This is a genomic window from Staphylococcus haemolyticus (assembly GCF_006094395.1).
GTDB lineage: Bacteria > Bacillota > Bacilli > Staphylococcales > Staphylococcaceae > Staphylococcus > Staphylococcus haemolyticus.
Window position 1 is genome coordinate 1 of sequence record NZ_CP035291.1, and the last position, 461,373, is coordinate 461,373.

Consider the following 461,373-nt stretch of genomic DNA (forward strand, 5'->3'; position numbering starts at 1 on the left):
ATGTCAGAACAAGAAATTTGGAAAAAAGTATTAGAAGTTGCTGAATCAGAAATATCTAAATCGACATTTAATACTTTTTTGAAAGATACAGAACTCAAAGAAATTCGTGATAATGTTGCAATCATCTTTGTAATTCATGAATTTTACGCAGAATGGTTAAATTCAAACTACAAAGAAGTAATCCAAACAATTATGAAAGATGTTATTGGTTATGAAGTTGAACCCAAATTTTTCACTGCTGAACAATTAGCTGAACTTGATGAGACAAGTCGTAAATCTAACACGCCAAGCGAACCTCAACGTCAAATCATTGAAGATGGTCATGAAGGCACAGATCAATTCAATACTCACAATACATTTGATACTTTCGTCATTGGACCTGGCAATAGATTTCCACACGCAGCAAGTCTTGCAGTTGCTGAAGCACCAGCACAAGCATACAACCCTCTATTTATATATGGTGGCGTTGGTCTTGGTAAGACACATCTTATGCATGCGATCGGTCATCATGTTCTTAGCAATCAACCAAATGCTAAAGTACTATATACTTCAAGTGAAAAATTCACAAATGACTTCATCAAATCAATTCGTAACAATGAACCTGAAGCCTTTAGAGAAAAGTATAGAAACATCGACGTGTTACTGATTGATGACATTCAATTTATTCAGAATAAAGAACAAACGCAAGAAGAGTTCTTCCATACATTTAATGAATTACATCAAAATAAGAAGCAAATTGTCATTTCAAGTGACCGTCCACCTAAAGAAATTGCAAAATTAGAAGACCGTTTACGTTCACGTTTCGAATGGGGATTAATCGTTGATATTACTCCTCCTGATTATGAAACGCGTATGGCGATTCTTCAGAAAAAAATCGAAGAAGAGAATTTAGAAATTCCTGCTGAAGCTTTAAATTATATTGCTAATCAAATTCAATCAAACATCCGTGAATTAGAAGGCGCACTCACACGTTTGCTTGCCTATTCTAAACTTCAAGGAAGACCTATAACGACTGAATTAGCAGCAGAAGCGCTCAAAGATATTATTCAAGTTCCTAAATCTAAAAAAATTACAATTCAAGATATTCAAAAAGTCGTTGGACACTACTACAACGTTCGCATCGAAGATTTCAGTGCAAAAAAACGTACAAAATCAATTGCTTATCCACGTCAAATCGCGATGTATTTATCAAGAGAACTTACTGATTTTTCATTACCTAAGATTGGTGAAGAATTCGGTGGTCGAGATCATACGACAGTGATTCATGCGCACGAAAAAATCGCTAAAGATATTAAAGCCGATACAATTTTTAAACAAGAGGTTGAAGATTTAGAAAAAGAAATTCGCAACCAATAAGATTAAAGTTGAAAACTGTTATACAACAGATTATGAAATGATAAAGTGGGAAATAAAAATAGTGACAAGTTATTATGGTATAAGAAGCATTAATTAATGATAAGCGTCATAAATATTTTATTCGTAATTGTGGATAATGTTTAAAAGTAATACACAGCATCAACAGTTTATCCACATGTGTATAACTTTGGCACATAAGGATTTTCTTAACATATCCACTAATCCACAAGCCCTACTACTATTACTATGAATTTAAAACCTATATAATTATATATAAACGACTGGAAGGAGTTTAAATTAATGATGGAATTCACAATTAGAAGAGATTATTTTATTAATCAATTAAATGACACATTAAAAGCCATCTCACCAAGAACAACATTACCAATTTTAACGGGTATCAAAATCGATGCTAAAGATAACGAAGTCATTCTTACTGGTTCAGATTCTGAGATATCTATTGAAATTACAATCCCTAAACAAGTAGATGGTGAGGATATTGTCACTATTTCTGAAACAGGTTCAGTTGTACTTCCTGGTCGTTTCTTCGTAGATATTATTAAAAAACTACCAGGTAAAGATGTTAAATTATCAACAAATGAACAATTTCAAACACTGATTACTTCAGGACATTCTGAATTTAACTTAAGTGGTTTAGATCCTGATCAATATCCATTATTACCTCAAGTATCACGTGATGATGCAATTCAATTATCAGTAAAAGTATTAAAAAATATCATTGCACAAACAAATTTCGCAGTGTCCACCTCAGAAACACGCCCAGTACTTACTGGTGTTAACTGGCTTATACAAGATAATGAATTAATATGCACTGCGACCGATTCACACCGCTTGGCTGTAAGAAAGTTAAAATTAGAAGATGACTCTGAAAACAAAAATGTCATCATTCCAGGTAAAGCTTTATCAGAATTAAATAAAATTATGAGTGATAGCGATGAAGAGATTGATATTTTCTTTGCTTCAAATCAAGTTTTATTTAAAGTTGGAAATGTAAACTTTATTTCTCGCTTATTAGAAGGACATTATCCTGATACAACACGTTTATTCCCTGAGAATTACGAAATAAAATTAGGCTTAGACAACGGTGAATTCTATCACGCAATCGATCGTGCTTCTTTATTGGCACGAGAAGGTGGCAACAATGTTATTAAGTTAAGTACGGGTAATGATGTTGTAGAATTATCATCTACGTCACCTGAGATTGGTACTGTAAAAGAAGAAGTTACAGCAACGGATGTAGAGGGTGGCAACTTGAAGATTTCTTTCAACTCTCGTTATATGATGGATGCGTTAAAAGCGATTGATAATGATGAAGTTGAAGTTGAATTCTTTGGTACGATGAAACCGTTCATCCTTAAACCAAAAGAAGATGATTCTGTCACTCAATTAATTTTACCAATTAGAACGTATTAGTTTTAAAAGGTATTAATTTGGAGTTACGACGAATTCAAAAGAAATTCTGTCGTAACTCCTTTTAAATTTAAACTCATTCAGCCTTCAATATAGACACAAAAGTTAATCACTAGTGGATAACTCTAAATAATATATCATCAAGCTAAAATGGCCCTTAAAATTAAAAATCAGGCTATTCTCTATACAACCTCATTTGTAATCTTCAATTTTCTTTAAAAAGGCCGCTTCAAATTGAAAAATATAGCTAATTTTCCTACTAAAATTAAATATGTAAAAAGATATTGTGAAGTAAACGGTTTCACATTCCATTTTAAATGAAATTTAAACCTAAAAAAGGTATAATATATTAATGACACATAAAGAAACGGAGTGATTATTTTGGTTCAAGAAGTAGTAGTTGAAGGCGATATTACGTTAGGCCAATTTCTTAAAACGGAAGGCATTATTGAATCAGGTGGACAAGCTAAATGGTTCTTACAAGATGTTGAAGTTCTAATTAATGGCGAGCGCGAAACACGTCGCGGTAAAAAACTAGCTAACCAAGATCGAATTGATTTCCCAGATATCCCTGAAATTGATTCTGTAATCATTATTCATCAAGGTGAACAATGAAACTTAAAACACTCCAATTAGAAAATTATCGTAACTATGAAGAAGTTACGCTCGAATGTCATCCTGATGTGAATATTCTGATCGGAGAAAATGCACAAGGGAAGACGAATTTGCTTGAATCAATTTACACATTAGCTTTAGCCAAAAGTCATCGTACATCGAATGATAAGGAGCTTATACGGTTTAACTCAGAGTATGCTAAAATAGAGGGTGTACTAAATTATAGACATGGAACGATGCCACTAACGATGTTTATAACTAAAAAAGGTAAACAAGTAAAAGTGAACCACTTAGAACAAAGTCGACTAACTCAGTATGTTGGACATCTTAACGTGGTTCTTTTTGCGCCAGAAGATTTAAATATTGTCAAAGGCTCCCCTCAGATACGAAGACGCTTTATTGATATGGAATTAGGTCAGATATCTGCAGTATATTTAAATGATTTGGCTCAATACCAGCGTATTCTCAAACAGAAGAATAATTACTTAAAGCAACTGCAATTGGGCCAGAAGCAAGACACTACAATGTTAGAAGTCTTAAACCAACAATTTGCACAATATGCTTTAAATGTAACGTTGAGACGAGAGCATTTCATCAAAGAATTAGAATCATTGGCTAAACCGATTCATGCAGGTATCACGAATGAGAGAGAAACGTTGTCATTAACTTATTTACCAAGTATTAAACTCAGTGATATGAGCAAAGATGAACAGACGTTATTGGACGAAGTGATTACGCTATTGAATGACAATATTAAGCGAGAAATGGATAGAGGCGTCTGTTTATTTGGACCACATAGAGATGATTTGGGCTTTAATGTAAATGATATGGATGCACAAACATATGGATCCCAAGGGCAACAACGTACGACTGCATTATCCATTAAATTAGCAGAAATAGAGTTAATGAATATTGAAGTTGGAGAATATCCAATCTTATTATTGGATGATGTGTTAAGCGAATTAGATGATTCTCGACAAACACATCTATTAAGCACGATTCAACATAAAGTACAAACCTTTGTAACAACAACATCTGTTGACGGCATAGATCATGAAATTATGAATAATGCTAAGCTTTATCGAATCAATCAAGGTGAAATTATAAAGTAATAGAAAGTGATGGTGAATACATTGTCAGATGTAAACAACACAGATAACTATGGTGCTGGACAGATACAGGTATTAGAAGGGTTAGAAGCCGTTCGTAAAAGACCTGGTATGTATATAGGGTCAACTTCAGAAAGAGGTTTGCACCACTTAGTATGGGAAATCGTGGATAACAGTATCGACGAGGCACTTGCTGGTTATGCAAATCAAATCGAAGTTATTATTGAAAAAGACAATTGGATTAAAGTAACTGACAATGGTCGAGGCATTCCTGTTGATATTCAAGAAAAAATGGGTCGTCCAGCAGTTGAAGTTATCTTAACTGTACTGCATGCTGGTGGTAAATTCGGCGGTGGCGGTTATAAAGTATCTGGTGGTCTACATGGTGTAGGTTCTTCAGTTGTTAACGCTTTGTCTGAAGACTTAGAGGTATACGTTCATCGTAACGATACAATCTATCATCAAGCATATAAAAAAGGTGTACCTCAATTTGATCTTAAAGAAGTAGGTAGCACTGATAAAACAGGTACAGTCATTCGCTTTAAAGCAGATGGTGAAATATTCACTGAAACAACTGTTTATAACTATGAAACGCTACAAAAGCGTATTAGAGAGCTTGCATTCTTGAACAAAGGTATTTCAATCACTTTAAGAGATGAGCGTGAAGATGTAGAGCAACGCGAAGATACATATCACTATGAAGGCGGTATTAAATCTTACGTTGAACTATTAAACGAAAATAAAGAGCCTATTCATGAAGAACCTATTTATATTCATCAAACTAAAGATGATGTAGAAATAGAAATCGCTATGCAATATAACAGCGGTTATGCAACGAACTTATTATCTTATGCGAATAATATTCATACTTATGAAGGTGGTACGCATGAAGATGGTTTCAAACGTGCCTTAACGCGTATATTAAATAGCTATGGAACACAAAGTAAGATTATCAAAGACGATAAAGAAAGATTGTCTGGTGAAGATACACGTGAAGGTTTAACAGCCGTCGTATCAATTAAACATGGTGATCCTCAATTCGAAGGACAAACTAAAACGAAATTAGGTAACTCTGAAGTACGTCAAATTGTTGATCGATTGTTTGCTGAGCATTTTGAACGTTTCTTATATGAACATCCAAATGTTGCACGCATCGTTGTTGAAAAAGGAATTATGGCATCACGTGCACGTGTCGCAGCTAAGAAAGCACGTGAAGTGACACGTCGTAAATCAGCTTTAGAAATTTCAAGCTTACCAGGTAAACTTGCAGACTGTTCAAGTAAGAAACCTGAAGAAAGTGAAATCTTCCTAGTAGAGGGTGACTCTGCCGGGGGGTCTACAAAAGAAGGTCGTGACTCTAAAACACAAGCCATTTTGCCATTAAGAGGTAAAATCTTAAACGTTGAAAAAGCACGTTTAGATCGTATTCTTAATAATAATGAAATACGTCAAATGATTACAGCCTTTGGTACTGGTATTGGTGGCGAGTTCGATATCTCTAAAGCACGTTATCATAAAATTGTAATCATGACAGATGCTGATGTGGATGGCGCGCATATTAGAACTTTATTACTAACGTTCTTCTATCGTTTCATGAGACCACTAATCGAAGCGGGATATGTGTATATTGCACAACCGCCATTGTATAAATTGGCACAAGGCAAACAAAAATATTATGTATTTAATGATCGTGAACTTGATAAATTGAAATCAGAATTAAGTCCTACACCTAAATGGCAAATATCACGTTATAAAGGTTTAGGAGAAATGAATGCGGATCAATTATGGGAAACGACTATGAATCCTGAAAACCGTATGATGTTACAAGTTAAATTAGAAGATGCGATTGAAGCGGACCAAACATTTGAAATGTTAATGGGCGATGTAGTTGAAAATCGTAGACAATTTATCGAAGACAATGCAGTATATGCGAACTTGGATTTCTAAGTTAACGTCTAGTATTGAAAATCTTGAAGACTGTACAGCATAATGACTTGCAGTCTTGCTATTTTAAGTGAATTGATTATAGAAGGAGGATATCTTGATGGCTGACTTACCTCAATCAAGAATAAATGAACGAAATATAACCAGCGAGATGCGCGAATCATTCTTAGACTATGCAATGAGCGTTATCGTTTCACGTGCGTTACCTGATGTACGTGATGGTTTAAAACCTGTACACCGTCGTATCTTATATGGCTTAAATGAACAAGGTATGACCCCTGATAAACCATATAAAAAATCAGCACGTATCGTTGGGGATGTAATGGGTAAATATCACCCTCACGGAGACTCATCAATCTATGATGCCATGGTCAGAATGGCACAAACATTCAGTTATCGTTATCCACTTGTCGATGGTCAAGGTAACTTTGGTTCAATGGACGGCGATGGTGCCGCTGCCATGCGTTATACTGAAGCGAAGATGACTAAGATTACGTTAGAATTACTGCGTGATATTAACAAAGATACAATTGATTTTCTAGATAACTATGATGGTACTGAAAGAGAGCCGGAAGTCTTACCTTCTCGTTTCCCTAACTTATTAGTTAATGGTGCATCAGGTATCGCTGTAGGTATGGCAACAAATATTCCTCCTCACAATTTAACTGAAGTCATCAACGGTGTTTTACATTTAAGTAAGAATCCAGATGTAACGATTGCAGAACTTATGGAAGATATTCAAGGTCCTGATTTTCCAACAGCTGGTTTAATTCTAGGGAAAAGTGGCATCCGACGTGCTTATGAAACAGGTCGAGGATCAATTCAAATGCGTGCACGTGCGGAAATTGAAGAGCGAGGTGGCGGTCGCCAACGTATCGTAGTGACTCAAATTCCGTATCAAGTTAATAAAGCGCGTATGATTGAGAAGATTGCAGAACTTGTTCGTGAAAAGAAAATTGAAGGTATTACTGATTTACGTGATGAAACAAGTTTACGTACTGGCGTTAGAGTAGTAATCGATGTTCGTAAAGATGCAAATGCCAATGTTATTTTAAACAATTTATATAAACAGACACCATTACAAACTTCATTTGGTGTTAATATGATTGCACTTGTTAATGGACGTCCAAAATTAATCAATTTAAAACAAGCTTTAGTTGAATATTTAGAACATCAAAAGACAGTTGTACGTCGTCGTACTGAATACAACTTGAAAAAAGCGAAAGACCGAGCACATATCTTAGAAGGTTTGCGTATAGCGTTAGATCATATCGATGAGATTATTACGACAATTCGTGAATCAGAAACAGATAAAGTCGCTATGGAAACATTGCAAGAGCGTTTTAAATTGTCTGAACGTCAAGCGCAAGCTATTTTAGATATGCGTTTGAGACGTTTAACTGGTTTAGAACGAGATAAAATTGAAAATGAATACAACGAATTACTCGGTTATATTTCTGAACTTGAAGAAATCTTAGCCGATGACGAAGTTTTACTTCAATTAGTTCGTGATGAGTTAACCGATATTAAAGAACGTTTTGGTGACGAACGTCGTACAGAAATTCAATTAGGTGGCTTAGATGATTTAGAAGATGAAGATTTAATTCCTGAAGAACAAATCGTCATCACATTGAGCCATAATAACTATATTAAACGTTTACCAGTTTCAACGTATCGTTCACAACACCGTGGCGGACGCGGCGTTCAAGGTATGAATACATTGGAAGAAGATTTCGTAAGTCAACTTGTAACGTTAAGTACACATGACCACGTTCTATTCTTCACGAATAAAGGTCGTGTTTATAAACTTAAAGGCTACGAAGTTCCAGAATTATCTCGCCAATCTAAAGGTATTCCAGTCATCAATGCCATTGAATTAGATAATGATGAAACAATCAGTACGATGATTGCTGTTAGAAACCTTGAAGATGAAGATAGTTACTTAGTATTTGCAACTAAAAATGGTATTGTGAAACGTTCTGCTTTAAGCAATTTCTCACATATCAATAAGAACGGTAAGATTGCGATTGGGTTCAAAGAAGACGATGAATTAATTGCAGTACGTCTTACAGATGGTAACCAAGATATCTTAATTGGAACATCCCATGCTTCATTAATTAGATTTGCAGAAACAAGTTTACGTCCATTAGGTCGTACTGCTGCAGGTGTAAGAGGTATCTCATTACGTGAAGATGATGTCGTTGTAGGTTTAGATGTTGCACATGCCGATAGCGAAGATGAAGTGCTAGTCGTCACTGAAAATGGATATGGTAAACGTACGCCAGTGAGTGAATATCGCTTATCAAATCGTGGTGGTAAAGGTATCAAGACTGCCAAGATTACTGAACGTAATGGTAATATCGTTTGTATCACAACTGTTAATGGCGAAGAAGACTTAATGATTGTTACAAATAGTGGTGTTATCATTCGTTTAGAAGTAGAAGATATTTCTCAAAATGGTCGTGCAACTCAAGGTGTTCGCTTAATGAAACTAGGCGATGATCAATTTGTATCAACAGTTGCTAAAGTTATTGATAAAACAGAAGATGAAGATGCGACTGAGGCTGCTCAAACTGAAAATGGTGAATCAAATGCAGAGAGTACTGAAAGTCCTAGTGAAGAAGTAATTGACGATGATACACCAGGTAACGCACTTCATACTGAAGCGGACGAAGAAACTACAGTTTCATCTGAGGATGACTCAACAGATGAACGTATTGAAGTTAGACAAGACTTCATGGATCGTGTAAATGAAGACATTGAAAATGCATCTAACAATGATGAAGATGACGAAAACTAAATAATAGAAGGTTAATCTATAATAGAAAGTTACAACAATATTGATTCCTTCAACAAACAAGACTTCCCTGATACCAGGGAAGTCTTGTTTTTATAGCTTATTTAGTTTTCTAATTCTTTCATAGCGTATGGAATTTCACTAATTAAACGTGAAGGTGGTACGACATACATAGATTCAGATAACTTTTCTCCAATAAAACTATGCGTATAAGTTGCGCTTGTTATCGCATCTCTAAAATCATCAAATTGTCCAACAAAGCTTGTAATCATACCAGCTAATGTATCTCCCATGCCACCAGTCGCCATTGCCGGTGTACCAATGGCAAGTCTATATTCTTTGTCTTTGAAGAATATTTCAGTACCGTGTTTTTTCAATACAACTGCAGCACCTAACTTATCTACAGCTTCTCTATTACGTTCATAAGTTTGTTCTTCAATAGGGATACCACTCAAACGTTCCCATTCCTTTTGATGTGGCGTGAAGATAACACGGCAAGTTGGGATATCAGGTTTTAATTTACTAAATATCGTTATAGCATCACCATCAACAATTAAGTTTTGATGTGGCTGAATATTTTGTAGTAAAAATGTAATTGCGTTATTACCTTTAAAATCGATACCTAAGCCTGGTCCAATCAAAATACTATCTGTGTTCTCAATCATTTTAGTTAACATTTTAGTGTCGTTAATATCGATAACCATTGCTTCTGGGCAACGAGAATGAAGTGCAGCATGATTTGTAGGATGTGTAGCTACTGTAATTAATCCACTTCCACTATAAACACACGCACGCGCAGCCAACATGATTGCGCCCCCTAAATTGGCACTCCCACCTATAAGTAAAATCTTTCCATAGTCACCTTTATGTGTCTCTTCTTTTCTTTTCGGAATATTAACTGTTGTTAATGTTTCCATGAATTAAACCCTCCCTTGAAGACGTTTCGAACGTATAATACTAAATTGTAAAAATGTGATTACTGTCAATTCTATATATAACTCAAATTTCAAGTGACGATGAGATGCGTAGCGAAAGCATCAACAACTAACTCGCCTGTTAAGTTTTAAATTTGAATGTTTGTTTATGACCTTTTTAAATACAATAGAAAATATTATACCTGTGGATGACTTTCGTCAACACTATTATGAAGATTATTTTGTAATGAATGATGGGAAGTGATTATGTTGGCTAATAGAGGGTGTTTACAACTAGCATGAATTAATATTATTTACCATTTACTTGCTAATTATAAAGGAGTTTGCTATATTAAAAATAACTTAATAAGTTATTGTTCGTGGGACAAGTAACATAGTCAATTAATTTCAGAGAGCTTGTGTTGAGTGTGAACAAGTAATTGATTGTTATGCGAATCTACCTACAATTGTGAACAACCGGTAATAACCGTTATTTTAAGGAAAGTGCAATTTGATACATATGTAGTGTTAAATTGTTAAATAGGGTGGCAACGCGTAGACCACGTCCCTTGTGAAGGGGATGTGGTCTTTTTTTATTGAAAATACGCATGTTATCCGAAATTAAATTTTTCAAAAATTGGGAAGGATGAATATTACATGTTAGACATTAGACTATTTAGAGAGCAAGCAGACACAGTTAAGAGCAAAATTGAACTACGTGGAGATGATCCTAAAGTAGTTGACGAAGTATTAGAATTAGATAACGAACGTCGTCAATTAATCGGTAAAACTGAAGAAATGAAAGCACGTCGTAACAAAGTAAGTGAAGAAATCGCTGAAAAGAAACGTAACAAAGAAAATGCAGACGACGTCATCAAAGAAATGCGTGAACTTGGTGACGAAATCAAAGAAAACGACGCTAAACTTAACGAAGTGGATAATAAAGTTAGAGATATCTTAATTCGTATCCCTAACCTAATTGCTGAAGATGTACCACAAGGGGATTCTGATGAAGAAAACGTTGAAGTTAAAAAATGGGGTACACCTCGTGAATTTGACTTTGAACCTAAAGCACACTGGGACTTAGTAGAAGAATTAAAAATGGCAGACTTTGAACGTGCTGCAAAAATTTCAGGTGCGCGTTTCGTATACTTAACTAAAGATGGTGCATTATTAGAACGTGCATTAATGAACTACATGCTTACTAAACATACAACGCAACACGGTTATACTGAAATGATGACACCTCAATTAGTTAACGCAGATACAATGTTTGGTACTGGTCAATTACCTAAATTTGAAGAAGATTTATTCAAAGTTGAAAAAGAAGGTTTATACACAATTCCAACTGCAGAAGTTCCATTAACTAACTTCTACAGAGATGAAATCATCCAACCAGGCGTATTACCAGAAAAATTCACTGCACAAACAGCTTGTTTCCGTAGTGAAGCAGGATCAGCTGGTAGAGATACAAGAGGTTTAATCCGTTTACACCAATTCGACAAAGTTGAAATGGTTCGTATCGAAAAACCTGAAGATTCTTGGGACGCTTTAGAAGATATGACACAAAATGCTGAAGCAATTCTTGAAGAATTAGGTTTACCATATCGTCGTGTTATCTTATGTACTGGCGACATCGGTTTCAGTGCTAGTAAAACATACGACTTAGAGGTATGGTTACCAAGTTATGACAACTATAAAGAAATTAGTTCTTGCTCAAACTGTACTGATTTCCAAGCGCGTCGTGCTAACATCCGCTTCAAACGTGATGCCGCTTCTAAACCAGAATTAGCACATACTTTAAATGGTAGTGGACTTGCTGTAGGTCGTACATTTGCAGCTATCGTTGAAAACTATCAAAATGCAGATGGTTCAATCACAATTCCAGAAGCATTAGTACCATTTATGGGTGGTAAAACTGAAATCCGTCCTGTTAATGGCTAATTCATGAATAAGTCATAAATCTAGGACAAAATGAATATGTTAGGGCTACATCGAAATTCGCAGTAGCCGACTAAACTGAGAAAATGCTCTTACCGAGCTTTTCTCAGTTTTTTTTTATCCTTACATATGAAATTCTAATATATTAAATTTAGTCCATATCCTCTTAGTATATTTCTAATAATTAATTGCATAAAATTCCACTTTTTCTTAATAAAGGGATGAAGTTAAAAGGGGTATTTTAGACTGCTTTCCAAGAGGTAAATCAACCGTTATAGTCAAAAAATAGACACATTTAAAATCCTTTCAAATCAATACTTCTAAGTAGTCTTTCAGTCTAACATCACACAACCCTGCGTCTAATGTTGTTGCTACTCTAGCATCCGTATATTAGACTAAAATTATTAGTATATTACTTTATAAAATTAAACAGAATAAAGGAGGTTACAAAGATGACATCACATGTGACATTTAAACAGGGCGTTAAAGAATGTATACCTACTTTATTAGGCTACGTTGGAATTGGACTATCATTTGGAATAGTGGCGGCTTCACAACACTTTAGTATTATCGAAATACTATTATTATGTTTGCTTGTGTATGCTGGTGCAGCACAATTTATTATATGTGCGCTTGTGGCTACTGGAACACCGATTTCTGCCATTGTTCTTACAACATTGATTGTCAATTCACGTTTCTTCCTACTTTCAATGACGTTGGCACCTAATTATAAAGATTATGGTATTTGGAATCGACTAGGCTTATCTTCAATTTTGACAGATGAAACCTTTGGCGTTGCAATCACACCTCATTTAAAAGGGGAGAAGATAAACGATCGTTGGTTACATGGATTGAATCTAACTGCATATTCATTTTGGGCACTAGCAAGTATTGTTGGTGCGTTACTTGGTAAATACATATCTAATCCAGATATGTTAGGTCTCGATTTTGCGATTACCGCGATGTTTATCTTTTTAACAATGGCACAATTTGAATCAATCACTTCATCTAAACTTAGAATTTACATAGTACTTATCGTATTTGTCATCGTGATGATGCTCAGTTTAAGCTGGTTTATGCCGTCATACGTAGCAATTTTAATTGCATCTATGTTAGCAGCAACATTAGGGGTGGTGATGGATAAATGACGACATCTTGGCACATGTTTATATTAATCGTGTTATGTGGAATTGTAACTTTAATTATTCGAGTAGTTCCATTCTTAATGATTTCACGTATTCAACTTTCAGAAACGGTAATCAAATGGTTATCGTTTATACCAATTACATTATTTACAGCACTCATCTTAGATGGCATTATTGAGCAACAAGAGGGCGTAGCAGGCTATACACTCAATATCCCATTTGTTTTAGTAACAATTCCAACTGTTTTTGTTGCGCTTTTTACACGAAGTCTTACGACAACCATTCTAGTGGGGATTGTTCTTATAGCAGGTTTACGTTTCTTCTTTTAGAAAAGGTAGGACCTAACAACTAACAATTGAAGTTGGTTATACAATTAGATACAATAAAAGTCTAGAACATAAATGGTACATTGATACTATTTTATAAATACGCAGTAAATGAATAGAGATAAAAAACTTATTAAGAGAAGTGGAGGGACACGGCCCTGAGAAACTTCAGCAACCGGCGATGCATACGCACGGTGCTACTACCAACGAGATACTCGAATGATAAGTAATGGAGACAAATCGCCTCATACTTTAAGAATAGAGTATAGGCGATTTTTTTATTTAAAAGGAGGTAATCGCATGACCAATTACACAGTAGAAACATTAAATCTAGGACCCTTTACAACTGAATCAGGTGAAATGATTGATAATTTACAATTGCGTTATGAACATGTAGGCTATGCTGGTCAACCGCTTGTTGTAGTGTGTCACGCACTTACTGGTAATCATCTAACATATGGCACAGATGACGAGCCTGGTTGGTGGCGTGAAATTATAGACGGTGGTTATATGCCGATTTATGATTATCAATTTCTAACGTTTAATGTTATTGGTAGTCCCTTTGGTTCAAGTTCTCCTTTAACTAATCCAAATTTTCCAAAGCATTTAACTTTGAGAGATATTGTAAAAGCTATTGAACTGGGCATACACGCACTTGGTTTCAACAAGATTAATATTTTAATTGGTGGTAGCCTAGGTGGCATGCAAGTCATGGAGCTTCTATATAATCACCAATTCGAAGTGGATAAGGCGGTTATTCTAGCAGCAACTGATAAGACGTCATCATATAGTCGTGCTTTCAATGAAATTGCACGAGAAGCGATTCATATTGGTGGCAAAGAAGGTCTTAGTATTGCGCGACAATTAGGCTTTCTAACGTATCGTTCATCTAAAAGTTATGACCAACGCTTTTCACCAGATGAAGTGGTGAGTTATCAACGACATCAAGGTAATAAATTTAAAGAAACGTATGATTTGTCATGTTATTTAACAATGCTAAATGTATTAGATAGCCATAATGTTGATCGCGGACGTACTAATGTAGATGATGTTTATCAATCTCTGGATACTAAGGTCTTAACAATGGGCTTTACAGATGATTTATTATATCCAGATGATCAAGTGAGGGCAGTAGGGGAGCGATTTAAATATCATCGTCATTTCTTTGTTCCAGATAATGTAGGTCATGATGGCTTTTTATTAAATTTTAATGATTGGGCACCTAACTTGTATCATTTTCTTAAAGTAACGAAATTTAAGCGGAAATAGACGAAACGGGTAGGTCGCTATGGAAGTAAAAACACATTGTTATAGTCTTATGCTATACCTCAATCTTCACAATTTGTTTTAATTTTGCTTAGAGGTTAAAATAGAAGTTATAGTCAAAATAGTATAGGAGTGGCGAATTTGTTTTCAAAAGTACATCCTAAAGCAACAATTATAGGAACAATTGCACTTGTTATGGTTGCTTTAGTTACGTATGTATTACCAGTACTTGGATTAATTCTATGTTTATTCGCTACAATTCCAGGTATTATTTTATGGAATAAGTCTATTCCATCATTTGGAATTGGAGCTTTGATCACAGTAATTCTTACCACATTGTTGGGTAATACATTTGTATTAAGTGCCATGATTTTAGTTTTAATACTTAGCTTTATTATTGGCCAATTATTGAAAGAACGTGCCTCTAAAGAACGCATCTTATTTATAGCTACAACATATTTAAGTATATTTACTTTAGTCGCATTTATGTTATTACAAACGTTTAAAAAGATACCTAGCGCTACGACATTAATTAAGCCTTTTAAAGATACAATGCATAATGCTGTTGTAACATCAGGTGTTGAAGCAGATTATAAAACAATCTTAGAAGAAGGCTTCCGTCAAATGGCAGTTCAACTTCCAAGTTTTATTATCATTACGGTCTTTATTTTAGTCTTAATTAACTTAATTATTACATTTCCAATTCTTCGTAAATTTAAAGTAGCTACACCAATTTTTAAACCTTTATTTGCTTGGCAGCTTAACCGTTCATTACTGTGGGTATATATGGTTGTTTTACTTTGTGTAATGTTCGCTACTGAACCAAGTACTTTCCAAAGTATCGTGTTAAATTTCGAAGTTGTGTTATCATTACTGATGTATATCCAAGGATTAAGTGTAATTCATTTCTTTGGTAAAGCAAAACGTATACCAAACGCTGTAACGATATTGCTGATGGTTGTGGGGACAATTATTACACCAGCAACACATATCATTGCATTACTTGGCGTACTTGATTTAGGAATTAATTTAAAACGAATGATTAAAAAATGACTTTAAAAAGTGAATAGAGGTGGAATAATGAACCGTCAATCCACTAAGAAGGCTCTACTGATACCATTTATTTTAATGGTACTTACTTCGATTGCACTTGTAGTTGTATGGTTTATCTTTAAACCATTAGTCGCTACAATTGCAGCAGCTATTTTAGTCGTGATGATTATTATTAGCATCGTGTTAGTCAGACAAGCCTTATTGAAAATGGATAATTATGTGGATAACTTAAGTGGTCACATCTCGGCTGGAAGCAACAGAGCAATTAAACGATTACCTATTGGTATGGTCGTGCTTGATGCTGATGACCATATTGAATGGATTAACCAGTACATGTCTGAACACTTAGAAACGAATGTCATCTCAGAACCAGTCAATGAAGTTTTTCCGAATATTTTAAAGCAGCTTGAAAAGGTACAAGAAGTTGAAATCGAACATGGTCAATATCATTACCACGTTCGTCATTCAGAAGAAGAAAGTTGTTTATATTTCTTCGATATTACAGATGAAGTGCAAACTAATGAGCTATATGAAGAATCAAAGCCAATCATCGCAACGTTATTCTTAGATAACTACGATGAAATTACGCAAAATATGAACGACACGCAACGTTCTGAAATCAACTCAATGGTAACGCGAGTGATTAGTCGTTGGGCATCAGAATACAATATTTACTTTAAACGATATAATTCTGACCAGTTCGTAGCGTATTTAAATCAAAAAATATTAGCTGAAATCGAAGAATCTAACTTTGAAATCCTTAGCCAATTACGTGAAAAGAGTGTCGGTTACCGTGCTCAATTAACATTAAGTATCGGTGTCGGAGAAGGTACTGAGAACTTAATCGATCTTGGCGAATTATCACAATCTGGTCTAGATTTAGCATTAGGTCGTGGTGGTGACCAAGTAGCTATTAAGAATATGAACGGAAACGTGCGATTCTATGGCGGTAAGACTGACCCGATGGAAAAACGTACACGTGTAAGAGCGCGTGTTATTTCTCACGCATTAAAGGATATCTTAACTGAAGGCGATAAAGTTATCATTATGGGACATAAACGTCCTGACTTAGATGCTATAGGTGCGGCAATTGGGGTTTCAAGATTCGCATTAATGAATAATTTAGAAGCTTATGTTGTCTTAAACGAGGAAGATATTGATCCAACGTTACGCCGAGTGATGGATGAAATCGATAAGAAACCTGAGTTGAAGGAAAGATTTGTAACATCAGATGAAGCTTGGGATATGATGACATCCAAATCTACGATTGTCGTTGTGGATACGCATAAACCAGAAATGGTATTAGATGAGAACATTCTAAATAAAGCTAATCGTAAAGTCGTGATTGACCATCATAGACGAGGAGAAAGCTTTATTTCTAATCCATTATTAGTATATATGGAACCTTATGCAAGTTCGACTGCAGAACTTGTAACAGAGTTATTAGAATATCAACCAACTGAACAACGTTTAACACGTTTAGAATCTACTGTTATGTATGCAGGTATCATTGTGGATACACGTAATTTCACATTACGTACAGGTTCTAGAACGTTTGACGCGGCAAGCTATTTACGTGCCCATGGTGCAGATACGATATTAACGCAACACTTCTTAAAAGATGACGTCGATACGTATATCAATCGTTCAGAACTTATTCGAACAGTTGAAGTTCAAGATAATGGCATTGCAATTGCACATGGTTCTAACGAAAAAATTTATCATCCTGTTACAGTTGCACAAGCTGCGGATGAGTTGTTAAGTTTAGAAGGTATAGAAGCTTCTTATGTAGTAGCTAAACGTGAAGATAACTTAATCGGTATATCAGCACGTTCATTAGGCTCTATTAATGTTCAATTAACGATGGAAGCCTTAGGTGGCGGTGGTCACTTAACTAACGCTGCAACACAATTGAAAGGATTATCAATTGAAGAAGCGATTGAACAATTACAACAAGCAATTACAGAACAAATGAGTAGGAGTGAAGACGCATGAAAGTAATTTTCACACAAGATGTTAAAGGTAAAGGTAAAAAAGGCGAAATTAAAGATGTACCAGTAGGGTATGCAAATAACTTTTTAATTAAAAATAATTATGCTGTTGAAGCAACTCCAGGTAATTTGAAACAATTGGAACAACAAAATAAACGTGCTGAAGCAGATAGACAAAAAGAAATTGATGATGCTAAAGCGTTAAAAGCTAAATTAGAAGAAATCGAAGTTGAAGTGAGTGCTAAAACTGGTGAAGGAGGCAAATTGTTCGGTTCTGTAAGTACTAAGCAAATTGCTGAAGCACTTAAAACACAACATGATATTAAAATTGATAAACGTAAAATGGATTTACCTCAAGGTATCCATGCATTAGGTTATACAAATGTACCTGTTAAATTAGATAAAGAAGTTGAAGGTACGATCCGTGTTCACACTGTAGAGAAGTAAGAAGCGGATAGGCTCTAAAGCAGTTTTTTGATTTTAATCATTAGAACTACTTACTTAAGCGTATAAACACTTAGGTTAAGTAAAAATATGTATTTGAGTGTCATTTAACCATTCTATGTGAACGAATGACAAAATAATTTTAAACTTTAAACAATGTTGCACTAGGATTTATGAAAATTAAGATGGATTTAGAGGTGTAATGATTAATGGATAATATGTATGAGCAAAAGCAAATGCCACATAATAATGAAGCTGAACAATCTGTCTTAGGTGCAATTATTTTAGATCCACAATTGATTAATTCGACTCAGGAAGTGCTCCTTCCTGAGTCCTTTTATAGAGGTGCCCACCAACACATCTTCAGAGCGATGATGAACTTAAATGAAGATGGTGATGAAATTGATGTCGTAACGTTAATGGATCAATTAACGAAAGAAGGTACATTAAGCGAGGCTGGTGGTCCTCAATATTTAGCGGAACTCTCAAATAATGTACCAACGACACGTAATATTCAGTATTATACAAATATCGTCGCAAACCATGCATTAAAACGCAGATTAATTCAAACTGCGGATAGTATTGCCAACGATGGCTATGATAATGAACTTGAATTAGATGCGATATTAAGTGATGCCGAGCGACGTATTCTTGAATTATCCTCTAATCGTCAGAGTGATGGATTTAAGGATATTAGAGATGTATTAGGACAAGTTTATGAAACAGCTGAAGAGCTCGACCAAAATAGTGGTCAAACGCCAGGCATTCCTACGGGTTATCGTGATTTAGACCAAATGACAGCTGGATTTAATAGAAATGACTTAATTATCTTGGCTGCCCGTCCTTCAGTAGGTAAGACTGCCTTCGCTCTTAACATTGCTCAAAAGGTAGCGACACATGAAGGTAATTATACTGTCGGCATTTTCTCACTTGAGATGGGGGCAGACCAATTAGCAACACGTATGATTTGTAGTTCAGGGAACGTGGATTCCAATCGACTACGTACAGGTACGATGACAGAAGAAGACTGGAATCGATTTACAATAGCAGTCGGTAAATTATCACGTACCAAGATCTTCATTGATGATACACCTGGTATTCGAATTACAGACTTACGTTCTAAATGCCGTCGTTTAAAACAAGAACATGGTTTAGACATGATTGTGATTGACTATTTACAGTTAATTCAAGGTAGTGGTTCACGTGCTTCTGATAACAGACAACAAGAAGTATCTGAAATTTCACGTACTTTAAAAGCGATTGCTCGTGAATTAGAATGTCCAGTTATTGCACTAAGTCAGTTATCTCGTGGCGTGGAACAACGTCAAGATAAACGGCCAATGATGAGTGATATTCGTGAATCAGGTTCTATCGAGCAAGATGCGGATATCGTTGCTTTCTTATATCGTGATGATTATTATAATCGTGGCGAAGGTGAAGATGACGATGACGGTGGAAATTTCGAACCACAATCGAATGATGAAAATGGTGAAATTGAAATCATTATTGCTAAACAACGTAATGGTCCGACTGGTACTGTGAAGTTACACTTCATGAAACAATACAATAAATTTACAGACATTGATTATGCACATGCAGAAATGTCATAAAAATATTTTACCGTATATTAAATGATATAAATCGTTTAATATGCGGTTTTTGTTTTGTTTTGGTGATGGATTTCTAGCGTAAGTATGTGTAATGATTTTTAAATAAAAGAACTCAAATAGCTTTATTATCAATGATTTAACAGTTTTATTGAGTAAATTTACTTTTGAGTGTGGAAGTCATATGCACTAAAATTAATGTTCGATTTTTATTTGCATTATGGGGTTCGTATTGATAGAATACTTAATGGTTAATTGAGAAAACTTTGGAGGTGCTCACATGTCATCAATCGTAGTTGTTGGGACACAATGGGGAGACGAAGGTAAAGGTAAAATTACAGATTTCTTAGCGGAACAAGCAGATGTTATTGCACGTTTTTCAGGAGGTAATAACGCAGGTCATACGATTCAATTTGGTGGAGAAACTTATAAATTACATTTAGTGCCATCAGGTATTTTTTATAAAGATAAACTTGCAGTTATAGGTAACGGTGTAGTTGTAGATCCAGTTGCATTATTAAAAGAATTAGACGGTTTAAATGAACGTGGTGTATCTACTTCTAACTTACGTATTTCTAACCGTGCGCAAGTCATTCTTCCATATCACTTAGCACAAGATGAATATGAAGAACGTCGTCGTGGTGATAATAAAATCGGAACTACTAAGAAAGGTATCGGACCAGCTTATGTGGATAAAGCACAACGTATTGGTATCCGTATGGCTGACTTATTAGAAAAAGAAACATTTGAAAGACGTTTAAAAGAGAACATTGAAGTTAAAAATGCATACTTCAAAGGCATGTTTAATGAAACTTGCCCACGTTTCGATGAAATCTTTGATGAATACTATGCTGCAGGTCAACGTTTAAAAGAATTTGTTACAGATACTTCTAAAATCTTAGACGATGCATTTGTAGCTGAAGAAAAAGTTTTATTTGAAGGTGCACAAGGTGTCATGTTAGATATCGACCATGGTACATATCCTTTCGTAACTTCAAGTAACCCTGTTGCAGGTAATGTAACAGTTGGTACAGGTGTAGGCCCAACTTTCGTATCTAAAGTGATTGGTGTATGTAAAGCATATACATCTCGTGTAGGCGATGGTCCATTCCCTACAGAATTATTTGATGAAAATGGACATCATATTAGAGAAGTTGGTCGTGAATACGGTACAACAACAGGACGTCCACGTCGTGTAGGTTGGTTTGACTCAGTTGTATTACGTCACTCTCGTCGTGTTAGTGGTATTACAGACTTATCTATTAACTCTATCGACGTACTTACAGGTCTTGATACAGTGAAGATTTGTACTGCTTACGAATTAGATGGAGAAGAAATTACAGAATATCCTGCTAACTTAGATCAATTACGTCGTTGTAAACCAATCTTTGAAGAGTTACCAGGATGGGAAGAAGATATCACTGGTTGCCGTACATTAGAAGAATTACCAGATAACGCACGTAAATACTTAGAACGCATTTCTGAATTATGTAATGTACGTATTTCAATCTTCTCAGTAGGTCCAGACCGTGACCAAACAAACCTATTAGAACAATTGTGGTAAAAAAGGTGTGAAGAAAAGGTGCGTAAGTGAGCGGTTAGGTTGCGAGCAATTACTAGCTATGAGCGAAAATCGTTCTGTGATTTAAGCGATTAGCGTATAATTGTTGAGTAATCTGCTCACTGAAGCCCGTCTATCAAAAAGGTGCGTAAGTGAGCGGTTAGGTTTAGAGCAGAATCGAAAAGTGAGCAAAACTGTTTCTCAAGTTTTGTCGAGCTTTGAGTATTTCTGCAGAAATACCTGCTCACTGAAGCCCGTCTATCATTCCGGAAACATCATTTATTTGTAGGCATTGATTCGTTCAATGCCTATTTTTTTTTAGAAACATGAGTGTAAAAAGATCGATAAATATAGCATTTGTAACCTTAAAACCATTGTTATTACAATGTTTATCCAAAAAATTAAGGAAATATAAAAAAATATTAAAATTATGTAAAAAATGTCTTGTCTTCAAAATAAAGCCTGTGCTATAATCTATCTTGTGCTTAAGAACGGCTCCTTGGTCAAGCGGTTAAGACACCGCCCTTTCACGGCGGTAACACGGGTTCGAGTCCCGTAGGAGTCACCATTTTTAGGTCTCGTAGTGTAGCGGTTAACACGCCTGCCTGTCACGCAGGAGATCGCGGGTTCGATTCCCGTCGAGACCGTATTGCTTATCCAAAAGGATAGGCATTTTTTTATGCCTTCATTTTACTACTTATGGAAATCCACATTTTAAACTTTTTAGATCTCATTTTCAAAAAATCAAAAAATATACTAAAAGCTAAATATCGTAATACATTCTTTAGCATTACAAAAGTATGACGTCGCAACAGAATCTTAATATTATTCTTATGTTTAAAATAGAAAGCTTGCTACTAAACCATTGAGTCGTATCATCATTCTGTAATAATGGGTTAAATGGCTGTCACTACGACTTTTGTCCCGTATTCAAAGGGTTCAACTTATTTGTAATATTAAATTAGAGTGGTAAACTTTAAACGAATATTATTCTATAATTTTAAATATGAAAATAGAATTACATGAATATTAATGGTAAATTATATAGTAGATTAATATGCGCTATAAACTTATTAAAAACGCATCAAATCACAGTTTAATCTTTACTAATTCATTAAGAACGAATAATAAAATATAGAACTACAATTTGAGAAATGAGGTTTATAGATATGGCAAGAAAAGTTGTTGTTGTAGATGACGAAAAGCCAATTGCGGACATCTTAGAATTTAATTTGAAAAAAGAAGGATATGATGTTTACTGTGCCTATGATGGTAATGATGCAGTAGATTTAATCTACGAGGAAGAACCAGACATCGTATTATTAGACATCATGTTACCTGGTCGTGACGGTATGGAAGTGTGCCGTGAAGTACGTAAGAAATTCGAAATGCCGATTATTATGTTAACTGCGAAAGACTCTGAAATCGATAAGGTCTTAGGTCTTGAACTTGGTGCGGATGACTACGTTACGAAACCGTTCAGTACACGTGAATTAATCGCACGTGTGAAAGCGAACTTACGTCGCCATTATTCACAACCAGCTCAAGAAGTAAGTGGTACGACAAATGAAATTACAATTAAAGATATTGTCATTTATCCAGATGCTTACTCTATTAAAAAGCGTGGGGAAGATATTGAATTAACACACAGAGAATTTGAACTCTTCCACTACCTTTCTAAACATATGGGTCAAGTCATGACACGTGAACATTTACTACAAACAGTATGGGGTTATGATTACTTCGGTGACGTGCGTACAGTAGACGTAACAATTCGTCGTTTACGTGAGAAGATTGAAGATGATCCATCACATCCTGAATACATTGTGACACGTAGAGGCGTTGGATACTTCCTCCAACAACACGATTAGGGGCTTGCGACTATGAAGTGGCTGAAACAGTTACAATCCCTTCACACCAAGCTTGTTATTGTTTATGTGTTATTGATTATTATTGGAATGCAGATCATCGGTCTATATTTCACTAATAGTTTAGAAAAAGAACTGACAAATAACTTCATGAAGAATATTAAACAGTATGCGACACAGCTTGAAGTTAACATTGAGCGGATATACAGAGATGATCCCTCTAACGCTCAAAAAGAAGTTCAAAGTTTATTAAATGAGTATGCCAACCGTCAAGAAATTGAAGAAATTCGTTTTATTGATAAAGATCAAATTATCATGGCTACAGCGAAGATATCATCACATAATATGATTAATCAGAAAGTTAATGATAACTCCGTTCAAAAAGCCTTATCGCTAGGAGAATCCAATAGTCACAATGTTTTAAAAGACTATGGTAGCGGTAAAGAGCGAATTTGGATTTACAACTTACCCGTAAAGAATGGCAACGAGACGATTGGTAATATTTACATAGAATCGAATATCAATGATGTATATAATCAGTTGAATAATATTAACCAAATATTCATTATCGGTACTGCGATTTCCCTCTTCATTACCGTTATACTCGGTTTCTTTATCGCAAGGACGATTACAAGACCGATTACGGACATGCGTAATCAGACGGTAGAGATGTCTAAAGGTAATTATACGCAACGCGTTAAGATATATGGTAATGACGAAATCGGTGAATTAGCTTTAGCCTTCAACAATTTGTCTAAACGAGTTCAAGAGGCACAAGCGAATACTGAGAGTGAGAAACGTCGTTTAGACTCAGTTATCACGCATATGAGTGACGGTATTATCGCAACAGACCGACGTGGTCGTGTGCGTATCGTCAATGATATGGCGATAAAAATGTTAGGTATGTCTAAGGAAGACTTAATCGGTTATTACATGCTAAGTGTATTGAATTTAGAAGACGAATTCTCATTAGATGAAATTCAAGAGAATAACGATAGCTTCTTATTAGATATAAATGAAGATGAAGGCATCATCGCACGTGTGAATTTCAGTACGATTGTTCAAGAAACTGGATTTGTGACAGGTTACATCGCCGTATTACATGACGTTACTGAACAACAACAAGTTGAACGTGAACGTCGCGAATTCGTTGCGAACGTATCTCACGAATTACGTACGCCTTTAACATCGATGAATAGTTACATAGAGGCGCTTGAAGAAGGTGCTTGGAAAGATGATAATTTAGCACCATCTTTCTTATCGGTAACACGTGAAGAGACAGAACGAATGATACGTCTTGTTAATGATTTACTGCAATTATCGAAAATGGATAACGAATCCGAACAAATTACGAAGGAAATTGTCGACTTCAACATGTTCATTAATAAGATTATTAACCGTCATGAAATGGCAGCGAAAGACACGACGTTTGTGCGTGAAATTCCTTCAGAAACCATCTTTACTGAAATTGATCCAGATAAGATGACACAAGTGTTTGATAACGTTATTACTAACGCGATGAAATATTCTCGTGGTGAAAAACGTGTCGAGTTCCACGTGAAACAAAACGCTTTATACAATCGTATGACGATTCGTATTAAAGATAATGGTATAGGTATTCCTATTAACAAAGTGGATAAAATCTTTGATCGTTTCTATCGTGTAGATAAAGCGCGTACACGTAAAATGGGTGGTACTGGTTTAGGACTAGCCATTTCGAAAGAGATTGTAGAAGCGCATAATGGAAGAATTTGGGCGAATAGTGTTGAAGGACAAGGTACATCGATATTTATTACACTTCCTTGTGAAGTTATAGACGACGGTGATTGGGATGAAGAGTAAAGAGCATATTAAATCCATTATTCTTTTCCTACTAGTCATGATGAGTGTTGTGCTTACGTTTATGGTGTGGAATTTCTCACCAGATTTAAATAATATTGATAGCACAGATAGTAAAAAGAGCAATACTAAGACGATTGGTAAGCCCATGTCTGCCAATATAGAGAATGTGATATCTCCGTATCAAATTGTAGAAGTTAAAGGCGATAAGGTTAAAGGGCTGGCACCATCTCGTGCTCAATTGTCTCAAGTAACAGGTACATTGAAGAATCATGAAGTCAGTAAAGTGGAACATATTCATCGAGATTATAATTTAAATATTCCCATGTTAAATGACCACTTTACTGTGCTAGATTTCACTTATGATATGCCGCTAACGACATATCTAGGTCAAGTATTGAATTCATCAGCGAAAGTACCTAAAAATTTCAAATTTAATCGTATTATAGTAAGTCAAAATCCTAAAGAGAATTTAGAATTGTATGCGATAAGTGAAGATCGTCATGAAGTAATGAAAGTAACGTTGACTACGAAAGCTAATCATTTTATTAAAGTTATGGATCATTTGAATAAAGAAATGCAGAAATATTCAGAGGTAATCACAAATAAAGATACGATTGATAAAGCAACGCATATATTTGCGCCAAATCGTCCGAAAGACATGCGTTCTTACCGTATGGTTTATGATACGATTCCAGTCGAAACGATGAATGCTATTCTATTTGACGACTCAGTGATTATTCGAAGCGGTAAGAGTGGTTCAACAACGTACAATAATAACACTGGCGTAGCGAACTATAATGATGAAAGTAAGAAATATCATTATAAGAATTTATCTGAAGATGAATCTAGCTCAAGTGATATGGATTCAACGATTCCAAGTACATTTGAATATATCAATGGACATGGTGGATTCTTTAATGATGACTTCCGTCTTTTCAATACAGATAATTCATCGGGTGAATTAACGTATCAACTCTTCCTCAATGGCCACCCAACATTTAATGATCAGCAATTAAATGTTATAGAGGTCACTTGGGGAGATAAAGGCATTTATGACTATAAACGTGCGCTATTGCGTTCTAGTGTACCTCTAGAAGGTAAAACGAAGTCGCTAGATAGTGTTGAAAGTGTTCGTTCTTCACTCGCAAATAATCATACGATTGATTTCGAAAAGGTAACGAATATGGTCATTGGTTATAAAGAAGATGATCAACCTGATAAAGATGATATAGAAGTGCAACGTAATAGTGAGTTTGTGCCAACATGGTATATTCAATACGACGGCGATTGGTACGCTTATGAGGATGGGAGGCTTGAATAAATGAATTGGAAACGAACGAAGACATTGTTTATTTTCGTGTTTATTCTAGTTAATATCCTACTCGTATTGATTTACGTGAATAAGGTAACGAAGTCTCAAATTAACGAATCTGAAAGTGATAATGAGGTTAAATTCCAGCAAGAAGAAATTAAAATTTCGAAGGATATTTTAAATAAAGATGTAAGCGGGACGAAGATGCAGATGATTACTGCTAAGTCTAAAGACTTCGAAAGTTATGCGAAGGGTAAGTCGTCATTAGAAACGGAAGATTCTGGGAATACTTTAACAGGTGAGATTAATAGTACAGTTAATGTGAGTGATAGTAATTTAAGTGATTTAAAAGATTACATCATGAGTAATGTATACAACGGTAAGATGTATCAACTTGGTGATGTTACATCTGATACTGTGACGTATGAACAGACTTATGAAGGTTATCCGTTGATGAATAATAATAAAGCGCGTCTACGCTTTAATATCAATGATGGTAAAGCGACAAGTTATGAACAATCGGTAATGAATAACATTGAGCCTGCGAAGAGTGATAATAATCCTAAGAAGCAAGTGATTACACCGCGTAAAGCAGTAGAAACGTTATACTTTAATCGTTACTTGAAATCAGGCGATGAAGTGATGGATGCAAGGTTAGGATATTACTCGGTTGTGAGAGAAACGAATGTGCAATTATTGCAGGCGAACTGGGAAATTAAAGTGAAACATAAAGGTAAAGAAGACGTGAAGACTTATTATGTTGAAGCGACATCATCAAATCCGAAAGTGATTGATAACTAGGGAGCAGGAAGAATAGTAAGTGTGTGGGGCAACGATGGTCTCATGCACTTATTTTATTTGTATGTGTTAGTGTTGTAGATAAACATGGAATTGGAACTTTAATTATTGGATTGGTATAGTATAATATAAAGGTATTTTAGAGGACTGGATTGTTTCGAATGATGTGGATTGTTCGAAACTTCATTTTTTTAATTATAGAGTGCAGAATATAAGGAATTAGACTGAAGGCACTCTAAAATATAGAGTAAGTTGTCGGAAGTAGAAAGGATGAGCCGCTTGATACGAATGAGTGTATTGGCGAGTGGTAGTACGGGGAATGCCACTTATGTTGAGAGTGATAAAGGCAGTCTATTAGTAGATGTTGGACTCACTGGCAAGAAAATGGAAGATTTATTTAGCCAAATTGATAGAAATATAAAAGATTTAAACGGCATTCTAGTTACTCATGAACATAGTGATCATATTAAAGGATTAGGTGTGCTTGCGCGTAAATATGGTTTGCCGATTTATGCGAATGAGAACACGTGGAAAGCAATTGAGAAGAAAGATAGTAAAATTCCAATGGATCAAAAATTCATATTTAATCCTTATGAAACAAAATCTATTGCCGGTTTTGATATAGAATCATTTAATGTATCTCATGACGCAATTGATCCACAGTTTTATATTTTCCACAATAACTATAAGAAATTTACTATGATTACAGATACAGGCTATGTGTCAGATAGAATGAAAGGTATGATTCAAGGTAGTGACGCCTTTATGTTTGAGAGTAATCATGATGTGGATATGTTACGCATGTGTCGTTATCCTTGGAAGACGAAGCAACGTATTTTAAGCGATATGGGACATGTATCTAATGAAGATGCAGGACTAGCGATGACTGATGTTATTACAGGTAATACGAAGCGTATTTATCTTTCACATTTATCACAAGATAACAACATGAAAGATTTAGCACGTATGAGCGTTAGTCAGGTTCTAAATGAACATGATATAGATACTGAAAAAGAAGTGCTATTATGTGATACAGATAAAGCACAAGCTACACCGATATATACATTGTAATTATTTAGAAGAACGACCTACTTACAAAATTAGTATTTGTGAGTAGGTTGTTTTTTTATTTATTGAGTTAATTATCTAATAATTTGGACTATACATGATTATTCAAAAGGAACCTTATAATAACAAGATTTAGCCTAAATCTGTGAATAAATATTTAAGACTTACTTAAAGTTATCCCCAAAATTGAATGAAGTTATCCACTTTTGTGTATAATACACACAGAAATACTCACATTATTCACAGACTTATCCACATATATACAAGGATAGTCACATGAAATGGGGATATTTTTTAAAAATATGGCTTAATTCGTATACATTACTGTTATAATTAGAGGGAATTCTGTTAACAAGTTGATAACTTGTGGATAAGTAGGATAACTATTAACATCTATGGAGGATTTTATGAAGATAACAATCTTAGCTGTGGGTAAATTAAAAGAAAAATACTGGAAACAGGCTATATCAGAATATGAAAAAAGATTAAGTGCTTATTCCAAAATTGAAATTATTGAAGTACCTGATGAAAAAGCACCTGAAAATATGAGCGATAAAGAAATTGAACAAGTGAAAGAAAAAGAAGGTCAACGCTTACTAGCTAAAATCAAACCTCAAGCAACAGTCATCACTTTAGAAATCCAAGGTAAAATGTTGTCTTCAGAAGGATTAGCTGAAGAAATGCAACGACGCATGACACAAGGTCAAAGTGATTTCGTCTTTGTTATTGGTGGATCAAATGGATTGCATGAGGACGTCTTACAACGCAGCAACTACGCACTTTCATTCAGTAAAATGACATTCCCACATCAAATGATGCGCGTTGTCTTAATCGAGCAAGTATACAGAGCATTTAAAATCATGCGAGGCGAAGCGTACCATAAATAAAACTAAAAAATAGGTTGCGTAGCACATATTATGAAATAATTCATTAGATAAAGGAGAAATTGTTAATGACTATGTTTCGTGAGGCATTAATATGGCTAGTACTCCTAGTATTTAATTTAATAAACACGTTCTTAGTTATTATAGGGAAAACACAATTATTTAAAGTTCCACTATGGAGTACGTGGCTATTATGGGGAATTACTACGATCATTATACTAGGTATTTTATTCTTTAGAAAATATCTACAAAAAACGTATTCTCTAACTAATATAAATTCCGATAAAAAGTTTAAAGACGGTGAGTTCTTTGTACAAATCCCTTTATACATCATTGAGAATCAAAGCAATGTTATATACGGTAACGAGACAATAACGTATAAACCTGTTTTTGTTAATATATTTCATAAATTATTGAGTCTCTTTGGTGTTCAAACAAAATATAGTGTATATATGAATTCTAGTGAGAACAATGTAAAAGTAATTCGTAAACATGTGGTAGCGAATAAACATCAATATACGATGTATTTGAATGATGAAGAAGTAGGCATACTTGAGATGAAACAGTTCTTCAAAAGTGGGGGAAAGCAACAAATTCCTTATACGTTTAATTACAAATCTGAGTTATTTGATGTAAGCAATCCGTTTTTTAGTAATGAAACCAAAATTACATTTGAGAATGAAGTATTATTAACCGCAAAGCGTAGTTTTTTAGATATTTCAAAAAGTAAACTGACTAAAAAACGTGGGGAAAAACACAATATACACATTCACAGTACTAGAGTAGAGAAAGAAATATTAATAGCCATTTACTTACAATGCATGATAAACAAGCAAACACAATAAATGAAGTATAGGTGTAGTATAAATGAATCAAAATAATAATTGATTTAACCATTAACGAATAAAGATTTTAGTACAAATATACCCTATTATCATAACTGCTAAAAAAGATAGTGAAGGCAACAAAACAAACCATATTGACATACATCTCTCTCCTTACTCACCATGTTTTTTATTTAAAATCTAAACATATGATTAAAAGTGCTAGATGATTTTAAATACAGTTTAACAAAAATAATTTAAAATGAAATAACTCACAATTGATATATTAAAATTTGTATAAAAGGTTTAAAGATAAAGTAAGTTATATATCACTCACTTGGAAATGAATTGACTAAGAATGTTACAATGCAAATGAGTAGAGGAGAGTGTTTATGAAAAAGATAATATTATTAGCTAGTCTATTGGGTTTGTCTTTTATGTTAGTAGCTTGTGGAACATCGGGAGAACAGAAAGAACCTTCTAAAGATAGTCAAAAGTCAGAGAAATATACATATGAGTATTATGAAGTGCTAAATAATGGTTCAGAAGATACACCCAATGTGGAAATAAAATATAAAGATAAAAATGGTAAATCACATTTACAAAAGACGGATTTAGAACACGTTTATGAACATATTTTAAATGATGGAAATAAAAAGCCTTATATAATTAAAGATGGCAAAAAGATTCATGTCTATCGTCCACCATATATGATTTATGGCGATGACGATATTGAAGGACAAGTTACTGCTAAAGATGAAGTGTCTAAAGAGTAAGAGGTGAGTTGGTGAAGCATAAAGTATTAAAAATGATAAGTATAATGATAATCTTTAATGTGACCTCGCTTTGTATATTGTCTACAAACTTAGAAGCTGTAACCTCAAGCACTAGTAGCTCAAGTTCGAGTAGTAGTTCGTCATCTTCTGCGGTTAGAAGTTCAACGTCTTCAAGTTCGTCAATGAGTCGTTCAAGTACGATGAATGCTTCACGAGTTGCAAAACAATCAAGTCAGCGTGCAGCTCAACAAGCTAGTCGAACAAACAGTATTACATATAATAATAAGGCATCAAAATTTAAACAAGACACTGGTAAAATTCAATCTCAACAAGCACGATCAATGGTTTCTACAAGACATAGATATAGACCAGGGGCCTCATATGCGTCACAATTTATGGCTACTTCATATTATAATAATTGGTTATATTTTTATTTTATTACATCCGGTATGTATAAAAATAAAACCAATCATGTTGAATACCAAAAAAACATGTTGAAACAACAAATGAAAGCGCATGAGAAATTATATACCATTACCGTTCAAACTAATAAAGGCAAACGTTTAGTTGTTGTCCCGAAAAAGCAATACGATGAAATTAAAAACGGTGAGAAAGTGAAAATTAAAAATAGTGCATTACAATAACTCACATTGAGTAGTCCAACGTTCTTAATAGAAGGGAGTTTTAGTAAAGTTTGTTCATCATTTTAAACTCTGTAATAGTCTAAAATGACATATTAAAAAAAGCGTCCCAATTATATTGAGACGCTTAAAGTTTATCTAGCATTAAATGATTCAATGGCTGCTTGGATTTCATCTCTAACACGCTGGAATTCTGACCAAGGTTTGCCAGCAGGATCGTCAAATCCCCAATGTTCCTTCTTTACATTAGGCGGCAAAACAGGACAGTTTTGATCAGCATCACTACATAGAGTTACTACTAAATCGGATTGGTTTAGTATAGTGTTGTCAATTAAATTAGAAGTATGGTTTGAGATATCAATTCCAACTTCTTTCATCGCTTCGATTGCTTTCGGATTGACACCGTGTGCCTCAATACCGCCAGAATATACTTGCCATTCATCACCTAAGATGTTCTTAGCCCAACCTTCAGCCATTTGGCTACGGCATGAATTACCTGTACATATAAAATAAATTATTTTCTTTGTCATCATTGACACCTCTTTTTTAAAATATAATAAGTGTAACGTATAAACCAACTAATGTGATAAACAGAACAGGAATCGTAATAACAATACCCGTTTTAAAATATGTGCCCCACGAAATTTTTACTCCCTTTTGTGTTAAAACGTGCAACCATAGTAATGTTGCTAAGGAGCCGATAGGTGTGATTTTAGGTCCTAAATCTGCACCAATGATATTGGCATAAATCATGCCTTCTTTAATTAAACCGGTAGTTGCAGATTGTCCAATAGCAATGGCATCAATTAATACGGTAGGCATATTATTCATAATGGCTGAAAGAAATGCGGATATAAAGCCCATACCTATCACACTACTAAACAATCCATAGTTTGATATGCTTGATAGAATATTAGCTAATAATGCAGTAATACCCACATTTTTCAGACCAAATACAACTAAATACATACCTATAGAAAAGAGCACAATATTCCAAGGTGCACCTTTGATCACTTGTTTCGTGTTTACAACGCTTGATTGATAGGCCAATACAGTAAATATAAACGCAATTGAACAAGCAATGATCGATACTGGAATTTGAATAAATTCACTAACTATATAACCAATGAGTAAGATTGATAAAACAATCCATGAAAACTTGAATAATTTTGGATCTTTAATGGCTTGATCAGGTGTTTTAAGGTTTTTAATTTCAAAATGGTTAGGAATAACTTTTCTGAAATATAGCCATAATACAACAATACTTGCAAGTAAAGAGAATAGATTGGGAATCATCATGCGACTTACATATTCAATAAATCCAATATGGAAGTAGTCAGCAGAAACGATATTAACCAAATTACTTACAATTAATGGAAGAGACGTAGTATCTGCAATGAATCCACTTGCAATGATAAAAGGAAAAATGACTTTTTGATTAAACCCAAGATTTCTTACCATAGCGAGCACGATTGGAGTGAGAATTAATGCAGCTCCATCATTCGCAAAGAAAGCTGCTACAATAGCGCCTAACAACATAATGTAGACAAACATCTTAAACCCATGACCATTTGAAGCTCTGACCATATGTATAGCCGCCCATTCGAAAAATCCAATTTCATCTAAAATTAATGAAATGAGTATAACAGCGACAAAGGTTAACGTCGCATTCCAAACAATTCCAGTAACTTCAATAACATCCGAGAGACTGACAACGCCTGTAATAATAGCGATGATAGCACCAAACAATGCTGTAATACCAATATCTAACCCCTTAGGTTGCCAAATAACAAACATGAGAGTTAAAAGAAAAATAATAATCGCTAGAATAGTCATTATGTACATTCACCTGTCTTTATCTTTTTACACATACATTGTTGAGTAGGAGAGCTAATATAAGTTAATTCATTGTTGATTGAATCTAAGGACTTATGATTAAGTCGGTACATGCGCTTAGTACCGTCTTTTCGTGTAGATACTAATTCATTATCTACTAGAATTTTCATATGATGACTTAATGTAGGTTGTGAAAATTGAAAATACGCTAATAAATCACAAGCACATAATTCACCGCAAGATAATAAGTCTAATATTTCTAATCGACTTGGATCCGATAAAATTTTTAATTGTAATGATAGTTCCTTATAAGACATATGGATGTCATCCCTCCTTTATTATAGATTATCATCTATATAGACAAATATCTATATAGATAATACTTTTTGCAATAATACATTTAATTAAAACCTTGTTTTAAACATCGATGACAAGATCTAATGTAGGACGTGGAGACATCATTTTCGGAATGATATAAATAAATCCATAAATGGAGATAAATCGAAAACATTTATACCCCTAGGGGGTATGTGTTATAGTATAAGTATAGCTAATATAATATTTTCATAAATAGGAGGGGTTAATTTGAATAATAATGGTGAAGAGCATAATCCTCAAAATCACATGAATCATTCCAATCACATGCATCATGATAACCATGCCTCACATCATCATAGTGGCCATGCACATCATCATGGAAATTTTAAAGTTAAGTTTTTTGTTTCATTAATTTTGGCAATACCTATCATTCTTTTATCGCCAATGATGGGTGTTAACTTACCTTTTCAATTCACATTTCCAGGTTCTGAATGGGTAGTGTTAATATTAAGTACAATTTTATTCTTTTATGGTGGTAAACCGTTCTTGTCTGGTGGTAAAGATGAAATTGCTACAAAAAAACCAGGCATGATGACCTTAGTTGCCCTAGGTATTTCAGTAGCTTATATTTATAGCTTGTATGCTTTTTATATGAATAACTTTAGTAGTGCAACTGGTCATACAATGGACTTTTTTTGGGAATTAGCAACCTTAATTTTAATTATGCTATTAGGACATTGGATAGAAATGAATGCTGTCGGAAATGCTGGAGATGCTTTAAAGAAAATGGCAGAACTGTTACCTAATAGTGCTATTAAAGTTATGGATAATGGCCAACGCGAAGAAGTTAAAATATCAGACATCATGACTGATGATATCGTCGAAGTAAAAGCCGGAGAAAGCATTCCGACAGATGGTATTATCGTTCAAGGACAAACATCTATAGATGAATCCCTAGTCACTGGAGAATCTAAAAAAGTACAAAAAAATCAAAATGACAACGTCATCGGGGGTTCTATTAATGGGTCTGGAACAATACAAGTCAAGGTTACAGCTGTGGGAGAAGATGGATATCTTTCTCAAGTTATGGGACTTGTTAATCAAGCACAAAATGATAAATCTAGTGCTGAATTGTTATCTGATAAAGTAGCGGGTTATTTATTCTACTTTGCTGTAATTGTTGGCGTGATTTCTTTTATTGTCTGGATGCTCATTCAAAATGATGTTGATTTTGCATTAGAACGTCTTGTAACTGTGTTAGTCATTGCTTGTCCACATGCTTTAGGCTTGGCAATACCTTTAGTCACTGCACGTTCTACTTCAATTGGTGCACATAATGGTTTAATTATTAAAAATAGAGAGTCTGTAGAAATAGCTCAACATATCGATTATGTAATGATGGATAAAACTGGTACTTTAACTGAGGGTAACTTTTCTGTGAATCATTATGAGAGCTTTAAAAATGATTTGAGTAATGATACAATATTAAGCCTTTTCGCCTCATTAGAAAGTCAATCTAATCACCCATTAGCTATAAGTATTGTTGATTTTGCGAAAAGTAAAAATGTTTCATTTACTAATCCACAAGACGTTAATAATATTCCAGGTGTCGGATTAGAAGGTCTAATTGATAATAAAACATATAAAATAACAAATGTCTCTTATCTTGATAAACATAAACTTAATTATGACGATGACTTATTTACTAAATTAGCTCAACAAGGTAATTCAATCAGCTATTTAATTGAGGATCAACAAGTCATTGGCATGATTGCTCAAGGAGATCAAATTAAAGAAAGCTCAAAACAAATGGTAGCTGATTTACTATCAAGAAATATTACACCAGTCATGCTTACAGGTGACAATAATGAAGTGGCACACGCTGTCGCAAAAGAATTAGGTATTAGTGATGTCCACGCACAACTCATGCCAGAAGATAAGGAAAGCATTATAAAAGATTATCAAAGTGACGGTAATAAAGTCATGATGGTCGGAGACGGTATCAACGATGCGCCGAGTCTTATAAGAGCCGATATTGGTATAGCAATTGGTGCAGGCACAGATGTTGCAGTAGATTCAGGTGATATCATACTTGTTAAAAGTAATCCATCAGATATTATTCATTTCTTGACCCTTTCAAATAATACTATGAGAAAAATGGTGCAAAACTTATGGTGGGGTGCAGGTTATAATATTGTTGCTGTACCTTTAGCAGCTGGTATTTTAGCGTTTATCGGCTTGATTTTATCACCTGCAATAGGTGCTATTTTAATGTCGCTAAGTACGGTTATTGTTGCAATTAATGCCTTTACATTAAAATTAAAATAAAAGATAGGAGTTTTATTATGATTAAAAAATTATTTTTTATGATATTAGGATCATTACTAATATTATCAGCTTGCTCCAATAATGATGAAAAAGATAAAGACACTAATGACCAAAAAAGTGAGAGCCATATGAAGCATAATGATGAAAGTAAAGTTCCTGAAGGTATGAAATCGACTAATGAGGGTGAATTTAAAGTAGGAGATAAAGTAACGATTACAGCAGGGCATATGCCAGGTATGAAAGGTGCAGAAGCTACTGTAAAAGGTGCGTATAAAACATATGCTTATGTTGTAAGTTATAAACCCACAAATGGAAATGAAAAAGTAAACAATCATAAATGGGTCGTAAACGAAGAGATCAAAGATGCACCTAAAGATGGATTTAGTAAGGGCGATACTGTTAAATTAGAAGCAAGTCATATGTCTGGTATGAAAGGTGCTACAGTCAATATAGATAACGTGAAAAAGACTACTGTTTACGTAGTTGATTACAAATCCAAAGATAATGGTAAAATCATTAAAAATCATAAATGGATGACAGGAAATGAACTGAAAGCACGATAAAAATCTAGTTCTAGATTGAGAAATAAATAGATATAAAGATATCCTCCTTAATCAATAATTTAAATAACTTATTATTGTTAAGGAGGATATTTTTTAGTGTGTAAATTAAAAAGAATTTTAGAAGAATAACATTTATCAAAAAACTGTTCATTACCTTCTTAAATGAAATTATATAATTAAAAACCGCATCATTAACCGATACGCAGAAGCATATCATAAGTGATGCGGTTTTTATTAATTAGTTGCTTAAAAATGAAGTATGCAATATTAATTATTATTAAATTTTGATATATTTAAAGAAAGATTAAGTTTAGGGTGGAAAAATGAATGGCTTATCAAAGTGAATATGCATTAGAAAATGAGGTACTTCAACAACTTGAAAATTTAGGATATAAACGAGTAAATATACGTAATATTAAATCAGAAATTAACGATTATCTCAAAGAACTAGGAGTGTTAAAACATGACTGAACATAAAAATACTCCAGAATTAAGATTTCCAGAGTTTAAAGAAGAATGGAAATTTCAAAAATTAGGAAACTTAGCTCAATTTTCAAAGGGCAAATCATTATCAAAAAAAGATTTAAATATAAATGGAAATCCCTGCATTTTATATGGAGAATTATATACTAAGTATGGAGCTATCTTAAATAAGGTCTATAGTAAAACTTCTACTCAAAATGATTCACTGGTATTCTCAAAAAGAAATCAGATTTTAATACCTTCTTCTGGAGAAACAGATATCGATATAGCAACTGCAACTGCTATTGATACTGATGTAAAAATAGCAATAGGAGGTGACTTAAATATAATAACTCCTATTAATTCTGATGGAAGATTTATTTCTTTATATATTAACGGTAAAGGTAAATATAACCTAGCAAAATATGCTCAAGGAAAATCAGTAGTTCATTTATATAATTCAGATATAAAAAAATTAAATTTTTATCTCCCTACTAATATGGTTGAACAAAAGAAAATAGGAAATTTCTTTAGCAAACTCGACCGCCAAATTGAGTTAGAAGAAGAGAAACTGGAACTTTTAGAGCAACAAAAACGTGGATATATGCAAAAGATTTTTACACAAGAGTTGAAATTTGAAAATAGCCAACTAGAAAATATTAAATGGTCATATAAAACACTTGAAGAATTAAATAGTTTCTTTACAGATGGAAATTATGGAGAAAGTTATCCAAAGTCTGAAGATATGAGTGATAAAAATGATGGTGTAGCCTTTTTAAGAGGTTCCAATTTGAAAAAAGGCAGAATAACATTAGAAGATGCCAATTATATAAGCAAAAAGAAACATAGTGAACTAACAACAGGTCATCTATTTTTAGATGACATTGTTATAGCTGTAAGAGGTTCTTTAGGAGCAGTTGGGTATGTTAATGAAAACATGGTTGGTAATAATATAAATTCACAGCTGGCAATTATTAGAACTTCAAGTTCATTACTTTACGGTAAATATCTATTATATTATTTAATGAGTAATCAAGGTAAAAAAGAACTTTTGAGTAGAGTAACTGGAACTGCTTTAAAACAATTACCAATTAAACAAATTAAACAAATTAAAGTACCTGTTCCAAAACTTCACGAACAACATAAAATAGCTAACTTTTTAAGTGAACTAGATAATTTAATTGATAATCAAACGGAGAAAATGGAAATTTTAAAGCAGCGTAAACAAGGATTACTACAAAAGATGTTTGTGTAGTTCTTATAAAATCCTATTATGTTAATTGAAAATACCAAAAAAATAAGTTGAGAGCATCCTTCACAGTAAAAGTGAAGGATGCTTTATTTTTATTGTAAGTAGTATGATATTCATTTTGATAGATATTGGTTAATAATTGCCTGTAAATCATTGTTAAGTACCGTTGTTATAGAGTCGTCATTCATAAAATCATCATAGATTTTATCCAATATTTCTTTATCTTCAATCGCTGTAAAATGATGTACTAGACCTTTTACAATAGATATATAATTTTGAGATGCTAAGCAACTAGCAACTGTTCGCCAGTCTGATTGTGTGGTTTTATGGTTCATAGATAATCCTCCTTTTATTTCAATGTCCATTTTTGACGTGCTTTAGGATTAAGTGGATGCATGATTTCATTTGTTGCTGGATTTATAAGCTTTTTGACTTTCTTTTTATGAGGTTTCAACATTTCCATCACTTGTGCGACACGTTCGACAACAACTGGTCGCTTCGCATAAGCACCATAGGCTAGAATGACTGTTTCACTTTCACTTATTGCTTTCATCAAGTGGATATCTGTGTGTTTGTCATAAGGCTCTTTAATATGTTTAAGGTTTTCAGACGTTTTAATATTGGAAAATAGATTTACAAGATATACAGCACCATATTGTTCAGTATTAGCTAATTGATTGAGGATAAGAACAGTTGTGAGATCGAGTGATAATACGCCATCTAAATGAGGGTACATCGTTATCACTGTACATGCAGGTTTCTTTTCATCCCATGTTTTCTTGAGTAAGTAGCGGTGTTGTTCATCATCGCTAAATATGGCTTCTGTCGTACTTTTGATTGTATTCATATATATTGTCACTCCTTTTAATATTCTTCTGGCAAAAGCATCACATAATAAAAAGCGTCTACATCATCTTCTCGGATAACGTAGACTTTCTTAGGTAATGCATTTTGATTTTTTACATAGTTTGTATAGTGATATTCCAATTTGTATGCGGGTTGTTCTTGTTCATGTGTGATTGAGAGTATATTCTCATCTTTTTGTAGTCTAAAAATGTGTAGGTAATCTGTATGATTTTGATTATCTCTTTCATTTACCATATTCCAAAGTAAGATTTGAAGGTCTAGAGATAGTTGTTCACTAATGCCTCTTGTGATGTATCGATTGATTTTCATATTATTTTACCTCGTCTTGAATTTCTTTCATGATGATAATTGCTTGACTAATAATCGTAACAGATATTTGTGCCACTTTGATCCAATTATTCATGGTCTTTCTCTCCTTCCTTTAATAAATGACGTTCATCGATAATCGTATTTTTAGTATCAGTGAGGTAGAGAAAATCCATATCAAAATGATCCAGATAACCAATACTGATGAGTTGGTTATTGGCGTACATAAGAAATGGATAGATACTTAGCTCATGTAGCTCATCATTGTAGTAGGTATAAGTTTCAAGTGTAAGATGCGCAAGTGGGGTATCATTAATAAAACGTTCGGGTAGAATATTTTCTGCTGCTTCTTCTAACGCTTCACATTCCCATGTTTCGTTGTTAGATAGTTGGAATAGACGAGTTATATACTGTTTGAGTTCTTGAGTGGTTGTTTTCATATTATTGCCTCCTAGATAGTGTGATAGCGATGTATTTCATATACACCACTGAGATAATATATATTTGATTTGTCATTTATTACGGATCCCGTTGACAATATGAGAAAATTCCATATAAAAACCCGCTACAAACGTTGGTGTAACAAGGAAATCCCGGAATCCCACTCATTTTGACGAACAATCAACTCATTATTTATAAGTATTGATGATAGGGTTGTGTCTCTGCTTCCTTATATATATTATTTATTTATAAAGAATAACGGGATTTTGGGATTGTGCTTGCACAATCCTTCTGCTTCATCGAGTAAGCAAATCCCATTCATTTCCCGTTAAAACATCATCGTGGGATGTTCTTTAGCAATTTCAATATAAGCATCGTGTAGTTATGAAAAAAATTACGATAATGACTATTTCATTAGATAAGTGTTATTGAAATTGATAAAGAGAATTCTTAAACTTAGTTAGAAAATTTAAAGAAAGAAAAAACGAAGTGCTTGAGGGCACTTCGTTAATATTACAATTGGTATTATTAATCTTCTTCGCTAGAGTCAGTATCATCATCTGAATATACAGGTTTAGGACTACCTACATCTCCACGTGGATTGTTTGGATTATAACCTATGAATGCTTGTTCATCTTCAGATAAATTATCTAATTCCTCTTGAGTCATTCCAGTATCTTTATTTTTTTCTAGTTCTTGCCTACCATATTCAGCCATTTTATCAGAAACAGGCTGAAATTTTCCTTCATTAGCTAATCTTGTAGCTTCAGGAGTCATTTCGCTTTCAGATATAATCCCATCTCCATTTTTATCAAATCTGCGAAGATTATTTGGATCATCATTCTTCTTACTTTCTTCACTATTATTCTGGTTATTTATATTTGTGTATTCATTTTTATTATTACCTTCTTGTGAATTTGTTTCTAGAGATTGGTTGTTACTTGTAGTTTGTTGAGTAGTATCTTGGTTTGATTCATTAGATTCAAGATCTTTTTGTTTATCAGATTTTGATGGTTTATTCTCATCTTTCTTATCTTTATCTTGTTTTTTACTTACAGTATCAGCTTTTGTGTTGTCATTGATGAACGTATCTTTAGCAAAATTTACTACAAATAGTGCTAAACCAATAAATATGATTGATAGTATTGCAATTAATAGAATATTAATAATTTTTTTCATTTTTTTCTCCTTATGATTTTGATAAATAAATAATAGATTGAGTAAATAATTAATTTAAAGAAACATCCTCATCGATTACTACATCATCATCTATACCTTCATACATTGTTACATGTCCAGTACTAGTTACATTTATTTTATAGGTTGCGCCAGCCCCAGATTTGTTATTGGCAACGATAGACCAAGTATCACTACTAGCATCATAAGTTGGCTCCTGAAACCTTATTAATGAAGCGTCACCGCCACTGTCATTAATTCCTTTTATGACATAGTCAAATACATTATTGCGATTCACTTTAGTATTAGATGTATTGTTATTTGTTTCATTACTTGCTACATCATTATTATTTTCGTCCGTAGAAGTTTCTATAGTATTTCCATTAGATTGATTTATTTGTTGATTTGAAGTGGTATCTTTATGTGTATTTTCCGTTTGTTTTTGATTAAGTTGTTTTTTCAAATCGTCGATTTCCTTGACTTTGCTATATCCAAAAAGACCAGCAATAGCTAATATTGCTAAGACAATTAATACACTTAATATCTTTATTGCAGTTTTCATTGTTCTTCCTCACCTTCATCTCCACTACATAATTTTAGTCTTCACTTCCATCATCAATATAGCTACCTGATTTTTTTGCTTCTTGCATTTTTCTATCTAATTCTTCAGGATTGTCATAGACATCTTTTAAAGTGTCCCTTAATTCAGATAGTGTTATTTTCATATTATCAGGAGTAGGAGCTCCTCCAGTCTGTCCTAATTCATCAGTTGGTCTCTCATATGCGTTTTCATTGTAGTTGTTATTTATGTTAGTTGTCTTATCGTTTGTAGTAATGTTTTGCTCATTACTAGATGTTTGTTGTTGAGTGTTATTTGCTTCAACTGATTGATTTTCATTATTAGTAATTAGGTTTGAATCATTATCTTGGTTTAATTTACTAGAATTTGTAGAGCTGTTATTTTTAGAAGTATCTTGATGAGATTTATTAGTAGTTTTAGTATCGTTGTCACTCCACATATCTCTAGCAAAATTTACTGCAAACAATATTAAACCAATAAATATGATGGATAGTATCGCAATTAGTAAAACATTAATAATTTTTTTCATTCATTTTCCCCCTTTATTTGTAATATTTAAAATTTAACAAATTAATTTTATCTAATTTTTATAATCGTATCTACTATATTTTTAATTATTTATTATTTTAGTTAATATTTATACTCATTTCTTTTATTAAATAGTAAGGTACAGTGTTTGTGGCAAAAATAAAGACGAAGTGCTAAGGAGCACTTCGTCGAGTGGATGGTTATTAAATAGTTGTTTGATAATTTCATTATTCAGTTTAAGCGTAACATAAAATTGCTTCTTATGATGCTCATCTTTTCTGATGTCAATGCGATCGATGACTGTTAGATATAGTGATTTCAATTGAGATTTCTCTAATTTGTCTATATCTTTGAATATTGTTTGTAGTATGTTGGCAATCATATCAGCATCATAATGTGGAGCTTCCGCTTGTTTATCTTGTTCTAGTTGATGTATTTGATTATTTATTTGATTCAATTCATCTTGATAGTTAAGTATTGTTGGTTTTAATATACTATCTAAGTCAGGTGAGTCTTCAATCGTTTTCGTTAGTGTATGCATTTTGATTTTTAGTTCTTCACATTGTGACTGTTTATAGGCAATATCATGATTCAAAGAAGAGACGTCTATTTGACTTCTTTCATTTACTTTTTCAACCAATTGTTTCAATACCTTTTTACTTTTGATAATCTCCAATATTTGATCCATAACATATTTTTCCAATACATCTGCTCTAACAGAATTAGCACTACATACTTTAGAACCTTTGTTTCTAAAATTACTACATGAGTAATATCTGATTCGTTTCTTAGTGCCATCTTTTAAAGTATTAGTTGTATTACTTGCGGCCATTGCTGCGCCACATTTCGGACTCGGACATTTTACAATCCCAGTCAGTAGATTGGTCCCTTTACCATGAACTTGTGGTTTCTTACGACTCTCTTGGCGTTTAAACTGTACTTTATCCCATAAGGCTTTATCAATAATAGGCGCATGCTTACCATCCGCAATAATCGGTTCTTCATTGAGTCCTTTTCGTCTCTTATCGCTCCAGTGTCTATACTTCGCAAACTGTATCTTTCCAATATAAAAAGGGTTTGAGATGATATAGGTAATGGATGAAATACTAAACGGTTTCCCTTTCTTAGTCACGTAACCTTTGTGATTTAATGCATTCGCAATTTTACGATAACCGTGCCCTTTGGCGTATGACTCAAAAATATATTTAACAATATTTGCTTCATGTTGATTAATCATCAGTTCTTTTTTACTATCAGGCACTTTATCATAGCCTAGAGGTAAATTACCTTGGTAATAACCTTCAATAGCACGTTGTCTTTGGCCATTGTAGACATTTTCTACAATTGTATTTCTTTCAAATTCAGAGAAGCTAGCTAAGATTTGGAGCATTAATTTACCAGTTGAGCTGGCAATTTCTATTTTTTCAGTTAGACTAAAAAATTCGACATTAATCTTATATAATTCTTCGACAATAGTTAATAAATCTGAGGTATTTCTAGCTAAACGATTGGTTTTGTAGACCATAATACAATCTAACTTACCGTCGTTTGCATCTTTTAATATACGTTGTAGTTCAGGACGTTGCGTGGTTTTACCCGATATACCTCGATCGGTATATTCATCAACGACTTCATATCCTTGAAATTGACAATACTCTTTAAGTTGATTTAACTGGCTTTGAATGCTGTAGCCGTTCGTCTGGATTTCAGTCGATACACGGGCATATAATCCAATACGTTTCTTTTTGAGTTGTGTCATATGACTTCATTCCTTTCAGGAGTTATTAAATGTGATTGTTCAACGATATTGAGTGGAGTATTTTTAAAGTAGATTCCTTGTAATTGTTTAGTTTGAGTTATTGTAATTTCATCAATCAAAGGTGCTATGTCCTGTAAAGTTATTTTATTTTTTATGACATATTTTAATTTGTCATCGATTTGGTAGGTTGAATAAGTAGGATAATTCTCTTCACTTTTACAACTAGCAGATAAACGTTTGAACGTTTTTACATCAATACGATTTTGAGCTAGCTTTTCAATCAATTGTGCTTGTGTTAGATGGGTTTCTTTATGCTTTATTTGTTGGTGTTTTAGAGCTTTTAGTACTGTCTTATTTAATTTGTCATGAAATGATTGATTGTCACAATACGCTTTACAAGTGCTGAGGATCTCTGTTTCAATCATTTGTGCATTGATACCTTTAAATGGACACGTATGATAAGCTTCATTCATATTCTTAGGACAAACGTAGTAACGTAGAGAGTAATTTTCTTTTTTTATCGTTAAGTTTGTTAATGTTGATTGACAGTAAGGACATTTGATTCGTCGCTTTAACTTATTTCTAGAATTGGATCGATTGTGTTGTTTATGAATACGACGCTCTTGTGCTTCTTCAAACGTATCAATATCAATAATAGGTGGAACGATATCATTAAATGTTCCATATTTATTAATGACACGACCACAATAATTAGGGTTCAAGAGAATATTTCTAACTTGATAGGGCTTACGTGGAATAAGCTTAGGGTTGTTATCTAAATGTTGGGAAATTTTTTTGTAGCCTAGCCCTTGTAAGTACCAGCAATAGACCACTTTGACTGTATACGCTTCTTCTTCATGTACAACAAAATGACCTTGTTTGTAACGATAACCAAACGGAGCATGAGTTGTGATTAGCTTACCTTGTTTGGCTTTTTCTCTTATCCCATTTCGTGTCTGTTCACTGATATTATTAGACTCCATTTCAGCTAGACTCATAAGTATGTTTAGGCGAAAGCGATCAAATTCTTTAGATAAGTCAAAATAGCCATCATTCACGCTGATGATTGTGACTTGATGCTTTTTACAAATTTCAAAGAATTGTATAGCGTTTTTCAAATTACGATGAAGTCGATTCAGACGATAACAACATAATACTTTACATTTTCCAGATGTAATCATTTCTACCATTTTTTGATAGCCCGAACGTTTTGTATGTCGACCTGTTTTTTTATCATCATAAAACGTCACATGAGACCATCCATATTGTTTAGCAGTATCCATAATAAGTGATTTCTGTGTCGCTAAGCTTTGTTGTTTTAATGTACTTTGACGTACGTAAGCAATGGCTTCTTCCATGTTATACACCTCCATAGAGATAATATATGTTTATGAATGAATTAGAATGAAAGGTCCAACGTGTTAAAAGCACGTTGGACCGCAATGATTAATTATCGTTTTGTAACTCTTCAACAACTAAATCAGCTAGTAATTCAATCAATTCATCCATTTTATTCACTCCTGCACGATTTTATCTTTAAGTTATTAAAAATCAATTAAATCATCATTCTGTTTTTTCCATGATTCAAGCATCTTTTTGTTATCCAAGTTAATTTTAGCTTTAATAGGTTCAGCATCTTTAGTTAGACCAAAAATAGACGCATATTCTGAATCTAACTTTAAATGGTAAAAGACAAGTGACTGTTTCTTGCCATAGTCATCTTTTACTGTTCTTTTTGTCGTGATTCGATCACGGTCAGATTCGATAAATCCTTTATCTCTTAGTGCATTCACGACATTGTTGACATCTTGGAAGTGCTGTTCTTTCAGCATATCTTTAAATACAGTCGCAATGATTTTGACCTCGATATAATCATCTTTTAAGGCAATTAGTCCATAATTCTCAATCATATTCTTTAACGCTGTGTCATCAGAAAATTTACCACGGTTTTGTGCTACAAATTGCGTAATGACTTCGATTGCTTTATCTGCCAGTGATCGTTCAGAGACTGTATGAGCATGATAATCAATAAAGTAATCTCTTATTTTAGCGATATCAATATCTGTAGCTAAAACACGACCTAATATTTTCGCAGATGTTGTAATGACTGCATAACGTTTAAACATACGAATACCTGTATTGTTTGCTTCACTCTTCAATTTAGCTTTAAACCAATGATGTTCATCTTTAAAACATTGAATAACTTCCTCTTCACGATTTATAAGGTATTGAGCTACTAACGGTAAAACATGACCATAGTTTAGTGCCACAGCTTTTTTAATATTGTCAGCATTGGTCGCATTTGTAGTAAATTGCTCATTAATTTCAATGGTTCTTACACGTAACCCATCGTTTTGAGCCGAATCAGTAAAAATACTGTATTCTGACGTTGAAATGACAGATGTGCCCCAATTCTTAGGCGTTTTAACTTCTCCATGAACGTTTGAACGTTGACGACCTTGACCTTCAGTGATGGAATACAATAACCCTGTTGTATCTTTAAAAGTTGCTGATGAGAGCTCGTCAAATACTATAGGTATGCCATAATTGTTACTTAAGTAACCTTCAAGGGCGTTACGTGTGCCATTCCAACTTCGAAAAAGTGTTTGATTACCTTTGGTTGGATTTCCAGCGACAGATACCGCTAAAGCTGCCGCTGTTGATTTACCGGTTGATGACTGGCCTGTAAAACTAAAGGTGATACCAGCAAATTCAACATCTTGTTTATACTTCAGAAATGCTGTCACTAAGGCAGAAATTCCAAATACGACCGCTAACTCTAGAAGAAGATGACCTTTGACTTCGTTCATATACATATTTAACCAATCTTTAAATGTCCCTTTAGGCTCTAATAGATAAGCACTATCGACAATAGGATCTAAAGATGCTAACTGATCATATTGTTTAGATGTGTAAACGGTATCTACCATTACAATGTAACCGTGGGGTGTTTCTATGATGCCCGAGCCATCATATAAATCAGAAGTAGGCAGTTCATCGCGCATTAACTGTAGTGCATAGCTCAAATCTTTTATATAACTTTCATTGATACTGTGACCATATTTAATCAAGGAAGGTAACTTGCGAGTTGTTAAAATATCAGATTCAAATGTATGTTCTTTATCCTTACCGTTAGAAATAATTATCTTTTCTGTATTTTCTGAGGCATGCCAAAATTTAGCTTCAACAACGATACAACTAGATATAGGCACTACTTTTTCCTTATCTCCATCTTTTTTAGGTGGAAAAGTTATACGCCACGCCTTTGAATCTAATTGGTATGGACCTGCTTCAAAAATGATGTAATGACTCATTAGCGAACACCTCCTTTCGAAGGGTTGCTATCATTGAGTGGATTAGGTCCGACTTTCATATATACTAAATGACCGTTGGTATTTTTACCGATAATAATAAATGGAACACGTGGCGCATGTTTTACAAAATATGCGAACCAACGCCCAACATTTTGTTGTACTGCTTTAGAACACGGCACATTTGCACGACGGTTCAAGTCATGGAAAGTAAATGTTTGTCCTTCCGGTAAATTAATTGAAATACCTAAAATTCTATTTTTTAATTTTTTAAAATCATCTTCTTGCTTGTAAGACATTTGAATTCCTCCTACTAATTAATAAAAATAGGAAAATCAAAGGTGCGCACAATTAATTTTCTTACACTTATTCTAGCCAACAAGTCATCATTTTAAAGCTTGTAAAAATATGTTAGAAATTCCGTACTAAACTGAGAAGGTTTTTGTTGACAAAAATAAAAGCGCTGATTTTACAGCGCTTTAAATAGAAGTTAATTTGAAGTTATATAAAAGTAGTCAGAAGGAGGATTATTATTATCGTTATAATGGTTTAGTGCTTTATTGATTTCATTTACTAACTTATCATGATGCTCTTTTGTTATTTTTTTTTGGATATTTGAGTTCTTTTTCTTCTAAGTCTTCTAGGGGCACCAATTCACTATTTAAGATTAATGCTAAGAGCATATTTTTAGGTACTGAAGCTTTAGTGTCTCGATGAGTAATATATTTTGCTAGTGGAAAATGAATGGCAGTTTTATCATTTTGAATAAGGTAGCTAGTTTGATTTGTTTCGATACTTTCAGCAAGTTTTGCATTTATCTCCATATCTAATACCTCTAACTCATCTAAGTAATATTCTAATAGTGAAATACGATCGATGTTAGTTATACCAGTGGTTGTAAGAATCTCTATAATTTTAGATTTAATACCAATTTCGATGTTCGAATCAATTAAGAAATAAAGGTAATATACTGTCATTGCATGAGCATAATCTTGCTGGTCGGTAATTTCATTCTTAATGAAACTATATAGGTTTTCATTAATTTTATTAGTAACATTCATGTCTTTTTTGTTCAATCCATTTTTAAAGAAGTGTAGGTAATCTGAATTATTATACAATATATCATATAATACATATAAGCTTTTGCTTTTAAAAATATAAGATTTTCCTGTTTTAAAGTTTTCGCTATTAATGCCTAGAGCATTGCAAAATTTCTTGAAATTGGCTGAAAAATTATTCTTTTCTTGAATAAACATATCATTGTCATTCAACTTTCCACCGCATTTTCTCAGTAATTCAATATTCTTTTCTATTGTATTATCATCGTCTGAATCCATTTTTAGAAGGCTATATCTTGCTATATCGCTTATATTGATAGAATATTCTTTAGGAGAACGTTCCGTATTTTTAGTATTTTCATAGTTTCTTGAATGGCTATACACTGCGCTTACATCTACTTTATCGATATCTAGTAATATTTCAAATAGTTCATCCTGCCATTTATCATTTTGATTTTTATCATTCATTTTTATCACACCTCATTAAAATAATACATAAATTATAATATATTTATTAATAATATTAGTCATAATGTCTAATTAATTTAAATGCTTTAATTTAGGAAAGAATTAGTTAAATGAAAAACTTTCTCATTTTAATGATTTTATTCGTATGCGCACTGATATTTGCTATGATCGTTATACCTAATCTTGTGAACTATATATCAGTATTATCATTAATTGTATCTATTATTACTTTCAGAATGAATATGTACTATAACAGTAAAGCTGAAGAACATAAGAAAATCGCTAACTCACCATTATTTTTATTTGATATAACAGATTATGCTTTCGAATTAGATAAAGATTTTATTAAGGATAGTGTTCGAATAGATATATTTAACTTTAAAGAAAAATGCCCATTAATATTAAATAAAGAGGCTAAATCATTGTATATAGGTAAGAATAAAAATTACTTTGCATTAAAAAATGTTGGGGAAGTGGCAAAAAATGTAGTCATCAATTCAGAAGTCGTATGGGATAAGGAAGAATTTAAAAATCATAATGAAAGATTAGCTTTTGAAGATTATACAAGAGAGTTAACGTATGATGATAATTTTTGTTATATTGCTTCAAACAATGATACATATGGATTTTCACATAAAAAATTTGACTTTAATACACATATAACTCAAGCAAAAATAAAAGGAGTTTCAAAGGATAATAATCTTTTAGTAAGTATACCTAAAGAGTTCAGTTATACAGTTAATTTTTATATTTTTGGATATATAAAAATTCCACCAAAATTATTTGTAACAATACTAGGGGAAGATTTAGAAGGAAATCAATTTAAAGATGAAATTGAAATTAAAGTCCAAAGGTATAAATTCAGTTATGTTCCGGTTCAAGCAGAGGTTACTTTATACGCTTAATATATAATAAAATAATATCTTAATTGAAAACCTCATCATTGGCTGATACGCAGAATAGTAATAGGTAGTATTCTAGGTGCATTATTAGCAACTGTATTTAATAGTCATTTTGTTAATGTAATTTATATAATCATTGCTGTGTTAGCTCTTATTCTAATGTTTATTAAAATCACACCATCTACTAGTCATATTAAGTTTAATCGCGTACTTTTAATTACAATAGGTAGTATCCTCGGTTTGGTATCCGGTATTGTAGGAGCTGGTGGAGCATTTATTATTATTTCAGTACTACTTGTTATATTTAAATTACCAATGAATATGGTTGTTACAAATAGTATTGTAATTGCATTCATTTCTTCTATTGGAGCATTTATTATTAAATTATTGCAGGGTTATATTCCTATCAATAGTGCAATACCGTTAATTTTAGGTAGTATACTATTTACTCCTCTAGGTATGAAAATAGGGCAAAAAATACCTGATTATATTCAAAAAGTGATTGTAAGTGTTTTAATCGTCTTTGCAATTATTAAGTTGATATTTTAAAAACGTGGGAGTGGGGCAACATTTATTTTGAATTTGTAGTCTCGCTCCCTAAATCAATTTATACGGTATTTAATTCAAAGGTTATTTATTAGAATCTAATCAATTTTACAAAATTTTAACAAAAAAACTTTTTCTAAATTGATATATAATAGCGGGTATGGTAATTTCAAAATAGATACTCGTATCTAACTAATTTTTAGGGGAGGTTAATTGTATGAATAAAAATTCGAAGAAGAAGCTCGATTTTCTTCCAAACAAGCTTAATAAGTACTCAATTAGACGTTTCACTGTAGGGACAGCTTCGATTTTAGTAGGAGCTACTTTAATTTTCGGTGTTGCAAATGATCAAGCAGAAGCCGCTGAGAATAACACAACTCAAAAGCAAGATGATAGTTCAGATGCAAGTAAAGTAAAAGGTAATGTTCAAACTATTGAACAATCTTCTGCAAATTCAAATGAATCTGATATTCCTGAACAAGTTGATGTAACTAAAGATACAACTGAACAAGCATCAACAGAAGAAAAAGCAAATACAACTGAACAAGCATCAACAGAAGAAAAAGCAGATACAACTGAACAAGCATCAACAGAAGAAAAAGCAAATACAACTGAACAAGCATCAACAGAAGAAAAAGCAGATACAACTGAACAAGCATCGACAGAAGAAAAAGCAGATACAACTGAACAAGCATCAACAGAAGAAAAAGCAAATACAACTGAACAAGCATCAACAGAAGAAAAAGCAAATACAACTGAACAAGCATCAACAGAAGAAAAAGCAGATACAACTGAACAAGCATCAACAGAAGAAAAAGCAGATACAACTGAACAAGCATCAACAGAAGAAAAAGCAGATACAACTGAACAAGCAGCAACAGAAGAAGCGCCAAAAGCTGAAGAAACAGAAAAAACAGCAACAGAAGAAGCACCAAAAACTGAAGAAACAGACAAAGTAGAAACAGAAGAAGCGCCAAAAGCTGAAGAAACAAGCAAAGCAGCAACAGAAAAAGCACCAAAAGCTGAAGAAACAAACAAAGTAGAAACAGAAGAAGCGCCAGCAGCTGAAGAAACAAACAAAGCAGCAACAGAAGAAACACCAGCAGTTGAAGACACAAATGCTAAGAGCAATTCAAATGCTCAACCATCAGAAACTGAGAGAACTCAAGTTGTAGATACAGTTGCTAAAGATTTATATAAAAAATCTGAAGTTACAGAAGCAGAAAAAGCTGAAATTGAAAAAGTATTACCAAAAGATATTTCAAACTTATCTAATGAAGAAATTAAAAAAATAGCTTTAAGTGAAGTACTTAAAGAAACAGCTAACAAAGAAAACGCACAACCAAGAGCAACATTCCGTTCAGTAAGCAGCAATGCTAGAACAACAAATGTTAACTATTCAGCAACAGCATTAAGAGCAGCTGCACAAGACACAGTTACTAAAAAAGGAACTGGTAACTTTACTGCGCATGGAGATATAATCCATAAAACTTATAAAGAAGAATTCCCTAATGAAGGCACGCTAACTGCATTCAATACAAACTTCAATCCTAATACAGGAACTAAAGGCGCATTAGAATATAATGATAAAATAGATTTTAATAAAGACTTTACAATTACTGTTCCAGTAGCAAACAACAACCAAGGTAATACAACAGGAGCAGATGGCTGGGGCTTCATGTTTACTCAAGGGAATGGCCAAGACTTCTTAAACCAAGGTGGTATTTTAAGAGACAAAGGTATGGCAAATGCATCTGGTTTTAAAATTGATACGGCATATAATAATGTTAATGGTAAAGTCGATAAACTCGATGCAGATAAAACAAACAATCTAAGTCAAATTGGCGCAGCAAAAGTTGGTTACGGTACATTTGTTAAAAATGGTGCAGATGGTGTGACTAACCAAGTTGGTCAAAATGCCCTAAATACAAAAGATAAACCTGTAAATAAAATAATTTATGCAGATAATACAACTAATCATCTTGATGGTCAATTCCATGGCCAAAGATTAAATGATGTAGTATTAAATTATGATGCAGCAACAAGTACAATAACTGCTACATATGCAGGAAAAACATGGAAAGCTACTACAGATGATTTAGGAATTGATAAATCACAAAAATATAATTTCTTAATTACTTCAAGTCATATGCAAAATAGATATTCTGATGGAATTATGAGAACAAATCTTGAAGGTGTAACAATTACAACGCCTCAAGCTGATTTAATTGATGATGTGGAAGTAACGAAACAACCAATTCCTCATAAAACTATTCGTGAGTTTGATCCAACTCTAGAACCAGGCTCACCTGATGTTATTGTACAAAAAGGTGAAGATGGAGAGAAAACAACAACTACACCAACTAAAGTTGACCCTGATACAGGAGATGTAGTTGAACGTGGTGAACCAACAACAGAAGTTACAAAAAATCCAGTTGACGAGATTGTACACTTTGCACCTGAAGAAGTACCACAAGGTCATAAAGATGAGTTCGATCCAAACTTACCAATTGACGGTACAGAAGAAGTACCAGGTAAACCAGGCATCAAGAATCCTGAAACAGGTGAAGTAGTAACACCTCCGGTTGACGATGTCACAAAACATGGTCCAAAAGCAGGCGAACCAGAGGTTACTAAAGAAGAAATACCATTCGAGAAAAAACGTGAGTTCAATCCAGACTTAAAACCAGGTGAAGAGAAAGTAACGCAAGAAGGACAAACTGGAGAGAAAACAACAACAACGCCAACAACAATTAATCCATTAACGGGAGAAAAAGTAGGCGAAGGTGAACCAACAACAGAAGTAACAAAAGAACCAGTAGATGAAATCACACAATTCGGTGGAGAAGAAGTACCACAAGGTCATAAAGATGAGTTCGATCCAAACTTACCAATTGACGGTACAGAAGAAGTACCAGGTAAACCAGGCATCAAGAATCCTGAAACAGGTGAAGTAGTAACACCTCCGGTTGACGATGTCACAAAACATGGTCCAAAAGCAGGCGAACCAGAGGTTACTAAAGAAGAAATTCCATATGAAACTAAACGCGTATTAGATCCAACAATGGAACCAGGTAGTCCTGATAAAGTAGCTCAAAAAGGTGAAAATGGTGAAAAAACAACAACAACACCAACTACAATTAATCCATTAACGGGAGAAAAAGTAGGCGAAGGCGAACCAACAACGGAAGTAACGAAAGAACCAATAGACGAAATTGTTAACTATGCACCTGAAATTATTCCTCATGGTACACGTGAAGAAATTGATCCAAACTTACCAGAAGGTGAAACTAAAGTTATCCCAGGTAAAGATGGCTTGAAAGATCCTGAAACTGGAGAAATCATTGAAGAACCACAAGATGAAGTAATCATCCATGGTGCTAAAGATGATTCAGATGCGGACAGCGATTCAGACAGCGATAGCGATTCAGATTCAGATAGCGACTCTGATGCGGACAGCGACTCAGACGCAGATAGCGACTCAGACGCAGATAGCGATTCAGATTCAGACAGCGACTCAGATTCAGACAGCGATAGCGATTCTGATTCAGACAGCGACTCAGACGCAGATAGCGATTCAGACGCAGATAGCGACTCTGATGCGGACAGCGACTCAGACGCAGATAGCGACTCTGATGCGGACAGCGACTCAGACGCAGATAGCGATTCTGATGCAGACAGCGACTCAGATTCAGACAGCGATAGCGATTCTGATGCAGACAGCGACTCAGACGCAGATAGCGACTCTGATGCGGACAGCGACTCAGACGCAGATAGCGACTCTGATGCGGACAGCGACTCAGACGCAGATAGCGACTCAGATTCAGACAGCGATTCAGACGCAGATAGCGACTCAGATTCAGACAGCGATTCAGACGCAGATAGCGATTCAGATTCAGATAGCGACTCTGATGCGGACAGCGATTCAGATTCAGATAGCGACTCTGATGCGGACAGCGACTCAGACGCAGATAGCGATTCAGACGCAGATAGCGACTCAGATTCAGACAGCGATTCAGACGCAGATAGCGATTCAGACGCAGATAGCGACTCTGATGCGGACAGCGACTCAGACGCAGATAGCGACTCTGATGCGGACAGCGACTCAGACGCAGATAGCGATTCTGATTCAGACAGCGACTCAGACAGCGATAGCGATTCTGATTCAGACAGCGACTCAGACGCAGATAGCGACTCAGATTCAGACAGCGATTCAGACGCAGATAGCGACTCAGACGCAGATAGCGATTCAGACGCAGATAGCGACTCAGACGCAGATAGCGATTCAGATTCAGATAGCGACTCTGATGCGGACAGCGATAGCGATTCTGATTCAGACAGCGACTCAGACGCAGATAGCGACTCTGATGCGGACAGCGATAGCGATTCTGATTCAGACAGCGACTCAGACGCAGATAGCGATTCAGACGCAGATAGCGACTCTGATGCGGACAGCGACTCAGACGCAGATAGCGACTCTGATGCGGACAGCGACTCAGACGCAGATAGCGATTCTGATGCAGACAGCGACTCAGATTCAGACAGCGATAGCGATTCTGATGCAGACAGCGACTCAGACAGCGATTCAGACGCAGATAGCGACTCTGATGCGGACAGCGACTCAGACGCAGATAGCGACTCTGATGCGGACAGCGACTCAGACGCAGATAGCGACTCAGATTCAGACAGCGATTCAGACGCAGATAGCGACTCAGATTCAGACAGCGATTCAGACGCAGATAGCGATTCAGATTCAGATAGCGACTCTGATGCGGACAGCGACTCAGACGCAGATAGCGATTCAGACGCAGATAGCGACTCTGATGCGGACAGCGATTCAGACGCAGATAGCGATTCAGATTCAGATAGCGACTCTGATGCGGACAGCGACTCAGATTCAGACAGCGATTCAGACGCAGATAGCGACTCAGATTCAGACGCAGATAGCGATTCTGATTCAGACAGCGACTCAGACAGCGATAGCGATTCTGATTCAGACAGCGACTCAGACAGCGATTCAGACGCAGATAGCGACTCTGATGCGGACAGCGATTCAGACAGCGATAGCGATTCAGATTCAGATAGCGACTCTGATGCGGACAGCGATTCAGACAGCGATAGCGATTCAGACGCAGATAGCGATTCAGACGCAGATAGCGACTCTGATGCGGACAGCGACTCAGACGCAGATAGCGATTCAGACGCAGATAGCGACTCTGATGCGGACAGCGACTCAGACGCAGATAGCGACTCTGATGCGGACAGCGACTCAGACGCAGATAGCGATTCTGATGCAGACAGCGACTCAGATTCAGACAGCGACTCAGACGCAGATAGCGACTCAGACGCAGATAGCGATTCAGATTCAGACAGCGACTCAGATTCAGACAGCGATAGCGATTCTGATGCAGACAGCGACTCAGACGCAGATAGCGACTCAGATTCAGACAGCGATTCAGACGCAGATAGCGACTCAGACGCAGATAGCGATTCAGACGCAGATAGCGACTCAGACGCAGATAGCGACTCTGATGCGGACAGCGATAGCGATTCAGATTCAGACAGCGACTCAGACGCAGATAGCGATTCTGATGCAGACAGCGACTCAGACGCAGATAGCGACTCTGATGCGGACAGCGACTCAGACGCAGATAGCGACTCTGATGCGGACAGCGACTCAGACGCAGATAGCGACTCAGATTCAGACAGCGATTCAGACGCAGATAGCGACTCAGATTCAGACAGCGATTCAGACGCAGATAGCGATTCAGATTCAGATAGCGACTCTGATGCGGACAGCGATTCAGATTCAGATAGCGACTCTGATGCGGACAGCGACTCAGACGCAGATAGCGATTCAGACGCAGATAGCGACTCAGATTCAGACAGCGATTCAGACGCAGATAGCGATTCAGACGCAGATAGCGACTCTGATGCGGACAGCGACTCAGACGCAGATAGCGACTCTGATGCGGACAGCGACTCAGACGCAGATAGCGATTCTGATTCAGACAGCGACTCAGACAGCGATAGCGATTCTGATTCAGACAGCGACTCAGACGCAGATAGCGACTCAGATTCAGACAGCGATTCAGACGCAGATAGCGACTCAGACGCAGATAGCGATTCAGACGCAGATAGCGACTCAGACGCAGATAGCGATTCAGATTCAGATAGCGACTCTGATGCGGACAGCGATAGCGATTCTGATTCAGACAGCGACTCAGACGCAGATAGCGATTCAGACGCAGATAGCGACTCTGATGCGGACAGCGACTCAGACGCAGATAGCGACTCTGATGCGGACAGCGACTCAGACGCAGATAGCGACTCTGATGCGGACAGCGACTCAGACGCAGATAGCGATTCTGATGCAGACAGCGACTCAGATTCAGACAGCGATTCAGACGCAGATAGCGACTCAGACGCAGATAGCGATTCAGATTCAGATAGCGACTCTGATGCGGACAGCGATAGCGATTCTGATTCAGACAGCGACTCAGACAGCGATTCAGACGCAGATAGCGACTCTGATGCGGACAGCGACTCAGACGCAGATAGCGACTCTGATGCGGACAGCGACTCAGACGCAGATAGCGACTCAGATTCAGACAGCGATTCAGACGCAGATAGCGACTCAGATTCAGACAGCGATTCAGACGCAGATAGCGATTCAGATTCAGATAGCGACTCTGATGCGGACAGCGACTCAGACGCAGATAGCGATTCAGACGCAGATAGCGACTCTGATGCGGACAGCGATTCAGACGCAGATAGCGATTCAGATTCAGATAGCGACTCTGATGCGGACAGCGACTCAGATTCAGACAGCGATTCAGACGCAGATAGCGACTCAGATTCAGACGCAGATAGCGATTCTGATTCAGACAGCGACTCAGACAGCGATTCAGACGCAGATAGCGACTCTGATGCGGACAGCGATTCAGACAGCGATAGCGATTCAGATTCAGATAGCGACTCTGATGCGGACAGCGATTCAGACAGCGATAGCGATTCAGACGCAGATAGCGATTCAGACGCAGATAGCGACTCTGATGCGGACAGCGACTCAGACGCAGATAGCGATTCAGACGCAGATAGCGACTCTGATGCGGACAGCGACTCAGACGCAGATAGCGACTCTGATGCGGACAGCGACTCAGACGCAGATAGCGATTCTGATGCAGACAGCGACTCAGATTCAGACAGCGACTCAGACGCAGATAGCGACTCAGACGCAGATAGCGATTCAGATTCAGACAGCGACTCAGATTCAGACAGCGATAGCGATTCTGATGCAGACAGCGACTCAGACGCAGATAGCGACTCAGATTCAGACAGCGATTCAGACGCAGATAGCGACTCAGACGCAGATAGCGATTCAGACGCAGATAGCGACTCAGACGCAGATAGCGACTCTGATGCGGACAGCGATAGCGATTCAGATTCAGACAGCGACTCAGACGCAGATAGCGATTCTGATGCAGACAGCGACTCAGATTCAGACAGCGATTCAGACGCAGATAGCGACTCAGACGCAGATAGCGATTCAGATTCAGATAGCGACTCTGATGCGGACAGCGATAGCGATTCTGATTCAGACAGCGACTCAGACGCAGATAGCGATTCAGACGCAGATAGCGACTCTGATGCGGACAGCGACTCAGACGCAGATAGCGACTCTGATGCGGACAGCGACTCAGACGCAGATAGCGATTCTGATGCAGACAGCGACTCAGATTCAGACAGCGATAGCGATTCTGATGCAGACAGCGACTCAGACGCAGATAGCGACTCTGATGCGGACAGCGACTCAGACGCAGATAGCGACTCTGATGCGGACAGCGACTCAGACGCAGATAGCGACTCAGATTCAGACAGCGATTCAGACGCAGATAGCGACTCAGATTCAGACAGCGATTCAGACGCAGATAGCGATTCAGATTCAGATAGCGACTCTGATGCGGACAGCGATTCAGATTCAGATAGCGACTCTGATGCGGACAGCGACTCAGACGCAGATAGCGATTCAGACGCAGATAGCGACTCAGATTCAGACAGCGATTCAGACGCAGATAGCGATTCAGACGCAGATAGCGACTCTGATGCGGACAGCGACTCAGACGCAGATAGCGACTCTGATGCGGACAGCGACTCAGACGCAGATAGCGATTCTGATTCAGACAGCGACTCAGACAGCGATAGCGATTCTGATTCAGACAGCGACTCAGACGCAGATAGCGACTCAGATTCAGACAGCGATTCAGACGCAGATAGCGACTCAGACGCAGATAGCGATTCAGACGCAGATAGCGACTCAGACGCAGATAGCGATTCAGATTCAGATAGCGACTCTGATGCGGACAGCGATAGCGATTCTGATTCAGACAGCGACTCAGACGCAGATAGCGACTCTGATGCGGACAGCGATAGCGATTCTGATTCAGACAGCGACTCAGACGCAGATAGCGATTCAGACGCAGATAGCGACTCTGATGCGGACAGCGACTCAGACGCAGATAGCGACTCTGATGCGGACAGCGACTCAGACGCAGATAGCGATTCTGATGCAGACAGCGACTCAGATTCAGACAGCGATAGCGATTCTGATGCAGACAGCGACTCAGACAGCGATTCAGACGCAGATAGCGACTCTGATGCGGACAGCGACTCAGACGCAGATAGCGACTCTGATGCGGACAGCGACTCAGACGCAGATAGCGACTCAGATTCAGACAGCGATTCAGACGCAGATAGCGACTCAGATTCAGACAGCGATTCAGACGCAGATAGCGATTCAGATTCAGATAGCGACTCTGATGCGGACAGCGACTCAGACGCAGATAGCGATTCAGACGCAGATAGCGACTCTGATGCGGACAGCGATTCAGACGCAGATAGCGATTCAGATTCAGATAGCGACTCTGATGCGGACAGCGACTCAGATTCAGACAGCGATTCAGACGCAGATAGCGACTCAGATTCAGACGCAGATAGCGATTCTGATTCAGACAGCGACTCAGACAGCGATAGCGATTCTGATTCAGACAGCGACTCAGACAGCGATTCAGACGCAGATAGCGACTCTGATGCGGACAGCGATTCAGACAGCGATAGCGATTCAGATTCAGATAGCGACTCTGATGCGGACAGCGATTCAGACAGCGATAGCGATTCAGACGCAGATAGCGATTCAGACGCAGATAGCGACTCTGATGCGGACAGCGACTCAGACGCAGATAGCGATTCAGACGCAGATAGCGACTCTGATGCGGACAGCGACTCAGACGCAGATAGCGACTCTGATGCGGACAGCGACTCAGACGCAGATAGCGATTCTGATGCAGACAGCGACTCAGATTCAGACAGCGACTCAGACGCAGATAGCGACTCAGACGCAGATAGCGATTCAGATTCAGACAGCGACTCAGATTCAGACAGCGATAGCGATTCTGATGCAGACAGCGACTCAGACGCAGATAGCGACTCAGATTCAGACAGCGATTCAGACGCAGATAGCGACTCAGACGCAGATAGCGATTCAGACGCAGATAGCGACTCAGACGCAGATAGCGACTCTGATGCGGACAGCGATAGCGATTCAGATTCAGACAGCGACTCAGACGCAGATAGCGATTCTGATGCAGACAGCGACTCAGACGCAGATAGCGACTCTGATGCGGACAGCGACTCAGACGCAGATAGCGACTCTGATGCGGACAGCGACTCAGACGCAGATAGCGACTCAGATTCAGACAGCGATTCAGACGCAGATAGCGACTCAGATTCAGACAGCGATTCAGACGCAGATAGCGATTCAGATTCAGATAGCGACTCTGATGCGGACAGCGATTCAGATTCAGATAGCGACTCTGATGCGGACAGCGACTCAGACGCAGATAGCGATTCAGACGCAGATAGCGACTCAGATTCAGACAGCGATTCAGACGCAGATAGCGATTCAGACGCAGATAGCGACTCTGATGCGGACAGCGACTCAGACGCAGATAGCGACTCTGATGCGGACAGCGACTCAGACGCAGATAGCGATTCTGATTCAGACAGCGACTCAGACAGCGATAGCGATTCTGATTCAGACAGCGACTCAGACGCAGATAGCGACTCAGATTCAGACAGCGATTCAGACGCAGATAGCGACTCAGACGCAGATAGCGATTCAGACGCAGATAGCGACTCAGACGCAGATAGCGATTCAGATTCAGATAGCGACTCTGATGCGGACAGCGATAGCGATTCTGATTCAGACAGCGACTCAGACGCAGATAGCGATTCAGACGCAGATAGCGACTCTGATGCGGACAGCGACTCAGACGCAGATAGCGACTCTGATGCGGACAGCGACTCAGACGCAGATAGCGACTCTGATGCGGACAGCGACTCAGACGCAGATAGCGATTCTGATGCAGACAGCGACTCAGATTCAGACAGCGATTCAGACGCAGATAGCGACTCAGACGCAGATAGCGATTCAGATTCAGATAGCGACTCTGATGCGGACAGCGATAGCGATTCTGATTCAGACAGCGACTCAGACAGCGATTCAGACGCAGATAGCGACTCTGATGCGGACAGCGACTCAGACGCAGATAGCGACTCTGATGCGGACAGCGACTCAGACGCAGATAGCGACTCAGATTCAGACAGCGATTCAGACGCAGATAGCGACTCAGATTCAGACAGCGATTCAGACGCAGATAGCGATTCAGATTCAGATAGCGACTCTGATGCGGACAGCGACTCAGACGCAGATAGCGATTCAGACGCAGATAGCGACTCTGATGCGGACAGCGATTCAGACGCAGATAGCGATTCAGATTCAGATAGCGACTCTGATGCGGACAGCGACTCAGATTCAGACAGCGATTCAGACGCAGATAGCGACTCAGATTCAGACGCAGATAGCGATTCTGATTCAGACAGCGACTCAGACAGCGATTCAGACGCAGATAGCGACTCTGATGCGGACAGCGATTCAGACAGCGATAGCGATTCAGATTCAGATAGCGACTCTGATGCGGACAGCGATTCAGACAGCGATAGCGATTCAGACGCAGATAGCGATTCAGACGCAGATAGCGACTCTGATGCGGACAGCGACTCAGACGCAGATAGCGATTCAGACGCAGATAGCGACTCTGATGCGGACAGCGACTCAGACGCAGATAGCGACTCTGATGCGGACAGCGACTCAGACGCAGATAGCGATTCTGATGCAGACAGCGACTCAGATTCAGACAGCGACTCAGACGCAGATAGCGACTCAGACGCAGATAGCGATTCAGATTCAGACAGCGACTCAGATTCAGACAGCGATAGCGATTCTGATGCAGACAGCGACTCAGACGCAGATAGCGACTCAGATTCAGACAGCGATTCAGACGCAGATAGCGACTCAGACGCAGATAGCGATTCAGACGCAGATAGCGACTCAGACGCAGATAGCGACTCTGATGCGGACAGCGATAGCGATTCAGATTCAGACAGCGACTCAGACGCAGATAGCGATTCTGATGCAGACAGCGACTCAGATTCAGACAGCGATTCAGACGCAGATAGCGACTCAGACGCAGATAGCGATTCAGATTCAGATAGCGACTCTGATGCGGACAGCGATAGCGATTCTGATTCAGACAGCGACTCAGACGCAGATAGCGATTCAGACGCAGATAGCGACTCTGATGCGGACAGCGACTCAGACGCAGATAGCGACTCTGATGCGGACAGCGACTCAGACGCAGATAGCGATTCTGATGCAGACAGCGACTCAGATTCAGACAGCGATAGCGATTCTGATGCAGACAGCGACTCAGACGCAGATAGCGACTCTGATGCGGACAGCGACTCAGACGCAGATAGCGACTCTGATGCGGACAGCGACTCAGACGCAGATAGCGACTCAGATTCAGACAGCGATTCAGACGCAGATAGCGACTCAGATTCAGACAGCGATTCAGACGCAGATAGCGATTCAGATTCAGATAGCGACTCTGATGCGGACAGCGATTCAGATTCAGATAGCGACTCTGATGCGGACAGCGACTCAGACGCAGATAGCGATTCAGACGCAGATAGCGACTCAGATTCAGACAGCGATTCAGACGCAGATAGCGATTCAGACGCAGATAGCGACTCTGATGCGGACAGCGACTCAGACGCAGATAGCGACTCTGATGCGGACAGCGACTCAGACGCAGATAGCGATTCTGATTCAGACAGCGACTCAGACAGCGATAGCGATTCTGATTCAGACAGCGACTCAGACGCAGATAGCGACTCAGATTCAGACAGCGATTCAGACGCAGATAGCGACTCAGACGCAGATAGCGATTCAGACGCAGATAGCGACTCAGACGCAGATAGCGATTCAGATTCAGATAGCGACTCTGATGCGGACAGCGATAGCGATTCTGATTCAGACAGCGACTCAGACGCAGATAGCGATTCAGACGCAGATAGCGACTCTGATGCGGACAGCGACTCAGACGCAGATAGCGACTCTGATGCGGACAGCGACTCAGACGCAGATAGCGACTCTGATGCGGACAGCGACTCAGACGCAGATAGCGATTCTGATGCAGACAGCGACTCAGATTCAGACAGCGATTCAGACGCAGATAGCGACTCAGACGCAGATAGCGATTCAGATTCAGATAGCGACTCTGATGCGGACAGCGATAGCGATTCTGATTCAGACAGCGACTCAGACGCAGATAGCGATTCAGACGCAGATAGCGACTCTGATGCGGACAGCGACTCAGACGCAGATAGCGATTCTGATGCAGACAGCGACTCAGATTCAGACAGCGATAGCGATTCTGATGCAGACAGCGACTCAGACGCAGATAGCGACTCTGATGCGGACAGCGACTCAGACGCAGATAGCGACTCTGATGCGGACAGCGACTCAGACGCAGATAGCGACTCAGATTCAGACAGCGATTCAGACGCAGATAGCGACTCAGATTCAGACAGCGATTCAGACGCAGATAGCGATTCAGATTCAGATAGCGACTCTGATGCGGACAGCGATTCAGATTCAGATAGCGACTCTGATGCGGACAGCGACTCAGACGCAGATAGCGATTCAGACGCAGATAGCGACTCAGATTCAGACAGCGATTCAGACGCAGATAGCGATTCAGACGCAGATAGCGACTCTGATGCGGACAGCGACTCAGACGCAGATAGCGACTCTGATGCGGACAGCGACTCAGACGCAGATAGCGATTCTGATTCAGACAGCGACTCAGACAGCGATAGCGATTCTGATTCAGACAGCGACTCAGACAGCGATAGCGATTCAGATTCAGACAGCGATTCAGACGCAGATAGCGACTCTGATGCGGACAGCGATTCAGACAGCGATAGCGATTCAGATTCAGATAGCGACTCTGATGCGGACAGCGATTCAGACAGCGATAGCGATTCAGACGCAGATAGCGATTCAGACGCAGATAGCGACTCTGATGCGGACAGCGACTCAGACGCAGATAGCGACTCTGATGCGGACAGCGATTCAGACGCAGATAGAGATCATAATGACAAAACAGATAAACCAAATAATAAAGAGTTACCAGATACTGGTAATGATGCTCAAAATAATGGCACATTATTTGGTTCACTATTCGCTGCGCTTGGAGGATTATTCTTAGTTGGCAGACGTCGTAAAAACAAAAATAATGAAGAAAAATAATATTTAAACTTCATAATTTTGGGTAAAATTTAAAACCAGGCCTTACATGGCCTGGTTTTATTTTAAATACTATGATATAAATTAATGGAAATAGGACAAATATATAAAAATAAGGAGGAAACAATGGAATTTGAACATAAATTAGAGAAATTAATATCTGAAGTAAATAATAAGACTGAAATTAATAATTATGTTTTTTTTAGTTTAGGTAAGTCAAGTGTTAAAGCACAGGTTAAGTTATTAAAAAAAACTAATTATCTCAAACAAGATATTTCAAAATTGGCACTTAAATTTAAAAAGAAATCTGGGGAATTTCCTGAGTGGATTAAATTAGATATTGTAACCTCGACTGAAAAAATATTATTTAAAGAATTAAAAAAAACACTGATCAATACAAGAAGAAATTATGTAGATTTTGGTATAGCATTTGATAGTCAATGGAATTTTGCAGTATTACCTGAAGAAATTAACGCGAATGCTTTTGTTCGACCAGATAATACTACTAAAGAGTTATTTCTTTCGGAAAAAAACATCAATAATTATTTACGCAAATATACTACAAATAAAAAGGCATTTTCTAGTGAGTTCTATAATGAAAAAGAAGTTATTAAATTCTATACACAAGGTTTCTTTATAGGTGATGAAGAAGTACATGAACTATATAGCGAAGGCTATAAAAAAGGTTTAAGAAAAGTAAATGATTTAAATAATGAAATTGATCAATTAATTGAAAGTAGTACTAATTTCTTACAAAATATGTTGTTAGATAATGGTAAATATATTTATGGATATTTTCCTCATTTTGATAATGAAATTGGATTCTACAATGTTTTAAGACACTCTTCTTCTACTTATGCCTTAATTGAGGGTCTGTCCTATTTAGGTAAAAGCTTACAACCTGTTGAAAAAGCAATTGATTATATCATTTTAAATCAACTGTTTGAGATTGGTGATAAAGCCTATATCTTTGATGATACAGAGGAAGCAAATGAAATCAAATTAGGACAAAATGCTTCATTTATATTCGCAGTTTGTGAATATTTAAAGCATGAAGATAATCCTAAATTTCTTGAGTCAGCTCAGAAAGTGGCTAAAGGTATTCTTTCAATGATAGATGAAGATACATATGAGACAACTCACTTATTGAATTATCCTGATTTAAGCGTAAAAGAGAAGTTTAGAATTATTTATTACGATGGTGAAGCAGCGCTTGCTTTATTGAGATTGTATCAAAAGGATGAAAATGAACTATGGCTAAAAACTGTAGAAAATTTGATGGACCGTTTCATTGAGAAGAAATATTGGCAATATCATGATCATTGGTTAGGATATTGTACGAATGAATTAGTTCAAATTAATCCACAAGACAAATATTTTGAATTTGGAATCAAAAATGTGAATAATTACTTAGATTATATTAAAAATCGTGAAACAACATTTCCAACATTCTTAGAAATGTTAATGGCCACATATAGATTAGTTCAAAAAGCGAAAGATACGGGTCGCGAGGAATTGGTAAACAATTTAATAGATGAACAATATTTGATAGATGTAATTAATATTAGAGCAGATTATCAAAGAGTTGGATTCTTTTATCCTGAAATTGCTATGTATTTTAAAAACCCATCAAGAATACTAGGAAGTTTCTTTATTAAACACCACGGTTATCGTGTTCGAATTGATGATATCGAACATTATTTATCTGGATATGTACAATATCAGCTTGCATTTAATAGGTAAAATAAGTATTTGAAATTTAAATTAATGACTTACAAAAAATGGTTGATTTACATAAAAACGAAATCAACCATTTTTAATTTGCTCTTTAATAATTATTTTTCATATAACTAAAATTCTAATTTCATAAAGAATAACTGAAAAAACTAAACAACATGTGAGCTATTCATAACTTGAATTAATTGTAGAAAATCTATCTTCCCATAACTTCATAACAATTTTACTTGAAAAAGCTTTAGAGTGCTTGATACATTCTTGAGAAAAAGTATCTCTTAAAGTCTTATCTAATAATAGGTTTCGCACTCGATTATATAATTCATCTTTATCATTTTTGTTAATTAAATAACCATTTTCATTATTTAATATTAATTCGGAAGGACCATACTTCGAATTATAGCCAACTGGAGGTATGCCTTCAGTTATAGTTTCTAATAAACCTAAATTAAATCCTTCCATATTACTAGTAATTAGAGACATATAAGCATCTTGAATCTCAGCACTTAAATTTCTTCTAAACCCTCGTAAAAACACATTGTTTTCTAAATTATATTCAGTGATTAGTTGCTTGTATTTTTCTTCTTCTTTACCAAACCCATACAAATGTAGTTGGATGTTAGGAAATTCTTTAATTAATTTAGAAACTAATTCAATTTGATGATTCAACTGTTTTTCAGGAGAATAACGTGCAACGGAAATAATTTTATTATTATTTATACTATGATTATTTCTTTTTAAATTAGTAAAATGTTCATCAATATATCCTACTGGTATAGTATGAACAGGGATTTCATTATTTATTCGAGCTGATATATCCAATTGTTGCTGTTTAGTCGATACAATTATCCCAGAGTATCTATTTAGATTGTTAAAAACATGTTTATAAGTATTTTTGATGTCCGATTCATATACCATGTCAATATTCTTGACATGAGTACTATGCAAAACAGCTAAAACAGGTATTGTTTCACTAGTATTATTGAATATTGGTGCAGTATTTATATTTTTATCACTCAGGAAAATATCTCCATTTTTATACAATTTTTCAATTGCAAATGCTAGTAATTCCTGATCATTATTAAAATACTTAAGTTGAGAATCGGTGTTATAAATAATAAGTTGTGATTGTGAATTTTCAAGTTCTGGATTAAAAAATTTTTGGAACTTTATAGTACCTTCAGGAGTGTAATAATGTTCACAAACTACTTTTTGATTTGTTGTTAAAGTTCTTGAACAACTTAAAAAGCCTCTTGAATCATATAGATCTCGACGTATTTTACGTTGATTTACATCAAAATGATTTATGTAATCCAAATGTTGGTAATTACTATCATTAAAATGGACATACATTCTATAGTTGCTTTTTTCATATATCTTTATATCATTGGTATTTTCAATAAATTTTAGTGTATAATTACACTCTTTAGTCCAATGAGTGATCCAGTCCTTATGGATGCTTTTTATATTTATACTGTCTTGTAGCACATCATATAAGCTTAATATATCGTCATCTTCAATTTGAAATAGACTTGCATTAAAATGTAAACGAGGTGACCACGATGCAAAAATCAATTTACTAGTTATCGAGTGATTTTTAAATAAGTTGTGTCTATTAATCATCGCTTTTTCAATTCCGGTTAATTTATTTCCTAACCTATTCCCTACTGAATATATCATTTTAATTCAACCTCATTTTTTGTTATTTATTATTTAGTTTATTTTTAATTTCATTTAAGTTTGGGTAAGAGGTAAATATAATAAATTTATCTTTATCTTTTATAATACCGCTATTATATTTCCTGCCAATAATTATTTCGTTAGTAAATTTAAATAGGGTATTTTTATATGCTTTTAAAATTTTAAATAAGTCGTCAACAGTGAAGTTTTGTCGTTCTCTCATAGTATGACGTCCAGTTAAATTTATTGCTACAGAATTTGAAAGACTTAAATGTTCTATTTTTGAATTGATATATTCATCGCGCTTTGGACCGTTTTCAAATAAATACTTAGATAATTCATAAGAAGGTGTATACATAGGTGAATTAAGCATGGCTTTCATCAATTCGTAAGTTGTCGTTTCTTTTCCTTCATAATAAAGTTTGTTATTTGTTGCCCAGTTAGCAATAAAAATAGTATCTTCTGATACATTATCATCTATAGCTTTTAAATAATTAAAGATAGGGCCTAAGCCTTCAATTGTACCTGAATGTTCTCTGTTATGAGATTCAATGACATTATAATTTTCATCAATAATCATATAACTGCGACCGTTCAAGGATTGACCATCAAATAAAGAAGTGTTCGAATTATTAATATTATATTTATTTAATTTCTCAGGTAATTCTTTTGCTAATTTTGGAAATTCTGTACCACCTGCTGATGATTTTAATAGAGTTAATGAATCTGGTTTATTTAGGTACAATAAATCTTTTTCTAATAGATGTCTATTAGAATACCATGTTATATTTTTGCTTTTTACTCCTGTAACGACACTCTTTAAAGCATCATCCATACATAGAATATAATCTGCATTACTATTTTCTAGAACATCAACTAATTGCAAATGCAATGATTTAGAGTGCTTACCTAAGTCACTAATTTGCCCAATCGCAATAATTTTATTACCTTTAAAAAATTTTGTTTGAGTATTAAATGCTTTTATAGCATTAATCATTGCTGGTAATGAAGCGTTGTGTGTATCATCTATTAAGTTAACTTTATAGTTAGGTGTTTCAACTTCTTTTAGGTTTAAAACTTTTTCAAATGGTTTAAATGTACTTAAGTTCTCTAAGGCTCTTTCTAGTGGTATATCTAAATGCGATAATGTAGCAAATGTGGCTAGAGAGTTTTCAACCATACCGTCACTTATTGAATTAATTCTATAAGTATATTTTTGTCCGTTAAAATCAATTGTTATAACTGTATAGCCTTTACTATATTGAATAGATTTAGGACAAATTGTTGCGCTAGAGTCATGTGTACTATAAGTAATAACATTACTTGTATTTTGTTTGGCGCGTTCGATTAATATATCTGAATGTAATGTATCTTTATTAATTATTGCTACTCCCTCAGGAGTTAAACCATCAAAAATACTTGCTTTCACTTCTACAATATTTAGAATATCTTTAAATGTAGACATATGAGCAGCACCTATACCAGTAACTATAGCAATATTTGGTTTTATTAAATATGATGAATTACCAACTGCATTTAATGCGTTTAATGATACTTCTAAAACAGCAAAATTTGGTTGTCTAATCATTTTGCATAATAATAAATATACTGCGGATCTTATGTTATTATTAAATCTATTTTGAAGAGGATAATAATCTTTAAGACCAGCACTTATCAGCATTCTAGTTGAACTTTTTCCCATTGATCCTGTTATAGCAACAACAGGGTGTTTATACTGTAGTCTCATTTCTTCAGCTAATTTAGTTAGTGTGTTTGCAGAATCATTGATAACTAATTGAGGAGTTTTAAACTTCATGTCAGGAACATAGGTTTCAGTAATAATTAATCCTAAATCTTCCTTATCCTTCTTTATATATTCATTACCTTCTTTTGCGTTTGCATCTCTACCAAAACGTCTCCATGTATGCTTATTGGGCGATATGTAGGCTGTGCTTTTATTATGAATAAAGGGGAACCAATTCTCAAAATTATTTATAACATTGTCCTCTTTACCTTCAGCATCAAGGAGATTACCTCCTAAAATATTATGAAGTTCTTTAATTGTTAATGACATTTTGTACTCCTTTATAAAATGTAAAATTGTGTTTAATTTCTAAATATATATATAGTATAGCATGTTGATATACTGAAATGATTTGAAAAATTTTTGAAACTTAATGACTTATATATTCATATTAGTTTAAAATTCGATACTATTCCATAATGATGGAATGTGATGTATATGATTAATCAATATACATCACATTTCATTTAATGCAACTATTGCACAAGTTAATAGTATATTTAAAAATAGGTTAGTGAGATTGATTAATTATTGATTATGTTGGTATCAATGAAAGCTTGGAAGAAGGGCTTAAAAATATAAAAACTTGGATAAATCACAATACAATCATAGACACAGATAAGTTCGTCAATCTGTTAATGAATTATGATGTGATAGAGTTAAGTGAGGATAAATGTTAACGTTTTATTAAAACAGTCACAGAATTAGATAGAGCATTTGCAATTTGTGCTACTGAACTTATAATCTAAGAGCTCAATAGTGAAATTGTCTTTTTTAAAGTTGTTAAAGCATAAATTTGTTGAATTATTACAGAAAAAGATCGAAATTTAGTTACTGCTAATGGAACGGCAGCATTAGAGTTTGCCGAACTCATTTTAAAAGGACTTGAATTTGATAGTAAAGAAAATATTGAAAGGCAAATCTATATGTATCAAAGAGGCTTCTATGAGTATTGTAATAAGTATGGCAATCCTTATCAATAATTAAAAACCGCATCATTATCTGATACGCAGAAACGTATCGTAAGTGAGGCGGGTTTTATTTATTATTTATGAAAGTAAAATAAAATTTGAATTCCATCTTAAATGTATTATATGTTCATTGTTGGATAATATGTAGATGTTTAAGAAGTTGATTTATATAATGTTTACCAATTTATGATAAAGAGGGTTATCGTGATGAAGAGTTTGATAAAAAGGATAAAGGGACATGGATAGTTGGATCTACCATGACAATTGAACCAAAAGGCAAGTACATGGAATCTAGAGGTATCTTTCTATATATTAATCACAATACTAGAACAACTAAAGGTTATTATTATGTGAGGAAAACAACAGATGACAGTAAAGGTAGACTAAAAGATGATGAAAAGAGATATCCTGTAAAAATGGAACACAATCAAATTATTCCAACGAAGCCGATACCTAATGACAAACTAAAAAAAGAAATAGAAAACTTCAAATTTTTTGTACAATATGCCAACTTTAAAGATATTAATGATTATAAAAACGGGGATATTTCATACAATCCTAATATTCCTAGTTATTCTGCGAAATATCAACTGAATAATAATGACTATAACGTGAAACAATTAAGAAAAAGATATGATATTCCAACCAATCAAGCCCCTAAGTTATTGTTAAAAGGGGATGGCGACTTAAAAGGATCATCCGTAGGTTCTAAAAATTTAGAATTTACTTTTGTAGAAAATAAAGAAGAGGATATATTTTTTACAGATGCAGTACAATTCACTCCTAGCGAAGATGATGAATCATGAGTCAAACAGATTATCAAATAAAACCTGATAATATAAAAGGTAATTCTGAAGAAACCAGCTCAATATCCAAAATTAGTTATGAAATAGAAAATGCGAATAATAAAAGTTTGAAAAAATGGCAAATGTTATTCGATGGATGGTTTTATGATTACATCTGGAAGTGACTGAAAATAATCAGTAGTCCTAAGATAATTTGTTATATGGAAATTCATAAAGCATCCTTCATCACAAAGTGAAGGGTGCTTTGTTTATTTATAAGTGTTATATTTAGAAATGACTTACTGCTCATTATCTATAAAGATTTGTACATTGAAAATATTGATTGTTTTAACAATAGGAGGTCATGTTGTTATTATGAGTCAGTTTAAGGACACATTATATAAACTATTTGAGCCAATGATGAAAATAGAGTTCTATCAAAATCTTTTGGTTAATCTTTTAATTATACTTGCTTATATCTTGATGGGTATGATTGTAATTGCGATATCAAGAAAGTTAGTCACTAAATTTTTCAACGTTAATGAAAAGAAAAAGAACCGTCATAAAATTAAGAGAAGTGAAACACTATCCACATTGATTCAAAATTTAATAAGTTATGTCGTATGGTTTATTGTCCTTACGTCAATACTTTCACGTTTCGGTATTAGTGTATCAGCAATTTTAGCAGGAGCTGGAGTTGTTGGTGTTGCCGTTGGTTTCGGAGCACAAACAATTGTAAAAGACATTATTACTGGTTTCTTTATTATATTTGAAGGACAGTTTGATGTGAGTGATTATGTTCAAATTAATGCATCTGGGGTAACAATTGCTGAAGGTACGGTTAAAACGATTGGTTTAAGATCAACACGTATACAATCAGATACTGGAGAAATTTATACATTACCTAATGGTATGATTAGTGAAATAGTCAATTATTCTGCTACAGATGTTTCGCCTATTGTGATGATACCGATTTCTCCAAATGAGAATTATAAAGTAATAGAAGAGAAATTATTAAGATTTTTACCTACATTAAAGAATAAATATGACATATTTGTATCCGCACCAGAATTGCTTGGTTTAGATAGTGTTGATGGCAATGAAATGGTGATTAAACTTTTAGCACATGTTAAGCCCGGAATGCATTTTCCAGGACAACGTTTGCTTCGAAAAGAGGTCATACAATACTTTAGTGAAGAAGGCATTCATATTCCTAAACCAACACTTGTAAAACTTGATAAAGAATTGAGTAAAAAAGAATAGTCTGCAGGTTCATTTTTAATGTGAAAATTCATAAAGCATCCCTCATCGCAAAGTGAAGGATGCTTTATTTTTATTATGATAAGTCATGAGTGATAGTGATTTGAAAAACATTGTTGAGTAAAGTTGTTATAAAGTCATCATGTATGAAATTTCATAGACAGTATCTTGTATTGATACATTGTATACACACTATTCATTCTGGCTTTAGTTATATTTAAACAAGAGGAATGAAGATGACAAAACGCTTTACTGTTAAAACAATATTTGCTTTTATAGTTTTGTATAGATGTGCATATAATTTTAACTTTGCAACAGAACCTACGATTAATATAAGACCACAGAAAAAAGGAACAACACTCATTATGTATGCCAAAGATAAAGCGAATAATAAGAGTGCTTCTTTAAAGTTAAAAGTAAAATAAATCAAAAATGAAACAACGATGCATTGTGAACTTCACGAAATCATATTACGATTGTAGTAACAAAACTTTCAAAAGGGGCGTTATGTTTGGAAGAAATTAACTTGTTAGAAGATAAAAAATTAGCGAATAAACTAGCTATATATTCATATATTAGCTTTGTCGTTTTCGGTATCATTTTTTATTTTATTATGAAGTTTTCGGATACACCTAAATTTTTTGATTCTTTGTTAGTTAACGCATTATTCGTGATTATTCTTATTGTACTTATGTTTGTTGTTCATGAGTGTATTCACGGGATATTTTTCAAACTATTTTCACCTAAGAATAAAGTCTACTTTGGGGCAGCTAGCGGTATGATTTATTGTGCGATACCAGGTGGGACGTTTACACCGTTTACGTTTTTAATTAGTAGTATTGCACCGTTTGTCATTATCACAATGCTATTTATAGTGACGTTATTTTTAGGGTGGTTTCCACGGGGGCTCTTTTTCTTCTTTGCCACATTTCATGCAGGATGTTGCGCTGGCGATTTCTACTGGGTTTGGAAAATGATTAAAGCACCGAAGAATGCCACAATTGAAACGACGGATAAAGGCATTATCATTCACTAGCGCTTACTTTACTTTTGTTTAGTAAAAGCTTATATGACAATCCAACACGATCTCGTGTTGGATTTTTTTAGTGTTATAAGTCTAACTCGATAGCATCTAAGTGCTTTCCAATAACTACCAAATACAAAGGAACATCTGATTTGAATTGAATCGGTGTTAATTCGATTTCTCCTTCAGCGTATTGAACTAAATGTATCAATTTACTATCTGTAAAACGCACAAATCCTTTCACACGGTATACTTGTTGTGGGAGTTGGGTTAACCTTTCAATGAAATCTGCTTTTGTTTGTGAGCGAGGCGTATCTATCAACTGATGATTGATGGCGTGATGGAGTGTACCTCTTTGTTTAGCATCTAAATGTTTCACGTTTAACAATGTGTTTAACGCTAATTCTCCCCATTGTCCTACTTGTATGTTTGCGTCTCTATTAATGACCTCTAGATGTCTTAATAAGCGAGCGACTTGATTAAAATCAGCAATATCAATTTTATTTACAAATAGCGTAGAACAATAACTTAGCTGTTCATAGAATAACGCTTGAATATCTCTAGGGTATGTTTCTATCTTCTCGTACAACTTTGCATCAATGATGCCAAGCATACTTCTAATAGTGGTAATTGGAGCTAGTACAGGTGTTAGACAGGCGTCAACAACGGCCAATGGTTCAGCGATACCACTACATTCTATAAACACAAGATCTGGTTGATGTTCTAAATATATTTCATGCAATTGTTGTGAAACGTTTGATTTCATAGCACAGCAAATGCAGCCTTCTACAATCTCACTGATAGGAATAGTTGGATGAATGAGTTGACTATCGACACTCATTTTTCCGAATTCATTTATAATTAATGCGGTTTTTAAGTTATGATCCAAGGCGTCTGTAATCAGGTGGTTCAATGTCGTTGTCTTACCGCTGCCTAAGAAACCTCCAACAATAATGATTTCCATAATAAACTCCTAACTTTGAATGAGATACCGACGTTACGATTTTACAGTGTTATTGAGGTAGGGAAATAAATCAATAATCAAATCGTAATTATTACTATTTAAAAAGTATACCTAAATCGATACACATTTTCAAAAAATGAATAAATTAAGAGAGATTAAATGCATTACCGATGTCTAACATTAATAATTTTAAAAATTATCATTGACAATTAGACGAATTAATGTAAATAATAAAACGTAATGATTTTGATTTAGGAGATGTGTACATGTTTAAGAGAAGTATTATTTTATTATTTGTAGCTGTTTTAACATTATCACTTGCAGCATGTGGCAAAGGTGATAGTGATAAATCATCTGATTATAAAGGTAAGTTAGAAGTTAAGACGACAGTTTACCCACTTAAATCATTTGCGCAACAAATCGGTGGTAAATATGTTGATGTTGAATCAGTTTATCCAAACGGAGTAGACCCACATACATATGACCCAAGTCAGAAACAAATGGTTGATATTGGCAAATCAGATTTATTCGTATACACAGGTGATAATTTAGATCCCGTAGCTAAGAAAATTGCAAAAGCAATTAATGATAAAGATAAAACATTATCTTTAGAATCAACATTAGATAAAAATAGTGACTTATTAAAAGGTGAAGAAGACGAACATGAGCATGAACATGGTGAAGAACATGAACACGGCGAAGAGCATGAGCACCATCATCATGGCAAGTATGATCCTCATATCTGGTTAGATCCTGTGATTAGTCAAAAATTTGCTAAAGAAATTAAAGATGAATTAGTTAAGAAAGATAGTAAACATAAAGATTACTATGAAGATAACTATAATAAATTAGTTAAAGACTTAAAAGGCATCGATAAAGATATGAAAGAAGCAGTTAAAGGTAATGAAGGTAAAACAGTTTATATTTCACATGACTCTATTGGTTATTTAGCTGATAGATATAACTTCAAACAAGAAGGTATTGAAAATATGAATGCTGAAGAACCTAGCCAAAAAGATTTAACAAATATTGTTAAACAAATTAAAGAAGATAAAGTGAAATATATCTTAGCTGAAGAAAATGTATCTAACAAAGTTGCCGACACAGTTAGAAGAGAGACTGACGCAAAAACAATTAAATTCTACAATATGGGCTCACATACGAAACAACAAGATGACGACAAAAATACGTACCAATCATTTATGAAAGAGAACGTTAAAGCGATTGAAAAAGCCCTTAAGAATGAATAATACGATATAAGATAAAAAATATTAATGCTTCATATCAAGGCCTCGTGATGATAGTCATGAGGTCTTTATTTATTAGAAGAAGAGGTAAGTCTTACCTCCCTATAGAAGGAAGATAGAACTAGGCAGGGATTAATGTTACGGTGATAATGAAATGTAGCATTAGAGGAGTTCATTAGAAATGTCTTTAGGTACGTTGGTTCATGTTATGTTTTATACGCTATTCTTTATAATAGTCGGAATGGCAATTGTATTTGGCGTTTATCTGCAAAAGAGAAAACAAAAAAATAGTAAGTCTAAATAATCATAAATATTTATTAAAATAGGCAGCTAGCAGATTAAATTCTACTAGCTGTCTTTTGTATATTTATGAACGTGTGAATAAATTGTTATAAATCAAAGTGATGGCAATTCGATATTATATAATTGTAATATTTATTAAAAGTTAAAAAACTATAAAAATGAATATTGTAGTGTACATTGATTAAGGTATATAATAAATTAAAGCAAAAATTTATTAATTTGAAACATGATGAAAGTAGGGATGAGTATAGTGAACAAAGGGGTAGCATTAAAGAGATATTCACTTATATTAGTTGTCTTTCTGATAATGATGTGTTTATCTTTTCATTTTCAATTTAATGAAGCGAATGCTTCTACTAAAAGTGATAAATTAGATGTACAACAAACATCTCAACAACCTGTCGTTAAACAACAAAATAAGTCAGTAAATGTATCTAAAGATAAAGTTGTAGCAACGCAGACTAAGGTACAAACGCCGTCTAAGGTAACAAATCGCAATCAAGCTTCGTTACAAAAGACAATGGCACCTTCTAAACGAGCACATGTTACTTCAACACATGTGACACCAAAAAGTACTAAAGTAAAACCTTCATCGCAAAACTTTTCAAAACAAAAGCAACCAACTAAGGTTAACAAAAAAGTTGTCTCAACAAATAAAAAACCACAAAAAGCATCAAAAGTAACACGCACGCAATCCGCGAGACCACAGTTATTAGCGCAAACTACTAAAACAAAAAGTAAGCCAACTTCGTCAAAAGTATCGGCAAGTAAACCATCTACGAAAGTGGCAGTTGTAACTAAGTCTAAAACTGCGAAACCAAGTGCACAAACAACAGTCAAAGCGTCTAAAAAAGCATCATCAACGACGAAGAAGAATTATTACAATCAAGCACCTAAGCGTTGGCCATCTAATGTGCCTGGTGGTGATAATGTACGTGATTTCGGTCAAACGACGAAAGAATCAGGTATTGATGACGCCTTAAAAATTATGAAGAAATCAGGAAACAAAGGTGTAACCATTGAACATGCTAAGGCGAAAGATGCCAATATCGCAACAGTTTATAATTGGAATCCAAAAGCAAAACAATTAACATATGGCACTGGTACAGCAATTGGAAAGCATACGATTCTAACTGCAAATCATGTTGTAAATGATCAAAGTGCGCATAAGCCTTTGACACCGTCACAACCACAAAATATGCGTATCAACATATTACAAGAGGGATCTAAAATTGTGCGTACACTTGAAGTCTTTGGTGTTCAAATGTTGCAATATGGTGATGTTTCTCTAGTGTATACGTATGAAGATATTTCAAAGTATATGAAGATAAGAAAGATTGCATCAGAAAGTTCAATTAAAGCAATGAAAGCAAATACGCCTATTCACATGTACCATTATGGTAAGCCGACTGGTAAATATAAAAATGATCCTGCCGGTACAATGTATCATTCAAAAGGGAAATATACGATGCCTGCACGTAATGTGAACCCGATTGGCTATTATCAAATGATGGCTGAACCAGGTTCTTCTGGTGGGGCAGTCTTAAATAGTAAAAATGAAGTCATTGGTGTCCATGCGTTCCGATTAAACTCAGGAGATTATAAAAAATATAATTTAAATACGATGGCTGAAATCAGAGGTAAATTACGTAAAGAAATTATTGATAATATTGTGTAGTGATTTATTAATTTAATAAATTTAAAAAAGTGAGCGGGATGACATAACTAGGGTAATGTCAATATCCCGCTCACTTTATGTGTAATTGGATCTATTTTTGTGTGTAAAACGCATCGAATACGTTGTTTAAATCCTTGTTTGCAGCATCTAAGATTTCGTCTTCAGGTAAGACTGACGTACCTTGGGCACGAGCGATGTAAAACTCATCAAATCCCATGATTTCTTTAAACATTTCTTTTAAATAGTAATATGAGAATTCAAGTGGCGTATAACGGTCGTCATTTGTATAGACACCACCACTTGCTTGTAATAATAGTGCTTTATAATCATCGGTCATTAAGCCAACAGAACCATCCTCAGTATATTTAAATGTTTCTCTAGCAATCATAATGTTGTCGATGTAGTCTTTTAATCTAGATGTGATATTGAAATTGTGAAGTGGTGTTAGAATGACAATGCGATGGTTAGCTTTAAATTGATTTAATAAGAATGCCGACATATCAGCAATTTTTGTTTCATCATCTGATAAGGACTCGCCTAAACTTTGCTTGTTCCAAACATTTAATAATTGATCACCTTCGATACGAGGTACATTAATATCATATAAATTTAATTCTTCAATTTCCTCGTTTGGAAATGTAGTTTTATATTTATCTAGAAATAAATTTTTTAATTTGGCGGTATACGTTGATTCATTATTAAAATCTGGGTGGGCATTAATAAGTAGCGTTATTATATATTTTTAATATCAAAATAACTATGATTTTAATCTAAAATTGCTCAATTTATTTAATTACGGGGTATCCATAGAATAAAGGGGAGATGATGAATGGCAACAGACAAAATTTTTCATGAAACATTCTTAAATAAAATTAATTCAAGCAAAATCAAAACGAGAAGTATGATGGGGGAGTATCTCGTATACTATGATGGCAAAGTGATAGGTGGTTTGTAGGATAATAGATTGTTAGTTAAAGCCTCAAATTCTTCCCTCGAAAAGCTAGAAGGATATGAATTAGTATCGCCGTATCGGAATGCGAAAGAGATGATATTCATACCTAATATCAGTGATATTGAAGACATCGAGACTTTATTTTCAGACATAAAGAATGATTTACGTTAATCATTTGCTAATTGGGGAAGCTGTCATAGTTGTCGTCGCAGGTGGTATTAAAACAACGTGAACGTTATAGGGAAGGTAGACTACGGTCACTAACATGTTAGTCTTACCCCAGGACCACAAATAAATACACTAACTAAACAGACGTAGCATTAGACATCTATAACCAACTAAGGTATGAATGTCCGTGCTACGTCTCGTTTTATATTCAAAAATTACTTTTCAGCCAAGTACTTCACTGCAACGTCTTTGTAGATATCGATATATTTAAGATACATGTCCTTTTCAATATATTCATCCACTTGATGGGCCATAATCGTAATTCCTGGACCAACAATAGCAAGATCTACATTATTAGGATTATCACCCAACAGACTTGAAGCATCCGTAGTACCTATGAATGCTGCGACAAAGACGTCTTCTTTACTCACATAATGAGGTGCTACATCTGTAATTACTTGAATTAAAGTACTATCTTTATCACTTGTGACGGGACGATGATCACTTACGACTTCAAACGACAATGCTTCAGGACTTACTTCATCAATCGTTTGTTGGAATAAATCTTTAACAAAGTCATTATTATACTCGGGTACTGGTCTTACATTATATTCAATAGATGCTTCATCGGGTACAGAATTAAATTGTTTGCCACCCTTGATAATAGAACCCATCATTGTAAATCCTGATGCGAAGTTCTCCTCTTCTTCGCTTAATGTGCCCTTCATAAATTTGTTTACCATTGGTGCAACATCTAACTCATGTTGAAGGTCATGCTGTTTGATATCATCATATTTTGAATTTAAGTGATTGATAAACTGTACTAATGTGTCTACTGCATTCTTCCCTAAAAATGGCATTGAACTGTGTGCAGCAATCCCAGTGGCAGTTACTTTACACGCCATTGAACCTTTGTGTGCATAGAATACCCCGTTGTCTGTAGGTTCTCCGATGATTAAGCCATCAATGTCATCTAAATAACCCTCTTTAACAAATCGTTTGGCACCTTCTTGTTCTTTTTCTTCTCCAGTTGTCGCAAGTAAACGAATTGTTCCTTTAGATAAATCTCCAGACAATTTTAATTCAATGAGTGCGATAACCATGCCCATCAAGGCACCTTTCATATCCGTCGTTCCACGTCCGTACAATTTGCCGTCCTGTTCTGTAAGTTTAAATGGCGGATAAGTCCATTTTTCATGATGCCCGGCATCAACTACGTCCATATGGCCACTCATCGCTAATATTGGCGAACCACTCCCAATTTCAGCTACTAAGTTCGCTCTTGTCTCGCTCACTTTTATTATTTTAGAAGGTATATCGTATTGAGCTAATAAGTTTTGTATATAGTGACAGACTTCAATTTCGTTTTCATTTTCTGACTGAATTTCAATAATATCTGCTAGTAACTTAATTTTATCTTCCTCTTGAAAAGTACGCATATGTATCCCAACCTTAAATTTGATATTAGTATTATCTATACATAAAGTGTAATTTATAAACATTATAATGAATATTCATCCTAATTTATTTTATAAAATTACATGCAAAATGATATAGTGGTCAAAATGGGGTTACATTAGTAATTGTTAATGTAATATAATATCGAAGTTGTGAACAAATGATGAATGTTACATATTTATTTTTAAAAGGTTTTAAATAATGTGATTGAATTATTTCTACAATACTTTAAAATCAAGATTAAAATTTAGAAAAAGAGAAAGCTTTTTGAGGTATAAGGATTATGGGCGAGAGAGAAATGATAACACCCAGAACATTTATATTTAATGTATTAAATGGTGTAGCTTTAGCAATTGTAGTAGGTATGATTCCAAACGCAATATTAGGAGAGTTAAGTAAGTATTTAAGTCAATATAACGATATATTTACGAAAGTAGCCTTTGTAACACAAGGAATTCAATATTCGATTCCAATTCTGACAGGTGTATTAATTGCAGGACAATTTAAATTAACGCAATTACAAACCGCCGTTACAGGTGCAGCTGCCTTTGTAGGATCAGGTGCATCTACTTTCACAGATAATAAGTGGGTCATTGTTGGTATAGGAGATTTAATTAATACGATGATTACTGCATCGATTGCAGTCGGTATCATTTTATTGATTAGTCATAAATTAGGTAGTTTAAATATGATTGTGTTACCAATCGTTGGTGGTGCAGTGGCGGGCTTAATTGGACTATTGATCTTGCCATATACTAAATTGATTACATTAGGCTTAGGCGATGTTATCAATGGGTTAACCAATACACAACCTATTATCATGACTATATTGATCGCGATGATTTTCTCTATATTAATTGTTTCACCGATATCATCAATTGGGATAGGTTTGGCAATTGGCATTTCAGGCTTAGCAGCTGGTTCGGCTGCAGTTGGTGTAGCAGCGAGTGCAATTATGCTTGCAGTCGGTAGTTGGCGCGTAAATAAACCCGGTATTCCGATTACGGTATTACTTGGAGCAGTAAAATTAATGATGCCGACGCTGATTCGTCATCCAATGATGATGCTACCCATTGTTTGTACTGCAGGTGTGTCAGGATTTGTTGGAGGGTTGTTCAATATTAAAGGTACACCCGATTCAGCAGGTTTCGGACTCATTGGTCTTGTTGGACCGATTAAATCGTTAAATTTATTGGAAATGGGTACAGCCAGTGGCTTATTGATTATTGCTATTGTGTACATCATTGTTCCATTAATTTCTGCGCTATTTTTCCATTACTTATTTGTAAAAGTATTAAAAATCTATAATCCTAATATCTTTAAATATCAGGTTTAAAATTATAAATGTCTAGTTGAAGTATGTGTAATTGCTTTGGCTAGACTTTTTAATTTTTAAAAGTTATAAACTATCAAAAAGGTAACTAATGTAGTTAATGTATTATTCTGATGCATATTTGACTAACAATTATGATAGGTATATGATTATAAAAAAATTAATACATGATTGAAGGACAAGAGCTATATTGTCGATTCACAGAGAGGGGATAAACGCTGAGATATTCCTAATCTAAAATATAGTTTACTACCTTTTCATACATTACATGGAAACATGTAACGTTTCATGCGCGTTAATGCATGGCTAAAGTGCCATCTCTTGATTGAGATGGAATGTTGGGTGGAACCACGGGTGTTACAAACTTGTCCCTCTTGTAGGGACGGGTTTTTTATTTTATATAAATGTTTAAGGAGAGATGTATCATGTCTAATCAACAAATCAATATTCAATTTCCAGACGGAAGTAATAAAGCGTATCAAGCTGGAGTGCTTGCTAGTGATGTAGCGAAATCCATTAGCCAATCTTTATATAAGGAAGCAGTCGTTTGTCGTATGAATGACCGTTTAGTTGATTTGACCCATCCTCTTCAAGAAGACTGTGAACTCACATTTTACACACTTAAAGATCAAGAAGGTTTAAATGTAATGCGACATTCTGCCGCCCACGTCTTAGCACAAGCACTTACTCGATTATATCCCGATGTAAAATTAACAATCGGTCCTGTCATTGAGCATGGTTTTTACTATGATATCGATTTAGATGAATCCATTAGTGAAGCAGATTTAAATAAAATTGAAAAAGAAATGAAGAAAATCCATAGTGAAAATTTAAAATTTGAACGACAAAATTTAAGTTATGCAGAAGCTAAAAATATTTTTAAAGATAATCCTTACAAGTTGGAACTTACAGAAGAACATAAAGATGATCAACTTTCACTGTATCAACAAGGGGAATTTATTGATTTATGCGTAGGGCCACACGTACCAAGTACTAAATTTGTAAATCATTTTAAATTAACTAAAGTATCAGGTGCCTATTGGCGAGGTAATAGTGATAATAAGATGTTGCAACGTATTTACGGCGTAGCATTTCGTTCTAAAGATCAACTTGATGACTATTTTGAATTTTTAAGGGAAGCGGAAGAGCGCAATCATAGACGCTTAGGTAAACAGTTGAAATTATTCATGTTTTCTGAAGAAGCGCCAGGTATGCCATTCTATCTATCTAATGGTCAATTCATTCGAAATCAAATGGAAAGTTTCTTGAGAGAGGTTCAATTGAAACACGATTATGATGAGGTAAGAACACCGTTAATGATGAACAAACGACTTTGGGAAGAATCAGGACATTGGGACCATTATCATGAGAACATGTATTTCACTAAAGTGGATGAAAATGATTACGCGTTGAAACCAATGAATTGCCCGGGACATATGTTAATTTTCAAAAATGAACTTAGATCTTATAAAGATTTACCGCTTCGAATTGCTGAATTTGGTCAAGTGCACCGTCATGAGTTCAGTGGTGCATTGAATGGTTTGCTACGCGTGAGAACATTCTGCCAAGATGACGCGCATATCTTTATCATGAAATCTCAAATCAAATCAGAAGTGCAGGAAATTCTGAAATTAATTGATTATATTTATTCAGTATTCGGCTTTGAATATAGTATTGAATTATCAACACGTCCGGATGATTATTTAGGAGACTTAGACTTATGGAATGAAGCGGAACAATCATTGGCACATGTATTGGATGACCTTGGATTAGACTATTCTATTAATGAAGGGGACGGCGCTTTCTATGGTCCTAAGATTGATGTGCATATTAAAGACGCATTAAATCGAAGCCATCAATGTGCTACAGTGCAATTAGATTTCCAAATGCCAGAGAAATTTGAATTAACTTACATTAACGAACAAAATGAAAAAGAACGACCAGTTGTATTGCATAGAGCAGTATTCGGTTCACTAGACCGCTTCTTCGGTATTTTAATCGAACACTTCAAAGGCGCATTCCCACTATGGATGGCACCTGTACAAGTGAATTTAATTGGCGTATCAGATAATAATGATGATTACGTCCGCACAGTTGCAGAGGTACTAAGAGATGAGAATATCCGTGTTGCTATAGATGATCGGGATGAAAAGCTTGGCAAAAAAATTAGAGAAAGCCAGATGAATAAAATTCCATATACATTAGTATTAGGAGACGATGAACAACAACATCACACGGTTTCAGTTAGAAAATATGCACATGATGATAATGAAACAATGGATATTCAAGCATTTATTGAAAAGTTAAAACATGAAATTGAAAGTAAAGAATTATTAGTTTAATGATATAACCTAAACTCAATCAAGCCTATCAGGGAATGAACACTTTGATAGGCTTTTTAATGTCTAGATATTAAATATAAATATGAAAATTGTAGAATAATTATATAATGTATTAAAATAATAAAAATACTAAATTGTTAAGGGATATAAGATGATTAAACTAACAGATTTTATTCAGACACCAAATATAAGTAAAACTAAAATTAAATTTAATATGAATGCTGGTGATATAAGTAAGCGAGCATGGGACTTTTTATTAGAAGATAGTGAAGATTGGATAGTTATGAACGCATGGAAAACATTACAAAATAACAATAATCTTAATAAGGCAGACTACTTAATAGCCATGGCTCAGTATTATCCATATGGTCCGGAATATTTTGTGTTTGGAGGTATTTATAAGGTTGAAAAGATACAACCAGAAGTATTTAATCAAGTTGGTTATAAACTAACATTACTTGATGACTATAAAGAATACCGAAAAAGACTTATTATCAAACTACAGAAACCGATTGGTAGAGATGTATATAATCGCCTCTATTCAACTGTACAAGAACAATTACAACCAGAAGTTTATGAAATAGCGCCAAATGTTAAGTTGGGACATTTTAAAGGTTATCAACATGTGTGTTTAAAGCATAAAGAATTACAACAGATTATAGATAGAAATGAACCAAGTTGGAAAGATGCATTAAGTCACGTTAAAGGTGTTTATGTTATTACCGATTTAGAAACGGGACAATTATATATTGGTTCAGCATCTGGAAATACAGATGGTATATGGCAACGATGGTCGAATTATGCTCATTTAAATAATTTAACTGGTGGCAATAAAGAATTTCTGTCCATTTTAAATGCAAAAGGAAGAGATTATATTATTAATCATTTTCAATATTCTATCTTGGAAATATTTGATACCAAGACAAAGTCTAATACAATAATTGAAAGAGAGAATTATTGGAAAACAGTATTGGATACGAAAAATCATGGTATGAATCATAATTAAATTTTTAAGATATTATAAATTAAATAAGGAGATATTTATGAAATCCATTGAAACGATGCAATCTTACCATTTGTTGAAATTGTTATTTTCAAATTCTGAAGTTTCCTATGTATTAGAAGAATGGAATCAACAATATGAAGCGGTAGAAATAAAAACTCGAAATGGACATTTTAAAAGTAGGTTAGCTCAAAAGACGCCTAACAAAAAAGGCTACTTTTTCGCAATGTGGAAAAAAGATGAAAATAATACGAATGTGCCGTTTACTGAGGATGATTTAGAGAATCAATTAATAGTGAATATTGTTGATGATAATTGGAGAGGCCAGTTTATATTTCCTAAGGATATATTGATCAAGAAAGGTATTTTGAAAAGTGATGAGTCTAAAGGGAAAATGGCATTGAGGGTGTATCCACCGTGGGAAACTGAATTAAATAAAACAGCAACTAAGACACAAGCATGGCAATGTGCATATTTTAATGAGATAACGCACGAATAAATACTCAATCTACGTTTTAAAGTAATAAAAATTTGATATGTAAATGGAGATAGTTAATGGACGGTATCATTGCGTTTATTCAAATGTTAGTAGTAGTACCTTATTCTATATTTTTACTGGCAGTGTTTATGTATTGTATATGGAAATGTGTGTGGCTAATAAATGATTTAATGAGGTTGTTGTTGGAGAACAATTTGAAAATCAATGTTTCTGAAAACAAGTCTTTTGTGACACTATTTTTCTCTATATTCATAGGGACACTACTTTTTATCATCCCGTTTTACATTATTGTCTTGTTAATTGGTAACTTTTTCCAAGTGATTTTAGTGATGATAGGCATATATATCATAGTTACAAAGCTAAAAAATAAATAATAATTTATCTAAAACATGCTATTGAGTTAGCATGTTTTTTAATAACGTATTTGTAAATATCAAAATAATTCATTTGTATTCTTTTGAAGTTGTATAAATGACTATTATACAATGAAAGTTGGTTGCTATTTTTTAAAAATTCAAACATAAAGCAATCTTAGTTTAGTATGTAAAAGGGAGATACAAATGAGAGTTTATACATCGATTATATTTTGGATGAGGACAATCGCGTGTTTAAGTGTTGTAATGATACATACAATAACAACGACTTTTTATAAATTCGACATGCCGAATGAAGGCTACTTGTTAAGAATTTTTCAATTGTTATTGCTATACGCGACACCAATGTTTGTTTTTATTTCAGAGTTCTTGTTAGCTAAGCAGTATAAAACGAAAGTGAAAGATGGATTCTTTAAGCAAAAGCTACTAACGTTAGGCATTCCATATATCATCATTAATTTAGGACTTGCGTATGTGTATGGACATCCTAAAAATTTTGAGGATTATATGGATTCTGTTGTATTTATGATGTTCCATGGTGGGACATTAACTTATTTTATTGTAATTATTTTTCAGTTCTATTTACTACATATAATATTTGCTAAACATTTGGTCAAACTTAATCCAATCAAATTAGTTATCTACTCATTAATAATTACCACTTTATTCTGGGCTATGAGAAACTTCATACCCGCACCAGAATCAATTTATTTTAATTGGTTGTGGCAAAGAGAAGGCTGGATGATATTTATTGGATGGTTGAGTTACTTCCTATTAGGTTTCTATATGGGTTATCATTATGAGAAACTAATGAACCATATTCAAAAATACACAATCCATATTGTGAGCGGAACGGTAATTGTTACCATTTTTGTGGTTTGCAATTATTTATTTGGAATTTTGACTTTAGTCGACTCTAAACGTTTTGATACACCTATTTATGTAACAATGGTTATTTTATTATTCTTTTTAATCGCATCTTATTTCAAATACGTTCCAAGATTTATTATTTTCATTAGTAATTATTCATTTTCAATTTATTTAATTCATTACTTCTTTGTGCATAGATTAGGAGCGCTGCACGATCATCCGCTGTTAAACATCCTATTTACGTTTACATTAACAATGACATTCTCAATATGTATCTCTTATGTAATGAATTTAAGTAAATTTGGTAAGTATATTGTTGGCGGTATAGGGAAAATGAAGTATGAAACGTATTATCAAAGTTATAAACAAAATTTAGTGGATTAAAAGGTGGGAGAAGTATGGCTAAACTAGTTTCAATTATTGTATCTGTTTACAATAAGGAGCAGTTTTTAGAAAAGTGCATAGAGTCTTTAATTGACTTAAAGATGGACAAGAATAATATTGAAGCGATATTTGTAGATGATTGTTCAACTGATGAGTCGGTTAACATTATCAAGCATTATGAAAAGGACTATGACTTTATAAAATTAATTCAATTACCTGAAAATACAGGTAGTCCTTCTGAACCAAGAAACATTGGAATGAGAGAGGCACAAGGTAAATATATTACGTTACTTGATGCAGATGATTGGTTAGATAAGGAAGGATTCCCTCAAGTGATTGAGAAAGTGAATAAAGATGATGCCGACCTTGGTTTTGGACAAAGTTTTAAACATAAGTCAAAAAACGTGAAGTATCATGCTAGGTTTACTTCTTATAAGGAAGCATCACATTTAAAACCACAAGATATTAGTAAGATTTTTAGAGCAGTCGGACCACCAGGAAAGGTATTTAAACGAAGTCTAGTCATGGATCATCATATTGAATTTGAACATATGAAATATGGCGAGGATAAGTTGTTTTTCTTTCAGCTATTTGGAAAAGTGGACGATATCACAATGTCCACAATACCTATGTATCACGTAAATCGTTACGATGAAAATAAATCATTGGTACAGCAAACATCAATGTTAGATAAAGCAAACTCAAATTTAGAGGTTCTAGATAGAACTTGTCATATGGATATGTCTTCGGAACTTAAGCATATGGCTTTAGCTAGAATGGTTGAAGTAGACTTTATTTCGAGATTCCTTCGTACGAAGACATTTATTAAATCTGCAGATAAAGAGAAATTTTATGCAGTAATTGAAAAAGTTGAACGAAAAATAAAAGAGCAAGGCATTGATATCAATACATTGATTACGAATCCAGTATTCAAGCAAATCTACACGTTATATCATCATGCAGATGAATCGGTATTTGTTAATTTTACAAAGGATGTTGTTAATGACCAATGGCGCTATATTATTCAAGATGACATTGTCTTTAGAGATTTCGTTCATCAATATGACATGATTAAACCTACTGTTGTTGATTGCTACCCAGTTTACGAAGGCACGCAAATGATGGGAGAAAACAAATACGAAGTCATTCGTGTCATGAAACCAGACGATATAAACATCCAATCAGTAAGTTTAGTAGAAATCAACAATGCGGCGAATGAATATGAAGTGACGTATAAATATAGCGACGATAGAATTTATGTTCCACATGAGGAATTTGAAAAGTTAAATAAAGATATCAATATTAATTTTAATGTGAATTATGGTGAGTCAGGACGCTCATTGGTGTATGCTTCATATCCAAGTTTCAATGATGTATTTAAAATGAAACGCCAAAATTTCAAAGTTGAATTTGTGCATAAAAAGAATGAGAACAAAGCACAACAAGTAACAAACCGTAAAAGTGAATATTTCAAGAGAATAACGAATCCAATGATGACATTGAAAAAAATTAAAATATACAAAGATGTATCATTTAAAGAAGAAGTAGGTAGTCTAGAAGCGGGTACTAGAGTTGAAGCGTCAGATATTCAATATACATCGAAAGGCACACCTCGACTGGTATTAGATGATGGTAGTATAATCACAGCGAATAAAGATTTTATTACCTTAATCAACACATCGGGATTAAACAAGTATATTACTGAGGTGCCTAAGAAAGTTAAAGTTGTAAAAGCATGTAAACTCTATGATTCACGTGATTTTAAAGACAATACAGTACGTAAACTTAAAAAAGGTGATGTATTAACTATTAGAGACATCATTTATACGAACAACTCAACACCTCGCTTAGTAACACAAGAAGGCCTATTCTTAACAGCAAATAAAGATTTTATTAAGATCATCAAGTAATGAACCTAAGTGCTATAGAGACGGCATCCCAGGAACGTGAAGCAACTTAAGTGAGTGGGTTATCTATCTAAGATCGACTTTAGAGAACTATTTTAGAACTATTGAAACTAAAGAAGCCAGTAAATGAAGTTGTTAAAACTCATTTACTGGCTATTTTAATAGGAGGATGATTTCCATGGACTTACTACATGAATGACTACATTCTATTCCATGCTGCCATGGATTGTTTTAATATTATGCTTCATCATTTTATAATATGAATCTCCTTTCGATCCTTTTTCTCCGATTGAATCCGTAAAGACTTCTCCATAGATACTTTTACCTGTTTCCTCAGACAAGCTGTTCATAGATTTTTTATCTACACTTGTTTCAACTAATAAATGTTTAATGTGATTATCTTTAACAAATTGGATTGCTTGTTTCATTTGTGATGGTGTACCTTGTTTTTCAGTATTAATCTCCCAAATATAACCTGGTTTAATATCGAAGGCTTTTGAGAAGTATTTGAAAGCACCCTCACTTGTAATCATGGCACGTTCTTCTTTCGGAATATCATTAAATTTATCTTTACTGTTTTTGTTTAACTTTTCAAGTTGAGCAAGATAGGCATCACCTTGTTTGTGATAGTCAGCTTTATGTGACGCATCTGCTTTTACGAGTTGTTCTTGAATATTCTTAACGTATTGAATACCATTATCCAGACTTAACCATGCATGTGGATCGATCTTATCTTTATTACCAGTTTCTCCGTTTAAATAAATTGGTTTAACACCTTTAGACACCGCGAAGACTGACTTATCATCCTTAGATTTGCCTGCTTGTTCTAAAGCTTTTTTAAACCAACCGTTACCAGATTCTAAATTGAAACCATTGTAAAAAATCAAATCTGCGTCAGTAAGTTGTTTAATGTCTTTCGGTTTAACTTCATATTCATGCGGGTCTTGTCCGACAGGCACAATGCTATGAACGTCAACCTTGTCTCCACCAACCTGTTTGACCATGTCATAAATAATAGAATTAGTTGTTACGACCTTCAATTTGCCATGACCTTTAGAGTGTTGCTCACTTGAATTTGAACCACAAGCTGCTAGTACTAAGATTAATGCAATCAGTAATGGAATAAATTTTTTCATGTTGTTTGTACACCTCTATACTTTGTTTTTATTTTTGAAAAGAGAAGAGTCAAGATATAAATACTAAATGTTGCAATAACAATCGTTGCACCACTCGGTAGATTGTAAATAAAGCTAAAGTATAATCCTATGATAGAACTTACAATGCCTATTAAACTTGCTACGATCATCATTGAATATAGATTCTTTGTGATTAAAAAGGCAGTCGACGCCGGTGTAACAAGTAATGCAACGACTAAGATAATGCCGACAGTTTGAATACTCGCGACGGTTACTAAGGCGAGTAACAGCATTACAAAATAATGAATCATTGTTGTATTCAATCCGCTTACACGACTGAATGTCGCATCAAACGTTGAAATCATTAATGGACGATAAAGTATGACAATGAGTAGTATCACAATGACGCCAATAATGATGGTTGTCCAAAATGTTTGTCGTGTAATCGCTAGTAAATTTCCAAATAAAATATGATGTAAATCTGTCGTGCTATTTATCAGACTAATAATGATGACACCCGTTGCGAGAAACGCAGTGAAACTAATACCAATGGCTGCATCAGGTTTCGTTTTACTATTATTTGAAATGTAGCCAATTAATAAACTTGCAATCATGCCAGTGACTAATGCACCGACGAACATTGGAATATTGAATAAGAATGACAATGCCACACCAGGTAAAACAGCATGACTCATCGCATCTCCCATTAACGACAATCCACGGAGGATAATCAAACTTCCTACAGTTCCACACACAATACCTACGACAATAGATGTAATTAAAGCTCGATTTAAGAATTGATAATCGAATAAATGTTGAATGAAATCAGTCATTAGATATGTCACTCCCTTCTTTTAGAGTAGAAGTCACATTAAATAGAAATGTCCGATTTAAATTTTGTGGCTGCATCGCTTGATGGCTAGGACCGAAAAATCTAACTGTACGATTAAGTAAAAGAATTCGATCAAAATATTGTTCAGCTTTCGACAAATCATGATGCACAATGAGAATAAGTTTGCCCTGATTTTTTAAATGTTGAAGCTTTTCCATAATGAGTTGTTCACTATTAAAGTCGATGCCAACAAATGGTTCGTCCAATAGATAGATGGTACTATCAGACATCAAAGCTCTTGCCACAAGTACACGTTGTAGCTGCCCACCACTAAGCTCAGAAATTTGTTTGTATTGTAATGATTCTAGATCCAAATCTCTTAATAATTTATGAAACTTCATTTTTGACGCGTGATCGACGCGTTTGAACCAGCCGATGGTTTGGTAACAACCAGACAAGATGACTTTTTCAACATTGATTGGAAAGTCCAAATCTAATTGTGCTTTTTGAGGAATATATGTAATATATTGCAATTGTTTATGTATGGATTTGCCATATAAATTCATCTCGCCACTCGCGTTAAACGATCCAATTAAACTTTTTAATAAAGAGGATTTACCAGCACCGTTGGGCCCCATAATGCCAATAATTTCTCCTGAAATTGGAATCTTCAAAGTAATATCTTTAAGAACATGTTTATGATTTAAATGCAAATTCATGTTGCTAATGTCTATCAATCAATTACCTCCTAATTAAAAGTTTAGGTTAACCTAATTTATTTTATAATAAACACCGAAAACAGTGTGTGTCAAGTCGAGATAGTCAATTAAAATGTGGTAATAGTATAAATTTGTTTCCGAAAGTAAGGTCTAAAGTGGGCTTTAATTATTGATATTACTGTATTTAATGAACCGTGGCTCGATTGACAATTAAATAATTAAATGTAAAATATAAAGCGTAATTATTACGATTTATAAAAAGAAAGGTATGATTTTATGGGCAAGATACCTGTAACGGTATTGAGTGGTTACCTTGGATCAGGTAAAACAACATTACTTAACCACATTTTAAATAATCGGGAAGGTCGTCGAATTGCGGTTATTGTTAATGATATGAGCGAGGTCAATATTGATAAAGACTTAGTTGCAGATGGGGGTGGACTATCAAGAACGGATAAAAAACTAGTAGAACTGTCAAATGGTTGTATTTGCTGTACGTTAAGGGACGATTTATTACAAGAAGTTGAGCGCTTAGTAGAAAAGGGGAATATTGATTATATCGTGATTGAATCTACAGGTATATCTGAACCGGTACCTGTGGCTCAAACATTCTCTTATATTGACGAAGCATTAGGTATCGATTTAACGTCAATCTGTAAACTCGATACGATGGTAACCGTTGTGGATGCTAATCGATTTATTAATGACATTAATTCCGAGGATTTACTTGTGGATCGTGATCAAGGTGCAGATCAAACAGATGAGCGCTCAATTGCTGATTTACTTATTGATCAAGTGGAATTCTGTGATGTTTTAGTGCTAAATAAGACAGATTTAGTAACCGAAGCAGAATTAACAAAATTAGAAAATATCTTAAGAAAGTTACAACCAGATGCACATCTAATTAAAACAACAAACGCCGAAGTTGATATTAACGAAGTATTAGATACAGGTCGCTTTGACTTTGAACAAGCGAGTAACTCTGCAGGATGGATAAAAGAATTAACTGAAGGTGGTCACGCGGAACATACACCTGAAACAGAAGAGTATGGGATTGGTTCTTTCGTTTATTCAAGACGATTACCGTTTCACGCGAAACGTTTCAACGATTGGTTAGAGCAAATGCCTAATAATATTGTCCGTGCAAAAGGTATCGTCTGGTTGGCACAATATAATCAAGTTGCATGTCTACTATCACAAGCAGGTTCATCTTGTAATATTAGTCCGGTAACCTATTGGGTAGCTGCGATGTCCAAAGAACAACGAGAACAAATTTTAAATCAGCGACCTGATGTTGCGCAAAGTTGGGACATAGAATATGGTGACAGAAATACACAATTTGTGATTATAGGTACTGAATTAGATCAAGAAAAAATTGTGAAAGAATTAGACCAGTGCTTAGTCAATGGTGATGAAATTGATAGCGACTGGAATCAATTAGAAGATCCATATCATTGGCAAATTCGAAAAGCTTAAACTCACGACATAGTAAAGCAATAATATTTTAAAGGCAACACTTAAAATGACTTTAACACCTTGCACATTGCGTTAAAGTAAGTTAACGCTCTGTTGCGAGGTGTCTTTTTTATGAAAGAACAACTCAAATTGTTGATGATTTAAATTTATTGAATATTTTGAACAAATCGACACTAAATTTATGTATAATAGCTAGTAAACATATGATAGGAGAGATATAACACATGATGAAACAAAAACTATCAATCAAAGAAAATATATTTATTGGTTCGATGTTGTTTGGCTTATTCTTTGGTGCAGGAAATTTAATCTTTCCTATTCATCTTGGACAAACAGCAGGTGAGAATGTTTGGCTTGCGAATTTAGGTTTTCTAATTACAGCCATTGGGCTACCTTTTCTAGGTATAGTAGCGATTGGTATCTCCAAAACAAATGGCGTCTTCGATATTTCATCTCGAGTGAGTAAAGGGTATGCGTACGCATTTACGATTGCCTTATATTTAGTAATTGGACCATTCTTTGCTTTACCGAGGCTTGCAACAACATCGTATGAAATTGCATTTTCACCATTTATTTCGGCAGGTACTGGAAAAGTTGTATTACCGATATTTAGTATTTTATTCTTTCTTATAGCATGGTTTTTCTCAAGAAAGCCATCTAAAATTTTAGATTACATAGGTAAATTCTTAAATCCAGTATTTTTAGTATTACTAGGTATCGTAGTTGTCTTAGCATTTATTAAACCAATGGGCGGTATTAGTCATGCACCAGTAAGCGCAAATTATAGTGATAGTGTCTTATTGAAAGGGTTTATAGACGGTTATAATACGCTAGATGCACTTGCATCACTCGCTTTCGGTATTATCATTGTGACAACAATTAAGAAATTAGGTATTACTAATCCAAATGGGATCGCTAAAGAAACTTTCAAGTCAGGTTTTATAAGCATCGTAGGCATGGGTGTTATTTATACATTGCTCGCTTTAATGGGTACGATGAGTTTAGGTCATTTTAAAGTGAGTGAAAATGGTGGTATCGCACTGGCTCAAATTGCGCAGCATTATCTTGGAGATTACGGTATTATCATTTTATCTCTAATCATTATTGTCGCATGTTTGAAGACGGCAATTGGTTTAATTACTGCATTTTCAGAGACATTTACAGAACTATTCCCGAAAATGAATTACCTTTGGTTAGCAACAGGTGTAGCGTTACTCGCTTGTATCTTCGCTAATGTCGGGTTAACTAAAATTATTATGTATTCAACGCCAGTATTGATGTTTATCTATCCGTTAGCGATTACACTGATTTTATTAACGCTTGTCAGTCCATTATTTAATCATTCAACAATTGTTTATAAATTTACAACGTTCTTTACAATGTTTGCAGCGTTCTTTGATGGTGTAAACGCAAGCCCAGAATTCTTTGCAAAGACATCATTTGCACAAGCATTAATAAGTTTCGCTGAACGTTATTTACCGTTCTTCACAATTGGAATGGGTTGGATTGTTCCGGCAATCATAGGATTTGTAGTAGGACTTATCGTTTATTTAATTCGTTCTCGTAGACAAACTCAAACACAATAAATATTAAGTAATAACATGTAAGCCTGGGACATAAATCAATGTCTCAGGCTAAAAATATATATTGGCAGTAGTTGACTGAATTAAAATGCACTTGTAACAAGCATCTTTTTAATTCTAGTCAACCTTACCTGCCAGATGGGGCCCCGGCAAAGAGAATTTCAAAAAGAAATTCTACAAGCTAAGCAGGCTAGGGTGGGACGAAATAAATTTTGAAAAAAATTGTTTCTGTCTCGCTCCCATAGCTTATTTTTTTGCATTCAATCATAACTTTTAAAATTCTTATTGTGTAATTGTACATAGTGTAGTACTATCTAAAACGTAATTATTACGATTTAAAACGAGCGAGGAGAATTAGATGACTAAGAGTTATGATGTTTGGTGGCAAAAAGGCCAAGAATCAGATGATGATATGGCGCGTGACCATCAAGAAGCTTGGGAGAGAACTATAGAAATGCTTGATACATCGGATATCAAAGGGAAGACAATCTTAGATGTGGGATGTAATCAAGGCGGATTTTTAAGAAAATTATATGACACAACGCCATTTAAAGAAGGTGTCGGTATAGATTTAGCACGTTTATCTTTAGAAAAGGCCGAAACTTTAAAAGGTGAACGTCCACTTACATATTATTTAACCGATAAACCACAAGAGACAAATAGAACATTTGATACTGCTGTAAGTACATCTGTCCTGTACTTAATCGAAGACATTCCACAACATGCACAAGATTTAAAAGAAGTGTTGAAACCGGGAGGCGTTTACTATGCTTCATTCGCCGATTTAACCAATAATCCTAGTCGTCAATTTATGGATGACACGATTAATCAATACGGCGCAACACCTTCTCAGAACCATTCTTTAAAACATATCGTTGATAGTTTTGTTGATGCAGGGTTTGAAGTTGCAGTAATGAAAGAACCTGTGCCTGACGTGATTGATTTAACACATTATAGTGATTTTTATCTATCACCAAATGATTATCTACAAACACTTTATGAGGAATCATTTTTAATTAAAGCAAGCGTGAAAGAAGGTATTGGGAAATGAAAAAACGTGTATTAATTACAATGGCAGCAAGCGCAACGCTCTTATTAGCAGGTTGTGGGAATGACCAAAAAGAAGATAAAAATATCACAGTATCGCTACCTACTGGAGCGAAAGCAGATAAACTTGACGCACAAGGTTATGACGCCGCAATGCCAGTCTATAGTGCAGTATATGATGCATTAGTTAAATACGATAAAGACAAAGGTGTGAAAGCTGGCTTAGCAGAAAAATGGCATTTTGATGAATCAGGAAAAGTCTATGAATTCCATTTAAAAAAGAACGTTAAATTCTCAGATGGCTCAGCTTTAGATGCTAAAGCAGTGAAATTCTCAATTGAGCGTGCGAAAGCGATGAACAAAGATACGACTGTAGAAACGTTAAAAAAATTGGATAAGGTTGTTGTTAAAAGTGATCATGTTGTCCAAATTAGATTGAAGTCACCATCAAATCAAGTGTTGAATGAATTAACACAGGTGAGACCGTTACGTATTATGAGTCCACATTCCGTTGAAAATGGTAAAGTAAATGGCAAATTTGAAAAAGCGATTGGAACAGGTGCCTTTGTCGTTGATAAAACTGGCAAAGAAAAAACGACAATGAAGCCAAATAAATATTTCAACCATAGCCATCCCGTAAACTACAATCTTGCGTTCCAAACGATTGAAGATGGAGATTCAAGAAACTCAGCAGTACAAAGTGGTTCTGTTGATATTTCTGGTGGTGCTTTAGGAATGCTGTCAGATCAGCAAATTAAGCAAGACAAGAAAAATAAAAACTTAACTGTTGAAGATAAGCCAAGTACAGTAAGTCATTTCATGGCATTTAATCCGGATAATGATGTATTAAAACAACGTACAATCCGTGAAGCCATTAGTAAGAGCATCGATACAAAAGATATTGCGGGTAAATCTGTAAATGGTTTATTCCAGAAGAACGTGCAATTTGTAAACAAAGATAATCAACAGGCACACGACTATGATGTAAAAGAGGCTGAGAAGTTACTTAAAGAAGCAGGTTATCACAAGAACAGTGACGGTATTTTTGAAAAAACCGGTAAACCATTAACGTTTAATTTGGTTATTCAAACTGCAGAATTCCCAAGTTGGAAAGATAAAGCGGAAAAAGTGCAACGTCAACTTAAAAAAGCTGGCATTAAGTTAAATGTGAAAACGTTAGATTCACAATCATACTATGATACGTTATGGACGAAAAAAGATTATGACCTCATCTTCTATAGAACGTATTCAGATGCCTTAATGCCTTATAATTTCATGAGTTCAGTATTTAAAAATAATGATGGTAAGTCAGGTGTATTAGCTAATGATAAAACATTGACTCAGCAGCTAGATGATTTCCCAACAACTGTATCTAAAAAAGAACAACAGCGTTCATTTGATGAAATATTTAAACACTTTAATCAACAATATTATGGTGTGCCTATTGCTTATCCAAATGAAAGCTTTGTCGTTAGTGATAAAGTGAAGCAATTCAAATTCTCTGGACTTACTGATGCTCCTATTGATTATAAAGCGTTGAAAGTTAATGAGTAACAATGCTTAAACGAACAATAAAATTAATACTTTACTTAATCGTGAGTTCGTTTATTATATTCGTTTTAGTCGAGAAGACATCAGGTAATCCAGCGATACTATACTTACAACGTCATGGTTATACGTCGATTACCCAGGAAAATATTGAAGCAGCACAACATAAACTTGGTTTGGGCCAACATTTTCTATTAAGATATATCGATTGGGTTGGACATGCACTTACTGGTAACTTGGGATACAGTTTTAGTACAAATGAGCCAGTAACAACTATGATTATGGAGGCCGTCATTCCAACATTAATATTAATCGTTGTTTCAAGTTGTATCATGTTGCCATTTGGTTATATGGTTGGTTATTTTATTGGGACGCGCCCACATACTCGATACGCGAATGGTATTCGTGGATTCGCTCAAGTGATGACTTCTATGCCGGAATATTGGTTAGCCATTTTGTTTATATATTATTTAGGAGTACGTTGGCAGTTGCTACCTTTTGTAGGTAGCGATTCCTGGCAACATTTCGTGCTACCCATCTTCACCATTGTTGTTATAGAAGGATGTCATATCTTATTGATGACATCGCACCTTATTGCGCAAACATTAGATAACGATGCGTATCAACTTGCTCAGTTAAGACATTACTCATTAAAGGCGCGTATCATTGTCCAGATTAAAGAGATATTTGCACCACTCATGACCATTTCAATTAACAGTGTGATTCATTTAATAGGAAAAGTAGTCATACTTGAAGTAATCTTCAGCATGTCTGGTATAGGGAAATTATTAATTAATGCTATCAATCAACGAGATTATCCACTTATTCAAGGCATTGTGGTCTTTATTATCGTCTTAATTATGTTCATTAATTATTTAGGCGACATTATCATTTTAAACAATGAACCTAGACTTCGACGACGACATACCAAACGCCAAGCCCATGAGAAAAGAGGTGTGTCGTGATGAAAAAATATCAAACTTACATCGCCATAAGTGCAATATTAAGTGTGATGTTTGTGCTAATTGTATATTGCTTTATGCAAGACACACAAAACTTGGATCCACTCCAATCACCTAATAGCCAACATTGGTTAGGCACGGATCAACTAGGCAGAGATTTCTTAGTCAGACTGATTGTAGGTAGTCTAGTCACATTAAGCTTAACTAGCGTGGTAATTCTATTAAGTGTTTGTATTGGACTGGTCTTTGGGTTAATTGCAGGTATAGAAAGAAAATGGTTAGACCAAATCATCATGTTTATTGCCGATATGCTATTGGCAATTCCTTCATTTATTATTGCATTAGTCATCTTAAGCTTAGTAAGTAATTCAATGCTAGGTTTGATACTTGCTTTAACAATTGGATGGATAGGCCGTTATTTACGTTATTTCAGAAATTTAACACGAGATATTCAAAAGCGTCCCTTTGTCAGTTATGCAAGACTAAGTGGTAACTCAACGTTTAAAACGACAGTGACGCACGTGATTCCGCATTTACTAAGTAATATATTTGCTTTGGTCACGGCTGACTTTGGCAAAATGATGCTAAGTATATCTGGACTTGCCTTTTTAGGCCTGGGTATTAAATCACCGACGCCTGAGTTAGGAACCATTCTCTTTGACGGGAAAAGTTATTTCAATGGTGCACCTTGGCTCTTCTTCTTCCCTGGTGTACTGTTAGGAGGTTTCGCCTTATTATGTCAAATGATCAACAAAAAAATAACGCAATGAATACTGTAGTTAAAGTCAATCAATTATCCATCTTAGATCATAATCGGTCATTGTTAAACGATGTTAATTTGACAATAACTAAAGGGGCATTTCATTGCATTATAGGTGAGAGTGGTAGTGGGAAGTCATTATTGACGAGAACTATTCTTGGAATGAAGCCATCACAACTAAGCTATCAAGGAGATATCAAGATTGATTTAAATAAGACGGATGCCGTTTTTCAAGATGTTCAAAGTAATATGTTTCAAAACGTGACCTTGGCTAAACATTTCCAATATATTTATGAAGCTAACCATTCACAACTATCTAAACAAGATATCAAGGAAGACGTCTTAGATAAAATGCAATTACTCGGTTTAAATCAAGGTGAACAATTACTTAAACGATATCCCTTTGAACTTAGTGGGGGTATGGCACAACGTGTAGCCTTTATAATGTCATTAATTAGACGTCCGGACTACTTATTTTTAGATGAACCGACGAGTGCGCTAGATCAAGAGAATGTTAAAAAGTTTATGCACTATTTGATTAAGGCACAGGAACATTATCAAATGACAATTGTCTTTATTACACATGATATTAACTTAGTTAAGGATTATGCCACTCATATTAGTATTATGCAGCAAGGTCAATTGATTGAAAGTGGTGAAGCATCATCTATTTTAGCTAACCCCACACATAGCTATACGAAAAATTTAATTGCTATCGCACATCGGAGACAGGCCTATGCTTAAAATTGAAAGATTAACTAAATACATTGATGGGAAACTTATCTTCAAAGATATATCATGTGCAATTAATGACCAACATTTACTTATAAGTGGTGAAAGTGGCTGCGGTAAGTCTACGTTAACCAAGATTATCGCCGGATTAGATATGAATTATCAAGGTGACTTATACTTTAATGGCCAATTACGTAAGTCATATACGGCAAAAGAATGGATGAAACACATTCAATATGTGCCTCAGTATCAACGTGACACATTAAATCAGCGTAAAACCGTATTATCTACGTTATTAGAACCACTTAAGAATTACAAATTTGATAAGCAGAGTTACACATCAAGAATAGAAGCGGTGCTTAGACAATGCAAGTTACCACAAAGCATACTCAATCAAAGCATTTCAACGCTAAGTGGTGGGCAATTTCAACGTGTCTGGATAGCGAAGGCACTTATTCTAGAACCAGAGATATTGATATTAGATGAAGCAACGACAAACTTAGATGTGATTAACGAGGAAGAAATACTTCAAATGTTAATCGCATTAAAGCAAACGCAATTAATCATTATTTCACATGATGCGTACGTCTTGAGTCGCTTTAAAGGCGTTCAGTTACAACTCGAACAATTGAATAATTAGAGTCAAACCTCCTGATAAGGTATATACTTAATGGTACATACTGGACGGGAGGTTTTTTATGATACCTAAACAAGCTTATAAACAATTGGTATTAAGCATGCTGGCATTAATGATTGCAATGTCAATTAGCCGCTTTGCATATACGCCAATTTTGCCATTTATGCAACAAGATACCTCGATGAATAACCAAAATGCAGGTCTGTTAGCGACATTCAATTATTTAGGTTATCTAATGGGTGCTATCATACCTATGTTTATTACGATAAAATCTAAAGTCTTTGATTTAAAGTTGTATGTCATGATTAATGTGATTTCTGTTATTTTAATGGGATTTTCAGAGCATTTTCTTATCTGGTCAGTTCTGCGAATAATTGCCGGCATAACGAGTGGTACGATCTTTGTTGTAGCATCAAATGTGGCGTTAGAAGCATTAAGAATGGCTAATAAACAGAGTATTTCGGGAATTTTATATAGTGCAGTAGGAATAGGAATATTTTCTAGTAGTATTTTTATATTTCTTTATACACAAGCTCAGACTTGGAAAGCAACATGGATTATATTAGGTGTTGTGGCTTTAATGGCAGGTATCATTATATTAACTAGCATGAAGGACAACCCTTCAATTTCTAAACATTCAGCGTCATCAAATCAGAATCAAGGAAAGGCATTAAATCGCGCATTTATTATTCCATTCTCGATTGCCTATTTTTTTGAGGGAGCAGGCTATATTGTTACAGGAACATTTTTAGTCGCACTTATTAAGACTATACCTGCATACGCAGATTACGCTGCATTAAGTTGGATGTTTGTAGGACTAGGCGCTATGCCGGCCACGTTAATTTGGTCATTATTTGCTGAAAAGTTTGGGTACAAAAAGGCGATATATAGTGCATTAATATTACAAATTATTAGTGTAGGCTTGCCTATCTTTTCACATCATATGCTAGGATTAATCGTTGCTTCGATGCTATTTGGTGCAACCTTCTTAGGTTTAACAACATTATTTATGTCGAAAAGCCAAGAACTTATGTATCATACAAATCAAAAGTTAAATCTTGTATCGTTATTAACAGTCATTTATAGTGTCGGACAAATGATAGCGCCAATGATTGCCGGAGTACTCATCGGAGACTCAAATAATTATCAGTTGGCGTTAACCTTCGCAATGATATTACTTATACTAGGTTTCATATTTAGTGTAATAAGCTATAGATTTAATGCATATAAATAAGAACATGTTGAAATACTTGGTTTGATTAAGAATTTTTTAAATCGTAAGCAATATAGAAGTTTGGAAGTAATAAAAATAGGGCATATTTTACTAATTAAACCTTTCATGAAAAATGAAACGGCATGAGGTTTTTAATTTATAGGGGGATTGTCACATGAATATTTATAAATTACGTTATCAACATTATAAAGATATTGTTGATGATAATATCTTAACAGTATTTGTATTGGCTAAAAATGAAGAAGAAGTTGAACAATTCGCGAAAAAAGTAAGTTATGCAGTTGAGAGTATTACACAAATCTCTCAAGAAGAATACGAAAAAGAAAAAGCTAAAGATGAACATTTCGGTCTTGAGCATGCTGAAAATTATTTAGATTAATATGAATTATCGGTCTAGGACAACTATAATGGTTGTCTTAGACTTCTTTTTTGTAATATGAATAAAAAGAGATTATATTCAATGTAATTGACTAAAGGAGATATGTAATATGAATAAAAAAGACAGTTTAGAACATGCAATTGTACTTGGCGGTGGTGGTTCGCTAGCCATAGGTTGGGAGTTAGGCTATCTGTTAACATTATCTAATCAAGGTATAGATGTTCGTCATGCAGATTTAATGATAGGTACATCAGGTGGCGCACAAGCTGCTACAGGTTTAACATCTGACAAGAGTTTTGATGTCATTTATGATGAGCAAATTGCACCTAAATCAAATGAAACGCCGCCAGTTAAAGACATGTCAGGTATCTTTGAAAGATATGCTCAAATACAAGAGCATTCGAAGTCACCTAAAGAATGGATTGAGAATTATAGTGTCTATGCACTAGAAGATCATAAATTTAATGAGAGCGTGCATATCACTCGCTTAGAACATAGAATTAAAGGCATTGAATGGCCATCTAATTTGATGATTACTGCTATTAATGCGCGTAAGGCAGAGCGTGTCGCACTAACGTCTGATAGTCAAGTGAACTTGCATAGAGCTATGGCTTCAAGTGGTTCGTTACCAGGTGTTTGGCCGGCTACGACGATTGAGGGTGACAAACATTTTGATGGTGGATGTCATTCCATGGAGAATGCAGATTTAGCTAAAGGTGCTAAGAAAGTACTTATTCTTGCAACGAATCTTCCTATTTCAACACCATATAAATTAGAAGATGCCATTAAAGAACTTGAAGAAAGTGGCGCTAAAGTCAAATTAATTACACCTAGTAAAGCAGTATTTGATAAATTAAATGAACTAGGCGGTAATACAGTAGATCCATCAATTCGACCTGACATTTTCAAAGCTGGAGAAGCTCAAGCACTTGAAGATGTAGAGAAAATTAGAAGCTTTTGGAATGAGTGAAAGTGAGTTTTAAGTTTAGGTCAAAGTGAGATTGTTATTTAATAACGACTATAAAAAGGAGCATTGGACTATGAATTTAATAAATATCTATCCTTCTCCTTTTTTCATTTAAATTGATTTAGTTTGGCGTTGAGTCATCCATAACACAATGAAGCCGATAATCATATAAATAACAATTAACCACATCACAACGTGATAATAATGAATAATATGCGTTATATTTGATGTGAAAAAGACGATAATTGATAAGCCGATTGGACCACCTAATTGGTGCATGGTATTAGTCATTCCGCTTGCGGCACCTGATAAACTAGCATCTACTTCGTGAATGCCGGCACTTGTAATAGGAGCCAGTAGCCAACCTTGACCTAGACCTACGAGTAACATGGGGATACCTATCGCTAGCCAATATCCATGTAACGGATTCAAACTAGTTGTAACAATTAGTCCTAAAGTCAGTATAATTTGGCCGAGTAATAACACGTTCGTATTGCCTAATTTTTCAGTAAAGTAAGGAAGATACAATGCCGCAATAAAATTAATAATGGTTAAAGGTAAGAAAGCTATACCAGCTTGTAACGGTGTGTAATGATATAAATGTTGCATCATTTGTGGCAAGATAAACCAATAAGATAACATTGCCATCATAAATATAAAACGACCGACATAAGCGCCTGTGCGCACCTTATTCTTAAATAATGACATTGGCATTAATGCAAATGGTAATTTGCGTTCAAATATTACGAATATAATTAATAAAATGAACCCAATAATGACTGCAATGATAGATTCATTTGTCATGCCATATACGAGTGTCATTATCGCAATAACTGAAAGTATTGCACCAATAAAGTCAATTCGTACACGATGAACCGTTGTAGATTTTACAAAAAGCAACGTCAAGATAATTAAAATAATAGTGAAAGGGACATTAATCAGGAAGCCAGAACGCCAACTGATTGTACTTGTTAACCAACCACCGAGGAGTAAACCAATGCTTGAACCAATACCAGCAGTGGCGCCGTAGTAACTAATGGCTTTACTTCTTTCCTTACCTTCGAAATGGTCCATAAGTAAAGCGAGTGTTGTAGGTGCAATAATCGCCGAACCAATACCTTGTATTGCTCTAAAAGTAATAATTTGTATACTATTTTGTGCAAGCCCGATACATAAACTTGATATCCCAAATAACACTAAACCACTTAAAAATATACGTTTGCGCCCTAATAAATCACCTAGTCTACCCGCTAACAATAAGAAACCACCGAATGTAATTGTATAAGCATTTGATACCCAAGATAAGGACGCTTTATCCATGTGTAGGCTTTGAGCGATCTTGACAGTACTTGTAAATATGATTGAGTTATCCATTAATATTAAAAAATAACTAAATAAAATGATGAAGAGTATAATTTGATTTTTCTTTTTAAACATATTGACACGTCCCTTTAGAAGAATAGTAATAGTCTAAACTATGGAGTGAACTCCATAGCAAGTACTAATTTTTAAAAATTTCAAATGACTAAAATTTTTAAATTATGGTATAACATAGGGAACGATAAGGAGTGAATGTGCTATGAATACGAAAGAAGTTGTAGAATTTATGGGATTATCTCAAGATACATTGAGATATTATGAGAAAGTGGGCGCTATACCACCAGTTGAACGAAATCAAAATGGCTATCGTGATTATAGAACAAACGACTTGAACTGGATATATTTAGTAAAAAACTTACGTCTTGCTGGTGTGAAAATTGAATTACTTTTAGAGTTTTGTAAACTAGGGCAATTACCTTCAAATGAAGACACGCAGCAACGTCAAAAAGAGATACTTAATGAACAATTAAGTGAACTAGATGCTAAATTAGAAGTAATGCACAAAGCTAGAAATTTATTGAAATATAAGATAGATACCTATGATAGTCATTTAGCTCAATTTAATGCAGGTGAACTATCAAAGGATAATGTGGATAAACTGTGGAAAAAACCTGAAATAGTGAATAGATAATTTAAGGAGGAAGAAATCATGTCTAATCGCTTTAATCATATCCAACCACCCAATCAATTTAAATATAGAGAGGGCCGAACTGTGTTAAAACAACAATATGATTTCAAGTGTGATAATCGAATTTATTTTAGTGAAGATATATTTCGAGATTTGCATAATCATTCATATCGCTTGTATGTAGACGTACTTTCACCAATTGGTGATTATGGTTTTGGATTAGATTTTAATGAAGTAGATGCGATTTATAATAAAGTGATTGAACCTAAATTAAATCATCAACTCATTAATGAAACGTTGCCTGATATGAATACGACTGCTGAAAATATTGCAATGTGGATTTGGGACGAATTTGAACAACATCTTCCGGGTGAACATTGTATGTATGCGTTACAGCTATTTGAGACCGACCGCCATGGGGTAAGTCTAAATCGTTCCATTATGAAGCTTTAAATCACTACTGATAAAAAAGAAGGGTTCTCAATTTTACCTTTTGAATTAAGTACTATTTATATAAGTAATTAAAATTTAAATATTTTGATTATATATATTATTGATATAATTAGTATAGTAGCAAGTCTACAATTTTTTATTTTGGAGGAACATATTTGGGGACCACACTTAGTCTTATTACTTTTATATTATTATTAGTCCTAACGGCTTTTTTCGTGGCGACAGAGTTCGCTATTGTTAAAGTCAGAGAAACAAGAATTGCACAATTGTCTAATGCAGGTGAGAAGAAAGCGATAGCCGCTAAGAAGGTTGTCGATCATCTTGATGAATACTTAGCTGCCTGCCAATTAGGTATTACCATTACCGCACTAGGTATCGGTATGGTAGGAGAATCTACATTTGAATTTATATTATATCCTTTATTCAGCAGTATTGGTATTCCTGAAGCTTGGATACATCCATTTACAATTGGTGGCGCATTTGTTATCGCGACATTTTTACACGTTGTTGTAGGTGAGATGGCACCTAAGACGATTGCTATCCAAAAGGCAGAATATATTACGTTGTTATTTGCGAAACCGATTATCTTTTTCTATAAATTAATGTATCCGTTTATTTGGTTATTAAATGGTGCAGCACGATTGATATTGAAAATGTTCAATATGAAACCAGCCAAAGAGAGTGAAGTATTCCATTCTGAGGAAGAGTTGAAACAATTAATTCACGATAGCCATGAAGGTGGCGAAATTAATGACAGTGAATTACACCATATTAACCAAGCATTTAAATTTGATAATTTAGTCGCAAAAGATATTATGATTGATGAAGAACATGTTAAAACGTTAAATTTAAATACACGTTTTGATGATGCTATACAGCAAATTAAAATAGATGCGTTTACAAGATATCCAGCTGTTAAAGATGATCAAATTGTTGGTTTTATACATTCAAAATCATTGTTCAACGTGGAACAACCATCTAAGTTAGAGACATTCGTTAATCCAATTATTAACGTTAAAATGAATACACCATTGAAACACATACTAGAAATGATGAAAAAGAGAAAAGTGCATATCGCAGCAGTTTATAATGACGCTGATTTTAAGGGAATCATTACTTTAGAAAATATTCTTGAAGAAATCGTTGGCGATATCGAAGATGAATATAATTAATGTGAATTTAGTCTTATATAATTAATATTATTATTATGACCCTATTATTGAGATTTTAAAAATCTTGATGGCGGTGGCACAATTGTTAATACAGCATCAGTTGCTGGATTAATTGCTGACCCTCAAATGGGACCATACATTGCTGCAAAACACGCAGTGATTGGTATGACAAAATCAGCAGGCTTCGACCATGCGACTGATGGTGTACATATCAACGCAGTTGCACCTGGACTAACTGAAACAGATATGACTAAAGCTTGGAAAGATGACGATGAAAAATGGCAACAAATGATTTCAGGTGTGGCAATGGCTAAAGCAGCACAACCTGATGATATTGCTGACATCGTATTATTCTTATCATCTGATTCAGCAAAATTCATGACTGCTCAAGTTTATCTTGTTGATGGTGGTCAAACAGCTCACTAATTTTATGACTCATTTTATTGTCTAGGCGGAATCGCGAATTCAATTTGAATTCGGTTCCGCCTTTTTCTTTATATTCTTTGTAATAATCGGTATAGTAGGTTCAAATTACATTATAGAGAAATGAGAGTGGATAATGATGACAGCAAATATTTGTGCATATTTAGGTGTTTCAGTAGATGGATACATAGCGGACCGATATGAAAGTGTACAATTTTTAGAAGATGTAGAAGGCGAAGGAGATAATGGCTATGCCCAGTTCTATGACAATGTAGACGTTGTTATTATGGATGGAAATACGTTTAGATGGTTATTAGATAATAATGTTAAAGAGAATCCATACGAAGGCAAAAAAGTGATAGTGATTACGTCGAAGGATGTTGTGATAGATTGGGATATTGAATTTTATAGTGGAGATTTAACATCACTATTTGATAGATTTAGAAATGACGAATTTGTATGGATTGTAGGCGGTGGTGCCTTGATTTCCGAGCTATTAAATTTAAACATTCTAACATCAATGCGATTAACACTTGCCCCTAAATTACTAGGTCAAGGCGTTAATTTATTTAATGATATGACTGATCAAGTTCAATTGAATTTAAAAGACGTAACACAATATAACCAATTTGTAGAACTTTCTTATGATGTTCAATATGACTAATATTTAAATAGTTTAGGTCAATTCATAGTAATTTTTAATATAAGTATTGCTATACTTGTTAATAATACACATAAAGGAGGGAATTAAATGTTTCTTGCATGGAACGAAATTAAACGCAACAAGCTTAAATTCGGATTAATTATAGGCATTCTAGTATTAATTAGTTACTTACTCTTTTTACTATCCGGTTTAGCAAGTGGTTTAATTAATATGAACACTGAAGGCATCAAGAAATGGAAAGCAGATGCAATTGTTTTAAATAAAGATGCCAACCAAACGGTTCAACAATCTGTCTTTAAATCGTCTGACGTTGAAGGCAAATTTAAAGAAGAGGCACCGTTAAAACAAATTGGCGTTATTGCATCGAATGGAGAGAGTGAAGAGAATGCATTACTCTTTGGCGTAACATCAAACTCATTCTTGATTCCAAAGATTGAGGAAGGCAAAAAATTTAATAAAGATAATGATGTCGTGATCGATCAATCATTGAAAGATAAAGGGTTCAAGGTTGGTGACACCATCACGTTATCTCAATCTGATGAGAAACTACATATCGTTGGCGTATCAGAAAGTGCTAAATATAATGCTTCTCCTGTTATTTTCGCAAATGACAAAACGATTGAAAAAATTAATCCAGCATTATCATCAGATAAAACCAATGCAGTAGTTGTAAAAGACAGTAATTGGAAAGATAAAAATGTTGATAAAGATTTAGAAGTTATAGGAATAGATGACTTTGTAGAGAACCTACCAGGCTACAAACCACAAAACTTAACAATGAACTTTATGATTACATTCTTATTTGTTATTTCTGCTACAGTCATTGGCGTATTCTTATATGTCATCACGTTGCAGAAAAAGAATTTATTCGGAGTACTAAAAGCTCAAGGATTTACGAATGGGTTCTTAATGAAGATGGTGTTAGCACAAACCTTTATATTAGCCTTAATCGGTACTTTGATTGGCTTAATACTGACATTACTGACAAGTTTAGTCTTACCTGAAGCGGTACCTGTCCAATTTAATATCGGCACACTCATTATCTTTGGTATCGTTTTAATACTAACATCTCTTGTTGGTAGCTTATTCTCAGTATTATCCATTAGAAAAATAGACCCACTTAAGGCGATCGGGTAAGGAGGTGCCACCATGTTAAAATTTGATGAAGTGACTAAAGAATTCCAAGATGGTAATCATACAATTGAAGCAGTTAAACCGACATCTTTATCTTTTGAAAAAGGTGAACTCATAGCTATTGTTGGCCCTTCCGGTTCCGGTAAGAGTACGTTCTTAACAATGGCTGGAGCGTTACAAACACCAACATCCGGTGAAATATATATAAATGATAAGAAAATCTCAAAAATGAGTCAGAAGCAATTAGCTAAAATGAGAATGAAAGAAATTGGCTTTATCTTACAAGCGACGAACTTAGTTCCCTTCTTAACAATCAAACAACAATTCCATTTATTGAAGAGTTATAAAAAAGATGTGTTAAGTACTGAAGAATATGATAAATTGTTGAGTGATCTAGGCTTAAAAGAGATAGAGAACAAATTACCTTCTGAAGTGTCAGGAGGACAAAAACAACGTGTTGCGATTGCTAAGGCAATTTATACACAGCCTTCTATTATTTTAGCTGATGAGCCAACTGCATCGCTCGATACTGAAAATGCGATGGCAGTTATGGAAATCCTAAAAGAACAATCTAAACAACGTCATAAAACGTGTATTATCGTTACGCATGATGAACGTTTAACCAAGTTCTGTGATAAAGTCTTTCATATGGAAGACGGACGTTTAAAAGAAAAATAAACAAATTAAAACTCCCTCCAAGTAAGCTTTGAAAATCATGGCTACTTAGAGAGAGTTAATTATTATCTATTTATCTTCTAATTCTCTTTCTAAATCTTTTTCATCTTCCATAGCGATTGTCGCTTTTTCAGATTCTTTTCGATACTTTTGATACATGATGACAAGTACGATTGCCCAAACTGGCGCGAATAGTACAGCAAAACGTGTCGTACTATTAATAAGTAAAACGATAAAGATAAATGCAAAGAAGACAAGAATGGCATATGCCATGTATTTGCCACCAGGCATTTTAAATTTACTATCATTGTGTAATTCAGGGTTTCTCTTCACGAAACCTAGATACGCAATCATAATACATGTCCAAATCATAATATTGAGCACTGTTGAGAACGTTGTGATTTGAACGAATACCTTTGTAGCATCTTTAAATACTGCGTTTAAAATAATCGCAATACTTAATAAACCACAAGTAAGTAAGATAGCGTAATATGGAACACCATGTTTATTCGTCTTATGTAAGAATGGTGGGCCTTGCTTTCTTCCCGCTAAACCGAATAATGTACGACTGTTAGCGAAGATACCACTATTACATGAAGATGCAGCTGCTGTTAAAACTACAAAGTTAATGATTCCCGCTGCGAATGGAATACCAACTAAACCAAATAGTTTTACATATGGACTTTCCGCAGGATCTAATTGATTCCAAGGTACAACTGACATAATAACAGCTAATGAACCAATGTAGAATATTAATATACGGAAAGGTACATTGTTAATTGCTTGAGGAATCGTTTTATATGGATTTTTAGTTTCCCCTGCAGTGATACCGATTAACTCAATACCAATAAATGAGAAGATTGCCATTTGGAATGCCATTAAGAATCCAGATATGCCATTAGGGAAGAATCCACCATGACTCCAAATATTCGCTACACTTGCTGTACCATAATCAGTCTTCAATGCGAAGATGACCATAACAATACCTACAACAATTAATGCGATAATCGTAATAACTTTAATTAGTGATAACCAGAATTCAAGTTCACCAAATAATTTGGCGCTAAATAAGTTCATACCTACAAGTACGAGAATCGTAAATGCAACTGTTAACCAGTTAGGTATTGTTGGATACCAAAATTCAACGTATTTAGCAACGGCTGTTACTTCAGCCATACCTGAAATAATCCAAGTTAGCCAGTATGTCCAACCTACCATAAAGCCTGCCATTGGACCAATATGATGATGGGCAATATCACCAAATGATTTAAATCCTAGATTAGACAATAAGATTTCTCCCATTGCTCGCATAAACATAAATAATACGAAACCAACGATAATATATGTAAGTAAAATCGATGGACCTGCTAAGTGAATGGATTCACCTGCACCTAGGAATAATCCGGTACCAATCGCACCACCAATTGCAATAAGTTGTATATGCCTATTGCTTAATTCCCTTTGCAGTTTATCTGCCATAATGTTCGTCCCCTTCATGAGTATATATGTGACTTAAAATTATGACTGACTACGAATACTCTTTATAATTAGTTAATTAATTGTGTTAAATTATGTAATTAATTTTTTTGTTAAAATTAATAATACCCTATTTATTAATTTTTAATCAATGAATTATACAAATTTTCATATTAGGAGTAAGTGGAAATAAGAGAGGTGTATGATGTCATAATCATGCTTGAAATAGGCGTTTCTTTGGCTATAATCTCTATAATTAAGACTGCCTACTGTCTAAATATAAAGTTTTTAAAAACATATAATTGTACATAGTTGTCAATTGCATTTAAATTATAACTATAGAATAAAGATAGAAAGTGGGCTAATCATGCTTAATGATTTTAATGAAATATTAGAAGGTCGTAAATCAGTTAAAGGTTTCGACCCAGATTATAAAATTCCTCATGAAGAAATGAATGAAATGATTGCAAAAGCAACGAAAGCACCTTCATCAGTGAATATGCAACCTTGGCGTTTTGTTGTGGTTGAAAGTGATGAAGCGAAAGCTAAATTGCGTCCATTAATTCAATTTAATACAAACCAAAATGATACATCATCAGCAATGATTGTCATTTTTGGGGATTTACAATGCTATGAAGAAGGCGAATATATTTATGAACAAGCGGTTGTCAATGGTCACATGCCACAAGAAGTTAAAGAACAAATGTTACCGATTGTTTTAGAAAATTATAAAAATCGTACACGCCAATCAATGAATGACATTGTTAAAGTAGACAGTAGTTTAGCTGCTATGCAATTGATGTTAGTTGCTAAACAACACGGTTATGATACTAATCCAATTGGTGGCTTTGAACATGAAGAAATTGGTAAAGCATTTGGTTACGATTTAGAACGTTATGTACCTGTCATGATTGTTGCCATCGGTAAGAAAGCTAAAGAGGCACACACATCATTTAGAATGCCAGTTGATCGTGTAATCGATTATAAATAATACATTAATTAATAGTGCAAATACGCAGTAACTGACTGAAATAAAAAGACACTTATATCAAGTTTTTTAGTTAAAGTCACTTATGCGGTGGGGCGGGACAGTGTATTCATAATGAATGCTGTTCCGCTTTTTTTAAGTGAAAAGACGTTTAGAGTCAGTGCTAATCATATTTATGATGAAGAAAAAGGGTATAGCTTAAGATATCAAATTGCGAAAAGGGTGATCCATTTATGGATAATAAACAATTAGACACATTAACACGTATTCAGAAAGGATTATATGAAACAACAAAGGCAGTCTTGCCATTTGATAAACGCTACCGTATTAAGTCATTTGTGCTAGAACGACCAGAAGGCAACATAGTCATTTATCATTCACCAGGTTTAAATGAAGCAGTGACAGATATTCAACTATTAGGTGGTGCTTCACGTGTTTTAATGAATCATGAGCATGAATCCTTAGGCGGAACACCTAGTATAGATATACCATTTTGGATTCATCGTGGTGATGTAGCAGCAATCAGTCGAACGGTGCCAATTGATGGACAGTTTGAACAACGTGAAACGCTTGCTGATGATTTAGAGGTCATTCCTACGCCAGGACATACGCCAGGAACGACGATGTTTCTGTGGGATAATGGAGAACATCGTTTCCTTTTTACAGGCGACTTCTTATGTGTAGATGATGGGGAATGGCGTACAGTCATTCTCAATTCAAGTGACCGAGAAGCATCCATTAAAAGTCTCGAATTGATTCAAGACTTAGATTTTGATGCGATTGTACCTTGGGTTGCGATTGAAGGAGAAGGTGCTGTCTTTTTTGTTGAAAATGAGGAAGATAAACGTAAGAGACTACAAAAAATTATAGATCGCGTCCGTCGTGGTGAACATACGTAACTCGCATATTAAAACATTGTTATTAGAGGTGATGGTGCATGAATATAAATCGAGGAATCAATCATATCGGACTCACAGTACCGGATATTGAAGCGGCGACAGCCTTTTTCAAAGAAGGACTCAATGGCAAGATTGCTTATGATAGTCAACGAAAGACGGATGAACCTCGTGGTGGGGAGACAGTTGAACACATTCTTGGTTTAGAAAAAGGGGCATCCATTATTCATAAACGTATGATGGTCTTTGGTAATGGACCCAATATTGAAATGTTTGAATTTAAAGATGCACATCAGGGTCAAGCGCAAACGTTACAAGACATTGGTTTTACGCATATCTCTTTTTATGTTGAGGCAGAACACTTTGATGAGGCCGTTAAACAGTTGACGCAAGCTGGAGGCCAACCTATTTCAGAGCCGCATGCGAATACGAAATATGAAGACACTGAAGGTAATCAAACTGTTTATGTAAAAAGTCCGTGGGGAAGCTTAATTGAATTACAAACTGTTCCTAATGGATTTTACTATCCAGATGATAGTGAGGCAGAAGTTTTTGTGCCGAAAAAGGTCGACAATTAAAGTAATTTAAACATATCATTATTCATTGATATGACACATTTGTCATATTAAAAAAATTAAGTATTTTCTCCTTTTAAATTAATGTATAATGCCTTTAACAAGCCTTCCAAGAAGCTTGTTAAGCTAGATATTATAAGGGGTTTAGGGTTATTGGATGTATGCATTTTTGAATATCTATGCTTAAAAAGGGTATAAAATTAAAGACATAAAATTTTGTTTATGTCAACAACAATTTAAGGGAGTAATTTTCGTGATTGATATTCAAATTCAAAAATCAGAATTAATCGATGTAATTGAAAGTATTGTAAAAGAAAAAGTCTATGTTGAAAGTGACGATGCATGTGAAATTCTAGCAACTGAGATTGTAAATGATTTGGAAGAGCTTAATAGTGATGAAACGCAAGCGAATAACTTGTTAGGACTTAATAGCGAATTGCAGCATGAGGTTGATGAATCAAATGACGCAATTAAAGTGATCTTATCTGCTGCAGACAGTGCCTCCAGTAGCTCTCAATTTGTTAATAAAGGCGCGGAATAATCGTTAGTGATTATTAAAAATGTTAGCGTAAGAACTTTTGATTTCAACAGCAATATACGAATGAAAATAAGCACCACCTATTATGAAAAGCGAATGCTTTTTAATAGGTGGTGCTTATCATGTTTATGACGCATTTATGAGAATAATACTTTTTAGATGTTAAATAGAGAACCTATTAATTGAAGAAAAGTACCAGACATAACGAGACCTCCTCTTGATTAAACTTGAAATGTATTAAGCGTTGCGTGTTAAATTCTCACTTTGGACTAAATCATCTGCTAAGCCATGCCAAAATTGTTGTAATTCAGCTCTAGTACGTTTTGTGTCAGTACTATCTTGGCCGACAAAATCTACATGATCCCAATCATGTTTTGTTGGTGTTACTTGCCAAATACCTTTTTGATTTATATCCGTTGCTTGTGTATAAGCTTGATTAAATGGATGTTGTGATGAAATAACAGAAACTAAACCATCATTTTCTCGCCATTCTTTTTCAGCTGCTTTACCAATTACATTAGCAGTTAGGGTGAATGGGAAGAATAAATTTAAATCTGATTTTTGACGTCCAAATAATGATGCGTGTGTTGATTCTCCTGTGTAAGTTTTATACACAATATTAGGGTTTAATGATGTTTGACGGTTAAGGTTTGTCGCGCCTTCACGTGTTAAATCATAAAAGCCATTGTCTTTGGTTTGCCATAATTTTGAATCTTTAACACGTTTGACATAGTCAACGTAAGACTCGTTAGGCTGTTGTTTTAGACCCCATTGAGACAGACCGAAGTCTACACGTGAATCTTTATTGCCAAGTACTTTTCCTGCGTCAAAGACAACTTGACGAATAAGCGCTTCGTTACCTAATAAATCTGATGCATGTGTGCCGTTATGTGGCGTTCCAAGTGTCGTAATTGATGAAATCATATTATCGTTTTGACCTTGATATAAAGGTGAAATATCGCCTCCATGTACACGTTGATATTCTTGTTCTTCTGGATTACCATTTCTTAATAAGGATTCTAATTGACGAATCGTTTGACCGCCCATACTATGTCCGACAAGGTGTACTTTTTGGCCTGGTTGCCAATCTTTATATACGCCTTCATATGTTTTACCGTAACGTTCATGACCATATTTGGCTGCGTGTGCAGCACCATAATCCACAGTTCCGCCTTTAATATAGTAATAAAGTTCGACAGCACGATCGTAGTTACTACCAAACGCACTAATGCTCGCTTCATAAGATTCATAGCCGTTCTCTTCTAAATCCTGGCGTATGTTTAATTTATCGCCACCCCAATAGTGCGCTAGTACGGATGGGTTTATGTCATCAGTAAAACCATTAAATCCGTGAACTAAAATAATAGGGTCTTGATTTTTATACTGAGCTTGTTTCGCAACTTTATTGGTTTGATCTTTCGTTCCAGTTGCAGCTTGTGATTTAGATTGAGTGTTTGTCGTTGCGACTGCGTTATTTTTAAGTGTATTTAACCCAGATTGTGCATCTTTATTTTGTTTAGAAGACTTATCACTATCTAAAGTAGGGTTAGTTTGCCCATCAATTGAAATATTACTATTATCGCTATTTTGTGTATTAAGACGATTCGTTACTTCAGAAGTTGTCGCTTCCTTCTTAGTTAACGTTTGTTGCTGAGCTTGTGTTGCGGTTTTAAGTGCGTCACCTTGATTGTCGTCATTATCCTTTGGTTGTGATTGTGCTTGTTGATTGTCGACTTTTGGTTTGTCTGACGTATTTGATTCTGTTGACTGTTGTTGTTCAGTTGATTTAATTGTGTTTGGATTAATTTCATTTGAAGAAGTATTTGCATCTTCAGATTTAACAACATTTGAATGTGGTTGATTTAATGCTTCTTTTTTATTATCAGACGTTTCATCAGTTTGTGATTGCGTATGTGCAGTTGTTTTCTTAGTTGTGTCGTCTTCTTTAGAAGCTGTATCAGTTGATTGTGTTGACGGTTTTTCTTGTTTAGATGATTCAGATTGTTGCGTTGTTATACCGTCGTTAGTAGTTGGTTTAGAAGTTTGTGTATCAGTTGAAAGTGATTGTTGAGAAGTTTGTTTAGCTTCAGTTTGTTGGTTATCGCTATTTGAAGTTGGCTTCTCAGATTTTACAGTGGTACTTTGATGCGTCTCATCTGAAGTTGAAGTAGTTTCATTCGTTGTAGATGCATCGTCTGTTTGATTATGTTCATTATGTAAGCTAGTTTGTGAATTATTTGTATTATTTTCAGTTTGAGAAGCTTGCGACTTATCTTGTTCAGTTGATTGAACTTGTCCCTTTTGAGTCGCGTGTGTGTCTTTATCCCCAATAGATTGTGCTGACGCCGTTTCAGGAGTTCCCACTTCCTGTTGTTTCTCGGCTGCCTGTGCTGAGCCACCTCCCATGAATAGCAACGTTGCTACTACAACTGATGACGCGCCTACGCTCAATTTACGAATACTAAATCTGTTCTCTCTTGTTTTCATAAACAGCACCTCTATTTTATTTAATTTTTGAAAATGTAAATCTATGAATCCATATTAGATAAATAAATTAATGATTGCTCGTGGCAAGAATTCAAACAATTTGCTAAAGATTGCTTTAATAGCTTCCATAATGATCTCCCTTTCATTTCAAAAGAGAAAGCGTTTACATAATGAGGTAAAAAATATGTATTGCAAATACCTTAAGTTAAAATAACGTATCTCTTTCAAAGTAATTTAAACAAATAGTAACCTTACTCACTGACAATTGTCATTGACTTAGTAGGAATCATTCTATGTGGCAACGAGTTGGAACGATCTTTAAATCAAAAAAAAGACTGAAACGATAATCGTTCCAGTCGTAAAATAGCGGAGAGGGAAGGATTTGAACCAACGCGAGCAAAAAGCTCCTACCAATCATAAATGATTGGCCTCTTTAGCCAGGCTTGAGTACCCCTCCATTAATATATTTTTTAATATGTTTTACAGTTTACATCTATCAATTTATTTTGTAAACAAAAAATACTTTGTTTTTGTTATTAAATTAAAAAATAAGTCTAAAGTTTTATTAATTAATACTTCTAAAGACGTATATTGTCCGTCTAATATCATATAATAATATTGATAAATTATTATATTGAGCGATGTATGTCGTGAAATAGTTATTACATAAAAGAAAGGTATTGAGGAGAAAAGTATGTGGAAATCAAAATTTGGTAAAACGTTTATTGCAAGTATAGTAATTGGAACAACGATATTTGGGTATGCTGGTCATCATGATGAAGCGCAAGCTGTTGGTAACTATTACTATGATGGCTTGCATGCAGGTGAGTACTCAGGATATTTAAAAGCTAAAAAGATCAGTAACAGTTCAATTTCAAACAAATATTATCCAAATGCATCCCAAAGTAATTTGAAATCTATTGGTCGTGTTTCGAATTTAAATGGTTGGAAAGTGGGGATTCCAGAATATAAAGGACAAGACTCAATGGGTACTGGTACGGTAATTGGTGCGCATACCTTTGTCACAAATGGACATGTTATTGATGATAAATATGGTAAAGCTGCAGCACCAAAATATATTAAATTTCAATTGAATCGTAATGGTAAATCAATACCTTATACTTTTCATGCAAATGAAGTCATTAAGGTACCGCAATATGATATTGCGATAGTCCACACTAAAGAAAATATGTCGAAGTATGCTAAACCAATGCGTATTGCGACAGATTCTGAAATTAAGAAATTGAAATTTAATACACCTCTATATTCATTAGGTTACTCAAAAATTAATGGTGACAATACGAAACCATACCTTAGTAAATTTCGCGTAACACAATTTTCTCCTAATGGTTCAGAAATTCAAACGAAAGACATTTTTAGATCAGGTGCGTCAGGCTCGCCTATGTTAAATAGCAAATATACTACAATGTACGGTATGAGAACGTATGGACACAATTTAGGTGGTACTGCGACCGATATGTATGCTAAGCAAGAAGCTTCTGGAGGAGAGTCTTTCAAAGGATATGTTGGCAAATTTGTTCGTCAACATATTAAGTAATCTGATTGAATAAATTGAATTACAAGCGTTTCGCAATTTATTTTAAAAAGGGAATAAAGGGTGGAGAGAAATGAAGAGAAATTATTTAATGATTGGTGCGCTGACTGGAACAATGTTATTAGCTGGTTGTAGTTTAAGTGACTTTGGACTTGGAAATGGAGCTTCTGACGATAAAAACAAATCATCACAAACGGATAAATCGAATAAAGATAGTAATTCGAAATCTGATAATAGTACTAATAATAAGAAAAATAATGATGCGAATTCAGAAAACAGTGTTAAAGACTTAAATCAAGCTGAGAAAGTCGCACTAGCATTAAGTGATGACAGTGTATCTAATGTAGCCATAACTGCAAATGATTTAAAACGTCATTCATATAGTGAAAATGGTAATGGTGGGAAAACTCAAAAAAGTATAGATAAATACGAATTACAAGCAACTGGAGAAGCAGTTGAAGACGCACCAGAAGGGATGACATTTTATAGTGCTTCACCTGCTAGAGGGCCATTCGCGACTTTAATTGGTGTTAGTGATGATAAAGTAGCAGTGATAGGTACGCAAAGTCCAGGGAAATACCGACAATTTATTCAATCTGACTTAGGACATGAACTTGATGTTAAAGATTTATATCATAAATATGGCAAAGATTCAGATTATAAAAAAGTCGCAAAACAAATTTCTATTAGTGGTGGTTCTAATAGTGCACATTCTGCTAATAGTAATGATAAAAATACGAAAGAATACTTTGCTAAAATATGGCTGACGGCACGAAATGACGCAGATGACATATTTTACGAAGAGGACCATACGTATGAACCTGTAGATATGTCCGGTGAACCGATTAATCCATATAATGAAGATGCTTCAGAAGTATATCCTGAAGGAACCGTTGTATTAAGTCCATCCGTTACAGCTCTAGGTCACATTACTTTTAAAGATAATAATGATGGGACAGTCACATTTTACGATGTACCAAGTCATTTCCAAGACCATCGTTGGACCGAAGATGGCTACTCTAAACAAGAAACAGCTCGAATTTTGAAAAATGGTCAAACGAAGAAGATTAAGAATGCTTTAGATTCAGATATTGAAAAAGTAGCAAGTTACATTACATCTGATACGCCTAGACAACCTGAACATTATGATAGTTCAAATTCAGATGACAGTAGCTCAGAAGACTCTGATAGTAGTTCAAGTGACGAAACGGTGACACGTGATAATGTCATTGATAAAGTCGAAGAATATGAAGGTCATACCTTAGATACCGACACATACACATATAAAGAACCAGAAAAAAATTCTGACGGAGATTGGGGTTTCTCATTTACTGATAAAGATGGTGAATTAGCTGGATCATATATTGTAACCTCAGACGGTAGCGTTACGAAATATGATGAAAACTGCGAAGAAGAATAAACCTTTAAAATAAACGATAACAATGTATAAGGCACCTCGTTAATTTAGCTTAGTGATGTTCAATAAATTAACGAGGTGCCTAATTTTATTGTATTTTGGAGATACATAGATGAATTACGAAAATCTCTTTGCTGGGGAAAGGAACTTAAGTGTTTATACACTTAAGTAAGTAGTTCTAATGATTAAAATCAAAGAACTGCTTTAGAGCCTTTCCCACAGGAAAGCGAAATAACTTAAGCAAGCGAAATCTATCTATGAACTACTTTACGAACACTTTCATTATTTATAAATATCTTTGATTTCATCTAATCTTTCTATAAAACTATCAATATATGATTGTGGTTTTAGAATTTTAGCATGTGGCGCTAATTGATAAGCGATATAGTACGCATCGAAACGCGTACAATTCACCCATACTGTGATATAATCCTCACTTCGTTCAACAACTTCCTTAATAGAAAATTGCTGTTGGAATTGGTTCCAAAAGTGTGTGTGTATTTGGAATAAAACAGGATTACAAGTGCCATCCTTCTTGAATTTCAAATTTAAAACTTTCACAGACAAGATATCACGAAGTAGAATCGTCTCAATTTCATAATCCTCTTCATACGTAAACCAATAATCATAATGCATATACAAAATAGATAATGGTTTAATGACTATCTTTTTGTCTTCAAGCTCAATGCGAACAATATCTTTATTCACAATCGCTTTTTGTAAAATCATAAGATTTTTCCCGGGCAATAATTCCTGTCTAATTTTAAATTGATTTAACGTACTCATTAAAACGTGTTTATCTGAAACCTTCATTGAACTGATTGAGCTAAGTAAAAATTTGTGAATATCGTGATGCAATATGGGTGTTAAACTTTGAAGTTTAATGAGTAAACTAAGGATGCCTAAACTATGTTTACTTTGTGTTTTTTGCTTAAGTTCATATCCTGCCAATTGATGATTATAAACGACTCTAGTATTACTATGACTCCAAAACTCATTTTCATAAAAGAACGTGTTAATGGTATTAATATCACGCTGAATCGATTTCTTACTCACATCAGTAAATTGATTTAAGTCGTGTTGCGTAACAACGTGACCTTTAAGAAGCAAAGTTAAAATATTTAGTATACGAGTTGATTTATCCAAGAATTGGGTCCCCTTTGCATCAATTCTATATTTACTTTGAAAATTAATTATATAGTATCATATTCTTTTTACGATGTGTATAATTCCAAAATTAAAAAGTCGCGATATATCAATAAACATAAATATTAAGACGACGGCCATTCACAAAAGAGTTAATTTATAAATGTTTTATTTAATATTGCATTTAAAAGAAAAAAGTGATAAATTTTCATGTAAGCGATTACATAAAAGGAGTGGCAAAGTGAGAACGATTAAAGAAGTGGCTCAACAAGCAAATGTGTCAGTAGCCACAGTCTCAAGAGTAATTAATAAAAGTGGTTATGTGAAAGAGGCTACACGTAAACGAATTGAACAAGTCATCAAAGAATTAGATTATTATCCAAATGAGACTGCAAGAACTTTATTTACGAAAAAATCAAAAACAATTGGATTGTTGTTACCAGATATGAGTAACCCGTTCTTTACGATTGTTGCTAAAGGTGTAGAGGACACAGCAATTCAAAAAGGGTACCACGTCATGATTGGCAATGGTGAAATGCAAGAGCATAAAGAACTAAACTATCTAACCACTTTTAAAGTGAATAATTGTAGTGGCGTTATTGCTTCACAGTTATCAACTCAATTTGCCTTTGATCAGTTTAATTCATATCAATTACCCTATGTACTTATTGACCGTGTAACAGATAATCAGCAATGTATAGAAGCGGACCATTATAAAGGTGGGAAACTACAAGCTGAGACAATTATTAAAGGAAATGCACAGCGTGTACTATTGTTACATCAAGATTTGAATTATCGCTCTTTTGAAGAACGATTTAATGGTGCAAGGACTACTCTAAAGAACCATGACATTCAATTGTGGATTGAGGATGAGCATGACATCACAATTGATAAACTGAAAGCATATGTTAACCATAACCATATCGATAGTGTGATATGTAGTAACGACGTATCTGCGCTTAAAATCATGAAATGGTTACATGATTTACACTTCCATATTCCATATGATGTACAAGTCATTGGATATGATGATATTCCATTAGCCAAGTTATTTTATCCAAGTCTGACAACGATAGAACAACCTGCGTATGAAATTGGGAAACAAGCAGCATTAGGTTTGATTAATCAATTAGAACATAATGACGTAACGACGAAAGTCGTATTGGATGTTGATGTTATTCACAGAGAATCTACAAGGAGGAAGAAATAATGACAAGTATATATGTAGTTGGAAGCTTATCCATTGATTTAGTAGTTTCTACAAATAAAGTACCAAGTAAAGGTGAAACCGTTTTAGGTGAGTCATTTTTTACAACACCTGGTGGAAAAGGGGCAAACCAAGCAGTAGCGGCTGCAAGACTCGGTGATGATGTTTATATGGTAGGACGCATCGGTGATGATGACTTCGGGAATCAAATTTTTACAAACTTAGAAGACAATCATGTTTTAACGACATTTCTGAAACCCGTTACACAATCTGCATCTGGTACGGCACATATCACTTTATCTGACAATGATAATAGCATCATCGTTGTACCTTCAGCTAATAACTATGTTACGTCAGATTACGCGTTGGAAGCTTTAAGTCAAGCTCAAGCAGGTGACATTGTTTTAATTCAACAAGAAATTCCCGCTGAAACAGTAAGAGATGTCGTTTTATATTGCGATGAACACGATATGATATCAATTCTTAACCCAGCGCCATTCCGAGAAGTAGAGGCAGATGTTATTGATAAAGCAACGTACATTACACCTAATGAAACAGAGAGCAATGCAATGTTCCAAACTGACATTGATAAAGCATTAGAGCGTTACCCTAACAAGTTAATAATTACATTAGGAGATAAAGGTGCTATGTATCATAACGGCACTGAAAAGGTTCAAATTGATGGATTTAAGCGAGAAGTTAAAGATACAACAGGTGCTGGAGATACATTCAATGGTGCTTTCGCAGTAGGATTACAAAAAGGATATTCAATTGCACAAGCACTTAAACTTGCGAACTTAGCAGCAAGTCATTCAGTAACAGGTATGGGCGCTCAAGGTGGCATGCCAACCTTTTCAGAAATTGCAGGTGAATTAGATGTATAAAACAGGCATATTAAATAGCGACATTTCAAAAGTGCTCAGTGATTTAGGACATACAGATCAAATTGTAATAGCTGATTGTGGGTTACCCGTTCCTAAAGACGTTAAGAAGATTGACCTTGCTTTAACATTAGGACAGCCAAGTTTTCTAGAAGTTTATGAAGTACTTAAGCAACACATGGAAATTGAACACGTAACGATAGCTGAAGAAATGGAAGTAGACAATGCACCTATCTTTGAACAAGTGACAAAGGACTTTTCAGAAATAGAACAAGTTAATCATGAAACATTTAAAGCATTAACTAAAAACGCTAAAGCAATTATTCGAACAGGGGAAGCAACGCCATATGCAAACATCATACTTCAAAGTGGTGTCATATTTTAAGGGGTGAAATTAATGATTCAAATGACTAATATCCATAAAGCCTTCGGGGACAACGAGGTTCTAAAGGGAGTTGATTTTACTCTAAAGCCAGGTACAGTGCATGCACTAATGGGAGAAAATGGGGCTGGTAAATCAACACTCATGAAAATTTTAGTTGGGATTCATAAAAAAGACCAAGGTGTTATCACTAATTCTGATATTGAGATCGACTATAACAATCCTAAAGAAGCGGAAGAAAAAGGATTAACATTTATTCACCAAGAACTGAATTTATATCCAGAATTAACAGTGCTTGATAACTTGTTCGTTGGAAAAGAAATCAGAAACAAAATAGGAATACTAAATAAAAAAGAAATGAAGCAACAAGCTGAGCAAGTGTTTAAAGAATTAGATTTCTATATTCCATTAAACAAAGTGGTCAAAGATTGCTCAATTGGTGAGCAACAAATGATAGAAATAGCTAAAGCGATGATGACAAAAGCACAAATCATTATTATGGATGAACCAACAGCAACATTAACAGATAAAGAAATACGACGTTTGTTCGACATGATTCATAATTTAAAAGCTAAAGGTGTGTCCTTTGTATACATTTCACATAGAATGGCTGAAATTTTTGAGATTTCGGATGAAATAACAGTGATGCGTGATGGCGTTTCTGTTATGTATGATGAAACGACAAATCTAACATACAACCAAATTGTTAAAGCAATGGTTGGACGTGAATTAGATGAACAGTTTCCAGATAGAACGTATGAACCACAAGATATTGTTTTAAATGTAAAGCGACTTAATAATCCGCTACATCATATTGAGAATCAATCATTTTATCTTAAAAAAGGTGAAATATTGGGCGTGAGTAGTCTAATGGGGGCAGGTCGTACAGAAATGATGAGAAGTTTGTTCGGTGTCGATAAAGCAGATAATGAAATTGAAATTAAAGGACAAACAGTATCTATAACGTCTCCAATCGAAGCGATGAAACATGGACTTGCTTTTATAACTGAGAATCGTAAAGAAGAAGGGTTAATCTTAGACTTCTCCATTCAAGACAATATGGTGTTACCTTCGTTATTTAGTTTTTCAAAACATGGCATCGTAGACGATAAAAGTTCTGAGCAATTTGTTGATACGATGCGTAAAAGACTTAATATTAAATCTCCAGGTAGACTGCCGGCTGGCTCATTATCAGGTGGTAATCAACAAAAGGTCGTATTAGCAAAGTGGATTGGTACCGGTGCGCAAATCATTATTTTAGATGAGCCTACACGAGGTATTGATGTCGGAGCAAAAAGAGAGATTTATCAACTTATGAATGAACTTACGGATCGTGGTGTGTCTATTATTATGGTCTCATCTGAATTGCCTGAAGTCATTGGTATGAGCGATAGAGTGATGGTCGTTCACGAAGGTAATATCAAAGGGGATCTAACAGGAAATGAAATTACAGAAGAAAATATTATGACTTTAGCTACAGGGGGAACTTTAAATGAAACAGTTAACAGCTAAAACATCGTTCATGGAAAAGATTATTCCATTTATTGGTCTGATTTTACTAATTATTGTAGTGAGTATTTTAAACCCATCATTTTTAGATTTATCTAATTTACTCAATTTATTAAGACAAATTTCTATCAATGGTCTGATTGCCTTTGGTATGACATTCATTATCTTAACTGGTGGTATAGACTTATCAGTTGGTTCAATTCTTGCATTATCATCGGCGTTTATTGCATTAATGATTACGAGTGGTGTTGACCCAATAATTGCATTAATTATTGGCGTACTGATTGGTTTTGTTTTAGGTGCAGTGAACGGTTTATTAGTTACTAAAGGAAATATGGCGCCATTTATTGCAACACTTGCGACGATGACGATTTTCCGTGGATTAACATTAGTTATTACTGACGGAAATCCAATAACAAATTTAGGGGATAGTTATTTATTCCAATTATTTGGTAAGGGCTACTTTATCGGTATTCCAGTACCAGCAGTAACAATGATTATCGTGTTTGTGATTTTGCTTATTATTCTTCAAAAAACAACGTTTGGACGTCATACATATGCAATTGGTGGGAATGAAGTAGCTGCTAAAATTTCAGGTATTAAAGTTAATAAAATTAAAATTTTAATTTATGGAATTTCAGGGCTAATGTCAGCGTTAGCAGGAGGCATATTAACATCACGTTTAAATTCTGCACAACCAACAGCGGGTACTTCTTATGAGTTAGACGCTATTGCTGCCGTAGTACTTGGTGGTACGTCATTAACAGGTGGTAAAGGACGAATTGTTGGAACATTAATAGGTGTACTTATTATAGGTGTTTTAAATAATGGATTAAATTTACTTGGTGTTTCTTCATTCTACCAACAAGTCGTTAAAGGTGTAGTTATTTTAATTGCGGTATTAATTGATCGTAAAAAATAAGAGAAAGCAGGATAACAATATGAAAAAATTATTAGCCATTACATTAGCACTCGTCCTATTTTTAGCAGCGTGTTCCTTAGAATCACCATTGAAAAATGATAAAAATGGCAAAACCAATAAGAAAAAATCAGAAATTACAATAGGCGTAAGTATTTCAACTTTAAATAATCCATTCTTCGTTAAAATTAAAAATGGAATTGAAAAAGATGCTAAAGCTCAAGGAATGAAAGTTAAAGTTGTAGATGCTCGAGACGATTCAGCTAAGCAAACGAATGACATTGAAGATTTAATTCAACAACAAGTTGATTACTTAATTGTTAATCCAACAGATTCAAGTGCGATTTCAAGTGCTGTGGAGTCAGCGAACAATGAGGGTATTCCTGTAATCACATTAGATAGATCAGTGGATAAAGGAGACGTTGCTTCATTTATCGCATCCGATAACGTTGAAGGCGGTAAAATGGCTGGTAAGTATTTAGTTGATAAAGTAGGTAAAAATGCAAAAGTAGGAGAACTTGAAGGAGTTCCAGGCGCAAGTGCGACGAGAGAAAGAGGAAAAGGCTTCCATGAGATTGCTGATAAACAGTTAAAAGTAATTGCCAAACAAAGTGCGAAGTTTGATAGAGCAGAAGGATTAAACGTAACGCAAAATATGCTAGAAGCGCATCCAAATATCAAAGCAATCTTTGCTCAAAATGATGAAATGGCACTTGGTGCCATTGAAGCTATTGGGGACAAGGATATTCAAGTCATTGGATTTGATGGCAACGAGGATGCAATGAAATCAATAAAAAATGGCAAACTAGATGCGACAATAGCTCAACAACCTGAACTTATGGGTAAAGAAGCAATTAAAGTGGTTAATGGCCTAATGAAAGGCGATTCTGTAAATAAACAAATTAAAGTGCCTTTAAAATTAAAACAAAGTAAGAACTAAATATGTTTGAAATAAAAAGATTCTGAGACTGTAAATCATCTTTTTAATTAATAAGTGATTGATGAGAACGTAACAATGCATAAATTGTATCTAAATGTGGTGTGTTCACGTTATGAGATTTTGCCTGTCTAAAGATAAATCCTTGTATTGCTTCGATTTCTAATGGCTGATGATTGATTATATCGTAATACATACTTGTCCCCATATGATCAGGATAGCCGGCATAGATTTGCATAATGTCATCGACGATTGTATGTGGGAACTGTATACCTGATGCTTCGGCTACTTGATGACCTTCTTTTAATAATTGACGACATAGATGTTTGACTTCGTTAATTTTTAAGATTTGAGCAGTATTGTGACCAAGTGCAGTTATAGAATTAATACCTAAATTCACTAATAATTTATACCAAATTTTTTCTTCAATATTGTCTTCTAAAACAATTTCAATTTTGGTTGTATCGAATAATGCTTTTAGATGTGTTGTGGTAGTATCTTTTTGCAAATGTAAACGGTAGTCTCGGAAATGTACCACTTCGTTTCCAGACTTTTGACCACTTATGTATACGACTGCCTGATATTTGCGATTGAAAGGAAGTTGCGGCAATAAGCCATAACCATTTTGAGCTAAAATAAAGCATGTTTCATTATGTGCGAAGTGATGTAATTTTGGAATTAGTGGATTAAGTTGGTGCGTTTTAACCGCAATGATAATAACATCAAATTGCGTATTTATGTCATCAATACTTTGGACTTTAATAGTTTCATTTGCAGGTTGGAGGGTCATTATCTTATTAGAACGACCGATTAATGTAACGTTTGGCAGTGATTGTTGCAGTTCATAAGCAATCGTCGTACCAACCGCACCTGGTCCAATAACAGCAATTTTCATTTTAAACTTTCCTTTCTGGTTAGGTCCACACAAATATGTACAGGAGCATGTGCGCACTTTAAATATAATCATATAGTATAATCATTTTACTTTTCTATGTAAATTATTGTTTAAACTAAAAAAGATGGATAAACAAAGATAAATCTTAGAACAGAAAATGATATGATTTTATATGGAAGTTGATATATAATATTGAGTTGAAATAATGGACTAGCAATTTATAAAGTTTTGTTTAAAAATGTGGACATAAATAATAGGAGTTAATTTAAAATGAAAAATTTAGCAAAATTAGTTGAAATGAAACAAGACAAAACGAAAATTTCGATGATTACAGCATATGACTTTCCAAGTGCCAAACAAGCACAGGATGCAAATATAGATATGATTTTAGTTGGTGATTCACTTGGAATGACGGTACTAGGTTATGAAACGACAACACAAGTGACATTAGAAGACATGATTCATCACGGCAAAGCGGTACGTAGAGGTGCTGATGATACTTTTGTAGTAGTGGACTTACCAATTGGCACAGTTGGTGTAAGTGATGAACATGATTTGAAAAATGCGATAACACTTTATCAGGAAACGAATGCTAATGCGTTAAAAGCAGAAGGTGCACATTTAGTTAATTTCATTAAGAAATCAACACAAATTGGAATACCAATTGTAGCGCATCTAGGATTAATGCCACAAAGCGTTGGTGTTATGGGCTATCGTTTACAAGGTAGTACGAAAGATGCGGCTGAACAATTAATTCAAGAAGCTCATGCAGTTCAAGAAGCAGGCGCAGTGGCTTTAGTATTAGAAGCGATTCCAAGTGACTTAGCTGGTTTAATTAGTGAGCAATTAGATATACCCGTTATTGGTATTGGAGCAGGAAAAGACACAGATGGTCAAGTATTGGTTTATCACGATATGTTAAATTATGGCGTTGATCGCTATGCTAAATTTGTAAAACAATTTGGCGATTTTTCAGTAGGAATTGATGCCATTAAACATTATGACGAAGAAGTTAAGGCAGGGACTTTTCCAGCTGAAGCCCACACATATAAGAAAAAGATATTGAATGAGGTAAACAGCAATGACTAAAGTGATTCAAACCGTATCTGAGATGCAACAAATTACACAGGAATTGAAGAGTACAGGTAAAACGATTGGCTTCGTTCCAACGATGGGAGCCTTACATGAAGGTCATTTGAGTATGATGCGTCGCTCAGTTGAAGAGAATGATATTACTGTGATTAGTGTATTTGTAAACCCTCTACAATTTGGTCCAAACGAAGATTTCGATGCCTATCCACGTCAAATTGATCAAGATGTAGCCTTAGTTGAAGCAATTAATGTTGATTATGTATTCCATCCAGCAGTAGAAGAAATGTACCCAAACGAGCTAAGTGTCACATTAAAGGTAGGACGTCTAGCGGAAGTCTTAGAAGGTGCACAACGTCCAGGTCATTTCGATGGTGTAGTTACGGTCCTAAACAAGTTATTTAATATTGTGAGTCCTAATAAAGCATACTTTGGTAAGAAAGATGCACAACAGCTCGCAATTGTTGAAAAAATGGTAGAAGATTTTAATCATCCAATTCAAATTGTAGGTATTGATATTGTACGTGAAGAGGATGGACTTGCACGTAGTTCGCGAAATGTATATTTAACTGACGACGAGAGACAAGAAGCTGTTCACTTGAGTAAAAGTTTGGAAATAGCTCAAACATTGTATAAACAAGGAGAACGACGTAGCCATATTATTGTTGGTGAGATTAAGACATATTTATCGGAACATACAAGTGGTCATATTGATGAAGTTGCAATTTATAGTTACCCTGATTTAGAAGTTGCGACAGAAATACAAGGACAAATTTTTATATCTTTAGCTGTTAAATTCTCGAAAGCACGATTGATAGATAATATAATTTTAGGAAGTGAATAGTAAGTTATGATTAGAACGATGATGAACGGTAAGATCCATAGAGCACGTGTGACTGAATCAAATTTAAATTATGTTGGAAGTATTACGATTGATGCCGATATCTTAGACGCAGTCGATATTTTACCTAATGAAAAGGTAGCCATTGTAAATAACAATAATGGTGCTCGCTTTGAAACATATGTTATTGCTGGTGAACGAGGTAGTGGCAAGATTTGTCTTAATGGTGCAGCATCTCGATTAGTTGAAGTTGACGATGTGGTGATTATTATGACCTATGTACAATTAGATGAACGTGAATTAGTTGACCATGCGCCTAAAGTGGCTGTTATGAATGAAAAGAATGAAATTATTCAAATGATTCATGAAAAAGAAGGAACAATAATCAAATAAATAAGTGTGACGGCAGTCTAAAATAGTAAAATTGATTTGATCCGGTAGCTTAAAAGCTATCGGATTTTTGTGTGGGCTATGTATCAGAGTGTTATAAACATTACCTAAATTTATAACATTTGTATAGTATAATAATATTATATAAAAGTGTTATAAGATTAGAGGGATCTTTAATGAAAAAATTTCTATTACTTAGCACCACGTTTATGTGAGTGTTAACAGCTTGCAGTACACATGAACCATCTAAAGAAAATAAAACGGAATTTCATACGAAACTAACGGATACTAAGACAACAAAAGACAATAAAAAACAAGACAAGGTTGACAATAAAAAGAAAGATGAAGAAAAAAACAAAGATATTATACCTAACTTTTCTGAAAAGGAAAAATTGGCTTTAGCTTTTTGCGTCGACCATGTTGACCAATATACATTAACTAAAAATGAAATTTTAACTGGATTTTATTTAGCTATAGCACCAGCTGGGGAGTATCATTATAAATTAGTCGATTTCACGTTAGTTAAGCATGATAAACCTGTTGCAAACGCGCCAAAAGATATGCATTTTTATACTGTATATCCTGATAAGCGAAATTTTGTTGCAATCATCGGTGTGAATAATGAGAAGATATTCTTAGGAGGGACGCAAGCTGCAATCATTGATTATAATGAATTAATGCAACATGGAAGAGAAGTAAATTTAAAAGATGTCTATTTAAAAAATAAAAATAATAAAGCATTGCCAGAATTAGTAAGTAAAATGCATATTGATAATAAGTATTCTGACATTAGTTATGATGAGAATGGAATCTCTTATAAACAGTTGGAGAGATTGGGTGGCGTAGGATTACATCTTAGAAATCAAATCTATCAAATTATTGCAGATTTTGAAGGTGTTAGTTTAACAGATTCAGGTTATTTGTGGGAAGATGTGAAGTTACTTAATTCAAATGGAGATTGGTCGGTACAATATCGCAATCAAGATGGAGAAATCGTTGGTTCTTATAGAAATATGAATGACAAAATTCAAAAGCTTGATGCTAATGGAAATGTAGTTAAAGAAAAAAAGGTTAAATAGTATATAAAAACGCTCAGAATGCAATAAATTAGCTTTCTGAGCGATCTTTATATCTAACATATTCCTCTAAGGCTTGGCCAGAGTGTTGTACTTTAGCCGCATTGTTTTTTCCTAGGTAACGCAAATGCCACGGTTCATATTGGTAGCCTGTGATCTGTTCTTTACCTTTTGGATAACGGATGATAAAACCATAACGATGGGCATTTCGCGCAATCCATTGTCCTTCCTTTGTTTCTCCAAACTGTTCACGTAAATTGCAAGCTGATCCAATAGCACCCACATCATAACTTAACCCACTTTGGTGCTCGGAAGTGCCAGGACGTGCACTATAACGATCAGCGGCTTGCTCGCCATCACGCGCAACATATTGATTGTATAGATTCACTTGTGTTTCATAACTTCTAAATCCACTAATCTTATAAAGACTCACACCATCTTTTTCTGCATCAGTAAACATTCGTTGTAATGCACGTTGTGCTTTAGGTTTCTCACCAGGATTGTAATCAGATGGTAGTTTAGTTGTTTTATTAACGATTAAAATGCCGTCATAGTATGTTCTACCGTTTATGACTTCCTTTTTCTTTTGTTCATTGCCAGTAGTTTTAGTCGATGCATTACGATCATGCTTATTTTCTACGTCTTGTTCAAAGTTACAAGCACATAAAATTAAGGTGCTCAAAATTAAAATTGTAAGAAACTTCTTCACAATATAATTCCTTTCCAAAAATATTTTAATATCATATTATTCATCACAATGTAACATTAGCATAAAAATACAAATGTATTAAGACGAGATATAACAATATTAAATATAAATTAGATTTTGACAAATGTAATAATATTTTGTAAATTGTATTTGAAGTGAAATATTATTCTTTTTAGAGGTGATGTTTATTGCATGGTAGTTTGATTATTATTGAATCATCTTTAAGCGATTTAAATCCCTCGGAACGTAGAGTTGCAGAGTATATTCTTGAGCATCCAGATGAAATTATTAATTATTCTGTACAAAAACTAGCAGACCTAACAAACGTCAGTGTGGCAACGGTTGTTAGGTTATCTAAAAAATTGAAATGTAAGGGCTTTCAAGACTTAAAGCTAAAAATCGCTTATGACTTAAACGAACCGGGGAATATTCAACGTGGTTATGCAGAAATAGATAAAGATTATTCAATTGAAGAAGTTACGCAAACTGTATTTCATAACAATACTAAGACTTTAAGAGATACAGAAAGAATTTTATCAACAGAAAATATTAAACATGCTTTTGAATTAATTGTTAATTCGAGAAAAACATGTATCTATGGTATTGGGGCTTCAGCACTTATTGCACAAGATTTTAAGCAAAAACTAACACGTATCGATTATTGGTGTGATGTCGGAAGTAGTTTTGATGAACAAGTTACTTTAAGTGCTAATCTTTCTTCAGAAGATGTAGTAATTGCTATATCAAGTTCAGGTCAAACTAAAGATATAGTTAATTCTACTCAGTTAGCTAAAGAGAAAGGTGCAAAAGTAATTTCTATAACGAAATATGGTGATAATCCTATATCTAATTTATCAGACGTACAGCTGTTTGTTAGTTCTTCCGAAAAAGCAAAAAGAAGCGGAGCGATGAGCTCAAGAATTGCAATGTTAAGTATCATTGATATTTTGTATATTTGCATTGCTAGTAATGATTATTTAAGCAACCGTCAGAAACTAGAAAATACAAGAAAAGCTATAAAAAATAATAAATTCAAATAGAGGAGTGTTTTAAATGAAAGTAATTATGGTTTGTTCAGGTGGAATGTCAAGCGCAATGGTTGTTGACTCAATAAAGAAACAAGCAGATAAGGAAAATTATGATCTTGAAATTAAAGCGGTCGGATCAGAGGAATTTGAGAATCAAATTGAAAATTACGATTTAGGGCTAGTTGCTCCACAAGTTAAGCATCGTTTAGATAAGTTTAAAAAGATGGGAGATGAAGTTGGGAAACCAGTTGATGTAGTTGATCCAATGGGTTATACACCAATAGGTGCGCCTAAAATTTTAAAACAAATTAAAGGATACGATAAATAGTATAAATGTTTGGGAGATGGTTTTATGCAAAAGTTATTACAATGGCTTGAAAAAGTATTAATGACACCAATGGCAAAAGCATCTGAGCAAAGACATTTAGTTGCCATTCGTGATGGTATTATTGCAACGTTACCATTGATTATTGTCGGATCATTCTTCACTTTATTTGCGTTACCACCAATACCCTATTTTGCAGATTTAGTACAACCACATGCTGAGAAGATAATGATCGCAAATAGAATGACATTAGGTTTAATGGCTTTATATACAGCGTTTTGTATGGGGTATAATTTATCAAAATCATACAAAATGGATGGTCTTTCAGGTGGTTTACTTTCATTAGCAACCTTTCTAATGATGAATATTCCATTAAATTTAGATGATAAATTAGCTAAAAAAGATGCTGTTGGATATGTGTTGCCTATGGCAGATTTAGGAGGTTCTGGTTTATTTGTAGCTATCATTTCTATGATATTTGCAGTAGAAATAAGTCGATTAGTTATTAAATCAGGTTTTACTATTAAAATGCCGGAACAAGTTCCTAGTTCAGTTGCCAGATCTTTTGAATCTTTAATTCCAGCAACTTTAGTTATTATCATTTCATGGTTCGTTCGTGTGATTTTAAATATAGATTTAAATAAGATTGTTAACATGCTATTTGAACCGCTTGGCAAATTTGCAGGCGATTCATTATTAGGTGCTTTAATACCAGTATTCTTTATTGTTCTTTTATGGGCTGCAGGTATACATGGTGTTGCTGTTATGGGTGCTGTTTTCCAACCGATTTGGTTCTCGCTTTTAGATCAAAACATAGATGCTAAGGCAGCTGGAGAGCAACTTCCTAATATAGTTGTAGAACCGTTTTTCCAATGGTTTGTTTGGATTGGAGGAGCAGGTGCAACGTTAAGTCTATGTATATTAATGGTTTTCTCTAAATCAGAGTATCTTAAAAAAGTAGGGAGATTCTCAATTATTCCTAGTATATTTAATATAAATGAACCTCTAATTTTTGGGACTCCATTAGTAATGAATCCTATTCTAGCTTTACCATTCATATTTATTCCTTTGGTTTTAACGACGATCACGTATTTTGTTTTTAAATTAGGATTAATTGCAAAAATCACAATTTTAGCACCATGGACATTACCGGGACCTATCGGTGCATTGTTTGCTACTAACGGAGATTGGAAAGCACTGATATTAGTATTAATTAATTTACTTATTGCAATTGTGCTTTATTATCCTTTCTTTAAAAAATATGAGCGTGAAATGTTAGCTCAAGAACAAAGTCTTAATGAAGATTCTGCAGAAAAAGAATAGGATGGGTGACTTGTTATGGAAAATAAAAATGAAACAGAGATATTTGAAATTATTGCACATGGAGGAAATGCGAAAAGTTTAGCTTATGAAGCATTAAATAGTGCTGCTGAAGGAAACTTTGAAGAAGCAAAAAAACTTTTAGATGAATCAGAGCATGAAATGGCGGAAGCTCATAAAACACAAACACGTTTAATTCAAGATGAAATTAATGGTGAAAAAGTTGATACTTCGCTATTAATGATTCATGCACAAGATCATCTTATGACAGCATTAAGTGAAAAAAGTTTAATTGAGAAGATGATTGAACTATATAAAAAGTTAGAAGAGAAGTGATATTCTATGAGACTTTTGTATATATTAGGTTTATTAATTTTATTAGTTTTTTGCCTTAAGCTATCACAATTGATTATTAGGAAAGTAGCGATTAACAGATGGCTACTATTGGTAACTATGCCATTTATCATTGCTATTCCAATTTTGATTTTCGATGAAATTAATACATTCGGATGGATAACTATATATTTTTTGATTACATTCAATAGTATTTTATTTTTTGAAAAATCAAGACAATTACTTGAAAATAAAAAAATTAAAGGTGTTATCTACAAATCTGAGGAGGGCAAATAAATGCATCGATTAGGTATCTCAATTTATCCTACACAATCTGACTTAGAGATGATGAAAGATTACATTGATAATAGTGTGAGATATGGTTTTAAACGAATATTTACTAATTTGCTATCAGTGAAACAAGAAGAACGTGAAATTTTTGAAAAGTTTAAGGAAATTGTTAAATATGCCAATAAGAACGGTATGGAGGTCATAGCTGATATTAATCGGGAAGTGTTTAAAGACCTTCAAATAGATAATTTAGATTTAACATTTTTCGATCAATTGGGAGTTTCTGGAATTCGAATTGATTCAGGTTTTTCAGCACAAGAAGTAGCAAAAATGACTCATAATAAGCAAAATATGTTTATTGAATTAAATATAAGTACGAGTGCAACATTTATTAATGATGTTCTAAATTATAAGCCTAACAAAGACAATTTGATTGGATGTCACAACTTTTATCCACAGCAATATACAGGTTTATCATTTAATCATTTTCAAAAAACATCAGAATCATTTAAACAACATCAATTGACGACTGCAGCATTCGTGACATCTCAACATGGCAATATAGGACCATGGAAGGTAATGGAAGGTTTACCTACATTAGAAGACCATAGAGATTTGCCGATTGAAGTTCAAGCGAAGCACTTATTAATGACTGGGCTAATTGATGATATTATTATAAGTAACGCTTATGCTACCAATGAAGAGTTATATGCATTATCCAAGATTAATTTATCAATGCCTACACTCAATATAGAGTTAAATCCTGATATTTCAAATTTAGAAAAAAAGATTGTTTTGGAAGAAGAGCACTTTAATCGTGGCGATGTCTCAGACTATGTTATTCGCTCAACAATGAGTAGAGTACATTTTAAAGATAGAGAATTTCCACTACATAATACTTCTAAAATTGAAAAGGGAGATATTTTAATTTGTAATGAAACTTATGGTCATTATAAGGGAGAAATGCAGATAGCACTTCAAAATATGGAAAATAGTGGTGTGAAAAATGTTATTGGTAAAATTACTGAAGATGAACATTTTTTATTAGATTTAATAGAACCTTGGCAATCTTTCGTGTTGAATGTGAAAGAATAGGATTGATTTAACAATGAATATTAATAAGAAATATTATATTGGTATTGATGGCGGAGGAACAAAAACGGCAGGTGTGATTGGTAACAACTATGGAGAAATCGTCGGGTATACTATGGCTGAATCTACAAATATACAGGTTAAAGGGTTAGATTCTGTTAAAACGACATTAATGAATATGATATCGATATTAAGAAAACAAGCTAAGATAGAGTTAAATGATATTAACACTATATATTTATCTCTAAGTGGTGCCGGGAGAGAATTAGAAAAAAACTTAATCATTAAATCATTGGAAGAGTACAAATTGCATAGGATAAAAGTTATTGTTGAAAATGACGCCATATGTGCTTTGGCATCGGGTACATATGGAGAGTCCGGTATTGTACTTATAGCTGGTACTGGATCTATATCATATTGCTATAATAAGAAAACAAATGAATTAAATAGAGTTGGTGGATGGGGATATGTACTAGGTGATGAAGGTAGTGGATATGATATAGGTAGGCAAGCACTTGTTGCAATAATGAAAAGTTATGATGGAAGAGGTAAGTCTACTCAATTAACTGAAGCACTTAAAAAACATTTAAGTCTAAGACATGAAACAGATATAATTCCATACGTGTATCAAAATTTAGAGATGCGATCAAATATCGCTTCATTAGCAAAAGTAGTTTTTGAAGTTGCTCGAAGTGGTGATGATGTTGCTATAGAAATTATTAATAACAGTATAGATTCATTGATTGAGTTAGTTAAGGGTGCGTTTCTTTCAATTGATAAAAAACAATATAAACCACCTATCGTATTATGTGGAGGTCTATTCTCTAATCTTGAGTTTAAAGATAATGTTATTATTAAGTTGAAGAAGACATATCCAAGTAATGAAATTATAATACCTAAATTCCCACCCGTAATTGGAGCTTATGTATTGTCTTTAATAGAAAATAATCAGAATAAATTTACTCGAACGATTCAACAAGCTGTTGAAAATAGTTGGAACGACATTAATAAATTATATTAAAAAGAGTGCTCCAAAAATTATAATGGAGCACTTTTTTTGCAAGAAATACTTTCAAATAAGTATTTACAAAGTACACTTTTATAAATAAAATATAGTATAATTAATTGATTTTAAAAATGCAAATTATATGAGGAGACATAGATGAAGAAACTATTATTTATGTGTGGGGTGTTTTTACTTTTACTTGCAGCTTGTGGTTCTAATGATGGTTCCAAAGAAGATAGCGCTAAAACGAAATCTAACGCGGAACAAACAAAATCTAAGAAGTCTAAAAAAGAACAAAAGCTGGAAAAGGAAGTAGCAAAGCTATCTGAAAAACAAAAATTAGCACTTGCCTTCTGTGTGGAGGATGTTGACCGATATACATTGACTAAGAATGAAATTCTAACTGGAATTTATGAATACAAACTTGCGACTGGAAATAAAAACTTTAAACTAGTTGATTTCAAACTTGTGAAGTACGATGATAGTATCAAAAATGCTCCAAAAGGTATGAATCTCTATAATGTATCACCTAATAAAGGGAACTTTGAAGCATTAATCGGAGTTAGTAACGATAAAATCTTTATCGGACGCATGCAATCTGGTTCATTAGATTACAAAGATTTATTAGGAAAAGGTAAAGAAGTAAAACTAATTGATGTCTATAAAGCGAATAAAGACAACAAAGCTTTACCAGAATTAACGGATAAGATAAATATTGTAGATAGTTTATCTAATAAAGATAAGGAAAATAATAATCCATTATCTGCTGAATACTTAGAGAAGTCAGGAACAGTAAATACACATTTCCGTAACCAAGTGTATCAAATGATTTCGGATTTTGAAGGTATTGCGGTAGGTAAGACCAACTATTTATGGGACGATGTTAAAATGGTCGGTCATAGTGGCGATTGGATTGTGAATTATCGAAATAAAGATGGCGAAATTTTAGGTACATATAAAACTAAAAATAATAAAATTATTAAGTTAGATGCTAACGGTAAAGTCATTAAGCAAGAAAATTAATAAGTTCAAACCCAAGTTCTCAGGTTAATTAAATTAGACTGAGAACTTTTTTATAGGGTTTTATAATTATGCCAGTATGATACGATAAAGGTAAGGGAAAGACGGCAATTAAAATTACGCAAAGGAGTTTATGCTTATGAATCCAAAAGTAGGTTTTGGCGAAGCATTTAAGTTGTTTTGGAAAAATTATTTTAATTTCAAAGGTCGTTCAAGACGAAGTGAATTCTGGTTTATGCAATTATGGCATTTAATCTTTTATGGACCCGCTCTGATTCTTTATATTATGGCATTAATCATGATTATGTTCGCAGCAGGGTTTCAATCTGAAGGCTTATCAATTTTAAGCGTAGTTATGTTAGTTATCACAATCATTTATATGATTTTATACGCAATTATTACATTCATTCCTAATTTAGCGATGACAGTCAGACGATTCCATGACACTGATCGTACGATGTTTATTCCTATCTTATCAGTTGTATTAGGTGTGATATCTTTTATTGTGCAATTGATTTGGAATATTAATGACCCCAATGGTGAAAATGGTTGGGCACTGTTATTTATTCTCCTATTTTCCCTAGTACAATTTGCTGTTTCAATCTACCAAATAGTAATCACATGCTTAAATAGTAAATTTAATAAAAATAAATATGGAGAAAGCCCTAAATTCAAAGGACATTATGAATAACCCAATGTTCTAATTCAATATGCTTAGCAACATAAATTAAGGTTCAACGTGCAGTTAATGATTAACCACATTGAACCTTTTTATTATGTCTATTTACGTTTACCTACATGCCATTTCCAATATGTGAACATGCGCAGGAGATATTCTAATGGACCGTATCGGAAGTATCTTTGATGCAATGTTGCTAATAGTACTAAAACTATATAGATAATTACGAATAAAATGCTTGTGTAAATGAGTATATCTTTGCCAAATAATCCTAGACCGTAACTATAGAAGATGAGTGTACCAATGATACTTTGACTAATGTAAATGGTAAGAGATATTTTGCCGGCATTTTCCAAACCTTTAAAAATTGGATGCGTCTCATAACGTTGGTATAAATATTTAAATAAACTCATGTAACCTAAGGATAAAATCGGTCCAAATATAGCTACAAGCGTACCTGAAATAGCCTCGTTATCCAACCAGAGTATGGTTGATTTGGCAAAAATAGATACTGGAATAAGGTATATAAAGAGTTTCGACGTCCAAAAGTGTTTCGCATCTTTCTCGAACCATCCACATCTAGAAAGGAAGATACCTAAAGTGAATAATGGTACTTCAAAAAGTATAGCTACCAAGAAGATAGCACCTTTATTATCGCCTAATTGATCTTCTAATTTTGCAAATTTTGGAGATGTCGCTATATCATCTACGTGATGAATATCATTATAGCTACCTTCTGTATAAATCTTTTGCACTTTATGAATATACGAAGAGGAATCATATTTGTCAGATGATGTAGACGTTTGTGAATCATCAAACATAGACCAAATACCCATGACGAGCATGAAAGAAATAATTACAATATTAAACCATTTGAAAGCTTTGGTACTTAGTGAAATAAAAGGTATTACACATAACATAGCTAAACTATAAGCCAATAATATATCGCCTTCCCATATGTAACTTGCATGGATAAAGCCTAAGATAAGTAAGAAAATGGCACGACGTAACAACTTTAATCTAGGCCGTGGCAATCTTTTCAATTTCATAGACTGATACAGTTTATCCATTGAAAAGCCGAAGAGTATTGCAAAAATAGGTAAAAAACTTTCTTCAACAAGTATGATGATAAGGTTGAATATTCCTTGGTTTACAGGACTTAAATGGAAATGTTCGATGTAGTCTTTACCAGATAAACTAAATTGAAATATAAGTAGATTGGCAAGAAATATACCTAATAAGCTGAACCCTCTTAAACTATCAGCAATTGTAATTCGTTTCATAATGTCACCTCAATACTCACAGTAAACAATAATGATAAAATCTATCATAATTTTGTCTTAAATCTATCTTAAATCATCAACTCAACCATAAAGAAGTGGGTCGACAAAATTATAATTTAATCTCATCACCCTACTTATATTGATAATGTTTTACATGAAACAATGTTAATTCAAATCTTTAACCTGATCCTTGGCTCGTTTGTAGATTTTGTTAGGAAAGTTAGTAATTCGCAACAATTCAATTGCATTTCTCGTATTCGCTTTACCTTTTTTAATCTTGTAATCAAAGTGGATTTCATCGTTTTCAATCGTTTCATTAAAGTGAAAGTTTTGATAATTGTCCTTTAATAATTCTGAAAGTTCGATATCATGTGTCGCTGCTACAATTCTGTACTCTGGTTGATGATTCAAATATGATAATACAGATTCTGATGCTGCAATACGTTCAGTTGTATTCGTACCTTTAAAGGTTTCATCGATGAAGCAGTATACTGGCATATGCGTCTCTATATCGAATAGACGACGAATAGATTTCAACTCAGCCATGAAGTAACTATCGCCTGACAGAACATCATCGGCATTGGCCATTGACGTATAAACTAAGCCGGGACGATAGCTAAACGCATCCGCCGTCGCAGTTTCTATCGTTTGTGCAAGAATAAGGTTAATTGCTAAAGCTTTCATAAATGTTGATTTTCCTGATGCATTCGACCCCGTTAGTAGAATATTGTGGTTAATGTCGAGGTCGTTTGGGACTGCATTTTCCAGTAAAGGATGAATCAAATTAGTGAATGTTAATGTTTGCTCATTTGAAAAGGCAGTCGGCTCACAATAAGTGTCTAATATGCGTCGATACATGGCTAATGAATAGTGATTGTCTAAGGTGCTGACATAGTCATAGCAGGCCATCACCTCGTCTTGATATCGATAATACGTATACTGGATGATATGGAAGAGGAAATAATCTACCATGAACGCCATCTTGAGTAGCATAATAAATGCGCCACCAATATCTTGATCTCCCACTTTGCCTAGTAGACCACTAAATAAACGTGCCCCTTTAAAGTGACTAAAGTTCGTATTAACTTCTGGTGTGCCTTTAATTTGGTCGAGATGATAACCTTCCTTAAGGACTTTCGCGGTATAGAATAATGACTTTAAATCTTGATCATAAGTACGTTTCAGTGTACCGGATAATACAATATTTAATAGAATCGAAAATAGGGTTATAAGTACTCCAGTTGATGGAGAAATGAAACAAATAATGAGTCCAATAAATGGTATAAATGGACAAATCATAAATAAATTATTTCGCTTTATTGCTTTGAGTTGATCAGGGAAGATAGGGTACACCACTTTGCCAATAGAAGCGAGATGATAAGATACATTGACCCTAAATGTTTCATCATTATTAAATTGGTCTAATAGTTGTTTGTTATTGACCTTAAACATATTGCGTAATGTGGCAAACCAACGCATCTCTCCAATAGCCGTGAAGTTAAAATTGCTACGATGGAAGATTTCTTCCATATTTAAATCTGACCATGTTTTATCATCGATGAGGTTATTATGTTGGTCACGTTTGAGTTTGAATTGATAATCGAAGCGGGAATTTGGACGTATGAAGTTCTCAATAGGCTTCTTATTACGCCAAAGTGTATGTATGTGGTTGATCAATTTCCTCCTGTCTACTATTGTCACAACAACATTTACAATCAAGCCTAATATGATAATACCGATTACCAATAATGCATAAGTCTGATAAATATTCATAACTAAACTCCTTATAAAAATTAAATCATCTACACAATTATTTCATAATTTTATGCAATTAACAAAAGTAGATAATATAAAAAAATTTCACTTCATACATAAGATATTTGTACATATTAAATGATTAAATTTTTAATTGATTCATATTGGTTTCTTAGTGTATATCAGTTATGCTTATAGAGAAATGTAAAAACACAATTGGGTTGGTAGTCCCAATGCAAATGCAATCATTTGTCAGTAACCTTCCTCCTCAGGTCGTCCCTCATTTCAAGTTATATTTAGAGGAGGGACAATCATTGGAATTATCAATATTTCATGATGGTCAGTTTTTCATAGGATTGGTTGAATATAGGGAAAAAGATAAGGTTAAGTTGGTGAAATTTACCTTTGGAACTGAGCCTAATAGTGCTGAAATTTTTAATTTTATTTATGATCATTTAGATGAATTGATGAATCAGACGAAAGTTTCCATTGAAAAAAAGAAACCCAAAAAAGTAAATCCTAAGCGTTTACAAAGGCAAGTTGCTAAAGAACAGAAACAACCTAAAACTTCAACTTATGCTCAAAAAGCAATCAAAAAAGAGCAAGAAATGAAAAAAGTACAGGGTAAAAAGAGTAAGAAATTAAAGAAAGAACAGGCGAAAGCACGCAAACGACAGCTTAAAGTTCAAAAAAATAAGCAAAAGAAAAAGGGACATTGAATCTCGCGAAAATAGGATCTCAAACATTTTATATGTATGAGGTTCTATTTTTTATTTAATAATTCGCCTCATAACTTTGCTACATAGATTTCACATCATAGCTCATGATATGCTTATTGATGACATAGGAGGAATTGACTGATATGAAAGACAAATATATATCATCTATAACTCATTTTTCACATCGTCATCAACGACACTTTGTAGGTGAACGTTTATGATGACTTTTTTAGCCATTCTCATTTTTGTTATTACTTTGATTTTTGTTATTTGGCAACCTAAAGGACTAGATATAGGAATTACTGCTGTTGTAGGCGCAGTTTTAGCGCTTATTACTGGAGTTGTTGGTTGGTCTGACATCGTGGAAGTAACAGGTATCGTTTGGAACGCGATTTTAACATTTGTCGCTGTCATCTTGATTTCACTTATTCTGGATGAAATTGGTTTCTTTGAATGGGCTGCATTACATATGGTTCGAGCATCTAAAGGTGACGGTTTCAGAATGTTTGTTTACATTATGCTCCTCGGTGCGATAGTGGCAGCATTTTTTGCGAATGATGGTGCTGCACTTATCTTGACGCCAATCGTTTTAGCGATGGTACGTTATCTTGGATTTAGTAAGAAAGTGATCTTTCCTTTCATTATCGCAAGTGGCTTTATCGCTGATACAACGTCGTTACCTTTTACGGTAAGTAACTTAGTGAATATTGTTTCTGCGGATTACTTCAACATTGGATTTGTTGAATATTTGAGTCGTATGTTAATACCAAATATATTCTCACTTCTAGCAAGTATCATTGTATTATGGATTTATTTTCGAACATCGATTCCAAAGACCATTGATATTCAAAAGGTTCAAAGTCCTGGTGCCGCGATTAAAGATCAGAAACTATTTCGCATATCTTGGCTTGTTTTAGCAATACTATTAATAGGTTATCTTGTCAGTGAGTTTATACACGTACCAGTGTCTCTGATTGCTGGAATTGTCGCTATTATCTTCCTACTCTTGGCACGCCAATCAGATGTTGTTTCTACTGGACAAGTAATCAAAGGTGCGCCATGGAATATCGTGATTTTTTCATTAGGTATGTATTTAGTTGTATTTGGACTTAAAAATGTTGGCATTACAACCATATTAGGTCATATATTTGCATCTATATCTGCGCATGGCTTATTTACTAGTATTATGGGCGTAGGTTTTATTTCTGCAATTTTATCATCTATCATGAATAACTTACCGACCGTTTTAATTGATGCGATAGCAATACATCAATCTCAAGTGACAGGTATCCTTAGAGAAGGTATGATTTATGCGAATGTAATAGGGTCTGACTTAGGTCCGAAGATTACACCTATAGGTTCATTAGCCACTTTATTATGGCTTCACGTTTTAGCTCAAAAAGATGTCAAAATATCATGGGGCGTTTACTTTAAAACAGGAATAGTCATTACGATTCCAGTACTCTTTTTCACGTTGCTAGGACTATTTCTTACATTACTCATTTTTTAAAAGGAGAAAATCATAATTCGCAATGGGAATAACAGTTAGGCATTCATACGTATCTTTTGAGAATAGACAAACATAGGGTTTAAATTTTTTGATACTATTTTAAAGTATATTCAAGAGAAGTTAGATTGCTCACCATCCCAAAATGTTAATGTATAAATCGACCATTCAAACAGTTAATTGCTAACTTTTATACACCGTGCAGTCTAACCTCATTGTAATATAAGGCTTAGATATATACATAGTTGAATATACATATTTCGCCACTATTAATTGGAAGTATACTCTTTAAAGATAATTGATTAGTTTAGCGAGAATAACTTAAGTGAGGTAACGGATATTTCGTCTATGATTCGTCTATCTCACTTTTTTACGTTTATAGAGTGGATTTGTAAGGACAACATGCTAATTACATTTAAACGAGCATATATGTTTGTGATAAAAGAAATTCATAGTATCTTGAACGTATAAGTATTCCAATTCTATTGAGGTGAGAATGTGAAATCATTAATTGTATATGCCCATCCTGAACCAAAGTCATTCAATGGTGCATTAAAAGATAAAGCTGTAGAAACATTAGAAGCACAAGGTTATGAAGTTAAAGTTTCGGATTTATACGCAATGGATTTTGATCCAGTTGCTAGAAAAGAAGATTTCAAAAACTTAACAGATCCTGAATTCTTCAAATACGCAGTCGAACAAAAAAATGCATATGATAACGATGAATTAACATCAGTGATTAAGGAAGAATTTGAAAAACTGTTATGGGCAGACTTAGTTATTTTCCAATTTCCACTATGGTGGTTTAGTGTTCCAGCCATACTTAAAGGTTGGTTTGATAAAATCTTTATGTTTGGTGGCATTTATGGCGGAGAATACGACCGTTATGACAAAGCCCGATTAACAGATAAAATAGCCATGATCTCAACTACGACTGGCTCACCCGAAGGAAGCTATGCTGCAAATGGTTTTTCAGGAGATATTTATGAGCAAGTATTATTCCATATTAACCATGGTATGATTTATTTCTCTGGTATGACACCATTAGAACCATTTATTGCTTATCAAGTTAGCCATAGCGAAGAGGTAAGACGTGACTATCTTGAACAATTAGCTGAGAAATTAAAACATATCGATGACATTCCTAGAATTCAATATCATAAATTAGAAGATTTCGATGATAACGGACAATTAAAATAGACGTTTTTGAAATACAAGCATCATCAAAATGAATCATTTATTCATTTTGGTGATGCTTTTTTAATTGTAAGTATTTATAGGTCTAACCAGCGCTGAAATGACGAAAATAATAAATGTAATTTAAATTGTAATCGTATATCAGCTGATAAATAGGGTATGATGTATATAATCATCTGATGAGATACATTCTATTCTATTTAAGGTGTTGATGAGTTATGGAAGAAAAGAAGCATAAGAAATTTAAGTTTAAGACGCCTCATACATATGCTTTATTAATGTTTGTTATTTTTCTAGCTTGGTTATTAACTTACATTATTCCAGCTGGTGAATATGCGCGTGAAAAGAAAGGAGATCAAACACTTGTCGTTTCAGGGACTTACCATACTGTGGAATCGGTAAACGTCAACTTCCTCGAAATATTCAGGTCAATTCCTGAAGGACTAATCAGTGGCGGAGAAATCGTATTCTATATATTTCTAGTAGGTGGTGCCTTTGGCATTATTCATAAGACGGGTGCTTTCGAAAATGGTGTAAACAAAGCAATGAGAATGTTAGGAAAGGCCAATTTCCTAATGATTCCATTGACGATGACAATATTCTCTATATTAGGATTTACAATTGGATTAGCAGAAGAAACAATTATCTTTGTTCCGATTGGCATTATAATCGCTCGGACATTAGGTTACGACGCCTTAACAGGTGCTGCAATGGTTATTTTAGGTGCTGCCAGTGGTTTCAGTGGAGGTATGTTAAATCCCTTTACAGTTGGTGTGGCACAAACCGTTGCTGAATTACCAATGTTCTCAGGCTGGGGTTTACGTACAATTATCTATTTATTTATCTTAACTGCAGCCATTTCTACAGTTATGTTATATGCACGTAAAGTGAAGAAAGATAAGTCAAAAAGTATTGTGTATGAGCTAGAAAAAGAAGAAGGTCATATTACTCAAGAAATCACCTATCAACATTTTAGTAAGAGACAAGCAGCTAGCTTACTTATTATAGTTGCTACAATTCTATTTAACGTATTTGGCATATTTGTATTCGATTGGACGTTTAATGAGATGAGCGCCAATTTCTTACTTGCTGGTATTGTTGCAGGTTTAGTAAGCGGACTTGGATTAAATGGTACATTTGACGCATTAATTGAAGGAATGCAGAACATTTTATTTGGCGCAATGATTGTTGGATTTGCTAAAGGAATCGTTGTTATTTTGGAAAATGGTAAAATCATCGATACGATTGTCCATGGCATGACAACATTGCTATCAGATGTACCAGCTTCATTTGTTATTATTGCTATGTTTATATTACAGTTCTTACTTAATTTCTTTATACCATCTGGATCGGGTCAAGCATTAACAACAATGCCATTAATGGTACCAATATCAGATTTACTGCATATTAATCGTCAGTTAACGGTACTCGCTTTCCAATATGGTGATTCAATCAGTAACATTTTATTCCCAACTTCAGCAATCTTAATGGGAGCATTAGCTGTTGGACGAATTACTTATACTCAATGGATAAAATTTGTGTGGAAGTTGATACTATTATGGGTAATCATTTGTGCAGTAGCGATGTCGATTGCGCTTATAATTGGTTATTAAAAATTGCACAAGAAGCATTTGTAAATTTGTTTAAAGGTTTGACGGGTAAGACTGACGCTTGTCTGAAGTTAGTGGGAAGTAAGTCTAACAAACACTGTCATAACAATAAAAAGGCGGGTTTCTAAATAAATAGGGATGATGCCTTTATGGGATACTTTTTATTAATCTTCATATTTTGCAACAATAACTCATAAGGAAAAAACAATGAACACAATATATTAGTATTAATTAATTATTTAATATCTGAATCAAATCAATCTTATAAAAGCACCAATTATTATTCATAAAATGTTCAAATCGTTAATATATAAAAGTGATAATATAATAAACGAATAATGTTTTAAGAGGTGTTTTTTATGAGTAATACTAAAAAAGTTGCAGTAGTTACAGGCGCGGCACAAGGGATTGGACTCAAAATAGCAGAACGCTTATTTAAAGATGGTTTTAGTGTTGCACTTGTAGACTTTAATGAAGAAGGAGCTAAAAAAGCGGCTGCTTCATTAAAAGCAGAAGGACAAGAAGCGATTGCATTTAAAGCAGACGTTTCAGACCGTGAAAATGTCTTTAATGTATTACGTAGCGTTGTAGAATATTTCGGTGAATTTAATGTATTAGTTAATAATGCTGGTCTAGGACCAATGACACCTATCGACACGGTAACACCTGAGCAATTTAGCCAAGTTATTGGCGTTAACATTGGTGGTGTCTTTTGGGGAATCCAAGCTGCATTAGAACAATTTGAAAAATTAGGTCATGGTGGTAAAATCATTAACGCTACTTCTCAAGCAGGGGTTGAAGGCAACAAAGGTTTATCTTTATACAGCAGTACTAAATTCGCAGTGCGTGGTTTAACTCAAGTTGCTGCGCGTGATTTAGCAGAAAAAGGTATCACAGTTAATGCATATGCACCAGGTATCGTTGAAACTTCAATGATGGAAGGTATTGCGATTAAATTAGCTAAAGAAAATAATCAACCTGAAGAATGGGGTTGGAAACAATTTACTGATCAAATTACATTAAAACGTTTATCTAAACCAGAAGACGTTGCTAATGTTGTGAGTTTCTTAGCAGGTAGTGATTCTGATTACATCACTGGACAAACAATTATCGTTGATGGTGGTATGAGATTCCACTAAGAATAGGCGATAAAATCAGTAAGTATTTACCGATTGTTTAATTTATTATTTTATCAAGCCCATTACTTTTAGCATAAGACAATAGCATAAAACATTTTGAAGTGGTTTGCACTAGCATAAGTGTGAGTCGCTTTTAACTTTAGTTAAAAAGATGTGTCAATTTTGTTATAAAAATTTTGCTCAATTCAAAATAGTTTTAGTATATAATACTGTGTAACACCAATTGAAAGGAGCAACTTATGAACTTAAATAGTATTAATTTAGTTTCAGGGATTTTATGCTTATTATCATTTTTATTAGTAGTTTCTATCATGTTTACGAGCATGTTCTGGTTTCTTCCAGGATTGTTTGTGATGTTATTAGCTATTATTGCAAATGTCTTAGGCATCTTGAAAGGCAATAAAGCCATAAATATTACAATGTTAATCTTAAATATTGTATTTTTAGTTATTTTCTCAAGTCCTTTATTATTAGCTTAATTTTTTGAGGAAATCATATACATCTTAAATTTCCAGAGGAAGTGGGATAGAAATTAATGTAATGATTAATTTCTATACTCACTTCTTTTTTATTTATCCTTAATAAGGGTAGATAGAAGGTATAAATAAAGATAGCTAAGGGGGATTTATAATGGATGTAAGATTTCCAATAGGAGAATTTGAAGCGCCAACGAATTCAACATTAGTTGATGTGAAACAATGGATGAGTGAAATTGCAGCATATAGTGATCAGTTAAAGGAAACGGTTAATCAATTAAGTGATGAGCAGTTAGAACGTCGTTATCGAGAAGGAAGTTGGACAGTTAGACAATTAGTGCATCATATTGCAGATTCTCAGATTAATTTGTATGAAAGATTGAAAATGGCACTGACTGAAGATGGCGTAACAGCGTTCATGTTTAATCAAGAGCGTTGGGCAGAGTTGCCAGACTCTAAATTACCTACGCAAGTTTCAATTACTATTTTAGAGGGACTCAACCAACGCATTGTAGAGATGGGAAATCATGTTACTGAAGGTGAATTAAATAGTTCTATCAAGCTATCAGATGGTAGCAATGTACCGGTTTCAGAATTGCTTGCCAAGTTATCATGGCATGAGCGTCATCATTTAGAGCACATTAAGATTGCATTATCCGACCAAGGCGTATCAAAAGAGTAGTAAATACAGTTATAAAGTTGAGCATCTACAACTTAAGAATGAACTTTTTCAAAGGCAAGTGTTATTCATCATACTGATATGATAAAACTGTTATAATCTGTACCTACCAAGAGAAAGATAGGGGAGGAAGTTTCATGAAGGGACAAGTTTTAGTAACTGGAGGGACAGGTTTTTTAGGTTTACGTATTGTCGCGGAATTATTAAAGCAAGGTTATGGTGTACGTGCAACAATTCGTTCGTTTTCTAAGAAAGATACTATTTTAGAAACACTAAAGACACAAAATATTGATACGCAAAATTTAGCATTTGTTGAAGCGGATTTATCTAAAGATGATAACTGGGAAGATGCTATGGAAGATTGCACCTATGTGATGAGTGTAGCATCGCCTGTAGTGATGGGTAGTGTCAGCGTAACTGATGAACAATCGATCAATAAACAAGCCGTTGAAGGTATTCAGCGTATCTTGAGAGCTGCCGAGAAAACGAATGTGAAGCGTGTAATAATGACTGCAAACTTTGGCGCAGTAGGATTTAGTAATAAAGATAAATCTAGTGTGACAACAGAAGAACATTGGACTAACCCAAATGAAAAAGGACTTTCTGTTTATGAGAAGTCTAAATTAATTGCTGAGCGAGCAGCGTGGGACTTTGTGAATGCTACTGAAAATCACATTGAGTTTGCGACAATCAATCCTGTTGCTATACTTGGACCATCATTAAATCAACATATGTCATTAAGTTTTCAATTTGTAGAAAATATTGCTAGTGGCAAAATGAAACGAATCCCTAATATACCAATGAATATCGTGGATGTCAGAGACGTTGCACAATTACATGTTTTGGCAATGAAAACGCCAGAAGCAAATGGTAAACGTTTTATCGCCACTGCAGATGGACAAATTTCTATGCCTGAAATCGCACAATTAATTAAAAAAGAACGCCCTGAATTAGCAAGTAAAGTTTCAACTAAGACTATTCCAGATTTCGCAATTAAGCTAGGCGCTAGATTTAATAGTGAAGCACAAGAAGGTAAGTTATTACTTGAAATGAATAGAAATGTTAGTAATCAGCAAGCACGAAACGTTTTAGGTTGGACGCCAAGTTACACCCAAGAAGAAGCCATTCTAGCATCTGTTGATTGTATGAGAGACTATCACATTTTAAAATAAACATAATTGAATAATACATTTAAGAAAACACCTTTATCTTCATTGTTGTAAATGGAAGATAAAGGTGTCTTTTTACTTATAAAATTAGAAAACGCTTACTTTTCTCTTGTTTCATGAAAAATACATATGCTAGGATAAGTCTATGATAACGTTTTCATAATAAAAAAATAAGGTGAAACGATGAATAATACACAAATCAAACAATTTATTGAAGATGGTCATTTAACAGTGGGTATTGAGTTCGGTTCAACGCGTATTAAAGCAATTGCGATTGATGACCAATGTCAAACCCTCGCAACAGGTTCATTCGAATGGGAGAACAGTTACCGTAATGGTTATTGGACGTATTCGATGAACGATGCATGGGTAGGCATTCAAAAAGCATATGGCGCAATGACTCAAGAGTTAAAAGATAAATACGATGCAACCGTGAAACAACTTGCTTCTTTAGGTATTAGCGGTATGATGCATGGCTATTTACCGTTTGATGACAATGACGATTTACTCGTTCCATTTAGAACGTGGCGTAATAACAATGCTAATAAAGCAGCTGAAATCTTAAGAGAAGATTTCCAAGTAAATATTCCTGAACGTTGGAGTATCGCACAACTTTATCAATCTGCATTGGATCAAGAAGCACATGTTGAGAAAGTACGTTATATGACGACACTTGCCGGATACATACATTGGTATCTAACTGATGAGAAAGTATTAGGTATCGGAGATGCGTCAGGTATGTTCCCAATTGATAGTGAAACACAGGACTATCGTGACGATATTATTCAACGCTTTAATAAGAAGTTTTCTGAAAAGGGTTACACACAAGATGTTAGAGATATCTTACCTAAAGTAGTTGTAGCAGGGGAGTATGCCGGACGTCTTACTGAAACGGGTGCGAAATTAGTTGATCCAAACGGTGAGCTACAAGCCGGATGTCCATTATGTGCACCTGAAGCGGATGCAGCTACAGGTATGGTAGCTACAAATAGTGTTGCACCAAGAACTGGTAATATTTCAGCAGGTACAAGTATCTTCTCGATGATTGTCCTTGAAAAACCAATCAAAGATGTCTATCCAGAGGTAGATATTGTTACAACTCCAGATGGTTACGAAGTAGCAATGATTCATGCGAATAACTGTACATCAGATATAAACGCTTGGGTCGATTTGTTTGGAGAAGTATTTGAAACAATGGGAGTTAAATACGATAAAGGTGAATTGTTCACCAAATTATTTGAACGTGCCTTAAAAGGTGACGAAGATTTAGGTAAGTTATTGTCATATGGTTATATTTCTGGTGAATTTATCACAGATGTACAACATGGTTATCCAATGCTTGTACGATCAGTAGACAGTAACTTTAACTTAGCTAACTTAATGAAAACACATATTTACAGTGCTTTCAGTACGTTGAAGATTGGAATTGATTTATTAAAAGAAAGAGAAAATATTCATATTGATTCAATGTTTGGTCATGGTGGCATCTTTAAAACTGAGAAAGTTGCGCAATCATTCTTAGCAGCTGCTATAGACAGTCCTGTTCGTGTTATGCAAACTGCAAGTGAAGGTGGCGCATGGGGTATCGCAGTATTGGCGAGATATATGATTGAAACAAAGACATCAAATTTAGCAACATATTTGAATGACTTTGCGTTTAAAGGAACAGAATCAATGACAATCGAACCAACTAAAGATGAAGTTGCAAGCTTTGAGCAATATACAGAACGTTTTAAACAAGGCATTCCACTTGAACGTCTTGCACATGAACAATTTAATTCAGAACAAAAATAATGAATAAAACAAAGGTAGAAAGTGGGATTAAAATGGCGAACGAGATAGAAAAACGAGAACGTCAATTTCTAGGATTGCCTATGGTATTAATATGGGGATACATTGCCGTAGCGATCTTTATGACCGGAGACGGTATGGAGCAAGCATTTTTATCTAAATATATTATGAGTCTTGGCTTTGATAATTCTGAAGCCGGCAATGTCTTAACCGTTTACGGTTTAGTCGTAGCTATCGCTTCATGGTTATCAGGTGTGATGGCTGAGATTTTCAGTCCAAGACGTGTGATGACATTCGCGTTTATTATTTGGATGATATTCCATGTTGGATTTTTAGTCTTTGGTCTAGAACAACAAAACTATGCCATGATGATGATTATGTATGGTATTCGTGGTTTAGCTTATCCAATGTTTATTTATAGCTTTGTCGTATGGATTACATATTCTTCACCAAGTTATAAACTAGCTTCAGCAATGGGTTGGTTCTGGGCAATGTATTCAATCGGTATTGGAGTACTAGGTTCATATTTACCAAGCTTTTCAATTCCAATCATTGGTGAAATGGGTACTTTATGGTCATCATTAATCTTCATCTTAATTGGTGGATTAATCGCAATGTTCTTAGTTAAAGATAAAAAAGGTGAAGATGTCGAAGCACAACGTATGACTAAGAAAGAAATGTTAAGAGAATTTGGCCGAGGTATCACAATTCTTAAGAATAAGAACGTTGCAGTTGCCTTTGTCGTAAGAATCATCAACCAACTGTCATTATTCGGATTGGTTGTATTCTTACCACACGTTTATACGGCAGATTTCGGATTCACTACGTCAGAATGGTTACGTGTTTGGGGCTTAATGTACATTATTACAATCTTCACTAATTTATTCTGGGGTATTATGGGAGATAAAATTGGTTGGGTACGCCAAGTACGCTGGTTTGGCTGTATTGGTATGGCCGTTTCTACGTTAGCGTTCTATTATTTCCCTGCATGGAGTGGACCTAATATATTCGTGACAACTTTAATTGCACTGATGTTCGGCTTCGCTGTTGCTGCATTCGTTCCAATGTCAGCCATCTTCCCAACGTTGGTACCTGAACATAAAGGTGCGGCAGTGTCCGTACATAACTTAGCAGCTGGTCTAAGTAATTTCCTAGGTTATGGACTTGCAAGTGTCATGCTTATATTCGCCTCAGCTGAAGTAACGATTTGGGCATATGCAGTGATTTATGTATTAGGCTTTGTTCTTACATTCTTTATGAAAGTACAACAGCCTGGAAGACAAGTAAAAACAACAGTTAATACACAATCAAATTAAAAAGGATGATGAAAATGACAAACATTATTGATCAATTTAAAGTAAACGGTAAAGTAGCAATCGTAACAGGCGGTGCCATGGGACTAGGTAAAGCTATGGCAGAAGCATTAGCACAAGCAGGTGCAGATATTGTTATTGCAGACATTAAATTAGATTTAGCTCAAGAAACAGCAAAAGCAATTGCAGATAATGAAGGCGTCAAAACGACAGCATTAAAAGTAGATGTTACAAATCCAGAAGATGTTAGCAAAATGGTAGACGACGTCGTGAATGAGTACGGTAAAGTTGATATCTTAGTAAATAATGCTGGTATGACAATTAATGAAAAAGCAGAAGACGTCTCTTACGAAAACTGGTTAAAAGTAATTAACTTAAACTTAAATGGTGTCTTCTTAGTAGCACAAGCAGTAGGACGTCAAATGATAAAACAAGGTTATGGTTCAATCATTAATACATCATCAATGTCAGGACTAATTGCCAATAAACCACAAGAACAAGCATCTTACAATGCATCTAAAGCAGGCGTTATCATGTTAACGAAAAGTTTAGCAATGGAATGGTCAAAATATGGCATCAAAGTAAACACAATTGCACCAGGCTACATGAAAACAGCATTAACTGAACCAATGTTTAATACTGGTGGTGAAATGATCGATTATTGGATGGGTGCGACACCAATGGGTCGTCCAGGTGAACCAGAAGAATTAGGTGGCATTGTTGTATACCTTGCATCTGACGCTTCATCATTCGCACAAGGTAGCGTATTTACAATTGATGGTGGTTACACTGCATTATAATTATATTTGGAAAAGTGTAAGATGAGTCTTTGCAACTTTTCATTATTAGTGAAAAGAATTTTTTTTAGAAGTTTTAATAATTCGATGATATGCATCTCAACTGTAGGATGAAAATCCAATGTTTGAGATGCATTTTTTATATTCAAATCAAGAATTTCTTGAATGAAGTTATGCGTGCCGGTTAGGTTGGGTAAAATGTGAATAGACACATACTGAACGGAGGAATAATGATGAAGCGCTCAATAGATCTTGAAAAGACATTAAAATCGTTAGATGGGCAAAAATATGGAGCGTATAAACGAACGAAAGGTATATATGCTTTTGATCAATTTCACTTAGCAATAGATCATGTACAGGTGGATCCTTTTGCGCCACCTTCAAAAATGCGTCTAATCATTCAACGTGATGTCGCTAAAATTCCAAGTGATTTATTAGATGAGAAAGATAAACGTATTGCAGTATCAGATTTCTTAACTAGAGCATTTGGCCATCAAGCTACGGCATTTAATCGTACTGTTAAAGGTTCAGGTAAAAACGGTAAAATTTTCATCGACCATTGTGGTCAAGAAATGTTAGAACGTACATCAGTCGTAATTAATGATAAAGAAATTGAAGTGCGCATTGAAGTTGGTATGCCAGCAGCAGGACGTAAGATTCTTGGAAAAGCTGCGGCCCATACACTTATAAATGGCTTACCAAAGATAGTAGATCAAGCCATCATGTATCAAAATATTGATCAACAAGCACTTCAACATCAAGTAACCTTAAAATTAGACCAAACGTATATTAGAAATCAACTTGAACAACAACACTTAGTCGCTTTTGTCGCAAACAACGCCATTTTACCACGAAAAAGCGGTGTATCCGATGAGCCAATGAAAGGTGCCATTCAATTTACGAGCCCACAAGCTTTCGAAACAACATTCAATTTACCAAGTGGTCGGGCAGTCACAGGGATGTCTATTCCTGAAGGCATAACATTGATCGTTGGTGGTGGTTATCATGGTAAATCGACCCTATTAGAAGCGCTTGAACGTAGTGTCTATGATCATATTCCAAATGATGGTCGTGAATTTGTTATTACACGTCATGACGCTATGAAGATACGAGCTGAAGATGGACGTGGAATTCAAAATGTTAACATTAGTCCATTTATAGATAACTTACCTGGCAAGAAAGATACAACGCACTTTTCAACTGACAATGCGAGTGGCAGCACATCACAAGCAGCTAATGTCATGGAAGCATTAGAAGCACAAACGTCAACGCTACTTATTGATGAAGATACATCGGCGACGAACTTTATGATTCGTGATGGTCGTATGCAAAAGTTAATTGCGCCTGATAAAGAACCTATAACACCATTTTCTAATAAAGTGAGACCACTTTTTGAAGCGCATCAAGTTTCAACTATTCTAATTGTTGGTGGGTCTGGTGATTATTTTGACGTGGCTGATCAAGTCATGATGATGGATGAGTATCATTTGAAAGATGTGACTGCTGAGGCGAAAGACATTGCACAATCAGATGGATATCAGCGTGACCTACAGGCAAATACGCAATTTGGTGCGATTCCATCTCGTGTGCCTTTAAATGCTTCATTCTCTAAAAAAGGAAAAGACGATCGAATGAAAGCCAAAGGGCTGCACACAGTGATGTACCGCAAAGATGCAATAGATATATCTGGTTTAGAACAATTAGTAGATGACAGTCAAACCAATGCGTTGACCGTTATGATGAATTACTTTAGACATCACTTTATAGATAATCATAAGAGTCTTATTGAGGCAACGAATCAAATGTACGACTTAATTGACGAAGAAGGCATCGAAGCGATATCTAACTTTGATGGACATCCTGGTAATTTAGCGCTTCCTCGTAAGCAAGAATTTATCGGAACATTGAACCGTTATCGTGGTTTAAAAGTAAAATAAAATAACAAAAGCACATTGCACTTGATAGTTAATCAAGCTTTGCAATGTGCTTTTAATTCGTTAAGAAAAAGTCTACAGTAATATCATCATCATAATATCTTTCGTCATATTCTTCCATTGACGTATTAGGCAGTATGCTTAAGCTTTTGACATAATCAATACCATAATCTTCGACGTAACCACGTTGGCCATGTTTAACATAAGGCGTTACTTTAGACTTAAACTTTACAACTTGTTGTAAAAAGGGTTCTTGGTTATGAAAGTATCTCTTTGATGCATAAACCCAAACGTGATCGAAATACTGACCGCCAATATTAACATCTATTAATAAAATTTTTGAGAAAATAGGCTTGTTTGGAATTTTCACTTTAGGTGTTATAGTAATATGTTCAATTCGACCTATGACGGTTACAGTTTTATTTTTCAAAGATTTCAAGCTATCGCGAGGCATACCATCACCTTCTTTTGCAAAAAATTGTAAAATTGATAACTATTACTTGAAAAAAATAATATTTGATATAATTTTACAACAAAATGCATAAAAAGTGGTGGGATATACATTTTGAAAATACTTTATTTTAGAAGTGTATATTTATGAAATTCACTGTATATGATGGTGGATGCCTTCAGCTGCACGAATACCACTAAAGATACAACCACCTAGGAAAGTACCTTCTAATGCACGATATCCATGAACACCGCCACCACCAAAACCAGATGCTTCTCCAGCGGCGTATAGTCCTTGAATCGGTTGCATGCTTGGATTAAGTGCTTGCCCATCGAGATTCGTTTGAATACCACCGAGCGTTTTACGACTAATAATATTTAATTTTACGGCTATTAAACGTCCGTTTCTTCCACTTAATATTTTATGAGGTTTAGCAGTACGAACGAGTTTATCACCTAAGAATTGACGTGCATTATTGATAAATGCGACTTGTGGATCTTTAGTAAATGGATTATCAATTTGTAAGTCGCGAGCTTTAATTTCATGTTTGATTGTTTCATAGTTAAGTAAGTCATTACCTGCCAAGTCATTCATTTTTCGAACTAGCGTGCCTAAATCATCGGCAAGTATGAAGTCAGGTCCCTTATCCATAAAGGCTTCTACTGGAGACGTTGCCTTACTACCTAATCGTTCTTGAAGTAATAATTTGATATCTTTGTCAGTTAAATCTGGATTCTGTTCAGAGCCAGAAAGTACAAATTCTTTCTTAATGATATCTTCGGTTAAAATAAACCATGAATAATCGTAACCTGTCTTCATAATTGTCTCTAGCGTATGCAATGTATCAAATCCAGGGTAATCTGGTGCAGCCATACGTTTACCTGTCGCATCGAACCACATTGATGATGGACCAGGAATGATACGAATACCATGATTAGACCAAATTGGACTATGGTTTTGAATGCCTTCAGTATAATGCCACATGCGATCTTTATTAACGATATTGGCACCGGCATCTTCTGTAACTTGAATCAAGTGGCCGTCAGTTGAATCAGGCACACCTTGTATCATTGTCTTTGGAGGATTGCCTAAACGTTTAGGCCAATATTTTCGAATAAGTGGCATGTTGGCACCAATACCGCCAGAGGTAATTAGCAATTCATCGACCTCGTAGTGGAACGTATCTATTACGGTACGAGATGATTTCTCTCCGCGTTCAACGTCACTTGGCTCTAAAATGATGCCAGAAATGTGAGTGACTTGATTATGTTCGATGCCAATGTCAGTCACTTGGTGACGTGGCAAGAATTTAAATTGACCTTCTTGTTCTTTTTCAAGTACGAAACGACTAAAGGGTTCCACTAATCCAGGACCTGTCCCCCAAGTAATATGGAAACGTGGTACAGAGTTGCCATGACCAGAAGCTGATGCGCCACCACGTTCAGCCCAACCTAAGATAGGTGTTAAGCGAACGCCCATCTCTTTTAGATAGTTTTCCTTTTCAAAAGTGGCAAATCGCACGTACGCTTCAGCCCATTGTTTCGCCCAATAGTCCTCATCATCTGGACGGTCAAATTGTGCAGATCCTAACCAATCATTCAGTGCAAGTTCGTATGAATCCTTAACGCCTAGGCGTTGTTGAATCTTTGAGTTAACTAGAAATAGCCCGCCGAATGACCAATAAGCTTGACCACCAATCGCTTGACGAGGTTCTTGATCTAACATCGTTACGTGATAGCCTTTCTTTAATAGTTCTGTCGATGCAACTAAACCACTTAAACCAGATCCTATGACAAATATCTTTTTATTCATAAAAACTCCTCATATTAATTGTTATATGTAGTCTACATATTTTATCAAGTAAAGTAGGTATCAGGAAAGTGAAACTAGTAGTGATAGAAAACGGTTTGATAGATAATCTATTTCTACGGGTATATACTTATATCAATAATTCTAAAAGGGGTGGATGAATATGGCATCATTAGAAGTCTTAAATCCAGCGACGAACGAAGTAATTGAAACATTAGAATATACAAGTGAAACAACAGCCAAACAACAAATTGAGAAAGCGCATAAAGCGTTTAAATCTTGGAGAGAAGTAGATGCACATGAACGTGCAGATAAGTTGTATAAATGGTTCTCTTTAATTAATGAACATAAAGATGAATTGGCAGAACTGATTACTAAAGAGGGTGGTAAACCTTTAAAAGAGGCACAAGGTGAAGTGGATTATGCGAATTCATATGTTTCTTGGTATGCCGAAGAAGCTAAACGTATTTACGGACGTACAATTCCAGCTAATACACCTAATAAAAATATTATTGTGAAAAAATTCCCAGTAGGCGTAGTAGGAGCAATAACACCATGGAACTTCCCAGCCGCAATGATTACGCGTAAGATTGCGCCAGCATTAGCTGCAGGTTGTACGATTGTATGTAAACCTGCGACGCAAACACCATTAACTACTATTCGTCTCATTGAATTGGCGCATGAAGCGGGAATCCCAGAAGATGCCGTTCAATATGTCATTATGCCTGGTAAAGATGCAGGTGAATTATTCACAAAACATCCTGTAATGCAGAAAGTTACATTTACTGGTTCAACAAATGTCGGCAAGAAACTTATCGCACAAGCTGCTGAATCAGTTGAAAATGTCACAATGGAACTAGGTGGGCTAGCGCCATTAATCGTTCACGAAGATGCGGATATTGAATATGCCGTAGATCAAACAATTGCCTCAAAATTCCGTAATGCAGGACAAACTTGTATTTGTGCGAACCGAGTTTACGTTCACGAAGCGGTTGAAGCAGAATTTGTTCAACAATTAACGCAAAAAGTCCATGAATTAAAAGTCGGAAATGGTATGGATGAAGACGTGACTATTGGACCATTGATTAACGAAGATGGCGTGAAGAAAGTGGTTAATCAATTGAAAGATGCAGAATCTAAGGGCGCTAAATTATCACGCTCATTAGACGAAGCACAAGAAATGGGCGGCAATTTCTTAAAACCTGTCGTCGTTTCAAATGCGAATCAAGATATGCTTGCAATGCAAGAAGAAACATTTGGACCTATCGTACCGATTGCAACATACTCAGATCTAGAAGATGCCATTCAAATGGCGAATGATACACAATTTGGTTTAGCTGCTTACTTCTTCACAAATGATTATCGTACTGGCTTCCATCTATATAACTCACTTGATTATGGTGTCATTGGTTGGAATGATGGCGGTCCATCAGCAGCTCACGCACCATTTGGCGGTATGAAAGAAAGTGGTTATGGTCGTGAAGGTGGTACAGAAGGCATCGAACCATACTTAGAAACGAAATATTTATCAATAGGTAATATGTAGTAGATGATGTGCGCTTCTCTTTTTAGGGAAGCGTATTTTTTATCGAAAAATTCTTGTGAATTCATTATTTTTGTTTAAAAGTACTATATAAATTTTTATGAAATCGTTTACATATATCTTTTTCAGTGAAAGAATAATAAAAGATACATAAACTTAGGAGGATGTTATTTATGAGTGAAACTATTCCGGAGAAAATGAACGTTGCATTAATGCATGAACCTTATGATATTGAAATTGTCGAAAGAGATATGCCAAAAGTAGGACCTAAAGATGTCTTAATCAAGATGATGGCAGTAGGTGTTTGTGGTTCTGACGTTCACTATTATGCACATGGTCGTGTTGGTGAATTCGTAGTCGAAAAACCAATCGTATTAGGACATGAATGTGCTGGTATGGTAGCACAAGTTGGGGATGAAGTAACAGACTTTAAAGTAGGAGATCGTGTTGCTATCGAACCAGGTGAACCTTGCCGTGAATGTGAATATTGTAAATCTGGACAATATAATTTATGTCCACATATGGAATTTATGGCGACACCACCATACGATGGTGCGTTCTGTGAATACGTAAGCCATCCGGCAGACTTCCTTTATCATTTACCAGACTCAGTGACTTATGAACAAGCAACCCTTGTTGAACCATTCTCAGTAGGTTTACAAGCATGTAAGCGTGCGGATATTAAACCAGGATCAACTGTTGTGATTATGGGTATGGGTCCAGTTGGTTTAATGGCAGTTGTAGCTGCTAAAGCTTATGGCGCAACAAACATTATCGTTTCAGACTTAGAAGATAATCGTTTAGAAGCGGCTAAACGTTTAGGGGCAACAACAGCAATAAATATTAAAAATGAAGACGTCGTTGAACGCATTAAAGAATTAACAGACGGTCAAGGTGTTAACTATGCAATCGAAACAGCAGGTAACCCGATCGCCTTAAGAAGCGCATTAAATTCATTAAAAGATGGCGGTACTTTAGCTATTGTTGGTTTACCTCAAGAAGATATGAACGAAATCAATGTGCCATTTATTGCGAACCATGAAATTAATATTGTGGGTGTCTTCAGATACGCGAATACGTACCCACAAGGCATTCAAATTTTAAGTACAACAGATGCTGATATCGACTCATTATTCACACATCAATTCGAACTAAATGATACGAAAGAAGCCATGGAATTAACACGTACAAGTAAAGGTGATGCCTTGAAAGTAATGGTGTACCCAAACGGTTTCTTAGATAAATAATAAATTTAAAATATGCTTTATTATAGCTTAAAGTTAAGATAAATATGTATTACCCCATAGCCTCCTACCATTTAAAGGTATGGAGGTTATTTTATGTCTGTTTAAACAGATTGTTTGATTAATCGTGCGCGATTGTTTAAACTTTAATTAATCGTACACGATTGAAAAGAGGTGATGCCATGAATAACGAAGATATGAAACTCGCAAATCAACTTTGTTTTTCTGCTTATAATGTGAGTCGTTTATTCGCGAAATTTTATGAACAACAATTGAAACCATTTGGATTAACGTATTCTCAGTATTTGGTTTTACTCGCTTTATGGGAACACGATAATCAACCCTTACATGAAGTAGGTAAACAGTTAGATTTATCAAGTAATACATTGACCCCACTTTTAAAGAGATTAGAGCAGTCAGGGTGGGTTAAACGACAACGTTCAGAGGCAGATAAACGTCAATTAGTCGTCTCTTTAACGCAAAAGGGGCATGAGCAACAAGAAGCAGTCTTTGAGGCAGTCGCACAATGTTTACCTCCAAAATTTGATGAAACTCAATATAACGAAACGAAAGCAGTCTTAAGCAATTTAGAACAGTCCTTAAAAGCACTCACGAATAAATAAAAAAGGATGAGTTAAATGAAACAATACGATGTTGTATTTATAGGAAGCGGACACGCAGCATGGCATGCAGCACTAACACTTAAACATGCAGGCAAAGATGTTGCTATTATTGAAAAAGATACGATTGCAGGTACATGTACAAATTATGGTTGTAACGCCAAAATCTTACTTGAAGGACCTTACGAAGTGTTGGAAGAATCAGCACAATATAACGGTATTATTCAATCACAAGACTTGCATGTGAACTGGGAAAACTTAATGGATTATAAAAAACAAGTGATTAATCCTATGAACGGCATGTTAAAAGGTATGTTCGAGCAACAAGGTATCGATGTTTATATGGGTGCTGGTGTAATTAAAGATGCACACACAGTGACAGTGAATGATGAGGCATTACAAACTGAGAACATTGTCATTGCGACAGGTCAGCACAGTAATAAATTAGATATTGAAGGTAAAGAACTAACTCATGATAGTCGTGACTTCTTATCTATGGATGAACTTCCAAAACGTATGACATTTATAGGTGTAGGTATAATAAGTGTGGAATTTGCATCAATAATGATCAAATCAGGCGTAGAAGTGACTATGATTCACCACTCTGATAAACCACTTAAAGGTTTTAACCAAACACACGTAACACAACTCATTAAAAAATTAGAAGACGAAGGCGTACATTTCTACTTTGATGAAGAGACGCAAAAAGTAGAAAAAATAGGTGAAGCATACAAGGTTTCAACAGCATCTGGATTAACGATTGATACAGATTATGTCTTAGATGCGACAGGTAGAAATCCAAATGTAGAAGGTATTGGGTTAGATCAAGTAGGTATCGAATATAGTAAGAAAGGTATTTCAGTAGATGGTCATTTAAGAACAAATGTGAGCAATATTTATGCAAGTGGCGATGTCTTAGATAAAGCTATACCTAAATTAACACCAACAGCGACATTTGAATCAAATTATATTGCTGCACATATTTTAGGAATGACGCAAGATGAAATACAATACCCAGCGATTCCGTCAGTATTGTACTCGTTACCACGTCTTTCTCAAATTGGTGTTAGTGTTCAAGGAGCTGAGCAAAATGAACGTTACACAGTTAAACACATTCCGTTTGGTAAACAAATGGCATTCGAATATAAAAATGAAACAGATGCAGAAATGTATGTCGTTTTAGATGAAGAGAAACGACTTGTTGGCGCAGATATATATGGCGTCGATGCAGCTGATTTAGTAAACTTACTCGTATTTATTATTAATCAACGCATGACAGCACAAGATTTAAATCAATTAATCTTTGCTTTCCCTGGTGCCTCTAGCGGTGTCATTGATATGTTAAAAGTGAATATGCTGTAATTTAATATAGATAAATAAAGATGCCTACATATTGGAATCAAAGCATTATTGTTCCAAATCATGTAGGCATCTTTGTAAATTTTACTATGCGGGTAGACTAAGATTTTACTTTTGAGATTCTAAGAATTTTTCTGCTACGGCTTTACCAGATTGTGGATTTTGGCCAGTAATAATGCGACCATCGGCTACAGCAAACTCAGTCCAGTTATCACCTTGTTCATAGTTTGCACCACGATTTTTAAGTTCATCTTCAGTAAGGTAAGGAACAACGTCGGCTAAGCCCACTGCTTGTTCTTCACTATTTGAGAAGCCAGTAACCGTTTTACCATCGATAATATGTTTACCTTCAGCATCTTTTACATTTAATAAGCCAATTGCACCATGGCAAACAGAAGCAACAACATCGTTATTTTCATAAATTTCTTGAGTTAGCTTTTGTAAATCTTCATTATCTTTGAAGTCCCAAATTGTACCATGACCACCAGCGAAATAAATGACATCATAATTTTCAGCTTTAACTGCGTCAGGTGTAACTGTATGACCAAGACGTGTCATAAAGTCTTTATTCTGATAATATTCCCAGTCTAAATCTGTCATCATATCTTCTTGTAAACTTTGAGGGTCAATGGCAGTATATCCACCTTCTGGACTAATATAATGTACTTTATAACCATTTTTATATAAGACATCCGCGAAATGAACAACCTCACCAAACCATAATCCAGTTGGACGATTCATATCAGGATATTTCGTTACACTTGTTACTACAACTAATGCTCTTTTTGTATTCATTGATACGCCTCCTAATTTTATACTACGTTCAGTCTACCCTTTTCGGAGAAGTAAGAAACTGAAGAGGTCGTGAATTAAATATAATATGTTTCATGTAAAACGATGTAAGATGTATTCGTTGTTAGTCCAACGCAACTTCAATATACTTGATATATTAACTATTTTTTAATGAGAGGAGGAATTTGAATGGCACAAGACAATGGAAAATTAAAATGGTCAAGCTTAATTATGGGAACGTTACTCTTAATTGTTGCAGTTATCATTTTCAGTTATCCTGTTAAAAATTTCTACACACTTACTTGGCTTATTGGCTTATTTATTCTTATTAATGGTGTGATTCAACTATTATTCCGTCGTGCTGCGAGAGCGCTTGCCGGTAGCGGTTCAGGATTAATTGTTGTCATAGGAATTATTGATATCATATTTGGACTACTTGTGATATTTAACGTTGGGGCAAGTTCAACCTTCTTCATATTTATGTTTGCCGCATGGTTTATTGTAAGTTCAATTATTGGACTAATGACCATTTCAAAACAAAGCCGTTTGAAGGGACTATCTATCATTGTTAACGTTTTAGGCTTACTATTAGGAATTATTTTACTATTTAACCCTATGATGGGGATGATTCTAGTATCAACGATGATAGCCATCACATTTGCAATTCTAGGTGTGACTTACGTTATTGATGGACTTGCGTAAATTTTTAGAATAGGGAGAGAGGCAGAATTTTATATGAATTCTTTGTCTTTCTCCCACTTTTTATATTTAGAAGTGGAAATCTTAAAAAGTGAATTCATAAATGGGAAGTATTACAATAAGACTTATTAAACAATGATTCTAGGAGGCATTCATGTGACGTACAATTTTGATGAGATCATAGATCGTCGTTCTACTAATGCGATGAATGTAGAAGGTTATAAAGGCTATTTATTTGGAGACGCAGATACTTCAGATTTAGAAGAACATGATGAACTGATTCGCATGTGGGTAGCTGATATGGATTTCGCGACACCTGAAGTTGTGTTAGATGCGATAAGAGACAGACTCGATAAAAAGATTCTAGGTTATACCAACATATTTGGCACAGATTATTATGAGGCTTTTATGTCATGGACAGAACGACGATTTGGTTATACATTTCCGCAAGAACACCTTGTATTTTCTCATGGGATTGTTGCAGGGTTAATTGAACTTGTAAGCTATATTTGTGACGATGATGATAAAGCGTTGATTTTTACACCAAGCTACGGTCCTTTTAAAATGGCTTGTGATAAAAATAATATTAAGACGGTATATTCTCCTATGATTAATCATAATGGATACTATGAAATCGACTTTGAAGATGTCCGTCAAAAAGTGGAAACAGAAAATATTAAATTATGTATTTTTGCTAATCCGCATAATCCAACAGGTCGTGTATGGTCAGAAGATGAATTAAAGCAATTGGGACAAATTATGGTCGATAATGACGTATGGATCATCTCAGATGAAATTCACTGCGACATTAAACGTGACGGTCAAACACATGTACCTTTTGCTAAAGCAGTGCCAGATTACGATAAGATTGTTACCGCAATGTCTCAAAGTAAGGCATTTAATATAGCAGGCTTAATGTTCTCTAACCTTATTATTCCGAATAGAAGATTATTAAAGACATGGAAGTTACATCACTTTAGTTCTGAGAATCCATTAAGTATCGTTGCGACACAGGCAGCTTATGAAAAGGGCAAAGACTGGTTAGCTGCTATGAATGATTATCTAGACGATAACTTTAAATACCTAGCACAATTTTTAGAACAAGAACTGCCACATGCAGAATTTAAAATTCCAGAAGCAACCTACCTCGCATGGGTTGATCTAAGCTATTACATTAAAGCAAAACACATAGATGAACCAATCGCTAAATATTTCATCAAACACGCCGGCGTTATCATTGAAGGACAAGAACAATTCGTTCATAACGCAGAAGGACATATCAGAATAAACATCGCTGTTCCACGTGAAATCATGATAAAAGGACTGCAAAAGATTAAAGACGCATTAGTTTAAAAAGGAGATAACAAATGTCGATTATAGAGTCTTCGAACAATGGTAATACACCTTTTCAAAAATTATTAGGTCATCAAGAAGAATTAATGCAATCATGGACACAGCTAAGTGATGTGTTAGAAAATGACGGCGCACTTAACAAAGAATTAAAAGAAGAGTTAAGAAGAATGTTAGCGCAAAAGAACGGTTGTCAGTACTGTAAAGCTAAAGGTCAACCTACCGGCAGTCTTAAAGATGAAAAATCGTCCGTTTGCATAGGATTTACAGAAGTGTTTATTAAGATGGGTGACCAAATTCCGGACAATATTATTAACGTACTTAAAGACAGTTTAACAACAGAAGAAATTGTTGAACTCATTGCATTTATTACATTCACAAACGCACAACAAAACTTTGGCGCAATAATGAAATTACAACCGTAATACAACTCTCTAGCCAACTTGGTTAGAGGTTTTTTTATTTGAGTGAGTAGCAAGATAATCTTCCAAATCTTATAAAACTTATATGAAATAATAGAAATAAGTATATAAAAATTTAATTTTACAATTATTTGAAAATTCAAACTCATGAGTATAAAATGTACTTAAAGAAATGAGAAAACGCTTACATTAAGAATATAGCATATCTCATTTCTATGTTTTTACAGTATGTTTTGGGATGCACAACGATATGATCTTACGGAAGTGGGTGATAGTGATGACGGACTCATATGATTTGATTGTGGTTGGTGCAGGACCTGGTGGATATGTTGCCGCTATTCGCGCTGCACAATTAGGTCAAAAGGTTGGAATTGTAGAGAAAACAAACGCAGGGGGGACTTGTTTAAACGTAGGTTGCATACCTTCTAAAACACTACTCGAACATGGAACGAAAGCACATGATATACGTAAGGCTAATGATTGGGGAATTGAGACACAAGCGATGAAAGTGAATTTCTCTAAATTAGTGCAACGTAAACAACACATTGTTAGCACGCTCACAGGTGGTGTGAAGCAATTATTAAAGAAAAACAAAGTTACTTTCATTAAGGGTGAAGCTACTGTAACAAAAGATTTAGAAGTTAAAGTTAATAATCAAACATATCAAGCGAAAGATATTATTCTAGCAACTGGTAGTAAACCTTTTATTCCACCTATTGAGGGATTAAATGACATAAAGTATGAAACGACAGACACATTTTTTGATATAGAAACGTTGCCTAAACAACTCGCAATTATTGGTGGCGGTGTTATCGCTACTGAGTTAGCATCCTCAATGGCTGACTTAGGAGTCGAGGTTACAATGATTGAAGTTAATGAAGATATTCTTCTCACCGAGATTGAAGAAGTACGTGAACTGTTAAAGGACCATTTGAAGAATCAAAGTATAAGAATTTTAACAGGCGCAAAGATATCTAAAGTAACAACCTCTAAAGTGATTTTGGATAATCATGAAGATGTGTCATTTGATACTTTATTAGTGGCAACTGGTCGACAACCGAACATCAAGGTAGCTGAATATCTAGATATCGATATGGATGGTAAATTTGTACAAGTCGATGAACATTATCAAACAACAATTAATCATGTATATGCTATTGGAGACCTTGTTAAGGGTTATCAACTTGCACATTCAGCGAGTGCACATGGATTACATGTTGTTGAAACTTTGGCTGGATTAAAACCAACGCCAGTATCTCTAAACAATATTACACGTTGTATTTATACTCGTCTTGAAGCAGCATCAGTTGGTTTATCTGAGTCTCAAGCTAAAGAAGCGGGTTATGACGTATCTGTTACACAATCTTCTTTTCAAGGAAATGCAAAGGCACTCGTAAAAGGAGAAGCACAAGGCTTTATTAAAATTGTGACTGATAAAGCATATGGAGAGGTTTTGGGTGCTTTTATTGTTGGTCCACATGCTACAGATTTAATCAGTGAAATATTAGGTGTCAAAGCTTCAGAAGGTACAATGAATGAGTTATCTAACATCATTCAACCACATCCTTCTCTATCCGAAGCAATTGGCGAGAGCGCGGATGCATACTTTGGAAAAGCCATTCATATGTGATAACAGAACAAATCAATGAATGATAGGAGGAACTAACGATGGAAAAAGAACAAGCACGTTGGATTTATAAAACGATGAATGAAATTCGATATTTTGAAGAAAAGGTGCATAAAATCTTTAGTGACGGTAAGATTCCTGGTTTTGTTCACTTATACGTAGGCGAAGAAGCTGTAGCAACTGGTGTAATGTCACAACTTGAAGACGACGACTATATTACAAGTACACACCGCGGACACGGACATGCAATTGCCAAAGGATGTGACCTTAATGGCATGATGGCGGAGATAATGGGTAAACGTGATGGACTTGGTCATGGTAAAGGTGGTTCCATGCACGTTGCAGAAATAGATAAAGGAATGCTCGGTGCTAATGGTATCGTAAGTGGTGGCTTCGGACTTGCTACTGGTGCAGGTATTTCTATTCGAAATCAAGGTAAAAAGAATGTTGCTGTATGTTTCTTTGGTGATGGTGCAGCCAATGAAGGTAATTTCCATGAGGGCCTTAACTTTGCCTCAATCTTAAACCTTCCAGTTATCTTTGTTTGTGAAAACAATCAATTCGGTGAAGGTACAACACATGATTATGCCAGTGCTTCAGAAACAATTGCAGAGCGTGCTTCAGCTTATAACATGCCTGGTGTCAGAGTGGATGGCATGGATGTCGTTGAAGTTTATAAAGCAGCGCAAGAAGCTGTAGAACGAGCAAAAAATGGTGAAGGCCCTACGCTAATTGAGTGTGACACGTATCGTAAATATGGTCATTTTGAAGGGGACGAACAAAAAGTTAAATCACCAAATGATCGTAATGCAGATAAGAATGCAACGGAAGACTTTAAACGTCAAGCACTTGAAGAAGGTTGGTTAACAGAAGAAGAAGTCGATGAAATTGAAAAAGCAGCTGAACAAGCAGTAGAAGATGCGGTGAAATATGCAGATGAAAGTGAATTACCAGATGTAGATTCATTACACGAAGATGTATTTGCCTAAAAGGAGGTCATAACTATGAGTGAAGAACGCAAGTTAACATTTATGGGTGCAATTAACGAAGCAATCGATCAATCAATGGAACAAGATGATAATGTTATTCTCATTGGTACGGACGTTTCAGGTGGTGCAGGTGTAGAACATATTAAAGATGACGATACATTTGGTGGCGTTTTTGGTGTAACTAAAGGACTTGCGAAAAAATATAGTCGAGATCGTGTTATTGACACACCAATCGCAGAGCATATTACACTCAGCTCTGCTGTAGGTGCAGCAGCTACCGGTATGCGTCCTATTGCAGAATTAATGTTCAATGACTTTATTGGATTCGGTTTAGATCCTATTTTGAACCAAGGTGCAAAAATGCGTTACATGTTTGGTGGTAAAGCTAAAATTCCATTAGTTGTACGTACAGTTCATGGCGCTGGTGCAGGCGCAGCGGCACAACATTCTCAATCATTGTATAACATGTTTGCAGCAATACCTGGTGTAAAAGTAGTCGTTCCTTCTAATCCTTACGATGCTAAAGGTTTATTAATGGCAGCAGTACAAGATGATAACTTAGTAGTCTTTTCAGAAGATAAAACGTTATTAGGACAAAAAGGTGATGTACCTGAAGAACCCTATACAATAGAAATTGGAAAAGCGAAAGTGACGCGTGAAGGTGATGATTTAACAATTGTAGCAATCGGTAAAATGGTGGCAGTAGCTGAAGAAACAGCAGACAAATTAGAAGAAGATAACGTTTCAGTTGAAGTCATTGATTTACGCTCTGTGTCACCATGGGATGAAGAGACAGTTCTAGAATCAGTGAAGAAGACAGGTCGTTTAATTGTAATTGATGAATCAAATCCACAATGTAATGTAGCAGGAGATGTTGCATCTGTTATTGGTGATATCGGTTTTGATTATTTAGATGGACCAATCAAGAAAGTCACTGCACCGGATACACCAGTTCCATTCGCAGCAAACCTTGAACAAGCCTATATACCAAACGTAGATAAAGTATTAGATGTCGCATCTGAACTAATTGAAGACTTGAAACAAGTTAATTCATAGGCAAGGAGGTGTTGAACGATGAGCGAAAATATTATTATGCCAAAACTCGGTATGACAATGAAAGAAGGAACAGTCGAAGAGTGGTTTAAAGCAGAGGGAGATGTGGTTGAACAAGGTGAAAGTATATGTACGATTAGTTCTGAGAAATTGACTCAAGACGTTGAAGCGCCAGCTAGTGGTACATTACTCGAAATTAAAGTTCAAGCCGGAGAAGAAACTGAAGTTAAATCTGTACTTGGTATTATTGGAGACGAAGGCGAAAGTACTGAATCAAGTAGTACGACTGAATCTGAAAACGAAGAACAAAATAACTCACATTCAGAAAATGAAGAACAACAAACGAGCGATACAACTTCTGTAAATGAAGATGATAGTAATCATGATGAAGATACAAATAAGTCTAATAATGTTGAACCCCAAAATGGTAAACGTATCTTTATATCACCACTTGCACGCAAGATGGCGGATGATAAAAACTTTGATATCACTAGAATTCAAGGTACAGGTGGTAATAATCGTATAACAAAATTAGATATTCAACGTGTAGAAGAGCAAGGATATGATATTGAAGCAAAAAATGAGGATATGCAATCTAAAGAGGATAAGAACACTAAATTTAACAGTGCTAATGTCGGTGAAGGACTAAATCCAATGCGTAAGCGTATAGCACAGAATATGCGTCAAAGCTTGGCCGAAACAGCACAACTCACATTACATCGTAAAGTGGATGCTGACCGTTTGTTAGATTTCAAAAACAAACTATCAGCTGAACTTGAGAATGCAAATCAAGATACTAAATTGACTGTCACAGCATTGCTAGCTAAAGCCATCGTCTTAGCACTTAAAGATTATGGTGCAATGAATGCTCGATATGAAAATGGTCAACTTACAGAATATGATGATGTTCATTTAGGTGTGGCAACGTCACTCGACGAAGGGTTAATGGTACCAGTTATAAATAATGCAGACACTAAAAGTATTGGTGCTTTAGCTAAAGAGATTAAATCTTCAGCAGAAGCGGTACGTGATGGTAATACAAATGATGTTAAACTGTCAGGTGCTACATTCACAATCACCAACATGGGTACGAGTGGCATCGAATATTTCACACCAATTCTTAACCTGAGTGAAACAGGAATACTAGGTGTAGGTGCACTTTCTAAAGAAGTTGTACTTGAAGGAGATAGTGTTAAACAAGTATCACGTATTCCATTAAGTTTAACGTTTGATCATCAAATTCTTGATGGTGCGAGCGCTGCCGATTTCTTAAAAGTATTAGCTAAATATATTGAAAATCCATATCTCTTAATTCTTTAATAACAAATATATTTAATTTGATTAAGACCCTCAGTACACAAAAAAGTGCTGGGGGTCTTTTCATGTCTCAAACCACACTTCCAATCCTTTCGCACAACACAAATCCCTTTATTGAAAAAGTAAAAATTCTGTCACTTACGTTTATTTGAAATTATAAAAATATAACTCTAATATATAATTGAAAGGGTATAAAAGCGCTTACACATTAAACAAGTGGTTATGTTCATAACAAAGGTTATTAAGGGATGAAAACAACTTCAAAGGTGAAAGGGGTACAAATGATGTCTAAATCGTATGATTTGATCGTTATTGGAGCAGGACCTGGAGGTTATGTCGCAGCAATTCGAGCAGCACAACTAGGCAAAAATGTAGCGATTGTTGAGAAACAGCACGTTGGTGGTGTATGCCTCAATGTAGGTTGTATACCGTCGAAGATATTTTTAGAATATGGTGCTAAAGTGAGAGATATTAATTCTGCAAACAATTGGGGAATTAAAACGAATCACATAGACATTGATGTAACTAGTCTCGTACAACGTAAAGATCAAGTGGTTAAGACAGTGACGGATGATGTTCGAGACGCATTAAGACAACACAACGTTGATTTTATTGAAGGGGAAGCAGAAGTATTAGAAGGATTAAAAGTTCAAGTCGATCAAACTATTTATACCGCGAAAGATATTATTTTAGCGACAGGAACAAAGCCATTCGTACCACCAATCGAAGGGCTAGACAAAGCGCACTTTGAAACAGCTGATACGTTTTTCGACATGGAACAACTGCCGAAACAGCTTGTGATTATTGGTGGGGGCGTTATTGCCTCGGAAATAGCCTCATCAATGGCTGATTTAGACGTAGATGTTACGATTTTGGAAAAGGGCGATAGCATCCTATCTAGTGAAATTAAAGAAATACGTGACCATCTATCAACCTATTTGAAACAACAAGGTGTTAACATCATCACCAATTCAGAAACTAAGAAAGTAAATGCAAAGACTTTGGAAATTGGTGGAAAAGATGGTCCTAAGGAAATACCATACGAGACATTACTCTTTGCGACAGGACGACAACCTAATGTTCATGTAGCTAAGGCACTTAATTTAGAACAAAATGGCAAATGTTTACAAGTTAATGAACATTATGAAACTAGTTACGCACACGTCTATGCGATTGGTGATTTAGTGCCAGGCTATCAGTTAGCACATACTGCAAGTGCACACGGTAAATATGTGGCAGAATATATTGCAGGCAAACAACTAGAGACGATTAATCAAGAGGATATACCAAGATGTATTTATACAAGATTGGAATCTGCGTCAGTAGGTTTATCAGAATTACAAGCACAAGAAGCGGGTTATGAGGTTGAAGTGACGACTGCACCTTTTCAGAAGAATCCTAAAGCAATCTTAAAAGGTGAAACACAAGGAATGGTTAAAATAGTAGCGAATAAGCAGGATGGTAAGATTTTAGGTGGGTTTGTCGTTGGACCTCATGCGACAGATTTAATTAGTGAAATCTTAGGCATTAAGGTTTCGGGCGGTACATTAAACGATATTTCTCGAATTATACAACCACATCCTTCACTATCGGAAGTGATTGGTGAAAGTACAGATGCATCTTTTGGAAAAGCAATATATCAATAAGTAAGATCGATTATGATCTTTTAAAGTCTTAGTAAAATACATTGATAATCTATACCTTTTAACACATTAGCGATTTGATTATAAATTATACAAAACGAATTATAATATATAAGTTACTAGCATGAAAAATCCCCCAGGCGCGTCAAAGTTGCTGGGGGTTTTAATGTGTCATTTATGTAACTCGTTAATTAACGTAGCGATTAAACCATTAAGTAACTACTATCTTTTATAGTAAGATAGTTGACTTATTTATTAAAATACACTATCTTATATTATAAGATAGTTAATAAAAGGTGATGACATGTCAGTATCTAATCAAATGATGAAGGGGCTTTTAGATGGTGCAATACTTGGACTTATAGCTAAGGGCGAGACGTATGGCTATGAAATTTTAGAGAAATTAAAAGAAAACCAATTTCCTGAAATTAGCGATGGTAGTATTTATCCTGTATTGCTTAGGTTAAGCAAGAAAGGCTATGTTCACACAACCACGCGCAAATCGGATAACGGTGGACCTAAGCGGAAGTATTATACGATTTCTGAAAGAGGACAAGAAGAGTTAGAACGATTCAAAGAGAAATGGAGTTATCTTAACTCAGGAATGAATAACTTATTCGGGAGTGATGAATATGATGACTAAAGAACAAGAGGACTATATATTTAAATTAAAGGCAGAATTAATGTTTAGAGGTAAGGATGAAGATGAAGTACACGCTATTGGAGATGAATTGCAAGATCACTTTGAAATGGTAGAAGCGAATGGTGATGATGTTAGTAATATTTTAAACACACCAGTTAAAGATTATGCCGACAACTTTTCTAAAGAAATGAGTTTTACCAAAGGGTTACCTAAATATTTAACGTACTTCGTACTCTTTATGTTTGCGATATTCACAATTCCAGATTTCTTTGAAAATGAATTTACGATCACATTAGGATATATTTTAAATACAATCTTTATCTTCGTAATAAGTGTTGTCGTGCCATTATTTTTAATAAAAAAAGCTATTATGAAATATGGCGATGCTAAACGTGTGTATGTCTATGCATTCATAGGGGGAGTAGTTCTTTTCTCACTGATGGTTTTAAGTACGTTTATTGCTAAAAGATATCCAATATATACACTTGTGACACTAAATCAAACCCAAAGCATCATTACTGGGCTCATATTATTAGCAATCGTCATGTTACTATGTTTCATAGTTAAACAAAAACTATTTGCACTTGTATTATTTATCGTTTGCTTACCTAATATAATAGGACAAATCTTTAAAGCACATAGCCATTCTAACGAGCAATTTTTAACAATATCACTTGTACTTTACATCGTGTTGATTATTGGAATGAACATCGCATTCTTCGGTCATGCTTATTATACAAATCGAAAAAAGAAAAAGCGTTAGTTAGAGGAAAGTTTAAAATACGAACTATTATATTACGAAACGAAAATAGAAATAATATAACCTTTAATATAAATATTAACTAAGAGCTAAATCACGTCTTACTGAAACTTTGAATGAGATTTAACTTTTTATTGAAAATCAATTAGCTAAAAAATAGTTAGGAGATGGAACCAAAACAATATAAAACATTATGTAAACTTAATATATACTAATTTAAAGTTAGATAGCAAAAAACTTATACCTTTCTTTCAATTAAAATATATACGTTTCTACAATTTGAATTTTTGAAGTTAAATTAAAATCACATATTTTTATGACATATTTTATTATAAATCCATGTATAATTATATTATGTTACTAATTTAATATCTAATAGAGGATTATAATATGACTGATTAAAAAGAAAAAGTTAATACATTAATATGTATATTAAAAGAAGAAAATAAGTTTATTAGAGAAAAAGTATTATTGCTTAGCAATATAGAAGAATTAAAGATATTAAACATTAATAGATTGAGTAGCAGCCAAGAAAATATAAATAACCACATAATAAAATTGAGTAATTTAGAATTAGACAAAGAATACAATTCAAATTTTAAAAATTACATAAGTTAATTTCATAATTAATGTTGCAACTACGAATGAAATAAGTGCTGCTAAGAATACGCCTAATACCATGTGTAAGAATTCACCTTTAGGTGCATTTAAACAATACACGATGAATGAACCTGGTGAAGCTGGACTCTTGAATCCGAAACCAGTTGCTTGGTAAGTTGCTACGCCAGTCATACCACCTAAAATAACAGCGATGAATAATAATGGACGCATTAATACATATGGGAAGTAAATTTCATGAATACCACCGAAGAAGTGGATGATACCTGCACCATATGAAGTTGCTTTCGCTGTGCCTTTACCGAAGATCATGTACGCTAATAAGATACCGATACCTGGTCCAGGGTTTGATTCGATTGCGAATAAAATTGATTGACCTGCACTTGCTGCTTGGTCAGTACCAAGAGGTGTGAATACACCATGGTTAATCGCGTTGTTAAGGAATAAAATTTTAGCTGGTTCTACGATGATACTTACGATTGGTAATAAGTGTAAGTGTACTAAGAATTCAACTGCTACAGATAAGATGTGCATGATGAATTGCATAATTGGCGCCAATAGTTTGAAGCCAAGGATTGTCATAATGAATGCTAGAATACCTGCTGAGAAGTTGTTGAATAACATTTCAAAGCCTTGTGGTGTTCTAGGTTGTAAGAATTGGTCAACTTTCTTCATTAACCAACCAACAAGTGGTCCCATAATCATTGCACCAAGTAACATTGGTGTATCTGGTAATGCAACAATAACCCCCATAGTTGCTGTCGCTGCAACGATACCACCACGTAAGTCGTGAATTAAACGACCACCACTAAATGCGATAAGTAATGGAATTAAGTACGTGATTATTGGTCCTGCTAATTGAGATAATTCTTTGTTAGGATACCAACCATTATCAATGAAAATCGCAGCAATAAAGCCCCATGCGATAAAAGCACCGATGTTTGGCATAATCATACTACTAAGGAATGAACCAAACGCTTGAACTTTACGGCCGAGACCTTTTTTCTCTTGTGTCTCTGTTTGAGCCATAACTACACCTCTTTTTTTATTCTGATTTGATAATTCAATTGTAATGGCACAAGAAAGCGTCTACAACACAAAGAAAATGCGACTTTGTCACAGTAATTGTGACAACGGTGTGACAAGGTCATGGAGAGAGTCGCGGAACTATATCAAAGTCCAATGTAAGAACCTTCTACTTATGATAATTATGTGAGAAATTCCATTGAAAATGTTTGAATATGGCAATGAAAAAATGTCATTAGTTATATTTTAAATGCGCAATAAGTTATTACTTATTTAAAGATTAAATGATAGGAAACAGGTTATAGAACAAGTAAGAAACAATATAAGGAGTGTTGTTTATGACTGGAAATACAGGAAACGGATGTGTGAAATGTGGACATACGGAAGTGGAAGAGGGAACATTATCAGCAACAGGATCTGGACTATCTAAGATGTTTGATGTGCAGCATAACAACTTTAAAACAATAACTTGTAAAAATTGTGGCTATACAGAATTTTATAAAACAAATAATAATAGAACGAGTGATATTGTCGATTTATTCTTTGGTGGATAATTGAATATCAATATTTATGTCAGAATCAGCGACTTTCTAGGCGCTGGTTCTTTTTTGTTTGGTAAAAGGGAGACTTCGGGTTGTGTGATGTTAGAGGTGCGGATGTCTAAATTCAAATAAATTCAACCTAAATTACTAAGAATTTGAATAATTTGAGCAGTTTATATACCTAACTTTCTTAACTATTGGTACCATAGTTTTATTAATTAAAACATATTTCCAGGGTTATATCGTTAGGAGGGTTAGGATGAATTCCAATACTGAATTTAAAAAAGGGATTCTATATGCGTTAGGTGCTTATGTATTATGGGGTATCTTGCCAATTTATTGGAAATTAATTGGTGGCGTTAGTGCATTTGAAATCTTAGCTTACCGCATTGTATTATCTATGATCTTTATGATACTAATGATCGTAGTTTTAAAGAAATCACAAACGTTCAAACGTGATTTAAAACATTTATTCTCACATCCAATTGAACTAATCGTCATTATTATTGCTGGTTATGTGATCACAATTAACTGGGGAACGTTCATCTGGGCTGTGTCAAATGGACACGTACTTCAATCTAGTTTAGGTTATTATATTAACCCATTAGTAAGTATATTATTAGCGTTCATCTTCCTAAAAGAAAGATTCAATAAATTTGAAACGTTAGCAATCATCTTTGCGACAATCGGAGTTCTGTATATGACGATTCGCGTTGGAGAATTCCCAGTCATCTCATTAATGTTAGCATTCTCATTCGGTATTTATGGCTTGTTGAAGAAGATTGTTAAAATTGAAGCCATAAGCAGTATCGCGATTGAATGTATCGTTACAGCGCCAGCCGGATTAATATATATGATCTATTTATGGAACACTGGAACATCATCAGTAGGTTTGAATATGGACACATTCTGGTTGATGTTCTCAGGTGCAGTAACTGCCATTCCATTAATCTTATTCTCAGCCGGTGCCAAACGTATTCCGTTATCTCTAACAGGATTCATTCAATACGTTGGTCCAACAATCATGTTCTTTTTAGGCATTTTCGCATTTAAAGAACATTTTGATGCGCAGCAACTTGTTACGTTCGCGCTCATTTGGATTGGTATTGTATTGTACAGTATTTCTCAATACGTGAAAATGAAACGTAACCCTAGACCTGAATAATTTACAATAAGGCTTGGGACATAAATAATATAATGATGCTATTTTGCAAATTAGCAGTAGCTGACTGAACTGAGAAGGCGCCTAAATTAAGCTTTTCTCAGTTCTAGTCATCCTTGCGGGCGGGGCCCCCAGCAAAGAGAATTTCATCAAGAAATTCTACAAGCAAAGCAAGCTGGGAGTGGACGACGAATTCAATATGAATTCTGTTCAGCTCCCTTTTTTCTGAATAAAAATTAATAATCTTCAAAACTTAGTTATGTATAAGTGAGATTAATTAAACTGTTTGATTCATTCAATTGCCTCTTCTATTGGATAAATATTTCCATCTTTATCTTTATACATGCCCATTTCATTCAATTTATCATCTTCAGATTCAATGTTTGTTAAGTAAAAATGGTGATCTTTCTTAAGTTGTCTATATTTAAAGAAAAACATTAAACATAAGACACTGTTGAAAACTAAAATTAACTTTTTCACTTTATTAACCCCCTTTAAATTGTAGTAAATATAAAAATTTATATTTATAAAAATAACGAAATTAATTACATATATTATGATATAATAATGAATGATTTATATATTATAGTTACTATTCAATATTACATTTGTATTGTAACGCATATAACTGTTCGAAAGTAGATATATTTTACAATAATTAAAAAAATAATAGAAACTCATAGTAATATTATGATAATTTGACTTTAGTTGAAAGAAGGGGTTTAATTGCAAATTATTAAACAAGATGGATCCATACTACATATCTATTTTGAGAATCCTATTAATAAGATTGAAAAACTTTACATAAAGAATGAATTTAATTCACTCACGCTAGAGAAGACTAATGGGGATTTACATTTTAAAATAGACTTAGTAGAAGTTGCTAAGCAATTTATTCAGTATGAAAATAAGAAAATATACATAATAGTGGAAGAGTCAACGCCAATTTTGACAACTCAAAGTAACTTGAAAGTTACAAATAGCCAATCTGAAGTTTCAGGTTTGACTGAAGTGCTCATTGATGACAGTGAGAACATCAAAATACAACCCTATATCACTCGAAATGGTTATTTACATTTATCATTGGATGATGTGGATTTAAATAAAACATATTTTTCAAGAAGACATATTGATACGCTTAAAATAAACAATAGCGAAGCGATTATAGAAGGCCAGTTTGCAACGCTAAATTCGACATTAAAAGATGTGCAACTACTAATAAAAACGAGATTAACTGACAGAGAAAAGTTCGTAAATATTAATCTTGAAGAAATTGGAAAGACGAAAAATGCATCGACTTATAATTTTTCGGTAGATATCTACAAAGATTTGATAGAATTCATGAAGTATGAATATAAAAATGAAGATATTATAGATATTTACTTAAGTATTAAAGTACTAGAATCATCGGAGAATTTAAGAATAAAAATCGGAAATCCTAGAATAATGGCGGAAAAGCTATTAAAGGGTGAAATAATCACTGAGTTTAACGGGAATATAGTGTCACTTACACCTTATTTCACGATGAAAGGTCGTAATTTATCTTTTAGAATTAATACGTATGACATCGATAGTTACTTAACATATGTGGATGAGTTAAAAAGACCAAAACGTCCCAACTTCTTAAAAAAGGAAAATCAAAAGATTTGGGTAATTGGTGAAAAATCATATAAAGCTCAGGACAATGGTTATCACTTCTTTAAATATATGAGAACATATCACCCAGATAAACCTGTTTATTATATTATTGAAAAAGACTCTAAAGAAGCTGAAAATGTTTTGCCTTTCGGAAATGTCATATTCTATAATTCAGCGGAACATTTCAAAATTATGATTAAAGCAGATTACATTTGTACTACGCATCATCCGGAATTAATTTATCCTACAACGAGTGACATTTATACACGTAAAATAAAAGCCGTTAAAGTATTTTTACAGCACGGGGTTTTAGGTACAAAAAACTTAAGCAACATCAATGGTAACCAGTTAAAAGATTTTAATGTTGATTTATTTATCACGAGTTCTAGCAGAGAGAAAGAAATCGTTGTAAGAGATTTGAATTTCTTCAGTAATCAAGTTGCTGTTACAGGATTAGCAAGATTTGATGAATTGTTTAATCCTAATGTAGAAGTTAAAAATCAAATCTTAATTATTCCAACATGGAGAGATTGGTTAACGAGTATTGATCGATTACAAACATCGGAATATTTAAAACGAATGAACGATTTGCTTCATAGTCAGAAATTAAAAGAAATAGCTAACAAAGGTACGGACATTATTTTTTGTTTACACCCTAATATGCAACCTTTTATTGATTATTTTGATGTGCCAAGCTATGTTACGAGTATTAAGCAAGGGGATATAGATGTTCAGAAATTGATAAAAGAAAGTAAATTAATGATTACGGATTATTCAAGTGTTGCCTTTGATTTTAGTTTTTTAAATAAACCAGTCATCTATTATCAATTTGATAGAAATGAATTTTTAGGAAAAGAAGCGTCACATATTGATATAGAAAAAGAATTACCGGGAATCATTGTTAATGCTCAAGATAAATTAGAAAGAGAACTGGATAATATACAAAAGAAACAATTTAAAATCGATGAGGCATTAGAGAAACGTATTGATCGATTTATTGCGTATAAAGATCGAAACAATTGTGAGCGAATATTTGATGCAATTACTAACTTTAGAGAGACGAGTAAAGTGAAAAGTAAAATTAAGTATAATATTCTTTCGCAACATGCAGTTAATCGTTTTAGAAAAGATAAAAAATACTTTAAAGTAATGGAAAAATTTAACACGGGATTAACACGTTTATTACCTGTGAAGAAAGATTTAATTGTGTTTGAAAGTAATGTAGGGAAATTAGTGGGTGATAGTCCGAAATTTATATACGATGAATTAAAGAAATATAATAAGAAATATCAAATCGTTTGGGCTACTAATACGCTTTATCCATTCAATGATCCGAATGTGAAAACAGTTAAGAGATTGTCACCGGAATATTTTTATTACTTATCTAGAGCGAAATATTGGATAAACAATCAAAACTTCCCACACTATCTTAGAAAACATAAAGATACGATTTATATACAAACTTGGCATGGAACACCGTTGAAAAAAATGTTAAATGATGTTGAAACATTCCAAGGACGAGATGCAAATTATAAAAATAGAGTGAATCAAGCCATTAAAAATTGGGATTATTTAATTTCTCCAAGTCCTTATGCAAGCGCGTGCTTTAAAACAGCATTCGATTTCAAAAAAGAAATTCTTGAGGTAGGTTACCCAAGAAATGATGTTTTTTATAATGTGGAAAACACTGACATGACAGAGAAGAAAAAATTAATCAAGCAAAAACTAGGTATTGAAGGTAATAAAAAAATCATTTTATACGCACCGACTTTTAGAGATGACGAAATTAATAAAGCCAAAAAACACATCATCAATCTAAAACTTGACTTACCAAGATTGAAGGAAAGTATTGGAGATGAATATATTCTCATTTTACGCCCACATATTATTATTAGTAATGCGTTAAATTTAAGTGAATCGCTAAAAGATTTTGTCGTCGATGGTACCAAATATCCAGAAATTAGTGATCTGTATTTAATTTCAGATATATGCATCACAGACTATTCGTCAGTCATGTTTGATTTTGCAAATACAAAGAAACCATTACTATTCTTCACCTATGACTTAGAATTTTATAAAAACAAATTACGTGGCTTTTATTTCGACTTTGAAAAAGAAGCACCAGGTCCATTAATTAAAACAAATGATGGCTTAATCGAAGCAATAAAAAATATTACTAACGTACAAGAAGAGTATGATGATAAATATCAAGTCTTTTACAATCGTTTCTGCACCTTTGAAAAAGGCATCGCTTCTAAAACGATAGTAGACAAATTCTTTAAACAAGACTGCTAAACATATTTTGACTCCTTTGATAGAAATAGTTGAAGGGGGAGTGGGACAGAATTCTTTTTAAATTCGTCGTCCCACTCCCAACTTGCTTTGCTTGTAGAATTTCTTAGTGAAATTCTCTTTGTTGGGGCCCCGCCCACAAGGATGACTAGTACTGGAAAAAGCTTGATTTAAGCGCCTTTTCAGTTCAGTCAGCTACTGCGAATTTGCAAAATAGCATCATCATATTATTTATGTCCCAGGCTCATGTTATGTTTGTTAGTATAAGAGATGAAAGAGAGGTCGCTTATGCTAAAATCATTCGATTTGGACATTATTAAACGTGCTGTAAAAATCTTTGTAGTTGCTACCATTTGTTTAGTCATTACCACGATATTCTGTTACTTTGTTCATCCATCTTTCAATGAATTGAAAAATATGGGGAATGCGAGTGAAGAAATTGGCAACACTAAAGGACTTGAAAAAGTTTGGAAGTATATCGTTAATAACGGTTTCCGAGTTCCGCTACAAATGTTTATCTTAGGCTTACTACCTATACCTTATCTGTATTTGATTAATCTAGTAGTTACCATTATTATGCCCGGAATTCTACTAGGCTTTCTTCTGAGCTTTGATTTACATAAAGGGTTGATAGGGAGTATAGCATTTATCCCACACTATACATTTGAAATCATGGGCTTTTGCATTTTAGCAAGTGCGCTGTATATGTTAAACAAAGCCATCACACGTCGGTTTACCAATCTCTTTAGGAAAAGTAAAAAAGAAAACTATGCAATAAAAGATAACTTAATCAACGTAATCAAATTTTATGTATTGATCGCATTACCCTTAATCATCATCGCAGCATTTCTAGAAACTTATGTATCAAACTTCATATTTAATATTTTGAGTTGATTCTCATACAAAGAGCTAAATGAAACTCACGCTTTCAGTATCATTTAAAATATAATGTTAAGTTCATTAAACTTAATTGAATAGTAGATGAGATTTTTACTTAGTGTAGAAATCTCTTTTTCTTTTGAATTTCGGTTTGTATATATAAAATTTGGTAAAAAGTTGATAAAATTAGTCCGAAAATTGATAAAATGGGATTATCAGACGATATGCTATATAGGTGATGAGATGGGACAATTATTAAAAATTGAAAATATAAAATATTCAATAGACAAACTAAATGAATCAGTGCAAAAATGGGAAACATCTAAAGATGGAAAGTTTTTACTAAGATATCCAACAGTTTACATAATAAATGATAAAAAAGAGAAAAATGATTTTGAAGTTTATGTTGGTGAGACTGGAGATATTAAAAGTAGGACAAGACAGCACCTCAATGCGGATACAAAAGTCAAAGCATTTTGGGAAGAATTTTCAGAATCAGATAATTCTTCAATGTATGTCATTGGACATGAATTATTTAATAAGTCATTAACGCTAGATATTGAAAATAGACTCATGCAATATTTGCTCAGTGTAGATAATATTTCAATGGTGCATAACAGTAGGACTAATCAACAAAATGAATATTATACTTCTGAAAAATTAGATGAAATTTTCTCAAATATTTGGCAATCACTACATAAAAAGAATGGGGCTTTATTCCCAATTGAAAGTATAATAAAAGATTCTGCTATATTTAAAGCTTCTCCATTTCACAAATTAACTCAAGAACAAATAAATGCAAAAGAAGAGATATTAAATAAAATCAAAGCAGCAATTTTATCAAATGAAGAGAGTCAGTTGATAATTGTTGAAGGTGAAGCAGGGTCAGGTAAAACTGTACTAATGAGTACATTATTATACGAACTAGGTAAGTATAACTTAGATTTAAATCAGAATTTAGATATAAATCTTTTAGTAAATCACAATGAACATGTAACTATTTATGATCAAATAGCTAAAAAACTAGGGATTTCTAGTAAATCTAATAAAATAGTACGAAAACCAACTAGCTTTATCAATAGCCATGATCCAGAGAATAAAGTAGATGTAGTAATAGTTGATGAAGCACATTTGCTACTAACGCAAGGACAGCAGAGTTATCAAGGAAAAAATCATTTAGATGATTTATTACAAAGAGCTAAAGTGGTAGTTATTGTATTAGATTTAAAGCAAGTATTAACAACCGGACAAATATGGGAAGAAGAACAGTTAGAAAAATACTATAATCAATCGGAAAATATAAATAATCGAGTTATATTAAGAAATCAAATGCGTATCAATAGTGATGAAACTACTTTCAATTGGATAAGAAATTTAATTGATAATCAAACTATAAACAAACTTCCAAAAGACAGTAAAGGCTATGAAATTAAAGTATTTGATTCACCTAATGAGTTAGAGGTTGCGATAAAAGATAAAGCTCAAAGTACAGATAGTGGTATATCAAGAATGCTTGCTACATTTGATTGGAAATATAATAATAATCCGCCTAAAGATGAAGATTATTGGAGAGTAAAAGTTGATAATTGGTCAATGCCTTGGAACTATCAAATAAAGCCTAAAAGAAAAGTTAAAGATTTACCTTGGGTTGAGCAGGAACAGACAATAGATGAAATAGGTTCAACTTTCTCTATTCAAGGATTGGATTTGAATTATGCAGGAGTTATTATTGGTCCTTCAGTTAAATATAGGGATGGACAAATTGTATTTGACAAATCTTGCAGTGCTAATAAGAAAGTAACTCAAAGAAGAACATTGCAAGACGGTTCGAAAGAATATTATTCAGATATGCTTTTGAGAAATGAATTAAACGTTCTATTAACTCGAGGGGTAAATGGACTATATATTTATGCTGTAGACGACCAATTGAGAGAGGCACTTAAAAAAGCTTCACGAGGTGAGAATGATGAATGAAACACATGAAGTATTAAAAGAAATAAATCAATTTAGAGATGAACGTAATTGGAGACAATTTCATAATGAAAAAGATTTATCCTTATCTATTAGTCTAGAAGCTGCTGAATTATTAGAATTATTTCAATGGAAAACACCAGAAGAAGTAGTACAAAAAAAACAAGAAAGGCTAGCTGAAGAATTAGCAGATGTATTGATATACAGCTATATGTTAGCTGATAACTTAGATTTTGATATTAATGACATTATTCGAAAAAAACTAGTAAAAAATGCTGAGAAATATCCTGTTGAAAAAAGTAAAAATAACAATAGTAAATACGATGAGTTATAAAAGAGTTAATAATCAATATTGAAATTAATACCCTTGTAAGATAAAAGTCGATAAACTTTTATACTTGCAAGGGTATTTTCTCAATTATGATTACAATTTTATTCACTAATTTGAATGATTTATAGCTATTAATTTACAGTTTTGATATTTTTGATGAATTATTTACAAACGCAAATCTATATAAATAACTCATTACATCATACAGAAAACAGTATATTAATTTTTGATTTATAATAGATATAAAAATATTTATAAAAGTAATAATTATCTTTAACTAATTTTATCATTATTGTGCTAAACTAAATTCGAAAATACATGTTTTAAGGGGATTATTGAGATGAAATTTTGTCCGGAATGTGGAAATAAATTAATTGAAAATGCTAAATTTTGTCCGGAATGCGGATTTAAAATTGCAAGTATAAACAATAATAGTCAAAAAATCGAAGAAGTGGATGTAGTAGAGAAGGTAAGTTCAGATGTGTATATTAAGTCATTACTAAATGAAACAAATCTAACAGATATCATGATTACACCTGATATTCCTGAAAAAGTTCTCATAAATGCATCAGTAAGTATAGCTGAAGGTATTGATCCAAATACAATAATTGCATTAATAGATACTAGTTTAATGAGTAACGGTAAATCGGGAGTGGTTTTTACTGGCGCGGAAATGTACTTAAAAACTACTTTTGATAGTGTTAAGAAAATTCCTTTTGAAAATATAAAATCAGCCGAGTATGATTCTGACAGAACAATCAATAATAAAGGAAAAGTAATCGAATATCATCGAGTCATCGTATCTTATGGAAATGGTGAAGATATAGAATTTAGTTCCGAACAATTTGATAGTGATTTGCCTTATAAACTTATTGCAAAATTGTTAAATGATTTTAATAAACGCGTAGATAATATTTCTTCTAAAAACCAAGTAGTACAAATTAGTCAAATGAGTTCAGAAATATTGAAATTATATTTTAGAATTGTCATTGCATATTTAAAAGATGATGATGGCATTATTGACAGTCGGGAGTATAAAGAATTAATCAGTTTAATGACAAAAATAAAAGTTAGCAAACAATTGGCCAATGATTTAAGAAAGTATCGTTTTGAAGATAAAGAAGATTTAACTATTGAAGAATTAATAGATCAACTTAAAAATCAAACTAATAAAGATAATTTTTCAGAAGCTGCAGTAGAACAAACTTTGGCTATGGATATTATAGGAATGAATAGTGATAAATTAGACACTATTAAAGATGACGAAGTATTAGTTAGAATGCTTAATAGATTAAATATATCAGATAAACAATTAAAATTTATTGTGAGAAAAATTAAAGCAGATAAAGAAATTATCGAAAGTAGAATGACTGATAGTGAAATCAAAGAAGTAAATAAGGAACTTGCTGCAGTAGCAAGTGGAGCCGGATTAGTAGCTCTAGGACTATTAACAAGTGGAGGGACTGTTTACTTAGGTATTATAGCTGGTTTTGGCGTTTACAGAGGAATTAAATACTTTTCTGGTACAGGAGAAGCAGAGAAGTTCGGTATTAGAATTCAAACACTTAATGATCGAATTAGCCAACTTCGAATTGCTAACGCCTACATTATTGAAGACATCAACTGGTTAAGTCAAAAAATGATAGATTTTGCTTTAAAATTACGTGAATCAAACGAACTTAGTTCTGAGTTGTATAAAGAATTAGAATTAATTATAAATCAAAACCAATCATTAGCTGATGCAGGCAGCTTGATTGAAGATGATGAGTCTTATTCTGAACGTGAATTGTTATTAACTACGATTCCTGAAAGTTTAGATATAGGAAAATATAATGAGTTATTAGCTAAAAATATTAATAAAGTTTACGCGGATGAAGTGATTAAAAATGTCTATTCAATAAATGGTGATTTAGATAATCAGTCTGAAGTTAATGATGTTACTTTAAGAGAGAATATTGAATTGGATGAATTAAAAGCAGCACATACTGTTCTTGAAGATATCGGTTACTTTGATACAAAAGCATCAAGTATTGCTCAAAGTAAATCACTTGCTAAAAAAGGATTTTCAGGTTTGAAAAAATCACTGTTTAGTGGAGAAAAAGATGAGTAGACAGAGTAGAAAAGATAAAAAAGAACTTAAAGGTTTAGCGGAAAATCTATTGGTAGATTATGAATTACGTAATCAAGCTAATGATAACCTTGATAAGTCTTTGCATAATATTGATGTGATGAGAGAGAATATCGACAATCAAATTAATATGAAAAAAGATTTATTAAATGAATTAAGAAATCGAAGATTAAATAACACGCAATTACAAGATTCTAATCTCACAAAATTTAATGATGAAGTGTTAAAAAATAAACTAAGAGATGGCCAAATATATGCTTCAAAATCTATTGATTTGGTAGAAACTAATAGTGTTAAAACAATAGATATTGATAGAGATGATTTTAATTCTTACGAATATAATAGACAATTCGCATTAGAAAATAATATAGATTTAACAAGTCCATTTTTAAATTTATATAGTAAACATGAGCAGGTTGAAGTGGCTCGTAAAATGATAGAAAAATTCGACTTACTAGAGCTTGAAAAAGAAGACTATGGATTCGCAGCATGTGCAGCGTTAATTGCAGGGATTGTAGATTGTGCGCTTGTAGGTACGATATCTCATAATAATCCAAGTGTATTACAGAAAAAAGTGGATGAAAAATTTTATTCAATTGTACAGAAATACTCTAATAACAGAGAATTACCAGAGTTGAAAGCGAAATTCGAAAAAGTTCAATCTAGGAAAGATGTTAGTTCAGAATATATTAAAAAGTTAGAAAATAAAATTAAAGCCATTGAAAATGGAACTCAATCAAGAAAAGATATGGTTGGTTATTTAGAAAAGACATACAGAGTTAAATACGATGCGGTACATGATAAGTCTATAGCTGGAATGTATGTCAATAATCATCATAATGCTTCTTTAGCACATGATTTTTCACCTTTAGGTTTATTAGTTGGTATTATGGACCAGTTAACTGGGAAATCAACTTTTATTTCTGCTAAGACCGGGGAAATATCAAGAATTGCAACAAACAATAAAAATACAGAATTACAAGGAAATATTATACAGAAAATTATTGGAGCCACTAACAATTGGTTTGGTCATTGCATGAGTGATATTGTTGGTAGTAGTGGCTCAAAAGGTAGAGGGCAAGGCTTACCCGCACCTTTTTGGTCCTATTTGCAAAAATTAAATTTCGGTAAAGTTAAACTTTCTAATAATAAAGAATTATCTATTGGACAGTTAACAGATTGGATGTTTCAAAATGGCTATGATACAAGGGCTTTTGTTGCCGAACTAATTCCTGTTATCATATTTGAAACTTTAATTAGATGCTATTGGTTTTATAAACAAAAATTCTATTATGGCAAATCATTTAAAGAGAGCCTACCTATAGCAAATAGTCGTGAGTTATCTCGCTTATTACTGGTTGGTAATGCAACTTTTACTTCAATTGATACTACACATGCAACTATTAAAGGGGTAATAAAAACTGGTGGGCATGGCGTTGATATTGGAACGTTTGTAATGACTGTAAATAAACCTGGTCTTGTTGATTTAGGATTTAGAAGTTTTCAAAATGCCCGGCTAGAACTTAAACATAAAAAACATGTTAATAAAATTATAGACGAAGACATTGTAGTAGAGTATAAGAGAGTGATGTCTTCTAGAGGTGTATTTGAGTAACATTTGCACTTTACCATTTCTTTACTCACTCCAAATAATCCATAAATATTCCTCTTGTAAGATGGTGGTGTATACACTTTTATCTTACAGGGGGATTTTTTATGGATAAGAAGCAGTTAGGGAATAAGCGTGAGGCGTATTTGATTCGTAAATACTCTATTGGAGCGGCGTCTATCTTAGTTGGGAGTTTATTATTCTTAGGTGGAGGCCAAGCGTCTGCTGCCGAAAGTAATGAGTCTAACACTTCTGAAAAGGTTCCAATGGAACAAACGCAATCAGCTCAAGAACAACCTAGTCATGAAGCATCAACAGAACGTGTTGAACAACCACAAAACAAAGCGATAGCAACACAAGAAACAAAGACTAATGAAGATGCTTCTTCTGAGGAAACTCAATCAAACGAGGCGGATACTAAGTCAAACGAAGTTATACATAATGATACTCAAAGTAATGAAACATCAGAACAATCTACAGAAGAACCAAAAACACAACAAAATAAAGCATCTGATGATGTTACGACACAAGAAGTGACTTCAACTGAGCAACCTACACAGGAAAAGACACAATCCACTTCTAAACAAGAAGTAACGACACAAGAGACATCAACTACAGAAGTTCAACCTAAAAACGAACAATCACAAACTGAAGAACAGCCTCAACATGAAACTAAAGAAACATCTTCACAAAGCAACACGCAAGAAGCACCTACAAAAGAAACTAAAAAACCAACACAACCAATTACTGAAAACAAACAATCAGAAAAAAGTAATACGACACAACAAACTAACCAAAAAGCAAATTCTGAGGTATCTCAATCCAATGTAACGTCAACTGAAGAAGTAACAAATACTAATGAAACGCGTACTCGCACACAACCTTTTTCAAAAGAAGAAATGAATAAAGTAACGGCTACAGAAGAGAGTGATGTAGCAGTTTCGGACGTACCTCAAACACAAATGAAGTACATGTCTACGAAACAAAAACAAGTGCTCTTCAATACATTGCAACGTGATGCGAACACGCAAGACCAACAACCGAAAGCGATTCTATCTACAATACCTGAATGGACGTCAGCACAACGTACAAAGAATGCGTCTCGAACTGGTCAAGATCAGTTGAATATTACGCATAAAGGTCGTTATACAAGTGGCGCAGATTTCGGGAATGGTGGCACAGAAATTGTGAAGTACAATCCGAAGAATGGCTATGCGTATTCAGTGAATGGCGATAAAGAAGCGTTGGATATTATTGATGTGAAACATCCTGGAAAGGATGGCGCAATTAATTTAGTAAAGCGTATTTATCTACAAGATAATGGAATTGAAGCGGGTGATTTAACGAGTGTAACGGTACATCCGAGCGGAGATTATGTAGCTGTGTCTGCGCCAGCAGTGGATAAGACGAAGCCAGGACATGTTGTATTCTACGGTTCAAATGGTGATTACATCAATAATGTGACGGTTGGCAGTCTTCCTGATATGGTCACTTTTTCTAAAGATAGTAAATATTTATTAGTAGCTAACGAGGGAGAACCGAGCGACGATTACACAGTTAACCCACCAGGATCTGTGTCAGTCATTGATGTCACGGGTGGCCCAGCTAATGTGACTGCCAATAATGTCCGTACAGCAATGTTCACGAAAGAACATCAAGAAGGTATTCGTGCGTTAGGTCCTAATGCGGAAGATGCTTACTTAAATATTGAACCAGAATATATTGCGGTAGATAGTCAAAGTAAATATGCCTATGTAACATTACAGGAAGTCAGTGCCATTGCGAAGGTCGATATCGTGAAAGGACAAATTGTCCAAGTGAAAGGGTTGCCTTACAAAGATCATTCGCTAGCACAAAATGCAATGGATGTATCAGATGAAGATGGTAAATCTGAGTTGCGCCGTGTGCCAGTATTAGGACTGTTACAACCAGATGGCATCGATACGTATGACTACAATGGCGAAACCTATTTATTGATTGCGAACGAAGGAGATTCTCAAGATTATGAGGGTTATTCTGAAGAAAAACGTGTGAAGAAATTGAAGGATGATATTCAATTGGATGCACGTTATTATCAAGGTTACACGCAAGCAGAACTAGATGATATGGTGGATAATGGCTTGTTTGATGACGAACAATTGGGTCGTTTGAAAGTTACGACATCGCATGCGTTTAAAGATGCAGATGGTAAATACAATGCGCTTGTATCTTATGGTGGTCGTTCATTCTCTATCTTAAGAGCTTCCGATTTAGAAATGATTTATGACAGTGGTAGCGATATTGAGCAACGCGTCTTAGATTTATTACCTGAACGCTTTAATGCTAATTATGAATCAGCCGATGATATTAAAGTAGATGACCGAAGTGATGATAAAGGTCCAGAAGCTGAAAATGTGGTCGTTGGTAAAGTAGGTAGTCATTCATATGCATTTGTCGGTCTAGAACGTGTTGGTGGTATTATGATTTATGATATTACAAATCCTAATGAACCGTATTTTGTGAAATATTTATACGACCTAGATAATAAAGATATTTCACCTGAGGGCATTACTTTTGAAAGTGCTGAAGAGAGTCCTAACGGTAAACCAATGTTAATCGCGTCATTCGAATTGTCTGGCACAACATCTGCTTGGGAATTAGAAGATTTAACAGGTGATCAAGAAAGTGATGATGGAGAAGATAGTGATAACCCGGGAAATACCAACGGGGAGTCTAATGATGACGATACAACGCCTAACCCACCTTCTGAAAATGAGGGTTCAAATACAGATCATGATGTAGATAATGGAGAACAACCTGATAATGGTGACGATACTTCAAGTAATGATGAAGACAACCATTCTTCTGATGACACTAATGGAAATGATGAGGGCTTAGAACCACCTTATGAAGTCGACGGTGACATTTTTGAAGATGATAGCGACGAGGTTATCTCAGATAAAGAAGATAACAATGATACAAGTGCACAATCACATGAAGAAGTAGAGAGTAAAGGTGCTTCACACAATATTAATCATAGTGCCCATGCAAATCATCAAGAAGAAAGCCGTGATAAGCTAACAGTAAATTCTAACACTCATAACTTGAGTGTGGTAAGCACAAAATCTTCAAGTCATCACGCAGTGACAACTAACCATGGAAGTGTAGTATCTGATAAGTCAAACCATGCAAATACTTCGTCTGATAACGTAAAAAAAGAACTGCCAAAATCAGGTCAAACTGAAACAAATACAACGTTATGGTCAGTGTTACTTGGTGGTTTAGGGTTAGCATTTATTAGAAAACGCAAAACTTCGAAATCTGAGAAATAATATATAAATTAAGAGCACGCTAATCTGAAATTTAGTGTGCTCTTATCATTATTATTTAGAGGTTCTGTTAAATAATAAATGGTTATTAAAGTATTCTTTAGCATCTATAGTTGTTTCAATTTTGCCATTTTCCTTAAGCCATAATTGTAAGTCATCATAAAATTCTGGGCTCATAGATAAATCATTAGTAAAACATTTGGTAGTTGCAATGATTGTGTCTTTATTTAATTGATTACTTACATCCGTTTGAGTATATTTAGCATAAACATCGACTGCTTCTTCGAGATGAGTATTAATAAATTGAATTGCTTTTTTAATGACTTTAAGGAATTTTTTAATTTTTCCTTTATCCTCTTTTAATTTATTAGGAGTTGTAATAAAAATTAACTGGCAAAAGTCTGGCACGTTATAATCTTTTAATGCAAAATAATCTACATTTAAACCTTTACTTTTTGCTTCGAGAATCTCAAAGTTTTCAAATATAAGTGTGGCAGCATCTGCTTTATCATTTAATAGTGCGTCAGTATGATAAAAATTATTATTAACTGGTGTTATATCTCCCTCTTTGTATGTTACACCATTAGCTTCAATCATTGTTTTGGCAATAGCAATACCTCCTAGGTCAGGGGCTCCAGGATATTGAAGACGTTTGCCAACTAAATCTTTAGGTGTCTTTATTCCTTTATCTTTGTTATACATAACACCGCCATTAGTGTGTAGATATCTGGCAAAACCTACCACATTTTGATTAGTTGCTTTATCTTCAACTAAATGAATAGGTTCAGTAATTGCAATATCCATTGAATTATTTTCGATTTCTTCCAATGCATCGAAGTGTTTTTCTGGTTCAATCATTTCAATTTCTAACGCTTCTTCTTTAAACCAGCCTTTTTCAATACCTAAAATTAAAGGTAAGTGATCAGGGTTTAAAAACCATGCTAAACCAACAATTAATTTTTCCATAAAAAAATTCCTCCAACAGACAATTTTTTCGTAAAAAAGTGAATTTGAAAGAAATAGCAGTATATGTATTTCACTTTCCTACGCTGGTACTAACCAACAGGTTCAAGGGTTGAAAGTTTTTTACTTTCTCTCAGCATATTAAATGCACCCCTAGTGATTTTTTTATCTATTAATAACATAGCATAAATTTGTATAGTAGAAAATTGACTGATAAAAATATAGTTAACATGATATGCTAAGTTTTGGAAACAAAATGTTAGCGAAATTAAAGGGAACGCGCCATTTTGTATGCGGAAAGTGACAAATGAACTTGCTAAGTTAGAAGAGAGGTGACCATAACTATGAAACTTGCTGAACAGATTAGGAAACATCGTAAAGAGAATGATCTAACTCAAGATCAATTAGCTACTGAATTACACACGACACGCCAAACCGTTTCCAAATGGGAACAGGGTACGATTGAACCGAATGCGCAAATGATTGTGCAATTAGCGCAACGTTTTGACATTTCCACAGACGAATTATTAACAGGGCAAACGTCTCATCCTTATAAAAGAGAAGAATCACAATCATATCCTGAACATTTAAATTTTTGGGATTTCTTATCTCAAAAGTGGTGGTTCGTATTAATTTTGGTAGTTATCGTGTGCGGTACAATAACACAAATCTTTACAAGTTAATAGTGAGGTCTCCTAACTCAACTTGGGAGGTACATGATGAGCTTAATAATTAAGTATTTAAAAATGATTGGTGTCATTATTTTGACGTTTGTATTAACAGTCATTGCGCAAAATATTGCTTTACTATGGCATTTGTTAGATTTGAAATCTTTTGAAACAATCTTACATGGTATCACCTATGTGGGACTTACCTTTTTATTCATTAAACTTTTAATTAATAAAGGATTTAAAGAGAAATTAAGTGACTATCGTATTAACACACTTAAGTTTAGTCTAAGTTATCTATCAGTTGGCTTACTGATTCCGATTATAAATATCATCATTTATTGTGTCTTTATTCCAGGTCATTTTGAAATAACGAAAGCTGATACTGTAATAGAATATTTAGAAATGTTATTTGAAATTATTGTTTTAGGTGGAGTATGTGCACCTATAGCTGAAGAATTAACAGTACGAGGCTTATTAATGGGCTACATTGAAAAGAAAGAGAATATTACCTTTGCCATCATTGTTACATCAGTATTATTCGCTTTAGTCCATTTGTTTAATGGAGGGATGTCTGGTGTTAGTCTAATATTATTAGTCGTAAGTGGCACGGTCGCTGGTATATTGTACGGTATGACGGCGTATAAATTTAACTCAATTTGGCCAAGTGTTTTTATGCATATGTGCTGGAACCTGTCAGACTTTGTCCATATCGCAACGCATAACGATGACTACGGCGTAATTCAATATATTATTAAAGTTAAAAACATACTCCTAACCGGTGGCGCATACGGTAATACATCTTCACTCATAGCAATAGTATTATTCGTAATAGCAATAATTTTAGTTGCAATGAAAAGTGTGCAGAGAATTAATTTGAGAGACTAATTTAGTCTCTTTTTTTATTGACCTTCAAGTATAGTTTAATGATAACTTTTAAATAACATAGGAAGGGGATGAAAAAATGCAAATAGATGAAGTTTCCAAAAAGCTTAATATATCTAAATCAATGATTCGTTATTATGAAGAAAAAGGCTTGATTAACATTTCTAGAAATCAAAATAATTATAGGGAATTTAATCAGACTGTCTATACAACATTGAAACTTATCAAAGATTTGAAACGATTAAACTTAAGCCTAGAAGAAATAAAGTATATTGTAAATTTATTTAACAAGCCTACTTCAAAAGAGTGTAACATCCAATCTACTAAGTACTTAGATCGAATTATTAAGGATTATAAAAGAAGTATTAATGAACAAATTAATATATTGAATAGATTGGAACAAGTTAAGGAGCTCTCACAAGACATGAAATTTGAGGAAAATAAAACAGAAATTTTGAATATGTTAGCAGGAGTTAAAGAGTATGATTAGTATTATATACGCTGGAAATCAATCAGGGACATGTTATGGAATTTTTAAATTATTAACTCAAAAATTGGAAAATAAAGAGAAGTATATTTTCAATCTACAACTTATTAAAGAAGACATACTTATTTTAGAAAAAGGATATAAACATGAATTAACAGATAAGCAAAATAAATTTATAAATATTATTAATCAAAGTGATACATTAATATTCATTTATCCTCTATATTGGTTAAACATGCCAATGTTGCTTAAAGGATTTATTGATATGACATTTTGGCCTAATGAGGCTTTTAGTTTCAAAAATAAACAATATTATAAAAACGGTTTATGGAAAGATAAAAAAGCAATAGTTATATATACAATTGGTGGAAGTGAATGGTTTAATTTATTAAATTTGAATCTAGGTTATAGAGTATTGAAGTATCCACTAAATTTAGTTGGTATTTCTAATATAAAAAAATTTTATATTGATCAACTCAACCGAAGTAATAAGCAATCTGTAAATAAAAAAGTGAATAGTCTTGTAGAAAAGGTAATGAAATCCATATAAATAAACTAAGCACAAAGCAGTTATTAAGCTTTGTGCTTTAGTATGTTAGCCTTAAATTGCACTCATAAAAATTTAACTTGAAGGAGATAATGATTTATGAAGGTAAGGCAATTTAGTATTTATAAGATTTTAACTTATATGATTCTCACAATTGCTATATTGGAAGTTGCAGGAGAATTAGGTGGGCTCGCTATGAATCATGGTCTAGCGTAACCTATTGGTCAACTGATAAGTGGAGTTATATTTACCGTTGGGACATTGATAACATTAAAGTACATTCACTCAAAGAACCCAGACATTTTAAAAGAAATTAAATTAAAAGGGTATAGTAATAAGTGAGATTTAATCATAGCATTGGCACTACCATTTTTAATTACATTTATCGTATTAGTAATAGGTATTAGTACAGGTTTAATGCAAAATGTGAGCGTAAGTACGGATATACATATTTGGGCAATGTTTTTATTTAATTGTCTTTTCGCAGTATTATATGAGGCTTTTCCAGAAGAAGTGTTGATTCGTGGATTGATATTAAATGAGTTACGAAAATAGTTCAAATTTATTCCATCATTATTTATCCAAGCATTATTATTTGCAATTATTGGTGGGGTAGCGCATATTATTTCAAACTTAATACATTTAGGTAATCCAGAACTATTGTCAGTTGTAGGTTTAATGATTCAGTTTTATATATTTGGCATCACGTTACAATTATACAGAGAATTTGCTGGTTCCTTATGGGCAAATATGTTGTTTCATTTAGTCTGTCTAGAAACCGTTAGATTTGTCTTTATGAGTTCAAGCCAATCTATCATTAAATTCCATGAAACACAACAAGGCGTTTTTGGCATAATAGGATTATTTCTTGGATTATATATAGGAAGTGCAATTATTTTGAGCATTTTACTTTGGCTTAGAAAAAGAAAGCCCAAAAATTAAATCAATCATAAGGAGGTACCAAATCAACGATGCGTCGTTCATTACTTACATATATTATTTTAGTGTTCGTTTTAACCTATAGTATTGAAGGTCTTGTTTATTTAATCGGCGGACTTCAAGCTTTCTCAATAATTGCGAGTTTAACGATGTTGTTTCCTGCTATTACGGCAATCATTGTATGGGCAATTTATTATCGTGACAAAAAGTTTTGGAAGTTCTTCGGACTTAGATTAGGAAAAATTAAATATTGGTTTATACATCCATTGATGATGCTATTGGCTTTGATAATTATTTACTTAGTTTCTTATATGTTGAATCCCAATCAATTTCTAAATAGCACAGAACAACAAGATAGAATGAAAGAAATTTTTATTTTCTTACCACATGTACCGCTATTTATCAACTTATTGATTCCAATAATACTTAATCTATCAATAGGTATACTATTTAGCATGATTGCTTATCTAGGTGAAGAGTTAGGTTGGCGAGCTTTCATGTACCCTAAATTGACTAATATTGGAATAACAAAAGGATTAATTTTAGGCGGCTTTATATGGGGATTATGGCATCTCCCTCTTATCTTAATGGGGCATAATTATCCTAATCATCCAATTCTAGGAAATATAATGATGATATTAATGTGTATTCCGTTTGGCATTATTCTATTTTATTCATATATCAAATCTGGAAATATCTTTGTGCCAGCGATAATGCACGGAATTTTAAATCAATTTTCAAGTACTGTAACTACTTTCTCTATAAAAGAATCACAATTCAATCCATTACTTTATGGTTCAACTGGACTTGTTGGAATAGTGATTTTTAGTTTAGTTGCTTTATTTTTAATTAAAACTATCAAGAAATCAAACCATATTTATAATTTTTAATTTTAGACTGACCCTCTATTCCGGAAGGTCTTAAATTAAAAAAATTGCTTCAAATCACTAAATTTCTACAAAAATAACGTATTTGTTCATAATTTTCGCTAGAATAAACAAGATTTTAATCATATGATGGCAACGTAAAGGAGCGGATCAATTTGAAAACCAAGAGTGTAGGGGAACGTATTAGAAACTTAAGGAAGTCTAAAAAGATGTCTCAAGAGAGGTTGGCAGAAAAACTAAATGTTTCTCGACATTCTATTTCAAATTGGGAAAGGGATGTCAGTTCTCCAGACATACATGCATTATTGGAGATGACAGAACTTTTTGGCGTTTCTTTAAATCATTTGGTTAAAGGAGACGAACTTATAGTGAATAAATATGTTTATGCAGCGTTAGCATTTTTCTTAGGTAGCTTGGGGGCACACAGATTTTATAGAAAGCAATATGGTAAAGTACTATTATATATATTATTTTGTTGGACAGGTATTCCTGGTGTTATTGGAATGATAGAGGGAGTTATAGCATTTATAAAAACTGCAGATGCCCAAGGTAATATTTAAGACATAATATGGGGTAGGGAGTGAGACAGAATTTAACTTGAATTCAGTTTCATTCCCTTGTTTTATACATAGCAAAAGTACTTATAGCATTGGGAGAACTATAAGTGCTTTAACGGCCATATTGGCGTTTTGGGAAAATACAATTATTGGGTTTTAATAAAATGTATAGTAAGGATACATTTTATCGGCATGGGATCATTAGTGATTCATAAATGTACTCTATAATTTAAGGAAGTGTGAGTAATTCAATCTAAATTGAAAAGAAAAGAGCATGTAATTCAACACGTAAGAAATTACTAATGCAATGATTATTCCAAAACAAATACATCAATTATGTATCTACTTTTAATAAATACCCATTCAAATTAAAATAAAACTATTTTTACAAACAAAAAGAATAAAAATATTAACTTTATTGAAATCAAAAGTAATCTACTTAAAATTGCGCTACGTTAATAATAAATAAAAAGTCATTCCATTTACCAAATAATAATATTAAATGCGAAATTCGTATATATTCTTTTGCATAGTATGAATTTTGCTTTTTACATAAAAAATAATAAATTCCGTGGAATATAATTTGTTTTTTTAGTAAAATAGTCACTAAATGAGGATAAAAGATAACTTTAGGCGTCTAAAACAGTTAACTTATATTCTCATTTTTTTATTATCTACAAGGGGATGGGAAAATTTTATGGATTTACTAATTGGTACTTTATTCTTAATTTTAGTTCTTATTATTTTTACATTATTTACGTATAAAGCGCCTAACGGAATGCGTGCGATGGGAGCACTGGCAAACGCGGCTATTGCGACATTCTTAGTCGAAGCATTCAACAAGTATGTTGGTGGAGAAGTATTCGGAATCAAATTTCTAGAGGAGTTAGGGGATGCTGCGGGAGGTCTTGGCGGTGTTGCTGCAGCCGGCTTAACTGCGCTTGCGATTGGTGTATCTCCAGTCTACGCACTAGTTATTGGTGCTGCCTGTGGTGGTATGGATCTCTTACCAGGTTTCTTCGCAGGTTATCTTATCGGTTACGTTATGAAGTATACAGAGAAATATGTTCCAGATGGCGTTGATTTGATTGGTTCAGTAGTTCTACTTGCGCCACTTGCAAGATTGATTGCAGTAGGTTTAACGCCAGTCGTTAATAACACACTTTTAAAAATTGGTGACATTATTCAAAGTAGTACAGACACGAATCCAATATTTATGGGGATTGTTCTCGGCGGTATCATTACAGTTGTTGGTACTGCGCCATTAAGTTCAATGGCATTGACAGCTTTATTAGGACTAACAGGTATACCTATGGCAATCGGGGCAATGGCAGCATTTAGTTCAGCTTTTATGAACGGTACATTATTCCACCGTTTAAAATTAGGTGATCGCAAGTCAACGATTTCAGTAAGTATTGAACCTTTGTCTCAAGCAGATATAGTGTCAGCTAACCCAATTCCGATTTACATAACGAATTTCTTTGGTGGAGCAGCTGCAGGTTTAATAATCGCATTATCAGGCATGATCAATGATGCGACAGGTACAGCAACACCAATTGCTGGATTCCTTGTAATGTTTGGTTTTAATAATCCAATGACAGTCGTTATTTATGGCGTTGTCATGGCTATCGTTGGTGGACTTGCAGGTTGGATTGGTTCACTTGTATTTAAGAAATATCCTATTGTTACTAAACAAGATATGATTGATCGAGGCGCTAAAGACGCATAGCACTAAAATAAACCTTCTTTGTATCGACATTACAAAGAAGGTTTTTTGGTATATAAATTCCTAAAAGAAAGTATTTACTAAATAAGTTTAATAATGCTATTTTATGTGTAATAATAAAATCATAAAAATCATAGTAGTCACTTTCATTATAGCGCTAAAAATTGTAAATATATCAAAAAACATGTCATTGTAAACATTTTGTCAATTATACATAAATAATTTATAAAGTTATTTGAAAAGTGTTGTATTATATTTCGCAATCGCTTACAATACATGTGAAAGATATCACAAAGGAGTTGTACAAGATGCAAAATTTAAGAAACAGAAGTTTTTTAACACTATTAGACTTTTCACAAAAAGAGGTTGAGTTTTTACTAAATCTATCAGAGGATTTAAAACGCGCGAAATACGCCGGTATAGAACAGCAAAAACTTAAAGGTAAAAACATCGCATTAATTTTTGAAAAAGATTCTACTCGTACACGTTGTGCGTTTGAAACTGCAGCATATGATCAAGGCGCTCACGTGACATATCTTGGACCAACTGGAAGCCAAATGGGTAAAAAAGAATCTGCGAAAGATACTGCTCGTGTATTAGGTGGTATGTATGATGGAATCGAATACCGTGGCTTCTCACAACGTACTGTTGAAGAATTAGCGAAATATTCAGGTGTGCCTGTGTGGAACGGCTTAACAGATGAAGATCATCCAACTCAAGTACTTGCTGACTTCTTAACAGCAAAAGAAGTATTGAAAAAACCATACCACGAAATCAACTTCACATATGTTGGAGATGGACGTAACAATGTAGCAAATGCATTAATGCAAGGTGCAGCTATCATGGGAATGACTTTCCACTTAGTTTGCCCTAAAGAATTAAATCCAACAGATGAGTTATTAAACCGTTGTAAAGAAATCGCAGCTAAAAATGGTGGCGAAATCTTAGTGACTGATGACATCGATGAAGGTGTTAAAGGTTCAGACGTTATCTACACAGACGTTTGGGTATCAATGGGTGAACCTGACGAAGTTTGGGAAAAACGTATCAAATTATTAGAACCATATCGTGTAACTAAAGAAATGATGGAAAAAACTGGTAACCCACGTGCCATCTTTGAACACTGCTTACCATCATTCCACGATACTGAAACTAAAATTGGTAAAGAAATCCAAGAAAAATATGGCTTAACTGAAATGGAAGTTGCTGACGAAGTCTTTGAAAGTGAACAATCTGTTGTCTTCCAAGAAGCTGAAAACAGAGCACACACTATTAAAGCTGTAATGGTTGCAACTTTAGGAGAATAATTGAAGGGAGACCTACCTATGTCTAAAATCGTAGTGGCTTTAGGTGGTAACGCTTTAGGACAATCACCTGAAGAGCAATTAGAATTAGTTAAAGGAACAGCTAAATCATTAGTTAGCTTAATCCAAAAAGGTTATGAAGTTGTAATCAGCCATGGTAATGGACCACAAGTCGGCAGTATTAATTTAGGATTAAATTATGCAGCTGAAAATGGTCAAGGACCAGCGTTCCCATTCCCAGAATGTGGCGCAATGAGTCAAGCTTACATTGGTTATCAACTACAAGAAAGCTTATTAAATGAACTTCATGCTTTAAATATTGATAAACAAGTGGTTACATTAGTGACTCAAGTTGAAGTAGCTGGTGATGACCAAGCATTCAATAATCCTACGAAACCAATTGGCTTATTCTATACAAAAGAACAAGCGGAACAAACAATGGAAGAAAAAGGTTATAAATTTGTAGAAGACTCTGGACGAGGTTATCGTCGTGTTGTACCTTCTCCAATGCCAATCAACATTGTAGAACTAGATAGCATTGAAACATTAATTAAACACGGTACATTAGTTATTGCAGCTGGTGGTGGCGGTATCCCAGTTGTCAAAGAAGAAGGTAACTATAAAGGCGTCGATGCTGTTATCGATAAAGATAAAACAAGTGCTTTACTAGCAGCACACTTAAAATCAGATCAATTAATCATCTTAACAGCAGTAGATTATGTTTATATTAATTACGGTAAAGATAATCAAGAAGCTTTAGGTGAAGTAACAGTGGATGAAATGAATCAACATATTGCTGACGGTCAATTCGCAAAAGGTAGTATGTTACCTAAAGTAGAAGCAGCATTACAATTTATCGAGAAAAATCCAGAAGGTAGTGTATTAATCACATCTCTTGAAGATTTAGGAGATGCCCTAGATGGTAAGATTGGTACATTAATTAAAAAATAATAAACGTGATTGACTTTTGACATGGTTATATAATAACACTCAATACATTTTAATAAATAAGTTGAACCTGGGCTTAATGTATGTGATTTACATACGTAAGCTCAGGTTTTTTTAGTGGTCGTTTGGGTATCAAAAAACCCCTCACTAGTTGGCGTGGTGAGGGGACTGGTGTTTACTAAATGTATTATAAAACTTGTTAAAGCATTTTAATATCCGAAAGTGTAAAAATGTATTTTAAGTAATGGATGAACCATTTAAATTTCTGACAAGCTAATCTTTGATTCGCGTCTTATATTTTAAGTACGTTGCAATGCCCCAATAGATAACTAAACCGATGAGTAAAATCAACCAGACTATATTAAAATCTCCCTCAGTAAATTTAATATAGAAATTATAAACCGCTAATACGATAAAAAAGTAAACTGTAGTCCATTTACTAGCTATACTAAAATGTTGTTTTTCCATTTCATCTTGTCTTTTTAACATTATTATCACCTACTTATAATTTTTAAGGATTAAATAGGTCGTCCACAGTTGTATTGAATTGCTTTGCTAATTTAAATGCAAGTTGCAAGGTTGGATCGTATTTATTGTTCTCGATTGCATTAACTGTCTGACGGGAAACGTTCACATTTTTACTTAATGTGTCTTGAGACATACCCATTTGTTTCCGGTATTCTCTTATTTTGTTTTTCATTTTAATCAGTCCTATGGCGTGTATTTCTTTTTCACTATAAAGTAATTCATTACTAATAGTAAAGCTACTATTAATATATAAGCCAATTCTGGGAATTGATTAAATGGATAAACCGTATGATGTCCTTGGTATAAAGCGAATATTTTTAAAATCATACCGATGAAAAAGGTATAAACTAAACCTACAAAAGTTTTAGAAAATATTTCTAAAAACATTGTGCGTTGTCTCTCATCGTAACCAGTTCTATCAGTATTTTTAGTATCTAGCGTTTCGCTTGGGAGATACTTATTTGTAATAATTGTCCAAATGATACCAAAAATTAGTACGCTAATGAAAAGTAAGATATAAAACATATATTTCACCTCTAAATGTCAAAAGTATTTTACATTTATAGCATAGCATCATGAGAGATAATGTCAAATTCTTTTTACATTTATTAGAATTCTCTATGAATATAAAAAAACCTATGATTGTAAAATAGTCAATCATAGGCTTGAAATGAATTCTTTTAGTTATCCATTCTAAAATACGTCTATCTCTGCAATTAACTCAATATAAATGACACAAATTCTTCTACGCTAAGATTGCCAAAGTAGAACGTCAAATCAATGTCATTCAAACGTTCAATCAAGTCAGCTTTGACCATGCGCGTACCAATTAAATGTTCTTCAACATCGTGAATGTTACCTTGACCAAAGAAATCTCCATAAATACGACAAGCGGCAATACGGTTATGTTCAATTGATAGGGAAATATCAATTGTGCCACAACTAAAGCGCTCATTTCGATTGTATTCATATCGTGGTGAACGGCCATAGTTCCATTCCCAATTATCATACTTTTCAGCGACTAATTGATCAATGCCAGCCCAATCTTCGTCTGTTAATTCATAGCGTTTGGCATCTTTAATGTCATCTATTCCCATAATTTGCTTAATCATGAGATCTTTGAATTCATGAATGGTGATATCTTGATATTTAGGGTCTAAAGCGTCTCGGATTTGACCGACGCGGGCACGGACTGATTTGATGCCTTTAGATTCAATCTTCTTACGGTTTGGTTTCAATACGTTGACCATGGCGTCGTAATCGACATCTAATAGTAATGAATAACCACCATAAATACGGTTATTCAATAATGTCATCGCAGCACCTGAAATTTTCTTCTCATTTAAAGCGAGATCATTACGACCACTTTGAATGACGTCAGTTGCGCCTAAATTATGCAACGCTTGAATAGCAGGGCGGTAGAAGCGTTGAAAATCACCATAAATGGATGTATCTTGTTCTAAAATACAACATACGTTGACAGCACCATCATCGACGTAAACTGCGCCACCGCCTGTATCGCGACGTACGACTTTAATGTTGTTCTCATCGACGTAGTCTTGATTGATTTCAACCGCTGTATTCTGGAAACGACCGATTTCTACTTTAGGTTGGCAATAATATGGAAGTAATATATCTTCGTCCAGAAAGATATTGTTATTAATATATACTTGCATCGCCAAGTTTACGGCGCCATCATCGATATATTTACCATTACGAATAGGTTCTATTAAATACATGTTTTTGTCTCCTAAGTTGTTAATTGTCTTTGTGCGTTAATGATTAATGATGCTATATCTTCAGTGAGATGAATGGTTCTATCTTGGATTGATTTAGGGATACGATACGCTTTCTTGTTTAACGTCATAAACACGGCATTGGGATTGTGACGCGTCATACGTTGGAAAGGATGTTTCACAAATTGTGGTGTCGTATAACCAATACCAATTTCAAGATATAACACTTTGCCATTCTTATGAGTATCTAGAAAATGATTGTAGCGATCTAATTGTGCATGGAAATCTGCATCTTCAACCATGCCGACTTGTGCTTTACGTTTGTTAATCTCCATAGGGGCATCACATTTTGGGCAATGTGGAATCAACTCATATGGGATTTTCATGTCTTCTTGTTTGGCTACCATTTCGCGAATGGCATCATCATCACGATATGTTTGTGCATGACAGTGTTGGCTACATTGCCAAAGAATGTATTCTCCTTGAATATGAAATACTTTATTTAAATCATAATCTGCCACTAAAAAGGCATTATCTGCATTGGTCGTAATAATATGATAATCCTTGTGTTCAAGCATCTTTTTAAGTGCAACGTAAGAAGGGCCGACAGGTTGGTCTAAGTAGTTCAACTTCACGAAACGACTTTCAAATGCCCAATATTCCTGCCAACTATCAAACGGGTGCAAACTCGCTTGCAACATATCGAAGAAATTATATTTCTCGATAAAGTCGGGAAAGTTCTGCGTAAAACGTTCACCAATATAAGTGAAACCGTCTGAAGCAGACATACCAGCGCCTATGCCGACAACGATGGCATCAGCTTCATCAATGGCTTGTGCCAAGATATCCGTTTGAGTGGCGTCTTGTTGTTGCGCCTTATCAAGCGCTATCCAATTCTCGTTATGCGTTGGGTTATCTGTTGTTGTCATTGAAAGCCTCCTTATATAGTTCTAAATCTCTATCTGTAAATACGTTAAAGAGTACTTTCAACTCTGAGCCAGTTTCATGTAAATATTGACGTGTCGTTTCAATCGCTATACGACTTGCCTCGTCTTGTGGGAATCCAAAGACACCTGTTGAAATACAACAGAATGCTAAGTGTCTTAACCCCTTTTCATCGGCAAGCGCTAGACAGCTACGATAACAACGTGCAAGCAAATCTCTATTCATCTGAGATACAGGTTGTTTACGAATTTGCGGGCCAACCGTATGAATGACATATTTGGCTGGTAAATTATAAGCAGAGGTAACCTTTGCTTTACCAACACCTTCTTTACGTCCTTGTTGCTCAATTATATGAGCGCAATCTAGACGTAACTGTACACCAGCCTTGGTATGAATGATGTTATCTATGCATTCGTGATTCGCTTGCATACATCCTAAGAATCGGCTATTCGCTGCGTTGACGATACCGTCAATATCAAGTGTTGTGATGTCACCTAGCCATAAATATAATGGCTCATCTGAAACAGGTGTTAAATCATCAATATGTGTAATGTCTTGTTGGTTGTTTAATGTAGATAAATAGGCATCTTGAATATCTAAGTACTCAGAACTGACAGGCTCAGGTGGACGAACATTGGCCAAACCACGATACAATTCCCACTGTTCTGTGTCAGTGTGAGGGAGGTCTAAAGGTTTGTCACCATATTGTTCCTTCCACATCGTTTCAATAAGATAAGCTAAACGTTCTTGTTGGTTCACTGACATTTAGTCCTCATCTGGATCTGGTAATGCGTCGTATGCTGCTTCATCTACATTTTCTAATTTAACTAACCAATTTTCTTCTGGCTTTTCAGAATTTAAAATAGCTGGCTCATCTTCAGCTTTCGTATTACGTTCGACAATTTTACCTGCAAGTGGAGATTGCACATCTAACACAGTTTTAGATGCTTCGATACTCACGATTTCATCATTGACGTTAACGTCATCTGGTCCCATAAATTCTACATAACCTACTGTACCTACGTCATCTTGTAATTCAGGTGTCATACGATAAATATATTGGTTTCCTACCTTTTCAACATATAAATAATTAGCTAATTTAGCCATTTTATATCATCCTTTCTTTATTTATAAATACGCTTGTGCGATGCGTTCAATTGTACGACATCGTTGGTCGATGCCTGGTAATAGCGGTACGACTAAGACTTCATCCGCCTTAAATTCTTGGATCATTGCGTCCAAGCGGGGTTTCACTTGCTCGATTGTGCCAGCTAAGATGCGTGCACGATGCTGAGCGATAACGCGTTTATCACGGTCACTTAAGTTATATTGTTGTGCTGTTTCGATGGATGGGAAGCGGTCGAACTCGGCAAATTGACGTTTGCCTAGTAGCCACACGTCAAGTGCGTGTAGTAAGTCTTGCGCTTCTTCTTCAGTGTCCGTTACAATCGCAAACGTTGTTAACATGACTGTGGGTGACATGTTTAATGCAGTTTGTTGAAAGTGTTCACGATACGTCTCTACTGACGCTTTAGCTGCATCAATCTTATCTTGGCTAGGTAATAAGAATGTTCCTAATGTGTAGCCCATGCCTTGTGTAGCAGCTAATTTAGCTGAGCGTTGGCTTGCACTTAAGAGCCACATTTCTGGATGACGTGATAGGTGAGGTTGACTAATCACTTGTCCTACACGTTGTTCCTCTGGTGCTTGCGTCAAATAATGACGAATATCCTCAATGCTTTGTGCATAATCAAGATAGTCACGCTTGTCCTCATCCATTGCGCGTTTGACCACCGCTGTACCTGGATTATTGCCGATACCCAAGTCAACCCGACCAGGATGGAGTGCCTCTAACATTTTAAAATTTTCGGCCACTTTAAACGGGCTATAGTGAGGCAACATGACGCCACCAGACCCTAACTTAATGCGCTTCGTTTCCCCTAACAAATGCATCATTAATAATTCAGGACTACCACTCGCAAACGCTGGAACATCATGATGTTCTGTTAACCAGAAACGCTTGTAGCCTAAGTCATCAGCGAGTTTCGCAAGTCTTGTGGTATCTTGTAAAGCTTGCGTCGCATCCTTGCCTTCATCAATCATGGCATAATCTAATATATTGAAATCCACTTGGCGCTCATCTCCAAAGTTAATTGTTTAGTCCCTTAATTATAATACCCACCACCATTTTAACGTGTTTAGTGAAATTTTGTAGGAATTTAGTTTATACGTCACACAAATGTTCTAGTGGTTTTCTTCTTTTTCTGAAAAGGGGTGCTAAAACAGTTCACAAACAAGTCGATTGAGTATTGTCATAAAGCATGATACTTTGAAAATAATACAAAAATGAACGAAAGAGGATGTCATAAAATGTCGAAATTCGCACCACTGCTAGAACCTATTACACTATCTAATGGCATTACATTAGCTAATCGATTTGTTCTTTCGCCCATGACGACGAACTCGTCTACTAAAGAAGGGCATATAACAGAGGAAGACATACGTTATGCGAAACGTCGTGCCAATTCAGCAGGATTACAAGTAACTGGCGCAGCTTATATCGAGCCATATGGTCAGTTATTTGAATATGGGTTTAATATTTCTGATGATGCTTGTATTCCTGGTTTAAGAAAAGTGGCGCAAGCTATGAAACAAGAGGGGAATAAAGCGATTATTCAACTTGCACATGCTGGAAGATTCTCAAATACTGCAATTATGAATTATGGGGAAGTCTATGGCCCAAGTCCAATGACGTTACACTCTCCAATTAAACATGACGTTTTAGAAATGTCGGTGGAGAAAATTCATGACGTCATACAACAATATGCCGATGCAACATCTAGAGCAATTCAAGCTGGATTTGATGGCGTTGAAATCTCCGTTGCACAACGTTTACTCATTCAAACTTTCTTCTCTACGTTCTCAAATCAACGACATGATCAATATGGCGTTGATTCGTTAGAGAACCGAGCACGCTTTGGCTTAGAAGTCATGCAGGCAGTACAAAAAGTCATCGATGAAGAGGCGCCTAGTGATTTCATATTCGGTTACAGAGCGACACCTGAAGAGACAAGAGGTAGTGATTTAGGCTATACAGTTGATGAATTTAATCAACATTTAGATTGGGTCATGGAAGTCGCAAATATTCATTATGTGGCTATCGCAAGTTGGGGACGCAATATTTACCAGAATAAGACGCGTACACCAGGCGACAATTATGGACGCCGCGTCAATCAAGTCGTATATGAGTATTTAAATGGACATGTGCCGTTGATTGCGAGTGGTGGTATTAATACACCTGAAACGGCACTAGATGCTTTAAATAACGCTGATATGGTCGGCATGTCGTCACCATTTGTTACAGAACCTGACTTCGTTCATAAATTGGCAGAAGGACGTGAAGACGACATTGATTTACATGTACATCCAGATGAGTTAGATGAGCTGGCCATTCCACATGCTGCCTTTAAAGACATTGTTCAAATGATGGATTACGGTGAAGGTCTGCAGAAGAAAACACGCGATGAATTGCGTAAATTAGAGAAAAATTATGATGAGGAATAGAGAGTAAGGCAGAAATCGAGTGTGTTAAAAAGATTTCGTTGCCTTGCCCTTGCAATGAAGACTATAACGGTGAATATGTTGATTAAGGCTGGGATATTTTAAGATATTCTAGTCTATTGTTTTGTTTAATTTCCGGCTAAATATTTAATTTTTCACGCCGTTAATGTAAACTTATTTATATATAAAGTTTACATTTAGAATTTTTACGGGATTTTTTAAAGTAAGGGGTTTAATAACATGAGATTAAATTTAGCAGAACGTATCTTAAATCAAGACGTATTAAGTAAGGATGAGGCGTTAGCATTATTTGAAGATGAAACGATTGATACATTTGAATTATTAAATGAAGCATATATCATTCGGAAACACTTTTTCGGGAAAAAAGTGAAACTCAATATGATATTAAATGCGAAAAGTGGAATTTGTTCAGAAGACTGTGGTTATTGCGGTCAATCGGTGAAAATGAAAGAAAAACAACGCTATGCGTTAGTTGAACCTGACAAAATTAAAGCTGGTGCACAGGTAGCGACGGAGAATCATATTGGTACATATTGTATTGTCATGAGTGGACGTGGGCCTACAAATAGAGAGGTTGATCATATCTGTGAGACGGTTCATGATATTAAAGTGTTGCATCCACAACTTAAAATTTGCGCATGTTTAGGTTTAACAAATGAAGAACAAGCGGAGAAGTTAAAAGAAGCGGGTGTGGATCGCTATAATCATAATTTGAATACAAGCGAAAGGTATCATAATGAAGTCGTTACAACACATACATATGAAGATCGTGTGCGTACGGTTGAAATTATGAAAGCGAATCATATCTCGCCATGTTCTGGAGTTATTTGTGGCATGGGTGAGACGAACGAGGATATCATCGATATGGCATTTGCGTTGAGAGAAATTGATGCTGATAGTATTCCAATTAATTTCTTACATCCAATTAAAGGGACAAAATTCGGGGGACTCGATTTATTGTCACCAATGAAATGTTTAAGAATTATTGCGATGTTTCGATTGATTAACCCATCTAAAGAAATTCGTATTGCAGGTGGGCGTGAAGTCAATTTACGTTCTTTACAAGCCATCGCATTAAAAGCAGCCAATTCCATCTTTGTAGGTGATTATCTGATTACAGGTGGGCAACCGAATGAACTCGATTATCAAATGATTGAAGATTTAGGGTTTGAGATTGATGGGTAATTTAGGAAGACTTTGATATTTGATACGATAAAAGAGAATAATATTTGGAAGAGAATGAAAATATTTTATTGGTTTGATATAAAATGGGGGAAACTTACAATTACTAAAATTTATAAAATGCAGAAACAATTTTACCCTTATCTGTATTTCTATATTGAAATATTTTAAAGCCACAATCTTCACAATAAAATTTTTCTAGTTTGAAATGATCGTACCAGTCAACGCAAACATGTTTCAATGCAGTTTTTTTATAAATATCATAAGCTATTGAGAATGCATATTCTAAAATTGTTTTCCCTGAAACTAAACCTTTATATTGGTCGTCTCTAGCGAGTTTCGTAATTAATAAAGATGGAAATTCATTGTTTTTCATAGCATCAGAAGAAATTTTCTTTTTAATATTTTTACTTACATTAATTTCAAATTTTATGATGACTATTTTTAAACAAAAATATCCGATGAGTTCTGAAGTATCGGAATCAATTAATAAATACGTGCGGATTGAATTTTGTTTATTTAAAGAAAGAGCTTTGTCTTGCAAGTAAGATGCAATAGAAGGGTTTGAAGAAGTTTTAAATTTACTTATATTTCGTCGGATAAGTTTGAGAAGAAATTCATCTTCCATCTCATAGTTAGTAAGTTCAAAGATATTACAAAGTTGATGGTTTATCTTTTTCATTTTCTACTAGTTTTTTAAATGGATTTGGTTGTGGTGTATCTTCTTCAAGTCGGTTATGAAAAGGCTTAAACTTTGCAGTTGCAAATATGATAGCTTCTTCTTCAGTTAAAGTATATGAATTTCTTTCTTCTGGAATCATAGTATCATCTCCATTTGTTATAATATAATATTTTTATAAATTATAATGCGTATTAAAATATTTGGCAACAGAAAAGATATGTAAGTAAAAGTCTTTATTTGTTCAATAGTATTGACTAAGGAAGAGATAAATATAAAGGAATAAAGAACAAAAAAGGAGGGAAACAGAATTCACTGTTTCTCTCCTTAATATAATTACATCAAACCTATCAATTTCATCCATAAGGAACCTAAACCGAGCCAGATTACAAAGTACACAACGCCTAAGGCTAGGTTCATCAGCCACCAACGTTTCTGAGTGACGTAACCGGCTGCGTAAAGAATAGGTGCAGGACCACTACTATAGTGTGTTGTAGAGGCCATTAAGTTACCAAAGAAACCAAGCATTAATGCACTAAATAACGGTGGTGCACCTGCAGCAACGGCTACACCGAGTAATGCTGCATACATAGCACTGACGTGAGCAGTTGAGCTAGCAAATAAATAATGTGAATAGAAATAGAAGATTATTAGTATCACAAGGACGACTGGCCAACTTAGACCGCCTAAACTGTTTGCGATAGTATGGCTTAACCATGGAATAAAGCCTAATTGATTCAGTTGATCTGCCATCATAACTAGCACTGAGAACCAAACTAATGTATTCCAAGCGCCGGTTTCATTTAAAATATCTTTCCAATCTAACACGCCTGTAATAAGTAATAAAGATAATGCGATAAAAGCAGTTAATGTTGCGTCTACACCAATAAAGCTACCGACTACCCAAAGTAGTAATGCGATAATAAATACACCAATCATGAATTTTTCAGCTTTAGCAATTGAACCCATATCAGCTAATTCATTTTCAGCCCAATCTTTCGCATCAGGTGTCTCTTTAACTGTTGGCGGATACATTTTATAAATAATAAATGGTATGACGATAAGTGACACAATACCAGGGACGATGGCTGCTAAGAACCAGTTCATCCAAGTAACGTGAACATGTGCAGTCTTCTCAGCTAAGTTCTGAGCAAGCGGGTTACCGGCCATTGCAGTTAAGAACATCGCGGCAGTAATAAGGTTGCCGTGGAATTCAGTAAAGATTAAAAATGACCCCACCTTACGCTCGGTGCCTTGTTTCGGATCAGAATCAAATGATTTAGAGAGCGACTGAATGATTGGAAACATAATTCCACCTGCGCGAGCAGTATTACTAGGTGTTGCTGGTGCTAAAATCAAATCTACACCGACAAGTGAGTATGCTAGACCGAGTGTCTTCTTCCCAAATAATCTTACGAACTGAAGTGCGATACGACGACCGAGTCCAGTTTTAACGAAGCCTCTAGAGATAAAGAATGCCATTGCAATCAACCAAATACTAGGATTACCGAAACCTTGTACGGCAGTCTTTGTATCGATAACGCCAACTAACACGGTTAGCGTGAACCCTATGATTGATACGGCACCAATCGGCATAGGTTGTGTGATACAGCCGATAATGGTACCTACGAATATAGCAAACATTAGCCATGCATCCAGACTTAATGATTCAGGTCTGAAAGGTGCAAGCACAGCTATAAGTATGCCTATGACTAAAGGTAATATAAATTTTTTATATTTAACAGAGTTATTCATCTAGAAACCTTCTTTCCAAATTTCGAACATTTTCATACATAGAATAGTCCTATTTTTAAGCAATGTACAGAGCATTTTTACATTTTATTGAGAATTATTATCAGTAGATTATAACGTTATAAAAACGACATAGACTATCGAAATTAAATTATGAATAGTATAAAATGTTACTCAAGAAGGGGGATGGGATGATGTTTACAATAGGGACATTAATCGCAAAAGATGATACATGGATATTATGGGCCATAATTATAGTTTGGGCGACAGTCAGTATCTTCTTGGAACAGAAATATCAATGGGCAAGTACCATTTCAGGTGCCATCATTGCATTAGTAGGGGCTATGTTATTATCTAATTTTAAGATTATTCCCACTGAATCGCCGGTTTATGATACGGTATGGGATTACGCGGTACCAATATCAATTCCTTTATTATTGTTCAGTTCTAATATTTTAAAGATTTGGAAGGAAAGTCGTCGATTATTATATATCTTCTTAATTGCATCAGTTGGAACATTGATGGGGACAACGGTAGGATTTATTTTACTTCATCAATGGATTCCATATTTAGCAAAAATTGGTGCGATGATGACAGGAAGTTATATAGGTGGTGGCGTGAACTTTGCAGCTTTGAGCACGAAGTTCAAAACACCAAGTGATATGATTTCATCAACAGTTGTTGCAGATAATAGTGTTATGGCATTGTACTTTATGTTGTTAATTGCAATACCGTCTTTACCTATTATAAAAAGGTGGTTTAAGACAGATTATCAAACTGAGTCAACACCAGAAACCCAACAATCTTATTGGCAACCGAAGCAAATTCAATTATTAGATATTGCACTTTCGATAGCGATTGCAGTGGCATTAGTAGCAATCAGTTTTAAATTATCTGAGGTCATTCAACATGTGATACCGCAGTCTAATGTCCTACTTACGATACTGGTTTCTTTCTTTGGCGACCAATACTTGTTACTTACAACACTTACATTATTGGCAGTGGCTATTTGGGGAGATTTCTTTGATAAATTAGCCGGTTCTTCAGAAATTGGAACATTTATTATTTACATATTCTTTGTAGTGATAGGAACACCTGCCTCATTTATGACGATTATCAAAACAGCACCACTATTATTTGTCTATGTGATGATTATTTTAATTTTCAATCTAGGTTTAAGTTTAATACTAGGAAAGTTATTTAACTTTAAGATTGAAGAAATACTGTTGGCAAGTAATGCTACTGCTGGTGGTCCTACAACGGCAGCAGCTTTAGCTATCAGTAAAGGGTGGCAAGGTCTTGTTGGACCGATACTAATTATAGGTACATTGGGTTATGTCATAGGGAACTATGCGGGCACACTTATTTATCAACTTTTAATACACATTGGATAATATAAATATATATATAGGGAGATATCTCAGCACAATTTTTAGCTGAGTATCTCCTTTTTTTTAAAATTAATCATTTAATTCGCTATCTTTAATATCTGTAATAAACATGTGTCCAGGTGAATGTGTAATCATTAACTCAGGTTTGGCATCAAGTGCAACAGATTGTGGTGTCACGCCACATCCCCAGAAGACAGGCACTTCGTTAGGTTTGATTGTGACAGCTTCTCCATAATCAGGCTTATCGATATCAGTGATTCCCAGTTCTTCTGGTGTACCAATATGAATCGGCGTGCCATGAACATTCTTAAAATGTGAAGTAATTTCTGTTGCCTTAATCGCTTGAGTCATAGTCATCGGACGCATACTAACTGTAATGTTACCTTTAAAATAGCCACTTGATTCGGCAGGGATGTTAGTACGATACATAGGTACATTATGACCTTCTTCAATATGACGTACAGGTAAGCCAGCTTCCAACAATGCATGTTCAAAAGTGAAACTACAACCAATTAGAAAGCTAACCATATCTTCAGTATAAAGATCAGTGATATCGTCAACTTCCTTAATCAATTGCCCATGTTCATAAATGCGATACTTCGGAACATCAGTGCGTATATCCGCATATGGCCCATAATATGGAAAAGAATGTGCGCCAACTTCTGATACATCTAAGAGTGGGCAAGTCTTTGGATTTCTAAAACAGAACTTTAAGAAATCATAAGCATATTTCGATGGCAATATAACCACATTAGCTTGTATATAACCTTCAGCCATACCGCTTGTGTGACCGACAAGTTCTCCATCTCGAATTAATTGACGTAAGACTTCAGGTGATGACTGTTTGTAATTCATTATAAATCCCCCTTGTTTCCCCTTAATGATAAAAAGTGCTTATTACTACAATATTTTAAAATTACACATATGACAAGAGCGGTATATGCGCTATTTATTAAAAAGCTTGTATGCTAAAGTGATCGAACTATTCACAAATATTGGTAATAAACAATATAAACTTACAATAACCCAATTATCATCTACATGATAAATGACAAAATATAGTATGAATAAAAATATACTTATGATTAGTTTAATTAAAGGCAGTAAATTAAAGTACAGATTCATATTGTTATTCTTCTTCATTGTTCTGTTCCTTATCTTGTTCCTTTTCATTAGATTTATTATGATCTTCTCGTTGTTCTAATGGAATGGAATAATCTTTGTCATCATCAATATAAGACATTTGGAAGTGCTTCGTATGTTCTCTGCGAAGCGCGCGCATAATAGAAAGTGTCATTAGTAATAGAATAATAGAGAATGGTAATCCTGTTACAACGGATGCAGTTTGTAAACTCGTCAAACCACCTGCAATTGTCATTGCAACTGAAATGGCACCGATCAGCAATCCCCAAATCACTTTATGTTTCACCTTTGGATTCTCGCTACCTCCTGTTGCCATGCCAGCAACAATATGTGTTGTTGAGTCTGCACTTGTCACTATGAGTAAGAATATTAAGACGACTGCTAATATGCTCGTAATATCTGCTAATGGAAATTTTGATAGTAATTCAAATAAAGCTACTGTGTAATCTTTATCTACTAATTTAGCGATGTTATCGCCACCCATAGCAACTTTAACGGCCATACCACCAAATCCTGCAATCCATACGAATGAAATGAGTGGAGGTACGATTAATACACACATGATAAATTCACGAATTGTACGTCCACGAGATACGCGAGCGACGAAACCTCCTATGAACGGTGACCATGAGATTACCCATGCCCAATAAAAGACAGTCCACTGTTGTATCCAAGCATTATTGCCAGAATATGGATTAATACGTAAGCTATATTCAACAAAATGTCTGATATAGTCTCCGATTGCTAAAGTATAAGATTCGAAGATGAATTTTAAGTCTCCAAAGATAAGCATGAATAGTAGTAAAACAGCGCCTAAAATAATATTGATGTTACTTAGCCATTTAACGCCTCGATTTAAACCAGTTATTGCAGAACCTAAGAAAATACAAACCATGAGTACCGTAATAGCAATTTTTGTAACGTTATTATTTGGTACATGGAAGACATGATTCAATCCACCACTAATTTGCATGATGCCAAGACCTATAGAAGTGGCAATACCCATGACTGTAGCTATAATTGCTAAAATATCAATCACATTTCGAAATGGACGTTTGTAAGCTTGACCAAAGACAGGTTCCATTGCTGTAGAAATTAAACCATCTCGCTTCTTTCTAAATTGGAAATATGCCACGATAAGTCCAGCCATAGCGAAGATTGACCATTGTGATATCCCCCAATGAAAGAAGGTATAGCCCATGGCTACACGTGCTGATTCGGCTGATTGATTTGGCACATCTTTTGGAAAAGGTGAATGAAGATAATGTGTGAGTGGTTCAGCAACACCCCAGAATACAATACCGACACCTAGTCCTGCTGAAAATAACATTCCTAGCCATGATAAAAATGAAAACTCTGGTTCTTCATCATCACTGCCTAATTTGAAACGACCGTAACGAGAAATTGCTAAAGAGATTAAAAAGATATCTAAAATAAATATAATAAGTAAGAACAGCCAACCAAATGAATTAGAAATAAAATTATAAATATGTTGTGCATTAGCGCCAAATGCTTTAGGAAAGATCCCGGCCATTGCAGTAATAAGTATAATGATGGCTACGGATATCCCATATACTAAATAATTATTTTTCTTCCGCTTGTCATTCATTGTTCAATTACGTCATCCTTTATATTTTATTTAGTTTGAGTATACCTATAATAGTAAATGTTTTCAAAATTCATTTTTTTTGAAATATCATGATTTCTAAGTAATAGCGCTCTGTTTTGAAAACTTTTTCCAAAAGTGAAAATTGGCAAAATACGAGCTAATGAAATGCTATAATTGAGATGAAAAATTGAAGAATTAAATAGAAAAGAAGGTATATCATGTCAACAAACTATGTCATTACAAATGGTAAAATTTATACGGAAAAGCAAGTTATTGAAAATGGATATCTTGTAGTAGAAGATGGCAAAATAAGTGATATTCAACAAGGAACGTATACTGGAGAATTAGAACAAATCGACGTGAAAGGTCAAAATGTATTACCAGGTTTCATAGATATTCACATTCATGGTGGCTATGGTGAGGACGCAATGGATGCTTCTTATGACGGGTTAAAACATTTGGCTGAACAATTATTATCAGAGGGAACAACAACATTCTTAGCAACGACGATGACGCAATCGGACGCTAATATTGAAAAGGCATTGAAAAACATTGTGGCATATCAAGCTGATCAACAACGAGGAGAAGCGGCTGAAGTAGGTGGTGTTCATTTAGAAGGACCATTTATTTCAGAGCATAAAGTTGGCGCGCAAAATCCTAAATATGTGCAACGTCCATCTGCGTCAAAGATTCAACATTTCCAAGAAGTTGCGAATCAGCAAATCAAAATTATTACCTTTGCGCCTGAAGTTGAAGGCGCACATGATACACTTAATCAATTGCATGAAGATATTATCTTCTCAATGGGGCATACTGTGGCAACGTTTGATGAAGCGAATGAAGCGGTGGACCATGGTGCAAAACATGTAACACATCTATATAATGCAGCTACACCATTTGAACATCGCGATCCAGGTGTCTTTGGTGCGGCGTGGACGAATGAACAATTAAATACGGAAATTATAGTTGATGGTATTCATTCACATCCTGCTTCTGTACATATTGCTTATAAGCAAAAAGGAAATGAACACATGTATCTCATCACTGATGCGATGCGTGCGAAAGGAATGGAAGACGGTGAATATGATTTAGGCGGACAGAATGTCATCGTTAAAGGAAAAGAGGCTCGCCTAGCAAGTGGCGCTTTAGCAGGTAGCATCTTGAAAATGAATGACGGTTTGTATAATTTAATTGAATATACACATGATTCATTAGAGAATTTATGGCGTGTAACGAGTTTGAATCAAGCCATCGCATTAAAAATTGATGACCATAAAGGTAGTTTAGCCATCGGTAAAGATGCTGATATCGTAGTAGTAGATGATACGATTCGTGTTGATAAAACAATCAAATCAGGGGTTGTACATCAATATTAAAGAATTGGATGATGTATGATTATAAATGCTATGTAGCCTCTATTCGCGTTTAAAGATATACATTCTAGTGTATATATGTAGTAAATGTTTTGATTCGAAACAATTGCGACGGAAGAGAGGTGTCCACACATGAATAATGATTTCAGGTTTCCTAACGCTAAGCATTTCTTTAGTTGGTTAGCGTGGTTATCCATCATTGCTTTAATCGCATTAATCATACTTAATTTAATCGTTTATAGCACATTCAAAAGTTTTAATAACTTTACGTTAGCATTTGAATTCCACCAAACAGAATTAATATTCTTAATTACTTTCTCAGTTATTGCGGTTATTAGTATTATTATGTATTTAATTTTAAAACTATTTAAACATTCATAAAATGAAAAAACAGAAAGCGGATTGGTTATCAATCCACTTTCTGTTTTTGTTTTATGCTGGGTAGGATACTATAAACGATTGAAAATAGTGTCATCAACAATGATTTCTACATTAGGATGTTGATGCAAGATAGATGCAGGCAATGATTCATTTGTTTCACCATTCAAGAGTTGATGAATTGCATCACGTTTACGTTCTCCAAATGCTAATAAGATAATTCGTTTCGCACGCATAATAGAATTCAATCCCATAGAAACGGCTTGTTTAGGTACATCATCAATATGATCAAAATGAACACTGTTAGCATTAATCGTTGATTCAGTTAAATCAACCACACGCGTTTCACTTTCAAAAGATGTGCCAGGCTCATTGAATCCGATGTGTCCATTTTCACCAATACCCAATAATTGAATGTCGGGTTGACCAATTTGTTTCAATTGATTCTCATAACGACGTGCCTCACGCTCTAAATCATCAACATGGCCTTGAGGAATATGAATGTTATCGGCATTCCAACTAGCATTATGATCAAATAATAATTGATGCATATACGTATGATAACTTTGAGCATGTTCAGGTTCTAACCCTACATATTCATCTAAATTGAATGTTTGAACATTTGCTAAATCAACGTGATTGGCTGATAGCAATTCTGAAAAGCGGGGATAGACATCCGTCATCGTGCCACCAGTAGCAAGTCCTAATATAGCATCAGGCTTATCTTTAATTAACTTCAATAGTTCAATTGCAACATAATCACTCGCCAATTTTTTATCTACTAAGTTCGTTATCTTCATGATTTACGCCTCCAAATTAAGCAATTATTTTTGTTGGACAGCTTCTATAAAACGTTCAGTGATTTGTTTAGGACGTGTAATTGCGCCACCGACAACCGTACAATGTACGCCTAAGTCGCTTACCTTTTTATACATCTCAGGTGTAATGACATTACCTTCTGCGATAACTTTCGCGTTGACCTTTTCTAATACTTCTTTTAAAAATTCAAAATCATTTTCAAAGAGAATGTGTCCCTTTGTATAAGACGTATACCCACGTAATGTTGTGCCAATGTAATCAAAGTTTAAATGATCTGCATTGATGGCTTCTTCAACAGTTGAAATATCCGCCATGATTTCAACATGGGGTGCCTTCTCTCGAATGTAATGTACTAATTCTTCAAGGGACTCCTTAGGACGTGTTTGCGTTGTCGCGTCTAAAGCAATTACTTCACATCCACTTTCTATTAGTTCATCCACCTCTTTAGAAGTTGCTGTAATAAATACATTAGAACCTTCATAATCTCGTTTTACAATTCCGATAACCGGTAGAGATACTTCTTCTCGAATCGCTAATATATCTTCTTTAGTATTCGCACGTATACCAACCGCACCGCCTTGATAAGCTGCTAGAGCCATCTTTGACATAATAAATGATGAGTGTAATGGTTCGTCAGGTAACGCCTGACATGACACGATTAATCCATTTGGTAACATTTTTAAACACGCTCCGTCTTTTTCAAAATTGTAAATAGAAATAGTATTGTAATTGATTCGTTTATTCATTCATATCATAACATTAAGAAAATATTTATCAATTTATAATCGAGAATTGAAAAATATTTTCAAATATAATACAGTTTAACTAACTTAGTTACGAGGTGCTGTCATGAAATTTGAAAATCGTATTCAACGAAGTCGTCATGTATTAACGAAAATGGATAAAAAAATTATTGAATATATACAAACACATGAACTTGATGAAAATTTCTCAACAATTAATTCCTTAGCTTATGCTATTGGGACATCACCTGCTACCATTACACGATTTAGTGGGAAATTAAATTATGCCAACTTTCAAGATATGAAGTTTAATTTGCAACACGAAAAATCAGAAAAAGTAGTAGAAAATGCACCGCTTGTTCAGCTCATTCATCGATATCATCAAAATATTATCCAACAAACGGGTGAATTTATTTCCGAGGAAAAGATTAAACGTCTAGCACACAATTTGAAAACGTGTAGACAAGTCAATTTCGCAGGATTAGGAAGTTCGGGATTAACGACAAGTGAATTTTACTATCGCACAATGCGTATGGGTATTAAAGGCTCTGTCTCAACAGATGCGCATCAAATGAAGATATCTGCGTCGCTACTTTCATCACGAGACATGTTTGTCGCTATTTCAAATAGTGGGGAAACGTTAGAGTTAATTGAAGCTGCGAAGATTGCCCGTAATCAAGGGGCTTATGTAGTCGTCATAACGAATTTCGAAGGTAGTGCGCTTACTAAGAATGCAGATTTAGTATTAATTACGACGGCTCAATCAAGTAATAATGACTCAAAATTCATCAACTCACAAATCGCAACTTTATTTTTATTAGATATCGTGAGTTATTTATTACTTAATGACACACATATGCATCATGTGTATCAACAAACACGAGACGTCATATTAGGAAATGAGAAAGAATGAGTGAGGAGTGGGACTGAATTCTATATGAATTCGGTGTCCCACTTCTATTTAGATCCTGCTACTGTTTAGTGATTGCACCGAATAAAGCAGCATGATTCTTTGTTTGAGTTGTTTGTATCTTAGCAATGCCATAGTCAGAAGGTAAATAATGATGAATCTTAGGTTCTATATATTTGAGAAGTGTTTCTCCTTGAGATGAAATACCACCACCAATAAGAATCAAGCCTGGATCATAAATAATTTGAATTTGAGCAATTCCTTCAGCAACATAATTACTCCATTCATTGAGAATATTAAGTGCTTCTTCATTTCCTTCCTCTGCTAAATCAAATATTTTAGGAACATCTGTACCATATTCAAATTGATATTTAGTCATTAAATTTTTAAGTGCTGATGTTGAGGCACGTTGCTCATATGTTTTACCATCTTCTTCACGATAGAGTAAGTAACCAATTTCATTGGCACGGTGACGTGAACCTTGATAAATACCAGAAGCTTCACTGTAAAATGCACCACCAATACCTGTTCCCAAAGTTAAACAAAATATATGATCTTCTTCATAACGATGAAGTTTAAGTTCTCCTAACAATGCCGCATCTACATCATTATAAACAGCGATATCATCCGATAAATCTTTGAAGACATCGAAGAATTGTGTACCGTCATAATTTGGAATGGTTGGCCCCGTGTAAATAATTTGACCTAAATCTGAATCTACGACACCAGCACTAGAAATACCGATAAATGGATTTTTAAGTTGATATTGATTTACAAAGCCTTCTACTAATTTATATGTTTCATCCACGATACGAATATGGAAATTGTCTGGCGTTTTAATCTTTTTATAGTCAATCATCTCTAAGTCATCATTAATGACTGCCACTTTAATATTAGTTCCGCCTATGTCTACAGCTATTTTATACATTGAGGTACCTCCTTAGTCGTCTATATTATAACGACACTTCAAATTAAAGTAATCGTCATCATTCTTTTTGAAAAATATTTTCATCAAATTCGCAATATTTTGTTAAATCTTTTCAAAAGTAGTTGTTTAAGAAAATGATAGCGTTTACAATTCTAAATGTAAATAGAAATTTATTGTAATTGAATTTATCTCAAAGTTTATAAAAATGAATTTGAATAAAAATTGATTTGGAGGAACGTGACATGGAAGATAAATTAAAAGGATTATACGCCGCTTTACTTGTACCGTTTGATGAACATGGACAAGTGAAAGAAGAAGGATTAAAGCAAATTGCTAAAAATGCGATTGAGACTGAGAAACTTGATGGTTTATATGTAAATGGTAGTTCTGGGGAGAACTTCTTAATTAGTAAAGAACAAAAGAAACAAATTTTTAGAGTAGTGAAAGAAACTGTTGGAGACGATGTGAACTTAATTGCGCAAATTGGATCATTAGATTTAAATGAAGCGATTGAACTTGGGAAATACGCAACAGAACTAGGTTATGATGCGTTATCAGCAGTGACACCATTCTATTATCCATTCTCTTTTGAAGAAATTAAGCAATATTATTTCGACATTATCGAAGCAACACAAAACAATATGATTATTTATGCGATTCCTGACTTAACAGGTGTCAATATTAGCATCGAACAATTTGGCGAGCTATTTAATCACGAAAAAATTGTAGGTGTGAAATACACTGCACCGAACTTCTTCTTATTAGAACGTATCCGTAAGGCATTTCCAAATAAACTCATATTATCTGGATTTGATGAAATGTTAGTGCAAGCGACAATTTCAGGTGTCGATGGGGCAATTGGTTCAACATACAATGTGAATGGTCGCCGTGCACGACAAATATTTGATTTAGCACGAGAAGGAAAAATTGCTGAAGCATACCAAATTCAACATGATACGAATGACATCATCGAAACGGTATTAAGTATGGGCATTTACCCAACACTCAAAGAAATATTAAAATCTCGTGGTATCGATGGCGGATTACCTAAACGTCCATTCCGACCATTTGATGAATCACATCGCGACGCATTAGACACATTAATTAAAAAATATGATTTATAAGCAAACTGAGAATATTTAACAACAGAATATGTAACACAAGGGGTGTTGATTATGCATCAAGTCGGTTTTGGGGCATGGAACTGGGTAGCTGTTATTGGTTATCTTGTCATTATGTTATTAATTGGAGCGTACTTTACTAAAAGGGCTGGTAAAGATACGGATAGTTTCTTTACGGCAAGTGGTCGTTTGCCTTCGTGGGCCATTGGGTTCTCGATTTATGCAACGACATTAAGTGCGATTACTTTTATGTCTACACCAGAAAAGGCATTTCTAACAGATTGGGCATACATCGCTGGTAATATTGCGATTATCGCGATTATTCCAATTTTAATCGCATTTTATGTACCATTCTTTAAAAAGTTACGCGTCACATCAGCGTACGAATATTTAGAGGCGCGTTTTGGCCCAAGTATTCGTGTCATTGGTTCATTACTATTCGTCATTTTCCACTTAGGACGCATAGCAATTGTGATTTACTTACCAACATTAGCAATCACAGCGGTATCAGATATGAATCCATTTATCGTAGCTAGTTTAGTAGGAATTTTATGTATTCTTTATACTTTCTTAGGCGGATTCGAAGGCGTTGTATGGAGCGATTTCATTCAGGGGGTTATTTTACTTGGTGGCGCATTAATGATAATTGTCATCGGTGCTTTTGAAATCAAAGGAGGATTCGGCACAATTGTCAGTGATGCAATTGCCAATAAGAAGATTATTAGTGCAGATAACTGGAAATTAAATGGCGCTGCTGCTGCAATCCCTATTATCTTCTTAGGAAATATCTTTAACAACTTGCATCAATATACTGCGAGTCAAGATGTTGTTCAACGTTATCAAGCGTCGGATTCTATGGATGAAACGAAGAAATCATTGTGGACAAATGGTGTTTTAGCGTTAATCTCTGCACCTATTTTCTATGGAATGGGAACTATGATGTATTCTTTCTATCAACATGAACAGGTATTGCCTAAGGGATTCAATACATCATCTATCGTGCCTTACTTCATTCTAACTGAAATGCCACCATTCGTGGGCGGATTACTTATTGCAGCTATATTTGCTGCTGCACAGTCAACGATTTCATCTAGTTTGAACTCTATCTCTGCTTGTATTTCTGAAGATATTAAACATCGTTTCTTCGGAAAAGGGGCAGATAAATCAGAAGTTAACTTTGCACGATTAGTCATTGTTGTGGCAGGCTTATTAAGCTATGGAATCTCAATTTACTTAATTGCTGCCGATTCAAACAATTTATGGGATTTATTCTTATTAATCACTGGATTATTTGGTGTACCATTAGCTGGTATCTTTGCAGTAGGTATCTTTACGAAACGTGCCAATACATTTGGTGTCTTAGTAGGATTAGTAGCAGGTGTAATCATTGCTTACGTATTAAATGGCGTCGGTGGCGGTAACGCACCATTCTACGTATCAATCATTTCATTCGTTGTTGCTTTCATCTTTGGTTATTTAGTAAGTCTTGTCGTACCATCTAAAAATGCAAAAGATATTACTGGATTAACGATCTTCGATAAAGATAAACCATCAACATATATTTCTAAAGTAGTAGAGAAAAAATAATATTTTGTTGCGAGTTGAACACAAGTTTTTGTTCGACTCGCATTTTATGTCTCTAGAGTTATGCTAAGATAAAAATGAACTATAAAACAAATAGAGGTATCATCATGAAAATATTAAAAATTGCAGGTATGTTCTTATTAGCACTACTTATCATGGTCGTTACACAAGGCATTGCATCCATCTTTAGTGATTTAATTCCATTTCTAGGTATGGGCGCTATTTTACAAGGGATTTTATATATCATTTTTGCTTTTTTAGTCGTTCGATTATTCATTAAACATGTATTAAAAGATCGCTTGAACGCATATCGCATCACGAAACCTAAATTTAGTGTCATCTATGTTGTATTAGGTATAGGTTTACCGGTAGCAGTTTATGCGGTATATGTCATCTTTGTTCCAGGTGATTTCATCGTACATCATTTTAGTACTTTAAATGATATATTGCACACGTTTTTCTGGGCTATCTTTGTAACAGCCATTGGTGGCGCAGTCGTTGAAGAAATGGTATGCAGAGGTTTATTGATGGGATATATTGAGAAGAAGACGAACATCAATATTGCCATTATTTCCACGGCAATCTTTTTTGGTGCCATTCATTTATTAAACGGTGGACTAAATGTAACTAGTTTCTTCTTATTATTAATTAGCGGTTCATTAGTAGGTATTATGTTTGGTTTAGCAACCTATAAATTCAATACCATTTGGGCAAGCATTACACTACATTTTTGTTGGAATTTATCCCAACTTTTACTTATCACTGAAAAGGAAAGTCAGTATAGTATTTGGCAATATGTCGTACATACGAACAACATAGCCATCACAGGCAATCAATTTGGTTATGAAGCATCCATTATATCTATCGCAGGATACATAGGCGTTATTCTTATTTTACTAATGATTAAGCATAGAGATATTCAATAGAAGGGTTCAGATTTCTAAAGAGTGATATTCTCTCGTGAAATTAGGCATAGTAAACATATTACTTTAAAAGTAGTTGTTATATTACATGGATTATTTAAATTATTTATATAGTTGTTTATACTAAAATAAGGAAAGAATTACTTACATTATAAAGGAGCATTAATATGAAGAAATATCTATTAGTTATTCCTGTAATTATTCTTACTTTTACATTAGTAGGATGTTCGTCATCGTCAGAAGAAAAAAATTCTAAAGACACATCTAATGATAACAAGCAGTCACAAAATAGTTCTAAACATAATCACAAGATACCGAAACATATTTTTGATAAAACAACAAAAAATCAGAAGATTTCTGAGAGTACGATAAAAAAAGATATTAAAACCTATTTAGATACCGATAGAAAACTAACAGATGCTAGAGAGCCATACGAGGACAAGTTAGACTCTGACGAAAAGTTATCTAAAAAGAAAGAACAAAAATTCAATCACATTGTTGACTTACAAGAACGAAATTTAAAAAACTTTGCCAATTACATAAATAATAATCAAATGCCTAACAAAGAATATGAACAATACACTAAAAAGATAAGCAATTATATGATAGCAATATATCAAACCAATCAACGTGCGTTAAATTTAGATGAAGATGCATCATTAAAAGATATTCTCGACGTCAATAAAGACAAAAATATTGCGAATGGTCGAGAACAAGCAAAAATTGAGAAATTTTTAAAAGAGAAAAATATCCAAACCATTGCATTTGATAAATAAAAATAAGCAGGACTTCGACGGAATGAAGTCCTGCTTTTACTGTGTAAATAATCATTTCTAAATTAAGAAATATTTAAGATTAAATTGCGACAATATTTGTTATGTTAGAACTAGTTTAAGAGTTCAATGTTTAACTAAAAAATACCATAAAGTAACTTACTAGAACCATGATGCCACTCACACCATTATGGATCATATGAACCATCATGCTGTCGCGAACATTTTTACGACGATGGTAAGCAAGATAGAATATCATTCCCATCATTGTATACATTAGAATTGCTACCCAATTTGAAATACCATGCTGAGAAGCAAAGATAAGTGATGATAGGATGAATGGCAACCAGAATCGTGTACGTTTAAATAATATTTCTTTGAAAATGCCACGATAAACAAGTTCTTCTAAATAAGGTGCTACAAATGTAATCGTCAGTACGAAGACAATTAGCGGGAAGACTTGGCCCAATTGATCCGGCGTTGGTTTGGCAGCGTTCATATCACCTAATAACATTTTGTCATTTTGTGTTTGCATTGAACCTGTCGCAAATAACATTAAATATGACATACCAATAACGATTAATCTAAGAAGTACGGCCCAACCAACATTTACTGCAATATCCTTACCTGTAAATTTTTTAGGCTTTTCATAGGTATGACGTTTGTAATAGCCTCTAACTAGCCATATTATTACAGCAGCTAGTATGAAATAAATGATGGTCACTAATGTGCAAGTTAATGTATCCATATAAATAGAAAAACTATAGATAAACATACTACTCACAATAGGAATTTGAATTAGTAGCATCCAGCCTATAAAAATAAGGGCACGTACAAACTTATTACCAGTTGGACGACGTTTTTCAGTATGTATGTGGTCTTTAGTTGAATTATCTTCATTTGAAGAAGATGTAGTATTAGAAATTGTATCCATATTCTGATGATTCATCATAATAAACCCACCTTTGTCTAGAAATATAAAATCTTGAAAATGAATACCTCTATATGAATGTAACATATATTTGACATTTATTGTAGGTCACTTCATAAAAATGCGTTATCTTAACTAAAAATCAACATTTCAATTATATGTTTAGGAGGTTAACTATGTCTAAAGATGAAATGTCACATGACCATATAACAGGAGATTTCCAAATTTCTCAAAAACCTTATTGGAAGTTGCTATTACAATCTCTATTTTTAATTTGTATTTTATTTGTTGCCGAATCAATGGTTATATTTTTAGTAGAGAAGACAAAGTACTTTTGGATTGCTATTGTAGGGGTCATTATCGCATTTCTAATTTTAAAATTAAGTAAGTTGAAGCTATTTCAATTTAGTCGAATAACTAAAAAGCAATGGCTAATCATTATCATTGGATTCATTCTTGCCAATGGTGCAGATTATATTTATTTTGAATTCATGCCTACAACAGGGAATGAAAAGGAGTTAGAGGAAAGTTACCGCAATGTACCACTGTATTTACAACTCATTGCGATAGGTATTTTAGGTCCTATCATAGAAGAAATTATATTTAGAGGATTGTTAATTAAAGGTATCTTTAGAGGTGCGCCTATAGTTGGTGGCATAGTATCTGTTATTTTATTCGCTGGCGCTCATGGCCCAAGCAACATAGGTGAATGGTTTATTTACGGTTTTTCAGGTTTCATTTTCGTTATTGCATATTTAACAACAAAACGGCTCGAAATACCTATTATCATACACATGCTTGGTAATATATTAGCTACATTTCAAAATTATTTTTGGTAGAAATACTTTAATTACATAGTATATACGCAATAAAAAGCAATGCCTAAGTTTTGATAGGCATTGTTTTTTAACTTAAATATGCTCAATTTTTAAATGTTTACCGGGAAGACTGTCTAATAAATAAGGATCATGCGTAATAATAATTAGCTGTAACTTATCCATATTTCGTAACATTTGGAGTATGATTTCTTCATTTATCACATCAAGATTCGTTGTAGCCTCGTCTAGAATTAATACTTCAGGTTCAACTAATAATGCCTTCGCAATCCATAAACGTTGGAATTGTCCGCCACTTAAGGTGCTCACTTTTTTAGGTAACAAAGATTTGTCGAGTTTACATTGTTCTATGACGCTTAACATCTTATCGTCATGTTGATTTTTAGGAATATTAAAGTGTTTTAAAGGTTGTTTTAAGATCCAAGAAACTGTTTTTTTAGTATCTAATGTATTGGCATTATATTGAGGCACGTATTGAATATGTTTCAGCCAATCTTGCTGTGACACATGTCCAAGCGTCATATCTTTATAACTTACCATACCTTCATAATTATCATCTAAACCTGCAATGATTTGTGCGAGCGTAGACTTACCACTTCCACTAGTACCACTAATGATTAAATTATCAGTATCTTTAAGTTCTAAATTAAAGTTTTTAAATATCTGCTTTTCAGAAAATGATTTATTTAAAGATTTAATCTGCAACATAACGGTATCTCCTATGCGCTAATTCAATTAATTGCTGTGAGTAAGCGTGCTCGGGACGCACTAAAATATCGTTTGCTTCGCCACTTTCAATCATTTGGCCATTACGCATCACACTAATATGTGTTGCGTAATCCATAGCTAAACTTAGGTCATGCGTGATAAATAGTAATGTCATATTATGTTCTTGAACAACATGATTTAATAATTTCATTAGTTGATTTCGATTGTCAAAATCAAGTGCACTTGTCGGTTCGTCCACGATCAATAATTTAGCTTCTCTAACAATTGACATTACTAAGGCAATTCGTTGAGCCATACTACCACTCAACTGAAAAGGGTAGTCATTAAATAAATCTTCAGGATTCTCTAATCCTAAATGTCTAAATTGACGTAGAACAAATTCGTGTTGCTGTTGTCGAGACAATTGCGTATTTAATGCATCAAACAGTGCATCAAAATGTTTTCGAATACGTACATTTTGGAAGAAATTACTATTAGTATCTTGGAACATGGCATCGGTATTATTTAAATCAATTGCAATTTGACCTTGATACTTTAGATGAGGATGACGCATATTCAAAACTGTACGTGCTAATAAAGATTTACCACTGCCACTCTCTCCAACTAAACAATGAAAGCTACCCTCTGTAACAGTTAAATCTACTTGATTCAACAATGCATGATTTCCGTCATAAACGGAGACATTCTTCAAATGTAGTAAAGCATTTATTGAGTGAATCGACGATTGAGTATTTGACATATGAGCGCGAACCCTCCTAACAATATTCCTGGAAAGAAGAATAACCAAGGTGCTGAGTAAAAGTAGCTCTTACCGTCGTAGAGTATGGCACCTAATTCTGGCAATGGTGGTTTTACTCCTAATCCAATAAAAGCTAATCCTGAAATACTAAGCATTAATTTTCCAAAATCGGCAGTAATGAGTGCAGTCACGTTACGCATAAGATGTGGAATAATATGACGTACTGTCGTTTGTGTCCTTGTTAAACCACTTAATGATGCAAATTTAACGAAAGGTTGCGTTTGTACATCACGAGCCAAATTTCTGAAATAACGTAAATAGCGTCCTAACCACCCAATCATCAAGGCCAAACATAAACCTACAATTGAGTTATTAATAAAGCCTAATACGACAAGTGCGATAATAATAGATGGTAAAGCAATTAACATATCAGCAAATGCCATCAATAGTGCATCTAACCAACGACCAATTAGTGCAGCTGCTAGCCCTAATATTAGTCCCAATATTACGCTCCCAACTATAATGAGCGTCGTTAAACCAAGTGTAACCATGCTACCAACAAATAGGCGAGTGAAGAAGTCACGTCCTAAATGGTCAGTGCCTAATAGATGATGAAGGCTTGGAGGTAAAAGTGCTTCCGATTGATGAATCATGTTTGCTTTGTCATAAAGCAGAAAAGCAAGTATAACGAATATGATTGCAATAATAGGCCATATCTAATGTTTAATCTTCATAAGCTATTCGGCCTCCTGACTTTTTTGACATTCTTAGACGTGGATCACTTTTCTCAAGTAAAACATCACCGAAGAAATTGAGCACCATTATGAAGGTAATAATCATCATTAAAATGCCTAAAATAACAGGGTAGTCACGTAAATTAATACTATTGATTAATAACTTACCTAATCCAGAAATACTAAAAATGACTTCTAAGATAATCACTCGGCTAAATAAATGTATAAAATTATTAATGATGATTGTCATGAGTGGTGCCAAAATTTCTTTTACTTGTACATAGATACAATCTTTTAATTTAAATTGTCGTAATTGAGCTAATTGGAAAGGTTGGCCTTGTAATGTACTTTCAAAAAGATGACTGCTTAACAGCAACATATGACTACCTTCTACAAGAACGAGTATGACAATTGGAAGAACAAAATATTGCCAACTATTACTTCCTACGAAAGGGAATAGATGCCATTTCACACCAAAGTAATAAATGAAAATAATTGCTAGCCAATATTCTGGTAATGATGTAACTACTTGGGCAATACGAGTTATTACGACTGACCACTTTTTTCGTGAATGATTGCCACATAAATAACCAATTACGTAACTTATAGGAAACAGTATGATAGCTGAACCGAATATTAATTTAATGGTTGGGACAATTGCCTGGGAAATACGTTCAGTTACGGGTTCACCATTACTAAAACTCGTACCAAGGTCGCCTGTAAAGACATTGCCTAACCATTGGACATATCGAACTGGCATTGCCTGACTTAAACCAAGTTTCTCTTGAGCCATTTTAATACGTTCAGGCGTGATTTGTGCAACACCATGTTCTTGTAAGTATTGAACGGCAGGGTTACCGGTTGTATTCTCTAAGAGAAGAAATAATACAAAGGAAATGATGATTAAATAGATGAGTAGTCTGATGAAATGTTTTACAATGTTAGTCATTATTAGACACCTTCAACTTATCGTAATTTATTGGTGCATCTGTTTGTCCTGAGAACTCGAATTGTCTGATTTTAGGACTTGTCACAAAGGTCTCATTAGGATATGAAATAGGAACTATGAGATATTGCTGATCAATATAAGACGATAGTTTATTAAATGCGCGTTGTCGGTCATGCATGTTGATCATCGTCGGAAATTGCTTAATCATAGACGTTAAGGTTGTATCGTTTGCGAATACGCCAGGGCGTGAGCCATCTTGTTTAAAACGTGCATTCAAGAAATTGTATGGCATTAGCGCATTTGTATATGTACGATAATAAATGAGATCAAAATCTTTACGCACCGTTAAAGTTTCATAATACGTTTGTGAATCTAAAATATTAATATCGAGTTTAATTCCTACTTTTTTAAGGTCTTGCTGCATGATTTCAGCTTTCGTCTTCCATTCTGGAAATTCATCCGTTTGGAGTGCGAGTTTAAGTGAAAGTATGTGATCATCCTTTTCGAAATAACCATCATTATTCATCTTATAACCTAAAGAGCAGATTAACGATTTAGAAGTCGAAGGCGAGTAAACATGGTCAGGTTGATTGTGAGCATTAACGTATTGAACATTCTGTTGAAATAGACCCTTCAGTTTCTTATCTGACGATAGGTCGTCTGTGTTAATCGCTTTACTAATCGCCTCTCGCATTGTCTTATCTTGTAAGATTTTATGCTGTGGATTAAATCCCATAAATTGCGTTTCTGTACTTGGCGACGTATGTACAGAAAGTGCTTTGTTTCTATGAGATTCTTTCACTTGTTGTGGTGTCATCTGACCTAATGAACCACCTGTAATATCAATAGAGTGACTCTCGATCGCTAAGTGTCTTGAATCACTATCTTCTATAGATTGGAAAGTTAGATTGTAATTAAGTGGATGTCCATTGCGATAATATGTATTAGGTTGAAAACTCACAGTTTCATTTGTTGAATCTGCTACTTTGAATGGACCTGTGCCAATTGCTTTTTCAAATTTACCAGTTGTATTGCCACCTTTAACAGCGTGTGGACTCATAATGCGAAGCGGTCTAACTTGAGATAATTCATTTAATACTTGGTTTGACGGTGATTTTAACTCAATCTCAACAGTGTGTTTATCTTTTATTGTGATTGATTTTAATTTATCTAACGTTTCCATAGGGTCAGTTGTATCCGTTGCCTTCGCACGTTCAATTGAGAATTTAACAGCCGATGCATCAAAATCAGACCCATCATTGAATTTTACATTCTTCTTTAAATGAAATAGGTAGTGTTTACCGTCTTCTGAAGCTTCCCAAGATGTAGCAAGACCTGGTTCAATCTTGCCATTTTTACCATAAGTTACAAGCGGTTGATAGATAGCATTGTACACAGGCATAGGCGCATCAAAGCCTTGTGCATCTAGTTGATTTGTATTAAATTCACGAGGTAGTGAGACTTTAACCTCTTTGTTGTCATTATGATGCTGAGCACAGCCACTTAACATAAGCATCGCGCACATAGAAAGTGAATAGAATATGCGCTTTTTCAATGTTTTACCTTCTTTCCATTGTATTCATCATTATTTTTTATAATAGAGTTTAGTTATTGGAAATTATTTTTCCATCAATAGACATTATTATATGATACACCCTATACAAATTCTTTGAAATGATAAATTTGTGAATAGATATGTAGAGGTTTTCCAATTTTGAAAATAAAAAAAGAGGGTGGGGACCCTCTTTTTAATGTGTTTCTCCTAGTGCAACTTTGGCGTCGTCTTCTTTAGAAATGGCTTTAATAGCGGCTGTTAAACCTTTCGCAATTGTTTCAATAGACATCGACGGTTTCTCAGGCTTATCTGTCACTTGTTCAGGGATAAATGGTACATGAATAAAACCGAATAATAACCCTGGATAAGACTTGTCAGCGAGATAACCTAATTGGTATAAGACATGGTTACAAACAAATGTGCCTGCTGTATTCGATAAGCTTGCAGGGACGCCTGCTGCTTTAATCGCTTCCGTCATCGTTTTAACAGGTAAGTTTGAGAAGTAGGCAGGTGCGCCATCTTCTTGAATGGCCACATCAATAGGCTGATTACCTTTGTTGTCAGGAATACGTGCATCGTCGATATTGATACCTACACGCTCAGGAGTAAGGTCATAACGACCTCCAGCTTGACCAATAGACAAGACCACATCGTAATTGCCATTTGCTAACTCTTTATCAATGACGTCTTTAGATTCATGAAAGACGGTTGGAATTTCTAACTTTGAAATGGTATGTTCGCCAATCGTATTCTCCAATTGCTTTACTGCCTCTAATGCAGGATTTATCTTTTCACCGCCAAATGGATCAAATGCTGTAACTAAAATTTTCATTATTCATTTCCTCCTTAGAATTATTTAAAATGCCCAGAAATACATTAGAGCGATGTGAATTACTATAAGTGCTAATGCTATAGGTGCTTGTGCTTTAATAACGCCAAATTCTTGTTTCATCTCAAGTAGTGCAACTGGTAATGTGTTGAAATTTGCTGCCATAGGTGTAAGTAATGTACCACAGAATCCACCAGTCATGGCAAGCGCACCTGCAACGATTGGATCGCCACCTTGTGCAATAACGAATGGAATACCAATACTTGCTGTTATAACAGTAAATGCTGCGAAAGCATTTCCCATAAGCATTGTAAAAAGAACCATCCCTAATATATAAGCAATTGCGCCTATTAAATGGTTGCCTTCAGGTAAAAATGAAGAGATACCTTTTGAAATGACTTGACCCACACCACTTGCAGTAAAGAGTACGCCAAGTGCAGCTAAGAATTGTGGTAATATACCTGTCGTTCCAACTTGTTGCGTTAATCGGTCACTGTCATACAATGTGTAAGATAATTTTGGCTTGATAATTAGTAGTGCTGCGATTAATCCCACAATTGATGAAATACCTAAACCGATGGCACCGCCAAGTGGAGTCCAGTTTGAAACAACTACTGCTACCACAGCTAAGACAATTGCAGGAATGAAAAGTTTATTTCCATATTTAGCAGAACCTTTTTCAACTTCTTTATCATTAACATCGATAATATTTTTTATTTTCACTTGTCTGAAAAGTGTTAACGCACCCATTGCTAAAACTAGAAGACCATTAATTGCATCTGGTATGTAAGGACCTCCTATAAATAAAATAGCTAAAATGGTCCAAAATGCTGCTGTACCTAAACTTTTAGATTTATCTTGTGAACGTAAAGCGCGATAAGCTGTATATAAAAATTGAAGTCCAATCAGTATGTAAAATATTTCTAAAATATGGTTTAAAGTTGCTTCACTCATGATTTTTCACCTCATTATTTCCATATTTTTTATTGAAGTAACGATCGAGTAAAATATTTTTAATCCAAACTAAAATAAGTGTGATGATAGCAACAGGAATTGAAGCGAGCACTAAACTCATTGCATTCACTTTGATGTCTAAAGATTGGAAAGTCCCAACCATCAATAACACACCAGCAGCACCAACAAATAAGTTTTGTCCAAAGAAATTACCATAATTTTCCATGGCAGATGCTTCGGCTTTTAGTTTTTCAATATCTTTCTCATCGATGTCTTTATCAGTAAGATTGTAACGTGTTCGAAGTGCACCTTGAACCATAGGGTTAATTAAAGGTCGAACAAATTGAGGATGACCACCGATACGTATTGATGCTACGCCAGCGATTTCACGAATAATTAAATATAAAGTAAGAAGGCGACCGGTTGTTATTTTCTTAACGTTACTAATTAGTTTAGAAGCTTGTTGCTTCAAACCAAAACGTTCAATTAAACCGACCATAGGCAGTGTAAGCATAAATAAAGTTACAAGACGTTGATCTACAAAGGCTTTTCCAAGTGTTGAAAGTACTTCAACGATATCCATACCGGCAACTAAACCAGTGACTACTGCTGCAATTAAAATAATTGCGATAGTGTCAAACTTAAGAATGAAGCCGATGATTATGATTAAAATACCAATCAATTTAATCCATTCCATAAAAGCACTCCTTAACAGTTATTCAAATTAACCTTTAATATTTAATTGATGCGATTCAGAGATATAGTTAATGTCTGTAACCATATCTAATTAATATGTAAAAGATAAATGAATAACAGATGTAATTTTCTTAATATTAACACAACGAAAATTGCTATTAAAGTGAATTTAAAATAAATTGAATAATATTTTGAAATTGTATAGTTTGAAAAATTTAATGGAGTAATTAAACATTTAAAGAAAATGGTATTATCCTATATACATTGTTTGCGGGCATGATATAATATCTTAGGTCAGATGAGAATAATTCTCAATGGCTATTTTATTATATCAGTAAAGGAAGTGTCAGATGTGAGTTCACATCAAAGTAGGTTCGACGGTAAATTAATCATTGCAGCTAGTTTTGCAGTGTTAACATATTGGTTGTTTGCGCAATCATTTATAAATATTGGTTCTAGTCTACAAAAGACATTTGGTGCTGCAGATTCTACACTTAACCTATCTATCAGCCTTGTATCATTCGTTACAGGTATTTTCATGGTGGGTGCAGGAGATATTGCAGATAAAGTTGGAAACCTCAAGATGACAATAATAGGTCTCGTCTTTAGTATTATTGGTTGCCTTAGTCTTATTATTGTTCCTGTCACGCCATTCTTAGTTATTGGGCGCATTTTTCAAGGCCTATCAGCTGCCGTATTACTACCTTCTACAATTGGCTTAGTATCAGATAACTTTAAAGGTCAATCACTCCGTAAAGCTTATAGTTTTATGATGATTGCGACAGTTGGCGGAATAGGATTTTCTTCCTATGTCGGTGGTCTTATTTCTAGCTTTTTAAGTTGGCAATTTATTTTTGTTATTTCTATCGCTTTATCAATTATTGCGATTTTTATTTTAAGTCGTAGAAAAGAAGTGCCACGTCAAGAACGTGATCACCAGCCCTTCGATTATGTAGGCATGGTGATTTTTGGCGTAATTATCGCTTGCTTAATGCTATTGATGACTCAAGGTTTTACATATGGTTTGACAAGTCGATTCACGTTAACTGTTGCAATCGTTGGTCTCATTGCTTTAGTTGTATTTTATATTTTTGAAAAAGGCAGACCCACACCATTTATTGATTTTTCAATTGTAAAAAATCGAGCATTTCTGGGCTCAACAATCAATAATTTTGTGCTTAACACTGGGGTAGGTACCACAGTCGTCTTCAATGGTTACGCTCAAAAACAATTTGGTATGAGCGAAGCACAAACTGGTTTGGTTACAGTGCCGTATGTCTTCATGGCGATAGCGATGATACGCTTAGGTGAAAAAGCAATTCAAAAATATGGCGGTAAAAGTATGTTAATTGCAGGGCCACTATTTCCAGCAATTGGTATCATTCTAATTAGCTTCACTTTCTTATCGCCAAGTTGGTATGTAGGTATTGTAACTTTCGCATTTGTTGTATGTGCGATTGGTAATGGGTTAGTTGCTACACCTGGCTTAACGATTGCAGTATTCAACATGCCAGAAGAGAAAGTGAGCTTTGCGACAGGTTTATATAAGATGGGCGCTACACTCGGAGGAGCCTTTGGTATCGCGTTAAATACGACCGTATTTACAGTATGCCAACAATTCTATTCAGTAGAAATGTCAGCAATGATTTCATTCTTAGTCGGGGCAATTATTATGATACTTGGACTTATATCAGCATTTATTCTGATTCCTAAAAATGTTAAAGCATAATAAAAACAAGCGTGGCTTTTTAATCAGTCACGCTTGTTTGTTTATATATAATTAATTTACTTTATCGGTAGACAATCCTTGCGTAATCGGATCAAATATAACTAAATCGTCGCTATTTAATAACTCCTCAGTTAATTGTAATTCAGCAATACGATTAGAATTATAGTATTTCACATACAATGTGCGCGATGTTAAGTTGAATACAGTTTGGTACAGCGTATAGTGGAATTCATCTTCAGAAGGTCGAACTGCACCTTTAGGAATGCTTACACTATCAAGAATTCTAAACGCATCTAATACTGCATCATCACCATCGTCAGGCAACATATTACTTACAAGATAAGCTGCTCTTACATAACGTTCTGCTGACGTATAACCACCTGGTAGTCCAGAGGTACCACTTTCATTGCCGATATATAAATTTTTATAGCGTTTATATTGTGGTTTGTAAGGCGTCACATTCGCATAATTCTTCAAGTTCTCGTAATGCCAATTTAAATCAGGGCTATTTGTTAGTACACCGACTGGATTATCATGAAGGACAATGCGACCTTCTACAAACGTAATCTCTGCAGTTCGGCCTGTCGCGTCCGATACATGATAATGTAATGGCGGCGCTTCATTAATATCATTCAATGTATGTGCAACGACATTAACTTGGTCTGCTTGTTCAATAAGTTCCTCAATCGTTTTGTTGTAACCAAGTACCCATGTTAATACTTCAGTTTGTGAAATATTGATGTATCCATCGTGTATTTTATTAGCGTATGAGGCATAACCACGGTCATATTGATTAGATATTGCGAGGCCATGCTCATTTACACCGTCTCCGAAAATAAAGCCTTCCATATCAGAACCGGCACCAGTAAAACCATACGTCGTTGTACCTTTATAATCTACACGAGATTCCCAATAGTAGTGACGTGGTTGCACAGCAGGATGTCCAGTTAATGGATAGTCATAGTCCATCGTACGTCCTAAAATAACGTCACCGTTTTTAGCTTGAAACGTAAAACCTGTACACATATGTAGAAACCTCCAGTATTTAAAGTGAGAATTATTATCAATTATAAGATTTCTAATTATGCATTTCAATTTTTAAAGTTTTTCGGAAAAAGAGTCCTAAAATAAAAGTTACTATATACATACTAAAACAAATAATATAGGCCCAAGTAATACCGTAATAATCAACGATTATCGAAATAATAAAAGTTCCTAAAGCGAAGAAAATGCTGTTAAATAAATTGTTTAATATGTATGTAGAAGTTAGAATTTCTTTTGGTGTGTTGCGCTGAATCATTGAATTTAGTGAAATATAACGCATGTCTTCGAAAATGCCCATAAATAATGAAAATAACAATGCGATCATTATTGAATGGTGAAGAATAAAACTTAAATTAATAAATGCTAAAAGCAAAGGAACGTAAATAATTATTGGATAGTTTATTTGTGTGAAGAAACGATCCTTATGGTTTATCCATAGTCCTGCAATAATTGTGCCACTAAAGAAAAGGGCATTGATTAGTCCAAACCAATAATCAGGGACATGTAAATAGGTTCTTGTATAAGTAAGAATGATAGCTGCTATCCATATGGTCGTTGCGAAAGATTCAAAAATAATAGAAATGTTTAAATACAAACTCAATTTATCACGATAATTATCACGAATAACAGCTTTAAAACTACTAAAAATATTTGCCTTCTCATTTTTGTAAATTTGACGTTCTGAAAGGCGTAAAATAAAAAAATAACTTATCATTTCAAGTACTAGCGCAAATAAAAATAAGTATTTCGCACCTATAAGACTCATTAAAATGCCGCCTAATGCCCACGTAGAAAGTTGAACAACACTACTCATCATATTCATTAAAGCGTTAGCAGATGTAATCGCATCTTTATTCTCAATAAAAGGAATCATTGAGTTCTTAATTGGGTTTGTAAAACCATCAAAAATAGCATTAAGAAAAAGTAAAACAAAAATAAAAATGGGAGATATGCCAAATATTAATAAACCAGCGATACTTGCTAAACTTACTAATTTAAGACCTTGAAATATAGATAAGACTTGCTTTTGCGTAAAATATTGATAAATATAATTGGAAATAAAACTACTCATAAAAATGCCAGATGTAAAGATAATGGGAATCATCGAGGCAGCGGTCGTTTTAGATGTGATATTAAAAACAATAGCAATAAGACCAACAATTGTTAAAATATCACCAGTGTTAGCAAACAATTGACTATAAAACAGATGAAAGTAGTCTTTACTATGTTTTCTCATATTGCCACACCTCAATAAAACTTGTGATTTTACACTATTATAGCATTAGGTAGTCATAAAAAATATCCCTTATGAGCTAATTAAATCTCATAAGGGATATGATTTAGATATTAAGCATGTGCATGTTCTGGAACGTCTTTAAAGTTTTCTAAACGACGATTCCATTCTTCATCGCTAATGTTGTTTTTAGCTACATAACGGTTACGTTCATGTTTGGCACAGTCATATGAACAAGCACCAAGATATTTGTCTTCATTTTCTTCTGAAACAAGAATTTGCTTGTTACATTCAGGATTTGAACAGTTAATATATCGTTCGCAAGGTGTACCGTCAAAGTGTTCTTTACCGATAACTGTTTTCTCAACTTGGTTAACGTCAACGCTAATACGTTCATCGAAGACGTACATTTTACCGTCCCAATATTGACCTTTAGTTTCAGGGTCTTTACCGTAAGTTGCGATACCACCGTGTAGTTGTCCTACATTTTCGAAGCCTTCTTTAACTAACCAACCAGAGAATTTTTCGCAACGAATACCACCTGTACAATAAGTTACGATGTTTTTACCATCTAATTGATCTTTGTTCTCACGAATCCAGTCTGGTAAGTCTCTGAAACGTGTGATATCAGGGCGAATGGCACCACGAAAGTGACCTAAATCAAATTCATAGTCATTACGAGCATCTAAGATGACAGTATCTTCATCTTCTAGTGCTTCTTTAAATTCGCTAGGTGAATAATATTTACCAGTTGTAACACGTGGATCAACATCGTCTTCTAAACCTAAAGCAACGATTTCATTTCTTGGACGTACGTGCATTTTTTTGAAGGCATGGCCTTCAGCTTCATCAATTTTGAACGTCATATCTGCGAAACGCTCATCTGAATGCATATGTTCGATATATTTATCAGTATCTTCTTTCGTACCTGATAATGTACCATTGATACCTTCTGTAGAAACTAAAATTCTACCTTTTAAATTGTTTGATTTGCAGAATTCTAAGTGCTCAGCTGCAAATGTTTCAGGGTCATCAATTGTTGTGTATTTGTAATATAATAACACTCTATAATCCATTTTCTAATTCTCCTCTAAAAATTTATTTATCGTAAAGGCAAGCCGTATCATTTAGTTATTCATTAATTTATCTTTTTATAAAAATCAACATTATATTATTTTACCAAATTTACAATAACTTTCAATATTTCGGTTTTGAAAATAGGGCAACAGACCTATGTTAGAAGTACAATTACTTTTTGAAAACGATTACATGTAGTACGATAAGTAGAAAGTGAAGTAAAGGATTATAATGAATTAAGATTATACTTTTCGAAAAGGGAGGAATTGTTAATTATGACAAATCAATCTTTACCAAAATTAACATATACTGGGGCATCAAAAAGTGCAGTACCTATTATTTCTGAAAGCGAATTACAAACGGTAACGGCAGAACCTTGGTTAAAAATTTCAGATGAAGGACTTCAACTTGAAGGTCTTATCTTTGATAGAGATCATAATTTATTTTTATGTGAAGTGTTTGGTGGTAAAATCTTTAAAGTCGACATAGACACAAAAGAGGTCTCAACAGCGTTTCAATCAACAAAACAAAATCCAGCTGCAGTTAAAATACATAAAGATGGACGTTTATTCACTTGTTATTTAGGCGATTTCGAGTCAACAGGTGGTATCTTCGCCACAAATGAACATGGTGAACAATTTGAAGAAATCATTTTGGAACTCAACACTGAATATTGTATTGATGACATGGTCTTTGATAGTAAAGGTGGTTTCTATTTCACTGATTTCAGAGGTTATTCTACAAATCCTAAAGGTGGCGTCTACTATGTTTCGCCTGACTTCAAGACAGTGACCCCAGTCATTCAGAATATTTCAGTAGCGAATGGTGTAGCTTTAAGTACGGATGAAAAAGTACTATGGGTTACAGAAACGACGACAAACCGACTTCATCGTATTCAATTAGAGGACGATGGCGTGACAATTGCACCGTTTGGCGCAACGATTCCATATTACTTTACTGGCCATGAAGGACCAGACTCAGTATGTATTGATAGCGATGATAATTTATACGTAGCAATGTATGGACAAGGGCGTGTTCTAGTCTTCAACAAACGTGGCTATCCTATTGGTCAAATCTTAATGCCAGGGCGTGATGAAGGTAAAATGTTACGTTCAACACATCCACAATTTATTCCTGGAACAAATCAATTGCTCATTTGTACCAATGACATTGAGAATGGCTCAGAAGGTGGTTCAATGATTTATACCGTTGAAGCTTTTGCGAAAGGTCATGAAAGCTATCAATTTCAGTAAGTAATAAAGAAATAAGCGACATCGTCTAACACACCATAAAACCCCTCACTATCCACCTAGTGAGGGGTTTGGTGTTGCCAATGGAATTAATTTATGAATGTATTATATCACTATTAGTAACTTATTGCAAGTTTAATTCGTCTAGCATAAATGATTACTAAGTAATGCTTATTTTCTAATCCAATGAAACTTTTTCGAATATCCAGTATACTGTAATAGAATAATAAGACATCCGCATAAGTATGAAAGGAGTATATGATGAAAGACAATTGGATGAAATATAAAGATGACAGTCTTGTAGCATCATTCTATGATAGCCAGACCACGACGTTTCAAGAACAAGGATTTGAAACTGAATTAGCATTTGGTACTGCAGGTATTCGTGGCCAGTTTGGACTTGGTCCAGGTCGTTTAAATCGCTATACCATACAACGTCTGGCATTAGGAATTGCTAATTACTTAAAAGATAAAGAAGATAATCCTTCAATTGTCATTCACTATGATATTCGTCATTTATCTTCAGAATTCGCGCATATTATTACGCAAATTTTGACTTCGAATGGCATCAAAGTTTATCTGGCAGATGTATATAAAACAACGCCACAACTATCTTTTGCTGTCCGATACTTGCAAACATCTGCCGGTATCATGATTACAGCAAGTCATAACCCTAAAGATTATAACGGCATTAAAGTTTATGGTGCAGATGGTGCGCAATTAGATGAGGGTACTTCATTAGAAGTTGCTCAATATATCAATAATTTAGGTAATCCACTTAAGTTGAATATTAACTTAAATCAAGAACTTATTGAGAAGAACACCTTTGATTTACCAGAATCGGTTTATGATAGTTACATAAATGAACTTACAAATCTTACAGGTGATATTCCACAATCTGATTTGAAGGTCGTATATACAAGTTTGCATGGTACTGGTGTGCCGATTATTCCTGATGTTTTAAAGCATCTTAATTTTCAGAATGTAAGTTTAGTCAAATCGCAATGTGAGCTAGATCCAAATTTCAGTTCCGTTAAAAGTGCGAACCCCGAAGAGCGAGAAGCCTTTGATTTAGCAATTCAACAGGCACACGACTTGGAGGCTAACCTTGTTATTGCAACAGATCCAGACGTCGATCGCATGGGATTTGTAGAACGAAATGCAGATGGTCAAACATATTACTTTGGTGGTAGTGAAATTGGCGCATTACTCATTAAATATCTGCTCGAATACACGAATGTGCCGAATCATTCGTTTGTTATTCAATCTATTGTAAGTGGCGAGTTAGGTAAACGTCTTGCTCAACAACATGGGGTGACTGTGAAGGAAGTCTTAATCGGCTTTAAACATATTGCTAAAGCCATTCGTGAGTTAGATGATACAGAATCATTTTTATTTGCCTATGAAGAAAGCTATGGCTATTTAGCCGATGATTTCGTGCGAGACAAGGACGCCATTCAAATCGTTCCATTAATTATTAAGTATGCTTCTATTTTGAAAAATGAAGGAAAAACACTACATGACGCATTAAAAGAGATTCATAGAGAAGTAGGTCTATATCGGGATAAACCGATGTCTAAAGTCTTTGAAGGTATAGAAGGACAACAACAAATTAACGCTTTAATGGATAAATTAAGACGTAATATTCCTGATGTCATTGCAGGATTAAAAGTCATTGCAATAGAAGATTATGAGACATTGAAACGCATTTATAAAGAAGACAACACGGAAGAAGCAATATCATTACCACAAGCAAATGTGATTCGAATTATCTTTAAAGAAGGATTTATTGCTTTGAGACCATCAGGTACAGAACCTAAACTCAAATTCTACCTATCACTTAACGTCGATAACTTCGAACAAGTCTCACAAGACATATATAATTACATATTTGGCGATACCGAATAGCATGATAAAAACTATTTATATGCAAGTAAGCAGTATTAAATATCATTCCACCTCAATCGTTCATTTTTAAAATTAAAAAATAATTAAAAACAGCTTATAGTACACATCATAAAGTGCACCATAAGCTGTTTTCTTAATTAATACTTTCTTAAAAAGTCTATTTGTCGATTATATAACTTATTATGAATTAATATTGAAAAGCTTAATCGTTTTAGCGGTTGTAGTTAATGTAAGTATGAAATTTCTCGCGAAAAGAAGAAACAAATAATTTAATACTGAATAAAATTAATTTCATGTAAAAATTCCGTTAAGTTAGAAATGATATGTTATGCATAGTATAAAAATGTTATATAATATTTAGTGATAGGCATAAAATCACTTTCTTACATAAAGGAGCCAATACATGATTAAAAAATATTTGTTGAGTGTATTCACTGTTTTAATAGCCATTGTTTTATGTGCTTGTCAATCGACATCGCAAACGCATGAGAAAAAAGCTAAAGAAGAAACGCATAATAAAGAAGAGAATATTTATGCGAAAAAGCGTAGTTCTGGTCAAAATGATTGGGTTGAATATAAGGGTGATGTAGCACATATCTTCTTCCATCCTTTAATTACGGATCCTAAAGTGGCGTTTACTGGTGAAGCGAATCAAGCCAAAGGCAATAATGATTGGATGATTACCGTTGAAGAATTTAAACGCTCACTTGATGAATTATATAAGCATCATTACATATTGATTGATCCACATGATGCATATGATTTCAATTCTAAACCTATTAAAAAGAAATCACTTAAGTTGCCTAAAGGAAAGAAACCGTTAATCTTATCAATAGATGATATGAATTATTATGAATATATGAGAGAAAATGGTTATGCAGATCGTTTAGTATTAGACAAATATAATCATGTTGTATCTCAAACGAAAGGTAAAGATGGTAAGTTTACTCAAAGTGAATCGAATGATATTGTTCCGATTCTAAATCGTTTCGTAAAAGAACATCCAGATTTTTCATTGAATGGACAAAAAGGTGTAGTTGGTTTAACTGGATACAATGGGGTACTCGGATATCGCACGAATGAGTTGGATAGTAAAGACTACTCTAAACGTAAAGAACAAGCGATAAAAGTTGCAAATGCAATGAAACGCGATGGTTGGACATTCGCAAGTCATTCTTGGGGGCACATTGATTTTGCAAATAGTTCATATGATCGTATTGTGAAGGATACAGAACGTTGGAAGAAAGAAGTAACGCCAATTATTGGTAAAACGGACTTATTTATTTTCCCTCATGGTGCGCAAGATAGAGGTTCAGCAGGTTATCAGTACCTAGAGAATAAAGCAGGATTTAAATTCTTAGCTGGGGTAGGTCCGAATAATTTTACTGATATTGGTGAAGATAGCGTTTATCAAGACCGTGTTGCTATCGATGGTTTGAATCTATATGACTTTAAATACAAGTTGAAACCATTTGTAGATTCAGACAAAGTTTATAGCAAAGAAGATCGTAGTTATTTTAAAGGTGAGAAAGGTTATAAATAATTAGTCGAACTCTGAGAATTGCATTATGGTAGTTCTCAGAGTTTCAATTTTTCATTAAAAGCAGGCAAAGTTTGATTGATATCAAAATGTATAGTAAGTAACAACAATATAGTTAAGGGATTATGATTTTGAATGTAGTTGTATTATTCCTATAATATTGTTATAAAAGGTATTGTGCAACATTATTAATATTAAAAAAAGTAGGGGATATTTTGTTTGGTAAATTTGTAAAAGGAATAGGTATTATCACTACGATTTCGTTATTACATACTTCGATAAGTGATGCGAGTGAATCGCCAGTAACTATTGCTAATAAAGAAAAGAATAGTAGTATTAGTACGAAATATCAGCCTAGTGGTGTCATGCTTACTACTGATCAAGGGCAAATTCTATATAATTACCGGGGAAATAATCAGGTTGACCCTGCTTCTATGTCTAAAATGATGACCTTATATTTAACTTATGAAGCGATTGAGAATGGGAAGTTAAAGCTCAATGACAAAGTGAAAATTACAAATAAGTATGCTACCATGTCCAACCTACCAAACCTATCATCAGTATCATTGAAACAAGGTCAAACGTATACTATTGAAGAATTAATTAAACAAACCACTTTAGCATCAAGTAATGCCGCAGCAATGATATTAGGTGAGAAAGTAAGTGGCGATAATAATACATTTACTAATAAAATGAATCAACAAGCTAAATCGTTTAATATGACTAATACAAACTTTGTCAATCCGGCAGGTACGCAAAATAGTTTGTTAGATCAATATGCACCTTCAAAATTTAAAAAACAAGATTTCCCTAAAAGTACCGCTAAAGATATGAACCTTTTAATGCAAGCGTTAATTAAGAAGTATCCTCAGATATTACAAATATCTAAGTTGCCACGGGATACTCAAAGAGGAAATACTTTTAAAAGTACGAATCTATCTTTAAAAGGACAACCACTATATTTACCTGGTACAGATGGCTTAAAGACAGGTACAAGTAATAAGGGTTATAACATTGCACTAACAAATAAGCAAGATCAATTACGTCTAAATGAAACAATAATGAATGTGAAACCCTTTGGTGATGTAAATGCGAAGTACAATAGAAATAGAATAGGTAATCAAATCATTAAACAATATCGTCAAAAATATGAATATAAGAAAGTGTTAACTGAAGGAGACCATGAGATAGATGGCAAGAAATATCATGTAAAAAAAGATTTATATGATGTTGTCCCTAAAGACAAATCCAAATGGCATCTGGCTATCAATAGTAAAGGCAAAGTTTATGTTCATTATTATAGGGACTTCTTACCAGGCAGTCAGTATCCACGTGTAGCTGCTGATAAAAAATGGAAATGGTTCTAAATCAATAAATTAAATTAGAAAAAATGTCGCTAAGTTTTCATCTTGGCGACATTTTTCAAATAATGAATATCTTTAATAAAGGCGTTTTAGCTCAGTTTCTTCAAATGTACTTCTCTTGCGCCACATATCATATTAACAATTTCTTTCGTCACTTTATCAATCGATTGCTGTTGTCCATGTTGAATCCAATTCGTGATGACGCTCAAAATACCTCCAGTTAAAAATTCTCCATATATTGTTACATCTACATAAAATTGACCACTCTGTCGATCAAATTCAATTTGCTTTTGAACTGCTTTATAGATTTGTTCATAAAAAATAGTATAAACTTCGCCGTAAAAATTGAGTGTTATAACGCTACGGACAATGCCTTTATTATCGTGAATAAATGTCAAAGCATCTCTCATCAATTTCTCAAAAAAATGTCGTGGGTTGTCGGGATTAATGTCGGGTAAATATAGCTCTCTAAAATGATCAATCAACGTGCCGACAACATGATTTAACAAGTCATACTTATCATTAAAATGACGATAAAAGGTTGATCGTCGTACATTTGCTTTTGCACATAAGTCTTGAACCGTTATTTGTTCAAAAGATTTAGTTTGTAGTAAATCAGAAAATGAAGTAATTAGGGCTTGATGTGTTTTTTGGACGCGTAAATCTTGTTTGTTCAACTTAATCACTCCTCATATCGGACAGTTTGAATAAAATGTCGCTTATGTTACAAACACACATAAGTGACGCACAATTCTTGCCCCTCGTCATTTTATAATACTATCGAAGGGTAGATTAATTTCTTTAAGATTACTTATAGTTTACTACTTTTCAATCTAAAAATTAAAAACTATGAAAACTTGGGAAGTGATACGTATGTACTATAGTAATGGAAATTATGAAGCATTTGCACGTCCTAAAAAACCAGAAAATGTAGAGGTTAAATCAGCTTATCTTATTGGTTCCGGATTAGCATCTCTAGCTGCTGCATGTTTCTTGATTAGAGACGGACAAATGGATGGGTCAAAAATCCATGTTTTAGAAGAATTATCTAAACCTGGTGGAAGTTTAGATGGAGATGAACTTCCTTTGAAAGGCTATGTTGTGAGAGGTGGAAGAGAAATGGAGAACCATTTCGAATGTTTGTGGGATTTATTTCGCTCCATCCCGTCACTTGAAATGGATAATGCTTCTGTTCTAGATGAGTTTTATTGGTTAAATAAAGAAGATCCTAATTACTCACGTTGTCGTGTTATTGAGAAAAGGGGGCATCAGTTATCTACTGATGGTGATTTTACTTTGACGCCACAAGCCATTAAAGAAATCATTCATTTATGTTTAATGAAAGAAGAGACATTAAACGACGTGAAGATTACGGATGTCTTCTCAAATGACTTTTTGCATTCGAATTTCTGGATCTATTGGAAAACGATGTTCGCATTTGAGCCATGGCATTCTGCAATGGAGATGCGTCGATATTTAATGCGCTTTGTACATCATATTGGAGGATTAGCAGATTTCAGTGCCCTTAAGTTCACCAAATATAATCAATATGAATCACTAGTTCTTCCGATGATTGCTTACTTAGAGTCCCACGGTGTGCAATTTCAATATGATGTTCAAGTGTTGAATATAAAAGTAGATATCACAACAAAAGAGAAGGTTGCGCGTGAAATACAACTTAAGCGTTCAGGTAAAGATGATATCATTCCTCTAACGCCAGATGATTTAGTATTTGTTACAAATGGTAGTATCACTGAAAGTTCAACTTATGGAGATAACAACACACCCGCACCCCCTACAAAAGAAATCGGTGGTAGTTGGACGTTATGGCGTAATCTTGCCAAACAGAGCCCTGAGTTTGGTTGTCCCGAAAAGTTCTATCATCGTTTACCAGACAAAAGTTGGTTTGTATCAGCAACCGCGACGACAAATAACATGACAATTATTAATACAATCGAGCAAATTTGTAAACGAGACCCTCTAGCCGGCAAGACAGTGACAGGTGGTATTGTTACTGTTAATGATTCTAAATGGCAAATGAGTTTTACTGTTAATCGTCAACAACAATTTAAAAGCCAACCCGAAGACGAGGTGAGCGTTTGGATCTATGCATTATACTCAAACGTAAACGGGGATTACATCCATAAACCTATCACTGAATGCAGTGGAAATGAAATTTGCCAAGAATGGTTATATCATATGGGCGTTCCTATCAATCAAATTGAAGACCTCGCTAAAACGCAATGTAATACGATACCAGTCTATATGCCATATATCTGTTCTTATTTTATGCCTAGATCCATTGGAGACAGACCACTTGTCGTGCCTGAAAATGCTCGCAACATAGCCTTTATTGGTAATTTTGCAGAAACAGAAAGAGATACTGTATTTACCACTGAATATTCGGTAAGGACTGCTATGGAAGCAGTATACCAATTATTGGACATAGATAGAGGTGTCCCTGAAGTGGTTGCAACAGAATTCGACCTTCGTATATTGATGGATGCCTTATATGAACTTAATGATGGTAAAAATCTATCAGAACTCTCAGAACATAACAAAATACAGAAACTCGCTCTTAACGCTTTCTTGAAGAAAATAAAAGGTACCTATATCGAAGAATTGTTGCACCAACACAAGTTACTATAAGTGTAGATAAAATTCACCCCCACATGACGAATTAGCATGTGGGGATATTTGTTTAGTTTATTTATTGGCCAATATATCGTTTTAAATGTTTAGCGGTTATGGAATTGTCGATGTCAAAGATGCCTTCAGGTTCACCCGCGTAAAGTAATTGGCCACCTTTATCTCCAGCATAAGGCCCAATATCAATTAACCAATCCGCCTGAGTCATCATCGTTAAATTATGTTCAATCAAGATAACCGTATTGCCTCTTTCAATAAGATGGTTAAAGCAATCGATTAGAATTGGCAAATCATCTTCATGTAGCCCAGTTGTTGGCTCATCAAAGATAAAGATCTTATCGGTCACATCTTGTGTCAGGTAACGGCTTAGTTTCACACGTTGAATTTCACCACCTGAAAGGGTATCTAATGATTGTCCGAGAGTCATATAGTTTAATCCTGTATCCGCTAATGCTTGAAGCGGTCGTATAATACCTGGACTGTCGCTAAATTTCTCAATGGCTTCATCCACGGTTAATGCTAAAATATCCGCAATAGAATAACCTTCTACTTTAGCTTCTAACACTTCTGGACGATATCTTGTACCACCACATAATTCACATATTTGTGAAAAGTCTGGCATAAATGCAAGTTCCGTTTTTAAAACACCTTTACCATGACATTCCGGACAGGCACCTTCTGAATTATAGCTGAACATACTCTTCTTAAGACCAGTATGTTGACTAAAGAAACTACGTACATCATCAAAGATATCTAAATAAGTAAGTAGATTAGAACGATTTGATGCATGGACAGGTTTCTGGTCAATAAAGATAGCCTCTTGTTCACGTTCAAATCCTGCAGTGATGAGTGAACTTTTACCTGAACCTGCAACACCTGTAACAACAGTCATTGCATGCTTAGGTAGTTTAGTTGAGACATTTTGTAAGTTATTGCGACTAATATTAGCAATTTGAAGCATGTCTTTCGATTTACGTGGCGTTTTTTTAAGTTGATGCTGTCGGTTCAACGCTTGACCAGTACTTGTGTCGGAACTGAGTAATTCATTATAAGAGCCAGTAAATGTAATTTCACCACCATTTTTGCCTGCTAAAGGTCCTAAATCAATAATATGATCAGCGGTCTTTATAACATCTGGATCATGTTCTACAACGAGGACTGTGTTGCCCTTATCTTTTAAGGATTGAATGATATCGTTGATACGCTGAATATCCTCTGGATGTAGTCCGACACTTGGTTCATCAATAATATAGATTAAGTCGCTTAAAGGACTATTAAGGTGACGAATGAGTTTAATACGTTGTGACTCACCACCAGATAGTGAAGTTGTTTCTCGCGCTAGTGTTAAATAATTCAACCCAATATAACTTAATGCTTCTAGTTGTTTCTTAAGTGGCTCTATAATCACACGGGCTTTGTCTGATTTTATTTTTCTTAAAAAGGCTAACGCCTCATCAATTTGTAGGTTTGTGAATTCTGCAATATTTAAGCCATTGATTTTACAGCTTAATACAGTGTCATTAAGACGTTGACCATGACAATCAGGACAATCATGTTTCGATACCACTCGGTCAATATCTTCTTTAAAACGTTTCTTTTCGAAATTATCATTAAGTAAAAATGAACGGCGGAATCGATGAATTAATCCTTCAAATTTGGCAGTTCTAGGCCAATTTGACGGTGGATTCTTTAATTTAGTTGGTTCGGTGTATAAAAACGTATCCATTTCTTCATTCGTATAATCTTTTAATTTCTTATCATTATCAAATAAACCTGTATATAAATAACGTTTACCTCGCCAACTATCAGGTCTAAATGAAGGGAATTTAATTGCATCCTCATTAAGTGATTTATCATAATCAAGCAATTCATTTAAATCAATATCTTCAACATAGCCTAGTCCTGAACATGTTTGACACATACCTTTAGGATTATTGAAAGAAAAGATATCTGAATAACCGACAAATGGTTCGCCAATACGTGACCATAGCAGTCGGACAGACGCGTAAATGTCAGAAATTGTACCTACAGTTGAACGAGAGTTACCGCCAAGACGTTTCTGATTAATAATCATTGCGACAGGAAGATGCTTAATTTGATCGACGTCTGGTTTTTCATATTGTGTCAGTTGATGTTGCACATAACTTGAATATGTTTCATTTAACAATCTTTCAGATTCTGCAGCTACAGTATTGAAGACGAGGGAAGACTTCCCCGAGCCTGAACGACCTGTAAATACTGTTAATTGATGCTTTGGAATCGTTACATTTATATTTTTTAAGTTATTTTGTTTGGCACCGATAATTTCTATATTAGTCATAATTACACCTCTTAAACCTAGATTAACTCACATGTTGGTCATATTAAATTATGCTTCGAGTGGTTTGATTTTAACATCAAGATTAAAGTATTCTTTTAAAATATTTCGGTAGTTATCTGAAGTTACATCATATTTATTTTTACCATCCTGTTTACTTAGCGTTAGATGTTGTAAGGACATCGTAGCACGTCCGTATGATTGTGGTTGAGTAACGATAAGTTGTTGTACAAAAATAGAATCTGGATGTTGTGAATTATATTGAATCATATCTTCAAAATCTTCTATTTGCTTAGGTTGGAAGCGAGCCTCGTAACGTGTGATCCAACTATCGTCTTCGAGTTTCTGAATGCTATAAGTTCCTTCATGCTCTGAAATTGCTCGGAATTCACCTGTAATATCTGTAACTGGATGAGTTGGATCTATATTTGTAATAGGTAAGGCCTGTAAAGGTAAGTCACCGAAGCCTACATCTGCAACATAATTTACATCATTAATTGGAACAACAAGTGACATGTGTGAACCTTCTGGACTGCGATTGCCATTAGGCTGTTCAACAGTCGCAGACATACGATATACGGTAAAGCCTTTTTCTTCAAGGTAAGTCCCAAAGAAATGATTCATTTCGTAACAGAAACCACCTCGTTGCTGATTGATCAATTTATCATACAAATCATTAATTTCTACAGATATAGGTACGCCATTTTGGACATTGATATTTTCAAAAGGAACCGTCAACATATAGCGTTTATTGTAATAATTGAGCGCTTCAAGTGAAGGTTCATTATATTTTGATGCATCTATATTTAAATAGTGTTCGATAGCTTGAATATCCATAAGATGAGGTCTCCTTTGTTAAAAGCTTTTAGTAATCCATACCCTATAATGATGGAATGACGCATGTAAGAATAGAGACGAAAAAGGTTCTAAACACTTGATAGCAGTTGATGCCTCGTGTTTAGAACCAGTATTAATATATTAAACTATGTTATGATTCAAAATTACAGTTCTTGTTTGTTGAAAATGGCTATTGAAATGAAATAAGAAGCCACTAAACAAATCAAACCAAGTATTGCATATAGACTAATGAAAAGGATATCTGTAGGATTTGTTCCTAAATCAGAGAATGAACCTGAACGTACAATGGCAGACATAATAACACCAAAGTAAGTAATAAAGAATAAAATAAGAACGATAACCGATGTTGAAATCATGATGACATTTGAATTTTCAGGACCAAATTTAAATGTTAACGGGAACATGATAGCGTATGTGCCTGCAGCGCCAATACCTACTAAACCTGAAATAAGTGTTAACATTAAATTCTGATGTATCGCTAATACTGCAATTAAACCAATAATTAATCCGATAAAGATGAGTATGCCATAAAATGCGAAATAGCTTTTAATATAAGCACTTCGATGTGTTGGCAATGTTGAAATATAATACATCCATTTAGAATCTTTTTCTCGCTTTAAGTTATCCGTCACTGGTGACAATAAGAAAATCATTGGTAAGAAACATGCCATTGCTGGATTTATAAAAGCGAATAAGAAACTTGCTACAATGGCTACAATTAAATATGTGATAAGTGACTTTTTAGATGCATAGAAACTACTTAAAATTAGACCTTTCATTATTTATCACCTCTCATAATTAATTTTGTTGCGTCATCAATAGTGCTAAGTGGGTGAGCGTTCGTTACACTAGACCAATCCTTGATTAAGATTTGGCGTTGACCTTGTCTCACTCTTGATGCAATGATGATGTCTTGTGGAATGTCTAAATCAACATGCTCATCAACTTCGACAATACCATATTGATTTAACAATTCTTCCTTGCTTTCTTGAAGTACAATTTCACCATCACGCATAAAGACTAATTTTGTAGCTAAATGTTCTATATCTTCGGAAATATGAGATGAAATGAGTATGTCATTCCCCTCAGAAATATAGTCTTCCAACATTTCAATGACTTCTTCACGTCCTGATACGTCCATACCAGCAGTTGCTTCGTCCAGTATGAGTAATTTTGTATCATGCGCTAGAGCCATGGCTAAGGCTGCTTTCATACGCATTCCTCTTGAGAACGTCTTAATTTGTGCGTTAGTTGGTAATTCGAAACGCTGAATGACTTCAAAGAAACGATCACTGTTCCATGTTTTGAAAATATTCGCAAAAACTTTATCCATATCTTTAATTTCGAGTTTATCAGGCACACGTAAGTCATCAAATACAACGCCAATATGCTCTTTGTATGCATAATCCTTATCTGAGACAACTTGATCAAAAAATGAAATATCTCCAGAATCTTTAAAACGGTTACCAACTAATGTATTAATCAATGTTGATTTACCTGAACCATTCTTACCAATTAAACCAATAACTTCGCCAGGTTGAAGTGTTAAAGAAATATCTTTCAAATAGAAATTCGATTTCTTATAAGACTTGTTGAGATGTTGCACTTGCAATAGATGTTCCATAGTAATCCTCTCTTTCTGTTGATTAGTATTAGATTTAATTCAATTAAAGATTAGTTACTTTTATCATAATATAGATTAATTAATAAATAACTAAGATTTGTAAAATTTACGTACTTTTAACATATAACCTAAGCTGTTGTATGCGAAAATAATGATTAAGAATAGTATCCCTAATGTTTGATTTGAGCCAGTATCAATAGAGAAGATACCTAAAAATATAATTGCGAACATTAATAGTGCTAAGTTTACTCCGTAATTTTTATACATACTTACTATAGCGATATGACGTTCACCTTCATCCAATAGTGCTAAGGTTTTTTCAGTATAATTTTTTTCTCCTATTTTAGGATAACGTGAATCGAAACGACGATTGAAAAAGCCTAGCATTATTGAAGGTATGATGGTCAACATATAAGGGATGATAGCGTACAATACATCAATATTTGAACCATGGCCAAAGACGATTAATAAAAGCGCAACAAAACTTATAATTAATTGAATATATGCGATGATACTAGATTTATTGAAGTTTAAGTTGGATTTCTTTTCGAATAAATCAGCATCATCATCTTCAATCGAATTGAGACTTTGATTTTTAAATTTAAGCGCATCTTTTTGAACTTTCCACAAATAAAATGTAAGACCAATGATAATTAGCGATGCAATGATACAAGTGATTAACCCAAAATGGATATGTGCAAAATTAACATTTGATAGAAAAGTATTAATACTTCCCATTGAAGAACCCACAAAACCACCAATAATGCCACCAAGTACAAGTAATAGAAGATAGCGTTTTACTTTCATAAATCTCCCTCCTCAAATATAAAGACATTTTCAACTGGTTCATTGAATATACGCGCAATTTTAACGGCTGTTAAAATGGACGGCATAAAATCATTCCGTTCAATCAAAGAAACTGTTTGCCGTGAGATACCGGCTTGTTTAGCGAGTTGTGTTTGATTGAAGCCATCGCGAGCACGTAATTCTTTAAGACGATTTCGCAATATTTATCAACTCCTTGGCTATTACGTTACATTATCTTTGTCATTTTGACAAGTATATTAGTCAAAAAGACCTTTATTTTTGTCAAAGTAGTTATAAAAAGTAGCCTTCGGGTTGTCTGAAGTTAGACATCCAGAAGGCTTGAATTACAGTGTTTTGCTATTTGTTAAGGCCCATTGGTTTAAATCATTTAGACGATATTTTGTGACGATGTTTTGATTGACTTCATCTAGCGTAATAGAATTTAATGTTGAAATTAGAGTAGCTTCAATTTTATTTAAAGCATTACTAACTACGCACATTTCTGCTCTTTGACCTTCCTTTTCACCTAAGAAGGGCTTCAATAATTGCTGACTAGAAAAGATCGCGTCTCGACCTTCAATTGCTAGAAAAACATCATAAAATGTGATTTGATTTAAAGGCTTATTTAAAGAAAAGCCACCATTTTTGCCCGTAGAAGAATTAACGAGACCTTCTTTAACAAGAGCTTTAATAATCTTCTTTAAATAAGAATCTGAAACATTTAAACGATCACTTAAAGCAGTAGAGGTCATCACGCTATGTTCTGATAGTAGATTCAGCATTAAGAGAACATAGACGGCTTGTTCCCATCCTATAGATAATTTCATAACAGTCCTCCAATGATAAACGTTTCTTTTATTATAAAATATAATATAAATTTTTTATATATTAGGATTGAAAAATAGAAAGGGTGCATTATAATACTAATTAAAGATAAAGAATATCTTAATTATCTTTAATATATGACCTGGAGATGACATCTATGAATTTACATCAACGTTCGTACTTATATTTCTATATATGTATCATTTTGACGACCATATGTATGGGCTCTTCTTTTCCAACTGGGAAGTACCTCATCTCAATTGAACACGTGCCACCTATGTTACTAGGCGGATGGCGTTTTACCATCGCGGGATTCATTATCTTATTGGTTTTATTTTTGAAAAGGGGCGTTAAATATGTATTACCATCAATTGATCATAATAGTTATAAAGGCTTTATATTTGTCGCTACAATCGGTTTATTACAAACGGCTGGAACAATGGGATTATTAAATATAGCAATGTCATTGGGTGTATCCTCTTCAATGTCTGCCGTTTTACTGTTTACCAATCCATTATGGTTAGCTGTTCTTGCGCATTTTATACTGAAAGAGCGTTTAACAATGATTAAAGTGGTTGCACTCGTGATTGGTGTGATTGGGGTTACGATATGTCTAGGGTTAGACCGTTCATTGCTAGGGTGGGGCGCGTGTGTCGCATTACTTGGTTCACTATGTTGGTCATGTAATACTGTCGTGACTAAGCAATTTAAGTTTGATAAAGGCGCCTGGGTATTAACGGGATGGCAGCTATTATTTGGTGGCATCATCATGTTCTTGATTAGCCAATTGTTAGGAGAGCGCTATCACATTGGACAATTGAATGGTTGGGGATGGGTATGGTTTTGGTGGCTTGTGTTTCCTGCGTCTATTGGATCATTTGGATTATGGTTTAGCAGTTTAAATTTACGAGGTGCTACGATTTCGAGCAGTTTTCTATTTTTAGTGCCCTTATTTTCAACCATTTTTTCAATTATAGGGTTAGGTGAACCTTTCACATTGCACATTATGATAGGCGGATTATGTGTTGTGGTCGCATTGATTGCAATTAATTATTCACCACATCACTTAAGTAATTAAGGTATTAAATGTTTGGAAAATCGAATGATCGCACTAAATAGTTCTAGGATAATATTAATTATGAGTTCCCAAAGTGGTTGTTTGGATTTATCTTTTTTAGATTCAGACATCGTATCACTCCTATGCTAGTTAGATTAACATAGTGACATTTTGATTGAAAATGTTGCATATATGGAATGGTTTTCGAAATACTTCATACTTGAAATTGTCTTAATTTTAATACAATGAAAATATATGAAAACTTGCGAACACTGACTTAAGAAAATAAAAAATCTGAACAAATCTCTTCACATGGTATCTAATTTTTTGTAATATAGCACTCGTATTATTTTTGAGAGCAACAAAAAAGGAGGTAGCAATGATGAAAGGTAACAGAATGATGTTTTTCATATTCATGTTAGGTACATTTACAGTCGGTATGGCAGAATATGTTGTTACAGGATTATTAACTCAAATCGCAAGTGATATGAAAGTGTCTATTTCAAGTGCAGGTTTATTAATTAGTGTGTATGCTGTGAGTGTTGCATTAATTGGACCATTCATGCGTATATTTACAATGAATGTACGTGCCAAACGCTTATTACCCATTTTGGTTGCCATATTTATAGGTAGTAATGTGGTAGGGATGTTGGCACCCAATTTTCAAGTATTGCTGTTATCAAGATTGTTGTCAGCTTCAATGCACGCACCATTCTTTGGCGTGTGTATGAGTGTGGCTGCAGCCGTTGCACCTCGTGGTAAACAACCGCAAGCCATCGCATTAGTCCAAGCAGGATTAACAATTGCGGTTATGATTGGTGTGCCATTCGGATCATTCTTAGGTGGCTTTGCGAATTGGAGAGCTGTATTTGGCGTTATGATTGGTTTAGCGATTATTACAATGCTAGGTATGTTGAAGTTTGTACCAGATGTATCTCTAAGTACAGAATCTAATGTAAAAAATGAATTAAAAGTATTTAAAAACCCACACATTTTAATCGTGATGTCTATTATCGTCTTTGGTTATTCTGGCGTATTCACAACATACACGTTTATGGAGCCAATGATACATGACTTCGCACCTTTTAAAATAGTAGGGTTAACTATTTGTCTATTTATGTTTGGTTTAGGTGGTGTGTTAGGTAACTTAATTACAGGAAATGTGCCAGAACCTAAACTAACTAAATATCTATTCTATACGTTTTTATTATTATTTTTAACTATCGTACTATTTGTCACTTTTGTGCATAATGCGATTTTAGCAATTATTATATGTTTCTTATTTGGATTTGGAACATTTGGTACGACACCATTATTAAATAGTAAGATTATATTAAGTGCCAAAGAAGCACCATTACTTGCGAGTACATTAGCGGCGTCTATTTTTAATGTGGCAAATTTCTTAGGTGCCATTATTGGTTCAATTTTATTATCAATCGGTTTACCTTATTTAATGATTACCTTTGTATCAGGGGGGATTATTATTCTAGGTATTTTAATTAATGCAGTTAATTATTTTTATGAAAAGAAACATTTCCAATTTGAAAAATGAAAGTTGAGTTGAAGAAACACCTCTAGTGTCAGTGTGTCATCGTACTGATATTAGAGGTGTTCTATTATAGTTATTCAGATTCGAATTTTAAAGTTGGTTCGTACATATCGTGATTGAAGTGATGTTTAGAAAATTGACGTAAATCATTTATAAACGTATCTATGTTACGATCTAATTTCTCTTTGGTTCTCACGATGATAACGCGCTTATCGTCAGAGTTTGTTTCGTATTTATCATTATAGATTCTTGCAGCTATAGAAAATTTTGAGATATAATTCTCCAGTGATTCATAGCAATTTAGTAAATCACGAATAGGTTTATTAGATTCTTCTTCATGGTGACTCATAGTACCCAATAATTCTTGAATTTGATCGTCTAATTTTACAAAAAGTCCCTCCACATCATCGCATTTTTCTAACGTTTGCGGCTTGTTTATTAGAGCATTGGTTTCACTTAAATGAATTTTACTTATTTTAGATGCTTTATAAGCAGTTAAATCTATCATACTCAAAATATCATTTTTATAATCTTCACGTTTTTCTTCTTTCTCTTTAGTGATTTGATATTTAATCCCCCAAAATGTCCCAATTAGCGCAAAGATACCTCCGACAATGGCAGCTAAAAATTCACTCATAATAATGAACTCCTTTTCTAGTGAGAATATTTACATTTATATTGTACACTATTTAAATGATGTAAGAGGAAAATTATAGTTCGACTTTGAAGTTAAGAACTTGAGGTATGTTAGATATATCGTTATTGGTAATGAAATCAATTAAAAGTTGTGCACCTTCTTCTTGTATATCTTTAACTACAGGTGCTTCAGCGAACATGTCATAATTACCACCGCCTACAGCACGATAGTTGTTGACACAAATGGTATAAGTTTTATCACTGATAAGTGGTTCATTGCCAACCTTAATATCAGTTACGCGTTGACCAATAGGTTCTCTTACATGAATGGTATAAGTGATACCGCCATACATGTCATAGTTAAAATGCTGTGGTTTCGGATATAAAAATGCATCGTTGATTGTTATTTCATTTTTATCGTTAAGCGTGAAGTAGCTTGCTGATTTTTCTAAAGCGTCTTTAATGCCTGCACCAGTAAGTTTTAAAACTTGGAATGTATTGGGAAAAGGATAATTATTAATAATATCACGCATAGTAATACGTTTATTAAATCCTGCTGCTGAGTCGAAGAGTGCCGTACTTGCAATATCAGCACCACTTTTCTCCAATAACATAACATTTATTAAATTAATAAGTGGATGAGGTTTCATTCGTGCCTCAAATTGATCTTCTACTAACATCGGTTCAGGTAAGGTCGTGATTTCAGTATCTAGCCAGTCTTCTAGATGTGTTAATAGCTTAGAATCTTCCGGTAATAGACTGTATTCTGAGTCTCCCACTACAGGTAACAATTCGCTTTGCGTATCAATAATCTGATTATTGTCGCCAATCGTTAGCGTTACCTTACCTATTTGTGTTGCACGTGTACCAGGTTGTATGACGGCAGTTTCATATTTAACTGTCGCGATATCTCGATGTTGGTGACCTGTAATCAAGACATCGATGCTTTCGTGGAAGCAACGTAGAATTTCGGAAGCTTCATTCTCACCAGTTAAATCTTCAGTTGGTTCCTCTGTATCGATATCACGTTCGAATCCGCCGTGATATGAAACGACGACGATGTCAGCTTTTTCACGGACATTAGGTAATAGTTGGGTAAGTGTTTCAATCGCACTCTTGAAAATTAAGCCTTCGATATGATGTGGTTGTTCCCAGTTAGGGATATTTTGTGTAGTCAAACCGATGACGCCTATTGTTAGTCCTTCTTTTTCAAAATAATGTACGCCTTCACCTGTAAAAGGTTGTTGTTTCGAATCTAAAATATTAGCACAAAGCACTGGATGGTTAAGGTTTTGTAGTGTGTCTATAAGGTATGGTAAGCCATAGTTAAATTCATGATTACCAATCGTTCCCAAATCAAAATTTAAGCGGTTATATATCGTTGTTAACGGTTTGCTAGAGCGTAACTCTGATACTAAATAGTTGCATAAAGGTGCCCCTTGTAGGAAATCGCCGTTGTCGATTTTGAAATAAATATCGTCGTTTTTGCTTGATTGTTCGATAAGTTGATTAGCATATAATAAACCCATAGGTAACTGTTGATTCGTCTTTGAAAAATCAGTTGGGAATATGTAGCCGTGAACATCACTAACGATATAAAAGCTAAGTTGAGTCATAAGTACCATCCTTTCATTAATGACAGTGATTAATATTTATAATTATAAGGTATGCATGTTAATCAATCATTATTCGTTTTCAAAATAATTATATCTTTATATAGCAAAATTATAGTATAAAAGCTACACAGAATAGATTTAAAAAGAATTTTTAGGAATTATTTACAATATCTTAATGATATAAATAGATTTTATATAAATTTCACATTAATTAAATATTATTTGAATTAATATTGTGATAATCTTATATTGTCATATAAATTGACAAATTACACGATTTTATACATATCGAACGGGGGCAATACAGTTATGAAGCAAATGAAGTATCTTTTAGTGCTAGCTTTAACAGTTATTATTTTTGCGGCAGCATGTGGAAATAATAGCTCGTTAGATAGCAACAACAAAAGTTCTGACAGCGGTTCTGATTCTGGTAAAGATGGTTACAAACCTAAAGAATTAACAGTGCAATTCGTGCCATCTCAAAATGCTGACACACTTGAAGCAAAAGCGAAGCCACTTGAAAAATTATTATCTAAAAAATTAGACATCCCAGTAAAAGTTTCTGTATCAACAAACTATAATACAATCGTTGAAGCGATGAAATCTAAAAAAGTGGATGTAGGTTTCTTACCACCAACAGCTTATACATTAGCACATGATCAAAAAGCAGCAGACTTATTGTTAAAAGCACAACGTTATGGCGTTAATGAAGATGGTTCTAATTCAAAAAAATTAGTAGATGACTATAAATCAGAAATATTAGTTAAAAAAGATTCTGGCATCAATAGCTTAAAAGACTTAAAAGGGAAAAAGATTGCATTACAAGATGTAACGTCTACAGCAGGATACACATTCCCTATCTCAACACTTAAAGAAGAAGCGGGAATTGATGCAACGAAAGATATGAAGATTGTTAATGTTAAAGGACACGACCAAGCAGTCATTTCATTACTTAACGGTGATGTTGATGCGGCAGCAGTATTCCAAGACGCACGTACAATCGTTAAAAAGGACCAACCAAATGTATTTAAAGATACTAAGATTATTAAATTAACAGAACCTATTCCAAATGACACAATTTCAGTTCGTCCAGATATGGATAAAGCATTCCAAGATAAACTTAAAAAAGCATTTAAAGATATTGCAAAAACAAAAGAAGGTCATAAAATCATCAGTGAAGTATACTCTCATGAAGGATACACAGATGCCAAAGATTCAGACTTTGATATTGTAAGAAAATATGAAAAACAAGTTCAAGATATGAAATAATATTAGAACATCATTAAACGAAATTGAAGTTTTAATATTATCACAATATATCTAAACTTAGACTAATGAACATTGTAGATTAATAAAAGCAAAGAGGAGCAAGGTCGAAAATAATATTTTTGAGGCTACTCAACAAATTCGCAGTAGCTGACTGAACTGAGATAGCTCTTAAATCTAGCTTTCTCAGTTCTTGTGTTCCTTGCGGGGGTAAGAAAACGAATTCGTTAACAATTCTGTCTCACGTCTTTCTTTGCAAAAATAAAGGGTGCTATTTAAATGAGTCAAATTGAATTTAAAGATGTCAATAAAGTTTATCCAAATGGGCATGTAGGACTAAAAGACATCAATTTGAATATTGAAAAGGGAGATTTCGCAGTTATCGTAGGCTTGTCAGGTGCAGGGAAATCAACGCTATTAAGATCAGTTAATCGACTTCATGATATAACATCTGGTGATATTCTTATTGAAGGTAAATCGATTACGAAAGCTAAAGGTAATGATCTACTAATGATGCGCCGTAATATTGGGATGATCTTCCAACATTTTAATCTTGTAAAACGATCATCTGTATTACGCAATGTGTTAAGTGGACGAGTAGGCTATCATCCAACTTGGAAGATGGTGTTAGGTCTTTTTCCAAAAGAAGATAAAGTAAAAGCCATGGATGCTTTAGAGCGAGTGAATATTCTGGATAAATACGACCAACGTTCTGATGAATTGTCTGGTGGTCAACAACAACGTATTTCAATTGCTCGTGCATTAGCACAAGAACCAGCAATTATTTTAGCTGATGAACCTGTAGCATCTTTGGATCCTCTAACAACAAAACAAGTGATGGATGATTTAAAGAAGATAAATGAAGAATTAGGTATTACGATTCTTATTAACTTGCATTTTGTAGATTTAGCACTTGAATACGGTACGCGTATTATAGGGCTTCGTGCTGGTGAACTTGTATTCGATGGTCCTGCAAGTGAAGCAACTGAAGAAGTGTTTAATGATATTTACGGTCGTAAACTTAAAGATGATGAGAAGCTAGGGGTTGAATAATATGACGACACCTACAACGAGTAAATATGATGAATATTTGAATAAAAAGTTTTCGCTTAAAACGAGTTTTACTATTTTTCTAGTATTAGCTTTAATAATATGGAGTTTCTTATATACTGGCTTTAGTTTTGCCGATTTAATGGTAGGTTTACCTCAAATTGGTTCATTCTTTGGACAAATGGTACCGCCAGACTGGGCATATATACATACAATATTGAAACCTATGTTAGATACCATTCGCATGGCTATTGTTGGGACATTTCTAGGCGCGATTGTATCTATCCCAATTGCTTTAATCTGTGCAAGTAATATTGTTAAAACGAAATGGATTTCAATTCCCGCTCGTTTTATTTTAAATATTGTGCGTACGATACCAGATTTATTACTAGCAGCTATATTTGTAGCTGTCTTTGGTATTGGTCAAATTCCAGGTGTATTAGCACTATTTATCTTAACTATTTGTGTTATTGCAAAGTTATTATATGAAGCACTTGAAACCATAGATCCAGGACCAATGGAAGCCATGACGGCAGTTGGGGCAAATAAAACGAAATGGATTATCTTCGGCGTTGTGCCACAAATATTATCAACTTTCTTCTCATATGTGTTGTTCGCTTTTGAAATTAACATTCGTGCTTCAGCGGTACTTGGTCTTGTAGGCGCTGGCGGTATTGGATTGTTCTATGATTCTACTTTAGGCTTATTCCAATATCCTAAAACTGCGATGATTATTCTATTTACATTAGTTATTGTTGTCATAATTGACTATGTAAGCTCGAAAGTGAGGGAACAACTCGCATGACACAAAATAAAGATAATTTAGAACAAAAGTTTCCTATTAAATCAAAAAAGCATAAGCAAAAAATAATTAAAAATTGGATTATTGCAATTGTTGTTTTGGCTATTATTGCATGGGGTTTTGTAGGAATGCCCGCATTAGAATTAAAATCCAAATCCATTGAAATTTTAAAATCTATTTTTCACGGACTTTTTCATCCGGATTGGGGTTATGTATATATTCCTGCTGGTGAAGATTTATTACGTGGATTACTTGAAACGTTTGCGATTGCGGTGATTGGTACGTTTATTGCAGCTATTATCTGTATTCCATTTGCCTTTCTAGGTGCACAGAATTTAATCAAAATTCGTCCAGTAACCGGTATCACTAAATTTATATTAAGTGTGATACGTGTATTTCCAGAGATTGTTATGGCTCTAATTTTCATTAAAGCGGTTGGTCCGGGGTCATTTTCAGGTGTACTAGCTTTAGGTATACATTCAGTAGGGATGCTAGGAAAATTATTCGTTGAAGATATTGAAAGGTTAGATTTCACGTCAGTCGAAGCATTGAAAGCAAGTGGTGCTAACAAGACGAAAACTTTGATCTTTGCAGTTATACCACAGATATTACCATCATTTTTATCGCTTGTGTTATATCGCTTTGAATTGAATTTACGTTCTGCCTCGATTTTAGGACTTATCGGTGCTGGAGGTATTGGTACACCATTAATTTTTGCACTTCAAACACGTTCTTGGGACAGAGTAGGTATCATATTAATCGGATTAGTTATTATGGTTGCAATTGTTGATTTAATTTCAGGAGCAATACGTAAGCGAATTGTATAGATGAGAGAGACGATTAAATTTTAAAGTATATTTAACCGGCTCGATGCTCTAAATGTTTAAAATATACCATGGAGATAGGACAATGCATTTGATATGAGTGGCGTCCTATTACCGTGGTTTTTTTATGTTTTATAATGTATTTTCAAAAATGATTTTGACTTCATTGTAGGGATGACGAACCTTTTTGACATCGCAGCATAGGCATCACGTTTGTCAGCATTATAACCTTGTCGACGAATTACAACATTGTGTTCTAACTGCTTTGAAACGTTATTGCATTAAGATATAAATTTTAACCATTCATTCATTAATTTGCCATAGTTATGCTTCATATTTCTACAAAGTTATAAACTATCAGAAACTTACAGAGTTGTAATTTTGGGCTTTCTCTCTAAAAATATCCTATTTTATATGTTTATATATAAGTGAGGTGAGTAAATATGGAAAATGTAAGTAGTAATAAATATAGAAACGATGAATTCTATGGTAGTAGAAATGAAAATATTGCATCATCTATAAGTTATTTAAGTGTGTTTTTTGCACCGGTACTATTACCTATTGTAATGTGGATTATCGCTGACAAACCTGTATCAATTCATGCTCGTAAAGCATTATTTAACCATATACTTACTTGGGTTTGCTTTACATTAGCGCCATTAGCATTGATGCTATCTGCTAGTGTTATGGGCAATGCATCAACTAATACAGAAAGCTGGATTGTATTTGGCTCATGGACAATTGCAGTTGTATTGGTGGTAGTAGGCGTTTATTTGTTCATTAAAAATATTATTAGAGGCATTAAATTATTATTAGTTTAGAAGTTATAAAAAAGAGGCTATCGCTTATAGGTTAATACACCTTTAATGATAGCCTCTTCATTTTCATATGCATAAAAGAAATGCTCTAGTAATAAAAGTAACAGATAATTAGAAAAATATAGTTATTGCTTATTTCGAAAATTTACGTCTGAGGCTAATGACACCTACGCCTAATATGAAAGCTATAAAACTGTAAACAAACGTTGTCGTTGAGGCGCGTTCACCTGTCATAGGTAATTCGTGATGTAATGAAGTTTGACTCGTTTCTTGAGAACGAGTTGCTTGTTTACTAAGTGTCGAATTCATTTGTGATTTTGGTGATTGATCTTGTTGTTTAACTAGACCGTTTTGCTCAGCATAGCCATTGAATCCCATGTCATTATCTTCAGCTTGGTGTTTAGTAAGGTCTTGTTGAGAGTTAGACTTAGATGTTTGTTTAACTAGACCGTTTTGCTCAGCATAGCCATTGAATCCCATGTCATTATCTTCAGCTTGGTGTTTAGTAGGGTCTTGTTGAGAGTTAGACTTAGATGTTTGTTTAACTAGACCGTTTTGCTCGACATAACCATTGAATCCCATGTCATTATCTTCAGCTTGGTGTTTAGCAGGGTCTTGTTGAGAATTAGACTTAGATGTTTGTTTAACTAGACCATTTTGCTCAGCATAGCCATTGAATCCCATGTCATTATTTTCAGCTTGGTGTTTAGCAGGGTCTTGTTGAGAATTAGACTTAGATGTTTGTTTAACTAGACCATTTTGCTCAGCATAACCATTGAATCCCATGTCATTATCTTCAGCTTGGTGTTTAGCAGGGTCATTATTGTGAATTACATCATGGTTGAAACCAGGATCAGTATCGTTATTGTCATCAACATCATGGTTAAATCCAGGATCTACATTGTTGTTACTATCTTGGGATGTAATTGGTTGACCATTGTTATCATGGTTGAACGCTTGGTCAATGTTATTTGTTACTGCAAAAGCATGGCCGTGTGACATAAGTAATAGTGATGATGTTACCAAAGTTGTTCCAAAAGCATATTTAAAACGTCTTTTAATCAATTTATTCACTCCTTAGTAAAAAGCATTCTTCATACATAAAGATGATTATTTAATAATTAAAAATATCATAGATATGTATATTTATAACTTAGCATAATAATTTAATTTAAACCTTAATATCTTCTATCAACTGAATGACAGTTTTGTCATACACTTATTTAAGGCAAACGTATGCTATTATATAATCAACTTTTTTGAAACTAATAAGGGTGTTTTGATGCTATTACGCAGAGTAACAGAAGAAGACTTGTTCTCACTTATTAAACTTGAAAATGAAGGCTTTACGCCAGATGAAGCAGCAACACCAGAAGCTTTGAAACAGAGAATCAATAAAATACCTGATACATTCATTATCGCTGAAAAGGAAGGACGCATAATCGGATATATTAATGGACCTGTAATTAATCAACGATATATAACCGACGACTTATTTGAAGAGATTCAATCCAACCCCAACAGTGGTGGCTATCTTAGTGTATTAGGTTTAGTCGTTAACAAAGATTATCAAAGACAAGGGATTGCGGGCAAACTGTTAGAGCAATTTGAGAAACTGGCGAAGCAACAAGTAAGATGCGGTGTGACACTTACATGTCGAGAAGCTTTAGTGTCATTGTATGAACGTTATGGCTACAACAATGAGGGAGAGTCAACCTCACAACATGCTGGTATAAAGTGGTATAACATGGTTAAAGAAGTGTAAGGATAAGGTTGAGACGAATACGTTTCAACCTTGTATCTATTTTATGTTTAATTTATTACTTGAGTGTTCTAACATTTTTTATTCTCCCATTTTAAATAGATATTTCCCCCTTTGGATATTCACTTCAGAAATTAAATAAGACTTTCTTTCTAATGTTTTTTGATTAATTTTTATTTTTCAATTTTAAAAAGTATAAGAAAACTATATTTTAATAGGAAGAAACTAGTTCATTTATAACTTAAATATTCTATATTCAACAATAATTATTCAATTTATTCTTTTTTTAATACGATGGATAAAATTGGGACAGTTACAAAATTGTTATATAGTTTAATGGAATGTATTTACATGCAATGTACTGAATTTAAAACGTAAACAATACTCTCGTTATATTAATTATGATTGATTAATTTGTCATATTACCTTATAAGATAAGCCTTTAAATACATATTGAAAGAGAAACATCAAAAGCTATATTGAATAGCACTATGTATATTTTTAAGCTTTGTACAATCAAATCTAGAAAAACTATATATATAGATGTTCTAATTCTGTTGCAATTTACATGTAAAAGGGACTATAATGGTGTAAATTCAAATTAATTGTGGTCAATTAGTCAATTGGGAAGTAAGTGTGAGAATAAAGGAGAGTATTATGTCGAGAAAAGAGAGAAATTTTAAACGGTCCTTTGGTCAAGAAAAAGCTAGGGTCAAACTTTATAAATCTGGTAAACAATGGGTTAAAGCTGGGATTAGAGAAGTTCAATTACTTAAAGTGTTAGGTCTACCCTTTTTAAATAAAGATGTTGAACAAATTAATAATTTAGATACTAATAAAGATAAAAATTTTAAAAACCAAGCGATGAAGGCGACAGGTTTAGCAGGAGGCGCCTTTACATTTGCAATGTTGAATGATCATCACGCATACGCAGCTTCTGAAACACCAATGACTTCAGAAATTGCATCTAATAGTGAAACAGTTGCAAATCAAAACTCAACCACAGTTACAAAGTCTGAAACCTCAACAACTGAGTATATTTCAAGTCAAACAAGTACCTCCCAAGATGCTACATCTAGTACAAATTCAACAGAAAAAAGTACTTCATCATCTACAACAGATAGTCAAACAAGTACAGATTCAACGTCAGATAAATCTACATCAAATTCTGAAAAGCAAGATAGCTCGATGTCAAATTCTGATACTAAAGCTTCAAGTTCATCAACTACTGATAATTCAACAAGTAATAATAGCACCACTTCAGAGAAAGATACTAATAGTCAAGCCAACACGACATCTACTGATAGTCAAAAAGGTAGTACTTCAACCAATGATAATAGTATTACGTCAACAAGTACAAAAGATAATCAAATAAGAAAAAATTCAACAGAATCAAATAGTATAACGGCATCAAATTCTACATCAGACAGTAATAGTGGTTCAACAGTTTCTACTAATTCAACGACGTCACAGTTAACGAGTACTTCAGAAAGTCAGATAAATACAGATTTAGGTTCTACATTATTAGTGAGCGATTCAACAAGTACATCTACAAGTACAGCACCACTAAAACTTAGAACATTTAGTAGATTGGCAACAACAACATTCGCAGCAACGTCAACTACAAATACTTATACAGGTTCAGGGACTGACACAAATTATAACATACCAATTTACTATAAATTAACAACTGTTAATAATGGAACGTCTATGACATTTACTTATACAGTTACATATGATAATCCAGCAACTACAACGGTTGAAAAGCCAACAGCGTTAAACAATAGTTATGCAATATACAATACAGGTACATCTTATCAAACGATGTTTACATTAGGTAACGGATATGGAACTCCTTCATCTGCCACGAACTATATTACAGACTCAACAGGTACAAAGGTTAGTAATCCAAAAGAAAATTCAACACCTATGGTTAAACAAGGTAATGGATATACTTGGGCAAATGGTTATCAACTGACTGGATATCAGGTTAAACAAGGCTATGGTTTAACAACGACATGGACAGTTCCTATTAATTCTGGGGGCGATACATCGTTTACATTTGATCCGTACTCTACATCTGACACAGGTGGTACTGACTTTTTTAATGGTAAAAAAGTTACTGTAACTGATCCAACAAGTACAGCTAACTCACAAAGCGCGTCAACAAGCACAGCGAACAGTCAAAGTGCATCAACAAGTACGTCAACAAGCACAGCGAACAGTCAAAGCGCATCAACGAGTACGTCAACAAGCACAGCGAACAGTCAAAGCGCATCAACAAGTACGTCAACAAGCACAGCAAACAGTCAAAGCGCATCAACAAGTACGTCAACAAGCACAGCGAACAGCCAAAGCGCATCAACAAGTACGTCAACAAGCACAGCGAACAGTCAAAGCACATCAACAAGTACGTCAACAAGCACAGCGAACAGTCAAAGCGCATCAACAAGTACGTCAACAAGCACAGCGAACAGTCAAAGCGCATCAACAAGTACGTCAACAAGCACAGCGAACAGTCAAAGCGCATCAACAAGTACGTCAACAAGCACAGCGAACAGCCAAAGCGCATCAACAAGTACGTCAACAAGCACAGCGAACAGTCAAAGCACATCAACAAGTACGTCAACAAGCACAGCGAACAGTCAAAGCGCATCAACAAGTACGTCAACAAGCACAGCGAACAGCCAAAGCACATCAACAAGTACGTCAACGAGTACTGCGAACAGCCAAAGCACATCAACAAGTACGTCAACAAGCACAGCAAACAGTCAAAGCGCATCAACAAGTACGTCAACAAGCACAGCGAACAGCCAAAGCGCATCAACAAGTACGTCAACAAGCACAGCGAACAGTCAAAGCACATCAACAAGTACGTCAACAAGCACAGCGAACAGCCAAAGCACATCAACAAGTACGTCAACGAGCGTGAGTGATTCAACAAGTGCAAGCACATCATTAAGTGGATCAACGTCAACAAGCGTGAGTGACTCAACAAGTGCAAGCACATCATTAAGTGATTCAGCGTCAACAAGTGTGAGTGATTCAACAAGTGCAAGCACATCATTGAGTGCGTCAACATCAACAAGTGTGAGTGACTCAACAAGCGCAAGCACGTCATTAAGTGAATCAACAAGTACGAGTCTCTCAGACTCATTAAGTGCAAGCACGTCATTAAGTGATTCAGCGTCAACAAGCGTGAGTGATTCAACAAGTGCAAGCACGTCATTAAGTGGATCAGAAAGTGCGAGTCTTTCAGACTCAGCAAGTGCAAGCACATCAGTTAGTGCATCTACATCAACAAGCGTGAGTGATTCAACAAGTGCAAGCACATCACTAAGTGAATCAACAAGTACGAGTCTTTCAGACTCATTAAGTGCAAGCACATCATTGAGTGCGTCAACATCAACAAGTGAGAGTGACTCAACAAGCACAAGTACGTCATTAAGTGAATCAACAAGTACGAGTCTTTCAGACTCAGCAAGTGCAAGCACATCATTAAGTGATTCAGCGTCAACAAGCGTGAGTGATTCAACAAGCGCAAGCACGTCATTAAGTGGATCAACGTCAACAAGTGTGAGTGACTCAACAAGCACAAGTACGTCATTAAGTGAATCAACAAGTACGAGTCTTTCAGACTCAGCAAGTGCAAGCACATCATTGAGTGCATCAACATCAACAAGTGTGAGTGACTCAACAAGCGCAAGCACATCATTGAGTGCATCAACATCAACAAGTGTGAGTGACTCAACAAGCGCAAGCACATCATTAAGTGGATCAACGTCAACAAGTGAGAGTGATTCAACAAGTATGAGCACATCATTAAGTGGATCAGAAAGTACGAGTCTTTCAGACTCATTAAGTGCAAGCACATCATTAAGTGGATCAACATCAACAAGTGTGAGTGACTCAACAAGTGCAAGCACGTCATTAAGTGGATCAACATCAACAAGCGTGAGTGATTCAACAAGTGTAAGCACATCATTGAGTGCGTCAACATCAACAAGTGAGAGTGACTCAACAAGTACAAGTACGTCATTAAGTGGATCAACATCAACAAGTGTGAGTGATTCAATAAGTGGAAGCACATCATTAAGTGGATCAACATCAATAAGTGTGAGTGACTCAACAAGCACAAGTACATCAGATAGTGCATCAACGTCAACAAGCGTGAGTGATTCAACAAGTGCAAGCACATCATTGAGTGCGTCAACATCAACAAGTGTGAGTGACTCAACAAGTGCAAGCACATCATTGAGTGCATCAACATCAACAAGTGTGAGTGACTCAACAAGTATGAGCACATCATTAAGTGGATCAGAAAGTACGAGTCTTTCAGACTCATTAAGTGCAAGCACATCAGTTAGTGGATCAACATCAACAAGTGTGAGTGACTCAACAAGTGCAAGCACGTCATTAAGTGGATCAACATCAACAAGCGTGAGTGATTCAACAAGTACAAGCACATCATTAAGTGAGTCAACGTCAACAAGTGTGAGTGACTCAGCAAGTGCAAGCACATCATTAAGTGATTCAGCGTCAACAAGCGTGAGTGATTCAACAAGTGCAAGCACGTCATTAAGTGGATCAACGTCAACAAGTGTGAGTGACTCAACAAGCACAAGTACGTCATTAAGTGAATCAACAAGTACGAGTCTTTCAGACTCAGCAAGTGCAAGCACATCATTAAGTGATTCAGCGTCAACAAGCGTGAGTGATTCAACAAGCGCAAGCACGTCATTAAGTGGATCAACATCAACAAGTGTGAGTGACTCAACAAGTGCAAGCACGTCATTAAGTGGATCAACATCAACAAGCGTGAGTGATTCAACAAGTACAAGCACATCATTAAGTGCGTCAACATCAACAAGTGAGAGTGACTCAACAAGTACAAGTACGTCATTAAGTGGATCAACATCAACAAGTGTGAGTGATTCAATAAGTGGAAGCACATCATTAAGTGGATCAACATCAACAAGTGTGAGTGACTCAACAAGCACAAGTACATCAGATAGTGCATCAACGTCAACAAGCGTGAGTGATTCAACAAGTGCAAGCACATCATTGAGTGCGTCAACATCAACAAGTGTGAGTGACTCAACAAGTGCAAGCACATCATTGAGTGCGTCAACATCAACAAGTGTGAGTGACTCAACAAGTGCAAGCACATCATTGAGTGCGTCAACATCAACAAGTGTGAGTGACTCAACAAGTGCAAGCACATCATTGAGTGCATCAACATCAACAAGTGTGAGTGACTCAACAAGTGCAAGCACATCATTAAGTGCATCTACATCAACAAGCGTGAGTGATTCAACAAGTACAAGCACATCATTGAGTGCGTGAACATCAACAAGTGTGAGTGACTCAACAAGTGCAAGTACGTCATTAAGTGGATCAGCAAGTGCGAGTCTTTCAGACTCATTAAGTGCAAGCACATCAGTTAGTGCATCAACATCAACAAGTGTGAGTGACTCAACAAGCACAAGTACGTCATTAAGTGAATCAACAAGTACGAGTCTTTCAAACTCAGCAAGTGCAAGCACATCATTAAGTGGATCAACGTCAACAAGTGTGAGTGACTCAACAAGCACAAGTACGTCATTAAGTGAATCAACAAGTACGAGTCTTTCAGACTCAGCAAGTGCAAGCACATCATTAAGTGATTCAGCGTCAACAAGCGTGAGTGATTCAACAAGCGCAAGCACGTCATTAAGTGGATCAACGTCAACAAGTGTGAGTGACTCAACAAGCACAAGTACGTCATTAAGTGGATCAGAAAGTACGAGTCTTTCAGACTCAGCAAGTGCAAGCACATCATTGAGTGCATCAACATCAACAAGTGTGAGTGACTCAACAAGCACAAGTACATCAGATAGTGTATCAACGTCAACAAGCATGAGTGATTCAACAAGTATGAGCACATCATTAAGTGGATCAACATCAACAAGTGTGAGTGACTCAACAAGTGCAAGCACGTCATTAAGTGGATCAACATCAACAAGCGTGAGTGATTCAACAAGTGTAAGCACATCATTGAGTGCGTCAACATCAACAAGTGAGAGTGACTCAACAAGTACAAGTACGTCATTAAGTGGATCAACATCAACAAGTGTGAGTGATTCAACAAGTGCAAGCACATCATTAAGTGGATCAACATCAACAAGTGTGAGTGACTCAACAAGCACAAGTACATCAGATAGTGCATCAACGTCAACAAGCGTGAGTGATTCAACAAGTGCAAGCACATCATTGAGTGCGTCAACATCAACAAGTGTGAGTGACTCAACAAGTGCAAGCACATCATTGAGTGCATCAACATCAACAAGTGTGAGTGACTCAACAAGTGCAAGCACATCATTGAGTGCGTCAACATCAACAAGTGTGAGTGACTCAACAAGTGCAAGCACATCATTAAGTGCATCAACATCAACAAGCGTGAGTGATTCAACAAGTACAAACACATCATTGAGTGCATCAACATCAACAAGTGTGAGTGACTCAACAAGTGCAAGCACATCATTGAGTGCGTCAACATCAACAAGTGTGAGTGACTCAACAAGTGCAAGCACATCATTAAGTGCATCTACATCAACAAGCGTGAGTGATTCAACAAGTACAAGCACATCATTGAGTGCGTCAACATCAACAAGTGTGAGTGACTCAACAAGTGCAAGCACATCATTAAGTGCATCTACATCAACAAGCGTGAGTGATTCAACAAGTACAAGCACATCATTGAGTGCGTCAACATCAACAAGTGTGAGTGACTCAACAAGTATGAGCACATCATTAAGTGGATCAACATCAACAAGTGTGAGTGACTCAACAAGTGCAAGCACGTCATTAAGTGGATCAACATCAACAAGCGTGAGTGATTCAACAAGTACAAGCACATCATTGAGTGCGTCAACGTCAACAAGTGTGAGTGACTCAACAAGCACAAGCACATCATTAAGTGGATCAACGTCAACAAGTGTGAGTGATTCAACAAGTGCAAGCACATCATCAAGTGAATCAACGTCAACAAGTGTGAGTGATTCAACAAGTGCAAGCGTATCGACATCAATCAGTACATCAATATCAATGAGCGAATCAAGTTCAACAAGCGCAAGCACATCAGATAGTACATCTACGTCAGCAAGTACGTCAGAAAGTAGAAGTGCTTCACATTCAATGAGTGGAACAGATTCAAATAATACTTCAAGCTCAGACAGCAAATCACATTCAATCAGTAATTCTGATTCTAATACGACGTCAGATAGTGCATCAGCATCAACAAGTATTAGTGATTCAAGTAGCACAAGCACATCAGATAGTAATGCTTCACATTCATTCAGCACATCACATTCTGTAAGTGAATCAAATTCTATGAGTACTTCTCACTCACAATTTGATTCAATATCAACTTCAGAAAGTATGAGTGGAACAGATTCAACAAGCTTGAGCACGTCACTAAGTCACTCAGCATCAACTTCAAACAGTACGTCAATGACTACTTCTGAATCTCAAAGTAATAATGATTCACAAATGCATAGCAATTCACTTCATCATGATGCTAAAGATGAATTGCCTGATACTGGAGATAGTGACTCTAATTCAACAGGACTTGTATCAGCTGTTGCAGCAATGTTAGCGGGATTAGGATTATTTGGTAAATCTCGTAAAAATAAAAAAGATAAAAAGAATAAAGGATCAGAACAATAAACTACTTCATGTGGGAGATAGATTTATAAAATAATCACTTTTCTATAAATTGGTTGTCTATCCTTAAAAAAAGAGGCTAAAGTATAATTATTGGTTGGAATAATGTATGTATAAACCAAACTAATTAATATCTTTAGCCTCTTTGATATAATGTAAAAAACTTTATTTTTAAAATTTTAGGTGAAATTATGATTAAGAAACATGAATATAAGATTTTATACAAGAGGATTTTATTTACCTGTTTCATTTTAATTGTTTACATTTTTGGAAGTAATATTTCAATAGTGGGTTCGGAAGGTATTTATGATAACAAAGATACATTTTTCAAATTAGCAGTTTCAAATGTAGGTGGGGATCTTCATACATTAAATGTATTCTCATTAGGTCTTGGACCTTGGTTAACATCACTAGTTATCATTATGTTATTAAATTATCGTAATTTGGATCAAGCAACGAAACAAACACGTTCTGAAAAGCATTATAAGGAAAGAATTATAACAATAGTGTTTGCAATATTTCAAAGTTATTTTGTAATCAGTACGTATATTCATAATAACTTTATTAAAGATTCAAACATCATTTTACTCATGCTAATTCTTGTTGCGGGGACAATGTTATTGGTTTGGTTAGCAGATCAAAATATTACATACGGTATTTGTGGTCCAATGCCAATTGTATTAACAAGTTTAATCAAATCATTATTTAATAACCAACACTTTTTTAAGTTAAGTGTAAGTGTCTTATTACTTATATTAGTAATTGTGACATTAGTCATAGCATTACTCATTCTATTATTTATTGAGTTATCGGAATATCGACTCAATTACAAAGACATCATGAATAACTCTACGAATAAGACACCAACATATTTAGCATGGAAATTAAATCCGGCTGGAAGTATTTCAATTATGATTAGTTTATCAGTATACGTACTGTTAAATAATATGATTAATTTAATAGCTACATTGCTCGGGTCAAACGCAAATTTCGAATTTTTAAGTTTTGCTAATCCGATAGGTATTATGTTTTATATTGTGTTACAAATCGTACTGAGTTACTTGCTGTCACGATTTTTGATTAATACTAAGAAAAAGGCGGATGAATTTCTAAAGAATGGGAATTATTTTGATTCTATACGTCCGGGTCGTGAGACAGAGCGGTATTTAAATAGTAAGGCTAGAAGAGTATGTTGGACTGGTGCCATATTGGTAGCATTGATTCTGGCAGTGCCATTATATTCAACATTGTTGGTGCCCAATCTATCAACAGAAATTTACTTTTCAATGCAACTGATTATCTTAGTGTACATCAGTATTAATATTGGTGAGACGATTCGCACGTACTTATACTTTGATCGTTACAAGCAAATCTTGAATAAATATTGGTAGGAGATAGTTATGAAACAGTTTATACCTGCATGGTACGATTCGAACAATTGGTGGGATAGCGCTGTTGTGCCCTTTTATATAAAAAGAAAAACGACAGAATTTGATGACATGGTAAGTTTAATGTTGATGCATCATAAAAACAATGAACCATTCAATACAATCATCTTGAATTATAATCCCCTGTTGCGATTATTTTTACATCGTCATGAGCTTTATGAAATGAATTATTGGTCTCTTTTTGATGAGATACAAGGTGCAACGCATGGCACACCTGTAGCAATTGATTATAGAGAATTATCTTGGCCAGAAGACACTGAATTTATTTATACGCCATTTCAAGTCTTGGCCATTAAAAGTGATAATCAATTTTCTAAGATGATTTTTAGTCAAGAAGGCTATTTAATTTGCATTGAGGATTATGAACACAAAACACTAAGCCGTAAATTGATATTTGATGATAGAGGGTTTGTGTCATCGATTGAAATTTATCATGATGGACAATCACCAATGAAACGATATTACTTAGCGGTTAAAGGTCAGATCATTATGACTCAAGATTTTATGACTGAAAAAATTACTATCCAACCAGAATTCTATGACCTTTTTCAGAAGAAGTCATATGGCAATATGGATGAACTTATTTTTGAAAAAATTCAACAATACAATACTTCAACATTAGCGGATGACGATAAAGTGATTATAGCTGCAGATAAAAGACACAATTATGTATTAACAGATACATTCAAACCTGAGAATATGTGTTTCTCATTATTCAGCCAGAGAAATGCATACATCGATGCGACGTTATTAGAAACTATTGGAAAAGCGAATCAATGTATAGTTGATACACAAGCAAATGCGACTAAATTAAATCAATTCATAACTCAGAATCCTGAGTACCAGCCATTCAAAATTATGCGCGTAACGCCGTTTGATGCACAAATGTTACCTAATATAAGTAGTCAATTGTATGAAACGAATATTGGCGTTTGGATAGATTCACTTAGTGAAGAAGACTTAAAAACGGTTATCGATCAATTGAGTCAATACGTCTCTCAACATGAACAAACCATAATCCATCTGTTAACGCGATTAAATGAGAACGATATACAGCAATGGTTAAGAGATGAAATAGATCAATTAAATGCATTGTTAAATGTTGAGGAAGAAGAATTCTCTCCAGAAGTTCAAGATATTTTACAAACGGAACTTGAAGAAGATGAAATAGAAAAGGTTAAGTTAATTTATGTGCCTTTCGAAGAAGATTTAATGAAGGAATTGTCGCAATTAAGAGTGATTGTAGATTTAAACCAAGAGCCTGATTTATATTTACAAATTTCAAGTATTAGTGCAGGCGTTCCACAAATCAATAGGCGAGAGACAGATTATGTAGATGATAAGTTAAATGGTTTAATTATCGATAATATCCAACAATTAAGGGTAGCGCTAAATTATTTTATAAACAATCTGAAGAATTGGAATTATTCGTTTGCGCATTCTATTAAATTAAGTGATGAATTCAGTTCAGAAAAGATAATCCAAAGATTAAATAGTGTGATTGAAGGTGAAATTCATGGCACGTAAATTCAGAATCTTACAAGTAGGTGGGAAAGATTTAGAACCATTATTTGATAGTAAAAAAGGTGTTGAATGGGATTATTTAGATGATGCATTATTTACGTTTGATAGTGGTTATATTGAAGCGGTAAAAAGCATTATAAAAGCATTTGGTAACTTTGATTTAGTATTTGTACAAAGTGCTTACTCACCTGAATTAATGGATTTATTACGAGTCGTCGCTACACCTCACAATACGGTCATCGATGCACAAATGTGGTCTCCGAATTATGATGCTGAACCATTAATCCAACACAAATTTGTAAAGAAACTTAATTATCAAACTGAGGAAGATCTACACCATCAATTGTTAGCTGTGACATTTCCTGGGCAATATGGCGATAGAGTATCACCAATTAAGACAACTGTTAACCCACATTTTCAAGGAACGTATAAATATGAGGGGAACAAGTCACTCGTGTTAGAAGGTGATTTCGGTACATCATTCAAACCTATTGTTACGTGGACACAAAGTTTAGTAAGTGATGAAGATAAGGTTAACGAGCTTTGGCCGGAGTATTCACTTGAAGGAGATGTCGAAATCGAGTACACATTTAGATTATCTCCGTTTGGATCAACGGAATATCCAGATACAACATTACGTTTTGAGCATAAAGATTTAAATCAACCTATTCAATTACCATTAAGGACGACTCAAATGAATGTCAGCGTATCTCTTAAAGCAAAAGGAAAGGGTAAATTACGTATTGGTGCCATTCATAAACGTTGGTCACGACTAGAAATGGGACAATTTATTATGGGTGGACAGCGTTTTACTGATGAGAAACGAGATGAGTTTATACATTATTTCAATCCAGGTGATATGAAGCCTCCGCTCAATGTGTATTTTAGTGGTTATCGTCCTGCTGAAGGATTTGAAGGCTATTTCATGATGAATAAGATGAATGCGCCGTTTATCTTAATTGGTGACCCTCGTCTTGAAGGTGGTTCATTTTATCTTGGATCCGAAACTTTTGAACAAGGGATTATCAATGTGATTCAAAATGCCTTAGACTTTTTAGGTTTCAAGCATGATGAACTTATACTATCAGGGTTATCTATGGGATCATTTGGTGCCTTGTACTATGCAGCTCAATTAGAACCAGCTGCGGTTGTAGTAGGGAAACCGTTATTAAATATTGGGACTATAGCAGATAATATGAAATTGTTACGTCCAAATGAATTTGGCACTGCAAATGATGTGTTGTTGGCGAATACAGGTGGTATTTCCACTTCAGATGTTCAACATTTAGATTCACGTTTTTGGGAAAAATTAAAAAACAGTAATCTAACAAATACAATATTTGCAATTGCATATATGTACAATGATGATTATGATGCTACGGCATTTCAAAATTTATCACCAGTATTGAGTCAACAAGGTTCACATGTTATGAGTCGTGGTGTACCGGGTCGACACAATGATGATTCACCTACAATAACAAGTTGGTTCGTTAACTTTTATAACATTATATTAAAAGATCAATTCGGGAGAGATAGCGATGTCAGCATTAAATAGTTATACATTAACATGGCGTCATATAAATACTACAACCTTTATGTATGGTACGAAATTACGCATTGAGGATGATGGAACTTACTTTAACAATCCATTGATGCCATCAGGGACTGTTATACATGATTGGCGTATGTTAACAACTTTTAGTGAACATAAATACGCACCATCGCTTCCTATTTTGAAAAAGAAACAGCATTATAAAGTGGCTTTAAATTACAATGTCAAGCCTCTAGGTAGTGTGTATATTAAGATTACATTTTATCGTAAAAATGACACGGAGCATTCCAATTTAATCATTCAAAATAGTGATGCAGAATTCGAATTTCCTGAAGAGGCTTATGCTTATAAAATTGAATTAATAAATGCTGGCTTGTCGGAACTTTTTTTCAAAAATATTATTATTCAAGAGTTAGATACAGATGAATCTGAAACACAATCTATCGTTGAAAGTAAAGTTAATTTAGATGTATTAAATAGAGTCATATTTGGCGAAAGTGTTAATGCGCGAGGTGATCAAAATGGCTAATCAAGTTAGTAATGTGATTAATTCGATGCGTTTGAAAAGATTACAGAAGCAGTTAACGGCAGTAAACCGATTAAGTGATCAAATGCGAGACTATTCAGATGAAGCATTACAAGCAAAAACAGCTGAGTTTAAACAACGTTTAGAGAAACGTGAAACGACGTTGGATAAACTGTTGCCGGAAGCTTATGCAACGATTCGTGAAGCATCGAAACGTGTACTAGGTATGTATCCGAAAGATGTTCAAGTGATGGGCGCCATCGTGATGCATCAAGGTAATATAGCAGAAATGCAAACCGGGGAAGGTAAGACGTTAACAGCGACAATGCCCCTTTATTTAAACGCACTTACAGGAAAAAGCGCATTTCTAATTACTACGAATGATTATCTGGCAAATCGTGATTTTCAAGAAATGCGACCTTTATATGAATGGCTAGGATTAACAGCGTCACTTGGCTTTGTGGATATTCCAGATTATGAATACGCCGATAATGAGAAACAAATGCTATATAACCATGACATCATTTATACAACAAATGGTCGCTTAGGATTTGATTATTTATTTGATAATTTAGCAGACCATATTAATGCTAAATATTTACCTGAATTGAACTTTGCGATTATTGATGAAGTTGATTCAATTATATTGGATGCTGCGCAAACACCACTGGTTATTTCTGGTGCTCCACGTGTGCAATCCAATTTATTCCATATTATTAAGATGTTTGTTGAAACGTTAGTTGAAGATGAACACTTTAAATTAAATGTGAATAAAAAAGAAGTATGGCTTACGGATAAAGGTATTGATGTAGCCAATCATTATTTTAAAGTGAATAATATCTACCTACCACAATATTTTGATTTGGTACGTGTCATTAACTTATCATTACGCGCGAAGTATCTGTTCAAAGACAATTTAGATTATTTTATTTATAATGGCGAAGTTGTACTTATAGACCGAATTACAGGGCGAATGTTGCCGGGTACCAAACTACAATCTGGTTTGCATCAAGCGATTGAAGCTAAAGAAGGTGTTGAACTATCACAAGATTTAAGTGTAATGGCGACAATTACCTTCCAAAATTTGTTCGAATTATTTAATGGTTTTTCAGGGATGACCGGAACCGGTAAGTTGGGAGAAAAGGAATTCTTTGATTTGTATTCTAAGTTAGTAGTTGAAATTCCAACCAATCATCCGATTATTCGTAATGATAAAGAAGATCGAGTATATGCGAAATCAGATGAAAAGAATAAAGCGATACTTGAGAAAGTAAAAGAAATTCATGCCACTAAACAACCAGTACTCTTAATAACAAGAACTGCAGAAGCGGCTGAATATTTTTCAACCCAATTATTTAAAGACAATATCCCTAATAACTTATTAATTGCACAGAATGTTGCTAAAGAAGCACAAATGATTGCTGAGGCAGGACAACTGGGTGCTGTTACAGTTTCAACTAGTATGGCTGGTCGTGGTACAGACATTAAGCTTGGCTCTGGAGTCTATGAGCTCGGAGGACTTGCAGTCATAATCAATGAACATATGGAGAATAGCAGGGTTGACCGACAATTGCGTGGACGTTCAGGTCGTCAAGGTGACCCAGGTGTTTCACAAATTTATGTATCATTAGATGATTATATTGTTAAACGTTGGAGTAACTCTAAACTAGCTGAAAATGAAAAAATAAAAGACGTTGATCCAGACAAACTACAAGATAGTCCTTTTTTCAGAAGAAGAGTAAGAGGGATTGTCTCTAAAGCACAGCGTGTATCTGAAGAAACCTCAATGATGGCGCGTGAAATGGCTAATGAATTCGAAAAAAGTATCGGCATTCAACGTGATCGTGTGTATGAAGAACGTAATCGTATTCTTGAAACGTCAGACTTCAGTGCATTTGACTTTGATTCACTAGCGCGTGATGTCTTTGACTATGATTTGAGAACAAAGCATATTCATAATAAAGATGACATCATCAATTATATTTATGAGCAGTTGAGCTTTAGTTTCAAAGATGACACTATTAGCCAACAGATTCAAACACGTGAACAAACCATTGATTATCTAGTGCAACAATTTAACAAACAATTAAAAGAGAATATGAAAATTGCAAATAACGATTATTTTAAATTACGATTTCTTCAAAAAGCAATATTGAAAGCTATAGATGTAGAATGGATAAATCAAGTTGATCAACTTCAACAACTTAAAGCGAGTGTTAATAATCGACAAAATGGTCAACGTAATGCAATATTCGAATATCATAAAGTGGCTTTAGAAACATATGAAATGATGCTGATAAATATTAAACGGGCAACGATTCGTAATTTATGTTTAAGTATTCTAACGTTTGATAAAGATCAAGATTTAGTAGTACATTTTCCTTAAAATGAGGTGTTCATAGATGACAGTATATAATATTAATTTTGGCATTGGGTGGGCGAGCAGTGGTGTAGAATATGCTCAAGCTTATCGTGCCAAATTATTAAGAGAGGTAAATCAACCAGCTAAATTTATCTTTCTAGACTTTATTTCCGCAGAGAACATTCAAACCTTAACTGACAATATCGGGTTTAAAGATGATGAAGTGATATGGCTATATCAATATTTCAGTGATATACCTATCGTACCAACAACGTATACGGTTGATGACTTGAAAAAGGATTTAGGTAATCCTGTCACTGCTCAAACGATTACTGGTAAAACTATGCGCTTATACATCGGGAATGATAAATCCTATGTAAGCTGTTATTTAAAGAATGAAGATGATAATATTGTCGATCGTGCAGAATTTGTCGTTAACGGTATGTTAGTTCGGAAAGATTACTATAGCTATGTAAGAACTTTCTCGGAATATTATGCACCATATGAAAATCGTGCCAAATTATATAAGCGACAGTTTTACAATGAGGATGGCTCTATTGCTTATAAAGAATATATAGACGGAGAATCGAGTGTCTATGTATTTGAGGATGCTCGATTATACAGTAAACAGGAATTTGTAGCTTATTTTATGAAAAAGTTGCATCTGACTGAACAAGATATCGTTATTATTGATAGATCGACTGAAGTTGGTCAAAGTATATTAGAACATAAAGGATCAAGTAAAGTCGGTATTGTTGTACATGCGGAACATTATAGCGAAAATGCTACAAATGATAGCTATATTTTGTGGAATAACTATTACGAATATGTATTTGCACAAGCACCATATATCGATTTTTATATCACTGCGACGGATTTACAAAATCAAGTTTTATCCGAGCAATTCCAAAAATATACATCACATCAACCTAGTGTCAGAACTATCCCGGTAGGTAGTCTACATCAATTAAGTTATCCAATTGGGGAAAGAAAGCGATATTCTATGCTTACGGCTTCTAGGTTAGCTAGTGAAAAACATGTAGATTGGATAGCGAAAGCTGTAATTAAAGCTAAAAAGAAAGTGCCGCAATTAACATTTGATATATATGGTCATGGTAACGAAAGATCGAGAATTGAAGAAATCATTAAAGAAAATGAAGCACAAGATTATATTCAACTTAAAGGTCATAAGAAGTTAGATGAAATCTATGCGAACTATGATTTATTTGTATCGGCTTCAACAAGTGAAGGGTTCGGTTTGACCTTAATGGAAGCGGTAGGTTCTGGACTAGGCATGATAGGATTCGATGTGAATTACGGTAATCCAACATTTATTAGTCACGGTGAGAATGGATATCTCATACCAATCGATAAAGATGACCAAGATGTCGAAGTCATTACAAATCATATGGCTGAAAAAATTGTTCAGTATTTTAATAATGGGCCTAAGCATTCGCATGAGAAATCTTATAAAATTGCAGAACCGTTTAAAACTGAGCATATTACGCAAAAGTGGCAAAATCTAATTGATGAGGTGCTATATGATTAATTTATTTGAAATATTTGATGAAGCATCACAAAGACTTCAACAATCACTTCAATTTGCAGGATTCAAACATGAGACCATTGTAATGGATGATGACGGTTTTTTACCCGATAACGTCATGACGCCGTATCAATTTTTTGCAAATTATAAACGAAATGATGACGATAAACCAGCATTTTTTAATGAGGTTCAAGTGCCACCATTATGGGAAATTAAAGGTAATCATAATCATGCAGAAATTATAGATAATGGCAATGTAAGAGGGCGAATATTTTATCGCGAGCATTTTAAAAATCGAATTGTGAGTTTTGTGGAGTGGTTTGATACAAAGGACCGTTTGCGTTCGGTCGATTTTTATAACAAAGATGGATTTAAATTTGCGGAAACGGTATATGATTTAAATAAAAAGCCCATCTTGAAGACTTATGTCGATCGTCAAGGGAAAGAAGTATTATATGAAAACTTTGTCACAAAAGATATTATATTGGATTGGCAAGGTCAATCGCATTTCTTTGCATCAAAACAAGACTTCATTAGCTTCTATTTAGACCAAATAGATGTTGATACTTCAACTGTATTTATCAATTCATTGGCAACACCATTCTTCGTGTTATATCAAACGAATCATGTGTCGAATGCAGTGTTATTCTGGCAAGAACAAAGTCATGGTAATGTCCCGGGAAATATGAAGTTATTGTTAGATAAAGAGACGCTGAATTCAAAAGTAATTATCCCAGATAGTGCAGAATTTGAATCTATTACATCAAATGTTGAGGCGCAGTATCGTCCTTTAATCAGTCAATTGGGCTACTTGTACGATTATCAGAAGTCTAATAATTATAACAAGCAAGTATTTAATTTAACTAATTCTGATGATCTTCCAAATTTAGAAGAAATCATACGACAGTGTGAAGATTATGAATTGCATATTGGTGCTATTACCGAAATGTCAGCCACATTAATGGGCTTGGGTAAATATGATAACGTTAAACTTTATCCAACAATCACCCAAGCGAAGATTAATCAATTATTCCAAACATGCGATATTTATTTAGATATCAATAAAGGTGGAGAAATCGTTAATGCTGTTGAACGTGCAATGCTCCATAATCAATTAATTTTGTCTTATGATGAAACTGCGCATCGTCGTTCATTTATTGCTAAAAAGAATATTACAAAGCAAGACGAACCTCAACAATTAATTGATATATTGAATGAAATCGCTAAGGAACCACGTGTATTTAAAGAGCGAGTCATTGCACAACAAGAACAGAATAATTGTATCGATGAATCTACGTTTAGAAATGTCATTATGACTGCGTTAAATCATTAAATGAGGATAATAAAGCTTTTGAGATGAATGAAGACTTACAAAAAGTCGACTTTTATCTCAAAAGGTTTTTTGTTTTGTAAAGGCGTTCTTAGATAGATGATTACTCGCATAAGCTGCTTCGCGTTCCTGGGGTGCCGTCTCTATAGCAGTTCTTTGATTTTAATCATTAGAACTACTTACGTAAGTGTGTGAACACTTACGTTCATTTACGTCACTGCTCCCCTAGGCGTCTTCGCAATTATGTTTCGTATTCTATCTTAGAACTACACACTAAAGAATGTGAACGCTTATGTTTTTTTATGTGGTTTTAATTTAAAACAATTTTCAAGAAAGTATATCTAGTTTTAACAAATAAATGATTTATATAAATAGTTACTCTCTGTTGTTTTCAATAGTGATTATAGTACCGTTAGAATCAGATTTAATATTTAATTTTAAAGAGAATCTTTCGCAAATATCTTTAATAATAGTTAACCCTTTAGATTTAGTAGACATATCATTAAAGCCAATGCCATTATCCTGAATAGTAATATAATTCTCATTTAGATAAATGGTAATGCGCGATGAATTAGAATGTTTATAAACATTAGAAATAATGTTATCGAATAAGCGCTCATACCATAATTGGTCACCAAGCCAATAAATACGGTTACCTTCAACATTTAGAATGGTTAGTATGTTCTTTGAATCTAATAGATAGTGCCATTTATCAATTGTTGTGTTTATACATGCTTGTATATCAACTTGGTGGTTAAACGTATAAAATTTAGAAATATCATCTTTGTTAGGTAATGCCTTAATTAAATTAGAAATATAGTTTATCTTTTCATAAGATAATTCTATATCATTATCATTAATTTGGTATTGAAATCCGAGTTGGTATAACTCTAAATTTAATGCAGTTAGAGGCGTATTAATATCATGGGCAAGTTGATTAATGTAATTTTGTTCTTGCTTTTTGTTTTCGATAATTTCTAACTCTCTAAATCTTAGTCTGTCTATTAAGATATTTATAGATTGGCCAACTTCATCAATTTCGTCATTTATATGAGTAGGTATGTCTAATTTATTAGGTAATTTGTCACTATTAGCAATGTCTAATAATTTATCATTAAGTAAACGTAAACGATCCACAATTTTATATACATAGCGTGAAGCAATAATAACTAAAGTAATTAGAATTAAGAAGAAAAAGATATAAAAAATTATTGTAAGACTACTGGATTTAAAATTTAAACCGATTGGATAACCCAAGACTTTTTCAATAAATAGAATACATAGTAGTATCATGCTATTGATAGCTAAAAAAACTAGAGGTATCGATAATAAACCCAATCCCATGAACATATAGTATTTTTTTAATAGTCTCATAAATTAGCCCCCATTTAATCTATAACCAATACCATAAATAGTCTCAATAATTGTTCCAGAATCTAATAACTTAGTTCTTAATTTTTTTACATAAGCGTTCAAAGTATTTTCAGAAGCGGATTCAAATTGCCAAACGTAATCAATAATTTGATCCTTAGTTAAAATCAAATCTCTATTTTCATACATATAGAAAAATAATCGACGTTCCGTTTTAGTTAAAGATAATTGGTTCCCATCATTAGATTTGATTATCTTGTCTTTAGCATTAACTTTAAACTCATAAAATTGAGCCTCTTTATCAGCATAATGGATAGTTAAAAGATTATTAATTCTAGAAATAAGTTCTCTCGGATTGAAAGGTTTGGTAAGGTAATCATCGCCATTATTCAAACCTTTAACTTTAGAATCGATATCAACTCTTGCTGATAAATAAATAATAGGTATAGTAGAAATGCTTCTTATTTCATCAGTGATAGACAAACCATCATTATTGGGTAACATAATATCCATAATAATGATATGAACGTCATTCAATACGTTAAAAACGCTATCTCCAGTTCTATCTAATGTCACCTGTGCACCTTTTTGTTGTAATATTTGTTTTAAATTTTTAGCGATGGTTTCATCGTCTTCTACTAATAAAATATGAAACCCCTCCATATATTTCACCTCCATGTTTTATTAATTAATTAATATAAATGTTGGTATATAGAATAGCACGTATAAACCAAAGAATAATACGGGAATTTTAAATGTAGGAGAATAATCTTTATCTCTTAACCATGAAAGTATTTCGTATATTCCTGTTAAAAAAGCTATTGCTAAACTCCCCATTGAAATGAGTAATAATACAGATGATATGATACCAGTCATTCATATGCACTCCTTTATCTGATTTTGTAATTCCAGTTTAAAAACTAATTCTGAAAAAGTTATGAATAATTCGTATTATCTTCTTAAATTCATATAAAAGAGTTCGAAAGGTTGGGATATCAATTAATTATTAATGTCACTAAAAAATTTAAATCAAATATAAAAATATATTACTTTTTAAGTTTTAAAATATAAAATAATATATGTAAATAGTATCTTTTCAATTTACAAAAAAAGATGAGGAGGCTAATATGAAAAGATTATTTTTTATAAGTATTATATTTTTAGTATTTTTAGGAGGATGTTCCTTCAGTGACAACAAAGATAAAGCAGAAGGTGAAGAAGCCAATAACAAGGCTAAAGCTACAGACAAAATGAAAAAATTTAAAAATAGGTCAAGTCGTGGATGCTGACGGTGTAGATATTAAAGTAGTTAAAGCTGAATTCGTAGATAACTATGATGAGTATAGTGCGCCTGTAAATGGCAAAGCTTTGAGAGTATACATAAAGTTTAGAAATAATAACGATGATCAAGTTTTAATGGATAATACTGATTTCAGTATGAAAGTAAATAACGAGAATTATGAAGAATGGTATGGTAGTGAAGATATGCATGAAGGATTTAGCCACCAATTAAATCAGCATAACACTGCATCAGGCTACATTACTTATGATGTACCGGAAAGTGATCAATATACTTTAGAATTAGATACCGTACCTAATTTCAACAAAGTTAGGGCACAATGGATTATTAATAAATCAGAAATTAAGAATTCAAATGGCACTAAAGATACTTCGGCTAGCTCAACTACAGATGTTGAGGACGAATCAGATACAACATCTTCTAGTAAAAAAGAAAATGATGATTCTGATCAAGCGGACGTGGGCGTGACATACCCTGCTTATATGTACAATGCTTTAGTAGATGAATATAATTCACTCACTGATGGTGAAAAGATGAACCATGTATCTAAAGATGTGTTAGAAATTGAGTATGATCAATTAGAAGCTCGTGTAGAAGCATTGTATGAGAAAGAAAATGCTAAAGCGGAAAAAGAATACGAAAAAGCAATGCAAGATTATGAAGACCAATTGGCTCAAGAAGAATATGAACAACAACAAGCAGAACAAGCTGAAAATGAAGCATCTGAATCTGATGACAATTCAAATGGTCCTGGTTCTGATGATCCATCATTAGACAGTGGAACAGAAGATACTTCTTCTGAAGATGACGCAGCGTAGAGAAGGAGACAACAATGGAACAAAATTATATGAATGAACCTAAGCCAACTAACAGAATTATTGAAATGATTCTTGGAATAACAGGAAGTATATTTGGAATTATTGGTGGATTGATTGCGCTAATTCTAACAAACTATGACAAAAGTTATGGTTCAGAACTTGTTGGATTAATGACTATTGTGGCAACCAGCTCTATTATTTTATCAGCAATAACTTTAACATTAAGCTGTTTAATTAATAAAAGACGTGTCTTAATTGGTATTATACTTATTGTTGCTGCAATAATTCATATATATTTATTAGGATTTTTTGGTTATTTATCAGGTATTTTAATCCTCGTTGCTGGGATTATCGCATTAGTTAGGAAATAATTTGATAGAATAGAAGGAAACTATGACAAAGTCCTTCTATTTTTTTAATTATAAATTGAAATGAGTTGTTAGAGATGGAAACTGTATACATTGCAGGTGGATGTTTATGGGGTGTTCAAGCGTTTATAAAAACATTGCCAGGTGTCTTATCGACTGAAGCGGGACGTGCAAATGGAATATCTGAAACACTTAGTGACAAATATGACGGCTATGCAGAATGTGTCAAAACGTCATTCGACCCTATGCAGACATCAATTACTGACTTAATGAATTATCTTTTTGAGATTATAGATCCATATAGTATTAACAAACAAGGCGTTGATGAAGGACCCAAATATCGTACAGGTATTTATAGTGATGAACAGAAGCATCTTGAAGAAGCACGCGACTTCATCTCAAAACGACCTGATAAAGAGCGAATTGCCGTAGAAGTGTTACCTTTAAATAATTACGTTGCAAGTGCTGAGGAACATCAAGACAGACTCGATAAACATCCAGAAGATATCTCATACTGTCATGTTACGCCTGACATGTTGAAAAAGTATCTTTGAAAATTTCCATTGATACAATAATCACTATTTTGTATAGTTATTTCAAATCATCCTCACATAAACGCATATCCAGACAAATTTGGGCAATACAGTACTATAGAAAGTAATTAAATTATAAAAGAAAGAAACGATAGTAATGACAGTTTTACTGACAGGCGCGACCGGACATCTTGGGTCACATATCACTGAACATGCAATTAAAGAACAGGTGCCTGATTTTAATATTGGGATACGTAATCCAGATAAAATGCCATCACACTGGAAAGATAAAGTAGGCGTTAGAGAATTAGATTATTTTAATGAGGAAAGTATGGTTCGTGCTTTCAAAGGTATTGATACGGTTATATTTATTCCGAGTATTATTCATCCGTCATTTAAACGACTCCCAGAAGTGGAGAATTTAGTCAGTGCAGCTCATAAAGTACATGTCTCACACATTATGTTTATTGGATACTATGCAGATCAACATAATAATCCTTTCCATATGAGTCCATACTTTGGCTACGCTGAACGTTTACTTGCATCTAGTGGTCTTAAATATACTTATGTCAGAATGGCGATGTATATGGATCCATTGAAACCTTATTTACCAGAACTTGCAGATATGCAGAAACTCATTTATCCAGCGGGTGAGGGTCGTATTAATTATATTTCTAGAGATGATATTGCTAGAGGTATCGTAGCATTATTACAACAACCAGATAAATTTGGACACAGATACTTACTATCTGGCTATAGTTATTCTATGACAGAATTAGCAGCAATCTTGTCTGAAGCAGCAGGTTCTAAGATTGAATATAGTCCTGTTTCTTTGGAAAAGTTCTCAGAAATGTATGATGAACCTAAAGGGTTTGGTGCATTGCTTGCATCAATGTACGAAGCAGGTGCAAGAGGGTTACTTGATCAACATTCAAATGATTTTGAACAACTAGTGCATGATAAACCACAAACTTTCCCAGAATTTTTAAAAAAGTGAACAATAAAAAATAGGACGTGTGATGATAGTCATCGCACGTCCTACTTGTACATTATAAAGTTTAACTATATTATTTGTTATCGCAATCGAAAGTATCAGCAAAGCTTAATGCAGCTAAACCTAATAAGTCTAAAGCGTGTTGAGCGCCTTCTTTACCATGTCCAGCTTCAAAGTGTTTGTAAGCAGCAACGCCTAATACACCGAAAGTAGCAATTGAACCTAAACGAGATAAGTTTTTGTTTAAGAAACTAGCAGCATAAAAAGCAGCGGCAGCAGCTTCTACAGTACCAGCTAATTTAACTGAGCTTTCTGGTAAACCGAATACATTTTGGAATGTATCGATCATACCTTGATCACCTTTTAATTTTGGTTTAGCAGAGCTATATAATTCTTTAGCAAGTTTTAAGTTTGCAGCATAACGTAAAATCATAATTTAAAAATCTCCTTTTTATTTGTTTTCAAAGTATTTATCAACAATAGGTTTAACGCGCTCGCCAAATAGACGGATTGATTTCATTACATACTCATGAGGCATTGAACCTACAGGTGTATGAATCATAAAACGGTTAAGACCTAACGTTTCAACAGTTTCAATAATTTTTTGGGCAACCGTCTCAGGACTACCCAGATAGATTGCGCCTTGACTTCCTACTTCTCTTTCAAACATCTTCTCGTCAAAGCTAGGCCATCCACGTTCACGACCTAAAATATCATGGTGTGCTTTTAAAGAAGGGAAGAATTCTTTCTTAGCGTCCTCGTCTGTTTCAGCAATGTACCCCCATGAGTGTACCGATACGGATAATTCGTCTGGATTATGACCGTATGATTCTGCGACAGATTTATAAATCTCAATATTGCGTGTAAATCGTCTAGGATTACCACCAATAATCGCATACGTTATTGGTAACCCAAAGGCACCTGCTCTTAATGATGATTCAGGTGTACCACCAGTTGCAATGGAAATAGGTAACTTACCATGTTCGACACGTGGATAAATACCTGTTGAGTCGAAACTTGGACGTAATTTACCATCCCAACTTACAACTTCATGTTCGTTGATTTTTAGTAATAATTGCAGCTTTTCATTAAATAATTCTTCGTAGTCATTTAAATTATAACCGAATAATGGGAAAGATTCGATGAATGACGCTCGTCCAATCATAATTTCAGCACGTCCATTAGATACTGCGTCTAATGTCGCATATCGTTGATACACACGTACTGGGTCATCTGATGATAACACAGTTACTGCAGATGACAATTTAATATGCTCAGTACGTGATGCTGCAGCAGCAAGTACGGTCACTGGATCTGATACAGCATAATCAGGACGATGATGTTCACCTAATCCATATATATCTAATCCTAATTGATCAGCTAGTTCAATTTCTTCTACAATATCGCGAATTCTCTGAGCATTTGAAACAGCAGCTTGTGTACCATCAGGCATAACCATATCACCATTATCTGCAAATGAAGTCAATCCTAATTCTATTTTCAACACGTCACCTCCATTGGTATAAATTTTATACTAGAATTGTAGTCCTTATTTTAGGATTAGTCAATAGAAATGTTTCGAATTAGAGATTTTTTTATTTTAAAAAGCGAATATGTGATTTTTAAATGAAAGAACTTTAAAAGTATTTTGTCAATTTCAAGTAGTCTTTTGAAAAATAAGTGAAAGTGTCATAATAGAAATGTTGTAGAAAATAGAAAGAAGGGAGAAGCAAATGTCTATCCAAAAAACAATGAATTACAACAAAATAACAACCATATTCTTTATTGCAGGAATTATAGTAATGAGCAGTTTATATACGGCAATTCCATTAACTGCAGAGTTTGCTAAAGACTTCAAAATTCCACAATCAATTGCAACTTTAAATGGTGTTGCATTTTCCGTTACATATTCAGTAAGTTGTTTGTTTTATGGGACTATTTCAGAAAAATATGGGAGAATTCGCACCATATTATTTGGGATATGTGGGCTTGTAATGATTTGTATGGTTATGGGTTTTGTACATTCTTTCGCGATACTGGTCGTTTTAAGAGCGATACAAGGTATATTTGCTGCTGCCTTTTCACCAGTATCTATCACATACGTGACAGAAACTTATTCACCGGTCAAACGTATGACTGCGATTAGTTTCATTAGTACGAGTTTCATGTTATCAGGGATTATTGGTCAAAATTTAAGTGAGATCATAGTAGGTTTTTCAAATTGGCATATGGTTTATTTCACTTTAACGGTGCTATATATCATCTTAGCTTTCGTAATTCATAGACAAATTCCTGAAAGTCCAGTGAAGAATCCCGACATTCAATTACTTAAATTCTTTAATAATTTTAGTGATTTTAAAACGAATAAAGCCGTGCTCTTGTGCTATGGGGTGTCGCTCACATTGTTAACTATGTTTATTAGTATGTATACAGTGTTTAATCATTACGTCACTTCCGATACCATTGGTGGGGATGAAACAACTGCGATTAATGCTAAACTGTTTGGTATTATTGGTATGTTGTTGTCTCTAATTGCAGGACGAATCAGTGATCTCATAGGTGTTAAAAATCTTATTTTAAGTGCATTAGTTGTGAGTACAGTAGCACTTATCTTAATGTCTGTAACAACAAACATCGTGTTACTAATTATTTGGAGTGTGCTATTTGTAAGTGGTATCGCCTTCGCAATTCCATCAACAATTTCTAAAGTAGGCTTAACTGTTCGAGGTAACCAAGGGTTCTTCTTATCAGTAAACACATTTGTTTTATTCTTAGGTACTGCGATTGCACCTATTCTAAGCATTGTCCTAAATACGATTTCAAGTTTCACAGTACAATTTAACATTATAGCTGTGATTGGTATTATCGCTATTATGATTGCACTATGCATGCCACGTAGAAAATATGAATTGAGGTAACCAATTTCTAATTAAATTTAGTGAATTAGGTTATAACATAATAAAAGGTGATATCAGTGGATAAATCATTAATGATTTCAAATGCATTAAATCTTATTTTGATGATAGTACTCATTATATTTAATATGGTTAATATAGGTGTTTGGCCAATGGTCATTCTGGCACTATTAATCGTAGCTAATAGTATTTTTATGGTTTATAAAACAGTAGACGCTAAAAAACGCAAATGACAAAAAAGCAATCTCACTCTTAATTTATGTGAGATTGCTTTTATTTATCATAACAATATAATGACGTTTCAAGCACATTATTTAATGTTTCAAACACTTCTTCAACGGTATAGTTATAGTCATTTTCTACCCAACGTCGTAGTACTTCTATTACGCCACTACTGTAAAAATCAGCTACAATTTCAGGATGCTTACTTTCTCTAATCTTTTGCGCTAATGGGTCACGCTTACGAGTTGAGTTATTTAACATCATTTCGCGACTCACATTTGTTAAACTTCTAAACACATCCGCCTGTCGAGACGAAACTAATAAATGTTTGAAAATCTTTTTATTATTACCAATGTAATAAATAAAGTCTTCAAATGATTCAGGGGTTGTAATGTCTGCTGATGTGTCACCTTTAGCTATAATTTGTTGTGTAATAAAGTCAGGTAAAGTGTAGAGTAATTCATATTTATCTTGGAAGTATCTGTAGAACGTACTGCGGTTGATTTCTGCAATATCACATATTTTTTGAACCGTGATTTCATCAAAATGATAGTCATGTAAAAGTATAAACACTGTTTCATGAATATGTTTAATCATACGTTTTTGATTTGCTGACGGCATTATCTGATTCTCCTATATATTTAATCTAGTCAGATAGCCTGACGTAATAAGAGTAATTTATCACAATAAAATTGATTTTTCCAAACATAACAACTGATACTACGTTTAAATTTAGTTACAAAAAAAGAGTAATTAAGTTATCTGAAACGTTTAATACTATAAGAACGATATAAAAAAGTGGGAGCGAAACTGAGTTTAGTTTCACTCCCACGTAATAATAGCTACGGTTGAGAAGAGTTAAGCGCCTTTTCAACTCGGTTTGCTACTGTAAATTTGCATTATGAGTTTTAAATATGCTACACCAAACGAGCATATTCTTTATTTGTCTTTCCTAACTATGCAATTAGTTAGTCTCAATACCTTCTAACCATTCATCTACTTTATTATCATTATCATCAACATAGTCTTTAGCTACTTGTTCTGGATTTTTGTTATCAACAAAGATTTTTTTAGCTAATTTGTCTTCGTCAGATTTACTCCAATCATCTGCCATACGTGTTGCAATTGTATATGCAGCTGGATGTGCTTCTTTAAAGTCTTTGTTAAATACTAAGTCAATGTGTTGATTATTATTACCATAAATGTTGTCTGGATCTTTCAACATTTTAACGTCTAATTCTTTAGAGAACCAGCTAGGTTCCATTGCTGTGAAGACGATAGGTTCTTGTTGTTTAAAAGCAGATTGAATTTTCTTGAATTGGTCTTGGTCAGAACTTTCTTTCAAGCTATATTTATCCAAGTTGTCACTATCAAGTTCATCTTTAGTTTCTTGCATAACACCATTACGTGCGTCTGTTCCTTGAATTGTCCAATCTACAGATTTTCCGAAGTCACTATTTTTTAAGTCACTAATTGAGTCGACATCTTGCACGTACTTAGGTACGGCTAAACCTACTTTTGCGTTATCAATTAAATGTTTATCATCATAAATTGTTAATTTACTTTTGAACTTATCGTAGTAACTTTTATCAGTAGTAGGGAAGATACCTGATGCATGGAATGAATCAGAGTTCTCTGATACAGCAGCGTATAATGGGCCACTTGCTGTTACTGGTGTAGTTGTTACATCATAACCTGCTTTTTTCAATACTTCTGCTATAACTAGTGAACGTGGTGTTGAATTATCACTCGCGATATAAGGTATTTCGATTTCTTTATTACCAAGTGATGTTTGACTATCGTCTGATGAACCACTACCGCTACCACTATTACCACAAGCACTTAGCACTATGGCTAAGGCAAGTGTGGCTAGTAGTCCTAAGAATTTCGAACTACGTCGTTTTAACATAACGTGTTTCCTCCTTTTTAATATTAGTCTCTAAGTTCGTCATCATGACGATGTTGAGATGATCGGTTATATCTATCGTAAACACCTTTGTTGTTTTCACGAGCGTATAACATTAATGCTTTGAATAATACATCTTGATCAATATTGCTATCAGTTAATTCTTTGTATAAGTTTGTTGTTTTATCGAAATTTGAATCATGATAATCATGGTTATCATTGTGTTGAACATGATTGCTATGACGATAATCATTGTTTCTATCGTAATTGTCTTGATAGTGTCGATCATTATAATTACGTTCATCATAATGAGTATGGTCGCCATTTTGAGTATAAAGTGATTCATAGTCTATATCATCACGTTGATTATCATAATGATGTTGGCGATGATGCTGGTCATGATGATTATCTAAATGCACAGAACGGTTATAATCTTCGTCATTATAATTGCGATTATGTTTACGATTGTCATTTTGATAACTATGGTTATCTTTGTCTTGTCTAGTGTAGTCATTATTTCTATCGTTGGCATGACCGTTTTCAGAAGATGTGTCGTGATGATTATCTTCTTCTAAAGCCTTACCTTCAACGTCAACGTTTGGCAATACTGCACCTAACCATTTAGGAAGGTACCATGAAGCTTTACCAAAGAGTTTCGTCAATGCTGGAATTAATGTCATACGTACGACGAATGCATCGAATAACACACCGAAACCTAATGCGATACCCATTGACTTAATTGCACTGTCATCTTGGAAGACGAATGCGATGAACACACTGAACATAATAAGTGCAGCAGCTACAATAACAGGTCCACTCTCTTTAATACCAACACGGATTGAGTGATCGTTATCACCAGTCTTACTGTATTCTTCGTGTACACGTGTCATTAAGAAGAGCTCGTAGTCGATGGCAAGTCCGAATAACAATCCAATTGTGATTACTGGAAGGAATGCAAGTAAAGGTCCTGTGTTTTCAATACCAAATAAGCTACCCATAAAGCCATGTTGAATGACTAATGTTGTGAAACCTAATGTAGCCATTAATGAAAGAATAAAGCCTAATACTGCTTTTAATGGAACTAAGATTGAACGGAACACAATCATTAATAAGAAGAATGCTAATACAACGATAACGCCTGCAAATACTGGAATTGCGTTGTTTAGTTTTTCTGACATATCAATGTTAATAACACTTTGTCCTGAAATTTCAGTGCCATAGTCATATTTTTCTTGCGCTTGACTATGATAATCACGTAAGTCATATACTAGATTTTCTGTTGACTGTGAGTTTGGTCCTTTTTCAGGAATGATTGTGAATAATGCGTAATTGTTGTTGTCAGTTAGTTGTGCTTTTGAAACTGTATCAACATTATCAATGTCTTCTAAATCGCTACGCATATTATTTAAGTCACGTTCGATAGTACTTTTACTTCCACCATCTTTTGTATTAACTAACATGACAATTTGTCCGTTATAACCTTCGCCAAAATTATCTGAGATTAATTTATATGCTTTGTATTCTGATGAGTTAGTTGGTTTTAAACTATCATCAGGAATACCTAAACGCATGCCACTGACTGGTATAGCAGCTAAAATTAAAATAATTAAACTTACAATAACAGCGATAACTGGCTTACCAACAATAAATTTTGCCCAAGGATGATCTTTAGGGTCTTTACTTTTAGATGGTTTATCTTTAATTTTAATACTTTTATGGAAGATACTGATTAGGGCTGGTAATAGTGTTAATGCTGCTAATACTGCAAATAATACACTAATCGCTGAAGCGAATCCCATAACCGCTAAGAAGTCGATTCCTACAAGTGATAAACCACAAACAGCAATCATAACTGTAAGACCAGCGAATATTACAGCACTACCTGCTGTACCCACTGCTGTTGCGATAGCTTCTACAGTATCGACACCTTTTTTCTTAAGTTCTTTAAATCTAAATAGAATAAAGAGTGAGTAGTCAATACCAACAGCTAAACCTATCATTACAGCTAGTGTAAGAGTGAAGTTTGGAATATCAAAGATATATGTTAATAATGCGATGATACCAACACTTGAACCTAAACCGATGATTGCACTAATAATTGGCATACCAGCTGCGATAAGTGAACCAAAGGTAATAAGTAAGATTACGAATGCTACGACGATACCGACAATTTCTGATGTACCACCAGGTTCAGCATTCATAGCGCCACCTTGAGTTTTTTCAATTTGCACATTATGGTTGTCTGTTATATCTTTTAATTCTTTGTCGATGATATGTTTAGAAGAATCTTTTAATCCAGTTTGTGGAACTACATAACTTACGTTAGCGATAGCAGTATCGCCTTCATCGTTAACTTGTCCACTGTCATATGGATTAGAGATATTTTGGATATAATCATCATTTTGTCTGATATTATCTAAAGCATCTTCAATATCTTTCTTCGTATCTTTATTATTGAGCCCATCATTCTTATTAGAATGGAAGACTATTTTCATCGAGGCTTTCTCACTGTCCTGATGAAATTCTTTACTGATTTTATCGTTTGTGTCTAATGACTTAAGGCCATTCATAGTTATGTCACTGTCAAACTTCGGTGAGTTTATCATTAATGGCGTGATAATGACACCTAGTATAACAAGCCATCCTATAACACTTAGCCATTTGTTCTTAGCTATAAATTTTCCTAGTTTGTATAATAGCTTTGCCAAGACATTTCCCCCTATTTCATTAATTTATATCGCTTAAAGTATGGGTAGTGTGTTGATGATTTGTGAGCAATTACATTAAATCGATACCTCAAATTAAGCATATTTAAAATGTTACATTTGAGAATGTAACAAGTTATACCCACGTTCGGTACCATTAAAAGTTTTACGTCGTTGGAAAATGCAACACTTTGGAAAAATTGTTGGTGAAAATAGCGTGTATTAAGGGGATATATAAGAAAACAGGTAACCTCGTGATGATGGTATACCTGAAAATAATTTGGTATGTAGACTTGCGATGTAGTTAGTTCATTAAATAAAACAGGAGAAGTAATGCGCCTATTAAAACAAAAATTACGCCAGGAATATAAATTTTTTCTCTGAGGTCAATGTTACGTTGGTATGCAACAAATCTACTAATACCGATTAAAATTAGACCTAAAAGTAATAAAATGATGGAAAGAACGAGCATTAACCGTACCTCCTAATCAAAAAAGTACAATAGCAAATTGATTAATATGTATATCTTTCTTTCAAATCTATTATATTATGTAAGCGTATTTTTTTATAGCGATTTATTAATATATTGTAAAATTGTTATAACTTTTTGGAATGTTTATTAACAAAATTTATACATTCTTAATATTTTATAAAGGTAATAATAAACTGACTTTTCAAACTATACGTATTTGAATTATTTTGAGAAAAGAAACAGAAAGCAACTGTAGAAGGGCGGATAGTATTAAAGAGCAATCATGTTAATAAATATTTAATCAACGTGATTGCTCAAATTTGCAGGAACTATTTAGTGTTATATATTAATGTGATGAAATCTTGGATAATAGAAGTGAGATGTCTATCATTACGGTATATGAGTGAGATGTAACTTGTGGTTGGGGCATTAGGCAAAGTCTTACTAATAATGCTTGAATGATGACTTATAGCATTTTCACTGACTAAACTTAAGTAATTTGAATCTTTTATTGTTGTAAGGATACTGCTAATACTATTGGTTTCCATGTGAACGTCTAAGTTGATAAAGTTCTTGTTACGCCATTCGTCTATACTGTCTCGAGTTGCTCCGCTATTATGAATGATAAAACGGTAACTACTAATATCTTCTAAAGTAAGATGATCTTTTTGAGCAAGTGGGTGACGTTTGTCCATAGCAAGCACTAATGGATTCTCATGAAGACGTTTAACTTGTAGTTCCCCCTCGTTAAACCCTTTTTCAGCTATGACAGCAATATCAATCTTACGGTTTTTAACTTTCTCGATAATAATTGGCGCAGTATCTACTGTTAAGTTAATATCTATATTCGGATGTTCATGCATATAGTTTTTAAATGTTGATGGTAAAATGCTATAGATCGGAGCATGACTCGCACCAATTCTTAAAGTTCCTCGTTTAGATTGCTTGAAATCTTCCATCATATCTGTTGTTTCTTCTATTAAATTAAGCATTTTATTCGCATTCCGATAAAGTAATTCACCGGCTTCAGTGAGGTTGAAATGTTTACCTTTTTTGAAATATAGAGGTAATCCACATTCTTTGCTTAAGTTTTTTAAATGAAATGTTACCGTTGGTTGTGTGATACCAAGTTTTTCAGCGACGGCGTTTTCGTTTTGTGCTTCAACGAAATGTTTAAAGATGAGTAATTGCTTTGTATTCATAAATTGATTTCCCCAAAATATATATTTTGTTTATACTATTTTCTATAATAAATAAAGAATTTTGAGGACACGTTAATAATTTGTTTAAAGTTAGTTAAACAGTGGTTTTATATTAATATGCAATAAGTCGTAGGTTAGGGGAGAAGGAAGTATGAAAGAAAGGATACTTGTGGTTTCTGATATTCACGGTCATCGGAAGGCACTCGTCACTCTTTTAATGGCAGTTAATTTTAATGTGAGAAAAGATCAACTCGTTTTAATGGGAGATTATGTTAATAATGGACCCGATTCATTTGGGACTTTGAAGTTAGTGAAACGCTTAAAACGTCGAGGTGCACTTGCCTTGGCTGGCAATCATGAGATGCGTTGGTTAGAAAGTAAAGATAAAAAAATCAAACGCTGGCACAAATTTTTAAGAGAATTGTCGACAATCGAGGTCATAGATAATTACATATTTGCGCATGCTGGTATAGATACGTCTAAGCCTTTAAATAAACAGATTAAGGAATATACTACTGGTCATTATAACCATAATTTAAATAGAAACATCCCTAAAAATAAATATTTGATACATGGTCATATTCCAAATTATCGCTATGGGTTAAAAAATGATGAATTATATAAAAAGAAAAATTTACTAGATATTGATACAGGTGCTGGTCATAATAAATTCTTATCTCTTATAGATTTAACTAATGCGTACCAATACTCTGTTAAGGTTACAGATACTAAAAAAATCAACACTAAACGTATAAAATTATAAAAATCTAAGACTGGTCAATGTTTGGAACCTTTAATTAATTTTCAAAAAATAGAAGTATAAGTTTTAAATTAAATGTTATATAATGAAGTGGAATATTAATAAAAAGGGTGACATGCATGAAGAAGCTTAGACAACATTCTAAATTTAATTCGTATTTAAAAGTGTCATGTTCAGTGTTGTTAATGAGTGGAACATTAGTGGGTTATGGATTTACCAAAGATGGATTTGCACAATCAAATGACCGCATTGACAACGTTTCAAGTGAAATGACATCTGTTCAAAATAAACTTGATAAAGCGATAGATAAAGCGAAAGCAAAAATTGACCGTTTGAAGTACCTACAAGCCACTGATATTAAGAGTTATAAAGAAGATATTGAAGATGCACGTAATCAGTCTGAAATTGATCAAATTTTAAGGGATGCACAGGAAGAAGACCGTATATCAAATGAGGAAAGTACTAAAGAAACTGGTGAAAAAGCAAGCACTTCAAATGAATCTTCACTCTCAACTGCTAAGCAATCATCAACGAATGAAGAAAATAAGCTAGATGAATTAGATAAAGTAATAGCCGATTTAGATTCTTTATCTGAAAAGGTTGATACCCATCAACAAAATGGCGATATGAAGTCGGAACAAGATTCCACAAATAATAATGAAAATAGCCAAATAAGTAGTGGACAATCAGCGTCTTCTCAAAACAATAAGAATCAAATAAATGATAAAAATGATGATACCTCAATATTGGATGAAATGGATAATGTTAAAAATGACATAGAATCAACTAAAGAAAGTGCACATTCATCTGTAGAAGATATTCGAGATCAAACTGACTCATCCATTCAAGACGACAATTCAACAGAATCGCAATCAAAAAATAATACTAATACTGCATCAGATAAAAGTATTCTAAGTGGTATCAAACAGATAGATAAAGATGAAGACAGCCATAAGTCAAACAAGATTGATTCAAAAGAGGGTCATGTTGATGCATTAACTGACGAATTATCTGCTAATCAAAAAATTGACCAAGCCATTACAAAAGTTGAAAATCAACAAGATAACACATCGAAACGTTATAGTGACCATAAACTTGAGCAATTGAGACAGTTAGAACAACAAGTAAAGCAAAACAACAATTTGACTAATGAGCAAAAGCAAAATGTTGAAAAAGATATTAAAATTGTTCGACAAAATGTTAAAGCGAACCGAGATGAAATAAGTGGTCGCTTAGAACAATCTTCAAATAAGCAAGCAACAGTCGAACAAATCTTAGGAAGTGTCTTTAGTAAAAACGAAGCTCAAAAGATAGCCAAGAAGATTAAAACTAACGGTCAGTCAGATAAGCAAATAACAGATCAAATGATGAAACATATCGACAACCTCAAAACGACAACAAGTGATGATATTTTGGCATCCATGTTTGATCAAGCGCCTGATAAAGAGGCTTTAATCAAAACATTGCTTTCAACACGTTTAGGAAATAATGAGGCATCACAAATAGCTAAACAGCTTGCTAAAGAGAACTTATCTAGCTCAGAATTAGTAAATCAAGTGAAGCAAAAAATTAACGCAAATCAAAAAATAACAGCTGATGATATTCTTAAAGACGTACTTGACAAATCGTCAGACCCTAAACAAACCATCGAAACGTTATTAGCTACAAAGTTAAATCAAACACAAGCGAAGGCGTTGGCAGATCTTATTGCTAGAGCGCAAAACGATAAAGCTAATGCGTTAGATTTAGTGAAAAACGCATTAAACGGTACTGCTAGTGATTTATTACAGTTGCAAAATAAACTCGACACTGCAAAAAATAATTTGAGTTATATCTTAGATCCTATTACAAATAGACCTTCGCTATTTGATCGCATTAATGGTAGTGCATCAAGTTCTAACTCTCTTAATCAAGGGTCTCATTTACTAGATGGACTAACTGGTAGTAGTTTATTAGATGGTCTTAATTCAGGAGGAAGTCTGTTAGACAATATTGAAGATATTCCTAATCCTGTACAAGGATTATCATTAGGACAATTAGGCGATGATGATGGATTTTTAAGTGGTTTATTTGATGATGAAGGGAATCTATCTTTACCAAATACTGGGGAAGTAGTTAAAAAGTCTTGGCTACCAGTAACAGTGTTATTAGTGATTGCTGGGGGCACATTAATAGGGTTAGGTCGTCGTAAACAACAAAAAACAAAACAATAAATACAAACTTAAAGCGTGGATAATTGAGTAATCATTACTTACTTATGTTATCTACGCTTATTTTTTGGAAAAGAGGCTCAACGTCGGTTAAGAAAGCGCTTGCACAATTTCCTGAAAATAGCAAGTGAATTTTGAGAAATTATTGGTAAAGTTATGTGAAATAATTATGGAATACTCAAAAATATTTACACTTTATTTAATATTCATATTGATTGTAAAGTGCATTAGACATACACTAATAGTGGAAAAAGAAATTGAGAAATTTTTCACAAAGTTGCTTAATTAACAAATTTTCACAAAGTATACGTTTTAAAGGTGTATAGCATTTTCATAGATAAAAAAATACTTGAAGGGGTTGAAAAGGATGACACACACTAACGAAGTTACTAATAGCACTAGCAAAGGACGAAAAAAACGATTCTCGCTTAAGATGCCTGGCGCATTTACAATTTTATTTATTTTAACTGTAATCGCTGTTATGGCAACGTGGATGATACCGGCTGGTGCATACTCTAAGTTATCTTATGATGGCGGTGCTCATGAATTTAAAATTGTCGATGCTCATAATAAATCAAAAACAGTCCCTGGAACACAAGAACAATTAGATAAATTAGGTGTAAAAATTGATGTAGACCAATTTAAATCAGGTGCCATCAATAAACCTATCTCAATTCCTGGAACATACGAACGATTAGAACAAAAACCTGCTGGACCAGATCAAATTACATCAAGCATGGTTAACGGTACAATTGAAGCAGTCGATGTAATGGTATTTATTTTAGTATTAGGTGGACTCATTGGTGTTGTACAAAAGAGTGGTTCATTTGAATCAGGACTTTTAGCACTTACTAAAAAAACTAAAGGTCATGAATTTTTACTTGTATTCATGGTATCAGTATTCATGGTACTAGGTGGTACGCTTTGTGGTATTGAAGAAGAAGCGGTAGCATTTTATCCAATACTCGTACCTATCTTTATCGCCATGGGATATGACTCAATTATCTGTGTTGGGGCAATCTTCCTAGCAAGTTCTGTAGGTAGTACATTCTCAACAGTTAACCCATTCTCAGTTGTTATCGCATCAAATGCAGCAGGTACAACATTCGTAGATGGTTTATATTGGAGAATTGTTGGCTTAATTGTGGCAACAATATTCACAGTGGGTTATTTATACTGGTACGCTAAAAAAATTAAAAAAGATCCTAAAACATCTTACACATATGAAGATAAAACTAAATTTGAAAATCAATGGTCAGTTATTAACGATGATGGCGGAGAAAAACCATTTACACTACGCAAAAAAATCATTTTAATTTTATTCATCTTACCATTCCCAATCATGGTGTGGGGCGTTATGACACAAGGTTGGTGGTTCCCAATCATGGCCTCAATGTTCCTAGCATTTACAATTGTAATTATGTTGATGGTAGCATTAGGTAAAGATGGACTTGGCGAGAAAGTGGTCGTCGATGCATTTGTAGAAGGTGCATCAAGTTTGGTAGGGGTATCACTAATCATTGGTTTGGCACGTGGTATCAATATGATTATGAATGATGGATTAATCTCAGATACAATCTTGAACTTCAGTTCATCACTTGTACAAGGTGTAAGTGGACCGATCTTCATTGTAATATTGTTGATTATCTTCTTCTTCCTAGGTTTCATTATTCCATCATCTTCTGGTTTAGCAGTGCTTGCAATGCCAATCTTTGCACCACTTGCTGATACAGTAGGTATTCCTAGATTTGTTATCGTAACAGCATATCAATTTGGTCAATATGCAATGTTATTCTTAGCACCAACAGGATTGATAATGGCAACATTACAAATGCTAGACATGAAGTACTCTCACTGGTTGAAATTCGTATGGCCAGTCGTTGCCTTCGTATTCATCTTCGGTGGTGGCATGCTTGTCACTCAAGTATTAATTTATTCATAATAGAAGAATTAAATATTAGAACTGTCAACGGTGTCTACGACGCTGTTGGCAGTTTTTTAATAGGTATGGTCTTTAAATTAGAAAAATTTATGTATATTATTTTGAAAATGTTTTTCATTTTAGGTAATGATATTGATTAAAATTTTCTTTAGTATTATATTTCTATTTAAGAAAGCGTTGTCAGTACGAATATAGAGTGATTTTATTTCAAAGGAGGTAATAAAAATGAATAAATTATTTGAGAAAGCACAACAATTTGGGAAATCATTCATGTTACCAATTGCCATTTTACCAGCAGTAGGTCTATTACTTGGGATTGGTGGAGCATTGAGTAATCCTAATACTGTAAAAGCATATCCATTTTTAGATATTACATTACTACAAAACATATTTACGCTAATGTCTTCTGCTGGAAACATTGTTTTTCAAAATTTACCAGTAATATTTGCTATTGGTGTAGCTATAGGATTAGCACGTAGTGACAAAGGAACAGCAGGATTAGCAGCACTAATTGGCTTTTTGATAATGAATGCAACTATGAATGGAATGCTACAAATTACAGATGATTTAGCAAAAACAACAGAATTAGCTCAAAAAGGACAAAGTATGGTATTAGGCATCCAAACAATTGAGACGGGTGTGTTTGGTGGTATCGTAACAGGTATTTTAACAGCATATTTACATAATAAGTTTAATAAAATTGAATTACCTGCCTATTTGGGCTTCTTCAGTGGTTCTCGTTTTGTACCTATTATTACTGCAGTTAGCTCAATATTTCTAGGCGTAATTATGTTTTTTGTTTGGCCAACAGTACAGAGTTGGATTTTTAATGCCGGAGGATTAGTTGAAAAGACTGGAGCTATTGGAACATTCTTCTTTGGATTTATATTACGTCTATTAGGTCCTTTTGGATTGCATCATATTTTTTACTTACCATTTTGGCAAACAGGACTTGGGGGCTCATTAGAAGTAAATGGACATATGGTACGAGGTACTCAAAATATCTTTTTAGCCCAATTAGGTGATCCGAGTGTAACACATTACTTCTCTGGTATATCTAGATATATGTCTGGTCGATTTATTACGATGATGTTTGGGTTGTGCGGTGCAGCATTAGCTATTTACCATACAGCTAAGCCAGAGCATAAAAAAGTAGTTGGAGGATTAATGTTATCAGCTGCATTGACATCATTCCTAACAGGTATAACTGAACCATTAGAATTTTCATTTTTATTTGTTGCACCTGTTTTATATTTAATTCATGCTTTCTTAGATGGATTAGCATTTATGATGGCGGATATATTTAATATTACAGTAGGACAAACATTTAGTGGTGGATTCATTGACTATATATTATTCGGTGTACTACAAGGTAATTCTAAAACGAATTACTTATGGGTTATACCAATTGGAATCGTTTGGTTCTGCTTATATTACATTATTTTTAGATTCTTAATTATTAAATTTAATTTCAAAACACCTGGACGTGAAGATAAAGAACAAATTGAAAGTGTTGAAGCTACGGAACGTGCTGATACTATTATCAAAGGTTTAGGTGGTGCTACTAATATTGAGGAAGTAGACTGTTGTGCTACTAGACTTAGAGTAACTTTAAAAGATGGATCATTATTAAGTAAAGATACTTTAATGACAACAGATGCTAAAGGTGTCATTATTCGAGGTAATGGTGCCCAAATTGTCTACGGACCACATGTTACAACAATTAAAAATGAAGTCGAAGAAGTTTTAGAGCAAAAATCATAAAAGATAAATCGGATAAACGCTTAATCTAATAAAAATAGGCAATTTCTATTGTAATAAAATAGAAATTGCCTTTTTGATCTATTATTTAAATTACTTTAATTAATCTAGCTCACATCAGCTTTATTTAGGTTCAATATAGTGTAAGTCTTCAGCTGTGCTAGCATCAATTGTACGATATGACACAATGCCTAAACCTTTGACATTAGATTCTGAGATGACGATAGAGCCATCTTTATTTACCTTTTCAACAAAGGCAACATGACCATATACATCATGCGCACCAGCTTGTCCTGCTTCAAAGACGACTGCGCTATGTGTAGACGGTGTTTGACTGACATCATAGTTATCACTTTCTGCACGGTTATCCCAGTTATGGGCATCTCCCCAGTCGCTACCTACTTTCTTACCAAATTGTTGAACACGTTCGTATACATACCATGTACATTGACCTTGAGGATAAGGTGAAGATGAATCTGTGATTTCAAATGATTTAAACTTACTACCTGAAGCATCTTCTCCACTAGATGTTTGTTTAGCATAGCGATCTAAATCTGGCATTTTTTTCTTATCAAAATCAGTTAAGTGATAGTGCTTGATTAAGCTATTTAATTTAGTAGCATAGTTAGGGTCTGTAGCATACGTACGGCTTAAATGTCGTGTCGCGTCACGATAATCTATAGCTTCATGCTTCCAAGTAGGTTTATAAATTGTTGGATTACCGTCGATACCATTTTTAATTAAATCAGCATAATCTTCCAATGATGCTTTAGTACTTGGATATTTACGGAACCCAGCATTAATACTAAACATACTGTTGTCACTACCAGCTTCTAGCGTATTAAAGTTTACAGATTGTCCTTTATAACTACCTTTAATACCAAATAAATTATAATTAGGTGCTTGTGCTAAGGTACTGTTTCCTGAACTAGATTCAAGAATAGCTTGAGCAATCATTACTGAGGCATAAAGATCTTTATCTTGACCAATCTTATGTGCATCTTTAGCGATAGACTTAATAAAGTCACGCGTACCTTTATTTTCAACAACTGTTATATCGCCATCCGTTACGTCACTACCATTAAGTTGAGGTAATGTTTGGAACAGACTAGTTGAACGCGTATTATTTTGCTTAAAGTCATCTTCAAATGACTGTGCAGGTGTAGTTTTATGTTCAAGCTCCTTCTTAGTTGGCAACTGAGGGTTACTTGCTTTATTAGTGCTCTCTTTTGATTTTTCATCTTTAGATGTGTCTGATGCGTTATCCTTTTTAGATGATTCGAAATCTTGATGCGTCTTTTTAGCATCTTCACTGTATTTATCGAGCACAGTGTCTAAGGCAGATTCAGACAGACTATTACTATTAGAAGATGATGTTTTACTAGAATCATTGTTTGAGTCGGTGCTTGTGTCGTCATTATTTGATTGATGATCAGTGTCATCTGTATTATTACTTCCTTGGTTATCTTTATCATCATCTGTTTCATCTGAGACTAAATCATCAATGGCATCTAACGCTTTACTAACACTTGCATCGTCCTTATCTTGATTGGCAGTTGATTGTTGATTTGTATCTGTCTCATCTTGTTGTGAAGTCTTATCTGATTGGTTAGCTTGCTCACTACTTTGCTTTATGTCATTTTTGTCGCGATCCGTTATGTCAGAAGATGAAGCGCTATGTTCTGTTTGATCTTGGTCTTGTGCATCACTATCTTGCTCATTTGTAGAGTGCGTGTCATCAGCTGTTTCACTAGCGCTTGTGGGTTGCTCATAATCTGAAATATCACTATCGAAATTAAATAATGATGCAATTAAATGAGTTAGGCTAAATCCATTTTGATATAAATCAGGATTTAAAAAGTTAGAAGCAGGTAAACCACTAGAATGTGTTGCGTCAAAGATTGGAGAAAGGGGTGTACGGTAAGTGCTATTTGTATCTTTATAACGCTTTTGATGACTGCGAGATACGCTTGTGTTGTCATCATCTTTCTCCTCTGATGACGTATCTGATGTCTTAGACTTTTCTCGTTTTATCTTGTTCTTCGAATCTTCCTTAGTAGGTGCTTCAGAAGATGTGTTATCGGACTGAGTATCGTCTGGTTGAGATGCTTCATTAGTATTATTGTCATTTGCATCTTTATTATGTTCAGTCTGTTCTTCTTGTGTGCTAGATGATTTCACCTTAGCATCTTCGTTTGTGTCTTCAGCATGTGCAATGCTAGTCGTAAATGTTGGCAATACTAGCGTTGTTGTTAAAAAGTAAATCATGAATTTATGCTTCGACATTACGCTCTTTTCCTCCTATCAAATTAACTATGGTGGTATGCGAATATATCAGAATTTGATATAATATTTATTATGATTTTTAGTTGATAAGTATCAACTAATTATTACTTTGCTTAATAAAAGTATTATACTAACTCTATAAAGAAAAAAACAATGCTTAATATCATTTTGAGATAAAATCTTAATATTTCATTTTTAGGAGTGTGAAAATGAAAAACGCACTAAAATTATTTATAACGGACTTGAAGCGAGTTGCTAAGACGCCAGCAGTTTGGGTTATACTAGCAGGACTTGCGATATTACCGTCTTTCTATGCTTGGTTCAACTTATGGGCTATGTGGGATCCTTATAGTCATACAGGTCATATCAAGGTTGCCGTTGTAAACGAGGACAAGGGTGACAAAGTTCGTGGCAAGAAAATTAATGTTGGTAATACATTAGAAGACAATCTTAAGAAAAACGATAAATTTGATTGGCAATTTGTTAGCCGGGAAAAGGCAGACCATGAAATTAAAATGGGTAAATACTATGCTGGCATATACATACCTAAAGAATTCTCGCATCAAATTACTGGCACATTAAGAAAGAAACCACAAAAAGCCGATATCGAATATAAAGTTAATCAAAAAATCAATGCCGTCGCACCGAAAATGACCGATACAGGGTCAACGGTCATCGTAGACGAAGCGAATAAACAGTTCAATGAAACCGTCACGAAAGCGTTACTACAAGAAGCGAATAAAGTGGGTATTCAACTCGAGGATGAAGTACCTACAATTAATAAAATTAAAAATGCAGTTTATGCAGCACATGACTCATTACCACAAATCAATAAAATTGCGGATCGAATTGAATATTTGAATGATCATCAGGATGATCTTGATAAATATGCAAATCAATTCCGTGCGTTAGGTAACTACAAAGGTGATATTTTAGATGCGCAACAAAAGCTTAATGATGTGAATGCGGCCATTCCGTCACTTAACGAAAAGGCAAAACTCATCTTAGCACTTAATGAATATATGCCGAACATTGAGAAATTATTAGATGTAGCTTCTAATGATATACCGGCACAATTTCCTAAGATTAATAGAGGCGTGGATATTGCTAGTGAGGGGTTTGATCTAGCGAATACGCGTTTAAATGATGCACAAGGTTATCTTACATCTGCTCAGCAACGTGTAGGTGATTATCAAGAAGCGGCAGGGCGTGCTCAAGAAGTAAATAACCAAGCCAATAGTGCATTGCGTCAACAAAGTACATCGGGACTTCCTCAATATCAAATTCAGAAGTTGAGCACAGATAATAGCCAGGACACGGTAAATGATAATCAAATCGTCTCAAACAATGACGTGAAGTCTATGAATAGTGCGCTTGCAGAAGCATTATTAACACTTTCAAGTAATTCTGATAATCAAGCGAAAGCAACACAGTCAGACATTAAAGCCTTGAAAGATATATCTTATGGTGTTATTGGTTCTAATCGACCAACGGAATTTAATGACATGTTACGTAACTTAAAAACACGTCTTGAAAATAGCTCGAAAAGTAATCAACAATTGATAGACGTGTTAAAAGAATTAGAAAAAAGAGAACATGTCGATTTATCGTCTCAAATTAAACAAGTTGAGAGTGCCAATAATCGTATCAGCGATTCATTACGTTCAACGAATCAACTCATTGATGCACTGAAAAATGGTAGTTCAGGTAAAGCAGAAGCAGTTAACGTATTACGTTCGTTACCAGATTTAAATAAAGCGTTAGGTAACTATCGTGATTTCATTAAAAATGACTTAAACAATCGTTTGTTAGTTGTATCTAATCAAATTACACAAGAATTAAACAAAGGTCAGAATACGTTATCAGACGTTCAATCTAAATTAAATACGATTAATCGTGTTATCATTGCTGGTCAGGATATAGTTACAGATGGACAGAATCGTATAGCTAACATTCAAAGCGAATTACCTGCTTTAGAACAAACCTATATTAATGCGATGCAAACTGCTCAGAAATATTTCCCTACAGTGAAAAAAGACGTAGCGAATGCAGCTGACTTTGTTCGTAATGATTTGCCAGATTTAGAGCAACAACTTGCGAATGCGACAGCAACAGTAAATACAAACTTGCCGACATTGTTCAATAAGTATGACAATGCCGTTGATTTATTAAATCAAAATCAACCACGTGCGAAAGAAGCGTTAGCAAACTTAGCTAATTTCTCTGAAAACCGTTTGCCAGATATTGAAAAAGATTTAAACAAAGCGAATAAAATATTTAAAAAATTAGACGAAGATGATGCGGTAGATAAAGTGATTGATGCGTTGAAGAATGACTTGAAGAAACAAGCCGACGTGATTGCGAATCCTATTCATAAGAAGCAAGTAGATGTCTTTCCAGTTAAAGATTATGGTTCAGGTATGACACCATTCTATACCTCTTTATCTATATGGGTAGGGGCATTATTACTAGTAAGTTTATTGTCTGTAGATAATAAACATGAAGCCTTGACAGATGAGTTGACGAAACGTCAAATTTATTTAGGTAAAGGTGCTTTCTTTATAATGATGGGTATCATTCAAACGTTGATTGTAACGATTGGTGACTTGGTTATTTTGAAAGCGCAGGTTGAATCGCCGACCTTATTTATCTTAGTCGCACTGTGTGGTGCTATTGTCTTTAATACGATTGTGTACACATGCGTGTCATTACTTGGAAATCCAGGTAAAGCTATTGCAATCATTTTACTAGTATTACAAATCGCTGGTGGTGGAGGAACATTCCCAGTTGTAACTGCACCTAAGTTCTTCCAAACGATTTCACCATATTTACCATTCACGTATGTGATAGATTCCTTACGTGAAACGGTAGGTGGCATTGTACCAGAAATTTTAATTACGAAAATGATTATCTTAATACTATTTGGACTAGGATTCTTTATTTTAGGCATCTTAGTCAAACCAGTTCTTGATCCAATTATGCGTAAAATTTCTAAACGCGTGGATGAAAGTAAAGTAACGGAATAGACTATAGTATCTCTAATATAAAAAGGGTCTTGAATAAGTTATTTTACTGTCTGTTTAACTAAGTGTATAAGAAAATTGAATTAATTTAATAAGAAGTATAAAAGATAGTTTTAGTGTGAAGTTATCATGCTAGAACTATTTTTTTATAAAAGTGTTTTTTAAAAGTGGAGAGAAACTAAAAAATAATTGTTATAAATATTTTAAACTATAAAAATAGTTTGAATTATATATTTTTGTAATATTATTAGGTATCATGATAGTGATGCAAAAATCTTAGGGGGATAATATGGAGATAAAAAATATAATTAAAGATAATTTTTTTAAAACCTTAAAAATGATAGATATCTCATTTGATATTTATAATCTAGAAAAAGTCAATATTAATGTTTTTAATTCGCATATATTTAAACTACGAACACAACAACTTGTCGACAATACTACTTATGAGCTATTAAGGAATATAAAAAATCAATTAAAAGAAGTTCAACAATATGGGGATGAAAATAGCTATATCAAGTTAAACGAGTATTTAAAACATTTGAAAAGTTATATTGAAAAACAAAGTAATATTACCAGTAGCAATCTTATTGATTTGATGAATAACTTAAGCACCTCTTCAAGAGAATCAATAGTTAATACTGAAGAATTTAATAAATTTAATGAATATCTACATGTACATAGAAAAATTGAAAATGAATTAAAAGAATCTTTGTTGAATTTAAAAAGTAAAGATAGAGGAATTATTTTTTTAGTTGGGTCTGTAGGTGATGGGAAGTCACATTTACTATCATATTTAAATAAATATCAACCTGAATTATTTAAAGATGTATTTATATATAATGATGCTACTGAAAGCAATAATCCTTATAAAACAGCAATTGAAACCCTGGTAGAAAAATTAACACAGTTTGAAAAAAATGAGATAAATAAGATAGTAATAGCTATTAATGTTGGTATGCTCAATAATTTAAACGAATACTTGAGAGCGAATAACATAAGCTTAGAAATTATAAAAACTATTGAGCAAAGTAATATTTTTTCAAATAAAGGTATGAACAATTTGTACTTTGGATTAGATAATATTTCAATAGTTTCATTTTTAAATGAAAAAGTATTTAATATTGAACAAAGTGAAGTTAAAAGTGAATTTTATGATGCAATTTTTAATAAGATTTTTTCTGAAGATATGGGTAATCCTTTTTATAAAGCTTTTATTGAAGATGATGGTTTTAATAGAAAAGAACCGATTTATCAAAATTATTTATTAATGTTAGATAAAAATGTTCAAACTACTATCAAATATTTAATTATTAAAACACAAATAGTAAATAAAAGAATCATCTCGACTAGAGCATTACTAAATTTTTTATATGACATTATAGTCCCAGAAATAAATCAAAGAAGTAATGATTCATTTTTAGTTAACATGCTATTTAATAGTAACGGTAAATCTTCGTTATTAACTTCAATGCACTTTCAAGATCCAGTGCTATTCCAAAGTGCTAAATTAGATAAACTTAATATTGAATTATTTAATACTCTCGATTTGCAAGCAAAGTGCGAACAACTTTTTGGAGAAGATAATTATAAAAAGGTGATGAGTTATTTATATTTGTTGGATGGTTTAGATCATAAACGACGATTTGAAATGATAGTAAGGTTACACTATTTGTTCGACTATACAGAATATGAACCTACTACTTTTATAAGTTTTATAAATATGATAAGTGATTTAAATACAAATAATGCTTTAAAAAAAGATATTTTAAATAAAGTAATATTAGCAATTTATAGATGGAAAGGTTCTCCTAAGAAAAATTATATATACAATGAAAGTCTAAAACCTGAGACAAGCATTCAAATTGGTTTAGAGTTTAAACCTAAGGTCCATTTAGTGTGTGTAAATGAAAAAAATAATTTGATAGTTCAACTTAAGGTTCAAGAATATATAGCTGAAATTGAAATGGACTATAATCTATTTAATTTATTGGAAAAAATAGAAGCTGGTTACGTTGTTAAAGAAAAAGATAAAATTGAAGCAATAGTATTCACTGAATTTGTAGATAGTATAATAAATAATCTTGAATCCAATGAAAATACAATTATTAAGTTACCTTCTAGTAACGAGACATATATAATTCATGATGGTTTTCTAGGTTATCAACTTGAGGAGGTTGACTAATGGATTTTAACGGCACTAATGCATTAATAAAACATTTAAAATTAGATGAAGGTTCTCCTAAATATAACAGAAGCTTTGATTATAATATACTTCCCTTTTTTACTCGACAAAACGAAAGAGCAAAATTTAAAAATGGATTCATGCCGATTATTGGGGCTATGGCTAGATACAGTTTAGGTTTAAAAATTGAATATAATCATGAAGACTATGATATAAGCAATATCTATGAAAATGTGGAGAGTGTAGGACATCTTGATGAAAATGAAAAAAACATGTTACTAAAAAGACTCTTTGATTTTGATAAGATATCTTCAATTAATCATCCTCGGATACTTAATTTTCAACCATTAAGTGAAGGTTCTGATAAAAAAGGAGAAATCAATATAGCTTTATATATAAGTAAAGCTTTTGATTTAAATAATAATTTAACTTGGAAAAACTTTATTAGTACAACCAAATCTCATAATTTAATGGAAAAAATGTTTTTTGATTCAATAAAAAAAATTGGTACTAAAGAAATAAAGAATAGTTTTGTCACATTACCAGATGATTTATTTACTACGCGAAAAGAAGACTTAGATTTTTTATTGAAACATAAAGATTTTGCTTTAAAAAATTTAGATAAATTCTTTGCTTTTTATTATTTTCAGTATATTACACAGACAGTTATCAATACTGATAATTTAAATAAAATTAAAAATGGAGTAGAGTTAGAGCCATTGTATTTCACATTAGATAGTGAAAAGTTATCCTCATCTAGGATTACATACAAAAAAGGATTCAATTATATTAAAGAGAGAAAAAAATATACTTTAACAAATGACAATTTAACAGGGTATTTAAATATTATAATTAAGGATATAAAAAATGACGATAAATTTTATTCATTAACAGAGATACTGAATTTTGATAATAATATGATAAAAAATATAAACTATGAATTATCTAAAATGATGAGGATTTATAAAGAAAAATTGTCTAAGGAAGATGAAATATCAGATGATTTCATGGAGAATTTAAAGGTCTTCAAAAAATGGTTATACACTGATTTGGATGCTGCTACTAGTTCGCGATATTCAAAATCAATAGACGAAATTGGAGACTTATATTTTCTAAAAAGTCGTGGTAGTTTAGGGAAAACATTGACAATCAGGAACGACTTATTAATATTATTAACTTCAATAATTGTTAAGGATGAAAAGAAATTAATTAAAGAAGTTTTTGTAGAGTTTGAAAAACGAGGAGTCTTTTTTGATCGATATACAAAAGAAGATGTAGTTAATTTCTACGAGAAAATGAATATTCTTGATAAGAAAAGTGATAGTGGGGAGGTAAAGTATGTCAAACCAGTTTTATAATTTTTTAGATAAAGAATTAAGAGCTTATTTAAATAGCACTTCTTTAAACGCAGGGGATAGGTTCTTTTTGATATTAAATAATGACGATGAAATAAGTAGCTTAAAAACAGCAATTGAAAATTCAAAGGATAAGAAAGTTAACAGCTTCAGATCAAATGAATTCAGCTTTGAAACTATTTATTATATGATAAACGATAAAAAAGTAATCTTTGTTTTCGCGCACGATGGCGTTACCAATGATTTTTTAGTGACTATAAGAAATAAAGTATCTTTGCAAAAAGGAGAATGGGAAAATTCAGTAGTTATTTTCTTGATGAAAGAGGACTTAGATAGTATAACAGGCGGCTCATTAGATTTATCTAAAAAAGGAGCACCATTCCATACTAATTCTCTAAAGCAAAACTTAGATAAAATAGTTAATAAGGAGAATCATAGTTTAGAGAAACATGAAAGCGAAATTTTAAAATTTGTAATAGAAAGAAAATTCTCAGATGAACTTGTTAAATATACTTTGCTAGACTTTGAATCTGTATTTAGTATTATTCAACAAGGTGAAATTAAAAAAGAAGATTATTTAAAATTGGAGCTTTTTGAAGATAAACAATTAAAGAGTTTTTCAAATTCAACTAAAGATATAAAAAATAGGCTTATTGAAAATAGTGATTTATTTGAGACTGTTTCAGTTATACATGATAGAGGAAATATTAAAGAAGATATTGAAGAAAAATTCGGTGTCAGTGCCCCTCCTAAATTAGTAAAAGATAATTGGTATGAAGCGGAATTCGAGCCAATTAGAAAAAGTAAAGAGACGGTTGATAATGAAAAAAGGGTGAAAATAGAGTTTAATGATGAAGGATTTTATCATCAATTTAATAATATTGAAGTATGGAATAAAAATTCTGGGACAACTAAGGTTAAATCAAGAGAAAAAAATATAATTATCTTTAAAGAATTCTCAAACTTAGAAACTATAATCTTACCTTTTGACAAACATGATGATATTAATCCATCTTTTATTAATACTAATAGAGCGAAAATATATAACCTATCTAAAAAAGAGACGTCAAAAGTACAATTTAAATCTAAATCTAAAGGTAAATTAGTCATTGATCTTAGTGAAATTAAAGATGAAAATGAGTACTTTATTGATTTTACATATAAACATAATAATTCAACTTCTTTAACTTTTAAATTTAGGATTTTGTTAGTGAATTTTAATAGTTCCAATATTGAAAATCTTAAAACTAAGTATAAGTTGAAATATAATGTTCAAAAGAAAAAGGTTGAATTTATCTTAGATAATGTCGAAAATTTACTATCAATTAATGATGAAAATAATAATCTAAGTAAAGTGTTTGAAAATGGAGAAACTTACGATTTGAATGAAATTTCAAACTTAGACTTCAGTCCATTAGTTAATGCTGATATTGATAATATTTATATTAATTTAAAAATCAATGATATTGAGTATATAGTTAGATTAAGTGAATTTGTAAATAAACCGGTTCCAGTTTCAAGTTCTAATTTAATAAAAAAGGTTTTTGAGAAAAAAGAATCTATGATTGTTAAAGATAATATAGCTATTCAAGATACAAATGAATATTATCTATTTAATGATTTTAAAATCATAACGCAAATTGAAAAATCAATGATTGAAAACAACTTTACTAATGGAGTTATTAAAGATAACCAGCTAGTTGGTGAAACAAAAAGTTTACCACCTTTAGTAGAAAAAGCATATAAGCAATTGTGTGAGGTAATAATTCAGAAAAAAACAGTTCCTAGTTTAATGTATTATGATGAGGACATTAGTAGAGCTGTTTCTAATTATTGTGAAACTATAGAAGAAGTATTGAAAAGTTTAACTGATAATGAAAAAATCACTGAAAAAGAAATATTAAATGTACATGAATTAGGTACTGTGACCGATGATAACAATATATATTTCACCTCATTACATCCACTAATATTAAGATATGAATTAAATAAAACTGAACGTTTTAATGATGATGAAATAAGTGAAAAAGTTTTTAGAAAATATAATCCTATCGGTTTATTACCATATTTTGTAGATGTAGAGTCTAATTATTATTTCGCTAACTATACTGAAAGTGGAGCCAGATGGATTACATATAAACCTTTTGAGACTACAAATAAAATGAGCTCAGAAAAAATGCAGTTTATTATTAAAACACGTTTGAACAACTATAAACAACACTTTAAATATTTATTTGATATTAATAGGAACTATGCACTTAAAGTAAGGTACATTGATGTTAAAGATTATAAGACAGTTATTAAAGGAACTATTGAACACCTTTTAGATCAAATGAAAGATATACAATCAATTCATTATTTAAATCCAGTAAATGTATATATGGATGCTATTGAAATTATTGATAATATATATGCTTTATATAACATTAAAGACAGCGATGAATTATTAGAAGCATATAATATAAAAATTCCTAGTAATATTAAAAAGAAATTTAACGAAGAAGATATATTGGAAACAATAAAATCTAAAATAAATATATTCGTTAATAAGCAAGAAGAAAATATCTATCACATTACGTTTTTTAATTTTAATCAAGAACCTAAGTTTAGTGTGAGCAATCTTAAAGAAATTTACTCTTCTGTTACTAGTAAAGGTCTATTATCAAATATTAGCTATACTAAAATAGGTAATTCATATTTATCTGGATTTGGTACGAGAGGTATATCAGAGAATAACGATTTAATTTATAGTGCATTATTGTGGAATAGTTTTGTTTCTAATAATAAAAATTATCGATTAAATCCATATAAGAAAGATGAAGGAATCGTTAATAATGTTATTAGTATCGAAAATCAAAACCTTGATGGTGTTTTTAACGATACGAATTGGGTAACATTTATAGATCCTTCTGTTGATTTATCTTATTTCAATAGTAATGATTATGATTTGTATGTTATTCATTATAATGATCAAACTTCATCGTTTAATTATGAATCAATTACTGTAACAAATGATACAGAACAATATAGTAATATTCTTAAAGAATTTTTAAATAAAGTTAACGTAGATTATACTCCACATAATATTGATAATATTATCCGATCTTTCAATATCCTTAATGGTGAATGGCTTTTATCAGTTATAGGAAATAGAGGGTCTAAATCAAATTACGGGGATCATTCTATTAGAGAAAAATTAAGTATTATTTCAGCATATAAACAAGTGTTATCAATATTAGCCCATGAAAAAATAACTTGGATTCCAATTTCTATGGAAGAAGTACTTCGAGTGAGTAGACAACAAGGTCTGGATGCAAGTTCAGATGTTTTCTCGGCTAAGGAACTTAATCATAGTGGCTCTATTTCAGATGACTTGTTATTTATAGGCTTAGAATTGGAAGAAGAAAATGCAAATGTCCATTTTATGCCAGTTGAAGTAAAAGTCGGTATTAATCACACTAATGTGATTGAAAAAGCTAAAGTACAAATAAGTCATTTGTTTAAAGTACTGGAAAAAGAATTGATTACTCCATCTTCTCAAGTTTTAACTCAAGATTTTTATAGACAATTTTTCTTGAATTTATATTTTGGTAATTTAAATAAATTTATTGAAAATGGTGTAATTGTGGATGAAAAGATGCACTACATTTATGAGAAAAGAGCAGAAATTTTAAACGGTAACATTACTTTCTCTACTAAGATAAAAGATGAATATGGTATAGGAATAGCAGTATTATTTAATCAAGAAAATAGTTTCAGAAAATTAATTAAAGACAGCGAGAAAAATGTATATGAATTACATTTAACTGAACTAGATGCGTATAATGACGCAGAAAAGGATTATGAAACTGTTAAACATGAAATATTAAACAATCAGAGAGGGATTGATTTAGCAAATTTACTAGTTTCCCATACAAATTATAATCTAACTAATGAAAATAGTGATGTATCAACTTCCACTCTTGAAGATGAAAATAATGTGAACAATGATTCTAATAAAGTGGAAATTCCTCCTACTAATGATTGGGAAGATAAACCTTCTGTTATTGAGGAAATAGATAGAACTGAAGAAAATCACGATTTAGAAAATGTGAGAATTTTATTAGGAAATGCAAAAGGTAGTACTGAAAAAGTGTATTGGGAGTATGGTCATAAACAATTACCTAATCGCCATATATTAATTAGCGGCAAATCTGGACAAGGTAAAACTTACTTTATGCAATGTCTTCTATATGAAATGGCTAAAAATAAACTTGATAGTTTAGTAGTTGATTACACAGATGGTTTCTTAAACAACCAATTAGAAGAGGAATTCACACGAAAACTAGGAAATAATCTCAATACTAAATTTATTTTTAGAGATAAGCTTCCGATAAATCCTTTTAAAAGAAATGAAATAGACTTAGGTGGCTTTACCGTGCCAGAAGAAAATGATGATATAGCAGATAGAGTAGTTCAAATTATAGATTTCGTATTTAAACTTGGTATCCAACAAAGTAGTTTATTAAAAGAATCTATCAAAAGTGGTTTAGATATATATGGCGAAAACTTTACTTTCACTAAATTAAAACAAAGATTGATTGATCAAGAAACTACTAATGCTAATACTTTAGTTGGAAGAATTGACAAATTATTAGATAAAGACCCGTTTGCATATAACAACAACGAGTTTACTTGGAATGAAATATTCAATAATGAAGGTAAAGTAACTATTATGCAATTAAAAGGTTTTGTTGCAAGTATTCAAAAAGTGATAACTGAATTCTTACTATGGGATTTATATAATTTTACCGAACGAGAAGGAAGTAAAAATGTTCCTATCCCTGTTTTATTAGATGAAATGCAGAACTTGAATCATAAAGAAAGTTCTCCTACAACTAAAATTTTAAAAGAGGGTAGAAAATTTGGATGGTCTTCATGGCTTGCTACACAGTCTATCAGCTCTATAAAAAATAACGGAGGAGATATTTCGGCACTATTTAATGCCGCTGAGCAAGTTCACTTTGCCCCACCGGAAGATCAAATCGCCTTTATTAGTAAGAATAAAAATAATGACGAAAAAAGAAAAATGGAACAAGATTTATCATCATTAAATAAAGGAGAATGTTTAGTAATAGGTTTTTCTAACATTAATGGAGAACTAGTCAAAAAAACAGAAATTGTTGAAGTAACTTCTTTAGAAGATAGGGAATAATTAAACTAGGCCGCCTAATGGGTAGTTATAAGACTACTCATTAGGCGGTTGTTTTAATTGTCTTTATTATTTTGACTGCTACCCTGAGCTGAACTACTTGAACTTTGTGTTGAACTACTGTTAGTTGTCGTTTTATTTTGGGTGCTAGGTTGTGTTGTTGATGGCTTTTTCGTAGAAGGTTGTTGTGTACTTGGTTGTTGTGTTTGTGTTTCTTTAGTATTCTTTTCTGAAGTAGCACTTTCTGAACTATTTTGTCTTGAACTGTTTTCTTTTGTTTTAGATTGTTGTGTTTGAGTTGTCGAGTTATTTTGTTGTGTAGAATAACTTTGTTGCGTGTTTACAGTGTTGTTTGACGCTGATTCTGATTGTGCATTTTCTCCATTATCAGATGTAGTAGATTGCTCATCAGTTTGTTCTTCTTTCGTTTTATCTTTCTTCTCTTTTTTATCATGCTTCTCAGTTTTATGATCATCACTCGAATTTGAATGTTTAGTACCAGTTGCTGCAAAGAATATTGAAAAACCTAAAGCAACAACAAGTAATAAAATGACGATACCTGCCAATACTTTTTTCAAGGTGTATCCTCCGTCCTTAATTCATTTCTTTATCTTATTATAATAAAACTTCATAAAATAGATAGTATTTACACAATTTTATAATATTAAATTTTGTTTACTAAAATTTTTGATAAATAGGTCTTAAGTACAGTGAATGTTTGTATGTATTGTGCGATAATATAAATGAAGTGTAATTCTAATATAGAAAGAAGGACTAACATGAATAAAGTAGTTAAAACTATTGCCTCAACAACATTAGCATTTGGAACACTTTTAGGAGTGAGTAGCGCGGTATTACCAGTACAAGATACTGCCCATGCAGCAACGCAAACTAAAGGGTATTACTACTCTTATAATGGTTACGTGGATAAAGACGCTAAATTCTTAACAGACAAGAACTTTATTAACGCAATCAAACATGACAACATTAAATTTAATGGTATCAAACTTGCTAAAACAAATAGCACAACTGTAAAAGAAAAGTATAATCAGAAATTTACTGGCGTAACAAGCAATGGCAAAAAAGCGAATAAATTACAATTTATAGTTAAAGGCGATTTAACGTACAGTCAACTTAAAAAAGCTTATGGTAAAGATTTGAAAAAAGTAAAAGGCAACAATAATGTTAAAGGTAGCGGTATTTACGTTTATAAACCAAATAAAGATGGTTTAGCAACATCATTTGTTCTTAATAACAATAAAGTTGTAGAAGTAGATATTAGTTACGTAGGCTTTACAACAAGTAAATAATATTTAGAAGAGCGCATAAATGGGACTTTCTCATCTATGCGCTTTAATTTATCTCTAGTTAAAATAAAAATCATGTTTCAGTGATATGAGTCACCAATTACGCAGCACACTTACTCTACATTACAAATAACCTCAAAATCGAGTTTCATCGTTTGTGAACCATTCTCATTACTAATTGTGATACAGCGATTTAGCGAATCGATACGACGTATATACGCAGCAATTGATTGAATATAGCCATTTCTCCAATAACTAATCATTGCCAATTGGTGCTGTGTGAATTTATAAGTGAGCTGTCGATTGATATTTTCGAATTGATCATCTGACAATGAAGGCATGGCAATTTTATTCTGTTCCTCAATAAAATCATTCAATCGTTGATATTGTTCTGGCATTGTCGCAAAGGGAGCCCACTTCACCATGCCACGTCCTTGAGGAATATTAGCGTCTAAATATTGTCTTGGTATTTTACGATAATCAGTTTCATATTTATATTCATCTGGCGCATTAGGATTTGGAATCATGTTAACCACCTCAAATTCATTATAGAACATATGTTCGTATTTTGGAAGTGGTTTTCTACAATATAAATTAATTTTATATTTATTTTGGAAAAGTAAAAAAGACTATATAAAAGAGCCATAAGTTTAACAAAGGGGAAGTAAACTTATGGCTATAGTCATTACATAATATAACTTTTTGTGAAGGAGTTAATGGGGATGTTACTCCTATATTTAGTATAACATAATTTATATAAAAACATTATTTAACGATTTATGAAAATTAATTTTGTGTAATTATAAACAACATTACATCAAATATGAAACACTTCTAATTAGTTAAACAAAATTGTATAACAGTCATGAATAGCGTATGATATGTTTAGTTATAAAGAAAGAAGGCTTCTAATTTGAGAAAAACTACAAAAACATTAGTCACAACGACATTAGCACTAAGCACATTATTTGGTGTAGGTGTTACGAGTGCATTGACGGAAACATCTATTGCACATGCTGAATCTAAAGCTACGACAAACACAACTCATTCTAAAGCGAACGCGACATCTGCATATTACAATTATAAAGGATATGCAGGTCAAGACGTGTCATTTGTATTAGATAAACATTTTAAAAATGCAATAAAAGCTGAAAATGTCACATTCAATGGTATTAAATTGAAAGCAACAACATCATTTAAAAATGTTAAAAAATATGATCAATATTTTAGAAACGTTTCGAAAGATGGTAAAACGGCATCATTACTTGATTTAAACGTAACAGGTAAAATGACATTGGATCAATTAAATAAAACTTACGGTAAAGATTTACAAAAGGTAAATAACCATAAGCATAATACAACAGGCATCTATTTCTACCAGCCAAATACAAAAGGAATGACAGTATGGTTTGATGTAGATAAAGGTAAAGTTGATCGCGTAGTAATGGGCTATAGCACTGTAAAACAAGCTATGAAAGAAACAAAATAACTTAACTTGAAAGACACCTCAAAAGTTGGATGATAAATCTCACTTTTGGGGTGTTTTTATGTAAATAATTAAGTTTATAACAGAATTTATGAAATACCCCACACAAAGAAAGACAAAAAAATGATACGTTAAAAGTAAAACATAAATATAGCGTAGGCTGTATAGGGATAGAGGGAGTTTATAATATGAAAAAGAATAAACGTCTAGATCTCATCGCAACGGTAGTTAAGAATAACCGATTTAACAAAAAGGAAGAGATTGCAGATTACATCGATACGCATTTCGGGGTACGCTATAGCGTAACTACGATTTCAAGAGATTTGAAAGAATTAAAGATTTTTAAAGTTCCAGCTGTAAGTAATCAATCCTATTATAAAAAGTTAGATAATACGCAACAAATGGATGCTAAAACGAAACTGCTACATTATTACGACAGTGAAATTAAAAGTATTATAATAAAAGATAGCTACATACTTATCAAAACATCTCCAGGATTTGCGCAATGCATTAATTATTTTATTGATCGAATGAATATTAATGAAATATTAGGGACAGTAGGTGGCAATGACACATTGATGGTACTAACTAATTCTGAAGAAATGGCTAAATATGTGCATTATAAATTATTTAATCATAAATATTCAAATTAATGTATAAAATATAATGTAGATTTACTTTTTTATATTATCTATAATAGAGTGTAACGCACCTAATTTATAATGTTCATAACCTAAGTAGTTATATAAATGTAGATACAAATCACGGGTGTTTATAAATACAGAATGATGCATAAAAAACTTTTTGGTTAGACATCGGCATGTCAACATGAATGAAATATACATAATAATCACTAATCACCTAACATTATTGTATATTCAATCAAAAATATGCATTGAATAACCAAAAAGCATGAATTAACACACATTTACAATGTGAAAACAATCACATAATGAAATATGAAAGCGCTTTATACTCTAGTTGTAGATAAATAAAGGAGGAAATGAATATGACTCAAGGACCTATCCAAGTAAACAGTGAAATCGGCAGATTGAAAACAGTATTACTCAAACGACCTGGTAAAGAACTAGAAAATTTAGTACCAGATCACTTAAGTGGCTTGCTATTCGATGATATTCCTTATTTAAAAGTGGCACAAGAAGAACACGACAAATTTGCACAAACACTTCGTGATGAAGGTGTAGAAGTTGTTTATCTAGAAAAACTAGCAGCTGAAGCCATTGCAGATAAAGATGTGCGTGAACAATTTATTGACGATATTCTTGCAGAATCTCAAAAAACAGTCTTAGGACATGAAGCTGAAATTAAAACATTCTTTGCGACATTATCAGACCAAGAATTAATTGACAAAATTATGGCTGGTGTAAGAAAAGAAGAAATTGAACTTAAAACAACACATCTCGTTGAATATATGGATGATAGATATCCTTTCTATTTAGACCCAATGCCTAACCTTTACTTTACACGTGACCCTCAAGCATCAGTAGGTAGAGGTATGACAATCAACAGAATGTATTGGAGAGCACGTCGTAGAGAATCTCTATTTATGACATACATTCTAAAATATCATCCAAGATTTAAAGATGCAGATGTACCGGTATGGTTAGACAGAAATTCACCATTTAACATCGAAGGTGGCGATGAGTTAATTCTTTCTAAAGATGCTTTAGCCATTGGTATTTCAGAGCGTACATCAGCACAAGCGATTGAACGCTTAGCACGTAATATATTCAAAGATGAATCTACAACATTCAAAAAAGTGATTGCGATTGAAATTCCAAATAGCCGTACGTTCATGCATTTAGATACAGTATTCACAATGATTGACTACGATAAATTCACAGTGCATTCAGCAATTTTCAAAGAAGAAAATAATATGAATTTATTTACAATTGAATACGATGAAGCCAAAGACGACATTAAAATCACACATTCTAATAAACTACGTGAAACGCTAGCAGACGTACTTGGCGTTGAAAAAATCGAGTTTATCCCAACTGGTAATGGTGACGTGATAGACGGCGCACGTGAACAATGGAATGACGGTTCAAACACGCTATGTATACGCCCAGGTGTGGTTGTTACTTATGACCGAAACTACGTATCAAACCAATTACTTCGTGATAAAGGCATTAAAGTGCTTGAAATTACTGGTAGTGAACTTGTTCGTGGACGTGGGGGCCCAAGATGTATGAGCCAACCATTATTTAGAGAAGATATTTAAAGTATTTCGAGCAAACGTAAGGACTTTTTTGAAAAATACATCGCAGGGAAAGTGATGTAGAAATATAACACAAGGAGAAGGGTTTGAAGCAGGATTACCAGACAATTGAATAATGATGCTTCAAGCCCTTAATTTAAAAGTAATCCTCCTTAGAAGGGGAAATGAATTATGAATGAATCAGACACAAACAAACTTGGTAAAACGTCACTTATTGGTTTAGTCATTGGTTCTATGATTGGTGGCGGTGCGTTCAATATCATTTCTGATATGGGTGGTCAAGCCGGTGGTTTAGCAATTATGATTGGATGGATTATTACCGCAATCGGAATGATTTCACTCGCATTTGTCTTCCAAAACCTCACTAATGTAAGACCGGACTTAGAAGGTGGAATTTACAGTTATGCACAGGCTGGATTTGGCGACTTTATTGGTTTCTCAAGTGCTTGGGGCTACTGGTTTGCTGCGTTTCTAGGTAACGTAGCCTATGCAACATTATTGATGTCAGCAGTAGGTAACTTCTTCCCAATCTTCAAAGGTGGTAATACGCTACCAAGTATTATCGTCGCTTCTTTCTTATTATGGGGTGTGCACTTCTTAATACTTAGAGGTGTTGAAACCGCAGCTTTTATCAATAGTATTGTAACTGTTGCAAAGTTAATTCCTATATTCTTAGTCATCATTTGTATGATTGTAGTATTTAATTTCGATACATTTAAAGCAGGGTTCTACGGAATGACAAGCGGTGGTACAGGTATATTTAGTTGGGGCGATACAATGTCTCAAGTTAAGAGTACAATGCTTGTAACCGTATGGGTGTTCACTGGTATTGAAGGTGCAGTGGTATTCTCAGGTCGTGCTAAATCGAAAAAAGACGTAGGTACTGCTACAGTAATTGGACTTGTTTCAGTACTTGTTATTTACTTCTTAATGACTGTATTGGCACAAGGCGTCATTCAACAAAATCAAATTGCTGATCTTGCAAGCCCATCAATGGCACAAGTGTTAGAACATATCGTTGGTCATTGGGGTTCAGTACTCGTTAACATTGGTTTAATTATTTCTGTTTTAGGTGCATGGCTTGGTTGGACATTACTAGCTGGTGAGCTACCATTTATAGTGGCTAAAGATGGCTTGTTCCCGAAATGGTTTGCTAAAGAAAATAAAAATAAAGCACCAATCAATGCATTATTAATTACAAACATTCTAGTACAAATATTCTTAATTAGCATGTTATTTACAGATAGTGCATATCAATTTGCGTTTTCACTTGCATCAAGCGCGATTTTAATTCCGTATATGTTTAGTGCCTTTTATCAATTAAAATACACAATTGAGCATAAAGGACACGCTACAGTGAAACAATGGGCAATCGGTATTATTGCATCAATCTATGCGATATGGCTTGTGTACGCTGCAGGTATTGATTACTTGTTATTAACCATGTTGCTCTACATCCCTGGTCTATTTGTTTATCGTTTCGTACAACGTAATAACCATAAACCATTAACGAAAGGTGACTATATCTTGTTTGCAGTCATTATCATACTTGCAATAATAGGTATCACTCGCTTAGCGATGGGAAGCGTTTCAGTATTCTAATAAAAAGTTTTAAAAGATTTAGGAGTGTATCTCAATGGCCGGAAAGACATATATCAACAACAGAGATAATGATTTAAGTGAAGGACTCAAACAATTAGCGTCTTACTTAAATATTCCAACAGGTGTCATTCAAGCTTTCAAGAGTGAATGTTTCGTGCGACGTTACAATAAAGGACAAATCATATATTATTCATCTGATCAGCCCACCTATGTGTATTTGTTACTAGACGGTATTGTTTTGCGTGAAACAATTAATGAAGATGGGGACGCTTATCGTAAGCTTAATAAAGAGCAGCTATTATTTCCGTTAAATCATCTCTTTCGAAAAATTGAATTAAACGAGATGTGCACAGCTATAACACCATGTAATGTAATAGGCATACCTAAAGATATGTTGGAATATCTTTGTAAAAATCATGACGACATATTTGTTACACTGTTCGAAAAGTTAAATAACGAACTTGAACTGCTAATGGAATACAATATGGCATTAACCACAAAGTTGGCGAGAGAACGCATTGAGAAAGTACTATATTATTTATGTCATGCAATAGCATACGATCATGATGAATTCTACGAAATTAAACATATCATGACCATTCAACTACTAAGTGATTTAGCAGGTATTTCACGTGAAACAACAGGCCATATTGTACATGAACTAAAAGAAGAGAAAAAATTGATAAAAAATGGCAAAAATTGGATGATTATAAAGTAGTAAATAAGACACAAAGCCCCTTTATATACGAAAAGCGTTTATATTAAACTACCAAACCGATATAAACACAATAATTGCTACTTAAGACGTTGGTGACATCACTAACGTCTTTTTGCATGCTTGGGTAACACCTTTTTCAGAAAAAGTGTAAAATAGATATAATCATTTATTATTAGAAGGGGCGACAATCAACATGGCACTCATGACAATCAATTACTTATCACCATCTTTAGGTATGCAACAATCATTTGTAGCAATTATTCCAGAAGACGGCAGTTTCTTCGACGAAACACAATCACCTAAATCTTATAAATCACTAATGCTATTGCATGGATTATCAAGTGATGCAACGTCGTATACACGCTTTACCAGTGTTGAGCGATATGCAGATGAACATCAATTATCTATCATTATGCCGAATGCAGATCATAGTGGCTATGCAAATATGACGTACGGTCATAGTTATTATGATCATATATTGGAAGTGTATCACTATGCACATAAGCTACTTCCACTATCACCAAAACGTGAAGATAATTTTATTGCAGGTCATTCAATGGGTGGTTATGGCACGATGAAATTTGCATTAACACAAGGAAGACTCTTCTCTAAAGCATCTCCATTATCTGCTGTCTTTCAAGCGCAAGGGTTAATGCAACTTGATTATCCAGATTTCGCACCGAAAGCAATTACAGGGGAAGATACAAATATCAAAGATACTGAACTCGATACATATCATTTAGTTGATGAAGCGGTCGAAAAAGGATTAACCATACCTAAGTTGTTGATTCAATGTGGTACAGAAGATTTCTTATATGAAGATAATCAACAATTTATGACATACTTGGATGATAAAGGAATTGACTATCAATATGAAGAAGGTCCTGGAGAACATGATTATGCATTCTGGGATAAGGCCATCAAACGCACAATTGAATGGTTAGTAGAAGAATAGGAATGAAAATGAATTTGGAATCAAAATGATGAATAATAGGGAGTGGGACAGAATTCTTTTTAAATTCGTCGTCCCCCCCCCCGCAAGGATGACTAGAACTGAAAAAAGCTTGATTTAAGCGCATTTTCAGTTCAGTCAGCTACTGCGAATTTGCAAAATAGCATCATCATATTATTTATGTCCCAGGCTCTTTTTGACATATTTAAAATGTTGAATATCTAACTTGAGTGATTGACAAAAATGTAGCGACAACCTATCATAAATAATGAAAACGTTTTCATTAAAGGTGGTACTATGGCAACAATTAAAGATGTAGCTCAGAGAGCAGGATTATCTATATCGACGGTTTCAAGATATTTAAATCATCATCCTTATATTTCTGAGGATAAGAAAATTAAAATCCAACAAGCGATGGATGAACTTGATTATGTGCCTAATTCAGTCGCTATGCAATTGCGTTCCAACAAGTCGTATACGATTGGTATCATCGTACCTAGAATTACGAATCCATATTTCGCGTATTTGATTGATGCAATTGATAAAGAAATTAAAGGTACACCATATCATACGTTAATCATGCAAACATATAATAATAAAGAAGAGGAATTAAGATTATTAAATATGTTTAAGCAAAGACACATTGCTGGTGTGATTATGGGTGCACTTGAAAATGACATAGAAGTTTTAGAGACGTATACGAAATATGGACCTATTATTTTATCGGCAGATCAATCAATGCAGTCTGATAAAGTAAAGATTATACATACCAACCAACGTCAAACGACGTACGATGCCATTCAATACTTAATTAATAAAGGATATCGAAACATAGCTTATTGCACGGACAATAGTTACTATGATCATTGTTTTAATAAACCTAGAAATGTCGGATTTAGAGTAGCGATGAAAGATAATGGTCTAGATATTAGAAATGAATGGATTTTTAATAATGTTCGTACAATTGAAGATGGTGAGCAGATAGGGAAAATATTGTTGCGGCAAGAACAGTTACCAGATGCTATATTTACAGGTAGCGATGAAGTGGCATTAGGGTTAATGCACTTTATGACTGCCCATCAAATAGATATTCCTAACCAAATCGCCATTATGGGATATGATAACCAACCCATTTCTAGTTTGTTGAAGATTCCATTATCGACAGTCAATCAACCAGTCAATGACATTGGTAAGCAATTGATTAACTATTTATTGGCATTACTTGAAGAGACAGAATTTAAAAGCAAAGATGATGTATTAAAATTAAATATCGTAGAACGACAAAGCACATAAATAGAGCCTTCCATTTCGAATTTTAAACGAAGTGGAAGGCTTGTTTCTATTTATAAATCAAACAAGGATACTTGAATATTGTAAGTAATCATCGTTATGTGTAAAATGTAAATAACATCTATGTATAATACATGTAAAAGTTAATAAGGGGATGAGTAGCATGGTAAATGTAAAAAAACAAAGAATGAAAATTTACGTACTAGACAATGGACGCATGAAGATGGATAAAAACTTGATGATTGCTAATTCAAACCAAGCGACGATGGATAATCCAAATCAGCCTAATGAAATGCATGAATTTCCTATTTACACTGTATTCATTGATCATCCTGAAGCAAAGATTTTATTTGATACAGCATGTAATCCAAATGCTATGGGAGATAATGGGCGTTGGATTACAGCAACACAAAAAGCGTTTCCATACTTTGCTGACGAAGCATGTCATTTACCTAATCGACTTGAACAAATTGGCATAGACCTTAAAGATGTTGATATTGTTGTGGCCTCTCACTTGCACTTAGATCATGCAGGATGTCTTGAATACTTTACAAATGCGACTGTCATAGTGCATAACGATGAACTCAACGGGACAATGCAATCTTATGCACGTAACCAAAAAGAAGGTGCGTATATATGGGCGGATATAGACGCATGGATTAAAAACGATTTAACTTGGAAGACTATGAAACGAGATGAAGATTATTTAAAACTCGTAGATGGCGTTAAGGTCTTGAATTTTGGCAGTGGTCATGCATGGGGCATGATTGGCTTAGAAATTGAAACTGAAGAACTTGGAACAATTATTCTCGCCTCAGATGCTATTTATACGAAAGAAAGTATGGAACCAACACTTAAACCTCCAGGTATCTTGTATGATTCGGTTGGGTGGACAAATTCTGTAGAAAAGATAAAAAAATTAGCAGCAGAGAAAAATGCACAAATTTGGTTTGGCCACGATGGAGAACAATTTGCTAAATTTCGAAAATCAACAGACGGATATTATGAATAGGGACTTTCAAGGGAGTGTTTAATTATGAAAACAAGAGCAGCAGTATTATATGAAATGGAAGCATCTCAACCTTATAAAGAATCGAAACCTTTAAAAATTGAGAGCTTAGAGTTAGAAGATCCTCATGAGCATGAAGTATTGCTAAAAATACATGCAGCAGGGATATGCCATTCAGACTTATCAGTAATTAACGGCAGTAGACCTCGACCTTTACCGATGGCACTTGGTCATGAGGCAACTGGCGAGGTATTAAAAGTTGGAAGTAGTGTCACAAGGGTGAAAGAAGGTGACCATGTAGTTTGTACCTTCATTCCAAGCTGTGGTAAATGTATACCATGTAAAGAAGGACGTCCAGCTTTGTGTGAAAATGGAGCTAAAGCAAATGAAAAAGGCGAAATGTTAGAAGGAGGTATTCGATTATCTAATGAAGATGGACAAGTATATCATCATTTAGGCGTCTCTGGATTTGCAGAACACGCAGTGGTTTCTGAAAATTCTATTGTAAAAATCAGTAATGAAATACCATTTGAACGTGCAGCAGTATTTGGCTGTGCTGTCATTACAGGTATTGGTGCTGTGATGAATACAGCTCAAATTCGTCCAGGTAGTAATGTTGCTGTGGTTGGACTAGGTGGTATAGGATTAAATGCCATTATTGGTGCTAAGTTAGCAGGTGCAAATGAAATTATTGCACTAGATATTAATGAAGACAAATTTGATTTAGCTAAGCAGTTTGGAGCTACCGCGACATTTAACTCTAGTGATGATGATATAGATGAACAAATTAAAGAATATGTACCTGGCGGAGTAGAATATGCATTTGAAACAGCAGGGGTTGTTCCTGCAATGCAAGTCGCTTATAGAATTACTAAACGAGGGGGTACTACAGTAACAACGGGCTTACCTCATCCTAAAGATGAATTCTCATTTCCTCAAGTAACATTAGCTGCAGAAGAACGGACAGTTAAAGGTTCTTATGTAGGAAGCTGTGTTCCTGATAGAGATATTCCTCGTTTTGTAAGTTTATATAAACAAGGAAGATTAAACATTGATCCACTCATTAGTGAAGTGATTACTCTAGATGATATCAATGAAGGATTTGATAAATTAGCTAGTGGTGATGTCGGTAGAATTATTGTTAAAATGCATTGATTGAAATTAAAATTTGAGACTGAATAACGAAAAGTCCTCTATTTCAAATGAATGAAGTAGAGGACCTTTGTTGTATAAAGTCAAAATTAAAGTGTTTTCTCCACTTTCAAATAAACAATCAACATATACCATACCATTACGACGAACTCTATGCCTAAACCGGTCATAATGATAGCGTCAGTACTTCTCATAATACCTACAATTTCAATTACGAGTCCGATAATTCCAAACAGTAATAAAACCCATAAGTATTTTAGAGAATAGATGCCATATTGTTTTTGTGCTTTAATCCAATTGCGATCATTGGCCATGGACTTCTTTGTTCGATAACCATACCAACCGTTGCGCTCGGTAGGTGGATGGCATTTAAAGATGTAACCAACGCACCCCATAATGATACTTAGTGGTAATAATATCATGTTATAACTCCCTTAATAATTTATCGACTATACAACTAAACGATATATTAAAAATTTTTCTTATTCAAATTGCATTAAAATTAGTAATTGTCTAAAATAAAAATTAAAGAGTTCGTTAATAAATGTTATGCAACTCAACAAAATTATGTTTTGAATATAAAAGACGCTAATAATCTTCATTGAAAGAAGGCGTACTTAGTGGTTAAGTATTATGTTAGTTGTATAGTACTATTTTTTACTTTTGCAATTCTCTGTGGCATGGCACTGGCTGAAGATGTTACTGATGAAGCATCAGTGGTTGCAGTAGGAGATAATTTAATACACCCTGTTGTTTATAATGATGCACTGCAACAAGATGGGTCATTCGATTTTAAACAAATGTATTCACATATTAAGAACGACATACAATCACCTGACCTTGCATTTATTAATCAAGAATCTCCATTAGGTGGGGATGATCGCCCATTTTCAGGATTTAAGAACTTCAATACTCCGAGTCAGATTGCTCAAGATGTTGTCGAAACCGGCTTTGATATGGTCAATGGTGCCAATAATCATTCCTTGGATCAAGGTGATGAAGGTGTCTTAAATCATCTCAAGACATGGAATAAGTTTGATAAACAAGTTTTATTTACAGGTATTTTTAATTCGGAAAAGGATGCTCAAACGATACCGGTCATGACTGTGAATGGAATCAAGGTGAGTTTATTAAGTTATACATATGGTACGAATGAAATGACATCACAATATCCTTACACGATTAAAAAGTTTGATGAAAGGACGATTCAACGAGATGTAAGACAAGCAAAAAAGCAGAGTGATGTCGTAATGGTGTCTGCTCATTGGGGATTGGAAAATCACCACCAACCGAATCATACGCAAAAGAAGTATGCACAATTATTTGCGGATGAGGGTGTAGATGTTGTCATTGGTACACACCCACATGTCATTCAACCGGTTAAATGGGTGAAGAGTAAGCGTGATCATCATCAAACACTTGTCGCATATTCATTAGGTAACTTTCTGAATGGACAAGATACTGGAAATGAACATAATCAATTATTAGGAAGACTAAATTTTGATATAGTTAAAGCGCCTAAAGGTGCACACATTGAAAATGTGAAGTGGACGAGTATGGTCAATCATTATCAACAGTGGGATCCTACGAATAAAGACACGAGACATGATTTTGAAGTGTATAATTTAGATGATTATAATGAGAAATTAGCTCAACAACATAGATTAAGAAACGATAAGAAAAGTCAATGGGATATAAAACATCTACAAGATATCACGAAAGATGTCATTGATTCTGAATACTTGGATGAAAAGAGTATATAACGAACAGGGCTAATGTTACCGTCAATATGACGTTACATTAGCCTTGATTCATGCAGTTTAATTATTCAAAATGGTTCCTTTATTGGCAACGATAGTTTGGTTTTCTCCGACGTCTTCCATTACTAAAGCTTGAGCACCTATTTTAGCATTGTCTCCAATTAGTACATTATCCCCTATAACAGGTGTTCCATGCTTTCCGCGTCCACCCATGGTAACATTTTGAAGAATCTTACAATTTTTCCCAATAATCGTTCTTTCATGTATAACGCATCCCAATCCGCTATGAGCAAAGCGTGTGCCCTCACCAATTTTTACACTTCTTGGGATGTCTGTTGCAAAAATTAAACGATTCATTTGTTGCATAGCTCTAGGTATGACTGGGATATTTTTATTATATAGTTTAGTCATTAAAAATACTGATTTATTCATTAAAGACATTAACATTCCCCTCCACTTTAAATATAAATAACTTTTTATTAATCATCAATATGTAAAGTGTATATTTAATTAAACATATTTATAAATAAAGTTTATTGTTCAATGAAAAGACACTAAACTGATATTTGAGTTTAGTGTCTTGATAAAATAATTATTCTATTTGTTTTGTGCTGCAAAGGCTTTTGAAATGTCGCGGAGTTTAGCTGGTGCGTCATCCCATTTCATTGTGACTTCGGTGAAGTGTAATTGCTCTGGAGCAGCGTTAATAGCATCAAAGACGTTCTGTAAGTCATTAGAAGTCTTCACGTCATGAACAACAACGTTATCACCACCGAACACTTTAGGTAATGCTTTATAATCCCACATACGGATATCATTGTACGTTTCTTCCATACCGTGGATTAAACGTTCTACTGTATAACCATCGTTATTAATCACGAAGATAATCGGTTTAATATCTTGGCGAATCATCGTAGATAACTCTTGAACTGTAAGTTGTAATGAGCCATCCCCGATTAATAAGATGTTACGGCGATTTGGATCAGCCATTTGCGTACCTAAAGTAGCTGGTAGTGTATAACCGATAGAACCCCATAATGGTTGTCCTATAAACGTCATGTCTTTCGGTAAAGCTAAATCATAAGCACCGAAGAATGATGTACCTTGTTCGGCTAATAAGACATCATCATCTTTAATAAAGTGTTGCATCATATCAAAGTATGTTGATTGCGTTAAGATATCATCTGATAATGCGACTTCTTTTGATGACCCTTTTTCAAAAGGAGGGAACGTACCCTCATATCGATAATCAATGGTATTAAGACTATCAATTAAGCTAGGTAGCGTCACATCTTCAGCAACCGTTTCATTCAATTTAAAGTTATGATGATTAAGCATAACGACGTCATCAATATCAAATTCATAAGAAAAACCAGCTGTAGCTGAGTCAGTTAATTTAGCACCAATATTTAAAATAGCATCACTGTTATCTACATAATCTTTAATTTGGTCTTCTGCAATTTTGCCATCGTAAATGCCAATATAATAGGGATTCTTTTCGTTGAACGCCCCTTTACCTAATGATAATTGAGCGACTGGAATATGTGTTTGATTAACAAATTGCTCAAGTGCTTTGTGTAAGTGGAAACTGTTGATTTCATGACCTGTGATAATGACTGGCTGTGACGCAGAGCGTAGTTTGTCAGCGACCATATCGATATAGCGCTCAACATTTACGTCTGCAGTTGGTGCGACATCATACTCTGAATCTACCTCTATTTCAGTCATTGCAACATCAATAGGAAGATGAATGTGCACGGGGCGGCGTTCATGAATAGCAGCATTGATGACTCTAGGAATTTCAGTTGTGGCATTCTCAGCAGTAATGTATGCTTGTGCAGTCGTAATATGTTCAAACATCTTCTGATAGCTATCGAAACGACCTTCACCTAATGAGTGATGCACATATTTACCGGCTTGTTCTACTGATTGTGTTGGTGCACCTGTAATCGCAATGACAGGAACACGTTCAGCATACGAACCTGCGATACCGTTGACAGCACTTAATTCACCTACACCAAATGTCGTAACAAGCACGCCTAGTCCATTGATACGTGCATAGCCATCTGCAGCATAACTCCCATTAAGTTCATTGGTTGTGCCAACCCATTCCACACCGTCATGACGCACGATGTCATCTAGAAATGTTAGGTTGAAATCGCCAGGAACACCAAATATTTTATCGACACCTGCACGATGTACTGCATCCATTAAGTATTGTCCTACACGTTGTTTCATATTCATTCCACCTTTATTTATAAATTAGAATACACTTACAATATAATTACATTAAATAATAAAGTCAATTGCGTTGACCTTTTTTCGACTGTTTTTTGAAAATTGATTATAATGTGTATAATCATTCATAAATGGAAAAGGAAAGAAGTCTATGGATAGTAATAAAAATGATTATGAGCATATGTTATTTTACTTCGCATATAAGACATTTATAAAAACGGCAGATGAAATTATTGAAAAATACGACATGAGTCGTCAGCACCATCGCTTTTTATTCTTTATTAATAAATTGCCTGGTATTACCATTAAGCAATTATTAAAGACATTAGAAATCTCGAAGCAAGGATCACATGCGACGTTGCGTAAATTGAAGGAAGAAGGGTTAATTGTTGAACAAACATCTGAAGAAGATCGACGTGTGAAACAATTATTTCCAACGCCTAAAGGCAGTAAGTTAGTTGATAAATTAAATAAAGCACAAAATGAATTAATGCAGAGTACGTTTCAAAAGGTAGGACATGATTGGTATGACATCATGGAAGAATTATCGAATTACAGAGAAGGATTTCAAGATATTCAGCATTTGAAAGATGAGAAGTAAATAGGACTGAATAAGAAAAAGGCATTGCGTAAATGACTACGCAATGCCTTTTAATATGATTATTAGAAGTTTTTACCCATTTCTTGTGCTTCAGCAATTGAAGCGGCTTTAATTTCTTCTGTTCTCTCTGGTTCCGCATTATGACCTTCAATAATTACATTTTCATATGAAGGTACACCTAAGAATGTCATGATTGTTCTTAAGTAACGGTCGCCACTTTCAACATCTGCAGCTGGGCCTTCTGAGTAGAAACCACCACGTGATTGAATGTGTAAAACTTTTTTATCTGTTAAAAGACCTTGAGGACCTTCAGCAGTGTATTTGAATGTTTTACCAGCGATTGAAATTGCATCAATGTACGCTTTCAATACAGGTGGGAATGATAAGTTCCACATTGGTGAAACGAATACATATTTGTCAGCTGAAAGGAATTCTTCTAAAATTTCACTGAAACGATCTACTTTTTGTTGCTCTTCTTTAGTAAGATCGTCACCATTTCTTAATTTACCCCAACCAGTTAATACATCTTTATCAATAACTGGAATATCTTCTTTGAATAAATCAATATGTTTCACTTCATCACTAGCGTGATTTTCTTTGTATGATTCAATAAATGCTTTACCAGCAGCCATAGAATTAGAAGCTAATTCATCTAATGGGTGAGCTGTAATGTATAATAATTTTGCTACAGTCGTGCACCTCAAATATATTTATTTCGAAATCGATATAATTAATATACTCGATTTTTAAAATAATACAATACTTTTCATGAAAAATCAGACCAATGGTGTATAAGATAGTGAAACGTGACTTTAAAAATGAACAATTTTAAGTGTATAATATAGGTAAATTTAGATTTAAATATTTAAGAAATCTAATAAATGTAGAACCTTAAAGGAGTGACAGACATGAAGGGATTATTAATTACAGTAGTTTTAGGCGTAGCTGCATATGTTGGTTTCAAAAAATACCAAAACAAAGTAAACGAAATGCCAAATATTGAATATTAATGTTTTGAGAGCGGGACAGAAATTAAAATAATTTCATTGTCTCGCCCCAGCAAAGATGGCTAGGTTTGAAAAAAACTTGATTTAAGCGCATTTTCAAATCAGTCAGCTACTGCTAAAATGATAAATTAGGCTGAGACATTTTTTGTCCAGCCTCTTTTTTGTATGTATTGTTGGGAAATTAGAAGACATGTAATGATGTGTTAAAAATAAGTTTTTTAAAATATAAAATAATTTATCTCATGTGGACATATATTGACCGTTCAAAATTGTATAATGTACGGATAAAGAAACCTGAATGATGCAATCGGAATTGTTGAGAAATAAACTTAGTTATTTGAAAAACTGCACTGTTATTATTGATGTAGTTCATTTGTTGCGTATTTACATGATATTTACACTATATTAAAGTTATATTTGAATAAATATTATATGATAAAACGAATTGGTTTTATTTTAAAATGTGATTAACCATTAAATGAAATGACTATCAAAATTTTTTATAATTATAAAAAATTCTAGTGATTATATTTTAATATTTTGTTGTAAAAATCATGTTAAAAATATAAAATTACTAACGAAATCAGTTATTGGAGGTTAACATGGAAAATACATTGGATTTTACAAAAATATGGGAAATCATTAAGAAAAATTGGAAGTTATTAGTATTGTTACCAATTGTTTTCTTACTTATTAGTTTAGTTTACACATTTTTTATAGCTAGCCCTAAGTATGAGGCTTCTACACAAGTACTTGTTAATGAGAAAGAAAAAGATAAAGATATGATGGCGCAACAAGTACAAAGTAACATTCAATTAGTTAATACATATTCAGAAATTTTAAAAAGTCCTAGAATCTTAGATGAAGTAGCAAAGGACCATAAAGAATATTCAACATCTCAATTAAATAAAATGGTGTCAGTTAATACTGAAGCTGAATCTCAAATATTAAATTTAAGCGTGAGAGCGAATAGTGAAGAAAAATCAGAAAAAATCACAAATGATGTAGCCAAAGTATTTAAAAAGCAAATTCCAGACATTATGAACGTTGATAACGTGACGGTTTTATCTAGTGCAGATGGAACTGCTTCAAAAGTATCTCCTAAAACATTGGTTAATATTGTTGGAAGCTTATTGTTGGGGTTAATTGTAGCGGCTATTATCATTGCACTTAAGGAAATATTTGATAAGAGAATTAGAACTGAAGAAGACGTTGAAAAAGAACTTGAAATACCAGTACTAGGATCTATTCCTATGATTAAGTAATTAAGGAGATTAGTAATTATGGCAAAAAAAGAAGTTAAAAAAGAATTAGAAACGCCTCTTTACGCACATGATAAACCCAAATCTATAACTAGTGAAAAATTTAGAGGTATTCGTTCAAACATTATGTTCTCTAGTGCTAATAACGAGATTAAAAGTATTATTGTAACTTCAGAGAAACCTGCTTCAGGTAAAAGTATTGTTTCAGCTAACATTGCAGTAACATATGCTCAAGCTGGATATAAAACTTTGATTATAGACGGTGATATGCGTAAGCCTACACAACAATATAATTTCGAAACAGCAAACTATGATGGTCTTTCCAATTTAATCATTGGCAAAAGTGATTTTGATAAAGCAATTCGTAGTACAAGAGTAGAGAATTTGGATTTATTGACATCTGGTCCAGTACCACCTAATCCATCTGAGTTAATTGCATCGAATAGATTTAAGGATATTTATAATCAGTTAATGGATATGTATGATTTCATTTTAATTGATACACCACCAGTTACTTCTGTGACAGATGCTCAAGTATTTTTACAAATCGTTAAAGATTGCGTAATGATTATTGATACTGAAAAAAATAATAAAAATGAAATCAAAAAAGCAAAACAATTGATAGAGCAAGCTGATGGACACATTATTGGTGCCGTTTTGAATAAAACAGCAACGGACAAAACATCTAACTATTATAACTACTATGGAGATGAAGATTAAAATGATAGACATTCATAATCATATATTAATAGATGTTGATGACGGCCCAAAAAATAAAGAGGAAATGCTTAAATTACTTAAACAGGCAAAAGGTGAAGGGGTTACTAAAATTATTGCAACCCCTCATCATTTAAGCCCTACGTTTAATAATGAGTATCAAATAGTAGAAAGTAAACTACATGAATTATTGGATTTAAAAGAAGTTAAAGAATTAGGGATTAAGATTTATCCAGGGCAAGAAATTAGAATAAGTGATCAGATCATTCTGCAACTAGAAAAAGACGAGGCTATTGGGTTGAACCATTCGAAGTACTTGTTAATCGAGTTTCCTTCTGGAGGGGTTCCACACTATACGAATCGTCTTTTCTTTGAATTACAATCAAAAGGCTATGTACCAATTATTGCTCATCCTGAACGTAATAAAGAGATTAGTCAAAACTTGGACGTTTTATTTGATTTAGTTAACGGTGGAGCGCTAAGTCAACTTACTTCTGCTTCCTTAATAGGTAAACATGGTAAGAAATTACAAAAGGTTTCAATTCAAATGATTGAAAACAACCTAGTTCATTTTATAGCTTCAGATGCACATCACGATACCAATAGACCCTTCATATTGGAGAGTTTATTTAATGATAAAAAGCTGGACAAGTATCAAGAGCAAATTAAGCAATTAATCAATAACGCTCAACAAGTTATTGAAAATAAAGAAATAAGAAAAAAACAACCAACCCAAGATTATAAGCAAAAGAAACTATTTGGCCTGTTTTAACACAAGGAGAGTAAGTTAGGAGGAGAGACGTGGATAAATTAAGTGCAAGAGGACGTCTTCTAATATTAATTATAATCGATTCATTAATTGTAGCTTTTTCAGTTTTTATCTGCTATACCATTTTACAACCTTATTTTGAAGGGTATTCACATAAAATTTTGATTTTAACATCATTAATTTTATTGGTTTCTCATCATGTATTTGCATATATATTTAATTTGTACCATCGTGCTTGGGAGTATGCCAGTGTTAATGAATTGCTACTAATAGTTGAAGCTGTGACATGTTCAATATTAGCGACTATAGTTTTAATACCAATTTTCACAGGACATCCTCCGTTCTTCAGATTATATCTAATTACATGGATGATGCATTTAATTTTAATTGGTGGCTCACGAATATCATGGCGAATTGGACGAAGTTTTGTAGTAGGTAAACAAAAAAAGAAAAAACCAACACTTATCGTAGGGGCAGGCCGAGGAGGTTCATTGCTAATAAGACAAATGTTAAGAAGCCCGGAAATGGGACTTGAACCAGTATTGGCAGTAGATGATGACCCACAAAAGCGTAAATTGACGATTGCTGAAGGCGTTAAAGTGCAAGGTAAAGTTGATGATATTCCTAACTTAGTTAATAAGTTTAGAATTAAAAGGATTATCATTGCAATTCCAACTTTAAGTCCTACGAGACTAAAAGAAATTAATGATATTTGTAATAGTACAGGGATAGAGTTATTTAAAATGCCTAGTATAGAACAAGTACTATCAGGTGAATTGGAAGTAAACCAACTTAAGCGCGTAGAAGTCGAAGACTTACTTGGGCGTGAACCAGTTGAACTTGATATGGCTATGATTTCTAAGGAATTAACACATAAAACAATTCTTGTCACAGGTGCAGGTGGTTCAATTGGATCAGAAATTTGTAGACAAGTTTGTAAATTCCAACCAGAACGTATTTTATTATTAGGTCATGGTGAAAATAGTATTTATTTAATTCATCAAGAACTTAGCAATATGTATAAAGATAAAATTGAAATAATACCGTTAATTGCGGATGTGCAAAATTCTACGCGCATGAGTGAGATTATGAACGAATATAAACCATATGCAGTCTATCATGCAGCAGCACATAAACATGTTCCGTTAATGGAATATAACCCACCTGAAGCATTTAGAAATAACGTTCTAGGAACTCGAAATACTGCATATGCTGCTAAAAAAGCAGGCGTAAGAAAATTTGTCATGGTATCAACAGATAAAGCAGTGAATCCCCCAAATGTTATGGGAGCATCAAAAAGAATGGCAGAAATGGTTATTCAGAACCTTAATGAAGAAAATGGATATACTGACTTTGTAGCAGTTCGATTCGGAAATGTTTTGGGATCTCGTGGCTCGGTGATTCCGTTGTTTAAAAAGCAAATTGCTGCTGGTGGTCCAGTTACTGTTACACATCCAGATATGACAAGATATTTTATGACTATACCAGAAGCATCTAGACTAGTACTACAAGCAGGTGCTTTAGCTCAGGGAGGCGAAGTTTTCGTGCTTGATATGGGTGAACCCGTTAAAATTGTTGATTTAGCACGTAATTTAATTAGATTAAGTGGTAAATCAGAAGAAGAAATAGGAATTCAGTTTTCAGGTATTAGACCTGGAGAAAAACTTTATGAAGAATTATTAAATGAAAATGAAATACATCCTGAACAAGTGTATGAAAAAATATATAGAGGTAAAACAACTACACCTCCTAAAGAGGAAATAGATGAAGCTATTGATTATTTAGAAACACATAACACTGAAATTAAAGACAAATTAATTAATTTAGCGAATGGGAAGTATTAATTATGGTAAATGTTTATAGAATTATAATTATAGTTTTATCGATTTTCAGTATTATAGCTTCTCTAGTTAGTTCATCTAACATTCCAAATAATTTAGTACTTATTCCTTTAATATTTTTAATTTTGTTTGTTGTATTTCCTTCATTTAGTAGATATATGTTTAACAACTTAGGAATAACTGTAATTAATTTTACAATGTTATTAAGATATGTTGTATCGCCGTTGTTAATGGCTATTTATGGATCGGATATTCAAATTGGATCGTCCGTCTCGATGGTTATCCAGGGACAAGCAGTTAATTTAATGCTTTATGAAATGATTGTATTATTTGTTGTTTTTGCAATTTTTCATAAGTACTTTTATTCAAATAAAAATGAATTTCAAAATGTCAAATCAAGACCTAACTTGTTTGGATGGATATTCGTTATTTTCACACTGACATTAGTTGCATTATTTCCAACCTCTATAGGACGATATGCATTTATTTGGTCAGCATCTGAATTGAACAATGATGTAACAGCAGACGTTGGATTGACAGCACTGTTAGTTCAAATTGCTCAAATTGTTATAACAGTGGGTTTATTAAATATAATTTATAAGTTCTATGAAAGAAAACCAAATATATTATATCTATTTCTTTCATTACTAGTAATTATGATATCTGCTTCATTCATTATTGGGACAAGTAGATCGAGTATTGTCATTCCACTAATTACAGGTTTATTTACTGTGTTTATATTATATAAAAACTATAGAAAATTGATTATTACTCTGTCAGCGATTTTGAGTTTACTAGTTATTAGTGTATCAACACTTTTAAAACAGAATACAAATGTTGTGACTGCAAGAGGATTGTATCATTCAGCTGGAGCTATAGAGAATTTTAATACAGATGTTCAAATTTATTTTTCAGGATTAATAAATATAGGTCATTCGATTGAAAGTTCTTTTGTTTACAGCCCTTTCCAAATAAATGGGGTTTTAGGTGATATCACTCATTCCGTTATTTTTGTTAACTCATTCTTTACTAATTTTCAAAGTGCATTAGTTACTTTTAATGATATGTTTTATAAAAAAGTAGGAGTAAGTGACCAAATTCTTCCACTGCTAGGACAAGGTTATCTATATTTTGGAGCAATTTTATCACCAATTTTTTCAATAATTGTACTTTTAGTTGTAATGTTGTTAGATAAAAACATTCATAATAGTAACTCAGTTTTTACATTATACGTTTATGCTTATTTATGTTTGAAATTTTCTTTATTTTTTATGTCAAACGCAACCATATTACTTTCATTCTTTACAAACTTCTTCTTAGTTTTATTAGTAATCGCGATTTTAAACAAAAAAATTGTAGTTAGAAGGAAATTAGAATGAATATTGGAAGAAAAGATGTATTATGGGGATATGTAAGTTTATTACTAGTCCAAGGAATAAATGTCATATTACTACCTGTCATATTAAAATTTTTAAATTCTGCTGAACTTGGTGTTTGGTATACGTTTACTTCATTATATGGTTTAGCTATGCTTATTGATTTTGGATTTCAAACTATTATAACGAGAAATGTGAGTTATCTTTGGTCTGGTGCTCAAAACGTTAAAAGTGAAGGCTTCGAAACTGTTAAAGATGAGAATGCAAAAATGAATATTCCATATTTCATTAAAGTGATTTCAGCAGTAAAATTTATTTATACTTCAATGGGCACAATCATATTTGCGCTATTTATTTCGATTGGAACATGGTACATGGTAACTATTAATAATGGAGAAATTAAAATGGAAACCATGTTAATTTCATGGGCATTTTATATGATTTCAATTGTTTTAAATATTAGTTTTTCGTATTGGAATTCAGTTTTAAAAGGTATAGGAGCAATTAAGACATATAATCAAATTTTGGTTGTAACAAAAGGAACACAATTAATCCTATCTATTTTATTTTTAATGATAGGTTTAGGATTAATTGGAGTATCCGTTGCTTACTTTATCTCAGTAGTGGTAAATAGAATTTTACAATCAGTAGCATATTATAAATATTCGTCTGAAACTCAAAAGACAAAAGGCAAATTGAAAATCAATTATGATAAAGAAATTTTGAAAGCTTTAATTCCTAATACTTTGAGAACTGGCTCAATATCAATTTCAAATTACTTAATTATTAATTTTCCAATTATATTAAGTTCTTATTTTTTATCATTAAAAGTATCAGGTCAATTTGGTTTTGTTAATCAAATTATTACATTGATAATTATGCTTTCAAATTCATATTACAACACATATTTAGCTAAATTAAACTATTTAAGAGTGAAAAATAAATATGATGAATTATTAACTTTATTTAGAAAAGCACTGATTACTAGCTATTTATTTAATTTCATAGCATTTTCTCTATTTTTACTTTTAGGTAACTGGATTTTAAGTATCATAGGGGCAGATTATAGGCTACTTAATTTAATCCCTATGTTAATCGTCATAGTCTATAGATTTTTATATAATAATCAAATGTTATTTACTAACTTTTTAGCAACTAAAAATTTGATACCACATCATAAATCGTTTCTAACGTCAGCCATTGTAACGGTGGTAGTACAATTAGTGCTATTACAGTTTTTTGATAATAAATTGATTTATTTATTACTACCTTTATTAATTGTTCAATTAGTATATAACAACTGGTATTGGGTTTGGTACGTAATTAAAGATATAAAAAAAGAAAAAAATTAACGAAAGATAGTTAATAATTTATAGTTGCTAAGGAGTTTATTATGAAATTATTATTTGTTGTCAACAATTTCAACTTTGGTGGACCGCAAAAAAGCTTACTTAATTTGTTTTATGAGTTAAAAGATACTAACCATGAAATTGACTTAATGATTTTAAATCAAGAGGATAGTTTAACAAAATACCTACCTGATTACATTAATGTCAAACCTGTTAATTCTAGATTTTCAATATTAATGCTTAACCGTAAGCATTTAATAACAAAAATCATGAATAATTTCTCCACTCCTAAATTAGTATTAAATGCATTTCTGTTTATATTAAAAAGCAAATTGAAACTCCATGATACAACTAAGGCTAAGCAACAATTTTGGGTAGATAATAAGTGGGCTGATTCAACATTAAAAAAACGTTATGACTATGCAATCGGTGTTTCAGGTGGACATTCAGTTTATTTTATAGAAGACTTTATTAATGCAAAACATAAAATAGGGTGGATTCGCACAGATTATAGGGTATTGAAGAGAGACCATAATATTGATCAAAAATATTTCGATAAAATGGATGGAATGCTTTCAGTCTCTAAGATGTGTTCAGATATTTTTGAAGATATATTCAATATTAAACCATTTACTTTTTATAATAGCCTACCTATTAAATTATATGAAAATATTTCAGATGAAGATATTAATATTAGTACAGGTACATTTAATCTGTGTACAATTTGCCGATTAGATAATGGGAAAGGTTTAGACTTGCTAATAGAGGCAGCAAAAATATTAAAGTCAAAAAATATAGAAGTTAAATGGTACGTGGTTGGTGCTGGAAAACTAAGTAACTGGCTTGATGAAGAAATTAAAAAAAATCATTTGGAGCAAATTGTTTTACCAGTAGGTTTTAGATTTAATACTGGTAGCATTGTTCGTAAAATGGATATATTAGTGCATCCCTCAAGGTTTGAAGGGAAATCTAATACTATAGATGAAGCATTACATTACAATGTCCCAGTAGTAGCTACTAATTTTGAAACTGTTTATGAACAAATTATTGATGGCGAAAATGGCTTTATAGTGAACATGGATGGTAATGAAATTTCGTTGAAAATTGAAGAACTCAAGAATAACAAAGAACTATACCAAATTATCAAATCTAATCTTGAAAATGCACCTAATGAAAATGTAGATAAAGGCAAAGAATTTATTGAAACTATAAAGCGCATAGGGGGTTAATAAAATGTTAACTATCTTTACTCCTACTTTTAACAGAGCACACACACTTCCTAGACTTTACGAATCATTATTAAATCAGACAGATTATAATTTTGAATGGTTAATTGTGGATGATGGGTCATCAGATGATACATCTAATTTGATAGAAACTTTTAAGGACGAAAAATTTCCAATACGTTATATTTACCAAAATAATGGAGGTAAGCATATAGCGTCTAATGTTGGACTTAAAGCCGCCAAAGGAGACATTTTTGTTGTTTTAGATAGTGACGATTGGTTTTATCCAAATGCGGTTCAAGTATTTAATGAAAAATTTAAAAACAATGAGGATATGAAAGCATTAATCACATTAGATACGTATGAAAATGGCGACGTTGTTGGAGAAAAATTACCTAATATTGAAAAAGTAAATTGGGTAGACTTACGTTATAAATATAAGGTTAGACATGATAAATGTTATGTATTTAAAACTAGTATTATTAGAAATATGACTTTTCCTCAATATGGGAGTTCTAAGCATATGCCACCGTCTTATCAATGGTTTGAATTTAGTGAATTATACGATTGTTATTTGTCTAATATCAATACAAAATATGTTGAATATCAAGAAGATGGTATTAGTAGTAAGGTTAAAACAAATTACTTTAAATCAGCTGAAAACTATTGCGAATATCGCAAATTAGCTCATAGACAATTACCAACCAATAAAGATAAATTAATCAATTACCTACTTTATGACATATCTTGGATAGATACAGGTTTAAATCCTAAATATAGATTCAAAGATACTGAAAAATTCATAACTTCACTAGTATTAACACCATTCGCTTTATTACTGTATTACTATTACAAATTGAAGTTTAAAAGGAGAGGATTAATTGATTAACCTGTCTAAGAATAAATTATTCAATTTGTTGCAAATTCCATACAATATTATTCCGAAACCAGTATGCAATTTACTGTGGGATATTTCACTAATAAGTGATTCATTACCTTCAATTATTTATAGACGATTATATTTGAAAAAATATACTAAAAGCGCTGGTTCTAATATATATATTGGTAAATATGTCATCTTAAAAAACATCCATAGATTAGTTTTAGGAAATGATGTAAGTATACACTCATATTGCTACATAGATGCTTATGGAGGTATAGAGATTGGCAATAATGTGTCAGTAGCAAACCATAGTACTTTGATATCATCCGAGCACACATGGCAAGATGTGGAAACACCAATAAAGTTTAATAGTATCGAGTCTAAAAAAATCACTGTTGAAAATGATGTTTGGATAGCTGCAGGAGTAAGGGTATTGGGTGGCAATAGAATTAGTGAAAGGTGCATTATTGGAGCAGGCGCGGTCGTTAATAAAAGTACAGAGCCTAATTGCTTATATGCAGGTGTTCCAATCAAGAAAATCAAGGAGGTCAATACATGATGAAAGTATTAATAACTGGTGTAGCAGGTTTTATCGGATCAACTCTAGCAAAGAAACTAATTAGTCAAGGTTATGAAATAATTGGCATCGACAATATTAATGATTATTATTCTGTTCAATTAAAAGAGGACAGACTAAAGTCAATCGGAGATGAGCACTTTACTTTTTATAAAGTTGATTTAGAAAATCATAAAAAAGTAGACAAAATATTCGAGGATGAAAAACCAGAAGTAGTCGTTAACTTGGCTGCTCAAGCTGGTGTTAGATATAGTATTGAAAACCCTAGAGCATATATTGACTCAAATATTGTTGGATTTATGAATATTTTAGAAGGTTGCCGTCACTATGATGTTAAACATTTAATTTACGCATCATCTAGCTCTGTCTATGGTGCCAATACAAATAAACCGTTTAAAACATCTGACAACATTGATCATCCTTTAAGTTTGTATGCAGCAACTAAGAAATCTAATGAATTAATGGCACACACTTATAGTCACTTATATAATTTGTCGACAACAGGTTTAAGATTTTTCACAGTATATGGACCATGGGGTCGACCAGATATGGCACTATTCAAATTCACTAAAGCTGTTGTAAATGACGAAACAATTGATGTATATAATCATGGAAAAATGATGCGTGACTTCACTTATGTTGATGATATTGTCGAAGCGATTAGTCGATTAATTCAAAAACCGGCTAAACCAAATCCAGAATGGTCTGGTGCTAATCCTGATCCAAGTTCATCTTACGCACCATATAAAATTTATAACATTGGTAATAATAGTCCAGTTCGTTTAATGGAATTTGTTGAAGCAATTGAAAATAAACTTGGTAAAACAGCTAAGAAAAACTATATGGATTTACAACCTGGAGATGTTCCTGAAACTTATGCCAACGTAGATGATTTATTTAATAACATCGACTTTAAGCCAGAAACATCAATTCAGGATGGGGTAAATAAATTTATAGATTGGTATTTAGAATATTACAGATAAAGGAGATTTTAAGATGGATAGAAAAATTGCAGTAGTAGGTTTAGGATATGTTGGATTGCCAGTAGCGGTTACTTTCGGAAGAGTACATCAAGTTATTGGATTTGATATTAACGAAAATAGAATTAAAGAATTAAAAGATAACTATGATAGAACAAACGAAGTAACAACTGAAGGTTTAAAAAATACTGATATCAAATTTACGTCAAATTCAGAAGATCTTAAAAAAGCAGACTTTATTATTGTTGCAGTACCTACACCTATTGATAAAAATAATAAACCGGACTTAACTCCATTGTTGAAAGCCAGCGAAACTGTAGGTAAAGTTTTAACACCTGATACAATTGTAGTTTATGAATCAACAGTTTATCCTGGAGCGACTGAAGAGGACTGTGTTCCTGTACTTGAGAGAGAATCAGGATTAACATGTGGTAAAGACTTCTTTGTTGGTTATTCTCCAGAAAGAATCAATCCAGGTGATAAAGTACATACATTTGAAACTATCACTAAAGTTGTCTCTGGTCAAACTCCTGAAGTTTTAGAAGTAGCAGCGGATGTTTATGGCTCAGTAGTAACAGCTGGCGTTCATAAAGCTTCATCAATTAAAGTTGCAGAAGCAGCAAAAGTGATTGAAAATACACAACGTGATGTAAACATTGCATTAATGAATGAATTAGCATTGATTTTTGATAAGTTAGATATTGATACTAACGAAGTACTACGTGCTTCAGGTACTAAGTGGAACTTCTTAAACTTCAAGCCAGGCTTAGTAGGCGGACATTGTATTGGTGTTGACCCTTATTACTTAACACACAAAGCTCAAGAAGTTGGTCATCATCCAGAAGTAATATTAGCTGGTCGTCGTATAAACGATGATATGTCTAAATTTATTGCTTCAAATGTCATTAAAGGCTTATTAAAACAAGGTTTAGAAGTACAAGGTGCAACTGTTAACGTTTTAGGTTTAACATTCAAAGAAAATTGTCCTGACCTAAGAAATACAAAAGTGATTAATATCATCAAAGAATTAAAAGACTACGGTTTAGACGTTCACGTTAATGATGTTGAATCAGATAAAGAAGAAGCACAAAGATTTTATAATATAAATTTAGAAGATAAAAATGAATTACCTCAAGCAGATGCAATAGTATTTGCAGTTGCACATAAAGATTACGTTGATAATAAACAAGACTATTTAAAACTTGTTAAAGATAATGGTGTTGTTCTGGATATTAAAGGTATTATTGGAGAAAATGAAATCGGAAATAAAGGTCTTTGGAGATTATAAAATCCTATATATAAGGTGATTGGATGACTAATAAAAAAATATTTCAATTAGTAACGGTCTCGAAAAGTATCACTTTGATGAAAGGTCAAATTGAGTATTTAAGAGATAAAGGTTTAGATGTACATGTTGTATCATCTAAGGGACCAGAGCAAAATACGTATTCTTCTGATATTACACATGTAGTTAACATGGAAAGAGAAATATCTTTGAAAAACGATTTAAAGTCATTATTTAATATGATTAAACTTTTTAAAAAAGAAAGACCTTACATTGTTAATTCAGGCACGCCGAAAGCTGGTCTAATTGGTACACTAGCAGCATTTATAACACGTAGACCAGTACGTATCTATACTGTTCGCGGTTTAAGATTGGAAACTGTAACTGGTTTGAAATACAAAATTCTTTATGCCATGGAAAAATTGGCAATGCATTGTTCAACTGATATTATCGCAATTTCTGATAGTTTAAAAGATAAGATAGTTGAATTAGGTTTAGCAAAACAAAAAGATATTAAGGTTTTAGGTTATGGTAGTTCTAATGGTATTAACATAGATAACTTCAGGAAAGATAACGTTTCTATACCTAACGACATTAAAGAAAAAATATCAGGAAACTTTGTAATTGGATTTGTTGGTCGTATCGTAAAAGATAAAGGGATTCATGAAGTGATTGAAGCTTTTAAATTAGTACAGAAAAAACATAAAAATGTGAAGTTAACGATAGTTGGTCCTATTGAAAAAGATGATTCAATTAGTGAAGATGAGTTCAAATACTTACAAAATGATCAAGATATTATCATGACAGGTCATGTAAATGACACAGTAAGATATTATAACATTATGGATGTTTTACTTTTCCCTACATATCGTGAAGGATTTGGAAATGTGAGCATTGAAGCACAAGCCGTTGAAGTGCCAGTTATAGTAAATAATGTAACTGGAGCAAAAGATACATTAGTTGATAATTTCACTGGTTTTTTAGTGGATAAAGGTAATTATCAACAAATCTTTGATAGGATTGATTATTTGATTACCCATCCTCAACAAAAAGAACAGTTAGGTATTAACGGTCGAAAAAATGTAGAAGAAAAGTTTAGAAATGAAGTCATTTGGGAACACTTAGAAACTATTTACAAAAACAAACTTCCTGTTTAAAACAAATTAATGAAAAGGAGGGACGAGTTATGATCAAACGTTTGTTCGATATAGCTGTGAGTGGTTCAGGATTAATATTATCAGCGCCTATCACATTAACTGCAGCTATAGTTATTGCAAAAAAATTAGGCAAACCGGTTTTATTTAGACAAACACGCCCCGGTCAATATGGAGAACCATTCGAGATATATAAATTTCGTACTATGTCTGATAAAAGAGATGAAAATGGAGAATTACTTCCAGACGATCAACGCATGACACCTGTAGGCACTTTTATAAGAAAATCTAGTATTGATGAATTACCACAATTGATTAATGTGTTAAAAGGAGACATCAGTTTGATAGGTCCTAGACCTTTATTGATGGAATATTTACCTTTATACAATGATGAACAAAAAAAGCGACACAATGTTAAACCAGGAATTACAGGCTGGGCTCAGGTCAATGGACGCAACGCAATTACTTGGGATGCAAAGTTTAAATTAGATGTTTTGTATGCTGAAAATCAATCGTTTAAATTAGATATGTATATTATTTATAAGACAATAATTAATATATTAAAACGTAAAGATATCAATGCGCCGAATCATGTAACCGCCGAAAAGTTTAAGGGTAATGTATGATGAGTAAACCAATTATTATCATTGGCAAAGGCGGCCATTCAAAAGTCATCAAAGATATAATTGAGACGACAAATCAATATCATGTCGCAGGTTATCTTGATAACGCTATTGATGAATATTACACAGATAATGATATATTTTATGACAACTTAGATAACATGAAACAATATAAAGATTTGTATTCATTTATTATTGCTATTGGAAGTAATCATATTCGTCAAAAACTTTTTCATAAATTAGAAGTTAAAATTGATCAATATGCAACATTAATTCATCCAACAGCAGTTGTGAGTCCTAGTGCGAAGATTGGTTACGGAACGGTTGTAATGCCTAATGCGGTGATAAATGCGGACTCTATAATTGGAAAGCATGTCATAATCAACACAGGCGCAATAGTCGAACACGATAATCAAATTGGTGATTATGTTCATATTTCACCTAATGCTACATTAGCAGGTGGTGTTAAAGTAGGCGAGGCATCACACATTGCAATTAATGCTGCTGTAATACCGTTGATTGAAATTGGTGAAAGATGTATTGTGGGAGCAGGTGCAACAGTCATAAATAATGTTAAAACAGAATCAACAGTCATAGGAACGCCAGCAAAAATTAAGGAGTGAATATAAGTGGAAGAAGAAAGAATATTCTTGTCAAGACCACATATGGGTGGTACTGAATTAGATTACATACATGATGCATTCGACAAAAACTGGATTGCACCATTAGGTGAGAATGTAACAGAATTTGAGAATAGTATTAAAAATTATGTTGGAATTAATGCAGCAGTTGCAGTTGGTAGCGGAACTTCTGCTATTCATTTAGCGTTAATTGAGAGTGGCGTTCAAAAAGATGATATCGTATTTTGTAGTTCTTTAACATTTAGTGCTTCAGCTAACCCTATTATCTATCAAGGTGCTATTCCTGTTTTCATTGATTCAGAGATGGACTCATGGAATATGTCTCCAGAAGCTTTACGAAAAGCTTTTGAAAAATACGCTGAAAAAGGAATTACGCCTAAAGCAGTTATTGCTGTAAACTTGTATGGTCAATCAGCTAAGATGGATGAAATTAAAGAAATTTGCGATGAGTACAAAACTACTTTAGTTGAAGATGCAGCTGAGTCACTAGGTGCAGACTATAAAGGCCATAAAAGTGGTACTTTCGGTAAATTTGGAATTTTCTCATTTAACGGAAACAAAATCATCACTACAAGTGGTGGCGGAATGCTTATCTCAAATGATGAAAATCGTATTGCCCATGCACTTTTCGTATCTACACAAGCGAGAGATAAAGCACTTCACTATCAACATAGTGAGTTAGGGTATAACTATCGCTTAAGTAATATTTCTGCAGGTATTGGAAGAGGACAAATGGAAGTGTTAGATCAACGTATTCAACGTCGCCGTGAAATATTCGAAAAATATGAAGAAGCTTTTGGTAATATAGACGGTTTTGACTTCCAACCAGAATTACCCGATTCTAAATCCAATCGTTGGCTAACTGCATTAACGATTGATGAGAATAAAACAGGCTTTAGCGCGTTAGAATTGATTGATGCACTTCAAAAAAATAATATTGAAGCACGTCCAGTATGGAAACCAATGCACTTACAACCATACTTTGAATCTTATGATTATATAATGGTTGATGGTATAGATAACAGTGCCCATTTATTTGACCATGGAGTATGTTTACCATCAGGTTCTGATATGACAGATGAGCAGCAAACACGAGTGATTGAAATTATTAAAAGTCTATAAAAAATGAGTGATTAATTATTATGAAAAAAAAGAAATCAACTACTTTTAAAGTAATTATTACAATACTGATTATATTATTAGTACTTATTGTTGCTGCAGCTATTTTTGTCTTTACGAAATTACATTCATTAAATAATTCAATTAATGAATCCTTAGATAGAGATCATTCCCAATTAAGAAAAAAGGCAGCAAAAGAGGGAGACCCTATGACGGTTGTGCTTTACGGTATAGATGACGATGCTGAAAGACAGCAAGAAAATCTCGGGCAACGTAGTGACTCTATCGTCTTGATGTCAATTAACCCAGAGGATAAAAAAACTGTAATGGTAAGTGTGCCTCGTGATACACGTGCTAAAATTGTTGGACATGGAACTACCGAAAAAATTAACCATGCTTATGCATATGGTGGTCCTAAAATGGCTGTAAATTCATTAGAAGAATTAATGGATGTGCCAGTTGATCATTATATAGCTATCAATATGGATGGAGTTAAAACAGTTGTTGATGAATTAAATGGCGTAGATATTACAAGTAATGCTACGTTCACATTCCATGGGTACAAATTTGAAAAAGGGCAAAAATATCATATGGATGGAGATAAAGCACTTACTTACATGCGTAGTCGTAAGGAAGATGGTGCTGGTGGCGATGAAGGTCGTCAATTGCGTCAACAACAAGTGATTACTGCAGTTGCTAGAGAAGCATTCTCTGTTAACTCAGTAACTAAATTAAACGGTATATTCAAAGCTGCTCAAGATAATTTGAAAACAGACCTAAGCTTCGTACAGTTAAATCGCTTCAAATCTGACTATGATAAAGCACAAGACAATGTAGAACGTTTAACAATTAACGGTCAAAACGCACTGGGTGATGACAATCTATACTACTTCTATCCTGATAAAAATAGTCTAAAAGAAGTTAATGAGAAATTAAAAGAAAACTTAAATCTTAACTAAATGAAAGCACCTTGTCGATGATATAAATCATTGACAAAGTGCTTTTAAATTGCAATTAACCTTTATTATACTTAAATTTTTAGTCTTAATTATTGTTGGTTTTGATTAGATGTTACATCGTTATTAAAGAAATCAAAGATATTTTTTGCACTATCTGTATTATCATTATTACCAGCAAATTTATTTTCACTTGGTCCATGTGCATATGTGTTTACGTCTTCACCTGTATGACCATAAGTAGTCCAACCAGTGTGAGATTCATCGTTGATTGGTTTTTGAATCGCATCTTGAAGTTTAGTAGTTGCTGCAGCTACTTTTTCATCGTCTTCACTTTTAGCTTTATCTTGAGCTTCTTTCAATTCTTTAGCAGCGTCTTTAACTTTATCCATTTGTTTAGAAGGGAATTCGAAACCATAGCCGTCGTTAATAACTTTTTCTGGGTCTTTGCCATCAGCAATTTGTTTAGTCATGTAGCTACCAGAGTGTTTCATTTTATGAATTGCTTCTGGATTCCATACGTAATCTTTCCCTTTAGCAATTGATAAACCACCAGTTGAATGATCGGCAGTTGCTACAACTAAAGTGTCTTTGTGTTTGTTTGAGTAGTCTATTGCATTTTGGAAAGCTTTTTCAAATCCGCCCATTTCTGACATAACACCAGTAATGTCGTTAGGGTGTCCTGATTTATCGATAGACGCACCTTCGACCATTAAGAAGAAACCTTTATCATTCTTTTCTAGTTTAGATAAGGCACTGTTTTCCATATCTACTAATAATGGATTACTTTGTGGTGCATCGATTTGTAAAGGCATATTTTTTTCAGAGAATAAACCTAATACTTGATCACTTTGTGAATTAGCAAGTTCATCTTTGTTTGTTACATAATCATAACCGTCTTTTTGGAACTTATCCGTTAAATTACCATTTTCTTTACCGAAGTATTTAGAACCGCCACCTAAAATAACATCAGCTTTATGTTGACCATTAATTTTGTCATTGTAAAACTGTTGCGCGATTTCGTCTTTCTTATCACGGTCATCAACGTGTGCAGCATACACGGCTGGTGTTGCATCAGTTACTTCAGCAGTTGTCACAATACCAGTTGATTTGCCAAGTTCTTTCGCTTTTTCTAGAACGGATTTTAATGGCTTTTTATTATTATCTACTGAAATTGCACCATTATATGTTTTGTAACCAGTTGCAAAGGCTGTACCACCTGCAGCTGAATCTGTTACGTTCTCTTTAGGGTCATTAGGGTTAGTACGGTTAGTACCCTTTAAATATTTGTCAAATGCAGTTTGATCTAATTCTTTAGTATTTGGATTGTCAGCATAGTAACGATAAGCTGAATTGTATGCAGGTCCCATACCATCGCCGACCATGAAAATAACGTTTTTAGGATTCTTTGTGTTACCAATGGCCATGTAATCTTCATTTTGTCCTTGTTGGCCTTGGTTACCTTCGCCAGAACCTGACGCGAATGACACGTGTGTTGTCCCTAATACAGATGCAGCTAAGATTGAACTTGCTACTGTCGTTTTACCAAATTTGTTGATGAAACTCATTTTAAAAAAAGCCCCCTAATATGTATATTGTGTAGTTGTTACACTATTCATATTAAGAAATTTAATTTGATTTTCAGTTAGTATAAAGTTATTTTTAAGTAAAGTAATTGTAAACAATTATTAATGAATAGAATTTATTTTATATTTAGTTTTATCATATATTGTAAACGTTTTACTTTTATAATTGTTAAAAGTGAGTTATAATACCAATAAATAAAATAGTTCGTCTTATTAAGAGTGAGTGGAGGGAATTGGCCCTATGAAACTCCAGCAACTGCGTTTGACGTGAGGTGCTAAATCCAACAGGAGTTCCTGAAAGATAAGAAGATGTCCGTGAGCGCTTCTTATTTAAGGAGGGCTATTTTATTTACCCAAATTTAGAAAAGGTGGTAAATCTTATGGAAACATTGAAAGAGCTATTTGAACAATTAGACTATTGGGAGCAATATTCTCCAAAGAGCTATGGTGGAAGTATGTTGAGAGTAGCTAAGATAGGAGATGTCAAAACACAAATATATGACAGTATTTCAATAGAAGATATTAGAACTTACATCTTAAATAAAAAGTAATGTATAATCTGTACTTATGAGTCGTAATTAAATTTATAATCTTTATTATAATTGAAGCGGTACGTTGAAATAGTCATTATTTCGGTATCGCTTCAGTTTTTTGATGTTCATTTTATAAGTAAAGTTGTAAAATGAAGACTAAGACGATGTATCAATCAAATATAAAATATAGAGGTGTTCAATCGATGATATTTGTAATGTTATCACCACTACTCATCATTGGATTTATCGCATTATCAATAATGGAAGAACGTAAACGTAAAAAGAAAACTGAACAAAAAGAAGCAGAATTTGAAAAGGAAAAGAATAAAGTTTCAAATCCTGAATATGATGACGACCACAAAGCTTAATAAATCATTAGTAATGAAAGGTGAGCAATATGAAAGTATTCATCGTGGAAGATGATTTTGTCATTGCAGAAAGTTTAGAGCAAGAGTTATCGAAATGGAATTATGAGGTCATCGTGGCTAAACAATTTGATAATATTATCGACGTATTTAATGCAAATCAACCACAACTCGTGTTGCTCGATATCAATCTACCGACATTCAATGGCTATCACTGGTGTCAGGAGATACGTAAGACTTCTAATGTGCCGATTATGTTTATTAGTTCAAGAACCGACAATATGGATCAAATTATGGCAATTCAAATGGGCGGCGATGATTTTATCGAGAAACCATTTAATTTATCGTTAACGGTAACTAAGATTCAAGCATTATTACGGAGAACGTATGATTTAGCAGTGTCTAATAATGAAATTACTGTTAAAGATTGCAAACTTGTTGTAGATGAAGCAACACTTTACCATGAAGGCGAATCGGTTCAATTGTCCTTTACTGAATTACAAATTTTAAATATGTTGTTCCGTAATGAGGGTAAGTATGTTAGCCGTACCGCATTGATTGAGAAGTGTTGGGAGTCTGAGAATTTTATAGATGACAATACTTTAGCGGTCAATATGACACGATTGCGTAAGAAATTACAATCGATAGGTGTTGTAGATTTAATTGAAACTAAGAAGAATGTGGGATATAAGGTGTCTTAATTATGCTGAAAGCTTTTATTAAATCGATATTAAATGAAATCATTATAGTTATTACATGTATATTATTATTCTTACTTATCTTCTTTCTATTTAATCTGCCATTGAGTGCGTTTCTATTAGGCGCCGGAATTATGCTATTCATCATGATAATTTATTGGTTAGTTCAATTAAGTGGATTTAAAGAACAAGTACAGATGGCAGATACTATTCATGAACTAGAGCATGAATTGCAACAGGTGAAAAGTGATCAAACGGAATATCAAGCTAATGTGGAGAATTACTTCTTAACGTGGGTTCATCAAATGAAGACACCTATTACAGCATCTAAATTATTACTAGAGCGTAATGAAGATAATGTCGTTAATCGCGTGCGTCAAGAAATTATTCAAATTGATAATTATACAAGTTTAGCGTTAAGTTATTTAAAATTGATGAACCAGGAAACGGATATGTCCTTTTCAAAAGTGAAAATTAACGATATTGTTCGTCCATTAATCATGAAATATTCTATTCAATTTATTGATCAGAAGACGAAAATCCATTATGAACGTTGTGAAAATGAGATTCTGACGGATGCACAATGGTGTTCAATAATGATTGAACAAATTCTTAATAATGCATTGAAGTATGCACGGGGCAAAGATATTTGGATTGCGTTTGACCAACAACAGCAAGTATTGACTATTCGTGATAATGGCGTCGGAATTAGTCAAGCTGACTTACCGAAGATCTTTGATAAAGGCTATTCAGGATATAATGGTCGATTGAATGCTAATTCATCAGGCATTGGATTGTTTATTGTTAAACATATCTCTCAACATTTACATCATTATGTAGATGTACAGTCTGAGTTGAACAAAGGTACGGCATTTAGTATTTATTTTCCGAAAAATAATTAAACTTTCAATATTGTAAGCTAGCCAACAACATTTGTAAGAAATTATCAATGTTGTTGGCGTTTTTTTGTTTTATGATAGAGATAACAAAAGGAACCTGAGGTCTGCTATTTTTCAATTATTGGATTACATTTCATTGTGGCCATTTTATAAAAAATAATTAAAGAGAGCGAGGGTGAAGCAATGTTATTAGACGTTAAAAATGTAAAGAAAACGTTTGGCAGGGGGTTAAATGCGACTACTGCGCTGAATGGCATTTCATTTACAGTTGATAAGGGAGAATTTGTAGCCATTATGGGTGAGTCGGGTTCAGGTAAATCCACATTATTAAACTTAATTGCAACGTTTGATAAAGTGTCTGAAGGCAACATCACTATTAACAATCAAGATATTCGTAAGCTACGTAATAAGCAAATTGCGCATTTCCGTCGTGATAACCTTGGCTTTGTTTTTCAAGATTTCAATGTCTTACCAACTATGACGAATCGAGATAACATCTTAATGCCACTTGTGCTTGCTAACCGTTCACATAAAGTAATGGAACAGCGTATGAATGCGCTAAGTTCTAAATTAGGTATAGAGAAATTACTTTCTAAATATCCGTATCAAGTTTCTGGTGGTGAACAACAACGGATTGCGATTGGTCGAGCTTTAATCAATGAACCGGATTTACTGCTTGCCGATGAGCCGACCGGTGCGCTCGATTCTAAGACTTCGAAACAAATCATGACGCTGTTTCGAGAAATTAATGATAATACGCAAACGATATTAATGGTAACTCATTCAACTATCGATGCGTCTTATGCTAAACGAGTATTATTTATTAAAGATGGACGTTTGTATCATGAAATTTACCGAGGGGAAGAATCGCAACAAGATTTTCAAAAGCGTATCGCTGATAGTTTGGCTATTCTGAATGAAAGTGGGTACTAACATGACCATACATATGCTCTGGAAGATGATTGCTCAAAACTTCAAGATGCAGCGACATGTGATCATGCCTTTTATATTAGCACTGAGCATCATGTTCGCAACGGAATTCATTCTATTATCTTTAAATATGAATGACTACGTCCAAAAACGAAGTCAGCTATTACCTATATTTATTGGTGTAGGAAATTTCTTTATGAGTGTCTTGGGTTTTATATTTATCTTATATGCTAACCGCTTCATGATGAAACGACGTCAACAGGAACTTGCGATGAACATGATACTCGGAATGGAGAAGAAACATTTCCGGATGATTATGCTCATCGAGATGGTATATCAATATGTTTTAATTGCGCTTATCAGTATAACTGGTGGCTATCTCTTTGGCGTATTAATCTTTATGCTTATGAATAGATTGATGCATCAAACGGGCATGTCGCTATTAGATTATCCCTTTAATGTGAAAGCGATGTGCATTACTTTAATTATTTTAGCAGCGGTGATGTTATTTTTATTCTTGATTAACAATTTAAAAATATTATTCCAAAGTCCTATTAAATTAATACATCAACGTCAGAGAGCTGAAAGAAAGTTACCCAAATTTGTATTATACGCATTACTAGTTATTGGAATTGTTACGTTATTTAGCAGTTATCACATTGCGCTCTCTAATCAAATGGTATTACGCTCGTTATATGATTTGTTCGGTGCAATTGGCTTGGTTATGATTGGGACATATTGCTTATATTTATCGTTAGGCGTTTTACTATTAGATTGGTTAAAACGAATCCCTAAAATGTATTATAATCCCAAATACTTTTTTACCATTTCAGGATTGCAGTCTAGGATGAATTCAAATGCGATTGGACTTGCAAGCATCACGATGTTATGTACATTTCTAATTGTTACTGTGGGTATGACGATTTCAACTTATCGAGGGATATCGGATCAGGTCGATTCTATTATGTCGGATCAATATAGAGTTTCAATAGATGGAAATCTTCACAATAATAAGAAGACGCAGGAGAAAGTGCGTCGTTTGGAACGTGATATTAAAGATCATGCTAAAGTTGATTTCTTTAAAAAGAATGCAGTTTCACTGATTGCGGTGGATTACAAACAACCAGGATTATTTAAACATCGCAATAATAAAGATTATAATATGACGATTAATAGTGCCTATCTCGTGATTATGACACAACACGATTATAATGAGCTAAACACGAAGAAGGTTAAGTTGAGACATGGGGAATTAGGATTTGAAAGTTTAAATCAACCTTTTAAAAAATTAAGAACTGCAACAATGATGGGGGACAAATTTAATATTAAACAAATAGATGGTCATAACTATTCCTATCCAGTTCCAGGATCGTTAACTATTATTACTCCAGATGATAAGACATTCCAACAATTAACCAATTATTATGTCAATGCTGATAAGAACGACCATCATGGCACGCAAAAAGTTCAAAATACATTTATGCATTTTAACATCATGACAAAGCATACATCTGACTTTGATAAGTTGAAAAATACATTAATGCAACGCTATAAAGTGAGTATTGATGATAAAAAAGAAGTGGCAGGCACGTTGTATGAAATCAATGGAGGACTTATCTTTATTGGAACGGTAGTGTCTATCATTCTTTTCATTGGCACATTCTTAATGATGTATTATAAAAATGTTGCAGAAGGCTATGAGGATCGTAAGAATTACCAAATTATGCAGCACGTTGGTATAGACAACGACAGAATTAAAGATACCATTAATAAACAAATTATATGGATATTTGCATTGCCGATTATTGTCGCCACGATTCATGTCCTCTTTGCTTCAAAAATAATATTTAACGTTTTAGGTATTCTAAATGTTAATCATGTTGGTGTGTTTGTGACAAGTTATGTCGGTGTTATTATTTCGATTGTTGCTATGTATGCCTTAATGTATTGGATTACATCGCGTATTTATTACATGATTGTTAATCGGTATCACTAAATCAAGTATTAGAAATTTGCCATACTTTTTAAAAATTAAGTGTAACCTAATCATCGGTAGGGTATACAACAAAAAAGGAGGCGTAAAAATGGCTAATCAAACAAACGATTATACATCACATCACACGCAAAATAACAAGATTAAACGCACAGTTGAACATATCCTTACTTGGTTAGGGGTTGTATTGCAAGCGTTAGTTGCAATCATGTTCTTAGTTCTTAAACCTTTAATGGGAAATAGTAACTTTAAAGATCAAATGATTAGTGAATCTCAAAAGCAAGGTAACTCAGTATCTACTTCAGAATTGAATCAAGGTATTGATGTTTTAGGTAGTTTCTTTAGTTTCTTAACTTGGGGTGCTGTAATTTCACTGATTTTAGCGATTATTGGCGGTATTTTAATTAGTAAAAAACCTAAAATTGCAGGTATCTTACTAATTATTGCAGGTCTAATTGCATTAATGTCTAACTGGATTAGTGTTATTCTTTGGATCGTAGCTGGTATTATGCTACTTGTAAGAAAAGGTAAGAAAAAAGATAGTTATGCTAATGGCTATTATGATAATAACAACCATAATAATAGTCGTAATCATGATCATGATGACCAAAATGATGACCGACGCGATCATGATCGTGATAACCGTCATGATGACAGATATAACGATCGTCATAACAATGAGTTTGATGACAACCGTCAGAACAACGCAAATCGCGACCATGAACGTAATCACGACCATGATCACCGTTATGACAATTATCATGATGATAAAGATGTTAACGCTAAAAATAATGCCTTCATCTTAGATGAAGAAGACAAAGCGAAAGAACAAAGAGACATTAAAGAACATTATTCTAATGATGATGTTCATAATGGTAGTCATCAGCAATCAAATCATAATGATAATAATCGTTATGACAATAAACGTGACCGTTCTAATTTAGAGCGTAATGATTATCAAGAGTCTAATCGTCGTGATGACTTACATCGTTCAGATGAAGACTTTAACCGTCGTAATGATGTAGATTGGTCTTCAGATGACCGTAAAGACAATAACTTTAATCAAAATCAAGTGCACAATCATAATCATGACAATGAAGAACGTAGTCAATTTGGTTCTCGTAGTGATAGATATCAAGATGAAGCAAATAAAGATTTAAATGATTTTGATAAAGATCGACATGATCATAAAGATAACGACTTTGTACGTGATGAAGCGGACAAATTGAAAGATAAAAAAGATAACGACCCTTATAAATATTAATAGTTGAGTCGTTTAAAGAGTGAGACGAATGTCTCGCTCTTTTTAATTGCAATAAAGAAGTCGGTGACGCCCCTAAGTTAGCATCACCGACTTTACGTTAATTTCTATTATATGGATAAATAAATTGGATAAATAAAATGAATTTTCTACAATGCTACTAGTCTAAGCTTCTCTCAGACAATGCTTATTTCAACATGACATTTTCGCTACTATGATAAAGTTGTCTGGCGGTCACCTCTGTCACTTTTTTAAAGTAAAAAATACGCAACCTTCACTATAGAAAAGTTACGTAAATGATAGATGTGAGTTTATATGAAATAAGGCATGACATATCTAGACCTTAATCAAGTTATCTACAATTTCATCCACACTTTCCTACGCTAGTACCATCTAGTTCAGGTTCAAAGGGTTTGGAGTAAGACTCCATCTCAGTTTGAAAACACCCCTAGTGCATATTTTTATACTATATATTTAATTTAGTATTTTTAATTTTAGAAGTCAAGACTGTGAAGTGATTCATTAAAGTTAATGTGAAATAAATTAATATAATAATATTAACTAATATTATTGCAAAAAGTATTATTATTATCATAAAATGAACATTGCATAATTTTGACCCCGTTAATTAATACTTTTTTCAAAAAATAAACAATAGTTAACTTAGCAAATATTAGAAGCGAAAGGAGGTTAATCATGACCTATACGATTGGATTAGTGCCATCGCCAGGCGTTGCACATAAGCTCGTCGATAATGCGATACCAAAGATCCAACAGCATTTGCATGAACGGATCAGTGATGTGGATAAATGGCATTTCGAGAGTAAAGTCGATTTATTAATAGGATCTGCTGAGGATGTACATGAGAGTATAGATAAAGCTGCAGAATTGAAGGAAGAATATGATTGGGATTTCGTTATCTGTATTACAGATTTACCAAGTATCTCAGGTAATAAAGTTGTGATTAGTGACTTTAATAGTGAAAAGCAAGTTTCTATGCTTTCATTACCTGCGTTAGGTTGGATTAATTTAGAGCGTAAGTTAGTGAAGAGTATGACAGCACTAGTTGAACAGTTATATCACAATAATACGAAAGAGCGCCCCAAAGTGCACCCACTGATTAAACCTAAAGCTGTTGATCCTCGAGAAGATGAAAGTTCGAAAAGACGTTATATTAATCGCTACTTTATATTAGGATGGTTGCAGCTTATTTTAGGTTTAACGCGAGCGAATGAGCCATGGAGGAGTTTGTTTAATTTTAAGAAGATTATTTCCGTTGCATTTGCGACAGGGACATATGTTTCTATCTTCTCTATGCCATGGGAGTTAAGTGTTCAATATTCAACCTTAAGATTTATTGTCTTAATGATTATTTCTATATTAGGTATGGCGGGATGGTTATTATACGCGCATCAGTTATTTGAAGGAAAAACAGCAAAGTCTCAACGTGTTTATCGCTATGTATATAACGCGACGACATTACTGACCTTAGTCATCATTACATTGATGAATTACGTAGTTTTATACCTATTACTATCAATAAGTATTTCATTATTTGTACCTGTAAGTTTATTTAATAGTTGGACGAGTGCAAATCCCGACTTTACATTTATAAATTATTTGAAATTATTATGGTTTGTATCTTCGCTCGGGTTGTTAGCCGGTGCAATGGGTTCAACTGTAGAGAATGAAGAGAAGATACGTCGAATTACGTATTCTTATCGCCAATATCATCGTTATAAAGAAGCACAACAAGAGGAAAAAGAGAAGAAAGAACAACAATCACAAGATGTATCACAACATGACGTGGAACAATCTTCATCCAACAAAGAAAGTAATGATGATGAACAGTATGACGGTAAAAAACAAGATCATAGGGAGGAGGATGACGCATGAATGAAGCTAAAACAATCGGTTTAGTTGTTGCTCCTGGTGTTACAGAAAAATTAGCTGAGAGTTTAATGGATGATATTCCGAACATCTTATCTCACCAGAATAACAACCAACATGACTGGAAAGTGGATCTCGTGGTTGATCCTCTGACAGGCTACGCAGAATCCGTTGGCAAAATTTTTAAAAAGATACAAGATTATCATGATAAACGACAATGGGATTATGTCGTTGCAATTACAGATTTACCTATGTTTCATGATGAACGTGTGTTAGCACTGGACATCAATAAGAAGAATGGTGCTGTTGTCTTTTCTTATCCTGCATTTGGTTGGCGCCCAGTTAAGAAACGTTTTAAGAACGCCATCGTTGCGATAATCAATGAAGTGCATCATTCTGAAGCTGAAAAGAATGATTATGATAACAATAATCATGTAACATATGCAGTTAACAAACAATTTCCATTATCTAAAATTGATAAAACTGAAGTACATTTAGATGAAACAGGTAATGATCATTTACGCTATTTATCCAATACTAGGTCAATGGGAATGGTTCGGCTTGTGAGTGGTATGACATTTGCAAATAATCCACTTAATATGATGGCAAGCCTTAGTAATATTGTGGCAATTGCTTTTACCACTGGCGCATTTGGCTTAATATTTACGACTATGTGGCAGATGAGTATGGAATTCTCAATGTGGCGTCTATTTGGAATATCTATTATCGCAGTCTTAGGTATGTTACTTTGGATTATGATGTCTCATGATTTGTGGGAATCTGTCAAACAAAGTCGTAATAAAAGAATTACATGGTTATATAACTTAACTACAGTGATGACGCTCTTTGTAGCTATTATCATTTATTACATTATTCTCTACACATTATTTTTAATTGCGGAACTTGTGTTACTACCATCTGATTTCTTAGGGCAACAGGTAGGGTTAAAAGGACCGGCTGGAATTGATCTCTATCTAAGCATTCCTTGGTTTGCTGCATCTATTTCTACGGTTGCGGGTGCAATTGGTGCCGGATTATTAAATGATCAACTCATCAAAGAAAGTACTTATGGTTACCGACAACAAATGCGATATGATGATAGAGATAAAGGTGAAGAATAATGAGATTGAAGTCGAGAGGCATTAAGCTTTCTTCGGCTTTATTTTTTTAGGTAAATTTATATAAAAAAATTATAGAAAATCGTTACTGCTTAATTTAAAATTAAATATAATGTAGGTGTCAAAATAAATAAGAGACCTAAATTCACAACAACTACTTAGATTTAGCAACATGAAGTGAAGGAAGGTAATATCATGAATTTTTGTCCTAGATGTGGTAATAAAATAACTAAAAGAGCAACGATTTTGTAGTAAATGTGGCAATGATTTACGCATATTTGAAGGCGATTCAATTGAGTCACAATATGAAGTAGCTGAGCGTAAGACAAGCATTTGGCCATTTATATTAGTCGGCTTAGTCGTTATTGGTATTATAGTCAGTTGTTGTTTTGCTTATTATCATTTCTTTTTAAAAGAAGAGGAACAGCCAAAACAAACTGCGACAACGACGACCCATGTGAAGAAAGATAAAGACACAACAGAAGAAGGTAAAGTGTCTAACGATCCTATTAAAGCAGAAAAGCAAAAATCGAAACAAAGTGAAGATGAAAAAGACAAAGATGCAACTCATTCACAAGCACCTAAAATTGATGTTATGAGTGAGGATTTCCATAAGTCATTTATGCAAAAGGATACAAGGGATTCTTACATGGGAATCAAACCTGGCATGACTAGAGCGGAAGTGGAGAAACGGTACGGAAGTTCAAATCGTGTCTTTCATAAAACAGAGATGGATTATCTTTATACCATTTATGGAAATTTAGCAGTGGCCTATGAATTGAAAGGTAATAAAGAAGTAGTTCGTGAGATTGGTGTAGCACCTTTGAATGTTGATGAACAAACATTTATTGATAAATACAGTGATTATGATAAAAATAATGATGCTGAAAGTTATACTTATAATACTGTGAAAAATAATGGATTTGAAATTTTAGTAACTACAAAGAATGGTAAAATTGCTTTGATTCAGTGTATTCCAGAGAATCATTACTAGTGAAAAGTTGAAACGTTTAGGGAGTGTGGCGGATGCAAAATGGAAACAATGTCCTACTCCTCCTTCTTTATATAATTCTCCTCAGAACCTTGACTTTATAGCAAAATCTCGATAAAGTAGTAACATATTATTCTGACAATTCTGATAGGTATTAGATTAATAAATTTGTGAAATTTTAGGGGGGACCATAAGTTTATGTCAGTACCGACAATTACGTATGAGAATTTTGAAGATGACCCTTTCATTGATTCTATTTCTACTGACGATGCAACTAAAGGCGCTTATGAAATATTAGAATGGGCGTATCGCACATATGGTGATTCCATTGTTTATTCATGTAGTTTTGGTGCGGAAAGTATGGTTTTAATTGATTTGATTTACCAAATTAAGCCAGATGCACAAATTGTCTTTCTAGATACGGATTTACATTTCCAAGAAACGTATGACTTGATAGATAGAGTGAAAGAACACTTTCCAAAACTTCGTATTGAAATGAAGAAACCTGATTTAACGCTTGAGGAACAAGCGGACAAATATAATCCGGCATTGTGGAAGAATAATCCTAATCAATGCTGTTATATAAGAAAGATTAAACCTTTAGAAGAAGTGCTAGGTGGCGCTGTTGCTTGGGTTTCAGGTTTACGTCGAGACCAATCACCAACACGTGCAAATACGAACTTTATTAATAAAGATGAGCGTTTCAAATCAGTGAAAGTATGTCCTTTAATTTACTGGACGGAAGATGAAGTTTGGGACTATATTAAGAAACATGATTTACCTTATAATGCATTACATGATCAACATTATCCTAGTATTGGTTGTATCCCATGTACCGCTCCTGTATTTGACTCAGAGGATTCTAGAGCAGGACGTTGGTCGAATTTCGATAAAACAGAATGTGGCTTACATGTTGCTGATAAACCATAATGCGTTTGGATAAAATTTTTTAACTATAAAACATAGTATTCTGATATGTTTTGAGAAAAACCTTTATAATATGTCCGACAATAGTGTACAGACGGACATATTTCTTACATAATAAAAGTAGTATAAAGCTTTTATAAAATGATTGTTATTTTACGGAATAAGAGGTGGATACAATTGAATTTAAGTGTTACAAATAGTCCTTTTACAGAAGGACAAGCGGCACAAATTAATGAACTCATACAAACACTTACACCTGAACAAAAGGTATGGTTAAGTGGATACTTAGTTGCTAATCAACAATTGACGTCAAATGGAACTGTACCATCACAAACAGGTTCAAGTTCAACAAATGCAAATGGTCTAACTGAAGGCACAGAAGCGATGCTTCAACAAAACGAGCCTGTCATCACGCCGGAAAAACGAGCAATTACACTTTTATATGGTTCCGAAACAGGAAATGCACAAGGGTTAGCTGAAATATTTGAAGAACGCTTATCAAATATAGGTCATAACGTGACATTAAAAGCAATGGACGACTTTAAACCTAAGAATCTAAAAAATGTTGAAGATTTATTCATTATCACTTCTACTCAAGGTGAAGGGGATCCACCTGATAATGCAGCTGAATTGCATGAGTTCATTCATGGTCGTAAGGCACCTAAACTTGAAGGTGTGAGATTCTCAGTTCTAGCATTAGGGGATCAAACGTATGAATACTTCTGTCAAACAGGTCGTGACTTTGATAGAAAGCTAGATGAATTAGGTGCAGAACGTATATATGATCGTGTGGATTGCGACGTTGATTATGAAGAAGATGCTGAAAAGTGGATGGCAAATGTAATCAATGCGATTGATACTGCACCAGAAGGCACTCAAAATGAACAAATTGTAAGTGAATCAATTAAATCTGCGAAAGAAAAGAAATTCTCTAAAGCTAATCCATATCAAGCAGAAGTTCTAGAGAACATTAACCTTAATGGACAAGGTTCTAATAAAGAAACGCGACATATTGAATTCTTATTAGATAATTTCGGTGAAGATTATGAAGTAGGAGACTGTTTAGTCGTTCTACCTCAAAATGACCCAGCTTTAGTTGATTTATTAATTAGCACATTAGGTTGGGATCCGAATGATCAAGTTCAACTTTCAGATGAGGGGGATACATTAGGATTAGAAGAAGCCTTAACAACTCATTTTGAAATTACGAAGTTAACGAAACCGCTTCTTATCAATGCGGCTTCATTCTTTGAAAATGAAGAACTTAACGAAAAAGTTGAAGATAATGAATGGGTTCAAAGTTACATTGAAGGTCGTGACTTAATCGACTTATTAAATGACTTTGCGACAACAGAACTTCAACCAGAAAATTTATATCAATTATTAAGAAAATTACCACCTAGAGAATATTCAATATCTAGTAGTTATGAAGCGTTACCTGATGAAGTGCATATTACAGTTGGTGCTGTTAGATATAACTCACACGGACGTGACCGTTCAGGTGTATGTTCAGTTCAATTTGCTGAACGTATTCAACCAGGTGACACTGTTCCAATTTACTTGAAACGCAATCCAAACTTCAAATTCCCTAAAGAGGGTGACACACCAGTTATTATGATTGGACCTGGTACAGGAGTTGCACCATTTAGAGCATACATGCAAGAAAGAGAAGAACATGGATTTAAAGGTAATACTTGGTTATTCTTTGGTGATCAACACTTTACAACAGACTTCCTATATCAAACGGAATGGCAAGAATGGTTGAAAGACGGCGTGTTAGGTAAAATGGATGTTGCATTCTCAAGAGACACGGATGAAAAAGTATACGTCCAACATCGTATTGCTGAACATAGTAAAGAATTTAATGAATGGCTTCAAAAAGGTGCTTCGATTTACATTTGTGGTGATGAAAAACATATGGCGAAAGATGTACATCAAGCTATCCGCAATGTTTTAGTGAAAGAACAAAAATTATCTGAAGAAGATGCTGAAGCCTACCTTAAACAAATGAAGAAAGATAAACGTTACCAACGCGATGTGTACTAATAGAAAGGGTGGTACTTAATGGCTAAGACAAATAAGCAAATGTCAGAAGAACTTGATAAGAAGCTAGATGCTTTAGAGTATTTAAAAGACGAAAGTAATTATTTACGTGGGACAATCGAGCAAGGCTTAGCAGACCCACTTACTGGTGCTATTTCAGATGATGACACTAAATTATTGAAATTCCATGGTAGCTACCAACAAGATGATAGAGATTTACGTGACGAACGTTGCAAGCAGAAATTAGAACCAGCTTACAGCTTTATGATTCGCGTGCGTCTACCAGGAGGAACAGCTACACCTGAACAATGGATTGCCATGGATGACATTTCTAATAATTATGCCAACCAAACGTTGAAATTAACTACACGTCAGACTTTCCAATTTCACGGCATTTTAAAAAGAAATTTAAAAACATCTATGAAGAAAATTAATGAGTCTGTACTTGATACGATTGCGGCATGTGGGGACGTGAATCGTAATACAATGTGTAATCCTAATCCATATCAATCTCATATTCATAAAGAGATTAATGATTATGCAACTAAAATCAGTGACCATCTATTACCTAAGACCAATGCCTATCATGAAATTTGGTTAGATGGAGAGAAAGTATTAGATTCTTCAGAAGAAATTGAACCAATGTATGGTAAGAAATATTTACCACGTAAGTTTAAAATTGGTATCGCCTTACCACCATCTAATGATATTGATGTCTATTCACAAGACATCGGACTTATCGGTATCGTTGAAGATGAAACACTCGTCGGATTTAATGTCACAGTTGGTGGCGGTATGGGTATGACGCACGGAAATACAGATACGTACCCACAAGTTGGTCGTTTAGCTGGTTTCGTTCCTAAAGAACAAGTCGTTGATGTTTGTGAGAAAATCTTAACAATTCAACGCGATTATGGTAATCGTGAGAACCGTAAGAACGCACGATTCAAATATACAGTTGACCGCTTAGGTGTGGATAAAGTTGTTGAAGAACTAAATTCACGTTTAGGTTGGGAAATTGAAGAACCACGTGATTTTGAATTCGAACATAATGGCGATCGTCTAGGTTGGATAGAGGGCGACAAAGGTGTTTGGAATTATACTTTATTCATTCAAAATGGACGTGTTAAAGACACAGAAGATTATCAATTAAAAACGGCATTACGAAAAATTGCAGAAACACATACGGGCGACTTCAGATTATCTCCAAACCAAAATTTAATTATTGCAAATGTAACTTCAGAGAAAAAAGAAGAAATTCAAAATCTTATCGATCAGTATGGTTTAACAGATGGTAAAAATTATACAGGATTAAGACGCAATTCAATGGCATGTGTCGCGTTCCCAACATGTGGATTAGCGATGGCTGAGTCAGAACGTTATTTACCATCATTAATCTCTAAGATTGAAGATTTATTAGATGAAGCGGGTGTGGATGATGAAGAAATCACAATCCGTATGACTGGGTGCCCAAATGGTTGTGCTAGACCAGCACTTGCAGAAATTGCATTTATAGGTAAAGCACCTGGTAAATATAATATGTATTTAGGCGGTGGCTTCAAAGGTGAACGCTTAAATAAATTGTACAAAGAGAATATCGGAGAACAAGAAATACTTGAAAGTCTACGTCCAATTCTTATGGATTATGGTAAAGAACGTCTTGAAGGTGAGCATTTTGGTGACTTTGTCATACGTTCAGGTGTTGTTGCTAAAGTTCATGGAGGACAAGACTTCCATAGTTAAAGTTTGAGATAAGTTGTTTTAAACGGGGGTGACAACATGGGGAAAGTGTATTTAGTAGGAGCAGGACCTGGTGATCCTGATTTATTAACTATCAAAGGTATGAAAGCCATTCAAATGTCAGATGTGATTTTATATGATCGCCTAGTCAATAAAGACATTTTAGATTTAGCTAAACCGGGGACAAAGTTCTTTTATTGTGGCAAAGACCCGAATAGACATTCATTACCGCAAGAAGAAACGAATCGAATGTTGGTTAATTTAGCGAAAAAAGGTCATGTTATCACTCGTTTAAAAGGTGGTGACCCGTTTGTCTTTGGGCGAGGTGGTGAAGAGGCAGAAATCTTGGCGCAACATAAGATTGCATTTGAAATTGTGCCTGGTATCACTTCGGGTATTGCTGCACCAGCTTATGCAGGCATTCCTGTCACGCACAGAGATTATAGTTCGTCAGTTGCTTTTGTGACAGCAGTTAATAAACCTGGTATGTCTAAAGATGATTATTGGGCACATTTAGCGCATGGTCCAGAAACACTTTGTGTTTATATGGGTGTTAAACGATTACCAGAAATTTGTGACCTACTTATTGAACATGGTAAATCAATAGACACGCCTGTCGCACTTGTTCATTTAGGAACGACGACTTCTCAAAAAACAATTGATGGTACGTTAGGTAACATCGTTGAAAAAGCGTCAGAAATAAAAAATCCTGCTATGATTATTATTGGCGATGTTGTCCAAATGCGACAAAAAATAAGTTGGTTTAAAGAACAAACTACGGATTTAGAAATGACCTTACCTTAATTATTAAAAAATAAGAAAGAATAATCATAAAAGGAGGATACAATATGAGCAATATGCCACTTATGATTGATTTACAAAATAAAAAGATTGTCATTGTTGGTGGTGGGAAGGTAGCAACTCGACGAGCAAAGTCATTAGTTGAATACTGTTCTCATGTTCATATTGTTAGTCCTTCAATCACCAAAGAATTACATACTTTATTTCAGCAACAGCGATTGACTTGGGCTGAAAAAATGTTTGAACCACAAGATATTAGTCACGCATTTCTAGTTATTATTGCGACAAATCAACCAGAGGTAAATCAACATGTTAAAGATAGTTTGTCAGAAGGTACATTATTAAATCACGCTGCAGATGCTTCTGCGGGGAATGTGACGTTTCCTAGTATGCTTAGACGTGGCAAATTGACTATTAGTGTATCTACAGATGGTGCAAGTCCTAAACTAGGTCGACAAATTATATCGACATTGCAAGATACCTACGATGAACGTTATGAAAGTTATATCGATTTTTTATATGAAAGTAGACAACTTATTAAAGCATCAACGATAGAGCCATCTAGAAAGCAAGCGTTATTACAACATGTATTATCTGAGGACTATTTGGATGAGGAGAAACAAAAAGAATTCAAGCGATGGCTTCAATCACAAGTTTAATGTCAGGGGGCATGTGATATATGAGAAAATTATTTATATTTGCATTAGCTGGTTTTTTAGCCCAACTTGTTGATGGTTCACTTGGCATGGGATTCGGTGCCTCATCATCATCAATATTATTAACTTATGGGATTGCACCGGCCATTGTATCGGCGACTGTACATTTTTCAGAAATAGCTACGACTGCTGCATCAGGAACATCACATTGGAAATTTGAGAATGTGCATAAGCCCACCATGTTAAAGTTAGCTATTCCAGGTGCTATAAGTGGATTTATTGGTGCAGGTCTACTTACACAAATACATGGAGATTATATTAAGCCATATATCGCATTGTTCTTACTTTCAATGGGTATATATATTTTGTATCAATTTTTATTTAAAAGAAATAGAGAAATTCATACACATGTTGGTAAGTTGAGTGGTTTCAAACTTGTGCCTCAAGGTGCTATCGCCGGATTCTTAGATGCAATTGGTGGAGGTGGCTGGGGACCAGTAAATACACCTTTATTATTGGCTAGTCATAAGATCCAACCACGATATGCAATTGGTACTGTATCGGCGAGTGAGTTTTTTGTAACATTATCAACGTCATTGAGTTTCATCATCTTCTTAGGTATTACTCAGATTAATTGGTGGTTTGTTATTGCGTTAAGTGTCGGCGGTATGATTGCAGCGCCTATCTCTGCATATTTAACAAAGATATTACCAATTAATATTTTAGCCATTTGTGTTGGTGGCTTAATCATCTTCACAAATAGCAATGCATTAATGACTTATTTCGTACACGATGACACAATTTCAAATATTGTAAGATTCGCAATTATTTGTGCGATTGTGATACTTGTTATTATCACTGTGATTCGCAACAAAAAATTGTCTTTTTCTTGAAAATAAAGCCGAGTAAACTAATCTAATTAATTGGAAAAGGAGTTATCAATAATGACAACACATGAACAGATTATTAATTATACGATTAAACCACATGGTGGTACATTAATTAACCGCGTAGTAGAAGGTGAAGAAAGAGATCATCTTTTAGAAGCAGCACAATCATATAAAGTGATTACTTTAAATCCTTGGTCAATTTCTGACTTAGAATTAATCGGTATTGGTGGTTTTAGTCCGTTAACAGGATTTATGGGTGAGGCTGACTACACTAAAGTTGTTGAAGATACACATCTTGAAAATGGATTAGTGTGGAGTATTCCGATTACGCTACCTGTTTCTGAAGAAGAAGCGGATAAATTAGAAATCGGTGATGACATCGCATTATACGGTGAAGATGGCGAATTATACGGCACATTGAAATTAGAAGAAAAGTACACATATGATAAGAAAAAAGAAGCTCAAAATGTGTATGGTACGAGTGACGAGGCGCATCCAGGTGTTAAAAAAGTTTATGACAAAGGGAATGTTTACCTTGCTGGACCGATTCAATTAATTAATCGACCTAAACATGATGAGTTCTCTGATTTCCATTTAGACCCAGCAGAAACACGTCAATTATTCCATGATTTAGGATGGAAGACTGTCGTTGGATTCCAAACAAGAAATCCTGTACATCGTGCGCATGAATATATCCAAAAATCTGCATTAGAAATTGTAGATGGTCTTTTACTTAATCCATTAGTAGGAGAAACGAAATCAGATGATATTCCAGCGGACGTTCGTATGGAAAGTTATCAAGCTATCTTAAAGAACTACTTCCCTAAAGATAGAGCGCGCTTAGTCATTTATCCTGCGGCAATGCGTTATGCTGGTCCACGTGAAGCAATTCTACATGCCACAGTACGTAAAAACTATGGTTGTACGCATTTCATTGTTGGACGTGACCATGCAGGTGTGGGCGATTATTACGGCACGTATGAAGCACAAGAATTAATTTCTCAATTTGAAGATGAACTAGATATTCAAATATTGAAATTTGAACATGCATTTTATTGTGAAAAATGTGGCAACATGGCTACTGCTAAAACATGCCCACACGACGCATCAGAGCATGTACATTTAAGTGGTACTAAAGTAAGAGAAAAATTAAGAAATGGTGAATCACTACCTACAAAATTCTCTAGACCTGAAGTAGCTGAAGTCTTAATCAAAGGGTTAAAACAAAATTAATTCGGAGGGATTTAGCATGAGTCAATCAAGTAATATTACATGGCATGATTCTGAAGTTACTAAGTCAGATAGACAACAACGAAACGGTCATAAAAGTGTAGTGATATGGTTTACAGGATTATCAGGATCTGGAAAATCAACTGTATCAGTAGAACTTGAAAAAGCTTTGTTCCAATTAGGAAAGCATTCTTATCGATTAGACGGCGATAATGTAAGACATGGTTTAAACAAGAATTTAGGCTTTAGTCCAGAAGACCGTAAGGAAAATATTCGACGCATTGGTGAAGTAAGTAAATTACTTGTAGATGCGGGAACAATTGCTATAACAGCATTTATTTCGCCTTACAGAGCTGATCGTGATGAAGTTCGTGAAATTTTAGAAGATGGAGAATTCATTGAAGTTTACACAGAGTGTAGCGTGGAAGCATGTGAACAACGTGATCCTAAAGGTCTTTATAAAAAAGCACGCTCTGGTGAAATTAAGGAATTTACTGGTATAAGTGCGCCATATGAGGCACCACATCAACCAGAAATTACGATTAATACAGAACATCAAAGTGTAGAAGAATCAGTAAGTACTATTATCGAATATTTGAAGAATAAAGAAATTATTTAAAAGTATTCTGCGTGTTGTCAGTCCTTTTATTGATTGATAACACGCTTTTTTTGCATATCGTCTTAAATTAAAGTCAGATTTTTGATAAAATTATGAAAACGTTTTCTATATAAATGGAGAGCGTATTACGATATAAGGGGGAATTCACATGCAAGGGGATAGTATGTGGTTAACAATAATGGGGATAATCATTATCGGCTCAATTGTTGGACTTTTAATTGCAAAAAAGATTAGTCCAGTCGTCGGTATGATTTTAATTCCTAGTATTGGTGCTTTGCTATTAGGATACGGCATTAAAGATTTAGTTAAATTCTTTAATAGTGGTTTAGGATCTGTGATGAGCGTAGTCATCATGTTTATCTTTGCAATTATATTCTTTGGCATTATGACTGACAGTGGCCTGTTCAAACCTATTGTCAAACGACTTATATTAATGACTCGCGGTAATGTAGTCATTGTTTGTATTGTCACAGCATTGATTGGTATGTTTGCACAATTAGATGGTGCAGGTGCTGTCACTTTCTTATTATCAATTCCTGCATTATTGCCACTATATAAAGCTTTAAACATGAACAAATACTTATTAATTCTTTTACTAGCAATTAGTGCCGCGATTATGAATATGGTGCCTTGGGGCGGACCAATGGCGCGTGTTGCTTCTGTATTGAAAGTGAAAAGTGTTAATGAATTATGGTATGGCATCATTCCAGTACAATTGATTGGCTTCGTGTTAGTACTTATCTTCGCAACTTATTTAGGGTTTAGGGAAAAGAAACGAATTAAGAAGGCAATCGATAACGGTGAAGTAGAACCTACATTAAACATTGATATTCATCGACTTGTGAAAAATTACGAACGAGATCAAGACATTAAGTTTCCTGTAAGAGGACGCGCGTTCAAACATGGTTGGGTAATTTGGGCCAATGTACTATTGACGATTATCGTTTTAGTTATGATGTTAGCTAACGTTGCCCCGCCTGAATTTGCTTTTATGATTGGTGTTGCAATTGCATTAGTGATTAACTTCCCAAATGTGGATGAGCAAATGAACCGTCTTAAGGCACATGCACCAAATGCATTAATGATGGCCGCAGTTATTATAGCAGCAGGTATGTTCTTAGGTGTTTTAGAAGAAACAGGTATGTTAAAGTCAATTGCTTTAAATTTCATTAAGATCATTCCTGATGCCGTTGGACCATATTTACATATCATTGTCGGTTTCTTTGGCGTTCCACTTGATTTACTTACAAGTACAGATGCGTATTATTTCGCGTTACTTCCTATAGTAGAACAAACTGCAAGTCAATTTGGTATTAATCCAGTTTCAACAGCATATTCAATGGTAATCGGTAATATTGTAGGAACATTTGTAAGCCCGTTCTCTCCTGCACTATGGTTAGCTATTGGTCTCGCTGAGGCAAACATGGGTACATATATTAAATATGCATTCTTTTGGATCTGGGGATTTGCGATTGTGCTACTGGGCATAGCAGTATTAATAGGTACAGTTACAATCTAAATGACTCGATATAGTACGTTGTTAAAAGATCTAAATTGAATAATTAAACTCATATTCCTTCTTATAAGCATGTCGCTGATGTCTTATAAGGGGGATTCGATTTTTATCATTATTATTATAAAAAATACTTTCAAAATATCCTCGCCAAACTTTGAAAACGCTTCATACTTCCCACTTTACATGAAATAAAACATCTTTAAAATTATCAGATATTTTACAAGTCGAGTATATACACTGTTGATTAATATAGTATAAGCACTGTCATAGAAGTGTTTTTATAATTGTAATATAAGTCTATGTTTATTACATGCAAAGTAAAATTATTATGATTCATTTACAAACCCTTAACATTCCACACAAACCCTTGTGTGTCTGTTAGAGTATGTCTTGTCGTTATTTAACGAGGAAAAAATTTCTTAAAACTATTTTGAATCAAATTGATTTGAAATTTCTAATATGTCAATTGCAGGTAGCCACGAGAAAAAATAAGCTTTAAACATTCTAGGAGGATATTTTATTATGAAAAAGATCGCTACAGCTACAATCGCAACAGCAGGTATTGCAACATTCGGATTAGCACATCAAGATGCAGACGCAGCGGAAATTAATAATGGATATAACCCTAATGACCCATATTCATATAGTTACACTTACACAATTGACCAACAAGGTAATTATCATTATGAATGGCAAGGTAACTGGAGCCCATCTCAAGCTCAACAAGGTGGTCAACAAAACACTGGCAACCAAGCAGTAAACAATACTCAATCAAACAATAACTATAGCTATAATTACAATAACAATCAATCAAACCAAAGCACTCAATCATACACAGCAAACAATAATGCTGGCGGTGGTTTAGGTGCTAGTTATTCAACTTCAGATCGTAACGTTAAAGTCACAACTCAAAACGCACCAACTACACAATCAACTAGTTCAAGTTCTAGTAGCGAAGCATTAGCTGGTAAATCAAGTGGAGGTTCAAACCTTTACACTGCAGGTCAATGTACGTATTATGTATATGACAAAGTAGGCGGTAAAATTGGTAGCACTTGGGGTAATGCAAATAACTGGGCAACTGCAGCAGCTGCAGATGGCTACACAGTTAATAACACACCTAAAGCAGGTGCAGTAATGCAAACATCTCAAGGTGCATACGGTCACGTTGCATACGTTGAAAGTGTAAACGATGATGGTTCAGTTAAAGTTTCAGAAATGAACTATAATGGTGGACCTGGTGTCGTTTCATCACGTACAATCTCAGCTAGCCAAGCTGGTTCATACAACTACATTTCATAATTTGAAATAACTTTTAACCACGATTCCTTATCATGCGGAGTCGTGGTTTTTTCTTTTGAGAAAAGACTGTGACAAGATAGGTCTTCGTGTGATTGAAGCCCAAGCATAAAGGGAAACATAATAAAAAGAAAAAGAATACTTAAAGAATATTATGTTTAATTGTGAAGGAGGGTGAGTAGAGATGACGTTTGATGTAATTAAGTGGATTATATTAGCTCTAATTGCTATTGTAACTATTGCGATTATTTGTGGCCTCATTTGGGGTTCATTATTAGAAGAACGAGCATATGATAAACGCTCTAAAAAAGAAAAACGAAAAGAAACTGAGAAAAATTTAGAAATGGCAAAAGGTCATACTGATGATAAAGGTGTAGATGGTGACTATGAAGAGGCACCAACTAAAGAAGGAACGCTTAAAGATGAGCATATAAATCATCGTGAGAAATAATGATTATAAAACCCTTGGAAGATGCTATATCAAGCATACTTTCAAGGTTTTTTAAATTGAAATTGATGAGAAATAAATTGAATAGTAAGGTTGAATGTTCACATTTTATTTACATTTAATATCTCAATTTTTCTTCAATTCTATACTTTTAGCATCTGCAAGTGATAAACTATGTATGTTAAAAAAATCACAATAATTTTCAGAAAAGTTAGGAGCTTTCATCATGCTACTGTTTGTAGTAGAAATCATCATAATGATACTGGCTATTATATTAGGGCTTCGCACAGCTGGTGCATTAGGGTGTGGTATCTTCGCCATTGTGGCACAACTCATTATGATTTTTGGTTTTCAGTTGCCTCCAGGTTCAGCGCCTGTCACTGCAGTTTTAATCATTTTATCTATTGGTATCGCAGGTGGTACTTTACAAGCTACGGGAGGAATAGACTATTTAGTCTTTCTTGCTTCTAAAATTATCGAGCGTTTCCCGAAATCCATTATTTTTATCGCACCAATGATTGTCTTTCTGTTTGTATTTGGTGTAGGTACCGCAAATATTGCTTTATCTTTAGAACCTATTATTGCTAAGACTGCTGTTAGAGCAAATATCCAACCTAAACGACCACTCACCGCATCTGTTTTGACTGCAAATTTAGCCTTATTATGTAGTCCTGCAGCATCGGCAACAGCTTATATCATATCAGTAATGGCTGGTTATCATATATCAATGGGACAATATTTAAGTATTGTATTACCTACAGCGATTATTACGATGCTAATGTTGAGTGTCTTTTGTACATTTGTTGGTCGTAAGACAACGGTCACTGCAAGTGAAATTGCACATACGCCTGAAGTGCCAGTCAAACAATCATTTACAACGAAAACCAAATTAGGCGTAGTTGGATTTTTATTATGTGTTGCAGGTATATTAACTTTTGGTATTTTTCCAAATTTAATGCCTTCATTTAATGTTGATGGTGAACAAGTTAAAGTAACTATGACGGAAATCGTCCAATTCTTTATGTATTTGAGTGTTGCAATTAATTTATTAATGATGAAGATTAACACGAGTGATATATTGTCATCTAATATTGCGCAATCAGCTATTGGTGCACTCTTTGCAGTACTTGGCCCAGGTTGGTTAGGTGCTACTGTATTTAATGCACCGCAAAATTTAAAAATTATACAAGACGATATTGGACAAACAATTCAATCTATACCTTGGCTAGTCATTGTCTTAGTTGCCATAGTGGCAATGATCGTTATCTCGCAAACTGCAACAGCCTCCATTATGGTGCCGATTGTCATGAGTATGGGTATTCCACCAATGTATTTCATTGCAATGGTCCAAACGCTTAATGTCAATTTCGTCATTCCAGCACAGCCAACATTATTATTTGCAGTTAATCTAGATGAGACCGGACGCACGCGTGCAACAAGTTTTATTATTCCAGGTTTCTTTGCGATTGGTGTATCAATCGTGGTTGGATTCTTAATTAAATTTTTATTGGGATTATAGATTATAAGACCACTAATTTTGGGCAAATGCTCAAAGTTTAGTGGTCTTTTCTTTTGAAAATGAACAGGTATTTTAAAAGAATTCAAATAAATATAAATTCATAATAACAGTATTATTATGCAAAATTAATACAATATAAAATTTGTTAAATACGTTAAGTTTAAATTTAACACTGTTGTTATGGCGATTTTTAAAGCTTTAAAATATGTCTGAAATATATATTTATTCAATAAATAGGAAAGTATAATTTGAATGTAATTTGCATTTTTATTTAATTTTAGATATCGTCAATATGTGAATAAACCGTGACAAGAAAGTGGTTTTTAATTTTTATCGAAACAACAATTTTGAGGAGGAACATAATTGAAACGAGAAAAAATTATGGATTGGCCGACTTTTATAGGGACGGTAATCGTATTACTTGTAGCTGTTACACCGATGATGGTATTCCCTAAAGCCAGTGAAAAAGTAATTACCGATATCAATAGCGCAATTTCCAATTCAATTGGAACTGTGTATTTATTTATGGGATTAATCATTCTATTCTTTGTACTATATATTGCATTCGGTCGTTATGGCAATGTAACACTTGGAAAGGCAACTGATAGACCAGAATTCAATAACTTTAGTTGGGCGTCTATGCTCTTCTGTGCAGGTATTGGATCGGATATTTTATATTGGGGTGTCATTGAGTGGGCATTCTATTATCAAGTACCACCGAATGGTGCAAAAGGGATGTCAGATGAAGCACTTACATATGCAACGCAATATGGGATGTTCCATTGGGGACCAATCGCATGGGCAATCTATGTGTTGCCAGCATTACCCATTGGTTATTTAGTATTCGTTAAGAAACAACCAATTTACAAAATCAGTCAAGCATGTCGTCCAGTTTTAAAGGGACAAACGGATAAATTTTTAGGTAAATTAGTGGATATATTATTTATTTTTGGTTTACTAGGAGGTGCAGCAACATCACTCGCACTTGGCGTGCCAATGATTTCTGCTGGTATAGAGAAACTTACAGGCATCGATGGAGAGAATATGGTTGTGCGTTCAATCATCTTATTAACAATCACAGTGGTGTTCGCAGTCAGTTCTTATTCTGGTTTGAAAAAAGGAATTCAAAAATTAAGTGATGTTAACGTATGGCTATCATTCTTATTATTAGGATTTGTGTTTATTGTTGGGCCTACTGTATTTATTATGGAAACAACGATTACAAGTTTTGGTAATATGCTGAGAGATTTCTTCCATATGGCCACTTGGATGGAACCTTTTGGTGGGATTAAAGGACGTAAAGAAACGAATTTTCCACAAGACTGGACAATATTCTATTGGTCATGGTGGTTAGTATATGCACCGTTTATCGGTCTGTTCATCGCACGTATTTCAAAAGGACGTCGTCTTAAAGAAGTCATTCTAGGTACTATTATTTATGGTACATTAGGCTGTCTATTGTTCTTTGGTATATTTGGTAACTATGCTGTGTATTTACAAATTACTGGTGAATTTAATGTTATTAACTTTTTAAATTCACACGGTACTGAAGCAACGATTATTCAAGTAATGCATCAATTACCATTTTCATCATTAATTGTTGTATTGTTCTTGATTTCTGCATTCTTATTCTTAGCAACAACATTTGATTCAGGTTCATATATTTTAGCTGCTGCATCTCAGAAAAAAGTTATTGGAGAGCCATTAAAGGCTAACCGTTTATTCTGGGCATTTGCGTTGTGTCTATTACCATTCTCTCTTATGTTAGTTGGTGGTGAACGTGCGCTAGAAGTATTAAAAACAGCATCCATACTGGCGAGTGTACCGTTGATTGTCATATTTATTTTTATGATGATATCGTTTATTATTACGCTTAATAGAGATCGGATTAAACTGGAGACAAGAGCGGATAAACATAAAGAAATTGAGAGACGTTCAATACGTATTGTGCAAGTTAAAGAAAAATCAGATGATGATGATAACTTATAAATAAAAAAGAGCTAGCAGATTCTTCAAAGTTTTACACTTTAGAAAATCTGCTAGCTTTTTTAAATATCTTCTTTTTCTGGAATTGGGTAATGTTCGAATATCTGTCCACTTTCAATGGCATTACTTAAGTTTTCTAACCATTTACAATATTGCTTAGTGTGATCTAATTGAGCTTGGATTTTATCGACTTCTGCTTTAGCATGATCGTCTAAGTCAGCATTTTTTAATGTTTCGTCTAACAGTAATTGTGCCTTTTCGACCGCTTCTAAATTAGTATCAACTTCACGTTCCCACTTTTGTGTAAAGAAATTTCGGAAAAAATGGAAGAAGTTTTTTTCGGCGATAAAATGTTGTTTTCTGCTACCACGCGTAAATTGTTGTTTTACGATGTCGAATTCTTGTAATTTCTTGACGCCAGCACTCATGCTAGGTTTGCTCATTTGTAAATGCTCACGCATCTCATCAAGCGTCATGCTTCCTTCGAAGACCATTGTGCCGTATAAATTACCAACGCTACGATTCGTACCGTACAAATCCATCGTTTCACCGATTGAGTTAATTACAAGGTCTTTTGCTTCTTCAATTTTTTGATCATAATTCGTTGAACGTGCCATAGTGCACCTCCATTGTTACTTAGTAATTTTTCAAAAGAGAAATAAACGTTGATGTTCATTTTTCGATTCTAAATCATTATAAAGTGTTTGATGAAAAGTTTCAAAATCGCATATTCATTATTAGCACTTTTGATACTAAAATTTCAAGTTTATGTAAAAAAAATGTGCAGATATGTGTCGTTTGCAAGACTGTGGAAAGTGTGATAATCTAGTTTTGTAAAATTCGTTAAATAAAAATTTAACAAACTTAACGGAGGTAGTTTGATGGAACTTGTAGAGAAATTGTCTAATCGTCAATATATCGATGGTGAATGGGTAGAAAGTTCAAATAAAAATACAAGAGATATTATTAATCCTTATAACCAAGAAGTTATCTTTACGGTTGCAGAAGGTACTGCTGAAGATGCAGAAAGAGCAATACTTGCAGCACGTCGCGCATTTGAAGATGCCGAGTGGTCACTAGAAACAAGTGAAGTCAGAGGTAAAAAAGTAAGAGCAATTGCGGATAAAATAACAGAAAACCGTGATGAATTAGCCAAATTAGAAACTTTAGATACTGGTAAAACGTTAGAAGAATCATATGCGGATATGGATGATATAGCTAATGTATTTACTTATTTTGCAGGTTTAGCAGATAAAGATGGTGGTGAAATGATAAATTCACCAATTCCTAACACTGAGAGTAAAGTAGTTAAAGAACCTGTAGGTGTAGTTACTCAAATCACACCTTGGAACTATCCATTACTTCAAGCCTCATGGAAGATCGCACCAGCATTAGCAACCGGATGTTCACTCGTTATGAAACCAAGTGAAATTACGCCATTAACTACCATTCGTGTATTCGAATTAATGGAGGAAGTTGGCTTCCCTAAAGGCGTTATCAACTTAGTATTAAGTAGCGGTGAAGAAATTGGAGATACGTTATCAGGTCATGAAGAAGTAGACTTAGTTTCATTCACAGGCGGAATTGAAACAGGTAAACATATCATGAAGAATGCCGCCAATCATGTAACTAACATCGCTTTAGAACTTGGTGGTAAGAACCCTAATATTATTTTTGATGATGCTGACTTTGAAGTTGCAGTAGATCAAGCGTTAAATGGTGGTTACTTCCACGCAGGTCAAGTATGTTCAGCAGGTTCACGTATATTAGTACACAACGATATTAAAGCTGACTTTGAAAAGGCATTAATCGATCGTGTAGGCAAAATTAAACTTGGTAATGGTTTCGATGATGATACAGAAATGGGGCCAGTGATTTCTACAGAACATCGCAATAAGATTGAAGGTTACATGGAAATTGCAAAAGAAGAAGGCGCTACAATCGCGATCGGCGGTAAACGTCCAGAACGAGAAGATTTACAAGCTGGTTTGTTCTTTGAACCAACAGTGATTACAGATTGTGATACTTCAATGCGTATCGTTCAAGAAGAAGTCTTTGGACCAGTTGTGACAATTGAAGGATTTGATAGTGAAGAAGAAGCAATTAAATTAGCTAATGATTCTATTTATGGTTTAGCTGGTGCAGTATTCACTAAAGATATCGGTAAAGCACAACGTGTAGCTAATAAATTAAAGCTTGGTACAGTTTGGATTAATGATTTCCATCCATACTTTGCACAGGCACCTTGGGGTGGCTATAAACAATCAGGTATTGGACGTGAACTAGGTAAAGAAGGCTTGGAAGAGTACTTAACTAGTAAACACATCTTAACTAACACAAACCCAGAACCAGTCAACTTCTTTAGTAAATAACAAGTCCATGCTAGAGCTTTAGAGTCGTTATATTAATTAACTATGCGACTCTATTTATTTGAGTTATAAAGTTGTATGTATCAAACTTAAAACATGAAATAAAAAGACATAATAATCAATTTAAGGGAGGACGAATTTATAATGAGTAAAAAGAATTCATATGATTACGTCATTATTGGCGGCGGTAGTGCAGGATCAGTATTAGGAAATCGTTTAACAGAAGATAAAGATAAAGAGGTATTAGTGTTAGAGGCAGGACGTAGTGACTATCCTTGGGATTTATTCATTCAAATGCCAGCAGCATTAATGTTCCCATCAGGTAATCGTTTTTACGATTGGATTTATCAAACGGAAGAAGAACCGCATATGGGACGTAAAGTAGACCATGCACGTGGTAAAGTGCTTGGTGGCTCTAGTTCAATTAACGGTATGATTTACCAAAGAGGGAATCCAATGGACTATGAAGGATGGGCTGAACCAGAAGGTATGGAATCATGGGACTTCGCACATTGTTTACCATACTTTAAACGTTTAGAGAAAACATACGGTGCTACACCATTTGATCAATTCAGAGGACATCACGGTCCAATTAAATTAAAACGTGGACCTGCAACAAATCCATTGTTCAAATCATTCTTTGATGCCGGTGTAGAAGCGGGTTATCATAAAACAAAAGATGTGAACGGATATAGACAAGAAGGGTTTGGACCGTTTGATAGCCAAGTGCATAATGGTCGTCGTGTTTCAGCATCAAGAGCTTACTTACACCCAGCAATGAAACGTAAAAACTTAACAGTTAAGACTCGTGCATTTGTCACTAAAATTCATTTTGATGGTAACAAAGCAACAGGGGTAACATTTAAACGTAATGGTAGATATCATACTGTTGACGCCGGTGAAGTTATCTTATCTGGTGGAGCGTTCAACACGCCACAATTATTACAATTATCAGGTATTGGTGACGCAGAATTCTTGAAATCTAAAGGTATAGAACCACGAATGCATTTACCAGGTGTTGGTGAAAACTTCGAGGACCACTTAGAAGTATATATTCAACACGAATGTAAAGAGCCTGTGTCACTGCAACCTAGCTTAGATGTTAAACGTATGCCATGGATTGGTTTACAATGGATATTCGCGCGTAAAGGTGCAGCAGCATCAAATCACTTTGAAGGCGGTGCCTTCGTAAGATCAAATAATCAAGTTGCATACCCTAACTTAATGTTCCACTTCTTACCAATTGCTGTAAGATATGATGGACAAAAAGCACCAGTAGCACATGGTTACCAAGTTCACGTAGGTCCTATGTATTCTAATTCACGTGGTAGCTTAAAAATTAAATCAAAAGACCCGTTTGAAAAACCAAGTATTGTCTTTAATTACCTTTCAACTAAAGAAGACGAACAAGAGTGGGTAGAAGCTATTCGAGTAGCTAGAAATATATTAGCGCAAAAAGCAATGGATCCATTTAATGGAGGTGAAATTTCACCAGGACCATCAGTACAAACAGACGAAGAAATCTTGGATTGGGTACGTAGAGATGGTGAAACAGCATTGCATCCATCTTGTAGTGCTAAAATGGGACCTGCCTCAGATCCAATGTCTGTTGTAGACCCATTAACAATGAAAGTTCACGGTATGGAAAATTTACGTGTTGTTGACGCTTCGGCTATGCCTCGTACAACAAACGGTAATATTCATGCACCAGTATTAATGCTTGCTGAAAAAGCAGCAGATATCATCCGTGGTAAGAAACCATTAGAACCACAATATGTAGATTATTATAAACATGGCGTAAGCGATGAAAACGCAGGTGCAATGGAATTTGATCCATATTACCAACACTAATTATAAAACACTATATTAATACTTTAGAACCAGTAAAATTAATAAATCAATGCTACTTTACAAATTTACAGTAGCTGACTGAATTGAGAAGGCGTTTAAATCAAGCTTTTCTTAGTTCTAGTTATCCCTGCGGGGGGAGTGGGACAATGAATTCAAAATGAATTCTGACTCACTCCCCCCTTACTATTTAACTTTTGATTTGAAACATTCAGTACAATATCACGTTATTAAACCCTTCTTAGTCATCAAAGTTTGATATTATAGATTGAAAGAAGTGATTGAGAAGGGCGGGTAAATACCTCTTGAATACTAATTATGAAATCACGTTCGACACTAAAAAGGAAGATATAGCTTCTGATTATTTATCGCTAAATTTAATTTTAAAAGGTAACGTCACATGTCAGAGTGAAAATCAAAATAAGCACTATCATGTTGGAGATTTAATATTAATCAATAGCTATCAAAACTTTTTGATTTTAGAAGATTCAGATGTAAGTTATATGTCGCTCCGACTGTCTAATAATTATTTTTCTCATTACATTGAAGATAAGAATATTTATTTTCATTTTGAAGAAGTATCTAAAAAAATACATGATGATATCAAAACATTGTTAGCTAAAATAGGGATTACTTATTTAAGAAAAGGGAAGTTTCATCAATTACACATGGATCAAATGATGATTCAATTAATTGAAATGTTGGTGAAATTTATTCCCTATCAATCTAGACAAGAGTTGATTCATGAACATAATAAAGATGATGTATTTGCTAGTCTCGCTTCAGAATTTATTAATCAACATTTTATGGAACGTATTGGTTTGGATGATTTGTCAGACTATATTAATTTGTCTAGTTCGTACACTTCTAGATTATTCACGAAAAAATTAGGAACGTCGTTTAATAGTTATCTTAATAAAGTGAGAACAAGAAATGCTGAACATGATTTGAAATATAGTGATATTTCAATTACTGACATAGCAATGAAGAATGGTTTTTCTAATTCAACGTCATTAGCGAAACATTTTAAATTATGGTATCACATGACACCGGGTGATTATCGTAAGGAATTTCAAGTTAAAGACTTGAATCAGTTGAAAATGAAACCTCTAAATAAGCAAAGTATTAAGAGATATATTCAATATTTGTCGTCATATGTGAATAATCAAATGGATGTCGTCATTCATTCGGCAGAACCCCAAAAAGAAATCGATATTCAATTAGAAGACAGGCTTGGATATTTAAATAAATACAATCATATCGTTCAAATTGGAAGTATCGTCAATATGCGCGTGCATCGTTATAGAGAGCAAATATTGGAAGTGAAAGATAGAGTTGGTTTAGATACTGTATTGGTACAAGATTTAGTAAATGATACTTCTTGGAGAGAACATGTCGTTGCATCTGATGAAATTATTCCGCATAGCCACCAATATATGACCTTAGATGAGTGTTTGTTATTTTTAATGAACCATCAAATACATTTGAGTATTCGTTTGAGACCGCCACATAGTGCAACAGCATTTCAAGCGTATTGTGATACATGGGTACAGATTCTTAAACATTTTATAAATATGACAACACATAGCAGTAGAATGCAACTTTCAGTAATTATAGACGCTATAGATCTGAAACAGTACATTCAATTATATGAAGTATTTAATCGTTATATATCTAACGTGAAATTTATTGTAAATTATCAAGATTTCAGTAATCAAAAAAATAACTTGAAGTTACTTTTTAAAGATCATTCTGAAAAAGTTAATATGTTAGCGTTTGAAGCTAATCAGAATGACGTAGTCAATTTAGAAGTTTCTGAAGATATACAGTATCAGTATGCTAAAAATCATATCAATGAGACAGTAGAAGCGTTAGTCGAATGGCTACCGAAAAAGCAGAAAGATATGCCACTAATGTTACTCAACTGGAATACCTTAACTGGTAATTCAAATCTTACTAATGGCGAATATTTTAGAGCGGGTATTATATTTAAACAATTATTAGATATTAATGAAAAAGTTTGTACGGTGGGGTATTGGCTGAATTATGAATTACATCAAAAATATGGTGTCATGAATGAACATCAATTAATGGGAATTGACTTATATCATCAATTTGATGGTAAACGCCCTGCATTCTTTACAAGTAATTTCTTTAGAATGTTGCAAAATAATGTAAGATTTAGAAATGAAGAATGTATGGTTGTTGGCGACGATACACATCTTCAAATTGTTGTATGGGATGCGGATCATTACAATCCTTATTACACGATTTCAGAGCAGCCGAATGTAATGGAAAAGAGAAATTTTAAAATAGAAATTAATCAACTTCAAAGTGGGCTATATAAAATTAAACACTACACGTTAGATAAAGAGAACGGTGCTTTATATCGGGTATGGCAACAACACAATACAACATATGGTATGGATCAGGAAACGATTGATTATGTTAATCGTATTTCATATCCTAAATTGGATATTGCAGAAGTGGAGGTAGAAGAAACACTTACCTATCATTTAAAAGTAATGACGAATTCCATTCATATTATAGAAGTGAATAAGTATGTATAAATTGGATAATGACAAAAATTAATCATTAATTTTTGTCATTATCCTTTTTCAATTCAAAAATAAATAAATTTAGTGCTAAATAGGACAACGATTGAATATTAAATTTAGAGATAAACGATACAATAATAAGTGAGGAGAGATGAATTATGATTAAACAATTAATTAACACTTTACAAGAAAAAGAAGAACGTATGATTGAAATAAGAAGATATTTACATCAACATCCTGAGTTATCATTCAAAGAACAGGAAACGCCAAAATATATCGCTGATTTCTACAAAGATAAAGATTGCGAAGTAGAGACTAATGTAGGACCTAATGGCGTCAAAGTGACGATAGATAGTGGTAAACCTGGTAAAACAATTGCGATTAGAGCAGACTTTGACGCTTTACCAATTCAAGAAGCTACGGGCTTACCTTTTGCTTCAAAAAATGAAGGTGTCATGCATGCTTGCGGTCATGATGCACACACAGCTTATATGTTAATTTTAGGTGAAACATTAATAGAAATGAAAGATCAATTTAAAGGTAAAGTTATTATTATTCATCAACCAGCAGAAGAAATGCCTCCAGGTGGTGCGCAAGGCATGATTAAAGATGGCGTGCTTGATGGTGTAGACCATGTGTTAGGTGCACATGTAATGAGCACAATGGAAGCAGGAAAAGTTTTCTATAGAGAAGGCTTTGTACAAACTGGACGTGCTTACTTTAAATTAAAAGTACAAGGTTCTGGTGGTCATGGATCTTCACCACATATGGCAAACGATGCGATCGTTGCAGGTGCTCAATTTGTTACGGAAGTACAAACGATTGTATCAAGACGTTTAAGTCCATTTGAAACAGGCGTTATTACAATCGGTTCATTTGATGGTAAAGGTCAATTTAATGTTATTAAAGATGCGGTAGAACTCGAAGGTGATGTAAGAGCGTTAACTGATGACACACGTGACACAATTGAAAAAGAATTGAAACGCTTAGTAGAAGGTCTTGAATCAACGTTTGGCGTTACATGTGAGTTCGAATTTAAAAAAGATTATCCAGCATTATATAATGACCCTGAATTTACACAATATGTTGCACAAACAATTAAAGAAGCGGATGCAGATGATATACAAGGTATTGAAGTTTGTGAACCCCAACCACCTTCAGAGGATTTCGCTTTCTATGCAGCGACATTACCAAGTACATTTATTTATTCAGGCGCAGCACCAAAAGATGGTATGATTTATCCACATCACCATCCAAAATTCACAATTGATGAATCATCAATGTTAGTAGCTGCAGAAGCAGTAGGGACAGTCGTTTTAGACTACTTAAGTTAAGGAGAGAGCATTATGGAAATGAAACAACAACAATTCACTGGAAATAATAAGCTTTTATTAGGTATAGTACTCGGCGTAATTACATTTTGGTTGTTTGCGCAATCTTTACTCAATTTAGTGCCAACAATTCAACATTCATTTTCAAGTAGTATTGGTACAACGAGTATTGCGATTAGTATTACGGCTTTATTTAGTGGTATGTTTGTCGTTGGTGCAGGTAGCTTCGCCGATAAATTAGGTCGCGTAAAAATGACGTACATTGGTTTAATATTGAGTATTATTGGGTCATTATTGATCATTGTAACACCATTTACGCCAATGTTAATTCTTGGTCGTATTATTCAAGGGTTATCAGCAGCAGCAATTATGCCATCTACATTAGCGATTATTAAAACGTATTATCAAGGTTCAGATCGACAACGTGCGTTGAGCTTCTGGTCAATTGGGTCTTGGGGTGGCTCAGGATTTGCTTCTCTATTTGGAGGTATGATTGATACAGCAATTGGTTGGCGCTGGATTTATATTATCTCTATTATTGTTGCGATTTTAGCTATTCTATTAATTAAAGGTACTCCTGAAACTAAAGCGAATCAAACAACAAATACTAAATTTGACTTTGTAGGACTTACGTTGTTTGTCATCATGATGCTAAGTATTAATGTAGTGATCACTCAAAGTGCTAAATTAGGTTTATTCTCACCAACAATTCTAGCTTTAATTGCAGTGTTTATTATTTCAACAATCATCTTTATTCGTGTTGAAATGAAAATGCACTACCCATTAATAGACTTTAAATTATTTAATAATAAAGCCTATACGAGTGCAACAGTTTCTAATTTCATGTTGAATGGAGTTGCCGGTACGCTAATCGTTGCTAATACATTTGTTCAACAAGGGTTAGGTTTCTCAACATTTCAAACTGGACTACTTTCAATTACGTATTTAATTACAGTATTATTGATGATTCGTGTCGGTGAAAAGGTTCTCCAAAAAGTTGGCGCAAGAAAGCCGATGTTACTGGGTACTGCATTGAATATGGTAGGTATTCTATTAATATCATTTACATTCCTATCTTCACAAATGTATGTTGTCGTATGTGTCATTGGTTACTTATTATACGGACTAGGATTAGGTTTCTATGCGACACCATCTACAGATACGGCCATTTCAAATTCTCCTGAAGATAAAGTAGGTGTGGCATCTGGTATTTATAAAATGGCATCTTCACTTGGTGGTGCCTTTGGTATTGCCCTTTCAGGTACGCTATATGGTATCGGGGCAGCGATGGTTAATATTAACTTTGGTGCAATGTTAGGATTATGGTTGAACATTTTAATGGCAATCATTTCATTTACGGTTATACTTATCGGTGTTCCTAAACAACAATCTAAATAATTAACGATAACCATTTAACAGAAGTATATGCAAGCATTTATCAATGTTCACATATGCTTCTTTTTTTCGGGAAAAGAAGACTATAAATGAATGTAACATTGAATCATGTTTGGAACGTATGAAACCGTGACGCAACATTGTTAAACGAGAAAAGCATATAATGAGGAAAAGGAGTGGATATAATGATGAAAGATCTAGTAAAACGTCTACAAGAGAAAGAAGAAAAGATGATTGAAATTCGTAGACACTTACATGAACATCCAGAATTATCATTCCAAGAATCAGAAACACCTAAATATATTACTGATTTCTATAAAGACAAAGATTGTGAAGTTAAAACGAATGTCGGTGAAAATGGTGTGAAAGTGACTATCGATAGCGGCAATCCTGGAAAAACAATTGCGATTAGAGCAGACTTTGATGCTTTACCAATCCAAGAAGATACTGGATTGTCATTTGCGTCTAAAAATGATGGTGTGATGCATGCATGTGGTCATGATGCGCATACCGCGTATATGTTAATATTAGCTGAAACGTTAATTGAAATGAAAGATCAATTTAACGGTAAAGTGATCGTTATTCATCAACCAGCAGAAGAAATGCCTCCAGGTGGTGCCAAAGGTATGATTGAAGATGGTGTGCTAGATGGTGTCGATCATGTGCTAGGTACACATGTAATGACAAATATGGAACCGGGTAAAGTGTTCTACCGTCCTGAAAATGTTCAAACAGGTCGTTCATACTTTAAGTTAACGATACAAGGTGAAGGTGGTCATGGTTCATCACCTCATACAGCAAATGATGCGATTGTCGCTGGTGCTAACTTTGTTACTACTGCACAAACAATCGTTTCACGTCGTCTTAACCCGTTTGAAACAGGTGTTGTAACAATTGGCTCATTTGATGGTAAAGGTCAATTTAATGTCATCAAAGATAAAATCGAGCTTGAAGGTGATGTGCGTGCATTAACCGATGCTACACGTGATAAAATTGCTGACGAATTACAACAAATAGTCAAAGGTCTTGAAGCAACATTTGGTGTTAAATGTGACTTTGAGTTTAGTAAAGACTATCCAGCACTATATAATGACCCTGATTTTACAAATTATGTTGCAGAAACTATAAAAAAAGCTGATTTAGATGACGTAAAAGGGGTAGAAGAATGTGAAGCACAACCGCCATCAGAAGATTTCGCATTTTTTGCTAAAACATTGCCAAGCACATTTATTTATTCAGGTGCTGCGCCTCAAGATGGAAAAGCGTATCCTCATCATCACCCTAAATTTAAAATTGATGAGAAAAGTATGTTAGTCGCAGCAGAAGCTGTGGGTGCAGTTGTGTTAGATTACTTAAATTCAAAATAAAAAATTGTTATCTCAATTTAGCCAACAAAACTTCAGAAATTGTTGGCTTTCCAGTACTAGTGTAAAGCTATGTATCATGATAATATTAGCGTATATCTAAACACTGGGGTGAGATAATGAGTTTTTACGAATTTATGCAAGGATTTATTGGTGACCAAACCCCTTTAGGCGAACTTGCACATTGGATTAGCCAAGATCAGCATTTCCCAAAGTATGAACGAATTTCTGATAACATACTTAGTTATTTTACGAAAATTACAACATTGGACCACGAATTTTTAGAAGTCGTAAAGCGTTCTATCTCGCTTTATGAACAAAGCCAATTATAAGGACAGAACGAATATAGATATACAAATTTAATAGTAGCTCAGTGCTAGTTTAGAAATGAAGGATAAGAATCATGATTTTAAAAGATAGTTACAAAACTTATGTAGTAGAAGAAAAAGGCGATAACACGATTTCAATAAAGAAAAATAATGATGAACATCAATATGATGTGTTAGAAGTGATTGATGATTTATCAAATGATTCTTTTTGTGTGTTAAATCATTTATTTGTTAATGAAGGTATGGAAGATGCATTCGAGAAGAAATTCTTAGAACGTCCTAAATACTTACAAAATGTTCCAGGATTTAAAGCTTTAAGATTTTTGCGTCCACAAGTAGCAGGACGACACTATATTATTTTAACTTTATGGGAAGAACGTCAGGCATTTTATGATTGGCAGAATTCTAATGAATATAGTCAAACCCATAAACATAGAGGCACTGAAGGTGGTGTTGATCGCAACATTGTTAATCGTGATTTATCTTATAATGTGCGTATTGAGCTATCTGGTTTAGAGTCAAAATTAGATTTAAGTCATATTTTCTAGTACAGATATAAAGATTAAGCCAATGTCATTGTTATCGACATATGTGCTTAATCTTTTTCAATTTCAAATCAAATTGTAAAAACGTTTACATAAATGATTTTGATTTCATCAGACTAAAGCGTTTGATAAGATAATAAATAAGGTCGAACTGAAAGGGAGTATAGTAATGGATAATTCAAGTTTATTAGCACCAGAGACTTACAATATTGTTTCAGAAATTGAGAAACATGCTTCTAATACATCGAAGAAAGCCCTGATTTATGAAAATGGGGTAGACGAACCAATTACAGTGACATATTCAGAATTAATTAAAAATGCCAATAAAGTGGGATATGTCTTATTAAATCACGGACTTAAAAAAGGTGATAAAGTATTAATCATGATGCCGAGAGCAATTATGACATATGAACTTTATCTTGCTGCATTAAAACTGGGTATTGCGATTATTCCTAGTTCAGAAATGCTAAGAACTAAAGATTTACAATATCGAATTACACATGGTGAGATTAAAGCAGTAATTGCTAAATCTGATTTTATTGAAGAGTTCAAAGGCGTTAAAGAGTATGACGCATTAACGAAATTTATCATTGACGGACACGAAACGGACTGGATTAATATTGAAGATGAAAAAGCGTCTCAAAGTGATGCGTTAGATATTGAAAAAACTTCAAGAGACGATTTAGCCATCTTATCATATACATCTGGAACGACAGGAAATCCTAAGGCTGTTACACATTCTCATGGTTGGGGATTTGCACACATGAAAATGGCGCCAGAACATTGGTTATGTATTAAAGAAGACGACTTAGTGTGGGCGACAGCTGCACCAGGTTGGCAAAAATGGGTATGGAGTCCTTTCTTATCAATTATGGGTTCAGGCGCAACAGCATTTGTTTATAATGGTAAATTCAACCCTTCTCGTTATCTTGAATTATTACAAGGCTTTGAAATCAATGTCTTATGTTGTACACCAACAGAATATCGTATGATGGCGAAATTAGACAATTTACAAGAATATAACTTAGAACACCTTCACAGTGCTGTATCAGCAGGCGAGCCATTAAACCGTGAAGTTGTAGAACAATTCCGCAATAACTTTAATTTAACGGTGCGTGATGGTTATGGACAAACAGAGAGTACTTTATTAATCGGGTTCTTAAAAGACACTAAATCACGACCAGGTTCAATGGGTAAAGAAATCCCAGGTAGCCGTGTTACGATCGTTGATGATGAAGGACAACCGGTTGAAACAAATGTTAAAGGAAATATAGCTTTACCACTTGATTTCCCTGGTTTGTTTAAAGGTTATTATAAAGATGAAGAACGTACGAAAGCAGCTCAAGCGGGTGACTATTACATTACTGGAGACTTAGCGCATATAGATGAAGATGGCTATTTCTGGTTTGAAGGTCGACGAGATGATATTATCATCAGTTCAGGCTATACGATTGGACCGTTTGAAGTTGAAGATGCCTTAACAAATCACCCGGCCGTTAAAGAATGTGCTGTTGTAGCAAGTCCTCATGAAATTCGAGGCAACATTGTTAAAGCATTCGTTATTTTACAAGATAATTATCAGGGTAATGATGACCTTGTTAAAGAATTACAAACTTTCGCGAAGAATGAAGTAGCACCATATAAATACCCACGTGCAATTGAATTTGTAGACTCATTACCTAAAACAAATTCAGGTAAAATCCGTCGTGTTGAATTACGCGATGCTGAACGTGAGAAATATAATAAAGAAAATGGATTTAAATAATATCGATTTCAATGTATAAAAGACACCTCGTTAAATGCTTTGGTCATCTAACGAGGTGTTATTTTTGTGTTTGATTGAGTATTCGATACCAATTGATGAAGCATATTATCTGGCAGTGTATCCACCGTCTACAGTTAATGCTGCACCTGTAATAAATCGAGCTTCATCACTTGCTAAGAATAATACTGCATTGGCAACATCTACAGGTTCACCTAAATAGCCAATTGGATGGCGTTCAGACATTTTAGCAGTATAGGCTTCTAAACCACCTTCTGTTTCTGCACCGAGTTTTTTCACTAAAGGTGTTAATATTGTACCTGGATGAACAGAGTTAACACGAATGTGATCTTTACCAAAGCTGATGGCATCTTGTCGTGTCATATTTGTAACAGCACCTTTAGCAGCTGCGTATGGTGTGAGTTCATCTGTACCCACTAAACCTAAGATAGATGAGAAGTTAACGATTGAACCGCCACCATTTTCACGTAAGAGTGGTACAGCATGTTTAGTACAGAAGAATACGCCTTTTACATCGACTGCAAAAACCTGATCCCATTCTTCTTCAGTGAGTTGGTCTGTCGTTTTGTCAGCGCCAGTTATACCCGCACAATTAATGAGTATGTCTAATTTACCAATATCATGCTTGATATTCGAAAATGTATCTTCAACGCTAGCTTCTTTAGAAACATCTAAGACATAACCGTATACCTTTTGATTAGTTTCTTTAGAAAGTGTGTCAACCGCTTGATTGACTACATCTTCTTTAAGGTCTGAAATGATAACTGTTGCACCCTCTTCAACAAAACGCTTAGCAGTTTCGAAGCCCATTCCACCACCTGAACCAGTAATTAAAGCTACTTTGTTTTCTAGCCTCATAATAATCCCCTTTTCAAAAATAGTCTCATCACAATTTAATGGTATCATCGCCAATATATAATGTATAATGCATAATAATTATATTTTTATAACTTAAAGTTATGATTTGAGGTGTAGTGTTTGGAGATTACAAAGCTCAAATATTTTAAAGTGGTAGCTAATATGAATAATATTTCAGAGGCGGCAAAGCGACTGAATATTTCTCAACCAGCACTAAGTAAGGCGATTGCATCAATTGAAGATGAGTTGGGTGTGGCATTATTTGACCGGAAAGGCAGACATATCTACTTAAACCGATATGGTGAATTAATGCTGAATTATATCGATAGTGCATTTAGGGAATTAAATGAAGGAGAACGTATAATCAAAGAATTAACAGGTATCGAAAGTGGTCAAGTTACTTTTGCAGTAACATTTCCACATGTTATGCCATTACTCATTCAAAATTATGTGTCACGACATCCCAATATTAAAATTAAGCAATATCAAGCAATATCTGAACGGGCAACTCATTTGATTTTAAATAACGAAGTAGATTTTGCTATATCATCTTCTAAAATTGAACATCGCGATATAAGTTGGGAACCTATCATACAAGATGATATTTATTTAACTGTTAGTAAAGAACATCCTCTCTCTCAATGTACTTCTCTTGAATTAACACAAATTAAAGATGAACGATTGATAGGTCAAATTGAAGGTTATGGTTTTCGAGATACGATAGATTACATTTTAAAACAAGAAGGGATTGTTCCTAATTATCAAGTAGAGGTTGAGGATTCGAGCGCTATTTTAAAACTAGTAGCTATGAATATAGGCATCTCATTCACACCCAAACAAGCCTTAAGAAATTTGGATAAGCAAATTGTAGCAATACCTATTAACAATGAACATTGTTATCGGGAGATTGGTTTAGCTTATAAAAAATCTCATTACTTTACAGAAGTAGCATCGTCATTTAAGACTTTTGTGACTGATTATTTTCAAAATCATATCAATTAAACTGAATAAATATGAAAATAGTATGACACAATTAAAGCGTGCATAATAGACATTCAATTACTATTGTAAGTCCATTTTGTGCTCTAATTGTGTCTTTTTTATAAATCTTGAAACTAAATGTGATGTTTTTAATTGTATTTATCTTGGTTATATGACATACTCTATATTAATTAGTATGATATAATAATTAATTGAGGTGACATTATAATGACGAAATATATTTATGCTTTTGATGAAGGACAAAAATCGATGAAAGATTTACTTGGAGGTAAAGGTGCTAACCTATCTGAAATGAAACGTTTAGGTTTACCTGTGCCAGATGGTTTTACAATAACAACTGCCGCTTGTATAGAATACTTAAGACAAGGTAAATCATTATCAACTGATGTAAAAACACAATTAATTGATCATCTTGCTGACTTTTCAGAGAGAACTGGGAAAGCATTCTCATCAGATGCTAATTTATTACTTGTATCTGTACGAAGTGGTGCGAAAATATCGATGCCTGGTATGATGGATACAATTCTTAACTTGGGATTAAATGACGATAACGTAAAGAAACTTGCAGATAAAACAGGTGATGCTCGCTTTGCATATGACTGTTACCGTCGCTTACTACAAATGTTCGGTGAAGTGGTATACAACGTTCCGATGCAAGCATTTGATACATATTTTGAAGATTATAAACAACGTCACAACTTTGAAAATGACGCTGCAATTACACCTGAAGGTTTACAAGAAATTTGTGAACGTTTCAAAGACATTTATATGGAAGAAGTTTATAAACCGTTCCCTCAAGAACCTTTGAAACAATTAGAAGAAGCAATCGAAGCGGTCTTTAAGTCTTGGGACAATGACCGTGCACGAATTTATCGTGATTTAAATGATATTCCACATGACATAGGTACTGCTGTTAATATCCAAGAAATGGTATTTGGTAATAGTGGTAATAATAGTGGAACAGGTGTTGCATTCACTCGTAATCCTGTGAGCGGAGAAAATAAATTATTTGGTGAATATTTATTAAATGCACAGGGTGAAGATGTCGTAGCTGGTATCCGTACACCAAAAGACATTTCAACTTTACACGATCAAATGTCTGACGTACATCAAGAATTTGTTGAAGTAACGAAACAACTTGAACAGCATTATAAAGATATGCAAGATATTGAGTTTACGATTGAAAATGGAAAGTTATACTTATTACAAACTCGTAATGGTAAACGTACGGCACGTGCAGCAATTAAGATAGCAGTAGATTTAGTAGATGAAGGTGTCATTAAAAAAGAAGAAGCGATGTCAAATGTTGATGTGAAATCAATCGACCAATTATTACATCCTAATTTTGATGAAAAAGCACTAAAACAAGCGACTGAAATTTCAAAAATAGGTTTACCTGCAAGTCCAGGGGCTGCTACAGGACAAATTGTATTTTCAGCTGAAGATGCTAAGGCACAAGCTGATGCAGGTAAGAAAGTTATCTTAATGCGTCCGGAAACGTCTCCTGAAGATATTGAAGGTATGATTGCGAGTGAAGCAATCGTAACAACACATGGAGGTATGACATCTCACGCAGCAGTTGTAGCTCGTGGTATGGGTAAATGTTGTGTGACAGGTTGTTCGGATTTAGAAATCAATACTATGGCAAAGACAGTTTACTATGATGGTGGGGAACTTCATGAAGGCGATACAATTTCAGTTGATGGTTCTAAAGGTGACATCTACATAGGTGAGATTGAAACAGTCAGTGCTGAACACAGTGAAGAGTTCACTCAATTTATGGAATGGTCAGAGGATATTGCACGTTTGAATGTTCGAATGAACGCAGAGACGCCTCAAGATATTAAAGCGGGTTATGACTTTGGTTCTAAAGGTATTGGTTTAGTTCGTACGGAGCATATGTTCTTCGGAGCGGAACGTTTAGTTGAAATGCGACGATTTATTCTTTCATCTTCATATGAACAACGAGTAGAAGCTTTGAATAATATTCGTAATTATCAAGTAGAAGACTTTGAAGCAATATTCCGATTATCTGGAGAGCGTCCTACAATTGTCCGTTTGCTTGATCCACCTTTGCATGAGTTTTTACCTAATTCTGATGAAGATGTTGAAAATGTAGCACGACAACTCAACATTCCTAAAGAAGTATTGAATAAACGCATTGTAGATCTTCATGAAGTGAATCCAATGCTAGGACATCGTGGTTGTAGACTTGCAATCACATACCCTGAGTTATATGAAATGCAAGTTGAAGCGATTATGGGAAGCGTATTAAAACTTAAAAAAGAGGGTATAACATGTAAACCTGAAATTATGATTCCGCTAGTATCAACTGTGGAAGAATTCACAACGCTTAAAGAGAAATTGGTTAAAACCATTGAACAATTAGAGGATGAACAAGGTGACAGCGTACCATATTTAATTGGTACAATGATTGAAACGCCGCGCGCATGTTTAGTAGCAGATGAATTAGCAAAACATTGTGATTTCTTTAGTTTCGGTACAAATGATTTAACGCAATTGACATTTGGTTTCTCAAGAGATGATGCAGGTAAATTTATAAATGTGTATACTGAAAGTAATATATTGAAGCTTGACCCATTCCAAACGTTAGATAGAGATGGTGTCGGAAAATTAATCGAAATTGCAGTTGAACAAGCTAAAAAAGTAAATCCGAAAATCAAAATCGGTGTATGTGGTGAATTAGGTGGAGATGCTAAGTCTATTCGTCGTTTCAATCAATTAGCGATAGACTATGTTTCATGCTCACCATTCCGAGTTCCAGGTGCAATTTTAGCAACAGCTCAGAGTCAAGCGGAGGAAAGCGAGCAGTAAAGTGAACGAAACTCAATCAAATGAACAAATTCTAAAGTTATTTATCGTATCAGATTCCATTGGCGAAACAGCACAACGAATGATTCATGCAACATTAACACAATTCCCTGATTTGCATAATGTTGAAATTAAGAAATTTCCATATATTAAAGATGAAGAGGAATTCTTAAATATTTTAAATTTAGCACGTGAACAACATGCGATTGTAGCGACGACGTTAGTAAGTGAATCCTTTAATGCATTGGGACATCAATTTGCACATGAACATGATATTCCTTATGTTGACTACATGTCTGATTTAATCAGTATTATTAAGAAGGTAACACACAGTCAACCGCTTATGGAGAGTGGTGCGTTACGTAAATTAAATGATGAATATTTCAAGCGTATTGAAGCGATTGAATACTCTGTTAAATACGATGATGGTAAACATTTTACTGATATAGGTGAAGCGGATGCATTAATTGTTGGTGTGTCACGAACATCTAAAACACCATTAAGTATGTATTTAGCTAACAAAGGTTATAAAATAGCTAATATTCCATTGGTACCTGAAATTGAAATTCCTGATAATGTTTATAAACAAAAAGGGTTAAAAGTATTTGGATTAACTGCGAGTCCACAGTATATTGCAAACATACGAAAGAATCGTGCGGAAACGTTAGGTTTATCTAGTGAATCACGATACAATAACTTGGATCGTATTAAGAAAGAACTTGTATATGCTGAGGAAGTCTTTAAGAAATTAAATGCGACTGTTATCAATACGGAATATAAATCGATTGAAGAGTCAGCATTCTATATTGAGAAGTTTTTACAACCTAAATTGTAATTGCAAGAAGAAAGAAGTCTTTGATTGCAGTTTAGATAGTAGAAAGTCGATAAATAAAAACACTTAGTTGCATATTTGTGACTAAGTGTTTTTATTTTAAAATTAGGTAGCGTTAATGCTTTCAATTATATATAAAAAAATAATTTTAATTAAGGTTCTCCGATTTACAATTTACCATATTTGTTTTAACATAGAAATGAAAGGCTTAACAATCTTAATATAAAAAGGTATTACTTTATATTAGGGAGAAAGAGTAGTAAGTAATAACTTTTTAATTGTTAACTAATAAATTTGGAGAGGTGTACAACCATGGCAGAATCAAAAGACGTCATTTTAATTGGTGCGGGTGTCTTAAGTACAACATTTGGTTCTATGTTAAATGAGCTTGAGCCTAATTGGAATATCAAGCTTTATGAACGTATGGATCGACCAGGTCTAGAAAGTTCTAATGAACGCCACAACGCTGGTACTGGTCATGCTGCACTTTGTGAATTGAACTATACTGTTCAACAACCTGATGGTTCAATTGACATTGATAAAGCGAAAGAAATCAACGAAGAATTTGAAATTTCAAAACAGTTCTGGAGTCACTTAGTGAAAGCAGGACATATCGAGAATCCAAGAGAATTTATTAATCCTCTTCCACACATTAGTTTTGTTAGAGGCGTTAACAATAAAGAATTCTTGAAGAAACGTTACGAAGCAATGAAACAATCACCAATGTTCGATAACATCGAATATACTGAAGACATTGAAGTAATGAGAAAATGGATTCCATTAATGATGAAAGGTCGCGTTGATGACGGCAAAATGGCCGCTAGTAAAATCGACGAAGGTACTGACGTTAACTTTGGTGAATTAACACGTAAAATGTCACGACACTTAGAATTAGACGAGCATGTTGAAGTTAAATATAGTCACCAAGTACTTGACTTTGAACGTTTATCAAATGGTAAATGGCGAGTTAAAATCAAAGATCTTAAAACTGGTAACGTATTTGAAGAAGTTACTGACTATGTATTCATTGGTGCAGGCGGTGCTGCAATTCCATTACTACAAAAAACAGGTATCCCTGAAAGTAAACATTTAGGTGGATTCCCTATTACTGGTCAATTCTTAACATGTACTAATCCACAAGTGATTGAAGCACATGATGCGAAAGTATATGGTAAAGAACCACCAGGCACACCACCAATGACAGTACCTCACCTTGATGCACGTTACATCGAAGGTAAACGTACTTTATTATTTGGACCATTTGCGAACGTTGGACCTAAATTCCTTAAAAATGGCTCAAACTTAGATTTATTTAAATCTATTAAACCTTATAATATTACAACGATGTTAGCTGCTGCAGTTAAAAACTTACCATTGATTAAATATTCATTTGATCAAATTATCATGACTAAAGAGGGCTGTATGAACCACTTACGTACATTCTACCCTGAAGCTCGTGATGAAGATTGGGAATTATACACAGCAGGTAAACGTGTACAAGTAATTAAAGACACTGAAAAAGAAGGTAAAGGATTTATCCAATTCGGTACAGAAGTGGTTAACTCTGAAGATCATTCAGTGATTGCTTTACTTGGTGAATCACCAGGGGCATCAACTTCAGTATCAGTAGCTTTAGAAGTTCTTGAGAAAAACTTCCCAGAACAAATCGGCCAATGGAATGCTAAAATTAAAGAAATGATTCCATCATACGGTCAATCATTAATTGAAGATGTTGAATTAATGAGAAAAATACGTCGTCAAACGTCTAAAGATCTTGAATTAGGATACTATGAAGACGCTAAATAAGATGTGTTAATAATAAGTAAGAGTCGCTTGAGAGTTTATAGCTCAAGCGACTCTTTTTTTAACTTTCTATAGGTATAAAGAAGTTGGCGTATTTATAATGATAAACAATCTTTGAATAATCAAAAGGTAGTCCTTTATTAGTGTAAAAGGTTAAATCATGACGCATACAAGGATCATTTGGATTGAGATCCAATTGTGGTGCTTCACGTTCAGTAAGAAAATCAATATAGAAATAGATATCAGAAAAACCGATATTAATCTTAAGCTGTGCTTGAAGATAGTCGAATATTGAATGTTCTGCACTGTCATGATCAAGGTGAGTAACTAATGTTTTATTGAAGTAAGATGTTTCAATACATAAAGGGTTATGATCTAAATAGCGAATACGTTCGACATAATAAACTTCTTCATCTTGTTCCGTTAAACGTAAGTGCGCTCTTACTTCATCATTAGGTTTTATCGTTTCAAACGTTAAAACTTTACTTGTGATTTGATGGCCTTGCAGATTATCTGAGAAACCCTTTGTTTTCAAAAGGTTGATATACCCTGATTTATTTTTATTTCGTACATAAATTCCACTGCCTCTTGTTTGGAAAATCATACCATCTCTTTGGAGTATCGCTAATGCTTTAATGATGGTACTTTTGCTAACCTCATATCGTGCTTTTAATTGTTCGACACTTGGAAGTTTATCACCAACATTATATTCATCATTTGCAATGGCACTTGTAATATCTTGAGCAATTCGTTCGTACTTTAACATCATTTGACTCCCTTAATGCGTAATTTATTTTTATTATAACAAATGTAAAACACTATTAGTAAATTGTACCGGTATAATTTTGATTATTCTGTTTACAAATTGTACCGGTATAATTACAATAGATTTTGAAAAGGCTTTCGTATTGTTGTTAATGATAAGATTATGAAAGTAGTTAAAAAGTAAAACACTAATGAAAAAATTATAAAGGAGTTTTGGAACATGTCTAAATTACCTAATGATTTCTTATGGGGTGGCGCTTTAGCGGCTAATCAATTCGAAGGTGGCTATGACCAAGGTGGAAAAGGACTAAGTGTCATTGATGTTATGACAGCTGGGGCACACGGTAAAGCACGTGAAATTACGCAAGATGTAGAACCTGACAAATATTATCCAAATCATGTTGGCATTGATTTCTACAATCGTTATAAAGAAGATGTGAAAATGTTTAGTGACATGGGTTTAAAATGCTTAAGAACATCAATTGCTTGGACTCGAATTTTTCCAAAAGGTGACGAAGTTGAACCCAATGAGGAAGGTTTACAATTCTATGATGACTTATTTGATGAGTTATTAAAATATAACATTCAACCTGTTATCACTGGGGGTAAATTTGGTAAAGTATTGATTCACGTTTAGAGGAGGCATTCGATGAAACACTACATCGTAAAATTTGAACACACTGATTTAAAAAGATGAAAAAAGTACGTTGTTCCACATGTTTTATATTTGAAAAAATTAATCAAACAAGGACATTTAATCGTTTCTGGTCCTACAGTGAATGCGCGGAAAGATATAAAAGAAGCTTATTTAATATTTAAAGTTAAAAATCGAGACGAATTAATGACATTACTTGAGAAAGATCCATTTTGGTATAAGGGATTGGTTTCAAATTATACCATTGAAGAGTGGAAACCATTATTCGGTAATCTCGAGCAACTCACAAACGAGGAATTTAATGATGAAGAATAATCGTAAATACTATTCTGACAGGGTTTGTTGGGGTGGTATTTATTTTTGTAAAAAAACATAACGATATATCGAAAAAGTAATTATTTAAATAAAAAAGGTGATTTTAATGATGTTTAGAAGACATATGCAAGATATAAGACAAAGAATGGATCATTTTGAACAATTTGGTAGAAGTAAAGGGCCACAAGGATTTGAGAGATTTGGTGGTTTTGGACGCCGTGGTGGAGGTCGAGATAGATTCTTCAAAAAGGGAAATTTACAATTTATAATTTTACAAATGTTAGAAGAGGAATCACGTCATGGTTATCAAATCATTAAGGATTTAGAAGAACGTTTCAAAGGATTCTATTCACCGAGTCCTTGTTCAATTTATCCAATATTACAAATGTTGGAAGATAGAGACTTTGTATCGATTTCTAAAGAAGGTAACAAAAAAATCTACACAATTACAGATGAAGGTAAAACTTTTTTAAAAGAGAATGTAGACCAAGATGAATTTACAAAACGCTTAGAACAATTTAAAAATGTAGATTTTGAACAGATGAAAGCATCTCGTGAACAATTACAAGGATTATTTCATGGATTTATGAAAGCAAGTCAAAGCGCATTACAAGATGAAGAAAAACAAAAAGAATTAAATGTATTTATTGAGGAAACTAAACAAAAATTAGAACGTTTCTATAAATAGTGAATATTAGAAAAGCCGGCCGGTTGAAATAACCAGTCGGCTTTTAAATATTCGAGTGAAGTTGTAGAGCACTTCGCCGGAATGATAAACGGGCTACGAAAAGCAGATCGTTTGACAATAATACGCTAATCGCTAAAATCAAAGAGCGATTTTTGCTCATAGCTCGTTATTGCTCACGATCTGAACGCTTTTCTTCGCACCTTAGTTTTTATTTACTGATGCGTCGTAGATAGAATCTACTGCGTCACCTAATGCTTTATCAAATTCTTCTTGTGATTGGCTAGCACGTAAGTCACTTGCTAATGCACGTGAGAAGCTTGCGATTAATTCATCATTGTCTTTCAATAATTTGTTAGCTTCGTCTCTGCTGTAACCACCTGATAATACAACCACGCGTACAACATTTGGATGATCTGCTAATTCTTTGTATAAGTTAGCTTTAGTTGGGATAGTTAATTTTAACATTACTAATTGATCATCGTTTAAAGCATCTAAGCCTTTTTTAAGTTCAGCTTTTAATACTTCTTCAATTTCAGCTTTATCTTTAGCGTTAATGTTAACTTCAGGTTCAATGATTGGTACTAAACCTTTAGCAATGATTTTTTTAGCGAATTCAAATTGTTGTTCAACAACATCTTTGATACCTTGTTCATTTAATTCTAAGATATTAGAACGCATTTTAGTACCGAAGATATGACGTTCAACTGCACGGTCTAAAGTATCGTCTAAATCATCGATAGGTTTCATTAATTGAACACCGTTTTGTTGTTCAGCTAAACCTTTGTCGACTTTTAAGAAAGGTACAACACCTTTGTCTGCTAAGTAGTCACCAGTGTATTTGCCTTCAACTTCACGATCCATAGTTTGTTCGAAAAGGATAGCACCTAAAATTTTGTCTGGAGAGAATGAAGGTGAAGTTACAACTCTAGTACGCATATCGTGCACAAGTTGGAACATTTCGTCATCATTGCTATATTCGTCCTCGTTTACACCATACTCTTTTAATGCTTTAGGAGTACTACCGCCACTTTGGTCTAATGCTGCGATAAAACCTTTCCCATTTGTCATTTTTTCTAATTGTTCTTTATTCATTACTCTTTCCACTCCTTTAATTAACTTTCATATTTATTATGATAAAAATAAAGATCATTCTCAAGTTATAAAACTTATATTTATTGAAAATTCATATTTTACAGTTTATAGTTTCATAAATTAGACGTATTTAGCGATAATAAAGTAAATAAATCTTATTAAGTGAGGGGAAAATGGAAAAACGTATTTTAATTATTGGAAGTCCAGGCTCTGGTAAATCGACATTAGCTCATCATTTACATAAAATGTATGGCATACCTTTATATCATATGGATATCATCAATTGGATTGATAACAAAACGACGATTAGTCAAGAAGAATTAATTGAACAGCTTAATCAAATTATTGCTAAAAATACTTGGATTATTGATGGTAATTATTCGGACACACTACCTTTAAGGTTGAAGAGAGCAACTGACGTTATATGGTTAAAAGAACCTAGATGGAAGTGTATTTACCGTGTCATAAAAAGGGTGATTATTCACAATTTGAAACGTCATCGTATTGGGGGTAATCCGAATACAATTAGTTTTGAATTTATAAAATATGTGTGGCAATTTCCTGAAAATAATAATGAATTCATCAAGTTACAACAATTGAAAACGCAAGATCATATTAAATGGGTTATAAGTAATTCAAGTCTCAAAAACTTATAACATAATCATTAAGATGGTCATTAGTTTAAAAAATACCTACAAATATTTAACATAGTTTCTTATTATTAACGACATAAAAACGAACTATTTATATAAAATGTGAATGATAGTTCGTTTTATGTTATCATTTATTTTAAAGTAGGGAGTTTTTGAACCCTTCATTCATTTAAAAAGGCGTGTGAGTAATGATTAAAAAAGTAAAATTGGTTATTTTTGATTTAGATAATACGCTATTTTCTTTTAATAAATTATGGATAAAAGCGAATAAAGATACGTTTGAAACGTATACGTTGTTTAAAGATATAGATTATAGTGACTTTATGAAATTATTTGAAAAATATGATTTATACTTTTGGAAACAGCATGATGAAGGGGTTATTACCTTAGATGAATTGCGAGAGTTAAGACTAATTAAAACTTTACAGCATTTTGATATAAATATTTCTCGCGAAGAAGCTAACGAGTATTTCGAATCCTTTTTTACTAAGCTACTGTCTAGTATAACTGTTAATAGAAAAATGAATGATTTACTTATGACCTTGAAAGAAAATGTAAACATCGCCATACTTACTAATGGAAAGATTAAAGAACAGAACACTAAAATTGATAATCTCGATATTAGAACAATTTTTGAGAAGAATATTTTTATATCTGAAAATATAGGTTGCGAAAAGCCTGATCCTAAAGCATTTTTAAATGTCACGTCTAGATTAAACGTTAATTCTGAAGAGTGCTTGTTTATAGGAGATTCTTATAGAAATGACATCATGGGAGCGTTAAATGTTAATATGGCTGCCATTTGGTTAACGAATTCTGATAAAGATACAGAATTAAATGTAAAAGATGGTCTTTATTGTTGCGAAGATAATATAGAAGTTCTATTAAAAAAGCTCCTTGATGATGAATATAAAGATTTAACAATTTATAACTAGTTTAATATGAAAAATAGAGTGTATAGAAAGTAACTATTTTCTGTACACTCTATTTTTATGCGTGATGGACAATTCTCATCTCAGAACTCTTGTAACATAATCAGGGTATCATTAATTTTAAAAAATTAAATGTATGCAAATATTAGATGATTTATTATATAAAATTTTGCCAAATTGATTAATAGTACATAAAGTATGCTATTCTATAAGAAAGTTAGGTTCTCTTATTTAGGATAATTAAACTATTTAAATCGCTTACTATTCTAAATAATGAGAGCCTAATTATACATATAAAGCATATTCGGAGGCTAAGGGAATGAAAAAGAACAAAATATTTGCTGTATTAACAACAAGTGCTTTGTTACTCGCTGCGTGCAGTAATGGTGATAATTCATCTAGTAGCGGGCAAAAAGGGGACAGCCAGAAGAACGAACAAACTAACAGTCAAAGCGAGAAATTAAAAAAGAATAATGACAAAAATAAGAATGAGAATAAAGTCGATTACCCTAAAGATGGCGTTAAAGGTATTTATGTCACAAGCAATTCGACAGAAGGCGATAAGATTGATGAATTAATTAAGTTCATTAAAGATTCTAAATTAAATACAATGGTTATCGATGTTAAAGATGATGAAGGTAATATCACAATGAAACTTAACACTGGAAATAAACAAGTAGATAAGAACACATTAGATATTGTAGATGGTAAGAAATTGTTGAAAAAATTGCATAATAACAATATTTATCCAATTGCTCGTATCGTTACATTTAAGGATACTAAATTAGCTGAAGAACATCCTGAGTGGTCATTTAAAGAAAGTGATGGGTCAGTTTGGACTAATGGTAAAGGCGATAGCTTTGTTAACCCATTCATGAAGGAAGTATGGGATTATGATATTACTGTCGCTAAAGCAGCAGCTAAAGCTGGATTCCAAGATATCCAATTTGACTATGTGCGTTTCCCAGAAGGCTTTGAAAATGAAGCAGACAGTTTAACTTATAGTAAGGGTGACTACAAAAATAGCAAGTTAAGTTCAGGTGATCAACGTGTTGATACAATTACAAAATTCTTAGAACATGCTAATAAAGAGTTGAAACCAATGGGTGTTAACGTATCGGCAGACGTATTTGGCTATTCTGCATTAGTTAAAAACGCACCAGGCATTGGTCAAAGTTTCCCTAAAATGTCTGAAAATGTAGATGCGATTTCATCAATGATTTATCCTTCACATTGGAGTAACGGTGACTTTGGTTTAGATGCTCCGGATACAGAACCGTACAAAACAGTAAATCGATACATTCAAAAAGAAAATAGTTTACTAGATTCACTAGGTAAGAAAAAACCAATTTCTCGTCCATGGATTCAAGATTTCACAGCATCATATTTAGGTGATGGTAATTATATTGATTATGATGCCAAAGCAGTATCTGAACAAGTTCAGGCTTTAAAAGATAATGGTGTGAATGAGTTCTTACTATGGAATGCGGGTAACGAATATACTGAAGGTGCAAACTATAATCCTAAAAAAGGTAGCGCGAAAGAACGTGACCCAGAAGGTGTAGAGCAAGATACAAAACAGCAAGACAATAAAGACGACAATAAAAAAGATAGTACTGAAGAGAATGGGAACAGCAATCAATAATAAAAAAGGCGAGATGACTTTGAAGTCATCTCGTTTTTTCTATGAGATTTTTTTATGAGATTGTTTAGCTACTAACGCACCGCCTAGTAATAAGAAAATGCTACCTAATAATTGAATGGATTGTTCACTGTCTGAATGACCAGTTTCAGGTAATGAAGATTGAGCATTTGTGCTATTATGGTTACCTTGTTTTTTTACTGATTGAGACGAAGGCACTTCGTTAGATTTAACGTTACCGACATAATATGAATTTAATTCACGCGCACAATCTACAGAATTAATTTTAGATGCTTCTTCCTTTAGATCATCTAATTCAGCAGCATTTGCAATACCGTGTTCAACATATGTTTCTCCACTTTGAAGTTGATTAAAGTTACTATATTTATCATTTTTATATTCGACTTGGCCATTTTTATGAACTTTATAAACCCCTAAACCAGCATTTGCTTTATTATGGCTTTTAATTTCAAAATAGTCCCCTTTGTCGATTACTTTTCCAAAGTTTTGTAAATCTGGATTACCTCCACTATTTGATAACGCCTCTGAAGCAACTTCTTGTGCGTTATTCTTAGTAACGATATCAGCAGCAAAAGCTTGATGTCCACTAAAAGCAGTTAATAATACTGTACTTGAAATAAGTGTTGACGCAAATAGAGAAACCTTCATCACAATGAAAACCCCATTTCATTATTTATCTTTTACAGCCTTAGTGTAACACTCAGAATTAATTAAAATAGGGGTTTAAAGTAAACCATATTGAAACTTTAAATTAGCTTAAAGAATGACATATTTGTAAAGTTAGATTTACAATATTAAAGTTTTTATGAATATAAGTAATCGTGATACTAAATTTAATGATGCTAACTTACCATTTCTTTTTAGAAAAGTAAGGGATAGACCATGCCATGCAAACAGTGAAAATCAAATGTGCAATCATCCATAAACCGTATTCTGTCCAACTAAATTGAAAAAATGAACGTTGTGCCAATAGAATAAGTAATGGATATAATATTAGAAAAATGATGATCAGTAATAAATAACTTATTTTGTAAAAAGGTTTGAAAAATTTATAAATAATTAGAAATGTGATGTAAATTAAAAATCCAATGACAATATGAATCAATAGTTCTAAAATCAGTGGTGTTTGATTTGGGTCAGCAATGAAATCGATATTGATTAATAACAAGGTTAGGTGCGTCGTGTGTGTTACGACATCCATAGTAAACATGATAAGCAATAATAAAATGCTAATCAGTAATGCACTAAGAAAGTGGTAGCCGTATCGTATCATAATTATCCATCCTTCAAATGAGTTTAACAAACTATTCCCTATGGCAATGTGAATCACACATTTTAAAAATTTAGAATATTTAAAAAATGATATTGACCAAGACAAAATCCAATGCTAATATGATATCAATTCAATAAAACTTGTTAACTCTTATCAAGAGTGGTGGAGGGATGTGCCCTAAGAAGCCCAGCAACCGTCGTTAAACGAAATGGTGCTAATTCACATAAAGTAGACAATACTTTAAGAGATAAGAGAAAGTGTATCGATACTTTCTCTTAAATAATAGAAAGTATTTTTTTATGTCTTCTAACTATTTAAGAGTTGAAGTGTAATTGAATCATTATTAAAAAAGAGGTGTCGATATACATGAAAAAATGGTTAAGTGTTATAAGTATTTTAGTTTTAGTTATTGTATTAGCTGGATGTGGCAAAGATAAAGAGGGTAATAAAAAAATTACGGTTGCTGCTTCACCTGCACCCCATGGAGATGTGTTGAAGAAAGCTAAAGAACAATTAAAGAAAAAAGGTTATGATTTAGAAATTAAAGAGGTAAATGATTATAAAGTGCCAAATAAACTATTAGATAAAGGTGATATAGATGCGAACTTCTTCCAACATGTACCTTATTTAAAAGCTGAAAAGAAGAGTCATGGATATAAAATAGAAGAATTAGGTAAAGTATTTACAACTCCAATGGGCGTATACAGTAAAAAATATAAAAATCTAAAAGATATTCCTGAAGGTTCAACGATTTATGTTTCAAATAATCCAGCGGAAGAAGGACGATTTTTATCATTCTTTGTAGATGAAGGTCTCATTAAGTTGAAAAAAGGTGTCAAAATTGAAGATGCTAAGTTTGAAGATATCGCTGAAAATAAAAAGAATTTAAAATTCAATCATCAACAAGGGGCTGAGTTTTTACCAAAGACATATAAAAACGGTGAAGGAGCAGCAGTGATTATGAATTCTAACTATGCCATCGATAATGGTTTGAAACCTTCTAAAGATGCAATTGTTATGGAAGGTAAATCATCTCCGTTTGCCAATATTATTGCTGTACAAGAAGGACATAAAAAAGATAAAAAGTTCCAAGAATTATTAAAAGTTATGCAATCGAAAGAAATTAAAGATTATATTAAGAAAGAATATGGAGACGATGTAATTCCATACGAAAGTAAATAATTATCCATATTAAACTACCCGCAAAGTAATAGCTTTGTGGGTTCTTTTTAAAAAGAAAATAATAAATACCAAAAATTATAAACTTTAATTATTTTGATTATTCAGAAAATATTTACAAATCTGACAATTATTAGTAATATATTGAATATTATCACTTAAATAGTGTTTATTTAGAGGGCCGGAGAACTTTTCAAATAGAGGGAAGCAAAAGGGATGGTCTATCTTGGGAGGATGAGCCGATATGAGTAAAGCAGAGGAATTAATTAATGAAGATGGGAAATACTTCGCCGCATCAGGGAGAATAAAATACTATCCATTAGCCATTGACCATGGTTATGGTGCGACACTAGTAGATGTGGATGGTAAAGAATATATTGATTTATTATCAAGTGCAAGTTCACAAAATGTAGGACACGCACCTAAACCAGTTACTGAAGCGATAAAGAAACAAGCTGAGAAATTTATTCATTATACACCAGCATATATGTATCATGAACCAGCAGTGAAATTATCTAAAAAGCTTTGTGAAATTGCTCCAGGTGACTATGAAAAACGTGTAACGTTTGGATTAAGTGGGTCTGATGCGAATGACGGTATTATAAAATTTGCGAGAGCTTATACGGGACGCCCTTACATTATTAGTTTTACAAATGCATATCATGGGTCAACATTTGGATCATTATCCATGTCTGCCATTAGTTTAAATATGCGCAAACATTATGGACCATTATTGAATGGATTTTATCATATTCCATTCCCTGATAAATATAGAGGGATGTATGAGCAGCCAAATGCAAATACAGTTGAAGAGTATCTTGCACCATTAAAAGAAATGTTTGCGAAATATGTGCCAGCGGAAGAAGTGGCTTGTATTGTTGTAGAAACAATCCAAGGTGACGGAGGTCTATTAGAACCTGTAGATGGTTACTTTGAGGCATTAGAAGCGTTATGCCGTGAACATGGTATTCTAATTGCTGTAGACGATATTCAACAGGGGTTAGGGCGAACTGGTACATGGAGTTCAATTGATCACTTTAATTTCACACCGGATTTAATTACATTTGGTAAATCACTAGCAGGTGGATTACCGATGTCTGCTATTGTTGGTCGTAAAGAAATCATAGAGACACTTGAGGCACCGGCACATCTATTTACAACTGGTGCGAATCCTGTAAGTTGTGAAGCGGCTTTAGCTACATTAGGTATGATTGAAGATGAAGATTTATTAACTGCTAGTTCTGAAAAAGGGGCTTACGTGCGCAAGCGAATGGATCAATGGGTGAATGATTATGATTTCGTTGGAGATGTGCGTGGTAAAGGTTTATCAATTGGTATTGATATCGTATCAAATAAACAAGCTAAGACGAGAGCTTCTGAAGAAGCACTTAAAATATGTAATTATTGTTTTGATCATGGTCTTGTATTGATTGCAGTAGCTGGTAATGTACTACGTTTCCAACCACCATTAGTTATTACGTATGAACAATTAGATTATGCTTTAAATACAATAGAGAATGCATTGCAAGCGTTACAAGATGGACAACTGAATAATTATAATATTGATGGTCAAGGCTGGTAACACGAAAAGAAGCATCTATCTCAATCGATGAGACAGGTGCTTTTTCATTTGTATTAATCTTTTGGTACGACGTAGTCCTCTTCTTCATTTTTCTTAGAATGTCGAACACCATAACTTAAATAGATTATGATACCAACAACGAACCAAATTAAAGTATATAGTTTAGCATCGAAACTTAATCCCCAGAATACAAGTAATACTAAAATAAATGTGATTATTGGTAGTACAGGGAAGAACGGTACTTTAAACGATGGTTCAGGTAAATCTTTACCTTCACGTTTTCTTAAACGATACATTGCAAGAGACACAAACATAAATGCGACTAATGTTCCTGCTGAGATAAGTTGTGCCAAGAATGCAAATGGGAACATTGAACCAATTAATACACCAATAATAGTTAGGATTAAAAGTGCTCTGTTTGGTAGATGTTTATGGTTTAATTTTGATAACCAAGGTGGTAATAAACCATCACGACCAAATGAATATAATAAACGTGATCCTGCTAACATCATACCAATTAAAGCGGTGAACATACCGATTACTGAAATAGCTTGAATGACAGCAGCAATAATACCGTGGCCACTTTGACGAAGTGCCCAACCTACAGGTTCAGCATTACCAGCGTATTTAGAATAATGGAACATACCAACCAATACTAAAGCTACACCTACGAATAATACTAAAGCGACAGCTAATGAACCAAGAATACCACGAGGCATTGTTCTTTGTGGGTTGATAGCTTCTGCAGAGTTGGCTGCGATTGAATCAAATCCAATATAAGCTAAGAAAATCATAGAAACCCCAGCATAAATACCTTGCCAACCACCGAAATCACCATTTTCAGTCACTTTATGTTCTGGAATAAACGGAACATAGTTAGATGCTTGGATAGCAGTTAAACCTACGATAATGAACAATACGATTGCAAATACTTTTAAGATAACTAAGACGTTTTCTACACGTGCTGCTTCAGTCATACCACGTGATAAAATGATTGCAGTAATAATGATTACAACAGCAGCGATAATATCAATCACACCACCATCAGCTCCGAATGGATTCGATAATGCTTTAGGCAATACGATACCTAATGGTGATACGAGTCCTCTTAAATTGGCAGAGAATCCGGATGCTACAAAGGCTACGGCAATAAAGTATTCAGCTAAAAGTGCCCAACCTGCGACCCAACCTGAAAATTCTCCAAATAAAACGTTAATCCAAGAATAAGCTGAACCGGCGAAAGGCATTGTTGATGCCATTTCGGCATATGAGAAGGCAACTAAACCTGCAACAATCGCTGCAAGTAAGAATGATAATGCAACAGCAGGGCCTGCATGTTCAGCGGCTACAACGCCAGACAATGTAAAAATTGCAGTTGATACAATCGTACCAACACCTAATGCAAGAAAATCTCGAACGCGTAATGTACGTTTTAAATGACCATCTTTATTTTGATAGATTGTGGGATCTTCTTTTCGAGTTAAATTTTTGAAAAAACTGGCCATAATCATGAACCTCCACTTACTTAATATATTGAGTTATAAGATTAGCTTGTTATCTCTAGAATATTTATTATATTAGCACAAAACTTTGTATTTTTGTCTAAAATTTCTGAAAATTTTAAGTTTTCTTACTTTTTATAAAATGACAGAGTGTAACAAGGAAATTTTAAATGATAGATTTGATTATAACAGATTAATAAGAAATAAAAACAACAAAAAAGAGTAAAATCATCCATAAAATATAAAAAGTGGTCTTTTGGTCGGGATTAACATACTAAAAACACACAATAAGTCAAGTAATTAGACCTTTATTTAGTGGTATTTTACTAAAAAATTAAAGTTTGTTGACCTATTCCATTATGGAATAGGTTCTATCGAAAATATGTATTTTATTAATAGTTCAGAACATACTATAATTAGTCATGTAATAAAGTTACATCATATTTAAATGCTTCTATTTCGTGTAGTAAATCCATCCCCTTATATTGTATTAGCATAATAGTGCTGAACTTTATGATTTATTACACCAATTGACATAGATAGAAGACTCCCATCTCGCATTTAAATATGTATCCCTAACTGAGATTACTAGCAACAATGAAATAATGAAGTAACTTTAAATATAAAGAAGCCACAACTCATGTAACTAAGTCTTTCCCTCTTTTTCCCTTAAAAAATAGACATGTAGGTGGCTTCTTTTTAATATTAAAATTTAAAACGGAACTTGAAAGGATATGAATTCAGATGACTAAAGAAAACTATTCTGCTGCAAACATGGTCATTGATACTTTAAAAAATAATAATGTAGATTACGTATTTGGTATTCCAGGAGCTAAAATAGACTATCTCTTTAATGCTCTTGAAGATGATGGTCCAGAACTTATTGTGACACGTCACGAACAAAATGCTGCCATGATGGCACAAGGTATCGGTCGTTTAACTGGTAAACCAGGTGTGGCATTAGTAACGAGTGGCCCTGGAGTAAGTAACTTAACAACTGGATTATTAACAGCGACTTCAGAAGGTGATCCAGTGTTAGCTATCGGTGGTCAAGTTAAACGTAACGATTTATTACGTATGACGCATCAAGCAGTAGATAACGCTTCTCTTTTAAGATCATCTACGAAATATAGCGCAGAAGTACAAGATCCTGAGTCTCTATCTGAAGTAATGACAAACGCTATTCGTACAGCGACTTCAGGTAAAAATGGTGCAAGTTTTATTAGTATCCCACAAGATGTTATTGAGTCTCCAGTAACATCTAATGCAATTGATTTATGTGAACAACCACAACTAGGTGTTCCAAATTCAGAAGACATTCAAGACGTTATCAAAGCTATAAAACATGCGAAATTCCCAGTGTTGCTAGTAGGTATGAGAAGTTCAAGTGAGAAAGAAACAGAAGCAATTCGTCAATTAGTTGCTAAATCAAATTTACCAGTTGTTGAAACATTCCAGGGTGCCGGTGTACTTAACCGTGAATTAGAAAATCACTTCTTCGGAAGAGTCGGTTTATTCCGTAACCAAGTAGGTGACGAATTATTAAGAAAAGCTGACTTAGTTGTTGCAATTGGTTATGATCCAATTGAATACGAAGCAAGTAATTGGAATAAAGAATTAGATACAGAAATCATTGTTATTGATGAAGTACAGGCTGAAATCACTAACTTTTTACGCCCTAAAAAAGAATTAATTGGCAATATTGCAGGGACAATTCAACTCCTATCTGAAAATGTGCATGAACCTATTATTAATCAAAATCGTTTAGATGACTTAGAACGTTTGAGAGCAGAAGTCATTGAAGCAACAGGTATCAAGTACACACATGAAGATGGCGTAATGCATCCATTAGAAATTATTGAAACAATGCAAAAAACACTAACTGACGATACAACTGTTACTGTAGACGTAGGTAGCCATTATATTTGGATGGCACGTAAATTTAGAAGTTACAATCCTAGACATTTACTATTTAGTAATGGTATGCAAACACTTGGTGTTGCTCTACCTTGGGCAATCGCAGCTGCATTAGTTCGCCCAAATACTCAAGTTGTGTCAGTAGCTGGAGATGGCGGTTTCTTATTCTCAGGTCAAGATTTAGAAACAGCCGTACGTAAAAATCTAAACATCATCCAATTAATTTGGAATGATGGAAAATATAATATGGTAGAGTTCCAAGAAGAAATGAAATATAAACGTTCAGCTGGAGTTGAATTTGGGCCAGTTGATTATGTGAAATATGCTGAATCATTCGGTGCAAAAGGGTTACGTGTTACTAATCAAGAAGAATTAGAAGCCGCTTTAAAAGAAGGCTATGCAACTGAAGGCCCTGTATTAATTGATATCCCAGTGAATTATAAAGACAATATCAAATTATCAACGAATGTATTACCAGATTCTTTAAATTAATTATTAGTCAAACAAACATAGGAGTGAATATTCAATGAGTCACGTATTATATCAACATGGTACTTTAGGTACATTAATGGCAGGTCTATTAGAAGGAACTGCGTCTATCGATGAACTATTAGAACATGGTGATTCAGGACTAGCTACATTAACAGGTTCTAATGGTGAGGTTATCTTTTTAGATGGTGAAGCATTCCATGCTAACGAGCACAAGGAGTTTAAGAAACTAAATGGTGATGAAATGACGCCATATGCAACAATTACACGTTTTGAAGCAGATCAAACATATCAAACTTCAAATAAAGACTCTGAAACAGTGTTAAACGAAGTTAAAGAACATATGTTAAGTGATAACTTATTCTCTGCAGTGAAAATAAGCGGTACATTTAAAAAAATGCACGTACGCATGATGCCTAAACAAGAGCCACCTTACACTAGATTAATTGATTCAGCACGTAGACAACCAGAGGAAACGCGTGAAGATATTAAAGGAACAGTTATTGGATTCTTTACTCCAGAATTATTCCACGGTATTGGATCAGCTGGCTTCCATATTCACTTTGCTAATGACGATCGCAACTTTGGTGGTCATGTATTAGACTTTGAAGTAGACGATGTAACTGTTGAAATACAGAATTTCGAAACATTCGAACAACATTTCCCAGTTAATAATAAAACATTTACAGAAACAGAAATTGATTATGCAGATGTAGATGCAGAGATTAGAGAAGCTGAATAATTAACAATCATAACTATAGAAGGGAGTAGGACAGAAATAATATTTTCTCAAAATTTATTTCGTAGTCCTACCCCGGCAAGGATGACTAGGTTTGAAAAAAGCTTGATTCAAGCGCATTTTCAAATTAGTCATCTACTGACAAAATGATAAAATAGGCTGAGACATTTTATTTTGTCCCAGCCTCTTTTTTTAATTTATAAAATATAATATATGACACAATATAAAATAATGGTATAATAACTTAGAATTTTATATTTATGGAGGTAGCCCTAATGCAATGTCCAAATTGTGGTCAGACATATCAACAAGGAGATCAATATTGCGGTAGTTGTGGTAATAAATTAAATGGTTCATTATCTCAATCAACGCAATCGACAACAGAATCATTCAATTCGGAGATTCAATCTACAAGTCATTCTACAGCTATTAAGCAAGAACAAATTAATGGAGAACAGAATCATAGTGAGTACGATCGTGGTGAATTTGCACATAGATATATGTCTTATGAACACCGTTATGCTGAAGGTCCATTCACGATTAAGGTGAAATCGACCTTTAATGAAAGTAAGCAATTTCTTAAGCAAGCTTTTACTTCTCATGATGTAGTGATGAAAGGGAATAAGTCATTTAGTATTACTTTGCTATCATCATTAGTTATTATTGGTTTACTTATATTGGGAATGTTATTACACCTACTTTCAGCAAGTTTATTTGATGGTTATTTTGTTGATACTGCAACAATTATCTTGAAATTTGTATTAACTACTATGCTAGCACTTGCGTTTTTATTTATCGTAACATTCGCCGTTATTCGCTTAATGATAGTAGAAAGCATTTCCTTTAAAAAGATTTTATCTGATTATATATTAGTTAATACATTATCAGTAAGTATACTATTTTTAGGATTTATTGTGTTTTTCTTTGAAATGTATATTTTTAGTGGTATATTGATTGCCTTTTCAGTGATTTTACTTTTAACATCATCAGTTTATTTAATTTCAAAATATAGTGTAAATCATACGTTACGTTTTGCGAGTTTCTATAGTGTTATGATTTTCTTTGTTATTATTGGATTTGCCTTACATTTATTTGGTTCAACTATCATTCATCGATATGATGATTTAGGTATTTTACATCAATTATTTTGGCGTTGGCTCTAATAATTGCGTGGGATAATTATTAATGGTAGATGATATATAAATTTAAAAGCCAGTAAGTGAATTTTTTTAATTCATCTGCTGGCTTTTAGGTATTGAGAAAAGGAATATGTTTAATGTTTGTTTTACTTTAAATAATTATTCAATTACTGGAATAATTAAGTGTGAATCATAACCGCTACCAGTATAAACAAGGTGATTGCCTCTGTTTACTGTATCTTCGTGTTCATAACGTGTTTTCATATTAGGTAAAGGGGTGCTATTACCTTTGATAATTTCGTTACCTTTAACAACAACTGCTAATGACTCATCTTTTTTAAATAAAGTACCAGATGGTAATAATTCTATTTCGACTGGCACGATTTCATTTGGGCTAACTTATGTTAAACCGTAACGTTGAACGTTACAACGATCAATATGCATGCAATTGTACGAAAACCAACAAAGCCGATATAATTGTACAAAAACAAACATTTAAAGTGAGGTCTATCAAATGACTCAGGATCGTAGAATTAGAAAATCTCAACAAGCGATTAAAACAGCATTCATAGATTTATTACATAAGTATGATTTCAATGATGTTACTGTACAACAAATTACTGATTTAGCTGATATTAACCGTGGTACATTTTATACGCATTATTTAGATAAATATGACTTGCTAGACAAGATGGAAGATGAACATGTAGATATTGTGCGTAATTTTATTAAAGAGAGTAAAAAGAGTAGTGGTGGAAAGTTCTCAACAGAAGACTTAAGACATATAATGGAATTTCTTATTGCACATATTGAAGAAAATATAACGTTTTATCAATTAATGTTCAAAATAGGCACTGAATCTAGATTGCATGAAAAATTATATGGCTTGCTAACGAACTATTTAAATAGTTTTACTAATTTAGATGGTGATATTAGTGGTATACCTTTCTCATATTTTATGAGCTATGTTTCAGGTGCAGGATTATCGTTCTTAAGACATTGGGTTGAGGATGGTAACCGCATCCCTAAAGAAGATTTAATTCAATACTTCTATGATATTGTTAATAATGGACCAGCTACAATTATACAAAGAGAGATTAATAAATAATGTATGGCTTCTAATTACTGATATTAGTGATTAGGAGCTTTTTAATTTTAAAAAGATTATTATAAATTGTTGAATTAAGCATATATTATTGAGTTTTATATAATAGCATACGATGTATAATGAAACGCATAAAAATGAGGGAACCTATTACGTTGTTATGTATCTCTAACTCTATGAATCCAATTGGGAGAGAGGGGGAGCATGATGACAATAGATATAACGGTTCATCTCCCATTAAATGACATTCTATGTATCTTGGGTTATATAATTATTTTAATATTTGAAATAAAGTATAAAAAATAACGTTTTCTTAACTCGCAATTAAGAAAACGTTAGCCCAATAATAGAAATTGGAGATACATATTGGCTTACCTATAAGTCAGTAATATGTCCTTTATTTTTACACCTAGTACCAAGTCACAAACGTGCTAGGTGTTTTTCATTAAAGATATTTTAGCATAACACTTGATGTTAAGCAAATTAATCAATGTGTGTGTCGGCTATATTTGATATTCATCTTAATGTCGTTTATATTTTACATAAAGAGTTATCAATAATCTTGAGGTGGTTGAGGATGACTAATTTTAGAGATAAGATGATTAATCGAATCATCGGTACAACGACTGAACTTGATGAACGTGAAAAAGAAGAATTATACGGACACGTCACTACAACATTTATTATCACTTATTTAGGCTTACTAATCTTAGCTTTTATAAGTTTAATTAATGATTATGTTGTTCAACGTGTTAATGTACCGACCATCGGTATATTTGTTTTATTCTTTATTGCTAGTATTTTCTTATCGAGGGGCATCCGAAAAAAATAATTTAGATGAAAATCGAGTTTATTCTAAAGAAGCATATCAAAGACTATTAAAGAAGCATAAGTTAGGCAGTATTTTCGGTGGTATTATGTTCGGTGTAATCATGAGCCTACTTAATTTAACGCGACTATATTTTTCAGATCAAAAGATTGAATTAGGATTTTTCATAACATTTAATTTTATTTCTGCTTTAATTTTCGGCGTAGTAAGTTATTTCGTTGGTAAAGGTAAAATTGTTAAAGAATATGGTGAGGGGGATTAAGAAATGGATAAATTTAGTCAAATATTATTTAATTGGTTCACTCAAAATCCCACAGGTCGTGATGAGCGTGAGCAAGGTGTGCTTGAACATAAGTTCGCGGTTATGTTTTTATTGACATATATTACAATAGTTATCTTAGGTACAATAAGTTTGGTTATTGATATGAAGAGAGAAACAGTGAATTTTGGAACAATATGCTTATTAGCGTTGAGTGTTATCTTAACGTTTGTATCTCTTTGGATTAATAGAAGAAACCGTTTAGATGAGTTAAAAGCTCATTCAGCTGAAGAATACAAACAATGGGTGAAAAAGCATGCAATAAAATGCTCGTTTTTCGTCGTTTATTTTGCAACGGTGATGTTTATTATTACGGGGGTTATCTTCCCTTATATTTTTAATGACGGATTTGACTTCAAAGAACAATTAATCAAATGTGCATTTTCTGGTGTGCTATTCGGCGGTATCATGTTTATTTACTATATGATTATGCTCAAAAAAGAATATTAACTATTATTCAACTCCTTAATTATTATATAATAAATTTATATAATGCTTAAGGAGTCATTTTTATGTTAAAAGCTGATCCAATTATTGCTAAAATGAAGAATCAAAAAATCAACTACGATAGGGTATTGAAAAAATTAATTAATCAATGGGAAAGGGAAGGTTTAAGACCTAAAATCTTACTACATAGTTGTTGTGCGCCATGTAGCACTTATACGTTAGAATATTTAACGGAGTATGCTGACGTGGCAATTTATTTTGCGAATCCCAATATACATCCTAAAAATGAATATTTAAGACGTGCAAAAGTTCAGGAACAATTTGTTAATGATTTTAATGAGAGAACCGGAAAGAATGTTAAATATATTGAAGCGGAATATAAACCGCATGAATTTATGAAAATGGCAAAATCACGTGGCCTCACTGAAGAACCAGAAGGAGGGTTACGTTGTACAGCATGTTTCGAAATGCGTTTGGAGCTAGTTGCTGAAGCTGCTGTGAAATACGGGTATGACTACTTTGGAAGTGCACTCACACTATCACCTAAAAAGAATGCGCAACTTATAAATGAACTGGGTATGGAAGTACAACATTTATATGACGTGAGCTACTTGCCGAGTGACTTCAAGAAAAATAAGGGCTATGAACGTTCAATAGAGATGTGTAATGACTATCATATATTTCGACAATGCTATTGTGGATGTGTCTTCGCAGCGATGGCTCAAGGCATCGATTTTAAACAAATCAATCAAGAAGCTAAAGACTTTTTACAGCAATTTTAAAGAAAATGACTCCTAATTTGAAGTTTAATCCTTTCAAATTAGGAGTCGTATTTTATATTGTTCGATTAATAAAACGTATAATGGCTAGAATGGCAATCACAAATGCAGATAGGATACCTGCAATTTTTAAACCTTTTTTCTGCTTCTCAGGTTCTGGATCTTCATTTTCCATCATTTCAAGCAACTCGCGTTCAATTTCAAGATCAAGTGCGGTCTTCTTTTCGCCATTATAGCCAATGCTATTATCGTCATCTTTTGTCAATTTATCATTTTGATTTGAAGGCTGTTCTTTACTTTTAGACGGTTGGTCTGCATTTTGTTTTGTATTTTTATCTTCTGCAGTCATACGTATACCCCTCCGGTAAACTTGTTATCTTTGGCTTAAGTATAGTACTTTTTATAATTAAGTAAAGCTATATTATTTCGCGTCTAATCCAATAATATCACTCACGTTATTATAATTATGTTGCTTTAAGTAAGCAGCGATGTCTTTGTTTATCTTCTTCGTCAAACCTGGACCTTCAATAACTAATGAAGAATAGATTTGAACAAGAGATGCACCATTTCGCATCATTTGAATGGCATCTTTAGCACTAAATATACCGCCTGTGCCGATAATTAAGAATTCTCCATTTGTTTGTTGGTATGCCCATTTCACTAACTCTAAATTCCTTTTGAAAAGGGGTTGCCCACTTAATCCGCCATCTTCTACTTTATTCGAAGAAGTGAGACCATCACGCTTACGAGTTGTATTCGCTAGAATCATACCATCAAAGGTTTCAGTGATTGCAGGTAAAATATTTTTAAAACCATCTAGTTCTAAATCAGAAGTTAATTTTAAGAAAATAGGGACATTTACTTCTGTATTGGCTTTAAAGTCTTTCAAAGCTTTGCATAACATTGAAAATTCATCTTTATCATGGAAACTTTGTAAATTCTCAGTATTTGGTGAACTTATGTTAACTGTAAAAAATGAGACATCAGCTTTAAACGTATCAATTACTTTAATGTAATCTTGATAACGCTCATTATAAGGTGTCGTTTTATTTACACCAACATTTAAACCAACAGGGATATTGTATGAGTGGCGACGTAAATTCCATAACGCTCTATTCATTCCAATATTATTAAAGCCCATACGATTGATTAATGCATTATCTTCAACTAGACGATACATACGTGGTTTCGGATTGCCATCTTGAGGTTTTGGTGTAATACCACCTAATTCAAGTGCACCGAAGCCAACATTTTCAAGTGCTTTAGGTACTTCGCAAGATTTGTCAAAGCCAGCAGCTAAACCAATTGGGTTGTTAAATGTGATACCTTTAATTGTTTGTGTTAAAGAAGGATCTTCATAGTTGAAGATTTTGTGCATAATAGGTAGTAAAAAAGGGCGTTTTTGGCCAAGTTTTAAAGCATCGATGGTCATGTCGTGCGCTTTTTCAGGGTCGAATTTAAATAATAGTGGTTTAATTAATTTATACATTTTAATGCTCCTATTTCATTGTATTTGAGGCTTACTATCCTCATTTAATATCATTGAAAAAACATTCCTCTCTAAGACTAGCATGTTCAACAATAATTGCATAGTTAATTTAGAAACTGTTTAAAAATTTGCCTCAACTTAAATGTGGATATATATGCTAACGATTAAATAGTCCTTTTTCAGGAAATATAATAATAAAGTGAGAAGATGTATTCGAAGGAGGAAACATCATGAAAAAAGATTGGCAAGAACAATTACCATTAAATCATATACGAGATATTAAGACGGTGAGTGGTGGAGATGTGAACGAAGCATTCAAAGTAACTACAGAAGATGACGTTTATTTCTTGTTAGTTCAACGCAATCGTGATAAATCATTCTATGCTGCTGAAATTGCTGGACTTAACGCTTTTGAGGAAGCAGGTGTTACAGCACCACATGTGATTGATAGCGGTGAAATTAATGGTGATGCTTTCTTAATATTGAGTTACTTAGATGAGGGAACGACCGGTAGTCAACAAGAACTAGGTCAATTAGTAGCCAAAATGCATAGCCAGCAACAATCTGACGGCAAATTTGGATTTGATTTACCTCATGAAGGTGGAGATATTTCATTTGATAATACTTGGTCTGATTCGTGGATTGAAATCTTTGTCGAACGTCGTATGGATCATCTGAGAGATGAACTCATGAGGAAAGGATTATGGAATGACGAAGATAATAAAGTCTATGAACAAGTCCGTACAGTGATGGTAAATGAACTAGAAAATCACAATAGTAATCCGTCATTGTTGCATGGGGACTTATGGGGTGGCAATTATATGTTCTTAACAGATGGTAGTCCCGCTTTATTCGATCCTGCACCGTTTTATGGCGATAGGGAGTTTGATTTAGGAATCACTACTGTATTTGGTGGATTTACCCGAGAATTTTATGACGAATATGAGAAACATTATCCTTTAGGAAAAGGGTCACGTAAACGTTTAGAATTTTATAGATTATATTTATTTATGGTTCATTTACTTAAATTTGGTGGAATGTACGCAAGTAGTGTGAATCGATCAATGGATGAAATATTGGCGTAATTAATAACTATGGGTGGTACAGGTACAGTGATACCGGTGCCACCCATGTTTATTATTTTTCATTAATTGATTTTAATAATTGTTTGCCGTTATCATATAACATTTTTTCAAGTTCATGTCGTGAGATTAATTCAGTTGATTCTAATTCATCAGCTAACATCGTTACAACTTGATCTGTTGTATAAGGTGCATCTGAACCATATACAATTTTATCCATGTCTACACATTGAGCAATATTTGGAAGCTGATAAGGTAGAACTTTACCAGCTAAATCAAAGTATAACTCTTTCATAACTTGTTCTAAGTCGTCAGGTTTACGCTCACTTTCAAACATTTTATTACCCATTGCAACACGTTGAGCAATGACAGGAAGTAATGCACCACAATGTGGAATAATCCACTTAATATTTGGATATTTGCTAAACACATTGTTTTGACTCATGTAAATGACCGTACGTGTTGTATCAAAGATGAATTCCATTAATGGTGCAGGAACAACGTCGCTCATTGCTTCAATATTAGGCTTAGGTTCATTCGGATGAAGTGCAACAACGGCATGACGCTCATCTAATTTAGCTAAGACTTTATCTAGGCGGTCATCGCCAACATAAATACCACGTGCATTCGTAGGTAAAGTGAAACCTAAAGCACCTTGCTGATCTAATGCAGTATCAATCGTCTCAATGCTCTCTTTAACCAATGGTAATGGTAGTGTCGCAAAGAAACCTAATTGCTCTGGATATTTGTGTGTAAATTCAGTTGCATAGGCATTGACTTCTTTAGCTAAATAAATCATTTCTTCATCTGGCGCCACACTGATATGTGGGCTCGAAATAGATAGCACACCATATTCAATTTCCATACGTGCCATTAATTCTAAATAACCTTCAGGTGAGAATTTCGGTGTCGCCACACCATCACCTTTGCCATCGAAATAATCATCTAGAAATTTCGAGAATCCAGGTGATATATAATGTGCATGTAAATCAATTTTCTTCATATTTTAATACGCCTCTTTCTCTTCTTCTTTAAAAGTTAGCCAATCATCAATTTCATCATAATAAGCATTAACTTCATTTGGTCTATCAATACCTTGTAACTCACTGTTCACATCATAGCCAATGGCATTTAATGCATAAGATAAGCAAGCATAGCTTGAACGATAATCTGTAAAGTCATCCTTTGGCAAATTAATCGTCGTAGGTTTAACAGGTGTTAAGCTATCTTTCTCATATATACATTCAAGACGCGTAATATACCAAACGCCTTGATCATCTTGTTCGAGACAATATACTAATTTGGCATCTGATTGTAATTCCATTTCAACATTTTGAATTGGAAGGCGTGTTTGAATGGTCGCTTGCATAATCGCTACAGCACGCGTGTCATTAATCCAAATTTGAGGGAGTGGGACAGAATTCTTTTAAATTCGTCTTCCCACCCCCGCAAGGCTGACTAGAACTGAGAGAAGCTTGATTTAAGCGTCTTCTCAGTTCAGTCAGCTACTGCGAATTTGCAAAATAATAATATTACACTATTTATGTCCTAGGATCATGGATGAAGCGACAAATTCACTACCATTACCTTTAAACCATGAAATATTGATATAAGAATTATCTGCGAAACATGTTTCCGTGCTTTCCCATAGGGCATTATCACGACAGAAACGTTCGAATTGAATGAGCTCAAGAATATCTTCTTTAGCTAGTAACGTTTTATTAGTATATGGTTTATTTCTAGTGAAAAGCACTATAATGACACTCCTTTAATTTAAGCCCACATTTCAAGTAATACTTTAGCGAATCCTTCAGAGTCTTGAACGTATCCTAAGTGACCACCTGGAATGTCGATAATTTTGGTGCCAGTTTCTTCAGAAATGAAGAAGTTAACTTCTTGTGGGAATGAACCTTTTGAAGCTGTCCCATTTAATAAAGTAATGATGTCTTTATGTTTTTTGAAACCATCAATTGAAATATCAGATTCTGTATATTGACGAATTTCATATTTGAACCAACCCAACATTTCATCGAAACGTTTTTTACTGTCAGCATCATTTTCAGCTTCTGCTGGTTTTGACATGTATTGTTGGTCTAATTTACTAATTTGTAACGTTTCACCAAACAATTTCATTGCTTGAGGCATACCTTCATTAATCGCAATATCAATGATTTCAGCGTTTTTATCTTGCCAATATTTCGCATCTGGTAAGAATGTGTTAATTGGTGGTTCGTGGAATGCAATTTTTTTAACAACTTCAGGATGTTCTTTTAAAACATGCATTGCTACGATTGAACCGGAGCTTGAACCTAATACATATACTGGCTCATCACTTAATGATTTTGCCAATTCAGCGATATCTTGCGCATCACGTTTAACTCGGTAACGACTATCTGGATTGATTGCTTCCTCAGGTAGTGGTTCAGTTAATTCACTTTGTCCATATCCACGTCGATCTACAGCGACAACAGTGAATTTATCTTTTAATTGTTGTGCAAGTGGCATAAAGATATCTCCAGTTCCGTTTGCACCAGGGATGAAGATGATAACAGGACCATTGCCCACTTTGTGATAACGTAATTTAGCGCCTTGTAATTCTAATGTTTCCATTTATAAAACCTCCGATAAAGTTTGATTATGCGATTGAATTGGTACGATTTATTCTTTAATTGTAGCTATACAATTATTTATCTAAACCCAATAATTTAGCACCATTGGTATAACTGATTTTCTCTTGTTCTTCTTCTGTTAAACCTAGATTGCTTAAGAAAGTTCCAAGTTGCTCAGGTTCTACATAAGGGTAGTCGGCTGAATATAAGATTCTATCAACACCGACTTCTGCTTTAACTAAATCAAATTGTGGTTTCGTTAACATGCCACTCGGTGTGATGTAGAAATTATTTTTGAAATAGTGACTAATTGGATGTTGTAGGTGATCTGCAAATAAAATTGAATCCATACGTTCTAAGAAGAAAGGTACAAATTCACCTCAATGTCCAATAATAATATTTAAGTTTGGATGACGATCAAATACACCTGAAAGTACTAAATGAATTGCGTGAATACCTACATCTACATGCCAACCATAACCGAAACAAGCGAATGTAGCTGCTGTTACATCAGGATAGTTACCTTTATAGTAAGCTTGATATACATCACTTTGAATTGGAGATGGATGTAAATAAATCGGTGCGTTTAATTCTTCTGCAGCCGCAAATAATGGTTCGTATTCCTCCTGATCAAGGAAACCATTTTTAGGGTGACCCATAATTAAAGCGCCTTTGAATTTTAAGTCATTGATACAACGTTTAAATTCTTCAACTGCTGCTTCTGGTTCATTAATTGGTAAAGTCGCAAATCCAACAAAGCGATCTGGATATTTTTCAACATATTCTGCTAATGTATCGTTTGCCTTTTTACATAAATCAATTGCACGTTGTCCTTCTAAGTTTGAAGGCGCACCATTACCATATGATAGTACTTGCATTTCGACATCATGTTTATCCATAAAATCAATACGTTTATCATGATATGAGATTTCATCAGCATCTGTGAAACCTGATTTTTGTTCAAGACCTTCAAGCATTGTTTTCATTGGTACACCATTAGGATCTGATGACATATATTTCATTGTTTCTTTTTGAATCTCTTCTACAACATAATGTTCTTCAAAGTTAATACTTTTCATTAGAAAAGCCTCCTAAATTTAATTAATCGTTCAAAGTTACCAAGGCATTGTGCCATTCCCATCAATGAATGTACCTGTAGGACCATTTTTATCAATCGTTGCAAGTTTAATGATAGGGATAATACCTTCTGAGGCTGGCTTAGAGTTATTACTGAAATCACCAACTAGATCAGTGTTTGTTGAACCTGGGTCTGCAGCATTGATTTGAATATGAGGTAGTCCTTTAGCATATTGTACTGTCAGCATCGTTACCGCAAGTATTGAAAATATTGCTCATGAAATGAATATTTCAGTAGAAGAAGTGGAAAGGGTATTAAACATGGATGCCCCTAATGGATTCTTTGGTAATAAATTACAAACATTTATACACTTAGTATGGGATGTTCGTGATTTAATAAATGACAATATTAGACAGAATGGTGATCAACCAAAAGATTATACGTATTTAAAAGGTGAAAAAGAAGATTATTGGTTTTTACAATAGGAGAGATAAATAATGGGTAAAAGTATATTAGTTATAGGTGCTACAGGTAAACAAGGCAATGCTGTAGTAAAACGATTATTGTTAGATGGTTGGAAAGTTCGTGCTTTTACACGTAATAAAAGTAATGAAAAATTAGCTTCAATAGATAATGACAATTTAGAAATATTTGAGGGCGATTTAAGTGACCAAGATAGTTTAACAAATGCTATGAAAGAACAATATGGTGTTTATAGTGTTCAACCAATTATTGTAGATGATATTGAAGAAGAATTACGCCAAGGGAAGATGATTATTAAAACGGCAGAAGAACAAAATATCGACTATGTTGTTTATAGTACTGCAGGTGGCGTCAACCGTGATCGTACAGGTCCCCATTTCGAAGCCTTAGCTGATATTGAGAATGAACTTAAAGACAGTTCATTAAATTATACAATTATTAAACCGTCATTCTTTATGGATAACTTCTTAAGAATTACTAAAGTTGAGAATGGAGAAATAATGATTCCTGAATTTATTAATCAAGATGTTAAATTCGCAATGATTTCTTCAATAGATATCGCTAGAATTGCATCCAATGTATTTGGCAATCCAGAAAAATATAACCATCAAGCTATTGAAATCGCTTCTGATGAACTTACATTAAAAAAAGTTGTTAAAACATTTGCAATGGTAACTGGTAAACTTACAGAAATTAAAGGTTCGTTCTCAAGTGGTACAGCAGAACGTGGATGGCTTGAAGAAAAAGGTTATATAATTGATTTTAATCAAATGGATGAGATCAATCCCGGTCGTCTAACGCTTGAGCAATGGATTAGTGAAGTGAATTTTTAAATTTTTTAGAAAATGAGGGGGAAGACTATGATTCAATCAATGTGGTTTAATTTACATGTCGAAGATTTAGAACGTAGCGAGCAATTTTACAGATATTTAGGCTTTGAAATTAATAAAAATCCAGATATGCTAGACAAAATGGTTGGTATTAAAATCGGACAAACGATTGTGATTTTAATTGAAAATAACCATTTTGAAAAAGTGACGCATGAATCAGTTTCAAAACAACCTAATGAAGTCATTATATCTTTAGGTGTAAAAACGAATGATGAAGTAGATGAATTAATGCGAAAAGTGGAATCATCAGGCGGTAAAGTGATTGATGAACCAGGAACTTATCAAGGATACTATGGTGCAACTTTTGCAGACCCAGATGGACATAAATATAATTTCTTAGTTTGTTAGCTAAAAATCAAAAGCCCTCGAAAAATCAATTTCGAGGGCCTTACTTTGTATACAACTAATTTTCTTGAATATTGCCGTATTCTTCTCTTAAGTCATACACTTTATCAGGTGTAACGTCTTGACCAAGTGGGTCTAAAACTTTCATTGTTGAGAAAGTATGAAGTACTTGACCTCTAATCATACCTAAATATTCTTGTCTTAATTGATGTTGTTCTTGTTTTTCTTCAACGCTCAAACTTTCAACTTTTTCTTTATTTGCTAATTGATTAATTCTATCTAGTAATTCTCTCATTATTTATTCCTCCTAATTTGTATGTGCTGGAAAGTGGGGTACAATATACGTTCCAACTTCTTCTATGAGTTCTTCGATATCACGATCATCATTTGTAAATCTTAAGATAATATGATTTGTATTAATTGATTCATAAGCTTTTAATATTTGTAATAAATTTTTACGTCCAGTACGGAAACCACCTTTGATCGGTTTAACGGTTTCATTTGGATTTCGGGATAAATCAATCATTAGAATATTCATAAACGGTTTGAAGCGGTCAGTACCACTGTGCCAAGCTTCAACTAATTTCTTTTGTTCTTGAAAAGGTTGGGCGTAAAATAACCAACCATCCATATTTTCTTGAAGCCAAGCCATTGATTGTTTTGAATATCCCGTACCAAACATTGGAATCGTATGATGTTTTGGCAATACTTGTAACCCTGAATCTTCATATAATTCGAAAATTGAATTTGAGATTTTGGGAGAATGTGATTGCCAAAGTTCTCTTATTGAGTGAATGGTTGTTTGATAACGTTCTGTTAATTCATTTTCATCTACTTTAAATGCAGGGAATTCAAAAGAGCGATCACCGGTAGCCATACCGAGTAATAAACGTTGATTGGAAATGAGATCAAGTGAGGCAGCTGATTTAGCTAGATGAATGGGATGTCGTAAGGTTGCTACGGTACTACCAGTACCCAGTGCAATCTTTGAGGTAAAGGCACTCAGATAGGTTAAAAAGACGAACGGATCATAATTCGTAGTAACGTTGCCTAAATGAGGGCTATACAATGGATTATCTCTCACAGATAAACTTGCAAACCCCAAAGACTCTGCCTTTTGAGCGAGTCTCACTTGCTCATCAAAATCAATATTGTTTTGTTGTTTATTATCAAACGGTATGGATAAACCTAGCGTCAATTTATTATTTTTAAACGTACGTTTAAATCCCTCGTGTTCATCAATATCTGACATGTCCTTACCTCCCAACTTCAATTAATATTTATACAACACTTATTATCTAACTAACATGTGTTGTATAAATGTAATATACGCTCCATTTAAATAATATGCAACATACATGCTTATGAAATTTGTTGCTTAGACAACAATGCTCAGTATTTGTTGATTAGATTAGTTTTTTCCATAAAAAAACCTCTAAGGCAATGCCTCAGAAGTTGAATTATAAGTGTGTTATATGATGAATTAAGAAAGGTAAATTTTTATCTATAAAAGCTTCTGCTGTAAGCGAACTGGTATCGAGCCAATGTCTAGCGAGACCACATAATCCTGAAGCTAGAAAACTAGCACTATTAACGAGTACGTCAATATCTTGTTCAGGATAGCTATTGCGAAGCATAATGGTAAAAATATCTTCTAATTCATTATTGATACGTTGATGGGCTTGGTTACAAAACGTTTCACTATTCATCTTGCATGAATCTTGTACTTCAACCATATAATTGGCAATAGATATAAATAGATTAGTAATGACGGCTTCATTAATCATATCAGAAATAGCTAACGTGTCATTCAAATCTTTCAAAATTGTTTCGGATAAAGTGTAATCGAGAATATCATATTTATCTGTAAAATGTGCGTAGAAAGTAGCTCGGTTGACCGTGGCACGTTCAGTAATGTCTTTAACAGTGATTTGTGACATCTTTTTCTCTCGGGAAACCTCTTGAAACGCTTCTACCAACAGTTTCTTTGTTCTGATAATACGAGGATCCACTTTAGTCGTAGTCAATATAGGCACCTCCCTTGTTGACCTATAGCTTACATTAAATTATCTGTCGAAAAGAGAAGGTTGTCAAAGTTCACGCTTACAATGATATGTAACCATCAACCTAGACAATAGAGTAGTCAAACTTCAATTTCCTAATAAAATTTTTAAATTAATGATGGTTAAAATTAATTATGAGACGAGTTTCTACTATTGTAATAGTCAATTTTGTTCATTATCTAGTCAATTAGTCTGACTATAAGCAAAGTATACACTTTCTTGTCTTGATATTTGGTAATATACAGAATAATAATGAATTAAAAAGGAGAGCGATGTTTGAAACAATTTATCAAAATAGTTATGACTATACTGATATGTGTAGGTATCGGTGTATCCGTAACTTATTTAATTCGTGAAATTGATATTCAACCATCTCAAATGACTTTAAATGATGATAATCAATTTGGTGATTGGAAGCGTGATGGACGATTGACGCATGGTTATGGCACTTATAATCATGGCCTAGAATTTGAAGGCAATGACAAACATTATGGTAACGATTATGATTTACCTGAAAATACCGAAGTTCTAGCAGCGACAGATGGGGTTGTCACAAGATTATTTGAAGATGAATTAGGTGGAAAAGTGATACAAATATCAGAATCAAATGGACAATATCATCAATGGTATATGCACTTAAACGATTTTAAAGTAACCCAAGGTCAAAAAGTTAAAGCTGGAGATGTTATCGCATTATCTGGTAATACAGGTGAACAGACAACAGGCTCACATTTACATTTTCAAAGAATGAAAGGTGGTATAGGCAATGATTATGCTGAAGATCCACAACCATTTATAAATCAGTTACCAGAAAAGGAAAAGAGTTTATTCAATATATAATTAGTTAAACTAATAGATATCATTACTAATCTGAAGCACAATTGTGTTTCAGTTTTTTTATTTTATAACTAAAAAAAGAATGGTACAAATGGTTAAAAGCAATGATCGTAACTAAATTTAAATTTTTAAGGAAAAAACTAAATTTAATATTCTGAAAATTTAGAATTTGTGATATAGTAAAATCTATCATTACTTATATGAGTGATTGGCATGAGTAGTATTAAAACATCATGCGAACTAGCTATAAAGTAAATTGAGCCACATATTAAGTGTGCAGAATAAACAATAGGAGGTTTTTTATATGACATCAACACTTAGAGAAATAGGCGTTAAAGATTTTACATTTAGAGTGCTATCGGGTGTAGCCATAGGTATCGTTGTTGGTTTAGTACCAAATGCCATTTTGGGAGAAATCTTTAAAGCATTCATGCATCATCATCCATTCTTTGGAACTTTGTTACATGTCGTACAAGCAATGCAATTTACAGTACCCGCATTAATCGGAGCACTCATTGCTTTGAAATTTGATATGACACCATTAGCGATTGCAGTTGTTGCTTGTGCATCTTATGTAGGAAGCGGGGCTGCACAATTTAAGAACGGTGCCTGGGTAATTGCCGGCATCGGAGACTTGATTAATACGATGATTACTGCAACGATTGCTGTATTATTTATTTTATTAATTGAAAAACGTGTTGGTAGCATGGCACTGATTGTGTATCCAACTATCGTAGGTGGTTTGTCCGCTACAATTGGTGTACTTATATTGCCATATGTACATATGATTACAACTGGCATTGGTAATATGGTTAATAGCTTCACAGAATTACAACCTGTATTGATGTGTATGCTTATTTCTATGGTCTTTAGTTTTATTATTATTTCACCATTATCAACAGTTGCGATAGCTATTGCTATTGGAATTACAGGTCTTGCAGCAGGTTCAGCATCTATTGGTATTTCAGCTACTGAAGCAGTATTACTTATTGGGACAAGCAAAGTGAACCGAGTTGCAGTACCAATTTCTATATTCTTCGGCGGTGTGAAAATGATGATGCCTAACATGGTGAAATATCCAATAATAATGTTACCAATTCTTATAACTGCTGGTATTTCAGGAATTGCTGGTAGCTTGATTGGTATTGCGGGAACTAAAGAGTCTGCAGGATTTGGTTTCATTGGAATGATTGGACCAATTAGTGCTTTTAAATTCTTACATGTAGATTCTGCAATATTAAGTATCTTACTCATTATTTTAGGGTTCTTTGTTGTACCATTAGTAACTGCATTTATTTTAGATATTTTTTTCCGAAAAGTATTACGTCTTTATACAAACGACATATATAAATTTATGGGTTAACCATTTGTTAAATAGGAATTGATAAAGTGTTGATTATCGCATTTTATCAATTCTTTTTGAAAATGAGAATACATATAGAGATTAAGATAAAATATGAAATAAATAGTGTTACAATAAAAATGAAATAATACGTTACATAAAGGGTGAATGGTTAATGGCTAATAAAATCGAAAAATTAGCACTAAAGACAGCTGAGCTTACAAGACAGACACACGAATTAGGTATTCCAGTTATGATTCTATTTGAAGGTGTCCCTGCTTCTGGAAAAACACGACTTTCAAATGAATTATTACTCAATTTTGATGCCAAATATACACATTTTATTGCGACACAATCACCACAAAAGGATGATTTGCGTTATCAGTTTTTACAAAAATATTGGAATACATTACCTAAAAAAGGTGATATCAATGTCTATTTTAGAAGCTGGTACTCTCATTATTTAGATTATCGGGAAAATGAAATTAAACATGAAAGATATAAAAATTACGAGGTTTTAAAAGAACAAATTGCATCTTTTGAAGATATGTTAATCGAGGATGATTATGAAATTATCAAATTCTTTATTGAGATCAATGAAGATAAAAGACAAGAACATATTAAACAAACAAAAGAAAATCCACTGATGCGTTGGAAAGTTCAAGAGTATGGAAGTGTATTATCAACAGAAACGTATTTAGAAGATATGCATCAATTTATTAAACAGGATAAACAATGGAAGATTATTGACTATACAGAACGCCAAATCGCGATTGAAAAGATGTATGAACACATAATTGAACGTTTAGAACAAGCCATAGCAAAACACCATGCGAAGGATAAAGCGTATGATGGTAAATTCTCAGAAAGTTTTTCTACTGAAATGTTTGATAAAGATGTGGAAAAGGTTTCTAAAGAAGAATATAAAACATTAATTACGGAATTGCAGAAACGGATGCGTGAAATACAATTTGCATTATATGATAGAAAGATTCCGTTAATTCTTGTATTTGAAGGAATGGATGCAGCAGGTAAAGGTGGTAACATTAAACGAATTAGGGAAAAGCTTGATCCAACTGGTTATGAAGTTAATGGTATCAGTGCACCGACAGATGTTGAACTGAAACATCATTATTTATGGCGCTTTGCAAAAGATATGCCAAGAAGCGGTCATATCGAATTATTTGATAGAAGTTGGTATGGGCGTGTATTAGTTGAGCGAATTGAAGGGTTTGCAACAGTAAATGAATGGCAACGTGCTTATGATGAGATCAACGCATTTGAAAAGATGTGGACGGATGAAGGTGCTATTATCTTGAAATTCTTCCTGACATTGGATAAAGACGAACAGCTTAAACGTTTTAAAGATCGTCAAAATAATGTAGATAAACAATGGAAAATCACTGATGAAGATTGGCGTAATCGAGACAAGTGGGATTTATACGTTGAAGCCAGCCACGACATGGTTAAAAAAACAAATACAACACATGCACCATGGCTAGTCGTACCAGCAGATCATAAGAAAACATCAAGAATAGAAATAATGAAATATATTATTCGTAAATGCGAAAAAGTATTATGGGGTGTCAAGGATTATTAAGTGATAAATTAATTACTGAATTGGATGAATCATGGAACCAAGAAACGATTGATTATAGAAACGTTTCTTGGTTTTTCTATGTTATATAAATAAATTGAATATATTCTAAGTTGTTAGAAATATTACGGTATTGTAACAAAATGGCAATTTGTAATATTACAGAATATGTAAAATTGTTGTAAATTTCTTAAAAGAGTATTGTAAAACCTTATTTCATGATGAAATTTTAAACGATTTGTTCAAAAAATAATATTACAGAATGAAATATAAATATTTCAATGTTACAAAATAAATCGTTCATTGTAATTTTTTGTAAGATAAGCGTAATACTATTGGCGTTTTTTTATGATATAGTACTTATTGTCAAAAGTTAAACACAGAACAAAACACAATAACTTAAGAATTTAACAGAACGAAAATATAAACTAATTTTTTTGGAGGAATTTTTTATTATGAAAAAAACAGTAATCGCGTCGTCATTAGCAGTAGCTTTAGGAGTAACAGGTTATGCATTAACTACAGATAACAGTGCACATGCATCTGAATCAACTACAAACTATGCACAATTAGCTAACTTAGCTCAAAATAACCCATCTGAATTAAATGCTCACCCAGTACAAGCTGGTGCATACAACATCACATTCGTTAAAGATGGTTTCAAATACAACTTCACTTCAGATGGTCAATCTTGGTCTTGGAACTACACTTACGTTGGTGGAGCTGACACAGTAGCAACTACACAAGCTGCTCCAGCTGCTCAATCAACTGACTACTCAGCTTCATACAGCAACGAAGCTTCAACTCAATCAGTAAGCTCAAACCAACAATCAAGCAACACTAACGTTGAAGCAGTATCTGCACCAAAAACTACTTCATACTCAGCTTCAACTTCATCATCTTCATCAGCTTCAACTGGTGGTTCAGTTAAAGCACAATTCTTAGCTAATGGTGGTACTGAAGCTGCTTGGAACGCAATCGTAATGCCTGAATCAGGTGGTAATCCTAACGCAGTTAACCCAGCTGGTTACAGAGGTTTAGGTCAAACTATGGAATCATGGGGTACTGGTTCAGTAGCTTCACAAACTAAAGGTATGATTAACTACGCTAACAACCGTTACGGTTCATTAGATGCAGCAATTGCATTCCGTGCTAACCACGGTTGGTGGTAGGATTTACTAAGGTAACTGGATAGTACATCGAGTTATCGAGGGAAGAGGTCGACTTTAAGGTCGGCCTCTTTTTTGTGTTTTAATAGACACTGTAGCGTAACGTTTACCAACCGCGATTATAGGGAAGATTCTAAGACAATAAACAAATCGAAAGTGTTGAATATTAATGTCGTTATGGAAAGTAATGAAATTAGGATTAATACATAGTGCGTTCTGGACAACTATACAATTATCAGTATCTAATATGATGTTACTATGCCCGACATCCGTATTTGTGAAATATGAAACGTTTTTTTAAATATGGTCGTGGGAAAAGAGAGGCGCTTTCTGGAATAAACTATTTCGTATTAATAAATGGAAACATTACATTCCAGAAGCAGCTCAATTCAATTATCGTATCTATAATAAAAGGCGACTGGCTTCATTTAAATTAGAAGATATACATTTTATGATTTTAGAAATGCGCCGTGCAGAACTTGTTCATTGGTTATCAATGATACCAATTGTTGTTTTTATCAAAGCGCCTAAATATATACTATTCATTAATGTTTGTTATGTGATTTCGGCTAATTTACCGATCATACTCACACAGCGTTATAACCGTCCTAGGTTAGAACATTACTATCAACTACGAATGAAAAGAGATGAACGTACATGTCGCAAAAGAAAATCATCATTATAGGTGGAGGACTAGGTGGGATATCAGCTGCTATTCGTCTTGCTCAAAGTGGCTTTGATGTCTCGCTTTATGATAAGAATAACCACATTGGTGGGAAAGTAAATCGTTTAGAAACAGAGGGATTCGGTTTTGATTTAGGTCCATCTATTTTAACGATGCCATACATATTTGAAAACTTGTTTAACTATAGTGATAAGCAAATGAAAGACTATGTTACTATTGAACGATTACCTTTGCAATGGCGTAGTTTCTTCACTAATGGTGAAGTGATAGATTTATATGAAGACCTGTCTCAAATGTTAAATGCCAATACCTATCTTAATAATGACGATATTCAGCAACTTCATCAATTTTTAAATTATGCAGAAAAAATCCATCGATTTACGGAAAAGGGCTACTTTGCACTAGGACTTGATAAAGTGTCAGAGATAATTAAATATCAGGGACTATTGCGTTCACTTAAAGGTGTGGATTACTTCTCAACAATGCAACAAGCTATTAATCGTTATATTGAGAAACAAAAATTAAGAGATATGCTTGGCTACTTTATAAAATATGTTGGGTCTTCTTCTTATGATGCTCCAGCAGTGCTTACACTATTAATTCATATGCAATACGAACAAGGATTATGGTACGTTAAAGGTGGTATTCATAAACTTGCTCAGGCATTGGAACAATTAGCGATTGAAGAAGGCGTAGCTATACATACTGGTATGGATGTATGTAGTATTGATACGTATTTTAATCACATAACTGGTGTTAGATTAGATGATGGTTCACATGTGAGTGCAGATTACATTGTTTCTAATAGAGAAGTGATACCTACGTATCGTGACTTACTGCACTTTTCAAATAAAAAAATAGCGCAATTAGAGAAAGTTTATGAACCTGCAGCATCTGGCTATGTAATGCATTTAGGAGTAGACAAAGAATATGCTCAACTGGCACATCATAATTTCCTTTTCTCTAATGATTCTAAGCGTAATTATCGAGAAGTGTTTCATGATAAAGTATTGCCACAAGATCCAACAATTTATCTAGTTAATTCAAATAAATCCGACCCAACTCAAGCACCAGAAGGACATGAGAACTTAAAAGTATTGCCACATATTCCGTATATTCAAAACCAACCGTTTACTGAAGAACAATATAGTGATTTCCGGGAGCGTGTCTTAGATAAATTAGAAAAAATGGGGCTTACAGACTTACGTCAACATATCATATATGAAGATATTTGGACGCCACACGATATTGAACGCACTTATGGTTCAAATAAAGGTGCCATTTATGGTGTAGTGGCAGACAAGAAGAAAAATAAAGGGTTCAAGTTTCCTAAACAAAGTGAATACTTTGATAATTTATTCTTTGTTGGAGGATCTGTTAATCCTGGTGGCGGTATGCCGATGGTGACGTTAAGTGGACAACAAGTAGCAGATAAAATTAATGCACTTGAATGTAAGGTTACCACTGATTCAAGAGAATAGAGGTAATACAATTATGACTAAATTAGAGTCACTTCTCCATGCTAGTACAGGTCTATCATTAATAAGTGGTTATTTAATGTATAATCGTCGTTATTTACTCTCGTTTGATAAGAAACGCGAGGGTGAGACAACACAATCAATTAGTGTGATTATACCAGCGCGCAACGAGGAAAAGAGATTGCCTAAACTGTTAAAAAGTTTGTCTCAACAATCAATGCGAGTTGAATGTATAGTCATGGATGATGATTCAAATGATAGAACAGCTGAGATAGCACGAGAGATGGGCGCGAAAGTGTATAATGTGACGTATGACAACAATGGTAATACCTGGATTGGTAAGTCATATGCATGTTATCTAGGTGCTTCTTATACAGTATCAGATATTCTTATATTTATGGATGCAGACGTAGAATTGAATAATGAACACGCCCTAGAGGCAATTATTCAGTCATATGCACGACAACAATATCGTGGATTAATGAGTATTCAACCGTATCATGTTGTTTATAAACCTTATGAACACTTATCGGCTATGTTTAATCTTATGACAGTTGTAGGTACAAATAGTTTTTCGACTTTATCCAAATCTAAAGGGGAGTCATTAGCATTTGGACCTGTTACAGTCATGAACAAATCCGATTATATCCTGACACAAGGGCATAAAAATGCTGCATCTCATATTATTGAAGGATTTTCTTTAGGAAAAGCGTTTCAACGTTGCCAATTGCCAGTGACGCGGTTTGAAGGTCAGGGATTTGTTAGCTTTAGAATGTATGAAGCAGGATTTAAAACAATGATAGAGGGATGGACGAAACACTTAGCGGTAGGTGCTTCGTCAACACAACCTCATATCATGATGTTAATTATCTTATGGATGGTGGGATGTATCACCTCATTTAGCGGATTAGCACTTAGTTTATTTATGAAAACTTTGTCATTTAAGCGAATGGCGTTATCATATAGTTTATATACATTACAATTTATTCGTTTACATCGTCGAGTAGGACGTTTTTCAATTTTATTTTTAGCTATCAACCCAATATTGTTTTTAGTGTTTATTTTAGTTTATATAAATTCATATCGTCACATTCATTACACGAAACAGGTAAAATGGAAGGGACGACAATTTAGTATTAAATAATATTTAGCAGGGGGTTCTCCATGAGCACATTAGAAGAAAATTATCAATATTGTCATCAAATTATGAAAGATTACTCCAAGAGTTTCTCATATGCGTTTGATATGTTACCAGAACAACAACGACGAGCAATCTGGGCGATTTATGCAGTTTGTAGAATCGTTGATGATAGTATCGATGTACACCAAGACGTGGAATATCTACATAAGATTAACCGTGATGTTAAAGCTATTGAACATCAAACAACAACGACATTTGAAAGTGATGACCGCATTATGACGGCATTTGCTGATGCAGCTACACATTTCCAAATGAATTTCCAAGCCCTCTATGACTTAATTGATACGGTTGAAGCAGACCAGCATTTCGAAATGTTTGAAACAGATCGTGGTCTACTAGATTATTGTTATGGTGTTGCGGGAACTGTAGGCGTATTACTGATCCCAATACTAGCAACGCCACCGTCAGATGAAGCATATGAGTATGGAAAGCAATTAGGTGAAGCGCTTCAATTAACGAACATACTACGTGATGTTGGTGAAGATTATCGCAACGGGCGTATTTACTTTAGTAAAGCGCGTTTAAATGAATTTAATGTTTCAATTGCTGATGAAATAGAACGTGATCAACTCTCTGACAATTACATTAAAATTTGGGAATTCTACGCTACATTAGCCGATAATAACTATGACATGGTTTTAAATCATCTTGATGTATACAATGAAGAATCTCGAATGATTATTGAGTTAGCAGCCCAAGTATATCGAGGTATATTAACCGAAGTACGTAAAGCAGATTACTCATTGAAAGACCGTGCGTACGTTTCTAAATGGAAAAAACATAAAATCTACCGCAATTTAAAGAAAAAATATAAAGATTAGGTCAGATATATGCAATATAGCAGTAGTAGGCGCTGGCGTTACCGGCTTAGCAGCTGCAGCACGACTAGCCGCTAAAGGTCATCAAGTTACAATATTTGAGAAGAATGAACAAGTTGGTGGCCGTATGAGCCAATTTAAGAAAGATGGCTTTACTTTTGATATGGGACCAACCATAGTGATGGTACCGGATGTTTATAAAGCCGTATTTGAAGAAAGTGGCAAACGCTTTGAAGATTACGTAGATATGAAGCCACTTACACATATTTTTGATATTTATTTTTCTGATAAAGATAAAGTGAGTGTATCAACTGATTTAGCACAACTTAGTCAAACGTTAGAAGCGACAGAACCAGGTTCTACTCAAGGTTTTATGCAATTTTTAACGGATGTGTATAAACGATATGAAGTGGCTCGCAAATACTTCCTTGAACGAACATTCCGTAAACCAAGTGAATTTTATAACCCATTGACGCTATATCGTGGATTAAAATTAAAGACATTTAATAATGCGAATCAATTAATAGATAATTATGTATCCAATGAAAAAATACGTAAGTTACTCGCATTTCAAACGTTATACATAGGTATTGATCCTAAACAAGGGCCTTCAATTTATTCTATTATTCCAATGATTGAAATGGTACATGGTGTTCATTATATAAAAGGCGGTATGTATGGCTTAGCACAAGGTTTACTACAACTTGGTCAAGACCATGGTGTTAAAGTAGAACTTAATGCAGATGTACAAGAAATCATTATTGACCCTAAATTCAAACGTGCAGATGGTCTACGTGTTAATGGTGATATTCGACGTTTTGACAAAGTGCTATGTACTGCTGACTTTCCATATGTGGCACAAAACTTAATGCCTGTGCACTCACCTTTAAAGAACTATTCTCCTGAAAAGGTAGATAACATGGACTATTCATGTTCAGCATTTTTAATTTATGCAGGTATTAATCGTCAATTACGTGATAAATTACATGTACATAATGTTGTATTTGCTAGAGATTTTAGAGGCAATATTGATGACATTTTTAGTGGTAAGATGCCTGATGACCCATCATTATATCTTTACTTCCCATCTGTAGAAGACGAAGCATTAGCGCCTAAAGATCAGACAGGGATGTATGTCTTAATGCCAGTCCCTGAGTTGAAGACAGGTGAAATTGACTGGAAAGATCCTAATATGGTTGAAAAAGCGAAAGATGTCATTTATAACAAATTAGAAACGATTGAGGCACTTAAAGATATACGTCAGGATGTTGTATCTGAAACAGTATTTACACCGCTTGATTTTGAGAGTCGTTATAATGCCAAATTCGGCTCAGCATTTGGACTTATGCCAACACTTACACAAAGTAATTATTATAGACCACCAAATGTATCAAGAGATTATAAAGACTTATACTTTGCAGGGGCAAGTACGCACCCTGGTGCAGGTGTGCCAATTGTGTTGACGAGTGCTAAAATTACTGCCGAAGCAATGTTAGAAGACATAGAACACGGAAAATAAAGTAAAACTTGCTATAAATCTGAAAATTATAAATATTGACAATACTTATTGAACTGATACAATAAATATTAATTCAATAGACTTATCCAGAGAAGTGAAGGGATTTGGCCCAATGAAACTTCAGCAACAGACTTAAAAGACAAAAGTACTGTGCTAACTCCAAAGAGGTATGCCTCAAAGATAAGTGTCATAGTCATAACTAAGCTATATGTCACTATCAATTGAGAGTGATATATAGCTTTTTTAATTTGAAAAGGGGGTAAATAATGACAATTTCTAATAAACTAGCCAATATTCCTGATAGTTATTTTGGTAAAACGATGGGGCGTAAGGTTGAGCATGGACCACTACCGTTAATTAATATGGCAGTTGGTATCCCGGATGGCGAAACGCCTAAAGGCATTGTTGATCACTTTGCTGATGCTGTTCGAATTCCTGAAAATCAAAAATATGGTGCATTTCATGGTAAGGAATCCTTTAAAGAAGCAATTGTTAATTTCTATCAACGACAATATGGTGTTGAACTGCATAAAGATGATGAAGTGTGCATACTTTATGGTACTAAAAATGGTTTAGTGGCTTTGCCTACATGTATTGTTAATCCTGGAGAAAACGTGCTACTTCCAGACCCAGGTTATACGGATTATCTTGCTGGTGTCATGCTTGCTGATGCCAATCCAGTACCACTTAATTTGGAGCCACCACATTATTTGCCAGATTGGAGCAAAGTAGATGCACAAACATTAGCACGTACGTCACTCGTTTATTTGACTTACCCAAATAATCCTACTGGATCAACGGCTACTAAAGCAGTGTTTGATGAAGCAATTCAAAGATTTAAAGGTACGCATACAAAGATCGTTCATGATTTCGCGTATAGTGCTTTTGGATTTGATGCAAAGAACCCAAGTATACTTGCTTCTAAAGATGCAAAGGAAGTAGCAATTGAAATTTTTTCATTATCTAAAGGTTATAATATGTCAGGATTTAGAGTAGGATTCGCAGTAGGTAACAAAGACATGATACAAGCGCTGAAGAAATATCAAACACATACTAATGCTGGTATGTTTGGTGCCCTTCAAGATGCAGCAACATACGCACTTAATCACTATGATGACTTTCTAGATCAACAAAATGAAACATTCAAACGTCGTCGTGACACGTTTGAGAAACAATTAAAAGATGCCAATTTACCATTTGTACATTCTAAAGGTGGTATTTACTCATGGCTTCAAACACCACCAGGGTATGATAGTGAATCATTTGAACAGTATTTGTTGAAAGAACAATCGATCTTAGTGGCGCCTGGCATTCCATTTGGTGAAAATGGTCGTCATTACGTCCGTATTTCCCTAGCATTAGATGACCAATTATTAACTGAAGCGGCTAAACGATTAGCTTCTTTATCTTATTTATATAACGAGTAACAAGAAGTCACAAATAGAAAGGATGAAATTTTATGACTAAAATTAAAATAATGAGTGTACGAGATGAAGATATTCCTTATATTGAAGAATGGGCGGAACAAAATAATGTCGAAGTAGAGTTAAATAAAGAAATATTAACAGAAGATAATGTCGATGATGTTCAAGGATTTGATGGTTTATCTTTGTCTCAACAACATCCAATATCGGAAGATGTATTTGCCAAATTGCAACAATTTGGTATTAAACATATTGCACAACGTAGTGCTGGATTTGATACATACGACTTAAATTTAGCTACACAATATGGCATTATCATATCTAATGTACCGTCATATTCACCTAGTTCAATTGCAGAGTTTGCAGTGACACAAGCCATTAATATTGTAAGAAATCAGAACGACATTCAACGTAAACTTAAAGACTATGATTTTAGATGGGAACCATCAATATTGTCGCGTTCAATAAGCGATTTAACCGTAGCTGTTATAGGAACAGGACGTATTGGTTCGATAGCGGCAAGTATTTTTGCAAAAGGATATAGAAGTCATGTTGTTGCATATGATCCATTTCCTAATGAAAAGGTTGCGCAATATGTTGAGTATAAGGATACGTTGGAAGAAGCTTTACGTGATGCAGATATTGTTACAGTTCATATTCCAGCAACGAAATATAATCCACATCTCTTCAATAGAGATTTATTTTCAAAATTTAAAAAAGGTGCCGTATTTGTAAACGCTGCTAGGGGATCGATAGTAGATACGAGAGCATTACTAGATGCGATTGATAGTGGACACATTAAAGGCGCAGCGTTAGACACCTATGAGCATGAACGAGGGTTGTTCCCAGGAGATTATCGTAATAAAGCAATTAATGATGACTTATTAGATGAACTAATTGCTAGAGAAGATATCTGGTTAACACCACATATCGCGTTTTATACTGATGCGGCAGTTAAGAACTTAATTGTTGATGCACTCGATGCAGTCATTGATGTCATGAATACAGGTACGACAAAATTAAGAGTGAATTAAAAAAATAAGAGTTGGGCATGGGACAGAATTATTTAAAAATTCAATGTCCCATACTCAACTCCTCATATTTTGCCAGCACGATTGCTCACTTTTCTAGTTCGCCTACATCCTAATGGCTTTTGTACGGGCCTTATTGACTGCCTAACAAAAGCAGGTTTCTTATTCAGATCTTATTTTACATCGTAGCCTTGGTCTTCAATAGCTTCTTTCATTTGTTCAACTGATACTCTATTTTCGTCGTAATCGACGCGAACTTGATTTTTATCTAAGTCTACTTCTGCTGAAGTCACACCGTTTAATTTCGCTAGTGCTGATTCAACAGCATTTCTACAATGATCACAACTCATACCTTCAACATTAATAACTTTATTAATCATACCTGTCACCTCCGATGTTCTTAGTAATATATACCCATATTTTACTCCTTTTTAATAAACAAAGAAATAAAATAGAAATGCTTCATAATTATAATTTCATTCGTTTTAGTCTTAAGGCATTACTTACTACACTAACTGAACTTAAGGCCATCGCAGCACCAGCTATCCAAGGGGCAAGTAATCCCATTGCCGCAATAGGGATGCCTGCAATGTTGTATCCAAATGCCCAGAATAAGTTCTGTTTAATATTGCGAATTGTTTTATGACTTGCATGAATGGCCTTAGGAACTAATTGGATATCTCCGCCAAGAATGGTGATATCTGCAGCTTCTATTGCTACTTCAGTGCCCGTTCCCATTGCAATGCCAATATCTGCTTTGACGAGGGCAGGCGCATCATTGATACCGTCACCGACCATAGCGACATTATGTTTCTGTTCTTGTAATTGAGTTATATGATGTGCTTTATCTTCAGGTAGGACGCCGGCAATGACTTGATCAATGCCGACTTCTTTAGCAATAGCTTTTGCAGTTCGTTCATTATCACCAGTTAGCATGACCGTTCTGATATTCATAGATGATAATTGTTGGATAGCTTCTTTAGCAGATGCTTTAACAGTGTCAGCTACAGCAATCATACCTCTTAGTTCGCCATCATAAGCTATTAGCATAACAGTGTGTCCCTCGGCTTCCATCTGTTTCATCTTCTGTTTAATGCTTTGTATATTGATTTGATGATCTAACATTAACTTTTGATTACCTACAAATAACATAGAATCATCTATAATGGCTTGTATTCCGTGACCTGGTAATGTTTGATAATTTGTGACATTTACCAAGTTAACTTTGTGTTGTTTGGCGTAGTTAACAATTGCAGTAGCAAGTGGGTGTTCAGAGTTATTTTCAGCTGAAGCAACTAAAGTTAAGGTATCTTTGTCACCTTCAAAATAAGTTACTTCTGGTTTGCCGTGTGTAAGTGTTCCTGTCTTGTCAAACACAACTGTATCAACTTGATTTGTACGTTCGACATATTCGCCACCTTTAAACAAAATACCATTTTCAGCAGCGCGACCAGTTCCAACCATTATTGAAGTTGGTGTAGCTAAACCAAGTGCACATGGACAAGCAATCACTAGAACTGATATCGCAGCAACAAGTGCATCTTCAAATTGACCAGGATGTACAAGTGTAATCCAAATTAAGAATGTCAGTAAAGCAATCGCAATAACAATTGGAACGAAATAACCTGATATAATATCAGCTAAACGTTGGATAGGTGCTTTAGAACTTTGAGCTTCCTCAACCACTTTAATAATATTGGATAGGGCAGTATCTTTGCCAACTTTAGTTGCCATAATTGTAATAACACCATTCGTATTCATAGTTGAGCCTATTACTACATCATCAACGTGTTTATCAACTGGCATGGATTCACCTGTTAGCATTGATTCATCAATAGCAGTTTCACCCTTAATAATTTGACCATCGACAGGTATCTTTTCACCGGGTTTAATTAACAAGATATCATCTACATTAACTTGATTGAGCGGTACCATTTTCTCCATACCATTATCATCAATTAGGCGTGCCTCTTTTGCTTGTAAGTTAAGTAATTCACTTAATGCATTCGTCGTTTGTGATTTAGCACGTGCTTCTAAATATTTTCCGAAAAGAATTAATGTGATAAGTACAGCGCTTGTCTCAAAGTAAAGGTGAGGCATGTTTGTGGCACCAGAAAACCATTTGATCATTTCATAAATACTGTAAAAGTATGCAGCACTAGTACCTAATGCAACGAGCACATCCATATTAAAGCCACCGTTGCGCAAGTTCTTATAAGCGCCAACATAAAATTGCCAACCAATGATAAATTGGATTGGTGTCGCAAGGATAAATTGGAACCAAGGATTCATTAAGATATCTGGTAAATGCATATTAAAGAGATGGACGAGCATTGTCATTAATAGAGGTAATGACAGAATAGTAGAGATCATTAATTTATTTCGCTTATGCTTAAGTTCTTGTTGTTTACGTGTTGCTTGATCTTCTTCGGATTGTTTAGGCTGTGCGTCGTAACCTAAGTTTCTGATTCGTCCAATTAAGGTATCTAAATCCGTTTGTCCAGGATAATACGTTACCATTGCTTGTTCAGTTGTTAAATTAACTGTCGCATCTTTAACACCTGGTGCTTTATTTAATACTTTCTCTATACGATTTGAACATGCTGCGCAGGTCATACCAGTAATGTCTAACTCAGCTTTGTCAATGACAACATCATACCCAAGCTTTTGAACCGTTGTAACAAAGTCATTTATTGCATAGTCATTAGTATCATATTCAATCGTTGCTTTTTCCGTTGTCAAATTAACTTGTGCTTTTACGTTATCCATTTTATTTAAGCGCTTTTCAATACGATTCGAGCAAGCTGCACAAGTCATACCAGTAATGTTCAATGTGGCATTTTGTTTATTGCTCATTAAGACACCTCCATTACAATTCATACATAATATACCCCCTTAGGGTATTCGAGTCAATGTTTCTGTCTTAATTTTTCGCATAAAAAAGTAGGACAGAATTCTTTTCGAATTCATTGTCCTACTACTTCGAATTTGCAAAATAGCATCATTATATTATTTATGTCCTAGACTACTAACTACTATTGTAATGATTATATAGCTTACTTAGAAAAAATCAGATGGCTTAAAATTTTCTAAATTTAAGTCTTTATAATTATTAAAATCAAAATTGGATATATTTTGAACAAGTTCACCGTTTTTCGCTTGATTATAATAATAATTTGCTTCGTTCATTACATCATGATCTTGGAATGTCTTTATAACGCCAAGAATGATAAGCAATGCAATGATACCTTTCAATAAACCTCTCATAGAATGTCGCACTCCTTTTTCTGTAATATCTCGTTAGTGGCTTTAGTTGGTTTCTTTAATAGAAGTTTAATTTAATTATATAGGCTTTCTAATAAAATTGCATGAGACTAGGGAACTGACTTTTTATAGTTCTAAAGTTGTAATAAATTGAACGGTTCTATACACATTGATCTATTGTTTCAAAAGAGTCTTTATTAGGAACGATTAAGTAAATGGATAAGGAGTGAAAATGAATGAATCTATTAGAATTCCATAAACAAATTAAAGGTTATACTCAAAATCGTCAACCAGGAACAGAGAGAGACATGGATCCTAGACCCATTTCAGAACTAAATGAATATAAAGCAGCTGGTAAATTGCAAGGTAAAGTTGCATTAATTACTGGTGGTGACTCAGGGATTGGTCGCTCTGTTGCGATCTTATTTGCAAAAGAGGGCGCTAATGTAGCTATTGGTTATTATGATGAGCATGAAGATGCAGAGGAAACTGTTAATCGTCTTAAAGAGATTGGCGTAAAGGCTAAAGCATATGCCCATGATTTAAAAGATGCACAACAATCTAAAGATTTAGTGCAACAAGTTGTTCAAGAATTTGGTGGTCTAAATATTCTAGTCAATAATGGTGCGGTCCAATATCCTCAAGATAGTTTCATGGATATTACGCCTGAACAATTTAAAGATACATTCGAAACAAATATATTTGGCATGTTCTTCTTATCACAAGCTGCCGTTCCATATCTAAGTGACAACGATACAATTATTAATACGACAAGTGTGACGGCATATCGTGGTTCTGGTCATTTAATTGATTACGCTTCAACTAAAGGTGCGATTGTTTCGTTTACACGTTCACTAGCAACCACACTAATGGAGAAAAATATTCGAGTTAACGGTGTGGCACCTGGTCCAATTTATACACCACTCATTCCGGCTACTTTTGATGAAGACAAAGTAGAAAATCAAGGTGGCAACACACCAATGGGTAGACGTGGACAACCAGCAGAACTTGCGCCAGCTTATGTATTTCTTGCTACAAATGCGGATAGTTCTTACATCACTGGTCAAATCATCCATGTTAATGGTGGAGACTATATTACAACTTAAATGAAAATTTTAATGTATTGAGCCATAAAGGTGTCTAGTGCCTTTATGGCTTATTTTATGTTGAAAAAGAAAGTGTTTCCGTGCGAAAACCACTTAATTTATTTAAACTATAATATAAATATTAAATAAAGGTGGGTAAGTACAATGACAGAAAAAGAAAAGATGTTAGCACACCAGTGGTATGATGCCAATTTTGATAAAGATTTGGAAACTGAACGAGTACGTGCAAAAGATTTATGTTTTGACTTTAACCAAACGCGTCCGAGTGATGACAGTAGAAGACAGGCTATATTAACTGAATTATTTGGTTATACATTAGAGAATGTCGCAATTAATAGTCCGTTCGATACAGATTATGGTTGGAATGTTAAATTAGGCAAAAATGTGTTTGTTAATAGTAATTGTTACTTCATGGATGGAGGTGGCATCACGATTGGTAATGATGTATTTATAGGTCCGTCTTGTGGCTTCTATACTGCCCATCATCCATTAACGCCTAAAGAACGTAATGCAGGTTTAGAGTTGGCGCAGCCGATTACTATTGGAAATAATATTTGGTTTGGTGGCAATGTCGTTGTCACACCTGGTGTAACGATTGGAGATGGTTCAGTTATAGCAGCAGGAAGTGTAGTAACTAAAGATGTACCACCGAATAGCCTAGTTGCGGGTGTGCCTGCTAAAGTAATAAGAGAGATAAATGAAAATGACGCACCTAAAAATTAATAGGACTATTTATCTATAAAACAACTTTTGAGTACTTACTTAACTTGATGTCGGCTAATTGGATTAAAGGTACAATAGTTAAAGTATACGAATGACTAATAATTAAAACTTTTCAGATAATATGTATGTAAGCGATTGCAAAAATAACCCGAAGCATAGTAGAATGAAATTAATGATACAAATTATCATTTTAAGTAAGTCAATGTTTTACTGATTTTTATAATTCTTACAAATACATAGGGGGTAATTAAGAATGGTAGTACCTTTCAAAAATGAACCTGGGATTGATTTTTCAGTACAAGAAAATGTAGAAAGATTTCAAAAAACGTTAGAGCAAGTTAAAAATGAACTTGGTCAAACACTTCCAATTGTGATTGACGGTGAGCACATTACTAAAGATGATACATTTGATTCAATTAATCCAGCTAATACATCGGAATTAATTGCTAAAGTATCTAAAGCTACTAAGGAAGATGTAGATAAAGCGTTTGAATCTTCAAACAAAGCTTATAAAGCATGGCGTCAATGGTCACATAAAGATCGTGCAGAGTTATTATTACGCGTTGCAGCAATTATTCGCCGTCGTAAAGAGGAAATCTCTGCAGTCATGGTATATGAAGCAGGTAAACCTTGGGATGAGGCTGTTGGCGATGCAGCAGAAGGTATCGACTTTATCGAATACTATGCACGTTCAATGATGGAATTAGCAGATGGTAAACCGGTATTAGATCGTGAAGGAGAACATAACAAGTACTTCTATAAATCAATTGGTACTGGTGTTACAATTCCACCTTGGAACTTCCCATTTGCAATTATGGCTGGTACAACATTAGCACCAGTTGTTGCTGGTAACACAGTTCTATTGAAACCTGCTGAAGATACAGTATTAACAGCGTATAAATTAATCGAAATCTTAGAAGAAGCGGGTCTTCCTAAAGGTGTTGTTAACTTTGTACCTGGTGATCCGAAAGAAATCGGTGACTATTTAGTTGATTCTGTTCATACACACTTTGTTACATTTACAGGTTCACGTGCAACAGGAACTCGTATTTACGAACGTAGCGCAGTTGTTCAAGAAGGACAAACATTCTTAAAACGTGTTATTGCAGAAATGGGCGGTAAAGATGCGATTGTCGTTGATGAAAATATTGATACTGATTTAGCTGCAGAATCAATTATAACGTCAGCATTTGGTTTCTCAGGCCAAAAATGTTCTGCATGTTCACGTGCCATCGTACACAGTTCAGTGTATGATGAAGTATTAGAAAAAGCGGTAGCATTAACTAAAGAATTAACAGTTGGTAACACTGTAGATAATACATTCATGGGCCCTGTTATTAATAAAAAACAATTCGACAAAATTAAAAAATATATCGAAATTGGTGGAAAAGAAGGTAAAATTGAAATCGGTGGCGAAGCTGATGATTCAACAGGTTACTTCATTAAACCAACAATTATTTCAGGATTAAAATCATCTGATCAAGTCATGCAAGAAGAAATCTTTGGTCCAGTGGTTGGCTTTACTAAATTTGATAATTTTGAAGAAGCGATTGAAATTGCGAATGATACAGACTATGGCTTAACAGGTGCGGTTATCACAAATAATCGTGAAAACTGGATTAAAGCAGTGAATGAATTCGATGTAGGTAACTTATATCTTAACCGTGGATGTACTGCAGCAGTAGTAGGTTACCATCCATTTGGTGGCTTCAAAATGTCTGGTACAGATGCCAAAACAGGTAGTCCAGACTACTTATTAAACTTCTTAGAACAAAAAGTCGTTTCAGAAATGTTCTAATGAATTAAGATCAATATATAACAAGTTTAATAAAATTTAGAATAACATTTCTAAATAATTAGTCAGTAAATGAGTATAGTCCATTCATTTACTGACTTATTTTTATTTCATTAAATTGGTGGTACTTGCCTAGGAAGCTGTAATGTAGTTCTTTGACTTTAATCATTAGAACAACTTACTTAAGTGCTCAAGCACGTAAGTTCCATTTCCACAGTTTGTTTTGTTTGTAGATTTGCTAGTTGAAAATTTCTTTGCTGAGGCCCATTCCCCAGCTCTATTTATTATCTATATCAACGCTACTTTCTTAAATGTGTATGACTTAAATGTTAAATAAAAGAAGCAAATTCTATATAATTTCAATAGAATCTGCTTCTCACTTATCTAAGAATATTGTGTCATAAAACCATTTATTAATAGTTTAATAAAAACAATGTGATTTTTAATTAAGTTTTGTATAGTCTTGGCCATGTAACATCCAACGTACGCCATATTTATCTGTAAAGGCGCCCATTTTTCCACCCCAGAATTGTTCTTTGAGTGGCATTTCAATGTCTAATGAGTCATGATCTTTAATTTCATCGTAAAACTGTTGAACTCTATCTGAATCGTCTTGATTGTTGACATCGAAATCAATAAGTAATGAAATACCATTGTTGATGTTCTCTACACGTCCGAATGAATCAGAGCATAAAATTTTAACACCTAACACTTCAAATTCAGCGTGCATTGTAGCTTCTGCAGCCTGTTCTTTTGTCATGCCAAATTGTTCCGCTTGTTCTTCGCTCACTTCTAATCTTTTGACGTTTGTAGCGCCAAATACTTCTTCGTAATATGCTATTGCATCTTTTGCTTTTTCAAATGCTAAATATGGAAATAATTCAGTCATGATAAAACCCCTTTAGTTAGTTTGTAACCCAGTCCATTATATAATGAATAGATGTAAATAGCGATTAATATACGGTCGTGAAACTTTGAACAAAATAGAATGATTATTCTAATTAATCATGTGCTTTGATATTGATAAGTTTATGAAAGATTTGGTCCATTTGCTTAGGTTTAATCTCGACATTTTCATTCTTTTTCCAATCGATAAATGCATTTAGTACCGAACCAAACACATAGAATACTAGGCTTTTCGGTACTACATTATCAACAGTAATACGATGCATGTTGGTTTTGAAATCCTTTTGCATTATTTCAATTAAATATTTATTGCGAACATCTTCAAACTCTTTATCGTTATATTGCTTAAGTTCAATTCGAGATACCTCTTCTTTATTGAAAGAATTAGCTAAAGTTTGAAAAGGATTATTCAAACGTTCTTTAATATCAGTCGCAAAATAGTCATCGTGTGTTAATTTTAATAGGTATTTAAGCAATTCGTATTTATCGTAAAAATGTTTATAAAAAGTAGTGCGATGAACACTAGCATGCTTACAAATTTTATTAACCGTTAATGGTGTAAACATCTCTTGTTCGAGCAATGAATATAAGCTATCAGTTAATGCCTTTTTAGTTTTAATTACCCGTAAGTCTTTATCATTCAAAATTGTTCTCCCCTAACATAGATAGAAGAATCTAATAAATTTGGTGAAACATAATATTTAATTATAGATTATATAAATAAACATGCATTTACATTAAAAATGTAAATTACGTATAAAAAATAAACTGATTAAAAATATGAAATGTATTGTGTAATGATTTTGGCATAGCGTTTTAAAGCGTTATGAAAGGGTATATGATATCCAAATAGAAACATTGTTTAACTATTAAAAATAAAATTGTATTTTTCATAAATTTATTCTATTTTCTAAGTTTAATTTATAGAAATAATCTATATGGGAGGATTTTAATTATGAAAGGCACTAAACAATTAGATCAAATTAAAGAAGATAATAAGAAGCAACTAAAAAAATTATTTAAATATGATAAAGATAATGCATTAACATTTAGCAAAGAAGATCGTGAAAAAGTTCAAGATAAATTTGGCGTATATGTTATCTTCGATAAAAAGACGCCTATCTTCGTTGGTCAAACAGGAGGCTATTCTACTGGTTACCAACTTATTACAAAAGACTTATTCAATAAATTAGGTCAATATAATTTAAAATCAGGCGTCGGCACTACTAAATTTAAAAAAGGTTTAGCACAGAAAAAAGGTGTCAATGAAGAGGATATTAAATCAATTACAGCTGAAGATTATAATTTGAAATTCCAATATGTCAATGTTAAAGATGAACCAGCGTTCATTAATGTTTTAGAAATCTTAGCAATTGAGTATGCTAAAGATAAAGGTTATGAATTATATAATTTTAACCAAAACTAATAACATCAATTGATTAGTATAAATGAATTGTTATAAGAGGTTAGGACAACAGTGGGTCCGGGACTATGAATTAAGAATTAATTCTGTCCTACAATCCATGATAGTCCTAACCTTTTGTTTTCATTTTCTGAAAAGTGGTATTGATGAGTAAAACTTATCTAAAGTAGGAGATACTATGGCAATTCGTGTCCATTTTCAAGACCAATCAAACCACTTCCATACTGCATGTACATTTTCAGCTATTCCTGAGGATGCCAAACTTGTGTGGATTGATTTTGAGAATCCGACGAAAAACGATCAAGCATTACTCACTCAACGATTCAATATTGCTAGGCACCACATAGAGGAATCTGTATTTACAGTTACGAGACCTAAAGTTAGTAATCATCCACAGAAAAAGCATTTATATTTAATATTGCATGCCATTAGTCATAATAATTTCTCAGCAGAACCCCTGAGTATTACTGTTAAGGGTAATTGGATAATCACGGTTCATAAATATCCAATGGAAGTATTATCAGATATCATTACGTCATTCAATAAGTCACCTAAAGCTATAACTACGATTGAACTAACAACTATCATGGTTGATAAAATTACACATCAATATTTTAAATATGTGGATCATGTTGAAGACATAGTTTTTTCTTTTGAGTATCAAAATGTAGATAAAGTCAATAACCGTAAATTAATGGATGATGTATATAATATTCGTTCTGAAATTATTAAACTGAAGCGTGTGCTCATTCCTATGGAGCAACTCCTAAATGAAATAATAGATGAATCACCATTAGACGTATCACATGAATATCAATTATTGATTAAACATATTCATAGTAGATTATTAAGACAAACAGATACGTTAATGGCCTGTGAGCATATCACAGATGATATTAAAGATAATAACGAGTCTTATCGCTCTAATAGAATTAATGGTGTGATGAATGTCTTAACCATTATTTCGTCTATATTCTTTCCGCTATCATTTTTAACGGGATGGTATGGCATGAACTTCTCTTATATGCCAGAACTTGATTGGCATTATAGTTATTTCGTCTTTATTGCTATTTCATTAGTGGTTGTTGTTTCACTCATTACTCTTTTCAAAAAGAAGAACTGGTTCTAACGCAAACTAAATAAGCGTATGATTCTACAAATGGTAGATTCACACGCTTATATCTATTAATGTTGCTTCTTTTCATCTAGGAGCTGTTTATATTTGCGTTTGTAATATTTAGACAGTTTCATGTCATGGACAAAAGAGATTACAGGTCGTGCTGTCATTTGAATACTTCCAATCACAAATAGTATTGTGCCGGCAATCATGGTTTGGTCACTAAAAAATAGAAAACTACCAATTAAAAATATAATGCCCAGTACGATATCGTTGATTTGATATAGGGCTTTGTAGAAGAATGAGATTTGCTTCGCATGATCATCTTCATTAAATTGATTGGTATTAAAATGTAAATCAACATCATCTTTATTTAAACCAGCCATTTTAACACCTCCATTATTTTAAGTAATAACATACTTCCCGTTGTACTTTGACATGAAACTTCTTCATAATGGTCAGAAAGGAGGGGTATGATGTCTTATTCAATGCTTTACAAATCTCCCGTACAAAATTTAGAACTCATCAGTGATGGTGAGTCACTTACACACGTACTTTATAAATATAACGACACAACTGTTACTCATCCAACTAATCCTGATTTAGATATTTTTAAAAAAGTGGTTGAGTGGTTAAATGAATATTTCTCAGGAAATCGTCCGCAAATTGATTTTTCACTTAAACCGGAAGGCACTGATTTTCAAAAAAGTGTGTGGCGAAAGCTACAAGAAATAGAATATGGACAATTAAAAACATATGGTGATCTAGCGAATCTTGTAGGTGAAGAACGCAATAAGCCGAATATGTCTGCACAAGCAATAGGTGGTGCAGTCGGTAGTAATCCGATTTCTATTATTATTCCATGCCATCGCGTGGTTGGAAAAGATGGAAGTTTAACAGGATATGGTGGCACGATTAATCATAAAATTAAACTACTCGAGCTTGAGCAAGTAGATATGAATAATTTGTATAGACCTAAAAATTCAACTAAACCATAACACTTTTACTTTACACGTAAATAAAGAGGCGTTCGAGATAAGAGCCTAAATTGCTCTTATTTTGAATGCCTCTTAATTAATATCAACGTTATTTAGGAATATGATATTGACGTATATCGTCCTGAATATTTTCTAAGTAGTAAATAGACTTATCGTCATCAGTTTGTTCAGTAGCGTGATCGAATTCTAAATCATCGAATCGCTTGAAGAAACTTTCATAGTCTTCAACTGAAACTTCTTGACGTTCATTCAATAAGGCTTTATGTCCTTCAATATCTAATTGTTTTTCATAGCCTTCGACTAGCGTAGCACTAAAGAATTCTCCTACAGAACCAGATCCATAGCTAAATAATCCAATAGTTTGACCACCTTTAAGTGATCTATTCTCTAATAATGAAATCAAACTTAGATATAAAGAGCCAGTATAAATATTACCTACATAGCGATTGTAATATACTGCATCTTCATATCCAGATGTTAAACGTTCTTGCGTCGTTTCATCGGCATCATTGATAATTGAGTCTAAAGCTTTTTTACCCATTTTAGTGAAAGGTACGTGGAAACATAATGACTCAAAGTCAGATAATGTTTTATCTTCACGTCGAGCATATTCGTTCCAACTTTCTTGGAATGATTTGATATATGCATCTTTAGATAACGCACCGGCAACTAATGGATATTTATGTCCAGTTGGTCTCCAGAAGTCATACACATCTTCAGTATATGCAACGGCATCATCATTCAATTCTAAGATACTTGGATTATTTGAAATCAACATAGCTACGGCACCAGCACCTTGTGTCGGTTCACCACCAGATTGAATACCGTAACGAGCTGTATCACTTGCGATAACAAGTACCTTTTCATTAGGTCGTTTCTCAATGTAGTCTTTAGCTAATTGGATTGCAGGTGTTGCAGCATAGCAAGCTTCTTTCATTTCGAAGCAGCGTGCGAATGGCTGAACACCTAGTAAATTGTGAATTTGTACTGCAGCAGCTTTGGCATTATCGATTGCAGATTCAGTTGCTACAATGACCATTCCAATATGTTTTTTATCATCATCTGTTATAATATCTTTAGCAGCATTAGCCCCCATAGATACAATATCTTGTGATACTGGACTGACTGCCATTTGGGTTTGACCAATCCCAATTAAAAATTTATTTGGATCAACTTGGCGAGCTTCAGCAAGCTTAGCCATGTCTACATAGTATTTAGGTACGTAAAAGTTAATTTTATCGATTCCTATACTCACGGGCACTACATCCTTTCGTTATTCTAATTTTATAATTCATATTAATAGTAGCTTTTTGAGACAATTTCATTTAAAATGCTCACTAATAGAAAGCGTTTTCATACGAAAAGTTAAATGCAATAACGCATGTCGTTTAATACAGTAATAAAATAAAATACGTGAAACTGCATGGTAGAACATTGAGTGTGAGATAACTTCTATCGGCTATTATTAATAATCATATTAATAGTTATTTTACCAAATTAAATAACTAAATTACAATTTATATATAAACTACATATAAGGAGATAAAGAATGAAAAAAATTGCTATAGTTAGTGCTAAAAGAACGCCAATCGGTAGATATAAAGGTAAATTAAGAAATTATTCTGCAGTTGAATTGGGAACGACAGCTTTGAAAGGTGCAATCGATTCAGCAAATATTGATCCTAATATAATACAACAAGTTATTTTCGGTAATGTGCTACAAAGTGGTGTAGGACAAAACCCAGCACGTCAAATTGCGATTAAAGCGGGTGTACCTGATACAACACCAGCTATGACAATTAATGAGGTATGTGGATCAGGTCTTAAAGCAATTATATTAGGGAAACAGTTAATTCAATTAGGTGAAGCGGATGTAGTAGCAGTGGGTGGAGTTGAAAGTATGACAAATGCCCCACAATTAATCTTAAAAGAAGGTCAAGAACCAGTGGAAAGCTTTATGCATGATGGTTTAACAGATGCCTTTCATTATGTACCAATGGGTGTAACAGCTGAGAACATAGCTGAAAAATATGACATCACGCGTGAAATGCAAGATGAGTTCGCAAATCATTCACAAGCTAAAGCAGCTAAAGCGACGCAAGATGGTAAATTTAATAATGAAATCATCGGTATGACTGACGCAGAAGGGGAACAAATGACTTCTGATGAAGGTGTTCGCCCAAATAGTAGTGTTGAGAAGCTTGCGACATTAAAGACAATTTTCAAAGAAGATGGGACAGTAACTGGTGGTAATGCTTCAAGTATTAATGATGGTTCATCTGCACTCATTTTAATGGAAGAATCATATGCTAAAGCGCATGGTTACGATATTTTAGGAATTGTTGGAGATTATGCAGAAGTAGGTTGTGACCCACAATATATGGGCTATGCGCCATTCTATGCTGTTGAAAAGCTACTTGATAAAACGGATAGCAAAATCGATGACGTTGATATTGTAGAAATGACTGAAGCATTTGCTGCACAAAGTATACCAGTCAAAGACAATTTGCATATTCCAGATGAAAAATTAAATATCTATGGCGGTGCTATTGCACTAGGACACCCAATTGGTGCCAGTGGTGCTAGATTAGTCACTACTTTAGTGAACGCACTTGAACAAGAAAATAAACGTACGGGTATTGCTACAGCATGTATTGGTGGAGGACTAGGTATCGCTCTAATGATTGATAAAGGGGAATAATGGTATGAAGAGTTTAGATAAGACATTTCGACATTTATCTCGTGAAGATAAATTAAAACAACTTGTTGATTATGGATGGTTAACTGATGAAAGCTATGATGTTTTACTAAAAAATCCATTAATTAATGAAGAAGTTGCGAATAGTTTAATTGAGAATGTAATTGGTCAAGGTACATTGCCTGTAGGTTTATTACCTAAAATCATTGTCGATGATAAAGAATATGTTGTACCGATGATGGTTGAAGAACCTTCAGTAGTAGCTGCTGCAAGCTATGGCGCTAAGTTAGTCAACAATACAGGTGGCTTTAAAACAGTTAAGAGTGAACGATTAATGATTGGCCAAATTGTATTTGATGATGTTAGTGATACAGATGCCTTAGCACAAGCCATATATGATTTAGAGCCACAAATTAAACAGATCGCAGCTGAAGCTTACCCATCAATTATAGAACGTGGTGGTGGTTACAGACGTATTGAAATTGATACGTTCCCAGAGAATCAACTATTGTCTTTAAAAGTATTTGTAGATACTAAAGATGCAATGGGTGCCAATATGCTTAATACAATCTTGGAAGCTATAACTGCACATATGAAGAATGAGTTTCCAAATCGCGATGTGCTTATGAGCATTTTGTCTAACCATGCCACAGCCTCAGTAGTACGAGTTCAAGGTGAAATTGATATCAAAGATTTAAATAAAGGTGATCGTTCTGGTGAAGAAGTAGCACAACGCATGGAGCGTGCTTCTGTACTAGCACAAGTCGATATACATCGTGCTGCAACACACAATAAAGGTGTTATGAATGGCATTCACGCCGTAGTCTTAGCAACTGGTAATGATACGCGCGGAGCAGAAGCAAGTGCACATGCATATGCCAGTCGTGATGGACAATATAGAGGTATTGCGACTTGGAAGTTTGATAAAGAACGTGGTCGCTTAGTCGGAACAATAGAAGTACCGATGACATTAGCGATCGTCGGTGGCGGTACGAAAGTATTGCCAATTGCGAAAGCATCACTTGAATTATTGAATGTTCAATCAGCACAAGAATTAGGTCAGGTTGTTGCTGCTGTTGGATTGGCACAGAACTTTTCAGCATGTAGAGCCTTAGTTTCTGAAGGTATTCAAAAAGGTCACATGAGTTTACAATACAAATCATTAGCTATCGTAGTAGGTGCTCAAGGTGATGAGATTGCTCGTGTTGCCGAAGCATTGAAAGCTGCGCCTAAAGCTAATACTGCTACAGCTCAACAAATTTTAAAAGATTTACGACAACAATAACAATATTTAGAAAAGCCACTAATTACGAGTAAGGTTCTTAAATCAAGACCTCGATTCATAAGTAGTGGCTTTTATTTATCATTTATATGTCATTATTTATTTTAGTAGATGTAATTATAATTACGTGCAGACCATTTACTTAAGTAGCGAGTTCCGTATGCACTAGGTCTATTGTAATTATATTCAGAAACTTTAATACTACCATTACTATATACACGTTCAACTACAGCAACGTGACCATAATATCCTGCAGTAGATTGCATTACTGCGTAGCGTTTAGGCGTGTGACCAGTTCTGTAACCAGAGCGTTTTGCGTTGTAATACCAGTTTTTTGCATTTCCCCAACGATTTGAAACAGGTTTGCCAAGTTGAGCACGGCGTTGATATGCCCACCAAGTACATTGACCTTTCGTATAGTAATTATATGAAGCGGCTTTAGATACGTGCGTGTGTTCAATGTT

General features: G+C 34.0%; 397 protein-coding genes, 3 tRNA genes, 15 pseudogenes, 6 riboswitches and 1 other annotated feature (1 of these 422 only partly in view). Of the genes and pseudogenes, 290 read left to right on the forward strand and 125 right to left on the reverse strand.

Annotated features, from left to right (window positions below; translation table 11 throughout):
• From dnaA to gyrA, 6 genes are all read left to right on the forward strand, one after another.
• Complete coding sequence (gene dnaA / locus EQ029_RS00005; RefSeq protein WP_016930933.1) at nucleotides 1-1,356, forward strand: chromosomal replication initiator protein DnaA; 1,356 nt, start codon at nucleotides 1-3, stop codon at nucleotides 1,354-1,356.
• A gap of 300 nt (nucleotides 1,357-1,656) precedes the next feature.
• Nucleotides 1,657-2,790 carry a DNA polymerase III subunit beta gene (gene dnaN, locus EQ029_RS00010; protein ID WP_011274360.1) on the forward strand — a complete coding sequence of 378 codons (1,134 nt, stop codon included), beginning with the start codon at nucleotides 1,657-1,659 and terminating at the stop codon, nucleotides 2,788-2,790.
• Between the two features lie 369 nt (nucleotides 2,791-3,159).
• Nucleotides 3,160-3,402 (forward strand): S4 domain-containing protein YaaA, encoded by a 243-nt coding sequence (yaaA, locus tag EQ029_RS00015; RefSeq protein WP_172458781.1) that lies wholly within the window; start codon nucleotides 3,160-3,162, stop codon nucleotides 3,400-3,402.
• Nucleotides 3,399-4,514 carry a DNA replication/repair protein RecF gene (gene recF / locus EQ029_RS00020; RefSeq protein ID WP_016930931.1) on the forward strand — a complete coding sequence of 372 codons (1,116 nt, stop codon included), beginning with the start codon at nucleotides 3,399-3,401 and terminating at the stop codon, nucleotides 4,512-4,514. The genes yaaA and recF overlap by 4 nt, the downstream gene beginning before the upstream one ends.
• A 9-nt stretch (nucleotides 4,515-4,523) precedes the next feature.
• On the forward strand, nucleotides 4,524-6,458 hold the full coding sequence (gene gyrB, locus EQ029_RS00025) for a DNA topoisomerase (ATP-hydrolyzing) subunit B (protein WP_033079924.1): 1,935 nt from the start codon (nucleotides 4,524-4,526) through the stop codon (nucleotides 6,456-6,458).
• Nucleotides 6,459-6,555: 97 nt separating this feature from the next.
• A complete protein-coding gene (gene gyrA, locus EQ029_RS00030; protein ID WP_016930929.1) occupies nucleotides 6,556-9,255 on the forward strand; it encodes a DNA gyrase subunit A in 2,700 nt (899 codons plus the stop codon).
• A 101-nt stretch (nucleotides 9,256-9,356) separates the two neighbouring features.
• Here gyrA and EQ029_RS00035 read toward each other — a convergent pair whose 3' ends face one another.
• Complete coding sequence (locus EQ029_RS00035; RefSeq protein ID WP_016930928.1) at nucleotides 9,357-10,169, reverse strand: NAD(P)H-hydrate dehydratase; 813 nt, start codon at nucleotides 10,167-10,169, stop codon at nucleotides 9,357-9,359.
• Nucleotides 10,170-10,540: 371 nt separating this feature from the next.
• Nucleotides 10,541-10,739 (forward strand) — a binding site (T-box leader).
• An 84-nt stretch (nucleotides 10,740-10,823) separates the two neighbouring features.
• Here EQ029_RS00035 and serS point away from each other — a divergent pair.
• From serS to EQ029_RS00135, 20 genes are all read left to right on the forward strand, one after another.
• Nucleotides 10,824-12,110, forward strand: coding sequence for a serine--tRNA ligase (gene serS / locus EQ029_RS00040; RefSeq protein WP_016930927.1), 1,287 nt, complete (start codon nucleotides 10,824-10,826; stop codon nucleotides 12,108-12,110).
• A gap of 449 nt (nucleotides 12,111-12,559) precedes the next feature.
• Nucleotides 12,560-13,255 (forward strand): AzlC family ABC transporter permease, encoded by a 696-nt coding sequence (locus EQ029_RS00045; RefSeq protein WP_016930926.1) that lies wholly within the window; start codon nucleotides 12,560-12,562, stop codon nucleotides 13,253-13,255.
• Entirely contained in the window at nucleotides 13,252-13,581 is a 330-nt protein-coding gene (locus EQ029_RS00050) for an AzlD domain-containing protein (RefSeq protein WP_016930925.1), read from the forward strand. Before EQ029_RS00045 ends, EQ029_RS00050 begins: the two co-directional genes overlap by 4 nt.
• A 124-nt stretch (nucleotides 13,582-13,705) precedes the next feature.
• Nucleotides 13,706-13,807: riboswitch (SAM riboswitch) on the forward strand.
• A 71-nt stretch (nucleotides 13,808-13,878) separates the two neighbouring features.
• A complete protein-coding gene (metX, locus tag EQ029_RS00055; RefSeq protein WP_016930924.1) occupies nucleotides 13,879-14,847 on the forward strand; it encodes a homoserine O-acetyltransferase MetX in 969 nt (322 codons plus the stop codon).
• A gap of 123 nt (nucleotides 14,848-14,970) precedes the next feature.
• Nucleotides 14,971-15,897 carry a YybS family protein gene (locus tag EQ029_RS00060; protein WP_029376641.1) on the forward strand — a complete coding sequence of 309 codons (927 nt, stop codon included), beginning with the start codon at nucleotides 14,971-14,973 and terminating at the stop codon, nucleotides 15,895-15,897.
• 27 nt (nucleotides 15,898-15,924) lie between these two features.
• Entirely contained in the window at nucleotides 15,925-17,892 is a 1,968-nt protein-coding gene (locus EQ029_RS00065; protein ID WP_011274371.1) for a DHH family phosphoesterase, read from the forward strand.
• Nucleotides 17,889-18,335, forward strand: a complete 447-nt coding sequence (gene rplI / locus EQ029_RS00070) for a 50S ribosomal protein L9 (RefSeq protein ID WP_016930923.1) — start codon at nucleotides 17,889-17,891, stop codon at nucleotides 18,333-18,335. Before EQ029_RS00065 ends, rplI begins: the two co-directional genes overlap by 4 nt.
• 206 nt (nucleotides 18,336-18,541) lie before the next feature.
• Complete coding sequence (gene dnaB, locus EQ029_RS00075) at nucleotides 18,542-19,942, forward strand: replicative DNA helicase (protein ID WP_011274373.1); 1,401 nt, start codon at nucleotides 18,542-18,544, stop codon at nucleotides 19,940-19,942.
• 277 nt (nucleotides 19,943-20,219) lie between these two features.
• Complete coding sequence (locus tag EQ029_RS00080; RefSeq protein ID WP_011274374.1) at nucleotides 20,220-21,503, forward strand: adenylosuccinate synthase; 1,284 nt, start codon at nucleotides 20,220-20,222, stop codon at nucleotides 21,501-21,503.
• A gap of 490 nt (nucleotides 21,504-21,993) precedes the next feature.
• Nucleotides 21,994-22,068, forward strand: a tRNA-Glu gene (locus EQ029_RS00085).
• Between the two features lie 6 nt (nucleotides 22,069-22,074).
• Nucleotides 22,075-22,147: transfer RNA gene (locus tag EQ029_RS00090), tRNA-Asp, on the forward strand.
• Between the two features lie 522 nt (nucleotides 22,148-22,669).
• Nucleotides 22,670-23,371 (forward strand): response regulator YycF, encoded by a 702-nt coding sequence (gene yycF, locus EQ029_RS00095; RefSeq protein ID WP_011274375.1) that lies wholly within the window; start codon nucleotides 22,670-22,672, stop codon nucleotides 23,369-23,371.
• A 12-nt stretch (nucleotides 23,372-23,383) separates the two neighbouring features.
• The gene (gene walK, locus EQ029_RS00100) at nucleotides 23,384-25,210 is read left to right on the forward strand and encodes a cell wall metabolism sensor histidine kinase WalK (RefSeq protein WP_016930922.1); all 1,827 of its coding nucleotides are present in this window, start codon (nucleotides 23,384-23,386) and stop codon (nucleotides 25,208-25,210) included.
• Nucleotides 25,200-26,531: a YycH family regulatory protein gene (locus tag EQ029_RS00105; protein ID WP_033079928.1), complete on the forward strand. Its 1,332-nt coding sequence runs from the start codon at nucleotides 25,200-25,202 to the stop codon at nucleotides 26,529-26,531. The genes walK and EQ029_RS00105 overlap by 11 nt, the downstream gene beginning before the upstream one ends.
• Nucleotides 26,532-27,323: a two-component system regulatory protein YycI gene (locus tag EQ029_RS00110; RefSeq protein WP_033079929.1), complete on the forward strand. Its 792-nt coding sequence runs from the start codon at nucleotides 26,532-26,534 to the stop codon at nucleotides 27,321-27,323.
• Between the two features lie 267 nt (nucleotides 27,324-27,590).
• Nucleotides 27,591-28,391, forward strand: a complete 801-nt coding sequence (locus EQ029_RS00115) for an MBL fold metallo-hydrolase (protein WP_011274380.1) — start codon at nucleotides 27,591-27,593, stop codon at nucleotides 28,389-28,391.
• A 404-nt stretch (nucleotides 28,392-28,795) separates the two neighbouring features.
• Nucleotides 28,796-29,275: a 23S rRNA (pseudouridine(1915)-N(3))-methyltransferase RlmH gene (gene rlmH / locus EQ029_RS00120; protein WP_033079930.1), complete on the forward strand. Its 480-nt coding sequence runs from the start codon at nucleotides 28,796-28,798 to the stop codon at nucleotides 29,273-29,275.
• 65 nt (nucleotides 29,276-29,340) lie between these two features.
• Nucleotides 29,341-30,117: a hypothetical protein gene (locus tag EQ029_RS00125; protein ID WP_057504846.1), complete on the forward strand. Its 777-nt coding sequence runs from the start codon at nucleotides 29,341-29,343 to the stop codon at nucleotides 30,115-30,117.
• Nucleotides 30,118-30,488: 371 nt separating this feature from the next.
• Nucleotides 30,489-30,872, forward strand: a complete 384-nt coding sequence (locus tag EQ029_RS00130) for a hypothetical protein (protein ID WP_031864346.1) — start codon at nucleotides 30,489-30,491, stop codon at nucleotides 30,870-30,872.
• A gap of 11 nt (nucleotides 30,873-30,883) precedes the next feature.
• Nucleotides 30,884-31,516 carry a hypothetical protein gene (locus EQ029_RS00135; RefSeq protein ID WP_031864345.1) on the forward strand — a complete coding sequence of 211 codons (633 nt, stop codon included), beginning with the start codon at nucleotides 30,884-30,886 and terminating at the stop codon, nucleotides 31,514-31,516.
• Nucleotides 31,517-31,647: 131 nt separating this feature from the next.
• On the opposite strand, the gene arsC is transcribed toward EQ029_RS00135, so the two are convergent.
• Genes arsC through EQ029_RS00150 form a run of 3 tightly spaced genes read right to left on the reverse strand, consistent with a single transcriptional unit; the run spans nucleotide 31,648 to nucleotide 33,666 of the window.
• Nucleotides 31,648-32,043 (reverse strand): arsenate reductase (thioredoxin), encoded by a 396-nt coding sequence (arsC, locus tag EQ029_RS00140; RefSeq protein WP_048665480.1) that lies wholly within the window; start codon nucleotides 32,041-32,043, stop codon nucleotides 31,648-31,650.
• A gap of 16 nt (nucleotides 32,044-32,059) precedes the next feature.
• Nucleotides 32,060-33,352 (reverse strand): arsenite efflux transporter membrane subunit ArsB, encoded by a 1,293-nt coding sequence (gene arsB / locus EQ029_RS00145; protein ID WP_172458787.1) that lies wholly within the window; start codon nucleotides 33,350-33,352, stop codon nucleotides 32,060-32,062.
• A complete protein-coding gene (locus tag EQ029_RS00150; RefSeq protein WP_011274435.1) occupies nucleotides 33,349-33,666 on the reverse strand; it encodes an ArsR/SmtB family transcription factor in 318 nt (105 codons plus the stop codon). Before EQ029_RS00150 ends, arsB (EQ029_RS00145) begins: the two co-directional genes overlap by 4 nt.
• Before the next feature lie 268 nt (nucleotides 33,667-33,934).
• Here EQ029_RS00150 and EQ029_RS00155 point away from each other — a divergent pair, with 268 nt between their 5' ends.
• The 5 genes and pseudogenes from EQ029_RS00155 to EQ029_RS12885 form a co-directional block, all read left to right on the forward strand.
• The gene (locus EQ029_RS00155; RefSeq protein WP_031796870.1) at nucleotides 33,935-35,995 is read left to right on the forward strand and encodes a heavy metal translocating P-type ATPase; all 2,061 of its coding nucleotides are present in this window, start codon (nucleotides 33,935-33,937) and stop codon (nucleotides 35,993-35,995) included.
• A gap of 17 nt (nucleotides 35,996-36,012) precedes the next feature.
• Nucleotides 36,013-36,558, forward strand: a complete 546-nt coding sequence (locus EQ029_RS00160; RefSeq protein ID WP_016931282.1) for a YdhK family protein — start codon at nucleotides 36,013-36,015, stop codon at nucleotides 36,556-36,558.
• Between the two features lie 327 nt (nucleotides 36,559-36,885).
• Nucleotides 36,886-36,996, forward strand: a pseudogene (locus EQ029_RS00165) (hypothetical protein); the annotation flags it as partial.
• Nucleotides 36,997-37,021: 25 nt separating this feature from the next.
• Nucleotides 37,022-37,658, forward strand: a pseudogene (locus EQ029_RS12880) (restriction endonuclease subunit S); the annotation flags it as partial.
• 242 nt (nucleotides 37,659-37,900) lie between these two features.
• Nucleotides 37,901-38,275, forward strand: a pseudogene (locus EQ029_RS12885) (restriction endonuclease subunit S); the annotation flags it as partial.
• A 110-nt stretch (nucleotides 38,276-38,385) separates the two neighbouring features.
• On the opposite strand, the gene EQ029_RS00175 reads toward EQ029_RS12885, so the two are convergent.
• The 12 genes and pseudogenes from EQ029_RS00175 to EQ029_RS00230 all read right to left on the reverse strand — a co-directional run bounded on the left by EQ029_RS00175 (nucleotide 38,386) and on the right by EQ029_RS00230 (nucleotide 48,766).
• On the reverse strand, nucleotides 38,386-38,607 hold the full coding sequence (locus EQ029_RS00175) for a hypothetical protein (protein WP_031870512.1): 222 nt from the start codon (nucleotides 38,605-38,607) through the stop codon (nucleotides 38,386-38,388).
• A gap of 14 nt (nucleotides 38,608-38,621) precedes the next feature.
• The gene (locus EQ029_RS00180; RefSeq protein WP_031870513.1) at nucleotides 38,622-39,119 is read right to left on the reverse strand and encodes a DUF1643 domain-containing protein; all 498 of its coding nucleotides are present in this window, start codon (nucleotides 39,117-39,119) and stop codon (nucleotides 38,622-38,624) included.
• A gap of 17 nt (nucleotides 39,120-39,136) precedes the next feature.
• On the reverse strand, nucleotides 39,137-39,448 hold the full coding sequence (locus tag EQ029_RS00185) for a DUF960 family protein (protein ID WP_031870514.1): 312 nt from the start codon (nucleotides 39,446-39,448) through the stop codon (nucleotides 39,137-39,139).
• Between the two features lie 86 nt (nucleotides 39,449-39,534).
• Complete coding sequence (locus tag EQ029_RS00190) at nucleotides 39,535-39,885, reverse strand: SAUGI family uracil-DNA glycosylase inhibitor (RefSeq protein ID WP_031870515.1); 351 nt, start codon at nucleotides 39,883-39,885, stop codon at nucleotides 39,535-39,537.
• A 529-nt stretch (nucleotides 39,886-40,414) separates the two neighbouring features.
• Complete coding sequence (locus EQ029_RS00195) at nucleotides 40,415-41,065, reverse strand: hypothetical protein (protein ID WP_031870516.1); 651 nt, start codon at nucleotides 41,063-41,065, stop codon at nucleotides 40,415-40,417.
• Nucleotides 41,066-41,114: 49 nt separating this feature from the next.
• Nucleotides 41,115-41,624 (reverse strand): hypothetical protein, encoded by a 510-nt coding sequence (locus EQ029_RS00200; protein WP_031870517.1) that lies wholly within the window; start codon nucleotides 41,622-41,624, stop codon nucleotides 41,115-41,117.
• Between the two features lie 34 nt (nucleotides 41,625-41,658).
• On the reverse strand, nucleotides 41,659-42,171 hold the full coding sequence (locus EQ029_RS00205) for a hypothetical protein (RefSeq protein WP_031870518.1): 513 nt from the start codon (nucleotides 42,169-42,171) through the stop codon (nucleotides 41,659-41,661).
• 126 nt (nucleotides 42,172-42,297) lie between these two features.
• A complete protein-coding gene (gene ccrB, locus EQ029_RS00210; protein WP_031870519.1) occupies nucleotides 42,298-43,929 on the reverse strand; it encodes a cassette chromosome recombinase CcrB in 1,632 nt (543 codons plus the stop codon).
• Nucleotides 43,926-45,287, reverse strand: coding sequence for a cassette chromosome recombinase CcrA (ccrA, locus tag EQ029_RS00215; protein WP_057504845.1), 1,362 nt, complete (start codon nucleotides 45,285-45,287; stop codon nucleotides 43,926-43,928). The genes ccrB and ccrA overlap by 4 nt, the downstream gene beginning before the upstream one ends.
• Before the next feature lie 186 nt (nucleotides 45,288-45,473).
• Nucleotides 45,474-47,243, reverse strand: coding sequence for a cassette chromosome replicative helicase (gene cch1, locus EQ029_RS00220; protein ID WP_031870521.1), 1,770 nt, complete (start codon nucleotides 47,241-47,243; stop codon nucleotides 45,474-45,476).
• Nucleotides 47,243-47,539 (reverse strand): cassette chromosome ssDNA-binding protein, encoded by a 297-nt coding sequence (ssb, locus tag EQ029_RS00225; RefSeq protein WP_031870522.1) that lies wholly within the window; start codon nucleotides 47,537-47,539, stop codon nucleotides 47,243-47,245. The genes cch1 and ssb overlap by 1 nt, the downstream gene beginning before the upstream one ends.
• A 191-nt stretch (nucleotides 47,540-47,730) precedes the next feature.
• Nucleotides 47,731-48,766: pseudogene (locus EQ029_RS00230) on the reverse strand (hypothetical protein).
• A gap of 242 nt (nucleotides 48,767-49,008) precedes the next feature.
• On the opposite strand from EQ029_RS00230, the gene EQ029_RS00235 reads away from it, so the two are divergent.
• The 4 genes and pseudogenes from EQ029_RS00235 (at nucleotide 49,009) to EQ029_RS00290 (ending at nucleotide 65,668) form a co-directional block, all read left to right on the forward strand.
• On the forward strand, nucleotides 49,009-49,671 hold the full coding sequence (locus tag EQ029_RS00235; RefSeq protein ID WP_249038003.1) for a hypothetical protein: 663 nt from the start codon (nucleotides 49,009-49,011) through the stop codon (nucleotides 49,669-49,671).
• Nucleotides 49,672-49,725: 54 nt separating this feature from the next.
• Nucleotides 49,726-50,217, forward strand: a pseudogene (locus EQ029_RS00240) (sulfite exporter TauE/SafE family protein); the annotation flags it as partial.
• Between the two features lie 214 nt (nucleotides 50,218-50,431).
• Nucleotides 50,432-63,928 (forward strand): E domain-containing protein, encoded by a 13,497-nt coding sequence (locus EQ029_RS12690; RefSeq protein WP_249038004.1) that lies wholly within the window; start codon nucleotides 50,432-50,434, stop codon nucleotides 63,926-63,928.
• A 123-nt stretch (nucleotides 63,929-64,051) separates the two neighbouring features.
• Nucleotides 64,052-65,668, forward strand: a complete 1,617-nt coding sequence (locus tag EQ029_RS00290) for a hypothetical protein (RefSeq protein ID WP_000393940.1) — start codon at nucleotides 64,052-64,054, stop codon at nucleotides 65,666-65,668.
• A 159-nt stretch (nucleotides 65,669-65,827) separates the two neighbouring features.
• Here the strand turns inward: EQ029_RS00290 and EQ029_RS00295 are convergent, their stop codons facing one another.
• Nucleotides 65,828-67,339, reverse strand: a complete 1,512-nt coding sequence (locus tag EQ029_RS00295; RefSeq protein WP_000640645.1) for a glycosyltransferase family 4 protein — start codon at nucleotides 67,337-67,339, stop codon at nucleotides 65,828-65,830.
• A 22-nt stretch (nucleotides 67,340-67,361) separates the two neighbouring features.
• On the reverse strand, nucleotides 67,362-69,413 hold the full coding sequence (locus EQ029_RS00300) for a Mur ligase family protein (protein ID WP_057504674.1): 2,052 nt from the start codon (nucleotides 69,411-69,413) through the stop codon (nucleotides 67,362-67,364).
• 886 nt (nucleotides 69,414-70,299) lie between these two features.
• Between EQ029_RS00300 and EQ029_RS00305 the strand changes: the two are divergent.
• From EQ029_RS00305 to EQ029_RS00320, 5 genes and pseudogenes are all read left to right on the forward strand, one after another.
• A pseudogene (locus EQ029_RS00305) lies at nucleotides 70,300-70,920 on the forward strand (tandem-type lipoprotein); the annotation flags it as partial.
• Nucleotides 70,917-71,084 carry a hypothetical protein gene (locus tag EQ029_RS12490; RefSeq protein ID WP_016930484.1) on the forward strand — a complete coding sequence of 56 codons (168 nt, stop codon included), beginning with the start codon at nucleotides 70,917-70,919 and terminating at the stop codon, nucleotides 71,082-71,084. The pseudogene EQ029_RS00305 and the gene EQ029_RS12490, both read left to right, overlap by 4 nt.
• Before the next feature lie 190 nt (nucleotides 71,085-71,274).
• Complete coding sequence (locus EQ029_RS00310) at nucleotides 71,275-72,162, forward strand: mechanosensitive ion channel family protein (RefSeq protein ID WP_016930485.1); 888 nt, start codon at nucleotides 71,275-71,277, stop codon at nucleotides 72,160-72,162.
• 233 nt (nucleotides 72,163-72,395) lie between these two features.
• Nucleotides 72,396-72,584: a hypothetical protein gene (locus tag EQ029_RS00315; protein ID WP_016930486.1), complete on the forward strand. Its 189-nt coding sequence runs from the start codon at nucleotides 72,396-72,398 to the stop codon at nucleotides 72,582-72,584.
• Between the two features lie 86 nt (nucleotides 72,585-72,670).
• Nucleotides 72,671-73,195, forward strand: coding sequence for a DUF3267 domain-containing protein (locus EQ029_RS00320; RefSeq protein ID WP_011274452.1), 525 nt, complete (start codon nucleotides 72,671-72,673; stop codon nucleotides 73,193-73,195).
• 73 nt (nucleotides 73,196-73,268) lie between these two features.
• Here the strand turns inward: EQ029_RS00320 and EQ029_RS00325 are convergent, their stop codons facing one another.
• Nucleotides 73,269-74,147, reverse strand: a complete 879-nt coding sequence (locus tag EQ029_RS00325) for a CobW family GTP-binding protein (protein WP_011274453.1) — start codon at nucleotides 74,145-74,147, stop codon at nucleotides 73,269-73,271.
• 266 nt (nucleotides 74,148-74,413) lie between these two features.
• Here EQ029_RS00325 and EQ029_RS00330 point away from each other — a divergent pair, with 266 nt between their 5' ends.
• From EQ029_RS00330 to EQ029_RS00335, 3 genes are all read left to right on the forward strand, one after another.
• Entirely contained in the window at nucleotides 74,414-75,397 is a 984-nt protein-coding gene (locus EQ029_RS00330; protein ID WP_011274454.1) for a metal ABC transporter solute-binding protein, Zn/Mn family, read from the forward strand.
• Nucleotides 75,398-75,575: 178 nt separating this feature from the next.
• Nucleotides 75,576-75,698, forward strand: a complete 123-nt coding sequence (locus EQ029_RS12810) for a hypothetical protein (RefSeq protein WP_011274455.1) — start codon at nucleotides 75,576-75,578, stop codon at nucleotides 75,696-75,698.
• A gap of 306 nt (nucleotides 75,699-76,004) precedes the next feature.
• Complete coding sequence (locus EQ029_RS00335) at nucleotides 76,005-77,375, forward strand: trypsin-like peptidase domain-containing protein (RefSeq protein ID WP_037570125.1); 1,371 nt, start codon at nucleotides 76,005-76,007, stop codon at nucleotides 77,373-77,375.
• 91 nt (nucleotides 77,376-77,466) lie between these two features.
• Here EQ029_RS00335 and EQ029_RS00340 read toward each other — a convergent pair whose 3' ends face one another.
• On the reverse strand, nucleotides 77,467-78,111 hold the full coding sequence (locus tag EQ029_RS00340) for an FMN-dependent NADH-azoreductase (RefSeq protein WP_029376608.1): 645 nt from the start codon (nucleotides 78,109-78,111) through the stop codon (nucleotides 77,467-77,469).
• Between the two features lie 93 nt (nucleotides 78,112-78,204).
• On the opposite strand from EQ029_RS00340, the pseudogene EQ029_RS00345 reads away from it, so the two are divergent.
• A pseudogene (locus EQ029_RS00345) lies at nucleotides 78,205-78,498 on the forward strand (TfoX/Sxy family protein).
• Nucleotides 78,499-78,710: 212 nt separating this feature from the next.
• Here EQ029_RS00345 and EQ029_RS00350 read toward each other — a convergent pair.
• A complete protein-coding gene (locus tag EQ029_RS00350; RefSeq protein ID WP_016930491.1) occupies nucleotides 78,711-79,934 on the reverse strand; it encodes an ArgE/DapE family deacylase in 1,224 nt (407 codons plus the stop codon).
• Between the two features lie 302 nt (nucleotides 79,935-80,236).
• Between EQ029_RS00350 and EQ029_RS00355 the strand changes: the two genes are divergently transcribed.
• From EQ029_RS00355 to EQ029_RS00385, 6 genes are all read left to right on the forward strand, one after another.
• The gene (locus tag EQ029_RS00355) at nucleotides 80,237-81,289 is read left to right on the forward strand and encodes a PTS sugar transporter subunit IIC (protein ID WP_033080090.1); all 1,053 of its coding nucleotides are present in this window, start codon (nucleotides 80,237-80,239) and stop codon (nucleotides 81,287-81,289) included.
• A gap of 422 nt (nucleotides 81,290-81,711) precedes the next feature.
• Nucleotides 81,712-83,628 carry a threonine--tRNA ligase gene (gene thrS, locus EQ029_RS00360; protein WP_057504675.1) on the forward strand — a complete coding sequence of 639 codons (1,917 nt, stop codon included), beginning with the start codon at nucleotides 81,712-81,714 and terminating at the stop codon, nucleotides 83,626-83,628.
• Between the two features lie 151 nt (nucleotides 83,629-83,779).
• A complete protein-coding gene (locus tag EQ029_RS00365; protein ID WP_037558281.1) occupies nucleotides 83,780-84,634 on the forward strand; it encodes a GIY-YIG nuclease family protein in 855 nt (284 codons plus the stop codon).
• A gap of 37 nt (nucleotides 84,635-84,671) precedes the next feature.
• Complete coding sequence (locus EQ029_RS00370; protein WP_037558280.1) at nucleotides 84,672-85,130, forward strand: MepB family protein; 459 nt, start codon at nucleotides 84,672-84,674, stop codon at nucleotides 85,128-85,130.
• A gap of 560 nt (nucleotides 85,131-85,690) precedes the next feature.
• Complete coding sequence (locus EQ029_RS00380; protein ID WP_037558278.1) at nucleotides 85,691-86,758, forward strand: acyltransferase family protein; 1,068 nt, start codon at nucleotides 85,691-85,693, stop codon at nucleotides 86,756-86,758.
• A gap of 14 nt (nucleotides 86,759-86,772) precedes the next feature.
• The gene (locus EQ029_RS00385) at nucleotides 86,773-88,668 is read left to right on the forward strand and encodes a DUF5776 domain-containing protein (protein WP_053020431.1); all 1,896 of its coding nucleotides are present in this window, start codon (nucleotides 86,773-86,775) and stop codon (nucleotides 88,666-88,668) included.
• A 203-nt stretch (nucleotides 88,669-88,871) separates the two neighbouring features.
• Here the strand turns inward: EQ029_RS00385 and mntC are convergent, their stop codons facing one another.
• Genes mntC through EQ029_RS00400 form a run of 3 tightly spaced genes read right to left on the reverse strand, consistent with a single transcriptional unit; the run spans nucleotide 88,872 to nucleotide 91,370 of the window.
• Nucleotides 88,872-89,801 carry a manganese ABC transporter substrate-binding lipoprotein MntC gene (gene mntC / locus EQ029_RS00390; protein ID WP_057504676.1) on the reverse strand — a complete coding sequence of 310 codons (930 nt, stop codon included), beginning with the start codon at nucleotides 89,799-89,801 and terminating at the stop codon, nucleotides 88,872-88,874.
• Complete coding sequence (locus tag EQ029_RS00395; RefSeq protein ID WP_049426148.1) at nucleotides 89,798-90,634, reverse strand: metal ABC transporter permease; 837 nt, start codon at nucleotides 90,632-90,634, stop codon at nucleotides 89,798-89,800. Before EQ029_RS00395 ends, mntC begins: the two co-directional genes overlap by 4 nt.
• Entirely contained in the window at nucleotides 90,627-91,370 is a 744-nt protein-coding gene (locus EQ029_RS00400; RefSeq protein WP_033079596.1) for a metal ABC transporter ATP-binding protein, read from the reverse strand. The genes EQ029_RS00395 and EQ029_RS00400 overlap by 8 nt, the downstream gene beginning before the upstream one ends.
• Nucleotides 91,371-91,628: 258 nt before the next feature.
• Here EQ029_RS00400 and EQ029_RS00405 point away from each other — a divergent pair, with 258 nt between their 5' ends.
• The 11 genes from EQ029_RS00405 to EQ029_RS00455 all read left to right on the forward strand — a co-directional run bounded on the left by EQ029_RS00405 (nucleotide 91,629) and on the right by EQ029_RS00455 (nucleotide 102,680).
• Nucleotides 91,629-92,828, forward strand: coding sequence for a GTP-binding protein (locus tag EQ029_RS00405; RefSeq protein WP_057504677.1), 1,200 nt, complete (start codon nucleotides 91,629-91,631; stop codon nucleotides 92,826-92,828).
• Nucleotides 92,829-93,052: 224 nt separating this feature from the next.
• On the forward strand, nucleotides 93,053-94,414 hold the full coding sequence (gene brnQ / locus EQ029_RS00410; RefSeq protein WP_037537419.1) for a branched-chain amino acid transport system II carrier protein: 1,362 nt from the start codon (nucleotides 93,053-93,055) through the stop codon (nucleotides 94,412-94,414).
• A gap of 355 nt (nucleotides 94,415-94,769) precedes the next feature.
• Nucleotides 94,770-95,462 (forward strand): class I SAM-dependent methyltransferase, encoded by a 693-nt coding sequence (locus EQ029_RS00415; protein WP_011274475.1) that lies wholly within the window; start codon nucleotides 94,770-94,772, stop codon nucleotides 95,460-95,462.
• The gene (locus EQ029_RS00420) at nucleotides 95,459-97,012 is read left to right on the forward strand and encodes an ABC transporter substrate-binding protein (protein ID WP_057504678.1); all 1,554 of its coding nucleotides are present in this window, start codon (nucleotides 95,459-95,461) and stop codon (nucleotides 97,010-97,012) included. The genes EQ029_RS00415 and EQ029_RS00420 overlap by 4 nt, the downstream gene beginning before the upstream one ends.
• A gap of 2 nt (nucleotides 97,013-97,014) precedes the next feature.
• Nucleotides 97,015-97,971, forward strand: coding sequence for an ABC transporter permease (locus tag EQ029_RS00425; RefSeq protein WP_016930503.1), 957 nt, complete (start codon nucleotides 97,015-97,017; stop codon nucleotides 97,969-97,971).
• A complete protein-coding gene (locus tag EQ029_RS00430; RefSeq protein ID WP_057504679.1) occupies nucleotides 97,971-98,738 on the forward strand; it encodes an ABC transporter permease in 768 nt (255 codons plus the stop codon). Before EQ029_RS00425 ends, EQ029_RS00430 begins: the two co-directional genes overlap by 1 nt.
• A complete protein-coding gene (locus EQ029_RS00435; RefSeq protein ID WP_011274479.1) occupies nucleotides 98,705-99,472 on the forward strand; it encodes an ATP-binding cassette domain-containing protein in 768 nt (255 codons plus the stop codon). The genes EQ029_RS00430 and EQ029_RS00435 overlap by 34 nt, the downstream gene beginning before the upstream one ends.
• Nucleotides 99,465-100,100 carry an ABC transporter ATP-binding protein gene (locus EQ029_RS00440; protein WP_016930504.1) on the forward strand — a complete coding sequence of 212 codons (636 nt, stop codon included), beginning with the start codon at nucleotides 99,465-99,467 and terminating at the stop codon, nucleotides 100,098-100,100. Before EQ029_RS00435 ends, EQ029_RS00440 begins: the two co-directional genes overlap by 8 nt.
• 58 nt (nucleotides 100,101-100,158) lie before the next feature.
• Nucleotides 100,159-101,331 carry a YbfB/YjiJ family MFS transporter gene (locus tag EQ029_RS00445; RefSeq protein WP_016930505.1) on the forward strand — a complete coding sequence of 391 codons (1,173 nt, stop codon included), beginning with the start codon at nucleotides 100,159-100,161 and terminating at the stop codon, nucleotides 101,329-101,331.
• Nucleotides 101,332-101,485: 154 nt separating this feature from the next.
• The gene (locus tag EQ029_RS00450) at nucleotides 101,486-101,710 is read left to right on the forward strand and encodes a hypothetical protein (protein WP_011274482.1); all 225 of its coding nucleotides are present in this window, start codon (nucleotides 101,486-101,488) and stop codon (nucleotides 101,708-101,710) included.
• Between the two features lie 109 nt (nucleotides 101,711-101,819).
• Entirely contained in the window at nucleotides 101,820-102,680 is an 861-nt protein-coding gene (locus EQ029_RS00455; RefSeq protein ID WP_016930506.1) for a patatin-like phospholipase family protein, read from the forward strand.
• A 108-nt stretch (nucleotides 102,681-102,788) separates the two neighbouring features.
• Here EQ029_RS00455 and EQ029_RS00460 read toward each other — a convergent pair whose 3' ends face one another.
• Nucleotides 102,789-104,114: an MFS transporter gene (locus EQ029_RS00460; RefSeq protein WP_053024125.1), complete on the reverse strand. Its 1,326-nt coding sequence runs from the start codon at nucleotides 104,112-104,114 to the stop codon at nucleotides 102,789-102,791.
• A gap of 142 nt (nucleotides 104,115-104,256) precedes the next feature.
• On the opposite strand from EQ029_RS00460, the gene EQ029_RS00465 reads away from it, so the two are divergent.
• The 7 genes from EQ029_RS00465 to EQ029_RS00495 all read left to right on the forward strand — a co-directional run bounded on the left by EQ029_RS00465 (nucleotide 104,257) and on the right by EQ029_RS00495 (nucleotide 109,209).
• The gene (locus tag EQ029_RS00465; RefSeq protein WP_053021356.1) at nucleotides 104,257-104,688 is read left to right on the forward strand and encodes a MerR family transcriptional regulator; all 432 of its coding nucleotides are present in this window, start codon (nucleotides 104,257-104,259) and stop codon (nucleotides 104,686-104,688) included.
• Between the two features lie 18 nt (nucleotides 104,689-104,706).
• On the forward strand, nucleotides 104,707-105,138 hold the full coding sequence (locus EQ029_RS00470; RefSeq protein ID WP_053021355.1) for a 6-pyruvoyl trahydropterin synthase family protein: 432 nt from the start codon (nucleotides 104,707-104,709) through the stop codon (nucleotides 105,136-105,138).
• 155 nt (nucleotides 105,139-105,293) lie between these two features.
• Nucleotides 105,294-106,310 carry a hemolysin family protein gene (locus tag EQ029_RS00475; RefSeq protein ID WP_053021354.1) on the forward strand — a complete coding sequence of 339 codons (1,017 nt, stop codon included), beginning with the start codon at nucleotides 105,294-105,296 and terminating at the stop codon, nucleotides 106,308-106,310.
• 81 nt (nucleotides 106,311-106,391) lie between these two features.
• Nucleotides 106,392-106,736 carry an SDR family NAD(P)-dependent oxidoreductase gene (locus EQ029_RS00480; protein ID WP_080366778.1) on the forward strand — a complete coding sequence of 115 codons (345 nt, stop codon included), beginning with the start codon at nucleotides 106,392-106,394 and terminating at the stop codon, nucleotides 106,734-106,736.
• Between the two features lie 133 nt (nucleotides 106,737-106,869).
• Entirely contained in the window at nucleotides 106,870-107,397 is a 528-nt protein-coding gene (locus EQ029_RS00485; RefSeq protein ID WP_230197425.1) for a dihydrofolate reductase family protein, read from the forward strand.
• Between the two features lie 87 nt (nucleotides 107,398-107,484).
• Complete coding sequence (locus EQ029_RS00490; protein WP_016930515.1) at nucleotides 107,485-108,534, forward strand: ABC transporter permease; 1,050 nt, start codon at nucleotides 107,485-107,487, stop codon at nucleotides 108,532-108,534.
• A 12-nt stretch (nucleotides 108,535-108,546) separates the two neighbouring features.
• Nucleotides 108,547-109,209: an ABC transporter ATP-binding protein gene (locus EQ029_RS00495; protein ID WP_011274491.1), complete on the forward strand. Its 663-nt coding sequence runs from the start codon at nucleotides 108,547-108,549 to the stop codon at nucleotides 109,207-109,209.
• 66 nt (nucleotides 109,210-109,275) lie between these two features.
• On the opposite strand, the gene EQ029_RS00500 is transcribed toward EQ029_RS00495, so the two are convergent.
• On the reverse strand, nucleotides 109,276-110,685 hold the full coding sequence (locus tag EQ029_RS00500) for an amino acid permease (RefSeq protein ID WP_053021352.1): 1,410 nt from the start codon (nucleotides 110,683-110,685) through the stop codon (nucleotides 109,276-109,278).
• A 364-nt stretch (nucleotides 110,686-111,049) separates the two neighbouring features.
• Between EQ029_RS00500 and EQ029_RS00505 the strand changes: the two genes are divergently transcribed.
• The 4 genes from EQ029_RS00505 (at nucleotide 111,050) to EQ029_RS00520 (ending at nucleotide 113,682) form a co-directional block, all read left to right on the forward strand.
• A complete protein-coding gene (locus EQ029_RS00505) occupies nucleotides 111,050-111,673 on the forward strand; it encodes a nitroreductase family protein (protein WP_037550884.1) in 624 nt (207 codons plus the stop codon).
• A gap of 230 nt (nucleotides 111,674-111,903) precedes the next feature.
• Entirely contained in the window at nucleotides 111,904-112,569 is a 666-nt protein-coding gene (locus EQ029_RS00510; protein ID WP_037558271.1) for an MBL fold metallo-hydrolase, read from the forward strand.
• A 38-nt stretch (nucleotides 112,570-112,607) separates the two neighbouring features.
• Nucleotides 112,608-113,144, forward strand: coding sequence for a VOC family protein (locus EQ029_RS00515; protein ID WP_053021351.1), 537 nt, complete (start codon nucleotides 112,608-112,610; stop codon nucleotides 113,142-113,144).
• 250 nt (nucleotides 113,145-113,394) lie between these two features.
• A complete protein-coding gene (locus EQ029_RS00520) occupies nucleotides 113,395-113,682 on the forward strand; it encodes a hypothetical protein (protein WP_037558269.1) in 288 nt (95 codons plus the stop codon).
• A 234-nt stretch (nucleotides 113,683-113,916) separates the two neighbouring features.
• On the opposite strand, the gene lip is transcribed toward EQ029_RS00520, so the two are convergent.
• Together lip and EQ029_RS00530 are read right to left on the reverse strand one after the other, a co-directional pair.
• Nucleotides 113,917-116,166, reverse strand: a complete 2,250-nt coding sequence (gene lip / locus EQ029_RS00525) for a YSIRK-targeted triacylglycerol lipase (RefSeq protein WP_037558268.1) — start codon at nucleotides 116,164-116,166, stop codon at nucleotides 113,917-113,919.
• Nucleotides 116,167-116,533: 367 nt separating this feature from the next.
• Nucleotides 116,534-116,623 (reverse strand) — tRNA-Ile (locus EQ029_RS00530).
• Between the two features lie 237 nt (nucleotides 116,624-116,860).
• On the opposite strand from EQ029_RS00530, the gene EQ029_RS00535 reads away from it, so the two are divergent.
• Complete coding sequence (locus EQ029_RS00535) at nucleotides 116,861-117,724, forward strand: trypsin-like serine peptidase (protein WP_037558267.1); 864 nt, start codon at nucleotides 116,861-116,863, stop codon at nucleotides 117,722-117,724.
• A 547-nt stretch (nucleotides 117,725-118,271) separates the two neighbouring features.
• Complete coding sequence (locus EQ029_RS12890; protein ID WP_370444497.1) at nucleotides 118,272-119,141, forward strand: hypothetical protein; 870 nt, start codon at nucleotides 118,272-118,274, stop codon at nucleotides 119,139-119,141.
• A gap of 279 nt (nucleotides 119,142-119,420) precedes the next feature.
• Here the strand turns inward: EQ029_RS12890 and EQ029_RS00545 are convergent, their stop codons facing one another.
• A complete protein-coding gene (locus EQ029_RS00545) occupies nucleotides 119,421-120,284 on the reverse strand; it encodes a hypothetical protein (RefSeq protein ID WP_037558265.1) in 864 nt (287 codons plus the stop codon).
• Between the two features lie 241 nt (nucleotides 120,285-120,525).
• Between EQ029_RS00545 and EQ029_RS00550 the strand changes: the two genes are divergently transcribed.
• Genes EQ029_RS00550 through EQ029_RS00575 form a run of 6 tightly spaced genes read left to right on the forward strand, consistent with a single transcriptional unit; the run spans nucleotide 120,526 to nucleotide 126,122 of the window.
• Nucleotides 120,526-121,494 (forward strand): LacI family DNA-binding transcriptional regulator, encoded by a 969-nt coding sequence (locus EQ029_RS00550; RefSeq protein ID WP_037558264.1) that lies wholly within the window; start codon nucleotides 120,526-120,528, stop codon nucleotides 121,492-121,494.
• Nucleotides 121,494-122,375: a ribokinase gene (rbsK, locus tag EQ029_RS00555; RefSeq protein ID WP_011274504.1), complete on the forward strand. Its 882-nt coding sequence runs from the start codon at nucleotides 121,494-121,496 to the stop codon at nucleotides 122,373-122,375. Before EQ029_RS00550 ends, rbsK begins: the two co-directional genes overlap by 1 nt.
• Nucleotides 122,368-122,757: a D-ribose pyranase gene (rbsD, locus tag EQ029_RS00560; protein ID WP_011274505.1), complete on the forward strand. Its 390-nt coding sequence runs from the start codon at nucleotides 122,368-122,370 to the stop codon at nucleotides 122,755-122,757. Before rbsK ends, rbsD begins: the two co-directional genes overlap by 8 nt.
• Before the next feature lie 12 nt (nucleotides 122,758-122,769).
• Nucleotides 122,770-124,266, forward strand: a complete 1,497-nt coding sequence (locus EQ029_RS00565; RefSeq protein ID WP_037558262.1) for a sugar ABC transporter ATP-binding protein — start codon at nucleotides 122,770-122,772, stop codon at nucleotides 124,264-124,266.
• Nucleotides 124,247-125,185, forward strand: a complete 939-nt coding sequence (locus EQ029_RS00570; protein WP_011274507.1) for an ABC transporter permease subunit — start codon at nucleotides 124,247-124,249, stop codon at nucleotides 125,183-125,185. Before EQ029_RS00565 ends, EQ029_RS00570 begins: the two co-directional genes overlap by 20 nt.
• Before the next feature lie 19 nt (nucleotides 125,186-125,204).
• Nucleotides 125,205-126,122 (forward strand): D-ribose ABC transporter substrate-binding protein, encoded by a 918-nt coding sequence (locus tag EQ029_RS00575; RefSeq protein ID WP_016930525.1) that lies wholly within the window; start codon nucleotides 125,205-125,207, stop codon nucleotides 126,120-126,122.
• 43 nt (nucleotides 126,123-126,165) lie between these two features.
• On the opposite strand, the gene EQ029_RS00580 is transcribed toward EQ029_RS00575, so the two are convergent.
• The gene (locus EQ029_RS00580; RefSeq protein WP_011274509.1) at nucleotides 126,166-127,014 is read right to left on the reverse strand and encodes an oxidoreductase; all 849 of its coding nucleotides are present in this window, start codon (nucleotides 127,012-127,014) and stop codon (nucleotides 126,166-126,168) included.
• A gap of 270 nt (nucleotides 127,015-127,284) precedes the next feature.
• Between EQ029_RS00580 and panB the strand changes: the two genes are divergently transcribed.
• The 4 genes from panB to EQ029_RS00600 all read left to right on the forward strand — a co-directional run bounded on the left by panB (nucleotide 127,285) and on the right by EQ029_RS00600 (nucleotide 130,413).
• Nucleotides 127,285-128,103 (forward strand): 3-methyl-2-oxobutanoate hydroxymethyltransferase, encoded by an 819-nt coding sequence (panB, locus tag EQ029_RS00585; RefSeq protein ID WP_011274510.1) that lies wholly within the window; start codon nucleotides 127,285-127,287, stop codon nucleotides 128,101-128,103.
• Nucleotides 128,096-128,947: a pantoate--beta-alanine ligase gene (gene panC / locus EQ029_RS00590; RefSeq protein ID WP_011274511.1), complete on the forward strand. Its 852-nt coding sequence runs from the start codon at nucleotides 128,096-128,098 to the stop codon at nucleotides 128,945-128,947. The genes panB and panC overlap by 8 nt, the downstream gene beginning before the upstream one ends.
• 6 nt (nucleotides 128,948-128,953) lie before the next feature.
• Entirely contained in the window at nucleotides 128,954-129,337 is a 384-nt protein-coding gene (gene panD, locus EQ029_RS00595) for an aspartate 1-decarboxylase (RefSeq protein ID WP_011274512.1), read from the forward strand.
• Nucleotides 129,338-129,549: 212 nt separating this feature from the next.
• Nucleotides 129,550-130,413: a hypothetical protein gene (locus EQ029_RS00600; protein WP_011274514.1), complete on the forward strand. Its 864-nt coding sequence runs from the start codon at nucleotides 129,550-129,552 to the stop codon at nucleotides 130,411-130,413.
• 28 nt (nucleotides 130,414-130,441) lie between these two features.
• Here EQ029_RS00600 and EQ029_RS00605 read toward each other — a convergent pair whose 3' ends face one another.
• Nucleotides 130,442-131,119 (reverse strand): M15 family metallopeptidase, encoded by a 678-nt coding sequence (locus tag EQ029_RS00605; protein WP_011274515.1) that lies wholly within the window; start codon nucleotides 131,117-131,119, stop codon nucleotides 130,442-130,444.
• A 200-nt stretch (nucleotides 131,120-131,319) separates the two neighbouring features.
• Between EQ029_RS00605 and EQ029_RS00610 the strand changes: the two genes are divergently transcribed.
• The 8 genes from EQ029_RS00610 to EQ029_RS00650 all read left to right on the forward strand — a co-directional run bounded on the left by EQ029_RS00610 (nucleotide 131,320) and on the right by EQ029_RS00650 (nucleotide 138,225).
• On the forward strand, nucleotides 131,320-132,159 hold the full coding sequence (locus tag EQ029_RS00610) for a MurR/RpiR family transcriptional regulator (protein WP_235205230.1): 840 nt from the start codon (nucleotides 131,320-131,322) through the stop codon (nucleotides 132,157-132,159).
• 13 nt (nucleotides 132,160-132,172) lie between these two features.
• A complete protein-coding gene (locus tag EQ029_RS00615; protein WP_011274517.1) occupies nucleotides 132,173-132,475 on the forward strand; it encodes a PTS sugar transporter subunit IIB in 303 nt (100 codons plus the stop codon).
• A gap of 24 nt (nucleotides 132,476-132,499) precedes the next feature.
• Nucleotides 132,500-133,795 carry a PTS sugar transporter subunit IIC gene (locus EQ029_RS00620; RefSeq protein ID WP_011274518.1) on the forward strand — a complete coding sequence of 432 codons (1,296 nt, stop codon included), beginning with the start codon at nucleotides 132,500-132,502 and terminating at the stop codon, nucleotides 133,793-133,795.
• A gap of 15 nt (nucleotides 133,796-133,810) precedes the next feature.
• On the forward strand, nucleotides 133,811-134,128 hold the full coding sequence (locus EQ029_RS00625; RefSeq protein WP_011274519.1) for a PTS lactose/cellobiose transporter subunit IIA: 318 nt from the start codon (nucleotides 133,811-133,813) through the stop codon (nucleotides 134,126-134,128).
• A gap of 294 nt (nucleotides 134,129-134,422) precedes the next feature.
• Nucleotides 134,423-135,511 carry a DUF871 domain-containing protein gene (locus EQ029_RS00635; protein ID WP_011274521.1) on the forward strand — a complete coding sequence of 363 codons (1,089 nt, stop codon included), beginning with the start codon at nucleotides 134,423-134,425 and terminating at the stop codon, nucleotides 135,509-135,511.
• Nucleotides 135,512-135,524: 13 nt separating this feature from the next.
• Nucleotides 135,525-136,529 (forward strand): N-acetylglucosamine kinase, encoded by a 1,005-nt coding sequence (locus tag EQ029_RS00640; protein WP_011274522.1) that lies wholly within the window; start codon nucleotides 135,525-135,527, stop codon nucleotides 136,527-136,529.
• Between the two features lie 141 nt (nucleotides 136,530-136,670).
• Complete coding sequence (locus EQ029_RS00645) at nucleotides 136,671-137,537, forward strand: hypothetical protein (RefSeq protein ID WP_011274523.1); 867 nt, start codon at nucleotides 136,671-136,673, stop codon at nucleotides 137,535-137,537.
• 136 nt (nucleotides 137,538-137,673) lie between these two features.
• A complete protein-coding gene (locus EQ029_RS00650; RefSeq protein WP_011274524.1) occupies nucleotides 137,674-138,225 on the forward strand; it encodes a DUF805 domain-containing protein in 552 nt (183 codons plus the stop codon).
• Nucleotides 138,226-138,314: 89 nt separating this feature from the next.
• On the opposite strand, the gene EQ029_RS00655 is transcribed toward EQ029_RS00650, so the two are convergent.
• Entirely contained in the window at nucleotides 138,315-139,496 is a 1,182-nt protein-coding gene (locus EQ029_RS00655) for a DUF418 domain-containing protein (RefSeq protein WP_011274525.1), read from the reverse strand.
• A gap of 165 nt (nucleotides 139,497-139,661) precedes the next feature.
• On the reverse strand, nucleotides 139,662-141,269 hold the full coding sequence (locus EQ029_RS00660; protein WP_011274526.1) for a MutS-related protein: 1,608 nt from the start codon (nucleotides 141,267-141,269) through the stop codon (nucleotides 139,662-139,664).
• Nucleotides 141,270-141,565: 296 nt separating this feature from the next.
• Between EQ029_RS00660 and EQ029_RS00665 the strand changes: the two genes are divergently transcribed.
• From EQ029_RS00665 to EQ029_RS00720, 12 genes are all read left to right on the forward strand, one after another.
• Nucleotides 141,566-141,970 carry a YjdF family protein gene (locus EQ029_RS00665; protein WP_046464640.1) on the forward strand — a complete coding sequence of 135 codons (405 nt, stop codon included), beginning with the start codon at nucleotides 141,566-141,568 and terminating at the stop codon, nucleotides 141,968-141,970.
• Between the two features lie 220 nt (nucleotides 141,971-142,190).
• A complete protein-coding gene (gene arsB, locus EQ029_RS00670; protein WP_057504703.1) occupies nucleotides 142,191-143,480 on the forward strand; it encodes an arsenite efflux transporter membrane subunit ArsB in 1,290 nt (429 codons plus the stop codon).
• 495 nt (nucleotides 143,481-143,975) lie between these two features.
• A complete protein-coding gene (locus tag EQ029_RS00675) occupies nucleotides 143,976-144,677 on the forward strand; it encodes an NAD(P)H-dependent oxidoreductase (RefSeq protein WP_016930541.1) in 702 nt (233 codons plus the stop codon).
• A gap of 215 nt (nucleotides 144,678-144,892) precedes the next feature.
• Nucleotides 144,893-146,287: a YfcC family protein gene (locus EQ029_RS00680; protein ID WP_053030727.1), complete on the forward strand. Its 1,395-nt coding sequence runs from the start codon at nucleotides 144,893-144,895 to the stop codon at nucleotides 146,285-146,287.
• Nucleotides 146,288-146,643: 356 nt separating this feature from the next.
• Entirely contained in the window at nucleotides 146,644-147,423 is a 780-nt protein-coding gene (locus EQ029_RS00685) for a (S)-acetoin forming diacetyl reductase (RefSeq protein WP_053030726.1), read from the forward strand.
• Between the two features lie 239 nt (nucleotides 147,424-147,662).
• A complete protein-coding gene (locus EQ029_RS00690; RefSeq protein WP_011274531.1) occupies nucleotides 147,663-147,902 on the forward strand; it encodes a hypothetical protein in 240 nt (79 codons plus the stop codon).
• Nucleotides 147,903-148,053: 151 nt separating this feature from the next.
• Nucleotides 148,054-148,581 (forward strand): YfiT family bacillithiol transferase, encoded by a 528-nt coding sequence (locus tag EQ029_RS00695; protein ID WP_037537465.1) that lies wholly within the window; start codon nucleotides 148,054-148,056, stop codon nucleotides 148,579-148,581.
• Between the two features lie 134 nt (nucleotides 148,582-148,715).
• Nucleotides 148,716-149,750: an SDR family oxidoreductase gene (locus EQ029_RS00700; protein ID WP_037537466.1), complete on the forward strand. Its 1,035-nt coding sequence runs from the start codon at nucleotides 148,716-148,718 to the stop codon at nucleotides 149,748-149,750.
• Between the two features lie 180 nt (nucleotides 149,751-149,930).
• Nucleotides 149,931-151,541, forward strand: coding sequence for a xylulokinase (locus tag EQ029_RS00705; protein WP_057504680.1), 1,611 nt, complete (start codon nucleotides 149,931-149,933; stop codon nucleotides 151,539-151,541).
• A 32-nt stretch (nucleotides 151,542-151,573) separates the two neighbouring features.
• A complete protein-coding gene (locus tag EQ029_RS00710) occupies nucleotides 151,574-152,854 on the forward strand; it encodes an MFS transporter (RefSeq protein WP_037537468.1) in 1,281 nt (426 codons plus the stop codon).
• A gap of 14 nt (nucleotides 152,855-152,868) precedes the next feature.
• Complete coding sequence (locus tag EQ029_RS00715) at nucleotides 152,869-153,651, forward strand: glucose 1-dehydrogenase (protein ID WP_037537472.1); 783 nt, start codon at nucleotides 152,869-152,871, stop codon at nucleotides 153,649-153,651.
• Between the two features lie 230 nt (nucleotides 153,652-153,881).
• Nucleotides 153,882-155,585: an ABC-ATPase domain-containing protein gene (locus EQ029_RS00720; RefSeq protein ID WP_053020428.1), complete on the forward strand. Its 1,704-nt coding sequence runs from the start codon at nucleotides 153,882-153,884 to the stop codon at nucleotides 155,583-155,585.
• Nucleotides 155,586-155,637: 52 nt separating this feature from the next.
• Here EQ029_RS00720 and EQ029_RS00725 read toward each other — a convergent pair whose 3' ends face one another.
• Both EQ029_RS00725 and EQ029_RS00730 read right to left on the reverse strand, forming a co-directional pair.
• Nucleotides 155,638-156,036 carry a hypothetical protein gene (locus EQ029_RS00725; protein WP_011274541.1) on the reverse strand — a complete coding sequence of 133 codons (399 nt, stop codon included), beginning with the start codon at nucleotides 156,034-156,036 and terminating at the stop codon, nucleotides 155,638-155,640.
• A 150-nt stretch (nucleotides 156,037-156,186) separates the two neighbouring features.
• Nucleotides 156,187-157,845: an FAD-binding dehydrogenase gene (locus EQ029_RS00730; protein ID WP_016930548.1), complete on the reverse strand. Its 1,659-nt coding sequence runs from the start codon at nucleotides 157,843-157,845 to the stop codon at nucleotides 156,187-156,189.
• Between the two features lie 160 nt (nucleotides 157,846-158,005).
• Between EQ029_RS00730 and EQ029_RS00735 the strand changes: the two genes are divergently transcribed.
• The 4 genes from EQ029_RS00735 to EQ029_RS00750 all read left to right on the forward strand — a co-directional run bounded on the left by EQ029_RS00735 (nucleotide 158,006) and on the right by EQ029_RS00750 (nucleotide 162,611).
• Nucleotides 158,006-159,388, forward strand: coding sequence for an NAD-dependent succinate-semialdehyde dehydrogenase (locus tag EQ029_RS00735; RefSeq protein WP_011274543.1), 1,383 nt, complete (start codon nucleotides 158,006-158,008; stop codon nucleotides 159,386-159,388).
• A gap of 170 nt (nucleotides 159,389-159,558) precedes the next feature.
• Entirely contained in the window at nucleotides 159,559-160,632 is a 1,074-nt protein-coding gene (locus tag EQ029_RS00740; protein ID WP_011274544.1) for an NAD(P)-dependent alcohol dehydrogenase, read from the forward strand.
• 179 nt (nucleotides 160,633-160,811) lie between these two features.
• Nucleotides 160,812-161,252 (forward strand): MarR family winged helix-turn-helix transcriptional regulator, encoded by a 441-nt coding sequence (locus EQ029_RS00745; protein WP_011274545.1) that lies wholly within the window; start codon nucleotides 160,812-160,814, stop codon nucleotides 161,250-161,252.
• 15 nt (nucleotides 161,253-161,267) lie between these two features.
• Nucleotides 161,268-162,611 (forward strand): dihydrolipoyl dehydrogenase family protein, encoded by a 1,344-nt coding sequence (locus EQ029_RS00750; RefSeq protein ID WP_011274546.1) that lies wholly within the window; start codon nucleotides 161,268-161,270, stop codon nucleotides 162,609-162,611.
• Between the two features lie 105 nt (nucleotides 162,612-162,716).
• Here EQ029_RS00750 and EQ029_RS00755 read toward each other — a convergent pair whose 3' ends face one another.
• Nucleotides 162,717-163,403, reverse strand: a complete 687-nt coding sequence (locus EQ029_RS00755) for a type 1 glutamine amidotransferase domain-containing protein (RefSeq protein WP_011274547.1) — start codon at nucleotides 163,401-163,403, stop codon at nucleotides 162,717-162,719.
• Between the two features lie 186 nt (nucleotides 163,404-163,589).
• Between EQ029_RS00755 and EQ029_RS00760 the strand changes: the two genes are divergently transcribed.
• The 10 genes from EQ029_RS00760 to EQ029_RS00805 all read left to right on the forward strand — a co-directional run bounded on the left by EQ029_RS00760 (nucleotide 163,590) and on the right by EQ029_RS00805 (nucleotide 173,906).
• Nucleotides 163,590-164,102, forward strand: a complete 513-nt coding sequence (locus EQ029_RS00760; protein WP_011274548.1) for a DUF308 domain-containing protein — start codon at nucleotides 163,590-163,592, stop codon at nucleotides 164,100-164,102.
• Between the two features lie 153 nt (nucleotides 164,103-164,255).
• Entirely contained in the window at nucleotides 164,256-165,452 is a 1,197-nt protein-coding gene (locus tag EQ029_RS00765) for a 3M3SH-releasing C-S lyase (RefSeq protein ID WP_057504681.1), read from the forward strand.
• Between the two features lie 14 nt (nucleotides 165,453-165,466).
• Nucleotides 165,467-165,874 carry a carboxymuconolactone decarboxylase family protein gene (locus EQ029_RS00770; protein ID WP_011274551.1) on the forward strand — a complete coding sequence of 136 codons (408 nt, stop codon included), beginning with the start codon at nucleotides 165,467-165,469 and terminating at the stop codon, nucleotides 165,872-165,874.
• Nucleotides 165,875-166,148: 274 nt separating this feature from the next.
• A complete protein-coding gene (gene lpdA, locus EQ029_RS00775) occupies nucleotides 166,149-167,501 on the forward strand; it encodes a dihydrolipoyl dehydrogenase (RefSeq protein WP_057504682.1) in 1,353 nt (450 codons plus the stop codon).
• A 38-nt stretch (nucleotides 167,502-167,539) separates the two neighbouring features.
• The gene (locus tag EQ029_RS00780; RefSeq protein ID WP_037558252.1) at nucleotides 167,540-168,487 is read left to right on the forward strand and encodes a thiamine pyrophosphate-dependent dehydrogenase E1 component subunit alpha; all 948 of its coding nucleotides are present in this window, start codon (nucleotides 167,540-167,542) and stop codon (nucleotides 168,485-168,487) included.
• Between the two features lie 15 nt (nucleotides 168,488-168,502).
• Nucleotides 168,503-169,543: an alpha-ketoacid dehydrogenase subunit beta gene (locus EQ029_RS00785; RefSeq protein WP_011274554.1), complete on the forward strand. Its 1,041-nt coding sequence runs from the start codon at nucleotides 168,503-168,505 to the stop codon at nucleotides 169,541-169,543.
• 18 nt (nucleotides 169,544-169,561) lie between these two features.
• On the forward strand, nucleotides 169,562-170,860 hold the full coding sequence (locus EQ029_RS00790; protein WP_016930551.1) for a dihydrolipoamide acetyltransferase family protein: 1,299 nt from the start codon (nucleotides 169,562-169,564) through the stop codon (nucleotides 170,858-170,860).
• Between the two features lie 281 nt (nucleotides 170,861-171,141).
• Nucleotides 171,142-172,503, forward strand: a complete 1,362-nt coding sequence (gene lpdA / locus EQ029_RS00795; protein WP_037558251.1) for a dihydrolipoyl dehydrogenase — start codon at nucleotides 171,142-171,144, stop codon at nucleotides 172,501-172,503.
• Nucleotides 172,504-172,804: 301 nt separating this feature from the next.
• Nucleotides 172,805-173,143, forward strand: coding sequence for a PadR family transcriptional regulator (locus tag EQ029_RS00800; protein ID WP_057504683.1), 339 nt, complete (start codon nucleotides 172,805-172,807; stop codon nucleotides 173,141-173,143).
• A complete protein-coding gene (locus tag EQ029_RS00805) occupies nucleotides 173,133-173,906 on the forward strand; it encodes a hypothetical protein (protein ID WP_057504684.1) in 774 nt (257 codons plus the stop codon). The genes EQ029_RS00800 and EQ029_RS00805 overlap by 11 nt, the downstream gene beginning before the upstream one ends.
• Before the next feature lie 609 nt (nucleotides 173,907-174,515).
• Here EQ029_RS00805 and mtlA read toward each other — a convergent pair.
• Nucleotides 174,516-175,550: pseudogene (gene mtlA / locus EQ029_RS00810) on the reverse strand (mannitol-specific PTS transporter subunit IIC); the annotation flags it as partial.
• A gap of 335 nt (nucleotides 175,551-175,885) precedes the next feature.
• On the opposite strand from mtlA, the gene EQ029_RS00815 reads away from it, so the two are divergent.
• Together EQ029_RS00815 and rarD are read left to right on the forward strand one after the other, a co-directional pair.
• Nucleotides 175,886-176,101: a zinc ribbon domain-containing protein gene (locus EQ029_RS00815; protein ID WP_037537490.1), complete on the forward strand. Its 216-nt coding sequence runs from the start codon at nucleotides 175,886-175,888 to the stop codon at nucleotides 176,099-176,101.
• Nucleotides 176,102-176,348: 247 nt separating this feature from the next.
• Nucleotides 176,349-177,254 (forward strand): EamA family transporter RarD, encoded by a 906-nt coding sequence (gene rarD, locus EQ029_RS00820; RefSeq protein ID WP_046308885.1) that lies wholly within the window; start codon nucleotides 176,349-176,351, stop codon nucleotides 177,252-177,254.
• 288 nt (nucleotides 177,255-177,542) lie between these two features.
• Here the strand turns inward: rarD and EQ029_RS00825 are convergent, their stop codons facing one another.
• The gene (locus EQ029_RS00825) at nucleotides 177,543-177,731 is read right to left on the reverse strand and encodes a hypothetical protein (protein ID WP_011274567.1); all 189 of its coding nucleotides are present in this window, start codon (nucleotides 177,729-177,731) and stop codon (nucleotides 177,543-177,545) included.
• A 246-nt stretch (nucleotides 177,732-177,977) separates the two neighbouring features.
• On the opposite strand from EQ029_RS00825, the gene EQ029_RS00830 reads away from it, so the two are divergent.
• The 7 genes from EQ029_RS00830 to EQ029_RS00860 all read left to right on the forward strand — a co-directional run bounded on the left by EQ029_RS00830 (nucleotide 177,978) and on the right by EQ029_RS00860 (nucleotide 191,410).
• Nucleotides 177,978-181,184 (forward strand): CDP-glycerol glycerophosphotransferase family protein, encoded by a 3,207-nt coding sequence (locus EQ029_RS00830; protein ID WP_057504685.1) that lies wholly within the window; start codon nucleotides 177,978-177,980, stop codon nucleotides 181,182-181,184.
• A 285-nt stretch (nucleotides 181,185-181,469) separates the two neighbouring features.
• Nucleotides 181,470-182,075, forward strand: coding sequence for a stage II sporulation protein M (locus tag EQ029_RS00835; protein WP_037558248.1), 606 nt, complete (start codon nucleotides 181,470-181,472; stop codon nucleotides 182,073-182,075).
• Between the two features lie 228 nt (nucleotides 182,076-182,303).
• Complete coding sequence (locus tag EQ029_RS00840) at nucleotides 182,304-184,034, forward strand: DUF2075 domain-containing protein (protein WP_011274570.1); 1,731 nt, start codon at nucleotides 182,304-182,306, stop codon at nucleotides 184,032-184,034.
• Entirely contained in the window at nucleotides 184,027-184,365 is a 339-nt protein-coding gene (locus EQ029_RS00845; protein ID WP_011274571.1) for a nucleotide pyrophosphohydrolase, read from the forward strand. The genes EQ029_RS00840 and EQ029_RS00845 overlap by 8 nt, the downstream gene beginning before the upstream one ends.
• Nucleotides 184,366-184,702: 337 nt before the next feature.
• Nucleotides 184,703-186,472 carry a zinc-ribbon domain-containing protein gene (locus EQ029_RS00850; protein ID WP_057504686.1) on the forward strand — a complete coding sequence of 590 codons (1,770 nt, stop codon included), beginning with the start codon at nucleotides 184,703-184,705 and terminating at the stop codon, nucleotides 186,470-186,472.
• Entirely contained in the window at nucleotides 186,465-188,105 is a 1,641-nt protein-coding gene (locus EQ029_RS00855; RefSeq protein ID WP_037558246.1) for a hypothetical protein, read from the forward strand. Before EQ029_RS00850 ends, EQ029_RS00855 begins: the two co-directional genes overlap by 8 nt.
• A gap of 101 nt (nucleotides 188,106-188,206) precedes the next feature.
• Complete coding sequence (locus EQ029_RS00860) at nucleotides 188,207-191,410, forward strand: choice-of-anchor I family protein (protein ID WP_037558245.1); 3,204 nt, start codon at nucleotides 188,207-188,209, stop codon at nucleotides 191,408-191,410.
• A gap of 51 nt (nucleotides 191,411-191,461) precedes the next feature.
• On the opposite strand, the gene EQ029_RS00865 is transcribed toward EQ029_RS00860, so the two are convergent.
• Nucleotides 191,462-192,373 carry an ABC transporter substrate-binding protein gene (locus EQ029_RS00865; RefSeq protein ID WP_057504687.1) on the reverse strand — a complete coding sequence of 304 codons (912 nt, stop codon included), beginning with the start codon at nucleotides 192,371-192,373 and terminating at the stop codon, nucleotides 191,462-191,464.
• A gap of 58 nt (nucleotides 192,374-192,431) precedes the next feature.
• A riboswitch (TPP riboswitch) is annotated at nucleotides 192,432-192,535 on the reverse strand.
• 179 nt (nucleotides 192,536-192,714) lie between these two features.
• On the opposite strand from EQ029_RS00865, the gene EQ029_RS00870 reads away from it, so the two are divergent.
• The 7 genes from EQ029_RS00870 to EQ029_RS00900 all read left to right on the forward strand — a co-directional run bounded on the left by EQ029_RS00870 (nucleotide 192,715) and on the right by EQ029_RS00900 (nucleotide 197,343).
• The gene (locus tag EQ029_RS00870) at nucleotides 192,715-193,053 is read left to right on the forward strand and encodes a helix-turn-helix domain-containing protein (RefSeq protein WP_033079800.1); all 339 of its coding nucleotides are present in this window, start codon (nucleotides 192,715-192,717) and stop codon (nucleotides 193,051-193,053) included.
• 36 nt (nucleotides 193,054-193,089) lie between these two features.
• Nucleotides 193,090-193,926 (forward strand): CPBP family intramembrane glutamic endopeptidase, encoded by an 837-nt coding sequence (locus EQ029_RS00875; protein WP_037558243.1) that lies wholly within the window; start codon nucleotides 193,090-193,092, stop codon nucleotides 193,924-193,926.
• 76 nt (nucleotides 193,927-194,002) lie between these two features.
• Nucleotides 194,003-194,413, forward strand: a complete 411-nt coding sequence (locus EQ029_RS00880) for a MerR family transcriptional regulator (RefSeq protein ID WP_011274578.1) — start codon at nucleotides 194,003-194,005, stop codon at nucleotides 194,411-194,413.
• A complete protein-coding gene (locus EQ029_RS00885; RefSeq protein WP_011274579.1) occupies nucleotides 194,406-194,960 on the forward strand; it encodes an NAD(P)H-dependent oxidoreductase in 555 nt (184 codons plus the stop codon). The genes EQ029_RS00880 and EQ029_RS00885 overlap by 8 nt, the downstream gene beginning before the upstream one ends.
• A gap of 354 nt (nucleotides 194,961-195,314) precedes the next feature.
• Nucleotides 195,315-195,512, forward strand: a complete 198-nt coding sequence (locus EQ029_RS12495; protein ID WP_011274581.1) for a hypothetical protein — start codon at nucleotides 195,315-195,317, stop codon at nucleotides 195,510-195,512.
• A 416-nt stretch (nucleotides 195,513-195,928) separates the two neighbouring features.
• The gene (locus tag EQ029_RS00895) at nucleotides 195,929-196,786 is read left to right on the forward strand and encodes a CPBP family intramembrane glutamic endopeptidase (RefSeq protein WP_057504688.1); all 858 of its coding nucleotides are present in this window, start codon (nucleotides 195,929-195,931) and stop codon (nucleotides 196,784-196,786) included.
• Between the two features lie 152 nt (nucleotides 196,787-196,938).
• Nucleotides 196,939-197,343, forward strand: a complete 405-nt coding sequence (locus EQ029_RS00900; RefSeq protein ID WP_080388593.1) for an NINE protein — start codon at nucleotides 196,939-196,941, stop codon at nucleotides 197,341-197,343.
• A gap of 648 nt (nucleotides 197,344-197,991) precedes the next feature.
• Here the strand turns inward: EQ029_RS00900 and EQ029_RS12895 are convergent.
• On the reverse strand, nucleotides 197,992-198,129 hold the full coding sequence (locus tag EQ029_RS12895) for a hypothetical protein (protein WP_370444498.1): 138 nt from the start codon (nucleotides 198,127-198,129) through the stop codon (nucleotides 197,992-197,994).
• Between EQ029_RS12895 and EQ029_RS00905 the strand changes: the two genes are divergently transcribed.
• The 3 genes from EQ029_RS00905 (at nucleotide 198,083) to arcC (ending at nucleotide 201,321) form a co-directional block, all read left to right on the forward strand.
• Complete coding sequence (locus EQ029_RS00905; RefSeq protein ID WP_230197427.1) at nucleotides 198,083-199,069, forward strand: PTS sugar transporter subunit IIC; 987 nt, start codon at nucleotides 198,083-198,085, stop codon at nucleotides 199,067-199,069. The genes EQ029_RS12895 and EQ029_RS00905 overlap by 47 nt on opposite strands.
• 305 nt (nucleotides 199,070-199,374) lie before the next feature.
• Nucleotides 199,375-200,373: an ornithine carbamoyltransferase gene (gene argF / locus EQ029_RS00910; protein ID WP_011274587.1), complete on the forward strand. Its 999-nt coding sequence runs from the start codon at nucleotides 199,375-199,377 to the stop codon at nucleotides 200,371-200,373.
• Nucleotides 200,374-200,391: 18 nt separating this feature from the next.
• A complete protein-coding gene (arcC, locus tag EQ029_RS00915) occupies nucleotides 200,392-201,321 on the forward strand; it encodes a carbamate kinase (protein ID WP_016930574.1) in 930 nt (309 codons plus the stop codon).
• Nucleotides 201,322-201,591: 270 nt separating this feature from the next.
• Here the strand turns inward: arcC and EQ029_RS00920 are convergent, their stop codons facing one another.
• The 8 genes from EQ029_RS00920 to EQ029_RS00955 form a co-directional block, all read right to left on the reverse strand.
• The gene (locus EQ029_RS00920; RefSeq protein WP_011274589.1) at nucleotides 201,592-201,807 is read right to left on the reverse strand and encodes a hypothetical protein; all 216 of its coding nucleotides are present in this window, start codon (nucleotides 201,805-201,807) and stop codon (nucleotides 201,592-201,594) included.
• Nucleotides 201,808-201,829: 22 nt separating this feature from the next.
• Complete coding sequence (locus EQ029_RS00925; RefSeq protein WP_016930575.1) at nucleotides 201,830-202,018, reverse strand: helix-turn-helix transcriptional regulator; 189 nt, start codon at nucleotides 202,016-202,018, stop codon at nucleotides 201,830-201,832.
• An 11-nt stretch (nucleotides 202,019-202,029) separates the two neighbouring features.
• Complete coding sequence (locus tag EQ029_RS00930; RefSeq protein ID WP_011274591.1) at nucleotides 202,030-202,371, reverse strand: hypothetical protein; 342 nt, start codon at nucleotides 202,369-202,371, stop codon at nucleotides 202,030-202,032.
• Between the two features lie 191 nt (nucleotides 202,372-202,562).
• Nucleotides 202,563-203,585, reverse strand: coding sequence for a lipoate--protein ligase (gene lplA / locus EQ029_RS00935; RefSeq protein WP_046308894.1), 1,023 nt, complete (start codon nucleotides 203,583-203,585; stop codon nucleotides 202,563-202,565).
• An 11-nt stretch (nucleotides 203,586-203,596) separates the two neighbouring features.
• A complete protein-coding gene (locus EQ029_RS00940) occupies nucleotides 203,597-204,511 on the reverse strand; it encodes an SIR2 family NAD-dependent protein deacylase (protein ID WP_011274593.1) in 915 nt (304 codons plus the stop codon).
• Nucleotides 204,495-205,292: a protein-ADP-ribose hydrolase gene (locus EQ029_RS00945; protein WP_037558237.1), complete on the reverse strand. Its 798-nt coding sequence runs from the start codon at nucleotides 205,290-205,292 to the stop codon at nucleotides 204,495-204,497. Before EQ029_RS00945 ends, EQ029_RS00940 begins: the two co-directional genes overlap by 17 nt.
• A complete protein-coding gene (locus EQ029_RS00950) occupies nucleotides 205,293-205,634 on the reverse strand; it encodes a glycine cleavage system H family protein (protein WP_011274595.1) in 342 nt (113 codons plus the stop codon).
• 21 nt (nucleotides 205,635-205,655) lie between these two features.
• Complete coding sequence (locus tag EQ029_RS00955; protein ID WP_076684516.1) at nucleotides 205,656-206,657, reverse strand: LLM class flavin-dependent oxidoreductase; 1,002 nt, start codon at nucleotides 206,655-206,657, stop codon at nucleotides 205,656-205,658.
• A 240-nt stretch (nucleotides 206,658-206,897) separates the two neighbouring features.
• Here EQ029_RS00955 and EQ029_RS00960 point away from each other — a divergent pair, with 240 nt between their 5' ends.
• The gene (locus EQ029_RS00960) at nucleotides 206,898-208,091 is read left to right on the forward strand and encodes an NADH-dependent flavin oxidoreductase (RefSeq protein ID WP_037537524.1); all 1,194 of its coding nucleotides are present in this window, start codon (nucleotides 206,898-206,900) and stop codon (nucleotides 208,089-208,091) included.
• Between the two features lie 237 nt (nucleotides 208,092-208,328).
• Entirely contained in the window at nucleotides 208,329-209,294 is a 966-nt protein-coding gene (gene bioB, locus EQ029_RS00965; RefSeq protein ID WP_033079795.1) for a biotin synthase BioB, read from the forward strand.
• Between the two features lie 103 nt (nucleotides 209,295-209,397).
• On the opposite strand, the gene EQ029_RS12705 is transcribed toward bioB, so the two are convergent.
• From EQ029_RS12705 to EQ029_RS00975, 3 genes are all read right to left on the reverse strand, one after another.
• The gene (locus tag EQ029_RS12705; protein WP_011274599.1) at nucleotides 209,398-209,919 is read right to left on the reverse strand and encodes a hypothetical protein; all 522 of its coding nucleotides are present in this window, start codon (nucleotides 209,917-209,919) and stop codon (nucleotides 209,398-209,400) included.
• A 25-nt stretch (nucleotides 209,920-209,944) separates the two neighbouring features.
• Nucleotides 209,945-210,112, reverse strand: coding sequence for a hypothetical protein (locus tag EQ029_RS12500; protein ID WP_011274600.1), 168 nt, complete (start codon nucleotides 210,110-210,112; stop codon nucleotides 209,945-209,947).
• A 194-nt stretch (nucleotides 210,113-210,306) separates the two neighbouring features.
• The gene (locus EQ029_RS00975) at nucleotides 210,307-211,725 is read right to left on the reverse strand and encodes an anion permease (protein ID WP_033079794.1); all 1,419 of its coding nucleotides are present in this window, start codon (nucleotides 211,723-211,725) and stop codon (nucleotides 210,307-210,309) included.
• 191 nt (nucleotides 211,726-211,916) lie between these two features.
• Here EQ029_RS00975 and EQ029_RS00980 point away from each other — a divergent pair, with 191 nt between their 5' ends.
• Nucleotides 211,917-213,116 carry a DUF819 family protein gene (locus EQ029_RS00980; protein WP_053019652.1) on the forward strand — a complete coding sequence of 400 codons (1,200 nt, stop codon included), beginning with the start codon at nucleotides 211,917-211,919 and terminating at the stop codon, nucleotides 213,114-213,116.
• 66 nt (nucleotides 213,117-213,182) lie between these two features.
• Here the strand turns inward: EQ029_RS00980 and EQ029_RS00985 are convergent, their stop codons facing one another.
• Nucleotides 213,183-213,968, reverse strand: a complete 786-nt coding sequence (locus EQ029_RS00985) for a putative hydro-lyase (RefSeq protein ID WP_037558235.1) — start codon at nucleotides 213,966-213,968, stop codon at nucleotides 213,183-213,185.
• Nucleotides 213,969-214,242: 274 nt separating this feature from the next.
• The gene (locus EQ029_RS00995; protein WP_053019651.1) at nucleotides 214,243-215,865 is read right to left on the reverse strand and encodes a BCCT family transporter; all 1,623 of its coding nucleotides are present in this window, start codon (nucleotides 215,863-215,865) and stop codon (nucleotides 214,243-214,245) included.
• A gap of 218 nt (nucleotides 215,866-216,083) precedes the next feature.
• Between EQ029_RS00995 and nagA the strand changes: the two genes are divergently transcribed.
• Entirely contained in the window at nucleotides 216,084-217,241 is a 1,158-nt protein-coding gene (gene nagA, locus EQ029_RS01000) for an N-acetylglucosamine-6-phosphate deacetylase (RefSeq protein WP_011274605.1), read from the forward strand.
• Between the two features lie 129 nt (nucleotides 217,242-217,370).
• Entirely contained in the window at nucleotides 217,371-217,619 is a 249-nt protein-coding gene (locus EQ029_RS01005; protein ID WP_011274606.1) for a hypothetical protein, read from the forward strand.
• 68 nt (nucleotides 217,620-217,687) lie between these two features.
• On the opposite strand, the gene nagB is transcribed toward EQ029_RS01005, so the two are convergent.
• Nucleotides 217,688-218,416: a glucosamine-6-phosphate deaminase gene (gene nagB / locus EQ029_RS01010; RefSeq protein WP_011274607.1), complete on the reverse strand. Its 729-nt coding sequence runs from the start codon at nucleotides 218,414-218,416 to the stop codon at nucleotides 217,688-217,690.
• Nucleotides 218,417-218,440: 24 nt separating this feature from the next.
• On the reverse strand, nucleotides 218,441-219,112 hold the full coding sequence (locus EQ029_RS01015) for an N-acetylmannosamine-6-phosphate 2-epimerase (protein WP_011274608.1): 672 nt from the start codon (nucleotides 219,110-219,112) through the stop codon (nucleotides 218,441-218,443).
• Nucleotides 219,113-219,284: 172 nt separating this feature from the next.
• Between EQ029_RS01015 and EQ029_RS01020 the strand changes: the two genes are divergently transcribed.
• A complete protein-coding gene (locus EQ029_RS01020) occupies nucleotides 219,285-220,091 on the forward strand; it encodes a MurR/RpiR family transcriptional regulator (RefSeq protein WP_053022271.1) in 807 nt (268 codons plus the stop codon).
• A 58-nt stretch (nucleotides 220,092-220,149) separates the two neighbouring features.
• Here EQ029_RS01020 and EQ029_RS01025 read toward each other — a convergent pair whose 3' ends face one another.
• Nucleotides 220,150-221,016 carry an ROK family protein gene (locus EQ029_RS01025; protein ID WP_037558233.1) on the reverse strand — a complete coding sequence of 289 codons (867 nt, stop codon included), beginning with the start codon at nucleotides 221,014-221,016 and terminating at the stop codon, nucleotides 220,150-220,152.
• Between the two features lie 242 nt (nucleotides 221,017-221,258).
• Here EQ029_RS01025 and EQ029_RS01030 point away from each other — a divergent pair, with 242 nt between their 5' ends.
• The 4 genes from EQ029_RS01030 to EQ029_RS01045 all read left to right on the forward strand — a co-directional run bounded on the left by EQ029_RS01030 (nucleotide 221,259) and on the right by EQ029_RS01045 (nucleotide 225,420).
• Nucleotides 221,259-222,140, forward strand: a complete 882-nt coding sequence (locus tag EQ029_RS01030) for an N-acetylneuraminate lyase (RefSeq protein WP_057504690.1) — start codon at nucleotides 221,259-221,261, stop codon at nucleotides 222,138-222,140.
• 51 nt (nucleotides 222,141-222,191) lie between these two features.
• Nucleotides 222,192-223,724 carry a sodium:solute symporter family protein gene (locus tag EQ029_RS01035; protein WP_011274612.1) on the forward strand — a complete coding sequence of 511 codons (1,533 nt, stop codon included), beginning with the start codon at nucleotides 222,192-222,194 and terminating at the stop codon, nucleotides 223,722-223,724.
• Between the two features lie 104 nt (nucleotides 223,725-223,828).
• Nucleotides 223,829-224,647, forward strand: a complete 819-nt coding sequence (locus tag EQ029_RS01040) for a CPBP family intramembrane glutamic endopeptidase (RefSeq protein ID WP_011274613.1) — start codon at nucleotides 223,829-223,831, stop codon at nucleotides 224,645-224,647.
• Nucleotides 224,648-224,811: 164 nt separating this feature from the next.
• Complete coding sequence (locus EQ029_RS01045; RefSeq protein ID WP_011274614.1) at nucleotides 224,812-225,420, forward strand: NDxxF motif lipoprotein; 609 nt, start codon at nucleotides 224,812-224,814, stop codon at nucleotides 225,418-225,420.
• 130 nt (nucleotides 225,421-225,550) lie between these two features.
• On the opposite strand, the gene EQ029_RS01050 is transcribed toward EQ029_RS01045, so the two are convergent.
• Nucleotides 225,551-226,369 carry a CPBP family intramembrane glutamic endopeptidase gene (locus tag EQ029_RS01050; RefSeq protein WP_011274615.1) on the reverse strand — a complete coding sequence of 273 codons (819 nt, stop codon included), beginning with the start codon at nucleotides 226,367-226,369 and terminating at the stop codon, nucleotides 225,551-225,553.
• Between the two features lie 155 nt (nucleotides 226,370-226,524).
• Here EQ029_RS01050 and EQ029_RS01055 point away from each other — a divergent pair, with 155 nt between their 5' ends.
• Nucleotides 226,525-227,187, forward strand: a complete 663-nt coding sequence (locus tag EQ029_RS01055; protein ID WP_057504691.1) for a CPBP family intramembrane glutamic endopeptidase — start codon at nucleotides 226,525-226,527, stop codon at nucleotides 227,185-227,187.
• Nucleotides 227,188-227,259: 72 nt separating this feature from the next.
• Here the strand turns inward: EQ029_RS01055 and EQ029_RS01060 are convergent, their stop codons facing one another.
• The 8 genes from EQ029_RS01060 to EQ029_RS01095 all read right to left on the reverse strand — a co-directional run bounded on the left by EQ029_RS01060 (nucleotide 227,260) and on the right by EQ029_RS01095 (nucleotide 234,370).
• The gene (locus EQ029_RS01060) at nucleotides 227,260-227,892 is read right to left on the reverse strand and encodes an ATP-binding cassette domain-containing protein (protein WP_037558229.1); all 633 of its coding nucleotides are present in this window, start codon (nucleotides 227,890-227,892) and stop codon (nucleotides 227,260-227,262) included.
• A complete protein-coding gene (locus tag EQ029_RS01065) occupies nucleotides 227,879-228,652 on the reverse strand; it encodes an ATP-binding cassette domain-containing protein (protein ID WP_057504692.1) in 774 nt (257 codons plus the stop codon). Before EQ029_RS01065 ends, EQ029_RS01060 begins: the two co-directional genes overlap by 14 nt.
• Nucleotides 228,619-229,368, reverse strand: coding sequence for an ABC transporter permease (locus EQ029_RS01070; RefSeq protein ID WP_037537544.1), 750 nt, complete (start codon nucleotides 229,366-229,368; stop codon nucleotides 228,619-228,621). Before EQ029_RS01070 ends, EQ029_RS01065 begins: the two co-directional genes overlap by 34 nt.
• 7 nt (nucleotides 229,369-229,375) lie before the next feature.
• Entirely contained in the window at nucleotides 229,376-230,335 is a 960-nt protein-coding gene (locus EQ029_RS01075) for an ABC transporter permease (RefSeq protein WP_057504693.1), read from the reverse strand.
• Entirely contained in the window at nucleotides 230,328-231,860 is a 1,533-nt protein-coding gene (locus EQ029_RS01080) for an ABC transporter substrate-binding protein (RefSeq protein ID WP_428843961.1), read from the reverse strand. The genes EQ029_RS01075 and EQ029_RS01080 overlap by 8 nt, the downstream gene beginning before the upstream one ends.
• Nucleotides 231,861-232,083: 223 nt before the next feature.
• The gene (gene pcp, locus EQ029_RS01085; RefSeq protein WP_011274622.1) at nucleotides 232,084-232,722 is read right to left on the reverse strand and encodes a pyroglutamyl-peptidase I; all 639 of its coding nucleotides are present in this window, start codon (nucleotides 232,720-232,722) and stop codon (nucleotides 232,084-232,086) included.
• Between the two features lie 24 nt (nucleotides 232,723-232,746).
• On the reverse strand, nucleotides 232,747-233,673 hold the full coding sequence (locus EQ029_RS01090) for a DUF979 domain-containing protein (RefSeq protein WP_011274623.1): 927 nt from the start codon (nucleotides 233,671-233,673) through the stop codon (nucleotides 232,747-232,749).
• The gene (locus tag EQ029_RS01095) at nucleotides 233,666-234,370 is read right to left on the reverse strand and encodes a DUF969 domain-containing protein (RefSeq protein WP_011274624.1); all 705 of its coding nucleotides are present in this window, start codon (nucleotides 234,368-234,370) and stop codon (nucleotides 233,666-233,668) included. The genes EQ029_RS01090 and EQ029_RS01095 overlap by 8 nt, the downstream gene beginning before the upstream one ends.
• Nucleotides 234,371-234,721: 351 nt before the next feature.
• Between EQ029_RS01095 and EQ029_RS01100 the strand changes: the two genes are divergently transcribed.
• Nucleotides 234,722-236,098: an MFS transporter gene (locus tag EQ029_RS01100; RefSeq protein ID WP_037537549.1), complete on the forward strand. Its 1,377-nt coding sequence runs from the start codon at nucleotides 234,722-234,724 to the stop codon at nucleotides 236,096-236,098.
• 51 nt (nucleotides 236,099-236,149) lie between these two features.
• On the opposite strand, the gene EQ029_RS01105 is transcribed toward EQ029_RS01100, so the two are convergent.
• The 3 genes from EQ029_RS01105 to trhO form a co-directional block, all read right to left on the reverse strand.
• On the reverse strand, nucleotides 236,150-237,124 hold the full coding sequence (locus EQ029_RS01105) for a choloylglycine hydrolase family protein (protein WP_037537551.1): 975 nt from the start codon (nucleotides 237,122-237,124) through the stop codon (nucleotides 236,150-236,152).
• A gap of 52 nt (nucleotides 237,125-237,176) precedes the next feature.
• Nucleotides 237,177-238,379, reverse strand: coding sequence for an MFS transporter (locus EQ029_RS01110; protein WP_033079785.1), 1,203 nt, complete (start codon nucleotides 238,377-238,379; stop codon nucleotides 237,177-237,179).
• Nucleotides 238,380-238,489: 110 nt separating this feature from the next.
• Nucleotides 238,490-239,452, reverse strand: coding sequence for an oxygen-dependent tRNA uridine(34) hydroxylase TrhO (trhO, locus tag EQ029_RS01115; RefSeq protein ID WP_011274628.1), 963 nt, complete (start codon nucleotides 239,450-239,452; stop codon nucleotides 238,490-238,492).
• Between the two features lie 276 nt (nucleotides 239,453-239,728).
• On the opposite strand from trhO, the gene EQ029_RS01120 reads away from it, so the two are divergent.
• The 4 genes from EQ029_RS01120 to pbp4 all read left to right on the forward strand — a co-directional run bounded on the left by EQ029_RS01120 (nucleotide 239,729) and on the right by pbp4 (nucleotide 245,518).
• Complete coding sequence (locus EQ029_RS01120) at nucleotides 239,729-240,706, forward strand: SMP-30/gluconolactonase/LRE family protein (RefSeq protein ID WP_057504694.1); 978 nt, start codon at nucleotides 239,729-239,731, stop codon at nucleotides 240,704-240,706.
• Between the two features lie 258 nt (nucleotides 240,707-240,964).
• The gene (locus EQ029_RS01125; protein WP_057504695.1) at nucleotides 240,965-242,611 is read left to right on the forward strand and encodes a phospho-sugar mutase; all 1,647 of its coding nucleotides are present in this window, start codon (nucleotides 240,965-240,967) and stop codon (nucleotides 242,609-242,611) included.
• Between the two features lie 403 nt (nucleotides 242,612-243,014).
• On the forward strand, nucleotides 243,015-244,154 hold the full coding sequence (locus EQ029_RS01130; protein WP_033079782.1) for a polysaccharide deacetylase family protein: 1,140 nt from the start codon (nucleotides 243,015-243,017) through the stop codon (nucleotides 244,152-244,154).
• A 212-nt stretch (nucleotides 244,155-244,366) separates the two neighbouring features.
• Nucleotides 244,367-245,518, forward strand: coding sequence for a penicillin-binding protein PBP4 (gene pbp4, locus EQ029_RS01135; protein WP_033079781.1), 1,152 nt, complete (start codon nucleotides 244,367-244,369; stop codon nucleotides 245,516-245,518).
• Between the two features lie 86 nt (nucleotides 245,519-245,604).
• Here pbp4 and EQ029_RS01140 read toward each other — a convergent pair whose 3' ends face one another.
• Nucleotides 245,605-246,192 carry a TetR/AcrR family transcriptional regulator gene (locus EQ029_RS01140; RefSeq protein WP_033079780.1) on the reverse strand — a complete coding sequence of 196 codons (588 nt, stop codon included), beginning with the start codon at nucleotides 246,190-246,192 and terminating at the stop codon, nucleotides 245,605-245,607.
• Between the two features lie 196 nt (nucleotides 246,193-246,388).
• Between EQ029_RS01140 and EQ029_RS01145 the strand changes: the two genes are divergently transcribed.
• The gene (locus EQ029_RS01145) at nucleotides 246,389-248,164 is read left to right on the forward strand and encodes an oleate hydratase (protein WP_053030667.1); all 1,776 of its coding nucleotides are present in this window, start codon (nucleotides 246,389-246,391) and stop codon (nucleotides 248,162-248,164) included.
• A gap of 61 nt (nucleotides 248,165-248,225) precedes the next feature.
• Here EQ029_RS01145 and EQ029_RS01150 read toward each other — a convergent pair whose 3' ends face one another.
• The 7 genes from EQ029_RS01150 to EQ029_RS01180 all read right to left on the reverse strand — a co-directional run bounded on the left by EQ029_RS01150 (nucleotide 248,226) and on the right by EQ029_RS01180 (nucleotide 254,597).
• Nucleotides 248,226-250,484, reverse strand: a complete 2,259-nt coding sequence (locus tag EQ029_RS01150; protein ID WP_057504696.1) for an ATP-binding cassette domain-containing protein — start codon at nucleotides 250,482-250,484, stop codon at nucleotides 248,226-248,228.
• 48 nt (nucleotides 250,485-250,532) lie between these two features.
• Nucleotides 250,533-251,318 (reverse strand): arylamine N-acetyltransferase family protein, encoded by a 786-nt coding sequence (locus tag EQ029_RS01155; RefSeq protein WP_057504697.1) that lies wholly within the window; start codon nucleotides 251,316-251,318, stop codon nucleotides 250,533-250,535.
• A 164-nt stretch (nucleotides 251,319-251,482) separates the two neighbouring features.
• Nucleotides 251,483-252,118 (reverse strand): ABC-2 transporter permease, encoded by a 636-nt coding sequence (locus EQ029_RS01160; protein ID WP_016930604.1) that lies wholly within the window; start codon nucleotides 252,116-252,118, stop codon nucleotides 251,483-251,485.
• Nucleotides 252,118-252,963: an ABC transporter ATP-binding protein gene (locus EQ029_RS01165; RefSeq protein ID WP_057504698.1), complete on the reverse strand. Its 846-nt coding sequence runs from the start codon at nucleotides 252,961-252,963 to the stop codon at nucleotides 252,118-252,120. Before EQ029_RS01165 ends, EQ029_RS01160 begins: the two co-directional genes overlap by 1 nt.
• A gap of 90 nt (nucleotides 252,964-253,053) precedes the next feature.
• Complete coding sequence (locus EQ029_RS01170) at nucleotides 253,054-253,770, reverse strand: DUF3169 family protein (protein ID WP_057504699.1); 717 nt, start codon at nucleotides 253,768-253,770, stop codon at nucleotides 253,054-253,056.
• Nucleotides 253,767-253,970 (reverse strand): helix-turn-helix transcriptional regulator, encoded by a 204-nt coding sequence (locus EQ029_RS01175; protein WP_011274640.1) that lies wholly within the window; start codon nucleotides 253,968-253,970, stop codon nucleotides 253,767-253,769. Before EQ029_RS01175 ends, EQ029_RS01170 begins: the two co-directional genes overlap by 4 nt.
• Before the next feature lie 144 nt (nucleotides 253,971-254,114).
• A complete protein-coding gene (locus EQ029_RS01180; protein ID WP_057504700.1) occupies nucleotides 254,115-254,597 on the reverse strand; it encodes an RrF2 family transcriptional regulator in 483 nt (160 codons plus the stop codon).
• Between the two features lie 155 nt (nucleotides 254,598-254,752).
• Here EQ029_RS01180 and EQ029_RS01185 point away from each other — a divergent pair, with 155 nt between their 5' ends.
• Together EQ029_RS01185 and EQ029_RS01190 are read left to right on the forward strand one after the other, a co-directional pair.
• A complete protein-coding gene (locus EQ029_RS01185; RefSeq protein WP_033079778.1) occupies nucleotides 254,753-255,673 on the forward strand; it encodes a DMT family transporter in 921 nt (306 codons plus the stop codon).
• Between the two features lie 361 nt (nucleotides 255,674-256,034).
• On the forward strand, nucleotides 256,035-257,204 hold the full coding sequence (locus EQ029_RS01190) for an MFS transporter (RefSeq protein WP_011274644.1): 1,170 nt from the start codon (nucleotides 256,035-256,037) through the stop codon (nucleotides 257,202-257,204).
• Between the two features lie 70 nt (nucleotides 257,205-257,274).
• Here the strand turns inward: EQ029_RS01190 and EQ029_RS01195 are convergent, their stop codons facing one another.
• Both EQ029_RS01195 and EQ029_RS01200 read right to left on the reverse strand, forming a co-directional pair.
• Entirely contained in the window at nucleotides 257,275-257,838 is a 564-nt protein-coding gene (locus tag EQ029_RS01195; protein WP_011274645.1) for a hypothetical protein, read from the reverse strand.
• A gap of 73 nt (nucleotides 257,839-257,911) precedes the next feature.
• Complete coding sequence (locus EQ029_RS01200; protein WP_057504701.1) at nucleotides 257,912-259,453, reverse strand: bifunctional metallophosphatase/5'-nucleotidase; 1,542 nt, start codon at nucleotides 259,451-259,453, stop codon at nucleotides 257,912-257,914.
• Nucleotides 259,454-259,762: 309 nt separating this feature from the next.
• Between EQ029_RS01200 and EQ029_RS01205 the strand changes: the two genes are divergently transcribed.
• The 5 genes from EQ029_RS01205 (at nucleotide 259,763) to EQ029_RS01225 (ending at nucleotide 264,216) form a co-directional block, all read left to right on the forward strand.
• Nucleotides 259,763-260,722, forward strand: coding sequence for a phosphate/phosphite/phosphonate ABC transporter substrate-binding protein (locus EQ029_RS01205; protein WP_011274647.1), 960 nt, complete (start codon nucleotides 259,763-259,765; stop codon nucleotides 260,720-260,722).
• 276 nt (nucleotides 260,723-260,998) lie between these two features.
• A complete protein-coding gene (phnC, locus tag EQ029_RS01210) occupies nucleotides 260,999-261,772 on the forward strand; it encodes a phosphonate ABC transporter ATP-binding protein (protein ID WP_011274648.1) in 774 nt (257 codons plus the stop codon).
• Nucleotide 261,773: 1 nt separating this feature from the next.
• Entirely contained in the window at nucleotides 261,774-262,574 is an 801-nt protein-coding gene (gene phnE, locus EQ029_RS01215) for a phosphonate ABC transporter, permease protein PhnE (RefSeq protein ID WP_053030647.1), read from the forward strand.
• A complete protein-coding gene (gene phnE / locus EQ029_RS01220) occupies nucleotides 262,571-263,398 on the forward strand; it encodes a phosphonate ABC transporter, permease protein PhnE (RefSeq protein WP_016930613.1) in 828 nt (275 codons plus the stop codon). The genes phnE (EQ029_RS01215) and phnE (EQ029_RS01220) overlap by 4 nt, the downstream gene beginning before the upstream one ends.
• 440 nt (nucleotides 263,399-263,838) lie before the next feature.
• Nucleotides 263,839-264,216, forward strand: coding sequence for a hypothetical protein (locus EQ029_RS01225; protein ID WP_037537579.1), 378 nt, complete (start codon nucleotides 263,839-263,841; stop codon nucleotides 264,214-264,216).
• 129 nt (nucleotides 264,217-264,345) lie between these two features.
• On the opposite strand, the gene EQ029_RS01230 is transcribed toward EQ029_RS01225, so the two are convergent.
• Entirely contained in the window at nucleotides 264,346-265,278 is a 933-nt protein-coding gene (locus EQ029_RS01230) for an LPXTG cell wall anchor domain-containing protein (protein ID WP_057504702.1), read from the reverse strand.
• Nucleotides 265,279-265,495: 217 nt separating this feature from the next.
• Here EQ029_RS01230 and EQ029_RS01235 point away from each other — a divergent pair, with 217 nt between their 5' ends.
• Nucleotides 265,496-265,978: a GNAT family N-acetyltransferase gene (locus EQ029_RS01235; RefSeq protein WP_037558221.1), complete on the forward strand. Its 483-nt coding sequence runs from the start codon at nucleotides 265,496-265,498 to the stop codon at nucleotides 265,976-265,978.
• 654 nt (nucleotides 265,979-266,632) lie between these two features.
• Nucleotides 266,633-266,755: pseudogene (locus EQ029_RS12835) on the forward strand (KxYKxGKxW signal peptide domain-containing protein); the annotation flags it as partial.
• Nucleotides 266,756-267,099: 344 nt separating this feature from the next.
• Here EQ029_RS12835 and EQ029_RS12840 read toward each other — a convergent pair.
• Together EQ029_RS12840 and EQ029_RS12845 are read right to left on the reverse strand one after the other, a co-directional pair.
• The gene (locus EQ029_RS12840; protein WP_256122440.1) at nucleotides 267,100-267,234 is read right to left on the reverse strand and encodes a hypothetical protein; all 135 of its coding nucleotides are present in this window, start codon (nucleotides 267,232-267,234) and stop codon (nucleotides 267,100-267,102) included.
• A gap of 741 nt (nucleotides 267,235-267,975) precedes the next feature.
• Nucleotides 267,976-268,149, reverse strand: a complete 174-nt coding sequence (locus EQ029_RS12845; RefSeq protein WP_201420457.1) for a hypothetical protein — start codon at nucleotides 268,147-268,149, stop codon at nucleotides 267,976-267,978.
• Between the two features lie 379 nt (nucleotides 268,150-268,528).
• Here EQ029_RS12845 and EQ029_RS12900 point away from each other — a divergent pair.
• The 8 genes and pseudogenes from EQ029_RS12900 to gtfB all read left to right on the forward strand — a co-directional run.
• Nucleotides 268,529-273,682, forward strand: a pseudogene (locus EQ029_RS12900) (LPXTG cell wall anchor domain-containing protein); the annotation flags it as partial.
• Between the two features lie 188 nt (nucleotides 273,683-273,870).
• Nucleotides 273,871-275,070: an accessory Sec system protein translocase subunit SecY2 gene (secY2, locus tag EQ029_RS01245; RefSeq protein ID WP_037558375.1), complete on the forward strand. Its 1,200-nt coding sequence runs from the start codon at nucleotides 273,871-273,873 to the stop codon at nucleotides 275,068-275,070.
• Between the two features lie 9 nt (nucleotides 275,071-275,079).
• Nucleotides 275,080-276,654 (forward strand): accessory Sec system protein Asp1, encoded by a 1,575-nt coding sequence (gene asp1, locus EQ029_RS01250; protein ID WP_011274656.1) that lies wholly within the window; start codon nucleotides 275,080-275,082, stop codon nucleotides 276,652-276,654.
• Nucleotides 276,644-278,206, forward strand: a complete 1,563-nt coding sequence (gene asp2 / locus EQ029_RS01255) for an accessory Sec system protein Asp2 (RefSeq protein ID WP_049426428.1) — start codon at nucleotides 276,644-276,646, stop codon at nucleotides 278,204-278,206. Before asp1 ends, asp2 begins: the two co-directional genes overlap by 11 nt.
• Nucleotides 278,190-278,732: an accessory Sec system protein Asp3 gene (asp3, locus tag EQ029_RS01260; RefSeq protein WP_037558374.1), complete on the forward strand. Its 543-nt coding sequence runs from the start codon at nucleotides 278,190-278,192 to the stop codon at nucleotides 278,730-278,732. Before asp2 ends, asp3 begins: the two co-directional genes overlap by 17 nt.
• Nucleotides 278,725-281,115: an accessory Sec system translocase SecA2 gene (gene secA2 / locus EQ029_RS01265; RefSeq protein ID WP_057504877.1), complete on the forward strand. Its 2,391-nt coding sequence runs from the start codon at nucleotides 278,725-278,727 to the stop codon at nucleotides 281,113-281,115. The genes asp3 and secA2 overlap by 8 nt, the downstream gene beginning before the upstream one ends.
• Before the next feature lie 16 nt (nucleotides 281,116-281,131).
• Nucleotides 281,132-282,640 carry an accessory Sec system glycosyltransferase GtfA gene (gtfA, locus tag EQ029_RS01270; RefSeq protein ID WP_057504876.1) on the forward strand — a complete coding sequence of 503 codons (1,509 nt, stop codon included), beginning with the start codon at nucleotides 281,132-281,134 and terminating at the stop codon, nucleotides 282,638-282,640.
• Nucleotides 282,633-283,970 (forward strand): accessory Sec system glycosylation chaperone GtfB, encoded by a 1,338-nt coding sequence (gene gtfB / locus EQ029_RS01275; RefSeq protein ID WP_053031357.1) that lies wholly within the window; start codon nucleotides 282,633-282,635, stop codon nucleotides 283,968-283,970. The genes gtfA and gtfB overlap by 8 nt, the downstream gene beginning before the upstream one ends.
• A gap of 372 nt (nucleotides 283,971-284,342) precedes the next feature.
• On the opposite strand, the gene EQ029_RS01280 is transcribed toward gtfB, so the two are convergent.
• From EQ029_RS01280 to EQ029_RS01290, 3 genes are read right to left on the reverse strand one after another with little or no spacing between them, the layout of a single operon-like run.
• Complete coding sequence (locus EQ029_RS01280; RefSeq protein ID WP_053023545.1) at nucleotides 284,343-285,341, reverse strand: sensor histidine kinase; 999 nt, start codon at nucleotides 285,339-285,341, stop codon at nucleotides 284,343-284,345.
• A 3-nt stretch (nucleotides 285,342-285,344) separates the two neighbouring features.
• Entirely contained in the window at nucleotides 285,345-286,001 is a 657-nt protein-coding gene (locus EQ029_RS01285) for a response regulator transcription factor (protein WP_033079657.1), read from the reverse strand.
• A 21-nt stretch (nucleotides 286,002-286,022) separates the two neighbouring features.
• Entirely contained in the window at nucleotides 286,023-286,214 is a 192-nt protein-coding gene (locus tag EQ029_RS01290) for a hypothetical protein (protein ID WP_011274666.1), read from the reverse strand.
• A 251-nt stretch (nucleotides 286,215-286,465) separates the two neighbouring features.
• Here EQ029_RS01290 and EQ029_RS12505 point away from each other — a divergent pair, with 251 nt between their 5' ends.
• The 5 genes from EQ029_RS12505 (at nucleotide 286,466) to EQ029_RS01310 (ending at nucleotide 289,354) form a co-directional block, all read left to right on the forward strand.
• Nucleotides 286,466-286,627 carry a hypothetical protein gene (locus EQ029_RS12505; protein ID WP_170177293.1) on the forward strand — a complete coding sequence of 54 codons (162 nt, stop codon included), beginning with the start codon at nucleotides 286,466-286,468 and terminating at the stop codon, nucleotides 286,625-286,627.
• Entirely contained in the window at nucleotides 286,617-287,456 is an 840-nt protein-coding gene (locus tag EQ029_RS01295; protein WP_230197438.1) for a DUF4352 domain-containing protein, read from the forward strand. Before EQ029_RS12505 ends, EQ029_RS01295 begins: the two co-directional genes overlap by 11 nt.
• A gap of 14 nt (nucleotides 287,457-287,470) precedes the next feature.
• Nucleotides 287,471-287,827 carry a hypothetical protein gene (locus EQ029_RS01300; RefSeq protein ID WP_053031346.1) on the forward strand — a complete coding sequence of 119 codons (357 nt, stop codon included), beginning with the start codon at nucleotides 287,471-287,473 and terminating at the stop codon, nucleotides 287,825-287,827.
• 74 nt (nucleotides 287,828-287,901) lie between these two features.
• A complete protein-coding gene (locus tag EQ029_RS01305; RefSeq protein WP_011274670.1) occupies nucleotides 287,902-288,378 on the forward strand; it encodes a peptide-methionine (S)-S-oxide reductase in 477 nt (158 codons plus the stop codon).
• Between the two features lie 136 nt (nucleotides 288,379-288,514).
• Nucleotides 288,515-289,354, forward strand: a complete 840-nt coding sequence (locus tag EQ029_RS01310; protein WP_011274671.1) for an SDR family oxidoreductase — start codon at nucleotides 288,515-288,517, stop codon at nucleotides 289,352-289,354.
• A 70-nt stretch (nucleotides 289,355-289,424) separates the two neighbouring features.
• Here the strand turns inward: EQ029_RS01310 and EQ029_RS01315 are convergent, their stop codons facing one another.
• On the reverse strand, nucleotides 289,425-289,784 hold the full coding sequence (locus tag EQ029_RS01315) for a DoxX family protein (protein WP_037558368.1): 360 nt from the start codon (nucleotides 289,782-289,784) through the stop codon (nucleotides 289,425-289,427).
• A gap of 18 nt (nucleotides 289,785-289,802) precedes the next feature.
• Nucleotides 289,803-290,855, reverse strand: a complete 1,053-nt coding sequence (locus EQ029_RS01320) for an LLM class flavin-dependent oxidoreductase (RefSeq protein ID WP_057504875.1) — start codon at nucleotides 290,853-290,855, stop codon at nucleotides 289,803-289,805.
• Between the two features lie 235 nt (nucleotides 290,856-291,090).
• On the opposite strand from EQ029_RS01320, the gene EQ029_RS01325 reads away from it, so the two are divergent.
• Together EQ029_RS01325 and EQ029_RS12510 are read left to right on the forward strand one after the other, a co-directional pair.
• Nucleotides 291,091-292,269 carry an MFS transporter gene (locus tag EQ029_RS01325; RefSeq protein WP_029376613.1) on the forward strand — a complete coding sequence of 393 codons (1,179 nt, stop codon included), beginning with the start codon at nucleotides 291,091-291,093 and terminating at the stop codon, nucleotides 292,267-292,269.
• 56 nt (nucleotides 292,270-292,325) lie between these two features.
• Entirely contained in the window at nucleotides 292,326-292,499 is a 174-nt protein-coding gene (locus EQ029_RS12510) for a hypothetical protein (protein WP_011274675.1), read from the forward strand.
• A gap of 40 nt (nucleotides 292,500-292,539) precedes the next feature.
• Here EQ029_RS12510 and EQ029_RS01330 read toward each other — a convergent pair whose 3' ends face one another.
• The 4 genes from EQ029_RS01330 to EQ029_RS01345 all read right to left on the reverse strand — a co-directional run bounded on the left by EQ029_RS01330 (nucleotide 292,540) and on the right by EQ029_RS01345 (nucleotide 298,773).
• Complete coding sequence (locus tag EQ029_RS01330; RefSeq protein ID WP_038812901.1) at nucleotides 292,540-293,109, reverse strand: TetR/AcrR family transcriptional regulator; 570 nt, start codon at nucleotides 293,107-293,109, stop codon at nucleotides 292,540-292,542.
• Between the two features lie 343 nt (nucleotides 293,110-293,452).
• Complete coding sequence (locus EQ029_RS01335; protein WP_011274677.1) at nucleotides 293,453-294,397, reverse strand: glycine betaine ABC transporter substrate-binding protein; 945 nt, start codon at nucleotides 294,395-294,397, stop codon at nucleotides 293,453-293,455.
• Between the two features lie 23 nt (nucleotides 294,398-294,420).
• Nucleotides 294,421-297,102 (reverse strand): MMPL family transporter, encoded by a 2,682-nt coding sequence (locus EQ029_RS01340; protein WP_057504874.1) that lies wholly within the window; start codon nucleotides 297,100-297,102, stop codon nucleotides 294,421-294,423.
• A 798-nt stretch (nucleotides 297,103-297,900) separates the two neighbouring features.
• Nucleotides 297,901-298,773 carry a LysR family transcriptional regulator gene (locus EQ029_RS01345; protein ID WP_037558363.1) on the reverse strand — a complete coding sequence of 291 codons (873 nt, stop codon included), beginning with the start codon at nucleotides 298,771-298,773 and terminating at the stop codon, nucleotides 297,901-297,903.
• A gap of 151 nt (nucleotides 298,774-298,924) precedes the next feature.
• Between EQ029_RS01345 and EQ029_RS01350 the strand changes: the two genes are divergently transcribed.
• From EQ029_RS01350 to EQ029_RS01365, 4 genes are all read left to right on the forward strand, one after another.
• On the forward strand, nucleotides 298,925-299,536 hold the full coding sequence (locus EQ029_RS01350; RefSeq protein WP_057504873.1) for a metallophosphoesterase: 612 nt from the start codon (nucleotides 298,925-298,927) through the stop codon (nucleotides 299,534-299,536).
• Between the two features lie 116 nt (nucleotides 299,537-299,652).
• Nucleotides 299,653-301,746, forward strand: coding sequence for a hypothetical protein (locus EQ029_RS01355; protein ID WP_041615064.1), 2,094 nt, complete (start codon nucleotides 299,653-299,655; stop codon nucleotides 301,744-301,746).
• A gap of 364 nt (nucleotides 301,747-302,110) precedes the next feature.
• Nucleotides 302,111-303,685, forward strand: a complete 1,575-nt coding sequence (locus tag EQ029_RS01360; RefSeq protein ID WP_057504872.1) for a YfcC family protein — start codon at nucleotides 302,111-302,113, stop codon at nucleotides 303,683-303,685.
• 225 nt (nucleotides 303,686-303,910) lie between these two features.
• The gene (locus EQ029_RS01365) at nucleotides 303,911-305,449 is read left to right on the forward strand and encodes a PTS transporter subunit EIIC (RefSeq protein ID WP_033079667.1); all 1,539 of its coding nucleotides are present in this window, start codon (nucleotides 303,911-303,913) and stop codon (nucleotides 305,447-305,449) included.
• A 120-nt stretch (nucleotides 305,450-305,569) separates the two neighbouring features.
• Here EQ029_RS01365 and EQ029_RS01370 read toward each other — a convergent pair whose 3' ends face one another.
• Nucleotides 305,570-307,732: an amidase domain-containing protein gene (locus EQ029_RS01370; protein ID WP_057504871.1), complete on the reverse strand. Its 2,163-nt coding sequence runs from the start codon at nucleotides 307,730-307,732 to the stop codon at nucleotides 305,570-305,572.
• A gap of 209 nt (nucleotides 307,733-307,941) precedes the next feature.
• On the opposite strand from EQ029_RS01370, the gene EQ029_RS01375 reads away from it, so the two are divergent.
• The 4 genes from EQ029_RS01375 to EQ029_RS01390 all read left to right on the forward strand — a co-directional run bounded on the left by EQ029_RS01375 (nucleotide 307,942) and on the right by EQ029_RS01390 (nucleotide 319,489).
• Entirely contained in the window at nucleotides 307,942-310,758 is a 2,817-nt protein-coding gene (locus EQ029_RS01375; RefSeq protein WP_057504870.1) for a YhgE/Pip domain-containing protein, read from the forward strand.
• A 286-nt stretch (nucleotides 310,759-311,044) separates the two neighbouring features.
• Nucleotides 311,045-312,940, forward strand: a complete 1,896-nt coding sequence (dptF, locus tag EQ029_RS01380; protein WP_057504869.1) for a DNA phosphorothioation-dependent restriction protein DptF — start codon at nucleotides 311,045-311,047, stop codon at nucleotides 312,938-312,940.
• A complete protein-coding gene (dptG, locus tag EQ029_RS01385; protein WP_057504868.1) occupies nucleotides 312,940-314,298 on the forward strand; it encodes a DNA phosphorothioation-dependent restriction protein DptG in 1,359 nt (452 codons plus the stop codon). The genes dptF and dptG overlap by 1 nt, the downstream gene beginning before the upstream one ends.
• Nucleotides 314,279-319,489, forward strand: coding sequence for a DUF87 domain-containing protein (locus tag EQ029_RS01390; RefSeq protein WP_057504867.1), 5,211 nt, complete (start codon nucleotides 314,279-314,281; stop codon nucleotides 319,487-319,489). Before dptG ends, EQ029_RS01390 begins: the two co-directional genes overlap by 20 nt.
• 53 nt (nucleotides 319,490-319,542) lie before the next feature.
• On the opposite strand, the gene EQ029_RS01395 is transcribed toward EQ029_RS01390, so the two are convergent.
• On the reverse strand, nucleotides 319,543-320,064 hold the full coding sequence (locus tag EQ029_RS01395) for a hypothetical protein (protein ID WP_057504866.1): 522 nt from the start codon (nucleotides 320,062-320,064) through the stop codon (nucleotides 319,543-319,545).
• A 201-nt stretch (nucleotides 320,065-320,265) separates the two neighbouring features.
• Between EQ029_RS01395 and isaB (EQ029_RS01400) the strand changes: the two genes are divergently transcribed.
• Nucleotides 320,266-320,796, forward strand: a complete 531-nt coding sequence (gene isaB / locus EQ029_RS01400) for an immunodominant staphylococcal antigen IsaB family protein (protein WP_011274688.1) — start codon at nucleotides 320,266-320,268, stop codon at nucleotides 320,794-320,796.
• 110 nt (nucleotides 320,797-320,906) lie between these two features.
• Here isaB (EQ029_RS01400) and EQ029_RS01405 read toward each other — a convergent pair whose 3' ends face one another.
• Nucleotides 320,907-321,320, reverse strand: a complete 414-nt coding sequence (locus tag EQ029_RS01405; protein WP_037558359.1) for a YolD-like family protein — start codon at nucleotides 321,318-321,320, stop codon at nucleotides 320,907-320,909.
• Between the two features lie 386 nt (nucleotides 321,321-321,706).
• Between EQ029_RS01405 and isaB (EQ029_RS01410) the strand changes: the two genes are divergently transcribed.
• The 9 genes from isaB (EQ029_RS01410) (at nucleotide 321,707) to EQ029_RS01450 (ending at nucleotide 331,247) form a co-directional block, all read left to right on the forward strand.
• Nucleotides 321,707-322,282, forward strand: coding sequence for an immunodominant staphylococcal antigen IsaB family protein (gene isaB, locus EQ029_RS01410; protein WP_057504865.1), 576 nt, complete (start codon nucleotides 321,707-321,709; stop codon nucleotides 322,280-322,282).
• Between the two features lie 185 nt (nucleotides 322,283-322,467).
• Nucleotides 322,468-322,932, forward strand: coding sequence for an arginine repressor (locus EQ029_RS01415; RefSeq protein ID WP_011274692.1), 465 nt, complete (start codon nucleotides 322,468-322,470; stop codon nucleotides 322,930-322,932).
• A gap of 356 nt (nucleotides 322,933-323,288) precedes the next feature.
• Entirely contained in the window at nucleotides 323,289-324,524 is a 1,236-nt protein-coding gene (arcA, locus tag EQ029_RS01420) for an arginine deiminase (RefSeq protein ID WP_057504864.1), read from the forward strand.
• Nucleotides 324,525-324,692: 168 nt separating this feature from the next.
• The gene (gene arcD / locus EQ029_RS01425) at nucleotides 324,693-326,123 is read left to right on the forward strand and encodes an arginine-ornithine antiporter (RefSeq protein ID WP_057504863.1); all 1,431 of its coding nucleotides are present in this window, start codon (nucleotides 324,693-324,695) and stop codon (nucleotides 326,121-326,123) included.
• A 34-nt stretch (nucleotides 326,124-326,157) separates the two neighbouring features.
• Complete coding sequence (locus EQ029_RS01430; RefSeq protein WP_016930629.1) at nucleotides 326,158-326,841, forward strand: Crp/Fnr family transcriptional regulator; 684 nt, start codon at nucleotides 326,158-326,160, stop codon at nucleotides 326,839-326,841.
• A gap of 193 nt (nucleotides 326,842-327,034) precedes the next feature.
• The gene (locus EQ029_RS01435) at nucleotides 327,035-327,796 is read left to right on the forward strand and encodes an alpha/beta hydrolase (protein ID WP_057504862.1); all 762 of its coding nucleotides are present in this window, start codon (nucleotides 327,035-327,037) and stop codon (nucleotides 327,794-327,796) included.
• Nucleotides 327,797-328,090: 294 nt separating this feature from the next.
• A complete protein-coding gene (locus tag EQ029_RS01440; RefSeq protein ID WP_057504861.1) occupies nucleotides 328,091-329,086 on the forward strand; it encodes a LacI family DNA-binding transcriptional regulator in 996 nt (331 codons plus the stop codon).
• A 160-nt stretch (nucleotides 329,087-329,246) separates the two neighbouring features.
• Nucleotides 329,247-330,095 (forward strand): AhlS family quorum-quenching N-acyl homoserine lactonase, encoded by an 849-nt coding sequence (gene ahlS, locus EQ029_RS01445; RefSeq protein WP_016930631.1) that lies wholly within the window; start codon nucleotides 329,247-329,249, stop codon nucleotides 330,093-330,095.
• Between the two features lie 24 nt (nucleotides 330,096-330,119).
• Nucleotides 330,120-331,247, forward strand: coding sequence for a zinc-dependent alcohol dehydrogenase family protein (locus EQ029_RS01450; RefSeq protein WP_053023072.1), 1,128 nt, complete (start codon nucleotides 330,120-330,122; stop codon nucleotides 331,245-331,247).
• Between the two features lie 86 nt (nucleotides 331,248-331,333).
• On the opposite strand, the gene EQ029_RS01455 is transcribed toward EQ029_RS01450, so the two are convergent.
• Nucleotides 331,334-331,666, reverse strand: coding sequence for an SdpI family protein (locus EQ029_RS01455; protein WP_011274700.1), 333 nt, complete (start codon nucleotides 331,664-331,666; stop codon nucleotides 331,334-331,336).
• 198 nt (nucleotides 331,667-331,864) lie between these two features.
• Here EQ029_RS01455 and EQ029_RS01460 point away from each other — a divergent pair, with 198 nt between their 5' ends.
• Nucleotides 331,865-333,007 carry a CapA family protein gene (locus EQ029_RS01460; protein WP_053027968.1) on the forward strand — a complete coding sequence of 381 codons (1,143 nt, stop codon included), beginning with the start codon at nucleotides 331,865-331,867 and terminating at the stop codon, nucleotides 333,005-333,007.
• A 57-nt stretch (nucleotides 333,008-333,064) separates the two neighbouring features.
• Here the strand turns inward: EQ029_RS01460 and EQ029_RS01465 are convergent, their stop codons facing one another.
• Nucleotides 333,065-333,445, reverse strand: coding sequence for a serine O-acetyltransferase (locus EQ029_RS01465; RefSeq protein WP_057504860.1), 381 nt, complete (start codon nucleotides 333,443-333,445; stop codon nucleotides 333,065-333,067).
• A 156-nt stretch (nucleotides 333,446-333,601) separates the two neighbouring features.
• The gene (locus EQ029_RS01470) at nucleotides 333,602-335,242 is read right to left on the reverse strand and encodes an alpha-keto acid decarboxylase family protein (RefSeq protein WP_057504859.1); all 1,641 of its coding nucleotides are present in this window, start codon (nucleotides 335,240-335,242) and stop codon (nucleotides 333,602-333,604) included.
• 151 nt (nucleotides 335,243-335,393) lie between these two features.
• On the opposite strand from EQ029_RS01470, the gene EQ029_RS01475 reads away from it, so the two are divergent.
• On the forward strand, nucleotides 335,394-335,843 hold the full coding sequence (locus EQ029_RS01475) for a MarR family winged helix-turn-helix transcriptional regulator (protein ID WP_033079678.1): 450 nt from the start codon (nucleotides 335,394-335,396) through the stop codon (nucleotides 335,841-335,843).
• Between the two features lie 62 nt (nucleotides 335,844-335,905).
• On the opposite strand, the gene EQ029_RS01480 is transcribed toward EQ029_RS01475, so the two are convergent.
• Nucleotides 335,906-336,547 carry an FMN-dependent NADH-azoreductase gene (locus EQ029_RS01480; RefSeq protein ID WP_033079679.1) on the reverse strand — a complete coding sequence of 214 codons (642 nt, stop codon included), beginning with the start codon at nucleotides 336,545-336,547 and terminating at the stop codon, nucleotides 335,906-335,908.
• Between the two features lie 204 nt (nucleotides 336,548-336,751).
• Between EQ029_RS01480 and EQ029_RS01485 the strand changes: the two genes are divergently transcribed.
• The 17 genes from EQ029_RS01485 to EQ029_RS01565 all read left to right on the forward strand — a co-directional run bounded on the left by EQ029_RS01485 (nucleotide 336,752) and on the right by EQ029_RS01565 (nucleotide 353,611).
• Entirely contained in the window at nucleotides 336,752-336,853 is a 102-nt protein-coding gene (locus EQ029_RS01485; protein WP_016930637.1) for an SE2200 family small protein, read from the forward strand.
• A 599-nt stretch (nucleotides 336,854-337,452) separates the two neighbouring features.
• Nucleotides 337,453-338,115, forward strand: a complete 663-nt coding sequence (locus EQ029_RS01490; RefSeq protein ID WP_053016304.1) for a Wzz/FepE/Etk N-terminal domain-containing protein — start codon at nucleotides 337,453-337,455, stop codon at nucleotides 338,113-338,115.
• An 18-nt stretch (nucleotides 338,116-338,133) separates the two neighbouring features.
• Nucleotides 338,134-338,832 carry a polysaccharide biosynthesis tyrosine autokinase gene (locus EQ029_RS01495; protein ID WP_057504858.1) on the forward strand — a complete coding sequence of 233 codons (699 nt, stop codon included), beginning with the start codon at nucleotides 338,134-338,136 and terminating at the stop codon, nucleotides 338,830-338,832.
• 1 nt (nucleotide 338,833) lies between these two features.
• Nucleotides 338,834-339,601, forward strand: coding sequence for a tyrosine-protein phosphatase (locus EQ029_RS01500; protein ID WP_057504857.1), 768 nt, complete (start codon nucleotides 338,834-338,836; stop codon nucleotides 339,599-339,601).
• A 29-nt stretch (nucleotides 339,602-339,630) separates the two neighbouring features.
• On the forward strand, nucleotides 339,631-341,442 hold the full coding sequence (locus EQ029_RS01505) for a polysaccharide biosynthesis protein (protein WP_053016307.1): 1,812 nt from the start codon (nucleotides 339,631-339,633) through the stop codon (nucleotides 341,440-341,442).
• A 155-nt stretch (nucleotides 341,443-341,597) separates the two neighbouring features.
• On the forward strand, nucleotides 341,598-342,818 hold the full coding sequence (locus EQ029_RS01510) for an O-antigen polymerase (RefSeq protein ID WP_142712233.1): 1,221 nt from the start codon (nucleotides 341,598-341,600) through the stop codon (nucleotides 342,816-342,818).
• Complete coding sequence (gene wzx, locus EQ029_RS01515) at nucleotides 342,815-344,167, forward strand: O-unit flippase-like protein (RefSeq protein WP_057504856.1); 1,353 nt, start codon at nucleotides 342,815-342,817, stop codon at nucleotides 344,165-344,167. Before EQ029_RS01510 ends, wzx begins: the two co-directional genes overlap by 4 nt.
• Nucleotides 344,168-344,208: 41 nt before the next feature.
• The gene (locus EQ029_RS01520; protein ID WP_033079686.1) at nucleotides 344,209-345,393 is read left to right on the forward strand and encodes a glycosyltransferase; all 1,185 of its coding nucleotides are present in this window, start codon (nucleotides 344,209-344,211) and stop codon (nucleotides 345,391-345,393) included.
• A 4-nt stretch (nucleotides 345,394-345,397) separates the two neighbouring features.
• Entirely contained in the window at nucleotides 345,398-346,279 is an 882-nt protein-coding gene (locus EQ029_RS01525; RefSeq protein WP_052064753.1) for a glycosyltransferase family 2 protein, read from the forward strand.
• On the forward strand, nucleotides 346,272-346,832 hold the full coding sequence (locus EQ029_RS01530; protein ID WP_052064754.1) for an acyltransferase: 561 nt from the start codon (nucleotides 346,272-346,274) through the stop codon (nucleotides 346,830-346,832). The genes EQ029_RS01525 and EQ029_RS01530 overlap by 8 nt, the downstream gene beginning before the upstream one ends.
• Complete coding sequence (locus EQ029_RS01535) at nucleotides 346,832-347,833, forward strand: NAD-dependent epimerase (protein ID WP_033079720.1); 1,002 nt, start codon at nucleotides 346,832-346,834, stop codon at nucleotides 347,831-347,833. Before EQ029_RS01530 ends, EQ029_RS01535 begins: the two co-directional genes overlap by 1 nt.
• Before the next feature lie 13 nt (nucleotides 347,834-347,846).
• Entirely contained in the window at nucleotides 347,847-349,118 is a 1,272-nt protein-coding gene (locus EQ029_RS01540) for a nucleotide sugar dehydrogenase (protein ID WP_033079687.1), read from the forward strand.
• Between the two features lie 23 nt (nucleotides 349,119-349,141).
• The gene (locus EQ029_RS01545) at nucleotides 349,142-350,272 is read left to right on the forward strand and encodes a glycosyltransferase family 4 protein (RefSeq protein WP_033079688.1); all 1,131 of its coding nucleotides are present in this window, start codon (nucleotides 349,142-349,144) and stop codon (nucleotides 350,270-350,272) included.
• Between the two features lie 29 nt (nucleotides 350,273-350,301).
• Complete coding sequence (locus EQ029_RS01550; protein ID WP_033079689.1) at nucleotides 350,302-350,895, forward strand: sugar transferase; 594 nt, start codon at nucleotides 350,302-350,304, stop codon at nucleotides 350,893-350,895.
• Nucleotides 350,895-351,515, forward strand: a complete 621-nt coding sequence (locus EQ029_RS01555; RefSeq protein WP_033079690.1) for an acetyltransferase — start codon at nucleotides 350,895-350,897, stop codon at nucleotides 351,513-351,515. Before EQ029_RS01550 ends, EQ029_RS01555 begins: the two co-directional genes overlap by 1 nt.
• A gap of 6 nt (nucleotides 351,516-351,521) precedes the next feature.
• Complete coding sequence (locus EQ029_RS01560; RefSeq protein WP_033079691.1) at nucleotides 351,522-352,655, forward strand: aminotransferase class I/II-fold pyridoxal phosphate-dependent enzyme; 1,134 nt, start codon at nucleotides 351,522-351,524, stop codon at nucleotides 352,653-352,655.
• 20 nt (nucleotides 352,656-352,675) lie between these two features.
• Nucleotides 352,676-353,611 carry an LCP family protein gene (locus EQ029_RS01565; RefSeq protein WP_057504855.1) on the forward strand — a complete coding sequence of 312 codons (936 nt, stop codon included), beginning with the start codon at nucleotides 352,676-352,678 and terminating at the stop codon, nucleotides 353,609-353,611.
• Between the two features lie 89 nt (nucleotides 353,612-353,700).
• Here the strand turns inward: EQ029_RS01565 and EQ029_RS01570 are convergent, their stop codons facing one another.
• On the reverse strand, nucleotides 353,701-355,176 hold the full coding sequence (locus EQ029_RS01570; RefSeq protein WP_049395422.1) for an alkaline phosphatase: 1,476 nt from the start codon (nucleotides 355,174-355,176) through the stop codon (nucleotides 353,701-353,703).
• Between the two features lie 225 nt (nucleotides 355,177-355,401).
• Nucleotides 355,402-355,502: riboswitch (SAM riboswitch) on the forward strand.
• A 72-nt stretch (nucleotides 355,503-355,574) separates the two neighbouring features.
• Between EQ029_RS01570 and EQ029_RS12515 the strand changes: the two genes are divergently transcribed.
• The 23 genes from EQ029_RS12515 (at nucleotide 355,575) to EQ029_RS01675 (ending at nucleotide 381,549) form a co-directional block, all read left to right on the forward strand.
• Nucleotides 355,575-355,745: a hypothetical protein gene (locus EQ029_RS12515; RefSeq protein WP_169301455.1), complete on the forward strand. Its 171-nt coding sequence runs from the start codon at nucleotides 355,575-355,577 to the stop codon at nucleotides 355,743-355,745.
• A 185-nt stretch (nucleotides 355,746-355,930) separates the two neighbouring features.
• Complete coding sequence (locus EQ029_RS12520) at nucleotides 355,931-356,095, forward strand: hypothetical protein (RefSeq protein ID WP_011274729.1); 165 nt, start codon at nucleotides 355,931-355,933, stop codon at nucleotides 356,093-356,095.
• A 29-nt stretch (nucleotides 356,096-356,124) separates the two neighbouring features.
• Entirely contained in the window at nucleotides 356,125-356,793 is a 669-nt protein-coding gene (locus tag EQ029_RS01575) for a response regulator transcription factor (protein ID WP_033079694.1), read from the forward strand.
• A gap of 2 nt (nucleotides 356,794-356,795) precedes the next feature.
• The gene (locus EQ029_RS01580; RefSeq protein WP_057504854.1) at nucleotides 356,796-357,692 is read left to right on the forward strand and encodes a sensor histidine kinase; all 897 of its coding nucleotides are present in this window, start codon (nucleotides 356,796-356,798) and stop codon (nucleotides 357,690-357,692) included.
• A gap of 180 nt (nucleotides 357,693-357,872) precedes the next feature.
• A complete protein-coding gene (locus EQ029_RS01585) occupies nucleotides 357,873-358,622 on the forward strand; it encodes an ABC transporter ATP-binding protein (protein ID WP_016930644.1) in 750 nt (249 codons plus the stop codon).
• 1 nt (nucleotide 358,623) lies between these two features.
• On the forward strand, nucleotides 358,624-360,615 hold the full coding sequence (locus tag EQ029_RS01590; protein ID WP_037570978.1) for an ABC transporter permease: 1,992 nt from the start codon (nucleotides 358,624-358,626) through the stop codon (nucleotides 360,613-360,615).
• Between the two features lie 88 nt (nucleotides 360,616-360,703).
• Nucleotides 360,704-361,876: a DUF4064 domain-containing protein gene (locus EQ029_RS01595; RefSeq protein WP_057504853.1), complete on the forward strand. Its 1,173-nt coding sequence runs from the start codon at nucleotides 360,704-360,706 to the stop codon at nucleotides 361,874-361,876.
• Nucleotides 361,877-362,231: 355 nt separating this feature from the next.
• Nucleotides 362,232-362,333: riboswitch (TPP riboswitch) on the reverse strand.
• Between the two features lie 236 nt (nucleotides 362,334-362,569).
• Entirely contained in the window at nucleotides 362,570-363,769 is a 1,200-nt protein-coding gene (locus tag EQ029_RS01600; protein ID WP_057504852.1) for a hypothetical protein, read from the forward strand.
• Nucleotides 363,766-364,884: a hypothetical protein gene (locus EQ029_RS01605; protein ID WP_057504851.1), complete on the forward strand. Its 1,119-nt coding sequence runs from the start codon at nucleotides 363,766-363,768 to the stop codon at nucleotides 364,882-364,884. The genes EQ029_RS01600 and EQ029_RS01605 overlap by 4 nt, the downstream gene beginning before the upstream one ends.
• A 454-nt stretch (nucleotides 364,885-365,338) precedes the next feature.
• Complete coding sequence (locus EQ029_RS01610; protein ID WP_057504888.1) at nucleotides 365,339-365,875, forward strand: hypothetical protein; 537 nt, start codon at nucleotides 365,339-365,341, stop codon at nucleotides 365,873-365,875.
• A gap of 195 nt (nucleotides 365,876-366,070) precedes the next feature.
• Nucleotides 366,071-366,802: a phosphoadenylyl-sulfate reductase gene (locus tag EQ029_RS01615; protein WP_033079701.1), complete on the forward strand. Its 732-nt coding sequence runs from the start codon at nucleotides 366,071-366,073 to the stop codon at nucleotides 366,800-366,802.
• Nucleotides 366,803-366,976: 174 nt separating this feature from the next.
• Nucleotides 366,977-368,845 carry an assimilatory sulfite reductase (NADPH) flavoprotein subunit gene (locus EQ029_RS01620; RefSeq protein ID WP_057504889.1) on the forward strand — a complete coding sequence of 623 codons (1,869 nt, stop codon included), beginning with the start codon at nucleotides 366,977-366,979 and terminating at the stop codon, nucleotides 368,843-368,845.
• An 18-nt stretch (nucleotides 368,846-368,863) separates the two neighbouring features.
• Nucleotides 368,864-370,585 (forward strand): assimilatory sulfite reductase (NADPH) hemoprotein subunit, encoded by a 1,722-nt coding sequence (gene cysI, locus EQ029_RS01625; RefSeq protein ID WP_057504890.1) that lies wholly within the window; start codon nucleotides 368,864-368,866, stop codon nucleotides 370,583-370,585.
• 36 nt (nucleotides 370,586-370,621) lie between these two features.
• On the forward strand, nucleotides 370,622-371,386 hold the full coding sequence (cobA, locus tag EQ029_RS01630) for a uroporphyrinogen-III C-methyltransferase (protein ID WP_057504891.1): 765 nt from the start codon (nucleotides 370,622-370,624) through the stop codon (nucleotides 371,384-371,386).
• Nucleotides 371,387-371,430: 44 nt separating this feature from the next.
• On the forward strand, nucleotides 371,431-372,042 hold the full coding sequence (locus EQ029_RS01635; protein WP_057504892.1) for an NAD(P)-binding protein: 612 nt from the start codon (nucleotides 371,431-371,433) through the stop codon (nucleotides 372,040-372,042).
• 20 nt (nucleotides 372,043-372,062) lie between these two features.
• On the forward strand, nucleotides 372,063-372,932 hold the full coding sequence (locus tag EQ029_RS01640) for a sulfite exporter TauE/SafE family protein (RefSeq protein WP_011274744.1): 870 nt from the start codon (nucleotides 372,063-372,065) through the stop codon (nucleotides 372,930-372,932).
• A gap of 51 nt (nucleotides 372,933-372,983) precedes the next feature.
• The gene (sat, locus tag EQ029_RS01645; RefSeq protein ID WP_057504893.1) at nucleotides 372,984-374,162 is read left to right on the forward strand and encodes a sulfate adenylyltransferase; all 1,179 of its coding nucleotides are present in this window, start codon (nucleotides 372,984-372,986) and stop codon (nucleotides 374,160-374,162) included.
• Nucleotides 374,163-374,178: 16 nt separating this feature from the next.
• On the forward strand, nucleotides 374,179-374,778 hold the full coding sequence (cysC, locus tag EQ029_RS01650; protein ID WP_057504894.1) for an adenylyl-sulfate kinase: 600 nt from the start codon (nucleotides 374,179-374,181) through the stop codon (nucleotides 374,776-374,778).
• Between the two features lie 148 nt (nucleotides 374,779-374,926).
• Nucleotides 374,927-376,297, forward strand: a complete 1,371-nt coding sequence (locus EQ029_RS01655; protein ID WP_057504895.1) for a CitMHS family transporter — start codon at nucleotides 374,927-374,929, stop codon at nucleotides 376,295-376,297.
• A 519-nt stretch (nucleotides 376,298-376,816) separates the two neighbouring features.
• Complete coding sequence (locus EQ029_RS01660; RefSeq protein ID WP_037558324.1) at nucleotides 376,817-377,596, forward strand: CHAP domain-containing protein; 780 nt, start codon at nucleotides 376,817-376,819, stop codon at nucleotides 377,594-377,596.
• Between the two features lie 181 nt (nucleotides 377,597-377,777).
• A complete protein-coding gene (locus tag EQ029_RS01665; RefSeq protein WP_011274750.1) occupies nucleotides 377,778-378,044 on the forward strand; it encodes a hypothetical protein in 267 nt (88 codons plus the stop codon).
• A gap of 223 nt (nucleotides 378,045-378,267) precedes the next feature.
• Nucleotides 378,268-379,560: an anaerobic C4-dicarboxylate transporter family protein gene (locus EQ029_RS01670; protein WP_016930657.1), complete on the forward strand. Its 1,293-nt coding sequence runs from the start codon at nucleotides 378,268-378,270 to the stop codon at nucleotides 379,558-379,560.
• A gap of 363 nt (nucleotides 379,561-379,923) precedes the next feature.
• Nucleotides 379,924-381,549: a BCCT family transporter gene (locus tag EQ029_RS01675; RefSeq protein WP_057504896.1), complete on the forward strand. Its 1,626-nt coding sequence runs from the start codon at nucleotides 379,924-379,926 to the stop codon at nucleotides 381,547-381,549.
• 59 nt (nucleotides 381,550-381,608) lie between these two features.
• On the opposite strand, the gene cudC is transcribed toward EQ029_RS01675, so the two are convergent.
• Entirely contained in the window at nucleotides 381,609-382,163 is a 555-nt protein-coding gene (gene cudC / locus EQ029_RS01680; RefSeq protein ID WP_011274753.1) for a choline uptake/conversion transcriptional regulator CudC, read from the reverse strand.
• A 264-nt stretch (nucleotides 382,164-382,427) separates the two neighbouring features.
• On the opposite strand from cudC, the gene betB reads away from it, so the two are divergent.
• From betB to mbcS, 9 genes are all read left to right on the forward strand, one after another.
• Nucleotides 382,428-383,918: a betaine-aldehyde dehydrogenase gene (betB, locus tag EQ029_RS01685; protein WP_016930658.1), complete on the forward strand. Its 1,491-nt coding sequence runs from the start codon at nucleotides 382,428-382,430 to the stop codon at nucleotides 383,916-383,918.
• Nucleotides 383,919-384,059: 141 nt separating this feature from the next.
• On the forward strand, nucleotides 384,060-385,766 hold the full coding sequence (gene betA / locus EQ029_RS01690; protein WP_053016335.1) for a choline dehydrogenase: 1,707 nt from the start codon (nucleotides 384,060-384,062) through the stop codon (nucleotides 385,764-385,766).
• Nucleotides 385,767-386,068: 302 nt separating this feature from the next.
• On the forward strand, nucleotides 386,069-388,333 hold the full coding sequence (gene aryK, locus EQ029_RS01695; protein WP_053038672.1) for a transcriptional regulator AryK: 2,265 nt from the start codon (nucleotides 386,069-386,071) through the stop codon (nucleotides 388,331-388,333).
• A 146-nt stretch (nucleotides 388,334-388,479) separates the two neighbouring features.
• A complete protein-coding gene (locus EQ029_RS01700; protein WP_057504897.1) occupies nucleotides 388,480-389,655 on the forward strand; it encodes a M20 family metallopeptidase in 1,176 nt (391 codons plus the stop codon).
• Nucleotides 389,656-389,667: 12 nt separating this feature from the next.
• On the forward strand, nucleotides 389,668-391,050 hold the full coding sequence (locus EQ029_RS01705) for an MFS transporter (RefSeq protein ID WP_011274758.1): 1,383 nt from the start codon (nucleotides 389,668-389,670) through the stop codon (nucleotides 391,048-391,050).
• Nucleotides 391,051-391,232: 182 nt separating this feature from the next.
• Nucleotides 391,233-392,414: an amidohydrolase gene (locus EQ029_RS01710; RefSeq protein WP_053021587.1), complete on the forward strand. Its 1,182-nt coding sequence runs from the start codon at nucleotides 391,233-391,235 to the stop codon at nucleotides 392,412-392,414.
• 116 nt (nucleotides 392,415-392,530) lie between these two features.
• Nucleotides 392,531-392,743 carry a sterile alpha motif-like domain-containing protein gene (locus EQ029_RS01715; protein WP_011274760.1) on the forward strand — a complete coding sequence of 71 codons (213 nt, stop codon included), beginning with the start codon at nucleotides 392,531-392,533 and terminating at the stop codon, nucleotides 392,741-392,743.
• Between the two features lie 71 nt (nucleotides 392,744-392,814).
• Nucleotides 392,815-393,288, forward strand: coding sequence for an antibiotic biosynthesis monooxygenase family protein (locus tag EQ029_RS01720; RefSeq protein WP_053021586.1), 474 nt, complete (start codon nucleotides 392,815-392,817; stop codon nucleotides 393,286-393,288).
• Between the two features lie 166 nt (nucleotides 393,289-393,454).
• On the forward strand, nucleotides 393,455-395,050 hold the full coding sequence (gene mbcS, locus EQ029_RS01725; protein ID WP_057504898.1) for an acyl-CoA synthetase MbcS: 1,596 nt from the start codon (nucleotides 393,455-393,457) through the stop codon (nucleotides 395,048-395,050).
• A 105-nt stretch (nucleotides 395,051-395,155) separates the two neighbouring features.
• Here the strand turns inward: mbcS and EQ029_RS01730 are convergent, their stop codons facing one another.
• Nucleotides 395,156-395,926: an SDR family NAD(P)-dependent oxidoreductase gene (locus EQ029_RS01730; protein ID WP_197708988.1), complete on the reverse strand. Its 771-nt coding sequence runs from the start codon at nucleotides 395,924-395,926 to the stop codon at nucleotides 395,156-395,158.
• A gap of 120 nt (nucleotides 395,927-396,046) precedes the next feature.
• Between EQ029_RS01730 and EQ029_RS01735 the strand changes: the two genes are divergently transcribed.
• From EQ029_RS01735 to lqo, 4 genes are all read left to right on the forward strand, one after another.
• Nucleotides 396,047-396,928 carry a LysR family transcriptional regulator gene (locus EQ029_RS01735; RefSeq protein WP_053038671.1) on the forward strand — a complete coding sequence of 294 codons (882 nt, stop codon included), beginning with the start codon at nucleotides 396,047-396,049 and terminating at the stop codon, nucleotides 396,926-396,928.
• Nucleotides 396,929-397,135: 207 nt separating this feature from the next.
• A complete protein-coding gene (gene ppdK / locus EQ029_RS01740) occupies nucleotides 397,136-399,763 on the forward strand; it encodes a pyruvate, phosphate dikinase (protein WP_057504899.1) in 2,628 nt (875 codons plus the stop codon).
• 1 nt (nucleotide 399,764) lies between these two features.
• Nucleotides 399,765-400,595: a pyruvate, water dikinase regulatory protein gene (locus EQ029_RS01745; protein ID WP_049426432.1), complete on the forward strand. Its 831-nt coding sequence runs from the start codon at nucleotides 399,765-399,767 to the stop codon at nucleotides 400,593-400,595.
• A 309-nt stretch (nucleotides 400,596-400,904) separates the two neighbouring features.
• Complete coding sequence (lqo, locus tag EQ029_RS01750) at nucleotides 400,905-402,398, forward strand: L-lactate dehydrogenase (quinone) (RefSeq protein ID WP_048668172.1); 1,494 nt, start codon at nucleotides 400,905-400,907, stop codon at nucleotides 402,396-402,398.
• A 58-nt stretch (nucleotides 402,399-402,456) separates the two neighbouring features.
• On the opposite strand, the gene EQ029_RS01755 is transcribed toward lqo, so the two are convergent.
• On the reverse strand, nucleotides 402,457-403,161 hold the full coding sequence (locus EQ029_RS01755; RefSeq protein WP_048668171.1) for a GntR family transcriptional regulator: 705 nt from the start codon (nucleotides 403,159-403,161) through the stop codon (nucleotides 402,457-402,459).
• A 219-nt stretch (nucleotides 403,162-403,380) separates the two neighbouring features.
• Here EQ029_RS01755 and EQ029_RS01760 point away from each other — a divergent pair.
• The 3 genes and pseudogenes from EQ029_RS01760 to EQ029_RS01770 all read left to right on the forward strand — a co-directional run.
• Nucleotides 403,381-403,773, forward strand: a pseudogene (locus tag EQ029_RS01760) (family 1 glycosylhydrolase); the annotation flags it as partial.
• 114 nt (nucleotides 403,774-403,887) lie between these two features.
• Nucleotides 403,888-404,130, forward strand: coding sequence for a YciI family protein (locus EQ029_RS01765; protein WP_227486370.1), 243 nt, complete (start codon nucleotides 403,888-403,890; stop codon nucleotides 404,128-404,130).
• Between the two features lie 109 nt (nucleotides 404,131-404,239).
• Nucleotides 404,240-404,818 carry a PadR family transcriptional regulator gene (locus EQ029_RS01770; RefSeq protein WP_037570947.1) on the forward strand — a complete coding sequence of 193 codons (579 nt, stop codon included), beginning with the start codon at nucleotides 404,240-404,242 and terminating at the stop codon, nucleotides 404,816-404,818.
• A gap of 201 nt (nucleotides 404,819-405,019) precedes the next feature.
• On the opposite strand, the gene EQ029_RS01775 is transcribed toward EQ029_RS01770, so the two are convergent.
• Nucleotides 405,020-405,910: a fructose bisphosphate aldolase gene (locus EQ029_RS01775; RefSeq protein WP_011274776.1), complete on the reverse strand. Its 891-nt coding sequence runs from the start codon at nucleotides 405,908-405,910 to the stop codon at nucleotides 405,020-405,022.
• A gap of 173 nt (nucleotides 405,911-406,083) precedes the next feature.
• Between EQ029_RS01775 and EQ029_RS01780 the strand changes: the two genes are divergently transcribed.
• From EQ029_RS01780 to EQ029_RS01790, 3 genes are all read left to right on the forward strand, one after another.
• Complete coding sequence (locus tag EQ029_RS01780; RefSeq protein ID WP_016930664.1) at nucleotides 406,084-406,566, forward strand: AAA family ATPase; 483 nt, start codon at nucleotides 406,084-406,086, stop codon at nucleotides 406,564-406,566.
• A 185-nt stretch (nucleotides 406,567-406,751) separates the two neighbouring features.
• Nucleotides 406,752-407,498 carry an HAD family hydrolase gene (locus EQ029_RS01785; protein ID WP_011274778.1) on the forward strand — a complete coding sequence of 249 codons (747 nt, stop codon included), beginning with the start codon at nucleotides 406,752-406,754 and terminating at the stop codon, nucleotides 407,496-407,498.
• A 316-nt stretch (nucleotides 407,499-407,814) separates the two neighbouring features.
• Nucleotides 407,815-409,140: a putative glycoside hydrolase gene (locus tag EQ029_RS01790; RefSeq protein ID WP_048668166.1), complete on the forward strand. Its 1,326-nt coding sequence runs from the start codon at nucleotides 407,815-407,817 to the stop codon at nucleotides 409,138-409,140.
• A 39-nt stretch (nucleotides 409,141-409,179) separates the two neighbouring features.
• On the opposite strand, the gene EQ029_RS01795 is transcribed toward EQ029_RS01790, so the two are convergent.
• Together EQ029_RS01795 and EQ029_RS01800 are read right to left on the reverse strand one after the other, a co-directional pair.
• Entirely contained in the window at nucleotides 409,180-409,806 is a 627-nt protein-coding gene (locus tag EQ029_RS01795) for an LPXTG cell wall anchor domain-containing protein (protein WP_210423035.1), read from the reverse strand.
• A gap of 199 nt (nucleotides 409,807-410,005) precedes the next feature.
• Entirely contained in the window at nucleotides 410,006-410,431 is a 426-nt protein-coding gene (locus tag EQ029_RS01800; RefSeq protein ID WP_016930668.1) for a hypothetical protein, read from the reverse strand.
• A 147-nt stretch (nucleotides 410,432-410,578) separates the two neighbouring features.
• A riboswitch (SAM riboswitch) is annotated at nucleotides 410,579-410,685 on the forward strand.
• A gap of 112 nt (nucleotides 410,686-410,797) precedes the next feature.
• Between EQ029_RS01800 and EQ029_RS01805 the strand changes: the two genes are divergently transcribed.
• Nucleotides 410,798-411,613 carry a MetQ/NlpA family ABC transporter substrate-binding protein gene (locus EQ029_RS01805; protein WP_053038669.1) on the forward strand — a complete coding sequence of 272 codons (816 nt, stop codon included), beginning with the start codon at nucleotides 410,798-410,800 and terminating at the stop codon, nucleotides 411,611-411,613.
• 241 nt (nucleotides 411,614-411,854) lie between these two features.
• Nucleotides 411,855-413,192 carry an aspartate aminotransferase family protein gene (locus EQ029_RS01810; RefSeq protein ID WP_037537345.1) on the forward strand — a complete coding sequence of 446 codons (1,338 nt, stop codon included), beginning with the start codon at nucleotides 411,855-411,857 and terminating at the stop codon, nucleotides 413,190-413,192.
• Between the two features lie 53 nt (nucleotides 413,193-413,245).
• Here EQ029_RS01810 and EQ029_RS01815 read toward each other — a convergent pair whose 3' ends face one another.
• Nucleotides 413,246-414,697, reverse strand: coding sequence for an APC family permease (locus tag EQ029_RS01815; RefSeq protein ID WP_057504900.1), 1,452 nt, complete (start codon nucleotides 414,695-414,697; stop codon nucleotides 413,246-413,248).
• A gap of 741 nt (nucleotides 414,698-415,438) precedes the next feature.
• Here EQ029_RS01815 and alsS point away from each other — a divergent pair.
• The 3 genes from alsS (at nucleotide 415,439) to EQ029_RS01830 (ending at nucleotide 419,002) form a co-directional block, all read left to right on the forward strand.
• A complete protein-coding gene (gene alsS / locus EQ029_RS01820) occupies nucleotides 415,439-417,103 on the forward strand; it encodes an acetolactate synthase AlsS (RefSeq protein ID WP_037537342.1) in 1,665 nt (554 codons plus the stop codon).
• Between the two features lie 34 nt (nucleotides 417,104-417,137).
• Complete coding sequence (gene budA, locus EQ029_RS01825; RefSeq protein WP_011274787.1) at nucleotides 417,138-417,842, forward strand: acetolactate decarboxylase; 705 nt, start codon at nucleotides 417,138-417,140, stop codon at nucleotides 417,840-417,842.
• A gap of 272 nt (nucleotides 417,843-418,114) precedes the next feature.
• The gene (locus tag EQ029_RS01830; RefSeq protein WP_016930672.1) at nucleotides 418,115-419,002 is read left to right on the forward strand and encodes a zinc ribbon domain-containing protein; all 888 of its coding nucleotides are present in this window, start codon (nucleotides 418,115-418,117) and stop codon (nucleotides 419,000-419,002) included.
• Between the two features lie 135 nt (nucleotides 419,003-419,137).
• Here the strand turns inward: EQ029_RS01830 and EQ029_RS01835 are convergent.
• Nucleotides 419,138-419,377: pseudogene (locus EQ029_RS01835) on the reverse strand (CocE/NonD family hydrolase C-terminal non-catalytic domain-containing protein); the annotation flags it as partial.
• A 115-nt stretch (nucleotides 419,378-419,492) separates the two neighbouring features.
• Here EQ029_RS01835 and EQ029_RS01840 point away from each other — a divergent pair.
• The 5 genes from EQ029_RS01840 to EQ029_RS01855 all read left to right on the forward strand — a co-directional run bounded on the left by EQ029_RS01840 (nucleotide 419,493) and on the right by EQ029_RS01855 (nucleotide 422,460).
• Nucleotides 419,493-420,086 carry a TetR/AcrR family transcriptional regulator gene (locus EQ029_RS01840; protein WP_011274789.1) on the forward strand — a complete coding sequence of 198 codons (594 nt, stop codon included), beginning with the start codon at nucleotides 419,493-419,495 and terminating at the stop codon, nucleotides 420,084-420,086.
• 574 nt (nucleotides 420,087-420,660) lie between these two features.
• Nucleotides 420,661-420,915, forward strand: coding sequence for a hypothetical protein (locus tag EQ029_RS01845; protein WP_011274791.1), 255 nt, complete (start codon nucleotides 420,661-420,663; stop codon nucleotides 420,913-420,915).
• Complete coding sequence (locus tag EQ029_RS12525; protein WP_142380575.1) at nucleotides 420,875-421,174, forward strand: hypothetical protein; 300 nt, start codon at nucleotides 420,875-420,877, stop codon at nucleotides 421,172-421,174. Before EQ029_RS01845 ends, EQ029_RS12525 begins: the two co-directional genes overlap by 41 nt.
• A gap of 3 nt (nucleotides 421,175-421,177) precedes the next feature.
• Nucleotides 421,178-421,681, forward strand: a complete 504-nt coding sequence (locus EQ029_RS01850; RefSeq protein WP_053021578.1) for a hypothetical protein — start codon at nucleotides 421,178-421,180, stop codon at nucleotides 421,679-421,681.
• Nucleotides 421,682-421,743: 62 nt separating this feature from the next.
• On the forward strand, nucleotides 421,744-422,460 hold the full coding sequence (locus EQ029_RS01855) for an epoxyqueuosine reductase QueH (RefSeq protein WP_011274794.1): 717 nt from the start codon (nucleotides 421,744-421,746) through the stop codon (nucleotides 422,458-422,460).
• Between the two features lie 52 nt (nucleotides 422,461-422,512).
• Here EQ029_RS01855 and EQ029_RS01860 read toward each other — a convergent pair whose 3' ends face one another.
• On the reverse strand, nucleotides 422,513-422,806 hold the full coding sequence (locus tag EQ029_RS01860; RefSeq protein ID WP_011274795.1) for a hypothetical protein: 294 nt from the start codon (nucleotides 422,804-422,806) through the stop codon (nucleotides 422,513-422,515).
• A gap of 72 nt (nucleotides 422,807-422,878) precedes the next feature.
• Nucleotides 422,879-423,946: a quinone-dependent dihydroorotate dehydrogenase gene (locus EQ029_RS01865; RefSeq protein ID WP_053021577.1), complete on the reverse strand. Its 1,068-nt coding sequence runs from the start codon at nucleotides 423,944-423,946 to the stop codon at nucleotides 422,879-422,881.
• A 230-nt stretch (nucleotides 423,947-424,176) separates the two neighbouring features.
• On the opposite strand from EQ029_RS01865, the gene EQ029_RS01870 reads away from it, so the two are divergent.
• On the forward strand, nucleotides 424,177-425,031 hold the full coding sequence (locus EQ029_RS01870; protein WP_057504901.1) for a fructosamine kinase family protein: 855 nt from the start codon (nucleotides 424,177-424,179) through the stop codon (nucleotides 425,029-425,031).
• A gap of 52 nt (nucleotides 425,032-425,083) precedes the next feature.
• Here EQ029_RS01870 and EQ029_RS01875 read toward each other — a convergent pair whose 3' ends face one another.
• The 6 genes and pseudogenes from EQ029_RS01875 to EQ029_RS01900 form a co-directional block, all read right to left on the reverse strand.
• Nucleotides 425,084-426,031 carry an amidohydrolase family protein gene (locus EQ029_RS01875; RefSeq protein ID WP_053021576.1) on the reverse strand — a complete coding sequence of 316 codons (948 nt, stop codon included), beginning with the start codon at nucleotides 426,029-426,031 and terminating at the stop codon, nucleotides 425,084-425,086.
• 3 nt (nucleotides 426,032-426,034) lie between these two features.
• On the reverse strand, nucleotides 426,035-426,397 hold the full coding sequence (locus EQ029_RS01880) for a hypothetical protein (RefSeq protein WP_230197443.1): 363 nt from the start codon (nucleotides 426,395-426,397) through the stop codon (nucleotides 426,035-426,037).
• Between the two features lie 168 nt (nucleotides 426,398-426,565).
• Nucleotides 426,566-426,781, reverse strand: a complete 216-nt coding sequence (locus EQ029_RS01885; protein WP_070855409.1) for a hypothetical protein — start codon at nucleotides 426,779-426,781, stop codon at nucleotides 426,566-426,568.
• 20 nt (nucleotides 426,782-426,801) lie between these two features.
• Nucleotides 426,802-427,638, reverse strand: a complete 837-nt coding sequence (locus EQ029_RS01890; RefSeq protein ID WP_053030780.1) for an alpha/beta fold hydrolase — start codon at nucleotides 427,636-427,638, stop codon at nucleotides 426,802-426,804.
• A 73-nt stretch (nucleotides 427,639-427,711) separates the two neighbouring features.
• Nucleotides 427,712-428,716 (reverse strand): annotated as a pseudogene (locus EQ029_RS01895) (amidohydrolase family protein).
• A 36-nt stretch (nucleotides 428,717-428,752) separates the two neighbouring features.
• Nucleotides 428,753-428,971: pseudogene (locus EQ029_RS01900) on the reverse strand (SDR family NAD(P)-dependent oxidoreductase); the annotation flags it as partial.
• Between EQ029_RS01900 and EQ029_RS01905 the strand changes: the two are divergent.
• The 3 genes and pseudogenes from EQ029_RS01905 to EQ029_RS01915 form a co-directional block, all read left to right on the forward strand.
• Nucleotides 428,967-429,200 (forward strand): annotated as a pseudogene (locus EQ029_RS01905) (DUF2316 family protein); the annotation flags it as partial. The pseudogenes EQ029_RS01900 and EQ029_RS01905 sit on opposite strands and share 5 nt — an antisense overlap.
• 12 nt (nucleotides 429,201-429,212) lie before the next feature.
• Nucleotides 429,213-430,031 (forward strand): NmrA/HSCARG family protein, encoded by an 819-nt coding sequence (locus EQ029_RS01910; RefSeq protein ID WP_053021572.1) that lies wholly within the window; start codon nucleotides 429,213-429,215, stop codon nucleotides 430,029-430,031.
• Nucleotides 430,032-430,058: 27 nt separating this feature from the next.
• Nucleotides 430,059-430,436, forward strand: coding sequence for a VOC family protein (locus EQ029_RS01915; protein ID WP_016931228.1), 378 nt, complete (start codon nucleotides 430,059-430,061; stop codon nucleotides 430,434-430,436).
• Nucleotides 430,437-430,491: 55 nt separating this feature from the next.
• Here EQ029_RS01915 and EQ029_RS01920 read toward each other — a convergent pair whose 3' ends face one another.
• The 3 genes from EQ029_RS01920 to EQ029_RS01930 all read right to left on the reverse strand — a co-directional run bounded on the left by EQ029_RS01920 (nucleotide 430,492) and on the right by EQ029_RS01930 (nucleotide 432,460).
• A complete protein-coding gene (locus EQ029_RS01920; RefSeq protein WP_011274805.1) occupies nucleotides 430,492-430,728 on the reverse strand; it encodes a DUF896 domain-containing protein in 237 nt (78 codons plus the stop codon).
• 12 nt (nucleotides 430,729-430,740) lie between these two features.
• Complete coding sequence (locus EQ029_RS01925) at nucleotides 430,741-431,685, reverse strand: LLM class oxidoreductase (RefSeq protein ID WP_048668130.1); 945 nt, start codon at nucleotides 431,683-431,685, stop codon at nucleotides 430,741-430,743.
• 208 nt (nucleotides 431,686-431,893) lie between these two features.
• Nucleotides 431,894-432,460, reverse strand: a complete 567-nt coding sequence (locus EQ029_RS01930; protein ID WP_016931230.1) for a TetR/AcrR family transcriptional regulator — start codon at nucleotides 432,458-432,460, stop codon at nucleotides 431,894-431,896.
• Nucleotides 432,461-432,796: 336 nt separating this feature from the next.
• On the opposite strand from EQ029_RS01930, the gene EQ029_RS01935 reads away from it, so the two are divergent.
• The 11 genes from EQ029_RS01935 to EQ029_RS01985 all read left to right on the forward strand — a co-directional run bounded on the left by EQ029_RS01935 (nucleotide 432,797) and on the right by EQ029_RS01985 (nucleotide 445,600).
• Nucleotides 432,797-433,336 carry a M23 family metallopeptidase gene (locus EQ029_RS01935; RefSeq protein ID WP_370444500.1) on the forward strand — a complete coding sequence of 180 codons (540 nt, stop codon included), beginning with the start codon at nucleotides 432,797-432,799 and terminating at the stop codon, nucleotides 433,334-433,336.
• Nucleotides 433,337-433,637: 301 nt separating this feature from the next.
• Nucleotides 433,638-434,696 carry a PTS sugar transporter subunit IIC gene (locus tag EQ029_RS01940; RefSeq protein WP_057504903.1) on the forward strand — a complete coding sequence of 353 codons (1,059 nt, stop codon included), beginning with the start codon at nucleotides 433,638-433,640 and terminating at the stop codon, nucleotides 434,694-434,696.
• 154 nt (nucleotides 434,697-434,850) lie between these two features.
• A complete protein-coding gene (locus EQ029_RS01945) occupies nucleotides 434,851-436,275 on the forward strand; it encodes a polyphosphate--AMP phosphotransferase (RefSeq protein ID WP_016931232.1) in 1,425 nt (474 codons plus the stop codon).
• 452 nt (nucleotides 436,276-436,727) lie between these two features.
• Nucleotides 436,728-437,444 (forward strand): aggregation-promoting factor C-terminal-like domain-containing protein, encoded by a 717-nt coding sequence (locus tag EQ029_RS01950; RefSeq protein WP_016931233.1) that lies wholly within the window; start codon nucleotides 436,728-436,730, stop codon nucleotides 437,442-437,444.
• 298 nt (nucleotides 437,445-437,742) lie between these two features.
• Nucleotides 437,743-438,126, forward strand: a complete 384-nt coding sequence (locus tag EQ029_RS01955) for a glycosyl-4,4'-diaponeurosporenoate acyltransferase CrtO family protein (protein WP_256604933.1) — start codon at nucleotides 437,743-437,745, stop codon at nucleotides 438,124-438,126.
• Nucleotides 438,099-439,607: a phytoene desaturase family protein gene (locus EQ029_RS01960; RefSeq protein ID WP_053038718.1), complete on the forward strand. Its 1,509-nt coding sequence runs from the start codon at nucleotides 438,099-438,101 to the stop codon at nucleotides 439,605-439,607. The genes EQ029_RS01955 and EQ029_RS01960 overlap by 28 nt, the downstream gene beginning before the upstream one ends.
• Nucleotides 439,608-439,620: 13 nt before the next feature.
• Nucleotides 439,621-440,748, forward strand: coding sequence for a glycosyltransferase family 2 protein (locus EQ029_RS01965; RefSeq protein ID WP_016931234.1), 1,128 nt, complete (start codon nucleotides 439,621-439,623; stop codon nucleotides 440,746-440,748).
• Between the two features lie 20 nt (nucleotides 440,749-440,768).
• The gene (locus tag EQ029_RS01970; RefSeq protein WP_011274815.1) at nucleotides 440,769-441,626 is read left to right on the forward strand and encodes a phytoene/squalene synthase family protein; all 858 of its coding nucleotides are present in this window, start codon (nucleotides 440,769-440,771) and stop codon (nucleotides 441,624-441,626) included.
• 7 nt (nucleotides 441,627-441,633) lie between these two features.
• Entirely contained in the window at nucleotides 441,634-443,142 is a 1,509-nt protein-coding gene (locus EQ029_RS01975; RefSeq protein WP_080047656.1) for a phytoene desaturase family protein, read from the forward strand.
• 79 nt (nucleotides 443,143-443,221) lie between these two features.
• A riboswitch (SAM riboswitch) is annotated at nucleotides 443,222-443,329 on the forward strand.
• Nucleotides 443,330-443,408: 79 nt separating this feature from the next.
• Nucleotides 443,409-444,569, forward strand: coding sequence for an aminotransferase class I/II-fold pyridoxal phosphate-dependent enzyme (locus EQ029_RS01980; RefSeq protein ID WP_011274817.1), 1,161 nt, complete (start codon nucleotides 443,409-443,411; stop codon nucleotides 444,567-444,569).
• Between the two features lie 32 nt (nucleotides 444,570-444,601).
• Nucleotides 444,602-445,600, forward strand: coding sequence for a D-lactate dehydrogenase (locus tag EQ029_RS01985; protein WP_011274818.1), 999 nt, complete (start codon nucleotides 444,602-444,604; stop codon nucleotides 445,598-445,600).
• A gap of 170 nt (nucleotides 445,601-445,770) precedes the next feature.
• Here the strand turns inward: EQ029_RS01985 and copZ are convergent, their stop codons facing one another.
• The 3 genes from copZ to EQ029_RS02000 all read right to left on the reverse strand — a co-directional run bounded on the left by copZ (nucleotide 445,771) and on the right by EQ029_RS02000 (nucleotide 448,864).
• Nucleotides 445,771-445,977: a copper chaperone CopZ gene (gene copZ, locus EQ029_RS01990; RefSeq protein ID WP_029376679.1), complete on the reverse strand. Its 207-nt coding sequence runs from the start codon at nucleotides 445,975-445,977 to the stop codon at nucleotides 445,771-445,773.
• Between the two features lie 88 nt (nucleotides 445,978-446,065).
• Complete coding sequence (locus tag EQ029_RS01995) at nucleotides 446,066-448,453, reverse strand: heavy metal translocating P-type ATPase (RefSeq protein WP_037536179.1); 2,388 nt, start codon at nucleotides 448,451-448,453, stop codon at nucleotides 446,066-446,068.
• 204 nt (nucleotides 448,454-448,657) lie between these two features.
• Nucleotides 448,658-448,864 carry a cell wall inhibition responsive protein CwrA gene (locus EQ029_RS02000; protein ID WP_053020210.1) on the reverse strand — a complete coding sequence of 69 codons (207 nt, stop codon included), beginning with the start codon at nucleotides 448,862-448,864 and terminating at the stop codon, nucleotides 448,658-448,660.
• 233 nt (nucleotides 448,865-449,097) lie between these two features.
• On the opposite strand from EQ029_RS02000, the gene EQ029_RS02005 reads away from it, so the two are divergent.
• The 3 genes from EQ029_RS02005 to pruA all read left to right on the forward strand — a co-directional run bounded on the left by EQ029_RS02005 (nucleotide 449,098) and on the right by pruA (nucleotide 452,488).
• The gene (locus EQ029_RS02005; RefSeq protein ID WP_053020209.1) at nucleotides 449,098-449,967 is read left to right on the forward strand and encodes an SDR family oxidoreductase; all 870 of its coding nucleotides are present in this window, start codon (nucleotides 449,098-449,100) and stop codon (nucleotides 449,965-449,967) included.
• A gap of 144 nt (nucleotides 449,968-450,111) precedes the next feature.
• Nucleotides 450,112-450,690, forward strand: coding sequence for a sugar O-acetyltransferase (locus EQ029_RS02010; RefSeq protein ID WP_011274824.1), 579 nt, complete (start codon nucleotides 450,112-450,114; stop codon nucleotides 450,688-450,690).
• Nucleotides 450,691-450,943: 253 nt separating this feature from the next.
• Nucleotides 450,944-452,488 carry an L-glutamate gamma-semialdehyde dehydrogenase gene (gene pruA, locus EQ029_RS02015; protein WP_011274825.1) on the forward strand — a complete coding sequence of 515 codons (1,545 nt, stop codon included), beginning with the start codon at nucleotides 450,944-450,946 and terminating at the stop codon, nucleotides 452,486-452,488.
• Nucleotides 452,489-452,927: 439 nt separating this feature from the next.
• Here pruA and EQ029_RS02020 read toward each other — a convergent pair whose 3' ends face one another.
• Nucleotides 452,928-453,374 (reverse strand): VOC family protein, encoded by a 447-nt coding sequence (locus EQ029_RS02020; RefSeq protein WP_011274827.1) that lies wholly within the window; start codon nucleotides 453,372-453,374, stop codon nucleotides 452,928-452,930.
• A 112-nt stretch (nucleotides 453,375-453,486) separates the two neighbouring features.
• Nucleotides 453,487-454,035 carry a TetR/AcrR family transcriptional regulator gene (locus EQ029_RS02025; protein WP_011274828.1) on the reverse strand — a complete coding sequence of 183 codons (549 nt, stop codon included), beginning with the start codon at nucleotides 454,033-454,035 and terminating at the stop codon, nucleotides 453,487-453,489.
• 311 nt (nucleotides 454,036-454,346) lie between these two features.
• Between EQ029_RS02025 and EQ029_RS02030 the strand changes: the two genes are divergently transcribed.
• Nucleotides 454,347-454,817 (forward strand): hypothetical protein, encoded by a 471-nt coding sequence (locus tag EQ029_RS02030; RefSeq protein WP_011274829.1) that lies wholly within the window; start codon nucleotides 454,347-454,349, stop codon nucleotides 454,815-454,817.
• Between the two features lie 175 nt (nucleotides 454,818-454,992).
• Complete coding sequence (locus EQ029_RS02035) at nucleotides 454,993-455,943, forward strand: CorA metal ion transporter family protein (RefSeq protein ID WP_011274830.1); 951 nt, start codon at nucleotides 454,993-454,995, stop codon at nucleotides 455,941-455,943.
• Between the two features lie 56 nt (nucleotides 455,944-455,999).
• Here EQ029_RS02035 and EQ029_RS02040 read toward each other — a convergent pair whose 3' ends face one another.
• Nucleotides 456,000-456,317, reverse strand: coding sequence for a YrhK family protein (locus tag EQ029_RS02040; protein ID WP_011274831.1), 318 nt, complete (start codon nucleotides 456,315-456,317; stop codon nucleotides 456,000-456,002).
• Between the two features lie 90 nt (nucleotides 456,318-456,407).
• Here EQ029_RS02040 and EQ029_RS02045 point away from each other — a divergent pair, with 90 nt between their 5' ends.
• Nucleotides 456,408-456,929 (forward strand): methylated-DNA--[protein]-cysteine S-methyltransferase, encoded by a 522-nt coding sequence (locus EQ029_RS02045; RefSeq protein ID WP_011274832.1) that lies wholly within the window; start codon nucleotides 456,408-456,410, stop codon nucleotides 456,927-456,929.
• An 88-nt stretch (nucleotides 456,930-457,017) separates the two neighbouring features.
• On the opposite strand, the gene EQ029_RS02050 is transcribed toward EQ029_RS02045, so the two are convergent.
• Nucleotides 457,018-458,184 carry a hydroxymethylglutaryl-CoA synthase gene (locus EQ029_RS02050; protein ID WP_057504904.1) on the reverse strand — a complete coding sequence of 389 codons (1,167 nt, stop codon included), beginning with the start codon at nucleotides 458,182-458,184 and terminating at the stop codon, nucleotides 457,018-457,020.
• Nucleotides 458,185-458,478: 294 nt separating this feature from the next.
• On the opposite strand from EQ029_RS02050, the gene EQ029_RS02055 reads away from it, so the two are divergent.
• Entirely contained in the window at nucleotides 458,479-459,630 is a 1,152-nt protein-coding gene (locus EQ029_RS02055) for a thiolase family protein (RefSeq protein WP_011274835.1), read from the forward strand.
• Nucleotides 459,631-459,634: 4 nt separating this feature from the next.
• The gene (locus EQ029_RS02060) at nucleotides 459,635-460,912 is read left to right on the forward strand and encodes a hydroxymethylglutaryl-CoA reductase, degradative (RefSeq protein WP_037559354.1); all 1,278 of its coding nucleotides are present in this window, start codon (nucleotides 459,635-459,637) and stop codon (nucleotides 460,910-460,912) included.
• A 101-nt stretch (nucleotides 460,913-461,013) separates the two neighbouring features.
• Here the strand turns inward: EQ029_RS02060 and EQ029_RS02065 are convergent, their stop codons facing one another.
• Nucleotides 461,014-461,373, reverse strand: the 3' portion of a protein-coding gene (locus EQ029_RS02065; RefSeq protein ID WP_011274837.1) for a CHAP domain-containing protein. The gene runs 75 nt beyond the window's last position; 360 of the gene's 435 nt are visible here — the last part of the coding sequence; its start codon lies off the right edge, out of view; its stop codon occupies nucleotides 461,014-461,016.

Bases quoted from the DNA above. Each gene is read 5' to 3' on its own strand.
- dnaA (WP_016930933.1), top strand. From the start codon at position 1: ATGTCAGAACAAGAAATTTGGAAAAAAGTATTAGAAGTTGCTGAATCA.
- dnaN (WP_011274360.1), top strand. From the start codon at position 1,657: ATGATGGAATTCACAATTAGAAGAGATTATTTTATTAATCAATTAAAT.
- recF (WP_016930931.1), top strand. From the start codon at position 3,399: ATGAAACTTAAAACACTCCAATTAGAAAATTATCGTAACTATGAAGAA.
- gyrB (WP_033079924.1), top strand. From the start codon at position 4,524: ATGGTGAATACATTGTCAGATGTAAACAACACAGATAACTATGGTGCT.
- gyrA (WP_016930929.1), top strand. From the start codon at position 6,556: ATGGCTGACTTACCTCAATCAAGAATAAATGAACGAAATATAACCAGC.
- EQ029_RS00035 (WP_016930928.1), bottom strand. From the start codon at position 10,169: ATGGAAACATTAACAACAGTTAATATTCCGAAAAGAAAAGAAGAGACA.
- serS (WP_016930927.1), top strand. From the start codon at position 10,824: ATGTTAGACATTAGACTATTTAGAGAGCAAGCAGACACAGTTAAGAGC.
- EQ029_RS00045 (WP_016930926.1), top strand. From the start codon at position 12,560: ATGACATCACATGTGACATTTAAACAGGGCGTTAAAGAATGTATACCT.
- EQ029_RS00050 (WP_016930925.1), top strand. From the start codon at position 13,252: ATGACGACATCTTGGCACATGTTTATATTAATCGTGTTATGTGGAATT.
- metX (WP_016930924.1), top strand. From the start codon at position 13,879: ATGACCAATTACACAGTAGAAACATTAAATCTAGGACCCTTTACAACT.
- EQ029_RS00065 (WP_011274371.1), top strand. From the start codon at position 15,925: ATGAACCGTCAATCCACTAAGAAGGCTCTACTGATACCATTTATTTTA.
- rplI (WP_016930923.1), top strand. From the start codon at position 17,889: ATGAAAGTAATTTTCACACAAGATGTTAAAGGTAAAGGTAAAAAAGGC.
- dnaB (WP_011274373.1), top strand. From the start codon at position 18,542: ATGGATAATATGTATGAGCAAAAGCAAATGCCACATAATAATGAAGCT.
- EQ029_RS00080 (WP_011274374.1), top strand. From the start codon at position 20,220: ATGTCATCAATCGTAGTTGTTGGGACACAATGGGGAGACGAAGGTAAA.
- yycF (WP_011274375.1), top strand. From the start codon at position 22,670: ATGGCAAGAAAAGTTGTTGTTGTAGATGACGAAAAGCCAATTGCGGAC.
- walK (WP_016930922.1), top strand. From the start codon at position 23,384: ATGAAGTGGCTGAAACAGTTACAATCCCTTCACACCAAGCTTGTTATT.
- EQ029_RS00105 (WP_033079928.1), top strand. From the start codon at position 25,200: ATGAAGAGTAAAGAGCATATTAAATCCATTATTCTTTTCCTACTAGTC.
- EQ029_RS00110 (WP_033079929.1), top strand. From the start codon at position 26,532: ATGAATTGGAAACGAACGAAGACATTGTTTATTTTCGTGTTTATTCTA.
- EQ029_RS00115 (WP_011274380.1), top strand. From the start codon at position 27,591: ATGAGCCGCTTGATACGAATGAGTGTATTGGCGAGTGGTAGTACGGGG.
- rlmH (WP_033079930.1), top strand. From the start codon at position 28,796: ATGAAGATAACAATCTTAGCTGTGGGTAAATTAAAAGAAAAATACTGG.
- EQ029_RS00125 (WP_057504846.1), top strand. From the start codon at position 29,341: ATGACTATGTTTCGTGAGGCATTAATATGGCTAGTACTCCTAGTATTT.
- EQ029_RS00130 (WP_031864346.1), top strand. From the start codon at position 30,489: ATGAAAAAGATAATATTATTAGCTAGTCTATTGGGTTTGTCTTTTATG.
- arsC (WP_048665480.1), bottom strand. From the start codon at position 32,043: ATGACAAAGAAAATAATTTATTTTATATGTACAGGTAATTCATGCCGT.
- EQ029_RS00150 (WP_011274435.1), bottom strand. From the start codon at position 33,666: ATGTCTTATAAGGAACTATCATTACAATTAAAAATTTTATCGGATCCA.
- EQ029_RS00160 (WP_016931282.1), top strand. From the start codon at position 36,013: ATGATTAAAAAATTATTTTTTATGATATTAGGATCATTACTAATATTA.
- EQ029_RS00175 (WP_031870512.1), bottom strand. From the start codon at position 38,607: ATGAACCATAAAACCACACAATCAGACTGGCGAACAGTTGCTAGTTGC.
- EQ029_RS00180 (WP_031870513.1), bottom strand. From the start codon at position 39,119: ATGAATACAATCAAAAGTACGACAGAAGCCATATTTAGCGATGATGAA.
- EQ029_RS00185 (WP_031870514.1), bottom strand. From the start codon at position 39,448: ATGAAAATCAATCGATACATCACAAGAGGCATTAGTGAACAACTATCT.
- EQ029_RS00190 (WP_031870515.1), bottom strand. From the start codon at position 39,885: ATGAAAACAACCACTCAAGAACTCAAACAGTATATAACTCGTCTATTC.
- EQ029_RS00195 (WP_031870516.1), bottom strand. From the start codon at position 41,065: ATGAAAAAAATTATTAATATTCTATTAATTGCAATACTATCAATCATA.
- EQ029_RS00200 (WP_031870517.1), bottom strand. From the start codon at position 41,624: ATGAAAACTGCAATAAAGATATTAAGTGTATTAATTGTCTTAGCAATA.
- EQ029_RS00205 (WP_031870518.1), bottom strand. From the start codon at position 42,171: ATGAAAAAAATTATTAATGTTTTACTAATTGCGATACTATCCATCATA.
- ccrB (WP_031870519.1), bottom strand. From the start codon at position 43,929: ATGACACAACTCAAAAAGAAACGTATTGGATTATATGCCCGTGTATCG.
- ccrA (WP_057504845.1), bottom strand. From the start codon at position 45,287: ATGGAAGAAGCCATTGCTTACGTACGTCAAAGTACATTAAAACAACAA.
- cch1 (WP_031870521.1), bottom strand. From the start codon at position 47,243: ATGAGTCATTACATCATTTTTGAAGCAGGTCCATACCAATTAGATTCA.
- ssb (WP_031870522.1), bottom strand. From the start codon at position 47,539: ATGTCTTACAAGCAAGAAGATGATTTTAAAAAATTAAAAAATAGAATT.
- EQ029_RS00235 (WP_249038003.1), top strand. From the start codon at position 49,009: ATGTACTATAACAGTAAAGCTGAAGAACATAAGAAAATCGCTAACTCA.
- EQ029_RS12690 (WP_249038004.1), top strand. From the start codon at position 50,432: ATGAATAAAAATTCGAAGAAGAAGCTCGATTTTCTTCCAAACAAGCTT.
- EQ029_RS00290 (WP_000393940.1), top strand. From the start codon at position 64,052: ATGGAATTTGAACATAAATTAGAGAAATTAATATCTGAAGTAAATAAT.
- EQ029_RS00295 (WP_000640645.1), bottom strand. From the start codon at position 67,339: ATGATATATTCAGTAGGGAATAGGTTAGGAAATAAATTAACCGGAATT.
- EQ029_RS00300 (WP_057504674.1), bottom strand. From the start codon at position 69,413: ATGTCATTAACAATTAAAGAACTTCATAATATTTTAGGAGGTAATCTC.
- EQ029_RS12490 (WP_016930484.1), top strand. From the start codon at position 70,917: ATGAGTCAAACAGATTATCAAATAAAACCTGATAATATAAAAGGTAAT.
- EQ029_RS00310 (WP_016930485.1), top strand. From the start codon at position 71,275: ATGAGTCAGTTTAAGGACACATTATATAAACTATTTGAGCCAATGATG.
- EQ029_RS00315 (WP_016930486.1), top strand. From the start codon at position 72,396: ATGACAAAACGCTTTACTGTTAAAACAATATTTGCTTTTATAGTTTTG.
- EQ029_RS00325 (WP_011274453.1), bottom strand. From the start codon at position 74,147: ATGGAAATCATTATTGTTGGAGGTTTCTTAGGCAGCGGTAAGACAACG.
- EQ029_RS00330 (WP_011274454.1), top strand. From the start codon at position 74,414: ATGTTTAAGAGAAGTATTATTTTATTATTTGTAGCTGTTTTAACATTA.
- EQ029_RS12810 (WP_011274455.1), top strand. From the start codon at position 75,576: ATGTCTTTAGGTACGTTGGTTCATGTTATGTTTTATACGCTATTCTTT.
- EQ029_RS00335 (WP_037570125.1), top strand. From the start codon at position 76,005: ATGATGTGTTTATCTTTTCATTTTCAATTTAATGAAGCGAATGCTTCT.
- EQ029_RS00350 (WP_016930491.1), bottom strand. From the start codon at position 79,934: ATGCGTACTTTTCAAGAGGAAGATAAAATTAAGTTACTAGCAGATATT.
- EQ029_RS00355 (WP_033080090.1), top strand. From the start codon at position 80,237: ATGGGCGAGAGAGAAATGATAACACCCAGAACATTTATATTTAATGTA.
- thrS (WP_057504675.1), top strand. From the start codon at position 81,712: ATGTCTAATCAACAAATCAATATTCAATTTCCAGACGGAAGTAATAAA.
- EQ029_RS00365 (WP_037558281.1), top strand. From the start codon at position 83,780: ATGATTAAACTAACAGATTTTATTCAGACACCAAATATAAGTAAAACT.
- EQ029_RS00370 (WP_037558280.1), top strand. From the start codon at position 84,672: ATGAAATCCATTGAAACGATGCAATCTTACCATTTGTTGAAATTGTTA.
- EQ029_RS00380 (WP_037558278.1), top strand. From the start codon at position 85,691: ATGAGAGTTTATACATCGATTATATTTTGGATGAGGACAATCGCGTGT.
- EQ029_RS00385 (WP_053020431.1), top strand. From the start codon at position 86,773: ATGGCTAAACTAGTTTCAATTATTGTATCTGTTTACAATAAGGAGCAG.
- mntC (WP_057504676.1), bottom strand. From the start codon at position 89,801: ATGAAAAAATTTATTCCATTACTGATTGCATTAATCTTAGTACTAGCA.
- EQ029_RS00395 (WP_049426148.1), bottom strand. From the start codon at position 90,634: ATGACTGATTTCATTCAACATTTATTCGATTATCAATTCTTAAATCGA.
- EQ029_RS00405 (WP_057504677.1), top strand. From the start codon at position 91,629: ATGGGCAAGATACCTGTAACGGTATTGAGTGGTTACCTTGGATCAGGT.
- brnQ (WP_037537419.1), top strand. From the start codon at position 93,053: ATGATGAAACAAAAACTATCAATCAAAGAAAATATATTTATTGGTTCG.
- EQ029_RS00415 (WP_011274475.1), top strand. From the start codon at position 94,770: ATGACTAAGAGTTATGATGTTTGGTGGCAAAAAGGCCAAGAATCAGAT.
- EQ029_RS00420 (WP_057504678.1), top strand. From the start codon at position 95,459: ATGAAAAAACGTGTATTAATTACAATGGCAGCAAGCGCAACGCTCTTA.
- EQ029_RS00425 (WP_016930503.1), top strand. From the start codon at position 97,015: ATGCTTAAACGAACAATAAAATTAATACTTTACTTAATCGTGAGTTCG.
- EQ029_RS00430 (WP_057504679.1), top strand. From the start codon at position 97,971: ATGAAAAAATATCAAACTTACATCGCCATAAGTGCAATATTAAGTGTG.
- EQ029_RS00435 (WP_011274479.1), top strand. From the start codon at position 98,705: ATGTCAAATGATCAACAAAAAAATAACGCAATGAATACTGTAGTTAAA.
- EQ029_RS00440 (WP_016930504.1), top strand. From the start codon at position 99,465: ATGCTTAAAATTGAAAGATTAACTAAATACATTGATGGGAAACTTATC.
- EQ029_RS00445 (WP_016930505.1), top strand. From the start codon at position 100,159: ATGATACCTAAACAAGCTTATAAACAATTGGTATTAAGCATGCTGGCA.
- EQ029_RS00450 (WP_011274482.1), top strand. From the start codon at position 101,486: ATGAATATTTATAAATTACGTTATCAACATTATAAAGATATTGTTGAT.
- EQ029_RS00455 (WP_016930506.1), top strand. From the start codon at position 101,820: ATGAATAAAAAAGACAGTTTAGAACATGCAATTGTACTTGGCGGTGGT.
- EQ029_RS00460 (WP_053024125.1), bottom strand. From the start codon at position 104,114: ATGTTTAAAAAGAAAAATCAAATTATACTCTTCATCATTTTATTTAGT.
- EQ029_RS00465 (WP_053021356.1), top strand. From the start codon at position 104,257: ATGAATACGAAAGAAGTTGTAGAATTTATGGGATTATCTCAAGATACA.
- EQ029_RS00470 (WP_053021355.1), top strand. From the start codon at position 104,707: ATGTCTAATCGCTTTAATCATATCCAACCACCCAATCAATTTAAATAT.
- EQ029_RS00485 (WP_230197425.1), top strand. From the start codon at position 106,870: ATGATGACAGCAAATATTTGTGCATATTTAGGTGTTTCAGTAGATGGA.
- EQ029_RS00490 (WP_016930515.1), top strand. From the start codon at position 107,485: ATGTTTCTTGCATGGAACGAAATTAAACGCAACAAGCTTAAATTCGGA.
- EQ029_RS00495 (WP_011274491.1), top strand. From the start codon at position 108,547: ATGTTAAAATTTGATGAAGTGACTAAAGAATTCCAAGATGGTAATCAT.
- EQ029_RS00500 (WP_053021352.1), bottom strand. From the start codon at position 110,685: ATGGCAGATAAACTGCAAAGGGAATTAAGCAATAGGCATATACAACTT.
- EQ029_RS00505 (WP_037550884.1), top strand. From the start codon at position 111,050: ATGCTTAATGATTTTAATGAAATATTAGAAGGTCGTAAATCAGTTAAA.
- EQ029_RS00510 (WP_037558271.1), top strand. From the start codon at position 111,904: ATGGATAATAAACAATTAGACACATTAACACGTATTCAGAAAGGATTA.
- EQ029_RS00515 (WP_053021351.1), top strand. From the start codon at position 112,608: ATGAATATAAATCGAGGAATCAATCATATCGGACTCACAGTACCGGAT.
- lip (WP_037558268.1), bottom strand. From the start codon at position 116,166: ATGAAAACAAGAGAGAACAGATTTAGTATTCGTAAATTGAGCGTAGGC.
- EQ029_RS00535 (WP_037558267.1), top strand. From the start codon at position 116,861: ATGTGGAAATCAAAATTTGGTAAAACGTTTATTGCAAGTATAGTAATT.
- rbsK (WP_011274504.1), top strand. From the start codon at position 121,494: ATGACAAGTATATATGTAGTTGGAAGCTTATCCATTGATTTAGTAGTT.
- rbsD (WP_011274505.1), top strand. From the start codon at position 122,368: ATGTATAAAACAGGCATATTAAATAGCGACATTTCAAAAGTGCTCAGT.
- EQ029_RS00565 (WP_037558262.1), top strand. From the start codon at position 122,770: ATGATTCAAATGACTAATATCCATAAAGCCTTCGGGGACAACGAGGTT.
- EQ029_RS00570 (WP_011274507.1), top strand. From the start codon at position 124,247: ATGAAACAGTTAACAGCTAAAACATCGTTCATGGAAAAGATTATTCCA.
- EQ029_RS00575 (WP_016930525.1), top strand. From the start codon at position 125,205: ATGAAAAAATTATTAGCCATTACATTAGCACTCGTCCTATTTTTAGCA.
- EQ029_RS00580 (WP_011274509.1), bottom strand. From the start codon at position 127,014: ATGAAAATTGCTGTTATTGGACCAGGTGCGGTTGGTACGACGATTGCT.
- panB (WP_011274510.1), top strand. From the start codon at position 127,285: ATGAAAAATTTAGCAAAATTAGTTGAAATGAAACAAGACAAAACGAAA.
- panC (WP_011274511.1), top strand. From the start codon at position 128,096: ATGACTAAAGTGATTCAAACCGTATCTGAGATGCAACAAATTACACAG.
- panD (WP_011274512.1), top strand. From the start codon at position 128,954: ATGATTAGAACGATGATGAACGGTAAGATCCATAGAGCACGTGTGACT.
- EQ029_RS00615 (WP_011274517.1), top strand. From the start codon at position 132,173: ATGAAAGTAATTATGGTTTGTTCAGGTGGAATGTCAAGCGCAATGGTT.
- EQ029_RS00620 (WP_011274518.1), top strand. From the start codon at position 132,500: ATGCAAAAGTTATTACAATGGCTTGAAAAAGTATTAATGACACCAATG.
- EQ029_RS00625 (WP_011274519.1), top strand. From the start codon at position 133,811: ATGGAAAATAAAAATGAAACAGAGATATTTGAAATTATTGCACATGGA.
- EQ029_RS00635 (WP_011274521.1), top strand. From the start codon at position 134,423: ATGCATCGATTAGGTATCTCAATTTATCCTACACAATCTGACTTAGAG.
- EQ029_RS00640 (WP_011274522.1), top strand. From the start codon at position 135,525: ATGAATATTAATAAGAAATATTATATTGGTATTGATGGCGGAGGAACA.
- EQ029_RS00645 (WP_011274523.1), top strand. From the start codon at position 136,671: ATGAAGAAACTATTATTTATGTGTGGGGTGTTTTTACTTTTACTTGCA.
- EQ029_RS00650 (WP_011274524.1), top strand. From the start codon at position 137,674: ATGAATCCAAAAGTAGGTTTTGGCGAAGCATTTAAGTTGTTTTGGAAA.
- EQ029_RS00655 (WP_011274525.1), bottom strand. From the start codon at position 139,496: ATGAAACGAATTACAATTGCTGATAGTTTAAGAGGGTTCAGCTTATTA.
- EQ029_RS00660 (WP_011274526.1), bottom strand. From the start codon at position 141,269: ATGAATATTTATCAGACTTATGCATTATTGGTAATCGGTATTATCATA.
- arsB (WP_057504703.1), top strand. From the start codon at position 142,191: ATGACTTTTTTAGCCATTCTCATTTTTGTTATTACTTTGATTTTTGTT.
- EQ029_RS00680 (WP_053030727.1), top strand. From the start codon at position 144,893: ATGGAAGAAAAGAAGCATAAGAAATTTAAGTTTAAGACGCCTCATACA.
- EQ029_RS00685 (WP_053030726.1), top strand. From the start codon at position 146,644: ATGAGTAATACTAAAAAAGTTGCAGTAGTTACAGGCGCGGCACAAGGG.
- EQ029_RS00690 (WP_011274531.1), top strand. From the start codon at position 147,663: ATGAACTTAAATAGTATTAATTTAGTTTCAGGGATTTTATGCTTATTA.
- EQ029_RS00695 (WP_037537465.1), top strand. From the start codon at position 148,054: ATGGATGTAAGATTTCCAATAGGAGAATTTGAAGCGCCAACGAATTCA.
- EQ029_RS00700 (WP_037537466.1), top strand. From the start codon at position 148,716: ATGAAGGGACAAGTTTTAGTAACTGGAGGGACAGGTTTTTTAGGTTTA.
- EQ029_RS00705 (WP_057504680.1), top strand. From the start codon at position 149,931: ATGAATAATACACAAATCAAACAATTTATTGAAGATGGTCATTTAACA.
- EQ029_RS00710 (WP_037537468.1), top strand. From the start codon at position 151,574: ATGGCGAACGAGATAGAAAAACGAGAACGTCAATTTCTAGGATTGCCT.
- EQ029_RS00715 (WP_037537472.1), top strand. From the start codon at position 152,869: ATGACAAACATTATTGATCAATTTAAAGTAAACGGTAAAGTAGCAATC.
- EQ029_RS00720 (WP_053020428.1), top strand. From the start codon at position 153,882: ATGAAGCGCTCAATAGATCTTGAAAAGACATTAAAATCGTTAGATGGG.
- EQ029_RS00725 (WP_011274541.1), bottom strand. From the start codon at position 156,036: ATGCCTCGCGATAGCTTGAAATCTTTGAAAAATAAAACTGTAACCGTC.
- EQ029_RS00730 (WP_016930548.1), bottom strand. From the start codon at position 157,845: ATGAATAAAAAGATATTTGTCATAGGATCTGGTTTAAGTGGTTTAGTT.
- EQ029_RS00735 (WP_011274543.1), top strand. From the start codon at position 158,006: ATGGCATCATTAGAAGTCTTAAATCCAGCGACGAACGAAGTAATTGAA.
- EQ029_RS00740 (WP_011274544.1), top strand. From the start codon at position 159,559: ATGAGTGAAACTATTCCGGAGAAAATGAACGTTGCATTAATGCATGAA.
- EQ029_RS00745 (WP_011274545.1), top strand. From the start codon at position 160,812: ATGAATAACGAAGATATGAAACTCGCAAATCAACTTTGTTTTTCTGCT.
- EQ029_RS00750 (WP_011274546.1), top strand. From the start codon at position 161,268: ATGAAACAATACGATGTTGTATTTATAGGAAGCGGACACGCAGCATGG.
- EQ029_RS00755 (WP_011274547.1), bottom strand. From the start codon at position 163,403: ATGAATACAAAAAGAGCATTAGTTGTAGTAACAAGTGTAACGAAATAT.
- EQ029_RS00760 (WP_011274548.1), top strand. From the start codon at position 163,590: ATGGCACAAGACAATGGAAAATTAAAATGGTCAAGCTTAATTATGGGA.
- EQ029_RS00770 (WP_011274551.1), top strand. From the start codon at position 165,467: ATGTCGATTATAGAGTCTTCGAACAATGGTAATACACCTTTTCAAAAA.
- lpdA (WP_057504682.1), top strand. From the start codon at position 166,149: ATGACGGACTCATATGATTTGATTGTGGTTGGTGCAGGACCTGGTGGA.
- EQ029_RS00780 (WP_037558252.1), top strand. From the start codon at position 167,540: ATGGAAAAAGAACAAGCACGTTGGATTTATAAAACGATGAATGAAATT.
- EQ029_RS00785 (WP_011274554.1), top strand. From the start codon at position 168,503: ATGAGTGAAGAACGCAAGTTAACATTTATGGGTGCAATTAACGAAGCA.
- EQ029_RS00790 (WP_016930551.1), top strand. From the start codon at position 169,562: ATGAGCGAAAATATTATTATGCCAAAACTCGGTATGACAATGAAAGAA.
- lpdA (WP_037558251.1), top strand. From the start codon at position 171,142: ATGTCTAAATCGTATGATTTGATCGTTATTGGAGCAGGACCTGGAGGT.
- EQ029_RS00800 (WP_057504683.1), top strand. From the start codon at position 172,805: ATGTCAGTATCTAATCAAATGATGAAGGGGCTTTTAGATGGTGCAATA.
- EQ029_RS00805 (WP_057504684.1), top strand. From the start codon at position 173,133: ATGATGACTAAAGAACAAGAGGACTATATATTTAAATTAAAGGCAGAA.
- EQ029_RS00815 (WP_037537490.1), top strand. From the start codon at position 175,886: ATGACTGGAAATACAGGAAACGGATGTGTGAAATGTGGACATACGGAA.
- rarD (WP_046308885.1), top strand. From the start codon at position 176,349: ATGAATTCCAATACTGAATTTAAAAAAGGGATTCTATATGCGTTAGGT.
- EQ029_RS00835 (WP_037558248.1), top strand. From the start codon at position 181,470: ATGCTAAAATCATTCGATTTGGACATTATTAAACGTGCTGTAAAAATC.
- EQ029_RS00840 (WP_011274570.1), top strand. From the start codon at position 182,304: ATGGGACAATTATTAAAAATTGAAAATATAAAATATTCAATAGACAAA.
- EQ029_RS00845 (WP_011274571.1), top strand. From the start codon at position 184,027: ATGAATGAAACACATGAAGTATTAAAAGAAATAAATCAATTTAGAGAT.
- EQ029_RS00850 (WP_057504686.1), top strand. From the start codon at position 184,703: ATGAAATTTTGTCCGGAATGTGGAAATAAATTAATTGAAAATGCTAAA.
- EQ029_RS00855 (WP_037558246.1), top strand. From the start codon at position 186,465: ATGAGTAGACAGAGTAGAAAAGATAAAAAAGAACTTAAAGGTTTAGCG.
- EQ029_RS00860 (WP_037558245.1), top strand. From the start codon at position 188,207: ATGGATAAGAAGCAGTTAGGGAATAAGCGTGAGGCGTATTTGATTCGT.
- EQ029_RS00865 (WP_057504687.1), bottom strand. From the start codon at position 192,373: ATGGAAAAATTAATTGTTGGTTTAGCATGGTTTTTAAACCCTGATCAC.
- EQ029_RS00870 (WP_033079800.1), top strand. From the start codon at position 192,715: ATGAAACTTGCTGAACAGATTAGGAAACATCGTAAAGAGAATGATCTA.
- EQ029_RS00875 (WP_037558243.1), top strand. From the start codon at position 193,090: ATGAGCTTAATAATTAAGTATTTAAAAATGATTGGTGTCATTATTTTG.
- EQ029_RS00880 (WP_011274578.1), top strand. From the start codon at position 194,003: ATGCAAATAGATGAAGTTTCCAAAAAGCTTAATATATCTAAATCAATG.
- EQ029_RS00885 (WP_011274579.1), top strand. From the start codon at position 194,406: ATGATTAGTATTATATACGCTGGAAATCAATCAGGGACATGTTATGGA.
- EQ029_RS00895 (WP_057504688.1), top strand. From the start codon at position 195,929: ATGCGTCGTTCATTACTTACATATATTATTTTAGTGTTCGTTTTAACC.
- argF (WP_011274587.1), top strand. From the start codon at position 199,375: ATGCAAAATTTAAGAAACAGAAGTTTTTTAACACTATTAGACTTTTCA.
- arcC (WP_016930574.1), top strand. From the start codon at position 200,392: ATGTCTAAAATCGTAGTGGCTTTAGGTGGTAACGCTTTAGGACAATCA.
- EQ029_RS00920 (WP_011274589.1), bottom strand. From the start codon at position 201,807: ATGTTAAAAAGACAAGATGAAATGGAAAAACAACATTTTAGTATAGCT.
- EQ029_RS00925 (WP_016930575.1), bottom strand. From the start codon at position 202,018: ATGAAAAACAAAATAAGAGAATACCGGAAACAAATGGGTATGTCTCAA.
- EQ029_RS00930 (WP_011274591.1), bottom strand. From the start codon at position 202,371: ATGTTTTATATCTTACTTTTCATTAGCGTACTAATTTTTGGTATCATT.
- lplA (WP_046308894.1), bottom strand. From the start codon at position 203,585: ATGTATTTAATAGAACCTATTCGTAATGGTAAATATATCGATGATGGC.
- EQ029_RS00940 (WP_011274593.1), bottom strand. From the start codon at position 204,511: ATGACAACAACAGATAACCCAACGCATAACGAGAATTGGATAGCGCTT.
- EQ029_RS00945 (WP_037558237.1), bottom strand. From the start codon at position 205,292: ATGTCAGTGAACCAACAAGAACGTTTAGCTTATCTTATTGAAACGATG.
- EQ029_RS00950 (WP_011274595.1), bottom strand. From the start codon at position 205,634: ATGGCTAAATTAGCTAATTATTTATATGTTGAAAAGGTAGGAAACCAA.
- EQ029_RS00960 (WP_037537524.1), top strand. From the start codon at position 206,898: ATGTCGAAATTCGCACCACTGCTAGAACCTATTACACTATCTAATGGC.
- bioB (WP_033079795.1), top strand. From the start codon at position 208,329: ATGAGATTAAATTTAGCAGAACGTATCTTAAATCAAGACGTATTAAGT.
- EQ029_RS12705 (WP_011274599.1), bottom strand. From the start codon at position 209,919: ATGGAAGATGAATTTCTTCTCAAACTTATCCGACGAAATATAAGTAAA.
- EQ029_RS12500 (WP_011274600.1), bottom strand. From the start codon at position 210,112: ATGATTCCAGAAGAAAGAAATTCATATACTTTAACTGAAGAAGAAGCT.
- EQ029_RS00975 (WP_033079794.1), bottom strand. From the start codon at position 211,725: ATGAATAACTCTGTTAAATATAAAAAATTTATATTACCTTTAGTCATA.
- EQ029_RS00980 (WP_053019652.1), top strand. From the start codon at position 211,917: ATGTTTACAATAGGGACATTAATCGCAAAAGATGATACATGGATATTA.
- EQ029_RS00985 (WP_037558235.1), bottom strand. From the start codon at position 213,968: ATGAATTACAAACAGTCATCACCTGAAGTCTTACGTCAATTAATTCGA.
- EQ029_RS00995 (WP_053019651.1), bottom strand. From the start codon at position 215,865: ATGAATGACAAGCGGAAGAAAAATAATTATTTAGTATATGGGATATCC.
- nagA (WP_011274605.1), top strand. From the start codon at position 216,084: ATGTCAACAAACTATGTCATTACAAATGGTAAAATTTATACGGAAAAG.
- EQ029_RS01005 (WP_011274606.1), top strand. From the start codon at position 217,371: ATGAATAATGATTTCAGGTTTCCTAACGCTAAGCATTTCTTTAGTTGG.
- nagB (WP_011274607.1), bottom strand. From the start codon at position 218,416: ATGAAGATAACGAACTTAGTAGATAAAAAATTGGCGAGTGATTATGTT.
- EQ029_RS01015 (WP_011274608.1), bottom strand. From the start codon at position 219,112: ATGTTACCAAATGGATTAATCGTGTCATGTCAGGCGTTACCTGACGAA.
- EQ029_RS01020 (WP_053022271.1), top strand. From the start codon at position 219,285: ATGAAATTTGAAAATCGTATTCAACGAAGTCGTCATGTATTAACGAAA.
- EQ029_RS01025 (WP_037558233.1), bottom strand. From the start codon at position 221,016: ATGTATAAAATAGCTGTAGACATAGGCGGAACTAATATTAAAGTGGCA.
- EQ029_RS01030 (WP_057504690.1), top strand. From the start codon at position 221,259: ATGGAAGATAAATTAAAAGGATTATACGCCGCTTTACTTGTACCGTTT.
- EQ029_RS01035 (WP_011274612.1), top strand. From the start codon at position 222,192: ATGCATCAAGTCGGTTTTGGGGCATGGAACTGGGTAGCTGTTATTGGT.
- EQ029_RS01040 (WP_011274613.1), top strand. From the start codon at position 223,829: ATGAAAATATTAAAAATTGCAGGTATGTTCTTATTAGCACTACTTATC.
- EQ029_RS01045 (WP_011274614.1), top strand. From the start codon at position 224,812: ATGAAGAAATATCTATTAGTTATTCCTGTAATTATTCTTACTTTTACA.
- EQ029_RS01050 (WP_011274615.1), bottom strand. From the start codon at position 226,369: ATGATGAATCATCAGAATATGGATACAATTTCTAATACTACATCTTCT.
- EQ029_RS01055 (WP_057504691.1), top strand. From the start codon at position 226,525: ATGTCTAAAGATGAAATGTCACATGACCATATAACAGGAGATTTCCAA.
- EQ029_RS01060 (WP_037558229.1), bottom strand. From the start codon at position 227,892: ATGTTGCAGATTAAATCTTTAAATAAATCATTTTCTGAAAAGCAGATA.
- EQ029_RS01065 (WP_057504692.1), bottom strand. From the start codon at position 228,652: ATGTCAAATACTCAATCGTCGATTCACTCAATAAATGCTTTACTACAT.
- EQ029_RS01075 (WP_057504693.1), bottom strand. From the start codon at position 230,335: ATGACTAACATTGTAAAACATTTCATCAGACTACTCATCTATTTAATC.
- EQ029_RS01080 (WP_428843961.1), bottom strand. From the start codon at position 231,860: ATGTGCGCGATGCTTATGTTAAGTGGCTGTGCTCAGCATCATAATGAC.
- pcp (WP_011274622.1), bottom strand. From the start codon at position 232,722: ATGAAAATTTTAGTTACAGCATTTGATCCATTTGGCGGTGAAAAGATA.
- EQ029_RS01090 (WP_011274623.1), bottom strand. From the start codon at position 233,673: ATGAGTGAAGCAACTTTAAACCATATTTTAGAAATATTTTACATACTG.
- EQ029_RS01095 (WP_011274624.1), bottom strand. From the start codon at position 234,370: ATGGAATGGATTAAATTGATTGGTATTTTAATCATAATCATCGGCTTC.
- EQ029_RS01105 (WP_037537551.1), bottom strand. From the start codon at position 237,124: ATGTGTACAGGTTTTACGTTTCAAGCTAAAAACGGTGACGTTATTTTA.
- EQ029_RS01110 (WP_033079785.1), bottom strand. From the start codon at position 238,379: ATGAGAAAACATAGTAAAGACTACTTTCATCTGTTTTATAGTCAATTG.
- trhO (WP_011274628.1), bottom strand. From the start codon at position 239,452: ATGGATTATAGAGTGTTATTATATTACAAATACACAACAATTGATGAC.
- EQ029_RS01120 (WP_057504694.1), top strand. From the start codon at position 239,729: ATGACAAATCAATCTTTACCAAAATTAACATATACTGGGGCATCAAAA.
- EQ029_RS01125 (WP_057504695.1), top strand. From the start codon at position 240,965: ATGAAAGACAATTGGATGAAATATAAAGATGACAGTCTTGTAGCATCA.
- EQ029_RS01130 (WP_033079782.1), top strand. From the start codon at position 243,015: ATGATTAAAAAATATTTGTTGAGTGTATTCACTGTTTTAATAGCCATT.
- EQ029_RS01145 (WP_053030667.1), top strand. From the start codon at position 246,389: ATGTACTATAGTAATGGAAATTATGAAGCATTTGCACGTCCTAAAAAA.
- EQ029_RS01150 (WP_057504696.1), bottom strand. From the start codon at position 250,484: ATGACTAATATAGAAATTATCGGTGCCAAACAAAATAACTTAAAAAAT.
- EQ029_RS01155 (WP_057504697.1), bottom strand. From the start codon at position 251,318: ATGGATATTCAAGCTATCGAACACTATTTAAATATAGATGCATCAAAA.
- EQ029_RS01160 (WP_016930604.1), bottom strand. From the start codon at position 252,118: ATGAAAGGTCTAATTTTAAGTAGTTTCTATGCATCTAAAAAGTCACTT.
- EQ029_RS01165 (WP_057504698.1), bottom strand. From the start codon at position 252,963: ATGGAACATCTATTGCAAGTGCAACATCTCAACAAGTCTTATAAGAAA.
- EQ029_RS01170 (WP_057504699.1), bottom strand. From the start codon at position 253,770: ATGAAAGTAAAACGCTATCTTCTATTACTTGTACTTGGTGGCATTATT.
- EQ029_RS01180 (WP_057504700.1), bottom strand. From the start codon at position 254,597: ATGAAATTATCTATAGGATGGGAACAAGCCGTCTATGTTCTCTTAATG.
- EQ029_RS01185 (WP_033079778.1), top strand. From the start codon at position 254,753: ATGAATTTACATCAACGTTCGTACTTATATTTCTATATATGTATCATT.
- EQ029_RS01190 (WP_011274644.1), top strand. From the start codon at position 256,035: ATGAAAGGTAACAGAATGATGTTTTTCATATTCATGTTAGGTACATTT.
- EQ029_RS01195 (WP_011274645.1), bottom strand. From the start codon at position 257,838: ATGAGTGAATTTTTAGCTGCCATTGTCGGAGGTATCTTTGCGCTAATT.
- EQ029_RS01200 (WP_057504701.1), bottom strand. From the start codon at position 259,453: ATGACTCAACTTAGCTTTTATATCGTTAGTGATGTTCACGGCTACATA.
- EQ029_RS01205 (WP_011274647.1), top strand. From the start codon at position 259,763: ATGAAGCAAATGAAGTATCTTTTAGTGCTAGCTTTAACAGTTATTATT.
- phnC (WP_011274648.1), top strand. From the start codon at position 260,999: ATGAGTCAAATTGAATTTAAAGATGTCAATAAAGTTTATCCAAATGGG.
- phnE (WP_053030647.1), top strand. From the start codon at position 261,774: ATGACGACACCTACAACGAGTAAATATGATGAATATTTGAATAAAAAG.
- phnE (WP_016930613.1), top strand. From the start codon at position 262,571: ATGACACAAAATAAAGATAATTTAGAACAAAAGTTTCCTATTAAATCA.
- EQ029_RS01225 (WP_037537579.1), top strand. From the start codon at position 263,839: ATGGAAAATGTAAGTAGTAATAAATATAGAAACGATGAATTCTATGGT.
- EQ029_RS01235 (WP_037558221.1), top strand. From the start codon at position 265,496: ATGCTATTACGCAGAGTAACAGAAGAAGACTTGTTCTCACTTATTAAA.
- secY2 (WP_037558375.1), top strand. From the start codon at position 273,871: ATGATTAAGAAACATGAATATAAGATTTTATACAAGAGGATTTTATTT.
- asp1 (WP_011274656.1), top strand. From the start codon at position 275,080: ATGAAACAGTTTATACCTGCATGGTACGATTCGAACAATTGGTGGGAT.
- asp2 (WP_049426428.1), top strand. From the start codon at position 276,644: ATGGCACGTAAATTCAGAATCTTACAAGTAGGTGGGAAAGATTTAGAA.
- asp3 (WP_037558374.1), top strand. From the start codon at position 278,190: ATGTCAGCATTAAATAGTTATACATTAACATGGCGTCATATAAATACT.
- secA2 (WP_057504877.1), top strand. From the start codon at position 278,725: ATGGCTAATCAAGTTAGTAATGTGATTAATTCGATGCGTTTGAAAAGA.
- gtfA (WP_057504876.1), top strand. From the start codon at position 281,132: ATGACAGTATATAATATTAATTTTGGCATTGGGTGGGCGAGCAGTGGT.
- gtfB (WP_053031357.1), top strand. From the start codon at position 282,633: ATGATTAATTTATTTGAAATATTTGATGAAGCATCACAAAGACTTCAA.
- EQ029_RS01280 (WP_053023545.1), bottom strand. From the start codon at position 285,341: ATGAGACTATTAAAAAAATACTATATGTTCATGGGATTGGGTTTATTA.
- EQ029_RS01285 (WP_033079657.1), bottom strand. From the start codon at position 286,001: ATGGAGGGGTTTCATATTTTATTAGTAGAAGACGATGAAACCATCGCT.
- EQ029_RS01290 (WP_011274666.1), bottom strand. From the start codon at position 286,214: ATGACTGGTATCATATCATCTGTATTATTACTCATTTCAATGGGGAGT.
- EQ029_RS12505 (WP_170177293.1), top strand. From the start codon at position 286,466: ATGAAAAGATTATTTTTTATAAGTATTATATTTTTAGTATTTTTAGGA.
- EQ029_RS01300 (WP_053031346.1), top strand. From the start codon at position 287,471: ATGGAACAAAATTATATGAATGAACCTAAGCCAACTAACAGAATTATT.
- EQ029_RS01305 (WP_011274670.1), top strand. From the start codon at position 287,902: ATGGAAACTGTATACATTGCAGGTGGATGTTTATGGGGTGTTCAAGCG.
- EQ029_RS01310 (WP_011274671.1), top strand. From the start codon at position 288,515: ATGACAGTTTTACTGACAGGCGCGACCGGACATCTTGGGTCACATATC.
- EQ029_RS01315 (WP_037558368.1), bottom strand. From the start codon at position 289,784: ATGATTTTACGTTATGCTGCAAACTTAAAACTTGCTAAAGAATTATAT.
- EQ029_RS01330 (WP_038812901.1), bottom strand. From the start codon at position 293,109: ATGCCGTCAGCAAATCAAAAACGTATGATTAAACATATTCATGAAACA.
- EQ029_RS01335 (WP_011274677.1), bottom strand. From the start codon at position 294,397: ATGTTAAAACGACGTAGTTCGAAATTCTTAGGACTACTAGCCACACTT.
- EQ029_RS01345 (WP_037558363.1), bottom strand. From the start codon at position 298,773: ATGAATACAAAGCAATTACTCATCTTTAAACATTTCGTTGAAGCACAA.
- EQ029_RS01350 (WP_057504873.1), top strand. From the start codon at position 298,925: ATGAAAGAAAGGATACTTGTGGTTTCTGATATTCACGGTCATCGGAAG.
- EQ029_RS01355 (WP_041615064.1), top strand. From the start codon at position 299,653: ATGAAGAAGCTTAGACAACATTCTAAATTTAATTCGTATTTAAAAGTG.
- EQ029_RS01360 (WP_057504872.1), top strand. From the start codon at position 302,111: ATGACACACACTAACGAAGTTACTAATAGCACTAGCAAAGGACGAAAA.
- EQ029_RS01365 (WP_033079667.1), top strand. From the start codon at position 303,911: ATGAATAAATTATTTGAGAAAGCACAACAATTTGGGAAATCATTCATG.
- EQ029_RS01370 (WP_057504871.1), bottom strand. From the start codon at position 307,732: ATGTCGAAGCATAAATTCATGATTTACTTTTTAACAACAACGCTAGTA.
- EQ029_RS01375 (WP_057504870.1), top strand. From the start codon at position 307,942: ATGAAAAACGCACTAAAATTATTTATAACGGACTTGAAGCGAGTTGCT.
- dptF (WP_057504869.1), top strand. From the start codon at position 311,045: ATGGAGATAAAAAATATAATTAAAGATAATTTTTTTAAAACCTTAAAA.
- dptG (WP_057504868.1), top strand. From the start codon at position 312,940: ATGGATTTTAACGGCACTAATGCATTAATAAAACATTTAAAATTAGAT.
- EQ029_RS01390 (WP_057504867.1), top strand. From the start codon at position 314,279: ATGTCAAACCAGTTTTATAATTTTTTAGATAAAGAATTAAGAGCTTAT.
- isaB (WP_011274688.1), top strand. From the start codon at position 320,266: ATGAATAAAGTAGTTAAAACTATTGCCTCAACAACATTAGCATTTGGA.
- EQ029_RS01405 (WP_037558359.1), bottom strand. From the start codon at position 321,320: ATGATTCCAAATCCTAATGCGCCAGATGAATATAAATATGAAACTGAT.
- EQ029_RS01415 (WP_011274692.1), top strand. From the start codon at position 322,468: ATGAAAAAGAATAAACGTCTAGATCTCATCGCAACGGTAGTTAAGAAT.
- arcA (WP_057504864.1), top strand. From the start codon at position 323,289: ATGACTCAAGGACCTATCCAAGTAAACAGTGAAATCGGCAGATTGAAA.
- arcD (WP_057504863.1), top strand. From the start codon at position 324,693: ATGAATGAATCAGACACAAACAAACTTGGTAAAACGTCACTTATTGGT.
- EQ029_RS01430 (WP_016930629.1), top strand. From the start codon at position 326,158: ATGGCCGGAAAGACATATATCAACAACAGAGATAATGATTTAAGTGAA.
- EQ029_RS01435 (WP_057504862.1), top strand. From the start codon at position 327,035: ATGGCACTCATGACAATCAATTACTTATCACCATCTTTAGGTATGCAA.
- EQ029_RS01440 (WP_057504861.1), top strand. From the start codon at position 328,091: ATGGCAACAATTAAAGATGTAGCTCAGAGAGCAGGATTATCTATATCG.
- ahlS (WP_016930631.1), top strand. From the start codon at position 329,247: ATGGTAAATGTAAAAAAACAAAGAATGAAAATTTACGTACTAGACAAT.
- EQ029_RS01450 (WP_053023072.1), top strand. From the start codon at position 330,120: ATGAAAACAAGAGCAGCAGTATTATATGAAATGGAAGCATCTCAACCT.
- EQ029_RS01455 (WP_011274700.1), bottom strand. From the start codon at position 331,666: ATGATATTATTACCACTAAGTATCATTATGGGGTGCGTTGGTTACATC.
- EQ029_RS01465 (WP_057504860.1), bottom strand. From the start codon at position 333,445: ATGTCTTTAATGAATAAATCAGTATTTTTAATGACTAAACTATATAAT.
- EQ029_RS01470 (WP_057504859.1), bottom strand. From the start codon at position 335,242: ATGAAACAACGTGTAGGACAATACTTAATGGATGCAGTACATCGTGCA.
- EQ029_RS01475 (WP_033079678.1), top strand. From the start codon at position 335,394: ATGGATAGTAATAAAAATGATTATGAGCATATGTTATTTTACTTCGCA.
- EQ029_RS01485 (WP_016930637.1), top strand. From the start codon at position 336,752: ATGAAGGGATTATTAATTACAGTAGTTTTAGGCGTAGCTGCATATGTT.
- EQ029_RS01490 (WP_053016304.1), top strand. From the start codon at position 337,453: ATGGAAAATACATTGGATTTTACAAAAATATGGGAAATCATTAAGAAA.
- EQ029_RS01495 (WP_057504858.1), top strand. From the start codon at position 338,134: ATGGCAAAAAAAGAAGTTAAAAAAGAATTAGAAACGCCTCTTTACGCA.
- EQ029_RS01500 (WP_057504857.1), top strand. From the start codon at position 338,834: ATGATAGACATTCATAATCATATATTAATAGATGTTGATGACGGCCCA.
- EQ029_RS01510 (WP_142712233.1), top strand. From the start codon at position 341,598: ATGTTTAACAACTTAGGAATAACTGTAATTAATTTTACAATGTTATTA.
- wzx (WP_057504856.1), top strand. From the start codon at position 342,815: ATGAATATTGGAAGAAAAGATGTATTATGGGGATATGTAAGTTTATTA.
- EQ029_RS01520 (WP_033079686.1), top strand. From the start codon at position 344,209: ATGAAATTATTATTTGTTGTCAACAATTTCAACTTTGGTGGACCGCAA.
- EQ029_RS01525 (WP_052064753.1), top strand. From the start codon at position 345,398: ATGTTAACTATCTTTACTCCTACTTTTAACAGAGCACACACACTTCCT.
- EQ029_RS01535 (WP_033079720.1), top strand. From the start codon at position 346,832: ATGAAAGTATTAATAACTGGTGTAGCAGGTTTTATCGGATCAACTCTA.
- EQ029_RS01540 (WP_033079687.1), top strand. From the start codon at position 347,847: ATGGATAGAAAAATTGCAGTAGTAGGTTTAGGATATGTTGGATTGCCA.
- EQ029_RS01545 (WP_033079688.1), top strand. From the start codon at position 349,142: ATGACTAATAAAAAAATATTTCAATTAGTAACGGTCTCGAAAAGTATC.
- EQ029_RS01550 (WP_033079689.1), top strand. From the start codon at position 350,302: ATGATCAAACGTTTGTTCGATATAGCTGTGAGTGGTTCAGGATTAATA.
- EQ029_RS01555 (WP_033079690.1), top strand. From the start codon at position 350,895: ATGAGTAAACCAATTATTATCATTGGCAAAGGCGGCCATTCAAAAGTC.
- EQ029_RS01565 (WP_057504855.1), top strand. From the start codon at position 352,676: ATGAAAAAAAAGAAATCAACTACTTTTAAAGTAATTATTACAATACTG.
- EQ029_RS01570 (WP_049395422.1), bottom strand. From the start codon at position 355,176: ATGAGTTTCATCAACAAATTTGGTAAAACGACAGTAGCAAGTTCAATC.
- EQ029_RS12515 (WP_169301455.1), top strand. From the start codon at position 355,575: ATGGAAACATTGAAAGAGCTATTTGAACAATTAGACTATTGGGAGCAA.
- EQ029_RS12520 (WP_011274729.1), top strand. From the start codon at position 355,931: ATGATATTTGTAATGTTATCACCACTACTCATCATTGGATTTATCGCA.
- EQ029_RS01575 (WP_033079694.1), top strand. From the start codon at position 356,125: ATGAAAGTATTCATCGTGGAAGATGATTTTGTCATTGCAGAAAGTTTA.
- EQ029_RS01580 (WP_057504854.1), top strand. From the start codon at position 356,796: ATGCTGAAAGCTTTTATTAAATCGATATTAAATGAAATCATTATAGTT.
- EQ029_RS01585 (WP_016930644.1), top strand. From the start codon at position 357,873: ATGTTATTAGACGTTAAAAATGTAAAGAAAACGTTTGGCAGGGGGTTA.
- EQ029_RS01590 (WP_037570978.1), top strand. From the start codon at position 358,624: ATGACCATACATATGCTCTGGAAGATGATTGCTCAAAACTTCAAGATG.
- EQ029_RS01595 (WP_057504853.1), top strand. From the start codon at position 360,704: ATGGCTAATCAAACAAACGATTATACATCACATCACACGCAAAATAAC.
- EQ029_RS01600 (WP_057504852.1), top strand. From the start codon at position 362,570: ATGACCTATACGATTGGATTAGTGCCATCGCCAGGCGTTGCACATAAG.
- EQ029_RS01605 (WP_057504851.1), top strand. From the start codon at position 363,766: ATGAATGAAGCTAAAACAATCGGTTTAGTTGTTGCTCCTGGTGTTACA.
- EQ029_RS01615 (WP_033079701.1), top strand. From the start codon at position 366,071: ATGTCAGTACCGACAATTACGTATGAGAATTTTGAAGATGACCCTTTC.
- cysI (WP_057504890.1), top strand. From the start codon at position 368,864: ATGGCTAAGACAAATAAGCAAATGTCAGAAGAACTTGATAAGAAGCTA.
- cobA (WP_057504891.1), top strand. From the start codon at position 370,622: ATGGGGAAAGTGTATTTAGTAGGAGCAGGACCTGGTGATCCTGATTTA.
- EQ029_RS01635 (WP_057504892.1), top strand. From the start codon at position 371,431: ATGAGCAATATGCCACTTATGATTGATTTACAAAATAAAAAGATTGTC.
- EQ029_RS01640 (WP_011274744.1), top strand. From the start codon at position 372,063: ATGAGAAAATTATTTATATTTGCATTAGCTGGTTTTTTAGCCCAACTT.
- sat (WP_057504893.1), top strand. From the start codon at position 372,984: ATGACAACACATGAACAGATTATTAATTATACGATTAAACCACATGGT.
- cysC (WP_057504894.1), top strand. From the start codon at position 374,179: ATGAGTCAATCAAGTAATATTACATGGCATGATTCTGAAGTTACTAAG.
- EQ029_RS01655 (WP_057504895.1), top strand. From the start codon at position 374,927: ATGCAAGGGGATAGTATGTGGTTAACAATAATGGGGATAATCATTATC.
- EQ029_RS01660 (WP_037558324.1), top strand. From the start codon at position 376,817: ATGAAAAAGATCGCTACAGCTACAATCGCAACAGCAGGTATTGCAACA.
- EQ029_RS01665 (WP_011274750.1), top strand. From the start codon at position 377,778: ATGACGTTTGATGTAATTAAGTGGATTATATTAGCTCTAATTGCTATT.
- EQ029_RS01670 (WP_016930657.1), top strand. From the start codon at position 378,268: ATGCTACTGTTTGTAGTAGAAATCATCATAATGATACTGGCTATTATA.
- cudC (WP_011274753.1), bottom strand. From the start codon at position 382,163: ATGGCACGTTCAACGAATTATGATCAAAAAATTGAAGAAGCAAAAGAC.
- betB (WP_016930658.1), top strand. From the start codon at position 382,428: ATGGAACTTGTAGAGAAATTGTCTAATCGTCAATATATCGATGGTGAA.
- betA (WP_053016335.1), top strand. From the start codon at position 384,060: ATGAGTAAAAAGAATTCATATGATTACGTCATTATTGGCGGCGGTAGT.
- EQ029_RS01700 (WP_057504897.1), top strand. From the start codon at position 388,480: ATGATTAAACAATTAATTAACACTTTACAAGAAAAAGAAGAACGTATG.
- EQ029_RS01705 (WP_011274758.1), top strand. From the start codon at position 389,668: ATGGAAATGAAACAACAACAATTCACTGGAAATAATAAGCTTTTATTA.
- EQ029_RS01710 (WP_053021587.1), top strand. From the start codon at position 391,233: ATGATGAAAGATCTAGTAAAACGTCTACAAGAGAAAGAAGAAAAGATG.
- EQ029_RS01715 (WP_011274760.1), top strand. From the start codon at position 392,531: ATGAGTTTTTACGAATTTATGCAAGGATTTATTGGTGACCAAACCCCT.
- EQ029_RS01720 (WP_053021586.1), top strand. From the start codon at position 392,815: ATGATTTTAAAAGATAGTTACAAAACTTATGTAGTAGAAGAAAAAGGC.
- mbcS (WP_057504898.1), top strand. From the start codon at position 393,455: ATGGATAATTCAAGTTTATTAGCACCAGAGACTTACAATATTGTTTCA.
- EQ029_RS01730 (WP_197708988.1), bottom strand. From the start codon at position 395,926: ATGAGGCTAGAAAACAAAGTAGCTTTAATTACTGGTTCAGGTGGTGGA.
- ppdK (WP_057504899.1), top strand. From the start codon at position 397,136: ATGACGAAATATATTTATGCTTTTGATGAAGGACAAAAATCGATGAAA.
- lqo (WP_048668172.1), top strand. From the start codon at position 400,905: ATGGCAGAATCAAAAGACGTCATTTTAATTGGTGCGGGTGTCTTAAGT.
- EQ029_RS01755 (WP_048668171.1), bottom strand. From the start codon at position 403,161: ATGTTAAAGTACGAACGAATTGCTCAAGATATTACAAGTGCCATTGCA.
- EQ029_RS01770 (WP_037570947.1), top strand. From the start codon at position 404,240: ATGTTTAGAAGACATATGCAAGATATAAGACAAAGAATGGATCATTTT.
- EQ029_RS01775 (WP_011274776.1), bottom strand. From the start codon at position 405,910: ATGAATAAAGAACAATTAGAAAAAATGACAAATGGGAAAGGTTTTATC.
- EQ029_RS01780 (WP_016930664.1), top strand. From the start codon at position 406,084: ATGGAAAAACGTATTTTAATTATTGGAAGTCCAGGCTCTGGTAAATCG.
- EQ029_RS01785 (WP_011274778.1), top strand. From the start codon at position 406,752: ATGATTAAAAAAGTAAAATTGGTTATTTTTGATTTAGATAATACGCTA.
- EQ029_RS01790 (WP_048668166.1), top strand. From the start codon at position 407,815: ATGAAAAAGAACAAAATATTTGCTGTATTAACAACAAGTGCTTTGTTA.
- EQ029_RS01795 (WP_210423035.1), bottom strand. From the start codon at position 409,806: ATGAAGGTTTCTCTATTTGCGTCAACACTTATTTCAAGTACAGTATTA.
- EQ029_RS01800 (WP_016930668.1), bottom strand. From the start codon at position 410,431: ATGATACGATACGGCTACCACTTTCTTAGTGCATTACTGATTAGCATT.
- EQ029_RS01805 (WP_053038669.1), top strand. From the start codon at position 410,798: ATGAAAAAATGGTTAAGTGTTATAAGTATTTTAGTTTTAGTTATTGTA.
- EQ029_RS01810 (WP_037537345.1), top strand. From the start codon at position 411,855: ATGAGTAAAGCAGAGGAATTAATTAATGAAGATGGGAAATACTTCGCC.
- EQ029_RS01815 (WP_057504900.1), bottom strand. From the start codon at position 414,697: ATGGCCAGTTTTTTCAAAAATTTAACTCGAAAAGAAGATCCCACAATC.
- alsS (WP_037537342.1), top strand. From the start codon at position 415,439: ATGACTAAAGAAAACTATTCTGCTGCAAACATGGTCATTGATACTTTA.
- budA (WP_011274787.1), top strand. From the start codon at position 417,138: ATGAGTCACGTATTATATCAACATGGTACTTTAGGTACATTAATGGCA.
- EQ029_RS01830 (WP_016930672.1), top strand. From the start codon at position 418,115: ATGCAATGTCCAAATTGTGGTCAGACATATCAACAAGGAGATCAATAT.
- EQ029_RS01840 (WP_011274789.1), top strand. From the start codon at position 419,493: ATGACTCAGGATCGTAGAATTAGAAAATCTCAACAAGCGATTAAAACA.
- EQ029_RS01845 (WP_011274791.1), top strand. From the start codon at position 420,661: ATGACTAATTTTAGAGATAAGATGATTAATCGAATCATCGGTACAACG.
- EQ029_RS01850 (WP_053021578.1), top strand. From the start codon at position 421,178: ATGGATAAATTTAGTCAAATATTATTTAATTGGTTCACTCAAAATCCC.
- EQ029_RS01855 (WP_011274794.1), top strand. From the start codon at position 421,744: ATGTTAAAAGCTGATCCAATTATTGCTAAAATGAAGAATCAAAAAATC.
- EQ029_RS01860 (WP_011274795.1), bottom strand. From the start codon at position 422,806: ATGACTGCAGAAGATAAAAATACAAAACAAAATGCAGACCAACCGTCT.
- EQ029_RS01865 (WP_053021577.1), bottom strand. From the start codon at position 423,946: ATGTATAAATTAATTAAACCACTATTATTTAAATTCGACCCTGAAAAA.
- EQ029_RS01870 (WP_057504901.1), top strand. From the start codon at position 424,177: ATGAAAAAAGATTGGCAAGAACAATTACCATTAAATCATATACGAGAT.
- EQ029_RS01875 (WP_053021576.1), bottom strand. From the start codon at position 426,031: ATGAAGAAAATTGATTTACATGCACATTATATATCACCTGGATTCTCG.
- EQ029_RS01880 (WP_230197443.1), bottom strand. From the start codon at position 426,397: ATGCAAGCGACCATTCAAACACGCCTTCCAATTCAAAATGTTGAAATG.
- EQ029_RS01890 (WP_053030780.1), bottom strand. From the start codon at position 427,638: ATGGAAACATTAGAATTACAAGGCGCTAAATTACGTTATCACAAAGTG.
- EQ029_RS01910 (WP_053021572.1), top strand. From the start codon at position 429,213: ATGGGTAAAAGTATATTAGTTATAGGTGCTACAGGTAAACAAGGCAAT.
- EQ029_RS01915 (WP_016931228.1), top strand. From the start codon at position 430,059: ATGATTCAATCAATGTGGTTTAATTTACATGTCGAAGATTTAGAACGT.
- EQ029_RS01920 (WP_011274805.1), bottom strand. From the start codon at position 430,728: ATGAGAGAATTACTAGATAGAATTAATCAATTAGCAAATAAAGAAAAA.
- EQ029_RS01925 (WP_048668130.1), bottom strand. From the start codon at position 431,685: ATGTCAGATATTGATGAACACGAGGGATTTAAACGTACGTTTAAAAAT.
- EQ029_RS01935 (WP_370444500.1), top strand. From the start codon at position 432,797: ATGACTATACTGATATGTGTAGGTATCGGTGTATCCGTAACTTATTTA.
- EQ029_RS01940 (WP_057504903.1), top strand. From the start codon at position 433,638: ATGACATCAACACTTAGAGAAATAGGCGTTAAAGATTTTACATTTAGA.
- EQ029_RS01945 (WP_016931232.1), top strand. From the start codon at position 434,851: ATGGCTAATAAAATCGAAAAATTAGCACTAAAGACAGCTGAGCTTACA.
- EQ029_RS01950 (WP_016931233.1), top strand. From the start codon at position 436,728: ATGAAAAAAACAGTAATCGCGTCGTCATTAGCAGTAGCTTTAGGAGTA.
- EQ029_RS01960 (WP_053038718.1), top strand. From the start codon at position 438,099: ATGTCGCAAAAGAAAATCATCATTATAGGTGGAGGACTAGGTGGGATA.
- EQ029_RS01965 (WP_016931234.1), top strand. From the start codon at position 439,621: ATGACTAAATTAGAGTCACTTCTCCATGCTAGTACAGGTCTATCATTA.
- EQ029_RS01970 (WP_011274815.1), top strand. From the start codon at position 440,769: ATGAGCACATTAGAAGAAAATTATCAATATTGTCATCAAATTATGAAA.
- EQ029_RS01980 (WP_011274817.1), top strand. From the start codon at position 443,409: ATGACAATTTCTAATAAACTAGCCAATATTCCTGATAGTTATTTTGGT.
- EQ029_RS01985 (WP_011274818.1), top strand. From the start codon at position 444,602: ATGACTAAAATTAAAATAATGAGTGTACGAGATGAAGATATTCCTTAT.
- copZ (WP_029376679.1), bottom strand. From the start codon at position 445,977: ATGATTAATAAAGTTATTAATGTTGAAGGTATGAGTTGTGATCATTGT.
- EQ029_RS01995 (WP_037536179.1), bottom strand. From the start codon at position 448,453: ATGAGCAATAAACAAAATGCCACATTGAACATTACTGGTATGACTTGT.
- EQ029_RS02000 (WP_053020210.1), bottom strand. From the start codon at position 448,864: ATGAGAGGTTTATTGAAAGGTATCATTGCATTGCTTATCATTCTTGGC.
- EQ029_RS02005 (WP_053020209.1), top strand. From the start codon at position 449,098: ATGAATCTATTAGAATTCCATAAACAAATTAAAGGTTATACTCAAAAT.
- EQ029_RS02010 (WP_011274824.1), top strand. From the start codon at position 450,112: ATGACAGAAAAAGAAAAGATGTTAGCACACCAGTGGTATGATGCCAAT.
- pruA (WP_011274825.1), top strand. From the start codon at position 450,944: ATGGTAGTACCTTTCAAAAATGAACCTGGGATTGATTTTTCAGTACAA.
- EQ029_RS02020 (WP_011274827.1), bottom strand. From the start codon at position 453,374: ATGACTGAATTATTTCCATATTTAGCATTTGAAAAAGCAAAAGATGCA.
- EQ029_RS02030 (WP_011274829.1), top strand. From the start codon at position 454,347: ATGAAAGGCACTAAACAATTAGATCAAATTAAAGAAGATAATAAGAAG.
- EQ029_RS02035 (WP_011274830.1), top strand. From the start codon at position 454,993: ATGGCAATTCGTGTCCATTTTCAAGACCAATCAAACCACTTCCATACT.
- EQ029_RS02040 (WP_011274831.1), bottom strand. From the start codon at position 456,317: ATGGCTGGTTTAAATAAAGATGATGTTGATTTACATTTTAATACCAAT.
- EQ029_RS02045 (WP_011274832.1), top strand. From the start codon at position 456,408: ATGTCTTATTCAATGCTTTACAAATCTCCCGTACAAAATTTAGAACTC.
- EQ029_RS02055 (WP_011274835.1), top strand. From the start codon at position 458,479: ATGAAAAAAATTGCTATAGTTAGTGCTAAAAGAACGCCAATCGGTAGA.
- EQ029_RS02060 (WP_037559354.1), top strand. From the start codon at position 459,635: ATGAAGAGTTTAGATAAGACATTTCGACATTTATCTCGTGAAGATAAA.